General features: G+C 68.7%; 406 protein-coding genes, 4 tRNA genes, 3 rRNA genes, 1 other RNA gene, 3 pseudogenes and 1 riboswitch (1 of these 418 running past the window's edge). Of the genes and pseudogenes, 270 read left to right on the top strand and 147 right to left on the bottom strand.

The features are described 5' to 3' along the window. Positions 1–25 precede the first annotated feature (25 nt). Complete coding sequence (locus EDD31_RS02570) at positions 26–1039, bottom strand: aldo/keto reductase family protein (RefSeq protein WP_123305031.1); 1014 nt, start codon at positions 1037–1039, stop codon at positions 26–28. Between the two features lie 57 nt (positions 1040–1096). Between EDD31_RS02570 and EDD31_RS02565 the strand changes: the two genes are divergently transcribed. Further along, positions 1097–1867: a lytic transglycosylase domain-containing protein gene (locus EDD31_RS02565; protein ID WP_123302774.1), complete on the top strand. Its 771-nt coding sequence runs from the start codon at positions 1097–1099 to the stop codon at positions 1865–1867. Between the two features lie 14 nt (positions 1868–1881). On the opposite strand, the gene EDD31_RS02560 is transcribed toward EDD31_RS02565, so the two are convergent. Together EDD31_RS02560 and EDD31_RS02555 are read right to left on the bottom strand one after the other, a co-directional pair. Beyond that, positions 1882–2553 carry a hypothetical protein gene (locus EDD31_RS02560; RefSeq protein WP_123302773.1) on the bottom strand — a complete coding sequence of 224 codons (672 nt, stop codon included), beginning with the start codon at positions 2551–2553 and terminating at the stop codon, positions 1882–1884. Between the two features lie 79 nt (positions 2554–2632). Beyond that, on the bottom strand, positions 2633–3181 hold the full coding sequence (locus tag EDD31_RS02555) for an AAA family ATPase (RefSeq protein ID WP_123305029.1): 549 nt from the start codon (positions 3179–3181) through the stop codon (positions 2633–2635). Positions 3182–3243: 62 nt separating this feature from the next. Here EDD31_RS02555 and EDD31_RS02550 point away from each other — a divergent pair. Continuing rightward, positions 3244–3879: pseudogene (locus tag EDD31_RS02550) on the top strand (mismatch-specific DNA-glycosylase). 50 nt (positions 3880–3929) lie between these two features. Here the strand turns inward: EDD31_RS02550 and EDD31_RS02545 are convergent. After that, positions 3930–4340, bottom strand: a complete 411-nt coding sequence (locus EDD31_RS02545; protein ID WP_123302772.1) for a DUF1801 domain-containing protein — start codon at positions 4338–4340, stop codon at positions 3930–3932. A gap of 51 nt (positions 4341–4391) precedes the next feature. Between EDD31_RS02545 and EDD31_RS02540 the strand changes: the two genes are divergently transcribed. Together EDD31_RS02540 and EDD31_RS02535 are read left to right on the top strand one after the other, a co-directional pair. Further along, complete coding sequence (locus EDD31_RS02540) at positions 4392–5003, top strand: DUF4166 domain-containing protein (RefSeq protein WP_123302771.1); 612 nt, start codon at positions 4392–4394, stop codon at positions 5001–5003. Next, positions 5003–5968 carry an epimerase gene (locus EDD31_RS02535; protein WP_123302770.1) on the top strand — a complete coding sequence of 322 codons (966 nt, stop codon included), beginning with the start codon at positions 5003–5005 and terminating at the stop codon, positions 5966–5968. The genes EDD31_RS02540 and EDD31_RS02535 overlap by 1 nt, the downstream gene beginning before the upstream one ends. A gap of 51 nt (positions 5969–6019) precedes the next feature. Here EDD31_RS02535 and EDD31_RS02530 read toward each other — a convergent pair whose 3' ends face one another. The 3 genes from EDD31_RS02530 to EDD31_RS02520 all read right to left on the bottom strand — a co-directional run bounded on the left by EDD31_RS02530 (position 6020) and on the right by EDD31_RS02520 (position 7141). After that, on the bottom strand, positions 6020–6307 hold the full coding sequence (locus EDD31_RS02530; protein ID WP_123302769.1) for a transcriptional regulator: 288 nt from the start codon (positions 6305–6307) through the stop codon (positions 6020–6022). 8 nt (positions 6308–6315) lie between these two features. After that, positions 6316–6753 (bottom strand): hypothetical protein, encoded by a 438-nt coding sequence (locus EDD31_RS02525; protein WP_123302768.1) that lies wholly within the window; start codon positions 6751–6753, stop codon positions 6316–6318. 91 nt (positions 6754–6844) lie between these two features. Further along, the gene (locus tag EDD31_RS02520; RefSeq protein ID WP_123302767.1) at positions 6845–7141 is read right to left on the bottom strand and encodes a DUF1905 domain-containing protein; all 297 of its coding nucleotides are present in this window, start codon (positions 7139–7141) and stop codon (positions 6845–6847) included. A gap of 147 nt (positions 7142–7288) precedes the next feature. Here EDD31_RS02520 and EDD31_RS02515 point away from each other — a divergent pair, with 147 nt between their 5' ends. Beyond that, the gene (locus tag EDD31_RS02515; RefSeq protein WP_123302766.1) at positions 7289–7738 is read left to right on the top strand and encodes a methyltransferase family protein; all 450 of its coding nucleotides are present in this window, start codon (positions 7289–7291) and stop codon (positions 7736–7738) included. Between the two features lie 4 nt (positions 7739–7742). Here EDD31_RS02515 and EDD31_RS02510 read toward each other — a convergent pair whose 3' ends face one another. Beyond that, complete coding sequence (locus EDD31_RS02510) at positions 7743–8699, bottom strand: helix-turn-helix transcriptional regulator (RefSeq protein WP_123302765.1); 957 nt, start codon at positions 8697–8699, stop codon at positions 7743–7745. 54 nt (positions 8700–8753) lie between these two features. After that, positions 8754–10694 (bottom strand): DUF222 domain-containing protein, encoded by a 1941-nt coding sequence (locus EDD31_RS02505; protein ID WP_123302764.1) that lies wholly within the window; start codon positions 10692–10694, stop codon positions 8754–8756. Positions 10695–10951: 257 nt separating this feature from the next. On the opposite strand from EDD31_RS02505, the gene EDD31_RS02500 reads away from it, so the two are divergent. Genes EDD31_RS02500 through EDD31_RS02490 form a run of 3 tightly spaced genes read left to right on the top strand, consistent with a single transcriptional unit; the run spans position 10952 to position 14066 of the window. Further along, on the top strand, positions 10952–12991 hold the full coding sequence (locus EDD31_RS02500) for an NADPH-dependent 2,4-dienoyl-CoA reductase (protein ID WP_123302763.1): 2040 nt from the start codon (positions 10952–10954) through the stop codon (positions 12989–12991). A 56-nt stretch (positions 12992–13047) separates the two neighbouring features. Next, complete coding sequence (locus EDD31_RS02495) at positions 13048–13608, top strand: DinB family protein (RefSeq protein ID WP_211336037.1); 561 nt, start codon at positions 13048–13050, stop codon at positions 13606–13608. Continuing rightward, positions 13605–14066 carry a VOC family protein gene (locus EDD31_RS02490; RefSeq protein ID WP_123302761.1) on the top strand — a complete coding sequence of 154 codons (462 nt, stop codon included), beginning with the start codon at positions 13605–13607 and terminating at the stop codon, positions 14064–14066. The genes EDD31_RS02495 and EDD31_RS02490 overlap by 4 nt, the downstream gene beginning before the upstream one ends. A 17-nt stretch (positions 14067–14083) precedes the next feature. Here the strand turns inward: EDD31_RS02490 and EDD31_RS14835 are convergent, their stop codons facing one another. Further along, a complete protein-coding gene (locus EDD31_RS14835; protein ID WP_211336036.1) occupies positions 14084–14971 on the bottom strand; it encodes a DUF2510 domain-containing protein in 888 nt (295 codons plus the stop codon). An 87-nt stretch (positions 14972–15058) separates the two neighbouring features. Between EDD31_RS14835 and EDD31_RS02480 the strand changes: the two genes are divergently transcribed. The 4 genes from EDD31_RS02480 to EDD31_RS02465 are packed head-to-tail and all read left to right on the top strand — an operon-like array spanning position 15059 to position 18348. Continuing rightward, a complete protein-coding gene (locus EDD31_RS02480; RefSeq protein ID WP_123305027.1) occupies positions 15059–16420 on the top strand; it encodes a C1 family peptidase in 1362 nt (453 codons plus the stop codon). 7 nt (positions 16421–16427) lie between these two features. Beyond that, a complete protein-coding gene (locus EDD31_RS02475) occupies positions 16428–17093 on the top strand; it encodes a biotin transporter BioY (RefSeq protein ID WP_245990782.1) in 666 nt (221 codons plus the stop codon). Continuing rightward, on the top strand, positions 17090–17767 hold the full coding sequence (locus tag EDD31_RS02470) for an energy-coupling factor ABC transporter ATP-binding protein (RefSeq protein ID WP_123302759.1): 678 nt from the start codon (positions 17090–17092) through the stop codon (positions 17765–17767). The genes EDD31_RS02475 and EDD31_RS02470 overlap by 4 nt, the downstream gene beginning before the upstream one ends. A gap of 8 nt (positions 17768–17775) precedes the next feature. Continuing rightward, the gene (locus EDD31_RS02465) at positions 17776–18348 is read left to right on the top strand and encodes an energy-coupling factor transporter transmembrane component T family protein (RefSeq protein ID WP_245990780.1); all 573 of its coding nucleotides are present in this window, start codon (positions 17776–17778) and stop codon (positions 18346–18348) included. Positions 18349–18404: 56 nt separating this feature from the next. Here the strand turns inward: EDD31_RS02465 and EDD31_RS02460 are convergent, their stop codons facing one another. Together EDD31_RS02460 and EDD31_RS02455 are read right to left on the bottom strand one after the other, a co-directional pair. Next, complete coding sequence (locus EDD31_RS02460) at positions 18405–19673, bottom strand: hypothetical protein (RefSeq protein ID WP_148058844.1); 1269 nt, start codon at positions 19671–19673, stop codon at positions 18405–18407. A 219-nt stretch (positions 19674–19892) separates the two neighbouring features. After that, entirely contained in the window at positions 19893–20186 is a 294-nt protein-coding gene (locus EDD31_RS02455; protein ID WP_123302756.1) for a HesB/IscA family protein, read from the bottom strand. Between the two features lie 299 nt (positions 20187–20485). On the opposite strand from EDD31_RS02455, the gene typA reads away from it, so the two are divergent. The 8 genes from typA (at position 20486) to EDD31_RS02415 (ending at position 29455) form a co-directional block, all read left to right on the top strand. Then, entirely contained in the window at positions 20486–22387 is a 1902-nt protein-coding gene (typA, locus tag EDD31_RS02450) for a translational GTPase TypA (RefSeq protein WP_123302755.1), read from the top strand. A 65-nt stretch (positions 22388–22452) separates the two neighbouring features. Next, positions 22453–23469, top strand: coding sequence for a PIG-L family deacetylase (locus EDD31_RS02445; RefSeq protein WP_123302754.1), 1017 nt, complete (start codon positions 22453–22455; stop codon positions 23467–23469). Beyond that, on the top strand, positions 23462–23947 hold the full coding sequence (locus tag EDD31_RS02440; protein ID WP_123302753.1) for a hypothetical protein: 486 nt from the start codon (positions 23462–23464) through the stop codon (positions 23945–23947). The genes EDD31_RS02445 and EDD31_RS02440 overlap by 8 nt, the downstream gene beginning before the upstream one ends. After that, entirely contained in the window at positions 23940–24431 is a 492-nt protein-coding gene (locus EDD31_RS02435) for a flavin reductase family protein (protein WP_123302752.1), read from the top strand. The genes EDD31_RS02440 and EDD31_RS02435 overlap by 8 nt, the downstream gene beginning before the upstream one ends. Positions 24432–24659: 228 nt before the next feature. Continuing rightward, positions 24660–26462, top strand: coding sequence for a VanW family protein (locus EDD31_RS02430; RefSeq protein ID WP_123302751.1), 1803 nt, complete (start codon positions 24660–24662; stop codon positions 26460–26462). Positions 26463–26474: 12 nt separating this feature from the next. Continuing rightward, on the top strand, positions 26475–26798 hold the full coding sequence (gene fdxA / locus EDD31_RS02425; RefSeq protein ID WP_123302750.1) for a ferredoxin: 324 nt from the start codon (positions 26475–26477) through the stop codon (positions 26796–26798). Positions 26799–26805: 7 nt separating this feature from the next. After that, positions 26806–27984, top strand: coding sequence for a succinyldiaminopimelate transaminase (gene dapC, locus EDD31_RS02420; RefSeq protein ID WP_123302749.1), 1179 nt, complete (start codon positions 26806–26808; stop codon positions 27982–27984). A 184-nt stretch (positions 27985–28168) separates the two neighbouring features. Continuing rightward, positions 28169–29455: a citrate synthase gene (locus EDD31_RS02415; protein ID WP_123302748.1), complete on the top strand. Its 1287-nt coding sequence runs from the start codon at positions 28169–28171 to the stop codon at positions 29453–29455. A gap of 101 nt (positions 29456–29556) precedes the next feature. On the opposite strand, the gene dapD is transcribed toward EDD31_RS02415, so the two are convergent. The 7 genes from dapD to EDD31_RS02380 form a co-directional block, all read right to left on the bottom strand. After that, positions 29557–30489, bottom strand: coding sequence for a 2,3,4,5-tetrahydropyridine-2,6-dicarboxylate N-succinyltransferase (dapD, locus tag EDD31_RS02410; protein ID WP_123302747.1), 933 nt, complete (start codon positions 30487–30489; stop codon positions 29557–29559). A gap of 270 nt (positions 30490–30759) precedes the next feature. Further along, complete coding sequence (locus tag EDD31_RS02405; RefSeq protein ID WP_211336035.1) at positions 30760–31653, bottom strand: NUDIX hydrolase; 894 nt, start codon at positions 31651–31653, stop codon at positions 30760–30762. A gap of 35 nt (positions 31654–31688) precedes the next feature. Continuing rightward, complete coding sequence (locus tag EDD31_RS02400) at positions 31689–33515, bottom strand: acetyl/propionyl/methylcrotonyl-CoA carboxylase subunit alpha (RefSeq protein ID WP_123302746.1); 1827 nt, start codon at positions 33513–33515, stop codon at positions 31689–31691. A gap of 217 nt (positions 33516–33732) precedes the next feature. Further along, the gene (locus EDD31_RS02395) at positions 33733–34467 is read right to left on the bottom strand and encodes a Maf family protein (RefSeq protein WP_123302745.1); all 735 of its coding nucleotides are present in this window, start codon (positions 34465–34467) and stop codon (positions 33733–33735) included. Then, positions 34464–36170: a DUF885 domain-containing protein gene (locus EDD31_RS02390; protein WP_123302744.1), complete on the bottom strand. Its 1707-nt coding sequence runs from the start codon at positions 36168–36170 to the stop codon at positions 34464–34466. Before EDD31_RS02390 ends, EDD31_RS02395 begins: the two co-directional genes overlap by 4 nt. Positions 36171–36246: 76 nt before the next feature. Beyond that, positions 36247–36486, bottom strand: coding sequence for an acyl-CoA carboxylase subunit epsilon (locus EDD31_RS02385; protein ID WP_123302743.1), 240 nt, complete (start codon positions 36484–36486; stop codon positions 36247–36249). A gap of 11 nt (positions 36487–36497) precedes the next feature. Beyond that, a complete protein-coding gene (locus EDD31_RS02380; protein ID WP_123302742.1) occupies positions 36498–38090 on the bottom strand; it encodes an acyl-CoA carboxylase subunit beta in 1593 nt (530 codons plus the stop codon). Positions 38091–38192: 102 nt separating this feature from the next. Here EDD31_RS02380 and EDD31_RS02375 point away from each other — a divergent pair, with 102 nt between their 5' ends. The 4 genes from EDD31_RS02375 to EDD31_RS02360 all read left to right on the top strand — a co-directional run bounded on the left by EDD31_RS02375 (position 38193) and on the right by EDD31_RS02360 (position 42243). Then, positions 38193–38972, top strand: coding sequence for a biotin--[acetyl-CoA-carboxylase] ligase (locus EDD31_RS02375; protein ID WP_170163158.1), 780 nt, complete (start codon positions 38193–38195; stop codon positions 38970–38972). Between the two features lie 43 nt (positions 38973–39015). Next, positions 39016–40083 (top strand): adenylate/guanylate cyclase domain-containing protein, encoded by a 1068-nt coding sequence (locus tag EDD31_RS02370; protein WP_170163157.1) that lies wholly within the window; start codon positions 39016–39018, stop codon positions 40081–40083. Positions 40084–40192: 109 nt separating this feature from the next. Beyond that, positions 40193–40879: a response regulator transcription factor gene (locus EDD31_RS02365; protein WP_123302740.1), complete on the top strand. Its 687-nt coding sequence runs from the start codon at positions 40193–40195 to the stop codon at positions 40877–40879. A 41-nt stretch (positions 40880–40920) separates the two neighbouring features. Continuing rightward, positions 40921–42243 (top strand): ATP-binding protein, encoded by a 1323-nt coding sequence (locus tag EDD31_RS02360; RefSeq protein ID WP_123302739.1) that lies wholly within the window; start codon positions 40921–40923, stop codon positions 42241–42243. Here the strand turns inward: EDD31_RS02360 and EDD31_RS02355 are convergent. After that, positions 42193–42720, bottom strand: coding sequence for a GtrA family protein (locus EDD31_RS02355; RefSeq protein ID WP_123302738.1), 528 nt, complete (start codon positions 42718–42720; stop codon positions 42193–42195). The two genes, EDD31_RS02360 and EDD31_RS02355, sit on opposite strands and share 51 nt — an antisense overlap. Before the next feature lie 109 nt (positions 42721–42829). Between EDD31_RS02355 and EDD31_RS02350 the strand changes: the two genes are divergently transcribed. The 14 genes from EDD31_RS02350 (at position 42830) to EDD31_RS02290 (ending at position 62201) form a co-directional block, all read left to right on the top strand. Further along, positions 42830–43999: a 5-(carboxyamino)imidazole ribonucleotide synthase gene (locus tag EDD31_RS02350; RefSeq protein ID WP_123302737.1), complete on the top strand. Its 1170-nt coding sequence runs from the start codon at positions 42830–42832 to the stop codon at positions 43997–43999. Between the two features lie 36 nt (positions 44000–44035). Then, positions 44036–44578, top strand: coding sequence for a 5-(carboxyamino)imidazole ribonucleotide mutase (gene purE, locus EDD31_RS02345; RefSeq protein WP_123302736.1), 543 nt, complete (start codon positions 44036–44038; stop codon positions 44576–44578). Positions 44579–44653: 75 nt separating this feature from the next. After that, a complete protein-coding gene (gene manA, locus EDD31_RS02340) occupies positions 44654–45895 on the top strand; it encodes a mannose-6-phosphate isomerase, class I (protein ID WP_123302735.1) in 1242 nt (413 codons plus the stop codon). A 51-nt stretch (positions 45896–45946) separates the two neighbouring features. Further along, positions 45947–46945 (top strand): UDP-glucose 4-epimerase GalE, encoded by a 999-nt coding sequence (gene galE, locus EDD31_RS02335; protein WP_123302734.1) that lies wholly within the window; start codon positions 45947–45949, stop codon positions 46943–46945. Positions 46946–47014: 69 nt separating this feature from the next. After that, positions 47015–47983: a glycosyltransferase gene (locus EDD31_RS02330; protein WP_245990777.1), complete on the top strand. Its 969-nt coding sequence runs from the start codon at positions 47015–47017 to the stop codon at positions 47981–47983. After that, a complete protein-coding gene (locus EDD31_RS02325) occupies positions 47980–49788 on the top strand; it encodes a glycosyltransferase (RefSeq protein WP_123302732.1) in 1809 nt (602 codons plus the stop codon). The genes EDD31_RS02330 and EDD31_RS02325 overlap by 4 nt, the downstream gene beginning before the upstream one ends. A gap of 119 nt (positions 49789–49907) precedes the next feature. After that, positions 49908–51719, top strand: coding sequence for a hypothetical protein (locus tag EDD31_RS02320; protein ID WP_148058843.1), 1812 nt, complete (start codon positions 49908–49910; stop codon positions 51717–51719). Positions 51720–51775: 56 nt separating this feature from the next. Next, a complete protein-coding gene (gene glf / locus EDD31_RS02315; protein ID WP_123302730.1) occupies positions 51776–52939 on the top strand; it encodes a UDP-galactopyranose mutase in 1164 nt (387 codons plus the stop codon). A gap of 112 nt (positions 52940–53051) precedes the next feature. Then, complete coding sequence (locus EDD31_RS02310) at positions 53052–55694, top strand: N-acetylmuramoyl-L-alanine amidase (RefSeq protein ID WP_123302729.1); 2643 nt, start codon at positions 53052–53054, stop codon at positions 55692–55694. Positions 55695–55779: 85 nt separating this feature from the next. Then, positions 55780–58359: a polysaccharide pyruvyl transferase family protein gene (locus tag EDD31_RS02305; RefSeq protein ID WP_123305024.1), complete on the top strand. Its 2580-nt coding sequence runs from the start codon at positions 55780–55782 to the stop codon at positions 58357–58359. A 139-nt stretch (positions 58360–58498) separates the two neighbouring features. Further along, positions 58499–58660 carry a hypothetical protein gene (locus EDD31_RS14690; RefSeq protein ID WP_170163156.1) on the top strand — a complete coding sequence of 54 codons (162 nt, stop codon included), beginning with the start codon at positions 58499–58501 and terminating at the stop codon, positions 58658–58660. Positions 58661–58936: 276 nt separating this feature from the next. Continuing rightward, positions 58937–59989, top strand: a complete 1053-nt coding sequence (locus EDD31_RS02300) for a glycosyltransferase family 2 protein (RefSeq protein WP_123302728.1) — start codon at positions 58937–58939, stop codon at positions 59987–59989. 32 nt (positions 59990–60021) lie between these two features. Further along, on the top strand, positions 60022–60966 hold the full coding sequence (locus EDD31_RS02295; RefSeq protein ID WP_148058842.1) for a lysylphosphatidylglycerol synthase domain-containing protein: 945 nt from the start codon (positions 60022–60024) through the stop codon (positions 60964–60966). Beyond that, positions 60963–62201, top strand: a complete 1239-nt coding sequence (locus tag EDD31_RS02290; protein WP_123302726.1) for a polysaccharide pyruvyl transferase family protein — start codon at positions 60963–60965, stop codon at positions 62199–62201. Before EDD31_RS02295 ends, EDD31_RS02290 begins: the two co-directional genes overlap by 4 nt. Before the next feature lie 184 nt (positions 62202–62385). Here EDD31_RS02290 and EDD31_RS14685 read toward each other — a convergent pair whose 3' ends face one another. From EDD31_RS14685 to EDD31_RS02260, 6 genes are all read right to left on the bottom strand, one after another. Then, positions 62386–62532, bottom strand: a complete 147-nt coding sequence (locus EDD31_RS14685; RefSeq protein ID WP_170163155.1) for a hypothetical protein — start codon at positions 62530–62532, stop codon at positions 62386–62388. Positions 62533–62572: 40 nt separating this feature from the next. Continuing rightward, positions 62573–63508: an ABC transporter ATP-binding protein gene (locus EDD31_RS02280; protein WP_123302724.1), complete on the bottom strand. Its 936-nt coding sequence runs from the start codon at positions 63506–63508 to the stop codon at positions 62573–62575. Then, complete coding sequence (locus EDD31_RS02275) at positions 63495–64415, bottom strand: ABC transporter permease (RefSeq protein WP_170163154.1); 921 nt, start codon at positions 64413–64415, stop codon at positions 63495–63497. The genes EDD31_RS02280 and EDD31_RS02275 overlap by 14 nt, the downstream gene beginning before the upstream one ends. A gap of 301 nt (positions 64416–64716) precedes the next feature. Next, the gene (locus EDD31_RS02270) at positions 64717–65631 is read right to left on the bottom strand and encodes an LCP family protein (RefSeq protein ID WP_245990774.1); all 915 of its coding nucleotides are present in this window, start codon (positions 65629–65631) and stop codon (positions 64717–64719) included. A 391-nt stretch (positions 65632–66022) separates the two neighbouring features. Continuing rightward, the gene (locus EDD31_RS02265; protein WP_148058841.1) at positions 66023–67327 is read right to left on the bottom strand and encodes an LCP family protein; all 1305 of its coding nucleotides are present in this window, start codon (positions 67325–67327) and stop codon (positions 66023–66025) included. 152 nt (positions 67328–67479) lie between these two features. Next, positions 67480–68238 carry a TIGR03089 family protein gene (locus tag EDD31_RS02260; RefSeq protein WP_245990771.1) on the bottom strand — a complete coding sequence of 253 codons (759 nt, stop codon included), beginning with the start codon at positions 68236–68238 and terminating at the stop codon, positions 67480–67482. Between the two features lie 119 nt (positions 68239–68357). On the opposite strand from EDD31_RS02260, the gene EDD31_RS02255 reads away from it, so the two are divergent. The 3 genes from EDD31_RS02255 to EDD31_RS14680 are packed head-to-tail and all read left to right on the top strand — an operon-like array spanning position 68358 to position 73936. Continuing rightward, positions 68358–68690 carry a WhiB family transcriptional regulator gene (locus EDD31_RS02255; protein WP_123302720.1) on the top strand — a complete coding sequence of 111 codons (333 nt, stop codon included), beginning with the start codon at positions 68358–68360 and terminating at the stop codon, positions 68688–68690. A gap of 24 nt (positions 68691–68714) precedes the next feature. Continuing rightward, a complete protein-coding gene (locus EDD31_RS02250) occupies positions 68715–72368 on the top strand; it encodes a glycosyltransferase (RefSeq protein ID WP_123302719.1) in 3654 nt (1217 codons plus the stop codon). Beyond that, complete coding sequence (locus tag EDD31_RS14680; protein ID WP_170163153.1) at positions 72365–73936, top strand: DUF5719 family protein; 1572 nt, start codon at positions 72365–72367, stop codon at positions 73934–73936. The genes EDD31_RS02250 and EDD31_RS14680 overlap by 4 nt, the downstream gene beginning before the upstream one ends. Positions 73937–73965: 29 nt before the next feature. Here the strand turns inward: EDD31_RS14680 and EDD31_RS02240 are convergent, their stop codons facing one another. Beyond that, positions 73966–74421, bottom strand: coding sequence for a metallopeptidase family protein (locus tag EDD31_RS02240; protein WP_342768010.1), 456 nt, complete (start codon positions 74419–74421; stop codon positions 73966–73968). A gap of 64 nt (positions 74422–74485) precedes the next feature. Between EDD31_RS02240 and EDD31_RS02235 the strand changes: the two genes are divergently transcribed. Then, the gene (locus EDD31_RS02235; RefSeq protein ID WP_123305020.1) at positions 74486–74905 is read left to right on the top strand and encodes a DUF3499 domain-containing protein; all 420 of its coding nucleotides are present in this window, start codon (positions 74486–74488) and stop codon (positions 74903–74905) included. Beyond that, a complete protein-coding gene (locus EDD31_RS02230) occupies positions 74902–75117 on the top strand; it encodes a Trm112 family protein (RefSeq protein WP_123302718.1) in 216 nt (71 codons plus the stop codon). The genes EDD31_RS02235 and EDD31_RS02230 overlap by 4 nt, the downstream gene beginning before the upstream one ends. A 59-nt stretch (positions 75118–75176) precedes the next feature. On the opposite strand, the gene EDD31_RS14830 is transcribed toward EDD31_RS02230, so the two are convergent. From EDD31_RS14830 to EDD31_RS02190, 8 genes are all read right to left on the bottom strand, one after another. Then, a complete protein-coding gene (locus EDD31_RS14830) occupies positions 75177–76088 on the bottom strand; it encodes an SH3 domain-containing protein (RefSeq protein ID WP_211336033.1) in 912 nt (303 codons plus the stop codon). A gap of 152 nt (positions 76089–76240) precedes the next feature. Next, complete coding sequence (locus EDD31_RS02220) at positions 76241–77221, bottom strand: glycine betaine ABC transporter substrate-binding protein (RefSeq protein WP_123302717.1); 981 nt, start codon at positions 77219–77221, stop codon at positions 76241–76243. 56 nt (positions 77222–77277) lie between these two features. Next, complete coding sequence (locus tag EDD31_RS02215) at positions 77278–78228, bottom strand: ABC transporter permease (protein ID WP_123302716.1); 951 nt, start codon at positions 78226–78228, stop codon at positions 77278–77280. Next, the gene (locus tag EDD31_RS02210; protein WP_483964260.1) at positions 78225–79457 is read right to left on the bottom strand and encodes a quaternary amine ABC transporter ATP-binding protein; all 1233 of its coding nucleotides are present in this window, start codon (positions 79455–79457) and stop codon (positions 78225–78227) included. Before EDD31_RS02210 ends, EDD31_RS02215 begins: the two co-directional genes overlap by 4 nt. A 279-nt stretch (positions 79458–79736) precedes the next feature. Continuing rightward, positions 79737–80981 (bottom strand): ABC transporter permease, encoded by a 1245-nt coding sequence (locus EDD31_RS02205; RefSeq protein WP_245990768.1) that lies wholly within the window; start codon positions 80979–80981, stop codon positions 79737–79739. Beyond that, positions 80978–81883: an ABC transporter ATP-binding protein gene (locus EDD31_RS02200; protein ID WP_123302714.1), complete on the bottom strand. Its 906-nt coding sequence runs from the start codon at positions 81881–81883 to the stop codon at positions 80978–80980. The genes EDD31_RS02205 and EDD31_RS02200 overlap by 4 nt, the downstream gene beginning before the upstream one ends. Before the next feature lie 116 nt (positions 81884–81999). Then, entirely contained in the window at positions 82000–82782 is a 783-nt protein-coding gene (locus EDD31_RS02195) for a response regulator transcription factor (RefSeq protein ID WP_123302713.1), read from the bottom strand. Beyond that, positions 82779–84236 (bottom strand): sensor histidine kinase, encoded by a 1458-nt coding sequence (locus EDD31_RS02190; protein ID WP_123302712.1) that lies wholly within the window; start codon positions 84234–84236, stop codon positions 82779–82781. Before EDD31_RS02190 ends, EDD31_RS02195 begins: the two co-directional genes overlap by 4 nt. 148 nt (positions 84237–84384) lie before the next feature. Between EDD31_RS02190 and EDD31_RS02185 the strand changes: the two genes are divergently transcribed. Continuing rightward, entirely contained in the window at positions 84385–85275 is an 891-nt protein-coding gene (locus tag EDD31_RS02185) for an SH3 domain-containing protein (RefSeq protein ID WP_148058840.1), read from the top strand. 37 nt (positions 85276–85312) lie between these two features. Here EDD31_RS02185 and EDD31_RS02180 read toward each other — a convergent pair whose 3' ends face one another. Beyond that, a complete protein-coding gene (locus tag EDD31_RS02180) occupies positions 85313–86173 on the bottom strand; it encodes an RDD family protein (RefSeq protein ID WP_123302710.1) in 861 nt (286 codons plus the stop codon). An 18-nt stretch (positions 86174–86191) separates the two neighbouring features. On the opposite strand from EDD31_RS02180, the gene EDD31_RS02175 reads away from it, so the two are divergent. From EDD31_RS02175 to EDD31_RS02165, 3 genes are all read left to right on the top strand, one after another. Next, entirely contained in the window at positions 86192–87187 is a 996-nt protein-coding gene (locus EDD31_RS02175; protein WP_123302709.1) for a stage II sporulation protein M, read from the top strand. 67 nt (positions 87188–87254) lie between these two features. Continuing rightward, on the top strand, positions 87255–87785 hold the full coding sequence (smpB, locus tag EDD31_RS02170; RefSeq protein WP_123302708.1) for an SsrA-binding protein SmpB: 531 nt from the start codon (positions 87255–87257) through the stop codon (positions 87783–87785). A gap of 246 nt (positions 87786–88031) precedes the next feature. Continuing rightward, positions 88032–88979, top strand: coding sequence for a hypothetical protein (locus EDD31_RS02165; RefSeq protein ID WP_148058839.1), 948 nt, complete (start codon positions 88032–88034; stop codon positions 88977–88979). 111 nt (positions 88980–89090) lie between these two features. Here the strand turns inward: EDD31_RS02165 and EDD31_RS02160 are convergent, their stop codons facing one another. Further along, entirely contained in the window at positions 89091–89516 is a 426-nt protein-coding gene (locus EDD31_RS02160) for a hypothetical protein (protein ID WP_211336032.1), read from the bottom strand. 169 nt (positions 89517–89685) lie between these two features. Between EDD31_RS02160 and ssrA the strand changes: the two genes are divergently transcribed. The 3 genes from ssrA to EDD31_RS02145 all read left to right on the top strand — a co-directional run bounded on the left by ssrA (position 89686) and on the right by EDD31_RS02145 (position 91723). Then, positions 89686–90052, top strand: a transfer-messenger RNA (tmRNA) gene (ssrA, locus tag EDD31_RS02155). Between the two features lie 175 nt (positions 90053–90227). Further along, a complete protein-coding gene (locus EDD31_RS02150; RefSeq protein ID WP_123302706.1) occupies positions 90228–91403 on the top strand; it encodes a TRAFAC clade GTPase domain-containing protein in 1176 nt (391 codons plus the stop codon). Further along, a complete protein-coding gene (locus tag EDD31_RS02145) occupies positions 91400–91723 on the top strand; it encodes a hypothetical protein (protein WP_123302705.1) in 324 nt (107 codons plus the stop codon). The genes EDD31_RS02150 and EDD31_RS02145 overlap by 4 nt, the downstream gene beginning before the upstream one ends. A gap of 79 nt (positions 91724–91802) precedes the next feature. Here the strand turns inward: EDD31_RS02145 and EDD31_RS02140 are convergent, their stop codons facing one another. After that, positions 91803–92120 (bottom strand): hypothetical protein, encoded by a 318-nt coding sequence (locus EDD31_RS02140; RefSeq protein ID WP_148058838.1) that lies wholly within the window; start codon positions 92118–92120, stop codon positions 91803–91805. Between the two features lie 392 nt (positions 92121–92512). Between EDD31_RS02140 and EDD31_RS02135 the strand changes: the two genes are divergently transcribed. The 6 genes from EDD31_RS02135 to EDD31_RS02115 all read left to right on the top strand — a co-directional run bounded on the left by EDD31_RS02135 (position 92513) and on the right by EDD31_RS02115 (position 98020). After that, the gene (locus EDD31_RS02135) at positions 92513–94231 is read left to right on the top strand and encodes a hypothetical protein (protein WP_148058837.1); all 1719 of its coding nucleotides are present in this window, start codon (positions 92513–92515) and stop codon (positions 94229–94231) included. A gap of 138 nt (positions 94232–94369) precedes the next feature. Then, complete coding sequence (locus EDD31_RS14675) at positions 94370–94543, top strand: hypothetical protein (protein ID WP_170163152.1); 174 nt, start codon at positions 94370–94372, stop codon at positions 94541–94543. A gap of 69 nt (positions 94544–94612) precedes the next feature. Then, positions 94613–95806, top strand: a complete 1194-nt coding sequence (locus EDD31_RS02130; protein WP_123302702.1) for an N-acetylglucosamine-6-phosphate deacetylase — start codon at positions 94613–94615, stop codon at positions 95804–95806. Next, positions 95803–96834, top strand: coding sequence for a family 1 glycosylhydrolase (locus tag EDD31_RS02125; protein ID WP_123302701.1), 1032 nt, complete (start codon positions 95803–95805; stop codon positions 96832–96834). Before EDD31_RS02130 ends, EDD31_RS02125 begins: the two co-directional genes overlap by 4 nt. Continuing rightward, positions 96834–97127 carry a hypothetical protein gene (locus tag EDD31_RS02120; protein ID WP_123302700.1) on the top strand — a complete coding sequence of 98 codons (294 nt, stop codon included), beginning with the start codon at positions 96834–96836 and terminating at the stop codon, positions 97125–97127. The genes EDD31_RS02125 and EDD31_RS02120 overlap by 1 nt, the downstream gene beginning before the upstream one ends. Before the next feature lie 62 nt (positions 97128–97189). Beyond that, the gene (locus EDD31_RS02115) at positions 97190–98020 is read left to right on the top strand and encodes an alpha/beta fold hydrolase (RefSeq protein WP_123302699.1); all 831 of its coding nucleotides are present in this window, start codon (positions 97190–97192) and stop codon (positions 98018–98020) included. Here the strand turns inward: EDD31_RS02115 and EDD31_RS02110 are convergent. Next, positions 97944–99005 carry a DivIVA domain-containing protein gene (locus EDD31_RS02110; RefSeq protein WP_123302698.1) on the bottom strand — a complete coding sequence of 354 codons (1062 nt, stop codon included), beginning with the start codon at positions 99003–99005 and terminating at the stop codon, positions 97944–97946. The two genes, EDD31_RS02115 and EDD31_RS02110, sit on opposite strands and share 77 nt — an antisense overlap. 231 nt (positions 99006–99236) lie before the next feature. On the opposite strand from EDD31_RS02110, the gene EDD31_RS02105 reads away from it, so the two are divergent. The 3 genes from EDD31_RS02105 to EDD31_RS02095 are packed head-to-tail and all read left to right on the top strand — an operon-like array spanning position 99237 to position 102566. After that, entirely contained in the window at positions 99237–100490 is a 1254-nt protein-coding gene (locus EDD31_RS02105) for a hypothetical protein (protein WP_123302697.1), read from the top strand. Continuing rightward, on the top strand, positions 100487–101518 hold the full coding sequence (locus tag EDD31_RS02100; protein ID WP_123302696.1) for a hypothetical protein: 1032 nt from the start codon (positions 100487–100489) through the stop codon (positions 101516–101518). Before EDD31_RS02105 ends, EDD31_RS02100 begins: the two co-directional genes overlap by 4 nt. 55 nt (positions 101519–101573) lie before the next feature. Further along, the gene (locus EDD31_RS02095; RefSeq protein ID WP_123302695.1) at positions 101574–102566 is read left to right on the top strand and encodes a tetratricopeptide repeat protein; all 993 of its coding nucleotides are present in this window, start codon (positions 101574–101576) and stop codon (positions 102564–102566) included. A 55-nt stretch (positions 102567–102621) separates the two neighbouring features. Here EDD31_RS02095 and glgB read toward each other — a convergent pair whose 3' ends face one another. Together glgB and EDD31_RS02085 are read right to left on the bottom strand one after the other, a co-directional pair. Beyond that, positions 102622–104928 (bottom strand): 1,4-alpha-glucan branching protein GlgB, encoded by a 2307-nt coding sequence (gene glgB / locus EDD31_RS02090; RefSeq protein WP_123302694.1) that lies wholly within the window; start codon positions 104926–104928, stop codon positions 102622–102624. After that, positions 104925–107075, bottom strand: a complete 2151-nt coding sequence (locus EDD31_RS02085) for an alpha-1,4-glucan--maltose-1-phosphate maltosyltransferase (protein ID WP_123302693.1) — start codon at positions 107073–107075, stop codon at positions 104925–104927. The genes glgB and EDD31_RS02085 overlap by 4 nt, the downstream gene beginning before the upstream one ends. 93 nt (positions 107076–107168) lie before the next feature. On the opposite strand from EDD31_RS02085, the gene EDD31_RS02080 reads away from it, so the two are divergent. After that, positions 107169–108029, top strand: coding sequence for a PPK2 family polyphosphate kinase (locus tag EDD31_RS02080; RefSeq protein ID WP_123302692.1), 861 nt, complete (start codon positions 107169–107171; stop codon positions 108027–108029). 25 nt (positions 108030–108054) lie between these two features. Here the strand turns inward: EDD31_RS02080 and EDD31_RS02075 are convergent, their stop codons facing one another. Then, positions 108055–108498, bottom strand: a complete 444-nt coding sequence (locus tag EDD31_RS02075; protein WP_170163151.1) for a nitroreductase family deazaflavin-dependent oxidoreductase — start codon at positions 108496–108498, stop codon at positions 108055–108057. A 90-nt stretch (positions 108499–108588) separates the two neighbouring features. Between EDD31_RS02075 and EDD31_RS02070 the strand changes: the two genes are divergently transcribed. Further along, the gene (locus tag EDD31_RS02070; protein ID WP_123302691.1) at positions 108589–109302 is read left to right on the top strand and encodes a hypothetical protein; all 714 of its coding nucleotides are present in this window, start codon (positions 108589–108591) and stop codon (positions 109300–109302) included. After that, positions 109302–109556 carry a helix-turn-helix domain-containing protein gene (locus tag EDD31_RS02065; protein ID WP_123302690.1) on the top strand — a complete coding sequence of 85 codons (255 nt, stop codon included), beginning with the start codon at positions 109302–109304 and terminating at the stop codon, positions 109554–109556. Before EDD31_RS02070 ends, EDD31_RS02065 begins: the two co-directional genes overlap by 1 nt. A 32-nt stretch (positions 109557–109588) precedes the next feature. Here EDD31_RS02065 and EDD31_RS02060 read toward each other — a convergent pair whose 3' ends face one another. From EDD31_RS02060 to trpS, 3 genes are all read right to left on the bottom strand, one after another. Further along, a complete protein-coding gene (locus EDD31_RS02060; protein ID WP_123305012.1) occupies positions 109589–110521 on the bottom strand; it encodes an ion transporter in 933 nt (310 codons plus the stop codon). Positions 110522–110629: 108 nt separating this feature from the next. Continuing rightward, positions 110630–111520, bottom strand: coding sequence for a hypothetical protein (locus EDD31_RS02055; protein ID WP_148058836.1), 891 nt, complete (start codon positions 111518–111520; stop codon positions 110630–110632). A 98-nt stretch (positions 111521–111618) separates the two neighbouring features. Further along, positions 111619–112707 (bottom strand): tryptophan--tRNA ligase, encoded by a 1089-nt coding sequence (trpS, locus tag EDD31_RS02050; protein WP_123302688.1) that lies wholly within the window; start codon positions 112705–112707, stop codon positions 111619–111621. A gap of 104 nt (positions 112708–112811) precedes the next feature. Between trpS and EDD31_RS02045 the strand changes: the two genes are divergently transcribed. Genes EDD31_RS02045 through nudC form a run of 5 tightly spaced genes read left to right on the top strand, consistent with a single transcriptional unit; the run spans position 112812 to position 118054 of the window. Continuing rightward, positions 112812–113639, top strand: coding sequence for an electron transfer flavoprotein subunit beta/FixA family protein (locus EDD31_RS02045; protein ID WP_123302687.1), 828 nt, complete (start codon positions 112812–112814; stop codon positions 113637–113639). After that, on the top strand, positions 113636–114679 hold the full coding sequence (locus tag EDD31_RS02040; RefSeq protein ID WP_245990764.1) for an electron transfer flavoprotein subunit alpha/FixB family protein: 1044 nt from the start codon (positions 113636–113638) through the stop codon (positions 114677–114679). The genes EDD31_RS02045 and EDD31_RS02040 overlap by 4 nt, the downstream gene beginning before the upstream one ends. After that, complete coding sequence (locus EDD31_RS02035) at positions 114676–115911, top strand: cysteine desulfurase family protein (protein WP_123302686.1); 1236 nt, start codon at positions 114676–114678, stop codon at positions 115909–115911. The genes EDD31_RS02040 and EDD31_RS02035 overlap by 4 nt, the downstream gene beginning before the upstream one ends. Beyond that, positions 115911–117041 carry a tRNA 2-thiouridine(34) synthase MnmA gene (gene mnmA, locus EDD31_RS02030; protein WP_123302685.1) on the top strand — a complete coding sequence of 377 codons (1131 nt, stop codon included), beginning with the start codon at positions 115911–115913 and terminating at the stop codon, positions 117039–117041. Before EDD31_RS02035 ends, mnmA begins: the two co-directional genes overlap by 1 nt. An 8-nt stretch (positions 117042–117049) precedes the next feature. Then, positions 117050–118054 carry an NAD(+) diphosphatase gene (gene nudC / locus EDD31_RS02025; RefSeq protein WP_245990757.1) on the top strand — a complete coding sequence of 335 codons (1005 nt, stop codon included), beginning with the start codon at positions 117050–117052 and terminating at the stop codon, positions 118052–118054. Between the two features lie 3 nt (positions 118055–118057). Here the strand turns inward: nudC and EDD31_RS02020 are convergent, their stop codons facing one another. The 3 genes from EDD31_RS02020 to EDD31_RS02010 all read right to left on the bottom strand — a co-directional run bounded on the left by EDD31_RS02020 (position 118058) and on the right by EDD31_RS02010 (position 119949). After that, a complete protein-coding gene (locus EDD31_RS02020; protein ID WP_123302684.1) occupies positions 118058–118318 on the bottom strand; it encodes a mycoredoxin in 261 nt (86 codons plus the stop codon). 84 nt (positions 118319–118402) lie between these two features. Then, complete coding sequence (locus EDD31_RS02015; RefSeq protein WP_123302683.1) at positions 118403–119206, bottom strand: ABC transporter permease; 804 nt, start codon at positions 119204–119206, stop codon at positions 118403–118405. Next, positions 119203–119949 carry an ABC transporter ATP-binding protein gene (locus EDD31_RS02010; RefSeq protein ID WP_123302682.1) on the bottom strand — a complete coding sequence of 249 codons (747 nt, stop codon included), beginning with the start codon at positions 119947–119949 and terminating at the stop codon, positions 119203–119205. The genes EDD31_RS02015 and EDD31_RS02010 overlap by 4 nt, the downstream gene beginning before the upstream one ends. A 153-nt stretch (positions 119950–120102) precedes the next feature. Here EDD31_RS02010 and EDD31_RS02005 point away from each other — a divergent pair, with 153 nt between their 5' ends. The 4 genes from EDD31_RS02005 to EDD31_RS01990 all read left to right on the top strand — a co-directional run bounded on the left by EDD31_RS02005 (position 120103) and on the right by EDD31_RS01990 (position 125362). Further along, positions 120103–121224, top strand: coding sequence for a sensor histidine kinase (locus tag EDD31_RS02005; RefSeq protein ID WP_123302681.1), 1122 nt, complete (start codon positions 120103–120105; stop codon positions 121222–121224). Then, positions 121224–121913, top strand: coding sequence for a response regulator (locus tag EDD31_RS02000; RefSeq protein ID WP_123302680.1), 690 nt, complete (start codon positions 121224–121226; stop codon positions 121911–121913). Before EDD31_RS02005 ends, EDD31_RS02000 begins: the two co-directional genes overlap by 1 nt. 117 nt (positions 121914–122030) lie before the next feature. After that, complete coding sequence (locus EDD31_RS01995) at positions 122031–124100, top strand: ATP-dependent DNA helicase UvrD2 (protein WP_123302679.1); 2070 nt, start codon at positions 122031–122033, stop codon at positions 124098–124100. Next, complete coding sequence (locus EDD31_RS01990; RefSeq protein WP_245990754.1) at positions 124079–125362, top strand: MFS transporter; 1284 nt, start codon at positions 124079–124081, stop codon at positions 125360–125362. The genes EDD31_RS01995 and EDD31_RS01990 overlap by 22 nt, the downstream gene beginning before the upstream one ends. On the opposite strand, the gene EDD31_RS01985 is transcribed toward EDD31_RS01990, so the two are convergent. Then, positions 125331–125984, bottom strand: coding sequence for a response regulator (locus tag EDD31_RS01985; RefSeq protein WP_123305004.1), 654 nt, complete (start codon positions 125982–125984; stop codon positions 125331–125333). The genes EDD31_RS01990 and EDD31_RS01985 overlap by 32 nt on opposite strands. A gap of 10 nt (positions 125985–125994) precedes the next feature. Continuing rightward, positions 125995–127284: a sensor histidine kinase gene (locus tag EDD31_RS01980; RefSeq protein ID WP_148058835.1), complete on the bottom strand. Its 1290-nt coding sequence runs from the start codon at positions 127282–127284 to the stop codon at positions 125995–125997. 187 nt (positions 127285–127471) lie between these two features. Here EDD31_RS01980 and EDD31_RS01975 point away from each other — a divergent pair, with 187 nt between their 5' ends. The 3 genes from EDD31_RS01975 (at position 127472) to EDD31_RS01970 (ending at position 129012) form a co-directional block, all read left to right on the top strand. Continuing rightward, positions 127472–128089, top strand: coding sequence for a hypothetical protein (locus tag EDD31_RS01975; RefSeq protein ID WP_123302677.1), 618 nt, complete (start codon positions 127472–127474; stop codon positions 128087–128089). A 293-nt stretch (positions 128090–128382) separates the two neighbouring features. Next, positions 128383–128511, top strand: coding sequence for a hypothetical protein (locus EDD31_RS15040; RefSeq protein ID WP_281270414.1), 129 nt, complete (start codon positions 128383–128385; stop codon positions 128509–128511). Positions 128512–128628: 117 nt separating this feature from the next. After that, complete coding sequence (locus EDD31_RS01970; RefSeq protein WP_483964250.1) at positions 128629–129012, top strand: WhiB family transcriptional regulator; 384 nt, start codon at positions 128629–128631, stop codon at positions 129010–129012. Positions 129013–129025: 13 nt separating this feature from the next. Here EDD31_RS01970 and EDD31_RS01965 read toward each other — a convergent pair whose 3' ends face one another. Continuing rightward, positions 129026–129952: a hypothetical protein gene (locus EDD31_RS01965; protein WP_148058834.1), complete on the bottom strand. Its 927-nt coding sequence runs from the start codon at positions 129950–129952 to the stop codon at positions 129026–129028. Positions 129953–130122: 170 nt separating this feature from the next. Between EDD31_RS01965 and EDD31_RS01960 the strand changes: the two genes are divergently transcribed. Further along, on the top strand, positions 130123–131379 hold the full coding sequence (locus tag EDD31_RS01960) for a D-arabinono-1,4-lactone oxidase (protein ID WP_123304999.1): 1257 nt from the start codon (positions 130123–130125) through the stop codon (positions 131377–131379). On the opposite strand, the gene EDD31_RS01955 is transcribed toward EDD31_RS01960, so the two are convergent. After that, entirely contained in the window at positions 131376–132857 is a 1482-nt protein-coding gene (locus EDD31_RS01955) for a zinc-dependent metalloprotease (protein ID WP_123302675.1), read from the bottom strand. The two genes, EDD31_RS01960 and EDD31_RS01955, sit on opposite strands and share 4 nt — an antisense overlap. Positions 132858–132951: 94 nt before the next feature. On the opposite strand from EDD31_RS01955, the gene EDD31_RS15035 reads away from it, so the two are divergent. Next, positions 132952–134028 carry a YlbL family protein gene (locus EDD31_RS15035; protein ID WP_281270413.1) on the top strand — a complete coding sequence of 359 codons (1077 nt, stop codon included), beginning with the start codon at positions 132952–132954 and terminating at the stop codon, positions 134026–134028. 1 nt (position 134029) lies between these two features. Here EDD31_RS15035 and EDD31_RS01945 read toward each other — a convergent pair whose 3' ends face one another. Further along, entirely contained in the window at positions 134030–134596 is a 567-nt protein-coding gene (locus EDD31_RS01945; RefSeq protein WP_123304997.1) for a PPA1309 family protein, read from the bottom strand. Between the two features lie 233 nt (positions 134597–134829). Here EDD31_RS01945 and EDD31_RS01940 point away from each other — a divergent pair, with 233 nt between their 5' ends. The 4 genes from EDD31_RS01940 (at position 134830) to EDD31_RS01925 (ending at position 139596) form a co-directional block, all read left to right on the top strand. Continuing rightward, complete coding sequence (locus EDD31_RS01940) at positions 134830–137802, top strand: UPF0182 family membrane protein (protein ID WP_123302673.1); 2973 nt, start codon at positions 134830–134832, stop codon at positions 137800–137802. Between the two features lie 107 nt (positions 137803–137909). Beyond that, a tRNA-Met gene (locus EDD31_RS01935) sits at positions 137910–137986 on the top strand. A 126-nt stretch (positions 137987–138112) separates the two neighbouring features. Next, on the top strand, positions 138113–138514 hold the full coding sequence (locus EDD31_RS01930; protein ID WP_123302672.1) for a RidA family protein: 402 nt from the start codon (positions 138113–138115) through the stop codon (positions 138512–138514). 68 nt (positions 138515–138582) lie between these two features. Next, complete coding sequence (locus EDD31_RS01925; protein ID WP_123302671.1) at positions 138583–139596, top strand: saccharopine dehydrogenase family protein; 1014 nt, start codon at positions 138583–138585, stop codon at positions 139594–139596. A gap of 83 nt (positions 139597–139679) precedes the next feature. Here the strand turns inward: EDD31_RS01925 and EDD31_RS01920 are convergent, their stop codons facing one another. After that, the gene (locus tag EDD31_RS01920; protein ID WP_123302670.1) at positions 139680–140171 is read right to left on the bottom strand and encodes a dihydrofolate reductase; all 492 of its coding nucleotides are present in this window, start codon (positions 140169–140171) and stop codon (positions 139680–139682) included. A 63-nt stretch (positions 140172–140234) separates the two neighbouring features. On the opposite strand from EDD31_RS01920, the gene EDD31_RS01915 reads away from it, so the two are divergent. Then, positions 140235–141419: a winged helix-turn-helix domain-containing protein gene (locus tag EDD31_RS01915; RefSeq protein WP_245990751.1), complete on the top strand. Its 1185-nt coding sequence runs from the start codon at positions 140235–140237 to the stop codon at positions 141417–141419. Between the two features lie 6 nt (positions 141420–141425). Here EDD31_RS01915 and EDD31_RS01910 read toward each other — a convergent pair whose 3' ends face one another. After that, complete coding sequence (locus tag EDD31_RS01910) at positions 141426–142535, bottom strand: serine hydrolase domain-containing protein (protein ID WP_123302669.1); 1110 nt, start codon at positions 142533–142535, stop codon at positions 141426–141428. A gap of 154 nt (positions 142536–142689) precedes the next feature. Between EDD31_RS01910 and EDD31_RS01905 the strand changes: the two genes are divergently transcribed. Beyond that, positions 142690–144222: an aspartate:alanine exchanger family transporter gene (locus EDD31_RS01905; RefSeq protein WP_483964259.1), complete on the top strand. Its 1533-nt coding sequence runs from the start codon at positions 142690–142692 to the stop codon at positions 144220–144222. A 65-nt stretch (positions 144223–144287) separates the two neighbouring features. Beyond that, positions 144288–145313 (top strand): 6-phosphofructokinase, encoded by a 1026-nt coding sequence (locus EDD31_RS01900; protein WP_123302667.1) that lies wholly within the window; start codon positions 144288–144290, stop codon positions 145311–145313. Between the two features lie 154 nt (positions 145314–145467). On the opposite strand, the gene EDD31_RS01895 is transcribed toward EDD31_RS01900, so the two are convergent. From EDD31_RS01895 to EDD31_RS01885, 3 genes are all read right to left on the bottom strand, one after another. Next, positions 145468–145914, bottom strand: a complete 447-nt coding sequence (locus EDD31_RS01895) for an Hsp20/alpha crystallin family protein (RefSeq protein WP_123304993.1) — start codon at positions 145912–145914, stop codon at positions 145468–145470. Positions 145915–146142: 228 nt separating this feature from the next. Then, on the bottom strand, positions 146143–146601 hold the full coding sequence (locus EDD31_RS01890; RefSeq protein WP_123304991.1) for an OsmC family protein: 459 nt from the start codon (positions 146599–146601) through the stop codon (positions 146143–146145). Positions 146602–146661: 60 nt separating this feature from the next. After that, the gene (locus tag EDD31_RS01885) at positions 146662–147156 is read right to left on the bottom strand and encodes a DUF2505 domain-containing protein (protein ID WP_123302666.1); all 495 of its coding nucleotides are present in this window, start codon (positions 147154–147156) and stop codon (positions 146662–146664) included. 43 nt (positions 147157–147199) lie between these two features. Here EDD31_RS01885 and EDD31_RS01880 point away from each other — a divergent pair, with 43 nt between their 5' ends. Next, positions 147200–148678, top strand: coding sequence for a sensor histidine kinase (locus tag EDD31_RS01880; protein ID WP_342768008.1), 1479 nt, complete (start codon positions 147200–147202; stop codon positions 148676–148678). Between the two features lie 98 nt (positions 148679–148776). Here EDD31_RS01880 and EDD31_RS01875 read toward each other — a convergent pair whose 3' ends face one another. After that, positions 148777–149040 (bottom strand): WhiB family transcriptional regulator, encoded by a 264-nt coding sequence (locus EDD31_RS01875; protein ID WP_123302665.1) that lies wholly within the window; start codon positions 149038–149040, stop codon positions 148777–148779. Between the two features lie 204 nt (positions 149041–149244). Here EDD31_RS01875 and EDD31_RS01870 point away from each other — a divergent pair, with 204 nt between their 5' ends. After that, the gene (locus tag EDD31_RS01870) at positions 149245–149676 is read left to right on the top strand and encodes a hypothetical protein (RefSeq protein WP_148058833.1); all 432 of its coding nucleotides are present in this window, start codon (positions 149245–149247) and stop codon (positions 149674–149676) included. Positions 149677–149695: 19 nt separating this feature from the next. Here the strand turns inward: EDD31_RS01870 and EDD31_RS01865 are convergent, their stop codons facing one another. Further along, positions 149696–153058, bottom strand: coding sequence for a type VII secretion EssC family protein (locus EDD31_RS01865; protein WP_170163150.1), 3363 nt, complete (start codon positions 153056–153058; stop codon positions 149696–149698). A gap of 490 nt (positions 153059–153548) precedes the next feature. On the opposite strand from EDD31_RS01865, the gene EDD31_RS01860 reads away from it, so the two are divergent. From EDD31_RS01860 to EDD31_RS01815, 10 genes are all read left to right on the top strand, one after another. Continuing rightward, complete coding sequence (locus tag EDD31_RS01860) at positions 153549–154460, top strand: transporter substrate-binding domain-containing protein (protein ID WP_211336030.1); 912 nt, start codon at positions 153549–153551, stop codon at positions 154458–154460. A 12-nt stretch (positions 154461–154472) separates the two neighbouring features. Next, positions 154473–155192, top strand: coding sequence for an ectoine/hydroxyectoine ABC transporter permease subunit EhuC (gene ehuC, locus EDD31_RS01855; protein ID WP_123302662.1), 720 nt, complete (start codon positions 154473–154475; stop codon positions 155190–155192). Positions 155193–155194: 2 nt separating this feature from the next. Continuing rightward, on the top strand, positions 155195–155854 hold the full coding sequence (gene ehuD / locus EDD31_RS01850) for an ectoine/hydroxyectoine ABC transporter permease subunit EhuD (protein ID WP_123302661.1): 660 nt from the start codon (positions 155195–155197) through the stop codon (positions 155852–155854). Continuing rightward, on the top strand, positions 155841–156632 hold the full coding sequence (ehuA, locus tag EDD31_RS01845; protein WP_123302660.1) for an ectoine/hydroxyectoine ABC transporter ATP-binding protein EhuA: 792 nt from the start codon (positions 155841–155843) through the stop codon (positions 156630–156632). Before ehuD ends, ehuA begins: the two co-directional genes overlap by 14 nt. A gap of 215 nt (positions 156633–156847) precedes the next feature. After that, positions 156848–158152, top strand: coding sequence for a sensor histidine kinase (locus tag EDD31_RS01840; protein WP_123302659.1), 1305 nt, complete (start codon positions 156848–156850; stop codon positions 158150–158152). A 1-nt stretch (position 158153) separates the two neighbouring features. Continuing rightward, a complete protein-coding gene (locus EDD31_RS01835; RefSeq protein ID WP_123302658.1) occupies positions 158154–158870 on the top strand; it encodes a response regulator in 717 nt (238 codons plus the stop codon). 303 nt (positions 158871–159173) lie between these two features. Then, complete coding sequence (locus EDD31_RS01830; RefSeq protein WP_123302657.1) at positions 159174–159965, top strand: ABC transporter ATP-binding protein; 792 nt, start codon at positions 159174–159176, stop codon at positions 159963–159965. After that, positions 159962–162601: an FtsX-like permease family protein gene (locus tag EDD31_RS01825; RefSeq protein WP_123302656.1), complete on the top strand. Its 2640-nt coding sequence runs from the start codon at positions 159962–159964 to the stop codon at positions 162599–162601. Before EDD31_RS01830 ends, EDD31_RS01825 begins: the two co-directional genes overlap by 4 nt. Before the next feature lie 89 nt (positions 162602–162690). Further along, positions 162691–165069 carry an NAD-dependent DNA ligase LigA gene (gene ligA, locus EDD31_RS01820; protein ID WP_483964249.1) on the top strand — a complete coding sequence of 793 codons (2379 nt, stop codon included), beginning with the start codon at positions 162691–162693 and terminating at the stop codon, positions 165067–165069. Continuing rightward, positions 165066–165635, top strand: coding sequence for a GNAT family N-acetyltransferase (locus EDD31_RS01815; RefSeq protein ID WP_211336028.1), 570 nt, complete (start codon positions 165066–165068; stop codon positions 165633–165635). The genes ligA and EDD31_RS01815 overlap by 4 nt, the downstream gene beginning before the upstream one ends. 57 nt (positions 165636–165692) lie before the next feature. Here the strand turns inward: EDD31_RS01815 and EDD31_RS01810 are convergent, their stop codons facing one another. Continuing rightward, positions 165693–166961 carry a phospholipase D-like domain-containing protein gene (locus tag EDD31_RS01810; protein WP_123302655.1) on the bottom strand — a complete coding sequence of 423 codons (1269 nt, stop codon included), beginning with the start codon at positions 166959–166961 and terminating at the stop codon, positions 165693–165695. A 113-nt stretch (positions 166962–167074) separates the two neighbouring features. Here EDD31_RS01810 and gatC point away from each other — a divergent pair, with 113 nt between their 5' ends. From gatC to gatB, 3 genes are read left to right on the top strand one after another with little or no spacing between them, the layout of a single operon-like run. After that, positions 167075–167374 (top strand): Asp-tRNA(Asn)/Glu-tRNA(Gln) amidotransferase subunit GatC, encoded by a 300-nt coding sequence (gene gatC / locus EDD31_RS01805; protein WP_123302654.1) that lies wholly within the window; start codon positions 167075–167077, stop codon positions 167372–167374. Further along, positions 167375–168898, top strand: a complete 1524-nt coding sequence (gene gatA / locus EDD31_RS01800; RefSeq protein ID WP_123302653.1) for an Asp-tRNA(Asn)/Glu-tRNA(Gln) amidotransferase subunit GatA — start codon at positions 167375–167377, stop codon at positions 168896–168898. It abuts the gene before it with no gap. Beyond that, positions 168895–170403: an Asp-tRNA(Asn)/Glu-tRNA(Gln) amidotransferase subunit GatB gene (gene gatB, locus EDD31_RS01795; protein ID WP_123302652.1), complete on the top strand. Its 1509-nt coding sequence runs from the start codon at positions 168895–168897 to the stop codon at positions 170401–170403. The genes gatA and gatB overlap by 4 nt, the downstream gene beginning before the upstream one ends. 46 nt (positions 170404–170449) lie before the next feature. Here the strand turns inward: gatB and EDD31_RS01790 are convergent, their stop codons facing one another. After that, the gene (locus EDD31_RS01790; RefSeq protein WP_123302651.1) at positions 170450–171211 is read right to left on the bottom strand and encodes an IclR family transcriptional regulator; all 762 of its coding nucleotides are present in this window, start codon (positions 171209–171211) and stop codon (positions 170450–170452) included. A 196-nt stretch (positions 171212–171407) separates the two neighbouring features. Between EDD31_RS01790 and EDD31_RS01785 the strand changes: the two genes are divergently transcribed. Beyond that, a complete protein-coding gene (locus EDD31_RS01785) occupies positions 171408–172745 on the top strand; it encodes an NAD-dependent malic enzyme (protein WP_245990738.1) in 1338 nt (445 codons plus the stop codon). Between the two features lie 49 nt (positions 172746–172794). On the opposite strand, the gene EDD31_RS01780 is transcribed toward EDD31_RS01785, so the two are convergent. The 4 genes from EDD31_RS01780 to hisD are packed head-to-tail and all read right to left on the bottom strand — an operon-like array spanning position 172795 to position 177877. Beyond that, positions 172795–174228 (bottom strand): NAD-dependent succinate-semialdehyde dehydrogenase, encoded by a 1434-nt coding sequence (locus EDD31_RS01780; protein WP_123302649.1) that lies wholly within the window; start codon positions 174226–174228, stop codon positions 172795–172797. Between the two features lie 28 nt (positions 174229–174256). Then, positions 174257–175477 (bottom strand): iron-containing alcohol dehydrogenase, encoded by a 1221-nt coding sequence (locus tag EDD31_RS01775; RefSeq protein WP_123302648.1) that lies wholly within the window; start codon positions 175475–175477, stop codon positions 174257–174259. Continuing rightward, a complete protein-coding gene (locus EDD31_RS01770) occupies positions 175474–176517 on the bottom strand; it encodes an Ldh family oxidoreductase (RefSeq protein WP_211336027.1) in 1044 nt (347 codons plus the stop codon). Before EDD31_RS01770 ends, EDD31_RS01775 begins: the two co-directional genes overlap by 4 nt. A gap of 55 nt (positions 176518–176572) precedes the next feature. Continuing rightward, positions 176573–177877: a histidinol dehydrogenase gene (gene hisD, locus EDD31_RS01765; RefSeq protein WP_123302646.1), complete on the bottom strand. Its 1305-nt coding sequence runs from the start codon at positions 177875–177877 to the stop codon at positions 176573–176575. 174 nt (positions 177878–178051) lie between these two features. Between hisD and EDD31_RS01760 the strand changes: the two genes are divergently transcribed. The 18 genes from EDD31_RS01760 (at position 178052) to cimA (ending at position 205112) form a co-directional block, all read left to right on the top strand. After that, complete coding sequence (locus EDD31_RS01760; protein ID WP_123302645.1) at positions 178052–179146, top strand: mandelate racemase/muconate lactonizing enzyme family protein; 1095 nt, start codon at positions 178052–178054, stop codon at positions 179144–179146. A gap of 36 nt (positions 179147–179182) precedes the next feature. Further along, the gene (locus EDD31_RS01755) at positions 179183–180463 is read left to right on the top strand and encodes an ABC transporter substrate-binding protein (protein WP_123302644.1); all 1281 of its coding nucleotides are present in this window, start codon (positions 179183–179185) and stop codon (positions 180461–180463) included. Then, on the top strand, positions 180453–181406 hold the full coding sequence (locus EDD31_RS01750; RefSeq protein WP_123302643.1) for a carbohydrate ABC transporter permease: 954 nt from the start codon (positions 180453–180455) through the stop codon (positions 181404–181406). The genes EDD31_RS01755 and EDD31_RS01750 overlap by 11 nt, the downstream gene beginning before the upstream one ends. After that, a complete protein-coding gene (locus EDD31_RS01745) occupies positions 181390–182274 on the top strand; it encodes a carbohydrate ABC transporter permease (RefSeq protein WP_123302642.1) in 885 nt (294 codons plus the stop codon). Before EDD31_RS01750 ends, EDD31_RS01745 begins: the two co-directional genes overlap by 17 nt. Positions 182275–182291: 17 nt before the next feature. Next, positions 182292–184517: a beta-galactosidase trimerization domain-containing protein gene (locus EDD31_RS01740; protein ID WP_123302641.1), complete on the top strand. Its 2226-nt coding sequence runs from the start codon at positions 182292–182294 to the stop codon at positions 184515–184517. Beyond that, the gene (locus EDD31_RS01735; protein ID WP_123302640.1) at positions 184514–186679 is read left to right on the top strand and encodes an alpha-amylase family protein; all 2166 of its coding nucleotides are present in this window, start codon (positions 184514–184516) and stop codon (positions 186677–186679) included. The genes EDD31_RS01740 and EDD31_RS01735 overlap by 4 nt, the downstream gene beginning before the upstream one ends. A gap of 46 nt (positions 186680–186725) precedes the next feature. After that, a complete protein-coding gene (aceB, locus tag EDD31_RS01730; protein WP_123302639.1) occupies positions 186726–188312 on the top strand; it encodes a malate synthase A in 1587 nt (528 codons plus the stop codon). Between the two features lie 139 nt (positions 188313–188451). Then, positions 188452–189591 carry a glycerate kinase gene (locus EDD31_RS01725; protein WP_211336147.1) on the top strand — a complete coding sequence of 380 codons (1140 nt, stop codon included), beginning with the start codon at positions 188452–188454 and terminating at the stop codon, positions 189589–189591. 541 nt (positions 189592–190132) lie between these two features. After that, a 16S ribosomal RNA gene (locus tag EDD31_RS01720) occupies positions 190133–191663 on the top strand. A gap of 393 nt (positions 191664–192056) precedes the next feature. Next, positions 192057–195184 (top strand): 23S ribosomal RNA (locus EDD31_RS01715). A gap of 209 nt (positions 195185–195393) precedes the next feature. Then, positions 195394–195512: ribosomal RNA gene (rrf, locus tag EDD31_RS01710) — 5S ribosomal RNA — on the top strand. Together the 16S, 23S and 5S rRNA genes form the textbook arrangement of a ribosomal RNA operon. 225 nt (positions 195513–195737) lie before the next feature. Then, positions 195738–197447: a dihydroxy-acid dehydratase gene (gene ilvD / locus EDD31_RS01705; RefSeq protein ID WP_123302638.1), complete on the top strand. Its 1710-nt coding sequence runs from the start codon at positions 195738–195740 to the stop codon at positions 197445–197447. Positions 197448–197790: 343 nt separating this feature from the next. Then, entirely contained in the window at positions 197791–199638 is a 1848-nt protein-coding gene (locus EDD31_RS01700; RefSeq protein ID WP_123302637.1) for an acetolactate synthase large subunit, read from the top strand. Positions 199639–199646: 8 nt separating this feature from the next. Beyond that, a complete protein-coding gene (gene ilvN / locus EDD31_RS01695) occupies positions 199647–200189 on the top strand; it encodes an acetolactate synthase small subunit (RefSeq protein WP_123302636.1) in 543 nt (180 codons plus the stop codon). Positions 200190–200245: 56 nt separating this feature from the next. Further along, on the top strand, positions 200246–201274 hold the full coding sequence (gene ilvC, locus EDD31_RS01690; protein WP_123302635.1) for a ketol-acid reductoisomerase: 1029 nt from the start codon (positions 200246–200248) through the stop codon (positions 201272–201274). Beyond that, positions 201271–202344, top strand: a complete 1074-nt coding sequence (locus EDD31_RS01685) for a 3-isopropylmalate dehydrogenase (RefSeq protein WP_123302634.1) — start codon at positions 201271–201273, stop codon at positions 202342–202344. Before ilvC ends, EDD31_RS01685 begins: the two co-directional genes overlap by 4 nt. 24 nt (positions 202345–202368) lie before the next feature. After that, positions 202369–203511, top strand: coding sequence for a branched-chain amino acid aminotransferase (locus EDD31_RS01680; RefSeq protein WP_123302633.1), 1143 nt, complete (start codon positions 202369–202371; stop codon positions 203509–203511). After that, entirely contained in the window at positions 203508–205112 is a 1605-nt protein-coding gene (cimA, locus tag EDD31_RS01675) for a citramalate synthase (protein ID WP_123302632.1), read from the top strand. The genes EDD31_RS01680 and cimA overlap by 4 nt, the downstream gene beginning before the upstream one ends. Before the next feature lie 59 nt (positions 205113–205171). Here the strand turns inward: cimA and EDD31_RS01670 are convergent, their stop codons facing one another. From EDD31_RS01670 to EDD31_RS01645, 6 genes are all read right to left on the bottom strand, one after another. Further along, on the bottom strand, positions 205172–205954 hold the full coding sequence (locus tag EDD31_RS01670; RefSeq protein WP_123302631.1) for a YggS family pyridoxal phosphate-dependent enzyme: 783 nt from the start codon (positions 205952–205954) through the stop codon (positions 205172–205174). Between the two features lie 60 nt (positions 205955–206014). Next, positions 206015–208843 (bottom strand): DEAD/DEAH box helicase, encoded by a 2829-nt coding sequence (locus EDD31_RS01665; protein ID WP_123302630.1) that lies wholly within the window; start codon positions 208841–208843, stop codon positions 206015–206017. 13 nt (positions 208844–208856) lie between these two features. After that, the gene (locus tag EDD31_RS01660) at positions 208857–210224 is read right to left on the bottom strand and encodes a heparan-alpha-glucosaminide N-acetyltransferase domain-containing protein (protein WP_170163148.1); all 1368 of its coding nucleotides are present in this window, start codon (positions 210222–210224) and stop codon (positions 208857–208859) included. A 40-nt stretch (positions 210225–210264) separates the two neighbouring features. Next, complete coding sequence (locus EDD31_RS01655; protein ID WP_148058832.1) at positions 210265–210729, bottom strand: hypothetical protein; 465 nt, start codon at positions 210727–210729, stop codon at positions 210265–210267. Between the two features lie 64 nt (positions 210730–210793). Next, the gene (locus tag EDD31_RS01650; protein WP_123302627.1) at positions 210794–211711 is read right to left on the bottom strand and encodes a M20/M25/M40 family metallo-hydrolase; all 918 of its coding nucleotides are present in this window, start codon (positions 211709–211711) and stop codon (positions 210794–210796) included. A gap of 52 nt (positions 211712–211763) precedes the next feature. Continuing rightward, positions 211764–212510 (bottom strand): pyroglutamyl-peptidase I, encoded by a 747-nt coding sequence (locus tag EDD31_RS01645; RefSeq protein WP_245990734.1) that lies wholly within the window; start codon positions 212508–212510, stop codon positions 211764–211766. 163 nt (positions 212511–212673) lie between these two features. On the opposite strand from EDD31_RS01645, the pseudogene EDD31_RS01640 reads away from it, so the two are divergent. The 5 genes and pseudogenes from EDD31_RS01640 to EDD31_RS01620 all read left to right on the top strand — a co-directional run bounded on the left by EDD31_RS01640 (position 212674) and on the right by EDD31_RS01620 (position 217639). Then, positions 212674–213947 (top strand): annotated as a pseudogene (locus EDD31_RS01640) (aspartate kinase). After that, the gene (locus EDD31_RS01635) at positions 213944–215002 is read left to right on the top strand and encodes an aspartate-semialdehyde dehydrogenase (RefSeq protein ID WP_123302625.1); all 1059 of its coding nucleotides are present in this window, start codon (positions 213944–213946) and stop codon (positions 215000–215002) included. Before EDD31_RS01640 ends, EDD31_RS01635 begins: the two are co-directional and overlap by 4 nt. A gap of 220 nt (positions 215003–215222) precedes the next feature. Next, a complete protein-coding gene (gene ectA, locus EDD31_RS01630) occupies positions 215223–215765 on the top strand; it encodes a diaminobutyrate acetyltransferase (RefSeq protein WP_123302624.1) in 543 nt (180 codons plus the stop codon). A 117-nt stretch (positions 215766–215882) separates the two neighbouring features. After that, the gene (gene ectB / locus EDD31_RS01625) at positions 215883–217151 is read left to right on the top strand and encodes a diaminobutyrate--2-oxoglutarate transaminase (protein ID WP_123304979.1); all 1269 of its coding nucleotides are present in this window, start codon (positions 215883–215885) and stop codon (positions 217149–217151) included. A gap of 98 nt (positions 217152–217249) precedes the next feature. Continuing rightward, positions 217250–217639, top strand: coding sequence for an ectoine synthase (locus EDD31_RS01620; protein ID WP_123302623.1), 390 nt, complete (start codon positions 217250–217252; stop codon positions 217637–217639). 16 nt (positions 217640–217655) lie between these two features. On the opposite strand, the gene EDD31_RS01615 is transcribed toward EDD31_RS01620, so the two are convergent. Beyond that, positions 217656–218306 carry an HAD-IA family hydrolase gene (locus EDD31_RS01615; protein WP_123302622.1) on the bottom strand — a complete coding sequence of 217 codons (651 nt, stop codon included), beginning with the start codon at positions 218304–218306 and terminating at the stop codon, positions 217656–217658. 96 nt (positions 218307–218402) lie between these two features. On the opposite strand from EDD31_RS01615, the gene EDD31_RS01610 reads away from it, so the two are divergent. From EDD31_RS01610 to EDD31_RS01575, 9 genes are all read left to right on the top strand, one after another. Further along, positions 218403–219464: a hypothetical protein gene (locus EDD31_RS01610; RefSeq protein WP_123302621.1), complete on the top strand. Its 1062-nt coding sequence runs from the start codon at positions 218403–218405 to the stop codon at positions 219462–219464. Between the two features lie 75 nt (positions 219465–219539). Then, entirely contained in the window at positions 219540–220316 is a 777-nt protein-coding gene (locus EDD31_RS01605) for a fumarylacetoacetate hydrolase family protein (protein ID WP_123302620.1), read from the top strand. A gap of 144 nt (positions 220317–220460) precedes the next feature. After that, positions 220461–221237, top strand: coding sequence for a CueP family metal-binding protein (locus EDD31_RS14670; RefSeq protein ID WP_170163147.1), 777 nt, complete (start codon positions 220461–220463; stop codon positions 221235–221237). Next, on the top strand, positions 221234–223000 hold the full coding sequence (locus tag EDD31_RS01600; RefSeq protein ID WP_123302619.1) for an FAD-binding protein: 1767 nt from the start codon (positions 221234–221236) through the stop codon (positions 222998–223000). Before EDD31_RS14670 ends, EDD31_RS01600 begins: the two co-directional genes overlap by 4 nt. After that, positions 222997–223713: a succinate dehydrogenase/fumarate reductase iron-sulfur subunit gene (locus EDD31_RS01595; protein ID WP_123302618.1), complete on the top strand. Its 717-nt coding sequence runs from the start codon at positions 222997–222999 to the stop codon at positions 223711–223713. The genes EDD31_RS01600 and EDD31_RS01595 overlap by 4 nt, the downstream gene beginning before the upstream one ends. Before the next feature lie 58 nt (positions 223714–223771). Next, positions 223772–225313, top strand: coding sequence for a glutamate--tRNA ligase (gltX, locus tag EDD31_RS01590; protein ID WP_123302617.1), 1542 nt, complete (start codon positions 223772–223774; stop codon positions 225311–225313). A 133-nt stretch (positions 225314–225446) separates the two neighbouring features. Beyond that, a tRNA-Gln gene (locus tag EDD31_RS01585) sits at positions 225447–225518 on the top strand. A 76-nt stretch (positions 225519–225594) separates the two neighbouring features. Then, a tRNA-Glu gene (locus tag EDD31_RS01580) sits at positions 225595–225667 on the top strand. Positions 225668–225763: 96 nt separating this feature from the next. Then, a complete protein-coding gene (locus EDD31_RS01575; RefSeq protein ID WP_211336025.1) occupies positions 225764–226924 on the top strand; it encodes a GAF domain-containing sensor histidine kinase in 1161 nt (386 codons plus the stop codon). Positions 226925–226952: 28 nt separating this feature from the next. Here the strand turns inward: EDD31_RS01575 and EDD31_RS01570 are convergent, their stop codons facing one another. Both EDD31_RS01570 and EDD31_RS01565 read right to left on the bottom strand, forming a co-directional pair. Continuing rightward, positions 226953–227633 carry a response regulator gene (locus EDD31_RS01570; RefSeq protein WP_123302616.1) on the bottom strand — a complete coding sequence of 227 codons (681 nt, stop codon included), beginning with the start codon at positions 227631–227633 and terminating at the stop codon, positions 226953–226955. Beyond that, on the bottom strand, positions 227630–229411 hold the full coding sequence (locus EDD31_RS01565; RefSeq protein WP_170163146.1) for a sensor histidine kinase: 1782 nt from the start codon (positions 229409–229411) through the stop codon (positions 227630–227632). The genes EDD31_RS01570 and EDD31_RS01565 overlap by 4 nt, the downstream gene beginning before the upstream one ends. Before the next feature lie 210 nt (positions 229412–229621). Here EDD31_RS01565 and EDD31_RS01560 point away from each other — a divergent pair, with 210 nt between their 5' ends. Genes EDD31_RS01560 through frdD form a run of 6 tightly spaced genes read left to right on the top strand, consistent with a single transcriptional unit; the run spans position 229622 to position 236199 of the window. After that, entirely contained in the window at positions 229622–231130 is a 1509-nt protein-coding gene (locus tag EDD31_RS01560; protein ID WP_123304975.1) for an anion permease, read from the top strand. A gap of 48 nt (positions 231131–231178) precedes the next feature. Then, positions 231179–232618, top strand: coding sequence for a class II fumarate hydratase (locus EDD31_RS01555; RefSeq protein WP_123302614.1), 1440 nt, complete (start codon positions 231179–231181; stop codon positions 232616–232618). Continuing rightward, positions 232618–234417 carry a fumarate reductase (quinol) flavoprotein subunit gene (frdA, locus tag EDD31_RS01550; RefSeq protein WP_123302613.1) on the top strand — a complete coding sequence of 600 codons (1800 nt, stop codon included), beginning with the start codon at positions 232618–232620 and terminating at the stop codon, positions 234415–234417. Before EDD31_RS01555 ends, frdA begins: the two co-directional genes overlap by 1 nt. Continuing rightward, positions 234414–235295: a succinate dehydrogenase/fumarate reductase iron-sulfur subunit gene (locus EDD31_RS01545; protein ID WP_123302612.1), complete on the top strand. Its 882-nt coding sequence runs from the start codon at positions 234414–234416 to the stop codon at positions 235293–235295. Before frdA ends, EDD31_RS01545 begins: the two co-directional genes overlap by 4 nt. Continuing rightward, a complete protein-coding gene (locus EDD31_RS01540; protein WP_123302611.1) occupies positions 235292–235843 on the top strand; it encodes a fumarate reductase subunit C in 552 nt (183 codons plus the stop codon). The genes EDD31_RS01545 and EDD31_RS01540 overlap by 4 nt, the downstream gene beginning before the upstream one ends. Next, the gene (gene frdD, locus EDD31_RS01535) at positions 235840–236199 is read left to right on the top strand and encodes a fumarate reductase subunit FrdD (RefSeq protein ID WP_170163145.1); all 360 of its coding nucleotides are present in this window, start codon (positions 235840–235842) and stop codon (positions 236197–236199) included. Before EDD31_RS01540 ends, frdD begins: the two co-directional genes overlap by 4 nt. A 141-nt stretch (positions 236200–236340) precedes the next feature. Here the strand turns inward: frdD and EDD31_RS01530 are convergent, their stop codons facing one another. Next, positions 236341–237012, bottom strand: coding sequence for a response regulator (locus tag EDD31_RS01530; RefSeq protein ID WP_123302609.1), 672 nt, complete (start codon positions 237010–237012; stop codon positions 236341–236343). Positions 237013–237197: 185 nt separating this feature from the next. Between EDD31_RS01530 and EDD31_RS01525 the strand changes: the two genes are divergently transcribed. Continuing rightward, the gene (locus EDD31_RS01525) at positions 237198–237749 is read left to right on the top strand and encodes a hypothetical protein (RefSeq protein ID WP_123302608.1); all 552 of its coding nucleotides are present in this window, start codon (positions 237198–237200) and stop codon (positions 237747–237749) included. Positions 237750–238023: 274 nt separating this feature from the next. Here EDD31_RS01525 and EDD31_RS01520 read toward each other — a convergent pair whose 3' ends face one another. Further along, positions 238024–238746, bottom strand: coding sequence for an IclR family transcriptional regulator (locus EDD31_RS01520; RefSeq protein WP_123302607.1), 723 nt, complete (start codon positions 238744–238746; stop codon positions 238024–238026). A 107-nt stretch (positions 238747–238853) separates the two neighbouring features. Here EDD31_RS01520 and leuC point away from each other — a divergent pair, with 107 nt between their 5' ends. Beyond that, positions 238854–240281, top strand: a complete 1428-nt coding sequence (leuC, locus tag EDD31_RS01515) for a 3-isopropylmalate dehydratase large subunit (RefSeq protein WP_123302606.1) — start codon at positions 238854–238856, stop codon at positions 240279–240281. A gap of 25 nt (positions 240282–240306) precedes the next feature. Further along, the gene (gene leuD, locus EDD31_RS01510; RefSeq protein ID WP_123302605.1) at positions 240307–240993 is read left to right on the top strand and encodes a 3-isopropylmalate dehydratase small subunit; all 687 of its coding nucleotides are present in this window, start codon (positions 240307–240309) and stop codon (positions 240991–240993) included. 69 nt (positions 240994–241062) lie between these two features. Here leuD and adhE read toward each other — a convergent pair whose 3' ends face one another. Next, positions 241063–243798: a bifunctional acetaldehyde-CoA/alcohol dehydrogenase gene (gene adhE, locus EDD31_RS01505; protein ID WP_211336144.1), complete on the bottom strand. Its 2736-nt coding sequence runs from the start codon at positions 243796–243798 to the stop codon at positions 241063–241065. 234 nt (positions 243799–244032) lie between these two features. Between adhE and murA the strand changes: the two genes are divergently transcribed. The 5 genes from murA (at position 244033) to EDD31_RS01480 (ending at position 248795) form a co-directional block, all read left to right on the top strand. Beyond that, positions 244033–245352: a UDP-N-acetylglucosamine 1-carboxyvinyltransferase gene (gene murA / locus EDD31_RS01500; RefSeq protein WP_123302603.1), complete on the top strand. Its 1320-nt coding sequence runs from the start codon at positions 244033–244035 to the stop codon at positions 245350–245352. Between the two features lie 173 nt (positions 245353–245525). After that, a complete protein-coding gene (locus EDD31_RS01495; protein WP_245990731.1) occupies positions 245526–246062 on the top strand; it encodes a hypothetical protein in 537 nt (178 codons plus the stop codon). A gap of 17 nt (positions 246063–246079) precedes the next feature. Beyond that, a complete protein-coding gene (locus EDD31_RS01490) occupies positions 246080–247330 on the top strand; it encodes a sensor histidine kinase (RefSeq protein WP_170163144.1) in 1251 nt (416 codons plus the stop codon). Beyond that, positions 247327–247932 carry a response regulator transcription factor gene (locus EDD31_RS01485; RefSeq protein ID WP_123302601.1) on the top strand — a complete coding sequence of 202 codons (606 nt, stop codon included), beginning with the start codon at positions 247327–247329 and terminating at the stop codon, positions 247930–247932. The genes EDD31_RS01490 and EDD31_RS01485 overlap by 4 nt, the downstream gene beginning before the upstream one ends. Positions 247933–247997: 65 nt before the next feature. After that, positions 247998–248795: a lysophospholipid acyltransferase family protein gene (locus tag EDD31_RS01480; protein WP_123302600.1), complete on the top strand. Its 798-nt coding sequence runs from the start codon at positions 247998–248000 to the stop codon at positions 248793–248795. Between the two features lie 18 nt (positions 248796–248813). Here EDD31_RS01480 and EDD31_RS01475 read toward each other — a convergent pair whose 3' ends face one another. Next, complete coding sequence (locus EDD31_RS01475) at positions 248814–249968, bottom strand: trans-sulfuration enzyme family protein (RefSeq protein WP_123302599.1); 1155 nt, start codon at positions 249966–249968, stop codon at positions 248814–248816. 50 nt (positions 249969–250018) lie between these two features. On the opposite strand from EDD31_RS01475, the gene EDD31_RS01470 reads away from it, so the two are divergent. Continuing rightward, a complete protein-coding gene (locus EDD31_RS01470; protein ID WP_245990728.1) occupies positions 250019–251164 on the top strand; it encodes a D-alanine--D-alanine ligase family protein in 1146 nt (381 codons plus the stop codon). On the opposite strand, the gene EDD31_RS01465 is transcribed toward EDD31_RS01470, so the two are convergent. Next, positions 251161–251664, bottom strand: coding sequence for a DUF3515 family protein (locus tag EDD31_RS01465; RefSeq protein ID WP_123302598.1), 504 nt, complete (start codon positions 251662–251664; stop codon positions 251161–251163). The two genes, EDD31_RS01470 and EDD31_RS01465, sit on opposite strands and share 4 nt — an antisense overlap. 87 nt (positions 251665–251751) lie before the next feature. Here EDD31_RS01465 and EDD31_RS01460 point away from each other — a divergent pair, with 87 nt between their 5' ends. From EDD31_RS01460 to EDD31_RS01445, 4 genes are all read left to right on the top strand, one after another. Then, entirely contained in the window at positions 251752–252777 is a 1026-nt protein-coding gene (locus EDD31_RS01460; RefSeq protein WP_123304968.1) for a thiamine-phosphate kinase, read from the top strand. A 123-nt stretch (positions 252778–252900) separates the two neighbouring features. Beyond that, positions 252901–253959: an iron ABC transporter substrate-binding protein gene (locus EDD31_RS01455; protein WP_123302597.1), complete on the top strand. Its 1059-nt coding sequence runs from the start codon at positions 252901–252903 to the stop codon at positions 253957–253959. A 29-nt stretch (positions 253960–253988) separates the two neighbouring features. Next, a complete protein-coding gene (locus EDD31_RS01450; protein ID WP_245990726.1) occupies positions 253989–255578 on the top strand; it encodes an ABC transporter permease in 1590 nt (529 codons plus the stop codon). Next, the gene (locus EDD31_RS01445) at positions 255575–256675 is read left to right on the top strand and encodes an ABC transporter ATP-binding protein (RefSeq protein WP_123302596.1); all 1101 of its coding nucleotides are present in this window, start codon (positions 255575–255577) and stop codon (positions 256673–256675) included. The genes EDD31_RS01450 and EDD31_RS01445 overlap by 4 nt, the downstream gene beginning before the upstream one ends. Before the next feature lie 31 nt (positions 256676–256706). Here EDD31_RS01445 and EDD31_RS01440 read toward each other — a convergent pair whose 3' ends face one another. The 8 genes from EDD31_RS01440 to rpmB (EDD31_RS01405) form a co-directional block, all read right to left on the bottom strand. Then, the gene (locus tag EDD31_RS01440; RefSeq protein WP_123302595.1) at positions 256707–257498 is read right to left on the bottom strand and encodes an ABC transporter ATP-binding protein; all 792 of its coding nucleotides are present in this window, start codon (positions 257496–257498) and stop codon (positions 256707–256709) included. Then, positions 257491–258312, bottom strand: coding sequence for an ATP-binding cassette domain-containing protein (locus EDD31_RS01435; RefSeq protein ID WP_123302594.1), 822 nt, complete (start codon positions 258310–258312; stop codon positions 257491–257493). The genes EDD31_RS01440 and EDD31_RS01435 overlap by 8 nt, the downstream gene beginning before the upstream one ends. Then, positions 258309–259196 (bottom strand): ABC transporter permease, encoded by an 888-nt coding sequence (locus tag EDD31_RS01430; protein WP_123302593.1) that lies wholly within the window; start codon positions 259194–259196, stop codon positions 258309–258311. The genes EDD31_RS01435 and EDD31_RS01430 overlap by 4 nt, the downstream gene beginning before the upstream one ends. After that, a complete protein-coding gene (locus EDD31_RS01425; protein ID WP_123302592.1) occupies positions 259193–260152 on the bottom strand; it encodes an ABC transporter permease in 960 nt (319 codons plus the stop codon). The genes EDD31_RS01430 and EDD31_RS01425 overlap by 4 nt, the downstream gene beginning before the upstream one ends. A 7-nt stretch (positions 260153–260159) precedes the next feature. Then, positions 260160–261692: an ABC transporter substrate-binding protein gene (locus EDD31_RS01420; RefSeq protein WP_245990724.1), complete on the bottom strand. Its 1533-nt coding sequence runs from the start codon at positions 261690–261692 to the stop codon at positions 260160–260162. 138 nt (positions 261693–261830) lie between these two features. Further along, positions 261831–263084: a YeeE/YedE family protein gene (locus tag EDD31_RS01415; RefSeq protein WP_123302590.1), complete on the bottom strand. Its 1254-nt coding sequence runs from the start codon at positions 263082–263084 to the stop codon at positions 261831–261833. 2 nt (positions 263085–263086) lie between these two features. Continuing rightward, complete coding sequence (locus tag EDD31_RS01410) at positions 263087–264274, bottom strand: sulfurtransferase (RefSeq protein ID WP_211336024.1); 1188 nt, start codon at positions 264272–264274, stop codon at positions 263087–263089. Between the two features lie 181 nt (positions 264275–264455). Then, positions 264456–264650, bottom strand: coding sequence for a 50S ribosomal protein L28 (gene rpmB, locus EDD31_RS01405; RefSeq protein ID WP_123302589.1), 195 nt, complete (start codon positions 264648–264650; stop codon positions 264456–264458). Positions 264651–264927: 277 nt separating this feature from the next. Between rpmB (EDD31_RS01405) and EDD31_RS01400 the strand changes: the two genes are divergently transcribed. From EDD31_RS01400 to EDD31_RS01375, 6 genes are all read left to right on the top strand, one after another. Further along, positions 264928–268713 (top strand): TIGR03773 family transporter-associated surface protein, encoded by a 3786-nt coding sequence (locus EDD31_RS01400; protein ID WP_170163143.1) that lies wholly within the window; start codon positions 264928–264930, stop codon positions 268711–268713. 115 nt (positions 268714–268828) lie between these two features. Then, positions 268829–270331 (top strand): anchored repeat ABC transporter, substrate-binding protein, encoded by a 1503-nt coding sequence (locus EDD31_RS01395; protein ID WP_123304962.1) that lies wholly within the window; start codon positions 268829–268831, stop codon positions 270329–270331. Between the two features lie 38 nt (positions 270332–270369). Further along, positions 270370–271407, top strand: a complete 1038-nt coding sequence (locus tag EDD31_RS01390; protein WP_123302587.1) for a choice-of-anchor M domain-containing protein — start codon at positions 270370–270372, stop codon at positions 271405–271407. After that, the gene (locus EDD31_RS01385; protein ID WP_123302586.1) at positions 271400–272203 is read left to right on the top strand and encodes an anchored repeat-type ABC transporter ATP-binding subunit; all 804 of its coding nucleotides are present in this window, start codon (positions 271400–271402) and stop codon (positions 272201–272203) included. Before EDD31_RS01390 ends, EDD31_RS01385 begins: the two co-directional genes overlap by 8 nt. 2 nt (positions 272204–272205) lie before the next feature. Beyond that, on the top strand, positions 272206–273153 hold the full coding sequence (locus EDD31_RS01380) for an anchored repeat-type ABC transporter permease subunit (protein ID WP_123304961.1): 948 nt from the start codon (positions 272206–272208) through the stop codon (positions 273151–273153). Continuing rightward, on the top strand, positions 273150–273914 hold the full coding sequence (locus EDD31_RS01375; RefSeq protein WP_123302585.1) for a class I SAM-dependent methyltransferase: 765 nt from the start codon (positions 273150–273152) through the stop codon (positions 273912–273914). The genes EDD31_RS01380 and EDD31_RS01375 overlap by 4 nt, the downstream gene beginning before the upstream one ends. Positions 273915–274028: 114 nt before the next feature. On the opposite strand, the gene EDD31_RS01370 is transcribed toward EDD31_RS01375, so the two are convergent. Next, complete coding sequence (locus tag EDD31_RS01370; protein ID WP_123302584.1) at positions 274029–274184, bottom strand: zinc transporter permease; 156 nt, start codon at positions 274182–274184, stop codon at positions 274029–274031. Positions 274185–274193: 9 nt separating this feature from the next. Then, positions 274194–274511: an ArsR/SmtB family transcription factor gene (locus EDD31_RS01365; protein WP_123302583.1), complete on the bottom strand. Its 318-nt coding sequence runs from the start codon at positions 274509–274511 to the stop codon at positions 274194–274196. 200 nt (positions 274512–274711) lie between these two features. Between EDD31_RS01365 and EDD31_RS15110 the strand changes: the two genes are divergently transcribed. Further along, the gene (locus EDD31_RS15110; protein ID WP_123302582.1) at positions 274712–275113 is read left to right on the top strand and encodes a Fur family transcriptional regulator; all 402 of its coding nucleotides are present in this window, start codon (positions 274712–274714) and stop codon (positions 275111–275113) included. A gap of 54 nt (positions 275114–275167) precedes the next feature. Here the strand turns inward: EDD31_RS15110 and EDD31_RS01355 are convergent, their stop codons facing one another. The 6 genes from EDD31_RS01355 to rpmB (EDD31_RS01330) are packed head-to-tail and all read right to left on the bottom strand — an operon-like array spanning position 275168 to position 277792. Beyond that, a complete protein-coding gene (locus EDD31_RS01355; protein WP_123302581.1) occupies positions 275168–276190 on the bottom strand; it encodes a CobW family GTP-binding protein in 1023 nt (340 codons plus the stop codon). 34 nt (positions 276191–276224) lie between these two features. Then, the gene (locus EDD31_RS01350) at positions 276225–276929 is read right to left on the bottom strand and encodes a class I SAM-dependent methyltransferase (protein WP_148058830.1); all 705 of its coding nucleotides are present in this window, start codon (positions 276927–276929) and stop codon (positions 276225–276227) included. Between the two features lie 4 nt (positions 276930–276933). Further along, complete coding sequence (ykgO, locus tag EDD31_RS01345) at positions 276934–277059, bottom strand: type B 50S ribosomal protein L36 (protein WP_123302579.1); 126 nt, start codon at positions 277057–277059, stop codon at positions 276934–276936. A 10-nt stretch (positions 277060–277069) separates the two neighbouring features. Beyond that, a complete protein-coding gene (gene rpsN / locus EDD31_RS01340; protein WP_123302578.1) occupies positions 277070–277375 on the bottom strand; it encodes a 30S ribosomal protein S14 in 306 nt (101 codons plus the stop codon). A gap of 13 nt (positions 277376–277388) precedes the next feature. Next, positions 277389–277556, bottom strand: a complete 168-nt coding sequence (rpmG, locus tag EDD31_RS01335; protein ID WP_123302577.1) for a 50S ribosomal protein L33 — start codon at positions 277554–277556, stop codon at positions 277389–277391. Continuing rightward, a complete protein-coding gene (gene rpmB, locus EDD31_RS01330) occupies positions 277556–277792 on the bottom strand; it encodes a 50S ribosomal protein L28 (protein WP_123302576.1) in 237 nt (78 codons plus the stop codon). Before rpmB (EDD31_RS01330) ends, rpmG begins: the two co-directional genes overlap by 1 nt. Before the next feature lie 60 nt (positions 277793–277852). Between rpmB (EDD31_RS01330) and EDD31_RS01325 the strand changes: the two genes are divergently transcribed. From EDD31_RS01325 to EDD31_RS01310, 4 genes are all read left to right on the top strand, one after another. Beyond that, positions 277853–278113 carry a type B 50S ribosomal protein L31 gene (locus EDD31_RS01325; RefSeq protein WP_123302575.1) on the top strand — a complete coding sequence of 87 codons (261 nt, stop codon included), beginning with the start codon at positions 277853–277855 and terminating at the stop codon, positions 278111–278113. Continuing rightward, entirely contained in the window at positions 278110–279162 is a 1053-nt protein-coding gene (locus EDD31_RS01320) for a GTP-binding protein (protein WP_123302574.1), read from the top strand. Before EDD31_RS01325 ends, EDD31_RS01320 begins: the two co-directional genes overlap by 4 nt. A 220-nt stretch (positions 279163–279382) precedes the next feature. After that, positions 279383–280681 (top strand): MATE family efflux transporter, encoded by a 1299-nt coding sequence (locus tag EDD31_RS01315; protein ID WP_170163142.1) that lies wholly within the window; start codon positions 279383–279385, stop codon positions 280679–280681. A gap of 216 nt (positions 280682–280897) precedes the next feature. Then, on the top strand, positions 280898–282283 hold the full coding sequence (locus EDD31_RS01310) for a DMT family transporter (RefSeq protein WP_123302572.1): 1386 nt from the start codon (positions 280898–280900) through the stop codon (positions 282281–282283). On the opposite strand, the gene EDD31_RS01305 is transcribed toward EDD31_RS01310, so the two are convergent. Beyond that, the gene (locus EDD31_RS01305) at positions 282228–282596 is read right to left on the bottom strand and encodes a sterol carrier family protein (protein WP_123304959.1); all 369 of its coding nucleotides are present in this window, start codon (positions 282594–282596) and stop codon (positions 282228–282230) included. The genes EDD31_RS01310 and EDD31_RS01305 overlap by 56 nt on opposite strands. A 100-nt stretch (positions 282597–282696) precedes the next feature. On the opposite strand from EDD31_RS01305, the gene EDD31_RS01300 reads away from it, so the two are divergent. From EDD31_RS01300 to EDD31_RS01290, 3 genes are all read left to right on the top strand, one after another. Then, positions 282697–284961: an ATP-dependent DNA helicase RecG gene (locus EDD31_RS01300; RefSeq protein ID WP_123302571.1), complete on the top strand. Its 2265-nt coding sequence runs from the start codon at positions 282697–282699 to the stop codon at positions 284959–284961. A gap of 78 nt (positions 284962–285039) precedes the next feature. Then, positions 285040–285744, top strand: coding sequence for an ABC transporter ATP-binding protein (locus tag EDD31_RS01295; RefSeq protein WP_123302570.1), 705 nt, complete (start codon positions 285040–285042; stop codon positions 285742–285744). After that, positions 285741–287294, top strand: coding sequence for a DUF6297 family protein (locus tag EDD31_RS01290; protein ID WP_123302569.1), 1554 nt, complete (start codon positions 285741–285743; stop codon positions 287292–287294). The genes EDD31_RS01295 and EDD31_RS01290 overlap by 4 nt, the downstream gene beginning before the upstream one ends. 104 nt (positions 287295–287398) lie before the next feature. Here EDD31_RS01290 and EDD31_RS01285 read toward each other — a convergent pair whose 3' ends face one another. Continuing rightward, entirely contained in the window at positions 287399–288409 is a 1011-nt protein-coding gene (locus EDD31_RS01285) for an LLM class flavin-dependent oxidoreductase (RefSeq protein WP_123304957.1), read from the bottom strand. Between the two features lie 221 nt (positions 288410–288630). Here EDD31_RS01285 and EDD31_RS01280 point away from each other — a divergent pair, with 221 nt between their 5' ends. The 9 genes from EDD31_RS01280 (at position 288631) to EDD31_RS01240 (ending at position 295068) form a co-directional block, all read left to right on the top strand. Next, positions 288631–289083, top strand: coding sequence for a transferase (locus tag EDD31_RS01280; protein WP_123302568.1), 453 nt, complete (start codon positions 288631–288633; stop codon positions 289081–289083). A gap of 47 nt (positions 289084–289130) precedes the next feature. Then, positions 289131–289727: a 16S rRNA (guanine(966)-N(2))-methyltransferase RsmD gene (gene rsmD / locus EDD31_RS01275; protein WP_123302567.1), complete on the top strand. Its 597-nt coding sequence runs from the start codon at positions 289131–289133 to the stop codon at positions 289725–289727. Continuing rightward, the gene (gene coaD / locus EDD31_RS01270; protein WP_123302566.1) at positions 289724–290203 is read left to right on the top strand and encodes a pantetheine-phosphate adenylyltransferase; all 480 of its coding nucleotides are present in this window, start codon (positions 289724–289726) and stop codon (positions 290201–290203) included. Before rsmD ends, coaD begins: the two co-directional genes overlap by 4 nt. Then, the gene (locus tag EDD31_RS01265) at positions 290200–290766 is read left to right on the top strand and encodes a hypothetical protein (RefSeq protein WP_123302565.1); all 567 of its coding nucleotides are present in this window, start codon (positions 290200–290202) and stop codon (positions 290764–290766) included. The genes coaD and EDD31_RS01265 overlap by 4 nt, the downstream gene beginning before the upstream one ends. Before the next feature lie 18 nt (positions 290767–290784). Further along, positions 290785–291342 carry a YceD family protein gene (locus EDD31_RS01260; protein ID WP_123302564.1) on the top strand — a complete coding sequence of 186 codons (558 nt, stop codon included), beginning with the start codon at positions 290785–290787 and terminating at the stop codon, positions 291340–291342. Beyond that, complete coding sequence (rnc, locus tag EDD31_RS01255; protein WP_123302563.1) at positions 291339–292103, top strand: ribonuclease III; 765 nt, start codon at positions 291339–291341, stop codon at positions 292101–292103. Before EDD31_RS01260 ends, rnc begins: the two co-directional genes overlap by 4 nt. Before the next feature lie 4 nt (positions 292104–292107). Continuing rightward, positions 292108–293082 carry a bifunctional DNA-formamidopyrimidine glycosylase/DNA-(apurinic or apyrimidinic site) lyase gene (gene mutM, locus EDD31_RS01250; RefSeq protein WP_123302562.1) on the top strand — a complete coding sequence of 325 codons (975 nt, stop codon included), beginning with the start codon at positions 292108–292110 and terminating at the stop codon, positions 293080–293082. A gap of 73 nt (positions 293083–293155) precedes the next feature. Beyond that, positions 293156–294208, top strand: a complete 1053-nt coding sequence (locus EDD31_RS01245; RefSeq protein ID WP_123302561.1) for an ATP-binding cassette domain-containing protein — start codon at positions 293156–293158, stop codon at positions 294206–294208. After that, entirely contained in the window at positions 294205–295068 is an 864-nt protein-coding gene (locus tag EDD31_RS01240) for an ABC transporter permease (protein ID WP_123302560.1), read from the top strand. Before EDD31_RS01245 ends, EDD31_RS01240 begins: the two co-directional genes overlap by 4 nt. A gap of 5 nt (positions 295069–295073) precedes the next feature. On the opposite strand, the gene EDD31_RS01235 is transcribed toward EDD31_RS01240, so the two are convergent. From EDD31_RS01235 to EDD31_RS01220, 4 genes are read right to left on the bottom strand one after another with little or no spacing between them, the layout of a single operon-like run. Further along, positions 295074–295550: a GNAT family N-acetyltransferase gene (locus EDD31_RS01235; protein ID WP_123304955.1), complete on the bottom strand. Its 477-nt coding sequence runs from the start codon at positions 295548–295550 to the stop codon at positions 295074–295076. A gap of 42 nt (positions 295551–295592) precedes the next feature. Next, positions 295593–296567, bottom strand: a complete 975-nt coding sequence (locus EDD31_RS01230; protein ID WP_123302559.1) for an aminoglycoside phosphotransferase family protein — start codon at positions 296565–296567, stop codon at positions 295593–295595. A gap of 12 nt (positions 296568–296579) precedes the next feature. Then, positions 296580–297236 (bottom strand): SDR family oxidoreductase, encoded by a 657-nt coding sequence (locus EDD31_RS01225; protein WP_123304953.1) that lies wholly within the window; start codon positions 297234–297236, stop codon positions 296580–296582. A gap of 44 nt (positions 297237–297280) precedes the next feature. Next, positions 297281–297772, bottom strand: coding sequence for a DUF4870 domain-containing protein (locus EDD31_RS01220; RefSeq protein WP_123302558.1), 492 nt, complete (start codon positions 297770–297772; stop codon positions 297281–297283). Between the two features lie 371 nt (positions 297773–298143). Between EDD31_RS01220 and EDD31_RS01215 the strand changes: the two genes are divergently transcribed. From EDD31_RS01215 to EDD31_RS14610, 13 genes are all read left to right on the top strand, one after another. After that, positions 298144–301149, top strand: coding sequence for an Rne/Rng family ribonuclease (locus EDD31_RS01215; protein WP_123302557.1), 3006 nt, complete (start codon positions 298144–298146; stop codon positions 301147–301149). Between the two features lie 126 nt (positions 301150–301275). Further along, the gene (rplU, locus tag EDD31_RS01210; RefSeq protein WP_123304951.1) at positions 301276–301590 is read left to right on the top strand and encodes a 50S ribosomal protein L21; all 315 of its coding nucleotides are present in this window, start codon (positions 301276–301278) and stop codon (positions 301588–301590) included. A gap of 49 nt (positions 301591–301639) precedes the next feature. Then, positions 301640–301894 (top strand): 50S ribosomal protein L27, encoded by a 255-nt coding sequence (gene rpmA, locus EDD31_RS01205; protein ID WP_123302556.1) that lies wholly within the window; start codon positions 301640–301642, stop codon positions 301892–301894. A gap of 84 nt (positions 301895–301978) precedes the next feature. Next, positions 301979–303496 (top strand): GTPase ObgE, encoded by a 1518-nt coding sequence (gene obgE, locus EDD31_RS01200; protein ID WP_123302555.1) that lies wholly within the window; start codon positions 301979–301981, stop codon positions 303494–303496. 75 nt (positions 303497–303571) lie between these two features. Then, positions 303572–303835 (top strand): hypothetical protein, encoded by a 264-nt coding sequence (locus tag EDD31_RS01195; protein ID WP_123302554.1) that lies wholly within the window; start codon positions 303572–303574, stop codon positions 303833–303835. Between the two features lie 45 nt (positions 303836–303880). After that, positions 303881–305023, top strand: a complete 1143-nt coding sequence (proB, locus tag EDD31_RS01190) for a glutamate 5-kinase (RefSeq protein ID WP_123302553.1) — start codon at positions 303881–303883, stop codon at positions 305021–305023. 132 nt (positions 305024–305155) lie between these two features. Continuing rightward, positions 305156–306835: a TIGR04028 family ABC transporter substrate-binding protein gene (locus EDD31_RS01185; protein WP_123302552.1), complete on the top strand. Its 1680-nt coding sequence runs from the start codon at positions 305156–305158 to the stop codon at positions 306833–306835. 74 nt (positions 306836–306909) lie between these two features. Then, positions 306910–307845: an ABC transporter permease gene (locus tag EDD31_RS01180; protein WP_211336142.1), complete on the top strand. Its 936-nt coding sequence runs from the start codon at positions 306910–306912 to the stop codon at positions 307843–307845. A 3-nt stretch (positions 307846–307848) separates the two neighbouring features. Then, the gene (locus tag EDD31_RS01175; protein ID WP_123302550.1) at positions 307849–308694 is read left to right on the top strand and encodes an ABC transporter permease; all 846 of its coding nucleotides are present in this window, start codon (positions 307849–307851) and stop codon (positions 308692–308694) included. Beyond that, a complete protein-coding gene (locus EDD31_RS01170) occupies positions 308691–310370 on the top strand; it encodes a dipeptide ABC transporter ATP-binding protein (protein ID WP_123302549.1) in 1680 nt (559 codons plus the stop codon). Before EDD31_RS01175 ends, EDD31_RS01170 begins: the two co-directional genes overlap by 4 nt. Then, a complete protein-coding gene (locus EDD31_RS01165) occupies positions 310367–311518 on the top strand; it encodes a carboxymuconolactone decarboxylase family protein (RefSeq protein ID WP_123302548.1) in 1152 nt (383 codons plus the stop codon). Before EDD31_RS01170 ends, EDD31_RS01165 begins: the two co-directional genes overlap by 4 nt. Next, on the top strand, positions 311515–313434 hold the full coding sequence (locus EDD31_RS01160) for an FAD/NAD(P)-binding protein (protein WP_123302547.1): 1920 nt from the start codon (positions 311515–311517) through the stop codon (positions 313432–313434). The genes EDD31_RS01165 and EDD31_RS01160 overlap by 4 nt, the downstream gene beginning before the upstream one ends. A 382-nt stretch (positions 313435–313816) precedes the next feature. Continuing rightward, positions 313817–314827 (top strand): LLM class oxidoreductase, encoded by a 1011-nt coding sequence (locus tag EDD31_RS14610; RefSeq protein ID WP_148058829.1) that lies wholly within the window; start codon positions 313817–313819, stop codon positions 314825–314827. 303 nt (positions 314828–315130) lie between these two features. Here EDD31_RS14610 and ku read toward each other — a convergent pair whose 3' ends face one another. Further along, on the bottom strand, positions 315131–315919 hold the full coding sequence (gene ku, locus EDD31_RS01145) for a non-homologous end joining protein Ku (RefSeq protein WP_123302544.1): 789 nt from the start codon (positions 315917–315919) through the stop codon (positions 315131–315133). Between the two features lie 84 nt (positions 315920–316003). Continuing rightward, a complete protein-coding gene (locus EDD31_RS01140; protein WP_211336021.1) occupies positions 316004–316642 on the bottom strand; it encodes a YitT family protein in 639 nt (212 codons plus the stop codon). A gap of 90 nt (positions 316643–316732) precedes the next feature. On the opposite strand from EDD31_RS01140, the gene EDD31_RS01135 reads away from it, so the two are divergent. Further along, the gene (locus EDD31_RS01135; protein WP_123302543.1) at positions 316733–319186 is read left to right on the top strand and encodes an ATP-dependent DNA ligase; all 2454 of its coding nucleotides are present in this window, start codon (positions 316733–316735) and stop codon (positions 319184–319186) included. 36 nt (positions 319187–319222) lie between these two features. On the opposite strand, the gene trxA is transcribed toward EDD31_RS01135, so the two are convergent. Beyond that, positions 319223–319594 (bottom strand): thioredoxin, encoded by a 372-nt coding sequence (trxA, locus tag EDD31_RS01130; protein ID WP_123302542.1) that lies wholly within the window; start codon positions 319592–319594, stop codon positions 319223–319225. A 60-nt stretch (positions 319595–319654) separates the two neighbouring features. Between trxA and EDD31_RS01125 the strand changes: the two genes are divergently transcribed. Next, positions 319655–320959: a glutamate-5-semialdehyde dehydrogenase gene (locus EDD31_RS01125; RefSeq protein WP_123302541.1), complete on the top strand. Its 1305-nt coding sequence runs from the start codon at positions 319655–319657 to the stop codon at positions 320957–320959. A gap of 108 nt (positions 320960–321067) precedes the next feature. Here the strand turns inward: EDD31_RS01125 and EDD31_RS01120 are convergent, their stop codons facing one another. Next, the gene (locus tag EDD31_RS01120; protein ID WP_148058828.1) at positions 321068–322249 is read right to left on the bottom strand and encodes an FUSC family protein; all 1182 of its coding nucleotides are present in this window, start codon (positions 322247–322249) and stop codon (positions 321068–321070) included. Positions 322250–322345: 96 nt separating this feature from the next. Between EDD31_RS01120 and EDD31_RS14665 the strand changes: the two genes are divergently transcribed. Genes EDD31_RS14665 through EDD31_RS01100 form a run of 5 tightly spaced genes read left to right on the top strand, consistent with a single transcriptional unit; the run spans position 322346 to position 325388 of the window. Beyond that, positions 322346–322510: a hypothetical protein gene (locus EDD31_RS14665; RefSeq protein ID WP_170163141.1), complete on the top strand. Its 165-nt coding sequence runs from the start codon at positions 322346–322348 to the stop codon at positions 322508–322510. 35 nt (positions 322511–322545) lie between these two features. Beyond that, positions 322546–323154, top strand: a complete 609-nt coding sequence (gene nadD / locus EDD31_RS01115) for a nicotinate-nucleotide adenylyltransferase (protein WP_123302539.1) — start codon at positions 322546–322548, stop codon at positions 323152–323154. Further along, the gene (locus tag EDD31_RS01110; RefSeq protein ID WP_123302538.1) at positions 323151–324320 is read left to right on the top strand and encodes a hypothetical protein; all 1170 of its coding nucleotides are present in this window, start codon (positions 323151–323153) and stop codon (positions 324318–324320) included. Before nadD ends, EDD31_RS01110 begins: the two co-directional genes overlap by 4 nt. A 40-nt stretch (positions 324321–324360) precedes the next feature. After that, on the top strand, positions 324361–324774 hold the full coding sequence (gene rsfS, locus EDD31_RS01105; RefSeq protein ID WP_123302537.1) for a ribosome silencing factor: 414 nt from the start codon (positions 324361–324363) through the stop codon (positions 324772–324774). Then, positions 324771–325388 carry a histidine phosphatase family protein gene (locus tag EDD31_RS01100; protein WP_123302536.1) on the top strand — a complete coding sequence of 206 codons (618 nt, stop codon included), beginning with the start codon at positions 324771–324773 and terminating at the stop codon, positions 325386–325388. The genes rsfS and EDD31_RS01100 overlap by 4 nt, the downstream gene beginning before the upstream one ends. A 20-nt stretch (positions 325389–325408) precedes the next feature. On the opposite strand, the gene EDD31_RS01095 is transcribed toward EDD31_RS01100, so the two are convergent. Next, positions 325409–325819, bottom strand: coding sequence for an ankyrin repeat domain-containing protein (locus tag EDD31_RS01095; RefSeq protein ID WP_123302535.1), 411 nt, complete (start codon positions 325817–325819; stop codon positions 325409–325411). A 100-nt stretch (positions 325820–325919) separates the two neighbouring features. On the opposite strand from EDD31_RS01095, the gene EDD31_RS01090 reads away from it, so the two are divergent. Then, complete coding sequence (locus EDD31_RS01090; protein WP_123302534.1) at positions 325920–326333, top strand: hypothetical protein; 414 nt, start codon at positions 325920–325922, stop codon at positions 326331–326333. 20 nt (positions 326334–326353) lie between these two features. Here EDD31_RS01090 and EDD31_RS01085 read toward each other — a convergent pair whose 3' ends face one another. Further along, on the bottom strand, positions 326354–327235 hold the full coding sequence (locus tag EDD31_RS01085; protein ID WP_123302533.1) for an alpha/beta fold hydrolase: 882 nt from the start codon (positions 327233–327235) through the stop codon (positions 326354–326356). A gap of 69 nt (positions 327236–327304) precedes the next feature. Here EDD31_RS01085 and EDD31_RS01080 point away from each other — a divergent pair, with 69 nt between their 5' ends. Continuing rightward, complete coding sequence (locus tag EDD31_RS01080) at positions 327305–327817, top strand: CGNR zinc finger domain-containing protein (RefSeq protein WP_123302532.1); 513 nt, start codon at positions 327305–327307, stop codon at positions 327815–327817. Between the two features lie 59 nt (positions 327818–327876). Here EDD31_RS01080 and EDD31_RS01075 read toward each other — a convergent pair. Further along, a tRNA-Ala gene (locus EDD31_RS01075) sits at positions 327877–327949 on the bottom strand. A 179-nt stretch (positions 327950–328128) separates the two neighbouring features. Here EDD31_RS01075 and thiD point away from each other — a divergent pair. Beyond that, on the top strand, positions 328129–328929 hold the full coding sequence (gene thiD / locus EDD31_RS01070) for a bifunctional hydroxymethylpyrimidine kinase/phosphomethylpyrimidine kinase (RefSeq protein WP_123302531.1): 801 nt from the start codon (positions 328129–328131) through the stop codon (positions 328927–328929). A 75-nt stretch (positions 328930–329004) separates the two neighbouring features. Here the strand turns inward: thiD and EDD31_RS01065 are convergent, their stop codons facing one another. The 4 genes and pseudogenes from EDD31_RS01065 to EDD31_RS01050 form a co-directional block, all read right to left on the bottom strand. Further along, a complete protein-coding gene (locus tag EDD31_RS01065; RefSeq protein ID WP_123302530.1) occupies positions 329005–329736 on the bottom strand; it encodes a purine-nucleoside phosphorylase in 732 nt (243 codons plus the stop codon). A gap of 51 nt (positions 329737–329787) precedes the next feature. Beyond that, positions 329788–330003, bottom strand: a pseudogene (locus tag EDD31_RS01060) (ChaB family protein); the annotation flags it as partial. Positions 330004–330111: 108 nt separating this feature from the next. Continuing rightward, positions 330112–331347 carry a cobalamin-independent methionine synthase II family protein gene (locus tag EDD31_RS01055; protein ID WP_123302529.1) on the bottom strand — a complete coding sequence of 412 codons (1236 nt, stop codon included), beginning with the start codon at positions 331345–331347 and terminating at the stop codon, positions 330112–330114. Positions 331348–331460: 113 nt separating this feature from the next. After that, complete coding sequence (locus EDD31_RS01050; protein WP_123302528.1) at positions 331461–336362, bottom strand: Lhr family ATP-dependent helicase; 4902 nt, start codon at positions 336360–336362, stop codon at positions 331461–331463. A 74-nt stretch (positions 336363–336436) separates the two neighbouring features. On the opposite strand from EDD31_RS01050, the gene EDD31_RS01045 reads away from it, so the two are divergent. The 9 genes from EDD31_RS01045 to EDD31_RS01005 all read left to right on the top strand — a co-directional run bounded on the left by EDD31_RS01045 (position 336437) and on the right by EDD31_RS01005 (position 344272). Further along, positions 336437–336676 carry a DUF3046 domain-containing protein gene (locus EDD31_RS01045; RefSeq protein ID WP_123302527.1) on the top strand — a complete coding sequence of 80 codons (240 nt, stop codon included), beginning with the start codon at positions 336437–336439 and terminating at the stop codon, positions 336674–336676. Positions 336677–336943: 267 nt separating this feature from the next. Then, positions 336944–338062 carry a recombinase RecA gene (recA, locus tag EDD31_RS01040; protein ID WP_123302526.1) on the top strand — a complete coding sequence of 373 codons (1119 nt, stop codon included), beginning with the start codon at positions 336944–336946 and terminating at the stop codon, positions 338060–338062. After that, positions 338062–338610: a regulatory protein RecX gene (locus tag EDD31_RS01035; RefSeq protein WP_123302525.1), complete on the top strand. Its 549-nt coding sequence runs from the start codon at positions 338062–338064 to the stop codon at positions 338608–338610. Before recA ends, EDD31_RS01035 begins: the two co-directional genes overlap by 1 nt. Before the next feature lie 83 nt (positions 338611–338693). Further along, positions 338694–340283, top strand: coding sequence for a tRNA (N6-isopentenyl adenosine(37)-C2)-methylthiotransferase MiaB (gene miaB, locus EDD31_RS01030; protein ID WP_245991260.1), 1590 nt, complete (start codon positions 338694–338696; stop codon positions 340281–340283). A gap of 4 nt (positions 340284–340287) precedes the next feature. Beyond that, positions 340288–341226: a tRNA (adenosine(37)-N6)-dimethylallyltransferase MiaA gene (gene miaA, locus EDD31_RS01025; protein ID WP_123302523.1), complete on the top strand. Its 939-nt coding sequence runs from the start codon at positions 340288–340290 to the stop codon at positions 341224–341226. Between the two features lie 37 nt (positions 341227–341263). Continuing rightward, positions 341264–342184 carry a diaminopimelate epimerase gene (gene dapF / locus EDD31_RS01020; protein ID WP_123302522.1) on the top strand — a complete coding sequence of 307 codons (921 nt, stop codon included), beginning with the start codon at positions 341264–341266 and terminating at the stop codon, positions 342182–342184. 159 nt (positions 342185–342343) lie between these two features. Then, positions 342344–342742: a GntR family transcriptional regulator gene (locus EDD31_RS01015; protein ID WP_123302521.1), complete on the top strand. Its 399-nt coding sequence runs from the start codon at positions 342344–342346 to the stop codon at positions 342740–342742. Position 342743: 1 nt separating this feature from the next. After that, positions 342744–343454 carry an ABC transporter ATP-binding protein gene (locus EDD31_RS01010; RefSeq protein ID WP_211336139.1) on the top strand — a complete coding sequence of 237 codons (711 nt, stop codon included), beginning with the start codon at positions 342744–342746 and terminating at the stop codon, positions 343452–343454. Beyond that, on the top strand, positions 343454–344272 hold the full coding sequence (locus EDD31_RS01005; RefSeq protein ID WP_170163140.1) for a hypothetical protein: 819 nt from the start codon (positions 343454–343456) through the stop codon (positions 344270–344272). The genes EDD31_RS01010 and EDD31_RS01005 overlap by 1 nt, the downstream gene beginning before the upstream one ends. 126 nt (positions 344273–344398) lie before the next feature. Here the strand turns inward: EDD31_RS01005 and EDD31_RS01000 are convergent, their stop codons facing one another. Further along, positions 344399–345010, bottom strand: coding sequence for a class I SAM-dependent methyltransferase (locus EDD31_RS01000; protein ID WP_245990716.1), 612 nt, complete (start codon positions 345008–345010; stop codon positions 344399–344401). Between the two features lie 128 nt (positions 345011–345138). On the opposite strand from EDD31_RS01000, the gene hflX reads away from it, so the two are divergent. Both hflX and EDD31_RS00990 read left to right on the top strand, forming a co-directional pair. Then, positions 345139–346767, top strand: coding sequence for a GTPase HflX (gene hflX / locus EDD31_RS00995; protein ID WP_425453679.1), 1629 nt, complete (start codon positions 345139–345141; stop codon positions 346765–346767). A 34-nt stretch (positions 346768–346801) separates the two neighbouring features. Beyond that, positions 346802–348874, top strand: a complete 2073-nt coding sequence (locus tag EDD31_RS00990; RefSeq protein ID WP_123302518.1) for an ATP-dependent DNA helicase — start codon at positions 346802–346804, stop codon at positions 348872–348874. Between the two features lie 44 nt (positions 348875–348918). On the opposite strand, the gene lexA is transcribed toward EDD31_RS00990, so the two are convergent. Then, entirely contained in the window at positions 348919–349611 is a 693-nt protein-coding gene (lexA, locus tag EDD31_RS00985; protein ID WP_123304941.1) for a transcriptional repressor LexA, read from the bottom strand. 175 nt (positions 349612–349786) lie between these two features. On the opposite strand from lexA, the gene EDD31_RS00980 reads away from it, so the two are divergent. Then, on the top strand, positions 349787–350260 hold the full coding sequence (locus tag EDD31_RS00980) for a LysM peptidoglycan-binding domain-containing protein (protein WP_123302517.1): 474 nt from the start codon (positions 349787–349789) through the stop codon (positions 350258–350260). Positions 350261–350325: 65 nt separating this feature from the next. Next, complete coding sequence (gene nrdR / locus EDD31_RS00975; RefSeq protein WP_123304939.1) at positions 350326–350847, top strand: transcriptional regulator NrdR; 522 nt, start codon at positions 350326–350328, stop codon at positions 350845–350847. A 117-nt stretch (positions 350848–350964) separates the two neighbouring features. On the opposite strand, the gene serA is transcribed toward nrdR, so the two are convergent. After that, positions 350965–352179, bottom strand: a complete 1215-nt coding sequence (serA, locus tag EDD31_RS00970; RefSeq protein ID WP_123302516.1) for a phosphoglycerate dehydrogenase — start codon at positions 352177–352179, stop codon at positions 350965–350967. 16 nt (positions 352180–352195) lie between these two features. Further along, complete coding sequence (locus EDD31_RS00965; RefSeq protein WP_245990715.1) at positions 352196–354535, bottom strand: HelD family protein; 2340 nt, start codon at positions 354533–354535, stop codon at positions 352196–352198. Between the two features lie 169 nt (positions 354536–354704). On the opposite strand from EDD31_RS00965, the gene EDD31_RS00960 reads away from it, so the two are divergent. From EDD31_RS00960 to EDD31_RS00950, 3 genes are all read left to right on the top strand, one after another. Then, positions 354705–355679 (top strand): proteasome assembly chaperone family protein, encoded by a 975-nt coding sequence (locus EDD31_RS00960; RefSeq protein WP_245990713.1) that lies wholly within the window; start codon positions 354705–354707, stop codon positions 355677–355679. A 60-nt stretch (positions 355680–355739) separates the two neighbouring features. Next, positions 355740–357080 (top strand): MFS transporter, encoded by a 1341-nt coding sequence (locus EDD31_RS00955; protein ID WP_123302513.1) that lies wholly within the window; start codon positions 355740–355742, stop codon positions 357078–357080. A gap of 153 nt (positions 357081–357233) precedes the next feature. Further along, positions 357234–357437 (top strand): cold-shock protein, encoded by a 204-nt coding sequence (locus tag EDD31_RS00950; RefSeq protein WP_123302512.1) that lies wholly within the window; start codon positions 357234–357236, stop codon positions 357435–357437. A gap of 124 nt (positions 357438–357561) precedes the next feature. Here EDD31_RS00950 and EDD31_RS00945 read toward each other — a convergent pair whose 3' ends face one another. Continuing rightward, positions 357562–358485: a spermidine synthase gene (locus EDD31_RS00945; RefSeq protein ID WP_170163139.1), complete on the bottom strand. Its 924-nt coding sequence runs from the start codon at positions 358483–358485 to the stop codon at positions 357562–357564. 39 nt (positions 358486–358524) lie between these two features. On the opposite strand from EDD31_RS00945, the gene dinB reads away from it, so the two are divergent. The 22 genes from dinB to mgtE all read left to right on the top strand — a co-directional run bounded on the left by dinB (position 358525) and on the right by mgtE (position 384810). Further along, positions 358525–359778: a DNA polymerase IV gene (gene dinB, locus EDD31_RS00940; RefSeq protein WP_123302511.1), complete on the top strand. Its 1254-nt coding sequence runs from the start codon at positions 358525–358527 to the stop codon at positions 359776–359778. Positions 359779–359827: 49 nt separating this feature from the next. After that, positions 359828–360208 carry a DUF3040 domain-containing protein gene (locus EDD31_RS00935; protein ID WP_170163138.1) on the top strand — a complete coding sequence of 127 codons (381 nt, stop codon included), beginning with the start codon at positions 359828–359830 and terminating at the stop codon, positions 360206–360208. 364 nt (positions 360209–360572) lie between these two features. Beyond that, positions 360573–361004, top strand: a complete 432-nt coding sequence (gene mraZ / locus EDD31_RS00930) for a division/cell wall cluster transcriptional repressor MraZ (RefSeq protein WP_123302509.1) — start codon at positions 360573–360575, stop codon at positions 361002–361004. A gap of 174 nt (positions 361005–361178) precedes the next feature. Further along, entirely contained in the window at positions 361179–362204 is a 1026-nt protein-coding gene (rsmH, locus tag EDD31_RS00925) for a 16S rRNA (cytosine(1402)-N(4))-methyltransferase RsmH (protein ID WP_123304937.1), read from the top strand. Then, positions 362201–362626, top strand: a complete 426-nt coding sequence (gene ftsL / locus EDD31_RS00920) for a cell division protein FtsL (protein WP_123302508.1) — start codon at positions 362201–362203, stop codon at positions 362624–362626. Before rsmH ends, ftsL begins: the two co-directional genes overlap by 4 nt. Then, positions 362623–364395, top strand: a complete 1773-nt coding sequence (locus EDD31_RS00915) for a peptidoglycan D,D-transpeptidase FtsI family protein (protein ID WP_123302507.1) — start codon at positions 362623–362625, stop codon at positions 364393–364395. The genes ftsL and EDD31_RS00915 overlap by 4 nt, the downstream gene beginning before the upstream one ends. Positions 364396–364397: 2 nt before the next feature. Beyond that, positions 364398–365969 carry a Mur ligase family protein gene (locus EDD31_RS00910; protein WP_123302506.1) on the top strand — a complete coding sequence of 524 codons (1572 nt, stop codon included), beginning with the start codon at positions 364398–364400 and terminating at the stop codon, positions 365967–365969. After that, a complete protein-coding gene (locus EDD31_RS00905; protein ID WP_123302505.1) occupies positions 365966–367414 on the top strand; it encodes a UDP-N-acetylmuramoyl-tripeptide--D-alanyl-D-alanine ligase in 1449 nt (482 codons plus the stop codon). Before EDD31_RS00910 ends, EDD31_RS00905 begins: the two co-directional genes overlap by 4 nt. Beyond that, positions 367411–368520: a phospho-N-acetylmuramoyl-pentapeptide-transferase gene (mraY, locus tag EDD31_RS00900; RefSeq protein WP_123302504.1), complete on the top strand. Its 1110-nt coding sequence runs from the start codon at positions 367411–367413 to the stop codon at positions 368518–368520. Before EDD31_RS00905 ends, mraY begins: the two co-directional genes overlap by 4 nt. After that, complete coding sequence (gene murD, locus EDD31_RS00895; RefSeq protein WP_123304935.1) at positions 368517–370010, top strand: UDP-N-acetylmuramoyl-L-alanine--D-glutamate ligase; 1494 nt, start codon at positions 368517–368519, stop codon at positions 370008–370010. Before mraY ends, murD begins: the two co-directional genes overlap by 4 nt. Beyond that, on the top strand, positions 370007–371377 hold the full coding sequence (locus tag EDD31_RS00890) for an FtsW/RodA/SpoVE family cell cycle protein (protein ID WP_123302503.1): 1371 nt from the start codon (positions 370007–370009) through the stop codon (positions 371375–371377). The genes murD and EDD31_RS00890 overlap by 4 nt, the downstream gene beginning before the upstream one ends. Then, complete coding sequence (gene murG / locus EDD31_RS00885) at positions 371370–372521, top strand: undecaprenyldiphospho-muramoylpentapeptide beta-N-acetylglucosaminyltransferase (RefSeq protein WP_211336019.1); 1152 nt, start codon at positions 371370–371372, stop codon at positions 372519–372521. Before EDD31_RS00890 ends, murG begins: the two co-directional genes overlap by 8 nt. Then, positions 372518–373924: a UDP-N-acetylmuramate--L-alanine ligase gene (gene murC / locus EDD31_RS00880; protein ID WP_123302502.1), complete on the top strand. Its 1407-nt coding sequence runs from the start codon at positions 372518–372520 to the stop codon at positions 373922–373924. Before murG ends, murC begins: the two co-directional genes overlap by 4 nt. Then, a complete protein-coding gene (locus EDD31_RS00875) occupies positions 373921–374901 on the top strand; it encodes a cell division protein FtsQ/DivIB (protein WP_123302501.1) in 981 nt (326 codons plus the stop codon). Before murC ends, EDD31_RS00875 begins: the two co-directional genes overlap by 4 nt. A gap of 165 nt (positions 374902–375066) precedes the next feature. Next, positions 375067–376335, top strand: coding sequence for a cell division protein FtsZ (gene ftsZ, locus EDD31_RS00870; RefSeq protein ID WP_123302500.1), 1269 nt, complete (start codon positions 375067–375069; stop codon positions 376333–376335). Positions 376336–376455: 120 nt separating this feature from the next. Beyond that, positions 376456–376953, top strand: coding sequence for a cell division protein SepF (locus tag EDD31_RS00865; RefSeq protein WP_123302499.1), 498 nt, complete (start codon positions 376456–376458; stop codon positions 376951–376953). A 12-nt stretch (positions 376954–376965) separates the two neighbouring features. After that, on the top strand, positions 376966–377280 hold the full coding sequence (locus EDD31_RS00860; RefSeq protein WP_245990710.1) for a YggT family protein: 315 nt from the start codon (positions 376966–376968) through the stop codon (positions 377278–377280). Positions 377281–377479: 199 nt separating this feature from the next. Beyond that, positions 377480–378121, top strand: coding sequence for a DivIVA domain-containing protein (locus EDD31_RS00855; protein ID WP_123304929.1), 642 nt, complete (start codon positions 377480–377482; stop codon positions 378119–378121). A gap of 21 nt (positions 378122–378142) precedes the next feature. Next, positions 378143–378880, top strand: coding sequence for a signal peptidase II (gene lspA / locus EDD31_RS00850; RefSeq protein WP_123302498.1), 738 nt, complete (start codon positions 378143–378145; stop codon positions 378878–378880). Continuing rightward, complete coding sequence (locus EDD31_RS00845) at positions 378873–379802, top strand: RluA family pseudouridine synthase (protein ID WP_123304926.1); 930 nt, start codon at positions 378873–378875, stop codon at positions 379800–379802. The genes lspA and EDD31_RS00845 overlap by 8 nt, the downstream gene beginning before the upstream one ends. Before the next feature lie 40 nt (positions 379803–379842). After that, positions 379843–383394 carry a DNA polymerase III subunit alpha gene (gene dnaE / locus EDD31_RS00840; protein ID WP_123302497.1) on the top strand — a complete coding sequence of 1184 codons (3552 nt, stop codon included), beginning with the start codon at positions 379843–379845 and terminating at the stop codon, positions 383392–383394. Between the two features lie 60 nt (positions 383395–383454). Next, the gene (gene mgtE / locus EDD31_RS00835) at positions 383455–384810 is read left to right on the top strand and encodes a magnesium transporter (RefSeq protein ID WP_123302496.1); all 1356 of its coding nucleotides are present in this window, start codon (positions 383455–383457) and stop codon (positions 384808–384810) included. Here mgtE and EDD31_RS00830 read toward each other — a convergent pair. After that, positions 384807–385805: an IS481 family transposase gene (locus EDD31_RS00830; RefSeq protein WP_123302495.1), complete on the bottom strand. Its 999-nt coding sequence runs from the start codon at positions 385803–385805 to the stop codon at positions 384807–384809. The two genes, mgtE and EDD31_RS00830, sit on opposite strands and share 4 nt — an antisense overlap. Before the next feature lie 190 nt (positions 385806–385995). Between EDD31_RS00830 and EDD31_RS00825 the strand changes: the two genes are divergently transcribed. From EDD31_RS00825 to EDD31_RS00815, 3 genes are all read left to right on the top strand, one after another. Continuing rightward, positions 385996–386334 carry an ArsR/SmtB family transcription factor gene (locus tag EDD31_RS00825; RefSeq protein ID WP_123302494.1) on the top strand — a complete coding sequence of 113 codons (339 nt, stop codon included), beginning with the start codon at positions 385996–385998 and terminating at the stop codon, positions 386332–386334. Beyond that, on the top strand, positions 386331–387329 hold the full coding sequence (locus tag EDD31_RS00820; RefSeq protein ID WP_123302493.1) for an SRPBCC family protein: 999 nt from the start codon (positions 386331–386333) through the stop codon (positions 387327–387329). The genes EDD31_RS00825 and EDD31_RS00820 overlap by 4 nt, the downstream gene beginning before the upstream one ends. A gap of 75 nt (positions 387330–387404) precedes the next feature. Further along, complete coding sequence (locus EDD31_RS00815) at positions 387405–388058, top strand: hypothetical protein (protein WP_123302492.1); 654 nt, start codon at positions 387405–387407, stop codon at positions 388056–388058. Between the two features lie 32 nt (positions 388059–388090). On the opposite strand, the gene ppgK is transcribed toward EDD31_RS00815, so the two are convergent. Further along, entirely contained in the window at positions 388091–388855 is a 765-nt protein-coding gene (gene ppgK, locus EDD31_RS00810) for a polyphosphate--glucose phosphotransferase (RefSeq protein WP_123302491.1), read from the bottom strand. Positions 388856–389056: 201 nt separating this feature from the next. On the opposite strand from ppgK, the gene glnA (EDD31_RS00805) reads away from it, so the two are divergent. The 4 genes from glnA (EDD31_RS00805) to EDD31_RS00790 all read left to right on the top strand — a co-directional run bounded on the left by glnA (EDD31_RS00805) (position 389057) and on the right by EDD31_RS00790 (position 395994). Continuing rightward, positions 389057–390391, top strand: a complete 1335-nt coding sequence (glnA, locus tag EDD31_RS00805) for a type I glutamate--ammonia ligase (protein ID WP_123302490.1) — start codon at positions 389057–389059, stop codon at positions 390389–390391. A gap of 21 nt (positions 390392–390412) precedes the next feature. After that, a complete protein-coding gene (locus EDD31_RS00800; RefSeq protein WP_123302489.1) occupies positions 390413–393418 on the top strand; it encodes a bifunctional [glutamine synthetase] adenylyltransferase/[glutamine synthetase]-adenylyl-L-tyrosine phosphorylase in 3006 nt (1001 codons plus the stop codon). A gap of 158 nt (positions 393419–393576) precedes the next feature. After that, on the top strand, positions 393577–395283 hold the full coding sequence (locus EDD31_RS00795) for a catalase (protein ID WP_123302488.1): 1707 nt from the start codon (positions 393577–393579) through the stop codon (positions 395281–395283). Between the two features lie 387 nt (positions 395284–395670). Continuing rightward, positions 395671–395994 carry a hypothetical protein gene (locus EDD31_RS00790; protein ID WP_123302487.1) on the top strand — a complete coding sequence of 108 codons (324 nt, stop codon included), beginning with the start codon at positions 395671–395673 and terminating at the stop codon, positions 395992–395994. Between the two features lie 10 nt (positions 395995–396004). Here EDD31_RS00790 and EDD31_RS00785 read toward each other — a convergent pair whose 3' ends face one another. The 5 genes from EDD31_RS00785 to glnA (EDD31_RS00765) all read right to left on the bottom strand — a co-directional run bounded on the left by EDD31_RS00785 (position 396005) and on the right by glnA (EDD31_RS00765) (position 400682). Then, entirely contained in the window at positions 396005–396238 is a 234-nt protein-coding gene (locus EDD31_RS00785) for a glycine zipper domain-containing protein (RefSeq protein ID WP_211336017.1), read from the bottom strand. A gap of 118 nt (positions 396239–396356) precedes the next feature. Further along, the gene (locus tag EDD31_RS00780) at positions 396357–396995 is read right to left on the bottom strand and encodes a TIGR03085 family metal-binding protein (protein ID WP_123302486.1); all 639 of its coding nucleotides are present in this window, start codon (positions 396993–396995) and stop codon (positions 396357–396359) included. 32 nt (positions 396996–397027) lie between these two features. Continuing rightward, on the bottom strand, positions 397028–397858 hold the full coding sequence (locus tag EDD31_RS00775) for an aldo/keto reductase (protein WP_123304922.1): 831 nt from the start codon (positions 397856–397858) through the stop codon (positions 397028–397030). A 27-nt stretch (positions 397859–397885) separates the two neighbouring features. Further along, positions 397886–398908 carry a hypothetical protein gene (locus tag EDD31_RS00770; protein WP_148058827.1) on the bottom strand — a complete coding sequence of 341 codons (1023 nt, stop codon included), beginning with the start codon at positions 398906–398908 and terminating at the stop codon, positions 397886–397888. A 349-nt stretch (positions 398909–399257) separates the two neighbouring features. Continuing rightward, positions 399258–400682 (bottom strand): type I glutamate--ammonia ligase, encoded by a 1425-nt coding sequence (gene glnA, locus EDD31_RS00765; RefSeq protein WP_123302484.1) that lies wholly within the window; start codon positions 400680–400682, stop codon positions 399258–399260. Positions 400683–400909: 227 nt separating this feature from the next. Between glnA (EDD31_RS00765) and EDD31_RS00760 the strand changes: the two genes are divergently transcribed. Further along, the gene (locus EDD31_RS00760) at positions 400910–401332 is read left to right on the top strand and encodes an RDD family protein (RefSeq protein ID WP_148058826.1); all 423 of its coding nucleotides are present in this window, start codon (positions 400910–400912) and stop codon (positions 401330–401332) included. A gap of 39 nt (positions 401333–401371) precedes the next feature. Here the strand turns inward: EDD31_RS00760 and EDD31_RS00755 are convergent, their stop codons facing one another. The 3 genes from EDD31_RS00755 to lipB are packed head-to-tail and all read right to left on the bottom strand — an operon-like array spanning position 401372 to position 403947. Further along, entirely contained in the window at positions 401372–402115 is a 744-nt protein-coding gene (locus EDD31_RS00755; protein ID WP_123302482.1) for a DUF4191 domain-containing protein, read from the bottom strand. A gap of 55 nt (positions 402116–402170) precedes the next feature. Then, a complete protein-coding gene (gene lipA, locus EDD31_RS00750; RefSeq protein ID WP_123304920.1) occupies positions 402171–403193 on the bottom strand; it encodes a lipoyl synthase in 1023 nt (340 codons plus the stop codon). A 10-nt stretch (positions 403194–403203) separates the two neighbouring features. Next, the gene (gene lipB / locus EDD31_RS00745; protein WP_281270455.1) at positions 403204–403947 is read right to left on the bottom strand and encodes a lipoyl(octanoyl) transferase LipB; all 744 of its coding nucleotides are present in this window, start codon (positions 403945–403947) and stop codon (positions 403204–403206) included. Between the two features lie 50 nt (positions 403948–403997). Here lipB and EDD31_RS00740 point away from each other — a divergent pair, with 50 nt between their 5' ends. Next, entirely contained in the window at positions 403998–405413 is a 1416-nt protein-coding gene (locus EDD31_RS00740) for a protein kinase domain-containing protein (protein ID WP_123302480.1), read from the top strand. 4 nt (positions 405414–405417) lie between these two features. Here the strand turns inward: EDD31_RS00740 and EDD31_RS00735 are convergent, their stop codons facing one another. The 5 genes from EDD31_RS00735 to EDD31_RS00715 are packed head-to-tail and all read right to left on the bottom strand — an operon-like array spanning position 405418 to position 410760. Continuing rightward, a complete protein-coding gene (locus tag EDD31_RS00735) occupies positions 405418–406338 on the bottom strand; it encodes an ROK family protein (protein ID WP_123302479.1) in 921 nt (306 codons plus the stop codon). After that, positions 406335–407243, bottom strand: a complete 909-nt coding sequence (locus EDD31_RS00730; protein WP_123302478.1) for a carbohydrate ABC transporter permease — start codon at positions 407241–407243, stop codon at positions 406335–406337. Before EDD31_RS00730 ends, EDD31_RS00735 begins: the two co-directional genes overlap by 4 nt. Further along, positions 407233–408159 (bottom strand): carbohydrate ABC transporter permease, encoded by a 927-nt coding sequence (locus tag EDD31_RS00725; RefSeq protein WP_123302477.1) that lies wholly within the window; start codon positions 408157–408159, stop codon positions 407233–407235. The genes EDD31_RS00730 and EDD31_RS00725 overlap by 11 nt, the downstream gene beginning before the upstream one ends. 3 nt (positions 408160–408162) lie before the next feature. Next, on the bottom strand, positions 408163–409452 hold the full coding sequence (locus tag EDD31_RS00720) for an ABC transporter substrate-binding protein (protein WP_245990707.1): 1290 nt from the start codon (positions 409450–409452) through the stop codon (positions 408163–408165). Positions 409453–409476: 24 nt separating this feature from the next. Further along, positions 409477–410760 (bottom strand): alpha-L-fucosidase, encoded by a 1284-nt coding sequence (locus EDD31_RS00715; RefSeq protein WP_123302475.1) that lies wholly within the window; start codon positions 410758–410760, stop codon positions 409477–409479. Positions 410761–410994: 234 nt separating this feature from the next. On the opposite strand from EDD31_RS00715, the gene EDD31_RS00710 reads away from it, so the two are divergent. Together EDD31_RS00710 and EDD31_RS00705 are read left to right on the top strand one after the other, a co-directional pair. Beyond that, positions 410995–412125 (top strand): ROK family transcriptional regulator, encoded by a 1131-nt coding sequence (locus tag EDD31_RS00710; RefSeq protein ID WP_245990703.1) that lies wholly within the window; start codon positions 410995–410997, stop codon positions 412123–412125. Continuing rightward, positions 412122–413597 carry a M81 family metallopeptidase gene (locus EDD31_RS00705; RefSeq protein WP_123302473.1) on the top strand — a complete coding sequence of 492 codons (1476 nt, stop codon included), beginning with the start codon at positions 412122–412124 and terminating at the stop codon, positions 413595–413597. The genes EDD31_RS00710 and EDD31_RS00705 overlap by 4 nt, the downstream gene beginning before the upstream one ends. A 43-nt stretch (positions 413598–413640) precedes the next feature. Here the strand turns inward: EDD31_RS00705 and EDD31_RS00700 are convergent, their stop codons facing one another. From EDD31_RS00700 to lpdA, 3 genes are all read right to left on the bottom strand, one after another. Then, the gene (locus EDD31_RS00700; protein WP_123302472.1) at positions 413641–414369 is read right to left on the bottom strand and encodes a copper homeostasis protein CutC; all 729 of its coding nucleotides are present in this window, start codon (positions 414367–414369) and stop codon (positions 413641–413643) included. Between the two features lie 116 nt (positions 414370–414485). After that, the gene (sucB, locus tag EDD31_RS00695) at positions 414486–416309 is read right to left on the bottom strand and encodes a 2-oxoglutarate dehydrogenase, E2 component, dihydrolipoamide succinyltransferase (RefSeq protein ID WP_123302471.1); all 1824 of its coding nucleotides are present in this window, start codon (positions 416307–416309) and stop codon (positions 414486–414488) included. Between the two features lie 21 nt (positions 416310–416330). Beyond that, positions 416331–417710, bottom strand: a complete 1380-nt coding sequence (gene lpdA / locus EDD31_RS00690) for a dihydrolipoyl dehydrogenase (RefSeq protein ID WP_245990702.1) — start codon at positions 417708–417710, stop codon at positions 416331–416333. Positions 417711–417855: 145 nt separating this feature from the next. Between lpdA and EDD31_RS00685 the strand changes: the two genes are divergently transcribed. Then, on the top strand, positions 417856–418197 hold the full coding sequence (locus EDD31_RS00685) for an oxidoreductase (protein ID WP_123302469.1): 342 nt from the start codon (positions 417856–417858) through the stop codon (positions 418195–418197). Positions 418198–418260: 63 nt separating this feature from the next. Here the strand turns inward: EDD31_RS00685 and EDD31_RS00680 are convergent, their stop codons facing one another. Further along, positions 418261–419757, bottom strand: a complete 1497-nt coding sequence (locus EDD31_RS00680; RefSeq protein ID WP_123302468.1) for a leucyl aminopeptidase — start codon at positions 419755–419757, stop codon at positions 418261–418263. A 68-nt stretch (positions 419758–419825) separates the two neighbouring features. Here EDD31_RS00680 and EDD31_RS00675 point away from each other — a divergent pair, with 68 nt between their 5' ends. Genes EDD31_RS00675 through EDD31_RS00665 form a run of 3 tightly spaced genes read left to right on the top strand, consistent with a single transcriptional unit; the run spans position 419826 to position 421668 of the window. Next, the gene (locus tag EDD31_RS00675; RefSeq protein WP_123302467.1) at positions 419826–420185 is read left to right on the top strand and encodes a hypothetical protein; all 360 of its coding nucleotides are present in this window, start codon (positions 419826–419828) and stop codon (positions 420183–420185) included. Beyond that, on the top strand, positions 420182–420655 hold the full coding sequence (locus EDD31_RS00670; RefSeq protein WP_211336016.1) for a hypothetical protein: 474 nt from the start codon (positions 420182–420184) through the stop codon (positions 420653–420655). The genes EDD31_RS00675 and EDD31_RS00670 overlap by 4 nt, the downstream gene beginning before the upstream one ends. Continuing rightward, positions 420652–421668, top strand: coding sequence for a quinone-dependent dihydroorotate dehydrogenase (locus EDD31_RS00665; RefSeq protein WP_123302466.1), 1017 nt, complete (start codon positions 420652–420654; stop codon positions 421666–421668). Before EDD31_RS00670 ends, EDD31_RS00665 begins: the two co-directional genes overlap by 4 nt. Before the next feature lie 11 nt (positions 421669–421679). Here EDD31_RS00665 and EDD31_RS00660 read toward each other — a convergent pair whose 3' ends face one another. Further along, a complete protein-coding gene (locus EDD31_RS00660; protein WP_170163136.1) occupies positions 421680–422282 on the bottom strand; it encodes a DUF3043 domain-containing protein in 603 nt (200 codons plus the stop codon). A gap of 57 nt (positions 422283–422339) precedes the next feature. Here EDD31_RS00660 and EDD31_RS00655 point away from each other — a divergent pair, with 57 nt between their 5' ends. Together EDD31_RS00655 and EDD31_RS00645 are read left to right on the top strand one after the other, a co-directional pair. Beyond that, complete coding sequence (locus tag EDD31_RS00655; RefSeq protein ID WP_123302464.1) at positions 422340–423707, top strand: dipeptidase; 1368 nt, start codon at positions 422340–422342, stop codon at positions 423705–423707. Positions 423708–423729: 22 nt separating this feature from the next. After that, complete coding sequence (locus EDD31_RS00645) at positions 423730–424527, top strand: tryptophan-rich sensory protein (protein WP_170163135.1); 798 nt, start codon at positions 423730–423732, stop codon at positions 424525–424527. Between the two features lie 34 nt (positions 424528–424561). On the opposite strand, the gene EDD31_RS00640 is transcribed toward EDD31_RS00645, so the two are convergent. After that, a complete protein-coding gene (locus EDD31_RS00640; RefSeq protein WP_123304917.1) occupies positions 424562–424942 on the bottom strand; it encodes a DUF4333 domain-containing protein in 381 nt (126 codons plus the stop codon). 70 nt (positions 424943–425012) lie between these two features. Between EDD31_RS00640 and EDD31_RS00635 the strand changes: the two genes are divergently transcribed. The 6 genes from EDD31_RS00635 (at position 425013) to EDD31_RS00610 (ending at position 431191) form a co-directional block, all read left to right on the top strand. Beyond that, entirely contained in the window at positions 425013–426167 is a 1155-nt protein-coding gene (locus EDD31_RS00635) for a glycerate kinase (protein WP_170163134.1), read from the top strand. Positions 426168–426304: 137 nt separating this feature from the next. Beyond that, positions 426305–426658 (top strand): HesB/IscA family protein, encoded by a 354-nt coding sequence (locus EDD31_RS00630; protein ID WP_123302460.1) that lies wholly within the window; start codon positions 426305–426307, stop codon positions 426656–426658. Between the two features lie 90 nt (positions 426659–426748). After that, positions 426749–427831: an FKBP-type peptidyl-prolyl cis-trans isomerase gene (locus EDD31_RS00625; RefSeq protein WP_148058824.1), complete on the top strand. Its 1083-nt coding sequence runs from the start codon at positions 426749–426751 to the stop codon at positions 427829–427831. 197 nt (positions 427832–428028) lie between these two features. Then, entirely contained in the window at positions 428029–428919 is an 891-nt protein-coding gene (gene ctaC, locus EDD31_RS00620; protein ID WP_211336138.1) for an aa3-type cytochrome oxidase subunit II, read from the top strand. Further along, positions 428919–430745 (top strand): aa3-type cytochrome oxidase subunit I, encoded by a 1827-nt coding sequence (gene ctaD / locus EDD31_RS00615; protein ID WP_123302458.1) that lies wholly within the window; start codon positions 428919–428921, stop codon positions 430743–430745. The genes ctaC and ctaD overlap by 1 nt, the downstream gene beginning before the upstream one ends. Continuing rightward, positions 430745–431191, top strand: coding sequence for a cytochrome c oxidase subunit 4 (locus EDD31_RS00610; RefSeq protein WP_245990696.1), 447 nt, complete (start codon positions 430745–430747; stop codon positions 431189–431191). The genes ctaD and EDD31_RS00610 overlap by 1 nt, the downstream gene beginning before the upstream one ends. Positions 431192–431316: 125 nt before the next feature. On the opposite strand, the gene trpD is transcribed toward EDD31_RS00610, so the two are convergent. Further along, positions 431317–432411, bottom strand: a complete 1095-nt coding sequence (gene trpD / locus EDD31_RS00605; RefSeq protein WP_123302457.1) for an anthranilate phosphoribosyltransferase — start codon at positions 432409–432411, stop codon at positions 431317–431319. After that, entirely contained in the window at positions 432408–432863 is a 456-nt protein-coding gene (locus tag EDD31_RS00600; protein ID WP_123302456.1) for a response regulator transcription factor, read from the bottom strand. Before EDD31_RS00600 ends, trpD begins: the two co-directional genes overlap by 4 nt. A 163-nt stretch (positions 432864–433026) precedes the next feature. Between EDD31_RS00600 and ctaE the strand changes: the two genes are divergently transcribed. From ctaE to EDD31_RS00575, 5 genes are all read left to right on the top strand, one after another. Continuing rightward, complete coding sequence (gene ctaE / locus EDD31_RS00595) at positions 433027–433650, top strand: aa3-type cytochrome oxidase subunit III (protein ID WP_483964248.1); 624 nt, start codon at positions 433027–433029, stop codon at positions 433648–433650. Positions 433651–433693: 43 nt separating this feature from the next. Then, entirely contained in the window at positions 433694–434476 is a 783-nt protein-coding gene (qcrC, locus tag EDD31_RS00590) for a cytochrome bc1 complex diheme cytochrome c subunit (protein ID WP_123304908.1), read from the top strand. After that, the gene (gene qcrA / locus EDD31_RS00585; RefSeq protein ID WP_342768002.1) at positions 434473–435540 is read left to right on the top strand and encodes a cytochrome bc1 complex Rieske iron-sulfur subunit; all 1068 of its coding nucleotides are present in this window, start codon (positions 434473–434475) and stop codon (positions 435538–435540) included. Before qcrC ends, qcrA begins: the two co-directional genes overlap by 4 nt. After that, on the top strand, positions 435537–437402 hold the full coding sequence (gene qcrB / locus EDD31_RS00580) for a cytochrome bc1 complex cytochrome b subunit (protein WP_425453678.1): 1866 nt from the start codon (positions 435537–435539) through the stop codon (positions 437400–437402). The genes qcrA and qcrB overlap by 4 nt, the downstream gene beginning before the upstream one ends. Positions 437403–437623: 221 nt before the next feature. Continuing rightward, positions 437624–438247 carry a superoxide dismutase gene (locus EDD31_RS00575; protein WP_123302455.1) on the top strand — a complete coding sequence of 208 codons (624 nt, stop codon included), beginning with the start codon at positions 437624–437626 and terminating at the stop codon, positions 438245–438247. A 132-nt stretch (positions 438248–438379) separates the two neighbouring features. Here EDD31_RS00575 and EDD31_RS00570 read toward each other — a convergent pair whose 3' ends face one another. From EDD31_RS00570 to EDD31_RS00560, 3 genes are all read right to left on the bottom strand, one after another. Further along, positions 438380–440236, bottom strand: a complete 1857-nt coding sequence (locus tag EDD31_RS00570; protein WP_123302454.1) for a DEDD exonuclease domain-containing protein — start codon at positions 440234–440236, stop codon at positions 438380–438382. A gap of 102 nt (positions 440237–440338) precedes the next feature. Continuing rightward, a complete protein-coding gene (locus EDD31_RS00565; protein ID WP_123302453.1) occupies positions 440339–442165 on the bottom strand; it encodes an AMP-dependent synthetase/ligase in 1827 nt (608 codons plus the stop codon). Positions 442166–442313: 148 nt separating this feature from the next. Beyond that, on the bottom strand, positions 442314–442892 hold the full coding sequence (locus tag EDD31_RS00560) for a hypothetical protein (RefSeq protein WP_123302452.1): 579 nt from the start codon (positions 442890–442892) through the stop codon (positions 442314–442316). A 100-nt stretch (positions 442893–442992) separates the two neighbouring features. On the opposite strand from EDD31_RS00560, the gene EDD31_RS00555 reads away from it, so the two are divergent. Further along, positions 442993–444219, top strand: coding sequence for a pyrophosphate--fructose-6-phosphate 1-phosphotransferase (locus tag EDD31_RS00555; RefSeq protein WP_123302451.1), 1227 nt, complete (start codon positions 442993–442995; stop codon positions 444217–444219). A 16-nt stretch (positions 444220–444235) separates the two neighbouring features. Continuing rightward, entirely contained in the window at positions 444236–445588 is a 1353-nt protein-coding gene (locus EDD31_RS00550) for a class II 3-deoxy-7-phosphoheptulonate synthase (protein ID WP_123304902.1), read from the top strand. 7 nt (positions 445589–445595) lie between these two features. Here the strand turns inward: EDD31_RS00550 and EDD31_RS00545 are convergent, their stop codons facing one another. Together EDD31_RS00545 and EDD31_RS00540 are read right to left on the bottom strand one after the other, a co-directional pair. Then, positions 445596–447533 (bottom strand): Stk1 family PASTA domain-containing Ser/Thr kinase, encoded by a 1938-nt coding sequence (locus EDD31_RS00545; protein ID WP_148058823.1) that lies wholly within the window; start codon positions 447531–447533, stop codon positions 445596–445598. A gap of 103 nt (positions 447534–447636) precedes the next feature. After that, on the bottom strand, positions 447637–449061 hold the full coding sequence (locus tag EDD31_RS00540; RefSeq protein ID WP_123302449.1) for a LysM peptidoglycan-binding domain-containing protein: 1425 nt from the start codon (positions 449059–449061) through the stop codon (positions 447637–447639). 133 nt (positions 449062–449194) lie between these two features. Between EDD31_RS00540 and EDD31_RS00535 the strand changes: the two genes are divergently transcribed. Beyond that, the gene (locus EDD31_RS00535) at positions 449195–449581 is read left to right on the top strand and encodes an Rv2175c family DNA-binding protein (protein ID WP_123302448.1); all 387 of its coding nucleotides are present in this window, start codon (positions 449195–449197) and stop codon (positions 449579–449581) included. 28 nt (positions 449582–449609) lie between these two features. Here the strand turns inward: EDD31_RS00535 and EDD31_RS00530 are convergent, their stop codons facing one another. After that, on the bottom strand, positions 449610–450824 hold the full coding sequence (locus EDD31_RS00530; RefSeq protein ID WP_123302447.1) for a polyprenyl synthetase family protein: 1215 nt from the start codon (positions 450822–450824) through the stop codon (positions 449610–449612). A 151-nt stretch (positions 450825–450975) separates the two neighbouring features. Here EDD31_RS00530 and EDD31_RS00525 point away from each other — a divergent pair, with 151 nt between their 5' ends. The 5 genes from EDD31_RS00525 to gcvP form a co-directional block, all read left to right on the top strand. Further along, complete coding sequence (locus tag EDD31_RS00525) at positions 450976–452061, top strand: DUF4192 family protein (RefSeq protein ID WP_170163133.1); 1086 nt, start codon at positions 450976–450978, stop codon at positions 452059–452061. 43 nt (positions 452062–452104) lie between these two features. Continuing rightward, entirely contained in the window at positions 452105–452494 is a 390-nt protein-coding gene (locus EDD31_RS00520; RefSeq protein ID WP_123302445.1) for a universal stress protein, read from the top strand. Positions 452495–452530: 36 nt separating this feature from the next. After that, positions 452531–452619: riboswitch (glycine riboswitch) on the top strand. 75 nt (positions 452620–452694) lie between these two features. Beyond that, complete coding sequence (gene gcvT / locus EDD31_RS00515) at positions 452695–453846, top strand: glycine cleavage system aminomethyltransferase GcvT (protein ID WP_123302444.1); 1152 nt, start codon at positions 452695–452697, stop codon at positions 453844–453846. A gap of 55 nt (positions 453847–453901) precedes the next feature. Beyond that, positions 453902–454288 carry a glycine cleavage system protein GcvH gene (gcvH, locus tag EDD31_RS00510; RefSeq protein ID WP_123302443.1) on the top strand — a complete coding sequence of 129 codons (387 nt, stop codon included), beginning with the start codon at positions 453902–453904 and terminating at the stop codon, positions 454286–454288. Beyond that, positions 454285–455446 carry the 5' portion of an aminomethyl-transferring glycine dehydrogenase gene (gcvP, locus tag EDD31_RS00505; protein WP_123302442.1) on the top strand. 1724 nt of this gene lie beyond the right edge of the window, so 1162 of the gene's 2886 nt are visible here — the first part of the coding sequence; it begins with the start codon at positions 454285–454287; its stop codon lies off the right edge, out of view. Before gcvH ends, gcvP begins: the two co-directional genes overlap by 4 nt.

The raw sequence follows: 455446 nt of genomic DNA, 5'->3' as shown, positions 1-455446 counted from the left end.
ACTGGGCCGTCCATCAGGTTCTCGTTCAGACCAGACGTTCCTTCGGCGCGGAGGAGTAGGTCAGCTCCGGGTCGGTGACGGCGACGTCGCTCAGCGTCTTCTCAATCGCGCTCATGACGTCGGCCTCGAGCGTGACGCCGGAGGCCTTGACCGTGTCGGCGAGCTGCTCCGGCCGGGAGGCGCCGACGATCGCCGAGGCCACGTTCTGGTTCTGCAGCACCCAGGCGATCGCGAGCTGTGGCAGTGTCAGGCCCGCGTCCTCGGCGATCGGCTTGAGCTTCTGAACGGCCTCCAGCACCTCGTCGCGCAGCAGGCCCTTGATGAAGTCCGCGCCGCTCTTCTCATCGGTGGCGCGGCTGCCCGCGGGAGCATCCTGACCGGGCAGGTACTTGCCGGAGAGCACGCCCTGGGCCATGGGGGAGAAGACGATCTGCGAGATGCCCAGCTCCTCGCTGGCCGGGACGACCTTCTCCTCGATGACGCGGTGCAGCATCGAGTACTGGGGCTGGTTGGAGACGAGCTGGAAGCCGAGCTCCTGGGCGAGCGCGTGGCCTTCGCGCAGTTCCTCGGCAGTCCACTCCGAGACGCCGATGTAGAGCGCCTTACCCTGGCGGACGATGTCGGCGAAGGCCTGCATCGTCTCTTCCAACGGGGTCTCGTGGTCGTAGCGGTGCGCCTGGAACAGGTCGACGTAGTCCAGGTTCAGCCGGCGCAGCGAGCCGTGGATGCCGTCCATGATGTGCTTACGGCTCAGACCGGTGTCGTTCGGGCCCTTGTTGCCGATCGGGAAGTAGACCTTGGTGAAGATCTCCAGGTTCTCGCGCTTCTGGCCCTTCAGCGCCTCGGCGAGAACCTCCTCAGCCGCGGTGTTCGCGTAAGCGTCCGCGGTGTCGAAGGAGGTGATGCCGGCGTCGAGCGCGGCGTGCACCGTCTTGATGGCGGCCTCGTTCTCCACCTGCGAGGCGTGCGTCACCCAGTTGCCGTAGGTGATCTCCGAGATCTTGAATCCGCTGTTGCCGAGGTATCGATAGTTGACCATGGTCACAGCCTATGCCGCTGGCCACCCCACGCGATCAGCGTCGGCCAGAATGGGCCGGTGAGTACTGGGCGAGCTGTGGGCACCGCCATCGGCGTGCTGCTCCTCATCCTCGTGGTTGGCGCGCTGGTCATCGCCGGGATCGTCGGCTTCCTCAATGCGCTACCGGACCCGGCGCGCGAGGCCGAGGCGCCACGACCGATCGTGGACTCCGCGACCCCTGCTGCAGCGCCCGAGGCAAGCGGCCCCGAGACTCCGGGCGCCTTCCGTGACCTCGCCGATCCGGACTGGCTGGATCGCACCGCGGCCGCTCACGGCATCCCACGCCGTGCCCTGGCCGCCTATGCCGCCGCGGATATCCGCACGCGCCAGGAGTCCCAGTGCACCGTCGGCTGGAACACCCTGGCCGCCATCGGCTGGGTGGAGAGCCGGCACGGCCGCCTCCAGGGCGGATCCATCGACGACGACGGCGTGGCGCGGCCGCACATCATCGGTATCGCCCTGGACGGCACGAACAACACGCTTGCGATCCCCGACACCGACGGCGGTGCGCTCGATGGCGACACCGAGTGGGACCGCGCCGTCGGGCCGATGCAGTTCATTCCCGAGACGTGGTCCCGGTGGGCAGTGGACGCCGGAAGTACCGGCAACGCCAGCCCGCACAGTATCGACGACGCCGCCCTGGCGGCCGCACGCTACCTGTGCCGACTCGACGGCAGTCTGGAGACCGAGGAGCAGTGGATCCGCGCGATCCTCTCCTACAACAACTCCCTCTCCTACCAGCAGCAGGTCGCCACCCGGGCCGAGCGCTACGCCGAAGCCGCCGACTGACCGCAGCAGAGTGACTACGGGGCGTACTCGCGCACGGTGGTGACCAGATCAGTCACGCTGGGCCGCCGCGGCGCCGAGCCGAAACCGAAGCGCACCGGAGGGCTCAGAGGGCGAAGCGGGCCGAGGCTCTCGCCGTCCCACAAGGTGGCGGCTGAGACCAGGCGGCGGAGGTCGGTCGCGCCGTAGTACTCCTGGCGCCCGCCCCCGGCCGTTCCCCGGGTCCGGACGCCGCGGAAGAGCACCCGCGCCACCGGGTCGGTCAGGTGGGTGAAGGCCGGCGCACTGGCGAGACGGCGCGGCACGCCACGAAGTAGCCACCCCAGGACGGTGCGGGAGCCGAGCGTGACGCGCGCGGTCAGCGGACCGGCCTCGATACTCCAGCGCTCACCGGGCATGGTGGCGGCGGAATCCGGCAGAGAGTTCCCATCGGCATCAGTGCGCCGGAGGAGAACCGGAGCCAGGACAGTGCGGTCGAAGGTGTAGGTGGAGGCGACGAAGTCGGCGATCTCGGCGTGGGGAGCGAGCAGGATCCGTTCGCCGTCCGGCTGCTCGACCATCACATCGGTGAAGGACCCCAGCGGGGAGTTGCGCCAGGTTCCCAGCACGAAGCGCCGGCCGGAAGCGGTGCCCCACCCCGCGATGCGCCCCTCGAATGTCCAGGAGCGGGGCCGTGCGGAGGGAAGCATGCCCCATCTTCTGCTGTGCGCACCTTCCGGGCATCTCGGCCGGCGTGCCATGTCGACGTCGGTGGCCGGGCCGGGACGGTCAGGCCTGGCAGAACGCAGTGATGGCTTCGAGCCCGGGACGGTAGCCGTCGGTGGTGTCCACATCCAGGGTGGGGCGGTCGAGGTGGAGCGGGGTCCACTCCGGCTCGGGGGTGAGCGTGGCCGCATCGGCATGTGCTGCTCTCGTGGGCTCGCTCGACATCCGGATCCGTCGGCGCGCCATCATCGTGTGCTCCTGGGTGTGGCACCGAACGATGCGGAGCTCGCCGAGATCCATCAGCGGCCCCAGCCCCGTGTGCCAGAGCCGGTGCTGGAACGCGGCTTCGGCGACGACCGCCACCCCGGCGGCCAGGAGCAGCTGCAGGCACTCGAAGAACAGCGGGTAGGTGCGCATGGTCAGCGGATCCGATTCGGCGGGCTGGAAGCCTGGGCCGTGGGCGTGGACCATGCCCTCCTTGATCTCGTCACGGATGACAGCCGGGCAGCCGATCTCCCGGGCCACGCGATGCGCCAGCGTGGTCTTGCCCGAGCCGGGCTGTCCGCTCACGATGATCAGGCGCGGCAGGGGCGTGGTGGTGTCCTCAGTCATCATCGACTTCCTGGATCGGGAGCGGAGCAGCGGTCGGTGCGGGCGCCACGTACGTTACTTCCATGGCCACGATCGGAATTCCGCGCCGACCATCTCCGATGGACGGGCGCCGGCCGCGGCGAGAAGAACTGGCGCAGTTCGCCACCGGTGAGCCGGACGGAGTCGACGACATCCTCCCGGCCGACGGTGCAGCGCTCCGCCTCCTGATCGTCGGGGTGAATCCGGGCCTGTGGACGGCGGCGGTGAATGCGCCCTTCGCCCGGCCCGGGAACCGCTTCTAGCCCTCGCTGTACCGGGCGGGGCTGACCGACCACGTCGTTGACGCCGCGGCCGGGCTCTCCGCTGAGGACGAGAACCACCTGCTCTCCCGCGGCATCGGCGTCACGAACCTGGTGGGCCGTGCCACGGTCCGGGCCGATGAGCTCACGCGCGAGGAGCTGCGTGCCGGTGGTGCACGGGTGGTCGAGCTGGTGCGCGAGCTGCACCCGAGGGTGGTGGCCATCGCCGGGATCACCGCCTTCCGCGTGGCCTACTCGCTGCCCAAGGCGGTGCTCGGCGAACAGGAGGTGGCGGGACTTTCCGGCTGGCCCACCGGGGTGGCGCTGTGGGTGGTGCCCCAGCCCAGCGGACTGAACGCCCACGAGACCGTCGACTCTCTGGCGGGCTACTGGAAACAGGTGTGGGCCGCCGCGTCCTGAGCAACCGGGTACCGGCTGCCGGCCGCACGGGATCTCGTCTCGGAGTCCGCTCAGTCCTCGCCGGCCCGCTGTCCGTAAGTGCCTGAGGTCAAGGTCTCGTAGGAGTCGCGCACGATGGCGCGAAGGGCGTCCAGATCGATCGCCGAGAGATCCTTGATGTACAGGCAACCGACCCCGAGCGTGTGGGGACCGAGTTCGGCGAGTTCGGCGGTGTAGCGGTCGACACCGTTCATCAGGTAGATCGTGGTGGCCGCCTTCCGAGGCGCGAATCCGGCGGCGATCGAATCGCCCTCCCGTCCCGAGGCGTACTGGTAGTGGTAGGTGCCGAAGCCGATGATCCCGCCGCGGTGCAACACCGGCTGCTCGCCGGTGACCTCCGCCATGAGTGCGAGGAGGGTGCGCGCGTCGTCGCGCCGCCGCGCCGGGGTCACCGAGTCGAGGTACTCCGAGAGCTCGTCCATGGGCTGAGCTTGGCACAGTGCTCCCGGTCCCACGCCACATAGTGTCGGCGCATGATGACTGCGCCTACCTCTCCGTACGAGCGGGCGCTGGGCCGTCGGATGGCATTGCTCCATCCAGAGCTCCAGCGCTACTTCTCCACGATCAGGTCCGGCACGGTCGGTGTCGGGGTAGGCGTCTTCGCTGAGTTCGGGACCCCGCATCGCTGGCTGGAGCCGGCCCTCAGCCTGCTGCAGCGTCGCCACGTCCTGCTTCCGGGATGGTACGAGGACGTGCCCTTCCGGATCGTGAACCGCACCGTCGAGGGCCGTGCCGTGGCCGTCCGCAGGGTGCCCGGTGACGGCACCTGGACCATGCGGGACAGCGTGTACCTCGCACCGCACGGGCGTGTGGTGGACACCATCGGCCAGCCCGCGCTCTTCGATGTCAGCTTCGATATCGACGTGCGCGATGGTGAGCTCCACCTGAGCAGCCACGCCGTCGCGGTGCGCTGGGGTCGAAGCAGGATCCGCCTGCCGCGCCCGATTGCACCGCGGATCCACCTCCGTGAGCGCTACGACGACGTCGAGCAGTGTCAATACGTAGACCTCACCGTCCGGGTAGCTCTGCTCGGCGTCATCTACCGCTATCGCGGCACTTTCTCCTATCGCATCGAGGAGGACTGATGGGCGCCGGACGCGTGGTCATCGGCGGGGCCACCGGATTCATGGGTCAACACCTGCACCACCGCTACCGTGAACAGGGCCGGGAGGTCGTGACCATCTCTCGCTCCGGCGCCGATGTCGCCTGGGACGACCCGGCGGGGATCGCGCGTGCCGTCGACGGTGCTGCGCTGGTGATCGGCTTGGCGGGGAAGTCGGTGAGCTGCCGCTACCACGCTGCGAATCGTGCACGCATCCTGTCCTCTCGGTTACGGACCACTGCAGCACTCGGCACGGCGATGGCGGCAGCCGAGCAGCCTCCGCCGCTGTGGGTGAACTCCTCGACCGCGACCATCTATCGCCATGCTGAGGACCGCCCCATGACGGAGAGCTCGGGGGAGCTCGGCACAGGCTTCTCCGTGGAGGTGGCCAAGGCCTGGGAGCAGAGCCTCTATGCGGCGGATCTGCCGCACACCCGGCGGGTGGCCCTGCGCACGGCGATCGTGCTGGGCGGTGGGGGCCTGTTGGGGCCGATCGCCACACTGGCCCGGCTCGGGCTGGGCGGAACCCAGCTCGATGGCTGGTGGCCGGTGAGCCGAGGGCGACGAACGGCGGGCACGGCGCACTTTCCCGGCGCGACAGCAGGCCGCCAGCGGTTCAGCTGGATTCACCTGGACGACGTCGCGGGCATCGTCGACTTTCTCGAGGATCACCCCGAACTGGACGGCCCGGTCAACGCGTCCGCCCCGCATCCGCAGGACAACGCCACCTTCATGGCCGCGGTACGCCGCAGCGTGGGCGTGCGCTTCGGTCCGCCCCTGCCTCGGTGGGTCCTCGAGCTCGGGGCCATCAGCATCCGCACGGAGACGGAACTGATCTTCAAGAGTCGGTGGGTGCTGCCGGAGCGACTCACCGCGGCCGGCTACGAGTTCCAACACCCCCATCTGCAGGGCGCACTGCAGGAGGCCGTTCGCGCGGTGCGGCATTGAACGTATCAGTCCTGGGGAGGGGACGTGCCCCGCAGCGGCAGTTGCGTGGTGTCACTGGCCGGCAGTCTCGTTGAGTGTGCGCAGCAGCTGGGCGAAGGCCTGCTCCCCGGACGTACTGAGCCGGACCAGGGTGTGGCCGTAGCGGTTCTTGCGGCCCTTCGTCACCTCCACGAGGTCGCGCTCCTCGAGGTCACGGATGATCTTGGAGAGGTCCGGTGTGGACATGCCGGTGGACTCCTGGAGGGCCGGGTAGTCGGCCTGCTCGACCTGATGGAGATGCGCGAGCGTGACGAAGCGCTTGGGGGCGAGCAGGTGCGGGTCGAGATTCTGGTAGCTCACGGCAGGCCTCAGCGGCGCAGGAGGAGCACGAGGTAGAAACCCAGCCATGCGGCCGGTGCGAGGCCGGCGAAGATCAGAGCTTCAGGGAAGGCGATGGTCTCGCCGCGGGTGAGGCCGCGCCAGATGGGGAGGAAGAGCCACACCGAGAACACCACGATCACCACGGTGTGCCGCCCGAGGCGTGGCTCATTGACCCGAGCCTTCCGGCTCGCAAGCCACCCGCCGGCCGCGGCCAGCGCGCCGACTGCGGGGAGGAGTGCCCACCACGGGTGTCCGGCCAGCGCGACCAGCCCGGCCGCCATCGACAAGGCGATGACGCCCACGGCGGCGAGGTGATCCTTCAGCTCCAGGTGACGGCGCGGTCGCTGCGGCATGGAGCCCAGCAGGTTGCGGGCGTGGGACGGCGTGAGTGCACCGCCCCGCGGCGATGGTTGTGGTTCTGTCATGGACTCAGCGTGGCATCTAGTTGCAACAATCGCAACTAGATGCACCTGGCGGCTGGTGCTGGGGTGGCTGGAGTTCCTGGAAGATCGGACCTCACGTCAGGGGGAGCCGGACGACGGCGGTGACGGTATCGCCGACGTCGATCCCCTCGGTGCGTTGCGCCGCGGCCTTGATGGGGAGCAGGAATCTCCCCTCCCGTGGCCACATCGCCGTCTCGAACTCGGTGGCACCGATCGTGGCGATGACCGGAACCTGACCCCAGTACATCAGGCCGCGCGCCGCTTCCTTGAGCTCGGCGGAGAGGTCGTGGGGCAGCGGTGCGAACACGAAGGGTGCTGGTCCGCGCCACTCGATAAGGCGCGCCTCGAACTGCCAGGCAGACTCACTCATGGAGCTGTCATCACGACGCTTCGAGGACACATCCGGCGGTCATGGGCTGATGATTGCAGGGGTTCGAGGGGGCGTCCATCCCCTTCGCTGCCTGGCGCGCGGCACTGCGGGCTGCGACAGCGCGCGGGCCTCCCTAGCATGGCCGGCATGGCTATCCGGATACCGCCCGTGGTGCTGCTCTCGACGTCGGCTGCGGTGCAGCACGTCCTCGCGCGCCGCACGGACGCCGGGAAGCTCGGACTGGCTGCCGGCATCGCAGTGGCCGGAGCCTCGGTGGCACTGCTCGGCAGCTCACTCGTGGCATTCCGGCGCCAGGAGACCTCGATCGACCCGATCACGGTGACGAAGGCGAGCGCCCTGGTCACCGACGGTCCGCACGCGTACAGCCGCAATCCGATGTATGTGGGCATGGCCGGGCTGCTCGCCGCTCATGCGCTCATGCGGGGCTCGTGGGCCGCTGCGTTTCCGGTTGCTGGCTACGTCTTGGCGATCGACCGGATGCAGATCCCAGCAGAGGAGGCAGCTCTCGAGGAAGGTTTCGGGGAGGAGTTCGCCGACTACCGGGCCCGCGTGCCCCGGTGGTTCGGGCCGGCGTAGCTGCCTAGCTGACCGCCATGCCTGCCAATCGTGCGGAGAGGCGCCGGGCGGCGTCGAAGAGCTCGCTCGGTTCAAGGATCTCGGTCTCGAAGCCGATGTGGGCGATGTGCATCGCCAGCCAGTCGAGGTCGTCCGCGCCGGCGGTGTAGAGCGTCCACGCGCCGTCCTGGCCTTCGACCTTGCCGACCTGAGGTGGGACCCGCGCGGACACCTGCTCGACCGTGGCGCGCAGCCGTACCCGCGCCACGTAGCGGTACGGCGCCGCGGTGACGGACTGCTGGACGTACGCGACCGGGTCGGGATGATCGCGCTTGCTGAACCGCCACGTGGAGGTCGTGACCTCGCGCAGCCGGTCCAGGCGGAAGGTGCGCCAATCCTCGCGGTCCAGGTCGTAGGCCATCAGGTACCAGCGCCGGGACGTGGCGACCATCTGCACCGGCTCCACCGTTCGTTCTTGTTCGTTCCCGCCGGCGGCGGTGTACTGGAAGCGCACGCGAAGGCTCTCTCGGCAGGCGTGCGCGAGAGCCACCAGTACCTCGATATTCACGCCGGACTGTGGTCCGGCCAGTGTGGCGGTAGCGTTCTGCAACTCGCGTACCTGACCGCGCAGGCGTGGCGGCATGACCTGATCGAGCTTCGCCAGGGCGCCCAGTGCGGCCTCGCCGGTGCCCATCACGGTGCTGGTGGACGCCAGGCGTAGGGCGACCGCGGTTGCCGTGGCCTCGGCGTCGTCGAGCAGGAGGGGAGGCAGGCGGGTGCCGGCGCCGAGTCGGTATCCGCCGCCGATGCCTGGCGCAGCGTGCACCGGGTATCCCAGCGAGCGTAGGCGCTGCACGTCGCGTCGCACCGAACGATCGGTCACGCAGAGTTCGGCGGCAAGATCGGCAGCTGTCCAGGTGGGTCGCCGTTGCAGCAACGCAAGGAGGCGGAGTACCCGCTCGGTGGTGCCTTCGGAGGGCATGGGGCGATCCTGCCACTGATCACGGAAGGTCACTGTCCGCGTGTGCGCCGATCGCTAGGTGTTCTGGTCATCGGTTTTCGGGGGCGCCGAGGCGCGCTCGTGGGATGTGGCGAGCAGGGCGCGCTGGTGTGGGGTGGTGGCTCCGGTGAGCTTGAAGCCCTGTACGCAGGGGAGCATGGGCGGGGGCGCTGAGGCTTGGGGAGATGAGGACCGCTGTGGTGGCCGGGATCGCGCGGGCTGCGGTGGTGGCGGGGAGTTCGCCGCAGCGACTCCGGGTGGTGGTTCCGGTACGTGGTGGTAGGTGTGGCCGGTGCTGGTCGAGGTCCAGGTCAGAGCGCCGTCGTCTTCGCGGCGGGTGGTCCAAAGCCCGGAGGTCTTGAGGTTGTGGTGGCTGCGGCACAGGGGTTGGAGGTTCGATGCTCGCGTCTGGGGCTCACCGGGCTCCTCCACTGTGCCCGTGTTGCCGGGGCCTGCGTGGTGTGGCGCGTAGGGCTCGATGTGGTCGAGGTCGGTGTAGTAGGCGGGGATCCGGCAGCCGGGGAAGGTGCAGTACTGCTCTCCGGCGGTCACCGCGGCGCTGAGTGCCTGGCCGGGCCGGTAGGCGGCGGTGCTGGGCGCGGCGGGCTGGCCGTTCTCGTCCAGGGCGAGATAGCGGATGCTCGGGCCGCGGGGAAGCTGGCTTCCCACCGGGCCCTGATCGCCGCCCTGTCCCGTGTTGCTGCCCTGGCGCTGGTTGCTGTGCGCGTGCTGTGCTTCCCGGACGATCTCCCGGCCCAGGGGCGCGGGGATCGCACCGTATCCGGCGAGCTCGGCCGGGAGCTCATCAAGCCCGGCCAGCGTGGCAGCCGAGATCGTCACGTTGATGGCGCTGCGGTGAGCGCGGCGATGGATTGGCCCACCGGCGCGCACGGCCGGCGCCTTGGTCGGGACGGTATCGCTCCCGGCGGTGCCGCCTGAGGGGACGGCGTGATCGCGGTCGAGGCTCTCGAAGGCCGAGACGAAAGCGTCCGCGCGGAGCTGATCCAGGGTGCGGGCCACCCGGTGGCCCTCGGCACCGGAGACAGCCCGGGAGCCCTCGCTCTCGGGGCCCACCACGCCGGGGTGCTCGCGTGCACCTCGGGCTCGCCGGCCGGCTTGTTCCACGCGTGCAGCAGTATCGGCCATGGCGTCCAGGGTCCGGCGTACCGCGATCGCGTCATCGGCGCGCAGGTAGGCGGTCAGCCACGCCATCCCATCCCCTGCCGGCTCGATCGACACGCACCGATCCGCATAAGCCTCGCGCTGCCTGACCAGGGCGGTCTGCGGCGCGAGCTCGATGACGAGCTTGGCGATCCGGCGCTTCAAGGCCGGCACCGTCAACCGCGGTGCCCACGGCAAGAGCGCATCAACGACCCGAAGATGATCCCCGCGCCCCAACCCCGGTGGGCGCCGGCCCAGGACCTCGGCCTTGCTGGCATCGATCAGGCCTGCCGCCAGCGCATCGTGGACATCGGGGAAGTCATCGAGCGCCTCAGCCAGATCGACCTTGGCGCGCGCGGCCCGGGGCGTGATCCTCAACCGTGCCCCGATCTCAGCGGCCTCAGCGGTATCCGCACGGGAGTCCTGATGAGGAGCCAGTTCATCGGTCAGGAGCGCGCGGTCGCGGCGGCGATTCCTGATCTCTTGGAGGTAGGCGGCCTGCTGCGCGTGCGCCCAGGCGGCCAGGCGCTCACAAGCGGCGACCGCTTCGACCAGGGTGGCCTCATGGCAGCGCGACTCATGAGCGGCTTCTAGGACGTAGGCCAGGTCCGGGCCGCCGGGGACCTGGGCGAGCTCGTCGGCGTACATGCCATCGAGGCGGCTCGCTGCCACCGTGCGGGCCCATTCGATCGACCCGCGGATCCGCTCCGGAGCGCGCCAACGCCCCACCGGGCCGGCCACCCCAGAGGTGATCGCAGCAGATTCGCCGGGCTGAGGGTCACCCTCACCCGGACCGGGATCTGCCTGTTCGACCATGAACCCATTCTAGTCGAACATCTGTTCGTAGGCAAGGACTTTCCCGCAGGATACCAGGCAAAAACTCGCCCCGCACTCCTCGCCCGCAGGCCACCCACCAGCACCCTAAGCCCCACCACCGACACCACGACAGACACCGCCGTCGACCCACCACCGACACTGCCGCAGGCTCCGCCACCCGACACCGGCACTGGCGCGACGCGATGCCCGGGCGCCCCTCCTCCAAGAGGCTCCACCCCACTGGCTACCCTGACGGGATGACCGCGACGGCGCCCAGGGACTACCCGCACCTCTTCACGCCGCTCGACCTGGGCCCGGTCACCCTGCGCAACCGCGTGGTGATGGGGTCGATGCACACCAAGCTCGAGGACCGCGGGCGGGACATCGACAAACTCGCCGCGTACTTCGCCGAGCGCGCCCGCGGCGGCGTCGGCCTCATCGTCACCGGGGGATACGCCCCCTCGTGGCGGGGCTGGCTGCTGCCCTTCGGTTCCAGCATGGTCCGCTCCGCACAGGCGCGCAGGCATCGCACGGTCACCGACGCCGTCCACGAGCACGACTCAAAGATCCTGTTGCAGCTGCTGCACGCCGGGCGCTACGCCTACCACCCCTTCGCCCAGGGCGCCTCGCGGCGGAAGTCGCCCATCACCCCCTTCGCGCCCGCAGCGCTCTCCAGCCGGCAGGTCGAGGCGACCATCAACGACTTCGCCCGCTCGGCCCAGCTCGCCGTGCAGGCGGGCTATGACGGCGTCGAGATCATGGGTTCCGAGGGGTACCTGATCAACCAGATGCTCAGCGCTCGCACCAACGACCGCACGGACTCCTGGGGCGGCTCGGCCAGCGCGCGGATGCGCTTCCCGCTGGAGATCGTGCGGCGCACCCGTGAGCTCGTCGGCGATGACGTGATCGTGCAGTACCGGATGAGCATGCTCGACCTGGTTCCTGATGGGCAGGATTGGGCGGAGACCCTCGAGCTCGCGCAGGGGCTGACCGAGGCGGGCGTGACGCTGTTCAACACGGGGATCGGCTGGCACGAGTCGCGGATCCCGACGGTCGTGACCTCGGTGCCCCGCGCCGCCTTCAGCTTCGTGAGCGCGCGCCTGAAGGCCGAGGTCGGCATTCCGGTGATCGCCTCGAACCGGATCAACCGCCCCGAGACCGCCGAGCAGATCCTGGAAGCCGGCGAGGCGGATCTGGTCTCGATGGCCCGCCCGCTGCTCGCTGACCCGGAGTGGGTGCGCAAGGCCGAGGAGGGGCGCACACAGGAGATCATCCCGTGCATCGCCTGCAACCAGGCGTGCCTGGACCACACCTTCGCCAACCAGCGCGCCACATGCCTTCTCAACCCGCGTTCCGCGCACGAGACCGAGCTGGTACTCAGCCCCACCCGGCGCGCCAAGAAGGTCGCCGTCATCGGCGCCGGCCCGGCGGGGCTCGCGGCCGCCGTCGAGCTGGCGGGGCGTGGGCACCAGGTCGAGCTCTTCGAGGCGAGCGCGCACCTGGGCGGGCAGTTCCGGCTTGCCGCCCAGATCCCCGGCAAGGAGGAGTTCAGCGAGGCGATCGCCTACTACGCCCACATGCTCGGTGTGCGTGGCGTCGCGACTCACTTCTCCACCCGCCCCGGTCCCTCCCAGCTCACGGACTTCGACGAGATCGTCCTCGCCACCGGGGTCACCCCCCGACGTCCCGCGATCCCCGGGGTCGACCACCCCAGCGTGATGGCCTACCCCGAGGCGATCACCCACCCGGAGCAGGTCGGCGCGAAGGTCGCGGTGATCGGCGCCGGCGGGATCGGCTTCGATGTGTGCCGGGCCTTGCTGCACGAGCCGCACGAGTCCGCGCAGCAGTGGCGGGATCGCTGGGGCGTGGTGGGGCCTTGGGAGCGGCGCGCCGGCTTGGGAGAGCGGAGCCAGCCGCCGCCGGCGCGGGAGATCCACCTCGTGCAGCGCAAGACCACCAGCCACGGCAAGGGGCTGGGCAAGACCACCGGATGGGTGCACCGCGCAGAGCTGCGCGACGCCGAGGTCAACATGATCGGAGGCGCCGAATACGTCCGGATCGACGGTGAGGGCCTGCACCTGACCGTGCCCGGCCCCGATGGGCAGGCACGCGAGCCGCTCCTGCTCGCCGTGGACACCGTGGTGCTGTGCGCCGGGCAGGAGTCGGTCACTGAGCTCGTCGAACCGCTTGCCTCCCTCGACGTCCCGGTCCATGTCGTCGGCGGCGCCGATCTCGCCGCTGAGCTGGATGCGAAGCGGGCGATCAAGCAGGCCACGGAGCTGGCAGCACGAATCTGATCGCCCATGGCAATCGCGGAACGCATCTGTCCGGGATCTACGCCAGAGTGTGCTCCATGAGCGACATGCACTGGAACGAGATCCTGCGCGACCAGATCGAGTGGCACTGGAGCAATCAGGTGCGCCCCCGCCTGGACGGGCTGAGCGACGAGGAGTACTTCTGGGAACCGGTACCCGGTGCGTGGAACGTGCGCCCCCGCGGCACCTCGACCGCGCCGGTCCAAGGCGGTGCGGGCGCCATGACCATCGACTTCGCCTTCCCGCCTCCGGAGCCGCCGCCGGTCACCACCATCTCGTGGCGCCTGGCCCACGTCATCGTCGGTATCCTGGCCATGCGCAATGCCACGCACTTCGGCCGGGCCACCACGGACTACCAATCCTTCGAGTACGCAGCCACCGCAGAGGAAGCCCTCGCCCAACTCGACGCCGAGTACCGCATCTGGGTCGACGGCGTCGCCGCTCTGGGCGAGGCCGGCCTCAGCAGGCCGTGCGGCGAGGACGGCTTCGAGGAGCACTCCATGGCCGCGCTCATCCTGCACATCCACCGTGAACTGATCCATCACCTCGCCGAGGTCTCGCTCCTGCGAGACCTGCACGCCCAGAAAGGCCGTCCATGAGCGCCACCGTGCAGATCACCTTCGACGCCGCTGACCCACAAGCCCTGGCTACGTTCTGGCGCGAGGTGCTCGGCTACGTCTTCCCGCACCCGCCCGGCACCGACCTCCCCGAGGACGCCGACGTGCTGGCGGCCTGGCAGGAGTTCCTCGAGCGCGCCGGGGTGCCCGAGGAGCAGCGCAACTCCTCCTGTGCCCTGGAAGACCCCGAGGGCGCCGGGCCCCGGATCTTCTTCCAGCAGGTCCCCGAACCCAAGACGGCCAAGAACCGGCTCCACCTGGATGTGCGGACCGCCGTCGGCTTGCATGGCGAGGAGCGTATGGCCGCTTTGGAAGCAGAGTGCGCGCGCCTGGTCGCTCTCGGCGCCACACGCCGTCAGCGCTTCGATCCGGAGCCGCCGCTGAGCATCGGCTTCATCGTGATGGCCGATCCGGAAGGCAACGAGTTCTGCCTCGACTGAGGTCCGAGAGACTGAGGTCAGAGACGCTCGATGATGACCTCAGCCTCGAGTTCGTAGCCCCAGTACTCGTCGACCACGAGCGTGTAGTCCCCGGCTTCGAGGTCCTCGACGATCAGGGAGTCGAAGCCATCGCCGCCGTCATCATCCATCACAGCAAAGCCGTTCGGCCCCAGGAGCTCGGCGCGGGGGTCCGCACCGTTGGTGTTGTTGACGTGGATGGCGTAGAACCCAGCGTCGTCGATGGTGAAGGCGTACTCCGCGGTCTCGTTGTCCCCCTCGGCCACCGTGATCGAGGTCGTGTCGATGACCTCTCCGGAACCCGGGTCACCAGGCGCGGAGGTTCCGGGAGTCTCCGCGTCGTCCTCGATGTCGTCTTCGTCCCAGCTGTCGTCCTCGTCGTCATCCCAGACGTCGTCCTCGTCAGGCTCAGACGTGACCTCGGTCGGTGGCGGCCCGGCTTGGTCGGGAATCCAGTCGCCGCTCCAGCTTCGCAGCGCGACGACGAGCCAGATGAGCGCCCCGATCAGAAGGACAGCCACGATGCCGATGACGATGAAGGCCACGGCGTTGCTGCTCTTCTGCTGCTCGGACCCCCAGGCGGGGCTCTGCTGGGTCGTCGTAGGTCCGTAGGGGTTCTGCTGCGCCCCATACGCCCCCGAGCTCGCCTCATACCCGCTCTGCTGGTACCCGTACGCGCCCTGGGGGTTGCTGTCACCAGGCTGCTCGGCACCGAAGGCGCCCTGGGGGTTGCCGTAGCCACCGTGATCGGCGGAGGCAGCGCTGGGCTCCGCACCGGAGGGCACACCGGGTGCCTGGGGAGCGCCCCATGCCGAGCCGTCCCACCAGCGAGAGGCGCCTGGGCGCTCAGGATCGGGGTACCAACCGGGAGGCGGGGTGGTAGTCATAGCGCTTATATCTACCACCATCGCGCTCAAGGGGGTATGCCCTGACCAGGTGCAGGTGTGCTGTGGAACCTGGGTGAGAATGGGGCGATGACCTCCAACGACACAGCACTCGCGCGCGCCGTGGCTCCGAGCGACATCGCCCGCTATCGCGCGGCCTTTGCCTCCGACGTGCGTCTCAAGGTGGCGCAGAACGCCGTCACGAAGAACTCCGTGGACGAGATCGCCCTCGATCGGGACGTGGTCATGAGCATCGATCACTCGATGTCACACGTGCTGGACAAACACGAGGCCACCAACCAGAAGCGCTCCGGGCGCTGCTGGCTCTTCGCCGGCCTCAACGTGCTCCGCAGCAACGCGGCCGCACGGATGAACGTGAAGAACTTCGAGTTCTCCCAGACCTGGCTGCACTTCTGGGACAAGCTCGAGCGCGCCAACTACTTCCTCGAGGCCATGCTCGCCACCGCCGACCGCGACGTCGACGATCGCACCGTGGCCCATCTCCTCGCCAACCCCATTGACGACGGCGGGCAGTGGAACATGTTCGTGGCCCTGGTCCGCAAGTACGGCGTGGTGCCCAAGGCTGCCATGCCGGAGACCGAGTCCTCCTCGAACACCGGGCAGATGAACCGGGCGCTGCGGACGGTGCTGCGCCAAGGTACGCGTGACCTGCGTGCCCTACACACAGCCGGCGTGGGGGACGACGAGATCGCCGAACGCAAGGATCAGGTGATGGCCGCGGTCTACCGGGTGCTGGCCATCCACCTGGGCACCCCGCCGGAGTCCTTCCTGTGGCAGTGGAACGACGCCGACGGCACCTTCCACCGCGACGGGCAACTTACCCCGGTGGAGTTCGCGGAGAAGTACCTGGGTGCCGACCTCGAGGACTACGTCTGCCTCGTGCACGATCCGCGCGAGAGCTCGCCCCAGGGCCGGACCTTCACCGTGGAGTTCCTCGGTAACGTCGCCGACGCGCCACCGGTCACCTACCTCAATGTGGACATCGATCTCATCCGTTCCCTCACCGCTGCCTCCATCCAGGACGGCGAGCCGGTCTGGTTCGGATGTGACACCGGCAAGCAGGCCCAGCGCGCCCTGGGGTACTGGGATGCCGCGCTCTACGACTACGGCTCGGTCTACGACGTCGACTTCAGCCTCACCAAGGCGGAGCGGCTCCTCCACCACGAGTCCTTGATGACCCACGCCATGGTGTTCACCGGCGTGGACCTGCACGACGGCGTCCCGCGGCGCTGGCGCGTGGAGAACTCCTGGGGCACCGACAAGGCCGACAAGGGTTTCTGGACCATGAATGACTCCTGGTTCGGCGAGCACGTCTTCGAGGTGGCCGTGCACCGCTCACGCCTGCCCGAGGAACTCCAGCAGCGCCTGAACGAGCAGCCCATCACCCTCCCTGCCTGGGACCCGATGGGTGCTCTGGCGCGCGGGAGGTGAACCGGACGTGACGAGAGAACCTGAAGTACGGCTGCCCGCCGAGCACGAAATGCCGGCGCCTGACAACGAGCAGACCGCCCCGGCACGTCGGCGCAGATCCGTCAGCGCGCGGCAGGCCAGCACCGATCTGGCGCTGATTGCCGCTTTCGCCGCGCTGATCGCCGCCTGCTCCTTGCTTCCGGCCCTCTACCTGGGTGGTGGCCTGGTGCCGATCACCTTCCAGACCTTCGGCGTGCTCCTCGCCGGGGCTGTGCTCGGAGCACGCCGCGGTTTCCTGGCGGTGCTGCTCTACCTGGCCGTGGGCGCGGCCGGATTCCCCGTCTTCGCCGGGGGATCGGCCGGCCTGGCACCCTTCGCCGGGCCGACCGCGGGATACCTGATCTCCTTCCCCCTCGCCGCGGCCATCACCGGTTTCCTGGTGCAGCGACTCCCGCGACGGCGCCTCGCCACCTCGGTCCCGCTGATCCTGCTCGCTGGTCTCGCCGGCTCCTTCACCGTGACTCACCCGCTGGGCATCCTCGGGCTGATGTGGCGAGCCGACCTCAGTGCCCAGGCCGCGCTGCTCACTGACCTGGTGTTCTGGCCGGGAGACGTGGTGAAGAACCTCTTGATGGCCCTCGTGGCCACGGCCGTGCACCGAGCCTTCCCGGATCTGCTTCCCTCGCGTCGATGATCGAGTTCGACGCGGCCGGCGTCACGGCGGGGGAGGAGGCCACGGTCATCCTTGAACCGCTGACCGTGACGTTGACCGAGGCGCGCGTCGGCGTCATCGGGGCCAATGGCTCCGGGAAATCCACCCTGGCACGTCTGATCAACGGACTGGTCGAGCCCAGTACCGGCGCGGTGCGCGTGCGCGGTCTGGACACCCGGCAGCGCGGTTCGGTGGTGCGCCAGCAGGTGGGCTTCGTCTTCACCGATCCGGCGAGCCAGCTCGTCATGCCGACGGCGGTGGAGGATGTGGCCCTCTCGCTGCGCCGCCGGCACAAGCGCCGTGCGGAACGCCACCGGGCTGCCCTCGAGGTGCTCGGGCGCTTTGGCCTCGCGGAACTGGCCGACCGCTCCGTGCACACTCTCTCCGGCGGGCAGCGCCAGCTCCTCGCCCTCGCCGCGGTGTTGGCCGCCGAACCGAGCATCGTGGTGGCCGACGAACCCACCACCCTGCTCGACCTGCGCAACACCCGCCGCGTGGCCGACCTGCTCTGGGGCCTGGAGCAGCAACTGGTCCTGGTCACTCACGACCTTGAGCTCGCGGCGCGATGCGAGCGCCTGCTGCTGGTGGAGAACGGCCGCATCGAGGCCGATGGTCGCCCGGCCGAGGTCATTGCGCGGTACCGGGAGCTGGCGTGAGGAGGAGGGTGAGACTGCTGCATCGCCTTCCGGCCGGAGTGAAGCTCGCCGGGCTCCTGGTCTTCGCCCTGCTCACGGTGCTGGTCGCGCATGTGGTGGTCACCGCGGGTCTGCTGGTGGCGGTGCTGGCCGCGAGCCTGTGGGCCGGCCCCGGGTGCGCTGAAACCTGGCGGGTACTGCGCGGTTTCGCGATCATCGCGCTGCTGGTTTTCGGAGTGCAGGCCTGGCAGCACGACCTGGAGCGCGCCGTGGTGGTGGCCGGAGGGCTCCTCGCCGTGGTGCTCGCAGCGAACCTCGTCACCGCCACCACGCCGATGGACGCGATCGTGGATGTGGTGGTCTGGCTGGTGCGCCCCTTCCGCCGCTGGGGTGCTGACCCTGAGCGCGTGGCGCTCGCGTTCTCGCTGGTGATCCGGGCGGTTCCCGCCACCATGGAACTGGCCGCTCAGACCCGCGATGCGGCCCTCGCTCGTGGCCTGCACCGGCAGCCGCGTGCCTATCTCACTCCGCTGGTGTTGCGCACCGTGGCCGGCGCCCGCGCCACGGGAGAGGCGCTCCACGCTCGCGGCCTCACCGACTAGGACGACGCGGTCCCGCGCCGTGCGATGCCGCTCGGCCGCGCGCCTCGCTGCGCGGCTCAGAAGCGTTGCTGTGGGCCGGGCGGACCGAAGGGGTTGGTGGGGTTGCCCGAGGGACCGGTGGCCGGGCCCTCGGTGGGTGGAGGCCATTCGCCGGTGGGCGGAGGCCCGTACGGCGACGCGCCTCCCGCCTGGCCGGACGCCGGAGTGCCAGGTGCCGGACCGTCGGCAGAGGACCCGGATGCCGGGCCGGAGCCGGGCCTGCCGGAGCGGAACTGGTCGGCGAGCCACGGCTCGGTGGTGTCACCCCGGTACCAGGAGACCTGGATGTTGCCGGAACGCGTGAATTCCATGCGTGAGCCGATCGCGATCCCTGCCAGCACCAGGGCGAAGCCGAGGAGCAGTCCAGGCCGCAAGAAGAGCGACACGAGCGTGTAGCTGCCGGTTCCCATGACGGGTTCGAGCAGGAGAGCGAGGTCCCTCGGCATCACCGATGCCGCGAGCGTCAGGCCAAGCAGGGTGACACTGACCAGCCACAGGTGGAGTCGGGTCCACCGCACCAGATAGGCCGCAATCCCCAGCACGACCACGCCCGGGAGCATGAGGGCCAGTTGCGGCAGTGGAGTGATGGTCAGCTGCAGCTCTTGCATGGCCTGGGTTCCCTGAATGACCGTCCACGCGAGGCCGCCACCGGCCGCGACCGTGCCGAGTAGTGCCGCAATGGCGGCCGAGCCGGAAGGGCCGGAGGGGCCGGTCAGGGAGGAATCGACGGTACTGACGGTCAGCCCGGGGGTGGCCGAGCCACCCGGCTGCGCCGTCCCCGGCGATGCGGAGACGTCTCGCGCTGACTTCGCGGACCGCCGCGCGCCGATCGCTCCGCCGAGTAGTACTGCGGCAGTTGCGGGAAGAACGCCGGTCAGCAGCATGACCCGCAGGCCCGAGACGGTCTCGAATCCGAATCGGTCAGAGATCCAGTACCACGGTCCGAGCATCTGCGTGGCTGCGGACATGGCCATGAGGGAGGTCACCGTGAGATAGAACGAAATGGCGAGCAGTACGGCGCCCGGCGAGGTGGAGCGCCCGCGCGCGGCCAGCACGGCGCCAATGCCGAGAGACCCGGCGCCGCCGAGGATCAGGGCCAGCGCAAAGGGGGCCTCCAGAAGTGTGGCGTCGGGGATGGCGAGGAAGGTGGCCCGGCCAGCACCTCCCGCCAGCAGGCCCGCGCCCAGCACGGTGAAGAGCAGGGCGAGGAACCCGCCTCCTGACGACCGGCGCGGTGGTGCGCCGTGGGGTCGAGCGGAACCACTTGCCGGTGTCACCGAGGTCATAGCTGTGAGATTAGGCCATCGGCCGACGGCGGCGGGCGATCGTCATGCTCGTTGCCGCGAGGAGCATGACGACGGCCGGAGGATGACAGGCCCCTGGTCGTGCGAGGTGGCGGCGCGATCCTGCGGAACGACGAAGGGAGGCCCGCCCATCCGGGCGAACCTCCCTCAGTCGCGAGCGACCCTACTCGCGGTCAGCCCTCAGGCCGACGCGCGTTGGCGTCAGCCCTCGGCCGGCGCACCGGGCTTGTCGAGGCTGAAGCCAATGCCCTCGGGGGTCTGCTGGGCATCGAGGGTGTGGTCAGCCAGCACGGGGGCGGTCTCGGCGGCGACAAAAACCTTCGCGCCGTCGGTGTCGATGACCTCGTCGGTCTCCTGGGGCTCAGGGACGAGCGACATCTCCAGCTGGCTCTGGTCCTCGGTCAGCGCGATGCGCACACCGCCTGTGTCCGGAACATTGGCTTCGGTGGTCAGGCCGGCCACTGCGGCCTGGGCGTTCTCGGTGAGAGTGAGCATGTGGGGCTCCTGTCGTCGGTGCGGGGAGGCGGGCCCGGGGTCCGGAGAACCTCCGGACTCATCGGGAACAGCCGACGCCTACGCAATACCTGCGGGCACAACGCACGCGCCTCGGACACCCCAACGCTTGCGGGCTTGCCCCTTCGATGCAAGCCACAACCCCACAGGTGTCTCATGGAGTGAGATTTTGCGCCGAGAGCGAGACTGTGCCATCTGCCAGTACCATGGCGACGGCGCTCCGCGCCCGTTCTCCGCTGCCCATGGCCGGGCGGCACCCCACTGTGAAAGCGAGACCTCGCATGCCCGTGCGCTCTGACCTGCGCAACGTCGCAATCGTCGCCCACGTCGACCATGGCAAGACCACCCTCGTGGACGCCATGCTCCGCCAGGGTGGCGCCTTCGGCGGCCACCAGGAGGTGGCCGAGCGCGTGATGGACTCCGGCGATCTCGAGCGCGAGAAGGGCATCACCATTCTCGCGAAGAACACTGCCATCCGGTACACGGGCCCCTCGGCGGCTGCTTCCGGTACCCCGGAGATCACCATCAACGTGATCGACACCCCCGGCCACGCCGACTTCGGCGGTGAGGTCGAGCGAGGCCTGTCCATGGTCGACGGCGTCGTGCTGCTCGTGGACGCCTCGGAGGGCCCGCTGCCTCAGACGCGCTTCGTGCTGCGCAAGGCGCTGGCCGCCAAGCTGCCGGTGATCGTCGTCGTCAACAAGGTCGACCGCCCGGACGCCCGCATCGACGAGGTGGTCGGCGAGACCACCGATCTGCTGCTGGGTCTGGCCTCCGACCTCTCCGACGAGGTGCCGGACCTCGATATCGATGCGCTGCTCGACGTCCCGGTGGTCTACGCCTCGGCCAAGGCCGGGCGCGCCTCCCGGAACCAGCCGGCCGACGGCGGTCTCCCGGACAACGAGACCGTGGAGCCGCTCTTCGCCACCATCCTCGAGACCATCCCGGCGCCGGCCTACGAGGAGGGCGCCGTCCTCCAGGCGCACGTCACCAACCTCGACGCCTCCCCCTTCCTCGGCCGCCTCGCGCTGCTGCGGATCCGCGGCGGCACACTGCGCAAGGGCCAGCAGGTGGCCTGGGCCAAGACCGACGGCACCACCACGACGGTGAAGATCACCGAGTTGCTCCGCACCGAAGGCCTGCAGCGCGTGCCGGCCGAGGAGGCCGGACCGGGTGAGATCGTGGCCGTGGCCGGTATCGCCGACATCATGATCGGCGAGACCCTCACCGACGCGGAGAACCCCAAGCCACTGCCCTTGATCACCGTGGACGCCCCGGCGATCTCGATGACCATCGGGATCAACACCTCGCCGCTGGCCGGCAAGGGCGGTAAGGGCCACAAGGTCACCGCGCGTCAGGTCAAGGACCGTCTCGACGCCGAGCTCATCGGTAACGTCTCACTGCGCGTGCTGCCCACCGAGCGGCCGGACGCCTGGGAGGTGCAGGGCCGCGGTGAGCTGGCGCTGGCCATCCTGGTGGAGCAGATGCGCCGCGAGGGTTTCGAGCTGACCGTCGGCAAGCCGCAGGTGGTCACAAAGGAGGTCAACGGCGCCCGCCACGAGCCGATGGAGCGGATGACCATCGACGTGCCCGAGGAGTACCTCGGCACCGTCACCCAGCTCATGGCCGCCCGCAAGGGCCGCATGGAGACCATGTCGAACCACGGTTCGGGCTGGGTGCGCATGGAGTTCGTGGTGCCCGCCCGCGGGCTGATCGGTTTCCGCACCCGTTTCCTCACCGAGACCCGGGGCACCGGCATCGCCTCCTCGATCGCCGAGGGCTTCGAACCCTGGCACGGCCCGATCGAGATGCGTTCCTCCGGTTCCCTGGTGGCCGACCGGGCCGGAGCGGTGACACCCTTCGCCATGCTCGGCCTGTCCGACCGGGGCAGCTTCTTCGTCGAGCCCACCTCCGAGGTCTACGAGGGCCAGGTGGTGGGGGAGAACTCCCGCAATGAGGACATGGACGTCAACATCACCAAGGAGAAGAAGCTCACGAACATGCGCTCGGCCTCGGCCGACACCTTCGAGAGCCTCACCCCTCCGCGCAAGCTCACCCTCGAGGAGTCCCTGGAGTTCGCCGCCGAGGACGAGTGCGTGGAGGTCACTCCGGAATCGGTGCGCATCCGCAAGGTGATCCTCGATGCCACGGAGCGTTACCGCGCTTCGAAGCGGGCGAAGTAGTCGGTGGGCGCCGCGAAGTAGCCCGGGGAGCACCCGGCAGGCTCAGCGGCCGTAGGCTGGCGGTCATGCTCGCGTTCTTCGCCCATCCCGACGACGAGACCCTCGGCGGCGGCGGCCTCATCGCTTCCGCCGTCCGAGCCGGTCGCCAGGTCACCGTGGTCAACGCCAACCGAGGAGAGAAGGGCGAGGTCATTCCCGCCGACCTCGCCCACCTCGAAGGCGACGATCACGCGCTGGCCGCCGAGCGCGCCCGGGAGCTGGACCGTGCGATCGCGGCGCTGCAACCAGCCGAGCACCTCATGCTCGACGCCGTGGAGGGTCTCAGCGACCTGCGTCCGCCCCGATTCACCGATTCCGGTATGCGCTGGATCCGTCCTGGTCTCGCGGGGCCGGGTGAGGACGCCGGCGCGGATGCCTTCACCGCCATCGACCTCGATGTCACGGCGCGGCTGCTGGCCTCAGTGATCCGCTCCCGCCGCCCCGAGGTGCTCCTGACCGAGGAGCCCGACGGCGGCTACGGCCACCCGGATCACATCCGCGTCCACGACGTCGCCATGCGCGCGGCAGAGCTGGCCGCCGACGAGGCGCGGGCCGCCGCGAGCGTGGGGGCTGAAGCCGAGGACGATCCTCTCGCAGGGCTGGAACCGTTCCAGGTACCGGCGATCGCCTGGGTCACCACGAACGCCGAGAAGATGCGCACCGCCCTGGCCTGGATGGAGCAGCGCGCCGCGCGAGAGGCCATCCTCGGTGAGCGGGGGGATGAGCTGACGCCGCGCCCCTCCACGGGGCCGCTGGTCTCGCGCGCCTATCCGCCCGAGCGTATCGACCTCGACGTCGACCTCGCCCCGGTTCTCGGCTCGCTGACCGAGGCGATGCGCGCCCACCGCACTCAGGTGCAGGCCGTGCACCTCCTGGACGACGCTGAGCGTGAGTCTGCCGCCGAAGCCGGTGCCGAACTGGCCGGGTGGTTCGCCGTCTCCAATGGCGTGCTCCAGCCGATCATGGCGGCCGCCTCGATCACCCTCGCGCCGGGGCAAGAGGCCACCACCGAACAGCTCCGTTCCTTCTTTGGCCATGACTGACCGCCCAGCAGCCGGGCCGGGTGCCCACGAGGGCGAGCCGGGTGGCCACGAGACCGAGCCGGGTGGCCACGAAGCCGAGCCGGGTGGCCCCGAGGCCGGGCCGGGTCCCTCGAACCGAAGGTGGGATTCCTGGGGGCTGTTGGCCCTCGCGGCCGTGTTCATCGTGGGGGCGATGTCCGGACTGGTGGCCACGCTGCTGCACCGGGTGGTCGCCTTCGATCTCCCCGCGGGGCTCGTGGGTGCGCTCGCTGTCGCCGCGGTCAGCGGCATGCTGGCCCGCGCCGCGGCGGACTTCGGCGGCGTGCTGCTCAATGCGGCGGCACTGCTCATCGCGATCCTCGCCCTGACCTACCTCGGCGGCGGAACCAACGTGCTGGTCGCCGACGACAACACCAGCCTCTTCCTCCTGCTCGGCGTGCCCGTTCTTGCCGTGCTGGTTCCGGCGCTCACGCCGCGGTCCTGGTACGGCGATGCCTGACCTGATCGACGACTTCCGCAACGCCATGGCGCGGCTTCCCGCCGGGGTATGCGCCATCAGCCTGCGGCAGGGGAACCTCGACCTGGCAATGACCGCGACCTCGGTCGTCTCGGTCTCGCTCCGCCCGCCCATGGTGCTTTTCACCGTGCATGCCGATGCTCGCCTCCGTGAGGCGCTCGAGGAGACGGACCTCTGGGCCGTCAGCGTGCTCTCGGCCGGCGCTGAGGCGGCCGCGGAGCGGATGGCCGAGCCTGGCCGCCCGGCCCTGGGGCAGCTCATCGGAATCGACCATCACCGAGGCGCACGGAGCGGAGCGGCCCTCATCGAGCCCGCGCGGGTGCATCTCGAGTGCCGGACGAGCTGGATTCGCCAGGCCGGCGATCACGATGTCGTGGTGGGGGAGGTGGAGGGCGTGTACGCCGGCGGGGCGAGCAGTGCTCCGGCGCTGGTCCATCACCTGGCCCGCCTGCGGCCCCACCTCTGAGGAGCAAGGGGCTGCAATCGTTGGTCTGGCAACAGATGTGAGCCGCCCCATGATAACGATGTGGTGACGTCCTGCCCCCAGGCCTCGCCACGCGGAGCCCGGCGCCTACGATGCCGCAGGGGCCTGGTTGGCTCGGTCCACGATGTGGGCGGTGAGCTGGTCCGACCTCCGCCCGCAGTGCATCCCGCGCACCAGGGCTGACGGAGCGACAGGCTGAGAAGGCGACACGTGAGCGACGAATCCGCGAATCCCGCATCCCCCTTCGAGGGGTTCGACGGTGAGGAACCACGCCGGCGGTACCGCTGGGTCATCCCGGTGGTGATCGTGGCGCTCCTGGCCGCTGCCTACGCAGGCCTCGCCTGGTGGCTCTCTGATCGTGTCGCCTCCGATGCCACGGTCGCCGGCGTGCCGATCGGAGGCCTCAGCCACGACGAGGCCCACCAGCGGCTGGAGACCGAGCTGGGCGCAGTGACCGAACAGCCGATCTCGGTGCGGATCGACGACGTCTCCGCCACCATCGATCCCGGCCCGGCGGGCCTGCAGTTCGACGCCGCCGCCACCCTCGAAGGGCTGACCGGTTTCTCCGTTGACCCGCGCGTGCTGTGGGACCGGCTCTTCGGGATCGGCGCGGTGGAGCCCGTGACCGCCGTGGACGAGGAGGCGCTGCGTGCTGAGCTCGAACTGGTCAACCAGGACATCGAGCGCGCGCCGGTGGAGGGCTTCATCACCTTCTCCGGAACCACCGTGGTCGTCACCGAACCAGAGGACGGCCTGCAGCTCGACCTCGACGGCGCCGCCGCACTGGTCTCGGCGGACTGGCTGACCGAACCGCATCCGCTTGAACTCCCCGGCCAGACCCTGGAGCCGGGTATCGGCGAGGAGGCTGTGCAGGAGGCCCGCCGTGAGTACGCCGAGCCATTGGTGGCCGGCCCGGTCACTATCGAGGCCGGTGAGCAGGAAGCTGAGCTCAGCCCGGCCACGCTGGCTGAGGCGGCGACCTTCGTGCCCAATGGCGCCGGACTGCGCCTGGAACTCGCCGCCGACCAGCTTGCCGAAGCGCTGGTGGAAAGCAACCCGGACATCGAGACCGCCGGTGAGGACGCCCGCATCGTGCTGACCAGTGACGGCCCGGAGATCGAGCCGGCGACAACCGGAACCGGCGTGGACCCCGAACTGCTCGCGGAGGGCGTTCGCGAGGCCATCACCGCTGACCGCCGCCGGGCCGTGGTGGAGCTCACCGAGGCGGAACCGGAGTTCAGCACCGCCGATGCCGAGGCCCTGGGCGTGAACGAGGAGATCGTGTCCTTCTCCACCCCGATTCCTTACGACCCGCCGCGCACAGCGAACCTGCGGCGCGGCGCGGAGCTCCTCAGCGGCACCCTGGTCAGGCCGGGGGAGATCTTCTCCCTCACTGAGACGATCGGCCCGTTCACGTTGGAGAACGGCTACGTGGCCTCGGGAATGGTCAGCGGGGGCTTCGCGACCGAAGGCATCGGCGGCGGGCTCTCCCAGGTATCGACGCAGATGTTCAATGTCGGCTATCTCGCCGGTATGGAGCTCGTGGAACATCGCGCGCACACGCGCTGGTTCGACCGCTACCCCCGGGGGCGTGAAGCCACCGTGGTGGCGGGATCGCTGGATATGCGCTGGCGCAACAACACCGAGTACGGCGTGATGATCGAAGCCTGGGTCAACGACGAGGGCATGCACACCCGGCTGTGGAGCACCCCGGTGTGGGAGGTGGACGACTGGATCTCCGCCGAGCGGGACATCACCCAGCCCGGCACCGAGTACAACCCCCACCCGCAGTGCGTAGCGGAGAACCCGCACTACCACGGCTTCACGGTGGACTACGGGCGGACCGTCACCGACCGCGAGTCCGGTGAGGTGGTCCTCGACGAGGTGCGCACTCACACCTACCGGCCCTGGCATCGCGTCATCTGCGGTTCTCCGCCGTCACCGGGCGGTGGCGACAGCCGCAATGGTGACGACGGTGACAGTGGCGGCAATGACAACAACGGCGACGACTGAGAGAATCACCCCGTGACCTATGTGATCGCTCAACCGTGTGTCGACCTCAAGGACAAGGCCTGCATCGACGAGTGCCCCGTGGATTGCATCTACGAGGGTGAACGGATGCTCTACATCCACCCGGACGAGTGCGTCGACTGCGGCGCCTGCGAGCCGGTGTGCCCGGTGGAGGCCATCTACTACGAGGATGACACCCCCTCCATCTGGGCCGACTACTACAAGGCCAATGTCGATTTCTTCGACGACATCGGCTCGCCTGGTGGCGCCGCGAAGATGGGGCTGATCAAGAAGGATCACCCCCTCGTGGCCGCTCTGCCCCCGCAGAACCAGGACTGACCTTCCCGTGGGCCTGAACGGCGCCGCGCTGCCGGACTTTCCCTGGGACGCCCTCGCGCCGGCCAAGCGCGTGGCCGGTGAGCATCCCGGTGGGATGGTCGACCTCTCGGTGGGGACGCCGGTCGATCCCACACCGGCGGTGGTGCGCGCGGCACTTGAGCGCGCCGCGGACAGCCCGGGCTATCCGCAGACCGTCGGCACCCCCGAACTGCGTGCGGCCATCACGGACTGGTTCGCCCGGCGCCGGGGAGTGCCGGACCTGCCCGAGGACGGCGTTCTGCCGACGGTGGGCTCCAAGGAGGCCGTGGCTCTGCTGCCGGCACTGCTCGGTCTCGGCGCCGGTGATGTCGTGCTGCACCCGCAGGTGGCCTACCCCACTTACGACGTCGGCGCCCGCCTGGCAGGTGCCCAGCCCGTTGCGGTGGGCATCGACCCGGCCACGTGGCCGGAGAGCGTGGCGGGTGCGCGGGTGCGCCTGATCTGGCTGAACTCACCGGGGAACCCACATGGTCATGTGCTCAATGCCGGGCAGCTCCGCGCGATCGTGACCTGGGCCCGCCGTCACGGCGTCGTCGTCGCCGCCGATGAGTGCTACGCCGAGCTCGGCTGGTCCGAGCGCTGGCAGGCTGAGCCCATCCCGAGTCTGCTCGACCCGCGCGTGAGCGACGGCGACCTCTCTGGCCTGCTGGTGCTGTACTCCTTGTCCAAGCAGTCCAACCTGGCCGGCTACCGTGCGGCCTTCGCAGCCGGGGATCCAGCGCTCGTGGCCCCGCTGCGCGAGGTGCGCAGGCACGCCGGCATGATCGTGCCCGGCCCGATTCAGGCCGCGATGACCGCGGCCCTGCACGACGACGCCCACGTGGCCGAGCAGAAGGCGCGTTATGGGCGGCGCCGCGCCGTCCTGCTTGACGCGGTCCGGGCCGCGGGCCTGCAGCCGGATCCGCAGAGCGAGGCCGGCCTGTACCTGTGGTTGCGCGCTGGAGCGGTGGGCGAGCCCGGACCCGAGGGCGCCACCGGTTCCTGGGCCCTGGTGGAGGCGCTGGCCGCGCGGGGGATCCTGGTGGCACCGGGGGTTTTCTACGGACCCGCAGGCGAGGGTTATGTCCGCATGGCACTGACCGCAAGCGACGAGCGCATCGATGCCGCTGCCTCCCGCCTGAGCCAGGGTGGCCCGCTGGTGAGGTGAGATCTGCATCCTCAGCGGGCGCTGCGATCACCGGACGAGTACTGTCCGAGGGCACGGCTGCCGCGCGAGGAGCGGTACGGGACCGCTCGCGCCATGGCATATGTTGGAGCGTGAATCCCGAGAAGGACCCGAAGAACGGGTCACGCCACGAGGCGCCCACTGGTGCCGTTCGAGGAGGAACCAGATGTCAGAGTCCAAGGCCGGCGCCGCCACATTCGAGGTGGACGGTACGTCGCTGACCTTCGACCGTATCCCCGCCGTCGAGGGCAACGATGCCGTCGACATCTCCGCGCTGCTGAAGTCCACCGGCCTGGTCACCTTGGACACCGGCTTCGTCAACACCGCGTCCACGCAGTCGTCCATCACCTACATCGACGGCGATGAAGGCATCCTGCGCTACCGCGGCTATCCCATCGAGCAGCTGGCTGAGGCATCGACCTTCCTCGAGGTCGCCTACCTGCTCATTTACGGCGAGCTGCCCGACGCGCAGCGCCTGACCGATTTCACCGCGGCGATCGACCGGCACCGCGAGCTCGATGAGGGCGTCAAGCAGCTGCTGGCCACCGCACCGGCCGGGGCACACCCCATGGCCGTGCTGCAGGCCGCGATCTCCGCGCTGGCCGCCTTCCACCTCGACACTCTGGACCCCCGCGACGCGGAACAGCGTGGCCAGGCCTCGATCATCCTGCTCGCCAAGGTGCCCGCCATTGTCGCGGCGGTGGCGCGCCACGCTGCGGGAGAGCCCGTGCTCGACCCGGATCCGTCCTCGGACTACGTCGTGGACTTCCTCCGGATGACCTTCGGCCAGGACGATGTCGACCCCGACGTGGTCAAGGCCATGGACATGCTGCTGATCCTGCACGCGGACCATGAGCAGAACTGCTCCACCTCCACCGTGCGCATGGTCGGGTCCGCCCACGCGAGCATCTACGCCTCGGTCTCGGCCGGCGTCGGAGCGCTCTCCGGCCCGCTGCACGGCGGCGCCAATGAGGCCGTGCTGGAGATGCTGGCAGACATCCAGAGCTCCGGCGGCGATGCTTCGGACTTCATGACCAAGGTGAAGAACAAGGAGGACGGCGTCCGCCTCATGGGCTTCGGCCACCGGGTGTACAAGAACTACGATCCGCGCGCCGCCATCGTGAAGAAGGCCGCCCACGATGTGCTCGACAAGCTCGGCAAGCAGGACGAGATGCTCGACATCGCCATGGGCCTGGAAGAGATCGCGCTGCAGGACGAGTACTTCATCTCGCGCAAGCTCTACCCCAACGTCGACTTCTACACCGGCCTGATCTACAAGGCGATGGGCTTCCCCACCACGATGTTCACGCCGCTGTTCTCGCTGGGCCGCCTGCCCGGCTGGATCGCGCAGTTCGCTGAGATGATCACCGACCCGGCCACCAAGATCGGGCGCCCGCGCCAGGTCTACACCGGTGCGACCGAGCGGGACTACGTGGCCGTCGCGGAGCGCTGAGCCCCCACCCGCTTAGACACGTCAGCCCCCGCATCCTCAGGATGCGGGGGCTTCGTGCTGCGCTCGGGCACACGTCAACCGCGAGGCCTGCGGCGCTGCGGCTAGCTGTGCAGGTCCGCGTTCAACGCGATGCCGGCCCCGCTGCGGGGCAATGCCTCCACGACGCCGGTGGTGGAGTGGCGGCGGAAGAGCAGATTGTCCACCCCGGAGAGTTCGCGGGCGGACATCAGCCGGGAGCCGCCGTCGGAGTGGACGGTGACCTTGGTGCCGGCGGTGACATAGAGCCCCGCCTCGACCACGCAGTCCGCGCCCAGGGAGATACCCACCCCGGAGTTCGCCCCCAGTAGGGAGCGCTCACCGATCTCGATGCGTTCGCTCCCGCCGCCGGAGAGCGTGCCCATGATCGAGGCCCCCCCACCGATGTCGGCGCCGTCGCGGACGACCACGCCCTGGGAGATGCGGCCCTCGACCATGGAGCGCCCCAGGGTGCCGGCGTTGAAGTTCACGAATCCCTCGTGCATCACCACGGTGCCCTCGGCCAGATGGGCGCCGAGCCGCACCCGGCCGGCGTCGGCGATCCGCACGCCCGGGGGCGTGACGTAGTCGGTCATGCGCGGGAACTTGTCGACGCCGTAGACGGTGACCTGGCCGTGCGCCGCCCGCAGGCGGGCCCGGACCAGCTCGAAGCCCTCGACGGCGCAAGGGCCGGCCGAGGTCCACACCACGTTGGTGAGCTGGCCGAAGAGGCCATCCAGATTCAGCGTGTTCGGGGCGCTCAGGCGGTGGGAGAGCAGGTGCAGGCGCAGGTAGGCGTCAGCCGCCGAGGACGGCGCGGCGTCGAGATCGATCTCGGTGCGCACGGTCTCGGTGCGCACGCCGCGGGCCGTGTCCTCGCCGGTGAGGTCGGCCAGGTCGGCAGGTGGCTCATCCGCTGACGCCCGGCCCAGGGCCGGAGCGGGGTACCAGACGTCGAGGACGTCGCCGGATGCTGTGACGGTGGCGAGGCCATGGCCCCATGCGGTGCGATCGGTCATGGCCCCAGGGTAGGCGCTGGAGCGACGCGATTCTCCCTGCGCCCCCTCGCTGCGTCTCCTGGCTGCGCTTCTCGCTGACTGCCGCTCGCTGCGCTTCTTCGCTGCGCTTCTTCGCTGCGCCCCTTCGCTGCGCCCCCTCCGGTGACTGCCGCTCGATGCAGCCGCTGCCGCTCGCGCGCCCGGCATTGGCGGATATAGGCGGCAGTCAGCGTGAGGGGGGAGTCGGGATGCCGGTGGGCGAGACGGCAGTCAGCGGGATAGCTGCTGCGCTCAGTGGCGCACGAGTCGCGGGCTCAGTGGACGGGCACCGGCCTGGCGGGCCCGCCCGATCAGTTCGCGGTCGGCTGTGGCGACCAGGACCTCGTTGCGCGGGTCGGCCGCGTGCACTAAGGCCTGCGCGGTGATGGTGTCATCACCTTCGCCCGGAGCCTCGATCACCTCCACGCCGGCAACGGAACCCACCCCGCGGGCCCGGCCTTCGGTGACCAGCACGATGTGCGGGTACCAGCGCTCCCCGGGCAGGCCGACGTCGGCGGCGCGCAAGCCCTGGGCCGCGAGCGTGCCGAGGTGGTCCCGCAGGGCCACGGCCGCGCCGGCGCGATCGGACCACCAGCCGTCGGGGCGTGAGCCCACCACGTTCGCGCCGTCGATCACCAGCACCAGGCGCCGGGTCATGGCGCTCAGCTCGGCCAGGGAGTCGGCGAAGGCGGGCAGGAGTGTCAGATCTGCAGTGTCAGCGAGAGGCCGCCAGGCGATGTCGAGACTCTCCGGATCCGTGGCGCTGACCTGCTGGTCGGCGGTGGCCTCGGCCAGGACCGTGGTGTAGCTCCAGTCGGGGTGGGTCAGGCGTCGCGTGGCGTGCACGCGTAGCCCGGTGGGGTCAATGCCGGCTTCCTCGGTGGCCTCGCGGACGGCGCCCTCCAGGGCGCTCTCACCGGTGGCGATCGCGCCGCCCGGCAGCCCCCAGGTGCCGCCGTGATGCGACCACAGCGCGCGGTGCTGCAAGACGACGTCCACCGTGCCGGCCCCGGCTGCGCGCCAGAGCATCAAGCCGGCAGCGCCGTGCAAGCCCCAGTGCCGCGCGCCGCAGGAGCACTCGACCCAGCCGTCGCCGGGCAGGCGCTGCGCGCGTGGGTCGGCAGGTCGGGGTGAGTGTTCGTTCACTTGTCTAGCCTGGCACGGACGGCGGCGCGAGGGCCTCAGGTGATCTGGCAGATGACTTCGCCGGCGGTCACGGACTGTCCCGGCGCGGCGGCGATACCGGCCACGGTTCCCGAGCGGTGCGCCGCCAAAGGCTGTTCCATCTTCATGGCCTCGAGGACGGCGATGAGGTCTCCGGCCTCGACCTCCTGCCCCTCCTCGACCGCGAGTTTGACGATGGTGCCCTGCATCGGGGAGGAGAGTGCCTCGCCATTGGCGGCGGCCGCCGCAGCCGCGGATCGGCGCTTGGGGCGACGCCGGGCGCCGCCGTGCGCGGCACCGTTGGCGGATCCGGTGCCCAGGCCTTCGGGGAGCACGACCTCCAGGCGCTTGCCCTCGACCTCGACGACCACGCGTTCTCCGCGCTGCGGGCTCGTGGGCGCCGCGTGACCGCCGGTGGAGCTGGTGGGGAGGTCGCGCACCCGGTCGGCGTACTCCGACTCGATCCAGGTGGTGTGAACGGCGAAGGATTCGACGTCGGTGGCCGTGAACTCCGGTTCGCGCAGCACGGCGCGGTGGAAGGGCAAGACGGTGGGCATGCCGTCCACCTGGGCCTCATCGGCGGCACGGCGGGCACGTTCGAGTGCCTGCTGACGGGTGGCGCCCACGACGATGATCTTGGCGAGCATCGAGTCGAAGGCGCCGGTCACGACGTCACCGGCGCGGACGCCCGAATCGATCCGCACGCCCGGGCCGCCGGGCCAGTTCAGTGCGGTGATCTGGCCGGGCGCCGGGAGGAATCCGGCCGCCGGTTCCTCGCCGTTGATGCGCAGTTCGATGGCGTGGCCGGTGGTGGTGACCTCGGTGTAGCCGAGTTCCTCACCGGCGGCGATGCGCAGCTGTTCGCGCACGAGGTCGATGCCGGTGACCTCCTCGGTGACCGGGTGCTCCACCTGCAGGCGGGTGTTGACCTCGAGGAAGGAGAGGGTGCCGTCGGATCCGACGAGGAACTCGCAGGTGCCGGCGCCCACGTAGCCGGCCTCGCGCATGATCGCCTGGGAGGACTCCACCAGGATGCGTTCCTGCTCGGCGCTGAGGAAGGGGGCCGGCGCCTCCTCGACCAGCTTCTGGTGGCGGCGTTGCAGGGAGCAGTCCCGGGTGGAGACCACCACCACGTTCCCCGTGTGATCGGCCAGGCACTGGGTCTCCACGTGCCGTGGGCGGTCCAGGAATCGCTCCACGAAGCACTCGCCCCGCCCGAAGGCCGCGGTGGCTTCCCGCACGGCGGAGTCGAAGAGCTCGGGGATCTCCTCGCGGGTGCGGGCCACCTTGAGCCCGCGGCCGCCACCGCCGTGAGCCGCCTTGATCGCGACCGGCAGGCCGAACTCGTCGGCGAACTCCAGCACCTCCTCGGCGCTGGAGACCGGGTCGGTGGTGCCCGGGGCCAGCGGCGCGCCCACCCATTGGGCGATGCGCCGCGCGGTGACTTTGTCGCCGAGGGCCTCGATGGCCGCCGGGGGCGGGCCGATCCAGACCAGGCCGGCCCGGTCCACGGCGCGGGCGAAGTCGGCGTTCTCGGAGAGGAAGCCGTAGCCCGGGTGGATAGCGTCGGCTCCGGAGCGGCGCGCCGCCGCGAGGATCTTCTCGGCATCGAGGTAGGTGTCCGCAGCGCGGTCCCCGCCGAGTGCGTAGGCCTCGTCGGCCATCGTGACGTGCATGGCGTCCCGGTCGCAGTCGGCGTAGACCGCGACGGTGGCGATGCCGGCGTCGGCGCAGGCGCGGATGATCCGTACGGCGATCTCGCCGCGGTTCGCGATGAGGAGTTTGGTGATGGTGCCCGGGCGGGATCTCCCTGACGCGGCGGAGCCAGACCGGGCACTCGACATCAGGATTCTCCTCGGGAGGGTTCTCGTACCGCTCGGAAGCGCCACGCAGGGCAGGGACCGCACGACACTATCGGCCAGCCATGCGAGAGGCGAAGCTCCCGGCTGGCGTGGCCGGGAAGTCTGTCCGACCAAGCAGGAGGCGCGGGGCCGTGGTTGGAGGAACCGTACAACAGATCCCGCCTCGATCGCGGTTACGGAGCCGTAGGTTGTGGGAGTGTCACAAGTCACGCCGGTGGGATGAGGCGCCGCGGTGAGCCGGTGACCACAGCTCGGTCAAGGAGGTGCCCAGCTCGCCGAGCATCTCGCGCAGCAGGGGCAGGCTCACTCCCACCACACCGTGATGGTCGCCCTCGAGGCCGCGCACGAAGGGCCCGCCGAGGCCATCGACTGTGAAGGCTCCGGCCACTCGCAACGGTTCACCGGTGGCCACATAGGCCTCGATCTCGGCGTCGCTGAGGTCGGCGAAGTGCACGGTGGTCGAGGACGTCGCCCCGCGGGCCTCCCCGTCGGCGGTGCGCACCAGGTAGTGCCCGGAGTGCAACACGCCCGAACGGCCGCGCATGGCCTGCCACCGCGTGATCGCAGCGGTGGCATCCTCCGGCTTGCCCACCACCATCACGCCCTGAGGCCCGTCGATTTCCAGCATGGAGTCACAGCCGAGCACGAAGTCCGGGCGGGGACGGTGGCGCAGGCGCAGTCCTGCCGGCTCGGGGGTGAGCACCTGCCGGGTGAGGACGTCCTCGGCCTTCGCGCGGGCCAGCACCAACACTTGCTCGGCGGCGCTGAGCGGCTCCTCGCCGGCCTGGCGCACCTCCTGCTGGGCGGCAGCGAGAACGGCCGGCTCGTCCACCGCCGAGACCGCGACATCGGGCTCGATGCCCGCTGAGCGCAGGGTCGCCAGCCGAGCGGGCGAGGCCGAGGCCAGCAGCAGGCGCACGGCGGAAGCGTTCACCGCAGCGCCTCGCGCAGCACGTCCAGACCCACTGAGCCGACATCGAGTGCGCGGCGATGGAAGGCACTGAGATCGAAGTTCTCGCCGCGCCGGGTGGCGTCCGCCTCGGCGGCGTCCCGGAACTCCTCCCAGAGGCGCTGGCCCACCTTGTAGGACGGCGCCTGCCCCGGCCAACCCAGGTAGCGGTTGAGCTCGAAGGCCAGGAAGTCCTCGTCCATGTTGGCGTTGGCCTGGAGGAACTTCCACGCCTTGGGTTGGTCCCAGGTGCCCGTGCCCCACTGGCTCCAGCGCTGCGGCATCGGCTTGCCCAGGTGGACGCCGATGTCGAGGACGACGCGGGCCGCCCGTAACCGCTGCCCGTCGAGCATGCCCATGCGATCACCGGGATCGTCCAGGAAGCCCAGATCGGCCATCAGGCGTTCGGCGTAGAGCGCCCATCCCTCGCCGTGGCCGGAGACCCAGCAGGCCATCCGGCGCCAGGAGTTCAACAGACCGGAGCGGTAGACGGTCTGCCCGACCTGGAGGTGATGGCCCGGCACGCCCTCGTGATAGACGGTGGTCTTCTCCCGCCAGGTGGAGAACTCGGTGACGGAGGAAGGCACAGACCACCACATGCGGCCCGGCCGGGAGAAATCGGCACTCGGGCCGGTGTAGTAGATGCCGCCGCTCTGGGTGGGGGCGATCAGGCATTCCAGACGCCGCACCGGCTCCGGGATGTCGAAGCGGCTCCCCGCCAGTGCCTCGATCGCCTCATCCGAGGTGGCCTGCATCCACTCCCGCAGGGCCTCGGTGCCCTCGAGCTTGCGTGCGGGATCGGCATCCAGCCGGTCCATGGCCTCGCGGACCCCGGTGCCCTCGCCGTAGAGCTCGGCCGCTGTGGCCTCCTGTTCGGCGATGATCCGGTCGAGTTCGGCCAGGCCCCACTCGTAGGTCTCCTCCAGGTCCACGGTGGCGCCGAGGAAGAAGCGCGACCACAGGGCGTAGCGTTCCTTGCCGACGCCGTCCTTCTCGGGGGCGTCGGCGGCGAGTTCCTCGAGGTGCAGAGCGAGCATGCGGTAGGCCTCGCGGGCGGCGGCTGCCCCCTCGGTCAGTGCTGCGGTGAGCTCCTCTGCCGGCTCCTCACCGCCAGGCTCGGCCTCGGCGGTGAAACTGGTGAAGAAGGAGGAGTCGGCCTCGGCCAGTTCCAGCGCCTGCAGGCGGCAGGCCTCCACCTGGCGGCGGGCTGCCACGTGCCCGCGCTCGCGGGCCAGCTCAAGAGACTCCCGGTAGCCGGCCAGGGCCTCGGGGATGGCCGAGAGTCGCTGGGCGATGTTCTCCCAGTCCTGGGCCGTGGCCGTGGGCATGAGGTCGAAGACCTCCCGCAGCGTCTGCACGGGCGAGTAGATGATGTTCAGCTCCCGGTGGAGCTCACCCGCGTCGAAGAGTTCGAGCTGCAGGCCCAGGCGTTCGCGCATCGCGGCGTGCGTGATCCGGTCGACCTCGTCCTCGGGCTCGATCGCCTCCAGCTCACCGAGTGTGGCGCGGTGGAGTTCGGCCCGCTCGGCGATCCCGGACGGCGAGAGATCCGGCAGCCGGTGATCGTGGCCCGCCAGGCCGAGATCGGTGGCCAGGATCGGATCGAGTGCGGCCAGCTGGGTGACATAGGACTCGGCGACGGCGTCAGTGGCGGTCGCGGAGCGGGTTTCGGGCGCAGTGTTGCTCACGCGGAGCAGGCTAGCCCGGCCCCGCCTCCAGGGTCACGCCGGGGAGGTCACGCCGGGGTTGCTCGCGCCGAGCCGGTCACGGACGCGACCAGCGCCAGGCGCCCGGCCCGGGATGGACCGGCGGGCGCAGACCGCGCGCACGGGAACTCCACGCGCTGACCGGGGCGGCACGGTGATCCGGTCGCGCCGGCTCGGAGGCCGGAGCCGCGGACTGGGCGGCCTGATAGGCGGAGAGCACCGCGGTCAGCGCGGCGAGGTCCACCTCGTCCGGCCCACCGCGCAGCACCTGGACGGCAGGGATCTCGTCGTTCGTCATGGGCGGCTTCCTCAGAGGGGGATGTTGCCGTGCTTCTTGGCCGGCAGGCTGGCGCGCTTGGTGCGCAGCGCGCGCAGCGCCTTCACGATCTGCACCCGAGTCTCCGCGGGTGGGATGACGGCATCGACGTACCCGCGCTGGGCGGCGTCCCACGGGTTCACCAGCGCGTCCTCGTACTCCGCCACCAGGCGCTGGCGCTCGGTCTCGACGTCGCCGCCGGCCTCCTCCACCGCCTTCAGTGAACGGCGCTGCAGGATGTTCACCGCCCCCTCGGAGCCCATGACCGCGATCTGCGCGGTGGGCCAGGCGAGGTTGATGTCGGCGCCGAGCTGCTTGGACCCCATCACGATGTACGCACCGCCATAGGCCTTGCGGGTGATCACGGTGACCAGCGGCACAGTGGCTTCGGCGTAGGCGTAGATGAGTTTTGCGCCGCGGCGGATGATGCCCTGGTGCTCCTGGCCCACCCCGGGGAGGAAACCGGGCACGTCGACGAAAGTGAGCACCGGGATGTTGAAGGCGTCGCAGGTGCGCACGAAGCGCGCGGCCTTCTCGGCGGCATTGATGTCCAGGGTGCCGGCCATCTGCTGGGGCTGGTTGGCCACGATGCCCACCGAGTGGCCCTCGACGTGGGCGAAGGCGGTCACGATGTTGGGCGCGTAGCCGGGCTGGATCTCGAGCAGTTCGCCCTCATCCACCACGTGCTCGGCCACGGTGCGCATGTCATAGGGCTGGTGGTCCGAGTCCGGCACCAAGGTGTCGAGTTCGCGGTCCTCCTCCGTGATCTCCACGGCAGCCTCCGGGGAGGTGTCCGCGTGGTAGACGGTCGGCTCGGAGAGGTTGTTGTCGGGCAGGTAAGAGAGCAGCGCGCGCACGTACTCGATGGCGTCCTCTTCGTCGCTGGCCTGATAGTGCGCCACCCCGGAGGTCCGGTGATGCGTGGCCGCGCCGCCGAGTTCCTCGAAGCCCACATCCTCACCGGTGACGGCCTTGATGACGTCGGGGCCGGTGATGAACATGTTCGAGGTGCCCTCGGCCATGATGACGAAGTCGGTCAGTGCCGGGGAGTACACCGCACCACCGGCGCTGGGGCCCAGGATCAGCGAGATTTGCGGGATCACCCCGGAGGCCGCCACATTGCGGCGGAAGATCTCGGCGAACTGCGTCAGCGCCGCCACGCCCTCCTGGATCCGGGCGCCCCCGCCGTCGGAGATCCCGATCAGTGGTGCGCCAGTGCGGAGCGCCATGTCCTGCACCTTGGTGATCTTGCGGCCGTGTGCCTCACCCAGGGAACCGCCGAAGACGGAGAAGTCTTGCGAGTACAGGCACACGCGGCGGCCGTCGATGGTGCCGTAGCCGGTGATCACGCCATCGCCGGGAACCTTCTTCTTCTCCAGGCCGAAGCGCGTGGAGGTGTGGGTCACGAAGGCATCGATCTCGGTGAAGGAGCCCGGGTCGAGCAGCGCGTCGATGCGCTCGCGGGCGGACTGCTTGCCGCGAGCGTGTTGTTTCGCAGCGGCGGCCTCGGCCGGGGCGGTGATGTCGCGCTCCAGCCGGTCATGGAGATCGGCGAGCTTGGCAGCGGTGGTCGGCTTCTCGGTCACCCGGCCACCATAGTTGTCGTACTCCTACGCCTGGATGCCGGACTCTGGTGTGTTCGCGCCCGGGTGCTTGTGGAGAGTGCACAACTCGCCTTAAGTGGCGCCATGGAGAACTTCCCGGTCCGGCGCCTCCCGCGCGCCGGATCCACCAATGACGAACTGCGCGCCGCGGCACTGGCCGAGCCCGAGTCCTGGCCGCATGGCTCCGCGCTGATGGCCGACCACCAGTTCGCCGGCAAGGGCCGGGCTGGGCGCGTGTGGGAGACGCCGGCGGGCGTGGCCCTGACCGTCTCGATCCTGCTGCGGCCCGCGGTGCCCGTCGCGGACTGGACCTGGCTGCCTCTGCTCACCGGTCTTGCGGTCCAGCGGGCGCTGGTGCCCTTCGTGCCGGGGGTGGAGCTCGCGGTGAAATGGCCGAACGATCTGCTCGCCGTCGATGTAGCCGAGGAGATCGACGGCTTCGGGGGCGATCGCAAGCTCGGGGGCATCCTGGTGGAAGGGCTGCTGCCCGATCAGGCGGCGATCGTGGGCGTGGGCCTCAACCTGGGTCAGCGCAGCAGCGAGCTCCCGGTCCCGAGCGCGACCTCTCTCGCGATCCTCGGCGCTGCGGATCCCGATCGTGAGGTGATCCTGGAGGCCGTCCGCAGCGAGCTCCTCGCGGTGACGGCGAGGTGGGAAGCTGCCGGGGGAGCTGCGGCGCTGCGCGAGGAGATCTCCGCGGTATGCCGCACCCTCGGGATGCGAGTACGCCTGGAGCGCCCCGCCGGCGACGACGTGGTGGGGACGGCCAGTCGCCTCGATGAGACCGGCCGCCTCGTGATCGACAGCGGCGGGACGGAGGTCGTCATCGACGCCGGGGATGTCCGCCACCTGCGCCGATGGTGAGGGTGTTACCGGTGCCGGCGCAGGAACCACTACGCTCTGTAGTGTGAGCCAGACCTCCGATATGCCAGGCGACGACGGCCTGGACGAGAGCTACCGGGCGGGGGAGTCCTCGTCCGTGCGCGATGCGGTCGAGCAACTGCTCGACGGCTCACGGCGCTACACGCTGATCGACCTCGCCGAGAAGGCGGGGACCACGGTCGACTTCGCCCGGGCCTTCTGGCGCGCCATGGGCTTTCCCAACGTGCCGGACGAGGGCATCGTCTTCCGCGACATCGACGTCAAGGCCCTGCAGGTGATGGCCGAGCTGATCGCCTCCGGGCGGATCGACACCACGACGGCGATCTCCCTGCTGCGCGCCCAGTCCCACACCACCGACCGCCTCGTGCTGTGGCAGACCGAAGCGCTGGTGGACGGCGCGGCCAGGATGTACGAACTCGACGATCCCTCCGCGCGCATGGTGATCCTGGACCGGCTTCCCGAGATGGTGGATGTGCTGCAGTCCCAGCTCACCTACAGCTGGCGGCGTCAGCTCGCAGCGCTCATGGTCCGCACCGAGGACGAGGTGGCCTCGGTGCGCTCCACGCCCGAGGCGGGCGGGCCGATGCCCCTGACCCGCGCCGTCGGCTTCGTGGACATGGTCGCCTACACGCGCCGTTCCGCTGAGCTCGGCATCAAGGCGCTCGCTGACCTGGTGCAGACCTTTGAGTACACCTCGCGTGACGTGATCACCACGCACGGTGCCCGCGTGGTCAAGACCATCGGCGACGCGGTGCTCTACGTGGCCGATGACATGGCCACCGGTGCGGAGGTGGCTGCCGAGCTCCTCTCGGCCCTGCAGGCGGAGGAAGAGATGTTGCCGGTGCGTTCCTCGGTGGTGTGGGGCGGGGTGCTCTCCCGCAACGGCGACATCTTCGGTTCCACGGTCAACCTCGCCTCCCGGCTGACGGATGTGGCGCCCCCGGGCGCGATCCTCACCGATTCGGCCAGTGCGAAGACGCTGTCCGAACACCCCGCGGCGGCCGGGCGCTACACCATGGTCCCGCGCGCGGCCGCGGAGTTGCAGGGGCTGGGCGAGATCACCCCGATCGAGTTGCGCCGCGTTCCACGTTGAGGCGCATCACGCACCAGGCGCGCCCTGGCGCGGTAGAGAGGTCATCGTCACTCCCGGCACCACGCCATCATTTGACCCGCTCTTGAGGATTTGGCCTAGACTCCGAGACGTGACCACTGTGCTGCTCGTCGAAGACGACCCCGCCATCGCCGAGCCCCTCGCTCGGGCGCTCGGCCGTGAGGGCTATCAAGTGCGTCCCCACACCACTGGCCAGGGGGCAATCAACGATCTTGCCGACGGCGTGGACCTCGTGGTCCTCGACCTCGGCCTGCCGGACATGGACGGCCTGGACGTGGCGCGGCACATCCGCTCTCAGGGCCTGAGCGTGCCGATCCTGGTGCTGACCGCCCGCGCCGACGAGGTCGACCTGGTGGTCGGGCTGGATGCCGGCGCGGACGACTACGTCACCAAGCCCTTCCGCCTCGCCGAGTTGCTCGCCCGCGTGCGGGCCTTGCTGCGGCGTGCCGGTGGTGAGGTCACCGAGGACGACGAGCTCGCCGCGAAGGACGTGCGGGTGGACGTCGCCGCGCACCGCGCCTTCCGCGGGAACCGCGAGATGCACCTGACGGCCAAGGAGTTCGACCTGCTGCGCGTGCTGGTGCGCGATGCCGGCTCGGTGGTCTCCCGCGAAACCCTCATGCGCGAGGTCTGGGGCACGGACCCCACCGGCTCCACCAAGACCCTCGACATGCACGTGTCGTGGCTGCGCCGGAAGCTGGGCGATGACGCGAACGACCCCAAGTACGTGACCACCGTGCGGGGGATGGGTTTCCGCTTCGAGACCTCCGGGGAGTAGTTGCTCCCCGATTCACCACGATGTGTGCGTAGGAGGCGCGGATGAGGCGCAGGACTGTGCAGATGATCGTGGTGGCGGTGACCATCGCGGTCCTCATCCTCGGTGTGCCGATGGCGATCTTCGGCGGGATCTTCGTCTGGGAGAACCAGCGCTCGGATCTCGCCAACCGCGCGAATCAGGTGGCCCGCATCGTCGAGCGCCGGCTGCTGGACAACGAGGAACTCGACGCCGAGATGGTCGAGGCCCTCGTGGGCGGCGAGCACCAGGCCTTCATCATGGTCACCGGCCCCGATGGTGACGAGTACCGCGCCGGTCCCGAGCTCTCCGGCACGGTGCTGCGCGAGGTGCAGACCACGCCGTCGGGGGCACGCGTGCAGATGGACATCCCGGCCGGCGCGGTGCGGATCCAAGTGGCCGAGGTGGTGGCGCTGATCGCCGCGGGGGCCACCTTGGCGCTGGTGGTCGGAGTGCTGGTCGCACGCCATCAAGCCCGCACGTTGTCCAAACCGCTGGTCTACCTGGCGGCCTCCGCCGAGCAACTCGGCTCCGGTCAGGCGCGCCCCCGCCTGGAACGTTCCGGCATCGAGGAGATCGATCTGGTCAGTGCCGAGCTGGTGCGCTCCGCGGAGCGCGTGGCCGGACGCCTGGCTGCAGAGCGGCAATTCGCCGCCGATGCCTCCCACCAGCTACGCACTCCGCTCACCGCGCTGTCCATGCGCCTGGAGGAGATCATGCTGATGGCGGAGAACGATGAGGTGCAGGAGGAGGCACGGGTCTCCCTGGAACAGCTCGAGCGGCTCACCGGCGTGGTGGAGGATCTGCTGAGGACCTCACGCTCGAACTCCGGGGGGACCACGGAGGCCGTGCACCTGGATCAAATCTTCGAACAGCAGTCCGCCGAGTGGACGAATGCCTTCAAGAAGGCCGGCCGGGAACTGGTGCTCGATGACGCCGCCGGAGTACCCGTGCTCGCGACGCCCGGCTCCTTGGCCCAGGTGTTGGCCACGCTCATCGAGAACTCTCTGAAGTATGGGGACGGCACCACCACGGTGCGCACCCGCACCACCGGGCAGGGGGGCGGGGCGAGCGTCTTCATCGAGATCAGCGACGAGGGCGAGGGCGTCTCCGACGAGCTCGCTCCCGACATCTTCACCAAGCACGTCTCCGGCAGATCCGGCACCGGCCTGGGCCTCGCGCTGGCCAAGGATCTGGTGGCCGCCGATGGCGGGCGACTGGAGTTGGTCCAGCGCCGCCCGCCGATCTTCCAGGTGCTGCTGAACGCTCTGCCGAAGTCGCTCGACCCCGATGTCGTGCTACCGCAGGGTGGCCTCGTCACCGTTGGCCGGCGCCGCAGGCGCCGCTGAGGCTGGCTCCGCGAAGACCAGGTAGCGGTAGCAGACGTACCGGAACGCGGTGCCCAGCACCAACCCCACGCCGTTGGCGGAGATGTTGTCCGCCAGGGCCGAGGTGAAGCCGAGCACATAGTGGCTCACGGCCAGGCAACCCACCGCGATCCCCATGGCCGCGAGATTCACCGCCACGAACAGAACCAGTTCCGAGCCACGGCGGTGGCGGCGGGTGCGCGAGAAGGTCCAGAGCCGGTGCCCGAGCCAGGCCGTGAGCATTGCTGCACTGACCGCCAGCGTCTTGGCGGTCAGCGGCTGATCGGCCAGTAGCCCGCCCGGCCCGAAACGCAGCAGATTGAAGAGCCCCACGTCCACCACGAAGGCCACGGCGCCCACCGCTCCGAAGCGGAACAGTTCGGCGAGCAGCGCGCGGAGAGACTGTCCGCGGCGCAGCCGCTGCCGTAGCGAGAGAGAGTGGGGGCCTTCGAGCGACATCAGCCTGAGCGTAGCGGCCAGGAGCACGGACCGTGCCGGCGGCGGGACGGCGTCCGCCTGCGCACTGTGGCGTCGGCGGCAGGCCGCCGGGCCGGTAGTCTCAGGCCCTGTGAACGCACCGGTGGTCGCCGTGGTCGGCGGCGGGCAGCTGGCCCGCATGATGCAGCAGCAAGCAGTGGCGCTCGGGGTGCACCTGCGGGTGCTCGTGGAATCTCCCACGGTCTCCGCAGCCCAGGTGGTCCCGGACGTCTCGGTGGGTGCCGCCTCCGACGGTGTGGCCATTGCCGCCCTGGTGGCGGGATCAGCCTCCGCCTCGGCTTCTGGCCCAGCTGCGGCGCTGACTTTTGAGCACGAACACGTGCCGGCAGAGATCCTGGAGCGGCTCAGCGCCGATGGCGTGGCGGTGCGCCCCGGACCGCACGCACTACTGCACGCCCAGGACAAGATCGTGATGCGCCGCGCGCTCACCGCAGCCGGGTTGCCGTGCCCGGCGTGGGCGGCGGTTTCCGACCGTCTCGAACTCACCGCCTTCGGCGAGCAGGCCGGTTGGCCCGTGGTGGTCAAGACCGCCCGTGGCGGCTATGACGGCAAAGGCGTGCGGGTGGTGTCCTCCGCAGATGAGGCCGGCGACTGGTTGAGTGCGCTCGAGCCCGGTGGTCAGCTCCTCGCCGAGGCGAAGGTGCCCTTCACGCGGGAACTCGCGGTGCTGGTGGCGCGGCGGCCCTCCGGTGAGCTGCGCAGTTGGCCGACCGTGCAGACCGTGCAGCAGGACGGCGTCTGCTTCGAGGTCACAGCGCCCGCACCCGGTCTCGAGCCCGCGGTGGCGCAACGCGCCGAAGAGATCGCCGAGCGGATCGCCACAGCGCTCGATGTCACCGGTGTGCTGGCCGTGGAGATGTTCGAGGTCGATGGCGAGCTCTTCGTCAACGAACTCGCCATGCGCCCGCACAACTCCGGGCACTGGAGCATCGACGGCTCCATCACCAGCCAGTTCGAGCAGCACCTGCGTGCCGTGCTGGACCTGCCCCTCGGTGAGACCGCACCCACGGCGCCGCATGCCGTGATGGTGAACCTCCTCGGCTCGGCGCTGGAAGACCCGGTGGCCGCCTATCCCGAGGTCATGGCGCGCTACCCCCGCGCGAAGGTGCACCTCTACGGCAAAGAGGTGCGGCAGGGGCGCAAACTCGGGCACGTCACCGTCACCGGTGAGGATCTGAAGGCGGCCCGGGCGGCCGCGCACGGCGCTGTCGCCTTGCTGCGCGGCGAGGAGCCCGCGTAGCCGCCACAGCGCGCACGGTGATGGGAGACTGATCCCATGACTGAGACAGCAGCCCCGCAGGTCGGCATCGTGATGGGCTCGGACTCCGACTGGCCCGTCATGGAGGACGCCGCCACCGCACTCGAGGAGTTCGGCATCGCCCACGAGGTGGACGTGGTCTCCGCGCACCGCATGCCCGAAGAGATGATCAACTACGGCCGTGAGGCCGCAGGGCGCGGACTGCGAGTCATCATCGCCGGTGCCGGCGGCGCCGCCCACCTGCCCGGCATGCTGGCCTCGGTCACGCCCCTGCCTGTCATCGGCGTGCCGGTCCCGCTGCGCCACCTCGACGGCATGGACTCGCTGCTCTCCATCGTGCAGATGCCCGCCGGGGTCCCGGTGGCCACGGTCTCCGTGGCCGGAGCGCGCAACGCCGGCCTGCTCGCCGCCCGCATCCTGGGCGCCGGGAGCGACGATGCCGCCGCTGCCGTGCGAGAGCGCATGGCCACCTTCCAGGAGGAGCTGCGTGCCGCGGCGGAAAAGAAGGGTGCACGGCTGCGGGGCAAGCGCGCCCAGGGAGGCGTCGGGTTCTCGGCGTAGCGCGGATCCGGCCACGCTCGATCGGCCACCGCAATGGGGCTGACCGGTGACACACCCGCTGTCTATTCTTGACCGGTGCTGTCCTCCCCACTCTGCGAGCCGCTGCCGCTGAGCAACTCTGTGCGGCGTTATGACTGGGGCTCGGTCGACGCCATCCCCCAGCTGCTCGGCCGCGAGCCCGACGGGGAGCCGCAGGCTGAGCTCTGGCTTGGTGCGCACGCCCAGGCGCCGTCGGTCGTGCAGCTCGGGGGCGAGGAGATCGGTCTCGACCGCCATATTGCTGAGGCACCCGAGCAGGCCCTCGGGCCCCGGGTGGCCGAGCAGTTCGGGCCGCGGTTGCCCTTCCTGCTCAAGGTTCTTGCGGCGGGCAAGGCACTCTCGCTGCAGGTGCATCCCTCTCGGACGCAGGCGATCGAAGGTCACGAGCGTGAGCTCCGGAGGGGCATTGCTCCGGGGGATCCGCGCCGCTCCTTTCACGACGACCAGCACAAGCCGGAGATGATCTTGGCACTGACCGAGGTCAATGGCCTTGCTGGTTTCCGGCGCCCCCAGGTGATCCTCGACCTTCTCGACGGTGTGGAGGGTGCGCTGGCCGAGACGGTGCGCAGCAAACTCCTGGCCGATCGGGGCGCTGGGCGCACAAGGAGAGCATTCCAGTCGCTGATCGCCGCGCGGTCCGACCCCAGGATGCTCTCCGAACTCGACGTTGCCGTGGAGTCGATCCGCCGGCGCCTCGCCGCAGGATCGCCCTATCCACGTGCTGACAGCACGGTGCTGGCTTTGATCGAGCAACATCCGGCGGACCCCGGGGCCCTGGCCTCCCTGATGCTCAACCGCTTCACCTTGGACCCGGGCGAGGCGGCCTTCATCCCCGTCCGGCAGGTGCACGCCTACCTCTCCGGAATGGGAGTGGAGGTCATGGCGAACTCGGACAACGTGCTGCGGGCAGGCCTGACCACCAAATACATGGATGAGGGGGCGCTTCTCTACTGCGCCTCCTTCCTCCCGTGCGATCTCACGCTTCCCGAGGTGTCCTACACGGGATCGGGGGAGCGCACGCAGAACTACCGTGTGCCGGCCAGCGAGTTCGCCCTCACTGTGACCGTGCTGCATACGGGCAGCACCGACGCGGAGGAGCTTCCCGCCGACGGTCCGCGGATCGTCCTCGCCTTGGACGGCGATCTCCAGCTTCTGTGCGACCGTGCTGATGGCAGGTCGATGCACTTGCCGCGCGGCGCTTCCGCATTCATCCCGCACGCGGCCGGCGGTATCCGCCTCAGTGGTTCCGGCCGCGCCGTCTGCGCGTGGGTGCCCTGAGCCTTTCCGGCCTCGGAGCGAGAGCTGCTCACACGTGGCTAGGCTGGGTGTATGAGCATTCTGGTCGTCGGCGGTGCCGGCTACATCGGCGCCCACGTGGTTCGTCTTCTCCAGCAGCGGGGCGAGGAGGTCGTGGTCGCCGATGATCTCTCCACTGGGCAGGCAGCACGCGTGGGCGACGCCCTTCTCATCGAGGTCGACATCGCCGCCCCGGGTGCCGCGGAGAGCCTCGAAACGGCGATGCGCGAGCATGCCGTCGACTCCGTGATCCACTTCGCGGCCAAGAAGCAGGTGGGCGAGTCGGTGCTCCGCCCCGCGTGGTACTACCAGCAGAACGTCGGCGGCCTGGCGAATCTGCTCACCGCGATGGAAGCGGCGAAGGTCGGCACCATGATCTTCTCCTCCTCAGCTGCTGTGTATGGCATGCCGGACGTCGAGCTGATCACGGAAGACGGCACTGAACCTCGGCCGATCAATCCCTACGGCCAGACCAAACTGATCGGCGAGTGGATGATGGCCGCGAGTGAGCGTGCCTGGGGCTTGCGATGGTCTGCCCTGCGTTACTTCAACGTGGCCGGGGCCGGCTGGCCCGATCTCGGTGATCCGGCCGTGCTCAATCTCGTGCCCATGGTCCTCGACCGGCTCGCGCGCGGTGAGCGGCCCAGGATTTTCGGGGAGGACTACCCGACCCCGGACGGGAGTTGCATCCGGGACTACATCCACGTGCTGGACCTCGCCCAGGCTCACCTGGCCGCGCTGGACGAGCTGCGCGACCCGGTGCTGGCCGAGGAAGGGGCCGTGGGCCAAGCCTTCAATGTGGGCACCGGCGTGGGCATCTCGGTCAAGGAGGTCATCGAGGAGATCGGGGCGGCGTCCGGGCTCGACGTCACCGCCGAGATCGAGCCGCGCCGGGCGGGCGACCCGCCGCGCCTCGTGGCCTCCCCGGAGAAGATCGGCGATGTCCTGCGCTGGAAAGCCGAGCACGGGCTCTCCGACATCATCCGCTCCGCCTGGGAGGCCTGGCAGGCCGGCCCCCGGCGCATCGGCTGAGACCAGACCCACTGCCGCGGCGCGCCCCCAGGGCAGCCCGGTCCCGGCCGGCATGCGAGACTGCGGGGTGTGCGACTCGCTGTCACCATCGTTACCTACAACCGGCCGGGCCTCCTGGACGAGCTCCTGGAGAGCGTGCTTGCGATGAATCGACCGCCCTTCCGGGTGGTGGTGGTGGACAACGCCTCGGCACCGGAGACGGCGCAGATCATCGAGTCTTACCGCGCCCGGCTGGGCGACGATGTTCTGGTCAATCATCGGATGGAGACGAACACCGGTGGCGCCGGGGGGTTCAGTGAGGGCGTCCGGCTCGCGGTGGAGGCCGGTGCCGACTGGATCTGGCTGATGGACGACGACGTCGAGATCCTTCCCGAGGCGATGGACCGCTTCGAGCCCTGGATGGACCGCTTCGCCGTGCTGCACGGCCGCCGGTACGACGTGGACGGCACCCCCTTCTTCTGGCAAGCGAAGTTCAACCAGTTCCTCGGGGTGCCGCTGCCATATACGCGCCGCGCCTTCAGCGACGAGGGCTACGCAATCACCAACTCCGGCACCTTCGAGGGCATGCTCATCCGCACCGACATCGTGCGATCAATCGGACTGCCGGACCCTCGGTTCTTCATCTCCTGGGACGACGCCATCTACGCCTGGCTGGCCTCACGGCAGACTGAGGTGGCCTACGTGGATGCCTTCGTGCTCAAGCGCAAACGTGCCCAGCGGCAGGTCAACCTGGGGCTGCGACATCTCAACGACTCCAGCGCCTTGGCGAAGTACCACGTCATGCGTAACCGGGCGTACGTCGGCCGGTACTTCGCCGAGCATGGCAAGCTGAACCGCCCCGGCTTCGCCCTGGGAACCGTGCTGACCCTGGCCAAGGAGATCTTCCGGCTGGTGGTCGTCGAGCGGAGTCTGCGCGGCCTGGGCGTGCTGATGCGCGGAGTGCGTGACGGCCGCCGGATCTGGCGCGACCGCGAGTGGGCGCCCATGCCACCCTTGACCACCGACTCCGCCCGCTCACCCGAGAAGGATCATCCATGACCATCGTGCTGGCTCACACCATCTCCGGCGTCTCTGAGGAGCACCAGGCCACCGCTTTGTACGTCGACCGCTCCGGAGGGCCAGAGCGCATCTCCTACGGCACGTACTTCAACGCGCTTCCCGCCGGCTACTGGAGTCACCACACTGACGCCGACGAGGTGACCCTGACCGTGCGCACCCGCGGCAGTGGCGCCATCGAGGTCTTCGCCTCCGACCACACCTCCGCATCGCAGGTCGTCCACCGCGAGGAGGTCAACGGCGAGGGCGAGCTGACCGCCACCCTCTCCCTCGCAGGGCGGGAGAAGGGCGGCTGGTTCTGGTTCGACCTGCTCCCAGGCGAGGCCGGCCTCGAGCTCCTCAGTGGTGAGTGGACCACCGAATCCGAGCCACGCAGGCAGGGGCACGCCTCGATCGGGATGACCACGGTGAACAAGGAGGACTACTGCCTGGCCACCCTGGACGCCCTCGCGGACTCCGAGGAAGCACTCTCGGTCATCGACCGGATCTACGTCATCGACCAGGGCAGCAAGAAGGTCTCCGATTATCCGGGCTATGAAGCCATCGCGGAGCGGCTGGGCGAGCAGTTCAGCTACATCCAACAGGCCAATCTCGGTGGCTCCGGCGGCTTCTCCCGGTCGATGCTCGAGACTCTGGACGCCGGGGTCTCGGACTTCACGTTACTGCTCGACGACGATGTCCGGGTCGAGCCCGAGGCGATCTACCGCCTGGTGCAGTTCGGGCGTTTCGCCACGGAACCCACGATCGTCGGTGGGCACATGCTCGACATGTTCAACCCCACGGTGGTGCACGCCTGGGCTGAGAAGATCGATCTGAAGAACTTCTTGTGGAACCCCGGACCCCCGGCGCACCATCGGCATAACTTCAACGACCGTAACCTGCGGGCCACCACCTGGGCCCACCGCCGTGAGACCGCGCACTACACCGGCTGGTGGATGTGCCTCATCCCCACCGACGTGATGCGCCGCATCGGCCTCTCCCTGCCCGCCTTCCTGAAGTGGGACGACGCCGAATACTCGATTCGCGCCAAGCTCCAGGCGAACATTTCCACGGTCTCCCTGCCCTCCTCGGCACTATGGCATGTGGCCTGGACGGACAAGGACGACTCGCGCGAGTGGCAGGCCTACTTCCACGCCCGTAACCGTATTCTCTCGGCGCTGCTGCATTCGCCGTACGAGAACTCCGGGAAGCTGCTTGGACACCTGGGTCGGATCGACTCCAAGCATCTGTTGTGTATGGAGTACTTCGCTGCGCACATCCGGGAGTTGGCGTACCGAGACATTCTGCGCGGCCCGGAGCACTTGCACGAGGACCTTCCGGTGATCTTTGCTCGACTGCGTGCCCTGCGTGGAGACTTCGTGGAGAACCAGCTCTACGCGAAGCCGGATGCGATCCCCGCGGCTGTGGGTGGGCGACGAACCTTCGATATCGAGTGGGATTTCCCGCCCTCACGCCGGAAGTTGCCAGTCTGGACGGCCGCGCAGGTCGCCAGGCACTGGGCCTCGGCATCGCCGCCTCCCGATGCGGCGCCCCAGATCGAACTTGTTCGACGCGACGCCACCTGGTGGCGTATGCCGCGCTACGACTCTGTGGTGGTGACCGACTCGGCGCGCACCTCGGCCAACGTCTACCGCCGTGACCAGGCGTTCTTCCGCGCTCAGTTCAAGAGCTCTGGTGCCGCGCTGGCCGAGTTGCGCAAGCAGTGGGATGAACTCTCCGAGAGCTACCGCGCCGCTGCCCGGGACCTCACCGACCCCGAGAGCTGGCGCGCCACCATTCACGGCTGACCGAAGAAGTCTCAATCCTTCGAGTGGATCGTCGTCCTGGGGGGTCTTGGTGGCGGCGTGCCTTGACCCATATAGTGCGGGGTGCCCACACGGCGCCGCTGACGACTCAGGAGAGCTTCTTGACCACGAACGTGTCCATGCCGAGGGCATTCCGCCAAGTCAATGAGGTGGAACCTCGAGCAGCGGGCCGGGGGAGTCGCTACTGGCAGATCCTGGCGGTGGTCGCGCCGATTCTGACCGCAGTCCTCTATTGGCACATCTCGCAGGATGCCGTCGCACCGCGCACCCCGTGGGATGAGAACCACCTGCTGCAGATGGCGCGCCTCATTTCGGGCGATGACAACGTGGCTCAGCTTTCGGGTAGTGGGTACTACCCGGGGTGGGCGTTCGTGCTTGCGCCCGTCTGGTGGTTTACACAGGATCCCGCGAGCGTCTACACGGCTGCGGTGACCATCAGTAATGTGCTTGGCGTCGCGACCATCGTTCCTCTTGCGCTTCTCGGTCGCTACCTGGGCCTCACGGTTGCCCAGAGCGTGGTGGCGTCGTCGATTGTCATGATGCTGCCCGCTCGTAGCGTGCTCGCCGACTACGCACTCAGCGAACAGCTGGTTTTCCACTTATTCGCCTGGGTTGTGCTTGGAGCCTTCGCGCTATGGCGACATCCGTCGTGGTGGCGCATGGCCCTGTTTGTCGTGGCGGTCGGAGCCGTCTACTTCACGCATCCGCGGGCGATCGCCCTCGTAGCGACTGCGGCGATCTGGCTACTTGCCTTCGCCCTTCGGCGGTGGCTGCTTAGTTTGCTCGGGCTCCTCCTTCTTGCGGGATCCTATGTGGCGACGGAGGCCTTCGTCGAGGTTTTCTTGGATCGAGTATTACTCTCGGGGTACGGGAAGGATGAAACGCTCGCCAACACGCTCGCTAATTTTGACCTAGGGCTCTTCGCGAAGGTTTTCATGACTCAGACCTGGGTTCAGGTCGTAGGTACGGCCGGGCTCTTCGCGCTCGGTTGCGTGATCGTCATAGTATGGACGTTCCGTGAGTTGCGCACCGTGCGGCTTGGTGTGGGAGCTTTTCTCTTCGGTTTCGGGCTGTCCACCATGCTTGTCAGTGCGATCTGGTGGACTCGCCCGGACATCCTGTTTAGTGAGAGTTCTACCCGCCTTGACGCCTGGACCTATTCGCGCTACATCGATCCGGTTTCGGCGTTCATTGTCTTCATTGCGGTCGTGGCTCTGATACGGGGTGTACGGTCTAGTGTGCTCTGGAGCGCCACGGGCATCTTTGCTCTCGGAGCGGTCCCGGTCCTCTTGAAGGTGGCACCTGAGGTTCCGCTCTGGGGCAGAATCGGCCCATCGAACTCTGCGATCCTCTCGTGGACTGCTCTCTTTCCCGAAGGCCCCTTCGATACCCCGCTGTTGCCGACGTTCACTAATGAGGCGCGGTTCTGGCTGTGGGCGACGGCCTTTGTCTTCGCTTGCATCGCACTATTTCTGGTATTGCGTCATCGGCCAAGGGCCGTGGCAAGTGCGACTCTTGTTGTCGTGTGCGTACTCGCCATACTCGCGAACCCCTCACAGGTACGTCCTTACCCTGGCAACGTCACGCGCGCGATCGAGGAAGCCGAGACGTTGGCTTTCGACGGCGAACTGGCAGATGTTGACTTCGATCTCGGCTGCGTGGCCGGACCTCGTGCCTACCCAACGGCGATCAACTGGTTCCCCTACTGGCTATCCCCGCGTGTGGTGAGGCTGGTCGATACCCGGGAAGGAGAGGCGTTTGGCTCCGACCTGGTGATCTCCTGTCGCGAGTGGCCGCTGGCGGAGGACTTCGATGCACGCGCCTACTCCGGTCGCCCCAGCCACGGGTACCGGTTGTGGGTCCTTCCCGGCGAGGTGCAGGACGAGCTGGAGGTGGCCGGCGCACTGGAGTGAGCATCGCCGCAGTTCAGTGGCCGGCAACAGTGACGCACTTCCGTAGAGTGGACGCCATGAACGCAGATCTTCTCGTGGTGGGCTCCGGCTTCTTCGGCCTCACCATCGCCGACCGGGCCGCACGCGAGCTGGGCCTGAAGGTCCTCGTGATCGACCGCCGTGACCACATCGGCGGCAACGCCTACTCCGAGGCGGACCCGGACACCGGGATTGAGGTGCACCGGTACGGTGCGCACCTCTTCCACACCTCCAACCCGCGGGTGTGGGAGTACGTCAACCGCTTCACCTCCTTCACCGACTACATCCACCGCGTGTACACCAATTACCAGGGTGTGGTTTACCCGATGCCCATCAACCTGGGCACCATCAACCAGTACCTCTCCGCGGCCTACGGCCCCGAGGAGGCGCGCAAGGTGATCGCCGAGCAGGCCGCCGAGATCGATACCGGTGAAGCTCAGAACCTCGAGGAGAAGGCGATCTCCCTCATTGGGCGTCCCCTCTACGAGGCCTTCATCAAGGGCTACACCGCCAAGCAGTGGCAGACCGACCCGCGGGAACTGCCCGCGGCGATCATCTCCCGGCTTCCCGTGCGGTACACCTACAACAACCGCTACTTCAACGACACCTGGGAAGGACTGCCCACCCAGGGGTACACCGCCTGGCTGGAGAACATGGCGGATCACCCGAACATCGAGGTCCGCCTCAGTACTGACTTCTTCGACGAGTCCCAGCCGATCAACAAGCAGGCCACCGTCGGCCAGCTGCCGATCGTCTACACCGGCCCGGTCGACCGCTACTTCGATTACTCCGGCGGAGAGCTCAGCTGGCGGACCCTCGACTTCGAGCGCGAGGTGCTGCCGATCGGGGACTTCCAAGGCACCTCGGTGATGAACTACGCGGACCAGGATGTGCCGTACACCCGTATTCATGAGTTCCGGCACTTCCACCCCGAGCGGGACGAGTACCCCACCGACAAGACCGTGATCATGCGGGAGTTCTCACGCTTCGCCGAGCGGGCCGATGAGCCCTACTACCCGATCAACACCGCCGCCGACCGCGAAGCCTTGCTCAAGTACCGCGGACTGCAGGACGGTGAGAAGGACGTCTTCTTCGGCGGACGGCTGGGCACCTATCAGTACCTCGACATGCACATGGCGATCGGCTCCGCCCTGTCCATGTACGACAACAAGCTCCAGGAGAGGCTCGGCACCGCAGGCTGATCTTTCCCAGCCCCCGCGCGTCCGCCGTGGCCTGAGGTGGAAGCTGACGTAGCTTGGGCGCGGGCAGAACCTTCTCTGCCCGCGCCCAGTCACTTCCCCCGGGGGCCTGCTCATGACCGTTACCCGATCCGTCACTGCCACGGCCGCAGCGCTGGTGTTCGCCGGCCTGACTTCCACTGTTGCCCTACCAGCACATGCGAACACCGAGGATCCGGAATCGACCGGTCCGGAAGAGGATGCGGGCGCACAGGGTGGAGTGTCGACCCACGAAGCCACCTCCGACCCGGCACCGGTCCAGTACCTCCCACTCACCGACGATGCGGCGGAGCGCACATCCATCGCCGTCGACGGAGCCGAGCAGCTCGCCGCGCAGCCTTCCACGATGCGCGCGGACGAATCTCTCGAGGGCATTGCCGTGCTGAGCGAGCCCGTGCAGACCGAGCACTTCCTCGTCGCAGGGCTCACCTGGGCGGGCAGCGAGGATCCGGAGGCGGGTCTCGACGCGGACCTCGACATCTTCCTCCGTGTCTATGAGGCGGAGGGCTGGTCGCCGTGGCTCCCGATCTGTACCTGTCCGGCGTGCGCGGGCGTGTTCATCACGGGCGGAGCCACCGGTGTCCAGATCCAGATCTCGGGCGACATCCAGGAGCTTCCCACGGGACTGGAACTCGCCCTCATTCCCGACAATCCTGCCGAGCCCGAGCAGGCCATTGCAGAGATCGTCGAGCCTGAGACGGCTCGCGAGTTGCCCACGGAAGACCCGGTCGTCCCGGCGAGCGCCTTCGCTGAGCTCGCTGCGGCCGAGGCCGCAGCAGAGGCAGAGACGCACGAGGTAGAGGCCCAGGCGGAGAGCAGTACATCCGAGTCACAGAGCCAGGCGAGCCCGCAGACGACCTCGGCCATGCCAGCCAGTGGCCCGGCCGCACCCACGATCATCTCCCGGGCTGGCTGGAGTGCTGACGAGGCCAATACCACCTGGCCGATCGACTACCCCGTGGAGTACCCGGAGTTGCGCAGCGCCACCCTGCACCACACGGCCGGCACGAATAACTACACCGCAGGGCAGTCCGCTGGCATCGTTCGCGGAATCTGGCACTTTCACCGCTGGGACCGGAACTGGGGCGACATCGGATACAACTTCCTCGTCGACCGATTCGGTCAGGTCTTCGAAGGCCGCAAAGGCACTCTGGACTCGCCCGCTGGCCGGATGGTGGTCGGTGGGCACGCCTCTGGCCACAACACCGGCTCGCTGGGCATCGCCGTGATGGGTGACTTCACCAGTACCAGCCCACCCGAGGTGGTCTATGACCGCTTCGTGGAAATCATCGCCTGGCAGTTCCACCGGGCCGGCATCGATGCCCGCACCACCACGACGGTGGGGTCCACCTCTGGCTTGCCGCGCATCTACGGACACCGCCGGGTGCAGTCCACCACCTGCCCGGGGCAGGCCATCGTCGATCGCATCCCCGGGCTGATCCAGCGGGTCTACACGAGCACCTCGCAGCACCCGCCCTACCAACCCACTCCTCCTGAGTGCGAACCGGTGAGTGGGGCCTCCTCCGCGTCCCGCCAGTACGTCGTCACGAGCGCGGTCACGGCCTGGCTCGTGCCACGAGACAACTGCGCGGAAGGGTCAATCACGCTCCCAGTGGGTGCCACCCTGCAAGCGACGAGGATCTCAGCCTCCAGGGATTGGCTCGAGGTGCAGACACCTTCCGGTCCTCGCTGGGTGGCTCGCAGCGCGGTGGACTACGCCACCTCCAGTGACATCGCGCGAGCCTGTACCGACCCAGCCGGGACCCGCAGTGCTTCGCGCCAGTACGTGGTGCGCACAGGGACGCTTGGTTGGGCGAAGCCCTTGCTCCGCTGTGGCACCGATGCCGTCTCGATGCCAGCTGGAACCGTCCTGCAGGCGACCCGGATCTCCGCTTCGGGCCTCTGGCTGGAGGTCCACACCCAATCCGGCCGGCGGTGGGTGGCCCGTGACTCGGTGGACTACGCAAGTTCGGCCCAGATCAACGCCGCCTGCACGGATCCTAACGGGACCCGCGGCGCCTCCAGGCAGTACGTGGTGCAGTCATCGACCGTCGGTTGGCGGTCGCCCTTCGAGCGGTGCGGCGCTGAGGCGCGATCGATCGGTGCCGGGACCGTCGTCCAGGCGACCCGGATCTCCGCGTCCGGGCAGTGGCTGGAGATCCAGACCGCTGGTGGGCCTCGCTGGGTGAGGCGAGATGATGTGAGTCAATGCGCCACCCCCGCTGGTACGAGGCAGGCCTCCAGGCTTTACGTCGCACAAGATGCCACTTCTGCCGGTGTGTCCCCGATCGTCAGCTCGGCCTGTGGGCCTGAGGCGCGACACTGGGGGACTGGTACCGCACCGATTTCGATCAGCGCCGGCGCGGTCGTCCAGGCGACCCGCATCTCCGCCTCTGGGCAGTGGCTCCAGATCCAGACACGCGCCGGTAATCGGTGGGTTCCGCGGGAGGATCTGACCATGTGCGGCACACCGTCCGGGACGAGGGCTGCGTCCCGCCAGTATGTGGTCGAGTCCCAGACTCAAGGCTGGGTCTCGCCCCTCACGAGCTCGGCGTGCGGACCTCGAGCGAGCTCCTGGGAAGGTGGCACTGCTCCGCACGCCCTGAATCCGGGAACGGTGCTGCAGGCGACGCGCGTCTCCGCATCGGGCCAGTGGCTGGAAGTCCAGACCGCAGTCGGTCTCAGGTGGGTGGCCCGTGGGGACGTCAGCATCCGCTGATCGTGACCGATGTCCCCGCGGTGGCGCCTCCTCGGTGGGCCCCGGCCGCTAGACTGGCCTGGCCTCGGTACGAAGGGAAATGTTGATGAATAGTCCGAAGAAGGCGTATGACGTTGCTATTCTCGGATGGTGGTACGGGAAGAACTACGGATCTATTCTCACGTACTACGGACTGAACCGGGCGATCGTCGGGCTTGGCCACAAGACCCTGATGGTTCACGAGCCATTGGGTTATAACGGCTATCGCGTCGACTGGCCTGACGACATCCTTTCCCTCGAATTCGCGCGGCGGATCGGCTACGACTTCACCGACCAGTTCCACTACTCCGAGCTCCCGTATCTTAACGACAAGGCCCGGACCTTCGTCGTGGGAAGCGACCAGCTGTGGAACCCGCTGATCGGGCGAGTGAATGACGATCTCTTTTTGCATTTCGTGCGCCCGGAGAACAACCGCGTCGCTTATGCCACATCGTTCGGCAACCGCGGCACCGAGAAGTTCGATCCCGCGTTCGTCGCCAAGCACGCCGCGAACCTCCAGGACTTCCAGGCGATCTCCGTTCGGGAGAAGTACGCCATCGACACCGCGCGAGACGTCTTCGGCGTGGGCGCCTCCCTGGTGGTCGACCCGGTCTTCCTGCTGCCCCGCGAGCACTACAGCGACCTTGCGGACAAAGGCACGGTGAGCACCGACGGCGAGTACCTCACGGTCTTCTTCCTCGACCCGAACCGCGAGAAGGTTGCCGTCGCCCGGCGGATCGCAGACAAGCTCGGGCTGGCCAAGATCCGCGTCATCCCCAACCCTGACGGAGGTCGCGAGCCGGCTCAGGAACTCTGGCAGGTTGACCCTCGTGCGGAGGTGATGGGCGAGGACGGCCCGGAGAACTTCCTGCGCACCTACCGTGACTCGACGTATGTCATCACTGACAGCTACCACGGGTCCTGTTTCGCAGCCATCTTCGGCAAGCCCTTCTCCTCGATCTACAACACCAAGCGCGGAGCCGATCGTTTCCAAAACCTCATGGACGCCTTCGGGTTGGGGGAGCGCCGGCGGGTCTATGAGACCGACACCGCTGAGACGATCAACGCCAACCCCCAGGTCACCCTCAAGATTGACCTGAGCGGCGCCGAAGAGTACATGGAGACTGGACGCAACACGTCACTGAAATGGCTGGCGGAAGCACTGGACCCCAGCAAGAAACAGTCAGCCTCTTTGCATCCTGTGGAGCAGTCCGAGGTCGTCAAGCCCGAGTTCACGGCGAATAACGAGGCCTGGCAGATCAAGCGACGCCGAAGCGGGGCCCGCCTCAGGGTTGGCACTGATGGCGCAGCTCGCGGCAATCTCGTCTGGTGTGACCTGCCGAAACCCGTTCGCAAAGGTGGCGCCTACCGGCTCCGCATCGACTGGACCCCGAAGACGCAGACCTCGTCGGTCAACGTCCATCTGCGCAACCCGCAGAGCGGCAAGTTCCGAGTGGTGGGTGCGGTCGACATCGCAACCTACGAGGCGGTGCCTCGGGTGGACGTCGTTCCTTTCCGCATGACGGAAGACGGCTACTCCCAGTTCATGCTCGGTGCCGTGCACTTCACCGGCCCGGATGCGGGTGCCGAGGTGCGAAGCATCTCCATCGAGGAAGTACCACTCGAGTTCGTGCCCGCGCCGCCCGCCGCCAAGCCGAAGCCGAAGCCGAAGCCGAAGTCCTTCGCTGAGCGTGCCAAGCTCGTGGTGGACAGCGACCTGGAGAGGCTGCTTGCAGCACAAGAGAAGCGGCGCGTGCCAGAAAGCCTCGGCGGTTCCCGCGCGAGGATCATCTTTCACGCCCACGCCCTCGAGAAGGGCCTGAGCCGTGAGGACTTCCGTGCTGGCTTCGGCAAGATTGCCATGCCCGGGCTCGCCAGGGAGATGAACGCCTGGTTGGAGGCCGGGCACAGCCTGGAGGACCCGTTCCTGCAGAGCTCGGCCGCCGTGGCCCGCACGTACTTCGACCGCCACGCCAAGCTCAAGCACGATGTTTCTGAGTTCTGGGACAACTTCAACCGGGACGCTCAGAAGTTGATCAGCAAGGCGCCGCGGATCGAGGGTGGCGTGCTGGCAGCAGCCAAGGAGCGCGAGATAGTTCCGCGACGGGCCGGCAAGAACGACTTCATCGACATCATGTACGGCCGGCGCAGCGTCCGTGAGTTCACCAAGAAGCCGGTGCGCGACGAGGACATCGCCCGAGCCGTGCAGATCGGAATGCAGTCGCCATCGGTGTGCAACCGCCAGACCGGGCGCGTCCACCAGTTCAGTGACCCGGAGACCATCAAGAAGCTGGTGGACATCCAGGGAGGATTCAGCGGCTATCCCATGCCGCCACGCCTTCTGCTCGTGACGGCTGACCTGGACGCGATGCTCTTCCCGGAGGAGCGCAACCAGCCGTTCGTGGACGGCGGATTGTTCATGATGGGGCTCCTTCTTGGCCTGACCCACGTGGGACTGGGCTCCTGCCCGCTGAACACCGCCATGGGGCTTGCGCGTGAGAAGGCGATCCGGGAGATCATCGGACTCTCTGACAGTGAGGTGCTCATTTCTTTCGTCGCGGTGGGGCACTACAAGAAGAAGGTGCTGGTGCCGCGCTCGAAGAGGTCCAGCGTGGACCACGTGCTGATCCATCACGGCAAGAGCTGAAAGCTGCGCCTGGCGGATCCTGTTCTGAGGTCCGGGTCGATCGAGGCACTGTGCAGATGCCCCGTTCCGCCTGGAGGCTCTACGGTGGGATCAACGTCCTGCAGCATCGATGCGGGGACCGACCAGAGGGAGACTTGTCATGGGTGCCGATCTGAACGCGTTGCGCGCTGTCGCCGAGAACCCTGAAGCGGATGGTGATCTGCAGTTCACCGAGACGATTCTTGCCGTCGTCGAGGATCTGGACGCGCGCCTGACCGCCATCGAGGCCAGGCTCGAAGGGCCGAGTAGCCAAAGCTCGTGATTTGATCGCGACGCCGCCCCGCTCCCCGCGCGGAGTTGCCCAGAAACTTCATCGCAAAGCAGTGAGTCCTTGTCGCCCATCACTGGGATGCTCGAGTGCGATCAAGCACTGGACTCCCTCTCGTCCAGGTGCGAGCTGAAGGTTTGTCGATCGTCACTCTCTCAGGCCGATCAGGCCCGGCAACTCGGCGTCTAGACTGGATCTACCTGCCGAGCCGTGACCGGCTCTCCCGCAGTCAGATCGCGCGACTCACCTAGCCGCACCCAAAGGATTGACGTGAAGCTGTTTGTCCAGGTCCCCTGTCTCAATGAGGAGGAGACCCTCCCCGCCGTGCTCTCGACGATCCCGCGGGAGATTCCCGGAATCGATTCCGTCGAGATCCTGATTGTCGATGATGGCTCCACCGACCGCACGGTCGAGGTAGCCAAAGCACACGGCGTCAAGCATTTCGTGCGCCATGCCCGCAACATGGGACTTGCCCGGTCATTCCGCGATGGGGTGGACTACGCCCTGGCGCAGGGTGCCGACATCGTGGTCAACACCGACGGCGATAACCAGTACCCGCAGGAGCGCATCTCCGACCTGGTTCAGCCTCTCGTTCGGGGTGAGGCAGACATTGTGATCGCAGACCGCCAAACCGCCAAGATCAGTCACTTCTCACCGTTCAAGAAGCTGATGCAGCGCGTGGGCTCCGACGTGGTCAACCGGGCTGCCGGGACCGCTTTACCGGATGCCGCCTCGGGCTTCCGCGCTTACTCGAAGCAGGCGCTCGTCCGTCTCAACGTCGTCACTCAGTTTTCGTACTGCATGGAGACGATCATCCAGGCCGGCAACAAGCGGTTGCGGATCGAATCGTTGCCGATTACTACCAACCCCAAGACTCGCGAGTCTCGGCTGTTCAAGAACATCTGGCAACACATGTTCAAGTCGGGCTCGGCGATCGTGCGTTCGTACCTGATGTTCAAGCCACACGTCATGCTCGGCACACTCGGCACGATCATGTTGATCGCCGGCCTGGTGCCCTTCGTCCGCTTCCTGGTGCTGTGGCTGATGGGCGACTCCGGAGGCCACGTCCAGTCCTTGATCTTTGGCACCGCGCTGCTGGTGGGAGCGCTCCTGAGCTACGCCCTGCTGATCATCGCCGACCTCCTACGTACCAATCGGGTGCTGCTCGAGGAGTCGCTCGAACGTGTGAAGGCGCTGCAATACGCCGACCCGCACGCACGTCGCGAGACCATGGAAGCTGCGTCGACGGTAGTGCCGGACCGCATCCACGAACGCGTGGCGCCAGCGGAGCGAGCTGTCGCCCATTCTGTGTCAGCCGACTAGCTCGTGGCGACACCTTCCGCTGAGGGAGCATGATGTCTAAGTCCGCGAAGCGTTTCTTGCGCATATTTCTGACCGTCGCGATCGTTCTGGTCGTTGGCTACTTTTTCGCCCGCACTCTCGCGCGAAACTGGGATCAGCTTAGTGACGTCGACTTCTCGTTCAGCTTCTGGGGTGTGGCCTCGGTCGTGGTCTTTGCCTCGGCTGTGCCAGTGTCGGGAGTGTTGTGGGGGCGCATGGTCGGCGAACTCGGCTCTTTTCGGCCGTCGGCTCTGGAGGCGGTGCGGGTGCACTGCTTGTCGTGGTTGTTGAAATATGTCCCTGGGCAAGTGGGGTCGGTTGTCAATAAGCTGGCCTGGGCGGTCGATCGCGGCGTGTCGAAAGTCTTGGTGACGATCACTTTCGTCTACGAGAACGCCTTCCTCTTGATTTCTTCGATCTTGCCACCAGCGGTGATCCTGCTGGGCGCTGGCGCCCTTGACCTGGGGGACAGTTACATCCTGCTAGCTGTCATGTCTCTCATCCCGCTGGTTCTGGTGACGAACGGTCCCGTCTTTCGAGTTGGCACCAATCTGATAGCGAAGAGACTGGCTAAGCGAACCGTGCCCGATGAGTATTTCCTGCGCTGGGGCGCGGCCATGAAGTACCAGGTCCTCTACCTGATTCCGCGCGCGATCAACGGTGCAGGCTTCGTTCTCGTGGCGGTATCCTTGCTCGACGTGCCCAGCGAGTACTGGCTTCCGCTTGCATGCGCCTATGTGATCGCAGGTGGCGTCGGCCTCCTGGCGCTCTTCGTGCCGAGCGGTATTGGTGTTCGTGAGGCGGTCATCGTGTTGCTTGCCGCTCCCTTCCTCCCCGCCGAACAGGCGATTATCCTCGCTCTCGCAGCCCGTCTGTACGCCACACTCGGTGACGTGGTGGTCGCCGCCATCTACGGAATTCTCAGAGCAGTGTCTCGAAAGGGGACGGTCACCACATGAAGATCGCCATCATCGGTTCAGCCTTCGCCGGGAACAAGGGTGCCTCGGCCATGCTCGAGTCCTCGGTCCAGCACCTCTCGCGGCGTGGGGAGGATCCCCGCTTCGTGCTGCTGAGCATGTATCCGCGCTCAGACGCGGAACAGAACCCGTTCGCGAACCTGAACGTGCTGGATGCCTCTCCGATGCGCCTGGGCGTGCTGATCAACGGAACGGCACTTGCGTGGCGGATTCTGCCGCCGCTTCGGCGGGCGCTCGAGCGGGCGGTCCCGGAGGTCGGGGCTCTCGCATCGGCCGACGTTCTCCTGGACGAAGGGGGGATCACCTTCGTCGACGGGCGCGGCAAGTTTCTCATCTACAACATGGCCTCGATCTTGCCCGCGCTCTTCGTCAAAACGCCCGTGGTCAAGGTGGCCCAGGCTATGGGGCCGTTCACCGAGCGGCAGAACAAGCTTGCGGCCCGTGCGCTGCTCCCGAAGGTCGCCGCGATCATCTCCCGCGGCGCCATCACCCATCAACATCTGGTCGAGTTCGGTCTGACCAACATCCATGCTGGTGCAGACCTCGCGTTCACCCTCGAGCTGACCGATGCGGACGTCGCTGAGGGCCAGGCCGCTGCAGATCGTGTGGCACCTGGATTCTTCGACTCCGATGACGTGGTGGGCTTCTCGCCATCGGCAGTGCTGCAGAAGAGCGCTGCCTCGCGAGGTGAGGACTATGTGGCCCAGGTGCGTGCGCAGATCGATCACCTCACTGAAGTGCTGGGCAAGAAGGTCTTCTTGGTGGCGCACTCGGCTCGCGCGAAGACGACCAAGACGCACAACAATGATCTGCCCTTGACTCGCGAGATCTACGCCGGGCTCGCGTCGAAGGACAAGGTGCTCTTCATTGACGACGAGCTCTCCTCGCAGGCACTGCGCCACCTCATCGGTCGCTGTGAGGTCTTCGTGGCCTCGCGCTTCCATGCGATGGTCTCCTCGCTCTCGATGGGTGTTCCGACCTTCGTGATCGGGTGGAGCCATAAGTACCGCGAGGTCCTTGAGATGTTCGGGCAGGAGGACTTCGCCGTTGGGCACAAAGAACTCACCGAGGACACGTATCGCAGCAAGGTCGCCGAACTCCTTGATCGCAAGGAGGAGATCGCCATCCAGGTTTCGACCGCACTGGTCGGTGTTCGTGCGAACGCTATGAAGCAGGTGGACATCATCGAGCAGGTCGCCTCAGGGGCGCGGAACTGAAGGACGTTGCAGGCGTGCGCCGCTCGGGTGAAGGGGGAGCGGAGCGATCGTCGAGTTGATGAACGGCCACATCGATGGTCTCGATCAGCTCGATGCTGGCGCCCTCGTCGATGCTGGCGCCCTCGTCGATGCTGGCGCTCTCGATGTCAACGGTGCGCCCCTCTCGCAGCCTCAGCTCACTCCATCACTCCGGGCGGAACGGCCCCACCTTGGTGAGCCGAGGGGAACGGGGACGCACGGAGAACCGTCCGCGAGCCGCCACGGAACCGCCCCACGGGTGGTCGTCCACGGCCTGGCGGATCTGCCAGGCCGAGGGCGTCCTGGACGACATGTTCGAGGTCCACTAACGGAAACGCCGTGAGTTCAGTCGGTCAGGCCTGACCCTTTCGGCGTTCCTTCTCCGAACGTTCGACCGCCGCGAGTTCGGCCTGCAGCTGTGCCTCGCGAGCGGCCTTCTGGTCGGCGCGGACCGTCCGGATGTACTTCCGGTACTCCTGCGTCACCTCGTCCGGGTCACCGTCGGCCTCGACCTGCCCCTGCTTGATCCAGATGACCCGCGAGCACATGCGGATGATCGCTTCCGAGGAGTGCGTCACCAGGAAGATCGTTCCGGCATGCTCGCGGATCTCGTCGATGCGCGCCTTGGATTTCTGCCGGAACTCGGCGTCACCAGTCGAGAGTGCCTCGTCGATCATGAGGATGTCGGGCCGCGCCACGGAGGAGATGGCAAAGCGAAGACGCGCTGCCATGCCCGAGGAGTAGGTCTTCATCGGAAGGTGCACGAAGTCGCCAAGGTCGGCGAAGTCGATGATCTCCGCAGTCCGCTCCCGGACCTCCTGGGGGCTCAACCCGAGAGCGAGGCCACCGATCATGATGTTGCGTTCACCGGTGAGCGCCGGCACCAGGGCGGCGTTGACGCCCAGCAGTGAAGGCTTCGCCTCCGTCCAGATCCGCCCTTCGGCCAGCGGTACCAAACCGGCGGCGGCGCGCAGCAGCGTGGACTTCCCCGATCCGTTGGTTCCGACGATGCCGATCGACTCACCACGGTGAGCCACGAAGGAGACGCCCTTGACGGCGTGCACCTCCGAGACGGCACCCACGTGACCCTTCATGCGGTTCCGGAGCCGGCGCAGCCGCGACGGGCCGGCCTCGCCGTCGACAAGGCTGGTCTTCTTGGAGCCGAAGACGCGGTACTTGACGTGCACGTTGTCGACCACGACCGACGGTGCCCCGATGCGAGCTGAGGTGGTGGTGTCGCCGGCGAAGTCCTCGGCGTCGTACTCGAAGTCGATCTCAGTCTCGGCCATAGCGTTCCTCCGCGCCCCAGAAGTAGATGAAGCCGACCACCACGAGGGCGATGCCGAAGCCGAGGGCGATCAGCCACTTCAGTGGATCGATGGGGATCGTGGGCTCATCGAGAATGATCTGCCGACTCAGATCCAGTCCCAACGCGATGGGTTGGTACTCCAGGATCGCCACGAGCCAGGGCAGGTCCCAATCCTCCACATAGTGTGTGACGGGGAAGAGCACACCGGAACCGTAGATGGCGAAGCGCATCAGGAAGTGGATGATCTGCATGAAGTCAGGCGTCGCTGCGACGATCCGCGCCGCGATGAGGGCTACCCCGGTGTTGATGAGGGCGAAGATCAGCACGGCGACCGGAAGTAGGAGCCACCACCAGGTGATGGGAACGGGATCGAAGCCTGGTATCAGGCCGGTCAAGGGCACCAGGAGGCACATTGCCACCAGGGCCGGCACCAGATTGGCCAGCTCGGTGATGACGGCAGAGATGGGTAGAGCGGCGCGCGGAAACCGTAGCGATCGCACCAGCGTGAGACGTTCGGCCAGCACATGAGCCCCGGAAGTCACTGAGGTCTGGAAGAAGCGGAAGAGAAAGACTCCCACCACGATGAAGGCAACACCGTTCTCGAGGCCACGGTCAGCGCCCAGGACCAGGCCGAAGACCGCAACGTACACGGCGGCCGTGAGGGTGGGGGTGAGCACGGCCCACATCTGGCCCAGGTAGTTGCGCTGATTCTCGGCGTAGGCCCGCGCAGTCGCCATGTAGTAGACGAAGTGGCGGAACCGCCACATCTCGCTGATGTAGTGCCAGAGGCGAGGGCGGACGCCGATAGGGTTCAGGCCGTGTTCGCGGGCCAGCGCTTCGAGCTCGCGTGAGTGCGTGTCCGCGCCCGATGTGGGTGTGGCTCCCATGAAGCTCCTGAGGTCGGGTAGGCGCTCGGGTGGGCGCGGAGTACGCGTGCCGTGCGCTCGTAGCTGCTGCCAGAGTCTAGGACGTTCCAGCCCGCTCACGTGCCCCATGTCCTGGTGGTTTCTCTCACCGGGGCGGGCTGATCGTCCCGCTCGAGTGTTGTTCGTTACCAAACCGTGATGTTATGGAGTGCGCGTCTATGCGGGCGCGCTGCTCCGGCCGGCGGTGACTTGGCCCCTCCCCTTCCCGCCGGCCGGAGGCGCCGGCCGGCACGTCTCGCTCCGCGGCTGGGCGCGGTGACGGTCAGAAGCTGGGCGCAAGGTCGTCGGCCGTGAGGTCCCCGGTGCGGAGCCGTTCGAAGAACCCGGGCGTGCGCTCCGGGTCGAGCTGAACGGCGGAGCCGATACCGCCGGGGCGGTAGTCGTAGCTGGCGATCGGCGGAGTGCCCATCTGCCCGTTCTCCCCGGTGGCCGCACGCAGCGCCAGGGCCATCTGCCCGAGCGCGACCACGCCACTGCCCTCGTCGGTGGTGACCACGTCGGTGCCGGCATTGACCAAGCGCACGTGCGCGAGCGGGTTCACCAGCGTGGCGGGCTGAGTCGCCTCGCGCAGCACGGCGCCGACCACCTGCCGTTGCCGCTCGGCCCGGCCAATGTCGCCCAGCGGGTCGGAATAGCGCATCCGTGAGAAGGCCAGCGCGGTGGCGCCGTCGGAGTGGTGGCAGCCGGCCTGCCAGTCGAGCCCGGAGCGCCAGTCGTCGACGTCGTAGTCCAGGCACAGCTCCACGCCGCCCACGGCGTCAACCAGTTGCTCCACGCCGTCCATGCCGATCTCGACGTAATGGTCGACCGTCAGTCCGGTGAGGTTCTCCACGGTGGCGGTGAGCGTGGCCGGTCCACCGAAGGTGTACGCGGCGTTGAGCTTGTTGAAGCCCACTCCGGGAATCTCCACGTAGGTGTCACGCGGCAGGGAGAGCAAGGTGGTGGTGCCCGCGACCCGGTGGAGCACCATCACCGTGTCGGTGCGGGCCCCCTCGACCTGTTCCTCGGAGTCCTCGGCGCGTTCGTCGGAGCCGGCGATCAGGTAGGTCGTTCCCTCGGTGTCGGCTGCGCCCGAGAGCGCTGAGACCTGCGACATGCGCCCGTTGGCGTAGATCACCAGACCCACCGGCCACGCCAGCACCACGATCAGGAGCAGCACGAGAATGAGGGCCAGCACCCGCCCTCGGCGGCGGCGCCGCGGGCGCGCGGGCTCGGCGGGCGTATGGGGGCCTCGTGGTGGCGGCGGGGGCGAGGGGCGTGAGCCGGCGGCTGAGGCAGGTGCGTAACTGGGCGGCGGCTGACTCCCGGCGGTGGAGCGGGCAGGGGCCGGCCGGTGGGATGGCGTCTGCGCTCCTCCGGCAGTGCCCCGCTCCCGGATGGAGCGGCGTGCCTCGCGGCTCGCCGCCGCCCGATCGGCCTCCGTGCTGCCCTGGCCCGCAGCCATCGGCCGAGTGCGCGGGGAGTCCTGTCGCTTCCCCACAGGGCGTGCGGTTCGCGGGTCAGGCCGCCCCTCCGGGGTTCCCGAAGGGCGGAAGCTCGGCGGATTCTGGTCGCTCACGCTGGCAGCCTCACACGTCCGCGCGAGTGCACACCCGCGGCGCGCCGTCGTCGACGTCCGGCTCCTCGGCCTCGGGCTGAGTGGGGGTCTCGTCCACCTCTGGTACCTCGTCGTCCGGAACGTCGGTGTCCTCCGGAACGTCAGTGTCCTCTGGCTCCGGTTCTGGCGCTTCGTCACCGGTGCCGTCGATGTCGGCATCGATCGGGCGATCCTCCCGGACCGCGGCCCACATCTCCTCCGCTTCGGCCGTGGCCACGACGCGGTTGGGGTTCTGTGGCCACGGCATGTTCGGCATGGTCGCGAAGCGGATGTCTGCCGGGTCCACATCCAGCGAGAGCCCCAGGCCGGCCATGGTGGTCAGGGAACCGATCCACGAACCGGTCTCGAGCGTGCGCGTGGTGGCATCGAGGAACTGGAACATCGCGGCTGGGTCGGTGAGGATGCGCGTGGTGAGTGCCTCGCGCGCGATCGCGGCGACCAGTTCCTGTTGCCGCCCGATGCGCGCGATGTCCGAGCCGTCGGATCCGAAGATGTTGTACCGGGCGCGGGCATACCCGAGGGCGTCATGACCGTCCAGGAGCTGACAGCCGGTTTCCTCGATCTCGAGATGCGCGCGGCTGTCCGAGATGGGTTCAGGAATGTACATGGGGACCCCGCCGAGGGAGTCGACCATGGCCTGGAACCCGTTGAAATCCACCAGCACGAAGTCGTCGATGCGGATGCCGGTCCAGGCCTCCACGGTGAGAACCGTGCAGGCGGCCCCTCCGCCCAGGTCTCCGGTCTGGCTCCCGAAGAAGAAGGCCGAGTTGAACATGGACTGGGCCTGCGGCGCGGTCCGGCGGCCATCCGGGAGAGGGCAGTCCGGGATGTCCACCAAGGTGTCCCGCGGGATCGAGATGAGTTCGACGCGATCCCGATCGGCGCTGATGTGCATCAGCATGGTGACGTCCGTGCGGGTGCCGCCCTCGGCGGTCATGCCCGGCTCGTCCCGGGCGTCGATGCCGAAGACGAGCAGGTTGATCGCTTCGCCGCTCGCCGGATCGCCGGGTGCTTCGATCCCGTCATCGTCGGAGCCGTGGCGCGTGGGCCGGTCGTCGCCGAGCAGCTCGTTGATGTCGTGCACGCCGATGTTGCCCTGGAGTCTGGCGACGGCGATGCCGGTGAAGGACGCGAGGAAGACCACGATGCCGAGCAGCGCCGTGGCCACCTGCTGCCGCACGTGCCCGAAGGGCTTGCGCTGGGCATGGCGGCTACCGGGTGCACTGCCGGTATCCGGTACGGAGAGGGCAGGCCTCTTTCCTGCGTGTCTTGCCACGTGGGCGATCCTACGGGTCTAGCGGTGAACGCGCGGGAGTGAGGGCGACGCCACCCATCGGATCGTTCAGCTCTTGCGTGCCAGGCGACGCCAGATGGCCCGCAGGAAGACCGGGTGGTCCTTGGTGCGAACGATCACGTCGACGGTGGCCATCAGCCCACCTTCTCATCGTCGGCGATGCGCGACCGGCGCTCGGTGTCCGCGGCGACCTCGGGCGAGAGCAGCACCACCGAGCCACCGTTGCACCACACCTGCACGCAGTCTCGCAGCAACTCGTGAACGTCGCGAGGTGCGATGAGGCGGCGTTCGCCGGGCGTGACCGCGGAGCTGCTCGCCCACGCCGCCAGGCCGCCGAAGCTCACGCCGTCCAACGCGGCATCGTCAGCACTCGGCGACAAGGTGTATCCGAGCTCATCGCCGTAACCGAGGATCTCAGAGGCCGCATCGATGGCCCCTGGGGGAAGTGCGCTGCCGTCCGGCCCGCCATCCCAGGAGCGTGCTAGTCCTGGAAGAGCGACGGCCAGGATCAGCTCGGCGGCGTCGGCTGCCCTGGTGCGGCCCGGAGCCCAGCTGGCGAGGGCATTCAGGCGCGTGGGCTGGGATGCACTTGCGTGCGGCGGAGCCTCATCGGCGCTCTCGTCCTCGATCAGGCTGACCGCAGCGCCAGCGGTCCAGGCAGCCAACGTCCACACAGCGGCCCGCCAGTGGACCGGCATGTGGACACCGACGATCGCTTCTGGCTGGGCGTCCGCCTCCTCCACCAGCAGGTTCGTGGCCTTCACCACCCAGTTGCTGAGCACCCGGCCGGAGAGTTCCACGCGTTCCCCGCCGGTCCCGTACCAGGTCAGCCGGGGGGTGGTGCCGGCACCGGCCAGATCGGCCAGCAGGGCGTGCGGCATCAATGCGGTCATGGTAGCCAGGCTATCGGGCGATCTATCACGACCAGTGCACCGACGAGGGCTTGACGCGCAGGAGTTACGCCTATGTAATTCGTAGTCAAGGAAGCCCGGCGGTCGATGGGGAGCGGAACGTGTGGAACATACTCGGAGACGGCCCATTGAACCCGAACGGCGGACGTGAGCGCGAGCCACGGACCCCGGCAGACGTCTTGCGCCTGGTGGCCGCCGAGAATCCCGAGGAGGGGGCTCTCGGCTGGCAGGATCGTGCGCTGTGCGCGCAGACCGATCCGGAGGCGTTCTTCCCCGAGAAGGGTGGCTCCACTCGTGAGGCCAAGCGCGTCTGTACCTCCTGTGACGTTCGTGCCGAGTGCCTGGAGTACGCCCTGGAGAGCGATGAGCGCTTCGGGATCTGGGGCGGGCTCTCCGAGCGCGAACGCCGCAAGCTCAAGCGCCGGGCGATCTGACGTCCCCTCTCCCGCTCGGCTGACATGACGGCCGCTCCCAGCCCTGCAGCCGCCAGCTTCCGCACCGCTGCCGGGCCAGCACGCCCCAGCACCCTGGCGGTGGTCGTCACCGCCGGCGTGTCCCGCTACCTGCCCCGCACCCTGCGCGGCCTGACCGCACAGGATCACCTCCCCGAGGTGGTCGTGATCGTGGACGTCGCCGGCCCGGACCGCGACGTCGGCACGGGCGTTCCGGTCCATGACGCGGTGATCGAGGCCGGGCTGGCCGACGCCGCCCTGGTGCGCGTGGTCCGCGCGCCGCAGGCACAGAACTTCGGTGCCGCGGTGCGCGACGGACTCGCCGAGTACCACCGGCTTGTGGAGCGCGCCGCTGAGCGGGCACGCCGGCGTGAGGAGCGCGGCGGTGAGCACACCTCCGACGCCCCGCTCACCGGTGAGGTCTCCCCGGTGACCACCGGCGAGATCCGCGTGGTCGCGCCAGCATCCGGCCCCGCCGGCGCCGGCTCCGAACCCGAGTGGCTGTGGTTGCTGCACGACGACTCCGCGCCCGCGCCGAGCGCCCTCGACCACCTGCTCCGCGCCGTCGAGTCGGGCCGGTCCATCGCCCTGGCCGGGCCGAAGCAGTGTGGCTGGGCCGACCCGGATCAGTTGCTCGAGGTGGGTATCACCGCCACCCGCACCGCCCGGCGCCTCCCGGAGATCGAACCGGGCGAGATCGACCAGGGTCAGTACGACCATCGCGAGGACGTCCTCGCCGTCGGCACTGCCGGGGCGTTGGTGCGCCGTACGGTCTGGGATGAGCTCGGCGGCACCGATCCCGCCCTCGGGCCCTTCGGCGACGGACTGGAGCTGAGCCGCCGAGTGCGCCTGGCCGGCCACCGCGTGGTGGTGGTGCCCGCAGCGGTGGTCCACCACGCGCAAGCCTCCCTCCTCGGCCAGCGGCCGGCCACGCCCGAGGAGGCCGCCGCGGAGCTCCCCGAGCCCGACTTGCGCCGATCCTTCCTGCCCCGGCGCCGTGCTCAGATCTACAACGCCGTCCTGGCGGCGCCGGCGCTCGCGGCACCCCTGATGGTGCTGGGGTATCTCGTCCTCGGTGCAGCCCGTGCGCTCTGGCGGGTGGCCACCAAAGAGATCGGCATGGCCGGGGCCGAGCTCGCCGCGCCGCTGGGGGTGCTCGGCCAGGCGCTCCCTCTCATCCGGGCTCGGAGCCGCACCACGCGCCGCTTCCGCCCGGCCGCCCTGACACCTCTCGAAGCGCGAGGCGCCCAGCTGCGCCGGGCCCGCCGCGACCTGCGCCGCACCCAGGCCACGGCCCATCAGCGCCGGGTCGCGCCCAGTGAGCTCGAGATCGCCGAACGCGCTGCCGTGGCCCGGCGCCGCCGGCTCGGCGCCGGGGTGACCACGCTGCTCCTTCTCGGGCTCACCCTGGCGGCCTTCGGGCCGTTGCTCACCGCCGGTCCGCTCACCTCCCAGCCGGCCGGATCGGGCGCCGGCGGCCTGGCCGCTGGCCAAGGCGCCCTCCTGCCCGCCGACCTCAGCGGCGCGGAGCTGTGGGAACTGGCACGTTCGGGGTGGCTGGCGGCCGGTATCGGTGCGCCCGGCCCTGCGGACGCGTTCTGGCAGATCCTCGCGATTCCCGCCCTGTTGGGCGTGAGCGGGAACAGCGTGATCACCGCGCTCATCGTCTTCGCGCTGCCGCTGGCCGGGCTCGGGGCCTGGTTCGCCGCCGGGGCCGCCTCCCGCGCCGTCTCGCTGCGCGCCCTTGCTGCGCTGAGTTGGGCGCTGGCCCCGGCCCTGCTGCTCGCCGCCGGCCACGGACGCCTCGGCCCGCTCCTCGCTCACCTCGCCCTGCCCTGGGCGGTCCTGGGTGCGGTGCGGGCCCTCGGTGTGGAGCGACGCGATCGCACACACACCGGCGTGGGGACCGTAGCCACCCTGGGCGCCAGCCGCGCCGGCCGGGTGGCAGCCGGCGCAGGATCGGCGCTGGCGCTCGCGGCGGCATGCGCCGGGGCGCCCGTGCTCCTGCCTGCCGCGCTCCTGGCCGCGGTCCTAATGTGGCCGCTCCTGCCGGTGCGACGCCGCGGCTGGGTGCTCGCCGCCATCACCGTGCCCGCGCTGGTGGTGCTCGCACCACTTCTCCAGGCCGCGGCAGGAGACCTTCGTGGCGGGAGCTGGCGCATGCTGCTCGCCGGCGGAGCGCCAGCTCCCGTGCCGGCCGCGGAGCCATGGGAGGTGCTGTTGGGCTGGCCCGCTGCGCCCGTGGCCGTGCCGGTGAACGGCTCGGGAATCATCGGGTGGCTCGGTGAGCACGCCTTGCTGCTGAGTGGCGCCGCCCTGGGAGCCGGCGCCGTGCTGGCCCTGCTGCGCGGCACCTCCCGGGCTCGCGCCGTGCGCGCCGGATGGCTGCTCGCGCTGACCGGACTGGCCGTGGCCCTGATCGCCCAACGCACCGAGGCCGGACTGGCTCCTGCCGGCGACGGTGCCCTGGAGGTGGTCCCGGCCTGGGCCGGCGCAGGAACCTCGCTGCTCCTGCTCGGTGTGCTGATTGCCGTCCTCACTGGCGGCGACGGCCTCCACCGTGAACTCGCCACCCGCAGCTTCGGTTGGGCGCAAGTGGTGGCGGGAGTGCTGGGCCTGCTCCTCTTCGCCGGGCCGCTGCTCACCGGGGCCGGATGGCTCTGGGCCGTGCATGCGGGCACTGATGGTCAGCCCGGCGCCACCGAACGCACCGTGGCCATTGCCGTGGCGGGCCGCGAGGGCGAACAGGTGCCCGCCATCGCGCAGCAGTACCAGGAATCCGGCACCCGCGGCCGCGTGCTCGCCCTGCGCCCGGACGGCGAGGGCGTCCAGGCCGAGGTCTGGCGGTACCCCGGCAGGCAAGGCATCGAGGAGTCGGCCGTCCGGTCCTTCACCGAACTCCGCGCACACACCGAGGGCGAGGCCGGCCTGCATGGCGCCGGAGCCTCGGCGGCGCAACTGAGCGCTGAGCTCCAGGAAGTGATCGCCTCCCTGGCCGCCGGGGGAGAGGTCGATGCGGCCACGGTGCTCGGCCACCACGCCATCGGGGTGGTCGTGCTACCGCCCGGGGTGCCTGCCGATGCTGATGCCCGGGCAGCGCTGGCGAACCGCCTCGATGCCGAAGGCCTGGAGTACGTCACCGAGAACCCCACGGGAGCCTTCTGGCGCGTGCCGGTGGCCGCCGGGGCAGGCTCGGTGGCCCGCGCCCGCATCCTCGACGCCGATGGCACCGTCGCCGGGGATCTCCCGGCCGGTCACGTGGGAGTCGAGGCCGAGGTGCCGGCCGGTTCGAGCGGCCGGCTGATGGTGCTCGCTGAGCCCGCTGATGCCCAGTGGCGCGCCTGGTATGACGACGAGCCCTTGCGCAGCCTGGCGCGTGACGGCCAGCAAGCCTTCGCCCTCCCGGCGGAGGCGGGCACCCTGCGCCTGGACTACCACGCGCCTCTGAGCAGCGTCTGGTCGGTGGCTCAGGTCGTGGTCCTCGCCCTCACCGGTCTGCTGGCCCTGCCGCTACGACGCCGCCCGGGCCGCGCCGTCATTGAGGAGACCGAGGTGCCAGAGATCGGAGGAACGGAACCCGGAGGAACGGAACCCGGGGACGGCGAGCCCACCGACGCCGAGGCTGCGGAGCAGTCCGAAACCGCCGGGGAGGGCGCGTGAGAATCCTGAGAGTGCTGGCCCGGGTCGTCTCCGCCGTCGTCCTGCTTGCTGCCGCCGTGGGTGCGATCATCCTCGCGGAGCAGTACCCGCCCGCAGCACCGGCCACGGTCACCGGTGAGGCCACCGCGGTCTCCGCCGGGCCCCTGTCGCTGGTGTGCGCCGGGCCGCTGGAGCTGACCACCGGCGAGCAGATCGCCATCGACCCGGAGACCGACGCCGATCCCGACCTGCTCGTGCCCGCCTCCCGCACCGAGGTGTTCACGCTGGCGCGCGACGGCAACGGATCGAGCGACGCGGCGGAGGCCGAGTACCAGCTCGAGGGCGACACACCTGAGGGCCTGACGGTCATGGGCGATCTCCGCGCTGCGCAGATCGACGATCCTGAGTCCGGCGGCATCCTGGAGGCCCAGGCGGTCGGCGGCGCCGCGGCACTCGCAGCCGGTGCCTCGGTCACCATGACCGAGGCCGGTGACCTACGCGGCCTGGCCGGCACCTCGTGCCAGCGGCCGGCCTCGGCCACCTACCTGGTGGGCGGCTCCGGAGACGTGGGTTCCTCGACGAGGCTGACGCTGACCAACACCGGCACCACCTCGGCCACTGCCTCCGTGACGCTGTGGTCGTCACTCGGAGAGGTCCCGGCCCCGCAGCTCGACGAGATCTCCCTGGCCCCCGGCGAATCTGAGCACCTGCTGCTCGAGGCCATCTCCAGCGATCCAGATCTGGCTGTGCGCGTGGAGAGCCCGGGCGGGCAGGTGAGTGCCTACGCCCAGGAACTGCGCCTCGACGGCATCGTGCCGGCCGGTGCCGACCTCTTCGGGCCCGCTGCCCCGCCCGCACCGGACTTCCTCATCCCCGGGGTGCTGCTGACCTCCGCCGCGGAGGACGGCGCCGACCCGGACGAGGCTGAGGAGGAGGAGGCAGAGGAGGGCGAGGCAGACGAGCTCGCGCCCGAGACGCCGGCGCGGCTTCGCCTGGTCAATCCCGGCGAGAGTGAAGCGCGCGCCACCGTCCAGCTGCTTGGCGAGAGCGGCCCGGTCGATCTCCCCGGCGCCGAGAACGTCACCATCGACCCCGGCGCGGTGCTGGAACTGAGCCTGGCCGTCGTCGACCCGGGCGCGTATGCCGTGCACGTGGTGGCCGATGAACCACTCACCGGCGCGGTCCAGCTCGCACGCACCGGTACGCCCGGACCACTCGACCCCTCCACCGCGCCGGTCGACCGCGCCTGGGCGCCGGCTGTCTCTCCCGCGGCCGCGGCACTCATCCCGCTGCCCGCACTCGCGGACGCGACAGTCCTGATGAGCAACAACGGCGCGGAGGCCGCCGACGTCACACTCGCCGCCATCGAGGGTGACGGCAGCATGGGAGCACCGGAGACGGTCGAGATCGACCCGTGGTCCACCCGGGTGATCGACGCCGAGGGGCACGCGCTGCTCGTGCAGACCGACGGCGCCGTCTCGGCTGCCGCCGTGCTGCGGGCCGACGCGGCCGACGGGGAGCTGATCACCGTGGCCACGCCTGTGCCCGATGCCGCCGAGGACCTCGCGGTGCGCGTCACCGTGCGTTGAGCACCCGGCCGAAGCCGGCCAGCGGTGCCTCAGAGATCCGGGTCGACATCCTCGAGCGGGATCGACAACAGGTGCGAGATCTGCTCGGCCAGCACCGTGCGCACCAGGATCTCGAGTTCGTCCTCGCTGCTCGCGCGGGTCAGCAACGGGCGCCGGTACACCACGATCCGGTCATTGAGCCCCGCCAGGCGATCACCGGGAAACGATCGGCCCAAGGGAACGGCGCGATGCTCCCACGGAGCGGGCTCCGAGGGCGGAACCTCCTCCACCCCGAACTCCACACCCGCGAGCCGATCGGTCAAGCGGTCCTCCAGGCGCTCCATGCAGGCAAGCACCAGATCGTCGAAGCGATCGCTCCGCGTGCGCCAGGCCGGCATGATCGAGGGCATCAGCGGCCCGCGCAGTCCTCGGCCCCGGCGGTCGCGGCGTCGCCCCATGTGCCGCACCGGCAGGGCGGGGATGAGCGCCTGGGGGTCATCGGTCACAGGGTGAGCGTAGATGGGCGCGGGGCATGGTGCCGAATGGGTGCGGCGAGGTAGCGTCTGCCGGGTGAGACCAGTCCGTCAGTGCACCCGAGCCGCCTGCAGTCGTGCAGCGGTGGCCACGCTGACCTATGTGTACGCGGATTCCACCGCAGTGCTGGGGCCACTTGCTCGCGTGGCCGAACCGCACTCCTACGACCTGTGCGACGTCCACGCCGAACGCCTGACCGTGCCGCGCGGCTGGGATGTAGTGCGCCTGGCCAGCGACTTCGTGCCCGCACCGCCGTCGGAGGACGATTTGCTCGCCCTGGCGAACGCCGTCCGCGAGGCCTCACGCACGCCCCCGGCCCAGCAGGTGCCGGCGCAGCGGCCGGTGGGCGGTCGGCCCGAGCCGGTCACTCACCATCTGGACGAACCCCACCTCGGCGACGGGGAGATCACCCGCCGCGGGCACCTGCGCGTGTTGCGCGGAGAGGGAGACGAATGAACACGGCTTCCGCACCCTCCCCGGCCCTGCCCGGCTGGGTCCAGCAGATCCTGCGCTGTCCGGTCACCGGCTCCGCGCTGACCGAGCAGGCAGGGCCTGATGGCATACCGGAGCTGGTCTCCGCCGAGGCCGGCCCGGACGGCGCCCGTCTGGCCTACCCGGTGTGCGACGGCATCCCGGTGCTCCTGGCGCACGAGGCCCGCCGGGTCTGATTCCGCAGGCCGGACGGGCTGAGCCCGCAGCCCTGGGCCCGCTGCCCTGAGCCCGCCACTCAGAGGCAGAGATCGTCCTCGCTCAGCCCGCGCAGGCAGATCGGCTGGGTGGACACCCCGGTCACGGACCAGCCCTCTCCTTCATCGGCCACGGTCAGATTAAGGCGTTGTCCGCCGACCGAGTCATCGCCCGGTCCGGTGACGTCCACGATGTAGCTGCGGGTGTCGTGACTCTCGTGGTCTGTGGCCCAGATGCCGGCGATCGTCCACCGGGGTTCCGGCAGCGGGTTCTCGGCGTAGGCCTCCAGCGTGCGCACGCCGACGGACTCCGCCAGGGCATCGGGATTCTCTGCCGGCGGTACGTCGGAGTAGTCCTCCGTGTTGCCCTCGGCGGCCTGCGGCACGTAAGCGAGGTAGGAGACCCCCACCCAGCCGTACCCGTCAGCGAGCTCGACCTCGGCCCACCATCCGCCGTCGAAGATCACCTCCCGGCCGGAGAGCATCGGGCGCCAGACGGGCGGGTACTCGCCCACGATCTCCTCCTCAGCGCCGGGCAGGGCGCGCACGTGCAGCACGTCGTCGTGCTCGACGAAGACGACATCGGCCAATCCTGGCTCCGAGAAGTACATCGGGGTCAGGTCACCGGGCAGGTCGGCGTCGGCTGCGCGGCTGGTGCCGCCCGGTGGCAGCTCGGTGGTGTCCTGGAGGGACCGCGGTTCCTCATCGGCCTCGAGCAGGTCATCACCGGCGTCCTCCTCCGTGGGCTCAGTGGTGGGTTCCTCACCCGTCGCCTCCGGATCCGGCTCGTCCTCGTCGGTGGGCTCGGGAGTTGACGGGGAGGCCGTCTCCTCCGGCGTCGGTTCCTGCTCCGGTGGCTCCGGTTCTCCGCCACATGCCGCGAGCGCGAGGGTCAGCACCGCTCCGACGGCGAGCGGTGTGACGGGGATCTTCCTGCTGGGGGCGTGTCGCATGTCAGCGTCCTTTCGTGGGGAGGTGTCCACTGTGGAGGACATCCGCGGGTTGTGCAGGGTGGCCGGGCCGAGCGCGGATTCCGGCTCGCTTCCGGTGGGCAGACGAAAGCCCGGCCTCCACGAGGAGACCGGGCTTTCGCATGGGCGCACGATCAGTCGATGCTGGGCACCGCGTCGGGGTTCTCGTCCTGGAACTGCTGGACGCCGGCGGCCGGGTCGTCCTCGTGGTCGACGGCCACGGCGCCTTCGAGCGCGCCGTAGGTGTCGTCATCCAGGGTCAAGCCACCGAGCCAGTCGGCGACGTCCGGGAACTCAGCCGAGAACTCGCTGTTCGCGATGAAGTGCAGGCCCTCGGGATCGCCGAGCGCACCCTCGGGGTCGTCCAGGTCCTTGACGTCGAACTCGGCGTAGGCCCAGAACGGACGCCACAGGGTCACCACGATGTCCTCTTCGGCGTTCATCGCCTGCTCGAGCTCGGTGAGCATCACCGAGGTCGAGGACTCGGCCAGGTCGAAGCCGGCCTCGTCGAGCCCGTAGGTGGGGAAGACCGTGTCGGCGGTGACCTCCATGTGACCGGCGCCGGGCTCGATGCCGACGATCTGGCCACCGAGTGCGTCGACGTGGTCGGGCAGGTCGGTGATGGAGTCGATGTCGCTGTACTCCGGCACAGCGAGGGTGAGCACCGCGCCCTCGTAGAACATGCCGAGGTCCTCGACATCGCCCTCGTAGCTCTCCATGTAGCTGCCGTGGGTGAGCGGCAGCCAGGCGGAGGGGTAGATGTCGACATCGCCGCTGGCGAGGGCGGTGTAGAGCACGCCGGCCTCGGTGAACTCCTCGTGCACCACGTCGTACCCGGCCTCGGTCAGGTGGTAGTCGAGCAGGTAGGCCATGGAGAGGCCGTCGGTCCACGAGGGCAGGTAGCCCAGGGTGATGGTGCCGCCGTCGCCGGCAGCATCGTCATCGGACTCATCCGCCGGGTCGTCGCCGTTCTCGTCGCCGTTCTCCGTGCCCGGCTCTTCCGGGTCGGCGCCGTTGTCGCCGTTGTCGCCGCAAGCGGCGAGGGTCAGGGCCAGCGCTGCGGTGGCGGCCACGGCGACCGGGAGGCGTCGTGATGTCAGTCGGGTGTCTCGCATTGTCTCTTGTCCTTCTCTCTCGATTTCCGAGGTTGAGGGTGGTGCAGGTCGGGTACTTAGAGGCGCTTGGGCGGGCCGCCGGCCACGCGCTCGGCCGCTTCCGTTCCGGCGGCGCCGTCGTTGCCGGGTTGCGCCCGGGCCGTGCGCATCTGGTCGCGCAGCATGGTCCACAGGGTCTTCCCGGTGGGCTGGCCGATGGCGCCGGTGAGGCGGTCGAGGAAGATCGCCAGGACGACGACCGCCAGGCCGGCCTCGAAGCCATTGCCCACCTCCACGCGGGAGATGGCGGCGACGACTTCGCGGCCGAGGCCGCCGGCGTTGACCATGCCGGCGATGACGGCCATGGACAGCGCCAGCATGATCACCTGGTTGACCCCGGCCATGATGGTCGGCAGTCCGAGCGGGAGCTGGATCCCGCGCAGCACCTGGCCGGCAGTGCCGCCGAAGGCCACACCGGCCTCGACGGTTTCCTTGTCCACCTGACGGATGCCGAGCTCGGTGAGCCGCACCACGGGCGCGAAGGCGAAGATCATCGTCGCGATCGTCCCGGGTACCACGCCGATGCTGAACAGGATCACGACCGGGATCAGGAAGACGAAGGCCGGCATGGTCTGCATGAAGTCCAGCACCGGTCGCACGATCGAGCTCACCCGGTCACTCCGGGCGGCGAGGATGCCGATGGGCACTCCCAGCAGGATGATGATCAGCGTGGCGGTGAGGATCATCCCGAGCGTGCTCATCGCTGCGGGCCACAACTCCATGCTCTCGATGAGCAGCATGCCGGCCAGCGTGAAGACGCCGAACTGCCAGGAGCGCAGGGCGAAGGCGAGCAGGGTGAAGATCGCGATCGTCACCAGCGCGGGCGGGAACTGCAGCACGCCGATGATCAGGTCCAGTGGGTAGCTGAGCACCGTGATGATGAGGTCGAGCAGCCACTGGAGGTTGGCTTTGATCCAGTCGACGCCGTTCTCGATGGTGTCGCCGATGGGGAGGCGGGGCAGGTTCATGATGCGACTCCGGACGGCTCGAGGGGGGAGTGGCCGGCGGCGCCGTTCGTGCCGATCGTGGCGGTCGGTGCCAGCGCGGCGAGCAGGGTCACCAGCGGGATGATCCCTTCGAGTCGGCCGGCGTCATCGACGACGGCGATCGGGGCGCGGCTGGTCGCCGCATGCTGGAACAAACCCTCCAGGGGAGTGTCGCGGGACACCGCGGCGACGCCGTCGCGAAGTGGCAGTTCCGTGCTGCCCTGACTGACGGCGGCGGCGACGTCGTTCTCCCACACAACGCCCTGCACGGTGCGATTGCGCGCCACGACGAGCAGCGCGGGCGTCTGATTCTCGCGCATGAGTTTGTGCGCGGCCTTGGGTCCGGAGTCCGGGCCGACGACGGCCACCGGCCGCTCCATCACCGCCTCGGCGGTGAGCACCTTGGCGCGGTCGACGTCGGCGACGAACTGCGAGACGTAGTCGGTGGCCGGCTCGTTCAGGATCTGCTCGGCGGTGCCGGACTGAACGATCCGGCCGTCGCGCATCATGGCGATCTGGTCACCGAGGCGCATGGCCTCGTTCAGGTCGTGGGTGATGAAGAGGATGGTCTTGCCCAACTTGCTCTGCAGTTCGAGCAGCTGATCCTGCATGTCTTTGCGGATCAGTGGGTCGAGGGCGGAGAAGGCTTCGTCCATCAGCATGATGTCGGTACCGGCTGCCAGGGCGCGGGCCAGGCCCACGCGTTGGCGCATGCCGCCGGAGAGCTCGGAGGGTAGTGATCCGCCGGAGCCGCCCAGCCCCACCATCGCCAGGGCTTCCTCGGCGCGACGTTCCCGGTCGGAGCGATTGAGGCCGCGGAGCTGCAGGGCATAGGCGGCGTTCTCGCCCACCGTGCGGTGCGGCAGCAGCGCGAAGTGCTGGAAGACCATGGAGACCTTGTTGCGGCGGACCTCGCGCAGGGCTTTGGCCGAGAGATCGGTGATGTTCTGGCCATCGATCTCCATGGCTCCTGCGGTGGGCTCGAGCAGGCCGTTGACCATGCGGATCAAGGTGGACTTCCCCGAGCCGGACAAGCCCATGACCACGAAGATCTCGCCTGACTTCGCCTCGAAGCTGGCGTCGATCACGGCCGCGGTCATGCCGTGGCGCTTCAGAACTGTTCGGTCGTCCCCCTGCTCCAGCATGGAGACCCCGCGCTGGGGGCGCCTGCCGAAGATCTTGTAGACACCTGCTGCTCTGATGTCGCTCACGTTCACCTCGGATGCCTGGGCGTCCCGCGCTCGGATGACCGCGGGTGAAGTCGTCATCGATCCCGAGGCATGACGGACTCGGGCGATGTCGCAGCTAGCACCTTGGCAGGGCGAGGGCCCTCGCGGCCAGCGGGGTTCATCGGGGGTGTATGGGGAGTTCTTCCCGCTCTACTGCCGGAAAGTCCGGATTTCACGGCTTGGGCATCGTTACGGTGTTGTGACTATTACGGATGCGACAAGGCCGATAAAGTGGTATAAGTCTCGCCCACCCGACGTTGCCTACGTCTCGACGCGGAGCGCCTGACGCCACCCGAGGGCAGTGCCGCTCTGCAGGACGGCGCGCTGGTAGACCGCGGCGGCCAAGCGCACCAGGAGATAAGCGGTGAGCACATTGCCGGCGAGCACCAGCAGGACCTGCCACAGCGGCACTGACTCGCTCAGCATCCGGATCGGCATCGCCGTGGTCGAGACCAGCGGAACATAGGAAGCAACGGTCAAGATCGTGCCGCTGGCGAAGGCGCCGATGAAGGTGGCCAGGAAGATCACCATCATCACGGGCGTGCTGTTGGAGTTGAGGTCCTCGGTCCTGCTCGCCATCGAGCCGAGCACGCCCCAGACGGCGGCCAGGGCGAAGAAACCGACCGCGAAGAACACCATGAACCAGCCGGCCGAAGTCAAGATGAAACCGATATCGGCGACGAGGTCGGTGAAGGTCAGGGCGAGGAGCCCCGTGGCGGCGAAGATGATGATCTGAGCGAAGGCCAGCACCGAGTTGCCGATGACCTTGCCCATCAGCAGATGGCGGATCGGGACCGCGGTGGCCAGGATCTCCACCACGCGGTTCTGCTTCTCCTCCAGCACCGAGGTTGCGATCGTCATGCCGAACATGATCGCGGCCATATAGAAGAGGAAAGCGAAGGCGAAGCCCACGATCCGTGCGATGAACGGATCCTCGGAGTCGGACTCCAAGAGGTCCACGGTGAGTTCCGATCCGGCGGTGAGCTCGTCCACCGTGGTTCCCGCGGCGGCCGCATTGGCGGCCATCGTCTCGGCCGAGACGGCTTGGGTCAGCGCAGCGCGCAGGTTCTCCGGCACGTCGCTCAGCCCGGTCAGGGTCCAGTCCTGACCGTCGCGGATCAAGGCGGCCTCGGCCTCGCCGTCCTCCACGGCTTGCCGGGCGGCCTCCGGGCTGCCGGAGTCGATCACTGCGATGACATCATCCTCGCCCAGGAAGGCCTCTCCCGCCTGAGCGACGGTGGCCTCCTCGGCTCCCGCCACCGCGACCACGTACTCGGCGGTGCGGCTGTTCATCCACGCGGAGAACACGCTGGCGCCGGCGATCATCGCGACGGTCACCACGATGCCGATGATGTAGTTCCGATCGGTGAGCTTGACGGCCATCTCGCGTAACGCGACCGTCAGCCACGGGCGGGCCACAGGAGAACTGTGTGCTCCTCCACCGGCGGCGCCGGAGCCGGCGGCGGAGGTGCGGGTCTCGGCAGGGGACTGGACGGGCGCGCTCACTGGACAGCCTCTCGGAAGATCTCGGACAGGGTCGGAACGATGGGGGAGAATTCGCGCAGGCCGCGATCGACGGCCGCTCGCACGGTCTGCTCCCGCGCGGAGTCTGCGGTGAACTCGATCACCGCAGAGTTCCCGGCGACGTCGATGACGTCCACCCCGGGTTGGCCGCGCAGCCAGCCGGCGTCACCGTCGGTGGTGAGGCGGTGGCGCCGCGGGCCGCGCGCCCGCAGCTCATCGGAGGTTCCGGCGGCGCGGACCGTGCCGTGGGCCAGCACCACCAGCGAGTCACAGAGCCGATCCACCAGGTCGAGCTGGTGGGAGGAGAAGAGCACGGGGACGCCGTCACGGGTCCGTTCGCGCAACAGGCCGACCATGGAGTCCACGGCGGCCGGGTCGAGGCCGGAGAAGGGCTCATCGAGAATCAGCGCCGTGGGGCGGTGCAGCAGCGCGGCGGCCACCTGGACGCGCTGCTGGTTGCCGAGGGAGAGCGACTCGAGCTTGTCCTTGAGACGCCCGCCCAGATCGAAGCGTTCGAGCAGTGCGGTGGCCTCGTTGCTGGCGTCCTTGCGCGTCATGCCGCGGAGCTGACCGAGGTAGATCAATTGGTCCAGCACCGGCTGCTTGGGGTACAGGCCCCGCTCCTCGGGCATGTACCCGAAGGAGGCCCGGTCCCGGAGCCCGATGGGGCGCCCATCCCAGCGGACCTCGCCCTCGTGGATGCCGAGGACGCCCATGATCATGCGCATGGTGGTGGTCTTTCCCGCGCCGTTGCCGCCGACGAACCCGGTCATCCGGCCCGGTTCCACGGTGAAGCTCACTGCGTCCACGGCCGTGCTCTGACCGAAGCGGCGCGTGAGGCTGTCCACCTCGATCCGCTTCGTTCCACTCGTTGCGGTGGTCATCGCGCTCCTCTCGCTTGCCCGCCGGGCCGAGATGGCCGGGCGGGGTGCTCGTGCTGGAACGACGTTACGGCGAGGAGGCGCCGGGACTCATCCCTCGGCAGGCGGAGTTCGCGAACTCATCCCTGAGGGGGAGTGTGGCTGCTCGCGGCAGGCGGAGTCGCCCCGCCGTCTGAGGTCACACCGGCCTGGTGCGCGAGGACGACCGCCTTGACCCGGTCGCGGGAGCCGGTCTTGGACAGCACGTTCGACACGTGCGTCTTCACCGTCGACTCGCCGAGGAAGAGCTGCTGGGCGATCTCGGAGTTCGACAGGCCGGTGGCCATCAGTCCCAGCACCTCGCGCTCGCGAGCGGTCAGCTGGGCGATCGCTGCTTCGGCGGCGGGGTCAGGCACGGCAGCGGCCGGGCTGGGGCTGGACGGTGCGGCCGCATCACCGGCTGCGCCACCCCGGTCCGGCAGCCGAGCGGGGGAGGTCCGTGCCGGCCCGCTACGGGCGAAGCGCTGGATCACCCGCATGGTGACTTCCGGGGCGAGCAGTGCGTGCCCGTGGGCCACCGCACGGATGGCTTCAACGAGGTCATCCGGGTCAGCGTTCTTCAGCAGGAAACCGCTCGCCCCGGCTGCGAGTGCGTCGAAGAGATAGTCCTCGCGGTCGAAGGTGGTCAGGATGACCACCTTGGCCAGGTCGCGGCGCACGATCTCCTCGGTGGCGGCGATGCCGTCCATGACCGGCATCTGCACATCCATCAGGACCACCTCGGCGCCGGTCTCCTCGGCCATGCGCACCGCCTCGGAGCCGTTGGCGGCCTGACCGACCACCTCGATGTCCTCCTCGATGGAGAGCACCAGGGCGAAGCCGGAACGGACGAGTGCCTGGTCGTCGGCGATGAGCACCTTCATGTCAGCCCTTCCAGAGCATCGAGCGGATCCGCTGCGGGCATGGTGGCGGTGCGTAGGCGATAGCGCGCCCGCACACGCCAGCCCGCACCGGTGCGGCGCGGGCCGATCTCGATCTCGCCGCCATGCAATGCCACGCGCTCGCGGATACCCCGGAGGCCGAATCCGCTGCCGGAGGTCTCCCCGGCACGCGGCCGGCCGCTATCGACGATCTCCGCTTCGATCCAGCACGGACCGGGGGGAGGGGCCGCGCCGGAGCCCGGGCCGCCGGGCTCCTGGTCGACGGGGCCCTGGGCGCTGGGATCTCGGCCGCTGCGCACCGTGACTTGGACCTGTGAGGCGGTGGAATGGCGCAGCACGTTCGTCAGGGCTTCCTGCACGGTCCGGTAGAGCGACAGGGCGATCGGGTCCGGGACGTCCGCGAGATCGCCGGGCTCGTCGTCGGCGAAGCGCAGCTCCACCTCGAGCCCGGAGGAGGCGAACTCCTCGACCAGGGCATCCAGGTCACTCAGCCGAGGCTCGGGCGCCCGGGTGGGTGTGGCGGGCGCACCGGACTCCTGCGGATCGTCGTCCTCGCGCAGTACGCCCAGCAGGGAACGCATCTCCCCGACCGCCTCCCGGCTCGAGCTCTCCACCGTGCGCAGGGCCTGGGCGGCACCGTCCGGATCCCGGCCGAGAAGCCGCCTGGCCGCACCGGCCTGGATGCCGATCACCGAGACGTGGTGGGCGACGACGTCGTGCAGCTCCCGGGCGATGCGCAGGCGCTCATCCACCACGGCGCGGCGGGCGATCTCGGCCGCCTGGCTGCGGATCTTCTCCGACTGCTCCTCCAGCTGAGCGCGCCGGAGCGCCGAGCGCCAGGCGGTGCGCCCAGCCGCGAGGGCGCCACCGAAGAAGGCGACATTGACCAGGGTGTCGTGCACGACGGACGCGGTGAGCTGGTTGAAGGGGCCCGCCGGATCGAGGTCGGCGCTGAAGAACTGTTCGAAGCTTCGGACCGTGGCGTAGTTGAAGATGATCCAGAAGGCCATGCCGAGCAGGACCACGGCCAGCGCCCCGCGCATCAGCCGGCGGTCCGGCGCCCACGCCACACTGCTGTAGAGCAGGGCGAAGTAGGCGGCCTGGAAGGGGACGGAGACGTAGGCGTCCATGCTCAGGAAACTCAGGGCGAAGAACAGCACCGAACCGAGCAGCACCATGGCGATGGGGAATCGGCGCCGCAACGTCAATGGCGCGATCATCACCGCCGTGGCCACGTAGGGCTGCCAGGTGGCGTCGCTGTCCATCCGGATCCCGATCGACAGCGTGGCGGCCATGAGCGCCAGAGCGAGAACGAGGTAGATGCCCGCTCCCAGCAGATCGCGGCGCAGACCGGCCGCCGTGGGGCGCGGTCGTGCCCAGTCGGCGTCGTCGGGCGCGCCCTCGCCGGTGACCGGGGCGTCGTGATCAGGAGCCATCGCGGCCAGAGTACGGGGCCTGCCGCCGAGACAACTCCTCCCAGCGGATGAGTCCTGCCGGCTCGGGCGGGGAGGGTCGCTGCCATAGATGCGAGTCAGTACTCAGGTTCTTAGGGTGGAGTGACACGACCACGGAGAGGTGAGAGCCATGCGTTCGATACGCCCAGGCATGATCACGATCACCGCGGCCGCGGCACTCATGCTGGCCGCATGCGAAAACGGGGACGAGCCGGATCAGCCGGATCCCGGAGTGACGGCGACCGACGAGCCGACCGAGAGTGAGCCCACGGAGGAGGACACCGACGAGCCGGAGCCCGAGCCGGAGCCGGAACCCACCGACGAAGCCGGCGATGAGGGCGACGAGAACGGCGCCGGCGAGGGCCAGGACGACGGCGCCGGCCTGCCGCCGGGGGGTGTGGAACGGGTGGACGAGAGCGCGCTGCCCGGGACCGAGACGATGATGTATTTCTCCACCGAGGGCAGCACGGCCAACGTGGTGCGGGTGGAGTATGACGACGTGCTGAACGTGCGGGCGATGCCGGCGGCCGACACCGAGATCGTCGGCGAGATCGAGCCCACCGGCGCCGTCACGCTCGCCGGCCGTGAGCGCATGGTGGAGGGCAGCGGGGATCTGTGGGCCGAGGTCGAACTGGCCGAGGGCTACGGTTGGGTGAACAGCACCTACCTGGCCTTCCTTGCCGCCACCGAGGACGTCACAGCCGACTTCGACGAGGTGCCACCGGCGGAGGAACCCTCAGCCATCGCGAACTCGGTGGGTGAACGCGTGGCCGACTCCCTCGAGGGCGACGACGACGCCCACGGCCCGTGGCCCGAGTGGGTGGTCATCGGGTCCACGGAGGTCGATGGCGGCTGGGCCTCCTGGGTGGATGTGACCGGGATGGGCGACGACTCCGTCCTGGGCTACCGCTACCACGTCGTCATGAGCGAGACCGAGGGTTACGAGATCCAGTCGGTGTCAGCCACAGCGATCTGCAGCCGCGGCGTCTCCGAGGAGGACGGAGAGATGCTCTGCCTCTAGGCGCGCTCGGAGCGCCCCTGCCTCTGGAACGAGCCGGTTAGCGGCCGACGCCGAAGGGAAGCTTCGCGATCTCGGCGGCGTCGGCGTCGGCGCGCTCCTGGGCGCGCAATCGCGCCGCGTACTCCCGGTCGCGCCGTTCCACCAGCACCGCGGCCAGGAAACGCTCGGGATGGGTGCCCCACGGGGGCGCCGGGGAGACCCGGGGTTCGATCTGTGCGGCGAGTTCACGCCCCATGCGCTCGCGGGCCTGGGGGTCCATCGCACTGGCGCGGGCCAGGAACTGTCGGCCCGCAAGCCCGAGGCCGTCGGGCAGGGAACGGATATCGGCCGTGCGAGCCCACTCGGCGAGGTCCGGCGGGCTGACGAGCGGAGGCAGGGAGCGTTCGGCGCCACGCACCCGCACGGCATAGGTGCCGGCCAGGATGTCACCGAGGCGCCTGGATCGGCGCGAGAGCACGCCGGAGACGAAGGCCAGGAAGCCGAAGCTCAGCCAGATTTCGCCCACGCCCACCAGCGCGCGAACGAGGGCGTGCCGGAAGCGGATCGGCCCGCCGTCGTCGCGCACCACGCGCACGCCGCAGGCCAGTTTCCCCAGCGACAACCCGCGAGTCAGCGTCTCGACCACGACCGGGCTGCCCACCATGATGGTGACGATCGTGAGCACCTGAACCACGCCCATCTGGGCCTGGTTCAAGTTCTCCAGCAGCGGGCTGGAGGCCAGGAGCACGAGAATGACGGCCGCGACGATGGCTGCGGCATCCAGGGCGGCACCGAGGGTGCGCACACCGACCGAGGCGGGCCGAGCCTCCAGGGCCACGGCCTCACCGGTGACGATGAGGTCATCTTGCAGTCGGGAGCGGGCCAGTGCTTGCTGTTGCCCGGAGACGCGCTTGGCCATACATGCGAGGATACCGGCGTGGATCCGGATGCCTATGCCGCAGTGCACGAAGCCCAGTGGCGGCGCCTCGAGCAGCTCGTCCGCCGCCGCGATCTCAGCGGCGAGGAAGCCGACGAGCTGATCCGCCTCTACCAGGCGACCGCCGGGCACCTCACCCAGCTCCGCTCCAAGGCGCCCGACCCCCAGCTCGTCTCCCGGCTCTCGGTACTGCTAGGGCAGGCACGAGGCAAGGTGGGCGGAGCGCACGAGCTGCGCCTGGCCGACCTCTGGCGCTACTTCGCGGTGACGGTGCCCGCCGGCTTCTATCGCGTGCGCTGGTGGACGGTCGGCGTCATGATCGGGTTCCTCGCCGTCGCCGTGGTCACCGGCTGGTGGTTGGCCACCAACCCTGGGGCGATGGCGCAGATCGGCCCGCCCTCCCAGCTGGAGAGCTACGCCGAGGAAGCCTTCGCCGCCTACTACACCAACTATCCGCCCCCGGATTTCGCCGCCCAGGTATGGACCAACAACGCGTGGATCGCCGCCCAGTCCATCGGTCTGGGCATCACCGGGGTGTTCCCGGTGTACGTGATGATCGTCAACGCCGTGGGAGTGGGGCAGGCCGGGGCGATCATGGCGGTCTACGGCGATCTGGGGGTCTTCTTCGGGCTCATCCTCCCGCACGGCCTCATGGAGCTGACCGCCATCTTCGTGGCCGGAGGCACCGGGCTGAAGCTCTTCTGGACAGCGGTCTCCCCGGGCCCGCGCAGCCGGGGCGCTGCCCTCGCCGAGGAAGGGCGTGCGTTGATCACGGTGGTGATCGGACTGGTGGTCGTGCTGGGCGTCTCCGGACTGGTCGAAGGCTTCGTCACCGGTTCGTGGCTGCCCACCTGGGCGCAGATCACCATCGGGGCGGTGGTCCTGGCCGGGTATTGGGCCTGGACACTCATCTGGGGGCGGCGCGCCGTCCAGGCCGGAGTGCTCGGTGACCTGGACCGCGATGTCGCCGGTCACCGGCTCGCCGAGGTGGGCTGAGAGCCGGTCCGCGGCCCCGCGCATAATCCGCTCGATGCCGGCCCGGGTGCCCACGTACCCTAGAGGGATGAGTAAGTCAGCCGGAGCGCAGCGCCCCAAGAGTGCCAAAGAGGCACAGCGCGCCAAGGAGCAGGCGGACGCCAAGAGCGTGGTCGCCCGGAACAAGCGCGCCCGGCACGACTACTACATCGACTCCACCTACGAGGCCGGCCTGTCGCTGACCGGCACGGAGGTCAAGGCCCTCCGCATGGGCCGGGCCTCCCTGATCGAGGGCTGGATCGAGGTCGACAACCACGGCGAGGCGTGGCTGCACAACGTCCACATCCCCGAGTACTCCCAGGGCTCGTGGACGAACCACGGACCACGCCGCAAGCGCAAGCTCCTCCTGCACAAGGAGGAGATCGTCAAGCTCGGCTCGAAGTCCCGCGAGAAGGGGCACACGATCGTGCCGCTCGAGCTGTACTTCATCGGCGGCCGCGCCAAGGTCGAGATTGCGCTCGCGCGAGGCAAGCAGGACTGGGACAAGCGCCAGACCTTGCGCGAGAAGCAGGATCTGCGTGAGGCGCAGCGTGCCATGAGCCTGCGCCGCAACCGCTGAGGCGACGAGGGGCAGGGCCCGCCCGGCCCGACCTCGCCCGCCGGCCCGCCCGACCTCGCCCGCCGGCCCACGTATCGGGTAAAGAAAGTGGCGCTGCGTGCCAGTTTCTCTACCCATTGGGCCGATGGCGGAGGGCGCGTGCCGGCGGAACGGCCGGAGCCCCACACTGCGCTCGGAGCCGCCGGACTTTCCACAGCTCAGCCCCTCGCTTGGTCCGGATTCCTCCTCACCGGGCAAGCTCTCGCCATGGAACCCCAGCCTCGCGCCCTCGAGTCGATCATGCGACGCCAGTCCCAGGTGGTGACCCGCCAGCAGGTCCTGCACCTGGGCGGCGACGGCGACTGGATCCGTAGCCGGGTGCGCAGCGGCCACTGGAGGCGCCAGTACTACGGCGTCTACGTGACCACCACCGGCCCGATGACCTGGCGGACCCGAGCGACGGCCGCAGTGCTCTACGCCGGAGCGGGGGCGGCGCTGAGTCATAGCGCTGCGGCCTACCGACTCGGCCTCTCCACCCGCGCCCCGTCGACCATCGAGCTGTCGATCCCCCATGCTCGCGTGGTCAGCCCGGCCCCAGGCCTTCGCCTACACCGGCGCAGGATGATGCCAGCAGCACACGGCCGGCCACGAACCGTCACTACCGCCGAGACCTTCGTCGATCTCGCTGATCGCGCGCGATCGATCGACGACGTGGTGGGGCTCGCCACTCGGGCTGCCCGCGTGACGCACAGCCGGGCTCTGCGCGTCGCCGTGGCGTCCCGTACGAGGCTGCGTCACCGGCGATTGCTCGAGGACGTGCTCGGCGACGTCGACGTCGGGGTGGAGTCTCCGCTCGAGCGTCGATATCACTACGACGTCGAGCGCGCTCACGGTCTGCCGCGCGCAACGCTGCAACGCAGAGAGGCACTGCCCGGGCTGTGGCTGAGGTCGGACTGCACGTACGACCCGTGGCGCGTGCGGGTGGAGCTCGACGGCCAACTGGGCCATCCGGGCGGGGCGAGCGCCGCCGACATCTGGCGCGACAACGCTGTGCGCGTCCACACCGGTGACATCACCTTGCGGTACCGCTGGGTGCACATCGCGGCCACCCCGTGCGAGACCGCGAGTCAGGTGGCGCGGGCGCTCCATGCTCGCGGCTGGTGGGGCACCGTGCGGTCCTGTGGCCCGCGATGCCCGGCGGGTCACTCCGGGTAGAGAAACTGGCGCTCAGCGCCACTTTCCCTACCCGATAACGCTTCCGATGCCGCTGGGCTAACGCTTCCGATGCCGCTGGGCTAACGCTTCCGCTCTACGTTGGGGGGCGGGTTAGCGCTTCTTCCGGCGGAGATCGTCCAGGATCAGGGTGACGGCTATGCCCAGCAGCCAGACGTCCTTGGCGATCGGGGTGCCGTCGGAGGTCGGGCGGATGCCGTCCTCCTCGGTGAGGCCGTCGGTCTTGAGGTACATCTGCAGCAGCGAGCCGGAGAACCCGGCCAGGCCCAGCCCAGCCAACCAGCTCGGAACGAACGGCGTCAGCAGGGCTGCGCCCAGGGCGATCTCGCTGCGGGAGAGGAGCTTGCCGAAGTCAGCGGGTTCCATCTCGCTGAGCTGCGGGAAGGCCACCGCAGCAGAGCTCTGCAGGCCGGCAGCGGCCTCCTCGGGCAGGTTCCGCTTGCCGAGGCCGGCGTTGAGGATGAACGCGCCGGCGGCCAGGCGCACCGGAACGTGACTGAGCTTGATCGGCAGTCCCATGTGGACCTCCAGAGTCGGGTACCGGCCCAACCTATCGCCGGGTGACGTACCTCGCCGCGCGAGGGCTGAAATAAACCTGCGGCCGGTGGGGTTGACCTCGTAGCATGATCACACCGCACCAGGACCGGATCACACGAGCCGGCGCCGGGGCGGTGAGCACAACTCCACAGGGGATGATCGGTTTCGACGACGGTTGTCGTTCCAGGAGAAGCGGGCCGAGGATGCAGAGTCATCTCGTTAACGCCTCTCTGCAAACCTATAGGTGCCGATTCCAAGCGCACCGAGTTCGCCCTCGCCGCCTGAGCGAGCCGAACTCCGTCAGCCCGAGCTAGCTCTCGTCTCGGTTCCTGGCGTCATCTAGAGAGCCACTGGCGTTCGCCCTCGTTGCCGGGGCGCGCGCGACACTAAGGTAACTGGGCCTGTCAGCGACTTGTTCGCGTGATCGCTGAGGCCGAGAAAATCGATAGCGAACTGCGCCCGGAGAAGTCCTGGTGCCGCACCGTCGGACGCGGGTTCGATTCCCGCCATCTCCACCTGCTGCTCGTGCAGCACACAGCCCTGGTGGCCACCTCAGACCGAGGCGGCCACCAGGGCTGTGTGCGCTCCAGTGGCGCTTGACGCTGAAGAGGCCGGCTCGCGGGGGCTTCGATACTGTCGAAGGCCAGCGGGCGGCGGGGGAGCGAAGCCCGATCTCGACGAGGAGGGCCATCGATGCGGTCGAGCAGAACCCTGGAGCAGCACGTCGCGGTTTTCGGTGAGGCCGGCAGCGGGAAAACCGTCCTGGTCTCCTCCTTCTACGGCGCTAGCCAGGAACCCCGGCACCTGAAGCGGAGTCTGTTCGACCTGATCGCGAACCATGCCGGGCAGGGCACCCGGCTGCAGCGCAACTACCTGGGCATGCGGGACTCGAACCGCGTGCCTGAGCCAACGAGCTTCGAGAGCCACTCGTACTCCTTCACCGTCCGGCTCAAGGACGCCCCGTCCGTCAAGGCGGCCAAACGTCGTCCCTTCGATGCCCTCAACCTCGTCTGGCACGACTATCCCGGGGAGTGGTTCGAGTCCGGGGTCAGTGGCGTCACCGAGCACCAGCGCAAGGTCGAGACCTTCCGGTCGCTGCTCGGCTCCGACGTCGCGGTCTTCCTCGTGGACGGGCAGCGCCTGCTGGACAACGCCGGCAGCGAGGAGCGCTACCTCAAGTCCCTGTTCAGCAACTTCCGCAACGGCCTGCTGTCCATCAAGGACGAGATCCTCCCCGACGGCGAGCCCTTGGTCACCTTCCCGCGGATCTGGATTCTCGCTCTCTCGAAGGCCGACCTCCTCCCCGAGGTCGACGTGTACCGCTTCCGCGACCTGGTGATTGAGAAGGCAGGTGAGGATCTTGATCAACTTCGCACCGTGCTCGAGGGTTTCGTCCAAGCCAGTGAGGCGCTCGCCGTGGGGGAGGACTTCCTGCTGCTCTCTTCCGCCCGTTTCGAGGCGGACACCATCGCCGTGCAGGAACGAGTCGGTATTGATCTCTTCCTGCCGTTGGCTGCCACCTTGCCGCTGGAGCGCCACGTGCGGTGGGTGCACTCGCGGCAGCTGCCGGGAAAGGTGGCGGAGAGCCTGCTCGCACAGAAGCGAGCCCTGAACTACGTCAGCCTTGCGCTCGGGCTGCTGGGCAAGGTCCGAGCCCCGGGGCCGCTGGGTGTCGTCCAGGGCGTCGCTGCCACGGTGCTCTCCAAGGTGACCCTGGAGCAGGCGGTCACGCTGGCCGGCGACAAACTCCGTGCGGCGAACGCCGAAGCGCTGGCCAAGGAGAAGAACCTCACGGCCATGCTCACGGGGTTCCGCATCCGCCTCGAAGACGGCGAACGCGAGCAGACACTGCTCCGGAGCCGGCGATGAGAATGATCTGGGCGACTCGTGGCCGGTCCTGGGGCTTCCGTTTTCTCGACGACGGAGGGTTCCCCGATCCGCTCCCCGAGTACGAGCGCGCCTTCGCGGCGGTGGCTTCCGAGCCGGAGGTCTGTGAGCGTGCTGGCGCCGCAGTGGCGCTTCGGTTCGCCGATCCGATCGGTCGGCGCGATGCCGCCGGTCGGCTGATCCGGCACTCCTTCGTACTCTTCAGTCCCGTGGCAGCACCGGTCAGCTCGGTCTCTCACGGGGTGGATCTGGTCTGGCCGCTGGTGGCGCAGCGGTACGCGCGTGCCTATCGCGAACCGTGAACAGGCGTGGCCGGCTAGTGCCGGGCACCCCGTTCCGAGATCCGATCTCATCGTGAATGCCGCATGCTCAATCCATCATTCATTCTCGTCGCGCGACCTCGATCGCCTCGTCTGGGATCACCCAGAGGACCTCGACGCCGTGCTGGGTATTGGGAAGTGCCGTGGCTCCGAGTTCAGCCGCCTGCGGCCAGTTGACGCACGACACCGCGGCATCGGCTCCCGGGGGCGCGGCACCGCTGGACTCCGACTCGGGCAGGTGGGGAAGCGCGTGGTAGGACAAGTACACGTGGTAGGACAAGTAGTTGGGGAAGGCGGGAACGTTGCGGTGCAAGGTGGGGCACAGGGCGATCCTCGGATCATCGAGTTCGTCGAAGAGAAGACCGACCGCCTCGACCATGGCCACCGGCACCTGACCATCGCCCTCCGGAAAGCAATCCGAGGCCAGGTCGCCGCCTCCGAGCGTCGGTGGAGGCCCGCACCACCGCACGATGGGCAGCGCGGGTCACGGGGAGAGCGGGGCATAGACGAAGACGGCAGCAAGTCATGAGATGCGGCCGATGAGCTATGGTCACAGCGACGCCGGAGACAGTCAACGTAGAGCCGTCGAAGCCTTGATCCGCAGCGGCGCTTACTGGGGACGTTGGCATTTTCCGGCACGTTCTTGCCCGGTCCGTCGGAAGGCGCCGGACGAAGTTCTGAGAGAGGTCTGACTTGAGTGAGGCTCGAGTACCAGCGCGTCGCGCTATGTACGCACTGGTAGGCCTGGCACTGGCTGGTGGTTCTATGGTGGTGAACCCCACCGCGGCTGAAGCGATGCCTGTGGCGACGGTACTGATCGCTGAGGAAACCATCAGTTCCGCTCAAGCAGAGGTTGTCTTCGACGACATCGAGGATGATGTACCTGATGATGCCCGACATCTCATCCTAGAGATTTCGGCTGCAGCGGTCGGTGGCGGAAACGAGCCAGTCCAGGTTGAAGCCGTCTTCAACAGTGACGAAGACGCGAACTATCTTGAACGGGAACTTTTCGGTATCGGAGAAACGCTAGATACCGAGGTGAGGTTCGACCAAAATAGTGCCGGACTCATGCCTGTTCCAGCCGCGGGTGGCGATCGTTTCGGTGGTGGGCGATCCACCATTCCGTGGGCATTCGTGACTGACCAGAGCAAACACGTATTGAGTCAAGGCGCGGCCAATGAGGACCACATCAGTGCGACCATGGCGCATTGGGAGCCGCACGAAGCCATCAACTCCATCACACTGCGCCTCGACGCCGAGGGTTCGGCTTTCGCTCCGGGCTCACGACTCCAACTCTTTGCCGTCGATGAGAGTTACGCAGTGGCGGAAGACGCGCTGGAGGAGGACGCACCAAGCCTCGAGTTTCCCGACCTTCCGCAGGATCTCCACGACCTTGTGGTCATCGGCCAAACCCGCTCGAGTGAGCACAATGTCAATCGTCGCGGAGATCGGGTGTGGTCCGCGATCAACAGTGACTCCGAAGGGTCCAACTATCGAGTTCAGCGCATCACCGGCGAGGCGCTGACGTATCGGCCCGATCGAGAGCATGAGGAAGACCGGTTAGTTTTCGACCAGTTGGGTGAGCCGCGGGTGGGGTGGAATACCGCAGCGGCGGCTCCCGAGGGCATCTTCGGACCATGGATGGTTCACTATGCCGATTACACAAATACTAGTGTGTGGAATACCTACCGCTCGCAACATGGCACTCGAGATGAGCATTTCAACCCGGTGGGCCAAGAAGTAGGTCGTTGGACGCAGCTCTCGAGTCTCCAAGACATCGAGTACTTCCCGCAGCGCGGAAGCAACTTCGTGGCGGGTTCGCGAGCGGTGATCTATGGGGCGGCCGACCCGATTTCCCGTCACGAAATCCCGGCGGGAGGCGCTAATGCGGTTCACCTGCAGATACCTTCGGGTGCCGAGTCGCTCCAAGTCCACATTTCTGCGCGCTCAGAAAATGAAGACGAGAACGATGACCGCCTGATCATCGAGGCGAACGGTGATGACAACCCATGGAATTATCGCCGACAGCGCATGTCCGCGTACGACGGTGCCGGTGAAGCGGCACGTGGGGCGGATAACCAGGTCGGTATCCTGCCCGCGGCCTCGATGCCCACGGAGCTCGTGTCGGCAACCGAACTGCGGCTGGATGGCCTGGATAGCGGCCGCGAACTGGCTGTGGTCTCGTACGGGGGAATTCCCGGCGACGGTCGCGTCGCACTTTACGGTGGCCGCTGGCTAGCCAGCGAGGAAGTACGTTGGTTGACGTTACGCACCGAGAGTGGAGCCGATCTCGCTGAAGGTGGGGTTGTCACCGTTTCGGCGGGCTACCTCGATCAGGGAGCGGCCTCCCTGGGCATTCCCGTGGTGGAGCTGAGTATCGTGCTGGCTGTCATCGTCGTCGGTGTCTTGGTGTTGAAGCGTTTTGCGGGACGAGCGAAGTGGAAGAGTCCTTTGCCCCGGCGCAGCCATCCGAGACACCGAGCGCCGTAGCGACGCATGGCCGGCTGGCGGCGCCCGAGTGGAGTCTGCTTGCCGGCTCTGGGACAGGATGCCGGCAGAGTAGTCGTGTCTCACCCTCGAGTTGCATGGGGCTAGAGCCCGAAACGCCTAGACTCGGGCAGCAGCTGCGTGCGTTGTCACCCGCACCTGCTGGAGATGTTCGGCCAGGAGAGCTTCGCGGTGGGTCATACCGATCTCACGGATGAGGTCTACCGCACCAACGTGGCGGAGCTGATCACGCGCCGCGCAGAGATCGCTGAGACTGTGGTGATGTCGCTCCGTGCGGTCAAGGACATGGAGTAGTTCAACGCGATTGAGCGGGCGGCCGAGCTGGGCGCCTTGACCGGTACCTCGGAATGATTGGATAGGTGCATGAGCACCTTGCTGCGCGGCCGGCTGGTCACTCCTGATCAGGTCATCGACGACGGCGCCTTGGTGTTCGACGGGGATCGGATCGCCTGGGTCGGCAGCGAGGGTGAGGCCGCCGAGGCCGGATTCGCCGCGGAACTCGACGCGGCTGGAGAGCCGTGGCCCTACCTGCTGCCGGGGCTGGTGGACCTGCACAACCATGGCGGCGGCGGAGCCTCCTTCCCCGATGCCACCGACCGCGCCTCCGCAATGACCGCAGTCGCCGAGCATCGCCGGCACGGGACGACCTCGCTGGTGGCCTCGCTGGTGAGCGCCACGCCCGAGACGCTACGGGCACGTGTGCGCCTCCTCGCCGAGCTGGCGGACAGCGAAGAGATCGCGGGCATCCACCTCGAAGGGCCCTTCCTCTCCGCCGCCCGGTGTGGCGCCCACGACCCAGAGGCGCTGAGCCTGCCCGATCCGGCGCTCACCGCCGAGCTCGCCGAGCTGGCGGGCGGCCACCTCGTGACCATGACCCTGGCTCCGGAGCTGCCCGGTGCCCTCGCCTGCGCTGACGCCCTCATCTCCGCCGGTGCTCTGCCTTCCTGGGGTCATACCGACGCCGGCCCGGCCGACACCGCCGCCGCGCTCGCCAGTACCCTCGGCCGGTTGCGCCCCCACCGGCGCGCCACGGCCACCCACCTGTTCAACGCCATGCGTCCCTGGCACCACCGCGACCCCGGCCCGATCGGCGAACTCCTCGCGGCGGCCGTGCGTGGCGAGGTCGTGGTGGAACTCATCGGTGACGGCGTGCACGTGGCCCCCGAGGTCGTGCGTGAGGTGTGTGAGCTCGTGGGGAGCCGCGCCGCGGTGCTGGTCACCGACGCGATGGCGGCCGCCGGCATGGCCGATGGCTCCTACCGCCTCGGCAGCCTCGATGTCACGGTCACCGATGGCGTGGCGCGGTTGAGCACCGACGACGGCCAGCCCGGCAGCATCGCGGGAGGCACCGCGCACCTCATCGATATCGTGCGGGCGACCACCGAGGGTGGGGTCGCCCTGGTCGATGCCGTACGCATGGCCTCCACCACCCCCGCCGAGGTGCTCGGTGATCCACAGATCGGTGCGCTGGAACCCGGCCGCCGCGCGGATCTGCTCCTCGCGGACGAGCAGCTGCGCCCCGTCAAGGTCTTCCGCCGCGGGCGCGAGGTCACATGACCTCGTATCAGCTCATCCGGCTCTCCTGGCGCGATCTACAGCCCGAGGCCCAGCTCACGCGCGGTGAAGACTCCGGTGCGCTGCGCCTTCAGGATCCCCTCCCTTCAGAAGTGACGCCCGGTGCGGCCCCGCTCCACGAGCCGGCGATCGAGGAGGCCGCGGGCGCCATGGAGGACGTGCGGCGTCGCGGGCGAGTTCCCGCCGTGGTGTTGCACGCGGGTGACCTCCCGGCCGCGCTGGCTGCGGCTGGGTGGGCACATCGCGGTGTCGCCGAGGCTTTCGCGAGCTATGCCCGCCAGGTGGTCACCCGGTTGCATGCGACGCATCACGAGCCGGCTCTCTGGATCACCGTGGAGGATCCCTGGCAGATCGCCTTCGGCGCCTACCAGCGGCCGCAGCCCGCCACGGCGCTCGCCGCGGCCCACCATCTGAACCTCGCGCATGGGCTCGCTGCTCTCGCCGTGCGTGAGGCCGCGACCGGCGCGCGGATCGGTCTCGCCCTGCGGCTGCACGTGCCTCGCGCCGCTGACCCTGAGCGGGCGGCCGATCTCGCCGCGGCCCACCGAGTGGCCCTGTACGGCAACCACGTCTTCCTCGGACCGCTCCTGGACGGCTCGTACCCGGTGGAGCTGCGCCGACGCACGCGCGAGGTCAGTGACTGGAGCTTCGTCCGGCCCGGGGATCTCGTGGCGATCCGGCAGCACCTCGACCTCCTGGTCGCCGTGCACCGGCCCCCGGTCTCGGCTCGGGAGGTGCAGACCGGCATGATCGCCGGCTCGCGCGCCGGCTGGTTTGATCTGGACGACGTCGACATGGTGGTGCACGAGGCCGCGCAGGATCGCGCCGAGGCCTACTACGACCTGCTCACCGCCTTGGACAACGCCTACGACGGCCACCCCATGCTCGCGATGGCCGGCGCTGACGTGCGGGACCCCGCAGCGCGGGCGGCACTCGAGGAAGCAGTGGTCAGGGCGCGCACGGATGGGGCGGCGGTCACGGGTCAGGTGCTTGCCGAGGAGGCCCCCTGATGGTCCGTCGTTCCCGGAAGCGCCCCTACGCCGCAGAGCACGTCCCGCTCGATCCCGCGAGGCTCGGTGGCCTCACCCGATCCGACCGGGGCCCCGGTGGGGAGGATCACCGGGTGCGCCAGGTGCGAGGCTCCGACAAGACCTACCGCTGCCCGGGCTGTGACCAGATGATCGCGGCCGGCACGCCGCACGTGGTGGCCTGGCCCGCCGAGCACCTGCTAGGAGCCGAGGCGGCGTTGGCCGAGCGCCGCCATTGGCACTCGCCCTGCTGGAATCGTTTCGGACGCCGCTGAGTCACGAGAAAGCCGCCGCTCAGGCTGATGCGCGCCGGCGTGGCGCGTGCCATCCTCGGTCTATGAGCAGATTGTCCGTGCACGTCCGTGACCCGCAGAGTTCCGACGGGCATCAGGGCACGATCCCGCTGGTTCTTCTCCACGCCTTCCCCCTCGACTCACGGATGTGGGAGCCGATGCTCGCCGAGCTGGGCGACCTCCCGGTGGTCACGGTCGACGCTCCCGGTTTCGGGGCCTCCCCGCCCGCCAGTCAGCTTGCTCGCTCCCTGGGATGCCCCATCGCTCCCTCGCTGCGCACCTACGCCGAAGCCGTCGCCAGCGCGTTGCGAGCGGAGGGGATCGAGCGCGCCGTGGTCGCCGGGCTCTCCATGGGCGGCTACACCGCGCTCGCGCTCGCAGAGCAGCATCCGGAGATGCTCGCCGGGCTCGGACTGCTGGACACCAAGGCCACGGCGGATACCGCCCAGGCCCGGGCCACGAGGATCCGGATGGCGGAACGGGTCACGGGAGCCCTGGGCACGCGAGCCACGGCGCCCATGATCGACACGATCGTCGGTGAGACGACCCGCCGTGAGCGGCCCGAGGTGGTCGAGACGGTGAGGACTTGGCTGGCCGCCGCGCCGCCGGCAGGAGTGGCCTGGGCGCAGCGGGCGATGGCAGGACGGCGTGACCGGCTCGCGACGCTGGCAGGGCTGAGCATCCCCGCTCTCGTGCTCCGAGGCGCCGAGGACGCCACCATCGGCGATGACGATGTTGCGGCCATGGCTCGCCAGCTCAGTGACGCCGATGTGGTGACGGTGCCCGGCGCCGGGCACCTCAGCGCTCTGGAGACTCCGGCGGCGGTGGCGCGTCCTCTGCGTCAGCTGTGGCAGCGGGCGGCAGCGGCGGAGTGAGCCCGTCGCGGCCGGCGAGCATGGAGCGCACGTCCTCGAGGTAGGAGCCGATCGCGTCGCGCTGACGGTTCAGTTCCTCCACCCGCCGCTCGGCGCTCTCCTGCGCCTCCCGGGCCGCGGCGGCTGCCTCTTGACGGCGGCGGTCCGCATCCTGCCGGGCGTTCTCGATCAGTGAGGCGGCTTCGCTCTCGGTCTCGGCCCGGTGGGAGCGGATGCGGTCATCGGCCTCGCGCTCCACAGCCTCGGTGCGCTCCACCGCTTCGGCCAGACGGCGTTCGGCCGCCTCGGCGCGCGCTTCGGCTTCCTCCACGATGCTCCCGGCACGATCGAGAGCCGCTTGGTGGATCTCCGTGGCTTCGACCTCGGCACCCGAACGGAGCCGGGCGGCCTCTTCCTCCACGCGCGCACGCATCAGGCCGAGTTCACGTTCCAGCCCGGTGCGCTTGTCGTTGACCTCACCCTCGACATCCCCGCGCAGGCGCTCGGCCTCACGCTCGGCGGAGGCGACCAGTTCCTCGGCGCGACGGCGCGCGGCCGCCTCGGTGGTCGTGGCGCTGTCCGTGGCAGCGCTGGTGGTCTGCTCGGCCTCGCGGCGGGCCTGAGCCAGCAGCGTGGAGGCCTCCTGTTCGGCGCTCTGCGTCAGCGACTGCGCCTGGTCCTGCGCCCGGGCGATGATCCGGTCCCCGTCGGCATTGGCGCGGGAGATGACGTCGAAAGCCTGCTCCTCGGCGGTGCGGAGCAGGCGCTCGGCGCGCGAGCCGAGGCTGGAGAAGCTGGGCTGGCCCAACTCCTTGAGCTGGTTCTGGGTCTCGGACAGCTCGCCGGAGACCTGCAACAGCCGGGAGTCCAGCTCGGCCACCTTGCTGCGGGCTTCAGCCAGGGAGGATTCCAGGGCGCGCACGCGCTGGTCCACCTGGGCGCGGTCGTATCCCCGCAGCACAACGGGAAAGGACGGCCGTTCGTCGGATTCGGCGGACTGGTTCATCTCACTCCTGACATGGTCGTAGCGGAGCCACGGTAGCCCGCTCGGACAGCGAAGGCCACGGCTACCGTGATCCGGAGCAGTGCTGCGCTCGCGGAAGCGGTACCGTGAAATGTCGCACCGATCGTGCCCAGGGCACGCAATGCTCGCAATGTAACCGTATTGTGACAATCTGACGAAGCCGTGTCCTGGGGGACGAGACGGCCCGGCTCGCAACGGAAGGCGTCTGAACTGGTGATACGACGGATTCTTGCCGTCACGCTGATCGTGCTCGGTCTCGCCGCTGCGGCGGCGGGCACCGCCTCAGCGACGATCTGGCGACCGGACGACACTGCCACCATCACCCTGCCCTCCCGCCCTGATGTGCCTGTGGTCATCACCTCACCTGGTGTCCTCGAAGCCATTGGGTCCGAGGTGCAGGTCCGCGCGACCGCCGGCGCCGACGAGCCAGTGGTCGTGGCTTTCGGCGTGCCCGAGGACGTCGAGGCCTGGGCGGAACCGGCAGATCACCTGCGCGTGACGGGCTTCGCCTCCTGGGAAGAATTCGAGGTCACCGAGGTCCCGGGTGAGCCGGCTCCTGCTGCGGAGGGCGACGAGGGCGCGCAGGACGAGGGCGAGGCCACCGAGGACGACGCCGAGCAGAGCACGGCCGGTCTCCCCGATCCGGCGGTCTCGGATCTGTGGATCCACCAGGAGAGCGGGACGGGCTCGGTGGACTTCACCTGGGAGGAGCGCCCGGGCCGCTGGGCCATGCTGGTGGCCACCGACGGCTCCGAACCCGCTCCCGATCTCGAGTTCACCTGGGACGTCGAGGTCTCGACGCCCTACTTGCTGCCCGGGCTCGCCCTCGGCCTGCTGCTGCTCTGCCTCGGAGTGGCGTGGCTGATCGGCATCATGGCCCGCGACCGCCGTCGCCGCCGTCGCGCTGAGCGTCGCCGGGCACTGATGGACGCTCGCGCAGATGAGACTGCGGTGTTCACCGCGATTCGCGATGAGGATGGACCGCCTCTCGGCACCGCAGCCGCGGCTCCCGAGGTGGCTCCCGAGCGCGAGGGCGCCTCGGCTCTGGACGAACGGCCACGAAGCCGTCGCGCCCGCCGTCGCAGCCGCGAGATGCCCGCCGAGGGCTCCGAGGCCGCCAAGGACGAGCTGGCCGAGTACGCCGGGGAGGCGCCCGCGGCATCTGAACAGCCCGCCGCCGAACAATCCGTCACCACTGCGCCTGCCGGCGCTGCCTCCGCGCCTGGCCGCGCGGAGTCCGCCGACGAACCGGCCACGCCCTCGGTCGAGACAGTTCAGCCCGACGCTGAGCCGGCTCCGATCACGCGCCGGCAAGCACGCAGCCGCGGCGCGGACGGCTCGGGCTGGCGCTCCGCCTGGGGACTGGGCCCCGCCAGCACGGGCTCTGCCGCAGTGACGCCACGATGGCAGTCCACCGGCGCGCAGCATGACGACGACCAGTCCTCCGAGGGGAAGGAGACCCCATGAGACGCCGCCTCCTCTCCGGCGCCAGCGCGCTCCTCGCGGCGTCGATACTCGCCTCATGCGGCTCCGCCGAGCCGCCGCAGCCGGCTCCCGACGAGGTGCCCGAGACCGCGCCCCCGGCGCTGGACTCGGCACGCTTGTCCACCATCCTGGAAGAGATCGGCGAGTCCCTGGACGCGGCCGACGCCGAGCTGGATCCCGAGCTTCTCGGCGACCGGGTGATCGGCCCTGCGCGGGAGACCCGTACGCGGGAGTATCGGCTCGTCGAGGCCAGTGACGGTGAGGTCGAACCCACGGCCATCGACACCACGGCGAGCCTGGCCGCCACCGGGATCTCCGAGGACTGGCCGCGCAACGCCATGGTGATCACGGAGATCCCCGAGGAAGAGAACCTCCCGCTGCTGCTCACCTTGACTCAGGACGACGTGCACAGCCCGTACGCGCTCTGGGGATTCACCACCCTCTTCCCCGGTGTGGAGTACCCCGCCATGGCGCGCCCGGAGGTGGGTTCCCCGAGCGTCGCCGCCGACGCCGGCGATCTCGTGGCCACACCCGAGGAGGTCCTCGAGCGCTACGCACACGTGGTGGCGGACCCGGACTCGGAATTTGCCAGTGACTTCGCCGACGACCCCTACCTCGAGCTGGCCGTTCGCGATCAGGTCGAGGATCTGCAGGAGGCCGCCGGGGAGTCGGCGACCGTGGGGACCTTGGCCCGCAAGCTCAATGTGGACCCCCGCTCGGTGGAGACCGCAGACGGCGGCGCCATCGTGGTGGGCCAGTTCCGCTGGGTGCTCTCGGTGGACCGCACCGACGAGCCCGGCGACCTGGAGCTGTCCGGCATCTTCGACTACCTCGCCGACGACACGTCCGTGACGTTCCAGATGCAGGCGGTCTTCGACACCACGATGGCTTTCCATGTGCCCGCAGCCGACGCGGAGGACTCCGCGATCGTGCCGCTCGGCGCCAGCGACGTCCTGGTCGAGGTCCGCCGGGACGACGGTGAGGACGCGGACGACGCCGCCCAAGGCTGAACGCCGGTAGGCTTTCACGCCGGACAGCCGAGTCGAACGAAGGATGACGTCAGCGATGAGCCAGCCCACGGCAGGACCTCCAGGACGGCGCGGTGCACCAGCGCCGCAGAACCTCAATCTCCATGGAGCCGTTGACCTCTCCGGTCTCGCGAACCGGCGCCCTGACGGGCCTGCCTCGCGCCCCGGTGCGTCCGGGCCGGCCAGTGGCACTACTCCGAGCGAGGGCGGCGACGGGCTGATCCTGGAGGTGAGCGAGGCCAACTTCGCCGAGGTGGTGCAGGGCTCGGCGGAGGTCCCGCTCATCCTGAACATCACCTCCGCCCGCTCCGATGCCTCCGCGCAGCTCACCCCGGTGCTGGAGAAGCTCACCCACGAGTACGCCGGTCGGTTCCGCCTGGCCCACATCGACGCGGACGCGAATCCGCAGATCGCGCAGGCACTGCAGGTCCAGGCTCTGCCCACCGTGGTGGCCGTGCTCGGCGGACGGCCCGCCCCGCTCTTCCAGGGCGCCTACCCCGAGGAGCAGGTGCGCCAGGTGTTCGACGAGGTGTTGCGCCTCGCCGCGCAGTCAGGGGTGACCGGCACCGCGAGCGTGCCCGACAGCGACGAGCCTGCCCCGAGCGAGCCAGAACTCCCGCCGCTGCACGCCGAGGCGATGGCCGCCATCGAGCGCGGCGACCTCGACGGCGCCGAGGACGCCTACACCCGCGCACTGAAGGACAATCCCGGCGACAGCGAAGCCGAGGCCGCCCGCGAACAGGTTCGTCTGATCCGGCGCGCTCAGCAGTACGATGCGGACACCGCGCTGGCGGCCGCTGAGAGCGCCGGACCGCAGGACGTCGACGCCCAGCTCGCCGCCGCCGACATCGAGGCAGCCTCCGGGCAGTTCGGTCCCGCATTCGATCGGCTGCTGGCCGTGATCCGCGCGACCGCCGGAGACGAACGTGAGCACGTACGGATCAGGCTGGTGGCGTTCTTCGGTATCGCCGGTCCCTCACATCCCGAGGTCGCCCGAGCCCGGAAGTTGCTGGCCTCCGCGTTGTTCTAGGCCCGCGCCGGCCCGGTCGCAGGATATGCGGCCCGGGGCCGGCAGCAGGATTAGCTCAGGACGGTGTCAGCCACAGCGCTCCCATGGGCGGTACGTGGAGCACGGCGGAGGCGGGCTGTCCCTGCCAGGGGACGTCCTCGGCCTCCACGCTGCCCAGGTTCCCGACTCCCGAGCCGCCGTACGCATGCGAATCCGAGTTGAGGACCTCGAGCCATCGGCCGGCGCGGGGCAGACCTACCCGATAGTTCTCGTGGGGGACTCCGGCGAAGTTCACGATCGCGGCAAGCACGTCGACATCGCCCGCGTGGGCGTCATGTGCACCGTGTGATGCGCCCTGATCGGCGCCCCAGCGGAGGTAGGCGAGCAGGTTCCGGTCGCCGTCGGAGGCCTCGAGCCACGTGAAGCCGTCCGGGGTGAAGTCCCGCTGCCACAGCGCCGGGCGTTCCCGGTAGACCTCGTTCAATCGGCTGACCAGCTGGGAGATGCCGACGTGGGCCGGGTCGTCGAGGTGCCACCAGTCGAGCCCTTGTCCCTCGCTCCACTCGGCGATCTGGGCGAACTCCTGCCCCATGAACAACAGTTGCTTGCCCGGGTGGGACCACTGGTACGCCAGCAGGGCGCGCACTCCGGCCAGCCGGTTCCACGCATCGCCGGGCATGCGGTCATAGAGCGAGCCCTTGCCGTGCACGACCTCGTCGTGGCTGATGGGCAGAAGGAACTGCTCGGAGAAGGCGTAGACCAGGGAGAAGGTCAGTTCCCCGTGGTGGTAGCGGCGGTGGATCGGCTCCCGCTGGACGTAGTTCAGCGTGTCGTTCATCCATCCCATGTTCCACTTCAGGCCGAAACCCAGCCCACCGGCGGAGGTGGGTGCGGTCACGCCCGGGTAGGAGGTGGATTCCTCGGCGATCATCACGATGCCGGGGTTGCGCCGGTACGCAGTGGCGTTGACCTCCTGGAGGAAGGAGATCGCTTCGAGGTTCTCCCGCCCGCCATAGATGTTGGGTTCCCACTGGCCGTCCTCGCGGGAGTAATCCAGATACAGCATGGAGGCCACCGCATCGACCCGGAGCCCGTCGATGTGGAACTCCTCGAGCCAGTACAGCGCGTTGGCTACGAGGAAGTTGCGCACCTCTCGCCGGCCGAAGTCGAAGACCAGGGTGCCCCAGTCCTGGTGTTCCCCGCGCCGGGGGTCGGGGTGTTCGTAGAGGGCGGTGCCGTCGAATCGGGCCAGCGCCCAGGCGTCCTTGGGGAAGTGCGCTGGCACCCAGTCCAGCAGCACGCCGATGCCGGCCTGATGCAGGGTGTCGATCAGGTGGCGCAACTGGTCCGGGGTCCCGAAACGGGCCGTCGGTGCGTAGTAGGAGCTCACCTGGTACCCCCACGACCCGCCGAAGGGATGCTCGGCTACGGGCAGGAACTCGACGTGGGTGAAGTGGTGCTCGCGCACGTACTCCACGAGCTGTTCGGCCATCTCCGCATAGCTCAGGCCGGGCCGCCAGGAACCCAGGTGCACCTCGTAGATGCTCATCGGCCCGCTGTGCGGGTCGCTCGCCGACCGCGCCCGCAGCCACTGGCCGTCGTCCCAGGAGTAGTGGCTCTCCTCCACGATGGAGGCCGTCGCCGGAGGGACCTCGCTGCGGCGCGCCATCGGATCGGCCTTGAGGGTGTGCTCGCCGGAACTGCTCACCACGTCGAACTTGTAGCGAGCCCCCGGGCCCACGCCGGGCAGGAAGATCTCCCAGACCCCAGCCGAACCGAGCGTCCGCATGGCGGCGCCCCGGGAGTCCCAGGCATTGAAGTCCCCTGCCACGCGCACTGCTCGGGCATTCGGGGCCCACACCGTGAAGGCGGTGCCCGCCACCGGCGCGCCCTCGGCGTCTTCGCCGTGGGTGAGCACGCGCGCGCCGAGCGCCTCCCAGAGCCGTTCGTGACGTCCCTCGGAGATCAGGTGCAGGTCGAGATCACCGAGGGTGGGCCAGAAGCGGTAGGCGTCCTCGGTGAGCACGGTCTGCTCGCCGTAGGTTGCCTCGACCTGGTAGACAGGCAGCGCGGGGCGCGGCGTGGCCACGCTGTCCGTCTGGCCCGCGGAATTGGTCACGAAGTCTGCCGGTGCCTCGGTGAGGGGGACGACGGCCGCCCAGAGACCGCCGCGTTCGTGCTGTGCCTCGATGCGGCGACCGTCAGCTGTCACGATCACGACCGCGTCCGCAAGATGGCGCATCACGCGGACAGTCACGCTGCGCCCGTCGGGATGCGGGTGAGAACCGAGCACCGTGTGAGGGTCGTGGTGCTCGCCGCGGGCCACGGCCTCCAGCAGGATCGGGTCGATGCTCAGTGGCTCTGTCGCTGGCTGGGAACTCATCGGGTACCTCTCACGTGCAGGATGTGGGCGACGCGGGCCGGGCTCAGCCGCACGAAGGGCACCGCGCCCCAGGAGTAGTGCTGACCGTCCAGCTCGTCCACCACCTCGATCACCGACGAGTGGCCGTCGTAGTCCGCAGGGACCCTCACGCCGAGCGCTTCGAGGTCCAGATGCACCACGCCTTCGCGGGTGGCGTAGGGGTCCAAGCTCACCACGATGATGACGGTGTCCTCGCGCCCGGTGGGGGAGTGCTCGGCCCGCACGCGCTTGGAGAAGGCCAGCGTGGCGTCGTCACTGGTGGGGTGGACGGTCAGATCGCGCAGGCGCTGCAGTGCAGGATGCGCGCGGCGTATCCCGTTCAAGGAGGCGAGGAGGGCGGCGATGCCCAGGCTTTCCGCCTGGGCCCAGTCGCGTGGCTTGTACTCGTACTTCTCGTTGTCGATCTGCTCCTCGGCCCCCGGCCGGGCGATGTGCTCGGCGAGCTCATAGCCCGAGTAGATGCCCCACGTGGGTGACCCGGTGGCGGCCAGCACCGCCCGGATAGCGAAGGCGGTCCGGCCGCCCTGCTGCATGTAGGGAGTGAGGATGTCGTGGGTGGTGGGCCAGAAGGAGGGCCGCAGGTGCGAGTCGGTCTCCCGGGCGACCTCGGTGAAGTAGTCGCCGAGCTCCTCCTTGGTGTGCCGCCAGGTGAAGTACGTGTACGACTGGTGGAAGCCCACCGCGCCGAGAGTGCGCATCCTGGCCGGACGGGTGAAGGCCTCGGAGAGGAAGAGCACCTCCGGGTTCGACGCGCGGATCTCCGCCAGCAGCCGGTGCCAGAAGTCCATCGGCTTGGTGTGCGGGTTGTCCACGCGGAAGGCCGTCACCCCGCGTTCGATCCAGCACTCCACGACCGCCTTGACGGCCTGATAGATACCTTCGGGGTCGTTGTCGAAGTTCAGCGGGTAGATGTCCTGGTACTTCTTCGGCGGGTTCTCCGCGTACGCGATGGTGCCGTCGGCGCGGGTGGTGAACCACTCCGGATGTTCGGTGACCCACGGGTGGTCCGGGGAGGCCTGCAGCGCCAGGTCGAGCGCGACCTCCAGGCCATGCTCGCGGGCTTGGTCCACGAAGTGGGCAAAGTCCGACTCATCGCCCAGCTCGGGGTGGATCGCGTCGTGACCGCCATCGGCGGAACCGATGCCGTAGGGCGACCCGGGATCGCCGTCCTCAGCGACCAGGGAGTTGTTGCGCCCCTTGCGGTTGGTGGTGCCGATCGGGTGGATCGGCGTGAGGTAGACCGTGTCGAAACCCATGCCGGCGATCGCGGGCAGCCGCTCGGCGGCCGTCCGCAGGGTGCCCGAGCGCCAGGTTCCGGTGTCCTCGTCGTACTGGGCGCCTTCGGAACGCGGGAACATCTCGTACCAGGCGGAGAACAGCGCGCGCTCGCGGTCCACAATGAGCGGATAGGTGGCCGAGGAGCTCAGATGCTCGCGCAGTGGGTGGCAGCGCAGCACCTCCGCCACGGTGCCTTCGGTGCCCAGGGCCAGGCGCTCGCTGGGGTGCCTGGCGGGGTCACGCAGGGCTGCGGCGACGTCGTCGAGGATCTGGGCTGCCTCGCGGTGCCCGGTGGGAGTGAGGGAGTCACCGTGGCGAATCGCTCGACCGGCGCGCTCGAGCAGCCGGGCTCCTTCCTCCAGCACCAGGTCGATGTCGATGCCGGCGCGGATCTTGATCTCGGCCTCGTGGCGCCAGGTGGCGTAGGGATCACCCCAGGCCTCCACCCGGAAGGACCAGTCTCCCGGGCGGTCCGGGACGAGCCATCCCTCCAGCCGATCCAGGCCGGGTGCGATGTCGACCATCCGGGTCCAGGAGTGCTCGCGGCCGTCGGGGTCGATGAGGTGCGCGGTCGCTGCGGCGGCGTCGTGGCCTTCCCGGAACACGGTGGCCCGCACCGGGAAGGCTTCGCCCTCGGTGCCCTTGGCCGGCCAACGGCCGTCCTCGATGACGGGAGAGACCTCGATGACCGGGATGCGCCCCACCGGCGCGAAGCTCGCCGGCTCTGGTGTGGGGCGCGCAGGGGGCGGTGACGCGGCCTCCCGGGCCGGGGTGGCGGAACGGGGGCGGCCCGCAGTGCGGGAGCGGCGGGGCTGTGCGGCGTCGGTCACAACCCGAACTTACCCGGGTGCCGTGGCCCCGCGCAGCCGGAAGGCCCGCCCGCTTGCCCTCCTCGATGGTGGCGATGCGTGAGAATGGGGCCCATGCCTGCCAAGAGCCAGCGGAACTGGACCGACGACGCCCACACTGTCCTGCGCGCCCCGGCCTCGCTCGCAGAACTCGACCCCCGCGACACCCCGGGCTACGAGGGGCGCAAGAAGGAGGGGCGCCGGGACTTCAAGGCCGGCTCCGAGCAGCTGGGGGAGTACCAGGAGCGGCTCTTCGCCAACTCTCGTGGCGGTGCGAAGGAGTCGGTGTTGCTGGTGCTTCAAGGCATGGACACCTCCGGCAAGGGCAGCATCGTCAAGCGCGTGATGGGCGCCGTGGATCCGCAAGGAGTCACCCTGACCGGTTTCGGCGCCCCGACGAAGGAGGAACTCGCCCACGACTTTCTCTGGCGGGTGCGTCCGCGCGTGCCAGAGCCCGGCATGATCGGCGTCTTCGACCGCTCGCACTACGAGGATGTGCTGATCGGTCGGGTGCGCGAGCTCGCACCGGCGGAGGAGATCGAGCGGCGCTATGGCGCCATCGTAGATTTTGAGCAGGAGCTCGCTGACTCAGGCGTGCGCCTGGTCAAGGTCATGCTGCACATCTCGCCCGAGCATCAGCGCGAGCGGCTCGAGCGCCGCCTGCGCCGCCCGGACCGCTACTGGAAGTACGACCCTTCAGACATCGACGAGCGCAAGCTGTGGGACGACTATCTGCGCGCTTACGAGATCGCTATCGAGCGCACCTCCACCGAGACGGCGCCGTGGTACGTGGTGCCGGCAGACCGCCGGTGGTTCGCCCGGCTCGCCGTGCAGGAGCTGCTGCTGGAGACACTGGAGGCGATCGATCCCCAGTGGCCCCCGGCCACCTTCGACGTGGAGGCCGAGAAGAAGCGCCTCGCTCGCGCCGAGATCTGAGCGCCCCAGCGGCGCGGTCGGGGTGTTAGCTGGCCGGCTCGAGCACGAAGAGCGGGATGATGCGGTCCGTCTTGTCCTGGTACTCCGCGTAGGGCGGGAAAGTGGCCACGGCTCGTTCCCACCAGACCTCACGCTCGTCAGCATCCGTGATCAGCCGGGCGCGAGTATCCACGGGCTCGGGTCCGTCCTGAACCCGCGACCAGGGGTCGGCCAGCAGGTTGTAGTACCACTGCGGGTGCTCGGGTGCGCCGCCCATCGAGGCGACGGCGAGGTAGGAGCCCTCGTGCTCCACGCGCATCAGGGGCGTCTTACGGATCTTCCCGGACTTCTGCCCCCGGGTGGTCACGATGACGACGGGCCGTCCGGAGTCGCCCAGGGTGTTCGCCCGCGTGCCGCCCGAGGCCTCGTACTCCTCGACGTGCTTGCGGACGTAGTCATTGGGGCTGGGGAGGTAGTCGGTGTCGCTCATGACCACCGAATCTACCGGCCGCCGGACCAGTCCTTGACATGTATCGGAATTCGATACAGTATCGATCACCGATATAACGATCATCGGCACATGGCGATGATCGCCACCCGCCACTACCTCCTGGGAGGTCGTATGTCTCGCCCACCGGAAAATGCTGCGCCCCGATTCGGCCGGACGCCGGACGTTTCCGACGCTGCCGAGGCCAGAAACCTCCGGGAGCGGCCCCGTGGACGCTGGGCCATCCGGCTCTGGATCGGGATCGCCGTGCTTTTCTTCGCCGGGCGCATCGCACCAAACCTCGTCACGATGGTCTCCGTTCAGGAGATCCACGTGCCCCTCGAGTTCGCGACGCCGATCGCGCTCCCCGGCATGTCGGCCGGGCTGGTGGGCGGCGGTGTGGTCGCCCTGCCCGTATCCGCACTGGCCACCAGCACCATCGTCATGGTCGTGCTGGCCCACGCCGTTCCCATCGCCGGCTTGATCGTCTGCGGCATCATCGCTCTGCTCTCGCTGCGCCACGTGGTACCGGGTGAGGCTTTCGCTGCTCCCATGATGCGCGCGCTGCACCGATTGGCCTGGGTGGCCTTCGCGACGGCTGCGGCTTACTACGTGCCGCTGCACCTGGGGGCGAACATGACCACGCGTGACCTGCAGATCACCGCCGAGGCGAGCTCCGGAGTGAGCCTCGTGACCCCCTTGGTGGCCTTCGTGCTGGTGTTCGCCTTGCTCGCAGTGCTCGAAATCGGTCGCCAGGTGTCTCTCGCCGGCAAGAGGGCTCAGGACGAGCTCGAAGGGCTGATCTGATGCCTACGGCAGACGCCGATGCCGCCGGCCTTCCCGATGTCGTGCGCGGTCCGCGCGTGGTCTGCCACCTCGATCTCGTCCTCGCCGAGCGGGGTATGACTCTCACCGAACTCTCGGCTCGCGTCGGCATCACCTACGCCAACCTCTCGGTGCTGAAGAACAATCGCGCCAAGGCCATCCGCTACACCACCCTCGTGGCGCTGTGCGAAGCGCTCGACTGCCAGCCCGGCGACCTGTTCTCCGTCAGCACTTAGCCCACGCAGGCCACGCCCACAGGCCCGTCGAGCTACCGTCGTAGCTGCTCGCTCAGCTCGGCCACCTGAGTGCGCAGCGCACGCAGTTCCGCGTGGACCTCGGCAAGCTCGGCCCCCGACGCCGGCGCGCCATGCGGCCGGTGCCGGGAGTCCGGCGAGGATCCCCCCTCGTCTTCCTCGGCTTCACTCCGTTCCGCTCCCTCGCCGTCGGCCGCCCGGGGCACCGGGACCGCCTGCATGGCGTTCATCGCATCGACGATCACCGCGATGAACAGGTTCAGCACGGTGAAGGCCGAGAGCAGGATGAAGGGGATGAAGAAGGCGGGCGCCCAGGGCATTTCGGCCATCACCGGCCGCACCACGTTCTCCCAGTTGTCCAGCGTCATCACCTGGAACAGCGTGAACAGGGAGAGCCCGAGGTTGCCGAAGTGCTCAGGGGAGACCTCGCCGAACAGCTCGGTGGACATCACCGCGCCGACGTAGAACAGCAGGGAGAGCAACAAGCCGATGGAGGCGATGCCCGGCACCGCTGAGACCAGGGCGCTGACCACCTTGCGCAGCTGTGGGACTACCGAGATCAGGCGCAGCACCCGCAGGACTCGCAGCGATCGCAGCACGGCGAAGGCACCCGAACCCGGGATCAGCGCGATGCCCACCACGAGGAAGTCGAAGACGTTCCACGGGCTCCGGAAGAAGCCCAGGCCCCGTCCCACGAGCTTCAGCCCGATCTCGATCACGAAGACCGCCAGGCATGCGGTATCGATGACGCGCAACACCGGTCCGATGCTCGCCATCAGCGAGTCCGAGGTCTCCATGCCCAGCACGACGGCGTTCAGGATGATGACCGCCATGACGATGCGCTGGATCGGCGCGGACTCGACCCACTCAGCGATCCGGGTACGCCAGGACGGGCCGGGTGCCGCAGGGCTCGGCGCGTTTCGGGAGTCGCTCTGCGTGGCGTGCATGGTCACGCGAGCCAGTACACCATCTGCGTGGACTCGCCATGCTCAGCCCACGGTCCGCATGACAAACCCACCCAGAGAGTCTGCGTCGCCTGACCGCAGCCTGCAGGGTCACTCACCATCGACGCCGCGCGGATGCCAGGCCACCGAGGCGGCCGGAACCTCATCGGGATGGCGATAGCGCAACTCCGCCAGCTCCGTGACGAAGGCATCGAGGCTCTTCTCGTGCCGCCGCCCGAGGTGCACCGCTGCGGCGGCGGCACCGATCCCACCGAGACCGAGGCCGGTGAACCACCACAGGAAGCCGTGTCCCGAGCCGGTGATGGGCGCATGCCACGGTCCGTCCGCGGCGAGCGTCTCCCACCAGTGCACCGCCGCGATAGCGAGGAAGATCGAGCCGAAGACGGCGGCGATCGTCAGGAGGTGTCGCCACGGACGCCACGGATCGCGGCGCCACGCCTGCACCAACACCGGCGGCAGGGGCGGACGGAAGGTCCAGAATTCGGCGCCGCCGGCCTGCCACTGCCCGACCGTCTCGTGAGAGATACGAGCGGACGACCGAGCGGTCTGCGGATCGCCGAGGTGCCGCGTGCCCAGCCGCCGCACAGTCAGCGTGTAGCCGAGGCCAAGGGCGCCGTGGACGAGCGCGGCGAGTGCGACGCTGAGGACGGAGAGGGCGGCGAACACACCGAAGTCGTCTCGGGTGGCGAACGGCTCGACACCGTCGATCAAGGCCGTGATCACGGGGAGGACCAGCGCCACCGCCAGCACCGCGGCGACGCTCAACCATCCCCAGGCGCGCGTGAGGCGCTGACAGGTGCGGAACCATCGCGTCCGCCGCAGGATCGTCGCCCCCGTCTCTCGAAGGTGCTGGCGGGCGAGGTCTCCGTACGGGTCCGGCGCGGGCTGGTCCAGCGCATCGGGCCCCCACCAGTTCCAGCGTTCCACGGGGGAGAGCCTGCGTTCCTCGACGTCGACCGTCCTGCCACGGCAGGTGTGCACGACCCGAACCACGTCAGCGCCGTCGTGAAAGACTGCTTCGCGCTGCTCAGCTGCCTGTGGCCGCGGATGCGCGGCCCCACTCTCCTGCACGCTGACCGTCAGTACACCATCTGCATCGCTTCACGGACCTCGCTGAGGGTCTCCTCGGCGATGGCGTTGGCGCGGGCATTGCCCTCGCGCAGCACGGACAACAGGTAGCCCTCGTCAGCCGCGAGCTCGGCGCGCCGCTGCCGAATCGGTGCGAGCATCTCGTTGATGGCCTCGGTGGTGACCTTCTTCAGGGTTCCGCCACCTCCGTCACCGATCTCCGCGGCCACCTCGTGCGGATCGCGCCCGGTGGCCAGGGCGGTCAGCAGCACCAGGTTGGAGACCTCGGGCCGGCCAGTGGGATCGAAGGTGATGTTCCGGTCAGCGTCGGTCACAGCGCGCTTGAGCTTCTTCGCGGTCTCTTCGGCGGTCATGGTCAGTTCGATGGTGTTGCCGCGAGACTTGCTCATCTTGTGCTGGCCATCAGTGCCCAGCAGGCTCGGCGCCTCCGACATGAGCGCTTCCGGCCGGGGGAAGACCGGCTGGTCGCCCGCCCGTCCGTAGCGTTCGTCGAAGCGGCGGGCGATGACCCGCGTCTGCTCCAGGTGGGGCAGCTGATCCTTGCCCACCGGCACCAGGTTGGCCTTGCAGAACAGGATGTCGGCTGCCTGGTGCACCGGGTAGGTCAGCAACAGTCCGGACATGGGGCGGTCGCCGCTTGCGTCCAGCTCCGCCTTGACCGTGGGGTTGCGGCGGAGTTCGGCGTCGGTGGCCAAGGAGAGGAAGGGCAGCATCAGCTGGTTCAGGGCCGGCACCGCCGAATGGGTGAAGATCGTCGACTTCGCCGGGTCGATCCCCACCGCGAGGTAATCGGCGATGAGCGACAGCACCCGCTCACGGATCTGGCCCACGCCATCACGGTCGGTGATGACCTGATAGTCCGCGATCAGCACGAAGGTCTCCACCCCAGCGTCCTGCAGGCGCACCCGGTTGCGCAGCGAGCCGAAGTAGTGCCCCACGTGCAGGTTGCCGGTGGGCCGGTCGCCGGTGAGCACCCGGAACCGGCCGGGGTCGGAGGCGATCTGCTCCTCGATCTCCGCCGAGCGGCGGCGAGTGCGGTCCAGGGAGGCGTCGGATGTCGAGTCGGCCAGGTCAGTCATGGCATCGCACTCTATCGGTGCTAGCTGCCCTGCCGTCCCCGTGCCGGGCCGGAGGTGACCGAGCCCTCTGCGCCAGTGGAGCGGAAACGCCTACCCTGGCAGGTATGCGGATCGTTGTATGCGTCAAATACGTGCCGGACATGCAGTCCGAACGCACCCTCGACGACGACGGGCACCTGGTCCGCGGCCTCGACGACGCCCTGAACGAGCTCGACGAGAACTCGGTCGAAGCCGCCATCGCCCTGGCCGAGCACGCTCGCGGTGCCGGCGTCGAGGCAGAGGTCCTGGCCCTGACCGTCGGCCCGGACGACGCGATCGACGCGGTGCGGCGCTCCTTGCAGATGGGCGCCGACGCCGGCGTGCATCTGAGTGACCCCGCAGTCGCCGGCGCCGATGTGCTGGGCACCGCGCGCGTGCTCGCCGGTGCCATCGCCGCCTTGGAAGCCGGCTCGCAGGGCCTGCAGCCAGCACCGGTGGATCTCGTGGTGACGGGCATGGCCACGATGGACGGGCTGACCTCGATGCTGCCCACGGCGCTCGCCGCCGTGTTGGACCGGCCCGCCCTCACCTTCGCCAGCCACCTGGAACTCGAGTTCACGGACGGCGCTCAGGTGTTGAGCATCACCCGCTCCCTCGGCGAGACGGAGGAACGCCAGCGTGCCGTCCTCCCGGCTCTGGTGTCCGTGACCGACCAGGCCAACGAGCCGCGGATGCCGGGCGCGATGGCGCTGATGTCCGCCAGGAAGAAGCCGGTCACCACCCTCACCCTCGCCGACCTGCCAGGGGACGCGCTCACCAGTGAGGCCCTGGCCACCACCGCCGTGGTCTCGGCCGAGCCGCGGCCCCCGCGGGAGACCGGCCGGATCCTCACCGACACCGGGGACGCTGGCCGAAAGCTCGCCGACTACCTGATCGGCAAGGGCCTGGCATGAGCGCGGACACGAGCCTGACCCAGCAGACCCTGGCTGCCCACCCGGTACTCGTGGTGGCCGACCACGCCGGAGGCCTGCTCACCGCCGGAGCCACCGAGGTCCTCACCCTGGCGCGCAGCCTGACCAGCGGGCCGGTCGAGGCCATCGCGCTGGTCAGCGATCCCGACCTCGACGGCCTGGCCCGCTACGGCGCCGGCACCGTCTACGTCCCGGATTTCCCCGACGGCGTCTCTCCGAGCGTCTCGGCAGTGGCGGCTGAGGCTGTGCTGCAGGTGGCGGCGGGGACCGAGGCCTCCGCGATCCTGCTCGTCTCCACCTTCGCCGGCAAAGAACTCGCGCCTCGGCTGGCTCTGGGCCTCGGCTCGGGCGCCATCGTCGATGCCACCGGCGTGCACCGCGGCCCCGCACAGGACGGCGCCGCAGAGGGCGAGCTCCTCGTCTCCAAAACCGTGCTGCAAGCCACCTGGGACACCGTGTGCCGGGTGACGAGCGGCGTGCCGGTCATCGCCGTGAAGCCCACCGCCGTGGACGCCGAGCCCGTCGAGGGCATCGAGTCCGCTCTGGTGCGCGTTCCGGTGGAGATCTCGCAGACGGCGCGCGCCGTCGAGGTGACCGCCTCCCGTTCCTACCCTCGCGATGGCGCCGTGCCGCTTTCCGAAGCCCGCGCCGTGGTCGCCGGCGGGCGAGGCACCGAGGGGGACTTCAGCCTGTTGCACGAACTGGCCGAGCTGCTGGACGCTGCCGTGGGCGCTACGCGCGATGCCACGGACGAAGGCTGGATCGATCACGCCGCCCAGATCGGCCAGACCGGCGCGACCATCGCCCCCCGCCTGTACCTCGGTGCCGGCATCTCCGGCGCCATCCACCACACGGCCGGTATCTCTGCCGCGGAGACGATCGTGGCGATCAACACCGACTCCGAGGCACCGATCTTCGAGCTCGCCGATCTGGGCATTGTGGGAGACCTCCACGACGTCCTGCCCCAGGCGATCGCCGCGCTCCGCGAGCACCAAGCCGCCAGCAGCGCGGGCCAGACATGAGCGCCTACCTCGACCACGCGGCCACCACACCGGTTCGCCCCGAGGTCGCCGAGGTCTACCGCCAGGAGCTGAGCCGCCTCGGCAACCCCTCGGCGCTGCATACTGCCGGGCGGGCCGCCCGCGCTCGGGTGGAGGAGGCTCGCGAGCAGCTCGCCGCCGCCGTGGACGCCGATCCGGCCGAGGTGCTCTTCACCTCCGGGGGCACCGAAGCCGACAACCTCGCCGTCAAGGGTGCCTACTGGGCCCGGCGCGCTGCGGACCCGGCCCGCACCGCCGTGGCGGTCTCGGCCATCGAGCACCACGCCGTCCTGGAAGCGGCCTCCTGGCTTGGCGAGCACGAGGGCGCGGAGGTCCTCGAACTCCCCGTGGCGCCCTCTGGTGCTCTCGACCCGGCCGGCGTCGAGACGGCATTCGACCGGGGAGACCTCGCGCTCGCCTCCATCATGTGGGCCAACAACGAGACGGGCGTCATCCAGCCGATCGCTGAGCTGGCCGCTCGCGCCCGCCACGCGGGCGTGCCCCTGCACAGTGACGCGGTGCAGGCGATCGGCAAGGTGCCGGTCCGCTTCCATGCCAGTGGCGTGGACGCTTTGAGCCTGACCGGGCACAAGGTCGGCGCACCCGTGGGCACCGGAGCGCTGATTGCCCGCCGGGACTTCGCCATGACCCCGGTCGAGCACGGCGGCGGTCAGGAGCGCGGTGTGCGCTCCGGGACGCTGTCGGTGGCCGAGGCCAGTGCGCTGGCCCTGGCCGTCGAGCTTGCCGTCGCGGTACAGGAGGCCGAGGCACAGCGTCTCGCGGCCCTGCGCGATCGGCTGCTCGGCGCGGCCGCCACGATCGAAGGCGTCGCCGTGACCGGCCCGGTCGAGAACCGAGGCATCACCGAGTGGCTGCCCAGCCACGCCCACCTCACCGTCGCCGGCGCTGATGCCGACGCCCTGCTGGCCGGCCTGGACATGGCGGGAGTGGCGGCCTCCTCGGGCGCGGCCTGCCAGTCCGGGGTGCAGCAGCCCTCCCATGTGCTCACCGCCATGGGCTACCGGGGAGAGCAGGCCCGCGCCGCTGTGCGATTCTCCCTGGGCCACACCTCCACCGAGGACGACGTCGACGCCGCGCTCGCCGTGCTGGAACAGGTCGCGGGTGCCGCGCGCCGCGTCTTCGACGCCGGCCGGGGTTCGGCCCGCCGCGCGGCTGCAACGTCCCGCACGCCCGTCCACCCAGGGAGCCTCTGATGCGAGTTCTCGCAGCACTGTCCGGCGGAGTGGACTCCGCCGTCGCCGCCGCACGCGCCGTCGATGCCGGCCACGACGTGGTGGGAGTCCACATGGCGCTGTCGCGCTCGCGGGCCCAGCACCGCACCGGCTCACGGGGCTGTTGCTCCATCGAGGACGCCTCCGATGCTCGCCGCGCCGCCGACGTCCTGGGGATCCCGTACTACGTATGGGACCTCTCGGAAGAGTTCGAGGAGACGGTCGTCGCCGACTTCCTCTCCGAGTATCAGGCCGGTCGCACCCCGAACCCCTGCGTGCGGTGTAACGAGCACATCAAGTTCTCCGCGCTGCTCGACCGCGGCTTGGCCATGGGCTTCGAAGCCGTGGTCACCGGGCACTACGCGCGCATCGAGCAGGTCGAGCAGGCCGATGACACCGTCCGCGCGGAACTGCATCGCGCCGCGGACGACGCCAAGGACCAGTCCTACGTGCTGGCCGTCATGGGGCGTGAGCGCCTCGAGCGCTCGATCTTCCCGCTCGGCGACGTGCCCACCAAGGAGCAGGTGCGGGCCGAGGCCGCGCAGCGGGGACTGAGCGTCTCGGCCAAACCCGACTCCTACGACATCTGTTTCGTGGCCGACGGCGACACCCAGGGCTTCCTGCGCTCGCGTCTGGGAGAACAGCGCGGCGAGATCCTCGACGCCGATGGCACGGTGCTCGGCGAGCATGAGGGCGCCTACGCCTACACCGTGGGTCAGCGCAAGGGCCTGGGTATCGACCGCCCCGCGGCCGACGGCAAGCCGCGCTACGTGCTGGAGGTCAAGCCGGAGACCAAGCAGGTGGTGGTCGGCCCGAGCGAGCTGCTCAGCGTCGATGTCATCCACAGCCACGACGTCGTGTGGCTGGCCGAGGACATCGAGCTGGACGCCACGGCCGGTTCGGGCCCGCGCGAGGTCCAGGTGCAGCTCCGCGCCCACGGTCGGGCCCTGCCCGCCACCGTCACCGCGTTGGCCGACGGCGGACTCGAGACGCGACTCGCCGAAGCACAGCGCGGAGTGGCCCCGGGCCAGTCCCTGGTGATCTACGCGGGCACCCGGGTGCTCGGCCAGGCCACCATCAGTTCCGCCAGCCGAGCCCGCGTGCCGGCGTGAGGGGCGCCGTGAGTCTCCCGCCGCTCTCGCGCGCCGCGCACGATCCCGATGGCGCCTCCCGGAACGACCCCGAGCTCGTGTCGCGAGTGGCCGCCGACCCCGGCACAGCCGTCATGCTCGTGTATCGCGGTGAGGTGGCCGCCGCTGAGCAGGGACTGTCGCTGTTCTCCCCGGTGGAGCTTCCCGCCGGCGCACTCGCGGCCGGATCCGGCCGCGTGACCTATCTCGGCCGCGATCGGTTGCCGGCCGGAGCCGCACAGGACGGCGGGCCTTCGCCGCGCTCCTACCTCGCCCTGACCTTGCCGGCGGATCTCGGTGCCGAGCGCGATCTCGACGGAGTGGCGATCGCGGAGGACGCAGCGCTGGCGGGCCTGGCATCCTCGCTGCACTGGCGCCAGCTACGGGACATTGCCACGGCGCTGAGCGACCGCGATGCCGGACTGGCCACCGCAGCGGTGGCGCTGGCGGCCTGGCATGCCCGTCATCCGCGGTGCCCGCGCTGCGGGGAGCCGACCGTGGTGGAGGGCTCCGGCTGGGTGCGGCGGTGCCTCTCCGACAACTCCCAGCATTTCCCTCGCACCGACCCCGCCGTGATCATGGCGGTGACGGACGCCGAGGACCGCCTTCTCCTGGGACACGCAGCGCACTGGCCGGCGCACCGATTCTCCACTCTGGCCGGGTTCGTGGAGTCGGGGGAGTCCGCGGAGAACGCCGTGGTGCGCGAGGTGCACGAGGAGGTCGGCCTCGAGGTGGCCGAGGTCGAGTACGTCGTCTCCCAGCCCTGGCCCTTCCCCTGCTCGCTGATGCTCGGGTTCCGGGCGGTCCTCGCCGAGGCACCGGGAGCGCCGGTGATCTCCGTCGATGGTGAGGAGATCACCGACGCGCGCTTCTTCACGCGCAGCGAGTTGAAGGCAGCCGTGCAGCGCGGCGAGATCCGCCTGCCTTCGCAGGCCTCCATCGCCCGGGTACTCATCGAGCAATGGTTCGGTGCCGCGCTGCCCGAGAGCGCCTGAAACTCAGGCTCCGAGACGCTGCTTGACGTCCTTCAGCGAGGGGTTGGTCGCCGCAGAGCCGTCGGGGAAGACCACGGTGGGCACCGTCTGATTGCCACCATTGACCTCCTCGACGTAGGCCGCTGCCTCGGGGTGCTCTTCGATGTTGACCTCGGTGTAGCCGATGCCCTCACGGTCGAGCATGGTCTTGAGCCGCTGGCAGTAACCGCACCAGGTGGTCGAGTACATCGTGATGGTGCCGGCGGCGGGTGCCTCGGTGGTCATGTGATGCTCCTTCGTCTCGGGTCTGCTCCCGACAACCACCGGGCCCGCCGAGTTCTTCCCGCCCCGGGCCGCACCGGCGTGCCCTCACTGACTCCAGCGAAAGAATCGCACGGCGCTCAGGGTGCCGAGGACCACGGCGATGCCGAGTGCGAGCAGGTGGTCGGTCTCGATCTGCTGCCCCATCCATGCCGCCTCGAAGACCTGGACCCCGGCCCCGTACGGCAGCCACTCACCGACGGTAGCGATGCCCTGAGGCAGGTTGTCCGTGCCGCCGAACATCCCCCCGGCCGCGCCCATCAGCAGGAAGGCGAGCAGCCCCACCGCGATCGCCGCGTTGGTGCTCGGCACCAGGGCCCCGACGAGCATGCCGACGGCGTACATCGCCGCCGCGATCAGGAGCACCACGCCGATGGTCCGCGCCAGGTCGACCGGACCGCGTAGGCCGAAGGCGAAACCGACCACACCCAGGGCCAGCGCAAAACCCGCAGCGGTCTGCAGGGCGGAGATGATGACCTGGGAGACCAGCACCATGGCCGGGTGAGCCGGAGTGGCCGCAAGCCGTCTGAGCAAACCCTCTTTGCGGTGCATGGCAAGGAAGGACGGCATGTTCACCACCCCGACCAGCGCGACGATCATGACCAGGGTGACCGGCAGGATGAACACCTCGAGAACCGAGCGGCCGCCGGAATCCGGCACGATCTGCTCGGAGTTCCCGAAGGCCTGGGCCAGCATCAGCAGCAGCGGAAGGCCGAGCGGGACCACCAGTCCAGCGGTGTCCCGCACCACGGATCGCCCTTCAGCGAGAATCATCTGCCCCCAGGCGTCCAGGCCCGGCCTGCGTGCCGGGGGGATGTCGAAGCCGGTCGCGCCGGCTGCTGAGGCGTTCATGCTGCTCCTTTCAGGGTGTCCAGTTCGCCCTCCGTGGCGCCGACCAGGCTCAGGAAGGCCTGCTCGAGGTTCGTGGCGCCGGCCTGGCTCACGAGTTCCTCCGGCGTGCCTTCCGCGCGGACACGGCCCTCGTCGAGCACCACGACGTGATCGCACAGCCTGGCCACCTCATCCATGGCGTGGCTGACCAGGAGGATGGTGACGCCTTCCTCGCGCAGCGATTCGATCACCCGCCAGATCCCCCGGCGCCCCTCAGGATCGAGGCCGGTGGTGAGTTCATCCAGGATCACCACGCGTGGCCGGCCCACCAGTGCGGCGGCGACGGAGAGACGTTGCGCCTGCCCACCGGAGAGTCTGCCGAAGCGCGTGTCCCGGGACGGCGCCAATCCCAGCTTCTCCAGCAGCTCGTCCGGATCGCGGCCCTCGGGATAGAAGGAGCGGTGTAGCCGAAGGTTCTCGATGACGGTCAGGTCGTAGTGCATGATCGCCTTCTGGAGCTGCACCCCGAGCACCATGCGTACCCGTGCGCGGTCGGCGATCGGATCCAGCCCCATCACCCGTGCGGTGCCGGCGTCCGGCTTCCGGAGCCCGGCGATCGTCTCCACCAGGGTGGTCTTCCCAGCGCCATTGCGGCCCAGGATCCCCACGGTCCTCCCGGCTTCGACGGTGAGGTCGACACCGTCGAGCGCCACCTTCTTCCTGTAGCGCTTGCGCGCGTTCTTCACCTGCACGGCCGCGGCCATGATCACTCCTCACGCTTGGTGCTCCCGGTCCGTGCCGGGCGTGCAGCCCACGCTAAGAAGCGGCAACCGGCGAGCGCGCGTGCCGCCGGTCATGACCGTGATCCATGACTTCCGGCACGGTCGGTTCGGCGAGGCCTCGCCTAGGCTCGGTGCGTGCGCCGCTATGACCTCACTGCCGCGGCCCTGGTGCTGCCGATCATCCTCGGCATCCTCGTGGGCCTCCCGGTTGCCGTGCTGCAGCTCCAAGGGGAGCAGGTCACCCCGGGCCCTGCGTGGCTCTGGTGGAGTGCCCTGGCCGGTTTCGTCCTCGCTTTCGGGGCGGCGGAACTTCTCTCGACCCATCCCCGGCGCGGATGGGCCCTGGTCGCCTTCCTCACCCAGGCGGTGCTCGCGCTCGCGGTCACGGGGATGGTGTCTCCCGGTTTCGGGTTCTCCCTGGTGATCCTGGTTTTCGGCGCCACCTTGAGCGTCTACGTTGTTCCGCTCTGGGGCACGGTGGTGGTGGTCCTCATCAACACCACAGCCGCGGCGATCTTCTCCTATCGCGGCCAGGGGCTGCTCGAACCGGCTATCACCGCCTTGTTCTACCTGGTCATCCAGGCAGTGTCGGTGGTGACGATCGTGACCTGGCGGCGTCAGCAGGAGATGAACCAGGAGCTGGCTCAAGCTCACATCGAGCTCTCCGCCACCGGCGCGCTCCTGGAAGAGTCCACCCGAGCGGCCGAGCGCCTGCGCATCTCGCGGGACCTGCACGACGTGTTGGGACACCAGCTCAGCGCCCTGGCCCTGGAGCTCGAGGTCGCGAGCCATCGCGCGCAGGAGCCGGCACGCGAGCACGTGCTGCGGGCCCGGGAGATCACCAAGGAGCTGCTCGCCGACGTGCGCGGCGTCGTGTCCGAGCTGCGCCTCGACAGCGGAGACCTGCGCGCCACGCTCCTCAGCGTTGTCGCCGACGTCCCCGCGCCGGAGATCCACCTGGAGGTGGCCGGCGACGTGGTCACCGACGAGGCGCGGACCACCGCCGTGGTGCGCGCCGTCCAGGAGGTGCTGACCAACGCGATCCGGCACTCCGCCGGCGAGAACCTGTGGATCACCGTCTCGGGTGGGGACCACCTGGTGCTGCACGCCTACGACGATGGCTGGGGGGCGGAACACCTAGAACTGGGGAACGGACTGCGGGGCATCAGGGAACGCGCTGAGGGTCTGGGTGGCTCTGCTGAGTTCTCCCGGCACGAAGACGGTGGCTTCGACGTCCGCGTGGAGGTGCCGGTCTGATGAGTGAGACGCGCACGGCCATCCGTGCCCTGCTGGTGGACGACCAGACCCTGGTGCGTCATGGCATTCGCAGTCTGCTCGCGCTCAGCGATGAGGTCCAGGTCGTGGCCGAGGCAGAGGACGGTGCCGAGGCACTGGCCCTGCTCGAGGAGCCGGATTCAGCGGACCGGCCGGAGGTCGTACTGCTCGACCTGCGCATGCCCGGGATGGGCGGCATCGCCACCCTGGAAGCCATGCGAGCGCGCGGACTCGACATCCCGGTGCTGGTGCTCACCACCTTCGACGACGCCGAACTCGTCCTCGGCGCCCTTCAGGCCGGCGCTCGTGGCTACATGCTCAAGGACGTCACGCTCGAGCAGTTGGTGGGCGGGATCCGTACCGTGGCCGCCGGAGGGACCCTGCTCCAGCCCGCACTCACGGATCGACTGCTGCGGGCGTCCTCGCAAGCGGGCGGGCTCGTGGAGGGCCCTCACGATCCCGCGGCACCGGTGGAGGCGCTGACGGCGCGTGAGACCGATGTGCTGCGCCTGGCCGCGGGTGGTTACAGCAACAAGGAGATTGCGGCGATGCTGCATCTGGCCGAGGGCACGGTGAAGAACCACGTCTCGACGGTGCTGTGGAAGCTCGGTGCGCGCGACCGCACCCAGGCCGTGCTGCGCGGGCTGTACCTGGGCTTGCTGTCCCCATGACCCGGGGCGCGAGGTCGGTCGCACAGCCCGCGGCGACGGGCCCGCCGACCTGTTCGCGTCACCGGTACGGGTCGGCACGCGCGTGAGGTGTCGGTCCTGCCTGTCAGACTGAGATCGATGACCAGCCATCCCGCCACCGAGCAACCCAGCACCGAGCAGCTGCTCGAGGCCCTGGACCCCGACCAGCGCGCCGTGGCCGAGACCCTCACCGGTCCGGTCTGCGTGCTCGCGGGCGCCGGCACCGGCAAGACCCGCGCGATCACCTACCGCATCGCCAACGGGGTGCTCTCAGGCGCCTTCAATCCGCAGGCGATCCTGGCGGTGACCTTCACCGCGCGGGCCGCCGGAGAGATGCGGACTCGTCTGCGTGATCTTGGCGCCGCCGGCGTGCAGGCCCGCACCTTCCACGCCGCTGCCCTGCGGCAGCTCTCCTACTTCTGGCCCTCGGTCATCGGTGGCAGCCCGTTGCCGATCGCTGCGCACAAGGCCGGCCTGGTGGCCTCAACCGCGAGCCGGCTGGGACTGTCCACCGACCGCACCGCCATCCGTGACCTCGCCGCTGAGGTGGAGTGGTCCAAGGTCTCTCTCATCACTGCCGAGGACTACGTCGAACGCGCCGGGAAATCCGGTCGCGAGGCTCCCTCCGGGAACGATCACGCCACGATCGCCCGTCTGCTGGAGGTCTACGAGGAGGTCAAGACCGAGCGGGGAGTGATCGACTTCGAGGACGTGCTCCTGCTCCTGGTGGGCATCCTCAGCGAGCGGGATGACATCGCCTCCCAGGTGCGCAGCCAGTACCGCCATTTCGTGGTCGATGAGTACCAGGACGTCTCCCCGCTGCAGCAGCGCCTGCTCGACCTGTGGCTCGGGGACCGGCGCGAACTCTGCGTGGTCGGGGACGTCTCGCAGACCATCTACTCCTTCACCGGCGCCACACCCCGCTTCCTCACCGACTTCCCGCAGCGCTACGCCGGTGCGCCGGTGATCAAGCTGGTGCGCGACTACCGCTCCACTCCGCAAGTGGTGGAACTGGCCAATGGCGTGCTCGCGCGTGCCGGCGGGGACCGCAGCCGGGCCGCCGTCGAACTGATCGCCCAGCGGCCCTCGTCGGTGCCGGTGCGCTACGAGACCTATGACGACGATCTTGCCGAGGCGCGTGCGGTGGCGGAACGCATCGCGGCGCTGCAGCGCGAGGGGGTGCCGCTGTCGGAGATCGCGGTGCTCTACCGCACCAACGGCCAGTCCGAGGTCGTCGAGCAGGCGCTTGCCGATGCGCAGATCGGCTATCTGGTCCGCGGAGGTGAGCGCTTCTTCTCCCGCCGTGAGGTCAAGGAGGCGCTGGTCCTGCTGCGCGGGGCGGTGCGCTCCTCTGCCGAGCAACCCATGCCCGAGGTGGTGCGTGCCGTTCTGGGCACACTGGGGTGGGATGTCAATCCGCCCAGCGCGCGCGGTGCAGCCCGTGAGCGTTGGGAGTCGCTGAACTCCCTGGTGAGTCTCGCCGACGACCTGCACACCACGCGCGGTGCAGGCATGGCGGAGCTCGTCGCCGAGCTGGACGAACGCGCCTCCGCTCAGCACGCCCCGGCGGTGGAAGGCGTGACACTGGCCTCGTTGCACGCGGCCAAGGGCCTGGAGTGGGATGCCGTCTTCCTCATCGGCGTCAGTGAAGGGCTCCTGCCCATCTCCCTCGCTGAAGGCCCGGCGGCCATCGCCGAAGAGCGGCGCCTGCTCTACGTGGGCGTCACCCGTGCCCGCGAACATCTGCAGCTCTCCTATGCCCGTGCCCGGGCAGTGGGTGGGCGCGCCAGCCGGAAGCCCACCCGCTTCCTCGATGGCATCTGGCCCGATCCTGACGCGGGAGCGGCACGGCGCGGACCTTCGCGCCGTGCCGCCGTCCGCCAGCGCACCGAGGACTACCTGACGGAGCATCCCGAGGACGCCGAGCTCTTCGAACGGCTGCGCACCTGGCGGGGGGTGCTGGCCAAGGAGCTCTCCAAGCCGGCCTACACCGTCTTCCACGACACCACCTTGCAGGCCATAGCCACCGCGAAGCCCAAAGATCTCCGCCAGCTTGCGCTGCTGCGCGGCGTGGGTGCCACCAAGCTCGAGGCCTATGGGGGTCAGGTGCTCGCCGTGGTGCGCGGCGAGGATGTGGACATCACCCAGTGGCTGGGGCGCGAGAACTGAACGGCAGCACCCGCCCGGCGGCGGCCCGTACGAACGGAGCGCACGACCCGGGGAGCCTGGTCTCAGTCACCGGGGCGATCTACTTCCCGCTCGCGCTGATCGCGCGGTTCCCCTACGCCATGATGGTGGTCGGCACCCTGACACTTGTGGTGGCGGGGCGCGGATCGCTCAGCCTGGGTGGCCTCACCTCGGCGATGGTGGGTTTGGGGACGGCGTGTTTCGCCCCACTCATCGGTGCCGCTGCTGACCGCTGGGGGCAGCGTCGGGTCCTGCTCGCCGCCGGAGCGGTCAACAGCGTGGCCTTGCTGCTGGTGACAGCCGCGGTCTTCTCTACTCTCGGTGGATGGGCTGTGCTCTCGGCGGCTTTCGTCGTCGGCGCCACCGCCCCTCAGGTGGCACCGATGTCGCGCAGCCGACTCGTTGGCATCATCGGCCGGCGTCTTCCTCTCGCACGTCGTCAGAAAGTACTCAACGGCACCATGGCGTACGAGTCGGCTGCCGACGAGGTCACCTTCGTCTTCGGGCCGGTCATTGTCGGGCTTCTCGCTGCGACCCTCGGGCCGGCTGCTCCGATCCTCGGTGCGGCCGTGCTGACGATCGTTTTCGTCTCCGCCTTCGCCCTGCACCGCAGCGCCGAGGAAGTGCCGAGAAACTCCACGTCATCCTCGCCGCCCGCTCCCGTGAGCGAGCTGGCCACGCCGCGCCTGCTCATCGTGATCCTGGGGGTGCTGGGGGTGGGATTCATGTTCGGCGCGACGCTGACCTCGGTCACCTCGTTCATGCAGGATGCCGGCCACGCCGAGCGGGCGGGCCTGGTCTACGCGGCGCTCGGCGTGGGGTCCGCCGTCTTCGCGTTGGCGGCGGCGCTGTTCCCGGAGGGCTTCACCCTGCGCGCGCGTTGGCTGGTCTTCAGCGGCGTGATTCTGGCCGGCGGCATCGCCCTGCAGTTCGCGCAGACCGTTCCCGTGCTGCTGCTCGCCCTCGCTGTGGTGGGCATCGGCATCGGCCCGACCCTGGTGACCCTGTTCTCACTGACGGCGGCGCTGAGCCCGCGCGGCCGCTCCGCCACGGCGATGTCGCTGGCCACCACAGGCATCGTGGTGGGCCAGTCAGCGGCGACCGCGGTGGCTGGGCACGTGGGGGAGAGCGCGGGGACCCCGGCGGCCATGACTGTCGCTCTCGCGGCGGGAGTGGTCATCGTTGTGGCCGGCACGCTCTACGGGGCGCTGGTCATGAGGGACCGAAGCCTGCCCGGTCCATGACCACCGCCAGCGAGGCGCGGTTCTCGACCTGGAGCTTGGCCATCGCTCTAGCCAAGTGGCTCTTCACGGTGGCCTCGGAGAGGTAGTGGCGCTCCGCTATCGAGCTGTTGGTCCGCCCGGCCGCTGCGTCGACGGCCATCTCCCGCTCGCGATCGGTGAGGCCGCGAACGAGATGCTCGGCGCGCTGGGTGCTTTCGTGGCGTGAACTCGCGGCCACCTCAGCCATCAGGAGACGCGCGGCGCGGGGGGAGAGGCTTCCCTCGCCGCGGGCCAGATCGCGGACGGCCTCACGGATCTCCATCGGGCCGGCGTCCTTGGTCAGGAAGCCCTCCGCGCCCGCGCGGACGGCGTCAAGCGCAGCTTCCTCGGCGCCGAGCGAGGTGAGGGCCAGGACAGCGGGCGGGTCCGGCTGCGCGCGGAGTGCGTGGATCGCGTCGACCCCGCCCATCCTGCGCATGCGCAGGTCCATGACCAGGACGTCCGGGCGGTGAGCGTGGACCAGCGCGACCGCCTCGTCCCCATCGCCGGCTTCGGCGACAATCTCCGTATCGTCCGTGCTCAGTACCGTGGTGAGTAACCGACGTACCAGGGGATCGTCGTCCACGATCGCCACTCGAATCATGGTGGTGAGGTTACTGCCCACCCCCGACTTCGCCGCTCCGGGAAGTGACCGCGGGCCCCGTCCGCGTGGACGGTGGGCCTGCGGGAGCGTGCTCGCTTTGGCGTGGCAGGTGGGCGCTCACGACGAACTCCTCGCCCGAGCGGCTCGCCGTCAAGCTCCCGCCCAGGGAGCGCGCCCGTTCGATCATCCCGGCGCGGCCGCTCCCTGACCCGAGGAGCTGCTCGCGGACCGGGTCGCAGACGCGATTGCGGACCTCGATCCGGAAGGCGTCATGTGCCGGCCCGGCAATCTCGACCATGACGACTTCCCCCGGTGCATGCCGTAGAGCGTTGGTGAGGCATTCCTGCACGATCCGGTAGATGGCCCGGCTCAGCGGTGCTGGGGTGGAGGCGACGTCTTCCACGTAGATCGATGAGATCACCTGCGCCCCCGATCCGCGGGCGTCCTCGATCAGCTGCGGCAGGTCGGCGAGCGATCCCGTCTGCGTGGCAGGGGATTCGCCGTCGCGGAGCCACCCCAGCAGGGCGCGGACCTCATCGAGGGCGTTCTGGGCGGCGCCGCGGATGTTCCGTGCCGCTTGAGGATCCCGGTCGCCGACCTCCAAGGCGGAGGCCTGCAAGGCCACGAGCGACAGCTGGTGAGCCACGGTGTCGTGCACCTCACGAGCGATGAGCTGCCGCTCCTCCTGGGAGGAGAGCTCGTTGCGCAGATGTGAGGCCTCCTTCGCCCGCTCCAGTTCGGTGGCCATCGCGACCCGCGTCTCACGCCGGCTCCGGCGCACCATCCCCCATGCCCAGAAGGACAGGACGGCGACGAGGCCGACCACGAGGTAGGCCGGACCGGGCGCGCTGATGTGTTCGCCGCTGTCGGGCTCGGTGAAGGCGAAGAGCGTGTGCCGGGGAGGGCGGAGATAGTCGCGGGTCAGCGCCGCTGCCACGGTGAGGGAGGTTGTGAAGCCACAGAGCCAGGCCGGCAGGCCACGGCGCAGCGTGAGCACCCAGCTCCATGCGAGCAGGGCGGCGAACGGATCGAGCGGGGCCACCAGGCTGAGCCCGGCTGCACTCAGGCACACCACGACCGGCATACGCCGTCGCCACACCAGGGACACGGAGACGGTCAGGGACAACAGCAACCAGCCGAGGGCGAGGAACTCCTGGTTCTTCGGTGCCGCGAAGGCGATGGCGACCAGCCCGCAGCTGACAGAGACCAGCACGGCGCACCAGCTGCTGCCCCAGCGCATGGCACGCTGCCACGCCCTCGCCGCGGCGGACCGGGGACCTGACTCGGAGTGCTGGCTCACAGCGGGGAGGTTACGGCGAACCCCCGACACCGGCGTCGCCCTCCAGGTTGCCGCCGCCTCATCCCATCGGCTGGTGCAGACGATCCGAACGGGCGATGCCCGCAGGCACCTGCGCTCGTAGCGTCATCCACCGTTCCCCCGAGCACGAGATCTCAACGATCCTCCGACGCCGACAACTGGAGTTGCCATGAAGAGTTCGACCGCCGCGATCCCCCTTGCTGCTGCACTACTCACCCTCGGTGCGTGCGGCCTCGGATCGGAGGAGCCCGACACTGAGGCTCCGGCCGACACCGCAACAGCGGACGAGGCTGCAGAGGAAGCGGCGGACGAGACCGCAGACGGGCCGGATGGGGAGGCAGAGGTGGAGCCCGCGGGAGAGCGCGGGAGCCGGGCCAATCCGCTGGCTCTGGGTGAGAGTATCGAGGGCTCTGATTGGGTGGTCATCATCAACGAGGTGCAGTTCGGTGCCGACGAGCAGGTCGCGGCCGAGAACCAGTTCAACGAGCCGCCACCCGAAGGTCACTCCTTCGTGTTGATCGACGTCAGTGCCACCTACACCGGCACTGATTCCGAGATGCCCATGCTCGGTACGGACATCGCTTGGGTGACATCCTCCGGCGAGACGCTCGGATCCTCCGATGCCTTCGCCGTCGCGCCCGATGCCTTCGACACCACACGGGAGCTCTACGAAGGGGGCAGCGAGACCGGGAACCTCGTGATCGCGGTGCCCGAGGATGACGAGGGGCTCATCAGGGTGCGACTCGGCATGTTCGAGCGCGAGGAGGCCTTCGTCGCCCCGCGCTGACGACGGCCGGTCTCACTCGCGAACCGAGGTAGCAGGGCCGAGGCGGTGGCCGACGCGCGCTGGCGCATCGACCCCCGCCTCAGTCCGGTCCGGTGGCGCGCATTCGTCGGGTTCCGGAGCCCCCACACCCCCTCGCCGGAAAGTGAGCCAGGCCACATTTTGAGGAAGTTCGGAAAAAACATTGTGGCCGCCGGGTGGGCCCCTCTAGTGTCCTCTTTGTCCGAATGAAGCAGGATCCGGTGCCTAGCCAGCACGCTACGGATCCCCGATCCCCAGAAGGAGGTGCCGAGAAGATGAGGAACATGACTCTCACCGCTGCTATGCCAGCCGCACTCGCCACCCCCGGGGGCACTCGCGCCTTTCGCGTGCGTGGCGGTCTGTCGCTGCGCACCCGTGGCGGTGAACAGGGGATCGAGAGCTGAGCTGACCTCATAGGCAGCATTCCGGCCGCGATCCCACCAGGGACCGCGGCCGTTGTCGTTTCTCGGCCGGCTCGTCCCACCAGGACCCTCATTCGAGACTCGACCTAGGAGCTTTCAGTGCAGCTCGCGGCCCTGACTGACCGGATCAGCCAAGGATCCTCCGTTACCTGGCCCATGACGGAGCACACCAGCCTCATCTCCGAGGCACGGGCCGGTGGCCTCACCGCCACCGATGTACTTTCCACCCTCCCGGGCGCAGCGACTCCGTGTCAGGAAGGCGACGCCGATCTCTGGTTCGCCGAGAGCATGTCGGACGTCGAGGCAGCCAAGGCCATGTGCCGTGCCTGTCCCGTGCGCGAGGCCTGTCTCGCAGGCGCCCTCGAGCGGCAGGAGCCGTGGGGCGTCTGGGGCGGAGAGGTCTTCGTGGACGGCGTCGTGGTGGCGCGCAAGCGCGGCCGCGGTCGCCCTCCGAAGAAGCTGGCGCAGGTGGGGGCCGCCTGAGCGCGAGGCGCGCTCAGGCGGCCACCGCCGCGTCCAGTCCCGTGCATCCGCACTCGGGATGCACGCTCCACGGCACCGTCCGGGGAGTCGGCCTCGACGGCTCGACGACCAGGGTGGTGTCATCGCTGGCGTCGCCGGCCAGATGCTTCAGTGCCAGCGACACCACCGTGCCCGCCACCGGGAGCAACAACGATGGCGGCGCCACCAGCGGTTCGGCGCAGCGCAGCTGCGTGGCGATCGTCGGCCAGCACGGATCGTCCTCTGTGCGGTGAAGATCCAGGCACCGATGGCACGGTCCCACCCCGGGGGTCAGCACGGGCCCGACCTCCACCTCCGCCTCACGCACCACCACTGGTAGGTAGGGCACGTCGGTGAAGGCCACCTCGCGGAGCACCACCGGGTCCGCCACGCGCGAGAAGACCGCGATGGTCAGGTCAGGGAGTCGATCCGGAATGGGCACGACCTGCACGCGGGGATGGCTCATGCGCAGCTCGGTGCGGACCATCTCGTGATCGGGCCAGATGCCGCCCACCGCGCACTCGGCCAAGGTCACCGCCGCTGCGGTGGCGATCGGTCCCGCACCGATGACTCGCACGGTCTGCTTGGCCCGGCGTCCATAGGCCTCCAGTGCGTCACGCCGATGGGCGAGGTCCCGTTCCGCGCACTGTGCGGCGCCGGGTGGCTCCATCGACATCTCCAGCACGCCGCCGTGGCGCAGCACATCGAGAAGTTCTCCTGCCCGCTTCGCGGTGACCCCGTATTGCCGGGCGGCCATCTGGATCTCGGTCTCAGTGAAACCGTGCGCGAATCCGTCCATCCGATCGAGAAGACGCTGCTCCCCGGCGGTCAGCCCATCCAGCCGCAACGCCGCGGCGCCATCTCCCACCTGTGACCGGCCCGCTTCACACCACACCACCGTCAATCCTGGCTTGAGTCGCACGACGTCCCCCTCGGCTGTCTCTGAACATGCGCTGATCGCGAACACAGTGGCAGATGGTGAGCGGCCGTGGCGGATATCCACAAGAAGCCACCGCAGGCGTTCCTCCAGCCGCAAGGAGCGAGCGGCCGCCGCTTATGATGGAGAACCGCAACGATGGAAACGGGGACTCTATGGCGAGCTCACCAGGGCAGAACTGGGCCGGCAACATCACGTACGGCGCCGAGCGGTTGCTGCGCCCCGCCAGCCTGGACGAACTGGCGGAGATCATCTCCCGGGAACCACGACTGCGCGCACTCGGGAGCAGGCACTCCTTCAACCGCATTGCCGACGGCCCCGGAGCCCTGGTCTCGCTCACCGACATCCCCGTGGACCCAGCGGACATCCGGATCGAGGGCGCCACGGTGCGAACACCCGCGTGGCTGCGCTATGGAGATCTGGTGCCGGCGCTCGACACCGCGGGCCTGGCCCTGGCCAATCTCGCCTCCCTCCCGCACATCTCCCTGGCTGGTGCCGTCGCGACCGGTACGCACGGCTCCGGGGAGAAGATCACCTCGCTGGCCACCCAGGTCTGCGCCGTGGAGTTCCTGAACGGAAGCGGCGAGACGGTGGTGCTCCGGCGCGGCGAAGAGGACTTCGACGGAGCCGTGGTCTCCCTCGGCGCCCTCGGCGTCGTCACGCATCTGACCCTCGACGTCGAGCCCACCTACCGGGTGGCCCAGCGAGTCTTTGAGCATGCGCCCTGGGATGCCGTCCTGGAGAACTTCGACGACATCGCGGCCGCGGGCAACAGCGTCAGCATCTTCACCAGGTGGCGTGAGGACGGGCTCGCCGATCAGATTTGGGTGAAGTACCGGGAGGGCCACCCCGCGCCGGACCTGAGCTGGCTGGGCGCGCGCGCCGCTGAGGGGCCGTGTCATCCGATCCCGGGCGCCGATGGCAGTGTCTGCACCGCCCAGATGGGCGAGTTCGGCCCCTGGCACGGGCGGTGGCCCCACTTCCGGCTCGACTTCGAGCCCTCAGCCGGCGACGAGCTGCAGAGCGAGTTCCTCCTGCCACGCCGTCACGCGGCTGCTGCGGTCCGCGCGCTCCGCGACCTCGCCCCGCGGATCGCCCCGCTGCTGCACATCTGCGAGGTGCGCACCGTGGCGCCGGACTCGCTCTGGCTCAGTCCGGCCTACGAGCAGGAAACCGTGGGCTTCCACTTCACGTGGCACCCCCGTGAGGCCGAGGTCCGTCCGGTCCTCGCCGAGATCCAGGCGGCGCTTGCCCCGCTGGGCGCGAGGCCGCATTGGGGCAAGGTCTTCCTCCCCGATGCCGACGCCCTGCCAGGGCTCTATCCACGCTGGTCCGACTTCGGCGCGCTGCGCGAGCGTCATGATCCCCAGCGGCGCTTCGGCAACGCGTTCCTGGAGAGCCTGGGCCTCTAGTCCTCGTGGGCCGGGCCCGGCTCACTGCCGGGATCACCGGCGCCCTCCTCGCCCTCGGCCGATGGATCCGCGCTGTCGGAAGTGCGGCGCTCGTCCTCGGCGAAGATCGCGGCCAAGGCGGCGTCGAGGTCCTGGGCGGTGTCATCCTCGGCCGGCCGTCCGGCGGCGAAACCCTGGGGGTCGTCCAGATCTTCGGCCCGCGGCATCAGGTCGGGGTGGGACCAGACGGCGTCGCGCTCGGCCACGCCGCGCTCCTGCTCCACGGCCGCCCACAGGGCGGCTGCCTCACGCAGGCGGCGGGGGCGGAGCTCGAGACCGACCAGGGCAGCGAAGGTCTTCTCCGCCGGCCCGCCGGAGGCCCGCCGGCGCGCCAGCATCTCCTGCAAGGCCACGGCGTGGGGGAGGTGTGGTGCCACGGCCTGGGCCGTGACGTGCTGGACCCATCCCTCCACCAGGGCCAGGGCCGACTCCAGGCGCAGCAACGCCGCCTCCTGTGACTCCGTGCGCTCCAGGGCGAACACGCCACCGGACATCGCCTGGCGCAACTGCTCGGCGTCGGAGGGGTCGATGTCCCGGACCGCCTCTTCCATGGCCGCCACATCGATGGCGATCTCCCGGGAGTAGGACTCCACGATGCCGAGGAGGTGGGAGGGCAACCACGGTACGTGGGCGAAGAGCCGGGCGTGGGCCGCTTCACGCACCGCCAGGTAGAAGCGGACCTCGTCCTCAGGAACGTCCAAGCCCTCGGTGAAAGCAGAGATGTTGGCCGGCACCAGGGCGCTGGTGTGTGCCTCCAGCAGCGGGAGGGAGAGTTCCGTCGGGCCGAAGGCCTCGCGGGCGAGCGCGCCCAGCGCCTGGCCGACCTGCATCCCGAACACGGCCGCGCCCATCTGATCGACCATGGCGCGCAACGGTCCCTCGCCACCGGTCAGGGCGCGAAGCTCCTCGGGAAGATGCTCGGCCTGGGTGCCCAGAACCTCGCTGAGTGCGCGGGTCATCGAGACAGCCACCGGTTCGGCCAGGCGCTTCCAGGCAGGGAGGGTGCGCTCCACCCAGGTGGCCCGGCTCCAGGCCTCACGCGGCCCGGGCGCGGGGGCATGGTCGGTGACCGGGTCGAGCCACAGATCCGCGACCTGGAGAGCCTCACGCACGCGCTGCGCCTCGGCAGCCGAAACGGAGGGATCGCCGCCGGCCGCAGCGGTCTGGCGCGCGAGATCCTGGGCGATGCTCCAGTTCACCGGCTCCCCGGCGCCTTGAGCCATCATCTGCTGCATCTGGGTGATCATCTGCATGAGCTGGTTGCGGTCGGCAGGCAGCCCCGCAGCCTGCGACATGGCCGAGGGATCCAGGCCCGAGGCACGCATGGCCGCGATCGCCTCATCGGCTGCCTGCGGGCCCAGGAGGGAGCGGAGCAATTCCTCCCACTCCCCAGGGCCGTGACCGTCGTTGCCGTCGCCGCGCGTGGGTTCCTGGCTCATGGGTCAAACGTACGCGCGCGCCGGAGGCTGCGGGTGGTGGGTTCGCCCAGGGCGCAGTCCACACGAGCCGCAGAGCCCGGCATACCATGTGCCGATGCCTTCTCCTGCCTGGCGGATTCCGCCGCGCCTGATCACCCTGGCCGCGTGCGCGACCTTCCTCACCGGCGGCTTCATCACGGCCGTGGGGATCCACCTGCCGTACGCCGTGCAGCGGCCCGGGCCGACCCTCGACACGCTTGGTGCGCTCGATGGTGAGGAGCTCATCACGATATCCGGCATCGACACCTACCCCACCGACGGCGAGCTGCGCTTGACCACGGTCTCCGTGGTGGGCGGGCCGGGGTATCCGGTGCGGGCCTCCGACGTCTTGCGGGCGTGGACGCTGGAACGCGAGTTCGTGCTGCCGGTCGAGTCGGTCTTCAACCCTGAGGTCAGCCGCGAAGAGCTCGACGAGCAGGCCAGCATGCAGATGACGTCCTCGCAGACCAATGCCACCGTCTCCGCGCTCGAATCGCTCGGCTATGAGGTGCCGCAGACGCTGACCATCGCCGGCGCGGGCCCCGGCACCGGCGCCGAGGGGGTGGTCGAGGCCGGGGATCTGCTGCTCAGCATCGAAGCACCCGAACAAGGCCTGGTGGAGGTCGAGGCTTTCTCCGATCTGTCGGCCGTGCTTCGCGAGACCGTTCCCGGTGCCGTGGTCACTCTCGGCCTCGAGCGCGAGGGTGAGGCCATGGACGTCGAGATCGTCACCGGAGAGGGGCCGCACGGTGCGTTGCTCGGGATCTACATCGACCCCGAGGTCGAGATTCCCTACGTGATCGATTTTGACATCGAAGACATCGGTGGCCCCAGTGCGGGCCTGATGTTCTCCCTGGCCATCACGGATCTGCTCACCGAGGAGGATCTGGCGGCGGGCCAGCACGTGGCCGGGACCGGCACCGTGGACCTGGCGGGTCAGGTGGGAGCCATCGGCGGAATCGTGCAGAAGATGCACGGCTCGGTGCGCGACGGTGCCGAATGGTTCCTGGCGCCGGCGGGCAACTGCGCCGACGTCCTCGGCAATATCCCAGACGGCTTGGAGGTGGTGGCCGTGGACACCTTGACCGAGGCCAAGGAAGCTCTGCTGGACGTCACCGCGGGCCGCACCGACGAGCTGCCGCGCTGCGAGTGAGCTAGCGGAAGGTCGCCCGCAGCGCCTCGACGAGACCGGGCACGGCCTCGGGCGATCCGGCCACCTCGTCGTCCGTGTCGTGGCTGCGGCTGCGCACCGCACACCAGGACTCCCCGGTCCGCAGCACGCCGGCCGCGAGGCGCACGTCCGTGCGATCCGGGTGGGCCATGAGCGCAGCCATGGCTTCCTCGGGATCCTGAGGCAGTCCTTGCTCAGCCTCGGGCGGGACCATCAGACGCTCGACCACCACGGCGGCGCCGTCGACCTGCTCCGGCCAGGCCAGCTGGGCGAGGAGTTCCTCCAGGGTGGTGGCCTCCGGCAGCCCGTCCTGCTCGATGCTGGTCAGGTGTTCGGGATCCGATGCGGCCTCCGCCAGGGCGGTCTCCGGCAGTTCGCCGGCCAGATCGGGGGTGGCCGAGAGCGCGTCGGTGGTGCGGACCAGTGCGAACACCGAGGCGGTCACCTCCCCGTCCCAGCCGCGATCGGCGGCGTGTCGTTCGATCTCCCGCACGGCATCGCGCAGGGCGAGCAGGCGTGGCGTGGGCGCGGTCTCAGCTGGCGAGGTCATGGTCACCATTGACGCACGCATGGGATGGATATGGGAACCTGGTAGCGGACTGGTCCGTTGTCCGAACGGGCCCACTGAGAACCTGTGAAGCCGCAGGATGCTCTGTGCGACTGGGTCCGATGCGCCCGCACCGATATCGATGAGGTACCGCTCCTGTGACGTCCGCTGCAGAACAACCCTCCCGCCCGGCACGGCCCAACGGGCCGTCGTCGTCGCGCCGCCGTGGTGCACTGATGCCCACGGTGCTGATCCTCGCCGCTCTGGTCGGCCTGACCGTCCTTGCTGCGAATGTGTGGACCGAGGTGCGGTGGTACTCGCATCTCGGATTCACTGAGGTCCTGATTCGTGAGTGGAGCACGCGGGCGATTCTGTTCGTCATCGGCTTCGTGCTCATGGCCTTCACCATTTGGATCAATCTCCACCTGGCCTACTCCAAGCGTCTGGTCTATCCGCCCACCACGCAGGAAGAGCGGAATCTCGATCGCTACCGCGAAGCGGTGGAGCCGATGCGCCGGCTGATCATGATCGCCGCGCCCGTGGCTCTGGGTCTCTTCGCCGGCGGATCGCTCTCCGGTCTGTGGCGCGAGGTGCTGTTGTTCCTGAACCAGACCCCCTTCGGTGAGGTGGACCCTGAGTTCGGTTACGACATCGGATTCTTTGTCTTCACCCTGCCCGTGGCGGACGCGGCTGTGTCGTTCCTGATGATGATCACCTTCGTGGCCGGCGTCGCCACCGTCGTCTCCCACTACCTCTACGGCGGCATCTCCGTGGCGCAGCGGGCCCAGCGGGTCTCCACGGCAGCACGGATCCAGCTCGCCGTCCTCGCTGCGGTCTTCACCGCCTTGCTCGGTGCGAGCTACCTCCTGGACCGGTACTCGGTGCTGTTGAACGACACCGGTCGTTTCGCCGGTGCCGCCTATTCGGACATCAACGCCGTGCTCCCGGGCCGCCTGATCATGGCGATCATCGCCCTGATCGTGGTGGCGCTCTTCGTGGTCGCAGCCATTCGCGGCGGATGGCGCCTGCCCGTGGCCGGTGTCGCCGTCATGGTGGTCTCCGGGCTGGTCCTGGGGACTGCCTACCCCGCGCTCATCCAGCGCTTCCAGGTAGACCCCAACGCCATCGAGTACGAGAGTGAGTACATCCAGCGCAATATCGATGCCACGCTCGCGGCATACGGTCTCGAGGGCCTGGAGTCCTCCACCTACTCGGCGACCACGGAGGTCGAAGCCGGTCAGCTGCGGGAAGACTCCCAGTCCACGGCCTCGATCCGTCTGCTGGACCCGAACATCGTCTCGCCGACCTTCAACCAGATGCAGCAGTCGCGTCAGTACTACTCCTTCGCCGACACGCTGTCCGTGGACCGGTACCAGATCGACGGCGAATCGCGCGACACCGTGATCGCGGTCCGTGAGCTCAACCTGCAGGGTCTGGGCCCAGAGCAGCGCACCTGGGTCAACGACCACACCGTCTACACCCACGGATTCGGCGTGGTCGCCGCAGCCGGCAACACCGTCGCCGGGGACGGGCGCCCCACCTTTTTCCAGCAGGGGATCCCCTCGGTCGGTGAACTCGGCGAGTACGAGCCTCGCGTCTACTTCGGGCAGAACCTGCCCCAGTACTCCATCGTCGGTGCTCCCGAGGGCACCGAGCCGTGGGAGCTCGACTTCCCGGCAGACGACGCCGAGGACTCCTTCGTCCCGAACACCTTCACCGGAGACGGCGGGCCCTCGATCGGCGGCATGATGGAGCAGCTCGCGTACACGCTGCGCTTCGGTGACTTCCAGATCCTTTTCTCCGACCGAGTCACCGAGGAGTCGCAGATCCTCTATGACCGTGACCCCCACCAGCGGGTGGCCAAGGCGGCCCCGTACCTGACCCTCGACAACCGCGCCTACCCGGCTGTGGTCGACATGGACGAGGATCCGGACACCGAGAAGCGCCTGGTGTGGATCGTGGACGCCTACACGACCTCGAACAGCTACCCCTACTCGGCGCGCGAGTCGCTCGAGGACGCCACGGTCGACTCGCTGCTCGCTGCCGACGGCACCCCGACCACCGTGGGTGCCGAGCCGGAGCAGGTGAACTACATCCGCAACTCGGTCAAGGCCGTGGTGGACGCCTATGACGGTTCGGTGACGCTCTTCGAGTGGGACGACGAGGATCCGATGCTGCAGACGTGGCAGGAGATCTTCCCCGACCACATCACGCCGCTCTCCGAGGTCAGCGGTGACCTGATGAGCCACTTCCGCTATCCCGAAGACCTCTTCAAGGTCCAACGCACCTTGCTCTCGCAGTACCACGTGACGAACCCGGCGACCTTCTACCAGGGCTCCGACCGTTGGCGTCTCCCCTCGGACCCGGTGGCCGACACCGGTATCCAGCAGCCGCCGTACTACCTGACCATGCAGATGCCCGGGCAGGAGGGGGCCTCCTTCTCGCTGACCTCCAGCTTCATCCCTGGTGGTCAGACGGAGCGCAACATCCTCACCGGCTTCCTCGCCGTGGACTCCGAGACCGGTGACACCCCGGGCGAGGTGGCAGAGGGCTACGGACAGCTCCGGCTGCTTGAGCTGCCCTCGGACATCACCGTGCCCGGCCCCGGTCAGGTGCAGAACATGTTCAACGCGAACCCGGACATCTCCACAGAGCTGAACATCTTGGCCTCAGGTCAGTCCGAGGTGCTGCTCGGAAACCTGCTCACCCTCCCTGTCGGCGGCGGATTGCTGTACGTCCAGCCGGTCTACGTGCAGGCCTCGGGCGGTACCCAGTACCCGGTGCTGCAGCGTGTGCTGGTCTCCTTCGGTGAGCAGATCGGCTTCGCCGCCAGCCTGGAAGAGGCCTTGGACTCCGTCTTCGACGGTGACTCCGGAGCCGCGACAGGTGAGGAACTGCCCGACGCCGTCGAGGACGAGGAGGATGACGTCCCGCAGGAGGCCCAGGAGCGCCTTGACGAGGCACTCTCCGATGCGAACGATGCCATCCAGGATGGCCAGGCTGCGCTCGCCGACGGCGATTGGGACGCCTACGGCGATGCTCAGCAGCGACTTGCTGATGCGATTGCCGAGGCCATCGAGGCTCAGGAGGAGATCTCCGGGGAGTCCATCCTCGAAGAGGACCTCCAGGACGACCTCACCGACCCGGAGACCGATCCCGAGGGTGATGGGACGGTTGACGACATGGGCGACGGCACCGGCGACGAGTGAGGCAACCGGACTGACCACGGTCGGGAGCGGGTGCGCACGTATGTGAGTGATGGCACCCGCTCCCGGCTTGGTCCCCAGGTCACCCTGACGTAACCTGGAATCACCGACGCGGGGTGGAGCAGTTCGGTAGCTCGCCGGGCTCATAACCCGGAGGTCGCAGGTTCGAATCCTGCCCCCGCTACCAGATCCGAAGGCCCGGTCCCGAGAGGGACCGGGCCTTCGTGTGTCCCGCTCTGCCATGGCCCGTCGAGTGTGCCCGAGGACTCCACTAGCCTCGACGGCAGAGAACCTATCGAAGCGGAGCACCTCCATGACCGACAAGCAGGCAGTCACCACCTCTCGCGCGCCGTCGCCCGCGGCGGCGTTCTCGCAGGGCGTGAAGAAGGGCGGCATTCTCCAGGTCTCCGGCCAGGGCCCGCAAGACCCGGGCACCGGCGAGTACCTGTTCGAGGGCGATGTCGCCGCGCAGACCACGCGCACCCTGGAGAACGTGCGGGGGATCGTCGAGGCGAGTGGGGCGAGCTTCGAGGACGTCGTCTCGCTCCGTGTCTTCCTCACGGACCGCGAGCACTTCAGCGCGATGAACGAGGCCTACAACGCCTTCGTGCGTGAGCACGTGCCCTCGGGAATCTTCCCCGCGCGCACCACGATCTTCGTGGGCCTGCCACGCCCGGAGATGCTCGTGGAGATCGACGGCCTGGCCTCGGTCTGAGACCTCATGCCTGACTGCCGCGCGCGCCCGGGCCAGCGCTCCAGCTCTCGCGGTGAGCGGCCCCCACCATGAGTGCCCGCACCCGCGTGCTCGTCATCGGCGCCTCCGGCACCCTGGGCTCTCAGATCGGCACGGCGCTCGAGGAGGCTGGTTGTGAGGTGCTGCGTGGTGTCCGTTCACCTCTGCGCCCCGGGGACATTCCGGTCGACATCAACGATCGCCGGAGCCTTCAGGGCGCGGCGGCCCACGTGGACCTCGTGGTGGTGGCGGTGCCGCACATCGATCCGCTGGTGCAGCAGGTCTGTGCGCAGGCGGCTGTGCCGTGCCTGGATGTCTCCCCCCACCTCGAACTGCGCGACAGTGCGCGGCGCGCGCTTCGCGAGCAGGGCCCGCCGTCCATCGTGATGTGTGGCCTCTACCCGGGCCTCAGCGGCATCCTTGCTTCCCACGTGGCCGCCGGTCTCGACGAGGTCGAGGAGATCTCCGTCGGGCTCCTGCAGAGCACGAACGCGCATGTCGGACCCGCCGGGGTGCGGGACATGCTGGCTTCCCTGGCCAGGCCGGTCCCGAAGTCCGGCGGCATGGCCCCGGGCTTCCGCCGACGCCGGCGCATGCAGTTCGGCGGGCGGGAAGCCACGGTGCGCCTGGTGCGGTACGACGAGAGCCAGCTGCTGCGTGAGCGCTTCTCCACGAGCGAGATCAACTACTTCACCGCCTGGGACTCCCAGAGCTTCACCGCCGCCATCGCTGCACTGCAGCGGGTCGGACTCCTCTCGCGCCTGGTGCGCAGCACCGTGGACCTCACTCCCCGGCACAACCCACGCGCGCCGCAAACCGTGCACCTGCGCGCCGAGGCGCATGGCTCCCGACAGGGCCGTCGCGCCGCTCGGGCGCTTGAGGTCGAGGCCGAGAGTGACTACGGCGCGACTGCCCTGATGGTCGTGGCGGTGGCTCGGCGCCTCCTGGCCCGGAGCACCAACGTCCGGGGCGTGGTGAGCCCGATGGATGTCCTCGCGCTGTCAGACCTCGCTCCGCTGATCGAGGCCGGACGGCTTCGCCTGAGCAGCCACGAGAAGACCTGATCCGGCGGCAGGGCCGCCCGGTCGCGGGGCGAGTGTGCAAGCAGCCTCAGCGTCGGCCGGCACGGCGACGCGCGCGCCACCACCTACCGGCGCCGGTAGGTGGTGAAGCGATAGGGAATGCTGCTGCGCGAGCGATGCCAGCCCTCATCCGGATCGCGCGCCACGGGCACCCAGTGCTCGGGGTCGATGGCAGGCGCGTGGGTGTCTCCGTCCACCTCAAGATCGAGGTCGGTCACTTCCAGGACCTCGGCGTGCTCGATGGCCTCCGCGTAGACGGCCTCACCCCCCAGGATCCACACCGTCTCGCTCCCGGCGGCGCGCATCGCTTCACCCAGGTCTGCGGCCAGCTCGGCACCCGGCGCCTGGTAGCCGGGCTTGCGGGTCAGCACGATATTGCGGCGACGGGGCAGGGGCCGCTCGGGGAAGGACTCCCACGTGCTCCGGCCCATGATGACCGTGGCACCGCTGGTGATGGCCTGGAAGCGCTCCAGGTCCTCGGGGACGTGCCAGGGCATCGAGCCCTCGGCGCCGATGATGTGGTCGTGGGCCTGCGCCCAGATCAGGCCGAGTGTCATACCGGCACTCTAGGATCGACGGGTACACCTCGCACGCACGAGGGGAGGCGGAGAAGGAGAAGCGTGGCTCGTCTGACTGCAGCTGCGGCACGGCGCATCGCGCTCGGCGCCCAGGGATTCGCCACGCCACGTCCCCCGGTCGTGAACCGCGGGCACCTGCGCCGCCTCATGGAACGCCTTTCGGTGGTCCAGCTCGACTCCGTCAACGTCTTCTCCCGCAGCCACTACTTGCCCTTCCTGGCCCGCCTGGGACCGTACGATCGATCGCTCCTGGACAGCCTCACCGCCCACGCAGCGCGCAGCCCGGCGCCGGAATTTCTGGAGTACTGGGCGCACGAGGCTTCGATCCTGAGCCCCGAGGCCTACAAGTACTTCGGTTTCCGCAAACGCGCCGCCGATGAGCGCGCCTGGGGCCGGATGCGGCGCTTCGCCGAGGAGCGCGCGGACGAGCTCGAGGCCGTCCGCCTCCGCCTGCGCGAGGACGGGCCGCTCCGTGCTCGCGAGCTCGGCTACGCCCGCGCTGCCGGCCCGCGAGAGATGTGGGACTGGCATGACGGCAAGGTCGCGTTGGAGTACCTCTTCTGGGCGGGCGAGGCCGCGGCCGCCCGGCGCGTGAACTTCGAGCGTCTCTACGACCTCGCCGAGCGGGTGGTCCCCCCGCAGGCGCTCGTGGAGCGGCCGGCGGCGGACGAGCACCGGGCACTGATCCGGCTCGCTGCCCGGGCCATGGGCGTGGCCACCGAGACCGACCTGCGGGACTACTTCCGGCTCTCGGCCGCCCAGGCGCGGCCGGCACTGTCCGCCCTAGTGGCCGAAGGGGCCCTCGAACCGGTGGAGGTCGACGGCTGGCGGGAGGTCGCCTACCTGCACGCCGAGGCGCGCAGGCCCCGCGCGATCCGGGCCCGCACGCTGCTGAGCCCATTCGACAACCTCATCTGGTTCCGGCCCCGGACCGAGCGGATCTTCGATTTCCACTACCGCTTGGAGATCTACACCCCGGCGCACCAGCGCGTGCACGGCTACTACGTGCTGCCCTTCCTGCTGGGCGAGCGGCTCGTGGCCCGCGTGGACCTCAAGAGCGACCGTCAGGCCGGAGTGCTGCGCGCGCGTCGCATCGGCATCGAACCCGGTGCCGACCCTGGTGAGGTCATGCCGGCGCTGACCGAGACTCTTGCCGAGACGGCCGGCTGGCTCGGCCTTGATCGCGTAGATCTGCCCGCTGACGGGGCGGTCGTCCTGCAGCCCTGACGCGCCTCAGAGGTACGTGGAGATGGCCTGATCGAGGGATCCGATCGGTTCCCACGCGCCGTCCTCGCTGTTGGCCAGCACCACCACGGTCACATCGAGACGCGGGTAGTAGCGCAGGATCCCTGAGGCGCCGGTGTTGATGCCGTCCTTGTAGTACGAGCGCACCTGGCCGGTTTGGTCGTGCTCGATCTCCAGGCCGTAGGCGTAGTGCAGCGCGGCAGTATCGGTGGGGCTTTCGGGCTCATCCGTGTGGTGGAGCGCCTGCGGGCTGAGGAACTGCTCAGTCAGTTCACTCGAGAGCAGCTCACCGGCCTGCACGGCTTTGAGGAAGTGCGCGAGGTCAGCGGCGCTCACGTGCGCACCGCCGTCGGGCGAGCCGATGGGGGGATAGGAGTAGATGTTCTGCCGCCACGTCACCGTGCCGTCCTCGGCGGTGACGGGGTCCCAGCCCTCGGCGACGTCGGTGACGGCGTCGCGCATGTGGAAGAAGCCGGAGTCCGTCATGCCTGCGCGGGCGAAGACCTGCTCAGCGACCACCTCGCGATAGGTCTTGCCCGTCACCTTCTCGACGGCGAGGCCGAGCAGCACGTAGCCGACGTTGTTGTACCGGCAGCCCTCACCGGGGGCGAAGACCGGGTCCTTGTGCACGAACTGGGGCAGGAAGTCCGCGGTCTCGGTCACCGAGTAGTTGGGCTTGTTCTCCCAGATGGCCTCGTAGGACTCACCCGCTTCCTCATCGGCGTCGTCGGCGATTCCGGAGGTGTGCGAGAGCAGGTGGTGCAAGGTGACCTGCTCGGGGATCGCCGTGCCGGAGAGGTCCACATGATCGTGGATCCGGTCATCCAGGGCCAGCGCGCCGGCATCGACCTGCTGCAGCACCGCGACAGCCGTGAACAGTTTGGTGATCGAGGCGGTATCGAAGCGAATCGTCGTGGTGACGGGGGTGCCCCAGCGGCGGCTCGCCAGACCGAAGGCGGCATCGGCGAGCACCTGCTCGCCCTGAGTGACCAGGACGCGGCCGGAGAACTCGTCGTTGTCGGCGAGGCCACGGATCGTGGCCAGAGCGTCCTCGATGCTCGATGGGAGCGACGGTGCTCCGCTGCTGTGCTGACTCATGATGCTTCCTCCTTGGCGCCGGCCTCTCCGGGGCACGGTGACTGACCGTACGACAGCGCCGCACAGAGATCGACGGATTTACGCCGCCACCTGCAGGGCCTACCGTCAGCACGTGAGCCCTATCGTCGACCTCCTGGCCAGCTCTCCACTGTTGATGATCTTTCTGGTGGTCGCCCTCGGCGCCGCGGTGGGGATGATCCCCTTCGGCCCGGTGCGCTTCGGAGCGGCCGGTGCGCTCTTCGTGGGCCTGGCCCTCGGCGCGCTCGATCCGCGCCTCGGCGAGGATCTTGCCCTGGTGCAGACGCTCGGGCTCGCACTCTTCGTGTACACGGTCGGCCTGGCCGCCGGGGCGGGGTTCCTCCGCGACCTGCGCCGGCAGTATCCGCTCATGATCCTCGGCCTGATCGTGCTCGTCGCCGTGGCCGGGCTGGCCGCCGGTGCCGGGCGGTTGCTCGGCGTGGACCACCTGCTCACCGGGGGCACCTATACCGGCGCCCTGACCTCCACGCCCGCACTGGGCGCCGCTCAGGACGCGGCAGGCAGCGATGAACCGGCGGTCGGCTACTCCTTGGCCTACCCGGTCGGAGTCCTGGTCGCGATCCTCGCGGTGGCGCTGGTGGTGCGGCGTGAGTGGCCGGCCCCGCGAGACCCCGAGTCCGCTGCCAGCGAGGGCCTGACCGCGGTGACCGCCGAGGTCGAGCGCCGCACCCGGATGAGTGAGGTGCCCGGGTACCTCGAGCAGTCGGTGCGGATGTCCTACCTCGCGCGTGAGAGCGGAGTCCGGGTCGTCGGGCACGACGAGGCACTGCAGCCCGGCGATCACATCGTGGTGGTCGGCGCGGAACGGGACGTCGCCGCTGCCGTGTCGCATCTGGGGCACGAGGTGCCCGAGCACCTCGCCCACGACCGCCGCAGCGTGGACCACCAGCGCTTCGTGGTCTCCCATCAACGGGTGGCCGGCCGCACGGTGGACGAGCTCGACATCCCGGGTCGCTTCCACGGTGTGATCACCCGCGTGCGCCGAGGAGATCTCGATCTCCTCGCCGGTGGGGATCTGCGCTTGGAGCTCGGTGATCGCGTCCTCGCCGTCGTGCCACGGGAACAGCTCGAAAGGGTCACCGAGTTCTTCGGCGACTCCGAACGCAAGGTCTCCGGGGTCGATGCCGTGACCACCGGTCTGGGCATGTCCGCCGGCCTCGCCGTCGGGCTGATCGTGCTCCCATTGCCCGGTGGCGTGACCTTCGCGCTGGGATCGGCCGCCGGTCCGCTGGTGATCGGGATGGTGCTGGGCGCACTGGAGCGCACCGGCCCGCTGGTCTGGGGCATGCCACAGGCCGCCAACCTCACCATCCGGCAAATCGGCCTGCTACTTTTTCTGGCCGCTGTCGGCCTGAGTTCGGGTCAGGCTTTCGCCTCCCAGGCCCTGACGGGAACGGGCTTGCGCGTGGTCATCCTGTCCGCGCTGATCATCGCCGTCACCTCCGTGGCCTTTCTCGCCGGTGCTCGGTTGCTCGGGCTCTCCGCTCCGCGTTCGGCCGGTGCCTTCGCCGGCCTCGTAGGCCAGCCCGCGATCCTGAGCTACGCGTCCTCGCGCGTGGTCGATGAGCGGGTGGAGTCGGGCTACGCGTCGATGTTCGCCCTCGGCATCATCGTCAAGATCGCGGTGGTGCAACTCCTGGTCGGGTGAACCTGAGACGCCTCTCGAGGTGGAAGGCTTAGGGGGACGCCCATCGACCATCGAAGGAGTGCACAGTGCGCATCGGACTGCTCACCGGCGGGGGAGACTGCCCCGGCCTCAATGCCGCCATCCGGGCCGTGGTGAAACATGCCCTGGGGGAGTACGGCCATACGGTGATCGGTTTTCGCAATGGCTGGAAGGGCGTGGCTTCAGGCGACCTGCAGCCGATGTCCCGCGATGACATCCGCGGCGTGCTCGACAGCGGTGGCACCCTGCTCGGCACGGCGCGCTTTCACCCGCACCGCCAGGAGGGCGGGCTGGAGGCGGTGCACGCCACCTTGGAAGCAGAGCGCATTGAGGCGTTGATCTGTATCGGCGGGGACGGCACTCTGCACGCCGCAAGCAAGGTCGCCGAGTCGGGAGTCAAGGTGGTGGCCATTCCCAAGACCATCGACAACGATGTTGCCGGCACCGACCGCTCCATCGGTTTCGAGACGGCCGTGCACATCGCCACCGAGGCCATCGATCGCATTCACACGACGGCGGAGTCCCACAACCGCGTCATGGTCATCGAGCTGATGGGACGTGAAGCCGGCTGGATCGCGGTCCAGGCTGGCATTGCCGGTGGCGCCGAGGTGGTGCTGACTCCGGAGCAACCCTTCGACATCGACAGGATCACCGCCTACCTCCGGCACCGGCACCGGGCCCACGCGAACTTCTCCATCGTGGTGGTGGCCGAGGGGGCAGTGCCAGCAGCGAACACCTCCATGGAGTGGCAGACGAAGTACGGGGACTTCGGTGAGATTGTGGCCGGCGCCGTGGGGGAGAAGGTCGCGGCAGAGATCGCCACCCGCACCGGCTTCGACACCCGGGTCACCGTGCTGGGGCACGTACAGCGCGGGGGCACCCCTCTGCCCTCGGACCGGATCCTCGGCTCCCGTTTCGGCGTGGCTGCCGTCGATGCCATCTCCACCGGCCACTCCGAGGTGATGACCGCCTTGCACGGCGAGGACGTGGTGCTCGTTCCCTTGGCTGAGGTCGCCGGGAAGTCGAAGCCGGTGCCCCAGGACCTCATCCGCGTGGCGAGCGCCCTGGCCTGAGCGGCGGCAGCTGCGCAGCCAGCACCTGGCCGGCTGCGGGTGCTCTGACCGCAGCGCGCCAGTACTCGCGCCGAGCGGCGCCGGTGCTCTCCATGTGACGAGAGGCGCCCGGGCCGGTGTGGCCCGGGCGCCTCGTGCGCGACCTGAGGGTGCCTCAGGCGGCGACCTCCTTGCGCTGGGACTGCGTCAGGTGTGCCTGCTCGCGGCTGTGGTTGACCTGGATCTTGCGAGGCCGGGCCTCCTCGGCGACCGGGATGGTCAGGCTGAGCACGCCGTCGGCGTAGTCGGCCTCGATCCGCTCCAGGTCCAGGCCCTGGCCCAGCGAGAGCTGCCGGGCGAAGGTGCCCGTGGGGCGCTCGTGAGTGAGCCACTGGGCATCCTCGGGAACCTGGTGCTGGCGCTCCGCGCGGATGGTCAGGGTGCGGTCCTCGACGTCGACGTCGATCGTTGCCGGATCCACGCCGGGGAGGTCGATGCGGGCGATGAAGTTCTCGCCCTGACGGAAGAGATCGAGTGGCATGGCAACGGTGCCCTGAAGGGCAGGGCGGCGGGCGCCAGCGAGCCACTCCTCCATCTCACGAAATGCGTCAAAAGTAGCCATCGTGATCACCACCTTGTCGTGACGAGTCTCCGACCCGGACCTCCCGGGCCGGCCCGGGAGGTCTCGCAGTGAGTGCCTCGCCGGGAGCTTTCGCTAGACAGAGTTTTAGCACTCGGTGGTGGTGAGTGCTAACGCCGAAGAGGGCTGTTCGCACTGGGCGAACAGCCCGCGATGGTGATGGGCGCGATCGGCGCTGGGCGGCCCTGTTCAGTCAGCCGGCCGGTTCGATCAGCTGGCCGGTTCGTCCGTGAAGATGAGGCGATGGCCGGCGCCGGCGGAGAGCGTGCGGCCCACGGTGCACTGGCGCTCGATGGCAGCTTCTGCGCGTTCGACGGTGCGCTCGCGCTCGTCCTCGCTCAGCGCGGAGAGGTCGGTCACGATCTCGACGGTGAGGTGGCCGTATCGGTTCTCTTCCTCCACCTTCTCCACCGAGACCCCGGCGGTGGCGGCGAAGTCCGCACCCAGGTTGTGGGAGAGGCGGTGGTCGGCAGACAGGCCCGCGCAGGAGGCGAGCGCAAGCTGGAGTAACTCCCCGGGAGTGAAGCGCCCAGGGCCGTCGCCGATAAGCACTTCAGCGCCTCGGGAGCTTCGCCCGGTGTACTCCCGGGTGCCGGTGCGCTCCGCCCAGAGCGCGCGCGCTCGCGGCCCTTCAGCGGTGGTGTCGATCTGCTGCGAGGTCTCTGGCATACCGAGATCGTGCCACGATCGGCCGGCGGTGATGGCCCCGCGACGCGAGAGCGTCACGGCTTACAGGCCGGCGAGGTGTTCCAGCCCGATAGCGCGTTCGGTCTCCACCACCTGCTCCACGGCGGCGACGGCAGTCTGTTCCACCCGGCGGCCGAACAGGGGGATCGAGGCTTTGACCTCCCCCTCGTAGCGGACCTCGCATCCATCGGGAGTCGGCACCAGCTGCTGCGAGCCGCGCGCCTGGACGGGGACGCCGTCGAAGATGAGCGTGAAGGCCGAGCGACGCGAGCCGTCTGGGCCTGGATGGCCCCAAGCCTCCACGAGCCGCACTCCGATCTGCTCACCCACGAAGCCGCGGAAGCTCTCCGGGACCACGGTGGCGGGCAGCTGGCCCTGGGTGGTCACCGTGAAGCTCTCGCCATCGTGGGTCACCGTGACCTCGATCTGGCGGGCCGTGGTGGCCTCGAGCTTGGCGCGGGCGAAGTCGGCTGAGGCATACAGCCTCGAGACCTGCCCGGCATCGCGAGGGTAGGAGACTGTGGAGGCGAAGCGCATGCCCCCAGCCTAGGCGGAGACCCGCGGCGGATACGCTGGTCGGGTGGCCAACACGCTCGCGCAGATGATCCAGCAGTCTCCGCATCTCGACTCTCGCGATGCCGAGTGGCTCCACCAACTGGCCGGGGACTGGCAGATGATCGCCGACCTGGCCTTCGCCGACCTGGTGTTGTGGTTGGAACATGAGGATGGCGGATTCGTGGCGGCCGCGCACTGCCGGCCCTCCACCGCCGCGACGGTGCACTACCAGGACATCATCGGCTCCCGCCCGTCCCTCGTGCGCAGCGATCTCATGCGGCGCACGATCGTCGACCGCGGTATCCACGTGCGTGCGGACCCGCAAGGCCGCGACTCCCTGCCGATGCGTGAGGTCCTGCTCCCCGTGGTGCGCGAGGGCCGGGTGCTGGGTGCTCTCACCCGCGAGGTGGGCCTGCCCTCGTCACGGGTGCCCTCGCGCCTCGATGTCTCCTACATCGAGATCGCCGATGTGCTGTGCGGCATGATCGCCCGCGGCGAGTTCCCGCAGCAGGGCGCCCCGACCGGGTCGCGCCGAGGAGCGCCGCGCGTGGGCGACGGCCTGGTCCGCCTGGACGCCGACGGGCGTGTGGTCTACGCCAGCCCCAATGCTCTATCGAACTTCCACCGCATCGGCGTCATCGGTGAGCTCAAGGGGCAGGTGCTGGGCGAAGTGGTCACCTCCGTGGTGGAGGACCACTCCACGGTGGAGGAGACGATGGCGGTGGTGGTCATGGGCCGGGCGGCCTGGCGCACCGAACTGGAGTCTCGCGGCGTCACCCTGACGATCCGGGCCGTACCGCTGACCGAGAACGGTGAGCGCCGGGGGGCGCTGCTGCTGTGCCGCGACGTCTCGGAAGTGCGCCGCCGCGAACGCGAGCTCATCACCAAGGACGCCACGATCCGGGAGATCCATCACCGGGTGAAGAACAACCTGCAGACGGTCTCGGCTCTGCTGCGCCTGCAATCGCGGCGGAGTCCTAATCCGGAGACGAAGGCGGCGCTGGACGAAGCCGAGCGCCGGGTCTCGACCATCGCCATGGTGCACGAGACCCTCTCGCAGAACCTCGACGAAGTGGTGAACTTCGACGAGGTCTTCGGCCGCTTGCTGCGCCTGGTTGCCGATGTGGCCTCGCCGGACTCCTCGGTGCGCACCGAGGTGGAGGGCACCTTCGGCATGGTGGGAGCAGACGCCGCCACCTCGCTCGCCGTGGTCCTGACGGAGCTGGTGTCCAATGCTGTCGAGCACGGCTTGAAGGGGCGTGGAGGAACGGTCAGCGTGCTCGCCTCGCGGTCGGGACCAGAGCTCACCGTGTGCGTTCAGGACGACGGCGCGGGTGTCGCCGATGGGGCGGTGCTCAGCGGCTTGGGCACGCAGATCGTGCAGACCCTCGTGCAGGGCGAACTCAAGGGCGAGATCGACTGGGGGCCGCGTGAAGGAGGAGGGACCGAAGTGGAGCTGCGCATGGAGATCGGACTGCCGTCGGCTGTGCAGCGCCGCTTCTGACGCGCTCGGTTCCGGCCAACCCTCAATGCTCCAACGACGAAAGGCCGTGCAGAGACCACGGAGCCGCCGGCTTCCCGGCGGCTCCGTGGTACGTGAGCTCAGCTACTGGAGGAGGCTGCGGCGCGACGAGCTCGGGCTGTGCGCCGCTTCAGCGCGCGACGCTCATCCTCACTCAACCCGCCCCAGACGCCGGAGTCTTGTCCCGACTCCATAGCCCAGCGCAGGCAGGTGTCGACCACCTCGCAACGCTGGCAGACAGCTTTCGCTTCCTCGATCTGGACGAGCGCCGGGCCCGTGTTGCCGATGGGGAAGAAAAGCTCGGGGTCCTCAGTGAGGCAGGCGGCGCGGTGACGCCAATCCATGGATTCTCCTTTGCGCATGCGCGAGCAGTGCCGCGGCGGCGGGCCGGGATTTTGTGTGCTCCGACCACTGTTCCACGGCGGGCAAAAGCACCACAAGGGTTTCGTTCACATGACGGGCATGTGACATGCGTGCCGATTGTCACAAGCGCGGCTTGGCGTGGGCCTTACTCTCCCTTGGTTACCACGTCCCGGTAGATTTCGCGTGTGAGTAGCGACGCGTCGGCGCCCAGCCGCCCACCTTTGGCCCTGCAGGTGGCATCGGTGGGAACCGGTCTGGAGATCGTGCTGCTGGGCGCCGGCGCTTTCGCCGGAGTGGTCACGGCGGTCATCTCCGACATCGGCCCTCGGGCCTATCTCATCGGCATTCCCCTGGCGCTGGCCCTGGCGAGTTTCGCCGTGTTGCTCGGCGCCGGAATCCGCGCGCTGCGGGCGGGGCGGCGATGGGGCCGGGGGCCGCTGGTGACCTGGCAGATCCTGCAGATCGCTACCGCCTACGCGCTCCTTCCCGATATTCCGGCCGCTGTGGCCGGCGTCGGTGTGGTGCTGGCTGTGGTGACGGCCGCCGGCGTGTTGTGGCCGTCCTCGCGTGCCTACGCCTCCGGAGTGCGATCGGACTCGGCCGTTCCGCCGGAGTAGGTCCTCCCGGCGGGCGCCGCTACCTCTGGGCCACTTGCACCGGAACGGCACGGCCGTGGGCCACCACGATGCCCAGCCCTGGCTTGCGGGTCACCGGATCGATGGCCGTGGCGAGGTCGGCACTGACCAGGCGCTTGAGCGAGGAGTCGGGGTTCAGGGCCACCAGCGTCGCGCGGGCTCGCCAGTCCGCCAGCGCGCCACGGTAGGCGGAGGCCACCGATTCGGTGCGGGTTGCAGCGATCACCGTGCATCCACCGAGTGTGCCTGCGAGCTCATCGAGGCGATGGGGTGCCCACCGTTCGACGTCGTCGAGCACCACGGTAGAACCGGCGGGCGGCGCGCCCGGGCTCGACGTGCCGTCAGGACCCAGCTGGATCACCTGGCCGCGCGCGGCCAACCCCCGAGCCAGGCCCATCAGTGCTGTGGTGCGGCCCGAGCCGGGCGGCCCCATCACGAGCGTCACCGAACCAGGCGAGCAGTCGAGCGATATGGGCTCGGCGGTGTCACCGCCGAGCCCGAGCACGACGCTGCCGTCGGCTTGCATGGCGACAGCGGAGGCGGGAACCGAGGCCGGGATCGGAAGCAGGCGCGGCACCGTCGGGTCGGCCGGACCAGTGAGGTCATGACGGTCCTCCACGGCGACCTGGAGCACAGTGCACCTCGCCGGCTCCACCAGGATGGCGCGTCCGGGAACTGCGGCCATGTCTGCGTGCTCACGAGGAACGCCGGCCGTCAGCGCTTCACTCACCGATCGTGGTGCGAGCACCAGCCGGTCCCGGAGTGGTTCCGTCCACCGTGCGCCGGCTAGAGAGGGCGGTCCGGCGAGGGCGACGTGGTGCCCGAGCCGGCGACCGTCGCGGAGCGCCCGGCTGAGCAGTGCGGAACCCTGGCCCGCGCCGGCCACGGCGTCAAGATCGTCGGCGACGGTTTCGGCATCATCGACGACCAGCAGGGCCGTGGTGGGGTCGCTGCCCATGACCTCGAGCAGCCGGGCGGCTCGGCGTGGATCGTTCGAGCCCGTGACGGTGCCGAGCCGCGGTGCGCGCAGGTCGACGAACGACGACGGGTTGGCGGCCAGCACGTGAACCGCAGTGCCGTGTCGTAGAGCGCCGAGGGCGAGCGTGCGCAGCGCGGTGGTGCGGCCACTGCGCGGCCCGCCGAGCACGAGGAGCCCGCCGGCGAGCCATCGACAGGGGGCCAGCCGTTGCTCGCCGGGAAGGTCGGCAAGCCCCAGCAGGATGCCGGCATCGGTGGTGGCGTCGATGGTGGTGTTGACAGGAGGGTCCGGGCTGACCGCGGGGCGGGAGTCGGCGTGACTGAGGACCTCTGTGGCGGACACCCGGAGGGGTAGCTCCGGCGCCCAGGGCCGCGGCGGGGGGCCCAGGCCTTGGCGCTGCCAGGCCGATTCGGCCGCGGCGATGGCATCCTCCAGCCATGGGCCTTCGCCGCACCATGCTGCCTGGACCTCGCTCGCCGCGCCCTCAGCTCGCAGCAGTGCCCGCCCGGGGATGCGAGGCAGATGGGCGGCGTCGGGAACTCCGACGACGTCCTGGGACTCTGCCGGCTCCAGAACGCGCAGGCAGATGCGCACGGTGAGGTTGGCTCGGATCTCGCCGCTGACCGAGCCGCCCGGCCGCTGGGTGGCCAGGATGAGGTGGATGCCCAGCGACCGGCCCTGCGCCGCGAGGCGCACCAGTGCCTGAAGGATCTCGCTGTGGGACTCGGCCAGCTCCCGGAACTCGTCCACGACCACCACGAGCCGCGGCATCGCCGGGCCGGGTCTGCGGCCGCGCTCCGCGGCGCGCAGCGCACGGTAGGCCGCCAGGTCCTTGACTCCGGCGCGGGCGAGCTCCCGCTCGCGTCGGCGGACCTCTGCCCGCAGGGACTGCACCGCGCGAACGGTGGATGCTGGTTCGAGGTCCGTGAGCACACCAGCGGTGTGCGGAAGTTCCGCGAGCCGCCCAAAGGTGGCGCCACCCTTGTAGTCGATGAGCACGAGTTGAAGATCGGTGGGGGAGTGGCTGGCGGCCAGCCCCAACATCCAGGCGAGGAGGAGTTCGGACTTTCCCGAGCCCGTGGTCCCCGCCACCAGCGCATGCGGACCGTGTGCAGCGAGGTCGAGGTCAGTCAGACCCGGCCCGGCACCCAGCGAGGCGCGGGCGCCCTCCCGCCCCCAGGCCATACCGAACTGGTCGGCCGGGCCGAGAAGTTCCTCCACGGTGACCTCGTCCGGAAGCTGACCCGCCTCCTGCTCGGGGGGCGCACTGAAGCTGAGCACCGCGGTGAGCCACGGCGCCTCGATCGGGCAATCAGGAGCTGGCATCACCCGTGTGCACCAGTGCGGCACGCTCTCAAGTGCCTCGGCCACCGTGAGGTGGATCGTCCCACCGTGCCGACGGCGCCCGGCGCTCACCCGCCGCGGCGCTGGCGGGATCTGATCGGAGAGCACCACCTGCCAGAGGTCCTCGTCTGCGGCAGGGGAGGCAGCGTGTCCCCGGGCCGTCGGGGTGTGAGCCGTCGTGGTGAGCGACTCCGCACCGTGCACGATCGCGCCCTGGTGGGTGGCGAGTTGGCCGAGCAGCCAACGGGCCGTGGCGGGTGCTCCTGGCCCGACCAGGGCGATCCGGTCGCCGTCGTGGAGTTCCACCACGGCCTTCGCCCGGCGTCGCCAGGCATCGGGTGCCGGCCGATCGCTCGGGAGGTGAGCTCGCAGCACCTCACCCGGTGGGGCGGGCTGGGCTCCCGACGCTGCGAGGAGCAGCACTGTGGCGGGATCCGGCAAGGGCTCGCCACGCGGAGTCCGACCGCTGACGACCGCAGCCGCGAGCATCGCGAGCGGCATGGCCAGGATGAACCAACGCCACCAGCTCGCTGAGACGGAGAGGAGGAGCGGCACCATCACCACGCACATGACCAGGGGCATCGCGACGCGCATCCAGTCGCGGCGGCGCGGCGTCCTGGACTCGGGGGCGCGCGGCGCTCGCAGTTCTTCGGGGCGCCGCCGGATCTCGACCACGCTTGATCCCAGAGTGAGCCGTCCTCCGTCCTTGATGGTGCGCCACCGGGTCGTCACCCGACGCTGCCCGGTCAGCCGTGGAGGCCACCATCGCCGGCCCGGCATCACGCGGGTACCGTTCGCCGAGCCGAGATCGCGGACCTGGACGTGCCCGCGCCGCACTCGGAGCGCACAGTGATCGCGCGAGACCAACGGGTCGTGCAGCGTCATGCGAGCCTGCGACTCCTCGGCATCCTCCGGCGGGCCGCCGCGGCCAAGGGTGAGACGGTGGGGCACGGCGCTGACCCAGCCGGTGTCCGGCCCGGCGAGCACCGCCACATGCCAGGCGCTGGCGAGCGCCCCCTGGATCCCCTCGGTTTCCTGCACGTCGTGATGGTCGCGTAGCGGTGCCACCTTCGCAGCTAGCTGGCTTCCTGCTGTGGATGAGGCCTCTGATGCCCCCAGATTGTGGATGGACCGTCGATCCCGACCTGCCCGAGTCATGGCCCGGTCGGGCCGTCCCCAGCGCTCTGCCCTGCCCTTTGACGCGGCGGCGCAGGTGTGCATGCCCGGGAAATGGGCCATGAAGGTTACGAAAATGTAACGATCCAGGCGGGGTGGCGGCCCGCCGATCGTGGATCAGTGGATGCGGCGGTCACTGCTGTGCAGCCTTGCCATCGTGCGGAAAACGCCGCCGTGGTCTCTCGGTGAATCCGCCCGAGAACGTCGAGCCGGGGCGCCAAGGCCTGTTTGTGGCATCGCTCGGACCTCCATACGGTTACGGACGCACCATGACCACTCGGGGTGACCGTGCGCGCCGCAGGCTCCCAGGCCGGCGAGCGCGAACAGGCTGTGCCTCGTCCGTACCGAAGGGACCATGATGACAAGCACCACCCGACGCCGGGGTGTCGCACTCGCGGCAAGCGCCGGAATGCTGGCAGCAGTCGCTGCCTGCACCGCCACCGATGGTGAAGGCGGGGGCGATGCACTCGAGGCCCTCCAGGACGAGGGCACCATCACCGTGGCCTACGCAGGTGAGGAGCCGTACAGCTGGGACCGCGACGGAGAGCTCGCCGGAGCCTCCATCGCCCTCCAGGAAGAGATCTGGGCCGAGCTCGGCGTCGACAACGTCGAAGGTGTGCTCACCGAATGGGACCAGCTCATCCCCGGCTTGAACGCCGGACGCTTCGACGTCGTCGCCGCCGGTATGTCGATCACCCCTGAGCGTTGCGAAGAGGCGATCTTCTCCGAGCCGGAGATCATGTACTACACCTCGCTCATGGTCGAGGAAGGCAACCCCTACGGCCTGCAGAACATGCAGGACGTGCAGGCGGCTGTGGAGGACGAGGGCATCACCCTGGCCGTGATGAGCGGTGCCGTCGAGTACTTCTACGCCGATGACCTCGGCATCGACACCCTCGACGTCGGCAGCCCGCAGGACGGGATGGACGCCGTCACCGGTGGCCGTGCGGACGTCTTCGCGCTCACCGGCGCTTCCCTGCACGCCATGTGGGACAACAACCCGGACGCCGGCATCGAGGTCACCGACCCCTTCGTGGCGGACATCCCCAACGAGGACGGCGAGCTCGTCGCGCAGATCTCCCCGGGAGCGACCGTCTTCCGCCCGGAGGACACCGAACTGCGTGACGCCTACAACGAGGTCCTCGTCGACATCACCGGCGACGCCGACACCTTCGAGTCTGTCGTGGGCGAGTACGGCTTCGGTGAGGACGAGCGTCCGGACCCGGAGTACACCGCCGAGGAGTTCTGCTCCGGCGAACTTCCCTGATCCGAAACCTCAATGCGAGAGAACTTCGAAGAGCTAGGCGCGCGGCTGCCGAGCTTCGCTGATGGTCTGCTGGTCACGATCCAGCTGACGCTCGGCGGCGGCGCCCTAGCCTTCGTGATTGCGATCATCCTGGGCGTCACCGCGCGCAGCGAGTATCTCCTGGTGCGCGGTGGAGCTCGGGCGATCATCGAGTTCTTCCGGGGAACCTCGCTCTTGGTTCAGCTCTTCTGGCTGTTCTACGTCCTTCCGCTCTTCGGCTGGCGCCTGGAGTCGCTCGTCGCCGGGATTCTGGCGCTGGGGCTGAACTACGGCGCCTACGCCGCCGAGGTGGTCCGCGGTGCCATCAACTCCGTGCCCCAGGGGCAGTGGGAGGCGACGACCGCGCTGAGCATGCGGCCGATGCACCGGTTACGCCGGATCATCTGGCCGCAGGCCTGGGCCATCATGATTCCCTCCTTGAGCAACCTCTTCATCATGCTGCTCAAGGGCACCGCCGTCGCCTCGATCGTGCTGTTGCAGGACCTGACCTGGCTGGGCGGTCAGCTGCGCCAAGCGACCGGTGACACGTTCTTCGCATACGGCGTGACCGCGGTGATGTACCTCGGGTTGGCCATGCTCATCGTCCTGGGTGCCGCGGCACTGGAGAAGGCGGCCAAGCGCCGTCTTGGCCAGGGCGCCGCCAAGGCCACCAAACCCTCGGCTGCTGCTGCCAGTACGACGGTGGGAGGCTGATCATGGAGGACGAAGCAAGCGGCATCTGGAACTGGGATCGAGCCTTCGCGGTCTTCCCGGAGCTCCTCGAGGCCTTTCTGCAGGTCACCTTGGTGGCCACAGTGGTCGGATCGCTCATCGCGGCTGTGGTGGGCCTGGTGGTGGCGATGACTCGTAAGCTCGCGCCGGCGTGGATCGCCTGGCCGGTGCACGGCTTCATGGAGTTCATCCGCATGACACCGGTGGTCGTGCAGCTACTCTTCGCCTATTACGCCTTCAACTTCGATCCGCTCGCCACGGGGATCGTGGTGCTCGGCATCCACTACGCCGCGTATATGGCCGAGGTCTACCGCTCCGGGATCGACGCCGTCCCCAAGGGGCAGTGGGAGGCCGCCACAGCGCTGTCCATGTCCCCGGGCCGCACATGGCTGAAGGTGATCATCCCGCAGTCGTTGCGCACCGTGGTGCCCGCGCTGGGTACCTGGGTGATCTCGATGTTCAAGGACACGCCGTTCCTGATGGTCATCTTCATCACCGACATGGTCCGGCGGGCCCAGGTCTACGGTGGTCAGCACTATGCCTATACCGAGGCCATCACCCTGGCGGGACTGATCTTCCTGGCCGCCAGCTACCCCACGTACCTGCTCATGAAGCAACTGGAGAAGCGCCTTGCCCGCTACTGACCCCGCCTCCGCAAACAGCCCCGTCCTGCAGTTCGAGGACGTCGTGAAGAAGTTCGGTGACCACACGGTCCTGGAGGGCCTGAACTTCTCGGTCGAGCGGGGCGAGCGCGTGACGCTCATCGGCCCATCGGGTTCGGGCAAGACGACGATCCTGCGACTGGTGATGACCCTGGAGCACCTCACCGGCGGCTTTATCTACCTCGACGGCCAGCCCCTGACGCATGAGATGCGCGGCGGGAAGCGCGTGGAGCGCAAGAAGCGCGACGTCGCCAAGATGACCACGCGCATCGGGATGGTCTTCCAGCAATTCAACCTGTTCCCCAACATGACCGTGCTGGAGAACCTCACCGAGGCGCCCATCCACGTGCTCGGGCGTTCCAAGGCCGAGGCGAAGCACCGCGCCCTGGAGCTACTCGACCAGGTGGGCCTCTCCGACAAGGCCGACGCCCACCCCAGCCGCCTCTCCGGCGGCCAGCAGCAGCGGGTCGCGATCGCCCGGGCCCTGGCCATGGATCCCGAGGTGCTCCTGCTCGACGAAGTCACCTCCGCACTCGACCCGGAACTGGTGGGGGAGGTGCTCGGCGTCCTGCGCGATCTGGCGGAGAACACCGACATCACCATGCTGCTGGTCACCCACGAGATGCAGTTCGCCGCCGAGGTCTCCCACCGCGTGCTGATGTTCGACCAGGGCCGGATCATCGAGGACAAGCCCCCGGCGCAGATGTTCTCCGAGCCGGAACTGGAGCGCACGCAGGAGTTCCTCAAAGCGGTGCTCTGAGCCGCACGCCGGTGCGGTGGCATCCTGCTTGCCGGTACTCCGGTGCCGACCGCACCTCCGCCGTGGGTGAGTTCACGGCGTCCGGTTTTCAGGGGTGGCCATCGGTCTCGTACTGGAGTCGCAGCCGGAATCCGACTCCGGTCGCAGAGGTCGAGTCCGAGGTCCCGGTCCTGGGTTGGTCGGAGGATGGGGGCGGGCCTCCCTAGGCTGGTGACGTGACCACTGCCAGCAGCACCTCCGGATACGAGCCGAGATCCTTCCCGGCACGGGTGGTCGGCGCGCTCCGCAATCCCCGCTGGTTCTTCCCCATCGACCTGGCCCTGGCGGTGCTGGCGTTCCTGACGCTGATGCCCACCGGGTTCATCCTGGGCACGGGGACGGGTTACGCCTTCGAGGCGCCGCTGCCCCCGCTGCTGTTCGTCACCATCATCACCGTCTGCTCCCTGACGCAGTGCGTGGCCGTGGCCTGGCGGCGCACCAGGCCTGCGACGTCCGCCGCGGTGATCTATGCCGCGGCGCTGGTGCACTACCTTGCCGGCGCGCCGATCCTGCCCAGCGACCTCCTGGTGCTGGTCGCCCTGTACTCGGTCACTCGCTTCACCCGCTCGACCCAACGGAGTGCCCGCTGGGCGGGTCTGATCGGTGCGCTCATCGGCGCGGCCATGATTGGCCTCCTCACCGGCCCCAGCCCGTGGGGATACTCCGTCGGTCAGGTGATTGCCACTAGCTTGGCCGTCTCAGCCGTGGTGTTGGCTACCTGGGCACTCGCGATGGTGCTGCGGGTGCGCGACGAGCGTGTTCTCTCCCTGGAGGAGCATGCTCGCCGTCTGGAGATCGAGCGCGAGCAGCAACTCCGCCTGGCGGCGACCGCTGAGCGCACCCGCATCGCCAGGGAGATGCACGACGTCGTGGCCCACTCCCTGTCCGTGGTCATCGCTCAAGCCGACGGCGGCCGGTACGCCGCGCAGAGCGATCCTGAGGCGGCCGCCCGAGCACTGGAGACCATCTCGACCACCGGCCGGGACGCTCTGGCGGATATGCGGCGCGTTCTCGGGGTGCTGCGCACGGAGAACGATCGTTCCCCGGACGACGCTGGAAGTGCGGCGCCGGTGCGGCCAGAGCCGGGGCATCTGGACATCGACGGGCTCGTCGCCCAGGTCAAGAGCACCGGGCTCGCCGTCTCCGTGGTGCGGACCGGGCCCGAGCGTTCGCTACCGGCCGGCGTGGGGCTGGCGGTCTACCGGATCGTGCAGGAAGCGCTCACGAACTCGATGAAGCACGCGGGGCCGAATGCCCGGGTGACCGTGGCGCAGCACTGGCGTTCTGAGGCCTTGATCCTGCAAATTGACGACGATGGGCGTGGCGCTGCCACGCTTCCCGATGGCTTGGGCCAGGGTCTGTTGGGCATGCGGGAACGTGCCGAGATCCACGGCGGTACGCTCACCGCTGGCCCGCGACCCGGTGGCGGTTTCCGGATCCACGCGGTGATTCCCCTGCCCGCCCCGACCCCAGGAGCCTGATGTGACCACCACCGAGCAGCCCATCAGCATCGCCCTCGTCGACGATCAGCAGTTGGTGCGTGCCGGCTTTTCGATGGTCATCGGCTCCCAGCCGGATATGGAGGTTGTGGTGGAGGCGGGTGACGGGGCTCAGGCGCTCCGGCTGCTCGCCTCGCACCCAGTGGATGTGGTGCTCATGGATGTGCGGATGCCCTCCATGGACGGGCTCGCGGCCACGGAGCAGTTGACCGCGCCCGGGCGCGGTCCGGCGGGAGCGGAGCTGCCAGCCGAGGAGACGACAGGGCCCAAGGTCATCATCCTGACCACCTTCGATCTGGACGAGTACGTCCTGCATGCCATCCGGGCCGGTGCGTCGGGGTTCCTGCTCAAGGACGCGCCTCCGGAGGAGCTGCTCGAGGCCATCCGCACTGTGCACCGCGGCGATGCGGTCATCGCTCCGTCGTCGACGAAGCGCCTGATCGAGCACCTGGCCACCCGGCTACCCGCCGAGCAGCGCACCGGTAGTGAGGTCCTCGACGGACTCACGGATCGAGAGCGGGAGGTTCTGGTCCTGATGGCCAAGGGCCGCTCCAACCAAGAGGTCGCGGCAGAGCTCTACGTCGCTGAGGCCACCGTGAAGACGCATGTGGGCCGGGTGCTCGCCAAACTGAATGCCCGCGACCGGGTCCAGGCCGTGGTGATCGCCTACGAGACAGGCTTGGTCAAACCCGGCGCATAGCCCCCAGCCCCCGGCGCGCACGTCCCCACGGCGCCCACGACGCACGCCCCCGGGTCCGCCTGTTCCCCCTCGACGTTTGTGCTCGCTTCGCGTCGCTCTGACCGGGATCCTCGGGGCCCAAAGCGACGATGAATGAGCACAAACGCCAAGGATCCGCACCAACCGCCCCCGCGAGCCCATCGGCCATCCACCCCGAGTCGTACGTGGGAACCATCCCCGGGCCCGACGACGACGCCGGCACGGCTCCGTAACGTCGAGGGCAGAGCCGGGGAGAGTCCCCGCTGCACCGTAGAAGGAGTGCTCATGTCCAGCACTATCGCCGTCCGGGCCACCTCCCTGACCAAGACGTATGGCAGTGGCGCCGCGGAAGTCCACGCGCTGCGCGGCGTTGATGTCGCGTTCGCGGCGGGGGAGTTCACCGCCATCATGGGGCCCTCCGGCTCCGGCAAGTCCACGCTCATGCATCTCCTTGCCGGTCTCGATGACCCCACCGGTGGCCGCGTCCTGCTCGGGGACACGGACGTGACCGCACTCGATGACAAGCGGCTGACTCTGCTGCGCCGCGAGCGGGTGGGGTTCGTCTTCCAGGCCTTCAACCTGTTGCCGATGTACACGGCCGAGCAGAACATCACCCTGCCGTGCGAGCTGGCCGGCACCAAGGTGGATCGCGAGTGGTTCGACAAGCTCACGCACATCCTCGGTCTCAGTGACCGGCTGAGCCACCGGCCCTCACAGCTCTCCGGCGGTCAGCAGCAGCGGGTGGCCATTGCCCGCGCCCTGATCACCCGGCCCGAGGTCGTCTTTGCCGACGAGCCCACCGGGAATCTCGACTCCAGCTCGGGGGCCGAGGTGCTGTCCTTCCTGCGCACGTGCGTGCGCGAACTCGGTCAGACCATCGTCATGGTCACTCACGATCCTGCCGCTGCCGCCTACGCCCAGCGCGTGGTGCTTCTCGCCGATGGGCACCTCGCCGGCGAGATCACCGACCCCACTCCGGAGTCCGTCCTGGCGGGGCTGGATGCGCTGCGCACGGAGAGTTCCGCTCCCACCCAGGCCCTCCAGCCCGGTGCCCTCACCGAGGAGATCTCCCGGTGATCCGCCTGACCTTCTCCCAGATGCGCCGCTCGATTCCGCGCTTGGTGGCCTCCTCGATCGCGGTGCTCGTGGCGACGGCCTTTGTGACGGCCACTCTGCTCGGCGGCAATCTCATCACCGACATCACCTACCGTTCCGTCACGGCGAGTTATGGTGACGCGGATGTGCTGGTGACTCCTGAGACGTCCGCACTCGGCGCCGCAGACGCCGAGGCTCTGATGGCCCTGCCGGAGATCGACCACGCTGAAGGCTCGGTGAGCCTCTTCGGTCAGATCGAGGTCGACGGTCTCAACGACTCGGGCAATGTCCAGCCTGTCCCCGCCCACGGGGCGCTCGATCCCTTCGAGGTCATCGCCGGCGCCCTGCCGGGTCCGGGTGAGGTCGCGCTCAGCGAGTCGAGTGCTCGCCGTCTGGGCTTGGGTCCGGCTGCTGATCAGAGCTGGCAGGTGGGCGGGACTGCGACGCTGAGCGTGCAGTTCTACCCGGCTGACGGCGCCTCCGCGGAGGTTGATTCCGAAGACTCCCTGGAGGACGTCAGCGAGGATCTGCGCGTCTCCGGCATCGTCGCCGACCCTCCGGCGATCAACTCCATCCTCTCCCCGGTCGTCGTCGACCGCTCCCTGGCCGAGGAGTGGGCGGCTCTCGAGCAGAGTGGCGGCGACGCCCCTGTGGAGTACACCGAGGTCGTGGTAGTTGCCGCGCCGGGAGTTGGCGATCAGGCCGCCGCCGAGGCCGCCTCGGTCGCGATGGGGGACCAGGCCAACGTGCGCACCGTGCATGAGGTCGCCCAGCAGCGTGCGGCGGACTTCACGGGTGACACGCGCATGCTGGTGGGCTTCGTGCTGGCCTTTGCTGCCGTGGCCATGTTCGTGGCGGGCCTGGTCATCGCGAACACCTTCCAAGTGCTGATCGCGCAACGGCGCCACACCCTCGCGCTCCTGCGTTGCGTGGGCGCCACGCGGTCCCAGATCCGGCGCTCAGTCCTCGTCGAGGCGCTCACTGTCGGTGTGCTGGCATCGATCGGAGGGATCCTGCTGGGATTGGGCCTCGGCCAGATCGCACTGGCGGTGGCCGGCACGCAGGATCTGGGGATCCCGATCCCCGCGGTGGTCTCGCCGTCGCTGGCCACGATTCTGGTGCCGCTTCTCACGGGAACTCTGGTGACGGTGATCGCGGGCTTGGCGCCGGCCAAGGCTGCCACCGCGGTGGCTCCCATCTCCGCACTCCGACCGGCCGAAGTACCGGCTCTGCGTCGCGGTGGGAGCACGCTGCGGCTCGTCCTCGCGCTGCTGCTGGGCATCCCGGGCACGCTGATGCTCGTGGGCGCGGTCGTGCTCTCCTCGGTGTCCGACAGCGGTGACATCATGCTGCTCTCCCTGGCTGTCGGCGTCCTGGGTGGGATGCTCTCGCTTGCTGGCGTCCTCGTGGGTGCGGTGTTCATGGTCCCCGCGATCATTCGTGTGGCAGGCGGCCTCTGGGCTCGCCTGGCCGGTCGGTCGCGGGCCACCGTGCGCCTCGCGACGGCGAACAGCGCGCGCAATCCGCGCCGGACCTCGGCGACCTCGACCGCCCTCCTGATCGGCGTCGGTCTGGTGGTCATGGTGGCGACCGGAGCCGCAAGCGCGCGGGCGACCCTGGAGAACGAGTTGCTGTCGTACTTCCCGGTCGACATCGCGGTGTCGTCTCCGGGCCCCGAGCTCAGCAACGCTCAGCTCACGGCGATGTCGGAGGTCGAGGGGATCGAGCAGATCGCCACGCGCAGAGCGGTCACCGTCGAGGTCGACCATGGTTCGGAGTCCTCGCTCTTCGAGGTCTTCGAGGTCACCGATGACCTGCGTGAGGTCATCCGGGACCCGGCCTTCCTTCCCGACCTCGAGACCGGCACGGTCCGCATGGATCAGCATGACGCTGAGTGGCTCGGTGTGAGCGATGGCGAGAGCATCACCTTCCGGGTGGGCAGCGCCGAGGCCCCCGCAGCGGATGAAGCGACCGAGGTGGAGCTCCAGGTCGACATCGACACGTCGCGCTCCTTCCCCATGATGGTGTCCGCGCAGGACATGGACACCATGGCTCCCGACATCGCACCGGCGCACGCCTGGTTGCGGATCGCCGACGGTGCCAACGAGCTCGACGTGGTCCGTGACGTCCAGGACGCGGTGGCCGAGGTCTCGGGCGGAGCCGCGCCCTGGGTGAGCGGGGAGGCCGCAGAACGGGCGGCACTCGACCAGGTCATCGAGACCTTGCTCGCGGTCATCATCGGCCTGCTCGGTGTGGCGGTGGTCATCGCCGTCATCGGTGTGGCGAACACGCTCTCGCTCTCCGTGATCGAGCGCCGCCGCGAGCATGCGTTGCTGCGTGCGGTGGGAATGACGCGAGGTCAACTGCGTGGCTCACTGGTTGTCGAAGGCGTGCTGCTCGCCGTGGTGGGCACGGGCCTGGGCACGGTGGCCGGCCTCGTCTACGGCTGGGCGGGTTCGAGCATCGTGCTCTCCGGAGTCGGGGACATGCACCTCGTGGTGCCGTGGGGTTACGTGGCGGCCTGCGCCGCCGGTGCGGTCATCGCCGGAGTTCTGGCCTCGGTGCTCCCTGCCCGTTCGGCAGCCAAGGCGAAGCCCGTGGCGGCGCTCGCCGCCTGAGCGAACGCGGGCAGTCAATCTCCCGGGGGCGTGACGTGCTGGAGGGCACGTCACGCCCCCGGTGGCCTTCCACGGGCGATGTCGGCGCCGTGCGCGATGATGGGGGAGTGAGCGAGTCGTCCGAGCAGACCATCCCGTCCCAGGCCCGCCAGCGCTGGCAGGAGCTGGCCGAGCGGATCACCGAGGCCCGCGCGGAGTACGGCCGTGCCCAGCCCACGTTGTCGGACGCCGAGTACGACGCGCTGTTCCACGAGCTTGTCGACCTCGAGGCCGCTCACACCGGGCTGCGGGTACCGGAGTCGCCCTCCCAGACCGTCGGTGACCCGGTCACCAACGACTTCCCCGCCGTGGAACACCGCCGGCCCATGCAGTCCCTGGAAGACGTCTTCTCCCTCGAGGAGTTGCGCGAGTGGGCCGAGCGAGTGCATGCCGAAGCCGGGCGCACCAGCCTGCCCATGACCTGCGAGCTCAAGGTGGATGGACTGGCCGCCAACCTCACCTACGAGAACGGGCGCCTGGTGCAGGCGGCCACGCGTGGCAATGGGCGGACCGGGGACGGCGTCCTGCCCAACATTCGCACGATCGCCAACATCCCGCACCGGCTTCAGGGCGAGGGACATCCGGCCCTCATCGAGATTCGTGGAGAGGTGTACTTTCCCGTCGCGGCCTTCGAGCGGCTCAATGCCTCCTTGGTGGAGGCCGGCAAGGCCCCCTTCGCCAACCCGCGCAACTCGGCAGCCGGTTCCCTGCGTCAGAAGGATCCTCGGGTCACCGCTTCGCGCGAGCTGGCCTTCGTGGCCCACGGCGTCGGTGATGTCGTGTGGGGGCCCGAGGGCGCCCCACCGGAGTGGACCTCGATGACCGGGCTCTTCGCGGCCCTCGACGCCTGGGGAGTGCCCATCTCTCCCTACACCCAGCAGGTCTCCTCCATGGCGGAGGTGGAGCGGCTGATCGCGCACCACGGCGAACACCGCCACGACGTCGAGCACGAGATCGACGGTGTGGTGGTCAAGGTCGACGACTTCGCACTGCAGCGCCAGCTCGGTTCCACCTCGCGCGTTCCGCGCTGGGCCGTGGCCTACAAGTTCCCGCCCGAGGAGGTCAACACCACCCTCCTCGACATCCGGGTGCACGTGGGCCGCACCGGCCGGGTGACGCCCTTCGGCATGATGGAGCCCGTGCTGGTGGCCGGCTCCACGGTGTCGCTGGCCACCCTGCACAACGCGAGCGAGGTCAAGCGCAAGGGCGTGCTGATCGGCGACACCGTGGTGTTGCGCAAGGCCGGAGACGTCATACCGGAGATCGTTGCCCCGGTGGTGGATCTGCGTGACGGCACGGAGCGGGAGTTCGTGATGCCCACCGAGTGCCCCTCCTGTGGTTCCACGCTGGCGCCGGCCAAGGAGGGTGATGTGGATCTGCGCTGTCCCAATGCGCGATCATGCCCCTCTCAGCTCGCTGAGCGCGTGGCCCACATTGGTTCGCGGGGTGCGCTCGACATCGAGGCTCTGGGCGAGAGGGCAGCGATCGTCCTGGCCGAGCCGGACCGGGTAGTGGATGAGAGCGGGGTCGTGCTCCGTCTCCCCTCGCCGGAGTGGATCAACCGGCAGAAGGCCGCCGAGTCTGGGGCACCGGTGGTCTTTGGTGACGACGGTGCTCCGCTGCCCCAGGAGCCCGTGCTCAGCACCGAGGCCGAGCTCTTCGACCTGACCCCCGAGCGGCTGAAGGACACCTACATCTGGGCCAAGGACCGCGACTGGGTGAAGGGGAAGGATGGTGCCCGCGGCCGCTGGGAGGAGAACGGACTCCTCGTTCCCGAGCTCTACTTCTGGTCCAAGCCACAGTTCGCCCCGGACGGCAGCATCGCCAAACCGTCCCAGCCGGGCGACAACACCCGCAAGTTCCTCAAGGAGCTTCGCGACAAGGGCGCCTCCCAGCCGCTCTGGCGCGTGCTGGTGGCTTTGTCGATCCGGCACGTCGGCCCCACCGCCGCCCGGGCCTTGGCCACCGAGCTCGGATCGATCGATGCGATTCGTGTCGCGGATGAGGAGCGCCTGGCCGCGGTCGACGGCGTCGGCCCGACGATCGCAGCGTCATTGAAGGCGTGGTTCGAGGAGGACTGGCATCTCGAGATCATCGAACGCTGGGCCGCTGCCGGCGTGCGCATGGCGGAGGAGCGCGACGAGTCAGTCGCTCGCACCCTGGAGGGCCTGACCGTGGTGGTCACTGGCTCCCTGGAGGGGTTCACCAGGGATTCCGCCAAGGAAGCGATCCTCATTCGTGGTGGGAAAGCCGCCGGGTCGGTCTCGAAGAAGACCGATTTTGTCGTGGTGGGAGACAACGCCGGCTCGAAGGAGGCCAAGGCTCGCGAGCTCGGACGCCCCATCCTGGACGAGAACGGTTTCGTGGCGCTGCTCGAGGGTGGGCCGGAAGCCGTGACTCCTGCCGACGCTGAGGAAGAACAGGAATGAGCACGGAGAGCATGGAGCGCATCACCGGCACAGAGCCGGTGATGCAGAGCGTTGGCGGTTCCCGCGGTGAACGAAGGGTTCTCGTGGAGGAAGCACAGCCCGATGAGTACGCACTCGCCGGGGAGGTGGCGGCCTCCGGATACGAGGCCGAGGGCGAGTACGCCGTCATGCTTCGTGACGTGGCCGCGCGCGCCGACGCCGGCTGCACCGTGCTGGTCGCCCGCGACGCCGGATCGCGGGAACTCCTGGGCACGATCTCCTTGGCGCCGCACGGCAGTGCGTGGGCGGACATCTCCCATGACGGCGAGATCGAGCTGCGCATGCTGGCAGTGTTGCGCTCCGCGCGAGGTCGGGGTGTGGGCGAGGCGCTCATGCGCGGAGCCGAGGAGCACGCCCGCGCACAGGGGTGGGGGCGCGCGGTGCTGTGCGTGGACACCGTGGACGGGCCGTCCGGCCCGCATCGGCTGTACGAGCGGTGCGGCTTCCGCCACGACGCCGAGCGGGACTATATCGGCTGGTGGCGCGATCCCGGCCCAGTCATGTGGGTCTTCACCAAGACGCTCTGAGCGTCCAAGGTTCGCGAGGACCGTGCCCCCGGCACCACTGAGTGGCGGAAGGCCGCCCTACAGTAGCGGCGCCAGCGGCTTGAGCAATCGCTCGGCGACCCGGGCCAGGATGCCGCGCGCTTCCCACTCCTGCAGGGTCAACCGTCGCGAGTTGGTGAGATCGACGTAGAAGACGGACTCCATGTGCTTGGCCAGATCCCGGTCGAAGATTTCCAAGTTGATCTCGAAGTTCCCGGTCATGGAGAGCCGGTCGATGTTCGTCGTGCCCACGGTGGTCCAGCGGCCGTCCACCGTCATCGTCTTGGCATGGATCATGGCGTCCTGGTAGAGCCAGAGGCTCACACCGGCCTCCAGGAGCTCCGTGTACTGGCTGCGTGCGGGCCAGTCGGCGAGCACGTGGTTGGAAACCTCGGGGATGAGCACGCGCACGTCCACACCGCGTTCGGCTGCGGCCACCAGGGCGCCGAGGATCTCGCGGTCCGGAATGAAGTACGCCTGCGTGATGTAGACGTGGTGCTGTGCGCGGTCAATCGCGTCGAGGTAGGTGCCGCGCACGGGAAAGATCAGCCGGCTGGGGTTGTTCTGGTGAGCGCGGATCCGCGCGTCCCACGATCGTGCGCCCTTGGCCTCGATGATCGGGTGGCGCCGCTTGCGGTGATCGTTCCAGAAGCTCGCGAAAGCGTGCTCCAGCTCCCAGGTGCTGGAGCCATCCACGCGGATGTGGGTGTCACGCCACGTGGTCGCGTAGAGATCGCCGATGTTGTATCCGCCCACGTACCCGGTCCTGCCGTCGACCACCAGGATCTTGCGGTGATCGCGCCCGGTCTTACGGAGGTCACCGGTGAGCAGCCCGGGCCTGATGAAGGGAAACGGCAGCACGTGCAATCGGCGCATGCGCGGGAAGCGCTTGAACGCCCGCGGGACCACGCCGTTGCCGAAGGAATCGAAAACGATGTACACCTCGACGCCGCGGCGGGCTGCATCCAGAAGCGCCGTCTTGACGGCGTGCCCGGTCTCGTCCGCCTTCCAGATGAAGGTCTCGAAGTAGATGAAGCGCTCGGCCTGCTCGATGCGCTCGATCATGTCCCGGTAGAGGTCGGCGCCGTACGTGAAGACGGTGACCTGGCCATTGGCCACGCGCACCGTGGTGGGATCCACCCGGGGGAACTCGCCGGCCGCGGGCTCGCGCTGCTTGCGCACCCGGTCGACCACGACGATCACGGCAATGGTGACCGCCTGCAGGAAGGTGAGTGTGCCTACGTACCAACGCACCCCCCGCCACAGGTGTCGCAGGCGAACGCGGGACAGGCGGCGCGACAAGGACATGCCGACCAGACTAGAGCCAGGCGCGGACGGGCGAGCGGGGACGACGCGTGGCGTGTGGCCGAACAGCGGGTGCGGCACCGGGACCGGGCGTGCGGGCACGTAGGATTGCCGCCATGTCCACCATCTCCTCTGCGGAGGTCGCGCGCGTCGCGGCCCTGGCCCGGATCGCCCTCAGCTCGGACGAGATCGACCGCCTCGCCGGTGAACTCGATGTCATCGCCGAGGCGGTGTCACAGGTGAACAGGGTCGCTACCCCCGATGTGCCGGCGACCTCCCACCCCATCGCGCTGACCAACGTCACCCGCCCCGACGTCGTCGCCGAGGTCCTCGTCCGTGACGAGGTGCTCGCGGGAGCGCCGAGCGCGGAGAACGACCAGTTCGCCGTGCCGCAGATCCTGGGAGAGGGCGCCTGAATGACTGCTTCGACTGAGCTGACCCGGCTGAGCGCCGCAGAACTCGCCGAGCGACTGCGCGCCGGCGACGTCTCCTCCACCGAGGCGACCCGCGCCCATCTCGACCGCATCGTGGCCGTGGACGGCCCCGTGCACGCCTTCCTCAACGTCGACGCCGATGGCGCACTCGCCGCCGCGGAGAAAGTTGACGCTGATCGTGCTGCCGGGAAGGATCTGCCCGCGCTCGCCGGCGTGCCGATCGCGGTCAAGGACGTCGTCGTCACGCACGGGCAGGTCACCACCGCCGGCTCGAAGATGCTGGAGCACTGGGTGCCGCCCTACGACGCCACCGTGACTCGACTGCTGCGCGAGGCGGGCATGCCCATCCTGGGCAAGACCAACATGGACGAGTTCGCGATGGGCTCATCCACCGAGCATTCGGCCTTCGGCCCCACCCGTAACCCGTGGGATCTGGATCGCATCCCCGGCGGGTCGGGTGGAGGCTCCTCGGCAGCTGTCGGAGCTTTCGAGGCTCCGCTGGCCATCGGCACCGACACGGGCGGTTCGATCCGCCAGCCCGCTGCCGTCACCGGCACCGTGGGCGTCAAGCCCACCTTCGGCGGCGTCTCGCGCTACGGCCTGATCGCGCTCGCGTCCTCGCTGGACCAGGCCGGTCCCGTCTCGCGGACCGTTCTCGACTCCGCCATGCTGCACGAGGTCATCGGCGTGCACGATCCGCGGGACTCGACCTCCCTGCCCGATCCGGCCACGGGCCTGGTCGAGGCTGCCCGCCGCGGAGATGTGGCCGGCATGCGTATCGGCGTGGTCACTGAGCTCGGCGGTGAGGGCTACCAGCCCGGCGTCCGGGCCAGCTTCGACCACGCCCTCGAGCTCTTGGCCGGTGCCGGCGCGGAGATCGTGGAGGTGAGCTGCCCGAACTTCGAGTACGCCTTGGCCGCGTACTACCTGATCTTGCCTGCCGAAGCCTCCTCGAACCTCGCCAAGTTCGACGGCATGCGCTTCGGATTGCGCGTGGAACCCGACGAGGGGCCGATCACGGCCGAGACGGTGATGGCGGCCACCCGCGGCGCCGGTTTCGGCGACGAGGTCAAGCGGCGCATCATCCTCGGTACTCACGCCCTCTCGGCGGGTTACTACGACGCCTACTACGGCAGCGCACAGAAGGTCCGGACCCTCATCCAGCGCGACTTCAACGCCGCCTTCGAGCAGACCGACGTCCTGGTCAGCCCCACCGCACCGACCACGGCCTTCCGCTTCGGCGAGAAGGTGGACGACCCGATGGCCATGTACCTCAACGATGTGGCGACCATTCCCGCCAACCTCGCCGGTGTGCCAGGTATGTCCTTGCCTTCCGGGCTCAGCGACGACCGTCTGCCCGTGGGATTCCAGATCCTCGCTCCCGCCCGCGCCGACGACCGGTTGTACCGGGTCGGCGGCGCACTGGAACGCTTGCTCACCGACGAGTGGGGCGGGCCGCTGCTCGACCGCGCCCCCGAGCTGACCACCCAGGAGGTCACCCGATGACCGCGCCCGCCAGCGAGACGCTCGTCGACTACGACGAGGCGATCGGCCGCTACGACCCCGTGCTGGGCATCGAGGTGCACGTCGAACTCGGCACCGTCACCAAGATGTTCGACGGCGCCCCGCAGACCTTCGGTGACGCTCCGAACACAGCGATCACCCCGGTCTCCCTGGGCCTGCCCGGCGCGCTGCCCGTGGTCAACGGCACCGCGGTGGAGTACGCCATCCGCATCGGACTGGCACTGAACTGCGAGATCGCCGAGACCTGCCGCTTCGCCCGGAAGAACTACTTCTACCCGGATGTGCCCAAGAACTTCCAGACCTCGCAGTACGACGAACCGATCGCCTTCGACGGCTATCTCGATGTCGAGCTCGAGGACGGTGAGGTCTTCCGCGTGGAGATCGAGCGCGCCCACATGGAGGAGGACGCCGGCAAGAACACCCACGTGGGTGGGTCCGGGCGCATCCAGGGCGCGGAGTACTCGCTGGTGGACTACAACCGGGCGGGTATCCCGCTGGTGGAGATCGTCACCAAACCCATCACCGGAGTGGGGGCGCGCGGCCCGGAGATCGCTCGCGCCTACGTCTCCGCTCTGCGCGACATCTTCCGCGCGACCGGCGTCTCGGAGGCGCGGATGGAACGAGGCAATGTTCGTGCCGACATCAACGTCTCCCTCCGTCCCTCACCCGAGGCGCCGCTGGGCACGCGCACCGAGACCAAGAACGTCAACTCCTTCCGCTCCATCGAGCGTGCGGTGCGCTACGAGATCTCCCGCCAGGCTGGAACTCTCGACGGCGGCGGCACGATCATCCAGGAGACGCGTCACTTCCACGAGGACACCGCCTCGACGTCCTCGGGCCGAGTGAAGTCCGACGCCGAGGACTACCGATACTTCCCCGAACCGGACCTGGTACCGGTGGCTCCGTCGCGCGAGTGGGTGGAGGAGATCCGGGCCTCGCTGCCCGAGCTGCCTGCGGTGCGCCGCAAGCGGCTGCAAGAGGAGTGGGGCGTCAGTGATCCCGAGATGCGGGACCTGATCAACGCCGGCGCGACCGAGCTGGTCGAGGCCACCATCGCCGCCGGCGCTTCCGCGGCAGCGGCCCGGAAGTGGTGGATGGGCGAACTCTCCCGGACGGCGAAGAACGACGGTGTCGCGCTGGAGGATCTGCCGGTCACCCCGGCGCAGATCGGCGAGCTGCAGCAGCTGGTCGACAACGGCCGTCTCAACGACAAACTCGCCCGGCAGGTGCTGGCCGGCGTGCTCGCCGGCGAGGGTTCGCCGGAGGAGATCGTGACGGCACGGGGCCTGGAGGTCGTCTCCGACGAGGGTGCCCTGGAGCAGGCGGTCGACGACGCGCTGGCCGCCAACCCAGACGTCGTCGAGAAGATCCGAGGCGGCAAGGTCCAGGCTGCGGGCGCGATCGTGGGCGCGGTCATGAAGGCCACCCGCGGCCAGGCCGATGCCGGGCGCGTCCGGGAGATCATCATGGAGAAGGCCGGCGCCTGAGACCGGCGGTGCTCGTGGCTGACAGCGCGGCCCGGACCTCGGGTGATCAGCCGGCAGAACCGAGCATCTGCTCACCCACTGCGGCTGCGGCGTCGCGGAGGATCGGGACCGCGTTCTCGCCGAAGTCGGCGGTCACTCTCGTTTCGGGTCCGGAGATCGAGAGCGCGGCCGGGGTAGGCGATCCGGGCACCGCCACGGCGAAGCATCGCACGCCGAGTTCCTGCTCGCCGTCGTCAATGGCATAGCCGCGTGAACGGATCAGTGCGAGTTCCGCGAGCAAGTCGTCCAGGGTGGTCAGAGAGCTGGGTGTCGCCGGAGGCATCCCGGCGCTCCCGATGATCGCCCGGACCTGCTCCGAGGGGAGTTGCGCGAGGATCGTCTTACCCACGCCGGTGCAATGGCAGTGCACGCGCCTACCGACTTCGGTGAACATGCGCATCGACTGCGTCGATGAAGCTTGAGCGACGTAGACCGCCATGTCTCCGTCCAGCATCGCCAGGTTGGCCGACTCGCCGAGTTCGCGGGCCAGTCGCTCGAGGTGCGGGCGGGTACCCGCACCGAGTTGGCGGCCCGCCACCTCGCCGATGCGTACCGCGCGCGGGCCCAGCGTGTAACGACGGGAGGGAAGTTGACGTGCGTAGCCACGGGCAACAAGTGTGCGGATCAACCGGTGGATAGTGGGAAGCGGAAGCCCGGTCTCCTCGGAGATCTCGCTCAGTGCAGTGGGGCGTCCTAGGTCCGCCAGTAGCTCCAGAACGTCGATTGCTCGTGCTACGGACTGCACCTCGCCTGGCCTGGTCATCGTCATTCTCCTCGCGGTACACTAATGAAAAGAGTATTCCACAAAACGGAATCGTGCCCGGGGTTGGGTGCGACACAATAGTGTCCGTCTGGTCAAGGCATGGACGCCGTGAGGAGAGGATCCCGGAGTGAGCGAGAGCCCTCGTACTGTGAGGCGAGCTGGCCTCCCCAGCCCCAGCTACACGATCACTCTACGAGTGGAGGTGCCCGCATCCCAGCACGCGACATCGACCGTGGTCCAGGCAGTCGCAGATGTCGGTGCGGCGGTGACCGGTGTCGATGTCTCCCACTCGACGACGTCGACCGTGACCGTGGACGTCACCTGCGACACCGTCGACGGTGAACACGGCGAGCAGGTACGAGATGCCCTGAACGCGCTGGATGGCGTCCAGGTGCTCAAGATGTCTGACTCGACCTTCCTCATGCACCTCGGGGGGAAGATCGAAGTGACCCCGAAGGTCCCACTCAAGACCCGGCGCGATCTCTCTCGCGCCTACACCCCCGGTGTGGCGCGAGTGTGCCTGGCCATCGCGAAGAAGCCCGAGGACGCGAGGCGCCTGACCATCAAGCGGAACACGGTGGCCGTCGTCACCGACGGGACCGCCGTGCTCGGCCTGGGTGATATCGGCCCCGCAGCCGCGCTCCCGGTCATGGAGGGCAAAGCTGCGCTCTTCAAACAGTTCGCCGGAGTGGATGCCTGGCCGGTCTGTCTGGACACCACCGACACCGAAGAGATCATCTCCATCGTCAAGGCCCTCGCGCCGGTCTACGGCGGAGTGAACCTGGAGGACATCTCCGCTCCACGATGCTTCGAGATCGAAGAGCGCTTGCGCGATGAGCTGGACATCCCGGTCTTTCACGACGATCAGCACGGTACGGCCATCGTGGTACTCGCAGCGCTGATCAATGCGTTGAAGGTCGTCGGCAAGTCTCTGGAGACAGTGCGCATCGTCGTCTCCGGCGTCGGGGCTGCGGGGACGGCGATCATCAAGCTGCTCGTCGCGCAGGGCGCGCAGCACATCGTCGGCTTCGATAAAGATGGTGCCGTGCACGCCGGCAACCGGAACGAGGACCGCAACCGCGACTGGATCATCGATCACACCAATCCCGAGAACGTCACCGGAACCCTCAAGGAGGGGCTGGTGGAGGCCGATGTCTTCATCGGCGTGTCGGCGGCGAACATCCTGACCGGCGCAGACATCGCCGCCATGAACGAGGACGCCATCGTTTTCGCCCTGGCCAACCCCACTCCGGAGGTCGACCCGCTCGAGGCCGCAGAAACCGCCGCAGTGGTGGCGACCGGCCGCAGCGACCACCCCAACCAGATCAATAATGTGCTCGCCTTTCCTGGCCTGTTCCGCGGACTGCTCGACGTCGGGGCAACTGACATCACAGAAGAGCTACTGCGCGTGGCCGCCGTAGCGATCGCCGAGGTGGTCTCGGACGAGGAGTTGAACCCGGCTTTCGTGATCCCTGGTGTGTTCGATCCCCGGGTGGCTGAGGCGGTAGCCGACGCAGTACGGAGCTTCGAGAGGTCCTGACTGTCCGCCCCGTGCGGCCGGGCGATAGGTCACTCCGGGCTCGGGAGGATCAGGCGAGGGCGTCCAGGGCGATGTACTTCGTCTCAAGGAACTCGTGAATGCCGTCGAAGCCGCCCTCGCGTCCGATGCCGCTCTGCTTGACACCTCCGAAGGGGGCGGCGGGGTCCGAGGCCACACCTCGGTTGACCGCAACCATCCCGGAGTCGAGCTGACGGGCAACGCCCAGGGCGTCCTCGAGCGGCCCGTAGACGTAGGCGATCAGTCCGTGCTCGGTGTCGTTGGCCATGGAGACCGCCTCGTCGACCTCGTCGAAGGTGATGATCGGTGCGACCGGGCCGAAGATCTCGGTCCGAGTGAGTGTGCTGCCGTGCTGCACTCCGGTGAGCACGGTGGGCGGATAGAAGGCGCCGGAATCTGGTGCCACTGCCCGGAAGTGTGCGACGGCCCCCGCGGCGACGGCCTCATCGACGAGGCGAGCGACCTTGTCCCGTTCTTCGGCCGAGACCAGGGCGCCGTGATGGTTCCGGCGGTCGGAGCCTGCTCCGGTGCGCAGATCGCTCATGGCGCGGGTCAAACCGTTGGTGAACTCCGCTGCCAGCGAGGCATGTACATAGAAGCGGTTCGCCGCGGTACAGGCGGCGCCCCCGTTGCGCATCTTCGCGACCATGGCGCCGTCGACCGCCCGGTCGACGTCGGCGCCGGGCAGCACGACGAAAGGCGCGTTTCCTCCGAGCTCCATCGAGCAGGTGGTGACACTGCTGGACGCTTCGCGAAGCAGGATCCGCCCGACCTCGGTCGAGCCGGTGAAGGACAGCGCGCGGACAGCAGGGTGGGCCAGCATCCGCGCCACCGCCGGACCCGCAGGGTGAGGCAGGACGAGGTTCGCCACGCCGGGCGGGAGACCTGCACGCCGGAGCACGTCCACGATGTAGGCCGCGGTCAACGGGGTCTCAGCGGCAGGCTTCAGGACGGCGGTGCAACCGGCCGCGAGCGCCGGGGCGAGCTTGCGGGTGGCCATCGCCGCCGGGAAGTTCCACGGGGTGATCAACAGCGCGACACCGACCGGCTCGTGGGTGACCACGAGATCCTTGTCGCCTCCCGGCGACCTCCGGAAGTCGCCGGCGACACGCACGGCTTCCTCGGCGAACCACCGGAAGAACTCGGTGGCGTAGGAGGCTTCGGCCGCAGCGTCGGCGTGTGCCTTGCCGTTCTCGGCGACGATCAGCTCGATCAGACGGTCCTGTTCTGCGGTCAGGGTCTCGAAGGTGCGGCGCAGGATCTCGGCACGTTGCCGCGGTGCCATGGCCCGCCACGCGGGGAATGCCCGTGTAGCCGACGACACTGCATCGAGGCAGTCCTCTTCGGTGGCGATGGCGAAGCGTGCCAGCACCTCCCCGGTGGCGGGGTCGGCGACCCCCAAGGTGTCGCCGCTCGATGCCGGGCGCCAGGTACCGTCGATGTAGAGGTCGCTCAGGTAGGTCATCTATTTCTCCATCGCTCTCGGGGTGTGGTCATCCGTCGGTGGCGGAGGCTCCGCTATATGCGGAGCGGACAATGGCACCAACGAGTTCTGCGTCGGCAGGTACGGGACTGTTGCCGGCGAGTCGGGTCACCCCGCAGGCCATCTCGGTGATGCGCGATAGGTCGGCCTCGCGCACGCCGATGTCGGCGAGAGTCTGCGGGATTCCGATGGCTCTCATCACCTCCCGGATCGTCGCGATGGCGCCGTGCGCCAGCGCGTCCTGGCTGGACGCACGCACCTCGAGGGCTGTCCCGATGGCGGCGAGTCGATCGGTCGCATCCGGAAGAATCGCCTCGAGGACGTAGGGCAGCAGCAGTCCGGTACCGAGGCCGTGCGCTGTTCCGGTCAAGGCGCCGACCGGGTACTGGATGGCATGGGAGAGGTGAGTGCCGGCAGAGCCGAAGGCGATACCCGCCAGGAGGCTTCCCAGCGCGAGGCCCTCGCGTGGCCGGAGGTCCTCCGGGCGGGCGGTGGCCTGGGGCAGATGGGTGACGAGATGCCGTGCCGCCTCAAGTGCGAGCGGGCGGCTGAGGTCGTTCTCGCCGACGAACACCGGAAGTTCGCGTGTCAGGTTGTGTCTGGACCGCACCGCGGTGGCCGCCTCGACGGCGTGCACGAGAGCATCCGCACCCGCATGTGCCACGACGGCAGGAGGGGCGCCGAGCGTGAGCAGCGGGTCCACGATGGCGGCGTGCGGAACGAGGAAGGGCGAGGACACTCCGACCTTGAGCTGCTTCGCGGGGTCGGTGAGTACAGCAACCGGTGTCACCTCGGATCCGGTGCCCGCCGTGGTCGGAACAGCGATGATCGGTACCACGGGCCCAGGCACATGGTTCTCTCCGTAGAACTCGTGCAGCGGTTGGTCGTGGGTGAGGAGGAGCGCGACCAGTTTGGCGAGGTCCAGAGAGCTCCCACCCCCGTACCCAAGCACCACGTCTGGTCGAAAACGACGACCTCTGTCCGCCGCCTCGTGGATGAGATCGACGGGAAGTTCCGGCTGGATGTCGGTGATGAGCTCGGTGGCGACGCCTCGCGCGGCCATGGCCTCCTGAGTGCGGCGGAAGCCCGCAGTCCGCGCGAGCACAGGATCGACGCAGATCGCCGCTCGACCGCCGATGCTGGCGACATGCTCCGGGATGGCCGAGGCACTACCCGAGCCGAAGACGATACTCCTGGGTGCTCGGATCACCCCGAAGGCGGAGGGGTTCATGTGGTGGATCCTTTCCGGTCGGCGAGGCGCCGGACGCCTTCCCAGACCTCGCGGCTGAGGTGGACCCCGTCTCGGGTGTGTCGCTCGCGGGCGACCCTGGCGCGGTCACCAGGAATGAGTACCGGCGTAGCCGGATCAGCGGAACTGCCGCGGAGCTCCTCGAGGTATCCGAGGATGTCGGGTCCGCCCATTGCGATCCCGAGCCGCTCCAGGGACACAGCGAGGAAGACGTCGCCCTTCGTCACCGGTTCCGTGGCGTCCAGCGTGCCGTGCACACGGGCACCCACTTCGGTCTGGGTCAGCTGCGCCACGAGAAGCTCGAGTGCGAGGCCCAGCGCGAACCCCTTGGGTCCGCCGAAAGGGCTGATGGCCTGAGCAGTGGCCGGATCGGTGGCCGGTGTGCCCTCGTCATCGACCGCCCAACCGGGAGGCAGAGGCAGCCCACGCTCCGCGTGGTCGAGAATCCTTCCCCGCGAGACTGCAGCAGTGGACATGTCCAGGACGAACGGCGCGTCAGCTCGGCCGGTTGGTATTGCGATACCGAGGGGATTCGTGCCCAGGAGAGCCTTGGTTCCACCCCACGGGTGGACGAGCGCCTCGCTGGTGGTCATCGCTATCGCGATCATGCCGCCCTGGGCTATCCGTTCGACGTGGGGGGCGAGCATGCCGACGTGGTGAGCTTTGCGCACGCAGGCCAGGGCGATTCCGGTAGATCTCGCGCGGTCGGAGATCTCATCGATCGCCTGGTGCGCGACAACCGCGCCGAGGCCGTCCCGGCCGTCGACCTCGAGTACGGACTCCGTCGTCCAGGTCATGGTCGGCGGGACCCCGGAGGTGACAAGGCCCCGATGAATCCGCTCGACGAGGAGCGGTAGGCGCCGCGCCCCGTGTGAGGGGTGCCCCCGCAGATCGCCCTCGAGCAGATTCTCAGCTTGAAGGTGAGCTTCGTCCTCAGCGACGCCGGCGCGGACGAGAGCGCGCACCAGTGCCGTTCGCAGTTGCGGGATCGGCACCGTGACCACCGCCGCGGAGGCGCTCACCGGCTCGCCGTACGATCGCAGGGCGACGCCCATGCTGGCCCGTGGCGCCTGATCATCACAACCCCTCCATCCAGGTGGGCTCTGCGTTGCCCCACAGGGCGGCCCGAAGATCTCCGGAGCGTGCGTGGCCCTCGAAGGATTCGGCACGTGCCGCCCGACCGCACAGTTCACCGAGCGCGGCACTAGCCGACCGATCGGTGACCTCCTGATAGGTGGTGGTGCGGAGGTACTTACCGACCCAGAGCCCTCCGGTGTAGCGCGCCGCTCCCCGGGTGGGGAGTACGTGATTGGTCCCAATGACCTTGTCCCCGTACGAGACGCATGTGCCTTCGCCCAGAAAGAGTGCGCCGTAGTGCTGCATGCGTTCCAGAGCGTCGCGGGGCTCTGCGGTGAGGATCTGGACGTGCTCGCTCGCGTATTCATCCGCCAGCGCGTAGGCCTCCGCGAGATCGGGGACCACATGGACCGCACCATGGTCACGCCAGGCGGGGCCGGCGAGTTCGCGGGTGCTCATTCCTGGCAGAAGCCGGTCGATGAGCTCGAGCACGCGGAGTCCGAGTTGCTCCGAGGTCGTGATCAGGACGGCGGGTGAATCTGGTCCGTGCTCGGCCTGGCTGAGCAGATCAACTGCGACGATGCGTGCATCGGCAGTGTCGTCCGCGATGATCAGGGTCTCTGTCGGGCCCGCGGTGAGATCGATGCCCACGTCTCCGAACAGCTGTCGTTTCGCCTCGGCGACGTACGCGTTCCCGGGACCGGCGAGGAGGTCCACGCTGGGTATGGTCTCGGTGCCGATCGCCAAAGCAGCGACCGCTTGCACTCCGCCGAGCAGGTAGATCTCGTCGGCTCCGGCCATGGACATCGCAGCGATCGTGGCGGCCGGAACCTCGCCGCGAATGGGTGGGGTGCAGGCCGCAACTCGGGGCACTCCGGCGACTCTGGCGGTCACGATCGTCATGTGTGCGGTGGCCAGCAGTGGGTAGCGCCCCCCGGGGACGTAGGCGCCCACCGCTTCGATTGGTGTGTGGCGTTGCCCGAGGACCACCCCCGGTGCCACCTCAGCCTCGAAAGCCTTCATGCTCTCCAGCTGGCGTTCAGCGAAATCCCGCACATTGCGTTGGACTGTGGCGATGTCGGCGCGCACCTCGACGGGCACGCCGTCGACGATCTCCTCGATCTTCGATGCGGTCAGGCGGAGGTCGGAGTCGACCGTGCCATCGAACTGCCGTGCGTACTCGATAACAGCGTCATCTCCGCGCGCTCGGACGTCCGCGATGACTCGTGCGACGGTCTCGCTGACCCCCGGTTCAGGTTCCACACGCCCTGTGGGTCCTGGACCTGACTTGAGATCCCATGCCATGGGTGCCTCCTCGGTGTCGTCGATGACGTCGTGACAGGACTGGCGATGTGGGTTAAGGTTCTCACGATATTTCGGAAGATGCATACCGCATCGTGAAATCAAGGTCGGCCAGCTGACTCAACGCCGTCCACGGCGCGCCGGAGACACTTCGGCCTGACGACGAGAGAAGGATCGATGAGGATCCGAGAGATTGAGACGTTCCAGCGAGATCCACAGATCGCCATGGTGCGCGTGCGCACGGACGAGGGCCTCGAGGGTGTTGGGCAGGTCTCACCACACGGGGCTGATCTGAGTGTGCCCCTCCTGCACAAGATGGTGGCGCCGTTCTTCCTGGGACGTGACCCGTGGGATATCGACGTGCTGGCGAGTCAGTTCGTCGAGAAGACCTACAAGCTCCCGAGCTCTCTCCTCCTGCGTGCGCTGTGCGGCATCGACACCGCCATCTGGGACCTGTTGGGCAAGGCCAGTGAACAGCCGGTCTACAAGCTGCTCGGCGGTCGGGCGCGCGACCGTGTGCCGGTCTATGCCTCGAGCATGAGGCGGGACATCAGTCCGGGAGCTGAGGGGGAGCGCCTCCAGGCACTGATCGATCGCGATGGATTCCAAGCGGTCAAAGTCCGGATCGGTCAGGTGAACGGGCGTGACGTTGATGCCGCGCCCGGGCGGACGGAAACTCTCATTCCGGCGATCCGTGAGGCGCTTGGAGATGACGTCGCCATCAACGCCGACGCCAACGGTGCCTACTCGGTCTCTGCCGCGATCCGGGTCGGACGCATGCTCGAGGACTACGGGTACCACCATTTCGAGGAGCCGTGCCCCTATCAGCAGATCGAGAACACCGCCGAGGTGGCCAGGGTGCTCGACATTCCCGTGGCCGGCGGCGAGCAAGACATGGTGCTCGAGCAGGTCCATCGCATGATCACGCAGCGGGCGGTCGACATCATCCAGCCCGACATCGGCTACCTCGGGGGCATGGCTCGAGCGCGTCGGGTGGTCCACATGGCTGAGGCAGCAGGAATTCCCTGTACTCCGCACTGCGCGAACCTCTCGCTGCTGCAGGTCTTCACGCTCCATCTGGCCATGGCTTCACCGTCGATCTCGCAGTTCCAGGAGTGGAGTATCGAGGAGGACTCCTGGGCGCGCGATCTCTACCACCCCGTTCCCGAAGTGGTGAACGGCGCCGTCGCGGTATCCGATGCTCCTGGATGGGGTGTCGAGATCGATCAGCACTACCTCACCGGCGCGGAACGTCGTGTGACAACTGCGTGAATACCCAACATCCGCATTCCCTGTTCAGGAGGAAAAATGTCCTTTGAGATCAGTCGCCGTTCAATGCTGTTCGGCGGAGCAGCAGCTGTCGGACTTGGCGCTTTCGGCCTCACCGCCTGTGGTGCGGGCGGCAGCAACATCAGGTTCGCCTGGTATGGCGGTTCAGAGCGCCAGCAGGCGTATATGCAACTGTTGCAGTCCTTCGAGGAAGAGACAGGCATTGCCGTCGATCCTGAGTACGCGGACTACGAACCGTACCAGGACCGTATGGTCACCCAGTTTGCCGCTGGTGACGGGCCCGACCTGTTCTTCATGGCGGGGTTCAATGTGCTCGAATGGCACACGAACGGTCAGCTTCACGGGGTTGACGAGTTTGTCGACTCCGGTGTCCTTGACCTGTCGGACCTGGATCCGCAACTTGTCGACGATTGGCGCATTGACGGACGGCTAACGGCCATGCCCTATGCGTACTGGAACGCTGTTATCCGGTCGAACAGGGACTTTGCCGACGAGGTCGGCATCGAGATTCCTGATGACGAGAGCTGGACGTGGGACGACTTCGCGGAGATTTGCCAGGAGTTCTCCGATGCGACCGAGGACGGGCGCTACGGAACCAACTATGGCGCTTACGCCGACTTGCCCTTCAATGCGTTCCTCCGCCAGATCGGTCAGGAACTGTTCACCGTTGACGGCGAGGTGGGCTTTGATGCCGATGGGGTCGGGGAGTGGTTGGACTTCTGGGAGCGCCTCGAGGCATCCGGTGCCTCGATGTCGGTTCAGGAGCAAGAGGGTGTCAACCCTGGCCCGGACACGGTCCAACCTCGCGCGCTGTTCTTCCCCGGGAATGCGAACCACCTCGCGAATGACCAGCCCGGAGTCGAGTGGGAGCTCGATGTGCACATGGTTCCCACGGTCGACGACCCTTCTCCGGGACACCGGTACCTCCATGTGGTGCGGTTCGGTGTTTACGAGCAGAGCTCGGATCCCGAAGCATCCGCGCAGCTGATGAATTTCCTGCTCAACTCCGAAGAGGTTCCGCCGTTGGTCGGGCAGAACCAGGGCATCCCCACTTCGCAGAGGCTTCAGGACGTCGCGCGGGACACGGCAGACGAGACCGGCCAGAAGGTCATCGAGGTCATCGAGCGCGAGGCGGCCCATGAGATGCGGCCGCGAGCTGAGGTCCCGCCCGGTGCCGGCAACTGGCGCGGCATGATGGCTCAGGCCATTGAGTCGGTCGCCCTCGACGGCGCGTCCATCTCCCAGGCATCGCAGACCTTCGTCGATGAACTGACGGAAGCGGTCGAACGTGCCAGCTAAGCCCGTGCTGACGCGCTCGGACGGAGTGGAGGCACCCGACGCGCCTCCGCCTCCGCGGCGGGACAAGAACAGGCATACACTCTCCGGCCACCTCTTCCTCTCACCGTGGATCCTGGGATTCGTAGCATTGACCGCCGGTCCGGTCCTGGCTTCGCTCTACCTCGCCTTCACCAGGTACAACCTGCTGTCGCCGCCCTCGTGGGCTGGGTTGGACAACTTCGTCCGGATGTTCTCCGACCCGCATTTTCTGAACTCGGCGCAGGTCACGATCATTTACGTGTTCGTCTCGGTGCCGCTTCAGCTTGCACTCGCACTTTTCCTCGCGGTGGTTCTGGATAAAGGTCTCCGCGGTCTTGCTATCTATCGCTCGGGTTACTACCTACCGTCTCTCCTGGGCGCGAGCGTTGCCGTTGCGGTGCTCTGGAGACGGATATTCGGCTATGATGGTCTGCTGAACGGCGTGCTGGATATCTTCGGGGTGGAGCCCACTAGTTGGCTCCAGAATACGTCGACGGCGCTGGGAACGCTGATCGTGTTGAACGTGTGGACCTTCGGTTCACCGATGATCATTTTTCTTGCCGGACTGCGACAGATTCCGCACGACCTATACGAGTCTGCGCTGCTTGACGGTGCAGGGGCGATTCGCCGATTTTGGAGCATCACGGTCCCCATGCTCACGCCGATGATCTTCTTCAATTTGATCATCCAGTTCATCAATGCTTTCCAGGCGTTTACGCCTTCGTATGTGGTATCAGGCGGGACAGGGGGTCCCAATGGCTCGACGATGTTCTACACGCTCTACCTGTACATCCAAGGGTTCCGAAACTTCGACATGGGGTACGCCGCAGCCCTGGGCTGGGTTCTCCTGATCGCCATCGCGGTGCTCACGGCCATCAACTTCATTGCTTCTCGATACTGGGTGTTTTATGCTGACGAAAAATAGAACGATCGAGGCTCCGGAATACGATCCACTTCGTCAGGATTCGCGGGCTCGTCGCTTAGTGCGGCACGTTTTGCTGATTGCCTTCGGGATCGTCATGATCTATCCACTTCTCTGGATGCTGGCAAGCTCCTTCCGGCCCTCAGCCCAGATTCTCTATGAATTTGGGCTCCTGGTGGAGGATCCGACCACTGAGAACTACGTCTCTGGCTGGAACGCGCTGGGTATATCGTTTGCTGTATTCTTCGCTAATTCGCTTGTCGTTGCGTTGGCTTCAGTAGTGGGAAACGTGCTGTCCTGCGCCCTGGCGGCCTACGCTTTCGCGCGGCTGAAGTTTCGCGGAAGGCGCGTCTACTTCGCTCTCATGCTGGGCACTTTAATGTTGCCATACCATGCTGTCATTATTCCCCAGTACATCATGTTCTCGAGCCTGGACCTGGTCAACACATTCGCTCCCCTGATCGTGGGAAAGTTTCTTGCTACCGAGGCATTCTTTATTTTCCTGATGGTCCAGTTCATTAGAACGCTTCCCATTGAGCTGGACCAGGCCGCCTGGGTTGATGGTGCTGGCGTGTTCCGGACGTTCTGGCACATTATTCTTCCCTTGATGAAGCCGGTTCTGGCGACGACAGCGATCTTCACGTTCATCTGGTCGTGGAATGACTTCCTAGGCCCGCTGATCTATCTCACTCAGACGAGGATGTACACGGCTCCGGTGGCCTTGAACGCACTGTTGGACTCCCAGGGGGGTGCCATCGACTGGGGGGAGATGTTCGCGATGTCAATGCTCTCATTGATTCCCATCGTGCTCTTCTTCCTCTTCCTGCAGAAGTACCTGATTCGCGGCATCGCCACCACGGGCATCAAGTAATCAAGGCATGGAGAATTGTGACTGACAAGACTCGCCAGTGGTATCAAGAGCCGCTTCGTGTGATTCAAACCATCCTTCGGACATGTGACGCCCCAGATTATGACGCTGAAAAGTTCGTCGACTTCGCGTTGCGAAATCATGCGAATGCGGTGGTGATCAACGGCGGCGGACTGCGAGCGTTCTACCCAACAACGACCGCAGATCACCGGGTGGTTGAAGGCATGGCCACGGACATCCTCGGTGAGGTCTGCGAGAGGGCGGCGGCGTCCGGTTTGAAGGTCCTGGCCCGTGTGGATTTTCGCGCCGCCAGTCCTGAGGTCCACGCCGCACACCCGGAGTGGTTCGCGCGCGATGAGGATGACCAGCCGCGAACCATACATGGGATGTATACGGCCGCAGCTTCGAGTCCTTACCGTGCGGAGGCGTTCGCATTCTCCGTCATCAACGAACTGCTGTCGAAGTACCCCCTCGACGGGATCTGGGAGAACGCGGCAGGCTTCTTCCACGTGACCCCGGGGAAGCGGCCCGGATACGCTGGCCCGCCGGCGGATGTGCTTGTGCGAGGTGAAGATGCGGCAGATTTCTCTCTTGTAGATTACTCAGCTGCGACCGCGGAGCACTTCGGTACGGCGACCGGCTTTGACCTGCCCAGGCCCGGTGACTTCGATCCCGAGGTGTACCTGTCGTATCTGCGCTGGCGGTACGAGGCCGTTCTCGGTCGTACCTCGGCCGCGCGTGATGTGGTCAAAGCCCACGGCGACGACCTGGCTTACATTGCCGAGACTCCTGGCATTCTCGAGCCTGGATGGTCCAGAGCGACGGCTCAGGACATTGGCAGTCTGGCGCCGCTGTTCGATATCGTGGCGTTGCCGACGTTCGGCGTGACCCGGGGCGGTTTCAACTCTGCGATGCAGCCCTCTCCGGTGTGGCGTGCGGCAGAAGTGGCCGCGCATCTGCGCACCGCGAAGAGCGGGACTGCGCCCACCATCATGTTTGGGCGCTTCGACAACCTCTCGCGCTATACCAGCCTGGCTCCGGCTGATCTCGACCTCTGGCTGGCGACTGGCCTGGCCCACGGTGCTGGGAACTGGGAGTGCACCTTCGTCGGACGCAGTGACGAGGAGTTCCATGACCGCAGGGCGGACGAGGTGGTGGCCGGCCACTACCGCCGCATCGATTCGCTGTCGCCGTTGATCGACAATGCCACTGCGGTAGCCGATGTCGCGGTGATCCACAGCGCGCGCTCGGAGATGCTCTTTGCTGCATCCGATGCCCGCCGGGACGGGTATGTGACTCACGTGCGGGGCGCCGTTTCGGCGCTGCTCGGTGCGCACGTCCCCTTCGACATTGTGTCTGATTCCGACCTTGCTGCGGCTACGGGACGATATCGCGTCGTGGTTCTCCCCAATCTCCGTGTGCTGTCATCGGCCCAGACGGCGATTCTTGAGCGGTTCGTTGCCCAAGGCGGTGCGGTCGTGGCGACTGGTGTGCCAGGAGCGTGGGATGAGGACGGGCCGCGCGAGACATTCGCCTTGGCGGACTTGCTCGGAGTGACGGACGCGGGCCGCGACACCGAGGGATTGGCCCATGCGTACGGCTACATCGAGGAGCGCGGGCCGCTGACCGAGGGGCTGGAAGGCACGAATATGGTGACCACCGAGGGGGCGTTCCGGGTGGTCAGACCCAAGCCGGGATCAGAGGTGCCGATTTCTCTGATCGAGAGTGTCCCGCCTCAGCCGCCCGAGTTCGGATGGATCGACCTGGAGGCGACCGATCGATTGCCGTTTGCAGTGACCACCGCGCTTGGTAGCGGCCGAACGGTCTACTTCCCAGGTGGCATCGATCGACATGTGGCCAGCCAGGGGCATCCCGACCACGCCTTGCTGCTGGTGAACGCGGTGAGGTGGGCTTCGGGTCGTGAGGCCCCCGTCACGGCCAGGGCGCCGAAATCGGTGCACATCTCGCCGCTGCGCTCATCAGACGGTCGACGACTGGTGATCTCACTGACCAACTACAGCTCGGCCCCCGAGCGGCCGATCAGTGAGCACATCACCGTGCGCGACGTTTCTGTGATCGTTCGCCCGTCGGCCTTCCCTGCGGGTGCAGAGCTGACCAGCTCTTGGAAGGCGGTCGACGCACTGACAGGAGCCGAGCTCCGCGTTGATCACACGGGCAGCGAGCTCCATGTCGCGATCGATGAGATCGAGGCTTTCCGGGCCATCGTCCTAGAGGTGGCGGAATGAACGAGGTGCAGAGGCCCTGGTATGAGACCACGATGCGCTGGGGGCAGACGAACCTCACCGAGATCGATCCGGAACGCTACGACCATGAACACTGGGAGCGACAGTGGACTCGGACTTCGGTGGACGGGATCATCGTCAACGCGGGTGGGATCGTCGCCTACTACCCGAGCGAGCATCCCCTGCATCATCGTTCCCCGTACCTAGGAGATCGTGATCTCTTCGGAGAGATCGTTGATCGCGCTCGTGGTCTCGATCTCACCGTGGTGGCGCGCATGGACTGCAACCGTGCGGGAGAACGGTTCTTCGCGGAGAAGCCGCACTGGTTCTGCGTGGATGCCGCTGGCGTGCCGTATCGAGCTGCGGGCCGTTACATCTCGTGCATTCACTCGCCCTACTACGACGAGTACATCCCCGAGATCCTTGCCGAGGTGATTGACAGGTATAGACCCGACGGGTTCGCGGACAACAGTTGGAGTGGACTCAGCCGGGATCGAATCTGCTACTGCCGCTACTGCTCTGCGAGTTTCACCCAGCGAGCTGGCGCTCCTCTTCCTCACGCACACGACTGGTCGAGTCCGGTCTATCGGGAATGGATCGCCTGGAACTACGACCGCAGGATCGAGATCTGGGACCGCTTCAACGAGGTGACGAGAAGGCATGGGGGCACCCACTGTTTGTGGATCGGCATGAATAGCGCACAGATGGAGAGCCAGTCAGCAAACTTCCGGGATCTCGGCCGCATCGTCCAGCGGACACCGCTGGTGTTCATCGACCACCAGCGACGCATGCCAGAGACGGGGTTCCAAGCCAACTCTCATACCGGGAAGCTCGTCCACGACCTGATGGGCTGGCGAGGCCAGGCCGCCGAGAGCATGGCGATGTACAACCATTACATGCCGTCGTTCCGGACGGCGTCCGCGCCCGAACCAGAAGCGCGGATGTGGGCCGTCTCCGGTATGGCCGGGGGGATTCTCCCATGGTGGCACCACATCGGGTCCGCACACCGGGACCGGCGGCAGTACGAGATCGCCCCGCCGCTGTGGTCCTGGCATCAGGGTGCGCAGAGATACCTGGTTGATCGCCAGCCGGTGGCCAATGTGGGGGTCTTGTGGTCCCAGCACAGTTTCGACGTATATGGCCGGGACGACGCCAGAATGGTCGCCGAGTCGCCCTACGAGGGAATGGTGCAGGCGCTGCTGCGCGAACGTCTGACCTACCGTCCCGTGCATACCTCGCGACTTGCCGACGTCCTCGGTGAACTGGATGTGTTGATCCTGGCGAATGTCGGCAGCGTCAGCGCCCACGATGCTGATCTCATCAGCGAGTTCGTGCGCCGTGGCGGTGGGCTCGTCCTGACTGGCGAATCCGGTCTGTACGACGAGGAAGGAACTCGGCGGGAGGACTTCGTCTTCGCCGAACTGATGGGAGCGACCGCTCTTCATCGGCATCACGGGGACCGGCGGCTGCCCGAGACGTCCTGGGAGGTTTCGCCCGCGCACACCTACCTGGAGCTCCTGCGTCCAGGGCGATCAGAGAGTCAGAGCCATCCGCTCCTCGATGGCTTCGAGAGCACTGACCAGATCCCCTTCGGTGGTCGTCTTGAGTGCGTGAAGGTCACGACCGGTCGCGCGGTGGCCACCTTGGTCACTCCCTATCCCGCCTATCCTCCCGAAACGGCGTGGCAGCGAGAGCCCGCGACGGCGCTGCCCGCGGCGATCGTGAACGAGCCGGGGAGCGGAAGAGTGGTGTCCCTCCCTGCTGATCTCGACCGCTGCTTCGGCCGTGGATTGCAGCCCGACCACGCACGCGTGCTGGGCAACGCCGTGCGATGGGCCGCCCGCCAACGGATCCCGGTGACCTATGAGGGCGCCGGCACGGTGGACCTTCACCTGTACCGCCAGGGCGACCGGCTCGTTCTCCATCTCGTGAATCTCTCTGCCGCGGGTGCGTGGCGCATGCCGATGCACGAGGACATCCCCATCGGACCGCTTCGTGTGCTCATCGACGCAGAGACAGCCGGCGTCGATTGGTCGGACCAGCCTCTCCAAGCTCGTGCCCTCGTCTCGGGTCTGGAACTTGCCAAGTCATCCACGAGGGCAGGCATCGAGCTGGAACTACCCCGCCTTGTTGATCACGAAGTCGTCACTGTCGAACCGCAGTGACTCTTCACGCCATCCCACGTCGAACGACGAACGAACGGAGCCCACTGTGACGACCCCTGAAGGACTGACGCTGACCGGTCCCCTTGGCGAGAGATATGAAGAGGTGCTCACGCCGAGCGCGCTTGAGCTCGTCTTGGCCCTCGAACGCGAGCTGGGCAGTCGCCGCCTCGAACTCCTTGAGGCGCGACGCCGGCAGGTCGAGGAGCTCGCGGCCGGCGGCAGCCTCGGATTTCTCCCGCAGACTCGACACATCCGGGACGATGACACCTGGCGGGTGGCGGCCCCGGCGCCTGGGCTGGAGGATCGGCGCGTGGAGATCACCGGCCCCACGGACCGGAAGATGACCATCAACGCCCTCAACTCCGGAGCGAAGGTCTGGCTCGCCGACCACGAGGATGCCAATACCCCACGGTGGAACGCGGTGGTCGAGGGACAGCTCAACCTCCTCGACGCCATCAACCGCTCGATCAACTTCACTGCCACGACGGGCAAGAGCTATGCCCTCAAACCGGACGAAGACCTTGCGACGATCGTGGTGCGGCCGCGCGGACTCCACCTGCCGGAGAAGCACATCCTCGTGGACGGGCGGCCCGTGTCGGGAGCCTTCGTCGACTTCGCGCTCTATCTGGCAACGGCTGGACTACGGCAGATCGAGAAGGGATCCGGACCGTACTTCTACCTCCCGAAGCTCGAATCGCACCTGGAGGCTCGGCTGTGGAACGACGCCTTCATCCTCGCCCAGGACTCCCTGGGAGTGGAGCGAGGAACGATCCGAGCGACTGTGCTCGTCGAAACGTATCCGGCAGCGTTCCAGATGGAGGAGATCCTGTATGAGCTCCGGGAGCACTCTGCGGGACTCAATGCGGGCCGATGGGACTACATGTTCTCGGTGATCAAGTCTTTCCGGACTCGGGGAACCGAGTTCTTGCTCCCGGATCGCAATGCGGTGACGATGACCGTTCCCTTCATGCGTGCCTACACCGAGCTGCTCGTGCGGACCTGCCACAAGCGCGGCGCGCATGCCATCGGAGGCATGGCCGCGTTCATTCCGAGCAAGGAGGAGAGCGTGAATCAGGCAGCCTTTGCCAAGGTCCGCGACGACAAGACCCGGGAGGCGGCCGACGGCTTCGACGGCTCCTGGGTGGCCCATCCGGGCATGGTTCAGCTGTGCCGTGAGGTCTTCACAGAGCAACTGGGCGATCGGCCCCATCAGATCCACCGTGCCCGGGAGGATGTCTCGGTCACCGCGGCCGACCTCCTCGATGTGGCAGCGACGCCGGGTGAGGTGACCGAACAGGGTCTGCGGAACAACATCTCCGTCGGGATCCAGTATCTCAAAGCCTGGCTTAGCGGCCTTGGGGCGGTGGCAATCTTTAACCTCATGGAGGACGCCGCTACGGCTGAGATCTCTCGATCCCAGGTCTGGCAGTGGCTTCACAACTCGGTAGTGCTCGCTGACAGCGGAGATACGGTGACGCGAGAACTCATCGACCGGATCGTGGCCGAGGAGATTGCCAAGCTCCCCGGCGAGGCTTCTGAGTATGCTGAGGCACGCGAGACCTTCCTCCAGGTCGCTGTGGCCGATGAGTACGCTGACTTTCTGACTCTTCCGGCCTACGAGGCCATGGATTGAGGCCCGCAGCCTGATCGAGACCTTGTTCGGCCCTGATGGATCAGGAGGAGGCTCGCATCGCCGGTTTGGCCGCCGCCGATGTGGCCGCAGTCTCGGTGCTTGATACCGAGAACTGACCACGAGGAGAACCGCAGTGACTATGCAGACCGGCAACGAGGCCAGCCCCAAGAAGATCCTGCTTGCGCTGGACAAGTTCAAGGGTTCCCTTACCGCCGCTGAGGCTGCTGATCACGTCGCCATCGGTCTGCGACGCGTCCTGCCCGGAGTCACCATCGCGAGCGTGCCGGTCGCCGATGGGGGTGAAGGGACCGTCGAGGCCGCACTGCGAGCTGGGCTCGGTGAGGTGCGGCTGATGGCGACCGGACCTCTGGGTGAGCGGCGCGAGACCCGCTATGCGGCGGACGCCGAGACGGCGGTCATCGAGATGGCTGAGATCTCGGGCCTGCAGATGCTCGAGCCCACCGCCCAGACCTCGCTCTCTGCGACCTCCCGAGGCGTGGGCGACGCGATCGCCCACGCGCTCGACACCGGACGCCGCCGGATCATCATCGGTGTGGGCGGCTCCGCCAGCACCGACGGTGGCGCGGGGATGCTCGCCGCGCTGGGGTTGCGTCTGCTGGGCCCGAGCGGCGCACTCCCCGACGGTGGGGCCGCGCTGGGCGACCTTGTTGAGGTGGACGCCTCGGATCTGCACGCAGGGCTGTCCGACGCCGAGTTGATCCTTGCCGCAGATGTCGACAACCCGTTGCTGGGACCGTCAGGGGCGGCGCAGGTGTACGGCCCCCAGAAGGGTGCGGACCCGCAGAGTGTCGAGAGGCTCGAGGCCGGACTGGCCCAGTGGGCCGCAGTCCTGGGCCGGGCGCTACCGGAACAGGCGCAGGGCCGGGACGAGCTCGCGGGCGCAGGTGCGGCCGGGGGAGTGGGGTACGCCTGCTTGGTGCTCGGTGCCCGGTTTCAGGCCGGAGTCGCGCTGATGCTCGAACTCGCCGGCTTCGACGAACACGTCCGCGACGTCGACCTGGTCATCACCGGTGAGGGAAGCCTGGATGCGCAGTCCCTGCACGGGAAGGTGCCGGTCGGGGTCGCCCAGGCCGCAGCACAACACGGGGTGCCCACCATCGCACTCGCAGGACGTTCGTTGATCAGTGCCGCCGAGGCGGTATCCGCCGGTATCGAGAGCGTCCACACACTCGTGGAGCTTGAACCTGACCCGGCAATCTGCATGGCTCAGGCGGGCCCGCTGCTGGAAACCCTCGCCGAGGGTGCAGTGGCCAGCTGACCTGCGGTTTTACCCATGGCAACGGCGTGTGACGCAGGCCATGACGCCGCGGCTTGCTCAATGGCGATGGGGTCTCCTAGAGTCATAACTCGCCGCTTCAGGGAGGCACGGACACAGAGCACAAGCTCAGGTGGCCGGTCCCGGGCGGATCCGACATCAGCCAGAATCGCACTCGCGAGCACGGCGGTCGGGAACCGACCTTCATAGCTACGACTCGACGCCAGTCTGACGTGCGAAACGCAGACCACAGCCGGGTTGACAGCGAATGAAGAGCTGGTATAGATTAGCGAAGTTGCCCCGGAGCGAGTCAGGCAAGTCAGCCTGATCAGCGCGGTGTGTGTCTGTTTCTTGAGAACTCAACAGTGTGCCAAGTTTTTTTGATGCCAATTTTTTGTGCGCGTTCATCTGCTTTGGTGGGTGTTCGTGTTTTTTGGTTTGATGCGCCGTGCCCGGCCTCGTTTCGGGTGTGGTGTGTTGAGCTGGGTTTGTTCTTCGTATTGAAGATGCGCAGGCTCTCTTTTGGGGGTTTGTGGTGTTTTATTATTCGGAGAGTTTGATCCTGGCTCAGGACGAACGCTGGCGGCGTGCTTAACACATGCAAGTCGAACGATGATGCCCAGCTTGCTGGGTGGATTAGTGGCGAACGGGTGAGTAACACGTGAGTAACCTGCCCCTGACTTCGGGATAAGCGCTGGAAACGGCGTCTAATACCGGATACGACCTACCTCCGCATGGTGTGTGGGTGGAAAGCTTGATGCGGTTGGGGATGGGCTCGCGGCCTATCAGCTTGTTGGTGGGGTGAAGGCCTACCAAGGCGACGACGGGTAGCCGGCCTGAGAGGGTGTCCGGCCACACTGGGACTGAGACACGGCCCAGACTCCTACGGGAGGCAGCAGTGGGGAATATTGCACAATGGGCGCAAGCCTGATGCAGCGACGCCGCGTGAGGGATGACGGCCTTCGGGTTGTAAACCTCTTTCAGTAGGGAACAAGCCTTCGGGTGAGGGTACCTGCAGAAGAAGCGCCGGCTAACTACGTGCCAGCAGCCGCGGTAATACGTAGGGCGCAAGCGTTGTCCGGAATTATTGGGCGTAAAGAGCTCGTAGGCGGCTTGTCGCGTCTGCTGTGAAAACCCGGGGCTCAACCCCGGGCCTGCAGTGGGTACGGGCAGGCTAGAGTGCGGTAGGGGAGACTGGAATTCCTGGTGTAGCGGTGGAATGCGCAGATATCAGGAGGAACACCGATGGCGAAGGCAGGTCTCTGGGCCGTTACTGACGCTGAGGAGCGAAAGCATGGGGAGCGAACAGGATTAGATACCCTGGTAGTCCATGCCGTAAACGTTGGGCACTAGGTGTGGGGTCTGTTTCCACGGAGTCCGCGCCGTAGCTAACGCATTAAGTGCCCCGCCTGGGGAGTACGGCCGCAAGGCTAAAACTCAAAGGAATTGACGGGGGCCCGCACAAGCGGCGGAGCATGCGGATTAATTCGATGCAACGCGAAGAACCTTACCAAGGCTTGACATAACCTGGAAGCATTCAGAGATGGGTGTGCCTTTACGGGCCGGGTTACAGGTGGTGCATGGTTGTCGTCAGCTCGTGTCGTGAGATGTTGGGTTAAGTCCCGCAACGAGCGCAACCCTTGTCCTGTGTTGCCAGCACGTAGTGGTGGGGACTCATGGGAGACTGCCGGGGTCAACTCGGAGGAAGGTGGGGATGACGTCAAATCATCATGCCCCTTATGTCTTGGGCTTCACGCATGCTACAATGGCCGGTACAAAGGGCTGCGATACCGCGAGGTGGAGCGAATCCCAAAAAGCCGGTCTCAGTTCGGATCAGGGTCTGCAACTCGACCCTGTGAAGTCGGAGTCGCTAGTAATCGCAGATCAGCAACGCTGCGGTGAATACGTTCTCGGGCCTTGTACACACCGCCCGTCACGTCACGAAAGTCGGTAACACCCGAAGCTCATGGCCCAACCGGTTCTTCCGGGGGGAGTGGTCGAAGGTGGGACTGGCGATTGGGACGAAGTCGTAACAAGGTAGCCGTACCGGAAGGTGCGGCTGGATCACCTCCTTTCTAAGGAGCATTTGATACACCACGTGGTAGCGGCCTGCATGATGCGGGTTGTGAGTTGTGGTGGTGCTCATGGGTGGAACATCAAAGAAGCGTTCCTGTTGTCTGCCGGTTTGTATGACTGGTGGGTGGTGGGATGGCATGCTGTTGGGTCCTGAGGGAACAGGCCTGGCGCTTCGACGGTCTCTCTGATGGGGGGGCTGGTGGGGTGTTGGGGGTTTCTTCGTGAGGCCGCCCGGGTCCTTGCTGCCGTTGTGGTGGTGGGGGACGGTGTTGGTGTGTTGTTTGAGAACTGTACAGTGGACGCGAGCATCTGAAACAAAAATTGACATGAGCCTTTGGTTTGTGTGTTTTGTTTCGAGTTTTAGCTGATTCTTTTCGATTTTTTTGTCTTGGTTGTAAGTTATTAAGAGCGTTCGGTGGATGCCTTGGCACCAGGAGCCGAAGAAGGACGTTGTAGCCTGCGATAAGCCTCGGGGAGCTGGCAAACGAGCTGTGATCCGAGGGTGTCCGAATGGGGGAACCCGGCCTCAGTCATGTGGGGTCACTCGCATCTGAATGTATAGGGTGTGTAGAGGGAACGCGGGGAAGTGAAACATCTCAGTACCCGCAGGAAGAGATATTCCGTGAGTAGTGGCGAGCGAAAGCGGATCAGGCTAAACCGTATGCGTGGACAAGCCGGCAGGCGTTGCGTGTGCGGGGTTGTGGGACCTTATCGACTGATCTCTGCCGAGATCGGTGAGGTGATGTGTCGTGGTGTAGTCGAACTGGCTGGGAAGCTGGACCGTAGTGGGTGATAGTCCCGTAGACGAAACATCGCGCGCGCCTTTGGTGGGGCACCCGAGTAGCACCGGGCCCGTGAAATCCGGTGTGAATCTGCACAGACCACTGTGTAAGCCTAAATACTACCTGGTGACCGATAGCGGACAAGTACCGTGAGGGAAAGGTGAAAAGTACCCCGGGAGGGGAGTGAAATAGTACCTGAAACCGTGCGCTTACAATCCGTCAGAGCCTTCCTAGTTGGGGTGATGGCGTGCCTTTTGAAGAATGAGCCTGCGAGTTAGTGGCGCGTGGCGAGGTTAACCCGTGTGGGGAAGCCGTAGCGAAAGCGAGTCCGAAGAGGGCGATTGAGTCGCGCGTTCTAGACCCGAAGCGGAGTGATCTACCCATGGTCAGGTTGAAGCACGTGTAAGAGCGTGTGGAGGACCGAACCCACTTAGGTTGAAAACTGAGGGGATGAACTGTGGGTAGGGGTGAAAGGCCAATCAAACTCCGTGATAGCTGGTTCTCCCCGAAATGCATTTAGGTGCAGCGTCGCGTGTTTCCTGCTGGAGGTAGAGCTACTGGATGGCCGATGGGCCCAACCCGGTTACTGACGTCAACCAAACTCCGAATGCCAGCAGGGTAGAGCGTGGCAGTGAGACTGCGGGCGATAAGGTTCGTAGTCGAGAGGGAAACAGCCCAGATCACCGGCTAAGGCCCCTAAGCGTGTGCTAAGTGGGAAAGGATGTGGAGTTGCGAAGACAACCAGGAGGTTGGCTTAGAAGCAGCCACCCTTGAAAGAGTGCGTAATAGCTCACTGGTCAAGTGATTCCGCGCCGACAATTTAGCGGGGCTCAAGCACACCGCCGAAGCCGTGGCAACCATGCGATACCCTCGTGCGACCTCCTTGAGGGGTTGTGTGCAGGGGTGTGGTTGGGTAGGGGAGCGTCGTGCCGACGAAGAAGCCGCAGCGTGAGCTAGTGGTGGAGACGGCACGAGTGAGAATGCAGGCATGAGTAGCGAATGACGGGTGAGAATCCCGTCCGCCGATTGACCAAGGGTTCCAGGGCCAGGCTCATCCGCCCTGGGTAAGTCGGGACCTAAGGCGAGGCCGACAGGCGTAGTCGATGGACAACGGGTTGATATTCCCGTACCGGCGAAGGACCGCCCATACCGAGCCCGGTGATGCTAACCACCCGATCCAGCCGCCGTTGTCTCCTTCGGGAGATTGGTGGTTGGTGAGCGTGGGACCCGAACCGGTAGTAGGTAAGCGTGAGGGGTGACGCAGACAGGTAGCCACCGCGTACCTAGTGGCTTGGTACGTCCAAGGGAGCAGCCCGATCCGTAGGCAAATCCGCGGATCACGAGGGTCAGACCCGATGGTGACACCACTTGATGGTGGAAGCAGGGTGATCCTATGCTGCCGAGAAAAGCCTCGACGCGAGGTCCTAGCCGCCCGTACCCCAAACCGACACAGGTGGTCAGGCAGAGTATGCCAAGGCGATCGAGAGAATCGTGGTGAAGGAACTCGGCAAAATGCCCCCGTAACTTCGGGAGAAGGGGGGCCTACCACTTGAAGCCCTATACGGGCTAGGGTGTGTAGGCCGCAGAGACCAGGGAGAAGCGACTGTTTACTAAAAACACAGGTCCGTGCGAAGTCGCAAGACGATGTATACGGACTGACGCCTGCCCGGTGCTGGAAGGTTAAGAGGACCTGTTAGCCAGCCTTTGGTTGGCGAAGCGGTGAATTTAAGCCCCAGTAAACGGCGGTGGTAACTATAACCATCCTAAGGTAGCGAAATTCCTTGTCGGGTAAGTTCCGACCTGCACGAATGGCGTAACGACTTCTCCGCTGTCTCCACCACGAACTCGGCGAAATTGCACTACGAGTAAAGATGCTCGTTTCGCGCAGCAGGACGGAAAGACCCCGGGACCTTTACTATAGCTTGGTATTGGTGCTCGATGCGGCTTGTGTAGGATAGGTGGGAGACTGTGAAGCATCCGCGCCAGCGGGTGTGGAGTCATCGTTGAAATACCACTCTGGTCGTATTGCGCATCTAACCTCGGACCATGATCTGGTTCAGGGACAGTGCCTGGTGGGTAGTTTAACTGGGGCGGTTGCCTCCCAAAGAGTAACGGAGGCGCTCAAAGGTTCCCTCAGCCTGGTTGGCAATCAGGTGTCGAGTGCAAGTGCACAAGGGAGCTTGACTGCGAGACTGACGGGTCGAGCAGGGACGAAAGTCGGAACTAGTGATCCGGCCATGGCTTGTGGAAGCGTGGTCGCTCAACGGATAAAAGGTACCCCGGGGATAACAGGCTGATCTTCCCCAAGAGTCCATATCGACGGGATGGTTTGGCACCTCGATGTCGGCTCGTCGCATCCTGGGGCTGGAGTTGGTCCCAAGGGTTGGGCTGTTCGCCCATTAAAGCGGCACGCGAGCTGGGTTTAGAACGTCGTGAGACAGTTCGGTCCCTATCCGCTGCGCGCGCAGGAAACTTGAGAAGGGCTGTCCCTAGTACGAGAGGACCGGGACGGACGAACCTCTGGTGTGCCAGTCGTACCGCCAGGTGCGTGGCTGGTTGGCTACGTTCGGAAGGGATAACCGCTGAAAGCATCTAAGCGGGAAGCCTGCTTCAAGATGAGGTTTCCATCCCACATTGTGGGGAGAGGCCCCCAGCAGACCACTGGGTTGATAGGCCGGATGTGGAAGCACCGCAAGGTGTGGAGCTGACCGGTACTAATTGGCCGAAGACTTACCACCAACACCCATTGTGGTGAGGCAACACTAACGAGAACGAATCTGCGAAAAACGCACGCGTCCACTGTACGGTTCCCGGGCAACACACCCCGGCACAACACCGACAACACACACCAAGCATCCAGACCACACACACCACGTGGCCCGGACGCCCAGGTGAGGTGTTGACACGGAGTTGACAGCCGTAGCGGCCAAGAAAGCCCGAAATCTGTTTCGGTGGTCATAGCGAGGCGGGAAACACCCAGTATCCATTCCGAACCTGGTAGTTAAGCCCCTCAGCGCCGATGGTACTGCACTGGAGACGGTGTGGGAGAGCAGGACGCCGCCGAACTTCACTTACAGCGAGAGCCCCGACCCCACGGTCGGGGCTCTCGCCATTCCCAGACCTGTACGAGCCACCCCCCGTACCAGGCAACCCGCGCCGGGAAACCGCCTCCCCGCATACTCACGGCACTGGACCGCTGCCGTTGCGTCGATTCGCGGTCCAACCTGCGGCCGGCGTCCGCCAGGCGACCCTCACCCACGGCGGGTCACATCGGGTCCTAGACTCGGGGGCATGAGTACCGAGATCAAGGCAGGCGTGGACGCGCGTCCGCGTAGCCGCATAGTCACTGAAGGCCTCCAGGCCACCGCCTCGCGAGGCATGCTGCGAGCTGTGGGCATGGGAGATGACGATTTCTCCAAGCCACAGATCGGCATTGCCAGTTCGTGGAACGAGATCACCCCGTGCAACCTGTCCCTCGACCGGCTGGCCCAGGCCTCCAAGGATGGGGTGCACGCCGGCGGTGGATTCCCGATGCAATTCGGCACTATCTCGGTTTCTGACGGAATCTCCATGGGCCACGAAGGCATGCACTTCTCCCTGGTATCGCGTGACATCATCGCGGACTCGGTCGAGACCGTGATGATGGCCGAACGCCTCGACGGCTCGGTGCTCCTGGCCGGCTGCGACAAGTCTCTGCCCGGCATGCTCATGGCTGCAGCGCGTCTCGACCTGGCGTCGGTCTTCGTCTATGCCGGATCCATCGCGCCGGGATGGGTCAAGCTCAGCGATGGTACAGAGAAGGATGTCACCATCATCGACGGCTTCGAAGCGGTCGGCGCGTGTGCGCGCGGCCTGATGAGCCGTGAGGATGTCGACCGTATCGAGCGCGCCATCTGCCCCGGTGAGGGTGCCTGCGGCGGTATGTACACCGCCAACACCATGGCAACGGTGGCCGAGGCCATGGGTATGTCGATTCCCGGCTCAGCCTCGCCACCCTCAGCGGACCGGCGTCGCGACGAGGGGGCCCGGCGTGCGGGCGAGGCGGTGGTGGGGCTGTTGCGCCAGGGCATCACGGCGCGCGACATCATGACCAAGAAGGCCTTCGAGAACGCCATCACGGTGGTGCAAGCCTTCGGTGGTTCCACCAACGCCGTCCTGCACCTCCTGGCGATCGCGCATGAGGCCGAGGTGGATCTCAGCCTGGATGACTTCGCGCGTATCGGTGCCCAGGTCCCGCACATTGCCAACCTCAAGCCCTACGGCAAGTACGTCATGGCGGACGTCGACCGGGTCGGGGGCATCCAGGTGGTGATGAAGGAGCTCTTGGAAGCCGGCCTGCTGCACGGCGACTGTCTCACCGTGACCGGGAAGACCGTGGCAGAGAACCTCGAGGTCCTGCGCCCGGCGGACCCGGACGGAGAGGTTCTGCGCAGCTCCACCCGCGCCATCGCACGCACGGGTGGGATCACCATCCTCGGCGGCTCGCTGGCACCCGAGGGCGCCGTCGTGAAGTCCGCTGGTTTCGAGTCCAGCACCTTCGAAGGCACCGCGCGCGTCTTCGACCGGGAGAAGGCGGCGCTGGCCGCGCTCGAGGACGGCACCATCGACCATGGGGACGTCGTGGTCATCCGCTACGAGGGCCCCAAGGGAGGGCCCGGGATGCGCGAGATGCTCGCGATCACCGGGGCGATCAAGGGCGCCGGCCTCGGCAAGGACGTACTGCTCATGACCGATGGCCGGTTCTCGGGAGGCACCACCGGGCTGTGCGTCGGCCACATCGCCCCCGAGGCGGTGGACGGTGGGCCGATTGCAGTCGTTGAGGACGGTGACCGGATCAGACTCGATGTCTCCACCGGGCGCTTGGACCTCCTCGTGGACGAGGAGGAGATCGCGCGGCGCTTCGAAGGCTGGCAGCCGTTGCCCCCGGTCTACACCAAGGGCGTGCTCGCCAAGTACGCCAAGCTCGTCCAGTCCGCCTCGCGCGGAGCTGTCCTCGAGTAGGCCAGCACACCGAGGGAGCGGAGCCCGGCGGTCGGCGTAGCGTCGTCCGCCGGGGCCCTCCGGCCCAGGTCCGTGACGGCCCGCCAGGCCGCGGCGCTTGCGGTACTGTCCGGCGGGTGGACCTGTGATCCACAATGTGGGACGGCGTGACGTGCGCTCCGAATGGGTCTAGAGTGGACCCATGCAGATCATCCGTCTCGTACTTACCCCGCGCGCGTCAGCTCGCTGAGACCGGCTGATCGCGCGCACCCCGAGTCCGGTTGGACGAGGGGTTTTTTTGTGCCAGTGCACGTCCCGATCACCACACCGCTCCGATCCACCCACACCGCACCTGGAGAAGCAGATGGCCAAGGTCCCGAACCCGGCCCGCGACGCGCAGTCGCGACCAGCCGCCCCGGCGGCTCACCCCCCTGTGCAGGCGGTAGAGTCCCTCGCGGCAGTGGAGCCCTCCACCGGCGCGCGGAACATCGTCCGCGCACTTGAGGAGCAGGGCGTCGACACCATCTTCGGGATGCCGGGCGGGGCGATCCTGCCCACCTACGATCCGTTGTTCCACTCCTCACGGCTGCGGCACATCCTGGTGCGGCATGAGCAGGGAGCCGGTCACGCCGCGGCGGGATACGCCGCGGCCACGGGCAAGGTGGGGGTCTGCATCGCGACGTCCGGCCCGGGAGCCACGAACCTCGTGACCGCGCTGGCTGATGCGCACATGGACTCCGTGCCCATGGTTGCCATCACCGGCCAGGTCGCCGCTGCGGCGATCGGCACCGACGCCTTCCAGGAGGCCGACATCGTCGGCGTGACCATGCCGGTCACCAAGCATTCCTTCCTGGTCACCGACCCGGACGAGATTCCTGCGCGCATCGCCGAGGCCTTCCACATCGCCTCCACCGGCCGTCCCGGTCCGGTGCTGGTCGACATCGCGAAGTCCGCTCAGCAGGCCTCCTCCACCTTCAGCTGGCCGCCGCGGCTCGATCTGCCCGGCTACAAGCCCACCACCAAACCGCATGCCCGACAGATCCGCGAAGCCGCGCGCCTGCTGGCGACTGCGCGCCGTCCGGTGCTGTACATCGGTGGCGGCGCCATCCGATCCGGCGCCTCGGCCGAGCTGATCGAGCTGCTGAACCTCTCCGGTGCGGCCGCGGTCACCACGTTGACTGCGCGCGGCGTGGTGCCCGACTCCCACCCCCAGCACCTGGGCATGCCCGGGATGCACGGCTCGGTGCCCGCCGTCGCCTCGCTGCAGATGGCCGACCTGGTGGTGGCCCTGGGCGCGCGATTCGACGACCGCGTCACCGGAAACCTCGACAGCTTCGCCCCCAAGGCGGCGATCATCCATGCCGACATCGACCCGGCTGAGATCGGGAAGAACCGGGCCGTGGACGTGCCGATCGTGGGCGATCTGCGTCTGACCGTCAGCGGGCTGGTTTCCGCTCTGGCCGAGGCACAGGCGCAGCACGGACGGCCCGACGTTGAGGAGTGGTGGCAGCGTCTCGAGGACCTGCGCGAGACCTACCCCCTCGGCTGGAGCCCCACCGAGGACGGCCTCATGGCCCCCCAGCACGTCATCTCCCGGCTCGGAGAGATCGCCGGACCCGACGCGGTCTATGTTGGCGGGGTGGGCCAGCACCAGATGTGGGCGGCGCAGTTCATCCGTTACGAGAAGCCGCGCAGCTGGATCAACTCCGGTGGCCTGGGCACCATGGGCTTCTCCGTCCCCGCAGCCATGGGCGTCAAGGTGGGCCGTCCTGACACCACCGTGTGGGCCATCGACGGCGACGGATGCTTCCAGATGACCAATCAGGAGTTGGCCACCTGTGCCCTGGAGGGAATCCCGATCAAGGTGGCGCTGATCAACAATTCCTCACTGGGCATGGTCCGGCAGTGGCAGACCCTGTTCTACGAGGGCCGCTACTCCCACACCGATCTGCACACCGGCCACGAGACGCGGCGGATCCCCGACTTCGTCAAACTCGCCGAGGCTTACGGCTGCGTCGGCCTGCGCTGCACATCCACCGCCGAGGTCGACGCCACGATCGAGCAGGCCATGGAGATCAACGACCGCCCCGTGGTCGTGGACTTCGTGGTCTCGCGTGACGCCATGGTGTGGCCGATGGTGGCCGCCGGCGTCAGTAACGACGACATCCAGTACGCCCATGGCATCACCCCCGACTGGGAACGGGACGAGTGAGGATCGAGATGAGCGACACCCGACACACCCTGTCCGTGCTGGTGGAGAACAAGCCCGGCGTGCTCACCCGCGTCGCGGCGCTCTTCGCCCGCCGAGCCTTCAACATTCATTCTCTGGCCGTCGGTCCCACCGAGCGCACGGATCTCTCGCGCATCACGGTGGTCGTCGATGCCGCCGACGCGCCACTGGAGCAGGTGACCAAGCAGCTGCACAAGCTGGTCAACGTGCTCAAGATTTCCGAACTGGACAACGACACTGCTGTGCAACGCGAGCTGCTGCTCGTCAAGGTCCGCGCTGACGACGCCTCACGCACCGCGGTGCTGCAGGTGGTCGAGCTCTTCCGCGCGCACGTGGTCGATGTGGCACCGGACTCGGTCACCATCGAGGCCACTGGCTCCGAGGGCAAGGTTCGCGCCCTGCTGACTGCCCTGGAGCCCTACGGTCTGCGGGAGATCGTGCAGTCCGGCGTGGTCGCCGTGGCGCGCGGCTCGAAGTCCATGAGTGAACGCGCCGTCGCCGACAAGGGCGACCGCGCCCTGCGACCGGCCTGATCCTGCAGCCGGAAGCACCCCAGCATTCCCCCACCCACCATCGAAGGAGAGCCACCGTGGCTGAGATGTTCTATGACGACGACGCCGACCTCGCCCTGATCCAGTCCAAGAAGGTCGCGATCATCGGTTACGGCAGCCAGGGGCACGCCCACGCCCTGAACCTGCGCGACTCCGGTGTCCCCGTAGTCGTCGGTCTGCGTGAGGGCTCGTCGTCCTGGGGCAAGGCCGCTGAGCAAGGGCTCGAGGTCGCGACCGTTCCCGAGGCCGTGCAGGCCGCCGACCTGGTCATGATCCTCGCTCCCGACCAGCACCAGCGCTCCATCTACGCCGAGCACATCGAGCCCAACCTCGCCCCCGGCAAGGCCCTGGCCTTCGCACACGGCTTCTCCATCCGCTTCGGCTACATCACCCCGCCCGAGGGTGTGGACGTGCTGTTGATCGCTCCGAAGGCTCCCGGCCACACCGTGCGCCGCGAGTTCGAGGCCGGGCGCGGCATCCCCGACATCATCGCCGTCGAGCAGGACGCCACCGGCCAGGCCTGGGACCTCGCACTGTCCTACGCCAAGGGCATTGGCGGCACCCGCGCCGGCGTCATCAAGACCACCTTCACCGAGGAGACCGAGTCCGATCTCTTCGGTGAGCAGGCCGTGCTCTGCGGTGGCCTCTCGCACCTGGTCCAGGCCGGATTCGAGACCCTGACCGAAGCCGGCTACCAGCCCGAGGTCGCCTACTTCGAGGTGCTCCACGAACTCAAGCTGATCGTGGACCTCATGTGGGAGGGCGGTATCTCCAAGATGCGCTGGTCCATCTCCGACACCGCTGAGTACGGTGACTACGCGTCCGGCCCGCGCGTGATCAACGACGACGTCAAGGCGAACATGAAGGCCGTGCTCAGCGACATCCAGTCCGGGGCCTTTGCCGAGCGCTTCATCGCCGACCAGGACGGCGGCGGCGCGGAGTTCAAGAACCTGCGTGCTGCTGGTGAGCAGCACCCGATCGAGCCCGTGGGCCGCGAGCTCCGCAAGCTCTTCGCCTGGCAGAACACCGGCGATGACGGCTACACCGAGGGAAGCGTCGCCCGGTGACCGCAGCTGACACTCCTAGCACCATCGACCTCGCCGTCATCGGCGGGGACGGCATCGGCCCGGAGGTCACGGCCGAGGGCCTGAAGGTCCTCGACGCCGTCCTGGGCGATGACATCGCCGTGCGCACCACCGAGTACCAGTTGGGGGCCGCGCGCTGGCACGCGACCGGTGAGGTGCTCACCGACGCCGACCTCGAGGCAATCCGCAGTCACGATGCCATCCTGCTCGGTGCCGTGGGCGATCCCTCCGTGCCCTCCGGGGTGCTGGAACGCGGACTCCTGCTGAGGCTGCGCTTCGCCCTCGACCACTACGTGAACCTCCGTCCCTCGCACCTCTACCCGGGCGTGGCCACGCCGCTGGATCGCGCGCAGATCAGCGATGAGGTCGACTTCGTGGTGGTGCGCGAGGGGACCGAGGGCCCGTACGTGGGCAACGGCGGCGCGATCCGCGTCGGCACGCCGGCGGAGGTCGCCAACGAGGTCTCCGTGAACACTGCCTTCGGTGTCGAGCGCGTGGTGCGCGATGCCTTCGCCCGGGCTCAGGCGCGGCCGCGCAAGAAGCTGACCCTGGTGCACAAGCACAACGTGCTGGTCCATGCCGGCCATCTCTGGCGCCGCACGGTGGACAAGGTCGCCCAGGACTTCCCCGAGGTCTCGGTCGATTACGCCCATGTGGACGCCGTGATGATCTACCTGGTCAACGATCCCGCCCGGTTCGACGTGCTCGTCACGGACAACCTGTTCGGCGACATCGTCACCGACCTGGCCGCAGCGATCACCGGTGGCATCGGTCTGGCCGCCTCGGGCAACATCAACCCCGACCGCACTGCGCCCTCGATGTTCGAGCCGGTCCACGGTTCCGCCCCCGACATCGCCGGCACGGGCAAGGCCGATCCGACGGCCGCAGTGCTCTCGGTGGCGCTGTTGCTGGAGCATCTTGGGCTCGACGACCCGGCCCAGCGGATCGCGCAAGCCGTGGCCGCTGACCTCGATGAGCGTTCGGCGGATGCGGCGGCCCTGTCGCGTTCGACCGCGGAGATCGGCGACGCCCTCGCGGCGCGCCTGTCCTGATCGGTGATGGCCTAGGCTCCCGGCATGACTGAACCTGCTCTCACCGGCCCATCGGCGGCCGAGCTCGGCCCGGCCGCCGGGCTGGCCGGCCGCTTCCCGCTGACTCCGAACCCGGAGCCGGCGAGCGAGTCTCGCCACCGTGAGGTGATGGCCAAGCTCGCCTTCGGGGTGGACTTCACCGATCACATGGCGCGCGCCACCTGGAGTGAGGAACGCGGCTGGCACGGCCACCGCACGGAGGCCTACGGTCCGCTCACGCTCGACCCGGCTGCCGCTGTGCTGCACTACGGCCAGGAGGTCTTCGAAGGGCTGAAGGCCTACCGCCACGCTGACGGATCGGTGTGGACCTTCCGGCCGGGCTTCAACGCTTCGCGTCTGCGGGCCTCAGCGCGGCGCTTGGCCCTTCCGGAGCTGCCGGATGAGGACTTCGTGGCCTCCCTGGCCTCGTTGGTTGCGGCCGACGAGCGGTGGGTGCCCAGCGACGCGGGTTCCAGCCTGTACCTCCGGCCGTTCATGTATGCCTCGGAGTCGTTTCTCGGGGTTCGCCCGGCCAAGGAGGTCGAGTACCTGCTGATTGCCTCACCGGTCGGCCCGTACTTCCCGGATGGATTCCAGCCGGTCTCCATCTGGGTGACCGACCGGTACAGCCGCGCGGCCCTGGGTGGGCTGGGTGCTGCCAAGACCGGCGGGAACTACGCCGCGTCCCTGCTACCGCAGCAGGAGGCCGCTGCGAAGGGCTTCGCCCAGGTCTGCTTCCTCGATGCCGCCACCTCGACGGCGCTGGAGGAGCTCGGCGGGATGAACGTCTTCGTCGTCGACGCCGACGGATCGCTGCGCACGCCGGCCATCACCGGGACCATCCTCGAGGGGGGAACGCGGTCCGCGATCCTGGATCTACTGCGCTCCTCCGGCCGGACCGTGAGCGAAGGGACCATCCTGCTGGAGGATCTGCGCGCGCAGATCGCCTCAGGCCAGGTCACCGAGGTGTTCGCCTGTGGCACAGCAGCAGTGATCACCCCGATCGGCCGCTTGGCCGGTGAGGGCTGGGACGCCGTCGTCGGCGACGGCCAGCCGGGGCCGGTGACCACGGGCCTCTACCAGGAGCTCACCGACGTCCAGTACGGCCGCCGCCCCGATACCCGCGATTGGATGTATCAACTCGCATGACCGTCCAGATCTACGACACCACGCTGCGTGACGGCGCCCAGCAGGAGGGCATGAACCTCTCGGTGGCGGACAAGCTCGCGATCGCGGCGCTGCTCGATGAACTCGGGGTGGGATACATCGAGGGCGGCTGGCCGGGTGCCGTGCCGAAGGACACCGAGTTCTTCGCGCGGGCGGCCAAGGAACTGTCCTTCGAGCACGCTCGCCTGGCGGCCTTCGGTTCCACCTGCCGTGCCGGAGCCGATCCGGCCACGGACCCGCAGGTGCAGGCGCTGGTGGACTCCGAGGCCTCGGTGGTCACGATCGTCGCCAAGTCCGATATCCGGCACGTCGAGCGCGCCCTGCGCACCGACGGGGCAGAGAACCTGCGCATGATCAGCGATACCGTGCGCCACCTCGTGGGCAGCGGCCGCGAGGTGATCGTGGACGCCGAGCACTTCTTCGATGGCTACGTCTACGACCCCGCGTACGCGCTCAGCTGCGTGCAGGCGGCCTTTGAGGCCGGCGCCGCCACCGCGGTCCTCTGCGACACCAATGGGGGCATGCTGCCCGCACAGGTGAGCGCGATCGTCTCGGCGGTACGGGCTGAGACGGCGGGACGGCTCGGGATTCACGCCCACAACGACTCCGGCTGCGCCGTGGCGAACACCCTGGCGGCGGTGGCGGCCGGCGCGGAGCACATCCAGGGCACCATCAACGGCTATGGAGAACGCACCGGCAATGCCGATCTGATCAGCTGTGTGGCGAACCTGGAACTCAAGCTCGGCGCCGCGGCGCTGCCGGGCATGGCCGAAACCACCCGCATCGCCCACGCCGTCTCCGACATCACCAACATCCCGCCGCACCCGCGCCAGCCCTACGTGGGCTCGTCGGCCTTCGCGCACAAGGCCGGGCTCCACGCCTCGGCGATCCGGGTGGACCCGGACCTGTACCAGCACATCGATCCGGTGGCTGTCGGCAATGACATGCGCATGCTGGTCTCGGAGATGGCGGGGCGAGCCTCCATTGAACTCAAGGGCCGCGAACTCGGCTTCGACCTCACCGGGCAGGCCGACCTGCTCGCCGCCGTGACCGAACGCGTCAAGGATGCCGAGGCCGCCGGCTACACCTATGACGCCGCGGATGCCTCCTTCGAACTGCTGCTGCGCGAGGAGATCGCCGCCACGGGAGGGCCGGACGCGCCGCGGTACTTCGAGGTGGAGAGCTGGCGTGCCTTCGTCGAGCATCGAGCAGCGTCACCGTCGAACGGCGAGCGGGCCATGGACGACGCCGAGGCCACCGTGAAGCTGCGCACCGGGCAGGGCCGCGTGGTCACCACCGGTGAGGGGAACGGTCCGGTCAACGCACTCGACCAGGCGCTCCGCATCGCCCTGGTGGGTACCTACCCCGAGATCGAGGATTTCGCGCTGACCGACTACAAGGTGCGCATCCTCGACACTCAGCAGGGCACGGACGCGACCGTGCGGGCGCTGGTGACCACCACCGACGGCGCGAACACCTGGTCCACGGTGGGTGTGGGCACCAACGTCATCGAGGCCAGCTGGGAAGCGATCGCTGACGCGATCACCTGGGGCTTGCTTCACCACGGGGTCGAGCCGCGCTAGGCCCGCGGGTCGTGGCATCGGCGCGCACCACGGGACCTGGTGCCCGCCTCGGCGTGGCCCTAGGCGGCGGGCTCGCGCGCGCCAAAGACTGCGGTGCCCAGGCGCACCATGGTCGCTCCGGCAGCGACCGCCGTCTCGAGGTCACCGCTCATGCCCATGGAGAGCTCTCGGGCCGCCTCGGTCCCCAGCTCGCCGGAGCCGGCAATGTCGTCGCGGATCTGAGTGAGCGCATCGAAGGAGGCACGCACGGCGCCGCTGTCGTCGGTGTTCGCGCCGATGGTCATGAAGCCGGTCAGCCGCAGGTGGGGCAGCGCGGCCACGGCCAGCGCGAGATCCCGGGCGGACTCCGGTGCCACGCCGGCCTTGGACTCCTCGCCAGAGGTGTTCACCTGCACCATCACCTCGACCGGGATGGGCTCGTCGTCGCGGACCTCCCGATCACCGCGCTCGGCCTGACGAGCCACGGCGGCATCGAGCTTGCCGGCCAGCCGGGTGGTGTCGAGGGTCTGGATACAGCTCGCCCACCGCAGTGCCGCATTGATCTTGTTGCTCTGCAGGTGCCCGATCACGTGCATCTCGTGGGCCAGGCCCGGGTGCTCGCCGGCCTCGCTCAGTGCTGGCCCGGTCGCATCCATCTCCTGGATCTTGTTGTGTCCCAGCAGGGCGACGCCGCCGGGTGACCCCTGATCGGCGTGTGCCCGCAGAGCCTGGAGGATCCGCTCAGCAGGCTGGGTCTTGACCGCGAGGAGCAGGCGGATCTCGTGTGGATCGCGGTCGGCAGCCACCGCCGCGGAGTGCACACGGTCATGGGCGGTACGCAGACGTTCAGCAAGGGAAGTCATCGGAGTCGAGCGTACCGAGCGCACCGGGTTCACCTGCGCGTGCGTCCGCCGCAGCGCCGCTCAGCGCGGCCCGAGGGTGAGGATGTGGAGGACCACGCGCTCGGCGGCGTCGCTCATGTCGAGATCGACCAGGGCCGTGAGCCCCCAGTCATGGTCGCCCTCGGGATCGGCGAAGGTCTGGCGTACCAGCCACACTCGCCCGGCCTCGCGCTGTTCCAGCAGCTCGGTGGCAAGGCCCGCATCGCTCTCTGCCAGCTGCACTGCCGATGGCAGATCGGCGGGCTCGGGGACCTCGATGAACTCCACCAGGGCGGCCGAGCGAGCGGCCCCGTCGGCGCCCAGCCACTCGTACTCCCGCCAGTAGGGAGCCATGGACTGCTCCCAGCGCTGCGCCGCCCACGGGGAGCCAGCCGACCGGGCGCCACTGGGGGACAGATCAGCCGATACACTCCCACCCAGGCCCGGCTCGCCCGCGTCGGCACCCGCGTCGGGCGCCTTCGCCGGCCGGGCGTGCCCGGCGGCGAGCCGCTCCAGGGTGTCGAAGGATTCCCTGGCGAGGGCATCCACGTAGCGGAACAGGGCATTGCGCACCAGCACGCGGAAGGCGTGGCGGTTGCGGGTGAGCGGCAGACGGCCGTGCTCGTCCTCACCGAAGCGCCGCTCCGCGCTGGGCGTGTCGTCCTCAGTGGCGGGATCACCCGGGATCCTGCCTGCGGCCAGTTGCTCCCACTCATCCAGCAGCGAGGAGTCCACCGCACGAACGAGGTCACCGAGCCAGGTGATGATCGCCTCGACCTCCTCGGTGCGAAGCCGGTCCGGCACGAGCTGGCGCATGGCGCGGTAGGTGTCGGTGAGATAGCGCAGCACCACGCCCTCGGCCCGGGCCAGCTGGTAGCGGGAGATCAGATCCGAGAAGGTCATGGCCTGCTCGACCATCTCGCGCACCACGGTCTTGGGCTTGAGCTCGTAGTCCGCCACCCAGGGGTTCGTCTGCCGGTAGGTGCTCAGCGCACCCTCGAGCATCTCCTCGAGCGGACGCGGCCAGGTGATCTGGTCCGCGAGCTCCATGCGTTCCTCGTACTCCACGCCTTCGGCCTTCATGGCGCCGATCGCGTCTCCGCGTGCGGCGCGTTCCTGGGCGTAGAGCACCGGCCGGGGATCCTCCTGCACTGCCTCCACCACGGACACCACCTCGACAGCGAAGTCCGGGCTCTCCGGGTCCAACAGCTCCATCGCCGCCAGCGCGAAGGGGGACAGTGGGGCGTTCAGGGCGAAGTCGCGCGGAAGATCGACGGTCAGGCGCAGATAGGGCTGGCCGGGGTGTTCCCGGCGCCAGGCGGCGTCCCGGTGCTCCACGATGCCGCCGGCGCGCAGGGAGCGGTAGATCTCCACGGCACGCCGGAGATGCGGGTTGCGGGTGCCGCTGCGATCGCCGCCGGATGGGGTGCCGCTACGAAGGACTTCGTGGTTGTCGGTGCATAGCCGGTACATGGTGGCCACGGGGTCGCCCTCGCGTGCGAGCACCGACAGGGCCATGGCGTGGGTGACGTGGAACTGGGAGGTCAGCGGCTCCGGCGCGGAGTCGCGGAGGCGCAGATATGTCTTCTCCGTCCAGTTCACCGAGCCGGACGGCGCCTTCTTTCGCACGACTCTCTTGAGCTTCTTCGGGTCGTCGCCGGCCTTGCGGACCAGGCGGGCGTTCTCGATCTCGTGCTCGGGGGCCTGGACGATCACCTCGCCGGTGGTGTCGAAACCTGCCCGCCCCGCGCGGCCGGCGATCTGGTGGAACTCCCGGGCCGAGAGATGGCGCATGCGCTCGCCGTCGAACTTGGTCAGCGCGGTGATCAGCACGGTCCGGATCGGGACGTTGATGCCCACACCGAGAGTGTCGGTCCCGCAGACCACCCCGAGCAGGCCCTGCTGGGTGAGTCGTTCCACCAGACGCCGGTATCGCGGCAGCATGCCGGCGTGATGGACGCCCACGCCTTGGCGCAGCAACCGGGAGAGGGTCTGGCCGAAGCCCTTGGTGAAGCGGAAGTCGCCGATGGCCTCTGCGATGCGGTCGCGGCGCTCGCGGGAGGCCACCGAGACCGAGGTGAGGGACTGGGCCCGCTCGACGGCGTCCTTCTGGGAGAAGTGGACGACGTAAACCGGCTCCCGATGGGTGGAGGTGAGCTCGAGCAACAGCTCCTGAACCGGCTCCAGGGACCAGGAGTAGGACAGCGGTACCGGGCGCTCGGCGTCGTCGATGAGGGCGACGCCGGTGCCGGTGCGGCGCTCCAGGTCCTCGCGGAAGAAGGAGACATCGCCCAGGGTTGCGGACATCAGCAGGAACTGGGCGCGGGGGAGCTCCAGAAGCGGGATCTGCCAGGCACCGCCACGCTGGGGATCGCCGTAGAAGTGGAACTCATCCATGACGACCACGGCGTCGGCCCACTCGGCGGTGCTGTGCGGTCCGCCGTCGCGCAGCGCCTGGTTGGCCAGGATCTCCGCGGTGCAGCAGATGATCGGCGCGTCGGGATTGATCGCGGAGTCACCGGTCACCATGCCGACGTTGGCCGAGCCGAAGAGATCGAGGAGGTCGAAGAACTTCTCCGAGACCAGGGCCTTGATGGGGGCGGTATAGAAGGCGGCACGGCCCTGCGCGAGGGCGGAGAAGATCGCTCCCACGGCCACCAGGGACTTGCCGGACCCGGTGGGCGTGGCCAGGATGACGTGCTCGCCGGTGACCAGTTCCAGGAGTGCCTCCTCCTGGTGCGGGTAGAGCGGACGCCCCGAGGAGGTCGCCCACTCCTCATAGACTGCGTACACCTCGTCCGGGTCCCGAGCGGCCCCGGAATCCTCTAGGACGTCGAGGGCGCGGTTCAGTGGAGCAGACTCGGCGGGCATGCGCCCCAGTCTCTCAGGTGGGTGGCGGGGAGCCAGGCTGGGGCCCCTGGGGCCTCCACGCCGGTGGCGGTGGTGGCCCATGGTGGATCGGCGGCCCCGTCGGTGACGGGGGCCCAGCAGGCGGACGCTGCGTACGCGGCGGCGGGACGATCCCGGCCACGGCCCGGCCGAGCAGCCACTCCAGCGGACCGCGGCCGATGAGGGTGCGCCAGAGTAGGCACACCACCAGCGTGATCCCGATGAACCACAGGAGCACCCCGTTGGAGTCCGGATACCACACCACGTCATTGCCCAGGATCGCGATGGCCACCAGGTGCCCGGAGTAGGCGGTCAGGCTCATGGCGCCCACCGCTGCGACCGGCGCGAGCACCACGCTGATGATCCGGCCGAGCATGCCAGGCCGGGTCAGCATCAGCAGTAGCCCGGTGACCGCCAGTGCGGCACCCAGATTGCCGATGACCTCCACGGGGGAGTAGTCGTGAGCTTCACCTGTCGCCAGCCGGGTGAGGTAGGGAGAGCTCGTGACCGTGCTGGAGCTGAGCAGCAGGAGCGATCCACCCCAGGCCAGGGCCGCCATCCCGGCACCGGCAGCGACCATCATGCACTGCACGGCGATGTCGGTCAGCTGAGACCGTCCCACGGCCAGCCCGGTGAAGACGTAGGCCGAGAAGATCAGGGCCGGGTAGGGCCCAGTGGCAAAGACATCCATCGGTAGGTAGGTCACCGGGTCGCCGGCGCCGGTGAGCGTGCTCAGGAAGCTCGGCGATCCGTCGGCCCCCTCGGTGGAGAGGGCGAAGATCAGGGCCGGGGAGATCACCGCGGTCACTGCCGCCGCCCCGAGCACAGTGGGGACGCGCGCTCGCAGGAAGGGCAGGGTCATCAGGAACATCACGGCATAGGCAGGCAGGATGATCAGGACCGGCGTACCCAGCATGATGAGCGCGATGCCGAGGCACCACAGCAGGCCGGCGCGCACCGCGATCCGCAGTCGGCTGCGCCGCAGCTGGGAGCCCTCGTGTGGTGTGGTGCGGCCCGTGATCAAGGCGATCGAGACTCCCGCCAGGAAGGCGAAGAGTGCCGAGGACCGGCCGTCGAAGAGCACCAGCCACGAAGGCGACGGGTCGCCCCACTCGTCGGAGAAGCCGAGGTGCGCCACGAACATCCCCAGCACTGCAACCCCGCGGGCCACGTCGATGCCGGTGAGCCGGTCGCTTCGGCGGCCGGGTGTGAGCGCCCGTGGCGTCTCCTCGACAGGGGCCCCGGCGCTGGCTGTCGGTGCAGCTCCGGGTGGCTGACCGGCCGCTGGTGACGACCAGGGGCCTCCGGATCGCTCGGGAGGTTCCGGCTGCGTCGGGCCCGGCTGCGCGGGGGGCGAGGTCACAGGCCAAAGCCTACGGCGCGCGCCGGTGACACTTGCCCGCCTACCAGTTCTCGACGACGCCGAACAGGGCCATCACCACGCCGATGCCTGCGGTGATCAGGCCGACGTACTGCACGGGGATGAAGAAGAAGGTGTGGCGATTCCGGAGGTTCTGACTCAGGTAGGCCTGCTCGTGCTGGTGGAGCTCATCTGCCTGGGATTGCGCCTCCTGCAGCGACCTGGGTGCCGGGTGCTGGGGACTGAGGCGGAACTGACCGCTGGCGACCAGGTGTTGTCGCTCGGCACGCCGAGCTGCCAGCATCTGGTGGGCCTTCGCGGGAACGCCGCGGACGTTCAGTTCGCGGCCGAGGAGGTAGACGCCAGCCCCGGCGAGCGCGGCAAGCGGCCCGCTGACCAGCCAGGGGCCACCCGAGAAACCAAAGGCCTCGGTCCACAGCGCGACGCCAAGACCGAAAGCCATCAGGGGCAACACTCCGAGAATGCCCCAACCTCTCCAGATGATCACGGAGAGATTATGCGGCCTCTTCGGGCCCTGGAGCGCTGTGACCTGCGTTGCAGTTCTGTCAGGCTCAGCGGTGATCGTCCGTCAGAACCCGGATAGCGCCCATCACCGCCCTCGTGGTCAAAGTGGCGAAGTCCAGGTCGAGCGTCTGGGGGAGGTCGCTCGGCTGGTGGTAGTGCGGGTTGCGGAAGTTCGCGGTATCGGTGACCATCACGCCTGGCCGGCCCGCGGCCCAATAGCTGGCGTGGTCCGACCTGGCCGCATCGCCACTCGCCCCGGAGGGAACGGCGAGCGGGAGGATGGGCAGACCGAGCCCCCGCGCGGCGGTCGTCAATGCCGTCAGATACTCCTCGGCGCCGACGTCTCCCACCGCCGCGAGGAAGTCAGCCCGATCAGGCAGGTGACCCCCCGCAGGCACCGCTCCGGCGGAGGCCGCGAGCGAGGCAAGGGTCTCCGGAAAGCGCTGAGAGCCGGGTGCGGCATCGCGGTAGCCGATCATCTCCAGCACGATGGCGCCGTCGATGAGGTCTCCGCGTTCGTTAGCGCGAGCGAGATGGGCCGTGCTCCCCGGGCAGCCGGGCACCTCCTCCTCGGCGAACAGGCAGAGCCGTATGCGCCGGCGGGCCTCGGGCGGTGGGTCGGCGGCCAGGGTCCGGGCGATCGCCAGCAGCCCGGCCACGCCACTGGCGTTGTCGTCCGCGCCCGGGCTGTCCGGGACCGTGTCCCAATGGGCGCCGATCTCAAGGATGGGGGTGCTGCGGGGATGGTCCGATCCCACCTCGGCGATGAGGTTGACCTGATGCGGAGAGGGGCCGTACTGCTGGTGCTCGACGTGGTATCCGAGCTTCTCCAATGACGCCGTCAGGAAGGCCCGGGTGGCCGTGACACTGGAGGGCAGCCCGGCGTGCCGCGGGCCGATCGAGCTGAGAGCCGAGATGTACCCGCCGAGGCGAGCGGCGAGATCAAGATGGGCGACGTTGTCCATGGCACCACTGTGGCAGACGGGTGGCGCCGGCGCCGGGCTGCCGCGCGTGCGACTAGTGCAACGTGCCGGCGCTGCTGTCGCTGAGGTCCTCGCGGACGTCCAGGGCGGTGCGCACGGCGAGGCTGACGGCCCGGGCGAGGTCGGCAGCCGGCAGGGCTGTGCGCCGGAGTGCGGAGGTGGTGTCGTCGTCGCCGGCCGGCACAGACTCCGCAGACCAGGGCACGTGGAGGAAGCCGACGCGTACCTGGCCACGCGTCTCGGTGCCGTTGCCGGCGCGAGCGTGATCCTCGTTCAGCACACTCGCCTCGTGTGCGGCCACGTAGAAGACGTGGTTGCACACAAAGGTGCCAGCGGTGTGGGACACGGCCGCGGGCAGACCCGCCTCCCGGAGGGCCTGTGCGATGGCCTTGACCGGGACAGTGGCGAAGTGCGCCGCCGGCCCGCCTGCGACCACCGGCTCGTCCAGGGGCCGGGCCCCGGCGTTGTCCGGGATCCGCGCATCCATCAGGTTCACCGCGACACGTTCGGGGCTGAGAGCGTCCCGCCCGCCCGCCACCCCCACGGCGAGGACGAGCTCGGGTCGGTGCTTGGCCAGGAGTGCGCGCACCTGGGTCCGTGCCGCCTCGAAGGCCACGGGCAGCACGGCGGTCACCAGGCGCTCCGGTCCGCTCCACGAACGGGCGACCTCCAGGACGGCGTCGCCCGAGGGGTTGCGGGCATCGCCTCCGAAGGGCTCAAAGCCGGTGAGTAGCACCGTGGGAACCTGGTGCGCGGATCGGGCGTGACTGGTCGTCCTCACGCCCCCAGGATCCCAGGTTCGCTGACGAGTGCCACGGCACAGGAGCGTGGCGCGCGCCACGCTCATTCGGCTTTGCGCTCGCTTTTCCGTACTATGGACGAGTCCATGCGGTCCGAGTTCCACATGGCCGCCACCACAACCCACCCATGGAGCTGTTTGTCCAGTGGCCCTTGTCGTGCAGAAGTTCGGTGGCTCCTCAGTCGCCGATGCCGCCAGTATCGAACGCGTCGCCCGCCGGGTGGTCGCCACGAAGAAAGACGGACACGACGTCGTCGTTGTGGTCTCCGCAATGGGAGATACCACAGATGACCTGCTAGACCTCGCTTCGAGTATCACCTCTGAAGCGCCCGCTCGCGAGATGGACATTCTGCTCACCGCCGGTGAGCGCATTTCCATGTCGTTGCTCGCCATGGCCGTGAATGAGCTGGGCGTGCCCGCGCGGTCCTTCACCGGACCGCAGGCTGGGCTTCGCACCGACACGCGCTATGGCAAGGCCTCCATCCAGGCCATCGGGCCCGAGCGGATCGCCTCCGCCCTGCACGAGGGGAGCGTCGCGATCGTTGCCGGCTTCCAGGGCGTCAACGAGCTCGATGACGTCACCACCCTCGGGCGCGGTGGCTCTGACACCACCGCCGTCGCGCTTGCTGCGGCCCTGCAGGCCGATGTCTGCGAGATCTATACCGATGTGGATGGGCTGTTCACCGCCGATCCACGGGTGGTGCCCACCGCCAGCCAGATCAAGCAGATCACCTACGAAGAGACCCTCGAGCTGGCAGCGAACGGTGCCAAGGTCCTCCACCTGCGTGCTGTCGAGTTCGCGCGCCGGTACAACGTTCCTCTGCACGTGCGGTCTTCGTTCTCCTACAAGGAAGGAACCTGGGTGACTGACACCGTCACCTCGGACACCAAGAAACGATGGAACATCCGATCATCGCTGGAATTGCACACGACCGGAGCCAAGGCAAATTCACCGTCGTTGGCCTGCCGGACAATCCAGGCATCGCCGCGGCACTCTTCGAGACGGTCGCCGGCGCCGGCGCCAACCTCGAGATGATCGTCCAGAACGTCTCCACCGACGGGTCCGGCCGCACGGATATCTCTTTCACGCTGCCGAAATCGGACTGTGAGGCGGTCAGTGCGGCACTCAAGGGCGCCGCCGACAAACTGCAGTACTCCGACGTGCTCTGGGACGAGCAGATCGGGAAGCTCTCCCTGGTCGGTGCAGGAATGCGCACCGAGCCCGGTATCTCGGCCAAGCTCTTCAAAGCCGTCGTGGACGCCGGAGTGAATATCGAGATGATTTCCACCTCCGAGATCCGCTGCTCAGTGGTGGTGCGCGAGGAGTCCCTGGACACTGCCGTGCGCGCCGCGCACACTGCCTTCGAGCTCGACGCCGCCGAACCCGAGGCTGTCGTGTACGGAGGGACGGGACGATGAACCACGATCGGAACCTCACCATCGCCGTGGTGGGTGCGACCGGCCAGGTCGGCCAGGTCATGCGCACCCTGCTCGAGGAGCGCACGTTCCCGGCCACATCCGTGCGCTTCTTCTCCTCGGCGCGCTCGGCAGGGAGGGCCTTGACCTTTCGCGGCGACGAGATCGTGGTCGAAGACGTGGCCACTGCCGATCTGGCCGGCATCGACATCGCCGTGTTCTCCGCCGGAGGTGGTGCCTCGCGTGAGCACGCGCCCCGCTTCGCCGCGGCCGGCGCCGTGGTGGTGGACAATTCCTCAGCGTGGCGCATGGACCCTGAGGTCCCCCTCGTGGTCTCCGAGGTGAACCCGCACGCGCTCGCCGACCGGCCCAAGGGCATCGTGGCGAACCCGAACTGCACCACCATGGCCGCGATGCCCGTGCTGAAAGGGCTGGACACCGAAGCCGGACTCCGGCGCCTGGTGGTCTCGACCTACCAGGCGGTCTCCGGCTCGGGCCTGGCCGGCGTGCAGGAGCTGGAGGGGCAGGTGCGGGCCGCGGCCGAACAGGACATGGCCGCGCTCGCGCTCGATGGGCACGCTGTGAACTTCCCCCAGCCCGAGGCTTACGTGGCGCCGATCGCTTTTGACGTGATCGCTCTCGCCGGCGATCTGGTCGATGACGGATCTGGGGAGACGAACGAGGAGCAGAAGCTTCGCAACGAGTCCCGCAAGATCCTGGAGCTGCCCGAGCTCGCCGTCTCGGGAACCTGCGTGCGTGTTCCGGTCTTCACCGGCCACGCCCTGTCCATCAATGCCGAGTTCGAACGGCCGCTGAGCGCCGAACGTGCGCACGCGATCCTCAGCGATGCGCCCGGAGTCGAGCTCACCGACGTGCCCACGCCGCTTCAGGCCGCCGGATCTGATCCCAGCTACGTTGGCCGCATTCGTCAGGACCAGTCGGTGCCCGGCGGTCGTGGTCTCGCCCTCTTCGTCACCGGTGACAACCTCCGCAAGGGGGCGGCGCTCAACACGATCCAGATCGCCGAGCTCCTCGCCGAGGAGCTGTTGGGCGCCTGAAGGCAGCCGGCATGCGCAGCCAGCCGCTGCCGGGGCGACGTGCCGAACAGCTCGCGGCGTCTCACGATCCGGACGAATGGCGGCACTGTGACCAACGCGCCACAGCAGGAGTTTCCCGCATGAGAACGGTACATTTAGCAGCACTGAAGCGCCCGGGGTCGTGGCCGGGCCCCGATGGTGAGGGAGCGTCCCCACCGCTCGCTCTAGGTTAGGAGTTGGTATGCCGACCTCGACAAGCTCCTCAGCAGCGACCGGACAGGACTCTGCACATCCGGTTCCTGACGATGCCATCGTGATCCGGCCGACCTCCGGCACCGATGGGGCCCACATGTGGCGCCTCGCACGCGAGAGCGGGGCGCTGGATCTCAACAGCTCCTACGCCTATCTCCAGCTGGCTCAGGACTTCGGCCAGAGTTGCCGAATCGCCGAACGGGACGGCGAGGCGCTCGGATTCGTTCTCGCGTACCCGCCGTCTGCCCGGCCCGGGCATCTCTTCGTCTGGCAGGTGGCCGTCTCGGTGGCAGCTCGCGGCGAGGGACTCGCCGGCCGGATGATCGACGATCTGCTCGATGACCCGGCGGTGGAGTACCTCGAGGCCACCGTCACCGAGGACAACGCCGGATCGCGGGCGCTGTTCGCCGGGATCGCCCGGCGCCGGGCTGCTGAACTGGTCTGGATCGAGCATCTCCGCTCCGAGGATTTCCCCGACGCCGGACATGATGCCGAGCCGATGCTGCGCATCGGGCCACTCGGCCCGCGCTGACCTGGCGATGAACGGCACAGATCTGCCTCGGCGCCACCACCCACCTTTGCCTCTGACCTCCAATGCGCGGCAGGACGAGCCTGCTGCGCAGCGATGAAGGAAGAAATGATGTCCCTGATGAGCGCCACAGACGCTACCGAGCTCGAGTCCGGTGTTCGGAGTTACTCACGAAACTGGCCCGTGGTTTTCGACCGCGCCGTGGGCGCCACCCTCTACACCGAGGATGGCCAGGAGTACCTGGACTTCTTCGCCGGCGCCGGCACTCTGAACTACGGTCACAACAACCCCGACCTGAAGAAGGTGCTGCTCGAGTACCTGGCGGCGGACAGCATCGTGCACTCCCTGGACATGCTGACCACGGCCCGCAGGGAGTTCCTCACCACCTTCTCGGAGAAGATCCTCAAGCCGCGCGGCTTCGACCACAAGGTCATGTTCCCCGGCCCGGGTGGCGCCAACGCCGTCGAGGCGGCGCTGAAGCTGGCGCGGAAGTCCACCGGCCGCGAGGCGATCGTGTCCTTCACCAACGCTTTCCACGGCATGACGCTCGGTGCGCTGTCGGTGACGGGCAATATGACCAAGCGTGGCGGCGCGGGCATCCCGCTGGTGCACTCCACGCCCATGCCCTACGACAGCTACTTCCAGGGCGATGTCGAGGACTTCCTCTACCTCGAACGGATGCTCACCGACACCGGCTCCGGCCTGAATGAGCCGGCCGCCGTGATCGTGGAGACCGTGCAGGGTGAAGGTGGCATGAACACCGCTCGTGCGGAGTGGCTGCGCAACCTGGCCGCCCTGTGCAAGAAGCACGAGATCCTCTTCATCGTGGACGACATCCAGATGGGTTGTGGGCGCACCGGCGGGTTCTTCTCCTTCGAGGAGGCGGGCGTCGAGCCGGACATCATCACCTTGTCGAAGTCGATCTCCGGCTACGGTCTGCCGCTCGCGCTCACCCTGGTCAAGCCGGAGCTGGACGTCTTCGAGCCCGGTGAGCACAACGGCACCTTCCGCGGCTTCGCGCCGGCCTTCGTCACCGCCACCGAGGCGATCAACCGCCACTGGTCCGATGACACGCTCGAGCGCTCCACCACCGAGAAGGGTGCCTACATCGAGTCGCGCTTCAACTCCCTGGTGGCCCGCTTCCCGGAGGCCGGCCTGGTCGCGAAGGGGCGCGGTCTGGCGCGTGGCTTGCAGTTCGGCGACGCCGGCACGGCCACCACGGTGGCCCGCAAGGCCTTCGAACGCGGCCTGATCATGGAGACCTCCGGGCCCCGTGACGAGGTCATCAAGCTCCTGCCGCCGCTGACGCTCACCCACGAAGAACTGACCCGGGGCCTGGGCATCATCGAGGAGTGTGTGACCGAGGTTCTCACTGAGGCGAAGGCCTGAGAACACCCCGAGAGTACTGAGGCGCGGCCGCTATTGGCGGCCGCGCCTCTTCCTGGCCAGGACCGTGACCAGGGACGTCAACGAAGGAGAGGCTTGCTGTGCTGGTGCGAACCATTGCCGAGATCACTGACACCGAAGACGACATCAAGACCGAGAACTGGCGCTCCAAGCGCATTATCCTCGCCAAGGAGGGCGTGGGCTTCTCGCTGCACGAGACCACTCTCTATGCCGGGCGCACGAACGAGTTCTGGTACGCCAACCATGTCGAAGCGGTCTTTGTCGTCGAGGGCGAGGGTCAGCTCACCGATCTGGGCACCGGTGAGGTCCACCAACTCGCCCCGGGATCGATGTACCTGCTCAACGACTCCGACAAGCATCGCGTCGAGCCCCGCACCGAGATGAAGGTTCTGTGCGTGTTCAACCCTCCGGTCACCGGACGTGAGGTGCACGACGAGAACGGCGTGTACCCCCTGCTGACCGAGGACTGACCGAGGCGCAGCCGGGCTAGCCCGCGAAGGCCAGGGTGAGGCGGCCGGTGGCGCCGACCTCCACCTGCACGTGGGTGAGGTCCGGGACCACGACATCGGCCTCCGCCACGGCCGATGCGGGATGTGAGACCGTCACCGCGATCACCTGGGCGCCCGCAGCCTTGCCGGCGGCGACCCCGGCGGGGGCGTCCTCGATCACCACGCACCGGGCGGGATCGACACCGAGCGCGGCAGCCGCCTGCAGGTAGCCCTGCGGGTCCGGCTTGCCGCGCTCGACATTCTCCGCCGTGACCAGGATCTCAGGAACGGGGAGTCCGGCAGCGCTCATGCGTGCCGACATGAGTGCGCGCGTCCCTGACGTCACCGCCGCCCACCGGGACCCCGATAGCCGGGGGAGGAGTTCGGTCGTGGCCGGTAGGGCGCGCACGCCCTCCAGGTCGCTCAACTCGAGCTCGGTGATCTCCTGCAGCGCCTTGTCGCGTTCGTCCGGCGGAAGGAACTGCTCCAGGGTGTCCGCCGCGCGGCGGCCATGGCAGTACTTCAAGACCTCCTCGACATCGAGATCGTGGCGACGGGCGAGTTCGGCCCAACACCGGTCCACCGCATCGGTGGAGTCGACCAGGGTTCCGTCAATGTCGAAGAGGATCGCTTCAGCAGTCCAAGGCATGGGGCACACGTTACGGTCCTGCGGCTGCCGCCTGCGTACTACGATCGAAGCGTTGGTTTCCGTGGGGTGGGTGCTCTCGGAAAGGTGGCACCTGCTATGGCTTCGACTCCCGCAATCCCGGGCGCCGTCGGGACGGTGGACTGCCCACTGACCCTGACCCTGGACGTGGTCACGGCGATGCTGAACTTCGAGTTCCCCGATCACCCGGTCTACGACTCCGGTGAACTGCTGTGGTTCGACGACGCGGCCCATGGCACGGGGATGATGGCCTTTGTCCGCCGGAGGGTGGACCGGCGAGTCGATTACTACCCGGAATCGAGCCTGCGGCTGAACCGGGAGGACTTCTACCTCGGCGGTGGCATCGGAGCCTGGAGCGTGACCGATTTCGCGGCCAGCCGCTTGCGGATCGCCCGCGACGGCGTGCTGGCCGAGGCACGCTTCACCGATGTCGACGGCCGGGCCATCGAGATCCACATCGATGACCGCGACGGATCCGCCCGTCGTCGTTGCGGCCTGCTGGCACCCGTGGGCGATGATATCGAGCACCCGAGCGCGCTGTTCTTGGTCTGGCTACCCCGGTTCGATCTCGTCCGGCGCGGGGCGTCCGAGCCCGTGATTCGCATCGACGGCCAGGATGTCGCCGTGGTGCAGGTGCCAGGGCCGAAGCTGCACCGGCGCCACATCATCAAGTACAGCACCTCGTTGTGCACGATCGAGCTGGCCCGCGCCTTCGAGGGGACCCTGGGCCACTTCACTGGCGCGAGCCTGACGCGGAGCCCGGATGGTCGTGAGGTCACCGGCATCTCGGCCCGTGGGGGCCAGCACCGCGCGCAGATGATCATGCAGCCTGGCCTGCCCGATGTGCGGGGTCTGGCGGAGGGGGAGAAGGTGCAGGGCCGGTGGCACGTCCGTATCGATGATGCGCGGCTGACGGGCGGGCGCTGGTTCGCCCGGCGTGACGGTGCCACGGTGCGGATGGGCCTCGATGTGGACGAGCGATGGCGGCCGGGGTGGCTGCCATCGCTGATGCGCTTCGTCGTCCGGGTGGTGCCCGCCTTCCGACGGTGGCCGACGACCTACCGCTGGCGGGCCGAGCTGCGGCTCGGGCAGGACACGCACATGAGCTCCACGTGGGAGCGCATCGGCGGCGAGTCGTGAGAGACCGCCTCGTGCCGGGCGGGAACAACCGGGCCGCTGACGGGCCGACGCATCGGGCCGCGTAAGCTCATTGACATGCGTATTGCACGATTCGTCAGCGGAGATTCCCACCCGGCCTACGGCGTCCTGGACGAGGAGAACGACGAACTGGTCGTCCTCAAGGGCGACCCGATCTACTCGGGTTTCGAGACCACCGGTCGGCGGGTGAAGCTGGACGAGGCGCGCCTGCTCTCACCGGTGATCCCGCGTTCGAAGGTGGTGGGCATCGGCCGCAACTATGCCGAGCATGCTGCTGAGCTGGGCAACGAGGTGCCCGAGGAGCCCTTGGTGTTCCTCAAGCCCAACACCTCCGTCATCGGGCCCGATGATCCGATCGTGCTGCCCCCGTGGACCCAGGACGTCCATGCCGAGGGTGAGCTCGCCGTGGTGATCTCCCGCATGGGCAAGGATGTGCCCCTCGAGCGGGTGCCGGAGATCGTCTTCGGCTACACCGCCGCCAACGACGTCACCGCACGCGACAAGCAGGCCACGGATGGCCAGTGGACCCGCGCGAAGGGCTTTGACACCTCCTGCCCCCTCGGGCCCTATCTCGCCATCGATCTGGATCCGTCCGATCTCGCGGTGCGTACGCGCCTCGACGGCGATCTCCGGCAGGATGGGCGCACCTCCCAGATGGTGCGGGATGTCGCAGAGCTCGTTGCCTACGCCTCCACGATCTTCACCTTGCTCCCCGGTGACGTCATCCTCACGGGCACGCCCGCGGGTGTCTTCCCGATCCAGCACGGCGAACGTGTCGAGGTCGAGGTCGAGGGCATCGGTGTGTTCTCGAACCCTGTGGTGCGCCGGGACTGAGACGCCGAGGCGACGGGGGACCAAAGCCCCAGCCGCCGTGGGACCTTCGCTGCCGCTGGCGACCCCGCCGCGACCTACCGTGGATGTCGGCCCATTCTTCCGCGCGAATCCGCAGCGCTTGGCCCGTATCCGAAGGAGCCCTCCATGTCCGCCGCTGACCGCCTCCGTGCCCTCCGAGTCCAGGTGCTCGACCCGACGCACCGCACCCGCGCCGTCCTGGATCGTCGCTCCACTCGGGCTTTCGGTGCGATCGGGGCGGTGAGCCTGCTCCTCGTCGGTGGCTGCGCGGCCGAGGAGGCACCCCCGGCGGAGGGCGCTCCGGCCACGAGCTGCAGTGCGCCGGAGGACAACGAGGCCTCCGCCTGCGACGGGACCGCCGAGGGGCACGCGGCCGCTGCCAAGGCCGTGGTCGAGCCCTTCGGGCTGGAGGATCTCGAGGCCCGGGAACTGGTCGACCACCTCGACGCCCTGGAGCTCGATGACCGTCCGGACTTCATGGCCTCGGTGCGCTACGACGAGGTCATCATCATCGGTGACGACGGAGAAGAGCACCCGCTGCCTCTCGAGGATGACCTCTTCTACCTGTCCTTCGCCCCGTATGTGGAGAGCACCCATGACTGCTTCTTCCACAGCCTGACCACCTGCGTGGGGGAACTCCAGGGTGAAGACGTGGACGTCCTCATCACCGGTGCGGACGGTGAGGTGCTGATCGAGGAGACGATGACCACCTTCCCCAACGGCTTCGTCGGGGTCTGGCTGCCGCGTGACATCGACGCAGAGATCAGCCTGACCCACGACGAGGGCACGGTGACTGCCCCCATCTCGACCCACGACGGCGCCCCCACCTGTGTGACCACCCTGCAGCTCGAGGGATCCGGCACGGCTGAGGCCAAGGCCGCCACCGCCCGCACTGGTCTGTGAACCAGCAGAGCAGCGCACCGGAGGTACGGATCCACCGCACCGATGTGGCGGTGGTCGGTGGTGGCGGGGCGGGCCTGCGCGCCGCCATCGCGGCCTCTCAGGCGCATCCCGAGCTGGACGTCACGGTGATCTCGAAGGTCTACCCACTGCGCTCGCACACCGTGGCGGCCGAGGGGGGCGCTGCCGGCGTCATTGACCCTGGCGACTCCCACGCCGCGCACATCGCCGACACCCTCTCCAGCGGTGAGGGCTTGTGCGATCCCGATGTGGTCGCGCACGTGGTGAGCCAGGCTCCCCGTGAGCTGGCCCGATTGGAGCGGTGGGGGTGCCCATGGTCACGCACCCCTGACGGCGAGGTCGCCACCCGCCGTTTCGGCGGTATGAGTCAGCCGCGGACGTGGTTCGCTGCGGACCGTACCGGCCTGCATCTGCTCCGTACCCTGCTGCAGACCTCGGTCAAGCTGGGGATCCAGCGCCTCGACGATCACCTGGTGCTCGACCTCCTCGCCCACGACGGGCGAGTGGGCGGACTGCTCGCCCATTCCCAACGCGACGGCGAGACGGTGCTGATCGAGGCCGGGGCGGTCATCCTGGCCACCGGTGGAGCGGGCCGGGCCTTCCAGCGCAGCACCAACTCTGCTCAGGTGACCGGCGACGGCATCGCGATGGCGTACCGCGCGGGCCTGCCCCTGCGGGACATGGAGATGGTCCAGTACCACCCCACGGCCATACTCGGCTCAGGCACCTTGATCACCGAGGCCTGCCGGGGTGAAGGCGCCGTCTTGCGCAATGCGTCCGGGCACCGCTACCTCGCCGATTACGGGCTGGGCCCGGTCACGCCGGTGGGTCGCCCTGAGCCGAGGCGGATGGAGTTGGGGCCCCGGGACCGGCTCAGCCAGGCCTTCTGGCACGAGTCCCAGGCCGGGCGCACCGTCCCCGGTGAGCCGGGCGAGGCAGACAGCGTTCATCTCGATCTGCGTCACCTCGGTGAGGACGTGCTCCGTGAACGCCTGCCGCAGACGCTGCAGCAGGTCCATCGGCGCGGCCTGAACCCCCTGGTCGATCTCATCCCGGTGAGCCCAGCGGTGCACTACACCATGGGCGGCATCGCCACGCACGCCCCGAACGGTGACGGTCAGGCGGTGGCCACCGGGCTGGCGGGTCTCTATGCCGCCGGAGAGTGCGCCTCCTCGGGCCTGCACGGCGCCAACCGGCTGGGCTCGAACTCTCTCACCGAGATTCTCGTGCTCGGCCGTGCCGCGGGCCTGCAGGCGGGCGCCCATGCCGTGGCAACCTCCGCCAGCGCGCGGCCCGATGTGCGCGCTGAGGCACGTGAGCGCGCCGCCGCACACTATGCGCGGCTGGGACGCGGCAGCGAGGCTCCGGGCGCGATCCGCCGGGAACTCGGTGCGGCGCTCGAGCGCGGCGCCGGGATCGTGCGCACCGATGCCGGCCTGGCCACCGCGGCGGCCACGGTGGCGGAACTTCGCCGCCGCTACGCCGACGTGCAGGTCACCGATACCTCACGGGTGCACAACACTGATTGGGCTGAGGTGATCGAGCTCGGCGCCATGCTCGACGTCGGTGAGGTCATCGTCCAGGCCGCCCAGGCGCGCCGGGAGTCCCGGGGCGCGCACCAGCGCGATGGCTACGGCTTGGCACCAGAGGCGTCACATACCCTGGCGCTCTCCGGTGCCGGGCCAGGTCCCGTTGTGCAGCTCACGGCCTCGGCCGGTGCGCTAGCCCTCCAGGCCGCACGATGACCGCTCCCACACGCGCGGTCACGATCCGCGTGCGCCGCCAGCAGGCCCCCGGTGCGCGGCCGCATCACAGTGACTACCAGGTGCCGGCCACGCCGCACACGACCGTCCTGGACGCGCTGCGGTGGGTCAAGGAACACTGCGATCCGACGCTGACCTTCCGGTGGTCGTGCGCCTCCGGGGTCTGCGGTGCCTGTGGCGTCATGGCCGACGGCACGCCGGTGCTCGCCTGCCAGCAGCCCCTGGGCCGGGCGGCGCTGGGCTCGGTGTCCATCGACCCCCTGGCGGACATGCCCGTCGAACGGGATCTGGTGGTCGACCTGGACCCCTTCCATGACTCGATCCTGCAGGTCACCCCGTGGCTGGTGCCCTCGGACGACGCGCCCCAGGGTGAGGGCCGCCATGTCCAGAGCCCGGCGCAGCTTGCCGTCTACGAGGAGTTCGCCTCCTGTATCGACTGCCTGCTGTGCCAGGCTGCCTGCCCCCAGGTGGGCGAGGATTCGGACTTCCTCGGCCCGGCCGCGGTCGCAGCAGCGATCCGTTTTGAGGCCGATTCGCGCGATGACGGCTCCGACCTGCGCAGGTCGGTGCTTGATTCCGAGGCCGGATACCAGTCCTGCGTCTTCGACGGTTCGTGCTCGGCGGTCTGCCCTCAGGGGGTGGATCCGGCGGGCGCGCTCCAGCGCGCCGCGCTCGACCTGCGCGACGAGCTCTGAGCGATCGGAGCACGGCGGCGACAGAAAGCTCGCCGCGTCCTTCTAGACTGGCGCCATCATGACTGAGCTTCTTTCTGCCTCCGCTTCCTCCCACCAGGGCGACGCCGTACGAGTGCGCTTCTGCCCCTCGCCTACCGGCACCCCGCATGTGGGGCTCGTGCGCACCGCGCTGTACAACTGGGCCTATGCCCGCCGCACCGGTGGCACCTTCGTCTTCCGCATCGAGGACACCGACGCGGCGCGTGACTCCCAGGAGAGTTATGGCCAGCTGCTCGAAGCGCTGCGTTGGCTCGGGCTGGACTGGGACGAGGGCGTGGAGACCGGTGGGCCCTTCGGCCCCTATCGGCAGTCGGAACGGCGCGGGATCTACCAGGACGTGGCCGCCAGGCTTCTGGAGGGCGGGTATGCCTACGAGTCCTTCTCCACCCCTGAGGAGGTGGAAGCCCGACACCGTGCTGCCGGCCGAGACCCCAAGCTCGGTTACGACGGCTTCGACCGCGAGCTCACCGAGGAGCAGAAGACCGCCTACCGGGCCGAGGGGCGCCGGCCGGTGCTGCGCATGCGCATGCCGGAGGAGCCCGTGACCTTCACCGACCTGGTGCGGGGGGAGATCACCTATCCGGCTGGGTCGGTACCGGACTATGTGATCGTGCGCGGCGATGGCAACCCGCTGTACACCCTGACCAACCCGGTGGATGACGCGATGATGCGCATCACGCATGTGCTGCGCGGGGAGGACCTGCTCTCCTCCACGCCGCGTCAGATCGTGATGCATCGCGCCCTGACCGACCTCAAGCTCGCGGAGGGGGTTCCGGCCTTCGCCCACCTGCCGATGGTCACCGGTGAGGGCAACAAGAAGCTCTCCAAGCGTGCCCCGGAGTCGGACCTGTTCCTGCACCGCGAGCGCGGCTTCCTGCCCGAGGGCCTGCTGAACTACCTGGCACTGCTGGGCTGGGCCATCTCTGCCGATGAGGACGTCTTCACCAAGGAGCAGATGGCGGCTGCCTTCGACGTCGCCGACGTGACGCCCAACCCGGCACGCTTCGATGTGAAGAAGGCTGAGGCCATCAACGGATCCCATATGCGGTTGCTGCCGGCTGAGGACTTCCGGTCGCGCCTGGTGCCGTACCTGCATGGCGCGGGCCTGCTCACGGCCCCGGTCTACGAGGAGCTGGGCACCTACGAACGCAGCGTGCTCGACCGCAGCGCGCCCCTGGTGCAGGAGCGGATGACCTTGCTCGGCGAGTCCGTCGGCATGCTCGGGTTTCTCCTCACTCACGATCAGGACCTCCAGGTCGAGGAGGACTCCCTCACGGCTCTGCGCCCTGAGGCTGCGGAGATCCTGGACACGGCCGTGGTCGCTCTGGAGCCCTTGGCGGCCCAGCAAGACGGATTCACCACCGCAGCGATCGAGTCGGTGCTCCGCTCCGCGATCGTCGATGGCATGGAGATCAAGCCGCGGCACGCCTTCACCCCGCTTCGCGTGGCCGTGACCGGGCGCCGGGTCTCACCGCCGCTGTTCGAGTCCATGGAGATCCTCGGAGCGGCGTCGAGCCTCACCCGCTTGCGGGCACTGCGGCAGCAGCTCCCCAGCTCGTGAGAACCCTCACGACCAGCCCGGATTGGCTTGGAGTGCCCCGGGGCCTCTAGTAGGCTCACTCTTCGGTACGGCCCACGAGGCGGGTCCGGGATCTGTTCGCAGACCTGGTCGCGGAGTGTGGCTGATACCCCCTTGGGGTATGGTGTAATTGGCAGCACGACTGATTCTGGTTCAGTTAGTCTAGGTTCGAGTCCTGGTACCCCAGCGGTTTGAGTTGGCCTGATCCTCAGGTAAACTCAGACAGGCGAAAAGCGCGGAGATCGCGCCAGCATCATCGCTATGGCCCCGTCGTCTAGCGGCCTAGGACACCGCCCTCTCAAGGCGGCGGCGCCGGTTCGAATCCGGTCGGGGCTACAACAGACACCCCCTCACTGCACAGTGAGGGGGTGTCGTCGTCTGGGCAGGATGAGCGCGTGCGCCGGGCCCTGGCCAGAGCGATATCGTGGCGTCATGGCCAACGCGTACGGTCGCCACGGGCGCGAGAGACAGGACCACGACCGGCTGCAACCCCTGCTTGAGGCCGTAGTCTCCATCGGTTCAGATCTCGACCTCCCGGCTGTGCTCGACCGAATCGTGAGCGCGGCTCGCGTCCTGGCGGACTGTCAGTACGCCGCGCTGGGCGTCATCGGAGAGGACGGACAGCTCTCGGAGTTCGTGGCCCACGGCATGACCGACGAGGAGGTCGCCGAACTCGAGGCCACCGTGGGCCGCCCGCACGGCCAGGGACTCCTCGGCCTCTTGGTCTCCCGGCCGCAGACTCTTCGTCTGGCCGATATGACCACGCACCTGGAGTACTTCGGTCTGCCCGCGGGCCATCCACCGATGCGCCGCTTCCTCGGTGTGCCGATCCGGTTGCGCAACGAGGTCTTCGGCAACCTTTATCTGGCCGAGAAGAACGGCGGCGCCGAATTCGGTAGCGAGGACGAGCAGATCATCGAAGCGCTGGCCACCGCCGCGGGCATCGCGGTGGAGAATGCCCGGCTCTTCTCGGAATCCCAGGAGCGCGAACGCTATGGCGTCATTGAGGATCGGCTGCGTATTGCCCGCGATTTGCACGATGTCGTCATCCAGCAGCTCTACGCGGCCGCGATGTCCCTGGCTGCCGTGACTCACCAGATCGATCAGCCGGCAGCCGCCACCCAGGTCAACGGGGTCGTGGACCTGCTGGACGACACGGTGCGCCAGATCCGCTCCACCATCTTCGCCCTCCAGCCGCAGCCGAACGAGGAAGGCCTGCGTGCCCGGGTGATGTCGGTGGTGCGCGATGCCAGCGGACCTCTGGGTCTGACCCCCTCGATGGAACTGACCGGGCTGCTGGACACCGATGTCGCAGCGGGGCCCAGCGAAGACGCGGTGGCTGTGCTGCGTGAGGCGTTGTCCAATGCCGCCCGGCACGCACGCGCCACGCGCGTGGACGTGCGGGTCTCTCTGAGCGAGGGAGACCTCACTGTGCAGGTCTTCGACAACGGTGTGGGTTTCTCGCCGGGCGCCCGGCGTTCCGGGCTGGCGAACCTCGAGGCACGGGCCGAGCGGCTCGGTGGGTCCTTCGAGATCGGGCCCGGGGGATCGGGCCAGGGCACCACCTTGACCTGGCGGGTGCCGGCCCTGTGAGGTGAGCCGGGTGCTCCGGGCCGGAACCTCAGGCGGGACGCACGCGGTAGCGGATCTCCGGCCGGCCAGCATGCGCGCCACGCACAGGTTCGCGCAGGCACCCGCCGGTCGCGATGAGGTATTCCAGGTACCGGCGTGCCGTCACGCGCGAGATACCGGCCGCAGCCGCGGCCTGGACGGCGGTGATCCCCTCGGGCGCGCCTGCCACGGCGGCTCTGACGTCGTCCAGGGTCTCGCGAGAGATCCCCTTGGGCATATCGGCCGGGGAGTGCTCCCGAAGGCGAGCGAAGGCGGCGTCGATCTCCTGCTGGTCGGTCACGGACCGGTCACCGGAGGTGGCGGCCCGGAAGGCGGCGTAGTGCTCGAGCTTCTCGCGCAACGAGGCGAAGCTGAAGGGCTTGATGAGGTAGCTGACGATCCCGAGCCGCACGGACTGCCGAAGGCTCTCCAGGCTCCGGTCGGCGGTGATCGCCATGACATCCACGGCCAGGTCCAGCTCCTGGAGCCGACGGCACACCTCGAGCCCGTGCAGACCCGGCATGGCGAAGTCCAACAGGATGAGATCCACCCCGCCTTGGGCCACCCGGTCGAGCGCCGCCTGCCCGCTGTGCGCCACGGCCACCGTCACGAAACCGGGCACCCGGTCCACTAGGGCGCGGTGTCCATCGGCGACGATCTGCTGGTCATCCACCACGAGGACGCGGATCATCCTGAGACCTCCTTCGGCGCGTCCGCGGGGGAGCAGGTGGCCTCCACTGCGGAGCCGAGCGGCAATGCCACGGTGAACGTGGCGCCGTGTTCCCGACGGACGTCGATCGAGCCGCCCAGTCGCGCCACCGCGGTGCGCACCAGTGTCAGACCCAGGCCCCGCCACCCCTCGCTGTCCGGCCGCGGTGGCTTGCTGGACCAGCCGCGGGTGAAGGCCTGCTCCACGAGTTCCTCCGGCAGGCCTGGCCCGGAGTCCGCCACCTCGAGGAGGAACTGCTCGGACGGAGCGCCGAGGGCTGGCCTCGCCCCACCGGGCCACACTCCCTCCGGCCACGGACCCTCGCCGGGCCCGGCCCGGCGGCCCCGGAGCTCCACCCATCGGGGTTCCTCTCCTTCCGCAGCGGCATCGATGGCGTTGTCCACGAGGTTCCCCACGATGACCACCAGGTCCTCAGCGGGCATTCCGGTGGCCGGGACCACGAGACGGTCCAGGCGCAACTCCACTCCCCGTTCCTGGGCCTGGGACGCCTTGCCGGCCAGCAGGGCGACCAGAGCGGGCTCGTGAACGGCCTCCTGCAGCCGCTCGGCCGAGGCGTGCGCGTCGCGGAGCGTGTTGGTGGCGAACTCCACGGCACGTTCGTACTCGCCGAGTTCGACGAGGACGACGATGGTGTGCAGGCGGTTGTCCGCCTCGTGCGCACGTGCGCGCAGGGCGTCGATCAGTGTCTGCTGGGAGGAGACGACGCCGGTCATCCGGATCATCTCCGTATGGTCGGCGAGCGTGGTCACCCACCCCAGTCGCTGCCGGCCATGCACCTCGGGCACCTGAGCCACCACGATGTCCCGGTCGTGGGCCACGTGGATCTCCGCCTCGGACTCCCGGCCCGAGGCCATGAGGTCGGCCAGGCCAGGCTCCAGGCCGAGCTCCTTGATAGGCACGCCGCTCACCTCACCCTCGAGCCCGAGCAGATCCCGGGCCTCGTCATTGCACAACTCCACCCGGCCGTCGGGATCAACCAGGACGTAGCCGGCCCGGACCGAACGCAGGAGCGCCTCGTGCTGGGCCAGGGTCCGCAGGATCGCGTGGCGTCCCAGGCCACCGGCCTCGCGGTCCAGGCGTCCTCGTACCCACCAGGCGGCGCCCATCCCCAGGAGCAGGGCGGTGGCCGAGACCGCCACCAGCGCGAGCAAGCGTGGCGTGACACTGGCGTGGATAGCGCTGATGCGGATCCCGGCTGCGACCAGGGCCACCACCTGGCCGTCCTCGTCCAGCACGGGCCGCACGGCCCGCAGAGAGGGACCCAAGGTGCCCTCGTACTCTTCGACGACGATCCCGCCGTCGCGGGCCTCCTCGATGTGGCCCAGGTACTGCCCGCCGATGCGCTCCGGGTCAGGGTGCGTCCACCGGGTGCCGTCGAGATCCATGACCACCACCCAGTCCAGACCAGCGGCCACCCGCGCGGCGTCAGCACGCGCGGCCAGCGCCGCGGCGGGGTCGTCGGCGCGGACGCCGGCGAGAACCGCCTCGTCCTGGGCGAGCAGGGTGGTCGCGGTGGTCACGGTGGCTCGCATCTCCCCGTAGGCGGCCTGACGGGCCGCGCCGTAGCCCAGGATCGCGCCGATGGCGACCAGGAGCGCCAGGGCCGCCAGCAGGACCGCGCCGACCTCCCGACCCAGAGTGAGACGATCCAGGCGCCGCCGGCGTGGCTCGGGGCTGAGGGCGGCGTTCCCCTCGTCCGGAGGTGCCTGGCGCAGGGGCGTCGGGGGAGCGGGGATCACCTGGCCATTATGACCAAAAGGTCTCGTGCGAACCGCGGGATTCCGTGCGTGTGGTCCGACCATAAAGAACACAATCCTGATCGGCCGAGAACGGCGTCATGACGCCGTTTTTCGGGGCATATCGTCGTGGTGTCGGGTCATTCGACCCCACGCCCAGGACACGCTCGCGAGGGTCTGTCACCGGGTGCGCGGCACGACGAAGGCGACATGATGAGCATTGTTCCCACCGTCCCAGACCATCCACGTGCGGAACCGGCGAAGGATGGCACCTCCCCACCTCTGCCACGAGGCCCGCAGCGGGTCACGACACTGGCGCCTGCGGCCCTCCTGCGTCTGCTGATCCCCATCGGGGTGGCGCTGATCCTCTGGTTCGTCCCGCCTCCGCCCGGCGTGGAACAGGTCGCGTGGCACCTGTTCGCGATCTTCGTCGCCACCATCGTCGGCGTCATCGCGCGGCCGCTGCCGATGGGCGCGGTCTGCCTCATCGCGATCACCGCCGTGATCCTGACCGGGACACTCGAACCGGCCGAGGCGCTGTCCGGTTTCTCCAACGCCACCATCTGGTTGATCGTCACGGCCTTTCTCATCTCCCGGGCGGTCATCAAGTCCGGGCTGGGCACCAGAATCGCGCTGTTCTTCGTCTCCCGGATCGGCTCCAGGGTCCTCGGCGTCAGCTACGCCATGGCCATCACGGACCTGATCCTGGCACCGGCGACGCCCTCGAACACGGCCCGCGCCGGCGGGGTGATCATGCCGATCCTGCGCTCGATCTCCTCCACCTACGGCAGCGAACCGAACTCCCCGACCGCCAAGCGCGCAGGCGCCTTCTTCGTCCTCACGGCCTTCCAGGTCAACGTGGTCACCTCGGCGATGTTCCTCACCGCCATGGCGGCCAACCCGCTGGCCGCTCAGCTCGCCGGCGACCAGGGCGTGACCATCACCTGGGGCACGTGGGCGCTGGCCGCGATCGTCCCGGGACTGATCTCCCTGCTGGTCGTGCCCGCACTGATCTACAAGGTCTTCCCGCCCGAGATCAAGAAGACCCCGGAGGCCGCCGCGCAGGCCCGCACCCAGCTCCGTGGCCTCGGCAAGCTCACGGCCCCGGAATGGGCCGTGGTGGGCACGCTCGTCCTCCTGCTCCTGCTGTGGACCGTCGGCGATGCCGCCCTGGGGCTCTCGGCCACCACCTCCGCCCTGGTGGGCCTCGGCGTGCTCCTCGTTGTCGGCGCACTCACCTGGGAGGACGTCAAGAGCGAGAAGGCCGCCTGGGACACCCTGGTGTGGTTCGCCGCCCTGGTCATGATGGCCACCTACCTCAACGAGCTCGGCCTCATCCCGTGGCTCAGTGACCAGATGGCCTCGGTGGTCGGCGGCATGGGATGGACCACGGCCTTCGTGATCCTCACCCTCGTCTACTTCTTCAGCCACTACCTGTTCGCCTCGAACACTGCGCACGTCTCGGCGATGTATGCCGCCTTCCTCGGCACCGCGATCGCCGCGGGGGCGCCGCCGCTCTTCGCCGCGCTGGTGCTCGGGTTCATCTCCTCCCTCTTCGCCTCGCTGACCCACTACTCCTCCGGGCCTGCGCCGGTCCTCTTCGGCACCGGCTATGTCTCGCTCGGCGAGTGGTGGCGGTACGGCCTCATGATCGGCGTCGTGAACATCGCCATCTGGATGGGCGCGGGCGGGGCCTGGATGAAGCTGCTTGGCATGTGGTGAGCAACCCCCACCGGCCCCTTCCCCATACGACAGACAAGGACCACTGACATGACCACCGAGACAGCCACCACCACCGCCCCCGCCGGCTACCGCATCGAACACGACACCATGGGCGAGGTCTTCGTCCCCGAGCAGGCCAAGTACCGTGCGCAGACCCAGCGGGCCGTCGAGAACTTCGGTATCTCCAGCGCCCGCCTCGCCCCCCAGCACATTGCCGCGCTCGGCCAGATCAAGCGGGCCGCCGCGCGCGCCAATGCCGAACTGCGGGTGCTGGACCCCGATATCGCCGGAGTGATCGCTGAGGCGGCCGCTGAGGTCGCCCAGGGCCGGTGGGACGAGGAGTTCCCCATCGACGTCTTCCAGACGGGCTCGGGGACCTCGTCGAACATGAACGCGAACGAGGTGATCGCCACGCTGGCCTCGGAATTGCTGGGCCATCCCGTGCACCCGAATGACCACGTGAACGCCTCCCAGTCGAGCAACGACGTCTTCCCGTCCTCCATCCACGTGGCCGCCACCGCAGCGGTGCTCGACGAGCTCCTGCCGGCCCTGAACCACCTGGCAGTGGCGCTGGAGGCCAAGGCCGAGGAGTTCGCCGATGTCGTCAAAGCCGGGCGCACCCACCTCATGGATGCCACGCCGGTGACCCTGGGGCAGGAGTTCGGTGGCTATGCCACCCAGGTGCGCTACGGCATCGCCCGCGTCGAGAGCGCCGTGCCCCGCCTGGCCGAGCTGCCGCTGGGTGGCACGGCCGTGGGAACGGGGATCAACACCCCGGCCGGCTTCCCGCAACGAGTGATCGCCCTGGTGGCGGAGCAGACCGGGCTGCCACTGACCGAGGCCGGTGACCACTTCGAGGCGCAGAGCGCCATGGACGGCCTGGTGGAGACCTCCGGGGCGCTGCGCACGGTGGCAGTGAGCTTCGCCAAGATCTGCAACGACCTGCGGTGGATGGGATCCGGGCCGCTCACCGGCCTCGGTGAGATCGCGCTGCCGGACCTGCAGCCGGGTTCCTCGATCATGCCCGGCAAGGTCAATCCGGTCATTCCCGAGGCTGTGCTGCAGGTGGTCTCCCAGGTCCTCGGCAACGATGCCGTCATCGTGCACGCGGGCGCCTCCGGCAGCTTCGAGCTGAACGTCCAGCTCCCGGTGATCGCACGGAACCTCCTGGAGTCCATCACCCTGCTCACCAACGGTGCCCGGCGGCTGGCCGACAAGTGCGTCAGCGGGATCACCGCCCATGTGGAGCAGTGCCGCGCCTACGCGGAGTCCTCGCCCTCGATCGTGACACCGCTGAACCGGGTCATCGGCTATGAGGCAGCCGCGAAGGTGGCCAAGCACGCCGTCTCCGCGGGGGTGACGATCCGCGAGGCCGTGGTGGCCCTGGGGTATGTCGAGCGCGGCGAGGTCACCGAGGAACAGCTCGACACCGCACTTGACGTGCTGTCCATGACGGTGGCGCCTTCGGGCGAGAGGGGCAGGGCCTGATGCGTACCGAACGGGCCGACGTCGTCATCATCGGGGGAGGGGGAGCGGGGCTGCGGACCGCGATCGAAGTGGCCCGCACCCGGCCGTCCCTGAGCATCGCCCTGATCTCGAAGGTCTACCCGATGCGATCCCACACCGTGGCCGCGGAGGGCGGCTCTGCGGGAGTGGTCGGCGCCGAGGATTCCCTCCAGGCGCACTTCCACGACACCGTCTCCGGTGGGGACTGGCTGTGCGACCAGGACGTGGTCCAGTACTTCGTGGAGCACGCCACCGAGGAGATGTACCAGCTGGAACGGTGGGGCTGCCCGTGGAGCCGCCAGGACGACGGCTCGGTGAACGTGCGGCGCTTCGGGGGCATGAGCCAGCCGCGGACCTGGTTCGCGGCGGACAAGACCGGGTTCCACATCCTGCACACCCTGTTCCAGACCTCCTTGCAGTACCCGCAGATCCAGCGGCATGACGAGGTCTTCGCACTGGACCTGGTGGTGGAGGACGGCCGGGTGGCCGGCGTGGTCGGCTACGACCAGCGTGAGGGCTACCCGGTGCTGATCGAGTCCGGCGCGGTCGTGCTCGCCACCGGAGGCGCGGGGAGGGCCTACGCCCAGAACACCAATGGTGCGATCGTCACCGGTGACGGGATGGCCATGGCCTACCGGGCCGGGGTCCGCCTGCGTGACATGGAGTTCGTGCAGTACCACCCCACCGGCCTGCCCGGTTCGGGCATCCTCATCACCGAGGGGTGCCGCGGCGAGGGCGGGGTGTTGCTGAACAAGGACGGGTACCGCTATCTCCAGGATTATGGTCTTGGTCCGGAGACCCCGGTGGGCCAGCCCAAGACCAAGTACATGGAGCTTGGCCCTCGCGACCGCCTCTCTCAGGCCTTCTGGCACGAGCAGCAGGCAGGGCGCACCATCACCACTCCACGCGGGGAGGCGGTCCACCTGGACCTGCGTCACCTCGGACGGGACTACCTGCGTGAGCGGCTGCCGATGATCTACGGCCTGGCTGAGCAGTACGTGGGCGTCGACCCGGCCAAAGAGCCGATTCCGGTGGCACCGAGCGTGCACTACACCATGGGCGGTATCGAGACCGATGTGACGACCGCGACCGTGCTCCACGGCCTCTTCGCCGTCGGTGAGTGCGCCTCCTCGGGATTGCACGGGGCCAACCGGCTCGGTTCCAACTCCCTGGCGGAACTCGTGGTCTTCGGGAAGGTCGCGGGCGAACAGGCGGCGAACCTGGCCTGGGAGGAGCCCCGCGGCCCCGCGGCCTCGGTGCGGGCCCGCGCTGCGGAGATCGCCGAGGGGTACGTCTCCATGATGGGCCGGGGCACCGAGAGCCAGGCCGAGATCCGGGCCGAGCTCGGGCGCACGATGGACGACGAGGTCGGGATTTTTCGCACCGGCGAGGGGATCGAGCGGGCAGTGGCCAAGGTCGCTGATCTCAAGGAGCGCCATCGGGCGGTCCGGGTGGATGACACCTGCCCCGTCTATAACACCGACTGGGCTCAGGCCATCGAGCTCGGCGCTCTCATCGATGTCGCCGAGGTCATGGTGCACTCGGCCGCGCAACGCACGGAGTCACGGGGTTCCCACCAGCGCCTGGATGGGTTCACCGAGCGTGATGACGAGCGATTCCTGGCTCACACCGTGGCCAGTTACCGGCCCGGGGCTGCGCCGAGTATCGGCTACCAGGAGGTGGTCATCACCAGTTCGCCACCGGCCACCCGCGCCTACGGTGATGCCGGCCAGAACACCAAGGCCTCTGCCGTCGCAGGAGCCGGGAAGGAACAGTCATGAGCGAGCAGACGGTCGCCGCTGGTGGAGGCTGTGAGGGCTGCAGCTGCGCAGGTTCCTGCGGGTCCGGCGGCGCCACGGCTGACGCGGCCGCTGCCGGTTCCACCGCCGTGCTGGGCACGGTGACGCTCGAGGTCCTGCGCTACCGACCGGACCGTGACGGCGCTCCCCAACTTGCCACCTACCAGGTGCCCTACAGCACCGAGACCTCGGTGGTCGATGCCCTGAACTGGGTCAAGGACACCGCCGACAGTTCCCTGGCCTTCCGCTGGTCCTGCCGGATGGGGATCTGCGGTAGCTGCGGAATGATGATCAACGGCCTGCCCCGGCTCGCCTGTGAGACCTTCGTGCGGGACTTCGCCTCCGAGGGTCTGCGGGTCGAGCCCTTGGAGAACTTCTCCGTGGAGCGCGATCTTGTCGTGGACCTGGAGCCCTTCCTCGAGCGGCTGACTGCGGTCAAACCGTGGATCGTGCCCGGTGAGGATGCTCCGGATGGTTCCCCCGGGCAGGAGGGATATCGCCAGACGCCCGAGCAGATGCTCGCTTACCACGACTTCGCGGCCTGCATGAACTGCATGCTGTGCTATGCGGCCTGCCCCCAGGTGAACATCGCCGCCGACTTCCTCGGCCCGGCAGCCATTGCCACGGCCATTCGCTACGACAAGGACAGCCGGGACTGCGGCGAGGAAGGACGCATGCCGGTCCTGGACGCCGAGAACGGGATCTGGCCCTGCACCTTCGTGGGCGCATGCTCCACGGTCTGCCCTAAGGGCGTGGACCCGGCCGCGGCCATTCAGCAGGCCAAGATGGCGGTCTCCCTGTCCTGGGCGGCCGAGTTCGTCAGCCCCCACAAGGGGGCCCAAGAGGGGAGGATGACATGAACGTCGCGACCTCAAGGCCGAGGGCCTTACCGCAGCGGGCGGTCCGGGGCCAGCGTCCCGCCACTGGCGCCGCCAGGCGAGCGTTTCCGGCGCACGCCGACTCCGGAGTGCTGACGGTGCTCGACGAGCGCGGCGTCGGGCAACCCATGAGTCACCGGCGCCCCTACTTCCGTCCGCTGCCACGGCTGTGGTTCCTGCGCTCGCGGGAGTTCCGCGCCTACGCCCTGCGCGAAGTGTCCAGCTTCGTGGTCGGCTTCTTCGTCCTCGACCTCGTGGTGGGCCTGGTGGCCCTGCACCTCGGGCCGCAGGCGTGGGAGTGGTGGCTGAGGCTGCAGGTCCACCCGGTCAACGTCGCCCTGATCGTCCTTGCCCTGGCCATGACGATCGTGCACGCGGTGACCTGGTTCGCTGCGGCGCCGAAGATCGTCAAGGTCCGCCTCGGGCGGTCCTACTTGGGCGACGGATGGATCATCGCGGCCCAGTACCTGGCGCTCGCTGCCGTCGCCGCCGCGTTGGTGTTCTGGCTGATCCTGGGAGGTGCGTCGTGAGGCGCTGGGAGAACCGCACCAACGAATCGGTGATGTGGGCGATCTTCGCGGGCGGCGGGCAGCTCGCCGTGGTGACGATGCCTGCGCTGGTCGTGGTGTTCGGCTTGCTCATCCCCTTCGGCGTCTTCGGGGACGCCGGTCAGACCTACGCCGCACTCTCCGGGGCGCTGACCCATCCGGCGATTTCCTTCGCGGTGTGCGCCGCACTCGGCATCATCCTGTGGCACTGCTGCCACCGTGGCTACCACGCGCTGCATGATCTGGGACTGCATCCGCCCGAGATCGTGCGGGCATCCATCTACGGCATCGCGATCCTGATCCCGGCCGCCGGCTGGGTCCTGGCGCTGACTGCCTAGTACCCCACTCGCCCCGCCGGTTGCGCGGAGTCGCCACCGACAGCCGGCGGGGTCCCGCACCGAAGAGGCCCGGGCCTCAGACAGGAAGGAGGTGACACGATGACGGCTTGTCCGGCCACAGGGCGCCGGAGGTGGACGGAGTCAGTCCAGGTGGCTGGCGCGGCGGTCCGGAACCGCCGTGGCCCGCAAGCGGGCGGAGAGCGCCGCAGCCTCGGTGCGGCGACGCATGTCCAGCTTGTTCAGCAGCGACGTGACGTGGTTCTTCACGGTCTTCTCCGCCAGGAACAACTGCTCGCCGATCTCGCGGTTGGTGTGCCCGTGCCCAATGAGATCGAGCACCTCGCGCTCGCGGTCCGAGAGCGAGGCCAGCGGATCGGTCGGGGTCGCGCCACGCTCCCGCAGTCGATGCATCATCCGCACGGTGGATTCCGGGTCGAGCAGAGCTCGCCCCTCAGCCAAGGTGCGCACGGCGCCCACGAGATCGGTGCCGTGGATCTGCTTGAGCACATATCCGGAGGCGCCCGCCATCACCGCGTCGAAGAGAGCTTCATCATCCGCGAAAGAGGTCAGCATGAGGCACTTCAGCTCCGGCACACGCGAGCGCACCTCGCGGCACACAGTGATGCCGTCGCCGTCGGGCAGGCGGACATCGAGGATGGCCACGTCCGGGCGCAGTGCAGGGATCCGAGCGATGGCCTGGGCGGCCGTGCCGGCCTCGCCGACGATCTCGATGTCCTCCTGGGCGTCCAGCATGGCCATCACACCCCGGCGGACGACCTCATGGTCGTCGAGAACGAATACGCGAATGGTCATACCCGCCACGGTACGCCGCGCAGGGCGGCCATGGCTTCTCCATGGTCCTGACCTGCTTGCCCAAAGGTCCCGGCCCCGTCAGGACTTCCGCCCGAGGGCACCGAGGGCGCGCCTTGGAACTATTGCAGTGACGCCAAAGAGGCGCCGGTCCGGTGACCCGGGCCCATCCGGAAAGGACCAGTTCCATGACCACCACCAAGGCCTCCCTCCCCCCCGTCTCGAGCTCGCATGACCGGCCACGCACCGTGGCACAGCGCGATGCCGGCGGATATGCGATCGCCGTGGTCCGCATCATGCTGGGTTGGTACTTCCTCTGGGCATTCATCGACAAGACCTTCGGCTTCGGGTTCGCGACTCCCGCGGAGAATGCCTGGATTCGCGGAGGCAGCCCGACCACGGGATACCTGAGCAACGTCGAGGGGCCCTTCGGCGGCCTGTTCAACTCGATGGCCGGCATCACGGTCTTCGACTGGCTCTTCCAGCTGGGACTGCTCGGCATCGGCGTGACCATGCTGCTCGGCATCGGTGTGCGAGTGGGCGCCGCGGCAGGCGCCGCGATGCTGTTCTTCATGTACCTGGCCGCGCTGCCGATCGCCACCAACCCGATCTTCGATGACCACCTGATGCTCGCCGGCGTCATGGTCATCATGGGCCTGACCGCTGCAGGCGGTGTGCTGGGCTTCGGCAAGCGCTGGGCGGAACTCGACCTGGTGAAGAAGCAGCGCTGGCTCATCTGAGCCGACCACCTGCCCCGCTGGGCAGGTCGACGAACCGGGCCCGGAGGATACTCGGCTCCCACCCCTCCTCCGGGCCTGCAAGACCGGGCGATCACCCGCCCGCAGAACCGGGCGCCAGTCCTAGCGCCCCCGATCGACCCGGCCGCTGTGATGCGGGAGAGGCCTGCAGTGGCCGGGCGAATGACGAAGGCCCCGGAGAGATCCGGGGCCTTCGTTCTGCGTGGGGGAGTGCGCATTGCTTCCTGGCCTGAGCCGAGACGCCGCGACGGGTTGGTCAGTCCTGGTCGATGCGCTTGAGGAACTCGCTGAGGCGAGTGGCTGCTGCGACGACCGCGGCCCCGTGCAGACGACCCGGCTGGCGGCCCATGCGCTCAACGGGCCCGGAGACCGAGACCGCAGCGATGACCCGGCCCGAGGGCCCCCGCACCGGCGCGGAGATCGAGGCCACTCCCGGCTCGCGTTCGCCGACCGACTGGGACCACCCGCGGCGGCGGACCTGAGAGAGGGCAGTGGCCGTGAAGGCTGCGCCGTGCAGACCGCGGTGCAGGCGGTCCGGTTCTTCCCAGGCGAGGAGTACCTGGGCGGCTGAACCGGCGAGCATGGAGAGCGTGGCCCCCACGGGAATCGAATCGCGCAGGCCCATCTGACGTTCGGCCGCGGCCACGCAGATGCGCTGGTCTCCCTGGCGGCGATAGAGCTGCGCGGACTCATTGGTGTGGTCTCGCAGGGCGGTCAGGACCGGCCCGGCGGCGCTGAGTAGGCGGTCCTCGCCGGCGGCGGAGGCGAGCTCCGCCAGCCGCGGACCCAGCACGAACCGGCCCTGCATGTCACGGGAAACGAGGCGGTGATGTTCCAGCGCCACCGCGAGGCGATGCGCGGTCGGCCGCGCGAGGTGAGTGGTGGCCACGAGCTGGGCGAGAGTGGCCGGACCGGCCTCCAGAGCGCTCAGGACAGTGGCCGCCTTGTCAAGTACGCCGACTCCGCTAGAGTTGTCCATGGGGCGATACTCTCATCTCAGCGCCTGAGACGGCAAGAGGTGAAGCGTTGTGATCGCGCTGGCACGGCAGGCGACGATCTGCACGATAACGAGAAGGAGCAAGTGAGATGAGCGGAACGCTGGCCGAAAAGGTCTGGGACGCGCACGTCGTGCGTGAAGGGGAGAGGGGCGCTCCCGACCTCCTCTACATCGATCTGCACCTCGTGCACGAGGTCACCAGCCCGCAGGCTTTCGAAGGTCTGCGCCTGGCGGGGCGCCCCGTGCGCCGTCCCGATCTCACCATCGCCACCGAGGACCACAACACCCCCACGCTGAACATCGACCGGCCCATCGCCGATCCGACCTCGCGCACCCAGATCCAGACTCTGCGGACCAACGCCGAGGAGTTCGGCGTGCGGCTGCATTCCCTGGGTGACGCCGATCAGGGCATCGTGCACGTGGTCGGGCCGCAGCTCGGCCTGACCATGCCGGGCCTGACCGTGGTGTGCGGCGACTCCCACACCTCGACCCATGGCGCCTTCGGTGCGCTGGCCTTCGGCATCGGTACGTCTGAGGTGGAGCACGTGCTGGCCACCCAGACCCTGCCGCTCACCCCCTTCAAGACCATGGCGATCAACGTCGACGGAGAGTTGAAGCCGGGCACCACCGCCAAGGACATCATCCTGGCCATCATTGCCAAGATCGGCACCGGCGGCGGCCAGGGTTATGTCCTGGAGTACCGGGGCGAGGCCATTCGCAAGCTCTCGATGGAAGCGCGGATGACCATCTGCAACATGTCCATCGAGGCAGGCGCCCGCGCCGGCATGATCGCCCCGGACGAGATCACCTTCGAGTACATCCAGGGCCGCCCCCACGCCCCGGAGGGGCAGGACTGGGAGGAGGCGGTGGCGTACTGGAAGACGCTGCGCTCCGACGATGACGCCGTCTTCGACGCCGAGGTCACCTTGAACGCCAGTGAACTCGAACCCTTTGTCACCTGGGGCACCAACCCCGGTCAGGGACTGCCGCTCTCCGCTCATGTGCCCGATCCGGTCGATATCGCGGATGAGTCCGAACGTCGCGCTGCCGAGCGGGCGCTGGAGTACATGGACCTCAAGCCCGGGACGCCGCTGCGCGAGATCCCGGTGGACGTCGTCTTCATGGGTTCATGTACCAACGGCCGGATCGAGGACCTGCGTGCCTTCGCCGACGTCATCAAGGGCCGGCAGAAAGCTCCGGACGTTCAGGTTCTTGTGGTGCCCGGTTCCGCGCGGGTGCGGTTGCAGGCTGAAGCCGAGGGGCTGGACAAGGTCATCGAGGCCTTCGGCGCGGAGTGGCGCAATGCTGGGTGCTCGATGTGCCTGGGCATGAACCCCGACCAGCTCACCCCCGGTCAGCGCGCCGCCTCCACCTCGAACCGCAACTTCGAAGGTCGGCAGGGCAAGGGCGGGCGCACCCACCTCGTCTCGCCACTGGTCGCGGCCGCCACGGCGGTACGCGGCACCCTGTCCACCCCGACTGACCTGGAGCCGGTGCGCGAGCCGGCCATGGTCTGAGCGCCGGCTGAGAAGGAGAACCGACATGGAAAAGGTCATCACGCACACGGGCATCGGCGTGCCGCTGCGGCAGTCGAACGTGGACACCGACCAGATCATCCCGGCCGTCTACCTCAAGCGCGTCACACGGACCGGCTTCGAGGATGCGCTCTTCGCCGCCTGGCGAGGCAACGACGGCTTCGTCCTGAACCAGCCCGCCTACAGCCAGGGTTCGGTGCTTGTGGCCGGCCCGGACTTCGGCACCGGCTCCTCGCGTCAGCACGCGGTGTGGGCTCTGAAGGACTACGGCTTCCGGGTGGTGCTCTCCCCGAAGTTCGCCGACATCTTCCGCGGCAACGCCGGTAAGGAAGGCCTGGTGGCCGGTGTCGTCTCCCAGGAGGACGCCGAGATGCTGTGGAAGGTGCTCGAATCCGAACCGGGCACGCAGATCACCGTGGATCTCGAGCACAAGACGGTGGTGGCCGGCGATGTGCACTGCACCTTCGAGATTGACGACTACACTCGCTGGCGCCTGATGGAAGGCCTGGACGACATCAGCCTGACCCTGCAGCAGGAGGAGCACATCACCTCCTTCGAGGCGAGCCGTGCTGGATGGCGGCCGACCACGCTGCCCGCGAAGCACCTGCCCCCGGTGCACATCATGGCGGCGCGCCCGGCCGGCCTCGGCACGGGCGAAGGCTTGCCCGCGAATGCCGATGTGCCGCTGAGCTGAGCGCTCGGCAGCGAGAACCCAGGCCCCCCTTGCCGCGCCGCGGCAAGGGGGGCCTGGGCATCTGGTCGCTCAGCTGGCCGTGGAAGCCTTCTGCTTCGGCTTCGCAGCGGCCTGACGCGTCGGGTTCATGTCCACGTACGCCACGCCCGCCTTGCGCTGCTTGGCCACCTCCTCCTGGGAGATGTCGTAGTACGCGGCCACCATGATGTCCTTCATATCCTGGAGCATGGGCAGCCGGGGGTTGGCCGGAGCGCACTGGTCTTCGTAAGCGCGCATGGCGAGGGTGTCCAAGTCACCGATGTAGGCCTTCTCCGGTACGCCCTGGGCGGCGAAGGAGCTCTCGACGCCGATCCGGTCGGCGAGGTCGCGCACCGCCCGAGCGTAGGACTCGACGCCCTCCTCCGGTGTGGAGGCGGGCAGGCCCAGGTGCTTCGCGATCTCCTGGAAGCGCTCCGGGGCGATGTAGCGTTCCGCCTTCGGCCAGCCGGTCACCTTGCCGGAGACCTGCCCGTTGTAGCGGATGGCGTAAGGCAGGAGCATCGCATTCGTTCGGCCGTGCACCAGTTTGAAGGTGGCCCCGACCGTGTGCGACATCGCGTGGACGATGCCGAGGAAGGCGTTCCCGAACGCCATGCCGGCGATCGTGGCGGCGTTGTGCATTTTCTCGCGCGCCTTGGTGACGTCGCCCACGCCGTTGACGGACTGCTCGATGTTCTCGAAGACCAGCTTGATCGCGTGCAGGGCCATGCCGTCGGTGAAGTCGTTGGCATAGACGCTCACGTAGGCCTCGGTGGCGTGGGTGAGGGCGTCCATGCCGGAGTCCGCGGCGAGGTTTGCCGGCATCGAGGCGGTGAGCATCGGGTCGATGATGGCCACCGTGGGCGTGAGGGCATAGTCGGCTAGCGGGTACTTGAATCCGGTGGCGTGGTCGGAGATCACCGCGAACGGTGTGACCTCGGCGCCGGTGCCCGAGGACGTCGGGATGCAGACCAGCTGGGCCAGCTTGCCCAGCATGGGGTACTGGAAGGCGCGCTTGCGGACGTCGAAGAACTTCTCGCGCAGGTCGGCGAAGTCGAGTTCTGGGTGCTCGTACTTCAACCACATGACCTTGGCGGCGTCCATGGGGGAGCCGCCGCCGATGGCGATGATGGTGTCCGGGCGGTGATCACGCATCAGGTCGGCCCCGCGCTCGACCGTTTCCACGCTCGGCTCGGGTTCGACCGTGTCGATGATCTGGACGGCCACTTTCTGCTCGCGGCGGTGGAGGACGTCGAGCACCTTGTCGACGATGCCGAGCTGGCTCATGACGCGGTCGGTCACGACCGTCACCCGGTCCACGCCGTTCATATCAGCCAGGTACTGGATGGCGTTCGGCTCGAAATACGTCTTGGCGGGAACCTTGAACCACTGCATGTTGTTGTTCCGCCTCGCGATCCGCTTGACGTTGATGAGGTTGAGTGCCGAGACGTTGTTGGAGACCGAGTTGTGGCCGTAGGAGCCGCATCCCAGCGTGAGCGAGGGGATCAGGGCGTTGTAGATGTCGCCGATGCCGCCGAGGGCAGCGGGCTGGTTCCACAGCACCCTGACGGCTTTGACGGCGTTCCCGAAGCGCTCGGTCAGATCTTTGTCCTGGGTGTGGATGGCCGCCGAGTGACCGAGACCATCGAACTCCACCATCTTTTCCGCCAGCCGGATGCCGTGCTCGGTGGACTTCGAGCGCAGCACCGCCAGCACCGGGGTGAGCTTCTCGCGGCTGAGTGGCTCCTGGGGTCCCACGCCGGAGATCTCAGCCAGCAGGATGGAGGTGTCGTCCGGGATGGAGAATCCGGCCTGTTCCGCGATCCACTGAGCTGATTGACCCACCACGCCTGCGTTGAGCTTGGCGTTGGCGCAGTTCTCCGAGGTCGCGGTGGCGCCGAAGATCAGCTGCTCGAGCTTCGCCTTCTCCTCCGGGGTGACCAGGTAGGCGTGCATCTTGGCGAACTCCGCCAAGGTTTCGTCGTAGATCTCGTTGTCGATGATCACCGCCTGCTCCGAGGCGCAGACCATGCCGTTGTCGAATCCCTTGGAGAGCACGATGTCGTTCACAGCCTGGCCGAGCTTCGCTGACTTCTCCACGTAGGCAGGCACGTTCCCGGCGCCGACGCCCAGCGCCGGCTTGCCGGTGGAGTACGCGGCTCGGACCATGCCGGCGCCGCCCGTGGCGAGCACCATCGAGACCCCGGGGTGGTTCATCAGCTCGGCGGTGGCCTCCACCGAGGGGTGTTCGATCCACTGGATGCAGTCCTCCGGCGCCCCTGAGGCCACGGCAGCGTCACGCACGATCCGGGCTGCCGCCACCGAGCACTGCTGTGCGTGAGGGTGGAAGCCGAAGACGATGGGGTTGCGGGTCTTCAGAGCGATCAGCGCCTTGAAGATCGTGGTGGACGTCGGGTTGGTGACGGGGGTGACGCCCGCGACGACGCCCACCGGGTCTGCGACTTCGACGATGCCGCGGAGCTCATCACGGCTGATGACACCGACGGTCTTCATGCCGGCCATCGAATGGGTGACGTGCTCGCAGGCGAAGATGTTCTTCGTGGTCTTGTCCTCGAAGACCCCGCGGCCGGTCTCCTCCACGGCCAGGAGCGCCAAGTTGCCGTGTTCGTGCAGGGCGGCGACCGACGCCTTCTTGACGATGTGGTCGATACTCTCCTGATCGAAGGAGGCATACGCGGACAGGGCCGCCAGGCCGCGCTGGACGAGGGCGTCAACCTCTTCGCTGGCTGTCGTGGTGGGCGTGGCGGCCGCTGGGGGCCTCGCCATGGCTCGGGTCGTGGTGCTCACTAGTGCGCCCCTCTCAGAGACGTGAATCATCAGGCTCTGGCTCCCACCTCAATGATTTCATGGAAGGTCCCCGTGACCTAGTCCACGGCCTTGTGAGCCCTCCCACCGGCACGGGGCGGCGTCCCGCTCGATCTGCCTGTCCCGCCTATCCTGAAACGGCGCCGTGACCATGCGGCGCCGCAGGAGGCCCGCGATGGGGTCGGTGAGGTGGACATGAGCGAGTTTCTGACCGTCGAGGGCGGCACGCCGCTGACCGGCGAGATCACGGTCCGGGGCGCGAAGAACTTCGTCTCCAAGGCCATGGTCGCTTCCCTGCTCGGCGAGACCGCCTCGGAGCTGTCCAACGTCCCGGTGATCCGCGATGTCGATGTGGTCGCCGACCTCCTCCGTCTACATGGAGTGACCGTGGACCATGAGCGTGCTTCCGGCGTGCTGCATCTGGACCCCTCCGACGTCGAGTCCGCGCACGTGGCCGACATCGACGCCTACGCCGGCTCCTCGCGCATCCCGATCCTCTTCTGCGGGCCGTTGCTGCACCGGCTGGGGGAGGCCTTCATCCCCGACCTCGGCGGTTGCCGGATCGGCGACCGGCCGATCGACTACCACCTCGACATCCTGCGCCGCTTCGGCGCCGTCGTGGACAAGACTGCCGGCGGTATCCACATCAAGGCCCCGGCTGGGCTCACCGGCACCAAGATCGAGTTGCCGTACCCGTCCGTGGGCGCCACGGAGCAGACGCTGCTCTCGGCGGTGCGTGCGCGAGGAGTCACCGAACTGCGCAACGCGGCCATCGAGCCGGAGATCACTGATCTCATCGCGGTGCTGCAGAAGATGGGCGCGATCATCTCGGTGGACACCGACCGCACCATCCGGATCGAGGGTGTGGATCGTCTGGAGGGCTACCGCCACACCTCACTCGCCGACCGCATCGAGGCGGGCTCCTGGGCGAGTGCCGCCTTGGTCACCGGCGGTGACGTCTTCGTGCGTGGTGCGACCCAGCCCGAGATGATGACCTTCCTGAACACCTTCCGCAAGGTGGGTGGAGCCTTCGACATCCGCGATGACGGCATTCGTTTCTGGCACCCCGGCGGCGACCTGCAGTCCATCGTGTTGGAGACCGACGTCCACCCTGGATTCATGACCGACTGGCAGCAGCCCTTGGTCGTGGCCCTGACCCAGGCCAAGGGATTGTCGATCGTGCACGAGACGGTCTACGAGAATCGCTTCGGATTCACCGAGGCGTTGCGGGGCATGGGCGCCACCATCCAGGTCTACCGTGAGTGCCTGGGCGGGTTGGACTGCCGGTTCGGGCGCCGGAACTTCCTGCACTCTGCCGTGGTGTCCGGCCGGACACCGCTGCGCGCTGCCGACATCGTCGTGCCGGATCTGCGCGGCGGCTTCTCTCACCTGATCGCCGCGCTGGCCGCCGAGGGCACCTCGCGGGTGCACGGCATCTCGATCATCAATCGCGGCTACGAGGACTTCCAGGGCAAGCTCGAGGCGCTCAGCGCGCGCGCAGCGCTGACGAACTAGCGGCTCGGCGGTGGCTGCTACCCGCTCACCCATGACACCTGTCATGGTCACGGCATGCGCACCGCAGCCGGAGCAGTGAGCGGGCGCATGGGGCCGGGTCGGATTCCGGGGAGAGGCTGGAGACATCCAGTTCTCGCCGCCCCGGCCCGGGGCCGACCCCGAAGGAGCCTGCGATGCTCTCCGATTTCTTCTACGACCTCGGCGTCACCGACGCACTGATCTGGCTGGCCGGGCAACTCGGCGGCGCCGAGTGGTGGATGCAGATCCTGCTCCTCGTGCTCGGCGGCGCCATCCCGGGTATCGAGTCATACAACGGTTCCTTCTTCGGAACCTTCTTCGGCGTCCATCCCGCCATGGCCATCCCCTCCGCGGTCATCGGTAATCTGATCGCCACGCTGGGTCTGGTGATGCTGCTCTCCGCTCTCCGCACTGCGGCGACGAGGAATCGGCGGGAGAAGGAAAAGAAGGACACCTGGGTGCGCCGCCGCGTGCTCAGGGCCGCCGAACGCTACGGCGTCCCCGGTGCGTGCCTCCTCGGACCCCTGACGCTGCCCAGCCAGATCACTGCAGCAGTCCTGGTGGCGATCGGAGCGAAGCGCAACCAGGTGCTGCTCTGGCAGGCGATCTCCATCCTGCTGTGGGGCGTGGCCTTCGGTCTCTTCGGTGAGGTCATCCTGCGCTGGATCGGTCCGGACATCTCGGGCGCCTGATGCGAGACTCGGGAGCTGTGATCACCTTCATGCGCCATCGAACCGACCCGGAGCGGGTCGAGGCCTACACCGCGTGGTCCCTCGTGGGCAGTTTCGTGGTGGTGCCCATCGTGGCCCTCACGGTGATCTCCTCCGTGAACGGCTTCGAAGGGGAACACCTGCCATGGGCCTCGGCCTACCTGGCCGCAGCCCTGGCCCAGGCGGGATTCGGGGCATGGACCAGCTCGCGGGCCATCCGGCGGCTGCGGGAGGACGTGATGGTCTCGCCCACCGTGCTGATGCTCAATGGAGCGCTGGCCCTCCTCGTCGCCGCGCTCGCCCTGGGACTCGAGGCAGGATCCGGACTGGGTGGGCGCGCCGGTGGTGTGGCGCTCGCCTTCGCGGTCTGCCTGATGGCTCTCGGCACGGCACTGCCGATGCGGGTCCTGGTCCTACTTTCCGCCCTCGGCGCCGCCGGGGTCGCGGTGGTGGCGTGGTCCATGGCGCCGGACGCCCCGGATGCGGACCTCCGGTACCTCCAGCCACTCCCAGCCTTCATCTCGGTGGGGGTCGCGACGATCGCCATCGTGGCGAGCTATCGCTTCTCGGTCTGGCTGCTTGCCGTCGTCTGGGAACTGGACCGGACGCGCACCGCCCACGCCAGGCTCGCCGTCGCCGAGGAGCGGCTGCGCTTCTCCCGCGATCTGCATGATGTCGTCGGCCGCGCCCTGTCCGCGGTCGCCGTGAAGAGCGAGCTGGCCTCCGCCCTGGCCGCCCGCGGTCAGGAGGGGGCCCTGGAGCAGATGGGTGAAGTCCGCGATCTGGCGCAGGAGACGCTGAAGGAGGTGCGCGGCGTGGTGGCGGGCTATCGCGTGGCCGACCTCGGGGGTGAGATCGAAGGCGCACGTTCCGTGCTGCGTTCCGCCGGGACCGCGGTCGAGATCATCGGTGCCGAGGACGGCGCCGGGCTGCCTCAGGGTGTGCAGGAGGCCTTGGCCTGGGTCGTCCGGGAGTCGGTGACCAACGTGGTGCGGCACGCCGCGGCCGCCCACTGCACCATTGAGTTGCGCGTGAACCCGCCCGGATCGGCGCGCCTGGAGGTCCGCAACGACGGCGTCGGCCGGGCGCCGCGGGCTCGGGGTGGATCAGGTCTGGCCGGCCTGCGCGAGCGCCTGGCGCCCCTGGGCGGTGATCTGGAAACCACACTCGATGGCGAGTGGTACACCCTGAGCGCAGTGTTGCCCGTGACCGAGGCCAATACCTCCACCATCGAAAGAGGGCCCTCATGATCCGCATCCTGCTTGCCGACGACGAGGGCCTCATCCGCGATGCGCTCGCCGGGCTGCTCTCCTTGGAGGAGGACCTCGACGTCGTCGCCACGGCCGCCTCCGGTGAGGAGGCCGTGATCCAGGCCCGCCATCATCGCCCGGACGTGGCGGTGCTCGACCTGCAGATGCCGGACGGCGACGGCATCGAGACCGCCATACGGATCCATGCGGAGATCGAGGGCTGCCGCACCATGATCGTGACCAGCCACGGACGGCCCGGCTATCTGAAGAAGGCCCTGTCCAGCGGTATCAGCGGGTTCTTGCCCAAGACCGTCTCGTCCCATGCCCTGGCGGCGGCAGTACGGCAGGTGCACGACGACGGCCGCTACGTTGACCCCGACCTCGCTGCCGAGGCCATCAGCGCGGGGGACTCTCCGCTCACGCCCCGGGAGTCGGACGTGCTGGAGTTGGCTGCCGATGGTGCTTCGGCCGAGGAGATCGCTGCTCGTGCGCATCTGAGCCCCGGCACGGTGCGCAACTACCTCTCCGCGGCCGCCGCCAAGCTCGGAGCGCAGAATCGGCATGAGGCGGTGCGGGTCGCTCGGCGGCACGGTTGGATCTAGGTCCCCTCGGCGTCGTAGCGGCGCAGTCGACGGCGGCGAGGGCCAGCATGACTTAGCCTGCAGGCGTGGGTAAGCGCCGAGTCTCCTTCCTCTACCGGGTGTTCGTGGTTCTCCTGATCCCGGCCATCACCGTGGTCACGCGCCGAACCTGGCGCGGTGGTGAACACATCCCCCGCGAAGGCGGCTTCATCGCGGTCTCGAATCACGTCAGTGATCTCGACCCCATCACCTTCGGGCACTTCCTCCTCAGTCATGGAGCGCCGCCGCACTACATGGCCAAGGACTCGCTCTTCCGGGTGCCGATCTTCGGTTGGATGTTCAAACACGCCGATCAGATCCCGGTCTACCGCGGCACCGCCCAGGCCTCGGAATCCCTCGTGGCCGCCGAGGCAGCACTGGCCGAGGGCAAGTGCGTGGCGATGTACCCCGAAGGCACCCTCACCCGCGACCCTGACATGTGGCCGATGACCTCGCGGCCCGGGGTGGGCCGGCTCGCGCTGACCACCAAGGCTCCGGTGATTCCGGTGGCGCAGTGGGGAGCGCACCGAATCATTCCGCGCTACCGCGTGCTTCCCCGGATCATCCCGCGCAAGAAGATCGCGGTGCTGGCCGGGCCGCCGGTCGATCTCTCGGATCTGTATGACCAGCCGCTGGAGCCGGCGGTGCTCACCGAGGCCACCGAACGCATCATGGCCGCGCTGACCGCCGGGGTGGCCGAGATCCGGGGAGAAGCCCCGCCCGAACGTCCCTACGATCTGCGGAGAGACGGCGACCCGCTGCTCGAGCAGGACTCCTGGGCCGGGCGCCGCGCGCGCGCCAGCCAGGGACGCAAGGCCAAGAAGCGCGAGAAACGCCCGAGGTAGGCCACCTCCCCGGGCCGATCAGCTGCCTGCGGGCACGCTCGCCGTCAGCGCCGCCTCGAGATCCCGCCAGAGGTCCTCGAGATCCTCGATCCCCACCGAGAGGCGCAGCAAGTCCTCGGGGACGCTGGCGGCTTCGGCGGACAATCTCCGTCGTCGTTCCAGGCTGGACTCCACTCCGCCGAGAGACGTGGCCGGGAGCCACAGGCGCACGCGCCGGGTGACCTCCGCGGCGGCCTCGGCACCACCCCGCGGGCGGAGCGTCAGGATCGGCCCGAAGCCGCTCATCTGTGCCGCCGCACGCTCGTGCTGGGGGTGGCTGGCCAGGCCCGGATAACCCACATGCTCGACCAGGTGGTGGGCCTCGAGCCGCCGGGCCAGCTCACGGGCGTTCTGCTCGGAGCGCTCCGCGCGCAGCGCGAGGGTGCGCAGTCCGCGCAAGGCAAGCCAGGTCTCCATCGGTCCGGGGATCGCGCCCCCGGTCCGGCGGCGGGCAAGCAGTCGCTCGTGCAGCTCCGTGCTCGAGGTCAGGGCCGCCCCGAGCAGCACGTCGGAGTGGCCCGCGAGCTGCTTGGTCACGGAGTGCACCACCACATCGGCCCCCAGGTGCAGCGGCTGTTGCAGCAGGGGAGTGGCGAAGGTGTTGTCCACCACCGTCAGCGCGCCGACGGCTCGTGCGGCTGCCGCCAGACGTGAGATGTCCGCGACCTCGAGCATCGGGTTGGTGGGGGACTCGATCCAGAGCATCCCGGCCGGCGCTTCGCCAGCGGGACGTAGCGCGGCGATCACGGCCTCGGTGTCGGCGATGTCCACCTCCCGCACGGTGCCCCCCTCGCGCCGGGCCTGCTCGTGCGCGGCGGTCAGCGTCGAGAGATAGGCGTGCCGGGGGGCCACGATCACGGCGCCGGGCTCGGCCAGGCGCAGTGCGGCATCGATGACCGCCATGCCCGAGGAGAACACCAGACCAGGCAGCTCGGCCTGCTCGAGGGCGGCCAGGGCCCTTTCGAGCGGCTGCCAGGTCTCGGTGTCGTAGCGCGTGTAGAGCAGGGAGCCCGTGGGGTCCTCGATGGAGGTGTACGTGGAGGAGAACACCACGGGCGGATTGACCGGGGAGCCTTGGTTCCGAGCGGGACGGCCCGCGGAGACGGCGAGGGTGGCGGGGGAGGGGCGCGGCATTGTCGAGTTGTCCACGTCGCTACGTTACCGAGCCGGGTAACGTGGCCGGGGTGAGCATCACCTCCTCTCCCGAGCCCGGACCTGACGCCGCGGCGGACCGCGGGAAGACCCGAATCGCCCTCGTCTTCGGTGGACGCTCCGGGGAACACTCGGTCTCCTGCGCCACGGCCGCCGCGGTCTTGCAGGCGATCGACCGCGACCGGTACGAGGTGGTGCCGATCGGGATTACCCGCGATGGGCACTGGGTGCTGACCGCGGACGATCCCGCATTGCTCGAAGGCGGCCGGGCCGAGGTGACGGCCGCAGAGCCGGCACGGGTGCTCATGCCGCTGGGGTCGACCAGCGCACCGCTGGTCCTGGCCGAGCCCGGGCAGGTGCCCCGCGAGCTCGCTGCGGTGGACGTGGTGCTGCCGCTGCTGCACGGGCCCTTTGGGGAGGACGGGACCATTCAGGGCCTGCTCGAGCTGGCCGAGGTGCGCTACGTCGGCTCCGGGGTGCTGGCCTCGGCAGCGGGCATGGACAAGCACTACATGAAGATCGTGCTGGCCGCGCACGGCCTGCCCATCGGGCCGCACACCGTCATCACGCCCCGGATGTGGCAGGTGGAGAAAGAGTCCTCAATGGCCTCGGCGGCCGCGTTGGGATGGCCGGTCTTCGTCAAGCCGGCGCGGGCCGGCTCCTCCCTCGGCGTGTCCCGGGCCAGCAATCTCGAGGAACTCGAGGCCGCCATCGAGGCCGCACGCGCACACGACCCCAAGGTGGTGGTCGAGGCCGCTCAGGTCGGCCGCGAGATCGAGATCGGTGTCCTCCAGGGCCGCGGGGACGAGCCGCCGCGCACCACGGTTCCCGGCGAGATCGTGCTGGAGAGCCCGGCGGCGGGATTCTACGACTACAACACGAAGTACCTCGAGGAGGTCGAGACCATGGCGATCCCGGCGGAGCTGCCGCCGGTGGTCGCCGGACGCTTGCGTGATCTCGCCATCGAGTCCTTCACCGCTCTGGGGTGCGAGGGGCCGGCGCGGGTGGACTTCTTCGTCAACGGTGAGGACGTGGCGGTCAACGAGGTCAACACCATGCCGGGCTTCACGCCTCGCTCGATGTACCCCGCGCTGTGGCAGGCCAGCGGGCTGAGCTATCCCGCCTTGCTCGACGAGCTGATCGCCCTGGCTGCCGAGCGTCCGACCGGCTTGCGTTAGTTCTCCACGTCGTAAGCACCCACGCAGGCTCGCTCGGCGGGTATCCGGCTCACGGCGGGGCCGAGTTCGGCCAGGTAGGCGGCGGCCTGGCCATCTCCGACCAGCGCCACGGGTACCACCACCTCGACGGCGGGAACGCGGCCGTACGTGATGAAGGTCCATGCGCCGCCGCTCGCGCCCGCCTCCGGCTCATCCTCGGCCACCGAGACCCAGTCCACCGCCGTGTCACCGACCTCCACGTTCACGCAACGGTCGGTCGTCGGCGGGGGCGGGGCGACCCCGCAGCGCAGCGTGGCCGCAGGAGAGCCCCATGCGGTGGTGGCTTGTGAGGAGGTGGAGCGGCGCTCGAAGCCCTGGAGTTCATCCGGGGAAGCGAGCAGCACCTCCGCGCAGGCGGGATCCGCAGCGTAGGAGCCGGCGGGTATGTCCACCGGCGCCGCGCATCCGGTGAGCAGGATCAAGCCCGCGAGGATCGCGTAGCTCCAGACTCGGCGTGGCACCCGGCCAGTCTAGGAGCGCCTGGGCCGCACCGAGGTACAGGCGGTCGGCGAGCGACCGACGCCTGAGGGCGCGCTAGCGTGCTCCTGATGGAAAAGACAGTGCGTGACCTCAGTGAGGACGAGCTTCTCGCCTCCTTCCTGCCCCTGTTGCCGCGAGGCCGGAACACCGAGGTGCCTACCGGTGACGACGCCGCGGTCATCGCGGCGCCGGATGGCCGATACGTCGTCACCACCGACGTCCTGGTCGAAGACCGGCACTTCCGCCGGCACTGGGGGAGCGCCGAGGATGTCGGCTGGCGGGCGGCGGCACAGAACCTCGCCGACGTCGCCGCCATGGGCGCGGTGCCCACCTCGTTGGTGATCTCGCTCGTACTGCCCCCGCAGACGCCGGTGGCCTGGGTGCAGGGCTTCGCCCGCGGGCTGGCGCAGCTCTGCGAGCCCGTGGGGGTGGGCGTCGATGGGGGCGATCTGTCCTCCGGTGCACAGATCGTGGCAGCGGTGACCGCGCACGGCACGCTGCAGGGCCGGGCGCCGGTGCTGCGCTCCACCGCCCGGCCGGGTGATGTCCTGGCGCATGCCGGAGTGCTCGGTCATGCGGCGGCCGGCTATGCCCTGCTGAACGAAGCCGGCGACACAGGCCCGGAGACGGAGGCTGTGCTCGCAGACCTGGGCGTCGAGGCGGCCACAGCGACGATGTTCCGTCGTGTCTTCCTCCGCCCCGATCCGCCGCTCCAGGCCGGTCCTGCGGCGGCGATGGCCGGAGCGAGCGCCATGATGGATGTGTCCGACGGGCTGCTGCGCGATGCCGGCAGGCTCGCCCGCGCCTCGCGCAGCCTGATCGACCTCTCCAGCGCGGCACTGGCTCCTGCCGTGACGGCGCTCGAGCCGGTGTCAGTCCCCCTCGGGCTCAGCGCTCTGGACTGGGTGCTGAGCGGCGGCGAGGACCACGGCTTGCTCGCGACCTTCCCGCCCGGAACAGCCGTGCCACCGCCCTTCCGTCCCCTTGGCACCGTGAGCGCGGCGGGCAGTGGAGGTCACGCGCACGGGGCCGTGCTGCTCGATGGCACCACACCGGACGTTGCGCGCCCCGGGTGGGACCACTTCGCGGGCTGATGAGGCTGTCCGCCGCACGTGAGGCGATAGACATTAACATCACATTTGCGTGACGCAATTGCCAGAGGTTCGACTGACGTGTTTAGGTTAGGTCGCCCTAACCCGCAGACCTCTGGAGAGACGATGAAGAGTTCCCGCCGTGTGGCGGTCACCGCGACCGCCGCCGCATTCAGTCTGGCACTGGCCGGGTGCAACGACAGCGGAACCGACAGTCCCGATGGCGCGGATGTGGGCGCTGAAGGATCCGGCGAACCGGTGGTCCTGTACAGCGGACGCGGCGAGGACCTGATTCAGCCGATCATTGACGAGTTCACGGAGCAGACCGGCATCGAGGTCGAGGTCCGTTACGGCAACACCCCGGAGATGGCGGCCCAGGTGATCCAGGAGGGTGACGCCTCGCCGGCGGATGTCTACCTGGGCCAGGATGCCGGCTCCCTGGGGGCGATCTCGGCCGAAGGTCTGTTCGCCACCCTGCCCGACGAGATCCTGGAGCAGGTGCCCGCGGAGTACCGCGCGGCCGATGGATCCTGGGTAGGCCTCAGTGGCCGTGCCCGCGTCCTGGGCTACTCCTCCGCCTCGGTCGAGTCATCGGATCTGCCGGACTCGATCTTCGAGCTGACGGAGCCAGAATGGCAGGGGCGGCTGGGGGTCGCCCCCACCAACGCCTCCTTCCAGTCCTTCGTCACGGCCTTGCGCGTGACCGAGGGCGACGATGTCGCACTCGAGTGGCTCGAGGGCATCGCCGGCAACGACCCGCAGATCTATGAGGGCAACGGGGGGATCGTCGCGGATCTGCAGAACGACTCCATCGATGTCGGCCTCATCAACCACTACTACGTCTACGGCACGGCGCAGGAGGAAGGCGTTGAGCCGGAGGACCTGAACGTTCAGCTGCACTTCTTCACCGGAGGAGACGTCGGTGGCCTGCTGAACGTCTCGGGTGCCGGTCTTGTCGGTGAGGCGGACAACGAGGATGCCCTGGCGCTCGTGGAGTTCCTGCTCGGAGAGACCGCACAGGAGTTCTTCCGCGACGACAACTCCGAGTACCCCGTGGTGCCAGATCTCGGCCAGTCCCCGCATCTGCCGGCACTGGAGGACCTCGAGCTCCCGGACATCGATCTGAACGACCTGGGCGACCTGCAGCAAACCGTCGAGCTGATCTCCCAGGCAGGGCTGGCCTGATCCGCTCACCACGCTTCGCACTCACCGCTGTGGCCCTCGTGGCCACAGCGGTGGTGCTCATTCCGCTCTTCTACCTGGTGGTCAGCGTCCTCGAGTACGGCTGGGACGCCTGGTCGGGGCGGGTGTTCACCGAGCGCGTGGGTGAGCTGGCGATGCGCAGCGTGCTGCTCGCTGCCGTCGTCGGGGCTGGCTGCCTGGTCATCGGAGTCGGCTTAGCCGTCCTGGTCACTCGCACCGACCTGCCGTTCCGGCGTCCCATCGCCGTGCTGGCCGCGCTTCCCCTGGCAGTGCCCAGCTACGTGGCGGGGTTCAGCTGGCTCGCGGTAGCCGACCTGTGGGACTCCAGCTCCCGCTTCACGGGCTTCGCCGCTTCGGCTCTCGTGCTGACCCTGTACACCTATCCCTACGTCTACCTCCCGGTGGCCGGGGCACTGGTCTGGGCTGACCGGACCAGCGAGGACGTGGCTCGTTCTCTGGGCATGGGGCCGGTGCGCACGTTGATGACCGTGACCTTGCCGCAGATCCGTCCGGCGATCGCCGGTGGCGGACTGCTGGCCGTCTTCTACGCCCTCTCGGACTTCGGTGCCGTCTCGATCCTGCGATATGAGACCTTCACCCGCGCGATCTTCACGGCACTGAACGCCGGCTTCAACCGGCTCGGTGCGGTGAGCCTGTCCGTGGTGCTGCTGGTGCTGACGATCATGATCCTGGCGGTCGAGGGCCGCTTCCGCCGGGCCGGCACCGGACCACGGCTGAACAGCCCGCGCCCGAGTGTCGCTGCCCGGCTCGGTGCTTTTCGCATTCCGGCGCTTCTCGCAGTCCTGGCGGTGCTGATCCCCGCCATCGGCGTCCCGGTCACCTCCATGGCGCGCTGGTTCACTGCCGGCGTCTCCCGGCCAGGCTCGGTGCGCGTGGTCGCCGAGGCAGCCTGGGGCTCCTTGTCCCTCTCCCTGGCGGGAGCGCTGCTGACCGTGGTGTTGGCACTTCCGATCGGCTTGCTGATCGCCCGGCACCCGGGCCGGATGAGCCGACTGCTGGAGAGGCTGGCCTACGTCGCGTATGCGCTTCCCGGCGTGGTGGTCGGGTTGTCGCTGGTGGCCTTCGGGGTGGCCGTCTTCGGCTCCAGCTACCAGACGCCGTGGCTCCTCGCCCTCGGCTATGCCACATTGTTTCTCCCCCTGGCGGTGGCCGCGGTGGCCGGTGCCGCCGCACAGGCCCCTCGCCGCCTGGAAGAGGTCGGGCAGTCACTCGGCCGGCCCCGGTGGTACGTCCTCACCCGGGTCACCCTGCCACTGACCCTGCCCGGAATCGGCACGGGGGCGGCGCTGGTCTTCCTCACCTGCATGAAGGAACTGCCGGCCACCCTCATGCTGCGACCGATCGGCACCGAGACCCTGGCCACCCGGCTCTGGTCGGCGACCACCAGCCTGCGTTATGCCGAGGCAGCGCCCTATGCGGTGCTGCTGGTGGTGCTGGCCGCCATCCCGACCTGGGTGTTGGTGCGTCGCAGCGGTATCGTCGCCGCCGTCGCACAAACGTCCGGGGCTCAGGGCGTCAGCGCCCCCGCTCCGGACGGTCTCGCGCCCTCCGCACGCGATGAGGAGAATGTCCTGCGATGACATCAACACTGCAACTCACCGGTCTGACTAAGCGCTTTGGTCCGGTCACCGCCGTCAACCAGCTCAGCCTGAACGTGGCGCAGGGCGAGCTTCTCGCGGTCCTCGGCCCCAGCGGATGCGGCAAGACCACCCTGTTGCGCCTGGTGGCCGGCTTCGAGGCGGCCGATGAGGGAGAGATCAGGGTCGGCGGGCGCACAGTCTCGGCGCCGGGCGCGCACATGGCGCCCCATCGGCGGAAAGTGGGCGTTGTGCCCCAGGAGCCGTCGTTGTTCGCCCATCTGAGCGTGGCCAAGAACGTGGCCTTCGGCTTGCGTCGCGGGGCGGAGCGGCGTGCCGCCGAATGCTTGGAGCTCGTGGGGCTGGGCGGCCTCGGCGAGCGGATGCCGCACGAACTGTCGGGCGGGCAGCAGCAACGGGTGGCCGTGGCGCGAGCGCTGGCACCCCAGCCGCCCGTGGTGCTCCTCGATGAGCCCTTCAGTGCCCTGGACGCCTCACTGCGCGGGGAACTGCGCCAGGACGTGCGCGAAGCCCTGGCCGAGGCCGGGAGTACCGCGGTCCTGGTGACGCACGACCAGGACGAGGCCCTGTCCATGGCCGATCGTGTTGCGGTGATGCGGGACGGGGAGATCCGCCAGATCGGCTCCCCGGCGCAGATCTACCGCGAGCCGGCAGATCCGTGGGTCGCGCAGTTCGTGGGTGACGCCATGTTGCTCCCTGTCCGCGCCTCCGGATCGGCCTTCCTGAGTGCCCTCGGCGAGGTCGCCACTGAGTCCGGAGCAGTCTCCGGCGTCCCGGAGACCGACGGCCGCAACGCCGCTGGCACGTGTGCGCCGCTGGCTCTGGTGCGGCCCGAGCAGGTCCGCCTCAGGCCGCCCGGCGACGGCGTGCCGGCCACCGTGCTCCGGGTTGACTACCACGGGCATGACGCGCTCATCGTGCTCAGCCTCGGTGCGGAGGGCACCCCGGGCCTCATGCGCCTCATCGACGGCCCCGACGTGCCGGTCGAGCCGGGGCAGTCCGTGCACGTGAGCGTCCACGGCCCGGTGCGGATGTACGCGGGGACCGAGGCAGAAGCCGGCGCCTACACCCTCGACTGAAGCCGAGGACAGGGGTGCCGATGGTCCAGGACTACCCTCGGGCCTGCGGAAGCTGTGGGACCGCGGCCAGCAGTTCACGGGTGTAGGTCTGGCGAGGATTCGTGAAGAGCTCTGCGGTGGGGCCGGCCTCGATCACGTGTCCGCCGCGCATGACCACCACGTCATCGCAGAGCTGGCCCACCACCGCCATGTCGTGACTGACCATCACCAGCGCCATACCCGTCTCGGACCGAAGCTGGCGCAGGAGCGCGAGGATGCCGCGCCTGACCGTGACATCGAGTGCGGACACCGGCTCGTCAGCGATCAAGACCGAGGGGCGCGGCGCCAGGGCACGGGCAATGGCGATGCGTTGACGCTGGCCGCCGGAGAACTCTGCGGGATGACGAGCGGCCATGCCGGGTTCCAGACCGACGGCGCTCAGCAGCTCAGCCACTCGCGCGCGATGGGGGCCCGGAAGCCGCTGGGCGCGCAAGGGCTCGGCGATGGAGCTGCCGACCGTCATCCGCGGATCCAGCGAGGACCGCGGGTCCTGGAACACCACCTGCACCTCGCGGCGCAAGGAGCGCATGAGTGCGCGGTTGCGGCGGGTCACGAGTTGGTCGCGCAGCCTGACCTCACCCGAATCCGGTGTCTCCAGGCCAAGGAGCATGCGCAAGAGCGTGGACTTGCCCGCACCGGACTCACCGACGATGCCGACCGAACCACCCTCAGGTATGGCCAGCGAGACGCCGTCGAGGGCCATGGTCGCTCGCGGGCCGGTGCCGTAGCGCCGGGTGAGGCTGTGGGCACTGAGGATCGCTGGCCTCGCATCGGGCTCATGCATCGGGCTCTCCCTGCCATGCCTGTGGCGCTGCCGCACCGAGATCGGTGACCGCCCGTGCGGAGTCAATCAGCTCTGCGGTGTAGGCGTGCCCCGGCGAGTCCATGGCGCGGGACACGGTGGTGTGTTCGAGCACCTGCCCGCCTCGCATCACCACGAGCTGCTCGGTGAGCCGGGCGACCACGGGCAGATCGTGACTGATGAAGACCAGGGCGGTGTTGGTCTGCTCGACGAGGTCGTGCAGCAGTTCCAGGATCTTCGCTTGGACGGTGACATCCAGGGCAGTGGTCGGCTCATCGGCGAGGAGGACCTCGGGCTCGCAGGCCAGCGCCAGGGCGATTCCGACGCGCTGACGTTGCCCCCCGGAGAGCTGCCAGGGGAAGGACCTGAGCACGCGCTCGGTCTCGTCCAGGCCCGCCATGGTGAGCAGGTCGCGCGCCTGGCTTCGCGCCGCGCTCCGGCTGAGGCCACGGTGCAGCCGCAGTGGTCCCGCGAGCTGGTGGCCGACGCGCATCAGCGGATCCAAGGCGGTGAGGGGCTCTTGGAAGACCATGGCGATCCGGGCACCGCGCACACTCCGCAGGGCGCGGTCCGGGGCGCCGAGCAACTCGCGCTCGCCGAGCCGTACCCGCCCGGTGGCACGGAGGCCCTCGGGCAGGAGACCCAGGATGGCCAGCGCGGTCAAGGACTTCCCCGAACCGGATTCGCCGATGACACCGAGGCGCTCGCCGGCATCGACCTCCCAGCTCACCCCGTTCAGCAGCCGCCGCTGGTCAGCGGTGGTGACCGTGAGGTCGCGGACCTCCAGCAGGCTCATCGGTTCCCTGCCAGGCTCGGGTCGAATCGTTCGCGCAGACCGTCGGCGAGAAGGTTCAGGCCCAGCACCATGACGGCGATCGCTGCCCCCGGGAAGATGGCGCTCGATGGCTGGACCGCCATGGTGGACTGCGCTTCACGCAGCATCCGCCCCCACGAGGCCGTGGGAGGAGGTGTGCCCAGGCCCAGGTAGGACAGCGCCGCCTCGGCGAGGACCGCGCCGCCTCCCAGCAGCATGAGCTGCACAGCCAGCAGGGGAGCGATGTTCGGCAGCACATGGCGGATGATCACTCCCATCAGGCTCACTCCGGCCGCCCGGGCGGCCGTGATGAAGTCCTCCCGCAGCACCCGGGCGGCGTTGATCCGCGAGACCCGGGCGATGATGGCCGATCCGGCGATGCCGATGGCGATGATCGCCGAGCTCAACGAGGCGCCTCGCACCGTGACCACCAGCATGGCCAGGAGCAGGGTGGGGAAGGCGATGAGGAGATCGACCACGGTCTGTACCGTGACGTCCAGCCAGCGCTGGGCGGTGGCCGCCGCGATACCGAGCGTGACGCCGAGCGCTCCCGCCAGGGCCATCGTGGCCACCGCGACGATGAGGGCCGAGCGCGCGCCGAGCATGAGTTGGGTGGCCAGGTCGCGCCCGAGGCGGTCCGTGCCGGCCCAGGTGTCCCCGGAGGGCCCCGAGAGCCTCGGCCCGGCTGCTTCAGTCAAGCCGTAGGGCGTCCACACCAGCGAGAGAGCGGCCGTGATCAAAACTGCTCCGAGCAGGAGCAGGGAAAGCGCCAGAGACGGGCTCACGCGACGCCGGCGCGTGGCAGGCCGAGCCCCGGACGTCTCCTGAGCGGGTGGGGAAGCGGGCGCGGGGGTGAGCTCCGTCATCGGGTCACCACCGTGGTGCGTAGGCGCGGATCGATGACCCGCTGGGCGAGGTCGACGCCGAGGTTGATGACCAGAACGGTGGCGGTAATGGCCAGCACGAGGGTCTGGACGACGGCGAGGTCGCGCCCCACCACCGAGGACAACAGCAGCGATCCCACTCCCGGGAGATCGAACACGGCTTCGACGACGACGGCCCCGAGCATGGAGGTGGCCAGCTCGATGCCGAGGATCGCCACCACCGGCACCGCGGCATTGCGCAGGCCGTGGCGGGCCAACGCCTGCCAGCGTGAGTAGCCCAGGGCACGGGCCGTACGGATGTAGTCCTGGTCGAGCACGTCGAGGGTGGCCGAACGGATGTACCGGATCATCACCGCCGACATGGCGATGGCGATGGTCAGCGCCGGAAGGATCAGCGCGCGAATGGCCTCGCCGGGGGCCTGCCAGCCCTGGCGGGGGAAACCGCCAGGCGGCAGCCACCCGAGGTTGAGGGCGAAGATGGCGATGAGGATGACGCCCACCCAGAAGATCGGTACGGCGACCCCCAGCTGAGAGGCGATGGAGATCAGCGCCCCCGAGGGCTTGCGGCGGCGCACGGCGGCGAGCACTCCGATCGGCAGGCTGATCAGCACAGAGAGTGCGAACGCAGCCAGACTCAGTGGAAGCGTGACCGGGAGACGAGCGGCGATGAGCTCCGCCACCGGAGCGCGCGAGAGAAAGGAGTCACCGGCGTCACCGCGGACGAGGCCACCGATCCACTCACTGTACTGCTCGGCGGCGGGGCGGTCGGTCCCGAGTTGACGCCGCAACTCCTCCAACTGATCAGAGGTGGCGCCCACACCCAGGGTTCCGCCGGCGGAGTCGCCCGGCAGCCAACGCAGGATCACGAAGATCAGCACGCTGGCCAGCACGAGCGAGACCAACAGCACCACCAAGCGCTGGGAGGCGTACCGGAGCATGGAGGGCTCAGGACTCCTTGACGATCTCGGCGACGTAGAAGGCCTCGGTGGCCTGATTCTCGGAGAAACCACTCACTCCGGCGGCGGCGACGCGGATCTGCGGCACCAGGTAGAGCCACGCGGAGGCAGCGTCCTCGGCGAGCAGTTCGTTGGCCGCGCGGAGCAGATCCACCTGCTCGTCGTCGCTGCTCGCTGCCTCAGCGCGGGCGACGAGTTCCTGGAAGTCCGCGGAGTCGTAGCCCCAGTAGAAGTCCGGGTTGGCATACCAGAGCACGTCGCGGGGGTTGACGTGGCTCTGAATGGTCGTCTCGAAGTCGTGGTTGGTGTAGATCCGCTCGTACCAGACCGCAGAGTCGATCGGGTTGAGGTTCAGCGTGACGTCAATGGCGGCGAGGTCGGACTGGAGCTGCTGGGCCACGATCTCGGTGACGTCTCCGGCGATGTAGTCCACGGTGATGCTCAGGTTCTCCACACCGGCCTCCTCGAGGAGTTCGCGCGCGGAGTCCGGGTCGTAGGCGTGCACCCCGGCCAGGTCCACGTACCAGGGATCAGCCGGCGGGACCATGGAGCCGATCAGCTGGCCCCGGCCGGCCCAGACGGCGTCGAGAATGGCTTCGCGGTCGATCGCGCGGTAGAGCGCCTGGCGTACCCGGGTGTCGCCGAAGGGCTCGATGCTGTTGTTGAACGCCCAGAGCTGCTTGGTGGTGGAGGTGCCTTCGGTGACCACGAAGTCCGGGTTGTCTTCGAACTGCGCGAGCTGATCGGGGGAGTCCTGGGCGATGACCAGGTCGAGCCGACCGGTGGCCAGCGCGTTGTTCAAGGCGGTGGTGTCAGTGAAGAACTCGAAGGTCACCCCCTCGTTCAGCGCGGGCTCACCCCAGTAATCGTCGTACCGCTCGAGGGTGAGGAAGCTGCCCTGGACCCACTCGACGAAGCGGTAGGGGCCGGTGCCGTTGTCAGCCGTGAGTTCGAGGTCGCCGTCCTTGACGATGGTCTCAGAGGCGATGTTGAAGATCAGCGAGCGGGAGGGCTCGGAGAGCTGGATCTCGACCGTGTGCTCGTCGACCGCGGTGATCTCCTCCATGACGAGCAGGTCACCGCGGCGCGCGGAACCGGACTCCTCGGCGATGATCTCGGAGAGCGACCAGACGACGTCCGCGGAGGTGAAAGGGGTGCCGTCGTGGAAGGTGACGTCCTCACGCAGATCGAAGGTGTAGGTCAGCCCGTCCTCGGAGATGGACCAGTCCTCGGCCAGTGCCGGATAGATCTCGCCGTCCACGTCGATGCCACCGAGTGACTCATAGACATTGCGGGTCATGGTCTGGCGCACACCCGAGGTGCCCCCACGGTTCCGCTCCAGGGTGGAGGGCTCGTTGGTGGAGCCGATGATGATCTCAGGGCTGAGTTCCTCCGTGGTGGCGTCGTCGTTGCCCTCGGTGGGCGACGTCTCTGCAGGAGGCTCGGCCGACTCGCCGCAAGCGGTCAGGACCAGGGCTGCGGCCGCGGCAAGAGTGCCGAGCCGGAGGGAAGTTCGCGTCAACGGATGCTGCTTTCTGGCGAGTGGCGGAGTCCGGATCTGGACGGCGGGAGCCATCACTGTGGCCCAACACGATATCGGGCTGCCCGATTCCCCCCGGTCGATCTCAGATCGTGGCGCACCGGCCCGGTCACTGCCTGCTCACGAACCCCAACGGTGCAGTCGCAGGCGGAACCCAGCCCAGAGGGCGACCACCACGGCCGCGGCGAAGACCCATCCCGACAGCGCCATCGCCTGGGTGCCGGAGAGGAAGACCCCGACCGTGCAGCCCAGCGCCAGCACCGCGCCCCAGCCGAGCAGCACCCCACCGGCCAGCGCGGACCCGGCGCCCCGCGCGGTCAGGCGCTCGACAGAGAAGCGCCGGCCCGGAAGGGCAGCGGCCAGGGAACCGAGCACAATGCCGAGGATCAGCCAGCCATTGGTGGTGATGGTCTCGACCACCAGGGCCACGCAGCCGGCGAGCCGCTGGTCGAGGCCGTGAAGCGTGTGGGGGAGCAGATGTGCGGAGTCCATGCCAGTCCGGGTCAGTCCGGAGAGCTGCGAGGTCACTCCCAGCGGCTGATCACGCAGGAAGGCCGCCACCCCGATGATCCCCACGCCAGCACCGGTCAGCAGCGCCGGCCAGCGCCGCTCGAAGAGCACCCGGGTGATCTCGGCGCCGTCGACTCGGCGGGGCGGGCGTGCGTCCTGCTGATCTGCGGGATTCCAGCGCAGCAGCCAGACGCCGAGGCCGGCCAGCACGGCCAGCTGGAAGGCCACGGCGATGCCGTAGCCGCCGCCGGCCGGCAGCCATGGCGCCGGCGCCCCCTCGAGGAAGAGCCGGAACAGCGGGTTCCAGGTGAGGAAGCCCAGACCGAAGCCGAGGATCGCGCCGGCCAGCGCCGGCAGCGCCCGCAGGCTCCCTTCACCGAGGCGGTAGAGATGCCCGGCGATGCAGCCTCCGGAGATGACGATGCCGAGCCCGAAGACCAGCCCGGCGATGACCAGCACCGGCGAGACCGGACCGATGTGGGCCTGTGAGGGCAGGGAGCCCGCGGCCGGGTCCGGTAGCCGGATGGAGAAGATCAGCGCATAACCCAGCGTGCCCGTGGCGATGGCCACCAGGATCGCGTAGACGCCGCGGGTGTTCCGCTTCTCGAAGGCATCGCGGAAGATGCAGAAGAAGCAGAACCGGCCGCGCTCGAAGAGAATGCCCAGGCCTGTGCCGGCCAGCAGCGAGAAGGAGGCGGCCGAACCGCCCACGCCCTCGCCGCGGGTGGCCTCCAACCAGAAGGCCGCAGCGATCAGGGCCACGGCGAGCGTGATCGCCAGGGTGGTGCGGATGGTGTCACCGCGGGTCCACCCGCGCGCGCGGGGCGTGCGCGGGTGGACCTCGGTGGCGGGGGAGGCTGCCAAGGTCAGCCCCAGAGCCCGCCGCGCTCGCCGGTGTTGTTCTGCACCGGAACCCCCACAGTGTTGCCCCACTCGGACCACGAGCCGTCATAGACCTGAACCTCGGCCTCGAGGATCTGGCTGAGCGCGAACCACGTATGGGAGGCGCGCTCGCCGATGCGGCAGTAGGTGATGATCGGGTTGTCGAAGTCGACGCCGGCCTCTTCGTAGATGGCGCGGATCTCCTCCGCGTCCTTGAACGTGCCGTCCTCGGCCACGATCTCACCCCACGGCACGTTCACGGCACCGGGAATGTGGCCCCACACGGCAGCCCCCTCGCCGTCGAAGATCTCGATGTTGACCCCGACCTCGCCGTTGTACTCGTCGGGGAAACGGATGTCGACCAGGTTGACGTCCTGCTCGTCCACGACGACGTCGAGGACCTCGTTCTGGAAGGCGCGGATGTCGAAGTTCTGCGGACTGGCTTCGAAGGTGCCGCGATCGGGCTGAGGGACATCCTGGACGAGTTCGCGTCCGTCGACCTGCTCCCACTTGAACAGTCCACCGTCCAGCAGCCGCACGTCGGGTACGCCGTAGAGCTTGAAGAGCCAGGCGCCATAGGCAGCGAACCAGTTGTTGTTGTCTCCGTAGAGCACCACCGTGGTGTCCTCGCTGATCCCCAGGGACTGGGCGAGATCGGTGAACTCCTCGGTGGTGATGAACTCGCGCTGGTTCGCCCGCACGATGTCGGTGCCCCAGTCGACCTGTTGCGCACCGGGAATGTGGCCGTCGACGTAGGGAGTCAGCTCAGAGGAGGCCAGTTGCTCGGAGATGTCGATCAGGACGATGTCGTTCTCGGCCAGGCCTTCGTCGACACGTTCGGCGATCCAGTCGGTCGAGACCAGCACGTTCTCCAGGGACTCACCGGCGTCCTGGTGGACCTCGTCGAAACCACGGTGCTCGCCCTCGGCGAGCGAGGCGGTGGCGATCTCGGCGGTGACGTCGCCCCGGGCGCCCTGCGCGGACGGCTCGCCGCCGTCGTCGGTGCCCGAGGCTCCGGCGACCAGGGCGCCGCCGGTCGCGGCGATCACAGCGACGGCGACGAAGGCGATGCCGAGCTTGAGGCCATTCGTCCGGGTCGCACTCAGGGTGCCTGAGCCTGGGTCGGTGGTCTGCGCGGTGCCCGGCGTACCGGGCGGCTGTTCGGTGGTCATGGTGGGCCTCTCGTGACGTCGGTTGCGGTGTGCAGTGCCGAGAGCCTGCCACCACACGAGAAACGCCCGTCCGGCCGGGCACCGATGTGTCAGATGGTGAGATGCCTGTCCGGGCCTGCGGGGCCGGAGACGACGAAAGCCGCCACCCGGTGGGGTAGCGGCTTCCTGTCGTGCGGTGGCGTCAGCGTGTCGCGCGGACGACCTTCTCAGACTTCAGGCACCCGGTGCAGACGTTGACGCGCTTGGCGGCTCCGTTCACCAGAGCGCGCACGCGCTGAATGTTCGGGTTCCAGCGACGCGAGGTGCGCACGTGAGAGTGCGAGACGCTCTTGCCGAAGCTCGGCTTCTTGCCGCAGACGTCGCAGGTGGCAGCCACGGTCTTCTCCTGATCCTTGTGCGCCTGGGGTGGCGCCGATGTGCTGATGGTCGGGCCCGCCAGTGCATGCGAGTGCGCATGGAGCTTTTGGGCAACCGCTCCAGAGTACCCGAGGGGTGCAGGTGGCCTCAATGGCACGACAGGGCCCTGGTGGTGGGATCAATCACCGCCCGGCCATCGACGAGCGGGCATTGACGAGAATGAATCTCATTACTACTCTCGCCGTGAGTCCTATCCCTCCTGTGAACGCGCCTCGCGCTGGATTGTTGAGAACTTCATGCCCCCCTCCATCTCTGCGCGGTCACATCCGCGCGGCCGCACCATGGCGGCACTGACCGCCCGGCTGGCCCTGATCGCCGGGCTGCTGAGTCCGGTCGTGCTGGGCTCCGGCGCTCTTGCCGACGAGCCCGGCGCCCTGCCGGCTCCGACCGGAGAAGGCCCTGAGCGCTCCTACGACCGTGACGTCGTCATCGAGGAGGGCCACGTCGATGCCTTCTACCTGATTCCTGACGGCGACGGCGGTGTCCGGCTGGCACTCAAGGACGACACGGTCCAGCCTCACGCCACGCGCGCCCCGGAGGACGTGGAGCTGCACGTCAGGGAGCAGGCTCGGCTCGCCATCCCACAACCCCCGAACTTCCCCGCGGAGCTGCACGAGCGGGAGGTGTATCACCTCCCGCTGACGCAGAACGCTCAACTGCTCTGGCCGGGCTGGGAGAGCCAGCCACTGCATGCCACGGATTTCCGGACCACGGACATCCATGTCACCGACGTCGAGGGGCCCGGCGAGGTCTTCCTGTGGACCCAGGACAGCTGGGGTTCGCAGGTTGTCCCCCTGCTCAACGACGGCCGTGTCTCCTTCCCGGGAACCATCCACCAGTCCTACCTCGCCCATGTCCACGCGCACTGGGCCTTCACCGAGCCCGGGGACTACTGGCTGACCGTGGAGGCCGAGGCACACAGCCCGCAGACCGGGCAGACCGCGACCACGAACACCAGCGAGTACCTCTTCACCGTCGGTGAGTTCCTGCGCCTGCCGGGGAGTCTCTCGGTGGGCGGCGAGACCGACTATGAGGCCGACGACCTCGTGGAGCTGTTCGCGGCGCTCGACCGTGACGCCGTCCGCGTTCCTTCGCGGGACGCGGTCGACCCGTCGTGGTCCTGGCAGGTGGGCGTCGACGGCGAGTGGCAGGCCGTCGATGGTCAGGTCTCGGAGGTCTTCGCCGCGGAACTTGCCGTCGGCACCCATCAGCTGCGCGCCGTGGCCAGCTACGGCGACGACGGAGAGATCGCCTCGGAACCGGTGACCATCACGGTGACCGAGAGCGAGATCCCCGAGCCCGAGCTGCCGACGCAGCTGATCCTCGATGGTCTCGACAACCCCTATGCCGCAGGAGCCAGCCTCACCCTCGAGGCCAAGCCGGATGTGCTGGTGGACGGGGCGACCTACCGCTGGGAGACCTCCGCTGACGGCGCCACCTGGACGGCTGTCGACGGTCAGAGCGGCCCCGTCTTCGCGGGAACTGCTGAGGTCGACGGGCAGCTGATCCGGGCCACCGTGATCGTCGACGGCCAGGACGTCGTGACCTCGGATCCCGTCACCATTGAGGTGGTCCAGCCCGATCCCGACCCCGTCTTGCCCACCGAGCTGTTGATCGAAGGGCTCTCCAACCCCTACGAGCCGGGTGATGACGTCACGCTGACTGCTGTGGCCGATGAGCTGGTCGAGGGCGCTGTCTACCGCTGGGAGGTCTCCGAGGACGAGGGTGAGTCGTGGACATCGGCCGATGTCACGGACGAGACCTACCGCGGCGTGGCCGAGGTCGATGGGCAGCAGATCCGTGCCGAGTACCGGCTCGACGGTGAGACGCTGGTCGCTGCGGAGCCGGTGACCATCGAGGTGCGCGAAGGCAGCGCGCCACCGCCGGAGGACCCGCCCCTCGAGCCCGGGATCTGCTGGGACGAGGTGCGTATCGACCAGGGGCACGTGGACGCCTTCTACTTCACGGTGGACGACGAGGGTGTGCCCTTCCTCGCCCTGAAGGACGACACCGTCTCGCCGTACGCGGTCCGGGCGCCCGAGGTCGTGGAGCTGCACGCCAAGGAGGAGTCACTGACCGAGTTCCCGGCGGTGTCCGCGGTACCGGAGGTGCTCCACCACGAGGAGGCCTACCACCTTCCGCTGACGCAGAACCACAACCTGCTCTGGCCCGGGTGGGAGAGCCAGCCGCTGCGGAGCACCAGCTACGACACCGTGGACATCCACATTCACACCGTGGACGGCCCCGGCGAGATCGTCCTGTGGACGAGCTCAGGTTTCGGTGGCGTGGCCTCCCTGCTCGATGACCGCAGCTACGAGTTGCCGGGCACCATCCACCAGTCCTATCTGGCGCACACCCATGCCGACTGGGCCTTCACCGAACCCGGCGTCTACTACCTCACGGTGAATGCCACCCTCACCGACTCCGAGACCGGAGCCGAGTTCGTCACGAACACGGGACGGTACGCCTTCACCGTGGGCGATGATCTGCCCGAGAACTGGCAGGACTGCGTTCAGCGTCCCTCCGGGGAACCAAGGCCCCCCAGCACCGACGATCTCACCGAGGCCAACGCCGGCGACGTCAGCGTGGCCCCCGCGCGCGTCCACGCCGGTGACCAGGTGACCGTCACCGCGCCGTCGCTGCGGAACTCCTACGGTGCCGCCTTCCTGCATTCCGAGGTTGTGCACCTCACCGACTGGGTCCTGGCCGACGGCGAAGGCAGCTTCGTGGCGACCATCCCGGCCGGCACCGAGCCCGGCGCTCACCGGGTGAGCGTGGTGGACGCGAACAACGAGCTCGTGGGTTGGGCCGCGCTCGAGGTGCTGGAGGCCAGGCCGAGCCCAGAGCCGACGCCTGAGCCGACCCCGGAGCCCACGCCGGACCCCGATGGTGATCACACCCCCGGTGACGGATCGAACGGAAGCGGTTCCGGCGATGGTTCCAACGGTCCTGGAGCAGGCGGCCCGGGTGCCGGTGGTCCGGGTGGAGGTGCACCGCCACAGTGCCTGGCGGTTGATCAGGGAGCCGGCGGGCCGTCAGGATCCGGCGGCGACGGTGCGGGTGCGTCCGGTGACACCGATGGTGCCGGTGGCAACGGTGCCGGCGGCCCTGCCCCCGCTGGCCAGGTGGTCTACGGCAACGAGGGGCATTTCGACTTCGGACCCATCGTCGAGGGTGGCGCCTTCGAGCTTCAGGTGAAGGACGACCGCACGGCCCCGCCCGTCTGGCGTGACCCGGACACCGTGGTCTTCGTCCTGGATGAGAACTCGCGGCGCGCGGCCGACACCGTCCCGGAGGAGTTGTCCTTCATCGCCCCGCCCGGGCAGGACATCTGGATGATCCAGCAGATCCAGGAGGCTGGCGTGCCGTGGCTGGGGTGGAACACCCAGCACGAGACCATCGTGAACGGACCTGGCTCCGGCGGCGTCCAGCTCACCCTGGACTCGGTGACCGGCCCCGGTGAGGTCGCCGTCTTCATGAATGGCAACTTCGGCTCGCTTCTGGGTGAACGCGTCGTTGACATCGTGGGCGGTCCTCGGAGTTACACCATCCCCGCCAATACCCATCAGCACGGCAACTGGGTCTTCACCGAGCCCGGCGACTACGCCATGGCCTTCACGGTGGCGGCTGCCGGCGAGTCCGCCACGGGAACCCTGCGTTTCTCGGTGGGTCAGAACGACCCCTCCTCGGCGGCGCAGATCAGCGCTGAGACCAGCGCCCAGATCTCCACCGCGGGTGGACAGTCCCTCAGTGTCTCCTCCGCACTCGCCCGCACTGGCGAGGAAGCCGAGGACGGCGCGGAGGACACGGACGAGGAGTCGGAGGAGGAGACGGCCGAGCAGGCAGATCAGCCGGCGGCCCAGAGCCTGCCCTCGGGCTGGGGACGGACTGCCGATGGCCAGCCGTGCCGCCTGCCGAACACCGGCCTGAGCGACAACTCGCTCAGCGTGGGCCTGGCCGGCTTCCTGGCTGTGCTCGCGGGAGCCACCGCCGTGGTCGTCTCCCGGCGGCTCCGTGCCTGATCCCGTGCAGCCCGCTGTGGTCTCGCCCCGGTCAGACGTCGATCGTGATGACGCTGGCCGGGGCCGGGGCCGGGGCCGGGGTCGGGTCGGCCGGGTCGCCGCCACCGCCTGTGGCGTGCTCCTGGCCGCATGCGCGCACCCCGGCGTCGCCGTGGAGGAGGAGACCCGGCCCTCAGTGGTGACCACCACGGGAATCCTGGCCGACCTTGCTCGCAATGTGGCAGGTGAGCGGATGGACGTGAGCCAGCTCGTCCCGGATGGTGCTGACCCGCACTCCTACGAGCCGACGCTCCAAGATGTGCGGTCCATCGTCTACGCCGATGCGGCCTTCTCGAACTACATGCTGCTCGAGGATCACTCGATCATCCGGATGATCGACGCCAACGTTCGCGAGGGAGTACCGAACGTCTCCCTGGCCGAAGCAGCGGTGCGCTACGCCGCAGAGATCATCCCCCTGGTGGAGAACGTCTCCCTGGACACCGTCTGGCTGGGACTGCGCGTCCGCGGCACAGGGGAGGAGTACGGCGCCAGCCGAGCCTCGCACGTGAACCTGCGTGCTACCGGCATCGACGGGCCGGGTGAGCTCGTCTCCTACCTCACCGAGACCTTCGGGAACCCCGCCTTCTACTTCTCCACGGCGGACGGGCTGACCGATGAGGACACCACCCGGCTCCCTCCTGACGCGCACACCCATATGAGCTGGGCCTTCACCGAGCCCGGGATCTATGAGCTCACCATGTCTGCCGAGCTGGTGGTGGATGAGGACACGAGCATCGATCTGGCCGACGAGACGACCTTCACCTTCGCCGTGGGCACGAACCCGCATGAGGTCGCCGGCCACGAAGGCTCGGACGTGCTCGCGCACGGACACGCCGATGTTGCGGTCGATATCGATGCTGGCCAGATCTACCTCTACGCCGACCCACACGGAGGTGGTGACCACACCCAGCGGATCTACGCGGCGGATGAGGTCGTGATCGAGGTGCCCAACCGGGCGCTGCACGAGATCCCGCCAGACCCGGGTTTCCGCTTCCTCGGACGAGCGGGAGACCAGATCTACCAGCTGCCTCAGGCTGTCCTCGGAGCGCACGTCCACGGAGAGATCGACCCGCACCTCTGGCACGACGTGGGCAATGCCCAAGCCTATGTCGAGATCATCCGGGACACGTTGATCGAGATCGACCCCGAGGGCGCGCCTGACTACCGGGAGAACGCGAGGGGCTATCTGCTCGAGCTCGAGAGACTCGACGCCTATATGGCCGAGACCATCGAGGACATTCCCGCCTCGCGGCGCTACCTGGTGACCACCCATGATGCCTTCGGCTATCTCGGCGCGGCTTACGACCTCGAGATCGCCGGTTTCGTGACCCCGAATCCCGCGACAGAGCCGAGCATGCAGGAACGACGGCGTCTGGTGGAGACCATCAGGAATCTGGAGATACCTGCGGTCTTCCTGGAACCGAATCTCATCGCCCGCTCGGACACGCTGACGGAGACGGCTCAGGATCTCGGAGTCGAGGTGTGCCCCATTTATGGCGATGCCTTTGATGATGAGGTCACCACGTATGTCGAGATGATGCGCTTCAACGCCGCCATCTTGCACGAGTGCCTCTCCTGATACCCGACTTCCCCACACAAGCGAGAACTGAGGAACCCGTGCTTCGACACCTTCGACTCGGTGCCCTGGGCGCCGCGACCGTGGCCCTCCTGCCTGCCGCACTGCCAGCTCAGGCTGACCAGGAGGATCCCCTGGACCAGACGATTGACCGTGACGAAGAGATCGGCGATGAACGCGTGGTCATCGATCACGGTCACGTGGACATCGGGCCACGCATCCTGGACGGCGAGTGGCTGCTGCTGGCCCGCGACGACACCTTGGCTCCGCCGGTGTGGCGGTCGCTGGAGGATATGGTCTTCCACTTGCCAGAGGACAGCATCCTGCCGGCGCCGACCGAGGAGGACTTCGCCTTCATCGACGCCGAGGCAGGATCGGATCTCTACGTCATCCCGCAGACCGAGAACTATGACGTGCCTTGGCTCGGGTGGAACACCCAGGATCCGGACGTCGTCGAGCAGCTCTCTCGCGGTATGACCCTGCGCTTGCACCGTGTTCAGGGCCCGGGGCAGTTCACGCTCTTCCTCCAGAGCGGGAACTTCGACCCACCCCAGCTGCTCTGGACATCCTCCGATCCGGAGCCGCAGGACATTTGGGCCGATACCAACACCCACGTGCATGGCAATTGGATCTTCACCGAACCGGGGGTCTACCTCCTTGATGTGGAGCTTTTCGGAGAGTTGCGCGATGGTGAGGTCGGGTCCTCGCGCGACACTCTGCGCTTCGCGGTGGGCGGGCAGACCGAGCCCCACGAGGTTTTCGGCGCAGGTTTCACCGAGGCGGCCGACGTCGATGGTGACGACGCCGGGCAGGGCGAAGAGGGCACGCCGAGCCAGGAGAACGACTCCCCAGGCGATGACGGCGACGCGGAGCACTCCGGTGATGTGGACGCCAGCCCAGACGGCGAGGGCACCGATGAAGCAGGCGACGAGGGTGCTGCGGCGGAGGCCGAGGGGCTTCCATGGCTGGCGCTCAGTATCGGTGCCGGTGCCGTGGTGCTCGTGACCCTGATCGTGCTCAGCGTGCTGCGCGCACGTGCCGCCAAGGCCGCTGCGGCGAAGGAGGCCGGTGATGAGTGAGACTGCCACAGTAGCGAGCGCGGCCGCGCTCGCGGCGCCGCATGTGCCTGACGCCGCTGAACTCAGCGTTCGCGGGTTGGCCGTGGACCTTGGTGGCCGCCCTGTGCTGCGGGACGTGAGCCTGGAGGTCTCCGGGGGTGAACTCGTCGGGCTCATCGGACCCAACGGAGCTGGGAAGACCACTCTCATCCGATCCGTACTCGGCCTCGTGCCGGTTCGCGAAGGCGAGATCACCATGGCCGGCAATGCCACCAAGGCCGCTCGCCGTGCCGCGGGCTATGTGCCCCAGCGGCACGAGTTCGCGTGGGAGTTCCCGATCTCCGTGCACGACGTCGTGCTCTCGGGCCGCGTGGGCCGGATGGGCTGGCTGCGCCGGCCGAAGGTCGAGGACTACCGTGCGGTCTCTGAAGCGCTCGAGCGTGCGGGCATGAGTGACCTGAAAGAGCGGCCAGTCGGCCAGCTCTCCGGCGGGCAGCGTCAACGCGTACTCGTCGCACGGGCCCTCGCCTTGCGCCCGAGGCTCCTGCTCCTCGATGAGCCCTACACCGGGCTGGACATCCCCACTCAGGAGATGCTGACGGATTTGTTCACCGAGCTGAGCGCGGAGGGGCAGGCATTGCTGATGACCACACACGACCTGGCCGGAGCGATGCACACTTTTGACCGCCTCTACCTCGTCAACCGGACGGTGGTGGCCGAGGGCAGCCCGCAGCAGTTACGCGATCCGCAGGTGTGGATCGAGACCTTCGGTTTCCGTGACGGTTCGCCCCTGCTCAGTGCCCTGGGGGTGAACTGATGCTGAGCTTCGCCGAGTTCTTGCAGGATCTGAGCAATCCGCTGCTGTCCTTCCTGCCCAAAGCGCTGATCGTGGCGATGATGTCCGCGATCGTCTGCGGGGTCATCGGCTGTCACGTGGTGTTGCGGGGCATGGTCTTCGTCGGGCATGCCGTTGCCCACTCGGTCTTCCCCGGACTCGCCATCGCCTTCGTGCTCCAGGGTTCGCTGGTGCTCGGTGGCATGGTCGCCGGCGTGCTCACTGCGGCCGGGGTGGCGGTCTTCTCACAGAACCGGCGGCTGAAGGAGGATTCCGTGATCGGCATCTTCTTCGTCGCGGCCTTTGCCCTGGGCATCGTCGTGATCTCCGCGGCCCCGGGGTACTCCGGCTCCTTGCAGAACTTCCTCTTCGGTTCCATCACAGGGATCCCCGACTCCGACGTCTACGTGGTGGCCGGGATGGGGACCTTGATGCTGCTGGTGGCCTTCCTCCTCCACAAGGAACTGGTTGCCGTCAGTCTCGATCGCGAGATGGCGCGCTCGGCCGGGCTGCCCATCCTCGCCCTGGATCTGGTGCTGTACTCGATGGTGGCGGTGGCCGTGGTGGTGGCAGTCCAGGTGATCGGCAACATCCTGGTCATCGCGCTGCTCGTGGTCCCGCCGGCCACCGCGCGCCTTCTGACGGACAAGTTGGCGGTGATGATGCTGCTCGCACCACTGATCGGGGGGGCGAGTGCCTTCTTCGGGCTCTATCTCTCATGGGCCATCGACATTCCCACCGGCGGGACCATCGTGCTGCTGGCCACGGCTGTGTTCGTGCTGACCTACCTGCTGGCGCCCAAGCACGGACTGCTCGGTCGCTACCTCGCTCAGCGAGATGTGAAGCGGAACGAGGCGGCCGGTGAATCCCGAGAGGACGGCGGGCCACTGGGCAGGCTCTCGGGGCAGAGCGCTGAGACCGTGACGGCATGAGCGCGGCGGATTTCTGGTCGCTCGGCGACTATGCCGTGATCGGCGATCTCTGGGCGCAGCAAGGCCAGGATCTGATCGAGGCGCTTGACCCAGCCGGCCAGGACGTCGTCGACCTGGCGACCGGCACCGGTGTGACCGCCATCGCCGCGGCGCGCGCGGGAGCGCGTGTGACCGGCGTCGACATCACGCCGGCGCTGCTCCAGGAGGCGGAGCGGCGCGCTCAGGCAGCGCGCGTTGCCGTGACCTGGGTGCAGGCCGATGTGGAGGACCTGCCGCTAGAACCGGCTTCGGCCGACCTGGTCACCTCGACCGTGGGACTGATCTTCGCCGACCCGGCACGCGCCCTCCCGCAAGCGTGGCGGTTGCTGCGCCCGGGAGCGGAGCTGGTGATGACCAGTTGGTCTGCCGATGGCGCCTTCGGGTCGATCCGTCAGGCACTGGCCGGCTATTTCCCGGAGGCGCCTGCGCCCTGGCATGAGACGCCCGGGTCGATCCGTGCGACTGTGCGGGAGTGTCTGGGGGAGGTAGGCGTGGCGGTGCAGGAGCGCGCCTTCACGATGGTGGTGCCCTCGGCCGAGGACCTCATCGCCCTCATGGAGGAGCACAGCGCTCCGATCATCGTGGCGAGGTCGCAGCTTGGCGAGGCCTGGGCCACGGCCCGTGAGCAGTTGCTTGCCGCGATCTCAGCGAGTGGAGAACGGGAGAACGGAAGTCTCCGTCTTCCGGTGAACTACCTCGTGAGCACGATCAGTAGAGACTGACGGGCGCAGGCACCGGGCGGCACGGCTTCAGCCGGATTGCCCGGTACCTGCTCAGAGAGATCCACTGCATGCGCGGCTCGCGGCCTGATGCCGGCGCCGCGGCCCGCGTGGAGCTCAGTGCTCGTCGTAGTGGTCCCCGTGCGGTGCGTGCTTGTGGCCGTCGTGGAGGTAGTCCACGTGGTCCTCGTGGGGCACGGCCTCGTGCCCGCAGTTCTCGCCGTGGGCGTGCTCGGTCGTGGTGTGCTCGGCTTCGGGGTGGGTGGTGCTCATGGCTACTCCTCAGTGCAGGTCAGGACTGGTGTGCGGCCCGATGGTCTCGTTCACGTGCTCGAGGGCGTCGGAGACCACATGCGCGACGTGATCGTCGGCCAGGCTGTACCTCACCGCCTTACCGTCGCGAGCCGCCGCAGCGAGCCCTGCCTGGCGCAGGGTCCGCAGGTGCTGGGACACCAGTGGTTGCGACATGCCTGTCGCGGCCACCAGACCGCTGACCGTCTGTGGAGACTCGCCGATGAGGCGCAGCAGCTGCAGTCTCGAGACATTCCCGAGCACCTTGAACAGCTGCGCCGCTTCGGCCAATCCGTTGTCCTCGTGCATGGTCCACTCCACCATGGGTATTAGAAGATTGCAATATGTTAATACTAATTGAGAGACCTTGTCATTCAGTGTCGGCCGGAAGCCTAGTGATGAGAATCAATATCATCTAAACTGGTCGCTGTGCCAGCACATCAACGCCGAGAGCTGCGCGGTCGCGGCCGGGAGTACGGCAGCTCTGCGATGCTCAGGGAGGTGGTGCCGTGAGTCAGACCGGGCGGCGCCAGACCTTTCAGAAGACTGTCATCCTGCGAGTGCTCAACGAGGTGGACGGTTTCATTTCAGCCCAGGACCTGCACCGACGGCTTGAGGCCGCAGGTGACCACGTCGGACTGGCGACGGTCTACCGGCATCTGAACGCCCTGGCGGAGCTGGGTGAGGTGGACGCGGTACCACTGGGGCAGTCGCAGGTCTTCCGGGCATGCCGGGGTCCCGAACATCACCATCACCTTGTCTGTGAAGACTGTGGGCGCGTGGAGGAGGTTGAGGCCCCCGATGAAGGGTGGCTCAGCCGAGTGGCGGGCGAGCGCGGCTTCACCCTGCAACGCCACCTCCTGGAGGGGTACGGCAGATGTGGCCAGTGCGCTACGCGCCGCGAGCATTGATCTCAACACGCCGTCGGGCCCCAAGACGGTCCGGGCCTCAGGACGGTCGGGGCCTCAGCGGCTGAGGCGGCGGTAGCGCTGCAGGCGCCGAAGACCTACTGCAGGCGGTGCTCCGGCTCCCGGAGCCACGGCGTGGTCGAGGCGGTGACGCACTGTGTCAACGTCCAGGTGTAATCCGATCGCCGCGAGTTCACTCCGCTCGGCCCTGGGGGCGCTCGCCACGTGGATGCTGGAGCCCACGAGGTTGACCGCGTAGCTGCGCCACCGTGTCCCGGAGCGGACCACCACGGTGCCTTTCATGCGGTAGACCCCCGCCGGTGGGCGTTCCAGCAGATCGATCACCCGGCCGGGATCGGCCCCCGCCGGCGCACGGACCGACACGGCATCGGCGTGGACGTGAGGGTGCGGCCGGGCCTCCTCGAGCAGGAGTTCGCGCAGGGGAAGTTGTGCCGGGTCGTCCGCAGCCTCACTTACCCCATACAGCAATGCTGGGTCGATGCTGCCGGCGCTGGTGCCCACCACGAGCGCGCGTGGGTTCCGCGCATGCACCGTGTCGGCAATGGCCCCGACGTACGCCGCGCGGTCACCTGGAGACAGCAGGTCCAGCTTGTTGACCACCACGAGGGAGGCTGCACCCCAGCGCGTGGCGGCGTCGTGACCGGAGGGGGCCGTGTGTGCGTGGTGCACGGCGTCCACCACCTCGGCCACGCCTCCCAGCCGAGTGCCTTCCGCCCCGGAGAAGCGGACCATTCGCGCCAGCGTGGCCGGATCAGCCAAGCCGCTGGCTTCGACGATGATCGCGTCGAGCCTCAGCCGAGGGGCGGCCAGACGTTCCAGTGCGGTGTCGAGTTCGTTGGTGTCGGAGATGCAGCAGAGGCAACCGCCGGAGATGGCAGCTGGCTCGTCGATCTGCCCGCTCACCCATGCGGCGTCGACGTTGATGTCACCGAAGTCGTTGATCACCACGCCCACGCGCGCGCCGGGCTGGCGCAGTACGTGATTGAGCAGGGTGGTCTTCCCGGCGCCCAGGTAACCGGCAAGGACGATGACCGGCACCTGGGGGCGCGGTGTCGTCATAGCCATGGGTCCTGCCTGATGACGGTGGCCGGCATCAGGCTGCGCGCAGGATCGCCACCGATGGGGAGGAAGGTTCCAGGCGTAGCCCGGCCTCGGCTGCGTCGCGGTGGAGTTCGTCCTGAGTGACTGTGGCCCAGTTGTTCTCTCCCTCCGCCGCGCGCAACAGGCGTTCGCCGTCGCGCACTTCGTCAGCCTCGATACCCGCTTTGGCGCCGGTGAGGTGATACCGCACGGTGTAGGTCAGTTCGCCGATCTCGCGGTGCTCCTCGACCACCTCAGCCTCGGGCTGGCGCGGGTGTTGAGGGGCGGTGATGACGATGGGGGCCCTGGGCGTCAGGAGCCGAGCGAGAGAGGCGAGCGTGGCTCGACGTTGCCCGCTGTCCAGGTGGCCGATCACGTGCGCGCACAGCACGCCGTCCAATGGATCCGAGATCTCCTCCAGGACTTCCGGCGCCGCGCCGGCGAGCACGCTGACGCGCCCGGTGAGGGCTGGGTCGTCGGCGACGCGCGCCAGCAAGGCTGTGCGTGCCCCCGCTGCGGGTTCGACAGCAATAATGCGCGCCTCACTGCACTCGGCCAGCAACCGCATGCTCAGACCGGTGCCGGCTCCGAGATCGAGAAGGCGCGCGGTGGATGCAAGTCCTCCGAAGGACTCGACGACTGCGGGCCGCAAGCGATCCCAGGCCGACTCCGGCACGAAGAGATCATGGAGTTCCTGCGCCATCTCCCGGTTGCTCACGGTCTCAGCCCTTCTGCCGGCCCTTGAACCTCGGGTTTTTCTTGTTGATCACATAGGCGCGGCCACGGCGGCGCACCACCTGCGCGCCGGGCTGTTCCTTCAGGGACTTCAGCGAGTTACGAACCTTCATGGCAGACCTCTCACCAGCTCGACTTACGAATGCCGGGCAGTTCCCCGCGCAATGCCATCTCACGGAATCGCACGCGGGAGAGCCCAAAGGTGCGCAGGTGCCCGCGAGGGCGGCCGTCGGCGACATCACGGTTGCGGAGCCGAACCGGGCTGGCGTTTCGCGGGAGCGCATGCAGGGCTGCCATGGCGGCCTCACGCTCCTCGTCACTGACGTGCGGGTTGACCGAGGTCCGCTTGAGTTCGGCTCGGCGCTCGGCGTAACGCGCCACGACCTCACGGCGCTGCGCGTCTTTGGCGATCTTGGACTTCTTGGCCATCTCTGCGTGCCTCTCAGCGTTCTTCGCGGAATTCCACGTGGCGGCGCGCCACGGGGTCGTACTTGCTCAGGCGCATGCGATCGGGATTGTTCCGCCTGTTCTTGGTGGTCACATACGTGAAGCCGGTGCCCGCTGTGGAGCGCAGCTTGATCACTGGGCGTAGATCGGTCTTCTTGGCCATCAGAGGCGCTCCCCTCGGGCCAGCATCTCGGCGACTACGGCGTCGATACCCCGCTTGTCGATGACCTTCATCCCCTTGGTGGAGACCCGAAGGGTGATGGTGCGTCCGAGGGACGGCGCGAAGTAGCGCTTGGTCTGGATGTTCGGGTTGAACCGACGCGAGGTGCGCCGGTGGGAGTGCGAGACAGTCTTGCCGAAGCTCGGCGACTTCCCCGTCACTTGGCAGTGTGCGGACACGGCCGGACCTCCTGATATGATATTGAGAACCGTTATTGATAAGCCTACCAGGAGGTTCTCGTGAAACCGGACATCCATCCGGAGTACGGACCGGTTGTGTTCCGCGACTCGGCCTCAGGAGCCACGTTCCTGACCCGGTCCACCATGAAGCCGGTGAAGACCATCGAGTGGGAGGACGGCGAAACCTACCCGGTCTACGACGTCGACATCTCCTCGGCCAGTCACCCCTTCTGGACCGGCAAGGCCCGCGTCATGGATAGCGAGGGCCGCGTCGAGCGTTTCCAGCGCCGCTATGGCAAGCGTGCCGGGGGCGGTCGATGACCGCGGTTCCCGTCATCACGCTGACGTCCCTGGATCCGGTGCTGCGGGGAGCGGCCACCAGTTCGCTACTCTGCGACCTTCCCGGAGCTGTGGCACTGCAGCACGATCTCGACGCACGCAGTGGAGAGCTCCGCCGTCGCGTGCACGACCCCAGTGGGGTGCTGCAGGACACCACGAAACACCTGGAGCACGCGTGCGCTTCGTGTGCGGTGCGGGAGGACATCGTTCCCGCGCTCGAGGAACTCGCCATGTCACGCCCCACGGCCATCATCTTGTCGCTTCCGGTTGCTCTGGAGTCGGTGCCGGTGCTTCACGCGATGGCTCAAGCCCGTGGCGTGGTGGCTGCCGGTGTAGCTGCAGTGGCCGACATCGCCTCCCTACGGGCCGATCTCACCTGCCAGGACCTGCTGGCCGAGCGTGGCCTGGCGGTCGCGGTCGAGGACGAGCGCATGGTGGCCGAGGTGCTCGTCTCCCAGCTCGAGACCGCGGACGTGGTGCTCACCTCCACCCACCCCGAGGAGACCCCGGCCGATGTGGCCGCGATCCTGGCGCACCTGACCGGCCCTGAGGCGGCCATGCCCTGGTACTCCCCGCCGGCCGAGCGTCTGCTGCTGGCCCGGCCCAGCCTGGATCGGGGAGACCTCATGGCGGTGGCCTCCACCGGTGCCGGCCCGGCCGAGGATGTGTGGACGGTGGACCTGGCCACCTGGCGCCCCATTCACCCGGATCGGCTGATGGAACACGCCGAAGCCCTGGGCGGTGATGCAGTGCGTTCCAAGGGGCATTTCTGGGTAGCCACCCGCCCCAGCGTGGCCTGTGCCTGGGACGGCGCCGGCGGCCATGTCTCGGTCGGCCGGATCGGCCCGTGGGAGTCGCGTCCCGACACCCACCTGGTCGTGACCGGCCTCGGGGGGGACCCGCGTCGGGTGATCGATGCCTTCGAGGCCGTGCTGCTGACCGATGTCGAGCTCGCGCGAGGGCTCGACTCCTGGAGCGGCCGAGCGGACGGCCTCGACCCCTGGCTCGGAACGGCACGTGATGCCGCCTGAGGGCAGGGATACAGACGACCGGCGCGGGAGTGGGCTGGATGGGGATTCTGCACCCGCCCGCGCCGGTTCGGGCGCCCCCCTGGCGCACGCGGGCCGCTTGGCCGAGAACACCTCGGCCAAGCGGCCCGCTTCCACCGCACTAGCCGCGAGCGATGCGCCGTTCGGCGTAGACACTCCGCCCGCCGACTCACGCCCGTCACTTTCCTCGCGCATTCGTGCTGTGGGCTCACTGAGCTGGCCACTGGTCGCCGGCAGTGCTGTCTCCCTGCTCACCGCCGTGGCAGATACCGCCATCCTCGGGCAGTACGACACGCTCGAGCTCGCGGTGATGGCGCGCGCCGTGGTCATCTTCGTGTTCTGCACTGCCGTGCTCGTGCCCTGGGGGATGGCAGTGCAGATCGTGGGTGCGCAGTGGCACGGCGGCGAGGAGACCGGTCGGTTGGTCCGGCTGCTCACCCACAGCGCGGCCCTGACACTGGGCCTCGGGCTGGTGCTCGCGGTCGGCCTCTACCTCGCCGCCCCCTGGGTGCTGCAGATCACGGGTGCCTCCGCCTCGGCCAGTGCAGAGCAAGCGGCCATCGAGGTGCTGCGGATCCTCACGCTCGCCATCCCGGCCGCGGCGCTCAGTGCAGCGGCTCGCGGGTGGCTCGGAGCGCAAGGGCGCACCAAGGTCGCCCTTGCGAACGCCGCAGTGGTGAACCTGGCCAATATCGCCATCTCCCTCGCGCTGGTCTTCGGTCTGCAGCAGGGGGCGCAGGGCGCCGCGTGGGGGACCACGATCGCTCACTATCTCGGTCTGGCCGTATGCCTCGGCCTCGCCCTGCGGCATCGGCGTGGCCTGGAGGTCACACAGGAGAGCGGCACGGAACCCGTGTTGCGCCCGCTGGGCAAGGTGGCCTGGCCCGACGTCGTTTTCGGGCTCGGCGCCTATGGCGGGGACGTGCTGATCGTCGCGGCGGTGGCGTTTCTGGGTGCGGTCGAGCTCGCCGGCTACCGCGTGATGGCGAGCACCGTGGCCATCCTGTTCACGGTCGCCTTCACCTGCGGTTCGGGTATCTCCATCCTGGTCGGGCAGCGCCACGGTGCCGGTGATCTCCGGGCCGGTCTGGACTATGCGCGCGCCGGCGCGATCGTCATGGGCGGGTGCGTCGCGGTGCTGGCGCTGCCCGCACTGGTCGTTCCGGGCTGGTATCTGCGGCTCTTCACCACCGATGCGGCCGTGATCGAATCGATCGGCCGTGCACTGCTGGTGTTCTGGCTCATCGCCCCGCTGATCGTGGCCTCGATCTCCATGGCGGCTGTGGTGCGGGCCGTGGGAGACACGAAGTCGATGATGTACATCGGTCTCCTTGCCCAGGTGGCGATCGCGCTGCCGGCCGCCTGGCTGCTCGGAGTCTGGCTGGAACTGGGGCTTCTCGGCATCGCCTTGGCCATGACCTTGAGCTGGTTCAGCCGCACCGTGCTGACCGCGTGGCGACTGCGGAGCACGACGGCTCGACTCCTCCAGCAGCGCACGTGACCCCGCTGGCCGCCCGGCAGGAGGCGTGGCTTCTCGGGTAGTCTCGGTGTCGCTGGCTCAAGGGCGGCTACGGTTCCGCTGCAGGACATCATGGACTGCAGGCCTGGTTGGAGCGCCGCAGAAGGGGCGATGAGATCGCCCTCGCACCTCAACGGACAGAAGCCTCGAGGGGACAGGCCGGCATGACTTCGTCATGCCCTGCCTTCAGGAGTTCACGTGCGATCTTTCCCCTTGCGTGCCGGCGCCCAGGCGCTCTTCGTCACCTTCTTGTGGTCCACGTCGTGGGTACTGATCTCCCTCGGACTGGACGACCTCCCGCCGCTGACCTTCGCAGGCCTGCGCTATGCGCTGGGCGCGGTGGTGCTGCTGGCAGTGGTGCTGTGGCGGTCGCGCGTCCGACAGGAGGTGCGCCACCTCGACCGCCGCGAGTGGTTCGCGCTGGTGGGCTTGGGCGTGGTCATGTACGCCCTGACACAGGGCGCGCAGTTCGTGGCGATCGCGCTGCTACCGGCGGCAACCGTCAGCTTGGTGCTGGCCTTCACCCCGGTGGTGGTGGCGCTGAGCGCGGCACTCGCGCTGGCCGAACCGGTGGGCCGGCGCACAACTCTGGGTCTGGCCCTGGCCACCGCCGGGGCCTGCGTCTACTTCGTCAGTGGCGGAGGCCTCGGCGGCGGCACCGCAGGGCTGATGGTGGCGGTTCTGGGGCTGCTCGCCAACGCGGCGGCATCGGTGCTGGGCCGGGCGGTCAACGCCGGTTCCGGCCTGTCGCCGCTGACGGTCACTGCCGTGTCCATGGCTGTGGGCGCGGCCCTGCTGCTCGCGATCGGTCTGCCCACCCAAGGGCTGGGGAACCTCACCGTTTCCTCAGCCTCAATCCTGGCATGGCTCGCGGTGGTCAATACTGCCGGAGCCTTTCTGCTGTGGAACCACACTCAGCGCACCTTGACCGCCACCGCCTCGGCGGCCATCAACAACACGATGCTGGTGCAGGTCGCCATCCTGGCTTGGCTGCTGCTGGACGAGAGCCTCGCGCCCACGCAGGTCGTGGGCGTGATTCTGGTGGTCGCGGGCACTCTCGCGGTGCAGCTGGGCAGCGTCCGTGGCGTCCGCCGCCCCGTGCGCATCCCGCCGCTGCCGGAGGTCCGCCAGCTACAACGGCGACTTGCCTCGGCTGGGGTGAGTAGCGTCGTGGGTGGTTCGGCGCTTCTGGCCTCGCTGGGGCTCATCGATCGTGTGCGGGACTGGGATCTGGTCACCGATGGTGACCCGGAACTCGTGGCGCAGGTCGTGGGCCAGCTAGGTTTTCCCGTTCAGCGGCGCGGCCCTTCTGGTGTGTTCCGCACCGCCCTGTGCCTCACGGTCGCGGCACGGGACCATGAGATCGATGTACTCGTCGGCTTCCAGCTGGCCGGGCCGGCGGGCGTCGTACCGATTCCGGCCTATCCGGGTGCTCGGTGGCAGGGCTTGACCATGGCCCGCCCCCAGGAGTGGGAGCTGGCCTATCGCCTGATGGGCCGGCCCGAGCGCGCCACCGTGCTGGAGGACTTCATGGCTGGAGGGGAAGTAGGTGCGTCAGATCGGCGCGGGAGCCGGAACGGCTGATCCACCCCTGGGTCAGGGCCTCGGCCCAGCTGAGGTCCCCTGTGGCCAAGGCCAGCCAGGTGGGAGCATCCATCTCGACCACGTTCGGCGGGGTGCCGCGGGTATGCCGCGGGCCCTCGATCACCTGCACTGCACCGAAGGGCGGCACTCGGACCTCCACGCTCTGACCCGGTGCCCGTTCGGCCAGCACCTGGAGAAGGTAGCGCGCGGCTGTGGCCAGAGGTTGTCGCGGCGGCGTCTGCGACGCGGCCAGGGCGAGCGTGCACTCGCGGAGCGCTGCGCGGCCGAGTTCGGCGGGAATCTTCCGGGGCACGAGCCCACGGTAGTCCCAGTGTCCGTGGGCGCGGTTAGCCTGGTGGCAGAAGATCCGGCTGTGCCTGAGGTGGCCGGTGGTCAGGCAGTGGAGGAGCGGCATGGCCGAGTTCGGCACGGGCTTCCTGGGTCAAGAGGTCTCCCGGGTGGTGGGCGCGGCCACCGCCAAGAAGCTGGGCAAGCTCGGGGTGGCCACGGTCGAGGATCTTCTGCGCTACTACCCGCGCCGGTACGACAAGCCCGGCAAGATGACCACCCTGCGCGAGCTGGGCGTAGGGGAGCACGTGACGGTGATGGCGCGGGTGGCCAGTGCCGAGGTGCGCACCATGCGGGCGCGGCGCGGGGCCATTCTCTCGGTCACCATCTCCGATGGTCTCGATGCCCTGGACCTGACCTTCTTCGCCAAGCATCCTGGGGTGTTGCAAGGCCACCAGCGCAAGCTCGGCGTGGCCGAGACCGGTCTGTTCACCGGCACCGTCTCGCTCTATCGGGGCAAACGCCAGCTCACGCACCCGGACTACCTGATGTTCAAGGACTTCGAGAGCGAAGAGCAGGCCATTGAGAAGTCCAAGCTCCCGATGCCCATCTACCCGGCCGGGCAAGGTATCGCGACCTGGCACATCGCGGCTGCGGTCGGAGTCGTACTGGATCAGATCGGAACCGAGGACTGGCCCGATGCCTTGCCGGAGGAGTACCGGCGCGACCACGGTTTGATCGGCGGGCGCGAGGCCTTGGAGAGCATTCACCGCCCGCAAGATCTGGGGCAGGTCAAGCGCGCCGAGGAACGGCTACGCCACGAAGAAGCCTTCGTACTCCAGACCGTGCTGGCTCAGCGCCGCGCGGTGCTGCTCTCCGAGCCCGCTGTGGCTCGCGCCGCGCGCCCGGGTGGGATCCGCGATGCCTTCGATGCGCGTCTGCCCTTCGAGCTGACGGCCGGACAACGAGAGGTGGGGGAGACCCTCGAGCGAGAGATCGGCGATAGTCTGCCCATGCTGCGGCTCCTGCAGGGGGAGGTTGGCTCGGGCAAGACCGTGGTGGCTCTGCGCGCCATGCTGCAGGTGATCGACGCCGGCGGCCAGGCCGCCCTGCTCGCCCCCACCGAGGTGCTCGCCCAGCAGCACCACCGCTCGATCACGGCACTGCTGGGCCCTTTGGCCGAGGGTGGGATGCTCGGCGGCGCGGAGAACGGCACGCGTGTGGTGCTGCTGACCGGATCGATGAAGGCCGCCGAGCGCAAGAAGTCCTTGCTCGCCGCGGCCTCGGGCGAGGCAGGGATCGTGGTGGGCACCCACGCGCTGCTCTCCGAGGGAGTGCAGATCCCGCACCTCGGCCTGGTGGTGGTCGATGAGCAGCACCGCTTCGGGGTCGAGCAGCGCGATGCCCTGCGTTCCAAGGCGAATGTCACGCCCCACGCCTTGGTGATGACGGCGACGCCGATCCCGCGCACCGTGGCGATGACCAGCTTCGGTGATCTGGAGGTCTCCACGCTGCGTGAGCTGCCGAGCGGGCGCGCCGGCGTCGCGACCACCGTGGTGCCCAGCAGCAACATCCGCTGGGTGCAGCGCGCCTGGGAGCGGATGCGCCAGGAGATCGATGGGGGTGGCCGCGTGTACGTGGTCTGCCCGCGCATCACCAGCAGCGAGTCCAGTGCCTCAGTGAGGGCCGGCGCCGCGAGCGATGCGGGAGAGGACGCCTTGCCCCTGGAGTTGTCCGAGAGAGAAGGAGAAGCTCAGGGCCCCGGCGACGGGCCGCCGATGGCCGCTGTGGAGGACGTGGTGGAGATGCTCCGCGCGTCCCCGGCACTGCAGGGGGTGGAGGTGGCAGTCATGCACGGGAGACTGCCGGCGGAGGAGAAAGATGCCGCCATGGCCAGCTTTGCTTCGGGGGTGACTCCGGTGTTGGTGTCGACCACCGTGATCGAGGTGGGAGTGGATGTTCCCGAGGCCACGATGATGGTGATCCTCGATGCCGAACGTTTCGGGCTCTCCCAGCTCCACCAGTTGCGCGGGCGCATCGGGCGCGGTGACAAGCCGGGCCTCTGCCTGGCCATGACCTCAGCCCTCGAGGGCAGCTCTGCGCTTCAGCGGGTCCAGGTCTTCGCTACCACCTCCGACGGCTTCGCTCTCGCGGAGCAGGATCTCCAGCTGCGCCACGAAGGTGACGTGCTCGGTGCGAGCCAGTCGGGGCGGGCCTCGTCCCTGCGCCTGCTCCGCGTGCTCACCGACGGCCGGATCATCGAAGATGCCCGCGTGGCGGCGCGTGCGCTGATCGCCCGTAACCCGGCGCTCGCCGGCGAGCCCGGCCTGGCCTCGGCTGTGGAGTCCGTGATCGGTCAGGAGACGGCTGAATATTTGCAGCGCGCGTGAGCGTGCAGACCGAGGTGTGGCGGGCATGACGCCAGCTCCGGCGCTGGGGCGGTGCCACGCTTCGCATAGGCTCGTCCCATGAAGAGCGGCGCGCCGGCTGGCTCGGAAGCGAGCCCGTTGCCAGTGCTCGAGGCCACCGAGCTCAGCATCGGTTACGGCCTCCCGGTCTGCCCCCCGCTCACCGTGGAGCTCTGCCAGGGTGAGGTGCTGGCGGTGGTGGGAGCCAACGGCGCCGGGAAGTCGACGCTGCTGCGCACACTGGTGGGTCAGCTCGAACCTCTCAGTGGTGAGATCCGGCTCTTCGGTGGTGAGCCTGACCCGCGCCGGAGGGACGTGCGCGCCGCCCTGGCTCTGGAGTTGGGTGAGGACGCCTTCTTTCCGGCGCTGACCGTGCGCGAGCACCTGGAACTGGTGGCCTTCGGTCACGGGCAGAACGCCGTGATCGTGGACGAGCTGCTCGCGGAGTTCGGGCTCGCGCAGCGCGCTGACGCCAGTCCGCGGGCGCTCTCTTCGGGCCAACGGCGGCGCCTCCTGCTCGCCGCCGCCTTCGCCCGGCCACGCCGGCTGCTGGTGCTCGACGAGCCCGAGCAGCGCCTTGACACCGGATTGCGCGCGCAGCTCAGTGCGCGCCTGGCCGCGGAGATCGGTCACGGCGCGGTGCTCATGGCCAGCCACGATCCGGCCGTCGTGGCGGCCGCCGCGACCCGCGTGCTGCTCATCGGCGAGGACGAGGTGGTGGAGCTGGATCCGGATGCCGGTGCCGATGCCGTGGAGCGCCTGTGAACGATGGCGCCGGCTCCGCGCCGAGCGGGCGGCAGGTTCGTCGCTGGACGGCGCGGCGCCGCCGCGCCAGGGCCCCCCTCGCGACCGCGGACTTCCTTGCCGACCTCTACAACGCCGCCCTGACCGTCGCGATCGCCGTCGCCATGACCCTGGCCGGGGCCCAGGCGTTCGGCGCTGACCTCACCACGCTGCCGGAAAGCCCGGGGCACGCTCGCGGACTGGACCCAATCTGGCTCGTCCTGCTTGCAGCGCTGGCTGCGTCTGCGGGGGCCATCGCCCTCGCGGCTCGCCTCGGCCCGGTGTCGCTCGGCCCCACCCGCGCGGCGTGGTGGTTGCCCTTGCCGGTCGACCGACGAGGCCTTCTGCGACCGAACGCCTTCGTCTGGCCCGTGGTCGGGGCCGGCCTGGGGTGCGTGATCGGCGCCGCCGTTACGTTGGCGAGCGCTGCTCCCGCGCGAGGGCACGTCGTCGCGGGCACGCTGGCCGGAGGGGCGGTTCTGAGCGCCGTCACCCTCGGTGTCGGGCTCACCCAGACCGACCCGGCGCGTCATCGACGGCTGCGTCACGGCGCCGACCTCGTGCTCGGCCTCGGCCCCGTGGTGGTGCTGGCCCTCGCCCTCCTGGGCCTGCCCGCTCCGATACCCAGACCGGAAGAACTCGGGTCTGTTGCCGTGGTGGCGTCCCTGACGACACTCGCCCTCGTTGTCCGCCTCGACCGGCGTCTGGACCAGCTCACCGATCGCAGCCTGCGTCAAGGCGGCGCCGCGGCCTACGGAGCGTTCGGTGCAACGCTCTCGGTGGATACCCGCGCACTCTCCCAGGCCCTGACCGCACGCGCCGAGCGCCCGGAGCGACGCTCGCGCACCTTCGGGCTCGTGCGCCGCGCTCCGCTCCGGCTGGCCGCCCCGGCGGCGCTGATCACCGCGGATCTGCTGCTGGTGCTTCGTGAGCGTCGCCGGCCGGTGCAACTGCTGGTGGCGATGTGCCTGCCGCTACTGGCCCTGGCGGTGGCCGCACCCCTTCCCGCCCTGGTGGTCGTCGTCTTCGCGGCGGGCGCCTATCTCGCCGCCGTGACCGGAGCCGAGGGCGCGCGGCGGGCCGAGGCGGCCCCGATGCTGGATGTCCTGCTGCCACTCGGTGGACGCGCCGTGCGGCTGAGCCGGTTGCTCACCCCAGCGCTCGCGGTCACCCTCTGGAGCGTGCCCATGCACTTGGCGCTCGCCTGGCGCCTCGCTCCCGAGGGCCTGAGTGCTGCCCCGGGGTGGTTGCTGCTCGGAGTGTTGGCGGCCCCGGCGTGGGCGGCGGGAGCTGTGCGGGGTGCGTACCGGCCCGAGCAGCCGATCGCGGGGCAGCTCGTGCACACCCCGATGGGGAGTTTCGATCCCACCGTGGTCCTCGCTCTGCTTCGGGGCCCAGACCTCGCGCTGATGTGTGCCGTTCCGGCCTTAATCGCCGTGGCCACCGGCAGCGTTTCCGTCTGGCTGCTGCTCGCCCAGGGCATCGGCGCCGCCATCGCCACGCTGGTGGTGGTCCTCTCCGCCAGGCGCTGAGCGATCGTCGCCGCCGCGATCGGGTGGAGAAGGTGGCGCTGAGGGCCACTTACTCTCCCCGATCACGGCCCGATCGCGCCGGAGTGGTCAGGGAGGAGCCGAGATCAAGCTCCCAGCCCCAGAGCCGCCGCCAGCAGTTCGTAGCTGCGGAAGCGCTGCGCCGCGGTCGGGGTGTTGGACACCACGATGACCTCATCGGCCCGCGCCAGCCGAGCGAAGGAATCCACCTGCTCGTGGAGAGTGCCGCGTTCCCCACCCTCGGGTGAGCCGATGGCGGCGTAGCGCAGCATCTCCTGGACCCGCCGGCCTCCCGGGGTCTCCAGGAGCGCCTCGGCATCGGCGCCGGACAGGCTCACCCCGGGCCGTGCCAACCGGGCGATCATGTCGCGCAGCGCGGCGCGATACAGCTCACCTGCCGCCTGCTCGGTATCCGCCGCGAACACGTTCAGCGCCGCGATCACGTAGGGCTCGGGGTGCCGCGCCGAGGCCCGGTAGTCGCGTCGATAGGTCTCCACGGCGTCGACCAGCGCCGCGGGCGCGAAGTGCGAGGCGAAGGCGTAGGGCAGACCCATGGCTGCGGCGAGCTGGGCACCGAAGAGCGACGAACCGAGGATGTACAGCGGCACCTCCGTGCCCGCACCCGGAGTGGCCGTGACCTCCTGGTCGGCCTGTTGTGGTCCGAGGAACGCCTGCAGCTCGGCGACGTCGGCCGGGAAGCGGTCGGCGTCCTCGCGCGAGCGGCGCAGGGCGCGCAGCATGGCGCCATCCCCGCCCGGTGCGCGGCCCAAACCCAGATCGATGCGTCCGGGGTACAGCGTCTCCAGCGTGCCGAACTGCTCCGCGATCACCAACGGTGAGTGGTTGGGAAGCATGATGCCGCCCGCGCCTACCCGGATCCGGCTGGTCTTCCCGGCCACGTGGCCGATCAGTACGGCCGTGGCGGAGGAGGCAATGGTTGACATGTTGTGGTGCTCGGCGAACCAGTAGCGGTGGAACCCCCACTCCTGGGCGGCTCGGGCGAGTTCCACCGAGGCAGAGAAGGTCTGGGCGATGGCGCCCGGGCCGTCCTCGGCGCGCACCGTGGCGAGGTCGAGGATGGAGAGCGGGACGCCGATCGACGAGGAGGCAAGCTGGGGTGTGGGGGAGTCGTTCACCCTGCCATTCTGCGCCGCGCGCGCCGCGCCCGTGGGGCGTCCAGCAGGCCGCGTGAGCGCGTGGCGAAACTCTTGGAATCTTTCCGACACTGGCACGTTGTACTAATGAGCGCCCATCGCGGCGACGCCCTGTAGGCGACATTCGCCAGCGTCTTGATGGCGCTCCGGCGAGAGGAGGCAACATGCGCAGGAAGAAGAACTACATCGAGTTCGACGACGACAATGGGGTGACCCGGCGCTACTACCGCCACCCCAATGGCGGCGGACTTGTCGAGGCCTCCGCCACTGTGGATCCCGAAGCGTACGTCAGTCCGAACGCGTACATCGATCCCGGTGCACGAGTGCACGCCCGCGCCGTCATCGGCGCCGGAGCGTGGATCGACCGCGACGCCCAGATCGGTCCGGGAGCCAGGATCGGGGATCGCGCCCACGTGGGAGCTTCTGCCATCGTCTCGCCCCGCGCGGTGATCGGAAAGCGCGCCACCATCGGTGCGCAGGCGCGGATCGGCGAGCGGGTCGAGGTCATCGCCGATGACGTCGTGCCCGAAGGTTTCACCATTGAGGTCCAGGACGGCGACAACCCCGCCCGGTCGGTTCGTCAGCGCGTCGGCGCTGACGCCAGCCGCGCCGCCTGAGGTATCAGCATCGCGGAGATCGGCGAGATCCTCCGTACCCTGGTCCGGTGACCAGGATCGTGGCCGGCTCCGCTGGCAGCCGTAGCCTCAAAGTGCCCCGCAGTGGCACCCGTCCGACCTCCGAGAGGGTCCGCGAGGCGCTGTTCTCCCGGCTCGAGCACCTCGGCGCTGTTGACGGCGCCGAGGTGCTCGATCTGTATGCGGGCTCCGGCGCGCTCGGCCTGGAGGCAGCCAGCCGTGGGGCGGCGCGGGTGGTGCTGGTAGAGGCGGCTCGGCCGGCGGCCACTCTCATCCGCAGCAACGCGGGCTCCCTCGGGCTGGACGCCGAGGTTCACGCCACCACGGTGGGAAGCTATCTGTCCGGATTGGCGCAGGCCGCCTTCGACCTGGTGCTGCTCGACCCGCCGTACGACATCAGTGAGAACGACCTGGAGCGGGCATTGACACTCTTGGTGCCGCATCTGGCCCCCGAAGCCGTCGTCGTGGTCGAGCGGGCCAAGCGCAGCCCGGAGCCCGCCTGGCCCACCACCGGCTCAGGCCTGTCCCGTTTCGACCACCGCACCTACGGCGATACCGCCATCTGGCTCGCTGAGCCGGGCGCCGCCGAGGATCTGACCGCTGGGCCGGATACGGTGAGCCCATGAGCGTCGCCGTCTGCCCGGGCTCCTTCGACCCCCTCACCCTGGGGCATCTCGACGTCATCCGGCGAGCCAGCGCCCTCTTCGACCGGGTGATCGTGGCGGTGGCGCAGAACTCTGCCAAGAGCCAGCTCTTCGACGCGCAGCGCCGTGCCGGCCTGGCCCGACAGGCGCTCGCCGAGAACGGAGAGAGCCCTGGCATCGAGGTGAAGATCGTGCCCGGCCTGCTCGCTGACTTCTGCCGGGAGCAGGGCGCCGATGCGATCGTCAAGGGCTTGCGCGGCCCCGCCGATCTGTATGCCGAACAGGCCATGGCCCTGATGAACCGTCAGCTCTCCGGGGTCGACACAGTCTTTGTCCTCGGCGATCCGGCACTGAGCCATATCGCCTCCTCGCTGGTCAAGGATGTCGCCCGCCACGGCGGGGACGTCACTGCTTTCGTTCCGCCCGTGGTGGCCCGAGCACTGGGAGATGCGTCATGACCGATGAGACCTCCGCCGCCGATCGCTACGCCGAGGACGGTGCCGCGCTGCTGTCCATCCTCGATGAGCTCACCGATCTGATCGCCACGGCCAAGTCCATGCCGATGTCCGCCTCCGCCCTGGTGAACCGGGCCGGGGCCCTCGACCTCCTCGAGGCCGCCAAGGACGTGGTGCCCCGCGCCATCCAGACCGCTGACGCGGTGGTGGCCGATGCCGATGCTCTCCAAGCGCGCTCCCAGGCCGAGGCCGAGGAACGGCTGGCGGCCGCGCGGGCTGAGGCCGAGCAGCTCGCCTCGCAGGAGGCCGTGGTGGCCCAGGCAGAGGAGCGAGCCGCTCAGATCATCGCCGAGGCTGAGGAGGGTGCCACGAAGCTCATGGCCGATGCCGATGACTACTGCGACCGCAAACTCGCCCAGTTCGAGATCGATCTCGGTGCGATCGCCACACAGGTACGCGCCGGGCGAGAGGCGCTGGCGGCACGAGCGCAACGTGATCACAGCCAGGACCAGGACAGTTCCGGCTCCGCGCGCAGCGCCGGCCGCCGGGACGACCTGCCCATCTGACGCGTACCATCAGCGGTGATGGACTTCAACGCCCCGCTGGTGCTTTCCACCTACGACCTCGGCCGCCGCGCCGGTGCCATGCGCACCGAGCAGCTCACTGTGCCCGCACCATCGGATCTTGGCACGGTGGTGATCGCCATCCCGCCTGGTACCGACGTCGAACTCCACCTGCAGTTCGAAGCTGTCATGGACGGCGTGTTCGTGACCGGCAGCGCGAGTGGCCTGGCCACCGGCGAGTGCGCACGGTGCCTGGATCCACTACAGCTACCCGTCGAGGTCGACATCGCGGAGCTCTACCTCTACGAGGAGACCAAGCGTTCCCTCAGCGAGGCTGGCGATGACGAAGCCGAGGACCAGTACATGGTCACCGAGGAGCACATCGACCTCGAACCGGTGCTGCGCGACGCCGTTGTCACCGCCCTGCCCTTCCGGCCGCTCTGCCGGGACGACTGCCCCGGTCTGTGCCCGGTGTGTGGAATCCGCATGGCGGAGGCCGAGTCTGGGCACGCGCACGAACAGATCGACCCCCGCTGGAAGCAACTGCAGCAGCTGCTGGGCGAGGAGAGCTCCGAGTGAGCGCTCGCCGCCAGGTCGACCAGGCTGCGCGCACCGATGTGGAAACCCTGCTGCAGGCGTTGGGCACCACGATCGACCCGGAGTTGTTGGTGCTCGCTCTGACGCACCGCTCCTTCGCGCATGAGGCCGGAGGCATCCCCACCAATGAGCGCCTGGAGTTTCTCGGTGACTCGATCCTCGGGCTGATCGTCACCGAGCATCTCTACCGGGTGCACGCGGATGTCCCCGAGGGTGACCTCGCGCGGATGCGCGCCGCGATCGTCTCGCAGAAGGCGCTGTCGACCGTAGCCACGAGCATCGGACTGGGGGAGTACATCCTGCTGGGGCGCGGCGAGCTCGCCACCGGGGGACGGAGAAAGCCCTCGATCCTCTCCGACACCGTGGAGGCACTCATCGGCGCCACCTATCTGTGCCACGGGCTCGAACCCACCCGCGCGATGGTGACGCGGCTGGTCACCCCGCTCATGGAGAGCGCCGCCGATCTGGGCGCGGGGCTCGACTGGAAGACGTCCCTGCAGGAAGCTGCTGCGGCCCAGGGCAAGGGCGCCCCCGTGTACGAGGTCACCGGCGAGGGGCCCGATCACGCACGTTTCTTCACCGCCGTGGTGCTCCTCGACGGCGAAGCCTACGGTACGGGCACCGGCAGTTCGAAGAAGGTCGCCGAGCAGGAGGCCGCGCAGAACTCCTACGCGCTGCTCGTTCCCGATCCGGGCGCCCCCCAGGTGGGTGGCGCCGGCACCACCACCGCTGCCCCGAGCTGAATCGATGCCGGAACTGCCCGAGGTCGAGACCGTCCGGGCCGGTCTGGTCCGGCATGTGCTCCACCGCCCGCTGGCCGCTGCGGACGTGCTGCACCCGCGCGCGGTGCGCCACCAGGCCGGGGGAGCCTCCGAACTCCACGCAGATCTCCAGGGCCGCGCCTTCCGTGCGGCGGTTCGTCGAGGCAAGTTCCTCTGGCTCGAGCTCGAGGAGGCAGACCGGGACGCTCCCGTCAGCCCCGATCATGCCTTGCTGGTCCACTTGGGGATGTCCGGCCAATTGCTCATCCAACCCCCCGCGTCACCCGGAACTCCACACGCCTCCACCGCGCTGCCCGCGGCCGAGCAGCTCGCCCGGCCCGTGACCAGCACCACCGCGCATGTGCGCGTGCGCCTGCGATTCGTCGACGGCGGTCAGCTCTGGTTCGTGGACCAGCGCACCTTCGGCTATGTCCGATCGGTCCCCTTGGTGGCCACCGATGACCACGCACCCGGCGGGCAGGGCAGTGAGCTGCCGCTGGTGCCGCTGCCGGCTGCGCACATCGCCCGGGACCTGCTCGACCCGGCCATCGACGTTCCTGCGGTGATCCAGAGCCTGCGTGCCCGGCGCACCGAGATCAAACGAGCCATCCTTGACCAGGCGCTGGTCTCAGGCATCGGCAACATCTACGCCGACGAGGCGCTCTGGCGGGCGGAACTCCATGGCACCGAGCGCACCGACCTCGTACCCGCAGGGCAGCTCGCAGCGCTGCTGGAGCACGCACGGGCGGTGATGTCCGAGGCGCTGGCTGCCGGCGGCACCAGTTTCGATGCCATGTACGTCGACGTCGACGGCGCCGGCGGGTACTTCGAGCGATCACTCGATGCCTACGGGCGGGCAGGTCAGCCCTGCCGCCGGTGCGGGACGGCGATCCGCCGGGAGCAGTTCATGAACCGGGGATCCTTCTCCTGTCCGGCGTGCCAGCCGCCGCCACATTGCTGAAAACCTCTGGTTCTGCCAGTCGGCCCCGCAGTAGGGTGTCGCCGCAAGCTCGAACTCTGAGAGGACCTCCGCAGTGCCCGCACCCGCGATCCAGGCTCGCGGCCTGGTCAAGACCTTCGGTGAGACCCGCGCCGTGGACGGCGTCGACCTCACCATCGCCCGAGGGGGCGTCTACGGCGTCCTCGGTCCCAACGGCGCCGGAAAGACCACGGTGATCCGCATGCTCGCCACCCTGCTGCGGCCGGACGCCGGCGAGGCGCAGGTCCTGGGTCACGACGTCGTGGCCGAGCCGCAGGCCGTGCGGGAGAAGATCGCCCTGACCGGCCAGTTCGCCTCTCTGGACGAAGACCTCACCGGCATCGAGAACATGGTGCTGATCGGCCGGCTCCAGGGCTACGGGAAAACGGCGGCCCGTGAGCGTGGCATGCAGCTCATGGAGGCTTTCGGCCTGGCCGATGCGGCCACGCGCCAGCTCAAGAAGTACTCCGGCGGTATGCGTCGGCGCCTGGATATTGCCGGCTCGCTCATCGTGACCCCGGAACTGATGTTCCTGGACGAACCGACCACGGGGATCGACCCGCGCAGCCGCAACCAGGTCTGGGACATCATCCGAACCCTCGTAGACGCCGGAACCACCGTGCTGCTGACCACCCAGTACCTTGAGGAGGCCGATCAGCTCGCTGATCGTCTCGCGGTGATCGACCACGGCCAGGTCATTGCCGAGGGCACCCCGGGGCAGCTCAAGGCGCAGGTCGGCACCGGCGCGCTGACTGTGCGGGTGATCGAGGCGGAGCGGCGTGAAGAGGCGGCTGCAGTGCTCGCCCGGGTGCTGGACGCCGAGATCGTCCGCGAGTCCGACCCCACAGCGCTCTCTGCCCGCCTCGGGCCCGAGATGCGCGCCGCGAGTGCGCTGACCGCCCTGGAGGAGTCCGGGATCGGCGTGGAGAACTTCGCCCTGGGTCAGCCCAGCCTGGACGAGGTCTTCTTGGCCCTGACCGGGCACCGGGCGGAGGACAAGGAGCCCGAGCAGGACACCACTGATGGCCAGGGCGAGCGCCCCTCGGCTGCGGCCGAGCCGGTCTCGGCCGCCACGCAGGCCCTGAGCGAGGACGGAGACCAGCGATGACCGAGACCAGTCACGCACCGGAGGCGATCCGCGGGATCCTGGTGGCCGCGGAGGACCGCCCCCGGCCGGCAGGAGCGCTGAGTTCCTCGCTGACCTACGCCTGGCGGGCTCTGCTGAAGATCAAGCATGTGCCCGAGCAGCTCTTCGATGTCACCGTCTTCCCGCTCATGATGACCGCGATGATGACCTACATCTTCGGTGGCGCCATGGGTGCGATGGTCTCCGGGGACGCCGGCGCGACCGGGAGCGAGGGCGTGCGGGCCTTCGTCCAGTTCTTCATCCCCGGGATCTTCGTCCAGACCCTCGTCATGGTCACGATCTACACCGGTCTGACGCTGAACAAAGACATCTCCAAGGGGATCTTCGACCGCTTCCGGTCCCTGCCCACGTGGCGACCGGGCCAGCTGGTCGGTGCGCTGTTGGGCGACCAGGTGCGCTACGTGCTGGCTGGCGTGATCATCCTGGTGGTGGGCTTCGCTATCGGCTTCCGGCCCGAAGGCGGAGTCTTCGGGGTCCTGGCCGGCTTCGCGTTGATGCTGATCTTCGCGTTCTCACTGTCCTGGCTGTGGACGCTGGTCTCCCTGCTGGTGCGCACCGAGCAGGCGGCCATGGGCATCTCGATGTTCGTCATGATGCCGCTGACCTTCGCCTCGAACATCTTCGTGCCGCCGGCCACCATGCCCGACTGGCTCCGCACCCCGGTGGAGCTCAATCCGGTCTCGGTGCTGGTCGCGGAGATCCGGGCTCTGATGGGTGGCTCCTTCAACGCCGGCGACGTGCTGGTGGTGCTCATCTACTGCGGTGTGCTCGTGGCGGTCTTCGCGCCGCTGAGCATGTTCGTCTACAACCGGAAGAGCTAGCCGGCTCACGCACCCGGCAGCCGCTTGGCGAACCAGTCGGTGGCGTTCGGGTTGTCGTTGTAGGGCTCGGTCGGCTGATACCCGGCCGCCGCGTAGAGGCGGGCTGCGGCGGTCAGTGAACGGTTGGTGTCCAGCACCATCTCGTGGGCCCCGAGCGCTCGTGCGCGAACCTCCAGTTCCTGCAGCAGTGCAGCACCGACGCCGCGACCGCGGGCCTCCTCGCGCACCCAGAGGTGCTTGACCTCGAAGCGGGTCTCACCGGTGCTCGATGGTTCCACCCGCCGCACGCCACCACAGCCCGCGACCACATCGTCGTGCTCGGCGACCAGGAAGACGCCGTCAGGTGGCGTGAAGGTGGCGGACGTCGGCCAGGTCACCTGATAGAGGCCGCCGGTGAAACCCAGTTCCCGGCTGGTGAAGTACTCGGCGAGCACGTCGCGCGCCAGCTCGGTCTCCACGTCGACGGCTCGAAACTCTGGCACCGTCCGCACACTACCGGCCCTGCGGCTGGGGAGGGCAGGGTGTCAGGAACGCAGCCGGAGCCGCAGCCATGCCAGCGCCGCGGCTCCTTCGCGACGCTGGAACTCCCGGAGCTTGGCCATGCCCGGGGGAGCGGGCAGGCGAGCAGCGTCGGCCCACATCCCGGCCAGTCCGGCGAGGAAACCCGTGACGGCCTCACCAGACGCGCAGCCAGGCGCGGCGTCGGGCAGCCACCGGGCCAGGCGGGCTTCGGCGTCGGTCAGGGCCGACTGCGGCGACGGTGAGGAGACCACGGCGTCGAGCAGCACAGTCAGGGTGTCGATCCACGGGCCACCGCGCACCGTCCATGGCCAGTCCACCAGCACCGGCCCCTGCTCGGTGAGCAGGATGTTGTCCGCACGGAGGTCGCCATGGACGAGCGCATCCCCGCGCGCCCCCTGAAGGCCCGTGGCGGCCAGGCCGGTCAAGAGATCAAGCCGCGCAGCGGCCCACGGGTCGAGTTTCGGTGGAGGATCAGCGGCCACGCGGCTCCATCCGGTGAACTCGTGGGCGAGGTCATCGGCGAGCGAACGGAGTGTGACCCCGGCCGACTCCAGCTCCGCCGCACGAACCGCGCCGAGCTCACGCACGGCGCTGAGGACCGCGTCGAGTTCGAAGTCGGACCAGGGCACCTGGGGATGCCGGCCGTCGACGTCCTCGAGAATGGCCACCACCCAAGTGCCGTCGTCATAGGAGCCGAGAAGACGAGGAGCAGGCAGGTGCGACGGCAGCACTCCGGCAATCTCGATCTCCCGGCGATGCATAGCCGGGGTGTGCTCGTTCAGATGCGGTGCCACGGCTTTGACGAAGGCACGTCGGCCGGTGTCGGTCAGCACGCGGTCCGCGGTGCCCACGGAGAAACCTCCGGGCTGCGAGACGGCAGAGACCACGGCGTCACCCAGGACGTCCTGAACCGTCTGGCGCACCCGGACCGGCAGGTCGTCCCAGGTGATCCGCGTTCCGCTGCCTGCCACCGTCATGGAGCGGAAGCTCTAATCCCGCAGCGCGCGCAGGGACGTGGCGATGAGCTGCTGACCGGAGATCACTTCGAAGACCAGACCGGAAGTGGTCGGGTCATCCAGGACGGTGCGCAGCACGCTGGCCACGTCCTCGCGCGGAATGCTTCCGCGGCCGGTGTGGCGCGCGATGTGGACCAGGCCGGTCCCGGGGTCGTCGGACAATCCGCCCGGTCGCACGATCGTCCACTCGAGGTCACGAGCCATGAGATCCTCGTCGGCCGCCTTCTTGGCCTCCTGGTAGGCAGCGAACACCTTGTCCTCGATGCCTTGACCACCGGCGTCGGCGCCCATGGAGGAGACCATGAGGTAGCGGCGGACTCCTGCCGCTTCCGCCGCGTCGGCGAGGAGAACGGCTGCGCCGCGGTCGACCGTATCCTTGCGCTCGGCCCCGCTGCCTGGCCCGGCGCCGGCTGCGAAGACGACAGCGTCGACGCCTCTCAGAACCTGCGCGACCTCCTCGATGCTGGCGCGTTCCAGATCGAGGACTACTGGTTCGGCGCCGTCCTCGCGCAGATCCTGTTCGTGATCGGGGTTGCGGATGATCCCCACCACGGCATCGCCGCGGGAAGAGAGCTGCCGGGTGAGGTGGCGGGCGATCTTTCCGTGGCCGCCAGCAATTGCGATACGCATGCGTCGACGGTACGACGCCGCGTGGCTGGCGGCCACGGGAGAGATCACTTCACGAGGCGGATGCTCAGCGGGTACTTGTAGTACTCGCCGCGGTTGGCGGCGATCGCCGCCATGATCGAGAAGATGATCGCGCAGACCCAGGCGGCCAGCAGGATCAGGAAGCCGATCAGGATGAACGCGGTGATGAAGCCGACCACGTAGGCGATGGCGAGGGTGATCTGGAAGTTCAGCGCCTCCTTGCCGTGATGGTCGAGGAACCGGCTGCGCTCCCGGAAGACCAGCCACACGATCAGGGGCACCAGGAAGCTGAGGAAGACGCCACCGAGGTGGGCGCCGACCGACCAGCCGCGCTCCTCGCCTGGGGTCAGTGGCGCGACGCCGCCGGGCTGGGCGCCATACCCGGGCGGCGGGGGGCCGGGCTGACCGTAATTGGGCGGTGGCGTTCCGGGCTGGCCGCCGTAGTTGGGGGGCGGCGTGCCGCCCGTCTGCTGGGTGGGGTCGTTCTCGGGCTGTTCGCCGTATGGCTGTCCGGTCATGGTTCTCTCCCTTGTCTCGGGGTCACCGTATCGCTGGGGCACGCGCTGGGGACAGTCCTGAACGGCGTTTCCACCCTTCTGTGCGATACTGAGACCGGCCGAGGATGCGAACACACCCCGTTTCCCGGTCCGACGACGACGAGACCTTCCTGGCTCGCCTCGCGCCGCCCCGCCACATGGTGGAGGCGCTGCAGCAGAGAGCCCGGGAATGCCGCGGAGCCCTCCCGGGGGCATGACGCGGCGGGCCACCGTCCGTCGGCGGCCGCACCATCGGCCGTAACCATGGACTTCTCCGTCCCCACGGAGGGGACGACCAACCCGCACGGGGGGCCGCAAGGGTGTGGCGGCACTCCGGGTGGAGGGCCTTGCCCATGACTGACCAGAACAACGAGAACAGCTCGGCGGAACGCGCGACGCCGGCTCTCGACGTCTTCGCAGCGTTCAGTGCGGCGGACTCCCCGGCGCCCCCAGCAATGGATGAGGCCGAGCAGACCGAGACCGCCACGGAAGGGCCTCGCCTGCCTGCTGCTGCCTTGCTGTTCCAGGCGCCCGAGCCTGCTGCGCCCCGTGCGCGACGGGCACCGGAGCCCGATGAGGACGAGGACGACGACGAGTACGACGACTCCGCATCGGACGACGACTCCGATGAGAACGACGAGGACAGCTCCGACGACTCCGACGATTCCGACGACGATGGCGACCAGCGCTCGTCGGGGGGCAGGCGCCGACGCCGGCGCGGTGGCCGGGGGCGCCGCAACCGCGGCGGTCAGGGCGGTGACGGCCAGAACGACAACGACCGTGGCAGCGATGCCGATGAGCCGGACGGCGAGCGCGGATCCGATCAGAAGGACCAGCGAAAGAACGCTAGCGGCCGGCAGGACTCCGCCGGCAAGCAGGGCCAGTCCAAGACGGGCAGCAAGAAAGGCTCCGGTTCGGGCGGCGACGGCGAGGAGCGGAAGCAGTCCGGGCAGTCCAAGAAGTCAGGTCAGCAAGACGCCAAGCAGGCGAAGCAGGACGGCGCCGCCGGCCAGCAGGACACCTCAGGCGGCAAGGACGAGCAGAACGACGACGAGTCGGGTGACGAGGCCTCGAGTTCCTCGCGCCGTCGCCGTCGCCGCCGTTCACGTGGCGGAGGCGAGGAGGACACCTCCCGCGAGACTCCCACCGCGCTCAAGGGCTCGACACGGCTCGAGGCCAAGCGCCAGCGCCGGCGCGAAGGCCGCGAGGCAGGTCGCCGCCGTCCCAGCATCAGTGAGTCCGAGCACCTCGCCCGGCGCGAGGCCGTCAACCGCACGATGCTCGTGCGCGAGCAGGACGGCCTCAACCAGATCGCCGTCCTCGAGGACAACATCCTCGTCGAGCACTACGTGGCCCGGCACACCCAGACCTCGATGGTGGGCAACGTCTACCTCGGCCGGGTCCAGAACGTGCTGCCGTCCATGGAGGCCGCCTTCGTCGATGTGGGCAAGGGCCGCAACGCGGTGCTCTACGCCGGTGAGGTCAACTGGGATGCCGCCGGTCTGCAGGGCAAGCCGCGTCGCATCGAGGACGCGTTGCGTTCCGGTGACACCGTCCTGGTCCAGGTCACCAAGGACCCGATCGGACACAAGGGCGCCCGCCTGACCTCGCAGATCACACTGGCCGGCCGGCACCTGGTGCTGGTGCCCTCCGGTGGGATGACCGGTATCTCCCGCAAGCTCCCAGACAACGAGCGCGCACGGCTGAAGAAGCTGCTCAAGGAAATCGTCCCGGAGGGCTCCGGCGTCATCGTGCGGACCGCCGCGGAAGGCGCCACCGAGGAGCAGCTGCGCCAGGACGTGGAGCGACTCACCCAACAGTGGGCCTCGATCCAGGAGAAGTCCAAGAACGGTAAGGGCGCGCCGCTCCTGCTCAAGGGCGAACCCGAACTCGCCGTGCGAGTGGTGCGCGACGTCTTCAACGAGGACTTCGAGTCACTGGTGGTCTCGGGTGACAAGGCCTGGAAGACCATCTCCGGCTACGTCACCGACCTCTCGCCGGATCTCGCAGACCGGATGACCCACTGGACCGAGGACCGCGACCTGTTCGCCGCCCATCGCGTGGACGAGCAACTCGCCAAGGCCATGAGCCCGAAGGTCTGGTTGCCCTCCGGCGGCTCGCTCATCATCGAGCGAACCGAGGCGATGACGGTGATCGATGTCAATACCGGAAAGTTCACCGGTTCGGGCGGCACCCTCGAAGAGACCGTCACGAAGAACAACCTCGAGGCTGCTGAGGAGATCGTCCGACAGCTGCGCCTGCGCGACATCGGCGGCATCATCGTCATCGACTTCATCGACATGGTCCTGGAGACCAACCGCGATCTGGTGCTGCGCCGGATGTTGGAGTGCCTCGGCCGGGATCGCACTCGCCACCAGGTGGCCGAGGTGACCTCCCTGGGCCTGGTGCAGATGACCCGCAAGCGCGTGGGGCAAGGGCTCGTCGAGGCCTTCTCCAGCACCTGTGAGCACTGCGAGGGCAAGGGCTTCATCGTGCACGACGAGCCGGTGGAACACAGCGCCCCGGAGGCCGAGAGTGGAGGCGGTTCCAAGTCGCGACGTAAGCGCGGCAAGGGGTCCGGCAAGGACTCCGCCCGCCACGAGTCCAAGGGGCCGTCCGCAGACGCCGAGGACCCGCAGGACGTCGCCGCTCGGGAACAGGTCAAGGCCACCCTGGCCACCATCGCCGCCGCAGCGGCGAATGCGCACCAGGACGACGCCAAGGCCGAGAAGGACGTCACGGCCGAGAAGGACGCCAAGGTGTCGAACGACGTCGCCGCCGAGAAGGACGACACGTCCGCGGCGCCGCGCGAGAGCCAGGACGCCACCACCGAGGAGTCCGACGCGACCGCGGCCTCGGGGCGGAAGGGGGCGGGCAGGAAGTCCGGCTCCGGGCGACGCACGGGAGCAGCGAAGAAGGCGGCTTCCGCCCCGGCGGGCGCGCCGCCGAGTACCGAGCCTGCCCGCCAGAGCGAGCCTGCCCGCCAGAGCGAGCCTGCCCAGCTGAGCGAGCCTGCCCCGGCCAGCGAGCCCCAGGCGGGCCAGCCTCCGCACCAGGACGCCGGGGCGGAGCCCGCGCCGGCAGCTTCGAAGAAGTCCCGCCCCCGTCGTGCGCGTGCCACGACCACCACCGTGCCCGAGGTCACCCCGCCGATCGAGCAGCCTGCACCCGCGGTGCAGCCCGAGGCCGCGTCAGCTCCGCCGTCCCAGCAAGAGCCCACCGAGCTGAAGCCCACCCAGCAGGAGCCGGCCACGCAGGCGCGTCGTCCTCGGCGCCGGGCGGTCTCGCGTGGCGTCGGTGCACCGGGCGGTGACTCGTCCGGCATCATGACTGTTCCGGCAAACGACTCCGACAGCTGAGGTGTGCTGGAGTCCACAGGCAGGACTGGTCGCGGATATTGCTGGTAGGACGCCGCGGCCCGTAGGATGGAACGCTGGTACCAGGTCACCGTGAACCATCGGATGACCGATTCCCCGAGCACAGAGATGAGCAGCAACGTGGTGTACGCGATCGTGAAGGCCGGCGGCCGTCAGGAGAAGGTGTCCGTGGGCGACATCCTCGTCGTCGACCGTCTCGACGGGAAGCCTGGCGAGACCGTCGAGCTCCAGCCCGTGATGCTTGTTGACGGCGAGAAGGTGACCACCGGCGGCGATGTCAAGGCCACGGTCACTGCCGAGATCGTCCGGGCCGAGAAGGGCCCGAAGATCAACATCATGAAGTTCAAGAACAAGACCGGCTACCGCCGTCGTCAGGGCTACCGCTCCAGCCTGACCCGGCTCAAGGTCACCGGCATCAACTGACGCGGCGGCCCTCACGGGCACGTCCCTGGACTGAGAAGGAAGGCCTGAAATGGCACACAAGAAGGGCGCCAGCTCCTCCCGGAACGGCCGCGACTCCAACGCCCAGCGCCTCGGTGTGAAGCGCTTCGGTGGCGAAGAGGTCAAGGCCGGCGAGATCATCGTGCGTCAGCGCGGAACCAAGTTCCACCCCGGCCGCAACGTCGGTATCGGCAAGGACGACACCCTCTTCGCTCTCGAGCCCGGCGCGGTCACCTTCGGCCAGCGCCGCGGCCGCAAGGTCGTCGAGGTGCTCGCCGAGGCCTGAGCCTGGCGAGACGAGAACTCCCGACAGGGGCGGATGGCTGATGCCGTCCGCCCCTGTCGCATTCCCACGAAAGGAACCGCACCGATGCCCAGCTTCGTCGACCGCGTGACCATCCACGTCGCGGCCGGGAACGGCGGCCACGGCTGCGCCTCGGTGCGGCGCGAGAAGTTCAAGCCCCTCGGTGGGCCCGATGGAGCCAACGGCGGCCCGGGCGGTGATGTCATCCTCGAGGTGGACCCCCAGACCACCACCTTGCTCGACTTCCACCACCAGCCCCATCGCAAGGCCACCAACGGCGCTCCCGGCAGCGGCGATCTGCAACAGGGCTCGCGCGGCGAGACCCTCGTGCTCCCGGTCCCCGACGGCACCGTGGTGAAGTCCCCGGACGGCGAGGTCCTCGCCGACCTGATCGGGGCCGGTACCCGCTACGTGGCGGCCTCTGGCGGTCGCGGAGGTCTGGGCAACGCCGCACTGGCCTCCCCGCGGCGCAAGGCGCCCGGTTTCGCACTCCTGGGTGAGGAGGGCGAGAGCGCCGACCTGATCCTGGAGCTGAAGTCGGTGGCGGATGTTGCCCTGGTCGGCTTCCCCAGCGCGGGCAAGTCCTCGCTCATCGCCGCGATGTCGGCCGCCAAGCCGAAGATCGCCGACTACCCCTTCACCACCCTCGTGCCCAACCTGGGTGTGGTCCAGGCTGGCGATCATCGCTACACCATGGCCGACGTCCCCGGGCTGATCCCCGGAGCCGCTCAGGGCAAGGGCCTGGGTCTGGAGTTCCTACGCCATATCGAGCGGTGTGCGGTGATTGTGCACGTGCTCGACTGCGCCACGCTGGAGCCGGGCCGTGACCCCCTCAGCGACCTGGACATCATCGAGGCTGAGCTTGCCCAGTACTCCAGTGACCTGGCCGGCAACGGTGTGCCCATGGCAGAGCGGCCGCGGCTGGTGGTGCTCAACAAGATCGACGTGCCTGAGGCCCGTGACCTCGCCGAGCTCGTGCGCCCGGACCTCGAGGGCCGCGGCCTGCGAGTCCTGGAGATCTCCACCGTCGCGCGCGAAGGGCTGCGGCCGCTGTCCTTCGCGTTGGCGGAGCTGGTGGCCCAGGCCCGGCAAGCAGCACCGGCACCGGAGGCGGCGCGCACGATCATTCGCCCCCGCGCCGTGGACGACGCCGGGTTCACCGTGACCGAACGCACCGGACCGGACGGCCCGTTCTTCCAGATCCGCGGCGCCAAACCGGAGCGATGGGTCGGACAGACCGATTTCGCCAACGACGAGGCTGTCGGCTACCTGGCCGACCGGCTCAACCGCCTTGGCGTCGAAGACGGGCTGTTCAAGGCGGGGGCCGTGGCGGGTGACACCGTCATCATCGGCAAGGAGGAGGGCGGTGTGGTCTTCGACTGGGAGCCCACCATGCAGACCGGTGCCGAGCTCCTCGGCCCGCGTGGCTCGGATCTGCGCCTCGAAGGGGCCGGTCGCGCCGAGCGGCGCAGCACCATTGAGCGGCGACGCGAGTACCAGGAACGCATGGACGCCAAGACCGTGGCCCGCGAGGAGCTGTGGACCGAGCGCGAATCCGGGCACTGGACCTCCGAGAAGGAGTGACGTCGCCGGGAGCGCTGCGAGCCTGGCGGATCGGTCCGAGATGCCAGGGCGGTCACGGAGTGCCACGGTGGAGCCATGGCCAAGGACAGTAACCCACAGGAACCGCAGCCCTCGGTGCGCAAGGCCCGGAACGAGAAAGGTGGCTCCGAGGCGGAACGACGCCCGGAACAGCAGTCCGGGATGAAGGATCCCCTGGAAGCACCCCCGGCGGACCACGGCGAGGAAGGTGGCGGTGATCCGGCCGCGGGTGCCCAGCAGGACGCCACCGGTTCCGGCGGTGAAATCCGGCCCTCGGGGCCTGATGGCGGCCACCGTTCCGGCCGCGAAGGTGGCCTCTGAGAGACACTTGAGCCGGCGTGCGTCGGCCTGGGCCACAATGTCCAGGTGACGCCTTCCCATCCGCCGACCAGCCGCACTGACCTCCCCCACGCCGCCCGCGTGGTGGTCAAGGTCGGATCCACCTCGCTGACCGGCCCGGACGGCCGCCTCGACATGGCAGCCCTGCGCGCTCTGGTCACCGTCCTCGCCCAGGCGCGAGCGCGCGGGCAGCAGGTGGTACTCGTGTCCTCCGGCGCCATCGCCGCGGGAATCGGTCCCCTCGGTTTGGCGGCGAAGCCTCGCGATCTGGCCACTGCGCAGGCGACCGCCTCGGTGGGGCAGGGCCTGCTGATGGCCCAGTACTCCGCCGCCTTCGCCGAGCACGGCCTGGGCGCGGCCCAGGTGCTGCTCACCGCCGATGACGTGATGCGCCGGCGTCACTATGCCAATGCCCATCGCGCACTCGAGCGGCTGCTGACCCTCGGGGTGGTGCCCGTGGTCAACGAGAACGACACGGTGGCCACCGATGAGATTCGCTTCGGTGACAACGACCGGCTCGCTGCTCTGACCTCGCACCTGGTGCGTGCTGACGCGCTCGTGCTGCTCACCGATGTCGACGGACTCTACGACGGCCCGCCCAGCCGGGCGGGCAGCCGTCTGATTCCCGACGTGCGCTCGCCCGCTGACCTCGCGGGCATCGAGGTGACCGGGCGCGGCTCGGCGCTGGGCACCGGAGGCATGCTCACCAAGGTTCAAGCCGCACAGATGGCCACGGCCAATGGCACAGCGGTGCTGCTCACGAGTGCGCGGCGCGCCGGCGAGGCGCTCGCTGGAGCCGAGGTGGGCACCTTCTTCACCGCCACCGGCCGCCGCTCTCCGGCGCGACGGCTCTGGTTGGCGCACGCCGCCGAGATCCGGGGCCGGCTACAGCTCGACGCCGGTGCAGCCCATGCTGTGACCTCCGGCAAGCGATCCCTGCTGGCCGCCGGGATCACCGCCGTCGACGGGGACTTCGAAGCCGGCGACGTGGTCGAGCTGTTCGGCCCCTCAGGCCTGGTCGCGCGGGGGGTGAGCGCCTACTCCTCCCGTGATCTGCCCGCGATGCTCGGCCGGTCCAGCGATGAGCTGCGCGCCGCCGCCCATCCCGATGAGCCGGTGCGCCCCGTGGTCCATCGCGACGACCTCGCCCCCATGGGTACGGAGCAATAGCGCCGGGCGCCGTCTCGAATCGCGGAATCGGAGGTTCCGTCCGAGCACGAGGGAAGCCGAAGCCAGGAAGCTGACGTCTGCCCCACCCTGCGGGTCGGCACTCAGCCGGCCCTCGTTCTCGGAGGAACCACGATGTCCCAGCCTTCCCGCTCCCGCGTGGCGCGCCGTGCCCGCCTGCCGTTGCCGGTGACCCTGACCGTCGCAGCCATGGCGCTCGCCGCCTGCGGCTCGGAGGCGGCCGAGACCGGCGAACAGGGGGACAACGGTGCCGACGAGGCAGCAACGGGTGAGCCCACCGCCGGTGGGCAGCTCGTCTACCTCGAGTACCAGCCGCACGACACCCTCTACCCGCCGCAGACCGGCTTCTACCCCAACAGTGGCCTCATGGTGAACGTCGCGGACCGCCTGACCTACCAGGATCCCGAGACCCTCGGGATCCACCCGTGGGTGGCCACCGACTGGGAGATCAATGACGACGCGACCGAGTACGTCTTCACCCTGCGTGAGGATGTCACCTTCTCCGACGGCACGCCGCTGAATGCCGAGGTGGTCGCGAAGAACTTCGACACCTACGGGCTCGGTGACACCGACCGAGGCCTGACCGTCTCGGAATCGGTGAACAACTACGCCGGATCCGAAGTCCTGGGCGAGTACGAGGTGCGGTTCACCTTCGATGCCCCTGCCCCCGGCTTCCTGCAGGCCACCTCGACCTACACCACCGGACTGCTCTCCGCGGAGACGCTGGACGGCACCCTGGAGGACTTCGGTGCCGGGAACGCCACCAACGTGATCGGCTCCGGGCCCTTCGTCATCACGGAGGAGGACCAGGGCACCCGCCTGCTCCTCGAAGCCCGCGAGGACTACGACTGGGCCCCGGAGGCGCGCGATCACTCCGGGCGGGCCTACCTGGATGCCATCGAGATCCTGGTGACCCCGGAGGACTCGGTACGCATCGGCTCGCTCACCTCGGGGCAGGCGGACTACATCCGCTACGTCCAGGCTCATGACGAGGGGCAGGTCAGCGATGCCGGCTACGAACTCTTCGCCCCGGGCACCCGCTCGGTGAGTAACGGCCTGGCCTTCCGGGTGGGCAATCCGCTCGTGGAGGACGAGCGTGTACGCCGCGCCATCATCCTGGCCGCCGACACCGAGCAGATCGTCGAGACGATCTACTCGGAGAACTACCCCGTGGCCACCGGCGTGCTGGTGCAGGACGCCGCCGGCTACGTCGACCTCTCCGAGGAACTCCTGGTCCACGACCCCGAGGAGGCCGCCCGCCTGCTCGACGAGGCCGGCTGGGACGAGATCGGATCGGACGGCATTCGCGTGCGGGACGGCGAACGCCTCTCCCTGCGCGTGTGGCCGGCCCGCCCCCAGCCACTCTCGCGGCCGAACCTCGAACTGCTCGCCCAGCAGCTGGCCGCCGTGGGCGTCGAACTCGACGTGCTCTCCGGCGACCAGGCCCAGGAGAACATCGAGATCCGCGACCCGCAGCTCACACCGCTGTATCACGGCATGGTGGGGCGAGCCGATCACGACGTGATCAAGAGCTTCTTCCACCCGGAGAACCGCGACCAGCTGATCACCGAGGACGAGGAACTCATCGCGCTGCTGGAGCGGGTGGCTTCGGAGCCGGATGCCCAGAGCCGCGACGAGGCCTCCGCCGACGTGCAGCGTTACCTGGCGGAGAACTCGCTCTACTTGCCGATCTTCGAGGAGCCGCAGGTCTTCGGCGCCGCCCCGCACGTGCACGGCATCGAGTTCGACCCGGTCGCGCGGCCCGACTTCTATGAGACCTGGCTCGATCAATGACCACCTCGCCTCCGTTGACCGCGGGCCCCGCCACGGAGCCCAGCCGGCTCCCGGTGCGGCGGCGCCCCCGCCGCCTGCCCTACTGGGTGGCGCGGCTGGGGCAGGCGTTGATCGTGCTCTTCCTCGCCCATGCCGCGACCTTCCTGCTGCTCCAGGCGCTCCCCGGTGACGCGTTGGTCGTGCGCTTCGAGGATCCCAGCCTCGGGCTGAGCCAACAGGAGATCGAGCAGCTGCGCGTCACCTATGGCGCCGACGCCGGGCTGGGGGAGAGCTATCTCGCCTCCCTCGCCGGCGTGCTCACCGGCGATCTCGGGCACTCGGTGCAGTACGGCACTGCCGTGACCGCCATGATCGCCGAGAACCTCCCGCACACGCTGCGACTGGCCGGGAGTGCCTTCGCTCTGGCGATCCTCCTCGCCCTGGCGATCACCGTGGCCTCCGCCCTGGCGCCCTTGGCCTGGCTCCGGGACCTCCTGCGATCGCTGCCCTCACTCTTCGCCGCCGTGCCGGTGTTCTGGCTGGCGATCGTGCTGGTCCAGGTGCTCTCTTTCCAGCTCGGATGGGTGCGCTACATCGGGGCCACGGGGGCCGAGGCCCTGATCCTTCCGGTGCTGGCCATCGCGGTGCCGATCTCGGCTCCCATGGCCCAGGTGCTGGTGCGCTCGATCGACCAGGTTGCCCTGCAGCCCTTCATCTCGGTGACCCGGGCCAAGGGCGCCGGCCCGTGGTGGCTGCTGGTCCGGGCCGTGGCGCGCAATGCGATCCCGCCCTCGCTGACCGTGGCGGGGGTGCTGCTGGGTGAGCTCATCGGCGGGGCGGTGGTCACCGAGACGGTCTTCGGCCGCGCCGGGATCGGCAGGATGACCGAGCAGGCCGTGGGATCGCTGGACCTGCCCGTCCTGCAGGGCGTCGTGCTGGTCGCGGCTCTTGCCTTTGTGCTGGTCAACCTCGCCGTCGACCTGCTCTACCCCGTGCTGGATCCGCGCCTGCGACCGAAGACGAGGAGCTGAGCCATGAGCACCGTAGTCACTGCGTCCGATTCGCCCGCCCGCCGCGCCCTGCACGGTGTGCGGCGCTGGCGCCCCTCCGTGGTGCTGGCCACGGGCGTGCTGGTCGTGGCGATCACCTGGGCGCTCCTGCCCGGCCTCCTCGCCCCGCACGAGCCGCTGACCTCCGTGGGCCCCGCCCGGACCGGCCCCAGCCTGGCGCATGTCTTCGGCACAGACGCGATCGGCCGGGATCTCTTCTCCCGCGTGATTCACGGCGCCTCGCGCTCCCTGACCGGTGCCCTACTGGCCGTGGGCGTCGGGCTCATGGTCGGCACGGCCCTGGGCGTGCTGGCCGGATCTTCCGTGCGCCTCGTCGACGACCTCATCATGCGGCTCGTGGACGTGCTGCTCGCCATCCCGCAGCTCCTGCTCATGCTCTCTGTGCTGGTGCTGCTCGGCTTCGGCACCACCAATGCCGCGATCGCCGTGGGCATCTCCTCGGTGGCGGCCTTCGCGCGACTGGCGCGCTCGGAGGTGGTGCGGGTTCGCCGCACCGACTACGTCGAGGCGGCCTTCGGCTCCGGTGGGCGGTTCCTGACGGTGCTGTGGCGCCATGTGCTGCCCAACTCCGCGGGGCCAGTGGTGGCACTGGCCGCACTACAGTTCGGCATAGCGATCATCGCGCTCTCCACGCTCAGCTTCCTCGGCTACGGTGCTCCGCCGCCGCAGCCGGAGTGGGGGCTCCTGATCGCCGAAGGCCGTGACCACTTGGCGACATCGTGGTGGATGACCACGCTTCCCGGGCTGGTGCTCGTGGCTGTGGTGGTGTCCGCGAATCGTGTGTCGATGGCTTTGAGGAGGCAGCGATGACCCAGCAGGATCCAGCAGCACCCCCGGTGCTGGCCGTGGACGATCTCGCCGTCGGCTACCAGGTGGGTGGCCGCACCGTCGAGGCCGCGCGGGGCGTCTCTCTCCAGGTCGAGCGGGGTCGGACCCTGGCGGTGGTGGGGGAGTCCGGCTCCGGAAAGACCTCGACCGCTCAGGCGGTCATCGGGCTGTTGCCCGAGAACGGCAGGGTGCTCGGTGGACGCATCGAGATCAACGGCACCGACATCTCCCGCTGGAACTCGCGGCGTCTGCAGAGCGTGCGCGGCGCCGTCATCGGGCTCGTCCCCCAGGATCCGAACAACTCCCTGAATCCGGTCAAGACCGTGGGCGCGAACATCGCCGAGGTGCTGCGCATCCATCGCCGGGCCGACAGGCGCGCGGCCCATGATCGTGTGGTGGAGCTGCTCGAACGCGTCGGCATCGACGATCCGGAGCGGCGCGCTCGCCAGTACCCCCACGAGCTCTCCGGCGGCATGCGGCAGCGGGCGCTCATCGCCTCCGCGATCGCCCTCGAACCAGATCTGATCATCGCGGACGAGCCCACCTCGGCCCTGGACGTCACCGTGCAGCGCCGGGTGCTCGACCTCCTGGCCGACCTGCAGCGCGAGATGGGCACCGCGGTACTCCTGATCACCCACGACCTCGCCGTGGCTACAGACCGGGCTGATGAGATCACCGTGCTCAAGAACGGTCACGTGGTCGAGCACGGCAGCACCGCCAGCGTGCTCGCCGCCCCCAGCCATCCCTACACCCGCTCGCTGCTGGCCGATGCGCCGGCCTTCCAGGCCGCAGATGCCAGCCACCGCCACGCCACCACTGCGTTGCTGGACCGTGCCGGCGTGAGCGCGGACGCCGGAACCGGGCAGGCGGCGCCGGAGTCGGTTGCCGTGTCGGTGCGGAACCTGGTGCAGGAGTTCGCGCTGCCCCGCTCCGGTGCCTTCCGGGCTGTGGACGAGGTGTCCTTCGACGTCGTCCAGGGCACCACGCACGCGCTGGTGGGGGAGTCCGGCTCCGGCAAGACCACCACCGCGCGCGCTGTGGTCGGGCTGCAGGCGCCCAGCTCGGGATCGATCCACGTGCTGGGCCAGGAAGTCACGGCGCTGGACCGGGCGGGACTGCGTCGCTTCCGGCGCGGTACGCAGCTCGTCTATCAGAATCCCTTCAGTTCACTCGATCCGCGCCAGAGCATCGCCTCGATCGTGGCGGAACCGCTGAAGAACTTCGCTTGGGGCGACCGCTCTGAGCGGCAGCGTCGGGTTCGCGAGACGCTCGAACGCGTGGCGCTTCCCGCCGAGGCCGGGCGCCGCCGGCCCGCCGAACTCTCCGGCGGCCAGCGCCAGCGGGTGGCCATCGCCCGGGCGCTGGTGCTGGACCCGCAGCTGCTGGTGCTCGACGAGGCCGTCTCGGCACTGGATGTCTCGGTCCAGGCCCAGATCCTCGATCTGCTCGGGGAACTGCAGGCCGAGCTCGGCCTGACCTACCTGTTCATCTCCCACGACCTGGCGGTGGTGCGTCGCATCTCTGACACGATCTCCGTGATGCGGCATGGACGGGTAGTCGAACACGGCCGCACCGAGAAGGTCTTCGCCGCACCGGAACACGACTACACCGCCGCGCTGCTGGACGCCGTTCCCGGACGGATTCGGCAGTACGCATGACGAAGGGACACTGGGTGATCGACAAGGACCTCGTGGCACGGGCCGCGGATCTGGGCCACAGCGCGGATGCCTGGCAGGCCAAGCCCGAGGTGGCCGCAGCCGTGGAGCGAGCCCACCAGGCGGTCTTCGCACCTCAAGACGACTCAGTCTTGCCGGTCGCCGCGCGCCGTGCACTCGCCGTCCGCACCGCCCAGCAGCACGAGGCCGGCCGACTGGTCGACCACCATCGAAGTGCCGAGGCACCCGAGGCGAGCCGTGTGCTGCCACAGCCCCTGCTGCAGTTCACCGACCTGATCTCCCTCTCCCCAGCTCTGGCCCAGCCCGGAGACATCAGCACCCTCGCCCGCGCCGGCATCCGGCCCGACGAGCTCGTCGTGGCCGGCCAGGTGGTGGCATTCACCGTCTTCCAAGCGCGCCTCATCGGCGGACTGCGACTGATCGCCGGCCACGAGCCCGGTCTCCCGGTGCGCGCCCAGGCAGGCCTCGCTGAGGGACGCTCCAAGCGGCGGGCCGATCTCGCCCCGAACGGCCGCCCCTCACCGCAGCACTACACCACCGGGCTCCTCGGCTGGGAGCCCTGGGTAGCGCCGGTGCCCGGTGAGCAGCTCACCGAGACGCAGCGGGAGTCCTATGCAGGCAAGCCGGACATCCCCTACTTCCGCCTGCTGGCCCGCGCCCCCGAGATCCTCCAGGCACGGACCGCAGTCGACGACGCGATCTTCCTGACCCGGGCGGGCCTGCCGCGCGCGGAACGCGAACTGGCCGCAGCCGTGTGCTCCAAGGTCAACGACTGCCTCTTCTGCGCCTCGGTACACGCCCGCAAGGCAGCGCAGATGTCCAAGCGCCCTGCCGACGTCGACCGACTGCTGGCCGCCGAGCCACCGCGCGGCCGCGGCTGGACCGCCACCGAACCGCGACAGCTCGGCGTGCTCACCGCAGATCAGGACGAGCGCTGGGGGGCGATCATCGCCTTCTCCGCCGCCGTCTCGGCCGGCACCTGGACCGCTGCGGAGGCGCCGCTGCAGGCACTGCGCCAGATCCTCAGCGAAGCCGAACTGACGGATCTGGTGTCCGCGGTCGCCTTCTTCTCCTGGGCGAACCGGCTCATGCTCACCTTCGGCGAGCCCTTCGTGCCGGAGCAGCAGTGAGTGACCATATCGATCTGCACGCCGACGTCATCGTGGTGGGCGGCGGCCCGCGGGGGGTGTCGGTCGTTGAGCGACTCACCGCGCGCCACAGCGGCGTCGAAGCCGTGCAGGTGGCAATCATCGATGCGGTCGAAGTCGGTGCGGGCGCGACCTGGCGCACAGATCAGACACCCCACTTCCTGAACAACACCTATGCGGCGCACACCACCGTGTACCCGGACGAATCCACGCCGATGTCCGGCCCGGTCACCCCTGGACCGGACCTGATGCAGTGGGCCGAGGCCTCGCCGCGACCAGCCGACCGGCCGGGCTGGGCCGATGAGGAGATCTCCGGCCTGCGACCCTGGGACTTCCCCTCACGGCGTCTGCAGGGCGTCTACTTCCGCGAACAGCTCGCCTCGATCGCTGCGCGAGGCGGGGTCGAGATCATCCCGGTCACCGGATCGGTCTGCGATGTCACGGCCGATGGTGAGCAGCGGATCGTGCACTTCACCGACGGCATCCGCCTCGCAGCGCCCGTGGTGATCCTGGCCCAGGGAATGGTCCAGGCGCGACGCGACGGCACCACGGAGGCCTTCCGGCACGCCGCGCAGGAACAGGGCCTGACGTATATCGAACCCGGCATGCCCTCCGAACGGGACTGGAGTCAGCTACCGGCCGGGGAAGACGTACTCGTCGCCGGGCTCGGCGCGAACTTCTTCGACGTCGTGGCCGAGCTGACCGCCGGGCGCGGCGGCCGGTACGAGGCCGAGGATTCCTCGAGACCTTTCGAGCTCACCTACCGGCCCTCCGGCCGCGAGCCCCGGCTGCTCGTGGGATCGCGCCGAGGCCTGCCCTACCGCTCGAAGTCCTTCTACGGCGGCCTGCCGCAGGGATACCGGCCCATGCTCGCCACCCGGGAGTGGTTCGACGACCAAGCCCAGGGCCGCCATCTCGACTTCCGTGAGCACATCTGGCCGCAGATCGCCCGGGAGCTCGCCCTGGCCCACCTCGAGACCCTGCGTGCCTGGCATCCCGCCACCCTCACGGCGCCGCTGAGCGCCGAGGAGCTGATCGATCGCGTACGAGCCACGCCGGGAGGTGCCCTGACCGCGCTGGTGGCCGAGCTGGTTGCCGACCCCCACCGCCGCATCGACCTCGACCGGCTGGACCGGCCGGATGTCGTCGACCCCGACGGCCCCGCCTGGGACGCCTGGGTCCAGCGCTGGCAGGCGATGGAGCTGGAGTCCATCACCACGCCGATACAGAGCCCCCGCGCCGCGGTCAACCGTGCTTTCGCGGTCCTGCGCACCCTGGCCGGCAAGCTCGCCCGAGACGGTGCCCTGCACCCCCGATCGCTGCAGGCTGACGTCCAGGGGTGGTTCGAGGCCCTCGGTGTCGCGCTCGCCTCGGGTCCGCCACCGCATCGCACCGCTCAGCTGCTGGCCCTGGTGCGCTCCGGCCACGTGCAGCTGGTGGGGGAGGGGCTAGCCATCGACGTGGCCGGGGGCGTCTTCACCGCCACCTCCGCGGTGCGGGGCCGCGTGCACCGTGCCCGCACGCTGGCCGAGACGCGCATGTCGAAGGGGTACGTCGACGTCACCAACGACCCTCTGCTGCGCGCGCTGCTGGATAGCGGACGTGCGCGCTTGCACACGCGCCCGAACCCCGACGGCGCCGGCGTGCTCACGCGCACCCTGGATGTGACGCCGGCGCGGTACACGCTCGTAAACGCCGACGGCATCGAGGACGAGCGGGTGATCGCCATCGGCATCCCGGTCAACGATGTGCAGCCCGGATCGGCGATCGGTGCGACCCCGGGTGTGCCCTCGCCCCTGATCGGCGGCGCCGACGTGGCGGCGGCCCACGCCCTGCATCTGCTGGGCTACGGCGCGGGCGTGAGCCCAGTACTTGACGGAGCCCTGGAGCGCCACTAGCGTCAACTCCAGCCGGACCACCCGGCAAGCCCTTTGGGCATCCAGTGCATCCAGCACGAAGGAACAGACACGACCATGAACACTCACCGCACACTCGGGCAGTCGCCGTCGACTCTGCGCTCCGAGGTCATGTGTATGTGCATGTGTGGTCGTGCCCGAATGTCCGCCTGAGACGTTCGCGAAGCGACGCCCCGCCACCCGGCCGTAGCTCTGCGGCCCCGGTGCCGACGCGTCACCCCCGATTCGAGCCCCGCTGCCGATGAGTGACACATCGCCGGTGGATGCGGCCGAGCCGGGAGCCCTTCACCCTTCACCGCGCTGACCTCACCGCACCCTCACCCGGGGCGGACGCAGCGCGACGACACCCTGGGATGTACTCATCATGACTGTTGCCAACTCGCCCACCCTGAACACCACTCTGCACACCGGTGCGCGTCACGCCTGGCTCGGCCTGGACCTCACGGGACTCGGCGTCGCCGAGGACCTCTTGGGCGTCTCCGAGGACCTACCCGTGGAGAAGGCCGACCTCGCGCGGCTGGCCTCCTACACCCGTGCCGCCCACGGCGCCGGAATCGGCCTCGTCACGCTCGGCGCGGAGTTCCGGCTGCGCTCCGACCGCGCCGTGCGCGACGGCCGGCTGGACCCGGTCAGCGCCGCTCGGCGCATCGCCCCCCACGCCTCCGCCGGCCTGGTGGCCGAAGTGAGCGGGAGGGGCGCGGTGGCCACCGCGGAAGCGGAGCTCGCCCAGGCCCACCCATCGCCAGGTACCTGGCATGCCCTGCACCTCAGCCTGACCGAGGCCGCACGACTGGCCTCCTCGGTGCGCCCGGACCGGCGCCGCACTCGCGTGGTGGTCAGCGTCTCGGCGCTCTCCGAGGCTGCTGCTGCTGGGGCCTTCGCGGACATCGTCCGGATCCGCCAGAGCGATCTCGAGCAGGCGCGCGAACTGCGCTTGGCCGTCCGGGCCGCGGCGCGGACGGCGGGCCGCGAGGGCGCCGTCACCGTGCTGGCGGATCTGCACCTGGTGGTGGCCTCCGAGCGGGAGTCCGCCATCGAGCGGGCCGGATTGGTGGCGGAAATCGCAGGGGGATCAGTGACCCCGTGGGAGGGTGCGCTGAGCGCGCACGGCACGCCGTATGACGTGGCCGACCTCATCGAGCACTGGCTGGCCGTAGGGGCGGCCGACGGCTTCGTCGTCATTCCCGGATCGGTTCCTGCCGACGTGGCCGGCCTGATCCGCGCCGTGGTCCCTGAACTCCAGGTGCGCGGCGTGCTGGCGAAGCAGAGTGTCGCCGCGCCGGCGGGCCAGCACCCGGCACCCCGGGTGCCGGCACCGCAGCCCTCGGTTGGGGCCCCGGCGCGGGCACTGGCGGGCGCGGCGGTCCCGGCCTGAGGGTCGCCGGCATATCCGGTCACGATCAGTGAGCGACAAAGACCTGCACAGGCCTTTGTCGCCCAGGCGATCGCGCTCAGCAATGACACCGCCGAGTCAGTACCACGCTCCGCGCCGGGGCGCGAGGCACCGTTGAGCTGATCTGTTGCTGGCCGACGTCAGAGCTCATCGCGGTCGGGCGCAGCCAGCAGACCTTCGCCGCGAGCCTGCCTGCTCGAACCGAGCTGGTCGCGACCTGGCGACCGACGTCAACGGGGACCTTGCCGGACGGGATCACCCACCCCGGCGTCGTCGGGACACGAGCTAGGCGCCCTTGCGTTTGCGGGAGTCGTCCACCGACTTGCGCAAGGCGTCCATCAGCGAGACGACCTCACCGCTGTCATCCTCGTCCTTATTGTCCTCGACCTCGCGCACGTCCCCGGAGCTGAGTTTGGCGTCCACGAGTTCCTGCAGCTGTTCCTGGTACTCGTCGGTGAATCGCTCTGGGGTGAAGTCAGACTCGTAGCTCTTCACCAGCGAGGCAGCCATCTCGAGCTCCTTCTTCGTGACCTTCGGCGTCTTCTCCACCTCGGGGAACTCAGGTTCCCGCACCTCGTCGGCCCACAGCAGCGACTGCAACACGAGCACGTTCTCGCGCACCCGCAGCGCGCCCAGGCGGGTACGCCGGCGCAGGGTGAAGGTCACCACCGCCGTGCGCTCGGCCTCCTGCAGGGTCTGCCGGAGCAAGGCGTAGGGCTTGCCCGCCCGGCCATCGGGTGCGAGGTAGTACGGCTTACCCAGCATGACCGGGTCGATCTGCTCTGAGGGCACGAACTCCTCGACCGAGATCTCGCGGGACTGCTCGATCGGCAGCTTCTCGAAGTCCTCATCGGTGAGCACCACGGTGTGCTCCCCGGCGAGGAAGGCGCGGTCGATGTCCTCGTACTCCACCACTTCGCCGCATTTCGCACAACGGCGCTGATAGCGGATGCGCCCGCCGTCGGCCTCATGCACTTGGTGGAGCGAGAGGTCATGGGACTCCGTGGCGGAGAACAGCCGCACGGGAACATTCACCAGCCCGAAGGAGATCGAGCCCTTCCAGATCGCGCGCATCAAACCCTCCTGGTGTGCAGGGCCTCAGTCAATCGCGGCCCGGTCGGGTGCGCCAGCGGGCGGGGATAAGGCCAGGCTGCGGGCTCAGCCGCCCGTGTAACGACCGGGCCGGTGATTCAGCGCGATCACCATGGACAACAGGACCGCACCGACGACGGAGATCACCACGTTCTGCCAGGCAACCACGAAGATCGAGAGCAGCACCACGGAGGCGTCCATGGACATCTGCACGTAGCCGGCGTTCCACCGCCACCGTTCCTGGGCCAGGATCGCCATCACGTTGAAACCGCCCAGGCTCGCGCCGTGGCGGAAGATGATCAACAACGCCACGCCCACCAGGAGGTTGCCGGTGAAGGCGCCGTAGATCGGCTCCATCTCGAGCTCCGGCATGGCCCACACGTGTAGCCGTTCCAGTGCCGCGACTGCGCCGATGCAGGCCAGCGACCGCAGCGTGAAGCGCCAGCCCTTCAACCAGACGGCCACCGCCATGAAGGGCAGGTTGATGACGAAGAACAGCGGCCCCACCGGCAAGGACGTGGCGTAGGAGATGAGCAGAGCCAAGCCTGCCGTCCCTCCCGTCACGGTGCCGGTGAGCGACAGCAGATAGAGACCGAAGGAGGCCACGAAGGTTCCGGTGAGCAGGCCGAACGCGTCCTCCAGGGGAGTGTGGCGTGAGACTGGAGCCGCTGCGGGAGGTCGCGAGGCCTTCGGTGCAGAAATCACAAGCCACCACTCTAGGGCAGCATCTCAGGATACGGACGTGTTGGCGGGAGTGGGGAGGCGGGAGGTGGCGAGGCGGCGCACGATGAGGCGATGAGCGCGGAACAGAGCGTCGAGGTGGGCGGACATACCCTCCGAGTGTCCAGCCTCGACAAGGTGCTCTACCCGGCCACCGGCACCACCAAGGCGGATGTGCTGCGATACCTCCTCGACGTTGCGCCCTTCCTGCTGCCTCACACCGCCGGGCGCCCAGCCACCCGCAAACGCTGGCCGGACGGCGTCGGCACCGAGCGCGATCCGGGCCAGTCCTTCTTCGTGAAGGCGCTGGAGTCCTCTGCCCCGGCGTGGATCGTGCGCGGGGACCTCGAGCATTCCGGTGGGCCGAAGACGTATCCGCTGATCGACAACGCCGCCACGCTGGCCTGGCTCGGGCAGGTGGCGGCACTGGAGATCCACGTGCCGCAGTGGCGCCTCGACCTCGCCGGCCGGCCGAGCCCACCGGATCGCATGGTGCTCGACCTGGATCCCGGGCCCGGGATGGGGCTGGTCGCCTGTGCCGAGGTGGCCCAGCTGATCCGCCCACTGCTGCAGGGGATGGGCCTGGACGCCGTCCCGGTCACCTCCGGCTCCAAGGGGATCCACCTCTACTCCAGCTTGCCATCCGAGGGCAGCCACAGCTCGGAGCAGATCCGCGAGGTCGCCCACGAACTGGCGCGCTCCCTGGAGGCCGACCATCCCGATCTGGTGGTCTCGGACATGAAGAAGTCACTGCGGAAGAACAAGGTGCTGGTGGACTGGTCGCAGAACAGTGCCTCGAAGACCACCGTGGCGCCCTACTCCCTGCGCGGGCGCCTGCGACCGACCGTCGCCGCGCCGCGCACCTGGGAAGAGTTGGAGGACGAGGGCCTCGCGCACCTCGAGATCGACGAGGTCCTCGCCCGCCTGAAGAAACTCGGGGACCCCCTCGATGCGCTCACTCCGGCGGATCTGCTCGCCACCTACCGCCACAAACGAGACGCGGCGCGCACGCCCGAACCGATGCCCGGACGGGGCAGCTCCCGCGGCGCCGCAGACGACTCTGTCGACGGGGTCTTCGTCATCCATGAGCATCACGCCTCACGCCTGCACTGGGATCTGCGGCTGGAACACCGCGGCGTGCTGCGCTCCTGGGCACTGCCCAAGGGGATCCCGACCTCGCAGAAGAACGCGCTCGCGGTACAGACCGAGGATCATCCGATGGAGTACCTGGACTTCGCGGGCACGATCCCGAAGGGGGAGTACGGCGCGGGTGAGATGGGCATCTGGGACACCGGCACCTACCGGATCCGCACCTGGCACGAGGGCCATGAGGTCTCCGTGGTGCTCACCGGCCAGGACGATGGCGGCCTGAGCGCTTCGGGGTTGGGGAAGAGCGCCACCCTGGCGCTGATCCGGACCGGCGGCGAGGACGAGGCCGACCAGTGGCTGGCTCACCTCATGCAGCAGGGCAGCTCCCGCTCGCGCCCCGACAACTCTCCCGCAGGCCGGTCCCGCTCCGGTCGCAGCGCCGGCTCGCGTGAGGGGGCCCAGGAGAGCCGTCCGCCGCTGCCTGAGCCCATGCTGGCCACCGCCGGTGAGGCGGGCGATCTGGCCGGGTCGCAGTGGTCGCTGGAGATGAAGTGGGATGGGATGCGCGCCATCGTCGGTATCGACGGCGGGGAGGTCCGGATCGTCTCCCGCAATGGCCACGACATGACGGCCACCTACCCGGAGCTAGCGGGGATCTCCGACGTGGTGCGCGAGGCCTCCAGTGTGGTGCTCGACGCCGAGATCGTGGCCCTCGACGAACGCCGCCGCGCGAGCTTCTCCCTGCTGCAGCAGCGGATCCAGGCCGGCAGCCAGCGAGAGATCGACCATCTCGCCGAGCAGATCCCGGTACAGCTCGTGGTCTTCGACATCCTCGAGGTGGAGGGCCAGAGCTGTGTGCGCAAGACCTATGAGAAGCGCCGCGAGCTCCTCGCGACGGCCCTCGACCCGGAGGCACACGAGGCCGTGGTGGTCCCGGCTCCCGTCGCAGACGAGCTGGAGGAGGCCCTGGCGGAGTCCCGGCGGCGCGGTTACGAGGGCGTGGTGGCCAAGCGCCACGGTTCGCGCTACGCCAGCGGCCGGCGGTCACGGGCCTGGCTGAAGCTCACCCACTCCCTCACACAGGAGGCGGTGGTCATCGGCTGGCGTCCCGGTCGCGGGGCGCGATCGGGAGCTGTGGGCTCCCTGCTGCTCGCGGTGCTGGACTCCGGGGGCGGCCTGCGCTATGCCGGTCGGGTGGGCACCGGCTTCCGGGAGGAGGAGGCGCGGGATTGGGTCACCCAGTTCGAGCGCATCTCCCGCAAGACACCGCCCGTGCCCGAGGTCCCGGCAGAGGTGGCCCGCGATGCCCACTGGGTGACGCCCCACCGGGTGGGCGAGGTGCAGTTCGCGTCATGGACCGGGGAGGGGCGGATGCGCCATCCCCGCTGGCGCGGCTGGCGCCATGACAAAGGGCCCGCCGACCTCGACCCTCCTCCATGAGAGGCGGCGAGCTCAGCGGGCCCTGCTGAGGGGAACCTAGTTCTGGGACTGCTCGTTCTCAGCGACCTGCTTGCGCACCTCGTCCATGTCCAGGCCCTTGACCTGCTCCACCAGCTGCTCGAGCTGCTTGGCGGGCAGAGCCCCGGCCTGGGAGAAGACCTGGATGCCGTCGCGGAACGCCATCAGGGTGGGGATGGCGGTGATCTGCAGCTGGGCGCTCAGCATCTGGTTCGCCTCGGTGTCGACCTTCGCGAAGGTGACATCCGGGTGCTGCTCGGAGACGCGCTCGTAGACAGGCGCGAACTGCTTGCACGGGCCGCACCAGTCGGCCCAGAAGTCCACGAGGGTGATGCCCTCGCCGGAGATGGTCTGCTCGAATTCGGCTTCAGCGATGCTCTTGGTGGCCATGCCTAGTCCAACGAATGGCTCCGAGATTCATTCCCGGCCGTCTTTACCTACGCTGCAGGTATGAGTCAGCTGCCTGCCGCCGCCTCCGATGATGTCCAAGCCCGTGTCGAGCAGATCTGCCAGTATGCGCGCCATGCTGCCCGCGCCTTAGCTGCTGCGCCACGCCAGGTCAAGGACGCTGCGCTGCACGCGATGGCCGATGCCCTCGTGGGGGCATCGGCGCGGATCGTGCAGGCCAATGCCGCCGACCTCGACCGGGGCCGTGAGACCGGCATGAAGACCTCCCTGCTGGACCGGCTCGCACTGGACCACGAGCGCATCGAGGGCATTGCCGCAGCATTGCGGGAACTGGCCGCGCTTCCCGATCCGGTGGGCGAGGTGGTGCGCGGGCAGACCCTGCCCAATGGCTTGCGGCTGCGCCAGACCCGCGTTCCCATGGGCGTGGTGGGGATGATCTACGAGGCGCGCCCCAACGTCACCGTCGATGCCGCAGGTCTGGCCATCAAGTCAGGTAATGCCGTCGTGCTCCGCGGCGGATCTGCGGCAGCCTCCTCGAACGAGGCCATCGTGGCGGTGCTCGGCGAGGCGCTGGAGGCCCAGGGCCTCCCCGCCGGGCTGGTCCAGTCCATCGATGCTCATGGCCGCCCGGGTGCCGTGGCCCTGATGCGCGCTCGCGGCCTGGTGGATGTGCTCATCCCGCGCGGTGGCGCAGATCTGATCCAGACGGTGGTGCGCGAATCGCAAGTGCCGGTGATCGAGACCGGTGTGGGGAACTGTCACATCTACGTCGATGCTTCCGCTGACCTGGAGGCGGTGGTGCCCATCGTGCTCAACGCCAAGACGCAGCGCACCGGTGTCTGCAACGCGGCTGAGACCCTGCTGGTGCACCGGGAGCTGGCCGGCGAGCTGCTGCCTCGCCTGCTGGCGGCGCTGGGGGAGTCGGGCGTGACCATCCACGCCGATGAGGAGACCGCGCGGGCCGCTGCCGCCCTTCCCGGGCTGCAGCTCGAACCGGCGACCGAGGCCGACTGGGAGACCGAGTACCTCTCGTTGGATCTTGCGGTGAAGCTCGTGGGCAGCTGCGAGGAGGCCATCGAGCACATCCGCACCTACTCCTCCGGCCACACCGAGGTCATCCTCTCCCAGGACACAGCTGCCGTCCGGAGCTTCACCGCGGAACTCGGCCCCGTGGCCGCTGCGGTCATCGTGAATGCCTCCTCTCGCTTCACCGACGGAGGGCAGCTCGGGCTGGGCGCCGAGATCGGCATTTCCACCCAGAAGCTGCATGCACGTGGCCCGATGGGTCTGGCGGAACTGACGACCACCACCTGGATCGTCGAAGGCGACGGGCACATCCGGCCCTAGCCCGTTCGCGACCGGCTGCGCCTGACGTCGATCAGCCGCTGGGGGCACGCTGACTGGTCGTCCGTTGTCCCTCGGCTCGTACTGCGCCCGTATTGGGCCGCTGGGCTGTCAGTCGTCCGTGTGACCGTGCGCCTCGCCGGCTGGTGGCCCGGGGTTCGGGGGCTCCTCGCTCAACTCGGCCCTCGTGCCCTCGATGAGGATGTCGAGTTCGTCCAGGCATCGACGTGTGGCAGTCACCAGGGCCGCGGCCGCCAGCACACCGCCGCCGGGGGACTCCGCACGGCGGGCCCGGTCGGTCTCCGCAGTCAACTCCTCCAGGGCCTCTCTCACGCGTTGGAGTTCGTCGGTGCGCTCCTCAGCTTTGCCGGAGTCGGCGAGGCCCACGAGAGACTCCATGCCGCGCAGCACCCGGCCGGCATGCGGCCGCAGGCTCGGCCCCAATGACGGCTCGTGCACCTGGGAGTGCTCACCGGTGGCCAGCAGATCGCTCAGTTCGGCCACGTGCTGGGCGAGCCGGTCCACCGCCTGGGCATCGCGGGCCAGGGCCTCGAAATCCTGGCTGTACCGTCGCGCCCGCACATTGCCGCGCCGGCTCTCGCGAGCTGTGGTCAGCGCCGCCCGCAGCTCACCGCGCTGGGGGGTGAGATCGCGTTCGTGCTTCTCCCACTCCTGCGGGTCCAGCGGTTCGTCCTTCTCGAGCATCTCCGCCAGATCGCCGAGCTGATCACGGACGGTGCGGCGTACCCGCGAGAGCGTGTGGCGCAGGGGCGCCAGCGGTAGCGGAGGGAAGGCCAGGTTGATCAGGATTCCGATCGCTGCGCCGAGAAAGACCAGTCCCGCGTAGGCCCCCACGTAGAAGGCGTCGCCCTGCCCGATCACCAGGGTGAAGAGCGCGGAGATCGGCACCCACGTGCCGGCCCCGCCGAGGCGGCGCCAGCCGCCGGCGAGTACCCCCAACGCCACCACGACGCCGACCGTCAGAGGGCTGGATTCAGGCGCGACCAGATCGATCAGAATGGCGATGGTGCCGCCGAGGGCGATGGCCCCCACTGTCTGGATCGACTCGCGCACCGAGCCGGCGACCGTGAACGTCGTGGCAATCACCGCACCCATGGGGGCGTAGTACGGGAACTCATCTCCAGGTCCGGGCAAGATCTGGGCGACGGCCCACGCCAGGGCTGCGGCGATGGCGCTCCGGACGCCCATGGCCAGGCGCGGGTGGGACGACCAAGCCCGCCGGAGCCGGATCGGCCAGCTCACGGTGGTGTCGTGAAGATCTGAGGTGGTCACCAGCACATGCTGACGCGCTCTCCCGGAATCCGCAGCTTGGCTGCTGGCATGCGAGACTGGGGCACGACGGAGATCGATACGTGGGAAGGACCCCGGATGAAGACCTCACTGCTGCTGCTGGCTTCCAGCGACGACGTTGCGCCGCCGGACCACGCCGCCATGGAGGTCAACCCTTTCCTCGTCGGTGGTGTGGTGCTGGCCCTCCTGCTCGGGATGCTGCTGTTCACCTTCGCCTTCCGCAACGTCGCCTCGCGGCTCTGACCAGCTGCGACCACTGAAGGACCAGGCTGCTCGCAATGTCTCGGCGTGTCGGCGTGATGGGGGGAACCTTCGACCCCATCCATCATGGCCACCTGGTGGCCGCCAGTGAGGTCATGGCTTCCTTCAGTCTCGATGAGGTCATCTTCGTCCCCACGGGTCAGCAGCCCTTCAAAGCCGGGCGCGATGTTGCTCCGGCCGAGCACCGCTACCTGATGGCGGTGATCGCTACCGCATCAAACCCGCGCTTCACCGTGTCGAGGCTGGAGATCGAGCGGCCCGGCATGAGTTACACGATCGATTCGCTGCGCGCGCTGCGCGAGTCCCTCGGCGACGTGGAACTGTTCTTCATCACGGGTGCCGACGTGCTCCCGCAGATCTTGAACTGGAAGAACGCCGCCGAGCTCTGGAGCCTGGCCCACTTCATCGGCGTCACCCGCCCCGGGCATGCTCTGCAACCCGTCGGGTTGCCCGAAGACGGCGTCTCGATGCTCGAAGTGCCGGCGATGGCGATCTCCTCCACGGACTGCCGACTACGCGTGGCTGCCGGGCGGCCCATCTGGTACCTCGTGCCCGATGGCGTGGTGCAGTACATCGGCAAGCATGACCTCTACCGTTCATCGAGCCACGAGGAGGTATCCGCATGAGTGAGCAGCGGCCCGCCACGTCGGCCGAGGGTTCCTTGGGTGAACGTCGCCGGCGGCGGCTGGAGGCCGAGGCCGCGCGCGCGGCCGGTGCTTCCGAGCCGCTGAGCCGGAAGGAGATCCGACGCCGGCGGCTGGAGGAGGAGGCGCGCCTGGCGGCGATCGCCACGGGGGAGCTGCCGATGATGGAGGCGGCAAGCCCGCCGGGCAGCGGTGGCGCTGCGGCTGAGCACTCGCCCGAGGCCGCACCGGAGCCGGCCGAGCAGAAGCTCTCGCGGCGGGAACTGCGTGAGTTGCGCCGTCGGGAGCTTGGCACCAGCTCGGAGGACGGCCCGGAAGACGTCACCTCGACGGAGCGCTCCGAGACCGGCCCGGCAGCACAGTCGCCGGCTGCGCCCACGCCGGCTGCGCCCACGCCACCCCCCCAGCGCGCGGCGGGCTTGCGCGACCGTGCGACCGAGCGCCCGGCGGAGATCACCAGCACGGGACGGCGACCGGTGGTGCGCGCCCCGCACACCGCATCGGCCATTCGCTCCCTGGATGAGACCGGTGCGCTGAGTGGGATCCAGCCGGTCGTCCGTGAGGAGGAGGATCCGCAGGAGTACGCCCCGGAGGCCTCCTCCAACCCCGCTGAGTGGAGCGGCACCTTCACCCCGGTGAGCGCGGAGATCCCCCTGACCGCATCCACCTCTGCGCCACCGGCGTCGGAACCGGAAGCGAGGCCAGCGCCGGCTGCCGCACCGCCGCAGCGTGCCGCAACCCCCTCCGGCCCGGCACAGCCGAGCTGGCGCTCGGTGACCGCGGCCTCTCCCGCCGCATCGGCGGAGACCGTCCCGCCTGGTCAAGCGCCGAACCGTCGCTCGATGCGGGACCGCATGGATGTCCCTGCCGAGGAACGCTCGGCACCGCTACCGGTCGCCGATGGCTCGACGGCCACCCGAGGGCCCGGTACCGATGATCCATCGCGCAGCACCGCGGATCCTGAGGCGGGCCCGGTGAACCCGGTCGTGCGGATGGTCCGTGTGCTCGCCCTGGTGCTGGCGGCCATTCTCATCGGGGTGCTGATCACCCTGCTGTGGCTGGATCAGCGGTCAGACAGCGACGACTCGCCAGATGCCGCGCCCGATGTGACTGAGATTGCCCTGCCGCTGCCACCCTTGAGCACGTAGGCTGCTGCACGCCCTGTTTTCCCTAGCCTGAAGGAGAGTCGTGGTCGCTGAGGACGACGCTCGCACCCGCGCCATCGCCGCTGCACGCGCAGCGGCGGACAAGAAGGCTAGCGAGATCATTGCTCTCGACGTCTCCGAACGCCTGGTGCTCACCGACATCTTCCTGGTCGTCTCCGCCGACAACGAGCGTCAGGTCCGCGCCGTGGCAGACGCCGTCGATCAGGCGATGCACCAGCACGGCGTGAAGGCTCACCGCAAGGAAGGCCTCTCCGAGGCGCGCTGGGTGCTCCTCGACTATGGGGACGTCGTCGTCCACGTCCAGCACGAGGAAGACCGCGAGTACTACGCGCTGGAACGACTGTGGCGGGACTGCCCGGTGATCGACCTGCCGGCAGATCTGACCGAGTCTCCAGGTCGTGATGACGCCGTGCCGTCCACGGGCACGGAGGGGTGACCGCTGGAACCGTCGTCCTGTGGCGGCATGGCCAGACCGATTACAACGCCACCGGGCGCCTGCAGGGGCAGATCGACATCCCGCTGAACAGTGATGGCGTGCGTCAGGCCACGCTCTCGGGCACGGCTCTGTCAGTCTTCGAACCCACCCGCATCCTGACCTCTGACCTGAGCCGGGCTCGGCAGACCGCGCAGGCCCTCGCCGAGCGTACCGGGGTGGAACCGATCCCGGAGCCGCGATTGCGCGAGCGGAACTTCGGCGCGTGGGAGGGCCTCACTCATCCCGAGATCGAACAGGGCTGGCCGGAGGCCTATGCCCAGTGGCGCCGGGGAGAAGAGCCCATCGGCGTGGGCGCCGAGACCCGCACCGCCTGTGGCCTGCGGGTGGCGGAGACGGTCCGCGAAGCGGCCGCCGAACTCGGGCCGGAGGATGTGCTCGTGGTCGTGGCCCACGGGGCGGCGATCGGACTCGGCCTCACCGTGCTGCTCGACCTTGATCCTGCGCGCTGGTACGGCATCTCCGGCCTGGCGAACTGCGGCTGGTCCCTGATCCACCCGAACAGTGGCCGGGAGCCGTCCTGGCGCCTGAGCGCGCACAATCTCGGGGTCGACTGAGCGGCGCGTGTCCGCCGCCGCTAGCTTCCCGCGCGCTTGGCGCGCTCCAGTAGTGCCGTCATCTCCGGGAGGTCGAAGAAGGTGGCGGTGGCGCGCGCTGAGGGGTCGCCCTGGTCCGGATCGGCACCGGCGTCCAGTAACTGTCGGACTCCAGCGGCGTCCTGACGGAAGACAGCAGCTGCCAGCGCAGTCTGCCCGCGGTCATTGACGCGCTCGACGTCAGCGCCGCGCCGCAGGAGCTCGGCCAGGGTCTCGCCGTGCTGGTGATAGGCCGCCAGAATCAGCAAGGTATCGCCTTTGGGGTCCGTGAGGTTCACCGGGGCGCCGGCCTCAAGGTAGGCCGCCAGGTCCTCGGTCTGGCCCGAGCGGGCCAGCTCGACGATCTGCAGGGCGAGTGCGATCGCGCCTTCCTCAGGATCTGGTGCTGTCATGAGGCCAGCCTAGATCCGTGCGGTCGTGCCGGCCGCCGGGAGCCGTATGGATCTCGGTCGCGCCGGGCAACATCCGTGCGCCCGCACACATGAGCGAGGTATGGCACACGCGACCGGGCGCAACGCCCACTCGACGATGGCACTGTTTGCGAGTGGGGCAGCGCTGCTCCTGGCAGCGTGCGGTCCCCCCGAACCGGGGTCTGTGGCGAGCACGGAGTCCCACGACGATCTGGATTACTACTACGCCTGCGGGAACGAGATCCTCGAAATGCCGGACGGGCGGACGTTCTATCCGCTCTTCCCCGAGGAACAGGACACCTTCGAGGAGGCTCCTTACGCGACGCCGGCCTCGTCTGCGTGGGGCGGAGTCATGCTCGGGGTGGCCGCTCCCGGCCCGGGGGACGACACCGGAACGCTGACGATCTACGAAGACGGGATGGCCCACTGGGCGTCCGACAGCGGCATCGAGGCGTGGCTCACGGACGAGCCGCAGGACTACAACTGGGTGTGCTGAGACTCCCGGGTGGTGACGGGTCAGTCACGCCTGGGGCCTGTCACGGAGCTTGCGTGCCAATCGTTGATCAGGCACACCACCGTGTCCAGGTGGCTCTCCAGGAGGAAGTGGCCGCCGTCGATCAGTTCGATGCGGGCCCGCGGGGCGTGCCGGCCGAAGGCGGTGGCTCCGGCAGGGGAGAAGATCTCGTCGTTCCGGCCCCAGACCGCCAGGACCGGCACAGCTGAGTGACGCAGCCACTGATGCACCTGCGGATACAGCTCGCGGTTGCTGGCGTAGTCGGCGAAGAGGGACAGCTGCGCGCGGTCGATGCCCGGCCGGGCGAGGAGGGCCAGGTCGTGCTCCCAGGCGTCCGGGGCGACCGTGCTGACATCGGGCACGCCGTGGGTGTACTGCCACTCCACGGCCGCGCGGTCCAGCGCGGGGCGTAGCGCCTGCTCGTTCTGCTCCGTGGGATCGGCGCCGTAGGCCCAGATCGGCTCCCAGAACTCGGGCACGAAGCCCTCCTCGTAGGCGTTGCCGTTCTGGGTGATCACACCCTCGACGGCGGACGGGTTCGCCAGGGCCAGGCGCCAGGCGATCGGCGCACCGTAGTCCTGGACATACACGGTGTAGCGAGTGATCCCGACCGTGCGGAGGAAACCGGCCGTGACTTCAGCAAGGGCGTCAAAGGTGTAGCTGAAGTCCTCCGTGCTCGGTGCGGAGGAGCGCCCGAAGCCGATGTGGTCCGGAGCGACGACGCGGAAACGGCCGGCCAGAGCGGGGATGAGGTGGCGGAACATGTGCGAACTCGTGGGGTAGCCGTGCAGCAGCACGATGACGGGGGCGTCTGCGGGGCCGGCTTCGCGGTAGAAGACCTCCCAGCCATCGACGGACACGGTGCGGTGGTGAGTCCGAGACATGACTAACTCCTTAAAGTGGTGTTACTGGTTAGCGGAATGTAGCATGATCGTCGTCAGCCGGGTCGGACGATGCTGGAGGTGGCTGTGGGGGAGGACGAGGACCTGCTACTGGCGGTGCTCAACAGCGCGCCAGTAGCCGACGGCGTGCGCGCGGAACTCCTCGGTGCTGTGGACGGTGGTGTCGGGCTCGAGGGTTTCGGTGGTCTCGGCACGGAGAGCGAGCTCCGCGCGCTGCGCCGTGCGCGCGACGCGCTTCAGCGCGCGATCCGGGGCGACTCCGAAGCTCTTGATGGCCTCGCCGAGGCGCTCAGGAGTGCGGTGCTCCGCCCGGAGGTCAGGCGGGACGGTGTGCGATGGCACCTCGATGTGCCGGCGGAGGAGCGGCTTGCCGCGCGGTCGGTGCTGGCCTGGTCACGGGTGGAGGAGTCGATGCCCGGGCGTCTGCGCGCCTGCGCCAACTCCGAGTGCAATCTGTTCCTGATCGACCGCAGCCGGCCCGGTACGGCGAAGTGGTGCTCCATGGCCACCTGTGGGAACCGGATGAAGGCGCGTACCCATGCGCGCCGGGCGCGCCAAGCATGAGGAAGGCCCGAACCGATGAACGGCTCGGGCCTTGTCGATGTCCTGCGACATCACCATTGTGGAGCTAGAGGGATTCGAACCCTCGACCTCTTCCATGCCATGGAAGCGCGCTACCAACTGCGCCATAGCCCCGTGCTGATCGGGCAGGGACAACTGTAGATCATCGCCGCAGGGACCGGCCACCACGGCCGCCGTTCTCGGCGGTGAGCCTCGCCACTGTGCACACCTGGCCGGTCGTCACCCGGCGGTCACTCCCTGGTCACCCTGCGTAAGCTCGGGGCGAAGTCCACTGCACCCCGTGAAGGAGATCCATGGTCAAGCTCGCCTACGTCATCGCCGGATCCGAGGCCACGGGCGGTGCCGGCATCCAGGTCGATCTGAAGACCTTCCAGCAGCTCGGCGTCTACGGCCTGGGCACCCTCACCTGCATCGTGTCCTTCGACCCGAAGCAAGGCTGGAATCACCGCTTCGTGCCCGTCGAACCACAAGTGATCACCGACCAGATCGAGGCTGCGACGTCCGCGCACGACCTGGACGTGGTCAAGATCGGCATGCTCGGTACGCCGGCCACCATCGACGTCGTCTCCGGTGCGCTGCAGAGCCACAGTTTCCGCCACGTGGTGCTCGACCCGGTCCTGATCTGCAAAGGTCAGGAGCCTGGCGCCGCACTCGACACCGACAACGCACTGCGGGCCAAGGTGCTGCCGCACGCCACCGTGGTCACCCCGAACATGTTCGAGTCCAAGTCCCTGTCCGGCATGGAGAGCATCGAGAGCGTCGAGGACCTCACCGAGGCGGCCCGGCGCATCGCCGAGCTCGGCCCGCGCTACGTGCTGGCCAAAGGCGGAACCGAACTACCCGGACCGGACGCCGTCGACGTGCTTTGGGACGGAGAGGAGGCGCACGTCTTCTCCGTGCCCAAGATCGGCGAGGAACGCGTCTCCGGCGCCGGCTGCACGCTGGCGGCGGCGATCACCGCCGAGCTGGCCAAGGGCGCCGAGGTGCGCGAGGCTGTGGCCGTGGCCAAGGAGATGGTCACGCGCGGCATCGAGGCCCGGGTCTCCGCCAGGACGCCCTTCGACACCGTCTGGCAGGGCGCCTACAGGGCCTGAGAGCAGCCGGTGGCGCGAGCAGTCGGTGGCGCGGTCGGCCCACGTGGGGGCAGTGGCGCGTTCCCGGTCTCGCGTTCAGGCGTGCGCCGCCGCCAGGGCCAAGGTGAGCGCGCGCTCGAAGTCCTTCTCGCGCTGCTCCGGGCTCAGGTCGGCCGATCCGTCGAGCAGATGGTCCGAGACGGTGCACACCGCGAGCGCCTGCCGGCGGCGCGAGGCCGCAATGCCGTAGAGCGCGGCGGCCTCCATCTCCACCCCGAGCGTGCCGTGCGCAGCCAGCGCCTCGATCTCCGCCGGCGGGTTGCCGTAGAAGCCGTCCCGGGAAACCACCGGCGCCACGTGCACGCTCCCACCGCGGCCGTCCGGGAGTGGCGGCAGGTCGTGGCTGGCAGTCACTGCTGCGGCGATGAGCTCGTAGGAGGCCACGGCGGAGAAGTGGATGCCGGGTATGAGACGGTCGATCATGGCCGAATCGGTGTGCGCGCCGAGCGCGATCAGCACGTCGCCGACCGCGACGTCGGGGGAGAGGCCGCCGGCCGTGCCGACCCGGATGATCCGCTGGACGTCGTAGACATCGAACAGCTCGGTGGCATAGATCGCCAGCGACGGCATCCCCATGCCGGAGGCCATCACGCTCAGCGGCTGACCGTTGACCGTGCCGGTGTGGACGCGATTGCCGCGCACCTCGGAGACCACGCTGGCCTCGGGCATGAGCAGCGCAGCGATGCGGTCAGCACGGCGCGGATCGCCTGGCATCAGGACGGCGGGAGCGATCTGCCCGGCGGCAGCGGAGATGTGTGGGGTAGCCATGCCCGGATCGTATCGGCGCCTCGAGGCACCCGGCGATCGCTCGTGGGCTTACTTGGCCACCCAGCGGTCCTGCTCGTCGTCCTTGCGGTAGTTCTCCTTCACCGCAGACCAGGCCACGCGATGGGCTCGTTCCTCATCGCCGTCGTACTCCTCGATGGCGGAGTCGTAGGCCTTGGTGAAGGTGCGCTGCGCCTTCTCACTGGAGCGGCGCAGGGTGTCGGGGATCTCGGACTTCTTGGCGCCGCCGTCCTTGCGGGTCTTGGGCATCTCGATCACGCTCCTTTCCCCTTCAGGGTCACCCCGTAGCCGTTCCGGCGCATCTGCGGCGCTGACGCAGGCCGGGCCGGGGCGCACGTGGCGCCCCGGCCCTGGCGTTCAGCCGAAGAGCCGTGTGCTGGCCAGGCGCGCGCCCTCGCCCAGTGTGTCGAGCTTGGCCGCGGCGATCTGTGGGTGGATCCGCCCGCCGAGACCGCAGTCGGTCGAGGCAATGACGTTCTCCTTGCCCACCCGCTCCGCGAAGCGCTCGATGCGCTGGGCGACCAGTTCGGGGTGCTCGACCACGTTGGTGGCGTGGGAGACCACCCCGGGAACGATGACCTTGCCGGCCGGCAGGGCGACGTCGTCCCACACGGTGTACTCGTGTTCATGGCGGGTGTTGGCGGCCTCGAAGGAGTAGTATTTCGCGTTGATCTGCAGCATCAGATCCACGATGTGCGTGAACTCGATGTCGGTGGTGTGCGGGCCGTGCCACGAACCCCAGCACAGGTGGAAGCGGATCTGTTCCTCCGGGAGGCCTTCGAGCGCGTAGTTCAGGGCGTCGATCCGGGCCTGGGTGAAGGCCCGGTAGTCCTCGATGGAGGGCTCCGGTGTGATCTGATCCCAGTTCTCGGCGATGGATGGGTCGTCGATCTGCACGATCAGGCCGGCGTCGACGATGAGCCGGTACTCCTCGCGCAGCACCTCAGCCCAGGCCCGAAGGTGGGCGGCATCGTTGCCATAGTGCCGATCCGAGACCCGCGCGGCAGTGCCGGGGGAGAGGGAGGTGATAAACCCGGTCTCTAGGCCCTCGGCGTCAAGAGCGGCGCGCAAGTTCTCGACGTCGATGCGGGTGGCCTCGTGGCCGGTGTACCGCAGCTCGCCCGTGGTGGCGGGGAAAGGTGTGGCGGTCTTGCCTGTGCTGATTCCCGATTCCGGATCCTGATAGACCTCCCGGAAGCGCACCCAGTCACGCCGGTTGGGGAAGCTGGTGAGGCGAATGTTGCCCGGTGAGGATTCCAGGTTCGGCTGGGTGAAGAGGTCTTCGCCGGTAATCTCCAGGCCGGTCACGCGCTGGAAGATATAGGACCACCATGCGCCGTAGTCCACGGCCGAGCTCATGGCATGCCCGTACTCGCCATCACCGGGAATCGTGATCCCATGCGCCTTCTGCCGGGCGACCACGTCTCGCACGGCTGCGCTGAGCAGACGCTCGAACTCGGGAGTGCGCTGGAGGGTGAAACCGTCTTCGGCGAACTCGCGCGCGGCGTTGGCAGCGAGGAGTTCAGGAGTGCGCGGCAGGGAGCCGGCGTGCGTGGCGGGGATTCGGCCTGCCTGGCCAGTCGGTGTGCTCATGACGCCATAGTGACAGCGAGCGGCTCGGCCGGGCGAGCCCGCCCGGCACATCTCACTCGATGGATGCCCGTGCCACGGAGTGGACGTCTCGACGCTATTGCGGGGTTCTGCGGTCACGGCCGGATGCGTAGCCCTTGCGGCGCGGGGGTGAATCCCGCTGCTCGCAGGGACTGGCCCATGACCGAACGGTCCTCCAGCGCGGGTGTGCCATCGATGCGGCGGATGGTGAGCCCACCGAGCCGGCCAGCCGCCCCGGCCAGGGTACGCGCAGCCGCCACGAGCGAGGTCTCCTCGGTGGTGAAGGTGAGGAGTGAGCGGCCGCCTCGTTCCAGGAAGGCCACCAGATCGCCTTCGGCCAAAATCACGACGGCGCCAGACTTGCGGCCGGGCCGGTGCCCCTCCCCAGCAGCTGCGGCCGGCCAGGGTAGGGCCGCGCCGTAGGGATTGCCCGGGTCGGTCGCAGCAAGGAGGTGGATCTGCGGCTCGGCGCCGCTCTCGCGGCGAGCGAGGGAGGCGGCGGCATCAGCACGGAGACGGTCCACCACCTCCGGAAGTGCGAACTGCGCCGCACCGAGGCCCTCTACCAGGTAACCCCGGCGCACCTGGCCGGACTCCTCCATGGTGCGCAGCACCTGGTAGGCCGTGCCGAAGCCGAGACGCTCGATCCCCGACGCGCCGCGCACCACCAGCCCGTGACGGTCCAGGAGGGCACCAGTCAGCGCGGTGGCGTGTTCGGTGCGGAGCTGTTCCTCCGCCACGCCCGGCCGTGCGTGATCGGCTGGGACGGCGGGGCGGTGGATGATCGACCATCGGCCGCCCGCCGCCGGGGGAGCGGTCGCGCCGGCCGGTCGCATGCGTCCGCGGCGCATCGCCCGGGCGCGGGGCGCGGCGCGCGACCCGGCGCGGCGGGAGGATCCCGCGAGGCGAGTGCGCAAGGGGGCGAGGGTGTCGTTGGTGACCAGCCCGGCCCAGACCAGATCCCACAGCGCCTCGGCGACCTCCTCAGCCCGGGCGTTCCCCACAGCGCCTTCAGCGATGAGATCGCGGTAGAAGTGCCCTCCGCCGCCGGAGAGCCGCGCGATCAGGTCACGGTGCAACTGACCGTCGGGAACCTCACCGGCCGGGCCGAGCAGCTCCTCGGCACCCGCCGGCAGCAGAGCGATCAGGCCATCGCTGCCCGGCAAGGTTCCCGCGCCGGCCCAGACCACCTCTCCGGTGGCGCTCAGCTCGTCCAGCAGGCCGGGCTCGTAGTTCCGCACGCGAGCCGGCAGGATCAGCGATTCCCAGGCGGAGGCCGGAGCTACGCTCCCGGCGAGCTGGTCGATCACCGCCGCCACGCCGTCAGCCCCCCGGAGGTTCGGCGATGTCCCCACGGGCGCGACCTGCTGCCACCGTGGGAGGAAGACGCCCAGGGCGCGGGCCTCAACCGGCTCCACCTCGGCCCGCAGGGCAGTGAGCGAGCGACGGCGGATCCGGCGCAGCACCGCCGTGTCGCAGTAGTCCAGGATGCGGCCGGTGACCTGGCCTGGGCTGCCGGCAGGCTCAGAGGCACGCCGGGGGTCGAGCCGGCCGGAGGTGAGCGTTCCGTGCCGGACCAGGTCCTCCAGCGGAGCCATGACGGTTGCCGGCGGCAGGCCCAGCCAGGCCGCCACGTCGCTGGGCCGGAAGGGTCCGTTCGTACGGGCGAAGCGGCGAATCAGATCGCCGAGAGGATCGGCCACTCCGGCCAGCACGGCCTCAGGCAGTCCCGGTGGTAGTGCGACGCCGACCGCATCACGCAGGCGCGCAGAGTCTTCGAGGGCCGCCCAGCGATCCTCTCCGGCCACCCGTATCTCGATGATGCGCCGCGAGCCGTGGAGCTCCGTCAGCCAGCGCCGTAGCTGATCCGGCTCGGCGCAGCGCACGGCCAGATCGGTCATGGTGATGGGCCCCAGGCGCCGGATGAGGTCGAAGAGGGCTTCGGCGTCCTTGGCCAGGGACTGTTCGGAGCGCAGCCCCACTGCCGCCGCCACCTCCGTCACGGCCTCGGGATCCAGCAGGTCGGCCAGGTCACCAGCGGCGCCGCCAAGCAGCTCGGCCAGGAGAGTCGAATCGAGGCTGAGCGCGGCAGCCCGCCGTTCGGCCAGCGGCGTGTCCCCGTCGTAGATGAACTGACCGGTGTAGCCGAGCAAGAGCGAGCGGGCGAAGGGAGACGGCGCCGTCGTGGTCACATCGATCAGCCGGATCTCGCGCCGGGAGATCGCGGCCATCAGTTCCGTGAGCGCCGGGACGTCGAAGTCGTCTTGCAGGCATTCCCGCACGGCCTCGTGGACCACCGGGAAGTCCGGGTGGGCCGCTGCCACGGAGAGCAGTTGTGCCGAGCGATGGCGCTGCTGCCACAAGGGCTGCCGCCGGTCCGGGCGCCGTCGCGGCAAGAGCAGCGATCGTGCTGCGGCTTGCCGGAAGCGCGCAGCAAAGTGGGCCGATCCGGCCAGGGCCGCGACCACTTCTTCGGAGACCTCGCCTGGGTCGAGCAGGAGCGTCTCCGCGCTCAGTGGCCCCTGGCCCCCCGCGGTGCCATGGCCTGCTCGCGTGAGGTCGTCGTCTCCACCGGTGACGCTGGCACCGCCGTCGAGGTCGGGAAGACGCAGGACGATGCCGTCGTCGGCGGGCATCACCTGGACGTCCATCCCGGTGAGGTCCCGAAGGCGAGCGGTCAGCACCATGGCCCAGGGCGCCAGGACCGGCCGGCCGAGCGGCGAGTGGATCACCACTCGCCAGTCGCCGAGTTCGTCGCGGAAGCGCTCCACCACGATGGTGCGATCGTCGGGAAGCTGCCCCGTGGCGGCTTGTTGCTCGGCGAGATACCCGTGCAAGTTCGCCCGCGCACGCTCATCCAGGCCAGCCGCGGACGTCCAGTCATCGGGGCCGCCGGCGGAGAACTCCCGCATGCGGGCCCCCAGGCGCCGGCCGAGTTCCGCAGGCCGGCCGGGGGAGTCCCCGTGCCAGAAGGGCAGACGGCCGGCCTGGCCGGGTGCGGGGGAGACCAGGACGCGGTCCGGGGTGATCTCTTCGATGCGCCAGCTCGAGGTCCCCAGGATGATCGTGTCGCCCACCCGCGACTCGTAGACCATTTCCTCATCGAGCTCTCCCACGCGCCGCCCACCACGCCGAGCAGGAGTGGGCGCTGCGGAGGCCTCCCCCTGGGCTGCCTCAGGATCGCCGGGATCCTGCGCCGGTGCGGCGGTGGCGAGAAAGACTCCGTAGAGGCCCCGATCGGGGATCGTGCCGCCCGAGGTGACCGCCAGGCGCGCTGCCCCCGGCCGGGCAGAGAGCGTGTCCTGTTCGCGGTCCCACACCAGTCGGGGCCGCAGCTCCGCGAAGTCCTCGCTGGGATAGCGGCCGGCGAGCATGTCAAGTACGGCGGTCAGGGAGCGGTCGCCGAGCCCGCGATATGGGCAGGCCCGCCGGATGCGGGCGGCGAGTTCGTCGACGGTGAGGTCCTCCACGGCCACCATGGCCACGATGTGCTGGGCCAGCACGTCCAAGGGGGTGGTCGGCACTCGCACGGCTTCGACCTCGCCGTCGGCCGCGAGCCGGGAGGTCTCGGCCGCGGCCAGCAGTTCCCCTCGATGGGTGGGCAGGACGACGCCGTGGGAGGCGGCACCGACCTGGTGCCCGGCGCGTCCGATGCGCTGCAGCGCCGAAGCCACTGAGGGCGGCGCGCCGATCTGCACGACCAGGTCGACGGCACCCATGTCGATCCCGAGTTCGAGGGAGGAGGTGGCCACCACGGCGCGAAGTTGGCCGGCCTTGAGCGCCGATTCGGCGATCAGGCGTTCCTCGCGGCTCATCGAGCCGTGATGCACCCGCGCCGCCGGATCGCCACCGGGCGCGGAGGCAGCCGCTGTCCCCGATTGTCCGGGCATGGACGCCGGCCACGAGGAGCCGCCGTCCGGGACCTCGATGCCGGCCCGGCGCTCCCACTCCTCGTTGATCCACGCGGCGAGGCGCTCCGCGGTCCTGCGGCCATTGGTGAACACGATGGTGGAGCGATGTGCGGCGATCAGATCGACGAGCTGCTCGGTCAGATGTGGCCAGAGCGAGGGGGCGCGCTGCTCGGGCAGGGTGCCGCCGGCGTTCCCGGAAAGGTCGAGCGCGGTGGGGTTGAGCGGCGTGCTGGGCCCGGCGGCCTCCTCGGCACGGGGCTGCGGAGCTTCGAGTTCGGCGCGCAGTGGTGTGCTCCGGGGGTCACTGAGGTCTTCCACCGGCACCGTGACGTCGATGTGTAGTTCTTTGCGCGTCTCCGGGCGGACGATGCGCACCGGTCGACCCCCGTCCTCGACCGAGCGGGCTCCCGCCAGGAAGGAAGAGACCACCTCAGCGGGACGGACCGTGGCGGAGAGGCCGATGCGTTGGGCCGGCCGCTCCAGGAGCGCGTCGAGCCGTTCCAGGCTCAGTGCCAGGTGAGCACCGCGCTTGGATCCCGCCACGGCATGGATCTCATCGACGATGACCGTCTCCACACCGCGGAGTGCCTCCTGGGCTCCTGAGGTGAGCATGAGGAAGAGGGACTCCGGCGTGGTGATGAGGATGTCCGGCGGACGCGCGACGAGGCGCCGGCGCTCCACCGCCGGGGTGTCACCGGTGCGCATACCGACGCGGATGTCACGGCTGGCACGGCCCATGCCGGCGGCGGCCCGTTCGATCCCCACCAGCGGCGAGCGGAGGTTGCGTTCGATGTCTGCGGCCAGCGCCTTCAGCGGTGAGATGTAGAGGACGCGGGTGGTGCCGGCGCCCGATGTGGCAGGCCCGGAGGCGGCGGGATCAGCCGGGGCGGAGCCCTCCGCGCCACTGAGGCGGTCGATGGCCCACAGGAAGGCCGCCAGGGTCTTTCCCGATCCGGTGGGCGCCACCACCAGGGCGTGCTCGCCCGAGGCGATGGCCTCCCACGCCCCGCTCTGTGCGCGGGTGGGCTCTGCGAAGGCAGCCTCGAACCACGCCCGGGTGGGCGCAGAGAAGGCAGAGATACTCACGCCGTCATCGTGCCATCGGCCTGTGACATCGCCGCGTCGTCACACGGTGCGCGCCGGCGTGGCAGGGTGGGCGTGTGCGGCAATCGGAGTTCAGAGCAGCGGTGGACGAGGTACTGGGCGCTGCCTATGGCCGTTCGATCGTGACCGACCTGGTGCTTCCGGGCGTGGGCTACCGCACCGCCGAGGTCGCCCTGAGCGAGGGTGAACCGCCCCAAGTGGTGTGGGACGCCGTGTGTGACGAGCTGGAGCTCGGCGAGCAGGCGCGGTGGCACCACCGGATGGAAGCGAAGTCCGGGAATCGCCCCGCCCGCTGAGGCTCCGGGGGTGCCTTGGCCGGATCTGCGACACGCGGCGCGCCACACCGTGCATCGAACAGGCGTTCGGCGTACTGTCCTCCACAGGTGACGACGTCCCTGCCGCTCGATTCACAGCTCAGCTGGTGGCAGGAACGGATGTCGGTGGTCGGTCATAGCGTCACCTGCAGGTCGTCCGGAGAGGACGTCACGACCTGACCGAGACCAGCCCAGTACCCGCCGGGCCGTGTGGAGAACCGCGGCCCAGATCCGAGAAGGTGACGATTCATGCCTGCACCCGTGGCAGACCGCAACAAGGCCCTCGAGGCCGCCCTCACCCAGATTGACCGCCAGTTCGGCAAGGGCTCCGTCATGCGCCTGGGAGACGATTCCGCTCGTCCCAAGGTGAAGACCATTCCGACCGGGGCTGTGGCTCTGGACGTCGCTCTCGGCATTGGCGGGCTACCCCGCGGCCGCGTGGTGGAGATCTACGGACCGGAGTCCTCCGGTAAGACGACGGTGGCGCTGCACGCCGTCGCCAACGCGCAGAAGGCCGGCGGCGTGGCAGCTTTCATCGACGCCGAGCACGCGCTGGACCCCGAGTACGCCCGCAAGCTGGGCGTGGACATCGACGCCCTCCTGGTCTCCCAGCCCGATACCGGTGAGCAGGCGCTGGAGATCATGGACATGCTGATCCGATCCGGCGCGATCGACATCGTAGTCATCGACTCGGTCGCGGCCCTGGTGCCCAAGGCGGAGATCGAGGGCGAGATGGGTGATGCCCACGTCGGCCTGCAGGCCCGCCTGATGTCTCAGGCCCTGCGCAAGATCACCGGTGCCCTGTCTGCCTCAGGCACCACGGCGATCTTCATCAACCAGCTCCGCGAGAAGGTCGGTGTCTTCTTCGGCTCCCCGGAGACCACCTCCGGTGGTAAGGCCCTGAAGTTCTACGCCTCGGTCCGCCTGGATGTGCGCCGGATCGAAACCCTCAAGGAGGGGACGGACTCAGTGGGTAACCGCACCCGGGTCAAGGTGGTGAAGAACAAGATGGCTCCGCCCTTCAAGCAGGCCGAGTTCGACATCCTCTACGGTCAGGGCATCTCCCGCGAGGGTGGCCTGATCGACCTCGGTGTCGAGAACAGCATCGTGCGTAAGTCTGGCGCCTGGTACACCTACGAAGGCGACCAGCTCGGGCAGGGCAAGGAGAAAGCGCGCCAGTTCCTCAAGGACAACCCGGAGCTTGCCGTGGAGATCGAGAACAAGATCCTCACCCGTCTGGGTATCCGGACCAGCCCGGAGGAGCCGGCAGCGGCGGAGCCGGCCGCGAAGACAAGTGCGAACGGGAAGGCTGGCGCCAACGGCAAGGCCATGGCGAAGGCTGCTGGCGAGGTGGCGGTCGACTTCTGATGTCTCGCTCCAACCGTCGCTCTGAGACGCAAGCGGTGGAGCGTTCCGAGGCGGATTGGGAGGAACTGGCTCGGCAGGTGGCGCTGCGGCAACTCAACGCAGCGCCACGCAGCCGGGCCCAGCTCGCCGCCAAGCTCGCCGCCAAGGAGGTTCCCGAGGTCATCGCTGTACGGATCCTGGACCGCTTCACCGAGGTCGGTTTGATCGACGACGCCGCCTACGCTGGCATGCTTGTGCGCACGCGCCATGCCGAACGCGGGCTCTCGCGGCGCGCCCTGGCCTTGGAGTTGCGGCGCAAGGGAATCGACGACGAGGTCGCTGAGACGGCTCTCGCGCAGGTCGAACCCGAAGACGAGGACGCCGCCGCCCGTCAGGTGGCGGCCAAGAAGGCTCGAGCGACCACTGGCCTGGACTACGAGGTGCGCAGACGGCGGATCGCGGCGGCCTTGGGTCGCAAGGGCTACCCACCGGGCGTGTGCTTCCGGGTCACCGAGAGCGTGCTGCAGGACGAAGCTGCGGATTCTGATGGCGCAGTCCACGCGGAGTGACCAAGGTCAGCCCCGCCGCACACCGGGCAGTCCGTAGAATCGCCCTGATGTCCCTCACCGCTGCCAGCAGCCACGCTCCCGAGATGCCCGACGCCCCCGCCGGCTCTCAGGAGCTTCCGCGCACCTTTCACGTGCGGACTCTGGGCTGCCAGATGAACGTGCACGACTCCGAGCGGTTGGCCGGCCAACTCGTCGAGCGCGGTTACCGCCCGGTGACCGACGTTCCCGACGCCGCAGCGCGCGCCACGGACGCCGGTGATGCCGGGGCCGACGTGGTCATCATCAATACCTGCTCGGTGCGCGAGAACGCCGCCAACCGACTCTTCGGGAACCTTGGCCAGCTCGCGGCCGTGAAGCGGGAGCGGCCCGGCATGCAGATCGCCGTCGGCGGGTGCCTGGCGCAACAGATGCGCGCCGGCATTGTGGAGAAGGCGCCGTGGGTCGATGTCGTCCTCGGGACGCACAATCTGGACGCTCTGCCGGCCCTCCTGGAACGGGCACGCCACAACCAGCGCGCCGAAGTGGAGATCGAGGAATCCCTGAAGGTCTTTCCCTCCACCCTTCCCACGCGCCGCGAGTCCGCCTACGCAGCGTGGGTCTCGATCTCGGTGGGATGCAACAACACCTGCACCTTCTGCATCGTCCCGCACTTGCGCGGCAAGGAGCGCGATCGTCGCCCCGGTGATGTTCTCGCCGAAGTGGAGGCCGTGGTGGCCCAGGGGGCCATCGAAGTCACCCTGCTCGGGCAGAACGTGAACTCTTACGGGGTCGGCTTCGGGGACCGGGGGGCCTTCGCCAAGCTCTTGCGCTCATGTGGGTCCATCGAGGGCCTGGAACGCGTGCGCTTCACCTCTCCGCATCCGGCTGCCTTCACCGACGATGTCATCGACGCCATGGCCGAGACGTCCAACGTCATGCCCACCCTGCATATGCCGCTCCAGTCCGGTTCCGACACAGTGTTGCGAGCCATGCGCCGCTCCTACCGGAGCCGGAAGTTCCTCGGGATCCTCGACCGTGTGCGAGACGCGATGCCCGAGGCTGCAATCACCACCGACATCATCGTGGGCTTTCCCGGCGAGACCGAGGAAGATTTCCAGCAGACCCTCGAGGTCGTGGAGGCCTCGCGGTTCTCCTCGGCCTTCACCTTCCAGTACTCCCCGCGCCCGGGCACCCCAGCGGCAGACCTGCCCCAGGTGCCCGCCGACGTGGTCAGTGAGCGCTACCAGCGACTCGTCGCGCTCCAACAGCGAATCACGCTGGAGGAGAACGAGAAGCAGGTGGGGCGCACCGTCGAGGTCCTTGTGGCCGCCGGCGCGGGCCGCAAGGACGCCGACACCCATCGCATCTCCGGGCGCGCAGCCGACAACCGCCTCGTGCACGTCGCTCTCCCCGAGGGTCTGACCGAGGACGATCGCCCCCGCCCCGGTGACATGGTCACGACCGTGATCACGCACGGCGCTCCGAGCCACCTGGTGGCAGACTCCGCGACCGACGCCGCCGGAACCTACGCACTGCGACGCACTCGGGCGGGCGATGCCTGGGCGGTCAAGGAAGGCTTGCTGGATCCCCACGCCCTCGGTGCCCCCGGTGCGGGCTCCATCCTCAGTGCTCCCAGCGGCCCACCTGCCGGCGGGCCCGTCACCCTCGGCATGCCCGCGCTCCCACCCCGCTGAGCCGATGGAGGCACCACCACTCATCGCGGTCGTCGGTCCCACAGCCTCGGGGAAGTCCGAGCTCGCGCTCGATCTTGTCGACCACCTCGGCGGGCCCGAGGCCGCGGAGATCGTCAGCGCCGACGCCATGCAGCTCTACCGCGGCATGGACATCGGCACCGCCAAAGTGCCGCTCGCGGACCGCCGCGGCATCGCGCACCACCAGATCGACGTCCTGGACGTGCGCGATGAGGCGTCAGTGGCCGCTTATCAGCGCGAGGCCCGGGCAGACGTCGCCCACATCCGGGCCCGCGGGCGTATCCCCGTCCTCGCGGGCGGCTCCGGCCTCTACCTTCGCGCCGTGCTCGATCAGCTCGAGTTCCCCGGCACCGATACCGCCATCCGCGCCGAACTCGAGGCGCGCGCCGAGACGGTCGGCGGCCCCGCCCTGCACGCCGAACTCCGCGCGGCCGACCCGGAAGCGGCCGCCAGCATCGACGCACGCAACGTGCGGCGCACCATCCGAGCACTCGAAGTCGTGCAGCTGACCGGGCGCCCGTTCTCCGCCTCGCTGCCCACCTATACCTACGCCCTCCCCGCCATCCAGCTCGGACTCCAGGTCCCGCGCGAGGAGCTCGACCGGCGCATCACCGCCCGTGCCACGCAGATGATGGACGATGGCCTGCTGCAGGAGACCGAGGGGCTCCTCGCCTCGGGCCTCGCGGAGGGCCGGACCGCCTCGGGCGCCGTGGGGTACTCCCAGGCCATCGATGTTCTCGCCGGGCGCCTCAGCGTCGCGGAAGGAACGCACGCCATCGCGCTGGCCACCCGGCAACTCGCGCGCCGCCAGATCAAGTGGTTCCGCCGCGACCCGCGCATCCACTGGCTCCCTGCCGGCGAAGGCCCTGGCCCGCAGCTGCTCCGCAGCGCCGTCGCCGCCCTGGACGACCGTGACGAGGCGTGAGTGCCCGAGCACTCCCGGCGGCGCGTAGCCTGCTGCCATGAGTCCCTTCGGAGCCCTCGTCGGCCGCACGGTGACCACGGGTCACGGCACGCAGAACGACTTCGTGCTGGTCGCCGACCCGCAGGATGAACTCGAGCTCACCCCCGACGTCGTGGCTGCCGTCTGTGACCGGCATGCCGGAATCGGTGCCGATGGCCTCATCCGCGTGGTTCCGGACGAAGGCGTCGAACGCTGGTTCATGGACTACCGCAACGCCGATGGCAGCGATGCCGAGATGTGCGGCAACGGCGTGCGTGTCTTCGTGCACTACCTGCGCACCACCGGCCTGATCGACCTGCCCGACGGCGCCACGGTGGAGATCGGCACTCGCTCCGGGCCGCGGGCCGTCACGGTCACCGACACCGATGCCGGGCCGCTCTACACCGTGGACATGGGGGAGTGGAGTCTGCCCGGAGGGGAACGCGCACTGACCGAGGGCTTCGACGTGATCGTGGAGATCCCCGGCCTCGACGGCCCCCGCGCCGGCCTGCGCATCGATGTGCCCAACCCGCACACCGTGGTGGCGCTGCCGGACGACGCCGCCCTCGACGAGGCCGTCCTGGAGCTGGCCGGCCCCCGAGCGCCGCGTTACCAGCCCGCACCCGAATCCGGGACCAACCTCGAGCTCGCCTTGCCGCTCGGGGAGCAGGCAGACCCCGGAGCGTCCTCCGGCACCCTCGGTGTGGTGCGCATGCGCGTCCTCGAGCGCGGTGTGGGGGAGACCCGATCTTGCGGGACCGGCACGTGCGCCGTGGCACTGGCTGCCCGGGCCTGGGGCGGCAGCGAGGCTCCGGATTCCTGGCGGGTGATCGTGCCCGGCGGTGAGGTCCGTGTCGACATCGAGGACAAGCCAGGCCTGCTGCGCCGAGTGCTGCTCACCGGTCCCGCTGTCCTGACCGCGGACGTCACGCTGCGCTGACCACGCGGAGCACGGACGTCGAGGCACCACACCGACCCTGAGGCGCCTCGGGGCTTTGGCGCGCGCCCCGCGACGAGCCGCCACCGCCCCATCATGAGTGCCACCCCGGCCGTGTTACTGTATTGAGGTCTTAATACAGCGACACGCAAGGAGATGTGGATGCAGTTCGACAACTCCGCTGCGATCTGGGTGCAGCTCGTCCACGAGTTCTCCCGCCGCATCGTGGTGGGCGCGTGGGCACCCGGCGCCAGGATCGCCGGGGTGCGCGAACTCGCCGCCGAGCTCGGCGTGAACCCCAACACCGCCCAGCGTGCGCTGGCCGAACTCGAGCGCGACGGACTGTGTCGCTCTGAACGCACTACGGGACGCTTCGTGACCTCGGACCAGGCACGCATCGACGCCCTGCGGTCCCAGCTGGCGGGATCAGCCGCCGACGACTACATCGCACGCGCCCAGGGCTTCGGGATGGACAGCGATCAGGCCCGCCAGCTCATTGAGGAGAGATGGAATCACCATGACCACCACACCCACAGACCAGCCGAGGGCGAGGGACGCTGACATGGCGCCCGACTACCGGCGGCCGCTCATGGAGGTGGCCGACCTGCGCAAGAGTTACGGCCCCACGGTGGCCCTGGACGGCCTCGACCTGCAGCTGCACGGCGGCCAGATCGTCGGGCTGCTCGGGGAGAACGGCTGTGGCAAGACCACGCTGCTGAAGGTGCTCGCCGGCCTGGTCAGCGACTACAGCGGCGAGGTGCATATCGCTGGTCACCAGCCAGGCCCGGAATCCAAGGCGAAGGTCTCCTTCCTTCCCGATACCTCCTTCCTGCCCGATCACGCACGTGTGAGCTACTGCCTGGAGCTCTACGCAGACTTCTTCGCCGACTTCGACCGCGAGAAAGCCCGCGACCTCCTCGGCTTCTTCCGGCTCCAGGAGTCCATGCGGCTGCGCGATATGTCCAAGGGCATGCGCGAGAAGGTGCAGGTCACCCTGGCCATGGCCCGACAGGCCCAGGTCTTCCTGCTGGACGAACCCATCTCCGGCGTGGATCCGGCTGCTCGCGAGGTCATCCTGCAGGGAATCCTCCGCAGTCTCGGGGAGGACTCACTCCTGCTCATCTCCACTCACCTGATCCACGACCTCGAGCCGCTCCTGGATGCCGTCGTCATGATGCGGTACGGCTCGGTGGTCCTCTCCGGCAGCGCCGACGACCTGCGCGCCGAGCGCTCGGCGAGCCTGGACCAGATCTTCAAGGAGACCTACTCATGATGGCCACCCTCCTGAAACACGAATGGCGCGGCACCCGCGCCCTGCTCGGTACGGTGATGGCAGCGGCGACGCTCCTCGCCGGGGCGGGCACGCTCCTGGCCGCCACCGGATGGCCGGTGCTCACCGGCTTTGGCACGTTCATCGCCCTCGTCGGCGTGATCAGCCCGGTTCCCGTGCTGCAGATTGCGCTGGTAGTGCTGTACTGGCGCTCCAGCTACAGCAAGACCGGCTACTTCACCCATTCGATACCGGTGCGTGGCGGGACGATCTATGCCGCCAAACTGCTGTGGACGGCAGTGGTCAGCGTGGTGGGCGTTCTGCTCAGTTTTGTGCTCGGCCTGGCGTTCTGGCCGGTGGGTGCGGCGACAGTCGGCGCAGAACGCAATCCCTTCACCATGCTCGGCGACATGTGGAGCGCTGTGACCAGCGCCGCCTCCCCAGGGCTCCTGATCGCCGGGTTGCTGCTGGCCCTCGGCCTGTTGATGATGTCGCCGATCCAGCTGTTCTTCGCCGCCTCGGTCGGCGCGGAGTCGCCGCTGAACCGCTGGGGTCTGGCCGGCCCTCTGCTCGTCTACGTCGGCCTGTACGTGGTCTTCCAGATCGTGGTCTTCGCCGGGCTCCTGCTCATCCCCTGGGGCTTCGCCGGCGCGGATGGGCAACTCAGCATGGTGACCTTCAACGTCATCGAGGAGGTCCGCGCAGGATCCGGCAACTCCGACGTGATGCCCTTGGGGTTCCTGCCGCCGCTCTTCCTGGTGACGCTGGCGTGCCTGTGGCGCACGGTCGTCTCCTGGAACCGCAAGGTCAGCCTCGTCTGAGGCACCTGGCCTCGCCGTCCCGGCTCCCACTCGGGACCGGGACGGCGACGGCTACCGGCGCACGGGCCACCGGCGCACGGGCCACCGGCGCACGGGCCACCGGCGTACGTGTTATCGGCACACGGGCTATCGGCGCACGGTCAGGATGCGGAAGCCTTTGGAGCTGGAGATCCGGTCCACGGTCCAACTTTGCTTCTGCATCCAGCGGTGGAGTGAGTCCCCGCCGAGGTTCTTGCTCACCACCAGCTGCGCCCGACCCTCGGCATGCAGGCGTGGGAGCCAGGTCAGCAGCAGTTCGTGCAGTGCGGGCTTCCCGATCCGGATCGGCGGATTCGACCACAACTCGGTCAGGCCACCTGCGGCATCAACGGCCGCGACCGCCTCTTCGGGGGTGAGGACCTCGACGTTCTGCAGGCCCAGATCGGCGGCATTGCGGGCGGTGAGGTCGCGGGCTCGTGCATTGACATCGACCGCGAGCACCCGTGCCGCCGGGGAAGCCATGGCCAGCGCCAGCGTGATCGGCCCCCAACCGCAGCCGAGATCCAGCAGGAGGCCTTCCGTTGCCGGATCGGGTACGGCGTCGAGCAGCACCCGGGTCCCCAGATCCAGACGGTCGGGAGAGAAGACCCCGCCGGCGACCTGCACGGCGACCTCGCGGCCGCGCAGGTGCAGACGCAGCGTGCGCAGCTCCCCGCGGGAGGCGGGTTCGGCGGAGAAGTAATGCTCGTGTTGGCTCACCCGAGAACGGTAGCCCGGCGGGCGCCGGACCGGCCCGGCGCCGCTCAGCCCTGGGCTTAAAGGCTCGCGATGGTACGCAGCACATGCCACTGTAGGAGTCCTCAGACACCCGACACGTGAGGAACTACGTGACCCAGCGCGACCAGCACGTCCCCGCTTCATCAGACGCCGGCCGCAGCGACGCGGACCATCGCGCAGCGGAGGACGTTGTCGCCCGGATCCTCGCCCGCGCCGGCACCACTGCCCGGCACGGTACGACCGGCACCGAGCACGGATCTGTCCCGGACGGCGTGCGCTTCACTGCCGAGGGCACCGCCCTGCAGGTGGCCGGCCATGACGGAACCGACTTCGACGGCGATCAGTTCGACCGCGAGGAGCGCGCCGCGCTGCGCCGTGTGGGCGGATTGTCCACCGAGCTCGAGGACGTCAGCGAGGTCGAGTACCGGCAGCTGCGCCTGGAGCGCGTGGTGCTCGTCGGCCTGTGGTCCACCGGCACCGCCGAGAACGCCGAAGTATCTCTCCGCGAACTCGCCGCTCTCGCGGAGACGGCGGGATCCCTGGTGCTCGACGGCATTCTCCAGCGCCGCAACAATCCCGATCCAGGTACGTACCTCGGATCCGGGAAGGCCGCGGAACTGGCCGACATCGTGGCCTCGGTCGGCGCGGACACCGTGGTCGTCGACGGTAACCTCGCGCCCTCCCAGCGCCGTGCGCTCGAAGACGTGGTCAAGGTCAAGGTCATTGACCGTACGGCGCTGATCCTCGACATTTTCGCCCAGCACGCGAAGTCCCGTGAGGGGAAGGCGCAGGTCGAGCTTGCCCAGCTCGAGTATCTTTTGCCCCGCTTGCGTGGCTGGGGTGAGTCGATGTCTCGTCAGGCCGGTGGACGGGTAGCAGGCGGTGCCGGTATCGGTTCGCGCGGCCCGGGTGAGACCAAGATCGAGTTGGATCGGCGCCGGATCCGCAACCGGATGGCGAAGCTGCGCCGCCAGATCAAGGACATGGCACCCTCGCGCGAGACCAAGCGTGGTTCGCGGCGCGGCCGGCAGATCCCCTCGGTCACCATTGTGGGGTACACCAACGCGGGGAAATCCTCGTTGCTGAACCGGCTGACCGGCGCCGGCGTGCTGGTGGAGAACGCCCTCTTCGCCACCCTGGACCCGACAGTGCGCCGCGCGGAGACTGAGGATGGCCGCGTCTACACCCTGGCCGACACGGTGGGTTTCGTCCGTTCACTGCCCACCGAGTTGGTCGAAGCCTTCCGCTCCACGCTCGAAGAGGCCACTGAAGCCGATCTGCTGCTGCACGTCGTCGATGCCGCGCACCCAGATCCGGAAGGCCAGGTCCGCACCGTGCGCGAGGTGGTCTCCTCCCTGCCCGGCGGTTCCGAGGTGCCGGAACTCATCGTGCTGAACAAGGCGGATCTCGCCGCCCCCGAAGACCTCATGGCGCTGCGCACCCGCTTCCCCGAGGCCATCGCGGTCTCGGCCCGCACGGGCGCTGGCATCAAAGAACTGGCGGACGCGGTCGCCGAGCGCTTGCCCCGTCCCTCCGAGGAGGTCGAGGTCCTCGTGCCTTTCGACCGCGGCGACCTGGTCTCGCGGGTGCACACCGACGGCGAGATCCTGTCCGAGTCCTACGAGGCGGACGGCACTCGCCTGCACGCGCTGGTCCGCCCCGAGCTAGCCACGGAACTGCGCGGTGTCGATGGCGGTGAATCGGGCAACGACCTGGGCGCCACCCGTACGGCCTCCTAGCGCAACCTCTCCGAGCGGGCACAATGGCTCGGTGATGGAGGAGCAGAACCGCGAGCCCGAGGCGGCGACGACCTCTCGTTCCTTCGATCGTGAGGCCTTGCTCGCCGCAGCAGTGGCGGCCGTGGGTGGTCGCGAACGCTCGGGGCAGCAGCGGATGGCCCAGGCGGTGGCCACCGCACTGGAGACGGAGCAACACCTGCTCGTTCAGGCCGGAACCGGCACGGGGAAGTCGCTGGGTTATCTGGTACCCGTGGTCGCCGATGCCGTCACCTCAGGACGCCGCGCCGTGGTGTCGACGGCCACGTTGGCGCTGCAGCGCCAGATCCTCAGCCACGATGCGCCGATCGTGGCGGGCGTGGTGCGCGAACACACCGGAGCGGTGCCGGACATCGCCCTGCTTAAGGGCTGGAGCAACTACCTTTGCAAGCACAAGCTCGCCGGCGGCTTTCCCGCCGGGAGTGAGGATCCCGGCACCGAACCGGGGCTCTTCGACGCACCCGGCGGCGGGCCGGCCGACCGGCCCACCCCGGAGCCCTCCGGATCCAGTTCGCTCGGCGAGCAGGTGCTGCGGCTGCGTTCCTGGGCGGAGGAGACCGACAGTGGCGACCGGGACGATCTGACCCCCGGCGTGAGTGAACGCGCGTGGCGGCAGGTGTCGGTCTCGAAACTGGAGTGCCTGGGCCAGGCGTGCCCGATGCTCGCCGAGTGCTTCCCTGAGGCGGCCCGCCAACGCGCGCATCAGGCCGATGTCGTCATCACCAACCACGCGATGCTCGGGATTGCGTCCACGGGCAACACTCCGGTGCTGCCCGAGCATGACGTTCTGGTCGTCGACGAGGCTCATGAGCTCGTGGACCGCGTCACCGCGCAGACCACGGGGGAGCTCTCGGTCGGCGTGGTGGAGCGCACCCTGCGGCTGGCCCGCACTCACCTCGCAGGATCGCCCCAGGCCACCGAACGAGTGGATCAGGGCGTCCGGGCCTTGCGCGCCAGGCTGGAGGCCACGGCGGACGGACGGATGCGCCAGGGGATGCCGGAGGCACTGACCGAGGCCGTCTCCCTCCTGGAGGCGGCCGTCCGTGAAGCGCTCTCCGCTATGGCCCCGGAGGCCGGTGCCGCCCAGGAAGCCAAGGGGGCCCTGGCCACCGCGAAGGCCGCGATGACCGCCCTGCACGAGGTGACCGAGCGCCTGCTCCATGCCACCGACGGCGCGGGCGAGCGCACTGAGGAGGGGCGGGGCAAGGCGGTCGAGGTCATCTGGTGCGAGCGGCCACGCGAGGGCGTGGAGCCCCCGCGGTTGAAGGTCGCGCCCCTGGATGTCGCCAGCCCGATCGCCACGCACCTACTCGAGGGCCGCACCGGCATCTTCACCTCAGCCACCCTCGCCCTGGGCGGCGTTTTCGAGCCCATGGCGCGCAGCATGGGCGTGAGCTTCGCCGAGGCGGGCTGGCAGGGCGTCGACGCCGGCTCCCCCTTCGACTACCCACGCCAGGGGATCCTCTACGTGGCACGCCATCTGCCCCAGCCCGGCCGGGACGGCCCCTCGGACGAGTCCCTGCGGGAACTCGTGCAGCTGGTGCGCGCCTCCGGCGGCGGTGCGCTGGGGTTGTTCTCCTCGCGCAGGGGGGCGGAACGGGCCGCGGAGCGGCTCCGCACCGAACTCGAGACTCCCGTCCTCTGTCAGGGCGATGACCAGCTACCCACCCTGGTCCGCGATTTCTCCGCAGACGAGTCGGCCACGCTGGTGGGCACGCTGTCCCTCTGGCAGGGGGTCGATGTCCCTGGCCGGACCTGCCGCCTGGTGATCATCGACCGGATTCCCTTTCCCCGCCCGGACGATCCTGTGCGCTCGGCCAGAACCGAGGCGGTCGCGGCCTCCGGGGGGAATGGCTTCATGGCCGTGGCGGCGCATCATGCGGCCCTGCTGCTCGCCCAGGGAGCCGGGCGCCTCATCCGGCGCCTCGACGATCGCGGTGTGGTGGCCGTGCTCGATCCGCGCTTGGCCACCGCCCGCTACGGCGGGTTCCTCACCCGCTCCATGCCGCCGCTGTGGCGCACCACCGATACCGAGCTGACCCTCCGGGCCCTGGAGCGGCTGCGCGGATAGCCGCCGGCTGCACCGGTAGCGGCCGCCGGCCGCGCCGGCAGTGCTCAGAGCGCGCGGAGCACCGAGACCACGCGGCCTAGAATGCGAGCGTGATCGCCGTCAATGGGGGAGTAGGCCGGGTTGTGCGGGAGCAGCCACACCTTCTCCGGTGTGCGCTTGAGCGTCTTGACGGTGGCCTCGTCATCAAGCAGCGCGGCCACGATCTCCCCGTTCTCGGCCACTTCCTGACGGCGGACAACGACCCAGTCGCCGTCACAGATGGCGGCCTCGACCATGGAATCGCCCACGACCTTGAGCAGGAACAGCTCACCTTCGCCCACGAGCTGCTTGGGCAGGGCGAAGACGTCCTCGATTGCCTGCTCGGCCAGCAGCGGCCCGCCAGCAGCGATACGTCCCACCACAGGGACGTAGGCCGGCTCGCTGCCGGACGCTGAGCGCCCTTCAGCGGCAAGCTCCTCATGGGCCACCGGGGTCAGTCCGGCTCCGGCCTGAGTGAGTTCGATGGCGCGCGGCCGATTCGCGGGGCGACGGATATACCCCTTGCGCTCGAGTGCCTCGAGCTGGTGCTTGACGGAGGAAGGGCTGGTCAGTCCGACCGACTCGCCGATCTCGCGCATGGATGGCGGATATCCGCGAGCCGCCACCGCCTGCCGGATGGTTGCCAGCACCCGCTCCTGCCGTGCGGTGAGCTCCTCCGGGCCTTCTCCGGTGGCCCCGGCTGCGCTGCTCGTGGTCATGCGGGCTCCCATGTCAGTGGTGGCTGATGTGCTGCTGCTCGTCAGCGTAGAGCGACCAGACACGCATATCAAACACCCGTTCGACAGCGTGTCGAACTCGCGCTACTGTACGTACAGGCGTTCGACGAACATATGTCCGAAGCATGGCGTACGCGGTTACAACGAGGAGGAGATCATGGCGGCACTCACCATTCACCCGGCAGGTCCGGCCATCCCAGGCGTGCCGGTGCGTCCCTCGCCCGTGACTCGAACCCGTCGCCGTGGCCATCTGGTTCTCGTCGGTGACGACTTCGGGCAAGCAGCCGTCGCTGAGCCGGCTGGTTCGAAGGCGCCCACGGTGCGCAGGCAGGATCGTCTGGTCTTGACCCAGCGCGGCCGGCAGGTGCTCGGCGCACTGGCCTTCGTCCTGGCGACGGTCCTGGCGGTGGGCGTGGGTGCTGGGGTGGGGTCCCTGGCGGCCGGCCAGCCCGCCGTGGAGAGCGTTGCGGTCGTGACTGTCGAGCCCGGCCAGAGCCTGTGGTCGATCGCCTCTGCCAGTGCGCAACCGGGCCAGGATGTGCGCGAGGTCCTTGCGCAGATCGCGGCGTTGAACGACCTTCCGAGTGAGACGCTGCGCGCTGGTCAGGAACTCCGCGTTCCGCGTGGCTGAGCCTCGCTGTGCTGATGCCGGTGTGACATTTGCGCCTGAAGTGCTCACGGAACTACCGTGCGCTGGTGCACTGTCCCTTCTGTCGGCGCGCTGACACCCGTGTGGTCGACTCACGCACGGCCGACGACGGATCCGCGATCCGCCGCCGCCGCCAGTGCCCTGAGTGCGGCCGGCGATTCTCCACAGTGGAGACCGCCAGCCTGACCGTCACCAAACGATCCGGCGCGACCGAGTTGTTCAGCAGGGAGAAGATCGTGGCCGGGGTACGCAAGGCGTGCCAGGGTCGGCCAGTCTCCGATGCCGATCTGGCGCGGCTGGCTCAGGAGGTCGAGGAAGCCGTGCGGTCGACCGGAGCGGCACAGGTCGAGGCCGATGAGATCGGCCGGGCCATACTCCACCCCCTGCGCAGCCTCGATGAGGTCGCCTACTTGCGTTACGCCAGCGTCTATTCCGCATTCTGCTCCCTCGAGGACTTCGAACTGGCGATTGCCACCCTGCGGATGGAGCGCAACCAGGGACAAGGGGCGACGGCGTCGGCTAGTCTGTCGGAAGCTGAGGCTGCCGATGACGTGGAGCACACCACCTAGGACGTGGGGCACACCACCTAGCCGCCCGGCTCACAGACCGCCGCTGGTGGAGACGGAGGGGAAGCCGTCTCCACCAGCGGCGTTTTTCTTGCTCCGGTACCTCGAAACGGGTAGTGACTACCGACCCTGAATGGGCAGTACCCGCAGGCGCAGGGTGTCTTCCATTTCCCGGATGGCCGCGACGGCCTCCACGGGCAGCTCGGAGCTGATGTCGGTGATCACGTAGCCGGTCTCACCGCGCGTGCCCAGGATCTGGCCCTCGATGTTGGCGCCGTGCTCGGCAAAGGTCTGGTTCACCAGGGCCAGGACGCCGGGAGTGTTGCGGTGGATGAAGGCCAACCGATAGCGCCCGGACTCGGAGTCCGGGAGCGTGAGTCGCGGCAGATTCACCGAGAGGTCGGTCGACCCGGTACCGGCATAGCGGGCTAGTTTGCCCGCCACGAAGTTACCGATCGACTCCTGTGCTTCCTGGGTGGAACCGCCGACGTGGGGAGTGAGGATCACGTTCGGGAGGCCACGGAGTTCGGAGTCGAAGGCATCTCCCGTGCTGCGAGGCTCCGAGGGGAAGACGTCGATCGCTGCACCGGCGATCGCCCCGCTCTCGATCTTCTCCCGCAGAGCCCCGTAATCGACGAGGAAGCCTCGCGAGAGGTTGAGGAAGACGGCCCCCGGCCGCATGGCCTCGAATTGCCGACGGCCGAACATGCCGGCGTTGCCCGACCGCCCGTCCACATGCAGCGTGACAATGTCGGCCGTGGAGAGTAGATCGTTCAAGCTCGTCATCCGCCGGGCATTGCCCAAGGCGAGCTTCTCGGCGGTGTCATAGAAGACCACCCGCATGCCCAGTGCCTCGGCCACGACCGAGAGCTGGGTGCCGATGTTGCCGTATCCGACGATCCCTAGAGTCTTGCCCCGCACCTCGAAGCTGCCGGCGGCAGACTTGTCCCACACGCCGGCGTGCAGCGCCTTGTCGCGCACCGTCAGACGGCGCAGCAGGGCGATGATCTCAGCGATGGCAAGTTCGACCACCGAGCGGGTGTTGGAGAAGGGTGCGTTGAAGACCGCGATGCCGCGTCGCGTGGCGGCAGAGAGGTCGATCTGGTTGGTGCCGATGCAGAAGGCCCCGATGGCCACCAGGGAGGGATGGGCGTCCAGGACGCGCTCGGTGACCTGGGTGGTCGAACGAATGCCGAGCACGTCCACGCCGTCGAGTGCGCCGATGAGCTCGTCCTCGCTCAGGGCGCCGGCATGGCGGGTGATCTCCAAGCCTGAGCCAGCCAGGATCGGATCGGCGTTGGGATGCGGATTCTCCAGCAGCAGGGCGCGAGTCACGGCGCCTATCGTCCGCCTACTCGGGCCGGGCTGTCGAATCCGTCTCAAGACCTGCTGGAAGGTCGCCAGCGTGGACCACGTGCAATCGGCGGGTCGGGCGGGTCATCGCGACGTACAGGTCGCCGGCGCTCCGCCTGAGCATCTCGGCCGGCTCCACCAACACCACCACATCGAACTCGAGGCCCTTCCCCTCCACGGCGGTGAGGACGGCCGCTCGCGCGTCCAGCGAAGTGCCGCCCTGGGTGAAGGCCTGGGCGGATCGCGGTTGCGTCCGCAGCTCTGCGGCCAGGTGCGCCACCCGGTCCTGAGCGCAGAGCACCGCGAGCCTGCCGGCCCCTGCACCGAGTTCGTCGTCCAATGCGGACAGTTCGTGCGCCACGACCTCGGCGACGGCTTGTAAGAGCCCTTCAGCGCTGGGCCCACCGCTGTGGGTGACGGCCAAGGCCCCCGGCAGGTCGCGCGCCGCGGTCACCGGGTACGGCGGTGGCGAACCGGCAGCCGAGACCACTGCGACCGCGGAGTCCAGCACCGTGGCCGGCGTGCGATACGAAATCGTCAGGACGGCCTCGCGCACACCCCCGCCGGCGCCGCTGAGGAGTTCTCCCCACGAGCCCGGCTGCCCCGGCGCGCTGCGCTGGGCCAGATCGCCCACCACGGTCATCGAGCGGGTCGGGCAGCGGCGCAGCAGCGCGCGCCACGCCATGTCGGTGAGTTCCTGCGCCTCATCGACCACGATGTGGCCGTAGGTCCAGGTCCGGTCCTCTGCGGCACGCTCAGCGGTGGTCAGGCGCGGGCCGGTGGCGGCGAAGCGCCCGGCGAGCATCTCCGCCGAGACGATGCCTTCGCCGAGATCCTGCGCTTCGATCGCTTCCGCAGCGAACTGCACCTCCTCCTCCCGGCGGCGGCGCTCCTGGCTGGCGGCCCGGGCCGACTCCGCGCCCTCGTGACCTCCTAGAAGCTCCGCGAGCTCGTCGAGGATCGGTATGTCGGACTCGGTCCAGGGCGCCCCCTTGTCCCGTCGGAGCAGCTCCCGGTCCCGGGCGCTCAGGCCCAGTCCGCGCGCATGGTGGGCCAGCAGGTCCGGGCGGGCATAGAGCCGTTCGAGCAGGTCATGGGCGGTGGTGGGCATCCAGCAGAGGTTGACCGCACGGCGAACCGCCGGCGTCGATCGCAGATCCTCCTGGAGCCAAGCGCGGTCCTCCGCGTCGAAGGTCTTCTCCTCGTCCTCGCCGCCCCGCTCCCGGCCGCGCGCCCGGCCGTACTGCCGCATGAGGTCTTCGAGCATCGTCAGGGCGAAGGTCTCGCGCGCCTGGTTGTGCGGGTAACCGGTTCGGCGTGCACGAGAGATCGCCCGCCGGACCGCCTCTGGCCGCAGCTCAATGGTGACGCCCTCGACGTCGAGCTTCTGGGTCTCGCTGGGGACGCGCTGCAGCCCGCGCACCGCTCGCTCGGCCAGGCGCGCCATGGTGGCTCGGCCCTTGAGCTCAGCGACCTCGGGCCGGTCGTGGCCACGGGCGGTGGTGCCCGGCAGGAGTTCGGCCATCGTCGTGGTGACCACATCGGTCTCGCCCAGGGAGGGCAGCACCTGCTCGATGTACCGCAGGAACGCGCGTGAGGGGCCGACCAGCAGCACTCCGGAGCGTTCCAGGCGAGAGCGGTGTTCGTAGAGCAGGAAGGCCACCCGGTGCAGGGCCACGGCGGTCTTGCCGGTCCCGGGTCCGCCTTGAACCACCAGCACGCCATCGAGGGGGGAGCGGATCACCGTGTCCTGCTCCGATTGGATCGTCGCCACGATGTCGCTCATCCGGCCCTCGCGTGCAGCCGCCATGGCCGCGAAGAGCGCCCCCTCCCCGGCGAGCGAGCCGACATCGGCGGCAGCCTCGCCATCGAGCAGTTCATCCTCCAGGCTGACCACCTCGCGCCCCCGGGTCATGAGGTGGCGACGCCGGATGACCTCCCCGGGCTGTGCTGCCGTCGCCTGGTAAAAGGGCTGAGCGCTCGGGGCGCGCCAGTCCACCAGCAGCTGACGGCGACCGTGCGGCTCGGACAGGCCGATGCGCCCCACATACCGCGGGCGCTCGCCCTGATGCAGGTCCAGCCGGCCGAAGACCAGCCGGTTCTCCACCGCCTCGAGTCGGCCCAGGGCATCCTCGTAGTGGGCTGCGAAGGCATCCCGCTCCGAGCGGTTCTGGTGGGTCCCCACGGCCCCCGTGCTGCGGACGTCGGTCAGACGCTCCCGGTAGGTGGCGCGCAGCTCATCGAGCCGTCCATACACGGCGTCGACCTGCTGCTGCTCCCGCGCGATGGCCTCCTGGAGGGCCTCGGCCGGACGGTCGGTGCTGCGGGGGCCAGTCACTGCGGGCGCCCTCCTCGTCGTCGGTGTACCCGTTCTCTCGCCGAGTACGGCCATCTATTATCAGCCACCGGACACGCCTTGTGGCGCGTGGTGCGCGCGGAATGATCCGGCCGGGATCATGGTTACCTCCACAGCACCAGTGCCAGCCAGCTTGGGAAGGAGCGGAACTGTGCGCGACCCTCGAGATCTCTACACCGCAAACGACGGCGCCCTGGAGAATGGCGATGTACCCGTGTTGGTGCACGCGCTGCGCGGCTCGCTGGATGCTGGCCACGCCGGAGAGCTGGTGGCCCGCCACCTGCTCGGCGAACTCCCGGCGCGCCGGGTGGCGACCTTCGTGGCCGACGAACTGATCGACTACCGCTCCCGCCGTCCGCAGCTGACCTTCGAAGACTGGCGTTTCACCGACTACGACGAACCGGTGATCGCTCTGGACCGACTTGATGACGGTGCCGGCAAGGAGTTCCTGCTCCTGCATGGCCTCGAGCCCGACCTGCAGTGGGACCGCTTCACAGCCGCGATTCTCGATCTTGCCGGCCAGCTCGGCGTCCAGCAGGCCATCGGCGTGCACGGCATCCCGATGGCCGTGCCGCATACGCGCCCGGTCTCCGTGACGGCGCACGCCTCGCGTGACGGCCTCATTGACCCCCAGCGTCACCTGATGGGCCGGATCAAGGTGCCCGGGAATGTCGCTGGCCTCCTCGAGCTCCGTCTGGGCCGGGCCGGGTACGACGCGCTGGGCTTCGCTGCGAACGTGCCGCACTATCTCGCGCAGAACGAGTACCCCCAGGCCGCCGCGGCTCTCGTGCGCCAGATCGCCGCCTCGGCCGGGGTTGCACTTCCCGTCGAGGAGCTGGAGTCCGCTGCGGCCCGCACGGTGGAGGAGATCGAGGAGCAGGTTGCGCGTTCAGGGGAGGTCGGCGCCGTGGTGCGCGCCCTGGAGCAGCAGTACGACACCTTCATGGAGTCATCCGCCGAGCCCGGTCAGCGCAATCTGCTCACGGAGCAGACAGTGCCCGGAGCCGATGAGATCGGTGCTGAACTCGAGGAGTTCCTCGCCGGGCTCGCCCACGAGGAACCGGTCGAGCCGGAGGATCCCGGGCCGCACGGCAGCATGCCGCAGGGAGATCCCCGCGAGGGCTGACCGCCTCCGCGGCACGACACTCACCGACTCTGCGCCGCGCACTCTGCAAGGATCAGCGGGGTGAGACCTTTCCAGGCGCCTGCTCCCCGCCGGCAGGCGGCGCTGGTCTGGTCGGCCGCGCTGACCGGCTACGTCATTGCCGTCACGGCGCGGACCTCCTTCGGAGTCAGTGGCACCGAGGCGACCGAGCGTTTTGAGATCAGTGCCTCGGTGCTCTCGCTCTTTGCCATCGCTCAGCTCGCCGTCTACGCAGGAGCGCAGGTGCCCGCCGGGCTGCTCCTGGACCGCCTCGGCTCACGGAAGATGATCGCCGCGGGTGGGGTTCTCATCGCGGCCGGCCATCTGCTGCTCGCCTTCGCACCGACTCTCACGCTGGCCGTGACCGCCAGGGTGCTGGTCGGGCTCGGCGACGCCGCCACCTTCGTCTCTGCCCTGCGTCTGCTGCCGGCATGGTTCCCCGCCCATCGCGTGCCCATGCTCACCCAGCTCACCAGTCAGGTCGGTCAGCTGGGGCAGATCATCTCTGCGGTGCCCTTCCTCGCCGTGCTGGTGACCATCGGCTGGGCGCCTTCCTTCACCGGCCTGGCGGTACTCAGCGCGGTCGGGGTGATCACCACGCTGGTGCTGGTGCGAGATCAGCCGCCGGGCGCGGTTCCCCGGCAGGTGGACCGCTCGGGTCGGGTGCCGGTGAGCGCGGTGCTGCGAGAGCCCGGAACCTGGCTGGGTCTGAGCACGCACTTCGTCACAGGTTTCGCTCCCATGACCTTCTTGCTGTTGTGGGGGGTGCCCTTCCTCACTGATGGTCAAGGCCGCACGGCGGGGGAGGCAAGCGCGCTGCTGGTGACCGTCACTCTGGGTGGATTGGCCGGAGCACCCTTGGTGGGATCATTCACCGCGCGTCATCCGCTGCGCCGATCATGGATGGCGCTCGCCGTTGTCGGCCTGACGGTACTGGCCTGGTGCCTGGTGCTGGTGTTCCCGGCGCCGCGGCCGCTGTGGCAGCTGGTCTTCCTGGCGCTGGCTCTGGGATTGTGCGGACCGGCATCGATGATCGGTTTCGACTTCGCGCGCAGCTTTGTGCCCGCACCGCGCCTGGGCACGGCCACTGCGCTGGTCAATGTGGGCGGCTTCACCGGCGCCGTGGTGGCGATCTTCCTCATCGGGGCCGTTCTCGATCTCGCCCACGCTCACGGAATCAGAGATCCCGACGCCTACCGGCTCGCCATGAGTTCCCAGGCCGTCCTCTGGCTGGTCGGGATCGCCGCGATCGCCGTCACCCGGCGCCGTGCACGACGCCGCATGGCGGCGCTCGGGATCCATGTTCCACCGGCTCGCGGAGTGCTGCGGCGGATGCTGCAGGACCTGTGGAGCGACATTCGGCGTCTATGGTCTGGTCGCTAGCGCCGAACTCTGACATGATGAAGGCGTTGCATCTGCGTTTCCCTGACGAGCGGTACGGGCCTGCCAGGCCCCAGCAAGGAAGTGGGACGAGTTTTGCGGCGAGAGGAGGTCAGGCACACGGCCTGACCCACCGACGTCCCGGAAGGACAATCAATGGCACAGGGAACCGTGAAGTGGTTCAACGCCGAAAAGGGCTACGGCTTCATCGAGCAGTCGGCCGGCGGCGCTGACGTCTTCGTGCACTACAGCGCGATTCAGTCTGACGGCTACCGCTCCCTCGAGGACGGTCAGGCCGTGGAGTTCGACATCACGCAGGGCCCCAAGGGCCCCCAGGCTGAGAACGTGCGTATCGCCTGAGGCGAACCACCCTCAATCTTTACTGAGAGGCCCCCGTCGCGTCGTGCACGCGATGGGGGCCTCTCGCTGTCTGCTCTCGCTTTCAGGCCGGGACTGCGCGGTCTCAGTTCGGGACTGCGCGATCTCAGGATGCTGGGGGCGCGACCGCGGCGGGAGTCTCCGCTCGTTCGCCAGGCGTCGCCGGCGCCCGGCCGGGGCGGTCCTGGGTGGACGCGGCCCCGGCGCGGAACCGGTCCAGATCATGGCCCGTCATCAGTCCCGCCGGCAGCGGCAGGCGCCGCAGCCCGCGTTCGATCTCGGCGACGGGGAGTCCAGTGCTGGCGGCGGCGAGCACGACGTTGCCGTGGCGGCGCCCTCGCCGGATGCCGGGATCGGTCACGGCGAGCACCTGGCCAGGTTCGGCACCGAAGGCCTGCTGGAGGGCGGCGATCTCCGCCCGCACATCCACCGCGGGCGGGCGATGTGCGGCGTTGACCAGGTACAGGCCCTCCGCTCCGAGCGCGGCCCGTGCCGCCTGGGCAGCCTGGAGAGTGCGCGCGGGCCGTGGCACCTGCGTGCCGGCAAAGACGTCGCGCACCATCACCTGCCACGCTCCAATCCGCTGACCCTGCAGCACCTCGCGAGCATCGCCGACACGGATGCGGAGCCGCGGTGAGCGCGGAAGGTCGAACCACTCGCGGACCAGGCCGGCCAGCTGCCCGTCGAGCTCGACGGCCACCTGACTCGAACCCGGACGGGCCGCGTCAATTGCCCGGGGGAAGGCGCAGGCCGCCCCGCCCAGGTGCATGACGCGCAGAGCGCCGGAGGGCATGGTGGCGTCGAGGATGACGCGCATCTGTTGCATGTACTCGAAGACCAGCCGCGCTGGATCGCGGAGATCCAAGGCCGAGCTCTCCGCGCCGTCCAGGAGCAACGTCACCTCGTCGGGGCCATCCCAGCGTAGTTCCGCAGTAGCCAGCGAGGTCGGGACCGGTGTCGTGGGCAGGTGCGATGATGACGAGGTCCGAGCGGACGATCCCGTGCCACGTTCTCGTCTGCGTCCGGCCATCCGCACACGTTATCGTCCGAGACCGCGTCAGGAGGATCGATGAGCCGAGCTCCCCGGTCTGCTGCGGCCCGCCGCTCCTGGGGCGAAGACGACACCGGCTGCACCATTCTCCATCTCGACATGGACGCCTTCTTCGTCGCGGTCGAGCTGCTGGACCGGCCGGAGCTGCACGGCCGCCCGGTGATCGTCGGGGGACAGCAGCGCGGCGTGGTCGCCGCGGCCTCCTACGAAGCGCGTCGTTATGGGATCCACTCGGCGATGCCCGCCTCCCGCGCCCGAGCGCTCTGCCCCGACCTGGTCGTGCTGCCCGCCCAACGGGGCCGTTACGTCGAGGTATCCCGGCAGGTGATGCAGATCCTGTCCGAGGTCACCGAAACGGTCGAGCAACTCTCCATCGACGAGGCCTTTCTCGACGTGCGCCCGGCAATCCGGCGGATGGGGCCTCCGACCGAGATCGCCCGGTGGCTCCGCCGAGAGATCCACACCCGTCTCGACCTCCCGGCCTCGGTAGGGCTGGCATCGACGAAACACGTGGCCAAGCTGGCCTCCGCCCATGCCAAGCCGGACGGTCTGCTCCTGATCCCCGCGGCGGCCACGGTGGACTTCCTCCACTCCCTGCCCGCCGGGGCGCTCTGGGGCGTGGGGGAGCGAGCGCAACAATCCCTCGCCGCTCACGGCATCGAGACGGTCCGCGACATCGCCCACACCACTGAAGGGGAGCTGCGCTCCATCCTGGGCGCTGCTGCCGCACGTAAGCTGCTCGACCTCGCCTGGGGGCGTGATCCACGCCCGGTACAACCCGGGCGCGAGGAGAAGTCCATCGGCACGGAATCGACCTTCCCGCAGGATGTCAGCGATCGCGCCGAGCTGGGGCGTGTGCTGCTGAGCCAAGCGCATGCGTGCGCCGCGCGACTACGCAAGGCAGGCTTTGCGGCACGACGGGTGGCCATCAAGGTGAGGTTCCCGGATTTCACCACTCTCACCCGCTCACGCACCCTGGCGGATCCCACCGACACCGCTCACGATCTGCACGGCGCCGCGATGGAGTTGCTGGCGGCCGTGCAGCTCCCGCGTGGCGGCGTGCGCTTGCTCGGGTTGCGCGCCGAACAGCTGCAGCATGCCGATGTCGGAGTGCAGATGGCGCTTGATTTTGAGGAGGGAGCGGACTCCGCTGCGGCCGAGCGTGCCATGGACGGGGTGCGAGCGCGCTTCGGCAATCAGGTGCTTCTCCCTGCGTCCCTGCTCACGTCGCGCCGTTCGACTACCGCGGATGCCTCCGGCGACATATCCTAATGAGACCCTGGCTATCCGCCGGCGGGTCGCCGCACGAAGGAGGTGCCCAATGCCTCTCTCCGAGTACGAGCAGCGCATGCTCGACCAGATGGAGGAGCAGCTGCGCTCTGACGACCCCAAACTCGCGAACACCCTCGCTGAGCGTGCACGCCCCTCGGCGCGCCGGCTCACCTTGGGAATCGTCCTCTTCGCCCTAGGCCTCATCGCCCTGGTCAGCGGCGTGGCGACGCAGCTCGTGTTTGTGGGAGTCCTGGGCTTCGTGGCCATGCTCGGCGGTGTCCTGCTCGCGATGAGCACGGGTGGTTCGAGTTCGGACGGCGCGGCTCCCGAGGCCGACCAGCAGCTCAAGCCGAACAAGCCGAAGCCCTCCGGTGGCTTCATGCAGCGGCAAGAAGACCGCTGGCAAGAGCGGCGTCGCGACCAGCAGTAGGCGGGCCGCACCGCTCCAGTCACCCAGCAGCCGGTGGCCCACTCGGGTCACCGGCTTGTTCTTTGCCCTGATGCTCCACCTCCCTCCACTGCGGCATCGCCGGTCCCCCCACTTCCCCCCACCACGGCGCTCTGCCCTGCCGTGACCCCCGGCGCAGTGGGGTGTCGCCGCCGTCGACGTCCCGATCTGGTGACGTCCGTCCCCGCTGGGGTCGATTCTTCCTCCACCTCGCTCCACCAGCATCTACCTGCACTTTCGCCCGCGACACGCCCACTTTCTCCCGCATGACCGGGGACAGGGGGAGGGAAGTGGAGTACTGTGGGGCGAACGGGAAGATCGCGGAGTCGACAGGAGGTGATGAGTCGTGTTTCTGGGCACCTTCGAGCCCCGCCTGGATGACAAAGGCCGGCTCATCCTTCCGGCGAAGTTCCGGGAGAAGCTCGCCGCTGGCGTGGTCCTGACCCGTGGTCAGGAACGCTGCCTCTACGCCTTCCCCACGCGCGAGTTCGAAGAGATGCATGACCGCCTGCGGCAGGCACCGGTGACGTCCAAGCAGGCGCGGGACTACTTGCGCGTGTTCCTCTCCGGCGCGATGGACGATCAACCGGACAAGCAGGGCCGCATCACCATCCCCGCCAACCTCCGCCAGTACGCCGGTCTGGATCGGGAGCTCGCCGTGATCGGCGCGGGTACCCGCATCGAGATCTGGGACTCCAGTGCCTGGGACACCTACCTCAGTGCGCAGGAGGAAGCCTTTGCCGAGACCGCCGAGGAGGTGGTTCCCGGCCTCTTCTGATGACCGCACTGGCGCGATCTCCCCCGTAGGGCGAGGTCTCCCCCCGCACTCTGACGCACTTCCCCGGCGCCAGAGAGCAGGCGGAGGGAGTCCTGGTCGGGCGGTGGAGGGCCGCCCGACCAATCCCGTGACATGCAGCAGTCCCCGCCCACGGCGGCCAACGAGGAGTCAGTGATGAGCGAGCAGGCAGGTGACCGCCCCGAGGGCGTCCCCCGGCCGACCTCGGCACGCCATCTCCCGGTTCTGCTCGAGCGCTGCCTGGATCTGCTCGCACCTGCTCTCGACGGAGATGCCGCGGTCCTGATCGATGCCACCCTCGGCCTGGGTGGTCACACGGAGGCCGCGTTACGTCGCTTCCCGCACCTACGCGTCGTCGGTATCGACCGGGACCCGCAGGCACTTGCCCTCGCCGGCGAGCGCCTGCAGGCGTTCGGCGACCGCTTTGTCCCTGTACGCGCCACCTACGACCAGATCGACGAGGTCGCCGCCCAGTACGGCAACGACGGGCGTGTCCACGGGGTGCTCATGGACCTGGGGGTCTCCTCCCTCCAGCTCGACGAGGCCGAACGTGGCTTTGCCTACGCACAGGACGCGCCCCTGGACATGCGCATGGATGCCACCGACCCGGACACCCCTACGGCGGCCCAGCTCCTCGCCCTGAGCGACGAAGGTGAGTTGCGCCGGATCCTGCGGGTCTACGGCGAGGAACGGTTCGCCGGCCGGATCGCCGCGGCCATCGTACGGCGCCGGGAATCGGCTCCCGTGCAGCGCACCGGCGAGCTCGTCGAGCTCGTGCGGGACTCGATCCCGCACGCCGCTCGGCGCACGGGCGGCAACCCCGCCAAGCGCACTTTCCAGGCGTTGCGTATCGCCGTCAACCGGGAGCTCGAGGTGCTCGAACTGGCCATGCCCCGCGCCGTCGAGGTGCTCGCTGTCGACGGCAGGATCGTGGTGGAGTCCTACCACTCGCTGGAGGACAAGACCGTCAAGGCGGCCCTGACGCGCGGCTCGCGCAGTTCCGCGCCGCCGGGCCTGCCGATCGAACCGGAGCAGAACCGCCCGTACCTCGAACTCCTGACCCGCGGGGCCGAAGGCGCCGACGAGGAGGAACTGGCCCGCAACCCGCGCGCCGCCTCGGTGCGCCTGCGGGCCGCCCGCCGGATCCGCGCCACCCCCGAGCACCTGAGGAGGGTCGCATGAGCGCTGTCCCCGCCCACCCCCGCAGCGCCGCCGAGCGCGCCCACCCCAGCCGCACCGCTGCCCCCACTCCCCGGGCCACGTGGCGGCCCAGCCTCACCGTGGTCGCCAATCCCACGGCGCCACGCTCCGTGACGCCCTTCCTCCTCCTCTGCACGGCGATCCTGGCCGGAGCCATGCTCGTGGTGCTGCTGCTGAACACGCAGATGGCGGCCACCGCCTATCAGATCCGCCAGGAACAGCTCTACCTCAATGAGCTCGGCGAGGCCGAAGCCTCCCTGCGTGAGGACGTCGAGCGGGCAGGATCTCCGGCAGAACTCCGCGAGCGAGCCGAGGGTCTCGGCATGGTCCCCGGTGAGGATGTGCACTTCGTGCGACTCAGCGACGGGAGCGTGCTGACGGGAAATAGTGGAGGCGGCCGGTGAGCGCGCGCTCCGCGGTGCGCGCGATGGACACCCGGCGCCGGGTGGCTCTGGCACTGGTGCTGGCTGCCCTTCTGGTCTTCGGAGGGCGGCTCGTCCAGATCCAAGCCGTGGAGGGTCCTGTCCTGGCCCAGGAGGCCCAGGATCTGCGCACCCGGACCACCACGCTCGCTGCGCCGCGAGGCGAGATCCTTGATGCCTCAGGTGAGGTGCTGGCCACCTCGGTGACCCGGTACAACGTCGGTGTCAATCAGCAGCTGGTGCGGGGCTTCGTCCCCTCGGACCCGGACCTGGCGGAGGAGATCGGCAGCGGGGCTGCCGCAGCGGCCGCTCTGCTCGCTCCCGTGCTCGGGGCCGACCCCCATGAACTGGGCGCCCGGATGGTGGGGGAGTCGACCTTCGTCTACCTCGCGCGCGGCCTGACCCCCGCCGAATGGCGGGAGGTGAGCAACCTCGGCATCCCCGGCATCGAGCCTGAGCGCACGTCAGAACGCGTCTACCCCAATGGCACCACCGCCGGCAACGTCATCGGGTACGTGGGCCGGGAAGGGCACGGCCTCGCGGGCCTGGAGCTGACCATGGATGAACTCCTCACCGGCGAGGACGGTTACCGCACGGTGGAGATCGGCAAGCTCGGCGAGGTCATCCCGACCGGACTCCGGGAGGAGGTGCCCGCTCGCCCCGGTGCCAGCGTGCACAGCACCATCGACCGCGACCTGCAGAACGTCGCCCAAGAGGCGATCGACTCCGCCGTCGCCGAGCATGGTGGGCAGTGGGGGGCACTCATCGTCGAGGAGATCGGAACGGGCCGGGTGCTCGCGCTGGCCGACTCGGGATCCGTGGATCCCGGGAACTACCAGGCCTGGGATCCGGAGGACCGGGGATCGCGCGCCATCTCCACGCCCTACGAACCGGGCTCCACCGGCAAGCTCCCCACCTTCCTGCTCGCGCTCGAACAGGGCCTCATCGGGCCGGAGTCATCCATGACGGTGCCCGATCGCTACACGACCAGCAACGGACAGACCTTCCGCGACAATGACGACCACCCCACGCTGCGGTTGACGGCCACCGGTGCCCTGCAGATGTCCTCGAACACCGCCACGGTGCAGCTGGCCGAGGCGATGACCGACGCCGACCGTCACGCGATGTTCATGGATCTGGGTTTCGGGGTGCGCAGTGGGATCGAGTTGCCGGGCGAGTCCTCCGGCATCGTGCACGCGCACGAGAACTGGGACGGCCGCACCCGCTACACCACGAGCTTCGGCCAGGGCATCTCCTCGACGCTGCTGCAGAACACCTCGATGGCGGCCACCATCGGCAACGGCGGCGTGTACGTGCCGCCGCGGATCGTGGGCGGCGTGACCAACCCGGATGGCACCTACGTGCCGGCGGAACAGCCCGAGGGTGTGGAGGTGGCCTCCGCCGAGGCCACCGAGGACCTGCTGGCCATGATGGAGTACGTGGTCCACCCCACGGGAACCGGCCCGCAGGGCGCGGTCCCTGGCTATCGCGTCGCTGCCAAGACCGGTACAGCTCAGATTCCCGACGGCGCCGGTGGCCTCGAGGGCCGTCTGGGTTCCTTCGTGGGCGTGGCGCCGGCTGAGGATCCGCAGCTGGCCATCGGCGTCGTGGTCTTCCAGGGCTCAGGTCCTTCTTACGGCGGCACGGTCGCCGGGCCGGCTTTCGCCGAGGTGATGGGTTTCGCGCTGCGCGACAGGGGAGTGCCGCCGTCGACGGAGCCCACTCCCGAGCTGGCCATCGAGGTCGGCTGACGATGGCGCGCCCTCTGGCCGAGGTGATTCCCGGCCTGCCCATCTCGCCTGCCCCCGGCACGCGCGACTCCTGGGCCACCACTGTGGTGGGCGGCGTGCGTGCGGACAACCGGCTGATCCGTCGCGGCGATCTCTTCGCGGGGCACACCGGCGGCCGTGTGCACGGTGCGCTCTTCGCGAGGGCCGCCGTGGCCTCCGGAGCGGTGGCTGTGCTGACCGACGAGGCAGGGCTGACGATCCTTGCCGACCCGGCCTATGCCCTGGCTGAGGGGACGCCGGTGCTCGTGGCTCCGGACGTTCCCGCCGTCCTCGGTCGCCTCGCAGCAGAGATCTATGGACGCCCCGCTGAGCAGCTGCGCACCTTCGCGGTCACGGGCACGAATGGCAAGACCACCACCTGCTACTTCCTGGAGCACGCGCTGGCGGCACTGGGGCGTTCCACCGGGCTGATCGGCACCGTGGAGGTCCGGACCCGGACCCCCGAGCTACGCGCCGTGCCCGCTCAGCTCACCACTCCTCAGCCGGCGGATCTGCAGGCTCTGCTCGCCGAGATGGTCGCCGAGGGCGTGACGGACCTGGCGATGGAGGTCTCCTCCCATGCGCTGGATCTGGGCCGGGTGGACTCGGTGCTCTACGACGTCGCCGGCTTCACCAACCTCACCCAGGATCATCTCGACCATCACGGCAGCATGGAGGGCTACTTTGCTGCCAAGGAGGCGCTCTTCACCCCGCAACGCTCGGCCCAGGGCGTCAGCATGGTCGACGACCAGTGGGGCCAGAGGCTCGCCGCCTCCCGTCCGGCCGGCTACGCCATGAGCAGCGTGGGCACCGACGAGGCGAACGCTGCCGACTGGCAGGTGATCGCTGCGGTCCCGGACGGCACCGGTTCTCGCGTCACGCTCCGCGGCGCAGGACAGGAACTGTGTTTCACCACCGCTCTGCCCGGGGCCTTCAACGTGGCCAACGCCAGCCTCGCCGTGGTGATGCTGCTGGCCGCCGGCACCGATCCCGCCGTCCTCGAGGAGGCGCTCGCCCACGCCGGCGGACTGAGCCCGGTGATCCCGGGGCGGATGGAGCTGCTGGCCACGGCGCCGCGGGTGATCGTGGACTTCGCCCACAACCCCGGAGGCCTCGCCGTCGTGCTCTCGGCCCTGCGAGGCTCCACCGAGGGCCGGCTGCACGTGGTCTTCGGGGCGGCCGGATCCCGCGATGCAGGCAAGCGTGCCGAGATGGCTGAGCTGGCCGTGCGCTACTGCGATGAGGTCACGATCACCGATGACGATCCGCACGACGAGCCCGCCGCGGCCATCCGTGCGGATCTGCTCGGCCCGGCGCGTGCTGCTGCAGCAGGAAGCCTCGTCCGTGAGATTGGTGACCGCCGCGTAGCGATCCGCGCTGCCATCACCGGCGCTGACCCGGCAGACACCGTGCTCATCGCCGGCCGAGGGCACGAAACCGTCCAGGAGATCGCCGGCGTCGAGCACCATCTCGACGACCGTGAGGAAGTCCGCTCCGCCCTGCAGGCGAGTGCCGGCGGTGCAGCCGGCCCGGGTGAGGGAAGATCGTCCCGATGATTGCCATGACTCTCGCCGAGGTCGCCCGAGCCGCCGGGGGCCGGCTCGCCGATCCCGCAGACCCAGCTGCCGAGGCCACGGTCGCCGCCGTCGTCTCGGATTCTCGAGCCGTCACCCCGGGGGCATTGTTCGCCGCCATCACCGGTGCGCGCTCCGACGGCCACGATTTCGTCCCCTCCGTGCTGGAGGCCGGCGCCGTGGGTGCGATGGTCACCCGGGAAGTGCCTGGGGTCCCCGCCGGCCGCCAGATCCTGGTGGCCGATGTGACCGTGGCACTCGGCGCCCTGGCCCGGCACGCGCTCACAGAGCTGCGCCGCCGCCGCCCGGATCTGCGCGTGGTGGGGTTGACCGGTTCCTACGGCAAGACCACCACCAAAGACCTGCTCGCCCAGATCCTCCAGCCACTCGGCACGGTGCTCGCGCCCGCCGGCTCCTTCAACAGCGAGGTGGGGCTGCCCCTCACCGTGCTGCGCGCCGACACCAAGACCGACGTGCTCGTCCTCGAGATGGGCGCGGACGCGGTGGGTGACCTCACCTACCTCACCTCCATCGCACCGCCAGACGTGGCCATAGAGCTCGCTGTCGGCGCCGCGCATCTCCAGGGCTTCGGCAGCATCGAGAACGTGGCAATCGCCAAGGGTGAGCTGATCTCGGGATCACTGCCGGACGCCGTGTGCGTGCTCAACATCGACGACCCCCGCGTAGCCGCCATGAGCGAGCTCGCGGGTGGACGCGAGGTGCTGACCTTCTCGCGTGCCGGGGCGCAGGCCACGGTGCGCGCTGCGGACATCTCGGCTGGGCCTGATGGGCGCGCGAACTTCCGGATCCTCTCGAGCGTGCCCGGTGCCTCCGGGGAGGCCGCTGTCGAGTTGGCGCTGACCGGTGAGCATCAGGTGGGCAATGCCCTGGCCGCGGCGACTGTCGCACTACACCTGGGCGTCCCGCTGCCCGCGGTGGCCACCGGGCTGGCCCTGGCTGAGCCCGCAAGCCCCCACCGGATGGCCGTAGGTGAGCTGGACGGTGGCATCACCCTGATCGATGACTCCTACAACGCCAACCCCACGGCGGTCCGGGCCGCGCTGGCCACCATGGCGCGCATCGGGGCGGGCCGCCGCACCGTGGCGGTCCTCGCCGAGATGCTCGAACTGGGCGAGGCCTCCGCAGCAGAGCACGCCTCGATCGGCGCGGAGGCCGCACGTACCGGGGTGGACCTCCTTGTGAGCGTGGCGGCGCCCGCAGAACTCGGCGCGGCAGCCGAACTCGCCGGCGTCAGCGTGCTGCGAGCGTCGAGCGTCGAGCACGCCGGTGAGCTGCTCGTCCCACATCTGCAGGACGGTGACGTGGTGCTCGTCAAGGGATCGCTGGGCACCGGAGTGTGGCGACTGGCCGACCGGCTCCCCGGCCTCGTGGCCGAGCGCGCAACCCAGGCAGGTGATCAGCGATGATGTCCGTGCTCATCTCCGGAGCCGTCGCGCTCGTGGTGTCCATGGCGGGCACGCCCCTGTTCATCCGGTTGCTGGTGAAGAAGAACTACGGCCAGTTCATCCGCCAGGACGGCCCCACCGGTCACTTCACCAAGCGCGGCACGCCGACCATGGGCGGCGTGGTCATCATTGCCGCCACCGTCATCGGCTACGCCGTGGCCAACATCTCCGCCGGGCGCCTCCCGAATGTCTCCGGGCTGCTCCTGCTTTTCCTCATGGTCGGCATGGGCTTCGTCGGCTTCCTCGACGACTACATCAAGATCTCCCGCCAGCGATCGCTGGGTCTGAGCGAGAAGGGCAAGATTCTCGGCCAGGCGGTCGTCGGCATCACCTTCGCGGTGCTCGCCCTGCAGTTCGCCAACGAGAACTACCGCACGCCGGCCTCCACGCAGATCTCCTTCATCCGCGACACCGGGCTGAACCTGGCCTTCGCCGGTGCCGCCGTGGGGCTCGTGCTCTTCGTGATCTGGGCCAACTTCCTCATCACCGCCTGGTCCAATGCCGTCAACCTCACCGACGGTCTCGACGGCCTGGCCACCGGCACCTCGATGCTCGTCTTCGGTGCGTACACGATCATCACCATCTGGCAGTCCAACCAGTCCTGCCAGTACCTCACCCAGCCCGGACCGGGCTGTTACGAGGTCCGCGACCCGCGCGATCTCGCGATCATCACCGCCGCTATCGTGGGTGCCTGCTTCGGTTTCCTGTGGTGGAACACCTCGCCCGCCCAGATCTTCATGGGTGACACCGGCTCGCTGGCCCTGGGGGCGGCGCTGGCAGGCCTGTCGATCCTGACCCGCACGGAGTTCCTCGCCGTCGTCATCGGCGGCCTCTTCGTGGTCATCGTCTTCTCCGACGTGCTCCAGGTCGCCGGCTTCAAGATCACCAAACGGGTCTCCGGGGAGGGCAGACGGATCTTCAAGATGGCCCCCTTGCACCATCACTTCGAGCTCAAGGGATGGAACGAGGTCACCATCGTGGTCCGCTTCTGGATCATCGCCGCGCTCTGCGCCGCGCTGGGCCTGGGCTTGTTCTACGGCGAATGGGTGGCGGTGACTCCCTCATGAGTGAGCACGGTCGCCTGCTCGACGGCGCACGGGTCGCCGTCGCCGGGCTCGGGGCCTCGGGCCGCGCGGCGCTGGAGGTGCTCGCCACCGTCTCGGGTGCCCGCGAACTCATCGGCTACGACGCTTCCGAGGCTGCGATCGAGTCGGCCCGCTCCAGCGGTGAGGTCCCACCGGGCGTGCGGTGGCATGCCGAGGCCGATGGCGCCCAGCTCGCCGCACGGATCGTGGCGGAGGCACCGGACGTGCTGGTGGTCTCACCCGGCTTCCCGGCCACCGGTCCGCTCCATCAGCGCGCCGCGGCAGCCGGACTGGAGGTCTGGAGCGAGATCGAACTCGCCTGGCGCGTCCAGGCACGGCGCGCGGATGGATCTCGCGCCCCGTGGCTGACCCTGACCGGCACCAACGGCAAGACCACCACGGTGCAGATGCTCTCCTCGATCCTCACTGCGGCAGGTGAGCGCGCGCCCGCGGTGGGCAACGTGGGCGATCCGGTGGTCCGGGTGTCGGCCTCAGGCGCCATCGACGTGCTTGCGGTGGAGCTCTCCAGCTTCCAGCTCCACGCCACCCATACTGTGGCCGCACAGGCCAGCGCCTGCCTGAACCTCGCCGACGACCATCTGGACTGGCACGGCGGCTTCGGCGAGTACCGCGCGGCAAAAGCACGCGTCTACGAACGCACCACGAGCGCCTGTATCTACAACGCGGACGCCCCCGTCACCCGCGAGATGGTGGAGCAGGCCGACGTGGCCGAGGGGTGCCGAGCGGTAGGCACCACCCTCGCGGTCCCGCAGGTCGGTCAGCTCGGGCTCGCCGGTGAGGTGCTGTGCGACCGTGCTTTCGGCGCCCCGTTGCGCGAGCGCCAGCGCGGTGCGGTCGAACTCGCGGAGGTCGCCGACCTGGCGCACCTGGCGCCCGGAGCGGCGCGCACAGCACCGGATCATGTCCTGGCCAACGCCCTCAGCGCCGCCGCCCTGGCCCGCGCGCACGGTGTGCCCGCCGAGGCGGTCAGCGCCGGCCTGCGCGCCATGCAGCCCGGCGCGCATCGCATCGCCACGGTGGCCACCGTGGCGGGCGTGACCTACGTGGACGACACCAAGGCCACCAACGCCCACGCCGCTGCTGCCTCGCTCGGCGCTCTCCCCGACGGATCCGTGGTGTGGGTCGCCGGAGGGCTCGCCAAGGGCGCACAGTTCGACGACCTGGTCGGCGCGTACCGGCACAAGCTGCGTGCCGTGGTGCTCATCGGCCTCGACCGCGCTCCGCTGCGTGATGCACTCGCCCGACACGCGGCTGACGTACCGGTCGTCGAGATCGAGGCCAGCCAGGATGAGGTCATGGCGCAGGCAGTCACTCGGGCAGCGCGGTTCGCTCAGCAGGGCGACACCGTGCTCTTGGCCCCTGCCAGCGCCTCCATGGATCAGTTCCGGAACTACGCCGCCCGCGGCGAGGCCTTCGCGGCGGCGGTCCGGGCCCGGCAGGAGGCCCAGTGACCAGCCTCGGGACCCGGCGTCCCAGCACGCCGCGCCGGCCGGGTGCACCCGCCACGGCACGCGCGCGCAGTACCAGCTCGAAGACGCCAGCGACCACGAAGCAGTCCCGGTCGAAACAGCCCGCCTCGAAGCAGTCCGCGTCGACCCGGGCCGGCGGGAATGCCGAGCAGGCCCAGCACGACGCGCAGGGTGCCCTGAGCTATTACCTCATCGCCGGCTCCTCGGTCCTGCTCGTCATCATCGGCGTCACCATGGTCTTCTCCGCCTCGATCATCGACTCGATGCACGGCAATGAGGGCAATCCCTACCTCGGTGGCCAGCGCCAGATCATCTTTGCCATCGCCGGGATTGTGCTCGGGGCCATCGCCTCCCGCTTGCCCGTGGCCCTGTACCGCAAGCTCGCCTGGCCCGCGGTGATCGCCGGTCTGGCCCTGCAGGCTGCGGTCTACACGCCCTATGGCGTCTACGGCGGCGGTAACCGCAACTCGCTGTGGATCCCGGGTGTCAACCAGATCATCCAGCCCGCGGAGTTCCTCAAGCTCGGTCTTGCCCTCTTCCTCGGGCTGGTCCTGGCCCGTAAGGCGCATCAGCTCCACGACTGGAGGCACGTGCTCGTGCCGGGCGCCCTCATGGCCGGGGTGGCCGCGCTCTTCGTGGTGTTGGGAGGTGACCTCGGCACGATGCTCGTGGTGGTCACGCTGACCGTCGGTGCCTACTTCGTGGCCGGCCTGCCGATGCGCTGGTTCGCCGCGGCGGGCGTGCTGGGATCGGGCGCCCTCGCGTTCTTGCTGATCGCCGCGCCCTACCGGATGGACCGCATCCGGTTCTTCCTGGGCATGGAGGATGACCCCGAGGTCATCGCTCGCCTGGGGTACCAGGTCACCCACGGACTGCGCGCCCTCGGGACGGGCGGTGTCAGTGGAGTCGGCCTGGGAGCCTCCCGTGAGAAGTGGGCCTACCTGCCCGAGGCGGAGACCGACTACATTCTCGCGATCATCGGTGAGGAACTCGGCCTGCTCGGCACTCTCGTGGTGATCCTGCTCTTCGCGGCTCTGGCGGTGGGTCTCTTCCGGGTGATCCGCCGCCACCGGGACCCCTTCGTCCAGATCGCCACCGGGGGTATTGCCGCGTGGATCCTGGGCCAGGCGCTCATCAACATCGGCGTGGTGGTGAATCTGCTGCCCGTCATCGGGGTGCCGCTGCCCCTAGTCTCGGCTGGCGGCTCCTCGCTGCTTGCGACGCTGCTTGCCCTGGGCATCGTGCTGGCCTTCGCACGGGACGAACCTGGAGCCCGCCGCGCCGCCACCTCGCGGCCCTCAGTGGTGGCCCGCTCCCTCGCGGTGATGGGCCAGGGGCGCCGTGGCTGAGCCGCTGCGTGTGCTGCTGGCCGGTGGCGGCACCGCCGGCCACGTGAATCCTCTGCTCGCCACGGCGGTCGCCTTGCGCGAAGAGGGCGCCGAGGTGGCGGCCCTCGGCACGGCCGAGGGGCTGGAGGCCGAGCTGGTGCCGGCCGCCGGGATCGCCCTGCATCACGTTCCGCGCGTGCCCTTGCCCCGCCGCCCCTCGCTGGATCTGCTGCGCCTTCCGGGCCGGCTCCGCCACGCGGTCCGGTCCGCCGGGCAGGCCATGGATGATCTGAGGGCCGACGTCGTCGTGGGCTACGGCGGATACGTGGCGGTGCCCGCCTACCGCGCTGCGAAGCGGCGCGGCCTGCCCGTGGTGATCCACGAGCAGAACGCCCGGCCCGGCATCGCCAACCGGCTGGGAGCCCGCCACGCTGCGGTCGTGGCCCTGACCTTCGCGTCGACACCGCTGGCGGCCAAGCACGGCCGCACACGGACCACAGGGCTTCCCCTCAGAGGGCCGGTGGCCGCGCTGGCCGCTGACCGCACCACCGCCGAGGGAGGCCGACGGCGCCGGGAGCAGGCCGCTGCGGCTCTGGGCCTCGACGCGCAACGCCCCACCCTGCTCATCACGGGGGGCTCGCTGGGAGCACAGCGGATCAACGAGGCAGCCGCCGGGGCTGCGGTGGAACTGCTGGCCGCGGGAGCCCAGGTGCTGCACCTGACCGGCCGGGGCAAGGACGAGGCCGTGCGCCGGAGGTTGTCCGACGCCGGCGCTGCGGGGGAGCGCTACCAGGTACGGGACTACCTGGGCGACATGGACCAGGCCTATGCCCTGGCCGACCTCGTGCTGTGCCGCTCCGGAGCGGGCACGGTGGCCGAACTCGCGGCGCTGGGCCTTCCAGCCATCTACGTGCCCCTGCCCATCGGGAACGGCGAACAGCGGCTCAATGCCGCCGATGTCGTCGCTGCCGGGGGCGGGCGCCTCGTGGCGGACGCCCACCTGGACGCCGAATACGTTGCCAGTGAGATCGCCGCCCTGCTCGCTCAGCCGGCCAGGCTCCAGGAGATGGGGGAGGCGGCGGCGCGTTCGGGGGTGACCGACGGTGCCCAGCGCCTGGTCGAGCTCATCGCGGGAGTGCGACAGACTCCGGGAGAGCGCGCATGAGCGAGCCCTTCCACTTCCTCGGTATCGGCGGGGCCGGCATGTCGGCCATCGCCGAGCTGCTGGCCGCGGCCGGGCACCAGGTCTCCGGCTCCGACCAGGCAGAGGGCCCGATGATCTCCCACCTGCGCCGGCTCGGCATCACTGCCCACGTGGGCCACGACGCCGACCACGTGGCGGCACTCCCGGAGAGCGCCACCGTGGTGGTCTCCACGGCGGTGCGGGAGACCAACCCGGAACTGGTCGCAGCTCGTGCTCGCGGGCTGGCGGTCATCCACCGATCGGCGGCCCTGGCACGGGCAGCCGCGGATCGTGACTTCGTGGCCGTGGCCGGCGCCCATGGCAAGACCTCGACCTCGGCCATGCTCGCCGTCGCCCTGGAGGCGGCCGGCCAGCAACCCTCCTATGCAATCGGGGGCACGGTGATGGGGCGGGGGACCGGAGCGCACCTGGGGCAGGGACGCGCCTTCGTGGCCGAGGCCGATGAATCGGACGGCTCCTTCCTCAACTACCGGCCACGGATCGCCGTGGTCACCAACATCGAGCCCGACCACCTCGACCACTACGGGAGCGAGGAGGCCTTCCGCCGCTCCTTCGAGGAGTTCACCGCTCTGATCGAGCCTGGCGGATTGCTGGTGGCCTGCGCCGACGACGCCGGTGCCGCCGCGCTGGCTCGTCATGCGGCCGCCGCTGGCACCCGAGTCATCACCTACGGCGGCACCGTCGGGCTCGCCGAGGCCCCGGGCATCGAGGCGCACGTCATGCTCGGCGGTGACGGGACGCTCACCTTGCGCCGCCCGGCAGTCTCCGACGCCGTGGCCACACTCCACCTGCAGGTCCCCGGCCGGCACATGCTGCTCAACGCGACCGCGGCATGGACGGCCGGTGTGGAACTCGGAGTGGAACCACAGGCGATGGCTGCGGCGCTCGGTGTGTTCACCGGTACTGGCCGGCGTTTCGAGTCGCGCGGCACCGTGGCCGGGATCCGCGTGGTCGATGACTATGCCCACCACCCCACTGAGATCGAAGCCACCTTGATCACCGCGCGTGAGCAGGCCGGGCGAGGCCGCGTAGTGGCCTTGTTCCAGCCCCATCTCTACTCGCGGACCCAGGCCTTCGCCGAGCGCTTCGCCCAGGCGCTCTCGGCTGCGGATGTCGTCGTCGTCACCGATGTCTACGCCGCCCGCGAGGACCCGATCCCGGGCGTCGACGGCGCGCTGATCACCTCGGAGATCGAGGGCGCACGCTATGTGGCTGATCGTCACGCCGCGGCGAGGACCGTGGCCGATGAGGCTGAGCCGGGAGACCTGTTGCTCACCATCGGAGCGGGTGACGTCACCGAACTCGTGCCCGAGATCCTCGACCGGTTGCGAGGCCGCGAGGAGGCACAGGCGGGCTCAGCATGAGGCCCCCGGCGACTCCCCGCCGTCCCGCCGTGCGATCGGCTACGCCCCAGAGCGCGGTGAAGCCGGCGAAGAAGACCGCGAAGAAGCGTGCCAAGAAGGAGCCGGCCGCGAGAAAGCCTGCGGCCTCGAAGCCCGCGGCGAAGCAGGGCCTGGCCCGGCGCGCGAGCCGGAGCAAGCCCATGGCGCGAGCACGGGATGCTCAGCCCAGTGCGAGGGCAGGGCTCTCGGCGACCGCCCGGGTCAGCCAGGCCTTCCGTGCGCGCCTGGCCGAACGCCACGATGCCGGACGCCGGCTGGCCTGGCGCCGCTCCGCGATCGTCATCGGTGTGCTCGCTGCCCTGCTGGCGGTGGCGTGGGTCCTGCTCGCCTCGTCCTTCCTCGCCCTGGACCGCGAGTCGGTGCAGATCACCGGCGCGAGCGAGTACGTGCCGGCGGAGTCCGTGGAGGCTGCGCTGGCCCCGCACGTGGGCACGCCGCTGTTACGTGTGGACACAGGAGAGATCGCTGAGCAGATCCAGGATCTCGACGCCGTCGCCGACGTCGCGGTCACGCGTTCCTGGCCTGATGGCCTGGCCGTGACCTTGGTCTCGCGCACCCCGGTGGCGGCCACCGAGGACGGCGCGCGCTGGGTGCTGATCGACGCCGACGGTATCCAGGTCGCGACGCGCTCCGAGGCGCCGGAGGATCTTCCCGAGGTCGACGTGCCGCTCGATGAGGCCGGCCGCACCTCGGCTGCAGTCGAGGCGGTGCTGACCGTGCTGGGAGAGCTGCCGGAGAGCCTGCTGGAGCAGGTAGGGGAGGCCGGGGCCACCGGGACCGCCCAGGTGACGCTGGAGCTGAGCAATGGGGCCACAGTCCGATGGGGCAGCGCGGTGGAGAACTCGTACAAGGCCGCCGTCCTTGAGGTGCTCCTGGAGGAACGCAGCGCCTCATACTACGACGTCTCGGTGCCGAGCAGCCCTGCCACGCGCCCCTGAGACGAGCCGCAGGGCAAAGTCCACAGATCCGGGCACCAACACACCCCCCGAGGTGATTGCCCGCCTGGCATGCGGCACTTAGCGTCACGGGTGGCAGATATGACATAAGTCTAACCCTCAGCCTGAGCTTGAGGGTTGAGTGACACTCCACGAGAGGGGCCCGGCATGGCGGCACCGCAGAACTACCTGGCGGTTATCAAGGTGGTCGGCATCGGCGGCGGCGGCGTCAACGCCGTCAACCGCATGATTGAGGTCGGGCTGAAGGGCGTGGAGTTCGTCGCGGTCAACACCGACGCTCAAGCCCTGCTGATGTCCGACGCCGACGTCAAGCTCGACGTCGGACGTGACCTCACCCGAGGGCTGGGAGCCGGCGCGGACCCCGAGGTCGGCAAGAAAGCGGCCGAGGATCACGCCGAGGAGATCGAAGAGGTCCTGCGTGGAGCCGACATGGTCTTCGTGACCGCCGGCGAAGGTGGTGGAACGGGCACTGGCGGTGCACCCGTCGTCGCCCGGATCGCGCGCTCGCTCGGTGCGCTGACCATCGGTGTGGTCACCCGGCCCTTCACCTTCGAGGGTCGCCGTCGCTCGGTGCAGGCCGAGTCCGGGATCGAAGCGCTCCGCGCCGAGGTCGACACGCTCATCGTCATTCCCAACGACCGGCTGCTCTCGATCTCCGACCGCGCCGTCTCGGTCCTGGACGCCTTCAAGTCCGCCGACCAGGTGCTGCTCTCCGGTGTGCAGGGCATCACCGACCTGATCACCACCCCGGGCCTGATCAACCTGGACTTCGCCGACGTGAAGTCCGTGATGCAGGATGCCGGGAGCGCCCTGATGGGCATCGGATCGGCTCGCGGCGAGGACCGCGCCGTGCAGGCCTCCGAGCTGGCGATCTCCTCGCCGTTGCTCGAAGCGTCCATCGACGGAGCACACGGCGTGCTGCTCTCGATCCAGGGTGGTTCGGATCTGGGGCTGTTCGAGATCCACGAAGCGGCCCGTCTGGTTCAGGAGGCGGCCCACCCCGAGGCGAACATCATCTTCGGTGCGGTCATCGACGACGCCCTCGGCGACGAGGTGCGTGTCACCGTCATCGCGGCCGGCTTCGACGAGGGGGCCGGCCCCACCCACAGCAACCGCGCCGAGAAGCCTGCCGCGCAGGCCGCACCGGCAGCTACCGCAGCTCCGGCAGCACCTGCTGGCCGGCCCGTGGGCCAGGTGGCCTCCTCGGCCGCAGAGCCGGCCACCCAGCCCGCTCCGGAACCGGAGCCGGCGGCCTCGGCCCCCGAGCCGGTGGCAGCGGTTGACGACAGCATGGAGAACACCGGCAGGCAGCGCGCCTACGAGGTGCCTCCGGTGCTGCCGGAGGACCGCGACCGTGGCCGCGGCCGTGACCGGGAGCGCGATGAGGACCTGGACATCCCCGACTTCCTCAAGTAAACGCGGCGCGACACGCCGAAGCAGTGCCGGAGAGCGCGGCGGTGGCTGGCATAGCGTCATCACAGCAGCAGACCCCCTGCCCCATCCTTCCCCAGGGGTCAGTGACGACGAGGAGCAGCGATGGCCAGCACGATGCGCAAGATGATGGAGTACCTCTCACTCGCCGAGCCCCATGACGACTATGAGGACGAGGCCACCGCTGGCGCCGAGCACCGTGGTGAGGAACGTCGCAGTGAGCTCGGCGACGGTCACCACCGGCGCGAGGCACAGGAGCACCGCGCTCCGGTGACGCCGATCTCCAGTGCTGCGGCCTTCCAGGCGGAGAACGCTCCCGCTGAGGATCTGCGACGCATCGTCACCGTGCACCCCTCGGGTTACAACGAGGCGCGCGTGATCGGCGAATCCTTCCGTTCGGGCACCCCGGTGATCGTCAACCTCACCGGCATGGCTGAACCGGATGCCAAGCGCATGGTCGACTTCAGCGCCGGCCTCGTGCTGGGTCTGCGCGGGACGATGGAGCGTGTGACCAACCGGGTCTTCCTGCTCTCCCCGGCCTCGGTCGAGGTCGGCGGCGGGCACGAGCGTGACCTGGCGTCCCCCGTCTTCGCCCAGGACTAATACCCTCGCTAGGTGCTCTCCTTCGTCTACCAGACTGTCCAGCTGGCCCTGCTGCTCTACATGCTCCTGCTCTTCGGGCGGCTGGCGCTGGACTGGATTCAGGTCTTCGCCCGCGAATGGCGCCCCAGTGGCCTGCTGCTGGTCATCGCCAACGTGATCTACTCGCTCACCGATCCGCCGCTGCGCTTCCTGCGGCGCTGGATCAAGCCGCTTCCCCTGGGGGGAATGCAGTTGGACCTGAGCTTCCTGGTCCTGGTCCTCGGCATCTCCCTCACCCGCGCGATCGTGCTCCCGATCGTCTTTGGTTTCCTCGCCTCGCTGCTGTAACCGGGTTGGGCTCCCGGTTTCGCCGCACGATGGCGAAGCATGAGTCACACTATTCCCGCGAGTCTGGTTTCGCCTCGCACGCCCCGGCCAGTTACTGTCAGCACAGTGCCGGTCGAGAACCGGCAAGCCGTGACGTTCGCCCAGCAACGGCGCATCGGAACGGGCCACAGATATGACCGAACGACTCAGAGGTGACGAGATGGCGCTGCTCACGGCGGACGACGTCCTGCGTAAAGAGTTCCAGGCGACGAAGTTCCGCGAGGGCTATGACCAGGACGAGGTCGACGAATTCCTCGACGAGGTCGTGAACACCCTTCGCACGGTGACCGGTGAGAAGGAAGAACTCCAGGCCAAGCTCACCGCGGCCGAGGACCGGATCGCCGAACTCGAGGCCGGAGGCGCTGCTGTGCCTGCGGCTCTGCCGGCTGAGCCCGCGGCGGCAGTCGAGCCCACCCCGGAACCGGAGCCGGAACCGGAGCCGGTCCAGGCCCCCGTCACCGAGGCCAGCGACGCACCGGGTGCTGCCGGCCCGCAGAGCGCCGTCGGCATGCTCGCCATGGCGGAGCAGCTGCACGACAAGTACATCGAGGACGGCAAGGCCGAGGCCGAGCGCCTGGTGGCCGAGGCGCAGTCCGAGGGTGAGCGCATCGTCCGTGAGGCCGAGGACAAGCACGAGCGCACCATCAAGCAGCTCGACCAGGAGCGCTCCATGCTGGAGCGGAAGATCGACGAGCTGCGGACCTTCGAGCGGGACTACCGCACGCGCCTGAAGAGCTACCTCGAGTCCCTGCTGCACAACGTGGAGTCTGGTTCGGGAGTCTCGAACTCGGACGGCATCTGATCACCGCACGTATTTCTCGCCATGAGTGACGAGCAGGCGGCGCTGCCGTCGCGGAGCGAACTCCGCCAGCAGCGCCGCACGACGGCTCCTGCTGCTCACCCGCGACGTCGGCGCCGGCTGATCGGTCTGGTGGCCGTCCTGACGGTCGTGGTGCTCGGGAGCGATCAGGCCACCAAGTACCTGGCGGAAGCGCGGCTGGACGACGGCGTCTTCGTCTCGTTGTGGGATGACTATCTGGGCCTCCAGCTGGTCTACAACTCCGGCGCCGCCTTCGGCCTGGCCGATGGCTTGACCTGGGTGCTGACCATCGTGGCGATCGCGGTGGCCCTGGCGGTCGTGCGCTTTGCACGCAAGCTGGGCTCGCTCACCTGGGCGGTGGCCCTCGGCTTGCTGCTCGGTGGCTGCCTGGGCAACCTCTACGACCGTCTCGCACGCGAGCCCGGGATCGGCCGCGGGCACGTCGTGGACTTCATCAACTACAACGGATGGTTCATCGGCAACGTCGCCGACATCGCCATCGTGGTGGCGGCCGGGCTGATCGTCATCCTCGCCCTGGCCGGCCGGGAGATCGACGGCACGCGCCACGCCGACGCCGAGAAGCGGGAGCCGGACACCGCTGCAGGCCAGGTGAGCGAGGAGCCGGCCGGTGAGGACACCGGGCCCCATAGCGCCGGGCCGGGAGAGAGCACGGAGAGCGCCGCCGAGGTCGAGTCGGACGAGGACACCGGCGCCTCTCCCGATGAGCGATCCGGTGCCTGAGCAGCGCGCACTACCGGTGCCCGATGGGCTGGCAGGAGAACGGGCCGACGTCGCGATCTCCCGCCTCCTGGGCCTGACCCGCACCCGGGCTGCAGAACTCGCCGCCGCGGGTTCGGTGCTGCTCGACGGGCGAGCGCTGGACAAGTCCGATCGGCTGACCGCCGGCGGCTGGCTCGAGGTCACCCTGCCCGAGGCGCCCACGCCGTCCCAGCTTCCGCCCCAGCCTGTTCCTGGCATGGCAGTGGTCTACGAGGATGACGACCTCCTCGTGGTCGACAAGCCGGTGGGCGTGGCCGCGCACCCGTCACCCGGCTGGGACGGCCCCACAGTGATCGGAGCACTGGCGGCCTCCGGTTATCGGCTTTCCACCTCCGGGCCGGCCGAACGACAGGGCGTGGTCCACCGCCTGGACGTGGGAACCTCCGGTCTGATGGCCGTGGCCAAGTCCGACCTGGCCTACACGGCGCTCAAGCGGGCCTTCAAGGAGCGCACCCCGGAGAAGATCTACCACGCGCTCGTCCAGGGGCATCCGGATCCCTCCGAGGGCACGGTCGATGCGCCGATCGGCCGGCACCCGCAGCACTCGTACAAGATGGCCGTGATCGCCGGCGGCAAGGAATCGATCACGCACTACGAGACCCTGGAGGCAATGCCGGGCGCCTCGCTCCTCGAGATTCATCTCGAGACCGGGCGCACCCATCAGATCCGGGTGCATATGGCGGCGGTGCGTCACCCCTGTGTGGGTGACACCACCTACGGCGCGGATCCGACCCTGGGTGCGCGTCTGGGCCTGACCCGGCAGTGGCTGCATGCCCTGCGCCTGGGCCTGCCGCACCCCCGCACGGGGGAGTGGCTCGAGGTGAGCAGCGAGTATCCCGAGGATCTCTCTGCGGCCCTGGAGCGCATGCGCGCCGTGAGCTAGCCCGCCCCTGCGAGGCTCGCCGGGCCACTAGACTCGGGCCATGGCTGGCTCGGAGGACTTCGCGCATCTGCACGTTCACACCGAGTACTCGATGCTCGACGGAGCGGCCAAGCTAGACCCGCTCTTCGAGGAGGTCCAGCGGCTCGGCCAGAAGTCCATCGCGATGACCGATCACGGCTACATGTTTGGCGCCTACGACTTCTGGGCCACGGGCACGAAGTACGGGATCAAGCCGATCATCGGCATCGAGGCCTACCTGACTCCGGGAACCTCCCGGCACGATCGCACGCGGGTGACGTGGGGCGAGGACCACCAGCGTTCCGACGACGTCTCCGCGCGTGGTTCGTACACGCACATGACCATGCTCGCCCAGTCCACCGAAGGGATGCACAACCTCTTCCGGCTGGGCTCCCTGGCCTCCCTGGAGGGCCAGATGGGCAAGGCCCCGCGCATGGACCGCGAGCTGCTGCAGACCTACGGCACGGGCCTGATCGCCACCACCGGCTGCCCCTCGGGTGAGGTCCAGACCCGTCTGCGGCTCGGCCAGTGGGATGAGGCGGTCCGGGCAGCCGCGGAGTTCCAGGACATCTTCGGCAAGGAGAACTACTACGTCGAGCTGATGAACCACGGGCTCGACCTGGAGAAGCGGGTACTGCCCGAGCTGGTCAAGCTCTCCCAGCACATCGGCGCTCCGCTGTTGGCCACGAACGACTCGCACTACGTCCGCGCCGGCGACAACCACACTCACGATGCGCTGCTGTGCATCAACTCCGGGTCCACGCTGGCCGATCCCGACCGCTTCTCCTTCACCGGCGACACCTACTACGTGCGTTCGGCCGCCGAGATGCGGCAGGTCTTCGCCGACTTCCCCGAGGCCTGCGACAACACCCTGCTGGTCGCCGAGCAGTGTGAGGTCTCCTTCCGCACCGCGGCCGAGGGCGCGAACTACATGCCTCGCTTCGACGTGCCCGCCGGTGAGGACGAGAACTCCTGGTTCGTCAAAGAGGTGGAACGCGGACTGCAGTACCGTTTCTCCGGCGAGGTTCCCGACGATGCGCGCCGCCAGGCCCAGTACGAGGTCGGCGTCATCACCCAGATGGGCTTCCCGGGGTACTTCCTGGTGGTGGCGGACTTCATCAAGTGGGCCAAGGAGCGCGGTATCCGCGTCGGGCCCGGGCGTGGTTCCGGCCCTGGTTCGATGGTGGCCTATGCCCTGCGCATCACCGACCTGAACCCGCTGGAGCACGGCTTGATCTTCGAGCGGTTCCTCAACCCCGACCGTGTCTCGATGCCGGACTTCGACGTCGACTTCGACGAGCGCCGCCGCGGCGAGGTGATCGACTACGTCACCGCCAAGTACGGCGACGACCGGGTGGCCCAGGTGGTCACCTACGGCACGATCAAGGCCAAGCAGGCACTCAAGGACTCCTCCCGGGTGCTCGGCTATCCCTTTGCCATGGGCGAGAAGCTGTCCAAGGCCATGCCGCCGACCGTGATGGGCAAGGACATCACCGTCAAGGGAATCTTCGACACCACGGACAAGCGCTATGCCGAGGCCGAGGAGTTCCGCCAGCTGCACCAGAGTGATCCGGATGTGCAGAAGGTCGTGGAGCTCGCCCAGGGTCTGGAGGGCCTGAAACGCCAGTGGGGGGTGCACGCCTGCGCGGTGATCATGTCCTCCGACCCGCTGATCGACATCATCCCGCTCATGCGCCGCCCCCAGGACGGCGCCATCATCACCCAGTTCGACTACCCCACCGCCGAGGGGCTCGGACTGCTGAAGATGGACTTCCTCGGTCTGCGGAACCTCACGGTGATCGACGACGCGCTGCGCAACATCGAGCGCAACGGCAAGACCCCGCCGGACCTGGAAACACTCGGCCTGGAGGACCGCAAGGCCTACGAGCTGCTCGGCCGGGGGGACAGCCTCGGCGTCTTCCAGCTCGACGGCGGTGGCATGCGATCGCTCATGCGGCTGATGAAGCCGGACAACTTCGAGGACATCTCGGCGCTCATCGCGCTCTACCGCCCCGGTCCCATGGGCGCGGACTCGCACACCAACTACGCCCTGCGCAAGATCGGCCGCCAGGAGATCACCCCGATCCACCCCGAGCTGGCCGAGCCGCTCGAGGAGATCCTCGGCACCACCTACGGCCTGATCATCTACCAGGAGCAGGTGATGGCCATCGCACAGAAGGTGGCCGGCTTCACCCTCGGTCAGGCCGACCTGCTGCGCCGCGCGATGGGCAAGAAGAAGAAGGCCGAGCTGGACAAGCAGTTCGTCGGCTTCGAGGCCGGCATGCTCGAGCGCGGCTACTCCGCGGGCGCGGTCAAGACCCTATGGGACATCCTGCTGCCCTTCTCGGACTACGCCTTCAACAAGGCCCACTCGGCGGCCTACGGCCTGATCTCCTACTGGACGGCCTATCTCAAGGCCAACTTCCCCACCGAGTACATGGCCGGCCTGCTCACCTCCAGCCAGGCGAACAAGGACCGCATGGCGCTCTACCTGGGGGAGTGCCGGCACATGAACATCACCGTCCTGCCCCCGGACGTCAACACCTCCGCTGCGGACTTCACGCCCGTGGGCCCCGACATCCGCTTCGGCCTGGCCGCCATCCGCAACGTGGGGGCCAACGTGGTCAAGGCGATCGTGGAGGCCCGCCAGGAGAAGGGGAAGTTCACCTCCTTCACCGACTTCCTCGACAAGGTCCCGGCCGTGGTCTGCAACAAGCGCACCATCGAGTCGCTCATCAAGGCCGGTGCCTTCGACTCCCTCGGTCACGTACGCCGGGCACTGGTGGCCCGCCACGAGGAGGCGGTCGACGCGGTCGTGGACGTCAAGCGCAACGAGGCGGTCGGGCAGTTCGATCTCTTCGCCGGGCTGGGTGACGAGGACGGCGGGATGGGCAACGGCTTCACCGTGGAGATCCCCGATCTGCCGGAGTGGGACAAGAAACAGAAACTGGCTTTCGAGCGCCAGATGCTCGGCCTGTATGTCTCCGATCACCCGCTGGCCGGGATGGAGCACGTGCTCGGGCGGGTGGCCGACACACAGGTAGCCACCTTGCTCGACGGGGAGACGGTCCCCGACGGCGCCAACGTGCAGATCGCCGGCCTGATCACCTCCCTGCAGCGCAAGATGACCAAGAATGGCAATCCCTGGGCCATTGCGGTGGTGGAGGACCTCACCGGGTCGGTTGAGGCGCTGTTCTTCCCGCAGACCTACGCCACGGTCTCGACCATGCTGGCGGAGGACACCATCATCACGGTGCGGGGCCGGGTGAACCGGCGCGATGAGGTGCCGACGATCTATGCCCAGGAGATGACGTTGCCGGATGTGTCCGCGGCGGACTCCGGGCCGGTGAGCGTGACGCTGCCGGAGAACCGCTGCACCACACCCGTGGTGGAGCAGCTCCGGGGAATCCTGAGCAACCACCCTGGCCAGTCGGAGGTGCGGGTGCACCTGACCAGGCCCGGGAAGGCGATCGTGCTGTCCCTGGCCGATCAGCTCCGCGTCGATCCCACCCCGGCGCTGTACGGCGATCTCAAGGCCCTGCTCGGGCCCAGCTGCCTGACCATCGCCAGCTGAGGAAAGTGCTCGCTCCTGAACTAGGGTGAGGAGCCGGTACCGAGCAGGAAGGGGCGAGTGATGGTCGCAAGTACCCCAGGGCAGCATCCTCCCCCCGAGCAGCACCACCCACGGGCGGACGCTGCGGAGTTGCGCGCGCTGCGTGCGCGGCTCGCCGCTCTCGATCCCGCTGAGGCCACCAACGTCATCGAGCGAATGCCGAATGACGAGCGCGCCATCGCCTTCCGCCTGCTCCCCAAGGGCGAGGCGCTCGAGGTCTTCGAGAACCTCGATCCCGCGCTGCAGTCCGAACTGATCGATGAGCTGCGTGAGGAGACCATCGCGGATCTTGTCGCCGGCCTCGATCCCGACGACCGGGCGCGGCTCTTCGACGAGCTGCCCGCCGGACTGGTCGCGAAACTCCTCTCCGGCTTGAGCCCCAGTGAACGCTCGATGACCACCACCCTGCTCGGCTATCCGGAGAACTCCGCCGGGCGGCGGATGACCCCCGAGGTGGCCTGGCTGCCGGTGGACATGACGGCAGGACGCGCGATCGAGCGGTTGCGCGCCTACGGCGATGCGGCCGAGACGATCTACTCCGTGCCGGTCCTCGCCGAGGGTCGCCGGGTGGTCGGCGTGGTCTCGCTGCGCCGCCTGCTGCTCTCCGACCCCGCGACGCCGCTGGGGGAGATCATGTCCGAGCCGGTGTGGGCCGAGGCCACGGACGACCAGGAGGATGCCGCCCGGCAGGTGCGTGAGGGCGGGTTCATCGCGATCCCGATCGTCGACCACGAGTCGCGCCTGGTGGGCGTACTCACCGTCGACGACGCCATGGAGATCCTCGAGGACGAAGAAGACGAGGACGCCGCCCGATCCGGTGGTACCGAGCCACTGCGCAGGCCCTACCTGTCGACCTCGCTGTTCGGCCTGGTCAAGGCACGTGTGGTGTGGCTCCTTGTACTCATTGTTGCCGCATCGCTGACGGTGGGCGTGCAGTCCTTCTTCGAGGAGGAACTCGACACGGTCGTCGCACTGGCGCTGTTCATCCCCTTGCTCATCGGCACCGGCGGTAACGCCGGTGCTCAGGCCGCCACCACGGTCGTACGGGCGATGGCGGTCGAGCACGTCACCCCGGGCGACATCTTGCGCGTGGTCGGCCGCGAGGTGCTGGTCGGCGCCATGCTCGGCGCCACCCTGGCCACCGTGGGCTTCCTGCCCGCGATGCTGGTGGCCGGCGCCCCGATCGCTGTCGTCCTGGCGATCACCGTGGTCGCCGTCTGTACCCTCGCGACCACGGCGGGATCAGCGGTGCCATTGACCGCCCGGAAGGTGGGGGTGGACCCGGCGATCGTCTCGGCGCCCTTCATCGCGACCATCGTGGACACCCTCGGCTTGATCATCTACTTCTCCGTGGCCAAGGTGGTCCTCGGCATCTAGTTGTGATGTTCAGGGAGGTTGGTCAGTCGGGTGACTGGTGGTCGTCCTCCGGTTGAGGAGTGGGGACGGTGGTGATTGTAGAAGTGCAACCACTGCGGCAGGGCGTCGCGGCGCTGGGTCTCTGAGGTGTAGAAGCGGGCGTAGGCCCATTCCTCGGCCAGAGTGCGGTGGAAGCGTTCGATTTTTCCGTTGGTCTGGGGCCGATATGGCCGGATTCTCTTGGCCTTGATGCCAAGCTCGGCGCAGGCGTGAGCCCACAGCCGCGAGCGGTAGGCAGAGCCGTTGTCGGAAAGGACCCGCTCGACGGCGATCCCGCGCTCGGCGAACCAGGCCACTGCCCGGCGCAGCACGGCTGTGGCGGTGGTGGCCTTCTCATCGGCGTGGATCTCGGCGTAGGCGATCCGGGAGTGGTCATCGATGACCGTGTGCACGTAGCCCCGGCCCAGGCGTGGTGAGCGGTGGAGGGTTCGCTGCCCGGTGCGCTGAGCGGTGGATCGGCGGTTCTTCCCTCCCTGTTCACGCCCGAGGTAGCGGTGTCCGCCGCCGTCGGGGATGTTGCCGAACTTGGTGACATCGACGTGGATCAACGAGCCGGGGTGGTCGTGTTCGTAGCGGCGGATCGCTTCCCCGGTGACCCGGTCGATTCGGGAGAGCCGGTTCAGCCGGCAGCGCACCAGCACAGCGTGAACGGTGCTGGCCGGCACGCCCAGACGCCCAGCGATCTGGACCGGTCCCAGGCGGTGACGCAGCCGCAGCGAGACGATCCGGCGCACCACCTTCTGCGGGGTCTTTGAAGGGCACTGACGCGGGCGCGAGGACCGGTCAGCCATCCCGGCCACCCCTTCGGCGCGGTAGCGCTCAGCCCACTTCCTCGCAGTGTTGGGCGAGACCATGAACATCCGCGCTGCCGTCGTGGGGCTCCAGCCATCGTCAACGATCAGACGCGCCAGGCGCGCCCGGGCACGAGGGGTCAAAGCAGCGTTAGCGTGGGACACGAAGGCCTCCTGGTTGTGAAGCGGTTACTCGACATCTCCACTTCACAACCGGAGGCCTTCACCTCTCAGCAGGCCACGCCGCCCCAGCCCGAACAACCTCCCTGAACATCACATCTAGTGCTCGGAGAGTGGCGGCCAGCAATCTAGTATCACTCTTGCGTTATATAACTGGCCATGAAATAGTTCTGACATGCACGCACTTGATGCCCTCGGTGATCCCGTGAGGCGGCGCCTGGTGGAGGAACTGGCCGCTGGGCCGCGACCAGCCGGTGCGCTGGCGCGCGTGGCCGCCGAGGATTTCGGAATCAGTCAGCCGGCCACGTCCCGGCACCTGCGCGTGCTGCGCGAGGCCGGCGTCGTTCTCAGTGATGTGGACGGCGCCCGCCGGCAATACTCCCTGCGCCCCGAGGCCATGGAGGACATCACCACCTGGGTGGAGCAGGTCTCCGCCTTCTGGAACCAGCGTCTCGACGCGCTCGAGACCGAGATTGCCCGCGGCAATGCTGCCCGTCGGAAGGGAAACTCATGAGTCCTGCAGATTCTGGCCACGGTGCGCCGAGCGGCGCCGGTCGCATCGTCCCCTTGCTCGACGGGCAGGCGCGGGTGGAGTTCGAGCGCCACCTGACCTCCGGACCGGCGGAGGCCTGGTCCTTGCTGACCGTGCCGGAGCGGCTCGCACGCTGGATGGCGCCGGTGGAGTTCGACGGCGCCGATTACCGCATCGTCTTCGGTGACGCCGAGGACGATGTGGTGACCGGAAAGATTCTGGAGTGCGAGGAGTACTCCCGCCTGGTCGTCACCTGGGAGGTGCCCGGCGCTGGGCCGAGTCGCGTCGAGGCCACGCTGGAACCGCGAGACGCGGTGACGGTTCTGCATCTGGTGCACAGCGGACTGGCGGCGCCGCACGCCCGGGGGCTGGCCGCGGGATGGCAGGCCTATCTCGATCAGCTCGAGGCCCACGTGGACGGGCGTGAGCTCGCCGAGGACTGGCAGCAGCGTTGGACGCGTGCCGTGCCCGAGTACCAGCGTCAGCTGCCGCCCGGACTGGCTGCGGTCCAGGTGGGCGGAAGCCGGGGGAGCCTGCGCTTCGAGCGGCGGCTCGAAGCCGATCTGCCCGATGCCTGGAGCGTGGTCACCGAGCCGGAGCGGATCGCTCGCTGGTTCGCGCCGGTGACGGTCGACGGTACGGGAGTGGGGGCGCGATGGCGCACCTTCTGGGACGATGGCGCCGAGTATGCTGAAGGCGTAGTCCAGCGATGCGAGCCGTTGCGCCTGCTCGAGGTCACCTGGGCAGCGACCGACGACGCCGACTCCGCCGAGTCGCTTCTGCGAGTCACCCTGAGCTCCAGTGAGGATGGCGTGCTCCTCGTCCTCGAGCATGCAGGCCTCGGGTCGGCGGACCTGGTGCAGTACGGCGCGGGTTGGCAGAGCTTCCTTGAGCAAATCGAGAGCCGGTCCGGCCGTGACTGGAGCGACGCGTACCTGGAGCTGAAGCCGATCTACGAGCAGATGGTGGGTCGATGAGCACCGACGGGAGTTCTTGACGATGTCGCTAGGCTCGCCTGACCGCTGAGATGGACCGGGAGCAGGGGAGTACTCATGGAACGCTGGGAGTCCTTCTATCTGGGTGCCGGCGCGCCGCAGCGCGGAGTGCTGGGGCGGCGCTATGACCATCCGGAGCTGACCACGCGGATCGTCTTCCCGATCGGCGACGGCGAGCTGTTCCGGGCCGAGTCGGTGATCCGATTCGAGGATGACGGCCAGAGCTGGGAGCGTGCGGAGTACCGGCAGGAGCCCGGTGGGGTCTCGTCCGCCGTCGACCGGGACGCGGCAGAGCTCGGGGAGACGACGCTGCCGAGCTACGGCGAATATCTGCTGTTACTCGACGTGGTGACCCGGGAGGCCCAGGAACCCGCCCGCGAGGAGTTCCTGGTGCTCGCCGACTCCGATCCCCTCGCCGGAGCCGCGACCGCAGCGATCGCGGCTGCCGGGACCGAGACGGTCGATGTGCCGGGCGGGAGACGGGAGTGCCGCCGATTCGATGTCGTGGCCGGTGGCCGGCGCACGAGCTCGCACTGGGCGGCGGACGGCGTCGTCGTCAAGAGTGAGTGGAACGGCGCGGAGTCCTACCTGGGCGAGCGCGAGCACGTGCTCGCCGGCCTGGACGAGCCGATCCTCGCCTTCGCCATCTCAGGATTCGCCGAGGCGCACGAGGATCCCGGAGCCGCAGCGCTCAGCGAGAGCCCGGGCTAGCTCTGCCGGGCGGGCCGGCGACGCGAGTGTCCTCAGCGGTAGCCGATGGCCGCGAGGTGTGCGGCGCCGACGATGCCGGCGTTGTTGCGCAGCTTGGCGGGCACCAGGGGAGCCTTGGTGGTCAGCAACGGTAGGAATTTCTCGTGGTTCTTCGACACGCCACCACCGACGACGATCATGTCGGGGGAGAAGAGCATCTCGACGTGCTCGTAATAGCGCTGAAGGCGTTCGGCCCATCGCTTCCAGCTGAGGTCCTCGCGTTCACGGGCCGAGGTGGCGGCGCGTGACTCCGCGTTGTAGCCGTCCAGCTCCAGGTGGCCGAGTTCGGTGTTGGGCACCAGGGTGCCGTTCACCAGCAGTGCGGAGCCGATTCCGGTGCCGAGCGTGGTGAGCAGGACGACGCCCTCGACATCCTTGGCGGCTCCGTAGTACGCCTCGGCCACGCCGGCGGCGTCGGCGTCGTTGACGCCGGAGACCGGCATGCCGGTGGCCTCGCTCATCAGGGCGGGGACGTCCACGCCCTTCCAGGACTGGTCGAGGTTCGCGATGAAGGGCGCCACGCCGTGCTTGATCGGGGCGGGGAAGGTCAGTCCGATGGGGGTGCCCTGCGCCACCTTGTGGTAGGCCACGAGCTCCTTGACGGCCTCAGCGACGGCGTCGGGAGTCGAGGGCTTCGGGGTGGAGACCCGGTGGCGGTTCGCGGTGAGCTCCCCGGTGGTGACGTCCACCGGAGCGCCTTTGATTCCGGTGCCACCGATGTCGATGCCGAAGGCGAAAGACTGGGAAGTGCTCATCATGCTCCTGGCGTCCGTACCTGTGATGGGCTGGTCGCGGCTCGACCGGCGTGGTGGCCCCGACGGCCCGTGCGGGCCGCGGCCCAGTCTATGTCCTGGCCGAGGCCTGTCCGGATCGCGGGTGCGGCGGCCCGGATCGAGCAGCACGCATGGAAGACTAGGTGCTGAGCGATGGCAGCTAAGCGGCAGGTAGAGGAGACCTCGATGGACAAGCAGCAGGAGTACGTCCTCCGCACGATCGAAGAGCGAGAGGTGCGCTTCATCCGGCTGTGGTTCACCGATGTGCTCGGCGTGCTCAAGTCGGTGGCGATCGCCCCGGCTGAGCTCGAAGGCGCGTTCGCTGAGGGGATCGGCTTCGACGGCTCCTCGATCGAGGGACTGTCCCGGGTCTATGAGTCCGACATGCTGGTCAAGCCCGACCCCTCCACCTTCCAGGTGCTGCCCTGGAACGATGACGAGGGTGTAGCGCGGATGTTCTGCGACATCCTCACGCCCACGGGGGAGCCCGCAGCCTCCGATCCGCGCAGTGTGCTGAAGCGGGCGCTCGGCAAGGCCGCTGATGCCGGCTTCACCTACTACATCCACCCCGAGATCGAGTTCTATCTCTTCAAGAACGTCTCCGGGCCCTCAGACCCGCTGATCCCGGTGGACAGTGGTGGCTACTTCGATCACGTCGCCCGCGGTACCGCCCACGATTTCCGGCGCGAGGCCATCACCGCCCTGGAGGACATGGGCATCTCGGTGGAGTTCTCCCACCACGAGGCCGGGCCGGGCCAGAACGAGATCGACCTGCGCTTCGCCGATGCCCTGTCCATGGCCGACAACATCCAGACCTTCCGCACCGTGGTCAAGGAGGTCGCGCTCCGGCAGGACGTCTTCGCCACCTTCATGCCCAAGCCGCTGGTGGACCAGCCCGGCTCCGGTATGCACGTGCACATGTCGCTGTTCGAGGGTGAACAGAACGTCTTCCACGATCCGGCGGGGGAGTACCACCTCTCCGAGACGGCGAGGAAGTTCATCGCCGGGCTGCTACGCCACTCGGCGGAGATCACCGCGGTGTGCAACCAGTACGTGAACTCCTACAAGCGCCTCTGGGCCGGGGATGAGGCTCCCAGCCACATCTCGTGGGGCCACAACAACCGCTCCGCCCTGGTGCGGGTGCCGATGTACAAGCCGGACAAGTCCGGATCGGCGCGCGTGGAATACCGCGCGATGGACTCCTCCGCCAACCCCTACCTGGCCTTCTCGGTGATGCTCGCCGCGGGCCTGAAGGGGATCGAGGAGGACTACGAGCTGCCCGAGGGCGCCAGTGAGGACGTCTCGGCCATGTCCCGCGCCGAGCGCAAGGCCCTGGGGATCCGCTCCCTGCCGGCCTCGCTGCGCGAAGCCATCGAGATCATGGAGAACTCCGAGCTCGTGGCCGAGACCCTGGGCGAGGACACCTTCGAGTTCTTCCTGCGCAACAAGCGCCGAGAGTTTGCCGACTACCGCAACCAGGTCACCGACTACGAGTTGCAGCGCTTCATTCCTGCGCTCTGAGGCTGGCATTTCCTGGTCACCATGAATAGGTCCACGTCACCCGCCGCCGCGCTGCGGCGCTCGGGCTTCGCCGAACCCGACGTCGCCGTGCAGCGCCTCGGCGAGGACGCGCTCGCTCAGTACGGTGGGCCCGATCTGGGAGCGGCGCTGGGCGCCGCCGCCGATCCTGACCAGGCACTCCTCACCCTGCTCCGTCTGGCCGAGGCAGCCGCAACCGAGCCTCAGGCGAGCGGTCTGCTCAGTCAGGCGCTGGACTCCCATCAGGCACGAGCCCGGCTGATCGCCGTGCTCGGAGCCTCCACTGCCCTGGGCAATGCCCTGGTCGCACGGCCCGGGGACGTCGCCCTCCTGCTCGACGACAGTGGGCAGCTCCCGGCGCTGGGCGCTGCCCCCGAGGAGGTGCGCGCCGAGGCACTGCGCGCCGTGGAAGGCCTCGAGGAGACCGCGGCCGGGGTGGAGGCGCTGCGCCGCTGGTACCGGGCGCGGCTGTTGCGGATCGCCGCGGCCGATCTTGTGGCGCAGGATCCCACCGCAGTGTTCTCCGAGGTCGCCGCGGCCCTGGCGGACGCCGTCTCGGCCGCGCTCGACTCCGCCCTGCTGGTCGCACGCGGCGATGCGGCACGGGCACAGGTGCCCGGTGCGCGCGAGGCACGGCTCTGCATCATCGGGATGGGCAAGACCGGCGGCCGGGAGCTCAACTACATCTCCGACGTCGACGTCATCTATGCCACCGAATCCGATGAGGACCTGAGCGCCGCCACCGAGTTGGCCACCCGCCTCGCCCGGTACGTCTCGGCCACAGTCACCGGGGTCAACGAGCCGCCGCTGTGGCCCCTGGACGTCGCCCTGCGACCGGAGGGCAAGGACGGTGCGCTGGTGCGCACCCTGGCCTCGCACCGGGCCTACTACGAGAAGTGGGCAGCCGGCTGGGAGTTCCAGGCCCTGCTGAAGGCCCGGCCCATCGCCGGGGATCTCGAGATCGGCCGCCAGTACGTGGACACGCTGCGGCCCATGGTCTTCCGCGCAGTGGAAAAGTCGGGATTCGTCGAGGACGCCCGCGCCATGCGCCAGCGGGTCGAGGCCCACATCCCCGCCAAGGAGGCCGACCGCCAGCTCAAGCTCGGCGCCGGGGGCCTGCGGGACGTGGAGTTCACCGTCCAGCTCCTGCAGCTCGTCCACGGCCGGGCCGATGAGTCGATTCGCTCCGGCACCACCTTGGAAGGCCTGCGGCAACTCGCTGCGGGGGAGTACGTGGGTCGCCGGGATGCCGAGCGCTTCGAAGAGCACTACCGCTTCCTGCGCGTGGTCGAGCACCGCATCCAGCTCCACCGGATGCAGCGCAGTCACCTGATCCCCACCGGCGAGGACAAACTGCGCCGCCTGGGCCGTGCGGTCGGCGTGGCAGGGGTGCGCGATGGCGCCACCCTCACAGCCCGGCTGCGCTTGGTCCGCCGGGAGGTGCGCCGGCTCCACGAAGAGATCTTCTACCGGCCGCTGCTGCCCTACACGGCCCGCTTGAGCGCCGATGACGTGTCGCTGACCCTCGAGGCGGCGCGAGAGCGCCTGGCGGCCATCGGCTACAAGGATCCGTCCGGTTCGCTGGGCCACATCAAGGCGCTGACGTCAGGGCTCTCGCGCGCCGCGGGCATTCAGCGTCAGCTGCTGCCGGTGATGCTCGGCTGGTTCGCGGAGGGGCCGAGCCCTGACGCTGCCCTGCTGGACTTCCGCAAGCTCTCCGAGGCCATCGGCTCGAGCCCGTGGTACCTGAAGCTGCTGCGCGACACCGACATGCCCGAGCGTCTCGCGATTCTCCTCTCCGGCTCGCGCTATGTGGCCAACGCCCTGGCTCGTCTGCCGGAGGCGGTCTCCTGGCTGGCGGACGAGGACGACATCGCCCCACGGTCGGTGGACGCCCAGCTCGCTGAGTTGCGCGCCCTCCAGGCCCGCCGGGAGAGCGCCGAGGAACGTGCCACGGCGGCGCGCTACTTGCGACGCCGTCGGCTGCTGCGCGCCGCGATCGCGGACGTCCTCAATGTCATCGAGCCAGGCGCCGCCTCGCGGATCATCACCGAGGCGGCTGACGTGGCCATCACCGGCGGGCTCACCGCAGCGGTGGATGAGGCGGTGGCGCGCGCCGGCCTGGAAAAGGCACCCTCGCGCTACCTGGTGGTGGGCATGGGACGCTTCGGTGGTCAGGAGATGGGGTACGCCTCCGACGCCGACGTGCTCTTCGTACATGACCCGAAGCCCGGGGTCGATGAGACGGTCGCGGCCAAGGTCGCCGAGGATGTCGCAGGGCTGGTGCGATCCCTGCTCGGGAAGACCGGCAGTGAGCCGCCCTTGGCGGTGGACGCCGATCTGCGACCCGAAGGCCGCCAAGGCCCCATCATCCGCACCCTGGCGGCCTACCGGCAGTACTACGAGCGCTGGGTGGAGCCATGGGAGCGTCAGGCACTGCTCCGCGCCCGCCCTGTGGCCGGAGACCAGGCGCTGGGTGAGGAGTTCTGCGCCCTCATCGACCCGGTCCGCTACCCCCGCGACGGCCTGGTGAACGGACAGCTGCGCGAACTGCGCCGCATCAAGGCGCGGGTGGAGACCGAGCGCCTCCCGCGCGGAGTGCCGGCCAACCGGCACCTCAAGCTCGGTCCGGGAGGTCTCTCCGACGTCGAATGGACCGTTCAGCTGCTCCAACTGCAGCATGCCGGGGCCGATCCGGGCTTACGTTGCGTGGGTACGCTCGAGGCGCTGGGCGCCCTGGTTGCCGCCGAACTGGTCAGCGCTGAGGATGCCGAGGTCCTCACTGCTGCGTGGCGGCTCGCCTCGCGGATCCGCGATGCCCGGGTGCTGGCCACTGGCCGCGCCACGGGGCGGGGCGTGGACGTGCTGCCCCATGAGGTGCCGGAGCTGGAGTCGGTGGCCCGCCTGATGGGTCACCGTGCGGGAGGCCGGCTGGAGCTGGAGGAGAGCTGGCTGCGTGCGGCGCGCCGGGCTCGTGCGGTTGCGGAGCGCCTCTTCTACGACGAGTAGCAGCTCTGGGTGGCAGGGTGCCGGGTGCTCGGGCTGGTGGCGGACAGGAGCGTGGGGGCGGCCCGTCCGCATTCGAGGAACCCGCCGGAGACCGCTAAGCTGGAGTCGTTCCAGAAAAGCCGGCTCCCGCAGGGGCCGACCACCAGCGAGGAGAGACATTGGCTGACGACGATCGGACGCTGACCACCCGACAGGGCCACCCGGTTCAGGACAACCAGAACCAGCGTACGGTGGGCTCGCGTGGCCCGGCCACGCTGGAGAACTACCACTTCCTGGAGAAGATCTCCCATTTCGACCGGGAGCGGATCCCGGAGCGGGTGGTGCACGCCCGCGGCTTCGTCGCCTACGGCGAGTTCGAGGCCACCGGCCAGATCGGCGACGAGCCGGCCTCGACCTACACCCGGGCGAAGCTCTTCCAGACCGCCGGAAAGAAGACCCCGCTGGCGATCCGCTTCTCCACGGTGATCGGTGGGCGGGACTCCTCCGAGGCCGCCCGCGATCCGCGTGGCTTCGCGGTGAAGTTCTACACCGAGGACGGCAACTGGGACCTGGTGGGCAACAACCTCGCCATCTTCTTCATCCGCGACGCGATCAAGTTCCCCGACGTCATCCACTCCCTCAAGCCCGACCCGGTCACCTTCCGCCAGGAACCGAACCGCATTCTCGACTTCATGAGCCAGACGCCGGAGTCGATGCATATGCTCACCCACCTCTTCAGCCCGCGTGGCATTCCGGCCACGTACCGGCACATGGAGGGCTTCGGGGTGAACACCTACAAGATGGTCAACGCCGCCGGCGAGACGGTGCTGGTGAAGTACCACTGGATCCCGCGTCAGGGCGTGGCCTCGCTCACCGAGGAGGAAGCCGCCAAGGTGCAGGGGCAGGAGCTCGGCTCAGCCTCGAAGGACCTCTACGAGGCCATTGAGCGCGGCGACTACCCCCAGTGGGATCTCTACGTGCAGCTCATGGAGGACCACGACCATCCCGAGCTGGACTGGGACCCGCTGGACGACACCAAGATCTGGCCCGAGGACCAGTTCCCGCTGCGCCGGGTGGGCACGATGACGCTCAACGAGAACGTCAAGGACTTCCACAACGAGAACGAGCAGATCGCCATGGGCACCGGCGTGCTGGTGGACGGGCTGGACTTCTCCGACGACAAGATGCTCGTGGGGCGGACCTTCTCCTACTCCGACACCCAGCGCTACCGCGTCGGCCCGAACTACCTGCAGCTTCCGGTGAACTCGCCCAAGGGGCGCGCGGGGAAGGTCTACACCAACCAGCGCGGCGGCGAGATGAGCTACGGCGTGGACACCGCGCCGGGTCAGAACCCGCACGTGAACTACGAGCCGAGCATCCACAACGGCCTGCACGAGGCGGAGAAGCAGCCGTACCACGCGCCGCAGATCAGCGGGCGCCTGACCCGTTCGGACCTGGACCGCACCAACGACTACCTCCAGGCTCGCGGCCGGTACAACACCATGAACGACTGGGAGCGCGACGAGCTCATCAATGTTCTCGGCGCGATGATGGCCGAGAGTGAGCGCGACGTGCAGGAGCGCATGCTCTGGCACATGTTCATGGTCCACGACGACTACGGCCAGCGGATCGGGGAGGTCATCGGCATGACGGCCGAGGACGTCAAGCACCTCAAGCCGCTGCCGCGTCAGCAGCTGAGCGAAGCCGAGCTTGAGCGGCTGGCTCACCTGGGCAGCAACGGGGACGTCATCGACCCGACTCAGTGGGGCCACTGGACCTCCTCGGTCCGCAACCACAGCGTCACCGCCGAGCAGGTGCTCTCCGGTGAGCTGGGCGACCTGGAGTACAGCACGGACAAGTCCCTGGCTGGTACAGCCGGGCAGTGACCTGAGGTGAGCTGACCCGGCTCCTGAATAACGACGCCCTTCCAGCACCGCGCTGGGAGGGCGTCGTGCCGTCCTGGACCGACGGTGAGAGCAGTGGATCCAGCCCGATTGTCTGGGGGCGCCCCGCTGGTCAGAGGCGCGCTCAGGCGGTTTATCCACAGGCCGGCCCAGGGTGGCCTCGATCTGACTAGCCTCAGCCCCACTGATCGTGCAGGAGTGGGGGATCCAATGCATCAGCCGAGAGTCAGAGCGGCGGGGGTGGACCGGTCCGGTCGTCCGTCCGTCCCGATCGCGCCACCTCAACAACCGCCGTATCCGCGAGCCGGGCCGACGTTGAAGCGGCCGTGGCTGTGCGTCCTGCTCTCGGTGCTCTTGCCGGGATGCGGCGTGATCGCGGCGGGGAGTCTTACTTTCGGTCTGGTCTACGCCATCCTCTTCGTCGCGCTCCTTGTCACGGCGGTGGTCGCGTTCCTGTTTGGCTTGTTCGGTGTGGTCTTCTTCGGCCTCGACGGGGCCTCCCGGAGCATCTCGCGGGATTTTGAAGTCGCCTTCAGCATGGTGTCCCTCTTCGGCAGCCCGGTGGTGCTCGTTCTCGCGGTCGCGCCGTGGCTGGCCTCGATCATTCACGCCGGCCTGGCGGCCCGTGAGTGGAACAGGAGGCACGCTGGCCCGCTGATGGACCGTGACCGGCAGCGTCGCACACCCTCGTGAGTCCGCCTGGTCAGCGCTGCGATCGCGATTCCCACCATCCGACCACAGCCCCGAAGACCACGCCGCTCGGGATGCCCAAGCCCAAGCCAAGGGCGAGGTTGTCGGCCACGATGCCGAAAGTGGTGCCCAGGGCAGCGCCCAGAGCGATGCCGACACCAACCCAGGTCGCCGTCGACTGCCCGACCTTGCTCGGGATCTCGTCCGGTTCTGGTGCTTCTGGATGGCTCCCCATGCCTTCGCTCATGCACCGACCCTAGGCACGAGGGCACGGCTCATGCCAGGCGCCACAGGCTGACGGAGCCGTGTACCTGAGCGCGTTGATATCTCCGATGTGCGGTGCACCCGGAGCGCACACGGCCGGCTCAGTGCGCCGATACGTCGAGCGCCTCTGCGGTGCAGAGAATCTCCACCTGGGCGGCGTTCTGGCGGCCCATGACGTGCAGCGCTAGCTCGACCGGCTCACCCACGATGGCCTGTGCGAGACGACGCCGGGGCGCCAGGGGCCACGGTCGCCGAATGACCGCGCGCGGACCGCCCGGAGCGACCAGGACCAGATCGATGGGGGAGCGGGCATTGGCCAGCCGCGCCATGGGGAGTAGCGCTCGCCAGATCGCCTGCTGCATTGCCACCGGGAGCGGGCGGGGTTCGACCCCGCCATCGGTCGCCCGGCGGATGTCCTCGTGGTGGACCACGTACTCCAGCAGATTCGTCGGCTCCGGGGCCCACCGGAAAGGCGACCAGGACGGAGGGCCATCGGCGAAGTGCTGCACCAGATCGCGGTAGGAGGGTGCGGTTGGCCCGGAGATCAGCGCGGTGAGCTGTGGTTCGTTGCCGGGCGCGGCACCGGCGTCGAGCACCATGCGGTGAGGCTGGTGCTCGCGGAGCACCAGGTGGGCGAGCAGTCGGTGCACCGTCCAACCCTCACAGAGGGTGGGTGCCTCGGGATCCGCAGCGAGCAGCGTCTCGACCAGGGCATCGCGTTCCTGCTCAGTCCAGCTCATGGGGCCATTGTCCTCTGAAAGGGCGGTGAGCGTCAGGCGCCGATCTCATCGGGGTCTCCGCCGATGCGCAGGCCTTCTTCCAGCCCGTCAATCGCCGCCATGTCATCGCTGGAGAGTGCGAAGTCGAAGAGGTCGATGTTCTGCCGGGCGCGCTCGCGGTTGGCGGTCTTGGGGAAGACGATGAGGTCGTGCTGCAGGTGCCAGCGCAGCACGACCTGCGCCGGGGATTTGCCGTGCTGCTGGGCGACGCTGGTGATGGCGGACTCCTCGAGCAGGGCGTACTTGCCCTGGCCCAGCGGGCCCCACGATTCGACCGCGATACCGTGCTCGGCGCAGAAGCTGCGCATCTGGGGCCGGGAGTGCTTGGGATGCAGCTCGATCTGGTTGACCGCGGGCACGGTCTCGGTGGCGTCGAAGAGATCCTGCAGGTGGTGCGGCAGAAAGTTCGAGACGCCGATGGAGTCGGCCTGGCCGGCGGCCTTGATCTCCTCCAACGCTTCCCAGGTCTCCACGTACTTGCCCCGAGCGGGAACTGGCCAGTGGATCAGGTAGAGGTCGACCCGGTCGAGCCCGAGTCGCTCCAGGGAGGCGTCGATGGCATCGAAGGCGGACTGGCGCCCGTGATCGTCGTTCCAGAGCTTGGTAGTGATGAAGAGTTCCTCGCGTGGGATACCCGAGTTCACAATGGCGCGGCCCACGCCGGCCTCATTGCCGTAGAGGCGGGCGGTGTCGATGTGCCGGTAGCCGGCTTCCAGAGCGTCGGAGACGATGCGCTCAGCCTCGTCCGGCGCCACCTTGTACACCCCGAAGCCCAGCTGCGGGATGGTGTTGCCATCGTTCAAGGTGATCTGCGGGATGTTCATGAGCGCCATGCTGCCACGGTGGGGTGCTCAGAGGGGCGAGCAGTGGCTTTCTGCTTCGTCCGCCTCGGCGCGGTGGACGGCCAAGCAGACTTCGCGAGCGCGGAACTCCCACCACAGCGGTGAGTCCTCGTCCAGCGGGATCCTCAGGGTCAGTCCGTGCTCCGCGGAGAGCAGGTCGCTGCCGTCGTCCCACAGCCAGATCCCGGAGCCGGCCACTCCCGCGAGCGTGGCCCCGCCGGTGGGAGCTTGGATCTCCACGGGGAAGTACGAGTCGACCTCGATGATCGCCAGGCCCTCCGCACGGTCGAGCGAGGCACTGACGTTCAGCCGCTCCTGGGACTGCTCAAGCATGTCGGTGCCGACCTGTTCTGCCGCCCAGTCGTAACGGTCGCGCAATGGAGCGTCAGGAGCGGGGCCACCGCAGGCCAGCTCGGCTTCGCGTTCCGAGTGGCCCACCGGTGTCCACAGCCCCAAACCGGAGGGCACAGTGCTCTCCTCGTCGCTGTAGCGGAAGGAAGACCAGGACTCGACCTCGATGCAGACCGTGTCTAGCTCGGCCGACACCACCCCCACCGGTGTGGCTTCGCCCGGGCCCACCGAGAGCCAGTAGCTGCTCGGTGGTTCAGCGAAGACGACGTCGGGATCCTCGGCCATCCGGTCCAAGGGGCCCACCATGAGGCCGAGACCCGGGTCCCGCTCATCGGTGCGCGATCTCTCGTCCGGAACCACGATCGACTCCGGCGAGGTCACGACGACCTCCTGGGCCCCGTCTGGGGCAGGATGCAGCGCCACCTCCACATCCTCACGGAGAGTGACGGCTTCGGCGGTGATCCAGACCGTGCGCCCATCGGGGAGCGTCACATCTGCAGCCGGGTCGTCGGACTCGGTCCACTGGCGCAGGTCGAGATCCCCCTCGCCGATGTCAGGTCCCGGCTGACATGCGAGCAGCAGCGCGCCGGCCGCCACCGCGCTCGCCGTCCGCGTGACCGATCGGTGTGCTGTCCTGTGTGCTCTGCTGGCCATCGGCTCCCCCTCGTGCGTGTCTGCCACCTGAAAAACGTCTCCTGACAGGTGCCTGTTCCCCGACGCAGACGAGTCCGCCCGGGCTGCCGTGGCTGCTGCCTTGGCGTCCCGGGCGGACTCGCCTGCGGACAATCTGCGGACTGCGGGCACCTCTACGGAATAAAGGTGCAGGTCAGGCCGCTAGAAAGCCTCAGATGTCGTGCTTGATGACGCCACCTGACGGTGCTAAGACGCCTTGGCGGCGTCTGCGCCCGTCAGATGTCGTACTCGATGACGACATCCTTCGGTGCTTCGGGCCTGGCGGCCCTGCGCTCCTCAGATGTCGTACTCGATGACGCCATCTTGCGGTGCTTCGGGCCTGGCGGCCCTGCGCTCCTCAGATGTCGTAGTACATCTCGAACTCGTGGGGGTGCGGACGGAGCCGCAGCGGGTCGACCTCGTTCTCGCGCTTGTAGGAGATCCACGCCTCGATGATGTCCTCGGTGAAGACGTCACCCTTGGTGAGGAACTCGTGGTCGGCCTCGAGCGCGTCGAGCACGGCCGGCAGCGAGTCCGGAACCTGCTCGATGTTCGCGTGCTCCTCCGGCGGCAGCTCGTAGAGGTCCTTGTCCACGGGCTCCGGCGGCTCGATGCGGTTCTCGATGCCATCGAGACCAGCCATCAACATCGCCGAGAATGCCAGGTAGGGGTTGGACGACGGGTCCGGCACGCGGAACTCGATGCGCTTGGACTTGCGCGAGGTGCCGGTCACGGGCACGCGAATGCAGGCGGAGCGGTTGCGCTGCGAGTAGACCAGGTTGACCGGCGCCTCGTAACCCGGCACCAGGCGGTGGTAGGAGTTCGCCGTCGGGTTGGTGAAGGCGAGCAGCGAGGGAGCGTGCTTGAGCAGGCCGCCCACGTACCAGCGCGCGATGTCCGAGAGGCCGCCGTAGTTGTGCTCGTCGTAGAACAGCGGCTCGCCGTCCTTCCACAGCGACTGGTGGGAGTGCATCCCCGAACCGTTGTCACCGAAGAGGGGCTTCGGCATGAAGGTCGCCGACTTGCCGGCGTTCCAGGCGGTGTTCTTCACGACGTACTTGAACTTCATCAGGTCGTCGGCCGCGGCGCGCAGCGAGTTGAACTTGTAGTTGATCTCCTGCTGACCAGCGGTGCCCACCTCGTGGTGCGCACGCTCGACCTCGAGGCCCACGGAGATCAGCTTCGTGACGATCTCGTCGCGCAGGTCGGCGAGCTGGTCATTCGGGGAGGTGGGGAAGTAGCCACCCTTGAAGCGGGTCTTGTAGGCCTTGTTGCCGCCCTCTTCCTCGCGCCCGGTGTTCCAGGCACCCTCGACCGAGTCGAGGTACACGAAGGACTCGTGCGCCGAGGTGGCGAAGCGGGCGGAGTCGAAGAGGTAGAACTCGGCCTCGGCACCGAAGAAGGCGGTGTCGGCGATGCCGGTCGACTTCAGGTAGGCCTCGGCCTTGGCCGCGATGTTGCGCGGGTCGCGGTCGTAGGTCTCCCCGGTGAAAGGGTCCACGATCGAGAAGTTCACGATCAGGGTCTTCTGAACACGGTAGGGATCCACGTACGCGCTGGAGACGTCCGGCTCCAGCTTCATGTCCGACTCGTGGATCTCCTTGAACCCGCGGATGGAGGAACCGTCGAAGAGCAGTCCGTCCGTGAAGGCCGTCTCCTCGAACGCTTCTACGGGGATGCTGAAGTGCTGCATCACCCCGGGTAGGTCGCAGAAGCGAACGTCAACGAACTTGACGCCCTGCTCCTTGGTGAAGGCGATTGCCTCCTCGGCAGTTGAGAACATCCGTGGCTCCTTCTGGACATGACTGCATGGATGGTCGGATCGATGTCGACGGTAACCGTACGCCGTTTCTCTCATGTCACTTCAATGTGTCCACGGTGTTACGACGGCACTCCAGCGCCGTTTCACCCCACAGGACGTCCTGAGATGTGAGATAGGCGTCCCAGACTGGCATCCTCGGTGCGGGAGCACGCGCCGCTGCGTCGACGCTGCTGACCTACCATCGTGAGGTGTCTCCGAACGCCGCACATCCTGACGACGACGGTGCCCAGGCACCCCCTGGCCGACCATCCTCCACGCAGAGTTTCGACGACATGCCGGTGGCGAGTCTGCCGAAGCGCATCATCGCGCTCATGATCGATTGGAGCGCAGCCAGCGCCATCTCCTTCGGCTTCTTCAACTATCACGCATTGGCCACCCTGGCGATCTTCGCCGGGCTGACCGTCGTCTCGCTTGCCACGCTCAGCGCGACACCGGGCCACCTGCTGCTCGGACTGGCTGTGCGCCGTCCCGGACGTCGACCGGCCGGACCGGTAGCCGCGCTCGTGCGCACCGCGATGTTGTGCCTGGTGATTCCCGCGGTGGTCTGGTCGGGGGACGGCCGCGGACTGCACGACGTCGCGGCCCGGACCACGATCACCGAGATTCGCTGACCCCGCGATCGCCCGAGAAGGACCGCGGTCAGCCTCGGCTCAGCGGCCTCGGACGGCCTTGCGGTCGGGGCGGGCGCGTAGCGGGTCGATGCCCTTGGGCACGGGGAGCTTGTTCGATCCCAGCGCACGCATGCGCTTGGACACCTCAGCCACCTCGGCGGAGTTCAGCTTCTTGGGCAGCTTGCGCAGCGTCTTCTGCAGATCGATCAGCGGGACCTGCTTCTCCCCGGGCCCGTATTGAATGAAGTGCACCGGAACGTTGGGAGCGACGCGCGTGACTTTGCGCTTCTCGTCGGCCAGCATGCGGTTCACGCGCTGGGGCGGCCCTTCGGAGACGAGCACGATGCCCGGCTTGCCGATCATCCGGTAGACCATGTCGTACGTGCGCGGGTTGACCGCCGTCGGCTCCTGCTCGTAGTTCCAGCCGCGCTTGATCTGCCCGATGACGGCACCGACCGCGCCAGGCTTGCCGTCGATCTGGGAGAAGGCGGCCGTACGCGTCTTCCGCGTCAACACGATCATCACCGCGATGAAGGCGAGCAGGAAGCCGATGAAGCCGAGATAGATCGGGTGCCCGATGAGGAAGCCGACGCCCAGAGCCACCGCCATGATGCCGACGAAGATCCCGATGAGGATCCAGCCGATGCGCGGATAGACGCGCTTGGTCATCCGATAGGCATCGCGGATATTGTGATACCAGCGCTGCTTCTTCGGCTTGGCGGTGTTCTCGGTGCTCGTGGCCGCCGTGTCACCGTCGGCGGACTTCTTCTTCCTCAAGGCCATGATGCGCTCACTCTACCGGCCGCAGCGGTGGCGCGATGAGCCGGTGAGGTGGACCTCAGGCGCCGACGGTCGCGCCCAGGCGTGCCACGAGGCTGGAAGCCTCCTGGCGCGAGGAGGTCTCCTCAGTGAGGTGCTTCAGCGCCGCTGGGACCTCGCGGCCCTTCTTGACCATGGCCCGCGCCCACAGGCGGCCGGCGCGGTAGGAGGAGCGCACCATCGGCCCGGCCATGACGCCGAGGAACCCCATCTCCTCGGCGGCCTGGGACAGCTCCACGAACTCCTCGGGCTTGACCCAGCGCTCCACCGGGTGGTGGCGCACGGAGGGGCGCAGGTACTGGTTGATGGTGAGCAGGTCACAACGCGCGTCGTGCATCATCTGCATCGCCTCGAGGACCTCCTCGAAGGTCTCGCCCATGCCCAGCATGATGTTCGACTTGGTCACCAGCCCGGCCTCGGAGGCGCAGGTGATGACCTCCAGGGATCGGTCGTACCGGAAGCCGGGGCGGATCCGCCGGAAGACCTTCGGCACGGTCTCGAGGTTGTGCGCGAGGACCTCGGGGCGCGAGGAGAAGACCTCGGCGAGCTGATCCGGCTTAGCGTCGAAGTCCGGGATCAGTAGCTCCACACCGGTGCCGGGGTTCACGGCGTGAATCTGCCGGACCGTCTCGGCGTACAGCCAGGAGCCGCCGTCCTCGAGATCATCACGCGCCACACCGGTGACGGTGGAGTACTTCAGCTCCATCTGTTTGACTGAGTTCGCCACCTTCATCGGCTCGAGCCGATCCAGCGGGCTGGGCTTCCCGGTGGCGATCTGGCAGAAGTCGCAGCGCCGGGTGCACTCGGAGCCACCGATCAGGAAGGTGGCCTCGCGGTCTTCCCAGCACTCGTAGATGTTGGGACAGCCCGCCTCCTCGCACACCGTGTGCAGACCCTGACCGTGGACCATCTGCTTGAGCTCGCGGTACTCCGGGCCCATGACGGCTTTGGTCTTGATCCACTCCGGCTTGCGCTCGATGGGGGTCTCGGCATTTCGCGCCTCGACCCGGAGCATGCGGCGGCCTTCGGGCTTGAGTGTCACGACCTCCACCTTACGCGCCGGCGGGCTGCCGGGCGGGCTCGCGAATCAGCGGTGTGAGGGCCTTCACCAGCTCTTCTTCCACCACACCGGCCACGTCGAGCACACCGAGGTTCCGGCCACTCTCCACTGACAGTGAGGTGACGTCAGCGTCCTCAATGCCGCAGGGAATGATGGTGGTGAAGGCGCCCAGATCGGCATCACAGTTCAGCGCAATGCCATGCATGGTCACGCCCTTGGCCACCCGGACGCCGATCGCGCAGAGCTTGCGGTCACGGTCAATACCCGCCTCCGGATCGGCATGGACCCAGACGCCCGAGCGTCCGGTGACGCGCCCAGCGCCCACGCCGAAACGCGCCGCCACGGCGATGACGGCCTCCTCGAGGGAACGGACGTAGGCGACGACGTCGATCGGTGCGCGCAGCGTGATGATCGGGTAGACCACGAGCTGACCGGGGCCGTGCCACGTGATCCGCCCACCCCGGTCGACATCGACCACAGCGGCCCCGAGATCACCGCTGGGACGCTCCGCCTGCGAGGTGCGTTTGCCGGCGGTGTAGACGCTCTCGTGCTCCAGCATCAGCAGGGTGGAGTCGCGCCGCCCGGCCACGACATCAGCGTGGACGGCGCGCTGATGCTCCCAAGCGTGGTGGTAGTCGACCAGGCTCGATCCGAGGTCCATGCGCTCGATATCCACCACGAAATCGTATGCCCGTTCGCTCTCGGGCGTGGGCGACCTCTCCCGCCCAGTCCACAGCCTGTGGAAAGTGAGTGCCGTGTTCCGCGGACCTGTGGTGTGCTCACGGCATGGGGAAGCGCAAGGCGGGCAGGCGAGCAGACTCCGAGATCGCGGCGCGGCCGGCTGTGCCCGGCTACGAACTGGGCGCTCCGGTCGGCTTCGGCGCCTCCGGGGCGGTGTGGTCCGCTCGCGGAGCGGACGGCCGGCCCCTGGTGGTCTCGCTCGCCGGTATCGAGGACGGTCGCCCGGGTGAAGCCCGCCTGCGGCGCCTGGCGCGCCTGCGCAGCATCAGCCATCCGAACCTGCCGCAGATCGTGGAGGTCGTGCCCCTGTCCGCACCGAGTGGGCGCTGTGCCGTGGTGGCCGAGGAAGTGACCGGCCCGAGCCTGGCCACGGTGTGTGCGGCCCGCGCGCCACTCACCACTGCCGAGGCCGGAACGCTGCTCGACGGCGTGGGCTCGGCGCTGGGCCGGCTACACGAGCTCGGGGTGATCCACGGTGATGTCGCCCCCTCGAATGTAGTGATCGCTGAGGGTGGCAGGCCGGTCCTGGTCGATCTGGTCGGGGATGTGACTGCCGAGAAAGGGACGCCGGGCTACGTGGCCCCCGAGCGCCGCGCAGGTGGACCCGCCTCGGCGGCCGCAGACGTCTGGGCGCTCGCCACGCTCGTGGCGGGCGCCAGCGCCGACGATCTCGTGACCGACATCATGGCAGCCGGTCGGGCGGCGCTCCCCGAGGATCGCCCGTCGGCGAGGAAGCTGGTCGCAGCCGGGACCCGTCTGGGCAAGGTGCCGATCGAGATCCCGCATGAGGGGGCGCTCGCCGAGGCGCGTTTGCGGGCACCGGCGGCCACCACGCACCTGGCAGGCAACAGCCGGCCGCGCCGCCGTCACCGCCGCGGCCGGCGAAGAGCGGCGCTGCTCAGCGGCGCAGGAGTGCTCACTGTGGTGCTCGGCGCCGGAGCAGCCACGCTCGCGAGCGAAGTCGGTTCAACGGTATCCGAAGAGGCGCCTCAGGCGTCCGAGCCCCGCACGTCTGAGGAACCCGGGACCGCAGTGCTGCGCCCGGGCACCGACCTGGCCGCCGTGTTCCGAGACCTCATCGCCGAGCGTGACGCCGCTCTCTCCGCACTGGATGCCGCAGCTCTCACCTCGCTGACCGTGCCCGGAAGTGAGCCGGCGGCCGCGGATGCCGCACTGCTGGCCGAGCTCAGCGAGTCGGGGCTACAGCCCGAGGGCCTGCGCACCGACGTGATCGAGATCCGGGACCCGCAGCGGAGCAACGGCAGCGCACGGGCGGAGGTGGTCACCGCACAGCAGGACTACACGCTGGCCGGTGCGGGGCATCGACACACCGTCCCCGCCCAATCTGAACGCTGTGCCGTGCTCACCCTGGAACGCACTCCGGCGGACGGCATGGCCGGTGCAGCGGACGGCGGCGAGCAACTCACATGGCGGCTCGCCGCCGTCGGCTCCTGTGAGTGAGCGATCAGACGCGGATCTGCCGCAGGGAATCCGCCATGGTCGCGGCACCCACGGATGCTGCCGCCGGACCCAAGGCGGCAAAGCTGACCTCCATCGGTCGCCCGGAGACCGGGGGCTCCGCAGCGATCAACTGCTCGATCCCGGGTGTGAGGAGGTCGGCGGCCTCGGCGACCCCGCCGCCGACCACCACATCGACCACGTCGAGCACGGCGGCCACCACCAGGGCAGCCCGGGCAACTCCGGCGCCGGCTTCGTGGAAGACACGGACGGCGAGATCATCCCCGGCCCGGGCTCGTGTGGCGACCTCCTGGGCTCCCTGCGCCAGAGGCGCACCGCCCAGGGCCGCGTAGCGATGGGCGATGCCGCGCCCTGAGGCCAGGGTCTCCAGGTGACCCTTCTGGCCGCACGTGCAGGGCTCCTCGCCGAAGCCGGGCATGTGCCCGATCTCGCCGGCCGCGCCGCGGGGGCCGTGGTAGAGCTCCCCGTCCAACCACAGGGCGCCCCCGACTCCGGTTCCGAGCGCGATGCCAAGGGCGTCACGCGCGCCGCGCGCGGCCCCGAGGCGGACCTCGCCCACGAGGAAGGCGTTCACGTCGTTGTCCACCACGACCGGCACCTGCAGCCTCTCCTCGAAGGCGGCCCGCACGGGGAAGCCGATCCATCCGCTGAAGGAGCTCGAGGCGGCCACGATCACGCCGTCGTCGACGACGCCGGCGACACCTGCTCCCGCAGCGACCACCGTGCGCCGGTGAGTCCGCGCCAGATCCAGTCCGAGCTGTGCTGCGGTCTCCGCCATGGCCGCTCCGCCCCGGGGCGTGGGAGCGCGGTCATGTCCGAGGAGGGTGCCGTCGCTGTCCAGCAGCGACACCTTCGTGCCGATGCCCCCGATGTCGATGCCCAGCACGGCATCACCCGATGTGGTCAACGCCCACCGAGCCCGGCGGTGGCGATGCCCTTGACCAGGTGCTTCTGCAGGGCGATCACGATCAGGGTGGTCGGGATCATCGAGATCACCGTGGCGGCCATCTGCAGATCCCACCGGGTGCCGAACTGACCGGCGAAGGTTGCCAGGCCGATCGGCAGCGTGCCCAGCGACTCGTAGTCGGTGACCACGATCAACGGCCACAGGTAGCTGTTCCAGAAGCTGATGAAGGTGAAGACCGTCAACACTGCCAGGGCGGACTTGGACAATGGCAGCACGATGGTGACGAAGGTCCGGATGGGACCGGCACCGTCCACGCGGGCCGCTTCCTCCAGCTCGTAGGGAATGCCGCGGAAGAACTGCCGCATCAGGAAGGTCCCGAAAGCCGTGAAGGCGAAGGGAAGCACCAGGGACTGCGGGGTGTTCACCCATCCGAGCCACTGCATCAGCTGGTACATCGGGACGACCAGCACCTCCTGCGGCACCATGAGCGTGCCCAGGAACAGCACGAACACGAGATCCCGGCCGCGCCAGCGCAATCGGCCGAAGGCGTAGCCGGCGGTCGCTGAGACGAACAGGACCAGCGCCGTGCCGGCGATGGCGATCAGGAAGGAGTTCCGGATGTAAGTGAGGAACGGCCCGTAGTGGAAAACGTCCAGAAAGTTGTGCCAGCGCACCTCCGAAGCGATCAGGGTCGGTGGGATCGAGAAGATCTCATGGTTCGGCTTCAACGCGGAGAAGAAGGCCCAGACCAAGGGCGTGACGAAGACGCACGCCGCGAGGATGACCACGATGTGCGCGATCACTCCTCGCGCGCCCGGACGTTCGGAAGGCGCCGCACCGGCGGTGCGATCGGGCGCCGCGTGCTTGACGCCGGGCGCACTGGCCTCGAGTGACTTAGTGCTCATAGTGCACCCACCGTTTCTGGGCTCGGAACTGGAAGGCCGTCAGCGTGATGATCGCGGCGAAGAGGATCCACGCCGCAGCAGCGGCCACGCCCATACGCTGGAAGGTGAAGGCCTCGTTGTAGATGAACATCACCAACGGCATGGTGGAGTTTCCCGGACCTCCTCCGGTGAGGAGCTGCGGTTGGGCGAACACCTGCATGGCGGTGATCATCGTCATGACCGTGGCGAAGAAGATGGCCGGCGAGATCAAGGGCAGCACGATCCGGAAGAGCATCCGTGCTCCGTGGGCCCCGTCAACCCGGGCCGCTTCCAGCACCGACTCCGGGAGCTGTTCCAGAGCGGCGGAGAAGATGAGCATGTTGTAACCCATGCCCGCCCAGACTGACATGACGACCACCATGATCATGGCCCAGCCCGGTTCGGCGAGGAAGTTCGGGAGCTGGATCCCGAGCACCGAGGTGGATACGCCGTTGAGGAGTCCACGCGGCTGCAGGAGCATCTTCCACACCAGGACGTTGGCCACGATGGGGGTCACGACCGGGATGAAGAAGAGCACACGGAAGGCCGACCGCCCGCGGATCCGCGGCCCGAGCAGCAGCGCCAGGGACAGCGAGACCACCAGGTTGAGCGGAACGTACAACAGGGTGAAGACCGCGGTGTTCCGCAGAGCCGGGATGAAGTCCGGATTGTTGGTGAAGAGGTTGACGTAGTTGCTCAGCCCGATGAACTCCCGGTCACCGTAGGCCGGCCAGTCGTAGAAGCTCATGGCGATGGACAACGCCACCGGGAACACCGTGAAGAGGGCGAGGCCCGCCAGGGCCGGGCTGATGAAGCCCAGCGCCTGGCGGGATTCGATCCTTCGCAGTGCGTTCCCGCCGGACGAGCGTTTGCGCTGAGTCAGGGAGACCGCACTCACGTGTTACTCGCCGAACCGCTGCTGAACCTGGTCGAACAGCTCTTCGGTGGTCATCCGACCGGAGTAGACGGAGACGAGGTTGGGCTGGAGCGCCTCATTGACCTGAGTCCAGTCGTTGGTGGAGAGCTGACCCTCGAGGTCGGAGAAGGCCACCTCGAAGGCGTCCTGGACCTCGTCGCGGATGTCCTCATCCAGAGCCTCGAAGTACAAGGGCTGGGAGGAGCTGCGGGCCGGGTAGGAGCGACCGGAGGAGGCGATGTGGTCCTGAGCGCCCTCGCCCACGAGTGCACCGAGGAGCTGGAGTGCGGACTCGGGGTCTTCGCAGTCGGCGCTCACGCCGTAGCCCGAGCCCAGGACCAGACCGAGGCGCTCGCCGTCCTGGCGGGGCACCTCGACCATCCCGGCGCGGAAGCCTGCGTCGTTCCCGAGGTACTGCACGGCGTTCCACGTGCCGTCGACCGCGAGGGCCACGTTGCCGTTCTGGTACTCCTGCTCTCCCCAGCCGGTGTCCGAGGCCGAGGCGGGGACATCGGCATAGCCCTGGTCGACGAGGCCGAAGTACCACTCGGACGCTTCGACGAAGGCTGGGTCCGTGAGGTTCAGTTCCAGGTCCTCAGTCACCGGCTGGACGCCCGACCGGGCGATCGGGAGGGTCATCCACTGGAACTCGCCCATGCCGACGCCGAAACCGCGGTGGGCGTCGGTGGTGGCGCCGGCGATGGCGGACTCGAAGTCCTCGAAGCTCCACCCGGCCTCCGGCTCGGGCACACCGGCCTCATCGAGCATGTCCTTGTTGTAGTAGACGAGCATGGTGGCGACGTCATAGGGCAGGCCGTAGAGCACGCCCTCGTGGCTCATGATGTCCAGCGCGCCTTCGGTGAAGTCGTCCGGATCGATGCCCGCGGTGGCGAGCTCTTCCTCTCCCAGAGGGAGGAAGGCGTCGGCGTAGTCGCCCAGGCGCTGGCCGTTCATGCCGGTGACGCAGGCGACGTCCCCGGAGGACAAGCGGGAGGTCAGCTGGGTGAAGTAGTCACCCCAGGGCGCGGTGCGCATGTTGACCTCGAGGCCGGTTTCCTCCTCGGCGATAGCCACCTGCTCACGCAGGGCATCCACCTCGTCGTCACCGCCGGCCCACATGTGGAAGTCGACGGTCGTGCTGCTCGCGCCGTCGTTGCTGCCATCGTTGCCGTCGCCGGGGTCACCGCCGTCACCGTTGCCGTTGCCACAGGCGGTGAGGGCCAGCGCGGCGCCGGTGAGGGCCGCGAGGGCGGGAGCGTAGGTCATTCGCTTCATGGATCTTTCTCCTTCAGGGGGGGGTCAGTTCTCGCCAGCGAGCAGGAGCTCGATGACGGGGACCTCGACGTCGGGGCGCCGAGTGGGGAGGTGGAGGGTGACGGTGCCGGGTGGCTGGCCGCCGGGCGTGGTGTTCCAGGCTTGCTGTCCCGGGTCGATCTGACTGCGCTGGACCTCGGAGCCGTCGTGCAGGAAGCGGGCGTAGCGCACGCGATCAGCGAGGTCCGGCAGATGCAGGTGCCCGAAGGGCCAGGCGAGGAGGTGGAGGTAGAGACGGTCGCCGCGGCGGGTGAGCGCCGTGCCTGGAGGGCTCGGGAGGTCTGCTGGGCCTGCGCCGATGATCGAGCGTTGGTGCAGGTCCATCCATCGGCCAATAGCTTGCAGGGTGTGCTCGTCCTGCCCGGTCAGCGCGCCGCGGCCGTCCGGCCCGACGTTCAGCAGCATGTTCCCGTTCTTGGCCACGGTGTCCACGAGCATCCGCACGAGCAGGTCGGGGGTCTTGAAGTCAAAGTTGTCGCGGTCGTATCCCCAGGATCCATTGAGGGTCTGGCAGGCCTCCCAGACCACCTCACGACCCTCGTGGCGCATGGGCGCATCGGGCTGGTACTGCTCCGGTGTGACCAGGTCGCCCGGAATGCCGAGCCGGTCGTTGACCACGATGCCGGGCTGCAGTTCGCGGGTCATGGCCAGAAGCGCCTCGGCGTCCCAGTCCTGCGGGCCCTTGCCCGCCCAGCCGTCGCGCGGCTCGTCGTAGGTGAAATCGTAGAAGAGGTAGTCCAGTGGGCCGTATCCGGTGAGCACCTCGCGCACCTGGCCGTGGAGATAGGCGCGGTAGCGCTCCATGTCGCGGCGTTCGTTCTGTGCGCGGGCGTCCGGTGCATTCCGTAGGGGGTGGTGGTAGTCGATGGTGAAGTCGGGGTGGTGCCAGTCGATGAGCGAGAAGTACAAGCCCACCCGTAGACCCTCGGCACGCACGGCCTCGACGAACTCGCGCACGAGGTCACGCCCGGTGACCCGGACCGCGTTGTAGTCGGAGAGCTTGGTGTCCCACAGCGCAAATCCCTCGTGGTGCTTGGCGGTGAGGACGACGTACTTCATGCCGGCCTGCTTCGCTGATCGCGCGATGGCGGTGGCGTCGAAGCGATCCGGATCGAAGTACGCAGCGTTCTTCTCGTAGGTCTCGGCAGGCGTCTGTTCCCGGGTCATCACCCACTCGTGCCGGGCGAGGCCGCTGTACACCCCGAAGTGCACGAAGAGTCCGAAGCGATCGTGGGTGAACCACTCCGGAGGTTCTGGATGAGTCGGCACGTGTCTTCTCCTTGTCTGCCGCTGTGCAGATCACGAACGGAAGCGGGATCACTTCGTTCGACATTGAACTAACTTAGTGCGATCATGTAGCTTGCTGTGAGCGTCACCATAGGTGCTCGATCGCTGAGATGGAAGAGCTGTCTCACAGATTGTTCGGGTGGGCGTGCTGCCGTGCGGCAAGCGGGTCGCTTACGCTGGTCGTACCAAGATCATTCGATGATGAAGGAAGTGCGTATGTCGGGGGAACGAATGGTCGAGCTCATCTCGACTGGAGCGGCGACGTCTCGAGCAGATCTCGCCCGGGCGCTCGGTCTCTCCCCGTCCACGGTCTCCCAGCGAGTCCGCGAGCTGCTGGACGAGGACGTCATCTACGAGCACAGCGTCGGTGTGTCCCGTGGGGGCCGGCGGCCGCGCGAACTCCGCCTGCGTGACGGCGGAGGATACGTCGGGGTCGCCGAGATGGGTAGCCACCACGCGCGGATCGGGATCATCGGACTGAACGGGGAACGGCACGTCATCGAAGAGGTCGAGAGTGACGTCGCCCGCGGCCCCGTCCCGGCCTTGGACGACGTCGTCCAGGCCATGAGGCGACTCGCCGAGCCCGTGCCGGGTTCGCTGCGCGCGGTGGCCGTGGCGCTCGCGGCGCCCGTCGACTCCGTGAACCGCACCGTCGTGCAGGCTTCCCGCCTGGCCTCATGGAACGCCTTCCCGGTGGGTGAGCACCTCGAGGACCTGCTCGGCGTCCCCGCCGTGGTGGAGAACGACGCCAACGCCATGGCGCTCGGTGAGCACTTCGAACGACCCGATCGCCATGACTCCGTGACCGTCAAGGCCGGCACCGCCATCGGTGCCGGCGTCATCGTGGGCGGCCGGATCTACCGGGGAGCCACCGGCAGCGCCGGCGACATCACCCATACCCGGATAGCCGGAGCAGGGGACCGGCCCTGTTCCTGCGGCAACTTCGGCTGCCTCGAGACCGTGGCCTCCGGCGCTGGCATCGTCCAGCTGCTCGCGGAACGAGGAATCGAGGTGCCCACCACCGGAGCGCTGGTGTCTGTGGCCGGGCAGGGCGACCCCGAAGCCATGACCCTCGTTCGAGCAGCCGGTGGCCACCTCGGTGAGGTGCTCAGCACGGTGGTCAACTTCCTCAACCCAGGTGCCGTCTACCTCGGCGGCGCGCTCTCCGGCCTGGAGCCGTTTGTTGCCGCCGTGCGCAGCCGGCTCTACGAGGGATGTCACCCCCTGGTCACCCGGAACCTGGTCATCGAACCCACACGGACCGCCGCCGACGCCGGAGTGATCGGCGCCGGCCGTCTTGCCCTGACCGCCGCCTTTGCCGGTGAGCACCACGGAAGGAAGCCATGAGCATGCACCCCCGAGTCGCCATCGTCGGCATCGCCATCGAGTCCTCCACCTTCACGCCGCACCGCGCCGACCTGGTGGACTTCGTCATCCGCCGTGACGGGCAACTGCTCGACTACTACCCCTTCCTCCGAGAAGGGCACCCGCTGCGTGCCGCCGCCGAGTGGTCCCCTCTGATGCAGGCCCGTGCCATCCCCGGCGGTGCGGTCCGTGCCGCGGCCTACCAAGCCATGGAAGAGGAGATCCTCACGTTGCTGCGCCAGGGCGGGCCATGGGACGGCATCTTCCTCGACATCCACGGCGCCATGTCTGTCGAGGGTGCGACCGACGCGGAAGGCGCCCTGGCCTCCCGGGTGCGCACATGCGTTGGCCCTGAACCGGTGATCTCGGCCTCCACGGACCTGCACGGCAATGTCACCCGGGACCTCCTCGAGGCCGTCGATCTGATCACCTGCTACCGGATGGCGCCGCACGAGGACGAAATGGAGTCGCGCGAACGCAGTGTGCGAAACCTGCTCGACCGCGTGGCCTCGGGTACGCGGCCTGTCAAGGCGTGGGTGCCGGTGCCGGTGCTGCTTCCCGGGGAGAAGACCTCCACCCGGATCGAACCGGCGAAAGGGCTCTACGCGAAGGTCGCCGAGGTTGCAGCGCAGGAGGGCGTGCTCGATGCGGCCGTCTGGGTGGGCTACGCCTGGGCGGACGAGCCGCGCTGCCGCGCTGCGGTGGTGGTGACCGGCGACGATTCGCAGGTGGTGGCCGCCGAGGCGGAGGGCCTGGCCCACACCTTCTGGCAGGCTCGTGACCGGTTCTCGTTCGTCGCGCCCGCCGGCACTCTCCAGGAGTGCCTCAGCCAGGCGAAGCAGAGTGCGGCGCGCCCCTTCCTGATCTCGGACTCAGGCGACAATCCCACCGCCGGCGGTGCCGGTGACGTCACCTGGACGCTGGCGCGTCTGCTGGAGGACCCGGCGATCCGTTCCGGTGAGCTACACGCCGTCTATGCCTCGATCCCGGACCCCGCCGGGGCCCTGGCCGCCGCCGCGGCGGGCACCGGTGCGAGCGTCTCCATCGAGGTCGGCGCCCGCGTGGATGATCGCCACCAGCCTCCGGTGCTGCTGGAGGGGACGGTCGAGCACGTCTCCATCACCGATCCCGTGGCCGGAACGGTGGCCCTGATCGCGGTCGATGGTCTACGGGTGATCGTCACCGAACGACGGAAGCCCTACCACCGGCGGCAGGACTTCGCGCACGCCGGAGTCGACCCGGCCCTGGCCGACATCGTGGTGGTCAAGATCGGCTACCTGGAGCCCTACCTCTACGAGATCGCCGCCGATTGGCGACTGGCGCTCACCCCCGGCGGTGTTGACCAGGACCTGCTCCGTCTCGGGCATCACCGCATCGACCGCCCCATGTACCCCTTCGACGCCGACATGGACGCACCAGAGCTCACCGCCGTGATGGTGCCGCCACGTCACTGACCTGCTCGGACCGTCACGCCAGAGGTGGTGGGCCGGGACGGCGCTAGCCAGATGATGTCTGCCGGTCCAGCGCAGCTCTGGCCGCCTCCACCAGCGGGGTGCTGGTGACCAGGATCTGGTCCTCGCCGCCGCCTGGGCCCGCCGGACCTGCCGTGGTCGCCACGCTGGCGCTCAGGTGGATGGCGCTGACTCCCGTGTGCCGGAATGAGGAGATGTGCTCGGCCCGGACGCCACCACCGACGACGATCTCCAACTCGCCGTCTGCGGCGCCGGCGAGCTCGGTGATCACGCCGATGCCGTCAATCGCCCGCGGTGCGCCCCCCGAGGTGAGCACCCCGTCGACCCCGAGCTCCCGGAGTGTGCTCGCCAACCCAGCGGGCGTGACCGCCCCCGAGTCCAGCAGCACATCCACGCACCGGTGCACGATGACCGTGCGGCCGGCTGCGGCCTCGACCATGGCCGCCACAGCCGGACGATCGAGACCATCATCGGTCAGGGCGCCGATGATCACGCCGGAGGCACCGGCCTCGCAGGCCACCGCGATGTCGTGCACCGCGGCGGAGACCTCTGACCCGGTGTACTGGTAGCCGCCGCCGCGGGGCCGGATGAGCACCCGGAACTCCACTCCCGACTGATGCGCCTCCTCCATCACGCCTCGGCTGGGCGTCAGGCCACCCAGCGTCAAGGCCTGGCACAGCTCAATGCGATCCGCGCCGCCGTCGAGGGCGGTGCGGATGCCCGCCACGTCGTGGACGGCGATCTCCAGTTTCATGACGGCTCCAGTTCGTGATCGATTGACTGCGGCAGGACGTGCGGGAAGGGCCGTGGTAGGAACGATGTCCTGCCACGGCCCTTCCTTCCTCAGGCCCACACTCGCCTGCGCTGTCGTCAGAGACCGAGCTCCGAGGCGAAGGCGCCTTCTTCCAGGCGGGCCTTGACCGTCTGCAGGAAACGGCCGGCGTCGGCGCCATCGACCAAGCGGTGGTCGTAGGTCAGCGACAGGTACATCAGATGACGGATACCGATCGTGTCGTTGCCGTCGGCGTCGGTCACCACGGCCGGGCGCTTCTCGATCGTGCCGGTGCCCAGAATCGCCACCTGCGGCTGGTTGATGATCGGGGTGTCGAACAGCGCCCCGACGGAACCGATGTTGGTGATCGTGAAGGTGCCACCGGAGAGCTCGTCCGGCTTGATCTTGTTCGTACGCGTGCGCTCGGCGACGTCGGCGATCTTCTGCGCGAGACCGGCGAGATTGAGGCTGCCCGCGTCGTCGATCACCGGGACCATCAGGCCCTTCTCGGTGTCCACGGCGAAGGAGAGGTGCTCCTTCTCGTGGTAGGTGATCTGCTGGCTCTCCTCGTTGTACTCGGCGTTCAGCTTCGGGTGCTGCTTGAGTGCCTCGGTCACAGCCTTGGCGAGGAAGGGCAGGTAGGTGAGCTTGGCGCCGTTCTGCTTGGCGAAACCATCCTTGGCCTTGGCGCGCAGCTGCACGATGCGCGTCATGTCCACCTCTTGCACCTGGGTGAGCTGAGCGGAGACCTCGAGGGACTCCTTCATCCGGCGGGCAATGACCTGGCGGATGCGCGGAGCCTTCTCCTGCGTGCCACGCAGCGGCGAAGGCTCGACTGCCTTCGCGGGCTCGGCGGGAGCGCTGGGGGCCGAAGCCTTCGGAGCGGACTTCGCCTCCTCGGCCGCCTGAGCAGCCGCCTCCACGTCCTGCTTGCGGATACGACCACCGACGCCGGTGCCCTCCAGAGTGGAGAGATCCACGCCCTTGCTGTGTGCCAGCTTGCGCACCAGCGGAGTCACGTAGCTCGCCGAAGCAGCGGCGGTCCTGCCGCCGGACTCCTCGGCGCGTGCCGGCGTCTCACCGGATTCGGCCTTCTCCGCCTTGTCGGTGGCGGGAGCGGTCGTACCCGGCTGGACTGCCGGAGCGTCGTCCTCAGGTTCCGGCTCGGGCTCGGGCTTCTTCTCCGGCGCGGGCTTCTCGTCCTTTGCGGGCTGGGCCTCCTCGGCCGGCTTCTCGGGCGAGCTCGCCGATGCGGCATTGCCGGAGCCGATGATGGCCAGCTCGGCACCCACCTCGACGGTCTCGTCCTCCTCGGCCAGGAGCTTGACCACGGTGCCCGCCACGGGGGAGGGGACCTCGGTGTCGACCTTGTCGGTGGAGACTTCGAGCAGCGGCTCGTCGACCTCCACGGTGTCCCCTTCGGCCTTGAGCCAGCGGGTGATCGTTCCCTCGGTCACCGATTCACCGAGCGCCGGCATGGTGACGGCCTCGCCCGAGGCGTCCTCGGAGCCACTGCCGTCGCCGGTGGACTCGGCGTCGCCACTGGCGCTGGCGGCCTCAGTCTCCTGGTCGTTCTCTCCGCCGTCGACGGCGGCTTCGGGCTCGGCTTCCTCGGCAGCGGGCTCCTCGGGCTCGGCCTCGGCAGAACCGGACTCTTCACCGGAGCCGGACTCGCCGCCGCCCGAGCCATCGCCCACGACAGCCAGCTCGGCGCCGACCTCGACGGTTTCGTCCTCGTCGACGAGAATCTTCTCCAGGGTGCCCGCCACGGGGGAGGGGACCTCGGTGTCGACCTTGTCGGTAGAGACCTCGAGCAAGGGCTCGTCGACCTCAATGGTGTCCCCGACGGACTTCAGCCACCGGGTCACGGTGCCCTCGGTGACTGATTCGCCCAGGGCGGGCATCTTCACGGACTCAGACATGTCCTGAATTCTCCTATCGGGTCAGCTGTGGGCGTGCAGCGGCTTGCCGGCGAGAGCCAGCGCTGCCTCGCCGAGAGCTTCGTTTTGCGTGGGGTGGGCGTGGATGAGGGAGGCGACATCCTCGGGGTAGGCCTCCCAGTTGACGATGAGCTGGCCCTCACCGATGAGTTCGCCGAGGCGATCGCCGAGCATGTGGACACCCACGATCGGGCCGTCCTTCTGCCGCACCAGCTTGATGAAGCCCTGCGTCTGCAGGATCTGGCTCTTGCCGTTACCGCCGAGGTTGTACTCCAAGGACTCCACGGCGTCGTCGCCGAACTCCTCCTTGGCCTCCTTCTCGGTGAGGCCCACCGAGGCGACGTTCGGCTCGGCGTAGGTGACACGGGGGATGCCGCTCTCCACGATCGGAGCGGGCTCCAGCCCGGCGATCTCCTCCGCGACGAAGATGCCCTGCTGGAAGCCGCGGTGGGCGAGCTGCAGCCCAGGCACGATGTCGCCCACGGCGTACACGCCGTCCACGGAGCTGCGCAGGCGCTCATCGGTGATCACGAAGCCGCGCTCCATGGTCACGCCCAGGTCCTCGTAGCCGAGGTTCGAGGTCGCAGGCCCGCGGCCCACGGCCACGAGCAGCAGATCGGCTTCGTAGGTCTTGCCGTCCTCGGTGGAGACCGTGACGCTGTCCTCTCCCTGTTCCACGCCGGCGAAGCGGGTGTTGGTCTTGAAGGCGATCTTGCGCTTGCGGAACGCGCGCTCCAGGGCCTTGGAGAGCGAGATGTCCTCGTTGGGCACCAGGTTCGGCAGGCCTTCGAGGATGGTGACCTCGGTGCCGAAGGAGGCCCACACGGAGGCGAACTCGACCCCGATCACGCCACCGCCGAGCACGATGGCCTTCTCCGGGACGAAGTCCAGCTCGAGGGCCTGCTCGGAGGTGAGCACGCGGCCGCCGATCTCCAGGCCGGGGAGGGTCTTGGAGTACGAGCCTGAGGCGAGAATCACGTTCTTGCCCTGGTAGTGCTTGCCGTCGACCTCAACGGTGTCCTTGGCCACGAGCTTGCCCCAGCCGTGGATGACCTCAATCTTGCGGGAGGAGACAAGGCCCTGCAGGCCCTTGTAGAGCCGGGAGACCACGCCGTCCTTGAAGGCGGAGACGGCGGACATGTCGATGCCCTCGAAGGAGCCTTTCACGCCGAAGCCCTCGGAATGGCGGATCGTGTCGGCCACCTCGCCCGAGTGCAGCAGGGCCTTGGTGGGGATGCAGCCGCGGTGCAGACAGGTTCCCCCCACTTTGTCGCCCTCGATCAAGGCAACGGACTTGCCGAGTTCGGCGGCGCGCAGTGCCGCTGCATACCCGCCACTGCCTGCGCCAAGGATGACGATGTCGTACACCTGCTGATCAGCCACGTAGCTCTCCTCGCATGCGTGCCGGCGGCTGGTTCCGCCAGCTCGAGTCGTTGGGACCATTGTTCCACCCGGAAGCGCCTCTCGGCACACCGGCCCGGTGCGCGGGACTCCCCTGAGAGGGCCGATGCGTCGTAGCGTGGCTCCTATGGGTCTGTTCTCGCGCCGCTCCAAGGGCCGTTCGCGCTCGACCACCGCCATGGATCCCGCTCCGCGTAGTGGCGCGTCGCGCAAGGAGACCGTGGAGCACCTGCGCGGTTTCGTCACATCGCGCGTGGGGGTGGAGGCCTACATCGAGCCGCCCACGGCCAACGACCCGGTCACGGTGGTGCTGATCGCGACCACCGGGGAGTGGACCCGCCGGAAGGTCCCCGACGAGAAGACCGGTTTCGCCGTCGCTCAGGAACTGGGCATTCCCGCCTATGACGTGCTCCGCACCGGCTACCCGGCCCGGATGCGGAAGTGGAACTCGCGGCAGCGTCAGCGCTAGAGGCACCGAGCACAGCACTGCCCCTGCCTGTGCGGCAGGGGCAGTGCACACGAAGGCGGGCTCTCAGGCCGTCTTGACCGAGGCCGCAGCCAGGAGACCGACGAGCGTACGCAGGCCCATGCCGGTGCCTCCCTTGACGGTGTAGCCCTCGGGGCTGCCCTCGTGGAAGGCCGGTCCGGCCACGTCCAGGTGCGCCCAGGGGGTGGAGCCGACGAACTCCTGGAGGAAGAGCCCAGCGGTGAGCATGCCTCCCTCGCGGTTGGCGGAGATGTTCGCGAGATCGGCCACGGGGGAATCCAGGCCCGAGCGCATCTCCGCCGGCAGAGGCATGGGCCAGAACTGCTCGCCCACCCGCTCGGCAGCCGCCACCACATCGGAGCGCAGGCCCTCGTCGCCCATGACTCCGCCGACCTTGGAACCCAGGGCCACGACCTGTGCCCCGGTCAGGGTGGCGATGTCCAGCACGGCGTCCGGGGACTCCTCCACCGCAGCCACCAGGGCATCGGCCATGACCAGGCGGCCCTCGGCGTCGGTGTTGAGCACCTCCACGGTCTTGCCACCGCGGATCGTGATCACGTCCGAGGGGCGCTGCGCGGTGCCCGAGGGCATGTTCTCCGCGAGTGCGAGCCAGCCGGTGACCTTGATCGGGAGCCCTTGCTTGGCCACGGCGAGCACGGCGTGCAGCACCGTAGCCGCGCCGGCCATGTCGAGCTTCATGGTCTCCATGCCCTTGCCGGGCTTGAGCGAGAGGCCACCGGAGTCGAAGGTGATGCCCTTGCCCACCAGTGCGTAGTGCTTCTTCGCCCGGGCCGGCGAGTAGCTGATCTTGACCAGGCGCGGCGGGCGAGAGGAGCCCTGACCCACACCGAGCAGGCCGCCGTAGCCGCCCGCGGCCAGAGCCTTCTCATCGAGGACGTTGACCGAGACCTTGGTGCCCTTCGCGGCGGCCTTGGCGGCGTCGGCGAAGGTTTCGGGGTAGAGGTCGCGCGGCGGGGCGTTGACCAGGTCGCGGGCTCCGGCGACCGCCTCGGCCACGATGACGGCAGCCTCGAAGGCCTCCTTGGTCTCCTTCTGGCGGGCTCCGGCCACCGCCAGAGTGAGCTCACGCACCGGCTCGGTGCTCTCCGAGCGGTAGGTGCGGTAGGCGTAGGCGCCCATGAGCGCCCCTTCGCTGATCGCGGCGACAGCGACCGGGTCGGCCGCGGGCAGCGCGAGCACGGCGGAGACGGTGCCAGCGAGCGCGCGGGCGGCGGAACCCGCAGCGCGGCGCAGGGACTCGGTCTCCGGCGCTTCGGCGTCGTCGAGGGTGCCGATGCCGGTGAGCACCAGCACCGTGGCGGAGATCCCTTCGCCGGCGGGCACCTTGAGCACCTCGCCCACCGAGCCCGTGGCACCCAGTGCGCTCAGTGAGGCGGCAATGCCCTTGAGTGCCTTCGGCGGGACCTCCGGTGCGATGAGCTGCGGCTCCGTCGTCTTGCCCGTGGACTTCGCCACGGCAACGACCAGGGCGTCGGCATCGACGGTGGCGGGATTCTTGGTAGTCAGCGCGATGTTCGTCACGGGAGCGACCCTATCGGAGTGCGCGCCCCGGCACCGGTTGGCTGGGGAGGCAGCGGTAGCCTCTATCTGTGTTCGTCTCTGTCCTCCTCGCTTCAGCAGTGCTGGCTGCGCTGGGGCTGTGGGGTGCGTGGCGTGCGCTGCGTGGCCAGCCGGTGGTCTTTGTCCAGCTCATCGGTGCCGCGGTGGCGGAGCTGGCCCTCGTCGTGCAGGCGGTCGTCGCTCTGGCATCGGCGCTGACTGGCGGCGGACCGGCCGACCCGTGGACCTTCTGGGGTTACATCGTCACCTCGCTGGTGCTGCTGCCGGTGGCGGCCGTGTGGGCCATGGCCGACCGGACGAGGTCGTCCTCGGTGGCGCTCCTGGTCATGTGCCTGGCCCTGCTCGCCATGCAGTTGCGTATCTATCAGCTCTGGGAGGTCGTGGCATGACAGAACCGGCGCCGGCGGTCACTGTGCACACCCGCCCAGCCGAGGACACCCGCCGTCCTGCGTATGGCCTTGGCCGGGTACTCATCCTCATCTACGGGATCTTCGCTCTCGCGGCGACCGCTCGCGGCCTGGTGCAGATCCTGACCCGGCTCGAGGACGCGCCGGTGGCCTACGTGCTGTCCCTGTTCGCCGGCCTGGTCTACATCCTCGCCACCGTCGCGCTGGGGCACAACGGTCGCCGGATGCGCCGCTTGGGATGGATCGCGGTCACCGTGGAACTGCTTGGTGTCGCGATCATCGGCGCCCTCTCGGTGACCGTGACCGAGATCTTCCCTGACGACACGGTCTGGAGTCAGTTCGGCTCCGGCTACGGATATGTGCCCGCCGTGCTGCCCCTGCTGGGGATCATCTGGCTGTGGCACTCCAGCCCGGGGCGCATCGCTTCGCGCGGAGAGAGGGCTGACCGATGACCTGGGGATACCACCTGCTGTTCCGCACGGTGTTCGTCCGGATGGACCCGGAATGGATCCACGAGCGGGCGCTCGGCGCGATCCGCACCGCCGAACGAGTGCCCCTGGTCTCGCACCTGACGCGCGCGATCTTCCGCAAGCCGAAGCCTGTCGCGATCCGTGGCCTGCACCGCCCCGTGCCCGGTCGCCTCGGTCTGGCTGCGGGCATGGACAAGAACGCCTCCGTGATTGCGGGCATGGATATGCTCGGCTTCGGGTTCGTGGAGGTCGGCACCATCACCGCCCACCCCCAGCCCGGCAACGAGCCGCCACGGCTCTGGCGCGAGCTGGACCTCACGGGCCTGCGCAACCGGATGGGATTCAACAACGCCGGCGCCGTTGCCGCCGGTGCCGCGCTCCGTGCACTGCGCGGCAGCCGCCGTGGTCGCTCGATCGTGGTGGGCGCGAACCTCGGGAAGTCCAAGATCACCCCGCTGGCCGAGGCCGCCGAGGACTACGCCCGCTCCGCTCGTGAAGTCGCCCCGTGGGCGGACTACCTGGTGGTCAACGTGTCTTCACCGAACACCCCCGGGCTGAGGGACCTGCAGGCTGTCGAGCACCTGAAGCCGATCCTGACCGCCGTCCAGCAGGCTGCGGACGACGCAGCTCGACGGGATGTGCCGCTCTTCGTGAAGGTGGCCCCCGATCTCTCGGACGAGGACCTCGACGCCGTCGCACAGCTGGTGCTCGAACTCGGCCTGACCGGCATGGTGGCGGTGAACACCACGATCGATCACGATCTCGGGCCCGGGGGACTCTCCGGTGCACCACTGCACGATCGCGCGCTGCGGGTGGTGGCGCGCCTGCGCTCCGCCCTCGGGCCAGAACCGGTGATCATCGGCGCAGGCGGCCTCACCACCGAGGCGCAGGCCCGCGCGATGCTGTTCGCCGGTGCCGATCTGCTTCAGGCCTACAGCGCCTTCATCTATGAAGGCCCGGCGTGGCCCAGCGCTATCAACCGCGCACTGGGCTGACCCGGGTACACCTAGGCGGGGAACTCGCCGCGCTTGACCTGCGGATCCGGCTGACGCATGCGGCGGAGGTAGAAGCTGCGGAAGAAGGCGTACAGACCGGTCCACCGCGGGATCTCATCCTCAGAGAAGCGCTGGCGGAGCTTCCGCTTGACGCGCCAGACCATGAACAGCGAGTCCGCGAGCGAGAGCACCAGCACGCCGTAGGTGCCGAGGATCATGTAGTTCGCGATCTGCGGGAAGGCCGCCACGATCATCATCGCCACGATCATCAGCAGCGCCACCGGCATGAAGAACTCGGCGATTGACCAGCGGGCGTCCACGTAGTCCCGCACCCATCGGCGGGGCTTGCCCTTGTCGCGCAGTGGCAGGTAGCGCTCGTTCCCTGACCGCATGGCCTCGCGCTGCTTCAGGTACGCCTCCTGGCGCTTCTGACGGGCGATGCGCTTGGCCTCCTTGCGGTCGTTGACCACCAGAGGTCGCTTATTCAACGCCTCAGCCTGCCTGCGCTTCGGGGTGGGACGCCCCTTCTTGCCAGGGCTCGTCGTCGAGCCCCCTTCGGCGGCGGGGACGTCATCGGCCGGGGCCTGCGCAGGGGAGTTCTTTCGACGAATCACCCGCCCAGGGTAGTCCGTGGGCGGGGTGGGGAGGGCGCAGCCCGATAGCCTGGGCTCATGACCTCGACCACCACCGAGCAGCTGCGCGCCCGCGTCGCCGAGCTCTTCCCGCAGCTTCGCACCGACCTGGAGAACCTCGTCCGCATTCCCAGCGTCTCCGCCTTTCCGGAGAACGCTGCTGAGCTGGACCATTCCGCCGCCGCGGTCGCGGACCTGCTGCGCGCCGCCGGGATGCCCGAGGTCGAGACCGTGACAGCCACGAACGCGACCGGTGAGGTCTCGCGCCCTGCGGTCATCGCCCGCCGTCCGGCCCCCGCCGGGGCTCCCACGGTGCTGCTCTACGCCCACCACGATGTCCAGCCTCCGGGCTCGCCTGCCGCCTGGGCCAGCGACCCCTTCGAACCCACCGAGCGTGATGGGCGTTTGTACGGCCGCGGCGCTGCGGACGACAAAGCCGGGATCATTGCCCATCTCGGAGCGCTGCGGGCGCTGGGGGAGGATCTCGGCGTGGGTGTGACCGTCTTCATCGAGGGCGAGGAGGAGGTCGGTTCTCCCGTCTTCGCGGACTTCCTCCGTGCTCATGCCGACAAGCTCGCTGCCGAGGTCATCGTGGTCGCTGACTCCACGAACTGGACCATCGGCACCCCGGCCCTGACCACCTCCTTGCGCGGCCTGGTGGACTGTGAGGTAGAGGTGCGGGTTCTTGACCACGCTCTCCATTCGGGCATGTACGGCGGCCCGATCCTCGACGCCGTGACCCTCGCCTCCCGCCTGATCGCGACCTTCCATGACGAGCACGGCGACGTCGCTGTCTCGGGCCTGGCCGGAAGCGCTCAGGCGGACGTCGACTACCCCGAGGCTGATCTGCGCCGTGACGCCGGCGTCGTCGAGGGATACGAGCTCGCGGGCACGGCGCCGCTGGCCGCGAGGCTGTGGCGCCAGCCGGCACTGTCGATCATCGGCTTCGACGCCACCTCGGTGGCGCGGGCCTCGAACACGCTCGCGCCGGCGGCGCGGTTCAAGGTCTCTCTCCGGGTCGCTCCGGGGCAGCGCCCGGAGGAGGCCGAGCACGCACTCCACGAGCACATCCGCGCTCACGCACCTTTCGGTGCGCAGGTCACGATCACCGCCGGTGAGCGTGGCCAGTCCTTCGACGGCGCGGGCGAGTCAGAGGCCACGGCCGCCGCGCGCTGGGCGCTGGCCGAAGCCTGGGGGAGCGCCGCCGTCGACATCGGCGTGGGCGGATCGATCCCCTTCATCGCTGACCTCACTGAGGTCTTCCCTCAGGCGACGGTGCTGGTCACCGGCGTGGAGGACCCGGACAGCCGCGCGCACAGCGAGAACGAGTCGGTTCACCTCGGTGAGCTGGAGAAAGCGGTGCTCGCCGAAGCGCTGCTGCTCGCCCGCCTCGCAGGCGCGTCGTAGCACCCGGTAGCCCAGGACTCCTATGAGATGGACAGGATCACGCACGCGCCAGGTGGCAGTGACGGCGAGCTTCCTGATCTGCGTGCTCGGCGCGATCAGCGGAGCCGGGTTGCTCGGCCTCGTGCCGGTCTCGGACGCGGCCGGGGGCCTGCTCTCCCCGGAGAGCACGCAGCTCGCGCCGGCCTCGCCCGCGTTCTCGGTGTGGAGCCTGATCTACGTGGCGTTGGGCGCGTACACGATCTGGCAGTGGTGGGACCACTCCGATCCGCGAGCTCTGGGATGGCCCCTCGCGGCCTCGATGCTGCTCAACGCCGTGTGGATCGTCACCGTCCAGGCCGGGCTCATCCGAGTGAGCGTGCTGGTCATCGCGGCGCTCCTGGCAGTGCTCGTGGTGGTCTTTCGCCGCTGTCTCCGTGCCCGGCCGCGTAGCGTGGTGGAGGCAGCCGTCGCCGATGGCGCAGCCGGCCTTTATCTGGGATGGGTGATCATCGCACTGAGTGCGAACCTGGCTGCGGCGGTGGCCGGGAGCGGAGGAGAGGGAATCGCCCGATCGGCCATCTGGGCGACGGCGGCGCTGGCCGTTATCGCACTTGCCGGAGTCGCCGTGGCCGTCCTCGGCCGTGGGCGGCTCACCGTCGCCGCGACCATGGCGTGGGGGTTGAGCTGGATCGCCGTCGCACGGGCCACGGGAGAGCCGGCATCGACCGTGACCGCGGTCGCCGCCGGAACAGCTGCCGCCGTGATCCTGCTCGCCACGGCCCTCGCACGGGTGCGAACTGAGCTGGGATCACCGCCTGCCGCCGCCTCCGAGGATGGCTGAGCCACCACCGGGTGGCGCGCTCACCCGCCCCCGCTCAGCGAGGATCGAAGCCCAGATCCTCCGGTGACAGCTCGTCCTCGGGCCCGTCCAGGACGACGATGTCGAAAGAGACCTCACCGCTGCCGGAGTCGACCTCGGTGACCGTCACGACCACCGGGAAGAAGGTCTCCGGAGCTTCCGGCGCGCGCAGCACGCACTCGATCTGGGCCTCGGCCTCAGCAGGGAGTGGTTCTTCGCAGGTCACCGTGGGCACCACGCCGTACTCGCTGGCCAGCGCACCCTCGATCTGACTCTCCAGCTCGTCGGCCGGAACCGGCCCCAGCGGGTTGCAGGCAGCAGCGGCCGCCGCGGCCACCATGGCCGCAGCGGTGCGGCGCAGCATTCGGCGCGGAGAGCGAGGCATCAAGCGAGACATCGAGGCCGATCGTGCCACAGAACCGGCGGACCTGTCCCTCGGATGGCCTGGTCGCTGGGAGGATGAAGCAGTGCGCGTCCTCCTAGCCCCAGACCGATTCTCCGGCACGCTTGACGCCGTTCAAGCGGCACGAGCGCTCGCCGAGGGGTGGAGACAGACCGCACCTCAGGACGAGATCAGCGTCGCGGCGATGTCCGACGGCGCTGCGGGCTTGCTCGATGCCGTCCACGCTGCCGTGGGCGGGGAGCTGATTCCGGTCCGGGCCAGCGGTCCGCTCGGCGAGCAGACGGCGGCCGCCGTCCTGCACGTGGCACCGACCGCACCTCAGGACGGCGCGGGAACCGCCTACGTGGAGGCGGGCCAGGTCCTGGGAACCCAGCTTCTCGAGGAGGCTCAGCGGCGCGAGGCCTTCGATCACGGCAGCAGCGCGTGCCTGGCCTCCTTGCTGGAGGCGGCGCTGGACACCGGGGCCTCACGGCTGGTGATCGGCCTGCCCGCCATGAGTTCCGTGCACGACGGTGGCCGGGGCCTTCTGGAAGCCTGGGGCGGCTTGACACAGGCCAGGGAGCGCTTGGCTGGGCGCGACGTGGTCCTCGCCCTCGCCGACGACATCCCCTTGCTCGGTCTGCACGGGGCCGGTGTCGCCTCTGGCGAGCTGTCCGTGATCGGGCCGGAGCGGGCCCAGCAGCGCGAGCGCGAGCTGGCGTCCTGGGCGGCCGATCGCGAACGTGAGGCTCAGCATGTCAGCACGCGGCGTCACCTGCTGGGCAGTCCTGTGCCGGGAGTGCCGGGCGAGCGCCTCGCAACCTCCGCCGGCACCGGCGCCGGCGGGGGAGTGGCCTTCGCGCTCCGTCTGGCGGGTGCCCGCGCCCTGCCCGGCGCCGATGTCGTGGCCGCCGCCGTCGAGCTGCGCCGCCTCGTCGAGGGGAGCGACCTGGTCCTCACCGGTGGCGCCGTCCTCGATGTGCGGGCCCTGGCGGACTCGGTGACGGCCACCGTGGCCCGCACCGCGCTGCCACTGGCGATACCGGTGGTGGTGCTGGCCGAGGAACTGCACACCTCGCGCCGCGAGATCGCGCCGCTGGGGATCGCCGGTGCCTACGAGGTGCAGGAGCGCCGCCGCAGTGGCCCGAGCCCGGCCGAGGGTCCGGGGCGGGCGGGCGCCGACCCACGCGGCGCACTCAGCGAGCGTGCTGCGCGGCTGGCGCGTACCTGGTCGCATTAGCCCCCACGGTCCCGCGCTGGCGTCGTGGAGCGCGTACATTGGAGCCCGGAACAATCGGCCCGGGCGTGATGTTGCCCTGGTACACCACGGGACGCAGCCCGCCGCGGCCCGGCACCTGAGAGACGCAGGAGAATCCCATGACCGAGACTGCTGAGCAGACCACCACCCACGGGGTCGTCCTCACCGACGTCGCCGCCAACAAGGTTCGCACCCTGCTGGAGCAGGAAGGCCGCGATGATCTGCGGTTGCGTGTGGCCGTGCAGCCCGGCGGCTGTTCCGGTCTGATCTACCAGCTCTACTTCGACGAGCGTTTCCTCGACGGTGATGTCGCACGCGACTTCGACGGCGTTGAGGTGATCGTGGACAAGATGTCGGTGCCGTACCTCGAAGGCGCCACCATCGACTTCTCCGACACCATCGAGAAGCAGGGGTTCACCATCGACAACCCGAACGCCGGCGGATCCTGCGCCTGCGGCGACTCCTTCCACTGACCGGCTGCCCTCGGCCCTCATACCTCGGTACGGCCTCGGCCCATGGGCCGAGGCCGTTGCCATGTTCGATTCGATCTGGAGTAGACCCACGTGCGTACCCGCCCCCGTTTTGCGCTCATGACCGCAGTGGCCGCAGCTGCCGCCCTCACTCTCGCCGCCTGCGAGGACGCCGGCCCTTCTGAGGCTGAAGACCCGGCGGCCGGCGAGGACTCCACCGGCGTCGAGTCGGGCGCTGGGGACGCCGGCGCGGGCGGCGAGTGCGTGCGCGCCGACCAGGAAGCCGAGGAGCCCGTAGACCCCGAGGAGGCCTACGCTCCGCCGGCGTCCTGGGACGACGCTGCTCCCGAGGTCGCGGCCGGATACGGAGATGATCCGCGCGTCGAGTTCGGCGATGCCGACGAGCCCGAAGGCCTGGTGGTCACAGTCCTCGAGGAGGGTGACGGACCGCTGGTCTACCCCGGCGACGAGGTGGTCATCGACTATCACGGCCAACAGTGGGGATCGGATGAGGTCTTCGATTCCTCCTTCGAACGGCCCGACCCAGCGGTCTTCCCGCTCGCCAATCTGATCGCCGGCTGGCAGGAAGGGCTCCCCGGGACCCATGCGGGGGACCGCGTGCTGCTCTCCGTCCCGGCCGACCTGGCCTATGGCGAGATCGCGGGCGATGACGGCATGACCGAGGACGGCCGGCCCGGCGGGACCCTGGCCTTCGTCATTGATGTCCACGGCAGCTTCGGCGCAGCCTCGGCCGGGCAGGCCGACGCCACCGAGACCGGCGAGGCCGAAGCTCTCCCCGTGGAGATCGAGGGTGCGCTCGGGGGGCCCACCTGCCTCACGGTGGACTCCGCGGCGGATCAGCCCGAGGAGCCCACGGCCACGGTGATCGCCGAAGGCTCCGGTGAGCCGCTGGAGGAGGGCGACAACGTCGTCCTGCATTTCACCGCCTCCACCTGGGACAACAGCATCGAGGAGTCCACCTGGGACGGCATGGGCGCTGAGACAGCCCCGGTCGGAGCAGGCGACCCGTTCACCGATCTGCTGCTCGGTGTGCCGAGCGGCTCCCGTGTGGTCCTTCTCATGCCTGCGCGCGAGCCCGGCGCCGAGGCGGGTTCACCGAGCGCTCAAGCCACGGCCTTCGTGGTGGACGTCGTGGGAGAGGTGCCGCAGCGCTGAGCACTGCGCTGTCCCCGCACAGTGCGAGCCGGAGTGAACTGTCAGCATCCGGCATCCGCGGCGCCACGGCCCGGTCACTTGGTGCTGACGGCGCGTCACGTCCATTAGGCTATGCCCAGCACTACAGAGCGTAGGAGGATCGATCCGTGCCATCCCCCGGCCGTACAAGGCGCCCGGCCCTGCGAGTCCTTGCCCTGATGGGCATGGTCGCGCTACTGGCCAGCGGCTGCGTCCCCGAACACCTCCGGCCCTCGGTAGGCCCGGGTAATGGTGTCGACGTCGGATTCCTGCCGTCGGAGCGAGGACTGACTGACCGCACCGACGCCATGATCGATCTGTGGACCGGGTCGTGGATCGCAGCGCTGATTGTCGGCGCCATCGTGTGGGGTCTGACGATCTGGTGCATCATCGCCTACCGCAAGCGCAAGAACGACAACCAGCTTCCGGTGCAGCTGCGCTATCACGTGCCTGCCGAACTGCTCTACACGCTGCTCCCGATCGTGATGGTCGGGGTGCTCTTCTACTACTCCACCTCGGTGACCCACAGCTTCAACCGGGTGGGAGACACCCAGGCACAGGGCGTGGATGCCATCAACCACACCGTGGTGTCCTCCGAGGAGACCGACGCCGATCTCGCGATCGAGGTCTATGGCAAGCAGTGGAGCTGGGACTTCAACTATCTCGACGACGACGTGTACTTCTCCGGTGGTCGTGTGCAGCTCACCGGTGAGGAAGGGGTGGAGGAGACACTCCCCACGCTGTACCTGCCGGTGGGGGAGACGGTGACCTTCACGCTGCACTCACGTGACGTGATGCACTCCTTCTGGATCCCGGCCTTCCTCTATAAGCTCGACATGCTCCCGGGCCGCGTGAACACCTTCCAGCTCACTCCGCAGGTCGAGGGCGTCTACGCCGGCAAGTGCGCCGAGCTGTGCGGGGAGTACCACTCCGAGATGCTGTTCAACGTCGCCGTCGTCGACCGCGAGACCTACGACGCCCACATGCAGGAGTTGCGCGATGCCGGCCAGACCGGGCGCCTGGGCGACGAGCTCAACCGGCAGTACGCGCTGACGCAGGAGGAGAACTGATGGCCGGCACCACCGCGCTGCAGCCGGAGACCGTGCGGGGGCTGGCGCCGAACCGCCAGAGTCTGGGGTCGCAGGTCATCTCCTGGATGACCTCTACCGATCACAAGGTGATCGGCAAGCTCTACCTGGTCTCCTCCTTCCTCTTCTTCATGATCGGTGGCGTGCTGGCGCTGCTCATGCGCGCCGAGCTCTGGGAGCCAGGGCTGCTCCTGCAGTCGCGCGAGCAGTACAACCAGTTCTTCACCATGCACGGCACGATCATGATGCTGCTCTTCGCGACGCCGCTGTTCTCCGCCTTCGCGAACGCGCTCCTGCCGATCCAGATCGGTGCTCCGGACGTGGCCTTCCCGCGGCTCAACATGCTGTCCTTCTGGCTGTTCTCCTTCGGTGGACTGCTCGTGATCGCCGGCTTCCTCACCCCCCAGGGCGCAGCAAGCTTCGGCTGGACGGCGTATCAACCGCTGGCCAACGCCGTCTTCTCCCCGGGGTTGGGCTCCGACCTCTGGGTGATGGGCTTGGCGATGACCGGATTCGCCACCATCTTCGGCACGGTCAACTTCGTCACCACGATTATCTGCATGCGCGCGCCCGGCATGACGATGTTCCGGATGCCGATCTTCTCCTGGAACGTGCTGGTCACCTCGATCCTGGCGCTGATGGCCTTTCCGGTGCTGGCCGCCGCTCTGTTCGGCATGACCATGGACCGGGTGCTCGGGGGGCACATCTTCAACCCCGAGTTCGGTGGTGCCCTGCTGTGGCAGCACCTGTTCTGGTTCTTCGGTCACCCCGAGGTCTACATCGTGGCGCTGCCCTTCTTCGGCATCGTCTCGGAGATCATCCCGGTGTTCTCGCGCAAGCCGATCTTCGGCTACAAGTCGCTGGTGTTCGCGACCATCGCGATCGCTGCGCTGTCCGTGACGGTCTGGGCGCACCACATGTACACCACCGGTGGTGTGATGCTGGAGTTCTTCGCCTTGATGACCATGCTCATCGCGGTTCCGACCGGCGTGAAGTTCTTCAACTGGATCGGCACGATGTGGCGCGGGAAGATCACCTTCGAGACGCCCATGCTCTACAGCCTCGGCTTCCTGGTCACCTTCCTCTTCGGCGGCCTGACCGGCGTGATCCTCTCCGCCCCGGCCCTCGACATGCACCTGCACGACACCTACTTCGTGGTGGGCCACTTCCACTACGTCGTCTTCGGCACGGTCGTGTTCGCGATGTATGCCGGCTTCTTCTTCTGGTGGCCCAAGTGGACCGGGAAGATGCTCGACGAGCGGCTCGGCAAGATCCAGTTCTGGATCCTCTTCGTTGGTTTCCACATGACCTTCCTGGTCCAGCACTGGCTGGGTGTGCAGGGGATGCCGCGACGCTACGCGGACTACATGCCGGAAGACGGATTCACGTTCTACAACCAGATCTCCACGGTGGGCGCGGTGCTGATCGCCATTTCCACACTGCCCTTCCTGTGGAACGTGTACAAGACCGCACGCGGCCCACGCACCGTCTTCGTCGACGACCCGTGGGGCTTCGGTAACTCCCTGGAGTGGGCCACCGGCTCTCCGGTGCCGCGCCACAACTTCACCACGCTGCCCCGGATCCGGTCTGAACGCCCGGCATTCGACCTGCACCACCCCGAGGTCGCGGCGATGGATCAAGCGGAGCCGAACGAGGACGTGCTCGATTCGATCTATGCCTCCGGCGATGTACAGGGCCGGGAACAGGTGCTGAACGACCGCACCGCCGATGGCGAAGGCCCGGATGGTCCGATCCGCGAGTTCGGCCCGGACCACGACACCGGCCCGGAGACGGAAGGGAACCGCTGATGTCGGACAAGCAGAAGGCTCACGCGCCGGCCTCGCCCCGCAGGCCGATGTTCGTCGAGACCATGACCTTCCTGGCCGGTGTGCCTTTCTTCGTCGCGGTGGGCATCGTCTACGGCTTCCTCTCCGGATGGGAGCCGGTGGGTACCACCTGTCTCATCCTGCTGGGCGGCCTCTTCGGCATGGCCGGGGGTTACCTCTACATCACCGCCAAGCGCATCGATGCTCGGCCGGAGGACGACCCTGAGGGGGAGATCCACCAGCGGGCCGGCGAATACGGCGAGTTCTCTCCGCACTCGTGGTGGCCGCTCGTCTGCGGGATCTCCGTGACCCTGATGTTCGGCGGGGTGCCCATCGGCTGGTGGCTGGTGGGGATCGGCGCCGTGATCGGTTTGATCGGGATCACCGGCCAGCTCTTCGAGAACTACCGCGGACAGCACGCGCACTGACGGCGCACCGAGCCGACGGCGCACCGAGCCTGCGGGGCTGCGCGCTCAGCCGGCGGGGGGAGACTCCTGCGACCGTGTCGCGCGGGCCGGTGTCGTGCGGGGGAGCCGTTGCGTGCCGAAGGGCCTCAGTCCTGCGTCGCGGTGACCCAGGCTTCCAGCCTCGCCTGGGCGGCGCCGCTGTCGACGGCCTCCGCTGCCAGTGCCAGGCCCGCACGTAGCCGCGCGGTGAGGTCCCCGTGGCCGGCGCCCGTCCCGGGGAGCGTGCCGTGAGCCACCAGGGCGGCGGCGGCATTGAGGAGCACCGTCTCACGAACCGGCGTGAGAGCGGTGGGTGAACCGGCGCCCTCGCCATGGAGCACGCGCCGGGCGATGTCCGCGTTGGCCCCGGCGTCACTGCCGCGGAGCGCGTCGACCGTGGTCGCCCTCAGGCCGAGGTCGGCCACCGCGTCGAGGCTGTGGGCCTCGAGCTTGCCCTCGCGGACTTCGATGACGTCATTGACTGCGGTGGCCGAAAGCTCATCGAGGCCATTGCGCCCACGGAAGACCAGCGCGCTGGTACCGCGGCGTGCGAGTACCCCGGCCACCAGGGGCATGGCGCGGTGCCGTGCCACGCCGATGGCGGTTGCACGGGGCCGGCCGGGATTGGTGAGCGGGCCGAGGAGGTTGAAGATCGTGCCGACGCCCAGTTCCTTCCGCACCGGCCCGGCATGCCGGAACGAAGGGTGGAAGACCATGGCGAAGCAGAAGGTGATCCCGGCCCGCTGGTAGACCTCGGCCACGCGGGCCGCAGGCAGATCCAGCGAGACGCCGAGCGCCTCGAGCACGTCCGCGCTACCGGAAGTGGAGCTCGCCGCCCGATTGCCGTGCTTGACCACGCCCAGCCCCGCCCCGGCAACGACCAACGAGGCCATGGTTGAGACGTTCACGGTGTTCATCCGGTCACCGCCGGTACCGACGACGTCGACCGCGCCAGTCCCGTCTGCGCGGAAGGGCTCAGCGTGCGCGAGCATCTCCTCGGCGATGCCAGCGAGCTCTGCGGTGGTCTCACCCTTGGCGGCGAGGCCCAGGAGCATGCCGCCGAGGACGGCCGGTGAGGCGTGACCGGTCATCACCTGGCGCATCGCCCACGCGGTCTGTTCAGCGGAGAGATCGCGCTGATCGGCGATCAGGCCGAGGAGATCAGGCCAGGTGAGCTGGGGAGCGGTGGGCTCCTCAGTCACGCGTGATCACCGGTGGTCAGCGCCACCGAGGAGACCCGGTCGGCCTCGGCGCCCTCGCGCAGGAGCGCGGCGACGGCTTCCTGGAGCGCCATCGGGTCGTAGGGCGCTGGAACGACCGCGTCGGCGTCGGACCAGGTGGCGAGCCAGCGATCCTCCGGGCGGCCGGTCAGGACCAGCACCGGCGGTGCGTCGAAGATCTCGGTCTTGATCTGGCGTGCCAGTGCCATCCCACCGGTCTTCGCCGCCTCGGCGTCGAGTACGACGAGAGCGAAGTCACCGGCGGCGATCTTCGTCATCGCGCCCACACCCGTGGCGGCTTCGGTCCAGCGCACCGTGGGCAAGCCCTTGCCCGGACGGCGCCCGACGGCGTCGATCACGTGACGGCGCGTGGTGGAATCATCGCTGTACAGCAGCAGATCCACGGCAGTCTCGGCGGCGGCGTTCGAGGTCATGACAGCTCCTGACGGTTCCTACGGATGTGGTGCTCTGACCAGTTTAGATGTGGTCCTGACCTCATCGATCCACGACACTGCGTAGTGGATTGGCATTTGAGGGGTAGAACTAGGCAATAATGACGGGGTGTCGTCAACTAGCTCTGTCGCCCCCGCTGGGTCGGTGTCCGTCAAGCGCCCCAACATGCTCACCGTCGGCGTCATCGTCTGGCTGGCCAGTGAGCTCATGTTCTTCGCTGGGCTCTTCGCCATGTACTTCACGCACCGGTCGGTGGCCGGGCCGGAGGCGTGGACGGAACAGACCGCTGTCCTGAACTTCCCCTTCGCGCTCGCCATCTGCGTGATCCTGGTGAGCTCCTCGTTCACCTGCCAGATGGGGGTGTTCGCCGCCGAGCGCTTCCAGGCCTGGCGCACCGGGCCGATCTGGAACCTCCGTCGGTGGGGTCTGGTGGAGTGGTACGTGCTGACCTTCATCCTCGGCGCGGTCTTCGTGGCCGGTCAGGCCACGGAGTACGCGGAGCTGATCCAGCACGGGTTGACCGTCGGAGCCTCCACGTACGGATCGGTCTTCTACATCCTGACCGGCTTCCACGCGCTGCACGTCATCGGCGGGCTGATCGCCTTCCTGTACGTTCTCGCTTCCACCTTCGCCTCCAAGCGCTTCGGTCACCTCGAGGCCGGTCGCGCGGTGGTGACCTCCTACTACTGGCACTTCGTCGACGTGGTCTGGATCGGACTGTTCATCTTGATCTACGTCATTGACCACCTCTTCGTCCACGGCTGGTAAGCCGCACGCATCACCCACCCCGACTGATTCGAGGATGTCCAACGTGAAGGCACTCGCCGCAGGGAGAAGGCACCGGGCCGCACCGGTGATCCTGGTCCTGCTCGCCCTGATCCTGACCGGTGCGCTGTACGCAACCGTCTCGCCCTCTCAGGCGACCGCGCAGTCCGGAGACTCCGCTGAAGACATCGAGGCGGGTCGCACGCTCTTCCAGGCGAACTGCTCGACCTGTCACGGTATGAACGGTGAGGGCACTGACGCCGGGCCCTCGCTGGTCGGCGTCGGCGCGGCTTCGGTGGACTTCCAGGTCTCGACCGGCCGGATGCCGATGGCCATGTCTGGCCCTCAGGTCATGGAGCGCGCCCCGCAATTCGACCGGGAACAGGTCCACCAGATGGCCGCGTACGTGCACGCCCTGGGTCCTGGCCCCGCGATCCCGGCCGCCGAGGACGTGGACCCGGCCGGCGGTGACCCGGCCAACGGCATGGCCTTGTTCCGGACGAACTGCTCCATGTGCCACAACTCCGTCGGCGCCGGTGGCGCGCTGTCCGAAGGTCGGTGGGCGCCCGCGCTGCACGACTCGACGGGCACCGAGATCTGGGAGGCCATGCGCACCGGTCCGCAGAACATGCCGGTCTTCGCGGAGTCGAATATCGACAACCAGGGAACGCAAGACATCATCGCCTACCTCTACGAGGTTCGTGAGCCCACCCCGGGCGGGTTCGACCTGGGCTCGCTCGGCCCGGTCTCTGAGGGACTGTGGGCGTGGCTGGTCGGAATCGGCGGCTTGATCGTCGCCGCTGTGTGGATTGGAGCTAGGGCTTCGTGAGCAAGGACCAGCACACCGGGACCGAGGTCGCCCCGGAAGAAGCGCAGACCCCCGAGGTCTTCGAGAACCCCGGCATGGAGGAACACCGGGAGCGCCTTGCCGACGTCGATCCTCGCTCCGCCAAGCGCAACGAGCGGATCATCGTCCTGATCCTGGTGATCTCGGCCCTGGCCTCCATCGCCGGGATCGTCGCCTACGCGGTGATCCCGCTCGACGGCGAAAGCTCCTCCGTGCGTCAGTCCACGCTCTTCCTGGGTCTCGGCCTGGGGATCGGGCTGCTCGGCATCGGTGTGGCGGCCATCCACTGGGCCAAGACCCTGATGTCGAACGTCGAGTACATCGAGGAACGTCACCCCCAGCGCAGTGACGACGAGACCCGGGCCATCGCCGCCGACATGATGAAGGCTGGCGTCGAGGACTCCGGCATCGGCCGTCGCCCGGTACTCAAGGCCGCTTTGGGGGGCGCCGTCGTACTCGCCCCGCTGCCTGTAGTGGTCCCGCTGGTCGGGAACCTCGGCGGCGAGTGGAACATCGACGCCTACCGTCACACCATCTGGGGTGACACTCCCGAAGGCTTCGTGGGGACGCTCCCAGATGGCTCCGTGGGCAGGCGCCTCGCCCGCGACCCCGACGACACCCCGATCCGTGCCGCCGACGTGACCATCGGCTCCGCCTTCCACGTCATCCCTCACGGGATGAGTGAGGAAGAGGAGTACTACAACGAGAAGGCCAAGGCAGTGGTGTTGATGGTCCGCATGGACCCTGCCGACCTCCGTGAGCGGCCTGAACGCGAGAGCTGGTCCTACGACGGCATCGTGGCCTACTCCAAGGTCTGCACCCACGTGGGCTGCCCGGTGGCCCTCTACGAGCGGATGACCCACCACTTGCTCTGCCCCTGCCACCAGTCGACCTTCGACCTTGCCGATGAGGCCAAGGTGGTCTTCGGTCCGGCGGACCGGCCGCTCCCGCAGCTGCCGATCGCCGTTGACGACGAGGGCTACCTGGTGGCGACGTCCGACTTCCACGAGCCGGTTGGCCCGACCTATTGGGAGCGCTTGCAGTGAGCACCACCAAGACCAGCAACGACGCGCCCCCCACGGCCCAGCCGCGCGGGGAGTTCCAGCCCGGCAAGGTCGTCTCCGGAGGGGCCGACCTGCTCGACTCGCGGGTCGGCGTGGCCAAGGCCGTGCGCTACATGGCGCGCAAGATCTTCCCCGAGCACTGGTCCTTCCTGCTCGGCGAGATCGCGCTGTGGAGCTTCGTGGTCGTGGTCATCTCAGGAATCTTCCTGACGATGTTCTTCGACCCCTCCATGGCGCACGTGCACTACCCCGAGGACGCCCTCCCGGCGAGCCACCAGGGTGTGGAGATGTCCGCGGCCTACGCCTCGACGGTCTACATGTCCTGGGAGGTGCGCGGTGGCCTGCTGATGCGTCAGATGCACCACTGGGGCGCGCTGATCTTCGTCGCCGCCGTTGTGGTGCACATGTTCCGCGTGTTCTTCACCGGTGCCTTCCGCAAGCCGCGCGAGATCAACTGGCTTGTGGGCTTCGCGCTCATGATCCTGGCCCTGGCTGCCGGCTTCTCCGGCTACTCCCTGCCCGATGACGTGCTCTCCGGCAACGGCCTGCGCATCGCCGACGGCGTGGCCAAGTCGATCCCGGTGCTGGGCTCCTATGTGTCCTTGGGCCTGTTCGGCGGTGAGTTCCCCGGAACCGTGGTGATCCCGCGGTTGTTCACCGTGCACATCCTGATCGTTCCTGCCTTGATCGTGGCGTTGGTGACGGTGCACCTGCTGCTGATGGTGCTGCACAAGCACACCCAGTTCCCCGGCCCGGGCCGTACCGACAAGAACGTCGTCGGCTACCCCGCCTTCCCGGCCTACGCCGCGAAGATGGGCGGCTACTTCTTCATCGTCTTCGGTTTCATCGCCGTGATGGGCGCGACGATGTCGATCAACAACGTGTGGAACTACGGGCCCTACGACCCTTCACCCGTGGGCGCCGGCGCCCAGCCAGACTGGTACATCCTCTTCCTCGAGGGTGCATTGCGGATTATGCCCGGATGGGAGGTCGTGCTCTTCGACCGCTGGCCCCTGGCACTGAGCATCCTGATCCCCGGCGTGATCGTCCCGGGCATCATGTTCACCGTCCTGGCGCTCTATCCCTTCATCGAGCGAGCGGCCACCCGCGATCAGCGTGAGCACCACGTGCTGGACCGTCCACGGAACCGCCCGGTGCGGACCGCGCTCGGTGTGGCCTACCTGGGTGTCTTCGCCCTCTTGGTGCTCGCCGGGGCGAATGACCTGATCGCCACGCACTTCGCGCTGTCCCTGAACGACATCACCTGGGTGTTCCGAGTCGGATTCTTCGTCCTGCCGGTGGTGCTGTTCATGGTGACCAAGCGCATCTGCCTGGGTCTGCAGCGCCGCGATCGAGAGCTGGTCCTGCACGGGCACGAGACAGGCCGTGTGGTGCAACTCGCCAATGGTGAGTTCATGGAGGTGCACCGTCCGCTCGATGAGCACGAGCGCTGGGTGCTGGTCGCCCACGCGCCGGAGCGGCCCCTGGAGCCCGGCCCGGCCACGGACCGCCACGGTGTGGACCGCCCGGGATACAAGATCGACCGCGTCCGCGCCGCGATCTCTCGCTTCTTCTACGAAGACCGGGTCGAGCCGGTGTCGCCCAGTGAGGTCGAGGCAGCACACCACGACCACGAGGAGCCCACAGAGATCGCTGCTGAGGGCCCGGTGGTCGAGAGTGTGCACGGGGGCGCCATCGAGATCAACCAGGGCATCCCCGTCGAGGAGCCGCACGACGACCAACCGGGACGCTCTGCCGGCGGTGGCTCAGCAGCCACGCTGGCCCGCAGCGAGCAGGATCGTCTTGCCGAGCAGGCGAGAGAGCAGGACCCCGAACAGCAGTAGTCCTCAGGGCTGCGCAGCGGAGAACGCGGGCCCGGAACCGGCACCAGTGCCGGTTCCGGGCCCGTGGTGTTTCTCGCTGTCACCTTTCCGGCCGATTCTGGGCAGGCGGGAACAATGGCGCCCGCGTTAGGTTGGACTCTGTGAGAGGCTCGCAGCCCGTCTGGGCGATGCGGGCCAACCGCTACGCCGAGAACGCGGCTCAAGCCGCAGGAGGAGAAGACATGGCTGTCTACACACTGCCGGAACTCCCGTACGACTACAGCGCCCTGGAGCCGCACATCAGCGGCAAGATCATGGAGCTGCACCACTCCAAGCACCACAACACCTACGTCCAGGGCGCGAACTCCGCCCTGGAGAAGCTGGCCGAGGCTCGCGAGAGCGGCGACTTCGCCACCGTTCCGCAGCTGGAGAAGGCGCTGGCCTTCAACCTCGGCGGGCACCTGAACCACAGCATCTTCTGGCACAACCTCTCCCCGGAGGGTGGCGGCGAGCCCGAGGGCGAGATCGCGGAGGCGATCAAGGACTCCTTCGGTTCCTTCGAGCGTTTCAAGAACCACTTCACCGCCACCGCGACCTCCCTGATGGGCTCGGGATGGGCCGTGCTGGCCTACGAGTCCGTCAGTGGCAAGCTCGTGGTCTTCCAGATGTACGACCAGCAGAACAACGTGCCGGTCGGCACCATCCCGCTGCTCCAGCTGGACATGTGGGAGCACGCCTTCTACCTCGACTACCTCAACGTCAAGGCGGAGTACGTGAAGGCCTTCTGGAACATCGTGAACTGGCAGGACGCGGCCAAGCGTCTCGCGGCGGCCACCTCGCAGGCTCCGGGTCTTATCGTTCCGTGAGCTGACGAGTTCGCGTAGCAGCCCATCGCGGCGCCTCGGACGGCTCAAGCCCCCGATCCTGGCATCACGGATCGGGGGCTTGTGCGTGCCGTGGCGAGGAGGGCGTGGCTGGCCAGCGTGTGGCTCTGGGCCCTAGCTGCCGGGAATAGCGTGCCGGCCGGCGCCATCGGTCGGGTAGGCGAGAGGATGCGGACCGGGGGAGACCTCGACCAGCCGCGTGCCCTCCTGCCAGAGCCAGTCGATCACGAGCTCGCTCTCCTGTACGGGCGCAGCGCCGCAGGCGAGTTCCGGTGCGGGCACGTGCTCCGCGGTCAGGCGCAAGGACTCGATGACCGGTACCGGGTCATGGCCCCGGGGGGCAACGGCAGTACCGGCGAGGCGGCCGTAGCGGATGATGGCCAGCTCCCAGCCACCAGCCTGGGCGCTCTGCGGGTTCGCAGTGCGCGGGCGAGCAGCGATGATCTGCGGGGTGGTCACCAGTGGCCGCAGCCGCTCACTCAGGCGCGCGGCACGCAGGAGGGCCGCAAGCCGGTCACGATCGACAGCGGCTTCCTCGTATCGCTGTTGGGCGGCCAGCCGGGCGATGCGTTCACGCAAAGCGCCCACCGCCGCATCAACCCTCCCGGTGAGCACCTCCGTGAGTCCGGTGAGTACTCCGGCGTACTCAACGTGACCTTGCGCGCCGGTGCACGGTGCTCCGCAGTGCCCCATCTCCGCCAGAGCGCAGGCCACGGCCTCGGGCGCCGCCGTGAGCGGGAGTCGGGCGGTACAGCGGCGTACCTGTGAGACCTGCTGGAGGGCCTCCATGGCGGCTGTGGCGGCCCGTCGTGAGGTGAAGGGTCCCAGTGCGTGGCCCATCGCTCCAGCGGGCAGCGCCCGCGCGATGGACAGCCGCGGGTAGGCCTCATCGGTGAGCCGGAGCCAGGGCCGTGTCTGCGGGCGACGTGAGCGCCGGTTGTACGGCGGATCGAGCTCGGCGATGAGCCGCAGCTCGCGTACCTGGGCTTCCAGCACCGTGGCGCAGGGAACGGGCCGCACCGCTGTGGCGATGTCGAGCATCTCGCCGATGCGTTTGCGCTTCTCGGAGGCGGTGAAGTAGGAGCGCACGCGGCGGCGCACGTTGGTGGCGGTGCCCACGTAGAGCACCTCGGCGCCCGGCCCTTCGAAGAGGTAGACGCCGGGGGAGGTCGGCAGCGTATCCGCCATGGTCGCCTTGCGGCGACGCCGGGCCGGAACTGGGTCCGTCGCGGTGCGCAGATCCTCCAGGTGCGTCACCCCGGCTGAGGCACCGCGGGCGAGCAGGCCGTGCAGCACATCGACCGTGGCGCGGGCATCGTCCAGGGCCCGGTGAGTGGGATCGACGTCGGCACGGAAGAACGCGGCCAGGGTGGCGAGCTTGTGGTTCGGGACTTCATCACGGGTGACGAAGCGCCGGCCCAGGGCAACGGTGTCGAGGATCTGAACCCGGGGCCAGTGGCGCCCGGTCTTGGCGGCCGCAGCCTTGAGGAAGCCGACGTCGAAGCCGGCATTGTGTGCCACGAGCACGGTGTGCGCGGGCGCGCCGGCACCCTCGTTCCCGGACAGATCAGGGGCGCCGACCTCGAGGCCGGCGAAGGCCAGGAAGGCCGGGAGGACCTCATCGATGGCTGGCGCGGTCGCCACCATGGCCTGAGTGATCCCGGTGAGAACGGTGATCTGCGGGGGAATGACCGAGCCCGGATCCACCAGGGTCTGGAACTCGCCCAGGACCTCACCGCCGCGCACCTTGACGGCTCCGATCTCCGTGATCTCCGCGGTGGCCGGTGCCGCCCCGGTGGTCTCGAGGTCGACGACCACGAAGGTGACGTCGCGCAGGGCGATCCCCACCTCGTCGAGGCCGAGCTGGACCGGGCGGGCGCGCCGCTGGGCCTCGAGGTCGGAGGCGCGGTCCAGGGCATCGAGGTGCAGGCGCCCGCCAGGTGCGGTGGCCAGGAAGGACGGTGCGCGCATAGTGCTCACCGTAAACGGCGCCACTGACACAACAGCGGACGAGCGCGCCGGGGGCGCACTCGTCCGCTGTGATCTCTCGCTGTGTGTCGGGAGGGGCCCTGACTAGCGGCCGTTGCGCTTCTGGGCAGCCTGGCTGTAGAAGTCCTCGATTGCGGGTGCGAAGTCCTTGAGCACCTCGGAACGCTTGACCTTCATCGAGGGGGTGAGGTAGCCGTTCTCCACGGTGAAATCCGTGGTGAGCACGGTGAAGTCCTTGATCTGCTCCGCTTTGGAGACCTTGCTGTTCGCCCGGTCCACGGCCATCTGCAGGTGTTCGCGGATCTTCGGGTCCTTGGCTGCTTGCTCGACCGTCATCTCGGGCATGTCGTGGTTCTTCAGCCAACCGGGCATCATCTCGGTGTCCAGGGTGACGAGCGCACCGATGAAGGGCTTGTTGTCACCGACCACCACGCACTGGGAGACCAGGGTGTAGGACCGCAAGGCGTCTTCCAGGGGCGCCGGCGCCACGTTCTTGCCGCCGGCGGTCACGATGATCTCCTTCTTGCGCCCGGTGATCTTGAGGAAGCCCTCGTCGTCCATCGAGCCGATGTCACCGGTGCGGAACCAGCCGTCCTCCAGAGCTTCCGCGCTGGCTTCGGCATTGTCGTGGTAGCCGCGGAAGACACCGATGCCCTTGACGAGGATCTCGCCGTCCTCGGCGATACGCGCCGAGGTACCGGGAAGGGGCTGTCCCACGGTGCCGATCTTGTTGTTGCCCGGGCGGTTCACGTGCGTGGGTGCACTGGTCTCGGTGAGGCCGTACCCCTCGAGCACGTTCAGGCCGGAAGCGCGGTAGAAGTGGGCGAGACGTTCCCCCAGGGGGGCGCCTCCGGAGACGGCGTAGCGAGCCTGGCCGCCGAGTGCGGCACGCAGCTTGGACAGCACCAGCTTGTCCGCCACCCGGTGCATGGCCTTCAGACGCGCCGAGGGGCCCTGCGGGGTGTCCAGTGCTCGCGAGTAGGAGATGCCGACCTTGGCGGACCAGCGGAAGATCTTCAGCTTCAGGCCGCCGCCGGTCTTCTGCTCCACCGAGTTGTAGACCTTCTCCCAGACCCGCGGCACCGAGAGGATGAAGGTGGGCTTGAAGGTGCCCAGATCGACCACGGCCTGCTTGACGTCCGCCGTGTGGCCCATGGGCTTGCCGGCCACGAGCACCAGGACCTCGACGAAGCGTGCGAAGACGTGCGCCAATGGCAGGAAGAGCAGCGTGCGGGCGCCCTCCTGCGCGAACACCTCGGAGATGTCCACCACGGCCTCGGCGGCCAGGCGCACGAAGTTCCCGTGGGTCAGCTCGACGCCCTTGGGGCGCCCGGTCGTGCCGGAGGTGTAGATGATGGTGGCGAGCGAGTCCAGGCCGATCGCCTGATGCCGCGCTGCGAGATCCTCATCAGAGACCTCCGCACCGAGCGCAGCGAGGGTGTCCAGGGCGCCACCGTCGATCTCCCAGACCTCGCCCAGCTCGGGAAGCCCGCCCTCGACCTCGCGGGCCGCCTCGATCACGGCAGCGAGTTCCGAAGTCTCCACCACGATCGCCTTGACCTTGGCGTCGGAGAGGATCCAGTGTGCCTGGTCGGGCGAGGAGGTCTCGTAGACGGGGACCGGGACCGCGCCGGCGTGCCACGCGGCCAGGTCGGTGAGCGTCCACTCCAGCCGGGTGCGCGACATGATGCCGACGCGATCCCCGGCGCCGACACCGGCGGCGATCAGACCCTTGGCGATGGCCTCGACGCGTGCCAGCGTCTGGGCGGCTGTGTGCGGCACCCAGGTCTCTCCGGCCTTTTCCTCGTAGAGGACGCGCTCGGGGTGTTCCTTGCCTTGCTCGAGAAGGTAGTCGGTGATGCTGCGGCCGGGGTCGAGGTCGAGAGAGGTGGGAACGTTGTAGGTGTCCATGATGTCGAGGCTCCATTGACTGTGATGCGAAGACTGAACGGCAGCGTACATTTCCCCGCTACTTGAGTAGTGCGCACCGCCACGGTACCCGGCACATTTGCCGGATTCCTCCAAGCGCGGGGGTGTTTGCGTGGGTTTTACCTCAGCATTAGACGACGGCACCGTTGCCGTCGTCCGAGCGGTGCGTGGGCAACTTCCACAGCAATACTCCCACCCCACACAGGGTGATGGCGCCCAGCGTCATCACCAGCAGGCGCGACGGGGAGGCGAAGACCACCAGGAGCAGTAGGCAGACCAGGGGCGCGACAGCGGCCACCCACCCGATGGCGAGCACTGGATCCGCTGCTGAGAGCTGCGCAGGCTCTTCCGGTTCGAACCCGTCGGCCTCCTCATCGGGCTCGCCGTAGTCGCGCGGGCCCCATTCGCGCGCACGGGCCGGTCCGGGCTGAGGGCGCGGCTTGCGGGGCTCCGGAAGGGGATCGCGGCTGGCGAGGTCCCCGAGGGACTCCAGGTCCTGCAGGTCAGCAGTGAGTTCCTTCCACCGGCGCGCGACATCCTCATCGTCGAGCCGAGGGCGACGTGGCGCCGGCCCGTCGGGCTCCGGGCCACCGGCCTCCGTGGCGCTGGCCTCCGGCGCGGGAGATTCCGGCGCCTGGGGCGGCTCATCCGGGTCGGCTGCCTCCTCAGGGCGGCCCTCGGCCCCCTCGCCGTCGCCGGTGCTGGTCATAGCGTCGAGCCTACGCGTCCACGCCTTCGCCGGGGCGCGAGGAGGGTGCGCATCGCCGTTAGGATCGGGGGGTCGTCCCACACCTGCCGAAAGGGTTCCCATGCCGGTCCGTCGCGTCGCCCTGCTCACCGCCGGTGGCTTTGCCCCCTGCCTGTCCTCCGCCGTCGGAGGACTGATCGAGCGCTACACCGATCTTGCTCCCGACGTGGAGATCATTGCGTACGAGCACGGGTACCACGGATTGCTGACCGGCACGAAGATCACGATCGATGCGCAGGCCCGGGCGAATGCCCACCTGTTGCACCGCTTCGGCGGCAGTCCGATCGGCAACTCGCGTGTCAAGCTCACGAACGCCGAGGACCTCCTCAAGCGCGGCCTGGTCAAGGAGGGCGAGAATCCGCTGACGGTGGCGGCCAAGCAGCTCCAGGCCGACGGCGTCGACGTGCTGCACACCATCGGTGGCGATGACACCAACACCACTGCTGCTGACCTGGCCGCCTACCTCGAAGAGAACGGCTACCACCTCACCGTGGTGGGTCTGCCCAAGACGATCGACAACGACATCATCCCGATCCGACAGTCCCTGGGTGCGTGGACGGCCGCCGAGGAAGCCGCCGGCTTCGCGCGGAACATCATCGGCGAGCACCGCGTCAACCCGCGCATGCTCATCGTCCACGAGGTCATGGGTCGCCACTGCGGGTGGTTGACCGCGGCCGCAGCGAGCTCGTACCGCACCTGGCTCGGCACCCAGGAGTGGGCGCCGAGCGTGGGCCTGTCGCAGGAACGCTGGGACATCCACGCGGTGTTCCTGCCGGAGATGAAGCTCGACATCGACGGTGAGGCCGAACGGCTGCGCGCGATCATGGACCGCCAGGGCAACGTCAACATCTTCCTCTCCGAGGGCGCCGGCGTCCCCGAGATCGTCGCCGAGCTCGAAGCCAAGGGCGAGGAGGTCCAGCGCGACCCCTTCGGTCACGTCAAGCTCGACACCATCAACCCCGGCGCGTGGTTCGCCAAGCAGTTCGCCGAGAAGATCGGCGCCGAGAAGGTCATGGTGCAGAAGTCTGGCTACTTCTCCCGCGCTGCGGCCGCCAACGCCCAGGATCTGCGGCTCATCCAGTCGATGACGGACCTCGCGGTGCAGTCCGCGCTCGAAGGCACCTCCGGTGTGATCGGTCACGACGAGGAGGACGAGGGCCGCCTCAAGGCGGTGCCCTTCCCGCGCATCGCGGGCGGAAAGGCCTTCGACATCAGCCAGGAGTGGTTCACCGAGATGATGACCACCATTGGCCAGTCCGTGGAACCGGCTCCCGCCGGCGCTCACTGAGGCCTATCCTGCCGCGGTGAGTATTGAGGCTTCCTCCAAGGTCCTGGCCGGTCTGCAGCAGTGGCGCGCGCTTGAGGCGCAGCAGCAGCCGTCCTGGCCAGACAGCGATGTGCTGCAAGAGGTCACCGGTGAACTGCGTACCCGCCCTCCGCTTGTCTTTGCCGGTGAGGCAGACAAGCTGACCGCTCAGCTTGCCGCGGCGGGCCGGGGCGAGGCCTTCCTGCTCCAGGGCGGTGACTGCGCGGAGACCTTCGCCGAATCGGACGCCGACCGGATCCGGAACAAGATCCGCACGATCCTGCAGATGGCGGCAGTCTTGACCTACGGCGCCTCGATGCCGGTGATCAAGATGGGGCGCATGGCCGGGCAGTACGCCAAGCCACGCAGTTCCGGCATGGAGACCCGCGATGGCCTGACGCTGCCCGTCTACCGCGGTGACGCCGTCAACGGTCACGCCTACACCGAGGAATCGCGTACCCCGGATCCGCGTCGGTTGCTGGAGGCCTACCACCGCTCGGCCACCACGATCAACCTGATCCGCGCCTTCACCGGCGGCGGTTTCGCGGACCTGCGCGAGGTGCACCAGTGGAACCGCGGCTTCATGGCCAACCCGGCCTACGCTCGCTACGAGGAACTCGCGGCCGAGATCGACCGCGCGATGCGTTTCATGCGTGCGTGCGGCGTGGACTTCGAGGCGCTGCGCACCACGGACTTCTTCACCTCCCACGAGGCGCTGTTGCTGGACTACGAGTCCTCCATGACGCGCATCGACTCCCGCAGCGGGCGGCCGTACAACACCTCGGCGCACTTCCTGTGGATCGGCGAGCGCACTCGTCAGCTCGAGGGCGCGCACGTGGATCTGCTCTCCCGGGTGTCCAACCCCATTGGGGTCAAGCTCGGGCCGGGAACGAGCGCTGCGGATGCGCTGGCGTTGGCGGAGCGGTTGAACCCGGAGAACACCCCTGGCCGCCTGACCTTCGTGACCCGCATGGGAGCCGGCAGGATCCGGGAGGTGCTGCCCCAGCTCGTCGAGGGTATCCACGCCGAGGGCTGTGAGGTCACCTGGGTCTGCGACCCGATGCACGGCAACACCTTCACCTCCGAGTCCGGCTACAAGACGCGTGACTTCGCCACGGTGATCAACGAGGTCCATGGTTTCTTCGAGGTCCACCAGAGTCTGGGCACTGTGCCGGGCGGATTGCACGTGGAGCTCACCGGCGATGATGTGACCGAGGTGCTCGGGGGTGCTGAGGAGGTCGACGACGCGGCGCTGGCGCGGCGCTACGAGACCCTGGTGGACCCGCGGTTGAACCATCAGCAGTCCCTGGAGATGGCCTTCGACGTCTCCGAGATGCTCCGCCGCCGCTAGCGGGGACCTAGACGACCTGCAGGGTGACGACGCTGCCGCGTGGCAGCATCGTGCCCGGCTCGGGATCGACGAAGCGTACGCTGCCGAAGAAACCGCCCCAGATCGTCTCGACCTCCACCTCGAAGCCGAGATCTCTGAGGGTGTCGGTGGCCTGGTCGACCTGTTCTCCGACCAGATCGGGCACCTCGAACAGCTCAGGTCCGAGGGAGATCGCGATGTCGACGCTCTCGCCCGGCAGCAGGCTGGCGTCCGGGTCGGGGGACTGCCTGATGACCTGACCTTCGGGGACCTCCTCGTGGTGTTCCTCGATCGTCGATCCCAGGCTGAGGCCGGCCCTGTCCAAGGCGGCAGCTGCTTCCTCCGCGGTGGCGCCGCTCAGCCCGGGGACGGCAATGGGTTCGGGCCCGTCCGAGACCACCAGGGCGACGCTCTGGTGGTGCGGGATCTCGGTACCGGCTTCGGGGTCGGAGGAGATCACCACGCCCACAGGAACCTCGGGGTCGTAGGTGGTCCCGATCTCGCCCACGGCCAGCCCGGCATCGGTGATCGCCGCCTCGGCCGCCTCCCGGTCCCGTCCGGCCACCTGCGGCACGGCGTGGCTCAGGACGCCCTCGGAGATCACAAGATCCACGATGGAGCCGCGAGGCCGTTCCACTCCTTCGGAGGGATCGACGGAGAGGACGACCCCGGCGGCGATGTCGTCATCGTGGGCGTAGCTCAGGCTCGCCTCGAGGTCGGCGGCGTCCAGCAGGGCAACAGCCTCGGCCTCGGTGCGCCCCGAGACCTCGGGGACCACGGTGGGAGAGCCGGGGCCGTAGGTGAGCCACCACCAGGTGCCGGTCAGGGCAGCGGCCGCCAGCATCAGCAGGAAGGCGATGATGATCAGCGGACGGCGCCGGCCGCGGCGTGGGGGTGGCTCCACCCCAGCTGTGGGTGGTGGGGGCGCGGTGATGGCGCCTCGTGGCAGCGCGACCGTGCCGTGGGTCTGGAAGGCTGTGGTCCGTCCGGGGTCGTGTGCCTCCTGCGATGAGGCCGCGCTCGGTTCCGGTGGGGGAGCGACATCGGCGCGGCGGGCCAGTGTGGCCGGGTCGAGCTGCGCCAGGGTGGTCCGGACGAGTTCGAGGGCGGCACCGGCGTCCTGGGGCCGTTCCTCGGGGGAGCGTGCTGTCAGGGCGGCGAGCAGGTCGTCGACCTCGGCGGGCAGCCAGGGCACGTCCTCGGAAGGGGCGCGCACCGTGGAGTTCACGTGCTGGAAGGCCACCTGGATCGGTGCCTCACCCACGAAGGGCTGATGGCCGGTGATCAGTTCGTACAGCAGGACCCCGGTGGCGTAGACGTCGCTCGGGGGTTCTGCGGCCCCACCGGTCACAATCTCCGGCGCCAGGTAGGCCACCGTGCCCAGGATCGTGCCGGTGGTGGAGGCGGTGACCTCCGTGACGGCGCGCGCGAGGCCGAAATCGGCGACTTTGGCGCGCCGCTCGCCGCGGACCTCGCTCAGCAGTACGTTCTCGGGTTTGATGTCGCGGTGCACCAGCCCGGCGCGATGGGCTGCCGCCAGGGCATCGAGGACCTGCTCGGCCACGCGCAGTGCCTCGCCGAGAGGGAGCACACCGCGCCGGGCGAGTTCGTCGCGCAGGGTGGGGCCGGGAACGTGCTCCATCGCGAGGTAGACCGCCTCGCCTGTGCTGCCCTGATCGTGGACCGCGACCACCCCGGGGTGCGAGAGCCGCGCGGCGGCCCGGGCCTCGCGACGGAAGCGTGCGACGAACTCCGGGCTCTCCGCCAGGTGCGGGTGCATGACCTTGAGCGCCACCGTCCGGTCGAGGCGGCGATCGGTCGCCCGGTACACCGTGGCCATGCCGCCGCGGGCAATCCGAGCCGTCACCTCGTACCGTCCCTCGACCACACGGCCGAGCAACGGATCACCGGTTGTCACGGGCTCCACGCGCCGAGCGTACGGCGACGCAGCGTACTCGACGGTGCGTGACGCGCTCGGTGGCGGCGATCGCCGCCACCGAGCGCTGCGGTCCGGGCCGAAGCGGATTGGCTCAGAAGTTGGCCATGTGAGACTTCACCGCCGCGACATAGCGCGTGGTGTCCGGGTACCACCCGTGCCGGTTCACCCCACCGAGGCCCTGGTAATAGGCCGCGATCGCGTCGTCGTAGGACTTGGCCGAACGGTGCAGCTGACGGATGATCGCCACGCCGGCCACGACGTTGTCACGCGGGTCGAGCAGGTTGAGCTGCCGGCCGACGAGCTGGGAAGCCCACTCGCCGGAGCTTGGGATGACCTGCATCGTGCCGATGGCGTTGGCGGGGGAGACGGCCGTCTGGTTGAAGCCGGATTCCTGGAAGGCGTGTGCCTGAGCCAGAGCCGGGTCCACGCCCATCTGGCGTGCTACCTCGACCACCATGGCCTGCATCTGCGCACGCGAGGGGATGCGGCCCTCGGCCTGCATCGCGAGCAGGGTGGCCTTGTTCTGGTTGGCTGAGGCCACCACCTCGGTGGGGTAGGTGCGGCCCAGGAAGGTGTTCGGCACCAGGTTCCCACTGTTGCTGGACGTGGCGGGGCCGGCGCTGGCCGGGATCGTGAGCTGCTGGCCGACACGGATAAAGGCTGAGGCACTCAGGTTGTTGGCCTGAATGATCTGCTGGACGGTCGAGTTGTGGCGCGAGGCGATGCCGGAGACGGTGTCGCCGGCGCGCACGGTGTAGCGCGTCGAGGACGAGCTGGAGTTGCCCGAACTGGAATTGCTGGAGCTGGAGTTCCCGCTGCTGGAGCTTCCGGAGCTGGAGTTGCCCGAGTTCGAGTTTCCGCTGCTGGAGTTCCCGGAGGACTGGTTGCTGCCGGGAAGGGTCAGCACCTGGCCGATGCGCAACCGGTTGGGGTCGGACAGGTTGTTCGCCCGCACCAGTGCCGAGACAGTGGTGCCCTGCCGGACCGCGATGGCGCTGAGAGTGTCGCCGGCGCGCACCGTGTAGCGCCCGGCGGTCGAGGAGCTGGAGTTCCCGCTGCTGGAGCTTCCGGAGCTGGAGTTCGAGTTCCCGCTCGCCGCCGAGGGGATGCGCAGCATCTGGCCAATGCGGATCACATTGGGGTTGGAGAGGTTGTTCTCGCGTGCGATGGCGCTGACCGTGGTGTTGTGACGTGCGGCGATGCGCGAGAGCGTGTCACCGGCCACCACGCGGTAGTTCAGCGTCGGCCGGTTCATCGGCTGGATGCCGCCCATGCCTCGCGCCGAGGCGCTCATGTCGGCCTTCGCAGGCAGGGCGAGGGCGGTGGCCCCCTGGGTGGCAGGCGAGTTCACCCCGTTGGCAGGGAGCGCTCCCTGGGGCATCGGTGCCCCACTCTGCGGAGCGGGTGCCTGAGCGTGCACCGCTGGCGCGGAGATGCCTACGGCGGTGACAGCAACGGCCAGGCCGAGACCTGCCCGGCTTGCGTGGCGGGCCGCGGCGCGCGAGTTCCTGCTCATCGATCCTCCATGCCCAGCGATGACTCAGATGTGACTGGTGAGTCGCTAGAGAGATGTGTGGTTTGTGTGACGGAAGTAGCAGGTGTGACAGTAGCGTCCGGTGTGGCGCGTTGACAACCTCTAGGATTGGCGTATGACCGCAGAACCTCCCGTGGAGTCCACGATCGAACCGGAACGTTGGTACTCGGTGCCTGAGGTCGCCGAAGTCCTCGGCGTGCGTGACCGGGACGTCCGGACGATGCTTCGCGAGGGCAAGCTCCTGGCTCTGCGGCGCGGCACCAACGACGCCGTCTCGATCCCCGCAGAGCTGATCCTCGAGGCCGATCATCCTGACGGGCCGGCCCCGCTGCCCAGCCTCCGCGGAACCTTGACGGTGCTCAAGGACGCCCGGTACACCGACCGTGAGGCCTTCGAGTGGCTTTACAGCCACCACGAGGAGCTGGGGCAGGCTCCGATTGCCGCGCTGCTGGACCACCGGGTGCACGCCGTCCGACGGGTGGCTCAGACGCTGGCCTTCTAGGAGGTTCTGCCTTCTGGCGCAATCCGCCTCAGAAAGCGCGACGCACCAGCGCCTCGGCCAATGCGGTCAGATGCGCTCTGGACGCCGGAGATAGCTCAGTCCGGCGCAGCGCGTCCAGGCCCTGAACCTGACGTGCGGCGATCATGCGCTCATGCTCGGCCACCGCGCCGCAGCGTTGCATGAGATCGCGCATGTGTTCGACCTCCGTCAGGGAGAGATCTGGGGCTCCGACGCGCTGCTGCAGAAGTCCGCGTTCGGTTTCGCTCACGCGCTGGAGGGTCAGTGTCAGGAGAACGGTGCGCTTGCCCTCGCGGAGATCATCCCCGGCGGGTTTTCCGGTGACCTCGGGATCGCCGAAGACGCCGAGCTCGTCGTCGCGGAGCTGGAAGGCCTCGCCCAGCGGCAGCCCGACGCTGCGCAAGGCAGTGAGGAGCTCGGGAGCGCCACCAGCCAGCGCGGCGCCGAGAGCCAGGGGGTGTTCCACGGAATAGCGAGCAGACTTGTGCCTCACCACCTGCAGGGCGCGTTCGACCGCGTCGCTCCCCGAGTCCTGCTGCCAGGGCATCTCCTGGGCGCGCACATCGAGGTACTGGCCGAAGGCCACCTCGATCATCATGGCGTCGAAGATCCGGTGCGCTGCCTCCCCGGCCATGGTCCCGGCGGCGCGGGCCGCGCGGCGCATCTCCGCCGAGGCCGCGGCGAGCAGGAGATCGCCGAGCAGGATGGCACCGGCGTGACCGAAGCTCGCGGCATTTCCGAGGAAACCGCCGTTGCGGTGCAGTGTGGCGAAGCTCTGGTGTGCGGCCGGGGCTCCTCGGCGCGTCAGTGAGCCGTCGATGACGTCATCGTGGATCAGTGCGGTGGCCTGGAAGAGTTCCAGTGCGCTTCCGGCGAGGACCAGAGCTTCGGGCAGCTCGCCGTCCGGGTCGCTGGTGGCTCCGCCGGCCGCCAGCCAGCCGGCGCCGCAGAGCTGCGCGCGCAGCCGCTTCCCGCCCGTGAGCAGGGCGCGTCCAGGAGCCAGGAGCTCTCGCAGATGCGGCGCCACCGCCTCCACGGCCGGCACGGGGTCTTCCGCGAGGGCGGCGTCCGTGGTGGCACCGGCGGGGGAGGAGGTAGCTGTGGTCAGGGGTTCCAGCACTCCGTGCTCAGCCACTGCCTGCTGCACGCGTTCGGCGACGGCGTTCACGAGGCGGTCGAATCCGGCAGAGTTCTCAGCCGGTCGTCCGGGAGCAGGGAAGGTCATGAGCCGAGGGTAGGTGTTCTGCAACCATCCACCGTGGAGGTCGAGGCTCGGAGCGCAGTGGTGTCCACAGGCGGGTCCTCCACGATCCCGGCATCCTCAAGGGTGGTCTGCGCGCCAGCACGACAGCGCAGTCGCCACTGAGATGAGCGGCATGAGATGCACTCACGCCGCCGACCTCGTTGCCGCCGTCCCGTACCTCCTGGGCTTTCATCCCCGTGACTCCCTCATCATCATGGTCATGCAGAGGGACGGGCCGTCGCGGATCCGTTCCGGTCCGCTGGCACGCTTGGACCTCGCGGACCTCCATGGTGCGCCCCACCGCTCGCGAGCGGAGGTGCGGCAGGTGCTCGCCCGGCTGGTCGATTCCCAGACGGTCGAGGTGGTGCTGCTCGCCTATCACGACGGGCCGCCTGACGATCTGGACGTGCATCGACCTGCCGTGCAGATGGTCGACGAGGTCACGCGTGAGGGGGCTCCGGAGATCTCGGTGTCTCTCCTGTCCGTGGGCGCGCAGTCCTGGGCCTGCCTGGACTGTGCCGGCTGCTGCCCGCCCGGGGGATACCCCCTGGAGGATCTCGTCCACAGTGCGGTGACCGCGGGTTTCGTCGCCGAGGGCTATGCCCCGGCCGGCTCTCGTGAGGAACTCGCGGTGACCCCGCTGGCGGACGCAGACCTGTGCGCTCGGGTGGCTCGCGCCATGGCTCAGGCCGAGCGGTCCCGCGTTCGCGCCACCGACCCGGAGGGGTGGCGCGGCGGGCTGGCCGGACGCTGGGACGCTGCCCTGGCGGAACCAGGCGATGAAGCGGGGACGGGCCAGGCCGAGGAGTGGGGGTTGTTACTGGATTCGCTACAGGACGTCCAGGTGCGCGACGCCGTAGTTGCCGCGGCGCTCGCGGGATGCGCGGTCGCGGAGATCAGCGGGGTGGGCGACGTGGGCGCCGCGACCGATCGTGCCGAGTCCGCCGGGCCGGACAGCCGGCTGGTGCGGGCCACGATCGCACTGGTGGGACATCTGGCCGCATGCGCACCGCCGGCGGCTGCGGCCGCCCCCTTGGCCACCGCCGCGTATCTCTCCTGGTGGCTCGGTGAAGGCGCACGCGCCGATGTGCTGGCCCAGCAGAGCCTTGGCCGGGATCCAGAACACCGGCTCGCCGCCCTCGTGCTGCTGGCTCTGGAAGGAGGCATGCCGCCACCATGGGTGGCTCCGCGTTCACCTCGGACAACGCCCATCCGGTAACGTCACAGAGACCACACTTACACGAAGCATCGAAGGAGCCCGGATGGCGGTCGTCGTCGGTTACGTGACCACCCCTGAAGGCCGAGCGGCACTGGCCGCTGCCATCATGGAGACCCGGCGCCGGGAAAGCCGTCTGGTCGTAGTGCTCACCCATGGCCCGAACTCTGATGACGAGTCGCTGGACGCGCTGGCCGATACCGTCCGGGATGAACTCGACGAGGCCGATGTCGCCTACGAGGTGCGCCAGATCTCGCGCACCGATGACGTGGCCGAGACCCTGGTGACCACTGCCGAGGATCTCGGCGCTGAGCTTCTGGTCATCGGATTGCGGCGTCGTTCCCCGGTGGGCAAGCTCATCCTGGGCACCAACGCGCAGCGCATTCTGCTCGACGCCCCCTGCCCTGTCCTCGCGGTCAAGCCTGCCGAGTCCTGATAGCGTCAGCACCATCACAATTGGATACGGCCGCCATTAGTCGGCACGGGAGAGCCGCCTTCGCAGGCGCACCGTAGGAGCAACCACCCCGGCAACCTCTCAGGTACCCGCACCGTGCACGACGAGGCCACTCTGGATGACAGAGGGGGACCGCTGGAAGCCGCTGCGTTCGCGCAGCCCGACCACCGACGGAGCCCCGAATGACCGCTGAGACCGAACTCCTGCGTACGCCGTTGTACGCCCAACATCGTGACCTGCATGCGCATCTCACCGGCTTCGCCGGGTGGGAGATGCCGCTGCGCTACGGCTCGGCCGTGGACGAACACCACGCCGTGCGGGCCCACGCCGGCCTCTTCGACCTCTCGCATATGGCGCAGATCGAAGTCTCTGGCCCCGGCGCGCCGGAGGCCCTGGATCGGGCGCTGGTGACGCGCCCCTCCGCGATGCCGATCGGGCGAGCGCGGTACTCGCTCATCCTCGCCGAGGACGGTGGCGTCCTCGATGATCTGATCGTCTACCGGCTCGCAGACGACGCGGGGCACCCCAACTTCCTGGTGATCGCCAACGCCGCGAACCGCCTCACCGTGCTCGATGAGCTCACCGCACGCAGCCAGGGCTCCGGGGGCACGCACGTGGCCGACCGCACGGAGTCACGGGCGCTGATCGCGCTGCAAGGCCCGGTCTCGCCCGACGTCCTGGCGCCGCTGGTGACCTTGGATGAGGGCTCCGGGGTGGGAGACCTCTCCGAACTGCGGTACTACCGGGCCGTCACCGGGCGCGTGGCGAATGTGCCGGCCCTGATCGCGCGCACCGGATACACCGGCGAGACCGGATACGAGATCTCGGTACCCGCCCCCTCCGCTGCTGCTGTCTGGCGAGTTCTGGCCGAGGCCGGTGCGGAGCACGGTGTCATCCCCTGCGGGCTCGCCGCCCGTGACAGCCTGCGCCTGGAGGCCGGCATGCCGCTGTACGGCCAGGAGCTGCGGCGCGATCTCGTCCCCGCCGACTCGGGCCTGGAACGCGTGGTCAACCTCGAGTCGGAGCACGAGTTCGTGGGTCGCGCGGCCGTGGAGGCGCGCACGCCCGCCCGCACCTTGGTGGCGCTGAGCGGCGGTGGGCGCCGGGCGGCACGCGCCGGCTCCACGGTGCACCTGCCCGGCGCGGAGACCGCCATCGGCAGCATCACCTCCGGCATCTTCTCGCCCACGCTCGGCCATCCCATCGCCTTCGCGCTCGTCGACGCTGGCGCCGGCGCCGGCCTCGAGCCTGGCACGGACCTCGAAGTTGACGTGCGTGGCCGCCGCCAGAGCATGACGGTGGCGTCGCCGCCGTTCTACCGCCGCCCGTCCTGATCCCATCGCAGCCAGCCGACTACCCGTGAATCGCCGTACGCCCGAGGAGCCCGCCATGTCCAGCTATCCCGATGACCGTCAGTACACCGCCGACCACGAGTGGATCGCCGTCGATGGCCAGACCGCACGGGTCGGCATCACCGCCTACGCGGCCGAAGCGCTCGGTGACGTGGTCTACGTCGACCTGCCTGAGGCCGGCACCGAGATCACAGCCGGGGAGACCTGCGGCGAGATCGAGTCCACCAAGTCCGTCTCCGACCTGGTGGCCCCGGCCACCGGTGAGATCCTCGCGGTGAACACCGCAGCCGTGGACGAGCCCGAGACAGTGGGCACCGACCCGCACGAGGAGGGCTGGCTCTACACCCTGCGGGTGGATGAGCTGCCCGACGGACTCATGGACGCCGAGGCCTACCAGGGATTCGTGGCCGGGGGCGCCGCGTGAGCGAGACGCCCTTCTCCACCCGGCACATCGGGACCGGCGAGGCCGCGCAACAACGCATGCTCGCCGCCGTCGGGGTCCCCAGCCTCGAAGCGCTCATGGATGCCGCGGTGCCGCGGAGCATTCACGACGCGCAACCGCCGGCCGGGCTGCCCGAACCGGCCTCCGAGGAGGAGGTGCTGGGGCGCCTGCGGGAGCTGGCCGCCAAGAACACCGTGCGCACCTCCATGATCGGCCAGGGCTATTACGACACTCGCACCCCTGCAGTCATCCAGCGCAACATCCTGGAGAACCCGGCCTGGTACACCGCCTATACGCCGTACCAGCCAGAGATTTCCCAGGGTCGTCTCGAGGCCTTGCTGAACTTCCAGACCATGGTCATCGATCTCACCGGGCTCGATGTCGCGGGTGCCTCCATGCTCGATGAGGGCACCGCCGCCGCCGAGGCCATGCTGCTCGCCCGGCGTGCCACTGCCCGCAAGCTTCCCGGCGCGCGCCGGTTCGTCGTTGATGCCGACCTCTTCGCCCAGACCCGCGCCGTGCTGGAGACCCGCGCAGCCGGCGTGGGCATCGAGCTCGTGGTGGCCGATCTGCTGACCGACCCGGCCGCCGCCGACCTCGAGGGCGCCTTCGGTGTCCTCGTCCAGCTGCCGGGTGCCTCCGGGCGTATCCCCGAGCGTCAGAGCGTGACCGCGCTGATCGACCGGGCGCACGACAGTGATGCCCTGGCTGTGGTGGCCGCCGACCTTCTCGCCGCCACACTGGTGGCGTCGGCCGGAGAGCTCGGCGCCGACATGGCGGTGGGCACGACCCAGCGATTCGGCGTCCCGATGGGCTTCGGCGGGCCGCACGCCGGCTACCTGGCGGTCAAGGAAGGACTGCAGCGGCAGCTCCCGGGCCGGTTGGTGGGCGTGTCCCATGACGCCGACGGCGCGCCGGCCTACCGCCTGGCCCTGCAGACCCGGGAGCAGCACATCCGCCGGGAGAAGGCCACGTCCAACATCTGCACCGCCCAGGTGCTGCTCGCGGTCATGGCCTCGATGTACGCGGTCTATCACGGCCCTGACGGCCTGCGTGCGATCGCGGAGCGCGTGCACGCGCACGCCCGCAGTCTCGCCGGCGCCCTGGCCCCGGCCCTGGCTGCAGCCGGCGGTCAGCTCG

Origin of the sequence: Bogoriella caseilytica, from assembly GCF_003752405.1 — a bacterium.
Classification (GTDB): domain Bacteria; phylum Actinomycetota; class Actinomycetes; order Actinomycetales; family Actinomycetaceae; genus Allobogoriella; species Allobogoriella caseilytica.
The sequence above is the reverse complement of the archived record's forward strand: the minus strand, read 5'-3'. Positions and strand labels throughout refer to the sequence as shown.

What these genes read in the sequence shown, in the direction of transcription:
- EDD31_RS01135 (WP_123302543.1), top strand. Translation starts at nt 316,733, where the DNA reads ATGAGCGCGGAACAGAGCGTCGAGGTGGGCGGACATACCCTCCGAGTG.
- leuD (WP_123302605.1), top strand. Translation starts at nt 240,307, where the DNA reads ATGGAAAAGGTCATCACGCACACGGGCATCGGCGTGCCGCTGCGGCAG.
- EDD31_RS00945 (WP_170163139.1), bottom strand. Translation starts at nt 358,485, where the DNA reads ATGGCCGGACGCAGACGAGAACGTGGCACGGGATCGTCCGCTCGGACC.
- EDD31_RS01375 (WP_123302585.1), top strand. Translation starts at nt 273,150, where the DNA reads ATGAGCGCGGCGGATTTCTGGTCGCTCGGCGACTATGCCGTGATCGGC.
- EDD31_RS01650 (WP_123302627.1), bottom strand. Translation starts at nt 211,711, where the DNA reads ATGGACAACGTCGCCCATCTTGATCTCGCCGCTCGCCTCGGCGGGTAC.
- EDD31_RS00990 (WP_123302518.1), top strand. Translation starts at nt 346,802, where the DNA reads ATGGAGGAGCAGAACCGCGAGCCCGAGGCGGCGACGACCTCTCGTTCC.
- EDD31_RS01830 (WP_123302657.1), top strand. Translation starts at nt 159,174, where the DNA reads ATGTCCAGCACTATCGCCGTCCGGGCCACCTCCCTGACCAAGACGTAT.
- purE (WP_123302736.1), top strand. Translation starts at nt 44,036, where the DNA reads ATGACTGAGACAGCAGCCCCGCAGGTCGGCATCGTGATGGGCTCGGAC.
- EDD31_RS00670 (WP_211336016.1), top strand. Translation starts at nt 420,182, where the DNA reads ATGACAGAACCGGCGCCGGCGGTCACTGTGCACACCCGCCCAGCCGAG.
- EDD31_RS01735 (WP_123302640.1), top strand. Translation starts at nt 184,514, where the DNA reads ATGAACGAGGTGCAGAGGCCCTGGTATGAGACCACGATGCGCTGGGGG.
- EDD31_RS15040 (WP_281270414.1), top strand. Translation starts at nt 128,383, where the DNA reads ATGAGGAACATGACTCTCACCGCTGCTATGCCAGCCGCACTCGCCACC.
- EDD31_RS00645 (WP_170163135.1), top strand. Translation starts at nt 423,730, where the DNA reads ATGAGATGGACAGGATCACGCACGCGCCAGGTGGCAGTGACGGCGAGC.
- gatC (WP_123302654.1), top strand. Translation starts at nt 167,075, where the DNA reads ATGTCCACCATCTCCTCTGCGGAGGTCGCGCGCGTCGCGGCCCTGGCC.
- EDD31_RS01430 (WP_123302593.1), bottom strand. Translation starts at nt 259,196, where the DNA reads ATGACGGAGCTCACCCCCGCGCCCGCTTCCCCACCCGCTCAGGAGACG.
- EDD31_RS01370 (WP_123302584.1), bottom strand. Translation starts at nt 274,184, where the DNA reads ATGAGCACCACCCACCCCGAAGCCGAGCACACCACGACCGAGCACGCC.
- EDD31_RS02060 (WP_123305012.1), bottom strand. Translation starts at nt 110,521, where the DNA reads ATGCACGCCACGCAGAGCGACTCCCGAAACGCGCCGAGCCCTGCGGCA.
- EDD31_RS01610 (WP_123302621.1), top strand. Translation starts at nt 218,403, where the DNA reads ATGGCTTCGACTCCCGCAATCCCGGGCGCCGTCGGGACGGTGGACTGC.
- typA (WP_123302755.1), top strand. Translation starts at nt 20,486, where the DNA reads ATGCCCGTGCGCTCTGACCTGCGCAACGTCGCAATCGTCGCCCACGTC.
- EDD31_RS01810 (WP_123302655.1), bottom strand. Translation starts at nt 166,961, where the DNA reads ATGTCCTTGTCGCGCCGCCTGTCCCGCGTTCGCCTGCGACACCTGTGG.
- EDD31_RS01055 (WP_123302529.1), bottom strand. Translation starts at nt 331,347, where the DNA reads ATGAGCACACCGACTGGCCAGGCAGGCCGAATCCCCGCCACGCACGCC.
- EDD31_RS00820 (WP_123302493.1), top strand. Translation starts at nt 386,331, where the DNA reads ATGAGTCCTGCAGATTCTGGCCACGGTGCGCCGAGCGGCGCCGGTCGC.
- EDD31_RS02190 (WP_123302712.1), bottom strand. Translation starts at nt 84,236, where the DNA reads ATGGCTCCTGATCACGACGCCCCGGTCACCGGCGAGGGCGCGCCCGAC.
- EDD31_RS00700 (WP_123302472.1), bottom strand. Translation starts at nt 414,369, where the DNA reads ATGAAACTGGAGATCGCCGTCCACGACGTGGCGGGCATCCGCACCGCC.
- EDD31_RS02195 (WP_123302713.1), bottom strand. Translation starts at nt 82,782, where the DNA reads ATGAAGGTGCTCATCGCCGACGACCAGGCACTCGTCCGTTCCGGCTTC.
- cimA (WP_123302632.1), top strand. Translation starts at nt 203,508, where the DNA reads ATGACCGTCCAGATCTACGACACCACGCTGCGTGACGGCGCCCAGCAG.
- EDD31_RS02445 (WP_123302754.1), top strand. Translation starts at nt 22,453, where the DNA reads ATGCTCGCGTTCTTCGCCCATCCCGACGACGAGACCCTCGGCGGCGGC.
- adhE (WP_211336144.1), bottom strand. Translation starts at nt 243,798, where the DNA reads ATGGCGAGGCCCCCAGCGGCCGCCACGCCCACCACGACAGCCAGCGAA.
- EDD31_RS02510 (WP_123302765.1), bottom strand. Translation starts at nt 8,699, where the DNA reads ATGCCCTCCGAAGGCACCACCGAGCGGGTACTCCGCCTCCTTGCGTTG.
- EDD31_RS00525 (WP_170163133.1), top strand. Translation starts at nt 450,976, where the DNA reads ATGAGATGCACTCACGCCGCCGACCTCGTTGCCGCCGTCCCGTACCTC.
- rpmA (WP_123302556.1), top strand. Translation starts at nt 301,640, where the DNA reads ATGGCACACAAGAAGGGCGCCAGCTCCTCCCGGAACGGCCGCGACTCC.
- EDD31_RS01920 (WP_123302670.1), bottom strand. Translation starts at nt 140,171, where the DNA reads ATGACACTCGGCCTGATCTGGGCGCAGGCCCACGACCACATCATCGGC.
- EDD31_RS01265 (WP_123302565.1), top strand. Translation starts at nt 290,200, where the DNA reads ATGACCGATGAGACCTCCGCCGCCGATCGCTACGCCGAGGACGGTGCC.
- EDD31_RS01175 (WP_123302550.1), top strand. Translation starts at nt 307,849, where the DNA reads ATGAGCACCGTAGTCACTGCGTCCGATTCGCCCGCCCGCCGCGCCCTG.
- EDD31_RS00610 (WP_245990696.1), top strand. Translation starts at nt 430,745, where the DNA reads ATGTCGGACAAGCAGAAGGCTCACGCGCCGGCCTCGCCCCGCAGGCCG.
- EDD31_RS01540 (WP_123302611.1), top strand. Translation starts at nt 235,292, where the DNA reads ATGAACGTCGCGACCTCAAGGCCGAGGGCCTTACCGCAGCGGGCGGTC.
- EDD31_RS02230 (WP_123302718.1), top strand. Translation starts at nt 74,902, where the DNA reads ATGAACACGGCTTCCGCACCCTCCCCGGCCCTGCCCGGCTGGGTCCAG.
- EDD31_RS02165 (WP_148058839.1), top strand. Translation starts at nt 88,032, where the DNA reads ATGGAACCCCAGCCTCGCGCCCTCGAGTCGATCATGCGACGCCAGTCC.
- EDD31_RS02140 (WP_148058838.1), bottom strand. Translation starts at nt 92,120, where the DNA reads ATGGTCGAGGCGGTCGGTCTTCTCTTCGACGAACTCGATGATCCGAGG.
- EDD31_RS01220 (WP_123302558.1), bottom strand. Translation starts at nt 297,772, where the DNA reads ATGACCGGACAGCCATACGGCGAACAGCCCGAGAACGACCCCACCCAG.
- EDD31_RS01065 (WP_123302530.1), bottom strand. Translation starts at nt 329,736, where the DNA reads ATGGCTACCCCACACATCTCCGCTGCCGCCGGGCAGATCGCTCCCGCC.
- EDD31_RS01860 (WP_211336030.1), top strand. Translation starts at nt 153,549, where the DNA reads ATGATGACAAGCACCACCCGACGCCGGGGTGTCGCACTCGCGGCAAGC.
- EDD31_RS02215 (WP_123302716.1), bottom strand. Translation starts at nt 78,228, where the DNA reads ATGAACCTGCCCCGCCTCCCCATCGGCGACACCATCGAGAACGGCGTC.
- mnmA (WP_123302685.1), top strand. Translation starts at nt 115,911, where the DNA reads ATGCGAGTTCTCGCAGCACTGTCCGGCGGAGTGGACTCCGCCGTCGCC.
- EDD31_RS01525 (WP_123302608.1), top strand. Translation starts at nt 237,198, where the DNA reads ATGACCACCACCAAGGCCTCCCTCCCCCCCGTCTCGAGCTCGCATGAC.
- EDD31_RS01665 (WP_123302630.1), bottom strand. Translation starts at nt 208,843, where the DNA reads ATGCCCGCCGAGTCTGCTCCACTGAACCGCGCCCTCGACGTCCTAGAG.
- mgtE (WP_123302496.1), top strand. Translation starts at nt 383,455, where the DNA reads ATGGTCGCAAGTACCCCAGGGCAGCATCCTCCCCCCGAGCAGCACCAC.
- EDD31_RS01815 (WP_211336028.1), top strand. Translation starts at nt 165,066, where the DNA reads ATGAGCACGGAGAGCATGGAGCGCATCACCGGCACAGAGCCGGTGATG.
- EDD31_RS01790 (WP_123302651.1), bottom strand. Translation starts at nt 171,211, where the DNA reads ATGACGATGACCAGGCCAGGCGAGGTGCAGTCCGTAGCACGAGCAATC.
- EDD31_RS01410 (WP_211336024.1), bottom strand. Translation starts at nt 264,274, where the DNA reads ATGACCACCGAACAGCCGCCCGGTACGCCGGGCACCGCGCAGACCACC.
- EDD31_RS01760 (WP_123302645.1), top strand. Translation starts at nt 178,052, where the DNA reads ATGAGGATCCGAGAGATTGAGACGTTCCAGCGAGATCCACAGATCGCC.
- EDD31_RS02305 (WP_123305024.1), top strand. Translation starts at nt 55,780, where the DNA reads ATGAATAGTCCGAAGAAGGCGTATGACGTTGCTATTCTCGGATGGTGG.
- EDD31_RS01775 (WP_123302648.1), bottom strand. Translation starts at nt 175,477, where the DNA reads ATGAACCCCTCCGCCTTCGGGGTGATCCGAGCACCCAGGAGTATCGTC.
- EDD31_RS01930 (WP_123302672.1), top strand. Translation starts at nt 138,113, where the DNA reads ATGACCGACAAGCAGGCAGTCACCACCTCTCGCGCGCCGTCGCCCGCG.
- rpmG (WP_123302577.1), bottom strand. Translation starts at nt 277,556, where the DNA reads ATGGCCAAGAAGACCGATCTACGCCCAGTGATCAAGCTGCGCTCCACA.
- EDD31_RS02525 (WP_123302768.1), bottom strand. Translation starts at nt 6,753, where the DNA reads ATGACAGAACCACAACCATCGCCGCGGGGCGGTGCACTCACGCCGTCC.
- EDD31_RS01260 (WP_123302564.1), top strand. Translation starts at nt 290,785, where the DNA reads ATGGACTTCAACGCCCCGCTGGTGCTTTCCACCTACGACCTCGGCCGC.
- EDD31_RS02075 (WP_170163151.1), bottom strand. Translation starts at nt 108,498, where the DNA reads ATGAGCGACACCGACTACCTCCCCAGCCCCAATGACTACGTCCGCAAG.
- EDD31_RS02520 (WP_123302767.1), bottom strand. Translation starts at nt 7,141, where the DNA reads ATGAGTGAGTCTGCCTGGCAGTTCGAGGCGCGCCTTATCGAGTGGCGC.
- EDD31_RS01615 (WP_123302622.1), bottom strand. Translation starts at nt 218,306, where the DNA reads ATGCCTTGGACTGCTGAAGCGATCCTCTTCGACATTGACGGAACCCTG.
- EDD31_RS02360 (WP_123302739.1), top strand. Translation starts at nt 40,921, where the DNA reads ATGAGGCGCAGGACTGTGCAGATGATCGTGGTGGCGGTGACCATCGCG.
- dinB (WP_123302511.1), top strand. Translation starts at nt 358,525, where the DNA reads ATGAGCCGAGCTCCCCGGTCTGCTGCGGCCCGCCGCTCCTGGGGCGAA.
- gatB (WP_123302652.1), top strand. Translation starts at nt 168,895, where the DNA reads ATGACCGCGCCCGCCAGCGAGACGCTCGTCGACTACGACGAGGCGATC.
- EDD31_RS02040 (WP_245990764.1), top strand. Translation starts at nt 113,636, where the DNA reads ATGAGCGCGGACACGAGCCTGACCCAGCAGACCCTGGCTGCCCACCCG.
- EDD31_RS01530 (WP_123302609.1), bottom strand. Translation starts at nt 237,012, where the DNA reads ATGACCATTCGCGTATTCGTTCTCGACGACCATGAGGTCGTCCGCCGG.
- EDD31_RS02160 (WP_211336032.1), bottom strand. Translation starts at nt 89,516, where the DNA reads ATGGGACTGCCGATCAAGCTCAGTCACGTTCCGGTGCGCCTGGCCGCC.
- EDD31_RS01755 (WP_123302644.1), top strand. Translation starts at nt 179,183, where the DNA reads ATGTCCTTTGAGATCAGTCGCCGTTCAATGCTGTTCGGCGGAGCAGCA.
- EDD31_RS02480 (WP_123305027.1), top strand. Translation starts at nt 15,059, where the DNA reads ATGACCTCCAACGACACAGCACTCGCGCGCGCCGTGGCTCCGAGCGAC.
- EDD31_RS00815 (WP_123302492.1), top strand. Translation starts at nt 387,405, where the DNA reads ATGGAACGCTGGGAGTCCTTCTATCTGGGTGCCGGCGCGCCGCAGCGC.
- EDD31_RS01555 (WP_123302614.1), top strand. Translation starts at nt 231,179, where the DNA reads ATGACCACCGAGACAGCCACCACCACCGCCCCCGCCGGCTACCGCATC.
- EDD31_RS01110 (WP_123302538.1), top strand. Translation starts at nt 323,151, where the DNA reads ATGAGTGAGCAGCGGCCCGCCACGTCGGCCGAGGGTTCCTTGGGTGAA.
- ctaD (WP_123302458.1), top strand. Translation starts at nt 428,919, where the DNA reads ATGGCCGGCACCACCGCGCTGCAGCCGGAGACCGTGCGGGGGCTGGCG.
- glgB (WP_123302694.1), bottom strand. Translation starts at nt 104,928, where the DNA reads ATGAGTTCCCAGCCAGCGACAGAGCCACTGAGCATCGACCCGATCCTG.
- EDD31_RS00655 (WP_123302464.1), top strand. Translation starts at nt 422,340, where the DNA reads ATGACCTCGACCACCACCGAGCAGCTGCGCGCCCGCGTCGCCGAGCTC.
- dapF (WP_123302522.1), top strand. Translation starts at nt 341,264, where the DNA reads ATGAGTCCCTTCGGAGCCCTCGTCGGCCGCACGGTGACCACGGGTCAC.
- smpB (WP_123302708.1), top strand. Translation starts at nt 87,255, where the DNA reads ATGAGTAAGTCAGCCGGAGCGCAGCGCCCCAAGAGTGCCAAAGAGGCA.
- EDD31_RS02000 (WP_123302680.1), top strand. Translation starts at nt 121,224, where the DNA reads ATGAGTGAGACGCGCACGGCCATCCGTGCCCTGCTGGTGGACGACCAG.
- rplU (WP_123304951.1), top strand. Translation starts at nt 301,276, where the DNA reads ATGAGCAGCAACGTGGTGTACGCGATCGTGAAGGCCGGCGGCCGTCAG.
- EDD31_RS01700 (WP_123302637.1), top strand. Translation starts at nt 197,791, where the DNA reads ATGGCCAAGGTCCCGAACCCGGCCCGCGACGCGCAGTCGCGACCAGCC.
- galE (WP_123302734.1), top strand. Translation starts at nt 45,947, where the DNA reads ATGAGCATTCTGGTCGTCGGCGGTGCCGGCTACATCGGCGCCCACGTG.
- EDD31_RS01365 (WP_123302583.1), bottom strand. Translation starts at nt 274,511, where the DNA reads ATGCACGAGGACAACGGATTGGCCGAAGCGGCGCAGCTGTTCAAGGTG.
- EDD31_RS01230 (WP_123302559.1), bottom strand. Translation starts at nt 296,567, where the DNA reads ATGACGGTGGCAGGCAGCGGAACGCGGATCACCTGGGACGACCTGCCG.
- mutM (WP_123302562.1), top strand. Translation starts at nt 292,108, where the DNA reads ATGCCGGAACTGCCCGAGGTCGAGACCGTCCGGGCCGGTCTGGTCCGG.
- EDD31_RS01925 (WP_123302671.1), top strand. Translation starts at nt 138,583, where the DNA reads ATGAGTGCCCGCACCCGCGTGCTCGTCATCGGCGCCTCCGGCACCCTG.
- EDD31_RS01400 (WP_170163143.1), top strand. Translation starts at nt 264,928, where the DNA reads ATGCCCCCCTCCATCTCTGCGCGGTCACATCCGCGCGGCCGCACCATG.
- EDD31_RS02070 (WP_123302691.1), top strand. Translation starts at nt 108,589, where the DNA reads ATGGCGATGATCGCCACCCGCCACTACCTCCTGGGAGGTCGTATGTCT.
- EDD31_RS02490 (WP_123302761.1), top strand. Translation starts at nt 13,605, where the DNA reads ATGAGCGCCACCGTGCAGATCACCTTCGACGCCGCTGACCCACAAGCC.
- EDD31_RS01095 (WP_123302535.1), bottom strand. Translation starts at nt 325,819, where the DNA reads ATGACAGCACCAGATCCTGAGGAAGGCGCGATCGCACTCGCCCTGCAG.
- EDD31_RS01035 (WP_123302525.1), top strand. Translation starts at nt 338,062, where the DNA reads ATGTCTCGCTCCAACCGTCGCTCTGAGACGCAAGCGGTGGAGCGTTCC.
- EDD31_RS02570 (WP_123305031.1), bottom strand. Translation starts at nt 1,039, where the DNA reads ATGGTCAACTATCGATACCTCGGCAACAGCGGATTCAAGATCTCGGAG.
- EDD31_RS02280 (WP_123302724.1), bottom strand. Translation starts at nt 63,508, where the DNA reads ATGGCCGAGACTGAGATCGACTTCGAGTACGACGCCGAGGACTTCGCC.
- EDD31_RS01635 (WP_123302625.1), top strand. Translation starts at nt 213,944, where the DNA reads ATGAACCACGATCGGAACCTCACCATCGCCGTGGTGGGTGCGACCGGC.
- murD (WP_123304935.1), top strand. Translation starts at nt 368,517, where the DNA reads ATGAGTGAGCACGGTCGCCTGCTCGACGGCGCACGGGTCGCCGTCGCC.
- EDD31_RS02110 (WP_123302698.1), bottom strand. Translation starts at nt 99,005, where the DNA reads ATGAACCAGTCCGCCGAATCCGACGAACGGCCGTCCTTTCCCGTTGTG.
- EDD31_RS01435 (WP_123302594.1), bottom strand. Translation starts at nt 258,312, where the DNA reads ATGAGCCTGCTGGAGGTCCGCGACCTCACGGTCACCACCGCTGACCAG.
- EDD31_RS01570 (WP_123302616.1), bottom strand. Translation starts at nt 227,633, where the DNA reads ATGATCCGCGTCCTCGTGGTGGATGACCAGCAGATCGTCGCCGATGGA.
- EDD31_RS00630 (WP_123302460.1), top strand. Translation starts at nt 426,305, where the DNA reads ATGACCGAGACTGCTGAGCAGACCACCACCCACGGGGTCGTCCTCACC.
- EDD31_RS02065 (WP_123302690.1), top strand. Translation starts at nt 109,302, where the DNA reads ATGCCTACGGCAGACGCCGATGCCGCCGGCCTTCCCGATGTCGTGCGC.
- EDD31_RS02200 (WP_123302714.1), bottom strand. Translation starts at nt 81,883, where the DNA reads ATGACCACCGCAACGAGTGGAACGAAGCGGATCGAGGTGGACAGCCTC.
- coaD (WP_123302566.1), top strand. Translation starts at nt 289,724, where the DNA reads ATGAGCGTCGCCGTCTGCCCGGGCTCCTTCGACCCCCTCACCCTGGGG.
- EDD31_RS01215 (WP_123302557.1), top strand. Translation starts at nt 298,144, where the DNA reads ATGACTGACCAGAACAACGAGAACAGCTCGGCGGAACGCGCGACGCCG.
- EDD31_RS02545 (WP_123302772.1), bottom strand. Translation starts at nt 4,340, where the DNA reads ATGGACGAGCTCTCGGAGTACCTCGACTCGGTGACCCCGGCGCGGCGG.
- EDD31_RS00685 (WP_123302469.1), top strand. Translation starts at nt 417,856, where the DNA reads ATGGGTCTGTTCTCGCGCCGCTCCAAGGGCCGTTCGCGCTCGACCACC.
- EDD31_RS02355 (WP_123302738.1), bottom strand. Translation starts at nt 42,720, where the DNA reads ATGTCGCTCGAAGGCCCCCACTCTCTCTCGCTACGGCAGCGGCTGCGC.
- EDD31_RS01910 (WP_123302669.1), bottom strand. Translation starts at nt 142,535, where the DNA reads ATGAGTCAGCACAGCAGCGGAGCACCGTCGCTCCCATCGAGCATCGAG.
- EDD31_RS01010 (WP_211336139.1), top strand. Translation starts at nt 342,744, where the DNA reads ATGGCGCCCGACTACCGGCGGCCGCTCATGGAGGTGGCCGACCTGCGC.
- EDD31_RS00780 (WP_123302486.1), bottom strand. Translation starts at nt 396,995, where the DNA reads ATGAGCTGGACTGAGCAGGAACGCGATGCCCTGGTCGAGACGCTGCTC.
- EDD31_RS00640 (WP_123304917.1), bottom strand. Translation starts at nt 424,942, where the DNA reads ATGTCTCGCTTGATGCCTCGCTCTCCGCGCCGAATGCTGCGCCGCACC.
- EDD31_RS02515 (WP_123302766.1), top strand. Translation starts at nt 7,289, where the DNA reads ATGGCTATCCGGATACCGCCCGTGGTGCTGCTCTCGACGTCGGCTGCG.
- EDD31_RS14690 (WP_170163156.1), top strand. Translation starts at nt 58,499, where the DNA reads ATGGGTGCCGATCTGAACGCGTTGCGCGCTGTCGCCGAGAACCCTGAA.
- gcvT (WP_123302444.1), top strand. Translation starts at nt 452,695, where the DNA reads ATGACCGCTGAGACCGAACTCCTGCGTACGCCGTTGTACGCCCAACAT.
- dapD (WP_123302747.1), bottom strand. Translation starts at nt 30,489, where the DNA reads ATGACCGATCGCACCGCATGGGGCCATGGCCTCGCCACCGTCACAGCA.
- EDD31_RS01295 (WP_123302570.1), top strand. Translation starts at nt 285,040, where the DNA reads ATGAAGAGCGGCGCGCCGGCTGGCTCGGAAGCGAGCCCGTTGCCAGTG.
- EDD31_RS02560 (WP_123302773.1), bottom strand. Translation starts at nt 2,553, where the DNA reads ATGCTTCCCTCCGCACGGCCCCGCTCCTGGACATTCGAGGGGCGCATC.
- leuC (WP_123302606.1), top strand. Translation starts at nt 238,854, where the DNA reads ATGAGCGGAACGCTGGCCGAAAAGGTCTGGGACGCGCACGTCGTGCGT.
- EDD31_RS00705 (WP_123302473.1), top strand. Translation starts at nt 412,122, where the DNA reads ATGAGCATGCACCCCCGAGTCGCCATCGTCGGCATCGCCATCGAGTCC.
- ykgO (WP_123302579.1), bottom strand. Translation starts at nt 277,059, where the DNA reads ATGAAGGTTCGTAACTCGCTGAAGTCCCTGAAGGAACAGCCCGGCGCG.
- EDD31_RS00530 (WP_123302447.1), bottom strand. Translation starts at nt 450,824, where the DNA reads ATGACCTTCCCTGCTCCCGGACGACCGGCTGAGAACTCTGCCGGATTC.
- EDD31_RS02045 (WP_123302687.1), top strand. Translation starts at nt 112,812, where the DNA reads ATGCGGATCGTTGTATGCGTCAAATACGTGCCGGACATGCAGTCCGAA.
- EDD31_RS01895 (WP_123304993.1), bottom strand. Translation starts at nt 145,914, where the DNA reads ATGGCTACTTTTGACGCATTTCGTGAGATGGAGGAGTGGCTCGCTGGC.
- EDD31_RS02290 (WP_123302726.1), top strand. Translation starts at nt 60,963, where the DNA reads ATGAAGATCGCCATCATCGGTTCAGCCTTCGCCGGGAACAAGGGTGCC.
- EDD31_RS01185 (WP_123302552.1), top strand. Translation starts at nt 305,156, where the DNA reads ATGTCCCAGCCTTCCCGCTCCCGCGTGGCGCGCCGTGCCCGCCTGCCG.
- glnA (WP_123302484.1), bottom strand. Translation starts at nt 400,682, where the DNA reads ATGTTCTCAACTGCCGAGGAGGCAATCGCCTTCACCAAGGAGCAGGGC.
- EDD31_RS14830 (WP_211336033.1), bottom strand. Translation starts at nt 76,088, where the DNA reads ATGCGACACGCCCCCAGCAGGAAGATCCCCGTCACACCGCTCGCCGTC.
- EDD31_RS01545 (WP_123302612.1), top strand. Translation starts at nt 234,414, where the DNA reads ATGAGCGAGCAGACGGTCGCCGCTGGTGGAGGCTGTGAGGGCTGCAGC.
- EDD31_RS02145 (WP_123302705.1), top strand. Translation starts at nt 91,400, where the DNA reads ATGAGAATGATCTGGGCGACTCGTGGCCGGTCCTGGGGCTTCCGTTTT.
- EDD31_RS00555 (WP_123302451.1), top strand. Translation starts at nt 442,993, where the DNA reads ATGCCGGTCCGTCGCGTCGCCCTGCTCACCGCCGGTGGCTTTGCCCCC.
- EDD31_RS01455 (WP_123302597.1), top strand. Translation starts at nt 252,901, where the DNA reads ATGAAGAGTTCCCGCCGTGTGGCGGTCACCGCGACCGCCGCCGCATTC.
- EDD31_RS00825 (WP_123302494.1), top strand. Translation starts at nt 385,996, where the DNA reads ATGCACGCACTTGATGCCCTCGGTGATCCCGTGAGGCGGCGCCTGGTG.
- EDD31_RS01875 (WP_123302665.1), bottom strand. Translation starts at nt 149,040, where the DNA reads ATGGATTGGCGTCACCGCGCCGCCTGCCTCACTGAGGACCCCGAGCTT.
- EDD31_RS01240 (WP_123302560.1), top strand. Translation starts at nt 294,205, where the DNA reads ATGACCGAGACCAGTCACGCACCGGAGGCGATCCGCGGGATCCTGGTG.
- EDD31_RS01905 (WP_483964259.1), top strand. Translation starts at nt 142,690, where the DNA reads ATGATCTTTCTGGTGGTCGCCCTCGGCGCCGCGGTGGGGATGATCCCC.
- ectB (WP_123304979.1), top strand. Translation starts at nt 215,883, where the DNA reads ATGAGCGCCACAGACGCTACCGAGCTCGAGTCCGGTGTTCGGAGTTAC.
- EDD31_RS02035 (WP_123302686.1), top strand. Translation starts at nt 114,676, where the DNA reads ATGAGCGCCTACCTCGACCACGCGGCCACCACACCGGTTCGCCCCGAG.
- EDD31_RS00755 (WP_123302482.1), bottom strand. Translation starts at nt 402,115, where the DNA reads ATGGCCTTGAGGAAGAAGAAGTCCGCCGACGGTGACACGGCGGCCACG.
- EDD31_RS01225 (WP_123304953.1), bottom strand. Translation starts at nt 297,236, where the DNA reads ATGCGTATCGCAATTGCTGGCGGCCACGGAAAGATCGCCCGCCACCTC.
- EDD31_RS00535 (WP_123302448.1), top strand. Translation starts at nt 449,195, where the DNA reads ATGACCGCAGAACCTCCCGTGGAGTCCACGATCGAACCGGAACGTTGG.
- EDD31_RS00855 (WP_123304929.1), top strand. Translation starts at nt 377,480, where the DNA reads ATGGCGCTGCTCACGGCGGACGACGTCCTGCGTAAAGAGTTCCAGGCG.
- EDD31_RS02185 (WP_148058840.1), top strand. Translation starts at nt 84,385, where the DNA reads ATGCGTTCGATACGCCCAGGCATGATCACGATCACCGCGGCCGCGGCA.
- EDD31_RS01960 (WP_123304999.1), top strand. Translation starts at nt 130,123, where the DNA reads ATGGCGAGCTCACCAGGGCAGAACTGGGCCGGCAACATCACGTACGGC.
- EDD31_RS02150 (WP_123302706.1), top strand. Translation starts at nt 90,228, where the DNA reads ATGCGGTCGAGCAGAACCCTGGAGCAGCACGTCGCGGTTTTCGGTGAG.
- EDD31_RS01385 (WP_123302586.1), top strand. Translation starts at nt 271,400, where the DNA reads ATGAGTGAGACTGCCACAGTAGCGAGCGCGGCCGCGCTCGCGGCGCCG.
- EDD31_RS01005 (WP_170163140.1), top strand. Translation starts at nt 343,454, where the DNA reads ATGGCCACCCTCCTGAAACACGAATGGCGCGGCACCCGCGCCCTGCTC.
- EDD31_RS01460 (WP_123304968.1), top strand. Translation starts at nt 251,752, where the DNA reads ATGGAAAAGACAGTGCGTGACCTCAGTGAGGACGAGCTTCTCGCCTCC.
- EDD31_RS01780 (WP_123302649.1), bottom strand. Translation starts at nt 174,228, where the DNA reads ATGACCTACCTGAGCGACCTCTACATCGACGGTACCTGGCGCCCGGCA.
- frdA (WP_123302613.1), top strand. Translation starts at nt 232,618, where the DNA reads ATGCGTACCGAACGGGCCGACGTCGTCATCATCGGGGGAGGGGGAGCG.
- EDD31_RS01605 (WP_123302620.1), top strand. Translation starts at nt 219,540, where the DNA reads ATGCGTATTGCACGATTCGTCAGCGGAGATTCCCACCCGGCCTACGGC.
- EDD31_RS02295 (WP_148058842.1), top strand. Translation starts at nt 60,022, where the DNA reads ATGTCTAAGTCCGCGAAGCGTTTCTTGCGCATATTTCTGACCGTCGCG.
- EDD31_RS02455 (WP_123302756.1), bottom strand. Translation starts at nt 20,186, where the DNA reads ATGCTCACTCTCACCGAGAACGCCCAGGCCGCAGTGGCCGGCCTGACC.
- EDD31_RS02275 (WP_170163154.1), bottom strand. Translation starts at nt 64,415, where the DNA reads ATGGGAGCCACACCCACATCGGGCGCGGACACGCACTCACGCGAGCTC.
- EDD31_RS02505 (WP_123302764.1), bottom strand. Translation starts at nt 10,694, where the DNA reads ATGGTCGAACAGGCAGATCCCGGTCCGGGTGAGGGTGACCCTCAGCCC.
- EDD31_RS01445 (WP_123302596.1), top strand. Translation starts at nt 255,575, where the DNA reads ATGACATCAACACTGCAACTCACCGGTCTGACTAAGCGCTTTGGTCCG.
- mraY (WP_123302504.1), top strand. Translation starts at nt 367,411, where the DNA reads ATGATGTCCGTGCTCATCTCCGGAGCCGTCGCGCTCGTGGTGTCCATG.
- ehuD (WP_123302661.1), top strand. Translation starts at nt 155,195, where the DNA reads ATGGAGGACGAAGCAAGCGGCATCTGGAACTGGGATCGAGCCTTCGCG.
- EDD31_RS01975 (WP_123302677.1), top strand. Translation starts at nt 127,472, where the DNA reads ATGAAGAGTTCGACCGCCGCGATCCCCCTTGCTGCTGCACTACTCACC.
- EDD31_RS15035 (WP_281270413.1), top strand. Translation starts at nt 132,952, where the DNA reads ATGCCTTCTCCTGCCTGGCGGATTCCGCCGCGCCTGATCACCCTGGCC.
- EDD31_RS01085 (WP_123302533.1), bottom strand. Translation starts at nt 327,235, where the DNA reads ATGTCTCGGACTCACCACCGCACCGTGTCCGTCGATGGCTGGGAGGTC.
- EDD31_RS00865 (WP_123302499.1), top strand. Translation starts at nt 376,456, where the DNA reads ATGGCCAGCACGATGCGCAAGATGATGGAGTACCTCTCACTCGCCGAG.
- EDD31_RS02115 (WP_123302699.1), top strand. Translation starts at nt 97,190, where the DNA reads ATGAGCAGATTGTCCGTGCACGTCCGTGACCCGCAGAGTTCCGACGGG.
- EDD31_RS01495 (WP_245990731.1), top strand. Translation starts at nt 245,526, where the DNA reads ATGCTCTCCGATTTCTTCTACGACCTCGGCGTCACCGACGCACTGATC.
- EDD31_RS00800 (WP_123302489.1), top strand. Translation starts at nt 390,413, where the DNA reads ATGAATAGGTCCACGTCACCCGCCGCCGCGCTGCGGCGCTCGGGCTTC.
- EDD31_RS02260 (WP_245990771.1), bottom strand. Translation starts at nt 68,238, where the DNA reads ATGACCGCATTGATGCCGCACGCCCTGCTGGCCGATCTGGCCGGTGCC.
- EDD31_RS02555 (WP_123305029.1), bottom strand. Translation starts at nt 3,181, where the DNA reads ATGACTGAGGACACCACCACGCCCCTGCCGCGCCTGATCATCGTGAGC.
- EDD31_RS02310 (WP_123302729.1), top strand. Translation starts at nt 53,052, where the DNA reads ATGACCGTTACCCGATCCGTCACTGCCACGGCCGCAGCGCTGGTGTTC.
- EDD31_RS02125 (WP_123302701.1), top strand. Translation starts at nt 95,803, where the DNA reads ATGACCTCGTATCAGCTCATCCGGCTCTCCTGGCGCGATCTACAGCCC.
- gatA (WP_123302653.1), top strand. Translation starts at nt 167,375, where the DNA reads ATGACTGCTTCGACTGAGCTGACCCGGCTGAGCGCCGCAGAACTCGCC.
- EDD31_RS02470 (WP_123302759.1), top strand. Translation starts at nt 17,090, where the DNA reads ATGATCGAGTTCGACGCGGCCGGCGTCACGGCGGGGGAGGAGGCCACG.
- rsmH (WP_123304937.1), top strand. Translation starts at nt 361,179, where the DNA reads ATGAGCGAGCAGGCAGGTGACCGCCCCGAGGGCGTCCCCCGGCCGACC.
- EDD31_RS01195 (WP_123302554.1), top strand. Translation starts at nt 303,572, where the DNA reads ATGGCCAAGGACAGTAACCCACAGGAACCGCAGCCCTCGGTGCGCAAG.
- EDD31_RS14610 (WP_148058829.1), top strand. Translation starts at nt 313,817, where the DNA reads ATGACTGTTGCCAACTCGCCCACCCTGAACACCACTCTGCACACCGGT.
- trpS (WP_123302688.1), bottom strand. Translation starts at nt 112,707, where the DNA reads ATGACTGACCTGGCCGACTCGACATCCGACGCCTCCCTGGACCGCACT.
- EDD31_RS02535 (WP_123302770.1), top strand. Translation starts at nt 5,003, where the DNA reads ATGGGCGCCGGACGCGTGGTCATCGGCGGGGCCACCGGATTCATGGGT.
- ilvD (WP_123302638.1), top strand. Translation starts at nt 195,738, where the DNA reads ATGAGTACCGAGATCAAGGCAGGCGTGGACGCGCGTCCGCGTAGCCGC.
- EDD31_RS01125 (WP_123302541.1), top strand. Translation starts at nt 319,655, where the DNA reads ATGAGTCAGCTGCCTGCCGCCGCCTCCGATGATGTCCAAGCCCGTGTC.
- lspA (WP_123302498.1), top strand. Translation starts at nt 378,143, where the DNA reads ATGAGTGACGAGCAGGCGGCGCTGCCGTCGCGGAGCGAACTCCGCCAG.
- EDD31_RS01595 (WP_123302618.1), top strand. Translation starts at nt 222,997, where the DNA reads ATGACCGCTCCCACACGCGCGGTCACGATCCGCGTGCGCCGCCAGCAG.
- ftsZ (WP_123302500.1), top strand. Translation starts at nt 375,067, where the DNA reads ATGGCGGCACCGCAGAACTACCTGGCGGTTATCAAGGTGGTCGGCATC.
- EDD31_RS01355 (WP_123302581.1), bottom strand. Translation starts at nt 276,190, where the DNA reads ATGACGACACCGCGCCCCCAGGTGCCGGTCATCGTCCTTGCCGGTTAC.
- EDD31_RS14835 (WP_211336036.1), bottom strand. Translation starts at nt 14,971, where the DNA reads ATGACTACCACCCCGCCTCCCGGTTGGTACCCCGATCCTGAGCGCCCA.
- EDD31_RS14665 (WP_170163141.1), top strand. Translation starts at nt 322,346, where the DNA reads ATGAAGACCTCACTGCTGCTGCTGGCTTCCAGCGACGACGTTGCGCCG.
- ku (WP_123302544.1), bottom strand. Translation starts at nt 315,919, where the DNA reads ATGCGCGCGATCTGGAAGGGCTCGATCTCCTTCGGGCTGGTGAATGTT.
- gcvH (WP_123302443.1), top strand. Translation starts at nt 453,902, where the DNA reads ATGTCCAGCTATCCCGATGACCGTCAGTACACCGCCGACCACGAGTGG.
- EDD31_RS01890 (WP_123304991.1), bottom strand. Translation starts at nt 146,601, where the DNA reads ATGCCAGAGACCTCGCAGCAGATCGACACCACCGCTGAAGGGCCGCGA.
- dnaE (WP_123302497.1), top strand. Translation starts at nt 379,843, where the DNA reads ATGGCTGGCTCGGAGGACTTCGCGCATCTGCACGTTCACACCGAGTAC.
- miaB (WP_245991260.1), top strand. Translation starts at nt 338,694, where the DNA reads ATGCCCGACGCCCCCGCCGGCTCTCAGGAGCTTCCGCGCACCTTTCAC.
- glf (WP_123302730.1), top strand. Translation starts at nt 51,776, where the DNA reads ATGAACGCAGATCTTCTCGTGGTGGGCTCCGGCTTCTTCGGCCTCACC.
- EDD31_RS02100 (WP_123302696.1), top strand. Translation starts at nt 100,487, where the DNA reads ATGAGACGCCGCCTCCTCTCCGGCGCCAGCGCGCTCCTCGCGGCGTCG.
- EDD31_RS02095 (WP_123302695.1), top strand. Translation starts at nt 101,574, where the DNA reads ATGAGCCAGCCCACGGCAGGACCTCCAGGACGGCGCGGTGCACCAGCG.
- EDD31_RS02220 (WP_123302717.1), bottom strand. Translation starts at nt 77,221, where the DNA reads ATGCGAGACACCCGACTGACATCACGACGCCTCCCGGTCGCCGTGGCC.
- EDD31_RS01955 (WP_123302675.1), bottom strand. Translation starts at nt 132,857, where the DNA reads ATGAGCCAGGAACCCACGCGCGGCGACGGCAACGACGGTCACGGCCCT.
- EDD31_RS01170 (WP_123302549.1), top strand. Translation starts at nt 308,691, where the DNA reads ATGACCCAGCAGGATCCAGCAGCACCCCCGGTGCTGGCCGTGGACGAT.
- EDD31_RS14685 (WP_170163155.1), bottom strand. Translation starts at nt 62,532, where the DNA reads ATGTCGTCCAGGACGCCCTCGGCCTGGCAGATCCGCCAGGCCGTGGAC.
- ppgK (WP_123302491.1), bottom strand. Translation starts at nt 388,855, where the DNA reads ATGATGAGCACTTCCCAGTCTTTCGCCTTCGGCATCGACATCGGTGGC.
- EDD31_RS02440 (WP_123302753.1), top strand. Translation starts at nt 23,462, where the DNA reads ATGACTGACCGCCCAGCAGCCGGGCCGGGTGCCCACGAGGGCGAGCCG.
- EDD31_RS01945 (WP_123304997.1), bottom strand. Translation starts at nt 134,596, where the DNA reads ATGACCTCGCCAGCTGAGACCGCGCCCACGCCACGCCTGCTCGCCCTG.
- EDD31_RS00785 (WP_211336017.1), bottom strand. Translation starts at nt 396,238, where the DNA reads ATGAGCGAAGGCATGGGGAGCCATCCAGAAGCACCAGAACCGGACGAG.
- EDD31_RS00520 (WP_123302445.1), top strand. Translation starts at nt 452,105, where the DNA reads ATGGCGGTCGTCGTCGGTTACGTGACCACCCCTGAAGGCCGAGCGGCA.
- EDD31_RS02180 (WP_123302710.1), bottom strand. Translation starts at nt 86,173, where the DNA reads ATGGCCAAGCGCGTCTCCGGGCAACAGCAAGCACTGGCCCGCTCCCGA.
- murA (WP_123302603.1), top strand. Translation starts at nt 244,033, where the DNA reads ATGAGCGAGTTTCTGACCGTCGAGGGCGGCACGCCGCTGACCGGCGAG.
- EDD31_RS01165 (WP_123302548.1), top strand. Translation starts at nt 310,367, where the DNA reads ATGACGAAGGGACACTGGGTGATCGACAAGGACCTCGTGGCACGGGCC.
- trxA (WP_123302542.1), bottom strand. Translation starts at nt 319,594, where the DNA reads ATGGCCACCAAGAGCATCGCTGAAGCCGAATTCGAGCAGACCATCTCC.
- EDD31_RS00935 (WP_170163138.1), top strand. Translation starts at nt 359,828, where the DNA reads ATGCCTCTCTCCGAGTACGAGCAGCGCATGCTCGACCAGATGGAGGAG.
- EDD31_RS01560 (WP_123304975.1), top strand. Translation starts at nt 229,622, where the DNA reads ATGAGCATTGTTCCCACCGTCCCAGACCATCCACGTGCGGAACCGGCG.
- EDD31_RS01745 (WP_123302642.1), top strand. Translation starts at nt 181,390, where the DNA reads ATGCTGACGAAAAATAGAACGATCGAGGCTCCGGAATACGATCCACTT.
- gltX (WP_123302617.1), top strand. Translation starts at nt 223,772, where the DNA reads ATGACTGAGCTTCTTTCTGCCTCCGCTTCCTCCCACCAGGGCGACGCC.
- EDD31_RS00720 (WP_245990707.1), bottom strand. Translation starts at nt 409,452, where the DNA reads ATGAAGCGAATGACCTACGCTCCCGCCCTCGCGGCCCTCACCGGCGCC.
- hisD (WP_123302646.1), bottom strand. Translation starts at nt 177,877, where the DNA reads ATGGCATGGGATCTCAAGTCAGGTCCAGGACCCACAGGGCGTGTGGAA.
- EDD31_RS02325 (WP_123302732.1), top strand. Translation starts at nt 47,980, where the DNA reads ATGACCATCGTGCTGGCTCACACCATCTCCGGCGTCTCTGAGGAGCAC.
- EDD31_RS00775 (WP_123304922.1), bottom strand. Translation starts at nt 397,858, where the DNA reads ATGAACATCCCGCAGATCACCTTGAACGATGGCAACACCATCCCGCAG.
- EDD31_RS01485 (WP_123302601.1), top strand. Translation starts at nt 247,327, where the DNA reads ATGATCCGCATCCTGCTTGCCGACGACGAGGGCCTCATCCGCGATGCG.
- EDD31_RS01440 (WP_123302595.1), bottom strand. Translation starts at nt 257,498, where the DNA reads ATGCATGAGCCCGATGCGAGGCCAGCGATCCTCAGTGCCCACAGCCTC.
- EDD31_RS01575 (WP_211336025.1), top strand. Translation starts at nt 225,764, where the DNA reads ATGGCCAACGCGTACGGTCGCCACGGGCGCGAGAGACAGGACCACGAC.
- recA (WP_123302526.1), top strand. Translation starts at nt 336,944, where the DNA reads ATGCCTGCACCCGTGGCAGACCGCAACAAGGCCCTCGAGGCCGCCCTC.
- EDD31_RS01300 (WP_123302571.1), top strand. Translation starts at nt 282,697, where the DNA reads ATGGCCGAGTTCGGCACGGGCTTCCTGGGTCAAGAGGTCTCCCGGGTG.
- EDD31_RS00740 (WP_123302480.1), top strand. Translation starts at nt 403,998, where the DNA reads ATGGGGAAGCGCAAGGCGGGCAGGCGAGCAGACTCCGAGATCGCGGCG.
- ectA (WP_123302624.1), top strand. Translation starts at nt 215,223, where the DNA reads ATGCCGACCTCGACAAGCTCCTCAGCAGCGACCGGACAGGACTCTGCA.
- EDD31_RS02435 (WP_123302752.1), top strand. Translation starts at nt 23,940, where the DNA reads ATGCCTGACCTGATCGACGACTTCCGCAACGCCATGGCGCGGCTTCCC.
- EDD31_RS00875 (WP_123302501.1), top strand. Translation starts at nt 373,921, where the DNA reads ATGAGGCCCCCGGCGACTCCCCGCCGTCCCGCCGTGCGATCGGCTACG.
- EDD31_RS01670 (WP_123302631.1), bottom strand. Translation starts at nt 205,954, where the DNA reads ATGACTTCCCTTGCTGAACGTCTGCGTACCGCCCATGACCGTGTGCAC.
- EDD31_RS00540 (WP_123302449.1), bottom strand. Translation starts at nt 449,061, where the DNA reads ATGAGCAGGAACTCGCGCGCCGCGGCCCGCCACGCAAGCCGGGCAGGT.
- sucB (WP_123302471.1), bottom strand. Translation starts at nt 416,309, where the DNA reads ATGTCTGAGTCCGTGAAGATGCCCGCCCTGGGCGAATCAGTCACCGAG.
- lexA (WP_123304941.1), bottom strand. Translation starts at nt 349,611, where the DNA reads ATGACCACGAGCAGCGCAGCCGGGGCCACCGGAGAAGGCCCGGAGGAG.
- EDD31_RS01725 (WP_211336147.1), top strand. Translation starts at nt 188,452, where the DNA reads ATGCAGACCGGCAACGAGGCCAGCCCCAAGAAGATCCTGCTTGCGCTG.
- EDD31_RS02540 (WP_123302771.1), top strand. Translation starts at nt 4,392, where the DNA reads ATGATGACTGCGCCTACCTCTCCGTACGAGCGGGCGCTGGGCCGTCGG.
- ctaC (WP_211336138.1), top strand. Translation starts at nt 428,029, where the DNA reads ATGGGCATGGTCGCGCTACTGGCCAGCGGCTGCGTCCCCGAACACCTC.
- EDD31_RS02375 (WP_170163158.1), top strand. Translation starts at nt 38,193, where the DNA reads ATGGAGAACTTCCCGGTCCGGCGCCTCCCGCGCGCCGGATCCACCAAT.
- EDD31_RS00600 (WP_123302456.1), bottom strand. Translation starts at nt 432,863, where the DNA reads ATGACCTCGAACGCCGCCGCCGAGACTGCCGTGGATCTGCTGCTGTAC.
- EDD31_RS01985 (WP_123305004.1), bottom strand. Translation starts at nt 125,984, where the DNA reads ATGATTCGAGTGGCGATCGTGGACGACGATCCCCTGGTACGTCGGTTA.
- obgE (WP_123302555.1), top strand. Translation starts at nt 301,979, where the DNA reads ATGCCCAGCTTCGTCGACCGCGTGACCATCCACGTCGCGGCCGGGAAC.
- EDD31_RS01090 (WP_123302534.1), top strand. Translation starts at nt 325,920, where the DNA reads ATGGCACACGCGACCGGGCGCAACGCCCACTCGACGATGGCACTGTTT.
- EDD31_RS01320 (WP_123302574.1), top strand. Translation starts at nt 278,110, where the DNA reads ATGACCGCGGTTCCCGTCATCACGCTGACGTCCCTGGATCCGGTGCTG.
- EDD31_RS02015 (WP_123302683.1), bottom strand. Translation starts at nt 119,206, where the DNA reads ATGAACGCCTCAGCAGCCGGCGCGACCGGCTTCGACATCCCCCCGGCA.
- EDD31_RS00950 (WP_123302512.1), top strand. Translation starts at nt 357,234, where the DNA reads ATGGCACAGGGAACCGTGAAGTGGTTCAACGCCGAAAAGGGCTACGGC.
- EDD31_RS00560 (WP_123302452.1), bottom strand. Translation starts at nt 442,892, where the DNA reads ATGACCAGCACCGGCGACGGCGAGGGGGCCGAGGGCCGCCCTGAGGAG.
- EDD31_RS14670 (WP_170163147.1), top strand. Translation starts at nt 220,461, where the DNA reads ATGTCCGCCGCTGACCGCCTCCGTGCCCTCCGAGTCCAGGTGCTCGAC.
- EDD31_RS00575 (WP_123302455.1), top strand. Translation starts at nt 437,624, where the DNA reads ATGGCTGTCTACACACTGCCGGAACTCCCGTACGACTACAGCGCCCTG.
- EDD31_RS01520 (WP_123302607.1), bottom strand. Translation starts at nt 238,746, where the DNA reads ATGGACAACTCTAGCGGAGTCGGCGTACTTGACAAGGCGGCCACTGTC.
- thiD (WP_123302531.1), top strand. Translation starts at nt 328,129, where the DNA reads ATGGTCAAGCTCGCCTACGTCATCGCCGGATCCGAGGCCACGGGCGGT.
- EDD31_RS02400 (WP_123302746.1), bottom strand. Translation starts at nt 33,515, where the DNA reads ATGTCGAGTGCCCGGTCTGGCTCCGCCGCGTCAGGGAGATCCCGCCCG.
- murC (WP_123302502.1), top strand. Translation starts at nt 372,518, where the DNA reads ATGAGCGAGCCCTTCCACTTCCTCGGTATCGGCGGGGCCGGCATGTCG.
- EDD31_RS02415 (WP_123302748.1), top strand. Translation starts at nt 28,169, where the DNA reads ATGTCAGAGTCCAAGGCCGGCGCCGCCACATTCGAGGTGGACGGTACG.
- EDD31_RS00980 (WP_123302517.1), top strand. Translation starts at nt 349,787, where the DNA reads ATGGCGGCACTCACCATTCACCCGGCAGGTCCGGCCATCCCAGGCGTG.
- EDD31_RS00665 (WP_123302466.1), top strand. Translation starts at nt 420,652, where the DNA reads ATGACCTGGGGATACCACCTGCTGTTCCGCACGGTGTTCGTCCGGATG.
- EDD31_RS01080 (WP_123302532.1), top strand. Translation starts at nt 327,305, where the DNA reads ATGCTGGAGGTGGCTGTGGGGGAGGACGAGGACCTGCTACTGGCGGTG.
- EDD31_RS00910 (WP_123302506.1), top strand. Translation starts at nt 364,398, where the DNA reads ATGGCGCGCCCTCTGGCCGAGGTGATTCCCGGCCTGCCCATCTCGCCT.
- EDD31_RS00565 (WP_123302453.1), bottom strand. Translation starts at nt 442,165, where the DNA reads ATGGACACCTACAACGTTCCCACCTCTCTCGACCTCGACCCCGGCCGC.
- ehuC (WP_123302662.1), top strand. Translation starts at nt 154,473, where the DNA reads ATGCGAGAGAACTTCGAAGAGCTAGGCGCGCGGCTGCCGAGCTTCGCT.
- EDD31_RS01995 (WP_123302679.1), top strand. Translation starts at nt 122,031, where the DNA reads ATGACCAGCCATCCCGCCACCGAGCAACCCAGCACCGAGCAGCTGCTC.
- EDD31_RS01680 (WP_123302633.1), top strand. Translation starts at nt 202,369, where the DNA reads ATGACTGAACCTGCTCTCACCGGCCCATCGGCGGCCGAGCTCGGCCCG.
- nadD (WP_123302539.1), top strand. Translation starts at nt 322,546, where the DNA reads ATGTCTCGGCGTGTCGGCGTGATGGGGGGAACCTTCGACCCCATCCAT.
- EDD31_RS00570 (WP_123302454.1), bottom strand. Translation starts at nt 440,236, where the DNA reads ATGCGCGCACCGTCCTTCCTGGCCACCGCACCTGGCGGGCGCCTGCAC.
- EDD31_RS01940 (WP_123302673.1), top strand. Translation starts at nt 134,830, where the DNA reads ATGCCCACGGTGCTGATCCTCGCCGCTCTGGTCGGCCTGACCGTCCTT.
- EDD31_RS00905 (WP_123302505.1), top strand. Translation starts at nt 365,966, where the DNA reads ATGATTGCCATGACTCTCGCCGAGGTCGCCCGAGCCGCCGGGGGCCGG.
- EDD31_RS01425 (WP_123302592.1), bottom strand. Translation starts at nt 260,152, where the DNA reads ATGCTCCGGTACGCCTCCCAGCGCTTGGTGGTGCTGTTGGTCTCGCTC.
- EDD31_RS02500 (WP_123302763.1), top strand. Translation starts at nt 10,952, where the DNA reads ATGACCGCGACGGCGCCCAGGGACTACCCGCACCTCTTCACGCCGCTC.
- EDD31_RS01280 (WP_123302568.1), top strand. Translation starts at nt 288,631, where the DNA reads ATGCGCAGGAAGAAGAACTACATCGAGTTCGACGACGACAATGGGGTG.
- EDD31_RS02080 (WP_123302692.1), top strand. Translation starts at nt 107,169, where the DNA reads ATGCCTGCCAAGAGCCAGCGGAACTGGACCGACGACGCCCACACTGTC.
- glnA (WP_123302490.1), top strand. Translation starts at nt 389,057, where the DNA reads ATGGACAAGCAGCAGGAGTACGTCCTCCGCACGATCGAAGAGCGAGAG.
- EDD31_RS02020 (WP_123302684.1), bottom strand. Translation starts at nt 118,318, where the DNA reads ATGACCACCGAGGCACCCGCCGCCGGCACCATCACGATGTACTCGACC.
- rpsN (WP_123302578.1), bottom strand. Translation starts at nt 277,375, where the DNA reads ATGGCCAAGAAGTCCAAGATCGCCAAAGACGCGCAGCGCCGTGAGGTC.
- EDD31_RS02250 (WP_123302719.1), top strand. Translation starts at nt 68,715, where the DNA reads ATGACGGCCGCTCCCAGCCCTGCAGCCGCCAGCTTCCGCACCGCTGCC.
- EDD31_RS00730 (WP_123302478.1), bottom strand. Translation starts at nt 407,243, where the DNA reads ATGAGCACTAAGTCACTCGAGGCCAGTGCGCCCGGCGTCAAGCACGCG.
- EDD31_RS02130 (WP_123302702.1), top strand. Translation starts at nt 94,613, where the DNA reads ATGAGCACCTTGCTGCGCGGCCGGCTGGTCACTCCTGATCAGGTCATC.
- EDD31_RS01015 (WP_123302521.1), top strand. Translation starts at nt 342,344, where the DNA reads ATGCAGTTCGACAACTCCGCTGCGATCTGGGTGCAGCTCGTCCACGAG.
- ftsL (WP_123302508.1), top strand. Translation starts at nt 362,201, where the DNA reads ATGAGCGCTGTCCCCGCCCACCCCCGCAGCGCCGCCGAGCGCGCCCAC.
- EDD31_RS02010 (WP_123302682.1), bottom strand. Translation starts at nt 119,949, where the DNA reads ATGGCCGCGGCCGTGCAGGTGAAGAACGCGCGCAAGCGCTACAGGAAG.
- EDD31_RS01475 (WP_123302599.1), bottom strand. Translation starts at nt 249,968, where the DNA reads ATGCCGCGCCCCTCCCCCGCCACCCTCGCCGTCTCCGCGGGCCGTCCC.
- EDD31_RS02120 (WP_123302700.1), top strand. Translation starts at nt 96,834, where the DNA reads ATGGTCCGTCGTTCCCGGAAGCGCCCCTACGCCGCAGAGCACGTCCCG.
- EDD31_RS01885 (WP_123302666.1), bottom strand. Translation starts at nt 147,156, where the DNA reads ATGCGCTTCGCCTCCACAGTCTCCTACCCTCGCGATGCCGGGCAGGTC.
- miaA (WP_123302523.1), top strand. Translation starts at nt 340,288, where the DNA reads ATGGAGGCACCACCACTCATCGCGGTCGTCGGTCCCACAGCCTCGGGG.
- ilvN (WP_123302636.1), top strand. Translation starts at nt 199,647, where the DNA reads ATGAGCGACACCCGACACACCCTGTCCGTGCTGGTGGAGAACAAGCCC.
- EDD31_RS02385 (WP_123302743.1), bottom strand. Translation starts at nt 36,486, where the DNA reads ATGACGAACGACGAGATCCCTGCCGTCCAGGTGCTGCGCGGTGGGCCG.
- EDD31_RS00710 (WP_245990703.1), top strand. Translation starts at nt 410,995, where the DNA reads ATGTCGGGGGAACGAATGGTCGAGCTCATCTCGACTGGAGCGGCGACG.
- EDD31_RS02460 (WP_148058844.1), bottom strand. Translation starts at nt 19,673, where the DNA reads ATGACCTCGGTGACACCGGCAAGTGGTTCCGCTCGACCCCACGGCGCA.
- EDD31_RS02495 (WP_211336037.1), top strand. Translation starts at nt 13,048, where the DNA reads ATGAGCGACATGCACTGGAACGAGATCCTGCGCGACCAGATCGAGTGG.